We start from the raw sequence: 461373 nt of genomic DNA, 5'->3' as shown, positions 1-461373 counted from the left end.
ATAATGGAGTGGCAAAAGGTGATTTAGAAGGTGGTTTAATTTTTGTTGATTTTTAATAAATCATTGGAAAATAAGGAAAATTAAGATGTTCTGGTGCGGACGGCGGGACTTGAACCCGCAAGGTCTTTGACCGGCAGATTTTAAGTCTGCTATGTTTACCGTTTTCATCACGTCCGCGATGAGAGTTCTCTCATAAGCTATATCTTTTATTGAATCAAGAATTAATGACAAAAGAAACATTTTTCATTTTTTTAGTGAAATTTTGACTGACAATAGTTTTCTTTATCGCTAGAAAAAGCTTTTATAATGTAAATAAAGCATGAAACGATTAGTGTTATGAGCCAATTTATTCAAGACGTCACAAAAGCTATGGTGGGATTGCATCACGTATTTGCTGAAACACCACTTCAGAGAAATGATTTTCTTAGTCAAAAGTATGATGCAGAAATTTATTTAAAACGTGAAGATTTAACACCGGTTCGATCTTATAAGATTCGTGGTGCTTTCAATTTTGTTTCAGAAATGCTTAGAAGTGTATCACCAGATTCTGCATTTGTTTGCGCCTCAGCGGGGAATCACGCGCAAGGGGTTTCTTTTGTTTGTCGTTATTTTAAACGTAAAGGCGTGATTTTTATGCCTATGACAACGCCACAACAAAAAGTTGAGAAAACACGTATTTTTGGTAAAGAATTCATTGATATTCGTTTGATTGGTGAAACATTTGATCAATGTTATGAAGCTGCGCAATCCTTTGTCGTGGAGAGCGGTGGTGTAATGGCTCCACCTTTCGATGATATTCGCATTATTACGGGGCAGGCAACAGTGCTCTGTGAAGCTGCTTTACAATGGAAAAAACGCAATGGAGAAAGTGAACCCGATTTAATGATTGTGCCGGTAGGGGGTGGTGGTTTGGCAAGTGGGGTGAGCAAGTTTTTACATGAATATGGTTGGAAAACAAAGCTTCGTTTTGTTGAGCCGCAAAGAGCTGCAAGTTTGCTTGCTTGTTTGGAGAGTGGAAAACGCGTTAAGCTTGAAAGTATTGATACTTTTGTAGATGGTGCTGCTGTGGCTGAAATTGGTGCACTAAACTATACAATTCTAAAGCAATTTTCACCTGATTCTGTCATTACGGTTCCTGAAAATCGCGTTTGTTCTACGATGGTTGAAATGCTTAATGTTGAAGGTGTGGTCCTTGAACCGGCTGGTGCTTTATCGATTGATGCGCTTAACAGTATTCCTCCTCAGGAGTTAAAGGGAAAAAAAATTCTTCTCGTTATTTCAGGAGGTAATTTTGATTTTGAGCGTTTGCCAGAAATTAAAGAGCGTTCTTTACGTTTCCAAGGGTTGAGAAAATATTTTATTTTTAGTTTTCCGCAACATCCTGGTGCATTGCGTCATTTTCTTTCCACACTATCACCAGATGATGATATTGTGCGTTTTGAATATCTTAAAAAATCAGCGAGAAACTTTGGTTCTGTATTGGTTGCGATTGAAACAAAAAAATACGGTAATTTTTGTCTTTTAGAGGAAAAATTTCAAGCGTTAGGTTGGCGTTATCGTGATATTACTGATGATCAAACGTTATTTGATTTCGTTATTTGATTTCGTTATTTGAGAAACTGAAATTTTACTAAAAAAGAAGTATAATGATGAAACCTATTTTTTATTTGGTGCTGAGTCTATTTTTCTTTTTGATTGTTAATCAACAAAGTTTAGCATTTCAGCCAACAATAATACAAAAAGCTGAACTTTCAAGAGTCGTTGTTGATGTCAATAATGCTATAAAAAATAGGGATTTTACGCCTATTTCTCGTTATATGCCAGAGCGGCTTTATAAAGAGATGGCACATCGATTGAATACAACAGAGAGTGCTTTACGTAGTGATTTTCTTCAACAGTTGCATAGGAAATTTGAGGATTTGCCTTCTGGTGCTTATTATTTAGATAAAGAAAATATAGAGTATCTACAAACTGATAACGGTACTTTGTATGCTTTGATTCCAACAGTTCTTGAGATGAAGGATCGCATCATTCGATACAAAACTTTGGCGATTTTTGATAAAACCCAATGGTATTTAATTTATGGCGGTCAAAAAACTTTACAAAATCCAGTTTTTCTCGAGATTTATCCTGATTTTATTAAGGTACATTTACCGATGGACACAATCATCAAAAAGTAAATGATCTAAATATTGTTTTTTATTCATGATAAATGTATTTCGTAAAGTTCTTGCTTTTTTATCATAATCCAAGGATAATGGGGATGAAGGCATTTAGGCTGGTTTGTTGGCTTTTTGTAAAGTGAAGTTTATACGCCTTTATCTTGATTTCAAGGTACTCATGAGTTGCGCAAGCCGTTTTTTAAGCGTTGCTTCATTTAAAATGTCAGGGATTTCTCTTGCGCGGATTCTTGAGTGGAGAGCTCAGCTGGTTATTTGTTTTGAGTTCTTAAGCTGAGGAAAGATTTTATTTTGCCTATAAAAGAAGAAAATGTTTTTACAAAGTTAGGCCTGCCTACTCTTTTGATTAAAAATTTACTCATTGCTGGAATGAGTAAACCTAAACCTATACAAGAACAAGCTATTCCAGTGATGTTGAAAGGACACGATATTTTGGGTGTTGCTCAGACTGGTTCTGGAAAAACCTTGGCATTTAGTTTACCTATTTTAAGTCAGATTTTGGCTTTGGGTGATAAACGCTGTCCTAAAACTGCACGCGCTTTGATTTTAGCCCCAACGCGTGAACTTGCTGTTCAGATTGATGAAACGATTCGCACTGCGGCGAAAGGAGCACATCTTTCAACATGTCTTGTTTTTGGGGGCGTATCACGTTTAAAACAAATTAAACGTATGGAAGCAGGTGTGGATGTTTTGATAGCGACTCCAGGGCGTTTGAGAGATCTTGTTCATGAAAAGTGTGTTGATCTTTCTCAATCTCGTTTTTTGATTTTGGATGAAGCAGATCGTATGTTGGATATGGGGTTTATTCATGATGTTAAGCAAATTGCAAAGCTTTTGCACCAAGAGCGTCAGACAGCACTCTTTTCTGCAACAATGCCGAGGGAAATTGCTGTGCTTGCAAAATGTTTACTCAATGATCCGGTTAAAATTGAAGTTGTTCCTCAAGGTACTACGGCTGTAGAGATTTGCCAAAGATTATATTGTGTTCCTACGAATGAAAAAAAGAATGTTTTAAGTAAACTTTTGACAAACCCAGCTTTTGATTCGGTTATTGTTTTTACTCGAACTAAACATGGGGCTGATTCTGTCACACGTAGTTTAGTAAAGATAGGATATTTAGTCGCAACAATTCATGGGAATAAATCACAAGCTGCTCGTCAGTCTGCTTTAAAAGCTTTTCGTGAAAGATCTGTGCAAATCCTTGTGGCAACAGATATTGCTGCACGCGGTATTGATATACCAGGGGTAAGCCACGTTATTAATTATGATTTACCAGATGAAGCTGAAAGTTATGTACATCGTATTGGTCGTACTGGACGTAATGGTGCATCTGGTGAAGCACTTACGCTTTTTGATGAGAAGATAGAAAGGGAACGGTTGCGTGCTGTCGAGCGCTTGATTCGTATGAAATTGGTGGCTGAGTCTGTTCCAGAACAATTTGCAGCGTTTCCAGAAAAGCCAATTGTGCCAGAAAGTAGAGAAAAAGAAAACAATAAGAGGCGCCGTTTTAAAAAATCTAAACGTCAAAAACAGTTTTTAGGTCGAAAAGATGAGGGTGTGCAGTTGCAGCGGAAGAATTCTTCATCTCCAAATGAGAGGCATAAAAAAGCAAAAGCAGTGGCAAAGCGTGCAAAGCCTTTTCGTTTTCGAAAATCAGTTAAGAAGGCTGCCTAGATAAAATCTTGAAAAAAGCTCATGTACTGGAGATTTTTTACTTTTGTTGATTTATTCTCAATTGGAAAGAGGTATAAAATATTCTTGCCAAAATAAGAAGGTCCTTCAGAGGTTTTCATTTTTTAGAAATGAAAACTTCTAAATGTTTTGATTTATTTAAAATTTTGAAAAAAATCATTATTGTAGAGGCGATTGTTTGTTTGCTTTATTCCCATTTTTTTAAATGGGAATAAAAATATATTTTATTTATATAAAATTATTTATAAAAAAGATGCATTTTATCCTTAATGATAAATTTTAATTTTAAACATTGATATCTAACAATAACTTATTGTTTTATATATTGAATAATTCATTATAGCGCAATTTTTTTTCATTTTGAAGCTATTTAGGTGGATCAATCAAAAGTATTCACTTGCACGTTATATGTGAAATTATCGTACAGATAACCATTTGAGAAATAAATAAAATGATTCTTATCAATTTTTTCAAAGGCAAGGGGATATTGCTAAGATTGAGAGTTGGAAAATAGTATAATGGTATAGCTTTATTATAAATAAAGATGGGGTTGTTTAATCGATTTCATTTTATACCATTTACGGGAGTCATTGTGAAATGGGCTTGGGGGAGATTTAAGAGATATCTCTAAAAAAAGCGTGTGACTGCATAATACAATAGCGAGAATGTCATGATTTCTGAAGGCTTTCTCAGGATTCTTAACAATTTAGCTCATTATCTTGTTTTTTACTGTAAAACACTGTTTTTTGAGGGATATAAAGCCTATAAGACTTTATGTATTAAATGTTTTATGACGGTGTGATGAATACCCAAGGCAAGGTTGTTTGTAAAGTGTTGAAGTGGTTAGCAGGGGGAACAACTTGTTAGATAAGACGCTGGAGTGTTTATAGACTTGTTTGATGTTTTTTGCTTTTAGGATGGGGAGGAGGTTATGTGGGGTGTATGGATATAATATATGCCTTGATTGTTGTTTCCTCCATTTTTCAAAACGATTGCTTCATGAGCCGGTTTTTAAGTTTAATTGCTTTATGGAGTACAAATCATTTTTTCCTTGGGAAAAAATTATATGAGATCTTTTTCATTGCTGATGGAGCTTAATAATTCTCTCTCCTGAAAGAAATCGTAATTTATAATGCGCAAAAATTGCAGTGCTCTCTGATAGAGGCACGGTAGTCTGAAAAAAGTAATTTTATTTGTGCTATTTTAAAATGAATCAATCGTTTTTTGCATTCATTGCAAATTTTGCATTCATTGCAAAAAATACATCCTGTAGAATATTGCGTTTCTACTTTATTGCAAAAAACAAAAATCCTATTCCTTCACTTTCATCTACGCATCCCACACTTAAAAAACATATGGAAAATCAATAAGTTATTTGTGACAGAAAAGAATATGGCTCCCCGGGCCGGATTCGAACCAGCGACCAACCGGTTAACAGCCGGTTGCTCTACCGCTGAGCTACCGGGGAATGGTGCCCTATTGTTTAGTTGAAAAGGCTATAGCAAAGCAATACTGATTTGCAAAGGATAAAATTACTTTTTTTAAAAAAAATATGATAAATTGTGTAATAAGAGGAAAAAAGGCGAGAGAAGATTTCTACACCTTGACGGATGCGTTGCCTTTCCTTATTGAAATCTGTATGTTTGTTGACGAGGCCTCGTGGCGGAATGGTTACGCAGAGGACTGCAAATCCTTGTATCCCGGTTCGATTCCGGGCGAGGCCTCCAGCCGATTTTAAATGAAACGGCTTTTAGGGGAGATGAGGTATAGGAAAATAGATTATTTTCCTCTATAGTTGTGAAGACGCCTTTGTATAAAAGATCATACAGTTAAAATCTAATTGTTGACTGTAGCATCCTTTTTCGTAACACCCATAGTTTAAGAGATCTTCGTCTATCATTATCGCTGTTTTGTTTGTTTTTTGTAGGTTAGGAGAAAATATTCGTTATGGTTGCAGATTTTGCTGAGCTTCGTCGCAAAATGGTTGACAATCAAATTCGTACAGTCGATGTAACGGATTTATCAGTTCTTGAAGCGTTTTTAACAGTATCTCGTGAAGATTTTGTATCGGAAAATATGAAAGTATTGAGTTATCTTGATACCGATATTATTCTATGTCCAGTGCAAGATGGGGTTTCTGCACGTTATTTGATGAAACCTGCATCTCTAGCGAAATTACTACAGCTTGCCGCTGTAAAGTCATCAGATGTTGTTTTAGATATTGGTGCAAATAGTGGTTATTGTGCAGCGTTGCTTGCAAAACTTGCAGGGTCTGTGATTGCATTGGAAAGTAATAAATCTCTTTTTGAATGTGCTCTTGAAGCTTTAGAACGTAATCAATGTGATAATGTGGTTGTCGTTCATGGTCCATTAGAGAAAGGATATGCCGTTGAGGGACCTTATGATGTGATTTTCATTGAGGGATCTGTTGATTTTATTCCACAAGATATCTTTGATCAAATGAAAGACTGTGGACGTCTTGTTGTGGTTGAAGGGTATGGAAATGCTGCTGTTGCACAAATCTATATAAAAGAAGATGGAATCATTTCGGCACGTCGTGCTTTTAATCTCGCTGTAAAGCCTCTTCCTTGTTTTTTAAAAACACCTAGTTTTGTATTTTAGTACTTGTTTGTTTTGTGAATAAAAGATAGTTTTGCAACTTATTTGGGGTTTGTTATTGTGTGTATTGTGTTTAGAATAAACAAGAAGTTTCAGGCGTGTTTATTACTGGTGTTGAGTATTTTACTATCAGAGGCTGGTTGTGCTGAAACATTGATGGATGCCTTTTCTAAGGCTTATAAACGTAATGCTAAGTTGAATAGTGAACGTGCAGCTGTGCGTATATCCAGTGATGATGTTGTCATTGCGCGGTCAGGGTTATTGCCACAAGTTGAGGGGATTGGGAACTATGGGCGGAATAAGTCTTTTACAGGTCCTTATGTCACTTCTGGATCTATAGGCGTGAGATTAAATCAAAGGTTATTTGACGGTTTTATCACGCAGAATATCTTTTCTTCAGCTCGAGTTAAGTTGCAGGCTCAGCGTGAATATCTTCGTAATGTTGAACAAAATACGTTTCTAGAGACAGTGACCGCTTATGCTAATGTCTATCACACACGTCGTGTTGCTGATCTTCGGAGAGAAAATTTGGCAGCTCTTGAAGAACAAGTTCGTTCCAATAAAGCAAAATTTGATGTTGGTGAAGGAGGGTATGTTGATCTTGCTCAAGCTCAAGCTGCACGTTCCGTGGCGGTTTCAGAGCTGAGTCTTGCTCGTGCTGATGTAAAAGCAGCAGAGGCAGTGTATCGACAAGTTATTGGTTCTGATCCTGAAAAGTTAAAACGCCCACCCATAGCCAAAGATTTTCCCGTCAACCTTGATATGGCTTACCAAATGAGCGTTGTGATGCATCCAGCAATCCTTTATGCTAAGTATTTAGTTGATGCTAGTGTTTACAATGTAAAGGCAAAAGAAGGAGCATTGCTCCCTAAAGTTGATTTTTCTGCAACAGCATCTTATAATCGAATCTACAGCGGTGCTGGAGAGGATGGAGTTTCTAAATCAATAGGATTGTCAGTAAGTGTCCCAATCTTTGAAGGAGGGCGTACGTCTGCGCAAATTCGCCAATCAAGGGAACAGCTTGGACAGGCGCAGCTTCAACTCGATTTGGCGCATAGTAATACGAGGCAAGCACTTACTTCTGCTTGGTTTCAGCTGGAGGGTGCGCGCTCATCTGTTATTGCTTACCGTGAAAGTGTTCGTGCTGCTGAAATTGCTCTGAAAGGTCGTGTTCAAGAAAATCGGGTAGGGCAAGCAACGACGCTGGATGTTTTAAATTCTCGTACTCTATTGATTAACGCTCAGATTGCGCTTGCAATGGCGGAGCGTAATGCTGTTGTGGCGAGTTATAGTGTTCAGTCTTCTATTGGTAAATTGACTGCGAGTTATTTAGGTTTAAAAACAATTAAATATATCCGATAACGCATAAAAGTAGCTCTTTAATCTTAAATTATTTTAGTTTTTAAAAGATTAGTAAATCAATAGCTGAATATGTTAAAAGATCGAATGGTGAGATGTTATTTTAAAGTGTAGAAAATTGTGTGTAGCGCCCTCTTTATGACAAGCATATTTGAAAATATCGTAGGAGGCATGTTGATCTTATGATTCTTTTGCATACACTGAAAATATGATTCTATTTGTTGTTGCGTCTTTGAGAGGTTGTAAAGTATGGTACAGAGTTCAAGCGTGTTACGTGAGCCAAGTATGGATGAAATTTTAACATCTATTCGTGAAATAATCGAAGAAAATGCGGTTCAATCTGATCACTTTTTAAACGAAGATGTTGCAGTGAATGCTTCGGAGGGTCGTTCAGAAGTTGCATCAGAGGGTATTTATGATACAACCTTATCGGTTGATGATGCTATGAAAGCTTTAGCTGATCGTATTGGTCTTTCTTCTGAAACTCAAGGAGGGAAGATAACGCAAGAGAAAGAGGATATAGAGGCAGAAAATAATACAGTTGGTATGGATATGCAAAAGATGAAGCTTTCTTCTGAAGAACGGAATTCTTTTTATAAAGCAAAAGAATATGAAGATGAGATAAGGAAATCACAGTCAGAAGGAGGAGAGCCTGGTCATGTGGAATTGTCTGCATATTGCATTTCCTCTGCAGAAAAGATTGCAAAGGATGTGTTGCGTCCAGCTATAGCAGAATGGTTGCAGTCTAAATTGCCTATTTTACTGGAAGATATTTTGCGTGAAGAGATTGTGAAGGCGGTTAAAAAATCATCTTAATTATTTTTTTACATTATCTTTATGTTTTTCATTTTATGAGAACTTTGTTTGTAATTTTGCGAGCTCTCTAATGAATGGCAGGGATTCACGCGATTCTGATTGGGTTTTGATAATATTTTGATCATATATTGTGTTTTTCAGCGGCGTTATGGATGGATAGAATGTTAGAAAAAAACTATGATGCTGCCTCTATAGAGCAACGGGTTGCAAAGAGATGGGAGACTCGTGGGGCTTTTAAAGTGGGAGCTGGTTCTAAAAGCAGTGCAGAACCTTTTTGCGTTATGCTTCCACCTCCTAATGTTACGGGCTCACTTCATATGGGGCATGCGCTCAATACGACAATTCAAGATATAATCGTTAGATTTCAGCGGATGCGTGGCAGAAACGTGTTGTGGCAGCCTGGGATGGATCATGCTGGGATTGCTACACAAATGGTTGTAGAGCGTCAACTTGCAGAACGCCAAGAACCAACGCGTCAAGAAATGGGGAGAGAAAAGTTTATTGAGCGTATTTGGGAATGGCGTTATGAAACTGGAGGCGTTATTGCAAACCAGTTGCGTCGCCTTGGGCTTTCATGTGATTGGTCGCGTGAGCGGTTTACAATGGATGAGGGGTTGTCGCAGGCGGTTCGCGAAGTCTTTGTCACGCTTTATAAGCAAGGGTTGATATATAGGGATAAGCGCCTCGTTAATTGGGATCCTAAATTGTTGACAGCTATTTCAGATCTTGAAGTTGAGCAAAAAGAAGTTCAAGGACATTTGTGGCACTTTAGATATCCACTTGAGGATAAAATTTTTGATCCAAACGATGCGACAACTTTTATAACAGTGGCAACAACAAGACCAGAAACAATGCTTGGTGATACAGGAATTGCCGTTAATCCTGAAGATGAGCGTTATAAAAATCTTATCGGTAAAAATGCTCTTTTGCCGCTTGTTGGTCGTAGGTTATTAATTGTTGGTGATACGCATGCTGATCCTGAAGCTGGAAGTGGTGCTGTAAAAATCACACCAGCTCATGATTTTAATGACTTTGAAGTAGGACAACGTAATCATTTACGCTTGATCAATATTTTTACCCAAAAAGCCGAGATTTTTCTCCGTGAAAATGAAGCATTTTTTGATGGTTTGATTTTATCAGATGAATTAAAAATGTTAGTAGAAAGTCTCGATAAATCTGATCGTTTTGTTGCGCGCCAGAAGATTGTTTCTTTGATGGAAGAACAGGGGTATTTAGCTTCTGTTGATGATCATACCCATATGGTTCCTCATGGAGATCGCAGTGGAGTTCCTATTGAACCTTTTTTGACAGATCAATGGTATGTTCATGCTGCTGAATTAGCAAAGCCAGCGATAGAGGCTGTTCAACAAGGAAAAACGCAGTTCGTTCCCGATAACTGGAAAAAGACTTACTTCAATTGGATGAAAAATATTCAACCTTGGTGCATTTCTCGCCAATTATGGTGGGGACATCAGATTCCTGCTTGGTATGGTCCTGATGGAACGGTTTTTGTTGAAAAAAGTGAAAAAGAGGCTTTAGATTCAGCCTTTGCTCATTATGGTGAGGTTGTTGAATTAATTCGTGATCCGGATGTTTTAGATACTTGGTTTTCATCAGCTCTTTGGCCTTTTTCAACATTAGGGTGGCCAAATAAAACAACTGAATTATCCACTTTTTACCCAACATCTTTATCCGTGACAGGATTTGATATTATTTTTTTCTGGGTTGCTCGTATGATGATGATGGGACTTCACTTTATGGGTGACGTTCCTTTCCCAACAGTTTATGTGCACGCTCTTGTTCGGGATCAAAAGGGTGCAAAGATGTCAAAATCAAAGGGAAATATTATTGATCCCTTAGAGCTTATTGATCAATATAGTGCTGATGCGCTCCGGTTTACTTTGGCTATTATGGCAGCACAAGGTCGTGATGTAAAACTTGATGCTTCCCGTATTGCTGGTTACCGTAATTTTGCTACGAAATTGTGGAATGCTACCCGGTTTGCACAGATGAATGGTGTGAAGCATGATCCAACTTTTAAGCCTGAACAAGCAAAACTGGCGCTTAATCGTTGGATTTTAACAGAGTTATCTAAAACGATTTCAGCAGTAACGACTGGTATTGAACACTATAAATTTAATGAGTCTGCTGCCACACTTTACCGTTTTATTTGGAATACATTATGTGATTGGTATTTGGAGCTTCTCAAATCTATTTTTCAGGGTGAAAATGAAGATGCTAAAAATGAGGCTCAAGCTTGTACTGCTTGGGTTTTAGATGAAGTTTATAAACTTCTTCATCCTTTTATGCCTCATGTGACGGAAGAATTGTGGTCTCTTACAGAAACGCAAGCCATCAAGCGTGAGGATATGCTCGCATTGACAAAATGGCCAGAGGAAACATTGATAGATGAAGAAGCTGCTGATGATATTAATTGGCTTATTGATGTCGTTACAGGGATTCGGTCTGTGCGTTTTGAAATGAATATTCCAGTGGCTATACAAGCACCTCTTGTTGTTGTCGAAGGAGGGGAAGTAACGCGAGAGCGTGTGAAGCGTTATGATGCACTTCTTAAAAAATTAGCACGTATTGAAGTTATTGATTTCTCTGATAAAGTTCCGGAAGTATCGGCACAAATGATTTTGGGAGAGGCTGTTTTTTGTTTACCATTAGGACAGTTGATTGATTTGGAGGCTGAACGTGTTCGTTTAAGGAAGGATGTCAGTAAAATTGAACAAGATATTGAAAAAATATCGCTTAAGTTAAACAACCCCAAATTTATAGCAAATGCAAAAGCAGAAATTGTTGAGCGTGAACGAAACAGGGTTGTAGAACTGCGTGCAGCGCAGAAGAAAATATTTGTTGCTTTAGAGCGGTTGGATTGATTTCAATTTTTTATTTTTTGATGGATGATTTCATACCATTAGGGCTGGTATAGATTTTCTTTAAAGGAAACTTTTTCTTTTGTTAGTTTTTCATGAACGATCATAAAATCTCTACTGAAATCCATTGTTTTATATTTATCATTAAAGAAACATCTTTTAAGGTACCCAAGCCTATTTCACGACGGAGATCATGAATGGTATAACGGTAGATCCATTGAGTTCCCCCATCTTCACGCTTATGAAGTAACAAGCCGCTACCTTTGCTAACTCCCAATGTTGTGTGTGACAGCTTTTGGCACTTAAGATCGTTCATAAGAGGCATTTTTAGTTTTTTCTTACACAGTTTCACTCCACACGGCTCCCCCTGCTTGTAACGTGCAGGTGGATGGATTTGCTTGATTCAACATGGAGCAGGTTTGGAATGAGAGAATTTTACGATATTCGAGGGCTTCATTTAACATGCAAAAAGGAAAATTATCATTATAAATCAATACCTTGATTTTTTTGCTGTAAAACATCATCATTTAGAATAGCAATATAAGGCATGTAAATTACACATGTGGTATTTTTGTTGTATGTAGTGGTGAGTATTCTGAGGCAGGGCTTGTGTGTCAAGTATGAAATAACCCCATGTGAAACGATGTCAGGTGGAATCCGTTAAACAAAAAGCTGTATTGTTTATAGATTGACGGTGGCAAAAAACTTTATCTTTAAGGTGGTAAGGCAGTCATGAAGTTATAAATTAACTATCGACATTGTATTTATCCGTCTTTCGTATTGTTTTTTATACTTAAACGCTTACCATTCATCATGTATTCTCTTCGTTTTCAAGTTGCTGTTTAATGCACGTTATTTTATTGAACGATTTTTACTCATACGTATAAAATTTTAAGATCAATAAGTGCTAGAATGTTAAAGGATGTGTTACAAAATATAGAATGATGATTTATATTTAAAAATCAATTTGTTGTATATAAAAATGGATACTTAATTTTATCGAATATTTTGGATGTTTTTTATTTATTTGTCTTTTTTTTTAAAATTTTTATTTTAAAATAGCGTATGCTTCTTACTAAGAAAAAGAGTTTAAATATCTACAAAAAATTTGTAACAGATATAATTATTAAAATTGAGATAGGGGGGGAAATGGTTAATAGGTTTCAGGTATGGAAAAATGCCACGATTGTTGTGATTTTAGGAGGATTTTTTTCAACTGTTTATGCAATAGATGTCAATAGCTTGCAAGAAGCGAATGATGGTTCGTTTTATTTTTTTAAATGTGGCATGTCTGCTTATAAAAATGGACATATAAATCAGGCTATTGCAGCATTACGTCGTGCGGCTAAGAGAGGCCATATTGGTGCGAATTGGAAACTTGGCTCTATCTATGCAAACGGTGATGGTGTCCCTGAAAATGATTATAAGGCATATCATTTTTTTGCATATATTGTTGAAAAAGGTGCTGATCTTGGTTCAGAGGATGAAAGTTATGTTTCTGACGCATTGGTTAAACTTGCGGGATATATAAAAAAAGGCATTCCTCAATCACCTGTGAAACCTGATCCTTCTTATGCTGCTCATCTTTATATGCAGGCTGCAGTAAACTATGGAAATCCTAAAGCTCAGTATCATTTAGGAAAAATATTTTTAAAGGGAGAGGGAAGGGAGAAGAATCTTATACAAGCAGCACGATGGTTTCAACTTTCAGCAAAAAAAGGAAATCCTTCCGCCCAAGCAATGCTTGGAAATATGTTGCTTCAAGAAGGAAAAATTGTCCGTGGGACGGCAATGTTAACTGCTGCCTATGAAAAAGCTAACGTAAAAGACAAAAATTGGATTCGCCCTTTGCAAGAACAGGCTTTTGCTCTTTGTAATGAATTTGAGAGACGTACAGCAATTTCACTGGTTGCTGATATTTTAAAAAACAACAGTTTTTAAAATATCTGATTGTAATAATTTTTACATTCTTTCATCCGTTATTAAACTCTACTGTCTTGTGTCTAAGTTTACAGTAGAGATAGCTTTTTGTGATAATATAACGGTTAATGACTTAGGATTTTAGACAAAAATTCTTGCGTTCTCGGTGTTCTTGCTTGCGGATCAGAAAAGAACTCTTTAGATGAACAGTCTTCAAGAATTGTTCCTTGATCTATGAAAATAATACGCTCAGAGACTTTTTGTGCAAATCCCATTTCATGGGTTACACAAATCATCGTCATACCTTCTTCTGCTAAGCTGATCATGACATCGAGTACTTCACCTACCATTTCAGGATCTAGAGCAGATGTTGGTTCATCAAAAAGCATGACAAGTGGATCCATAGTTAAGGCACGTGCAATAGCAACACGTTGTTTTTGCCCTCCAGAAAGTTGACCAGGATATTTATCTTTGTGTTCAATTAGTCCAACGCGTTCAAGATACAAGAATCCACGTTCAAGTGCTTCTTTTTTGCTTCGTTTTAGAACTTTGATTTGTGCAATTGTCAAGTTTTCTGTGACAGATAAATGGGGGAAAAGCTCGAAGTGTTGAAATACCATTCCCACCTGACTTCGCAATTTAGGCATATTTGTTTGTTTTGAATGAACTGGTATCCCATTAATCCAAATTTCACCTTCTTGAAAAGGGACGAGAGCGTTAATAGTTTTAATGAGTGTTGACTTTCCTGATCCTGATGGACCACAAATGACAACCACTTCTCCTTTATTAATGTTGGTTGTGCAGTTTTTAAGGACTTTAATTTCGCCATACCAATTAGAAACATTTTTTATTTCGATCATATGAGTAGACATTTTTTTTCCTATTAGCGAATAATGGATACTTTTTTTTGTAAATACAAAACTATTTGTGACAGTGTAAAACAGATAACAAAATAGAAAACAGCTGCTAAGATATAAGCTTCTTGTTTTACACCAAAATTATTAGCAGCAATATCAAAACCATTTAAAAGACTGTTGCCACTGATTGCATAAACAAGGGTTGTATCCTGAAAAAGGATAATAACTTGTGTTAAAAAGACTGGAAGCATATCTCTAAAGGCTTGAGGAAGAATAACAATGTACATACTTTGCCAATATGTCATTCCAAGAGCTTGCCCCGCATATTTTTGTCCTTGCGGAATTGAATTGATTCCAGCACGCATAATTTCTGCAAAATAAGCCGTTTCAAATGCGGTAAAAGTAATGAGTGCTGATTTATTTGCACCGATGGATGTACCAGTTAAAAAAGGCAGAAGCACGAAAAACCATAAGATAACCATCACAAGTGGTATTGAACGCATAGCTGTTATGTAAACGATTGCAAGCCAAGAAAGAAGTTTTATGGAAGAAAGGCGCATCATTGCTAAAAGGGTGCCGAAAACAAACCCCAATACCGTTGCAAAAAGAGTTAGAAAAACGCTAAAGAGTAAACCTGATAAAATGTAAGAACGAAATACATCAAAGGTAAAAAAGGAAAAATCAAAGTCGGAAAAATTGAAGGGAAAATAAAGTCCAAACTGAGAGCTTATGAAATTCATCATATTCAATTTTCCTTTGTTTGAAAATTAGGAATTTTGAGTATTTGCTCGATGACTGTCATCACAATGAATACGAATAAGGCTATTAGAATATAAAGAATCGTAACAAGCAAATAATTTTCGTAAACATGGCTTACCTCTTCAATTGCTTGGTATTGAAATTGCATGAGCTCATTTATTGAAACGGCGAATGCTATAGACGAGTTTTTCACAATCCCCATTGCTTCTGAAGTAAGAGGTGGCATAATTGTACGTATAGCACGCGGTAGTATAATATAGCGATAACTTTGATAAGTTGTAAACCCCATTGCCATAGCAGCATAGCGTTGTCCAGAAGGAATCGCTTCAATACCTGAACGAACCTGTTCTGCAATGCGTGCAGATGTAAAGAATCCCAGTGCGCATGTTATTAAGAGAATGGAGGAAAACTTCATCGCTGGTGGATAAATCTTAGGAACAACAAAATACCACAAAAATACTTGTACAAGGAGGGGAATATTACGCATAATCTCTACCCAAATAGCACCGATAGTGCGAAATATATAATTGATTATCGATGATTTGGGTAAAGTGCGCATTGTTCCTATAATAATACCACACAATACAGCTAAGATAAGTGAAGTGATAGACAATATAACCGTATTTTTTAAGCCATCAAGAAGTGTATCTAAATAGGTATGACTCACGCCGGGAGTTCCCAAACATCCTGTTACCAGTGTTTGAGTAAGGTCATCTCTACAAAGGAAAGAAAAGTCCATTAATTGATATTCCCTCAAATTAGTCATTCATAAATAGGGCAATAAACTAAGCGCATCTACATAGGCTAAATTTATTAAAAAGTGAATTAAAATATAAACCACACTCAATTTTTAAAGAGTGTGGTTCTTCTTTATTAAATTCTATAAATCTTTTTCTGTGTAGCTTTCTCGAGGCTTATTATTGGGGTGATCCCAAGCATATCTTGTTTGTTTTGACAAGGGAAGGTTCATAACAGTGTTAGCAGGTGGGATCGGTTTCATAAACCACTTATTATAAAGCTTTTCAAGTGATCCATCTTTAATCTGATGTACGATACTATCGTTGATTGTTTGTTCAAATTTTTTGTCATTTAATCTGAGCATACAGGCGATAGGTTCCACTGAAAGTACAGTATCAAGAATGACATAATCAGATGGATTCTTTGATTTAGCGATATGTCCAGCAAGAATTGAAGCGTCCATGACAAAAGCATCCGCCTTACCAGATTCTAATAATAAAAAACTATCTCCGTGATCTTTCCCCTTTAAAACTTTAAACTGAATGTTTTTTGCATGTTTGTTTTTACGAATAAGTTGAACAGATGTTGTACCGGTGGTCGTTGCAACTGTTTTTCCATTTAAATCTTCAAGAGATTTAATGTTAGAGTTTTTCTTTACAGCAATCCGAACCTCTTCAACGTATGTTGTATAAGAAAATGCTGCTTCTTTACTGCGGGCAATATCATTTGTTGTGGAGCCGCATTCAAAATCATAGGTTTTATTTTTTAAGAGAGGAATTCTATTTTGAGAAGTGATGGGAAGATAATGAATTTTAATTGGTTTACCAATTTTTTTTGAGATATCATCAATGATACGTTCTGCCATTTCTGTATGAAAACCTACATATTTATTATTACCAAGAGCGTAGGCTAAACCAGATGATTCTCGGACACCTAAAGTAATTTCTCCTGTTCGTTTTATTTTTTCAAGAGTATCATGTTCAGCATGCGCGATACTTGAGAATCCAATGGCTGTTGCTGCAATAAACATTAACAATGATTTCTTCATTTATGTCCTCCATTCATGTGTTTTTATTTTAGTTGCTTAAGATATACTGTTTATATGGTGTAGCATAACTATTATTTTGAGTGGAATTTTTTTGTTGTTTCAAAAGGGGGTTGTACTTTCTTAATTGATATTAAGGTGAATCCAAACAGGAACGTGGTCGGATGGTTTTTGATATCCTCTTACTTCTGTTTGACTATGAGCGCAAATAAGTTGATCAACAGCTTCTGGTGATAATAATAAATGATCAATGCGAATCCCATTATTCTTAGGCCAAGCACCCGCCTGAAAATCCCAAAAACTGAAGGAGGGAGTATCGGTGACATTCCGGATAGCATCGTAAAGACCTAAATTAAGAATACGTTGAAATACTTTTCTTGTTTCTTGGAGGAATAAGGCATCTTGATACCATTCTTGAGGTTTTTTTGCATCTAATGGAGCGGGGATGACATTATAATCACCCGCTAGAATAAGGGGTTCTTCATACGCAAGCAATAATTTTGCATGTGTATATAATCTTTCCATCCATTCTATCTTATAAGAATATTTTTCACTCTCAATAGGATTCCCATTTGGCAAATAGAGAGATGCAATACGAACAACACCTTTGTTTGTTGAATAAACGGCTTCAATGTAACGTGTTTGTTCATCATTATCATTGCCTGGCAGTCGACGGATCACTTCATCCGGTGTTTTCCTAGAGAGAATCGCAACGCCATTAAAACTTTTTTGTCCGTGCGTTTCTATATGATAACCTAGATTTTCAATTGCATCGCGTGGAAAATTTTCATCAATACTTTTAATTTCCTGTAAACAGACTATGTCCGGTTGGCTTTGCTGCAGCCATTGATATAATGTTTCATGTCGTGCTTTTATTCCGGCAATATTCCACGTTGCTATTTTCATGGTGTTCATCATTAGATCTCAAGTATGCAATTCAATTTAATTTACCGCATTCATGTTTTATCGCAGTCACATCGGTGCTTTTTTATTTATAGGGATATTACTCATGGTAAATTGATTTATCAAGAATGGCGATAAAAACAAATTTAAAGTTTTAAAAATTAGTTTATTTTCATTTTTAAAAACTTTCTGCTGTTTAGTTCTTGACGAATGTACGTGTTCTCGCTATTAGAGGTGGACATAACCGATGTGGAAGTGATCAGGTGTTCTGGATATGAACCAAAAGACTATTCGCGGGTGTTAAGAAGATTAAGAGCAAATGCTAGTGCAAAAGGCTATTGCCTTCTCTGCTTATATTCGGGTAAACTGTTTTTTTTGCAGGTGTGCCCGGCTTTGTGTGTAGACTTAGACATCTGTTCCGATTTTATTGGAGTGGATAGAAGTGAAAATAGAAAAGCCCGATTGGGTGAGACGAATGTAGATCGAAAAGAGGAAGGTTGCATGCCTACCGTAAACCAGTTGATTCGCAAACCGCGTGTGGTGCCAGTTAAACGTAATAAAGTTCCTGCTCTGCAGTCGAATCCTCAGAAGCGTGGTGTTTGTACGCGTGTTTATACAACAACGCCGAAGAAACCTAATTCTGCTCTGCGTAAAGTTGCTAAAATTCGCTTGACGAATGGATTTGAAGTGATCGGTTATATTCCTGGTGAGGGGCATAATCTTCAAGAGCACTCTGTTGTGATGATCCGTGGTGGTCGTGTGAAGGATTTGCCGGGAGTTCGTTATCACATTATTCGTGGTTTGCTTGATACGCAGGGTGTCAAGAATCGTAAACAGCGTCGTTCAAAGTATGGCGCGAAGCGTCCAAAATAATATTGAGAGACAAAGCCAATGTCCCGTCGTCATAGAGCAGAAAAGCGTGAAATTAATCCAGATCCTAAGTTTGGTGATTTGGTTATTATGAAATTTATGAATGCCATTATGTTTGATGGTAAAAAATCAGTTGCAGAGCGTATTGTTTATGGTGCGCTTGATTCTGTAGAGAAAAGAGTAAAAACAGATCCTGTGGCTCTATTTCATCGGGCTTTAGAGAATGTTGCGCCTCATATTGAGGTTCGTTCACGCCGTGTTGGTGGTGCTACTTATCAAGTTCCGATTGATGTTCGTCCTGATCGTCGTCAGGCTCTTGCTATTCGTTGGTTGATTGCTGCGGCACGTGGTCGAAATGAAACGACGATGATTGGGCGTTTGTCTGGTGAGTTGATGGATGCGGCTAATAATCGCGGTTCTGCTGTGAAGAAACGTGAAGATGTTCATCGTATGGCTGAAGCTAATCGTGCGTTTTCTCACTATCGCTGGTAGAAGTTTAAACTAAGGCAAGTATAATGGCTCGCGAATATAAAATTGAAGATTATCGTAATTTTGGTATTATGGCGCATATTGATGCTGGTAAGACCACGATGACTGAGCGTATTCTGTTCTATACGGGTAAGAATCATAAAATTGGTGAGACCCATGATGGTGCTTCTACGATGGACTGGATGGAGCAGGAGCAAGAGCGTGGTATTACGATCACATCTGCTGCTACAACGACTTTTTGGCAAGGGCGTGATGGTCGCAAGCGTCGCTTTAATATTATTGATACACCAGGGCACGTTGATTTTACGATTGAGGTTGAGCGCTCTTTACGTGTTCTTGATGGTGCGATAGCGCTGTTGGATGCAAATGCTGGTGTGGAGCCTCAGACGGAGACTGTTTGGCGGCAGGCTGAGAAATATCGTGTGCCCCGCATGGTTTTTGTTAATAAAATGGATAAGATAGGTGCTGATTTCTATCGTAGTGTGGAGATGGTCGGTTCTCGATTAGGTGCTAAGGCGCTTGTTTTGCAGTTGCCGATTGGTGCTGAAAATGACTTTGAAGGTGTTGTTGATCTTGTTGAGATGAAGGCTTTGAAGTGGGATGGTTCTATTGGTGCATCAGCGGTGATCAGTGAAATTCCTGCTGATTTAAAGGAAAAAGCTGAAGCATATCGCGAGAAACTCATTGAAATGGCTGTGGAGGTCGATGAGGTTGCCATGGAGGCTTATTTGGAAGGTGTTATGCCAACCAACGAGCAGCTCGTTTCTCTCATTCGTAGGGGGACTGTAGAGGTTCAGTTTCATCCTGTTCTTTGTGGTACGGCTTTTAAAAATAAGGGAATTCAGCCGCTTTTGGATGCTGTTGTTTCTTATCTTCCTTCTCCAGTTGATGTTCCGGCAATTAGTGGTATCGATGTGAAGACTGAGTCTGAGACGACACGCGAATCTTCTGATGATGCGCCGCTGTCTATGCTTGCTTTTAAAATTATGAATGATCCTTTTGTTGGTTCGTTGACGTTCTGTCGTATTTACTCTGGGAAAGTTCATAAAGGTGTTTCTCTTGAGAATACTGTGAAGAAGAAGAAGGAACGTTTGGGTCGTATGCTTCAAATGCATTCAAATTCTCGTGAGGATATTGAAGAAGCATTTGCTGGTGATATTGTTGCTCTTGCAGGACTTAAGGAGACAACAACAGGTGATACTCTTTGTGACCCTTTGAGGCCTGTCATTTTGGAGCGGATGGAGTTTCCGGAACCTGTTATTGAGATTGCAATTGAACCGAAAACAAAAGCAGATCAGGAAAAAATGGGTATTGCTCTTAATCGTCTAGCGGCTGAAGATCCTTCATTTCGTGTTAAATCGGATGAGGAATCTGGTCAGACTATTATAGCTGGAATGGGTGAGCTTCATCTTGATATTATTGTTGATCGTATGCGGCGTGAGTTTAAGGTTGAAGCAAATGTTGGGCAGCCTCAAGTTGCTTATCGTGAGTCGATTACTAAAATGGCTGAAATTGATTATACGCATAAGAAGCAATCGGGTGGTGCTGGTCAATTTGCTCGTGTAAAAATTGTTTTTGAGCCTCATGATGGTGATGACTTTATTTTTGAGTCAAAGATTGTTGGTGGTGCTGTTCCTAAAGAATATATTCCCGGTGTCCAAAAGGGGATTGAAAGTGTTATGGGATCAGGTCCTCTTGCGGGTTTTCCTATGCTTGGTGTAAAAGCGACTCTCATTGACGGTGGTTATCACGATGTTGATTCTTCTGTGTTGGCTTTTGAAATTGCCGCTCGTGCAGCCTTTCGTGATGGGGCAAAGAAGGCTGGTGCGCAGCTTCTTGAGCCGATTATGAAGGTGGAGGTTGTTACACCGGATGATTATGTTGGTGATGTTATTGGTGATCTCAATTCTCGTCGGGGACAGATTTCGGGAACTGAAACGCGCGGTATTGCAACGGTTGTGAATGCAATGGTTCCTTTGGCAAATATGTTTGGTTATGTGAATACTCTTCGCTCTATGAGTCAGGGACGTGCGCAGTATACAATGCAGTTTGATCATTACGAGCCTGTGCCTTCGGCTGTTGCTTTGGAGATTCAAAAGAAATACGCGTAATTTCAGGTTGGTAATTAATTTTTAACTTAGTCCTTGGCTTGGACGGAAAATGGAGAGCTCAGATGGCGAAGAGCAAGTTTGAACGAACAAAACCGCATGTTAATATTGGTACGATTGGTCACGTTGATCATGGGAAGACCTCGTTGACAGCAGCGATTACGAAATATTTTGGTGAATTTAAAGCCTATGACCAAATTGATGCTGCCCCAGAGGAACGCGCACGCGGAATTACTATTTCTACAGCACACGTTGAGTATGAAACAGAAAATCGTCACTATGCGCACGTTGATTGTCCAGGACACGCTGATTATGTAAAGAACATGATCACAGGGGCAGCACAGATGGATGGTGCTATTTTGGTTGTTTCGGCGGCTGATGGTCCAATGCCTCAGACACGTGAGCATATTTTGCTTGCGCGTCAGGTTGGTGTTCCAGCGATTGTTGTTTTTCTTAATAAAGTTGATCAGGTTGATGATGCAGAACTTTTGGAGCTTGTAGAGCTTGAGGTTCGGGAACTTTTATCCAAATATGATTTTCCAGGCGATGATATACCAATTGTTAAGGGTTCTGCGTTGGCAGCTCTTGAGGATAAGGATAAAAGCATTGGTGAAGATGCTGTTCGTCTTTTAATGAGTGAAGTTGATAATTATATTCCAACTCCTGAACGTCCAGTTGATCAACCATTTTTGATGCCGATAGAGGATGTATTTTCGATTTCGGGTCGTGGAACCGTTGTTACGGGTCGTGTTGAGCGTGGTATTATTAAAGTTGGAGAGGAAATCGAGATTATCGGTATTCGTCCAACGTCTAAGACGACAGTTACAGGCGTTGAAATGTTCCGCAAGCTTTTAGATCAAGGTCAAGCGGGTGATAATATAGGAGCTCTGCTTCGTGGTGTTGACCGTGAAGGAATTGAGCGTGGACAAGTATTGGCGAAGCCAGGGTCCGTTACGCCTCATACACGTTTTAAAGCAGAAGCTTACATTTTGACAAAAGATGAAGGTGGACGTCATACACCATTTTTCACGAACTACCGTCCTCAGTTTTACTTCCGTACGACAGATGTTACAGGTATTGTTACTCTTCCAGAAGGAACGGAAATGGTTATGCCAGGCGACAATGTTGCCATGGATGTTTCGTTGATCGTTCCGATAGCGATGGAAGAGAAACTTCGTTTTGCTATTCGTGAAGGTGGTCGTACTGTTGGTGCCGGTATCGTCTCTAAGATCATTGAATAAATAATGCTTGTTGAGTGCTTTGATTATTGAAGGCACTTTGTATAACAGGGAAATAAAGAGCATGAACAGTCAAAATATTCGCATTCGCTTGAAAGCGTTTGATCATAGGATTCTTGATACGTCGACGCGTGAGATTGTATCGACTGCTAAACGTACCGGTGCAAATGTCCGTGGTCCCATTCCGCTTCCGACGCGGATTGAGAAATTTACGGTTAATCGTGGACCGCATATCGATAAGAAGAGTCGTGAGCAATTTGAGATGCGAACACATAAACGTCTTCTTGATATTGTTGATCCAACGCCGCAAACAGTGGATGCGCTTATGAAGCTTGATCTTTCTGCTGGTGTGGATGTAGAAATTAAGCTCTGAGGTTTGAGGACAGAAGGAACAGACCCGATGCGTTCAGGTGTAATAGCACAGAAGCTGGGCATGACCCGTATTTATAATGATGCTGGTGAGCATGTGCCGGTGACAGTACTTCGTTTGGAGAATTGTCAAGTCGTTGCTCAGCGTACAGTTGAAAAGAATGGTTATACTGCTGTTCAATTAGGTGTAGGCTTTGCTAAGGTTAAGAATATTTCACAAGCTCTTCGTGGACATTTTGCTAAGGCTTCTGTTGAGCCTAAAGCCAAAATAGCTGAGTTTCGTGTGAGTCCCGACAATCTTCTTGATGTTGGTACGGAAATTACGGTGGAGCATTTTGTTCCAGGACAAAGAGTTGATGTGACTGGTACCAGTATTGGTAAGGGGTTTGCTGGTGTTATGAAACGGCATAACTTTGGTGGGCATCGTGCTTCTCACGGTAATTCGATCACACATCGTGCTCATGGTTCTACAGGTCAGTGCCAAGATCCTGGTAAAGTTTTTAAAGGGAAGAAAATGGCTGGCCATATGGGGCAAGTGCGTGTAACAACACAGAATATTGAAGTTATTTCCACTGATATTGAGCGTGGTTTAATTTTAGTGCGTGGTGCTGTTTCTGGTTCTAAAGGTTCTTGGATTTTGGTGCGGGATGCTGTGAAAAAGCGTCTTCCTGATAATGCTCCGAAGCCTGCTGGTATCCGCCGTCTTGTGAAGGAGAAAACGGAAATGGTTTCTCCGGTGACGGAAACCTCTGAAGTTGAGGGAGCCTAATAATGGATCTTGTAATTAAAACTCTTGATGGTAATGAAGCTGGCAAATTAAAGGTTTCTGAAGCTATTTTTGATCTTGTTCCGCGTGAGGATATTTTGCAACGTGTTGTTCGTTGGCAGCTTGCGCGTCGTCAGCAGGGAAGTCATCAATCCCAAGGTCGTTCTAATGTGTCACGAACGGGGGCAAAGATGTTTAAACAAAAGGGAACTGGGCGTGCTCGACATTCATCTGCACGTGCACCACAGTTTAGAGGTGGGGGTAAGGCACATGGACCGGTGGTTCGTAGTCATGCGCATGATCTTCCTAAAAAGATTCGTGCTCTTGGGTTACGTCTTGCTTTATCTGCAAAATTAAAAGCAAAAGATTTAATTATTGTGGATGAGTTGACTGTTAAGGATGCTAAAACGAAAATGCTTGTTTCTCATTTTTCTAAGCTTGGATTTAATAACGCTCTCTTGATTGGTGGTAAAGAGATTGATATTAATTTTTTTCGTGCAGCCTCTAATATCCCTGATATTGATATTTTGCCTATTCAGGGAATTAATGTTTATGATATTTTGCGTCGCAGCAAACTTGTTTTATCAAAGGCAGCTGTTGAGGCTCTTGAGGAGCGTTTTAAATGACAGATCTTCGCCATTATGATATAATTATTAGCCCAGTTATTACTGAAAAGTCGACTATGATTTCTGAATATAATCAAGTTGCTTTTAATGTCGCGCCGAAAGCGACGAAGCCTGAGATTAAGGCTGCTATTGAAGCGCTTTTTAGCGTAAAAGTTAAAGCAGTTAACACGATAGTCCGTAAGGGTAAAGTGAAACGTTTCAAAGGTATAGTTGGTCGGCAGAGTGATGTCAAAAAAGCGATCGTAACTCTGGCCAGTGGTCAGGTTATCGACGTTTCGACAGGTCTTTAAAGAGGCTCGGAGATAGGAATAATGGCACTTAAGCAATTTAATCCAACGGCACCTGGGCAGCGTCAGCTTGTTATTGTGGAACGTTCTTGTCTTTATAAGGGAAAACCTGTGAAGATGTTGACAGAGGGTTTGTCTTCAAAGGGTGGACGTAATAATCGTGGTCGTGTTACTGCTCGTTTTCAGGGTGGTGGACATAAACGTAGTTATCGGTTTGTCGACTTTAAGCGTCTTAAACGTGATGTTTCAGCGAAGGTTGAGCGTTTAGAATATGATCCGAATCGTACCGCCTTTATTGCTTTAATTCGCTATGAGGATGGGCAATTGAGTTATATTCTTGCGCCACAGCGTCTTGCGGTTGGTGATTCTGTTATGGCTGGTTTAAATGTGGATGTTAAACCAGGTAATGCTATGCCTCTTGGTAATATGCCTGTAGGCACAATTATTCATAATGTTGAGATGAAACCAGGAAAAGGGGGGCAAATTGCACGTTCAGCAGGTACTTATGCGCAGTTGATTGGACGAGATCAGGGTATGGCTATCCTTCGTTTAAATTCTGGTGAGCAGCGTTTGGTTCCTAGTAGCTGTTTTGCAACTGTTGGCGCTGTTTCAAATCCTGATCATGGGAATATTAATGATGGTAAGGCAGGTCGGTCACGTTGGCGTGGTAAACGTCCACATGTTCGTGGTGTTGCTATGAACCCCGTTGATCATCCGCACGGTGGTGGTGAAGGTCGTACATCGGGGGGGCGTCATCCAGTATCTCCTTGGGGTAAACCAACGAAAGGTAAGCGTACGCGCTCCAATAAAGCCACTGATAAATTTATTATGCGTACGCGTCATCAACGCAAGAAATGAGAAAGGTAGTCTGAAGTGGTTCGTTCAGTGTGGAAAGGTCCGTTTGTTGACGGCTATCTTCTTGGTAAAGCAGAGAAGGTACGTGCAAGTGGGCGTAATGAAGTTATAAAAATATGGAGTCGTCGCTCTACTATTTTACCACAATTTGTTGGTTTAACTTTTGGTGTTTACAACGGTAATAAGCATATTCCTGTTTCTGTTTCTGAAGAGATGGTTGGACATAAGTTTGGTGAGTTCGCTCCTACCCGGACTTATTATGGTCATGGTGCCGATAAAAAAGCGAAGAGGAAGTAGGAATGGGAAAAGCTAGAGTTTCGCGCCAGCTTAAAGATAATGAAGCAAGAGCTGTCACGCGGACAATTCGTGTTAGTCCGCAGAAGCTTAATTTAGTTGCTGCAATGATTCGTGGTAAAAGAGTTAATGTGGCACTCGCTGATTTAATGTTTTCACGCAAGCGTATTGCTGCTACTGTGAAAAAAACGCTTGAATCAGCAATTGCAAATGCAGAGAATAACCACGATCTTGATATTGATTCGCTTATTGTGGCGGAAGCTTTTGTTGGTAAGTCGATAGTGATGAAGCGCTTTCATGTTCGTGGTCGAGGGCGTGCTAGTAGAATTGAACGTCCATTTTCGCATCTTACTGTTATTGTTCGTGAAGTTACCGAAAAAGTGGAGGCCGCGTAATGGGTCAGAAGATAAATCCAATAGGACTTCGTCTTGGTGTTAATCGGACCTGGGACTCTCGTTGGTATGCTGATAGTGGTGAATATGGGCGCCTTCTTCATGAAGATTTGAAAATTCGTTCGTATGTGCTTGAGGAGCTTAAACAGGCGGCTATTTCTAAGGTTGTTATTGAGCGTCCTCATAAAAAGTGTCGTATTACGATTCATTCTGCACGTCCTGGTTTGATTATTGGTAAAAAGGGTGCTGATATCGAAAAGCTTCGTCGTAAGCTCTCAGAAATGACGGATGCTGAAACTTCATTGAATATTGTGGAGATTCGTAAGCCGGAGATTGATGCGACGATTATTGCACAATCAATTGCTCAACAGTTAGAGCGTCGTGTTGCTTTTCGTCGTGCAATGAAGCGTGCTGTTCAGTCTGCTATGCGTCTTGGTGCGGAAGGTATCCGTATCAATTGTTCTGGCCGTCTTGGTGGTGCTGAAATTGCTCGTATGGAATGGTATCGTGAAGGTCGTGTTCCACTTCATACCTTGCGTTCTGATGTTGATTACGGTACAGCAGAAGCTAAGACCGCTTATGGTATTTGTGGTATTAAGGTTTGGGTCTTTAAGGGTGAGATTCTTGAGCATGATCCGATGGCTTCAGAACGTCGTGCTACGGAAGTTGATCAATCTGGTTCTTCATCGAATCGTCGCCGTGAAAATGCTTAGTTTTTGAGATTGAACTAAAATTTGGAGTAGAGAACAATGTTGCAGCCAAAGCGCACAAAGTTCCGTAAACAGTTCAAGGGCCGTATTCACGGTGTTGCGAAGGGTGGTACGGATTTGAATTTCGGTGCCTACGGTTTGAAGGCTGTTGAGCCGGAGCGGATTACTGCTCGTCAAATTGAAGCGGCGCGCCGCGCGATTACACGTTATATGAAGCGTTCTGGTCGTGTGTGGATTCGTATTTTTCCAGATCTTCCGGTTACGTCTAAACCGACAGAAGTTCGTATGGGTAAAGGTAAGGGAAGTGTCGATTATTGGGCTGCACGTGTTGCTCCTGGACGCATCATGTTTGAGCTTGATGGAGTTCCTGAGGATGTTGCACGTGAAGCACTAAGGTTGGGTGCTGCAAAGTTGCCTATAAAAACGCGTTTCATCCAGCGTATTGCTGAATAATGAGGTTAAGCGATGAGAGCCACAGAATTACGGGCGCAAACGCTCGACCAAATGAAAGATGAATTGGCTAAGTTAAAGAAAGAGCAATTTAATTTGCGTTTTCAAAAAGCAACAGGTCAATTAGAAAAGACTGCGCGCGTTAGACAAGTTCGTCGTGATATTGCGCGTATTAAAACTTTTCTTCGTCAAAGATTAAGTGAAAGTAAGGTTTAAGGAAATAAGAGATGCCTAAACGCGTTTTGCAGGGTGTTGTTATTAGCGACAAAAGTGATAAAACTGTTGTTGTCAAAGTTGAGCGCCGTTATTCTCATCCGCTTCTTAAGAAGACTGTTCGGCAGTCTAAAAATTATAAAGCGCATGATGAAAACAACCAATCCAAGATTGGGGATCAAGTTTCTATTCAAGAATCTAGGCCAATTTCGAAAGATAAATGTTGGGTTGTGTTGTAAAAGACAATGTAGTGTAATGAGTTAAGTTTATTGTTTTAGAATTTAACAGTGTTTTATCATTGATAAATTTAAAGGCGATGGCTTTATCGTTATTTGGCAGGCAAATCCGAGTGTATAAAAGGTACAATTGGATATATATGTTGAGAGAAGGTGGCCAGTCATGATTCAGATGCAAACAAACCTCGACGTTGCTGATAATTCTGGTGCTCGTCGTGTCATGTGCATCAAGGTGTTAGGCGGTTCAAAGCGGAGATATGCTTCGGTCGGTGACATTATTGTTGTTTCGGTTAAGGATGCTAGTCCGCGTGGCCGTGTTAAAAAAGGTGATGTTATGAAAGCTGTTGTGGTCCGTACTGCTAAGGATATTCGTCGCGCAGATGGTAGTGTCATTCGTTTTGATAGTAATGCTGCGGTTTTAGTGGATAATAAAAAAGAGCCGATCGGTACTCGTATCTTTGGACCTGTTCCCCGCGAATTGCGTGCTAGGAATCATATGAAGATCATCTCGCTCGCTCCTGAAGTTCTGTAAGGAGTAAATGTTATGCAGAAGATTCGAAAAGGTGATAAAGTTGTTGTTTTATCCGGTAAGGATAAAGGATGTAGTGGTGAAGTAATTAAAGTTAGTCCAAAAGAGAATAAGGCTTTTGTTCGTGGGATTAATATGATTAAACGTCATCAACGTCAAACGCAGAAGCAAGAAGCTGGAATTATTTCTAAAGAAGCTCCGATTCATCTGTCTAATTTGGCGATTGCTGATCCTAAAGATGGTAAGCCTACACGTGTAGGCTTTCGTATGAATGCAGATGGTAATAAAGTGCGTTTTGCCAAGCGTTCGGGAGAGTTGATTAATGGCTGAGGAAAGACAAGTGCCGCGTATGAAAGTGCATTATTTTGAAGTGATTCGTAAAGCGCTTCAAGAGAAGTTTAATTACAGAAACGCGATGCAAATTCCGCGGATTGATAAAATTGTAATAAATATGGGGATAGGTGAAGCAACTGCTGATTCGAAGAAGCCTTCCCTTGCTGCTGAGGATTTAGGGCTAATAACAGGTCAGAAGGCTGTTGTTACGCGTGCGCGTAATTCTATTGCGACCTTTAAGGTTCGTGAAGGAATGCCTCTTGGGGCTAAAGTTACATTGCGTAAAGATCGGATGTTTGAGTTTTTAGATCGTCTTGTTACGATTGCTCTTCCGCGGGTTCGTGACTTTCGTGGTTTAAATCCGAAGAGTTTTGATGGTCGTGGCAATTTTGCTATGGGTATTAAAGAACACATTGTATTTCCAGAAATCAACTATGATAAAGTTGATCAAATTTGGGGCATGGATATTATTGTTTGTACGACAGCAAAAACGGATGATGAAGCCCGTGAGTTATTGCGTGCTTTTAATTTTCCTTTTCGCTCGTAACGGCAAACGTAGTGAGGTGAAATTATGGCCAAAGTGAGTGCCGTTGAGAAAAATAAGCGTCGTGAGGTGATGGTAAAGCGTTATGCTGCCCGTCGTGCACGTTTGAAGGCAATAGTTATGGATCAGAAGGTTTCTCTTGAAGAACGTTTTAAAGCTTCTGTTCAGTTGGCAGAGTTGCCGCGTAATTCTTCGAAAGTTCGTATTCGTAATCGCTGTGAGGTTTCGGGTCGTCCGCGGGCTTATTATCGTAAATTAAAAATGTCGCGAATTGCGTTGCGTGAGCTTGGCTCTATTGGCCATATTCCTGGTATTGTAAAGTCTAGTTGGTAAGAGGAGATTATTTAATGTCTATGTCAGATCCTCTTGGTGATATGTTAACACGTATTCGTAATGCACTTGGTCGTAAAAAAGGTAAAGTAGTTACTCCAGCTTCGAAGCTTCGTGTGCGCGTTCTTGATGTTCTTCAGTCGGAAGGTTATATTCGCGGATATAATCAAATTGATTTAGGTGATGGGAAAGCTGAAATTGAAATCGAATTGAAGTATTTTGAAGGGTTGGCTGCTATTCGTGAGATTTCACGTGTGTCAAAGCCAGGTCGTCGTGTATATGTTTCTGCTAAGTCGCTCCCACAGGTGGCTAATGGCCTTGGTATTTCGATTTTATCGACTCCTAAAGGTGTCATGGCAGATCATGAGGCGCGCGAACAGAATGTTGGTGGAGAACTCCTTTGTCGTGTTTTCTAAGTTATGTCAAGAAAACGGAAGAAAAAGTAGGTTAGAACAATGTCTCGTATTGGAAAGAAACCCATTTCAATTCCTTCTGGAGTTACTGCTACTGTCGAAGGTCAGCTGGTTAAAGCAAAAGGTCCAAAAGGTGAGCTGAGTTACGTCGTCAATGATGAAGTCTTAGTCAAGTTTGAGGAAAATATCATATCAGTTATGCCGCGGGATCAGTCAAAAGATGCACGTTCTAAATGGGGTATGTCGCGCTCAATGATTGAGAACATTTTTTGTGGTGTGAAAGATGGTTTTGAAAAGAGGTTGGAGATTAATGGGGTTGGTTATCGTGCTGCTTTGCAGGGTAAGGATGTTCAACTATCTCTAGGCTTTTCGCATGATGTGGTTTATAAAGTTCCATCGGGTGTTACTGTAACTGTTCCTAAGCCAACAGAAATTGTTATTTTTGGAATTGATAAACAGCAAGTTGGACAAGTTGCAGCGGAGATTCGTGAGTATCGTAGGCCTGAGCCCTATAAAGGTAAAGGTGTTAAGCATGCTGATGAACGTATCTTCCGTAAAGAAGGTAAAAAGAAATAAGGATTTTGTATTATGGTTTCATCTAAGGACATTATCCAACGTCGTGCAAGGCGTGTTCGTCGTAGAATTAAAATGGTTTCTCATGAACGTCCTCGGCTTAGTGTTTATCGTTCAAATCAGAATATTTATGCTCAAGTTATCGATGATTTGCGGGGATGTACACTTGTTTCAGCCTCTACTCTTGAAAGTGATTTAAAAAAGTCGCTAAAGAGTGGTGCTGATAAAAAAGCAGCTTTTGCTGTTGGTAAGTTAATTGCTGAGCGTGCGAAGCAGGCGGGTGTTAATGAGGTGGTTTTTGATCGTGGAGCATATGTGTACCATGGTCGAGTTAAAGCTTTAGCTGAAGCTGCTCGTGAAGGTGGTTTGAATTTCTAAAACTTCTTATTTATGAATGAGTAAAGAGAGTTTAGGGTATTTCGTTTAAGTTCTTCCAGTTTGATGAGGGACTTGTTATCGTGCTTCCGGAAAAGAAAAAGGAATGAGGAATGGCACAAAAAGAGCGTGGTGAGAGAGAAGAACGCGATAATGAATTTGTCGATAGGTTAGTTCATATCAATCGTGTTGCGAAAGTTGTAAAGGGTGGTCGGCGTTTTGGTTTTGCTGCTCTTGTTGTCGTTGGAGATCAAAAAGGGCGTGTGGGTTTTGGACATGGTAAAGCCCGTGAAGTTCCAGAAGCCGTTCGTAAAGCAACGGAATCTGCAAAACGTGGGATGATTTATGTTCCGCTTCGGTCTGGACGGACATTGCATCATGATCTTGAAGGTCGTCACGGAGCTGGGCGTGTTTTGCTACGTTCGGCTTCTGCTGGTACTGGTATTATTGCTGGGGGGCCGATGCGTGCTATTTTTGAAGCTCTTGGTATGCAGGATGTTGTTGCAAAATCACTAGGATCGTCGAATCCTTATAACATGGTTCGTGCAACATTTGATGCATTGAAACATCAAATGCATCCTAGAGATATTGCTGCTCAACGTGGTATAAAATACTCTACTTTGCAGGCGCGTCGTCGCTATTTGGTTGACCTAGAAGGATAATTTCTGAGATTATCAGAAAAGGAATTAGGAAATGGTTCAGAAAAAATCGCAGAGTGGTAAAACTATCACGGTGGAGCAAATAGGAAGCCCTATTCGAAATTCACAGATTCAGCGTGCAACCTTAAAGGGGCTTGGACTAAATAAAATGCGTCGTCGGCGCGTTTTAGATGATACACTTTGTGTGCGGGGTATGATTGCTCAGGTTCGGCATCTTGTTCGCGTTATAGATGAAGGTTAAGGGTTGCGGGAGTATTAGATATGAAACTCAATGAACTGCGTGATTGCAAAGGCGCAACAAAAAATCGTAAGCGTGTTGGGCGTGGTATTGGTTCCGGTACGGGTAAGACTGGTGGTCGTGGTGTAAAAGGGCAAAAGTCGCGGTCTGGTGTTTCCCTTAATGGTTTTGAAGGTGGGCAAATGCCTATCTATCGTCGTTTGCCAAAACGTGGATTTAGAAATTTCTTTGCCAAAACCTACAATGAAGTTTCACTAGGACGTATTCAGTTAGCAGTTGATGCAGGTAAGTTGAATATTGAAAAGCCTGTTGATATGATTGCTCTGAAAGAGGCTGGTATTATTCGTCGTGAAAAAGATGGGATTCGTCTTCTTTCTGATGGCGATTTGAAGGCTAAGATTACTTTTCATGTTTCTGGTGCTTCACAAGCTGCTCGTGTTAAGATTGAAAAAGTGGGTGGTCAGATTATTTTTCCTGATATTGCTCGATAATTTTTTTAATATGAGTAGAGACCTAAAGAAGAATTACATCTTTTCTGTGGGATCTTTTGTGAAGAATTTTTTAAATTCTGCATTTATTTGTGTATGCATATATGAATTTTAGGGTTATACTTCTGTGATTTAAAGAACTGGAGTGTGAAGTGGAGACGTTTTATGGCATCAGCAGCAGAGCAATTTGCTTCCAATATAAACTTCGGTACCTTTTCGCGTGCAACTGAATTAAAGAAACGCATCTGGTTTACTCTGTCTGCACTTCTTGTATATCGTTTTGGTACTTACATCTCTCTTCCAGGTATTAATATCGATGCTTTGCGGCAAACATTTGAACATCATGCGTCGGGTGTATTAGGACTCTTTAATATGTTTGCTGGAGGTGCCGTTGGGCGTATGGCTATTTTTGCGCTGGGTATTATGCCTTATATATCGGCATCTATTATTGTGCAATTGTTAACATCTATTATTCCTTCTTTGGAGACTCTTAAAAAAGAAGGGGAATTAGGTCGTAAGATTATCAATCAATATACGCGTTATGTAACAGTAGTATTGGCAATTCTACAAGCTTTTGGTATTGCGGTTGCGCTTGAAAGCGGTATAGGGACAGGGCTTCAAATTGTTTTAGAGCCAGGTCTTATGTTTCGTATTTCTTCTGTTATTACACTCGTTGGGGGAACCATGTTTCTCATGTGGCTTGGCGAGCAAATTACGTCACGTGGTGTTGGTAATGGGGTTTCTCTTATCATTTTTACGGGGATTGTAGCCAATTTCCCTTCTACTTTTGCTCAACTTTTGACAGCTCATAGTCAGGCTGATTTATCAACTTTTCTTTTAATAGGAATCATCCTTATTGCTGTTTTGGTTATTGGGCTTATTGTTTTTATAGAGCGTGCGCAACGGCGAATTCTTATCCAATATCCGAAACGTCAGGTCGGTAATCAAATGTTTCAAGGAGATATGTCGCATCTTCCTTTAAAGTTGAATACTGCTGGTGTTATTCCACCTATTTTTGCTTCATCTTTATTATTATTACCTGCCACTATTAATAATTTTTCTGATAAAATGCCTCAATGGGTTCAGACGATTTCTTATGCTCTTGGTCATGGACAGCCGCTTTATATGATTGTTTATGCATTTTTAATGGCGTTTTTTTGCTTTTTTTATACAGCTATTGTGTTTAATCCAAGTGATACTGCGGATCAGTTGAAAAAACATTCTGGTTTTATTCCAGGGATTCGTCCAGGTGAGCGTACAGCCGAATATATTGATTACGTTTTGACGCGTATTACTGTTGTGGGCGCTGTTTATATTATCTTGGTTTGTTTATTACCTGAATTTATGATATCTGCATTACAGGTTCCTTTTTATCTTGGGGGAACGTCCTTGTTGATTGTTGTTACTGTTACACTTGATACGGTTGCTCAAATTCAGGGGCATCTTGTTGCCCACCAATATGAAGGGTTGATAAAAAAATCAAAACTTCGTGGAGGTAGAAGGAATCGATGAGAGTTATTCTTTTAGGTCCTCCTGGAGCAGGAAAAGGTACGCAAGCAAAAATGTTGACTGAGGAATATAACATTCCTCATTTATCAACAGGGGATATGTTGCGTGAGGTGATTGCCAAAGAAACGGAGATTGGTAAAAAAGCTAAAGCTGTTATAAGTTCTGGTGCTTTGGTTCCTGATAGTATTGTTAACCAAATCGTATCAGATCGGATTGATGGAACTGATTGTGTAAACGGTTTTGTTTTGGATGGATATCCGCGAACTGTGGGGCAGGCAGAAGCATTACAACAGATTTTGCAGTCAAAAAATACACGGCTTAATGCTGTTATTGAGTTGTGTGTTGATGAAGACGTGTTGATTGAACGTATGAAGAAGCGCGTTGAGGAAACAATAGCGGCTGGTGGACAGGTCCGTTTAGATGACAATCCTGTTGCTTTTGCAAAGAGATTAACAGAATATCGTGAAAAAACAGCTCCCTTATCAAAATTTTATTCAGAGAGGGGAATGTTGAAGGTCATTGATGGAATGATTGGTATTGCTGAAGTGACACGTGTGATTAGGGATTTTCTTTCATGAGATTTTTTAGAAATAAATGAAAAGAGTTGACTTTTGAGATAAAATCTATCAAAAACAAATTTAATTTATTTTAGTGAAATAAGAGGATTCGGAAGGATTTTTTTCTGAGTCTGTTTTTTTCTGTAAGGTATATCAGGTACTTTATAACAATTTGTCAAAATAACTAAGGAGAGTAGGCGTGGCTCGTATTGCTGGCGTCAATATCCCGACAAATAAGCGTGTAATTATTGCGCTTCAATATATCCACGGGATTGGACCAAAATTTGCTCAAGAAATTGTTGAAAGAGTTGGCATTCCCTTGGGGCGTCGTGTGCATGAACTTTCAGATGCTGAGGTGCTGCAGATTCGTGAGGCGATAGATCAGGGCTATCAAGTTGAAGGTGATCTTCGTCGTGAGGTTGCTATGAATGTTAAGCGTTTGATGGACCTTGGTTGTTATCGAGGATTGCGTCATCGCCGGTCTTTGCCTGTTCGAGGGCAGCGTACACATACGAATGCTCGTACACGTAAAGGGCCAGCTAAGGCAATTGCCGGTAAGAAGAAATAAGGGCCTTTGTGGAAGGTTTTTATATATTCTATTTCCTTGTTTGATTTGTTTGACAAGGAAAAGAAGGTGGAGCTGCTGATGTTACGGCAGTGATGAGATCGTTGAAAGGGAAATTATGGCCAAGGAAGCCACACGTGTTCGTCGTCGCGAACGTAAAAATATTACATCGGGTGTTGTGCATATTAATTCAACATTTAATAACACAATGATTACTATTACTGATGCTCAGGGTAATGCAATTGCTTGGTCATCTGCAGGGGCTCAGGGGTTTAAGGGTGCGCGTAAATCGACACCTTTTGCTGCTCAAGTTGCTGCAGAGGATTGTGCAAGAAAAGCGCAAGAGCATGGTATGCGTTCTTTGGAAGTTGAAGTTTGTGGACCTGGATCAGGGCGTGAATCTGCTCTACGTGCGTTGCAATCTGTTGGTTTTGTCATTACTTCTATTCGTGATGTAACACCAATTCCTCATAATGGGTGTCGTCCGCGGAAAAGGCGGCGTGTTTAATTGGGTGTTGTTTTTTGTTGTCGGAGATCTCTCTGATGTTCACATTGGTCGTTACGATTGAATGGTAACGGAACTAAAGAACGGGAATAAAAATATGATCCAGAAAAACTGGCAGGAACTTATTAAACCCAATAAGGTTGAATCATGTGCGCATGATAATCCAAATATTATAAGTGTGATTGCTGAGCCTCTTGAGCGGGGTTTTGGCTTAACATTAGGAAATGCACTTCGTCGCGTGTTGTTATCTTCGCTTCGTGGTGCTGCTATTACTGCTGTGCAGATTGACGGTGTCTTACATGAGTTTTCATCGATTCCGGGTGTGCGTGAGGATGTTACGGATATTATTCTGAATATAAAAGAAATTGCGCTTCGTATGGAAGAAGAAGGTCCTAAACGTGTCGTTGTTTATAAAGAGGGCCCTGGTGTTGTGAAGGCGGGAGATATCAGTACTGTTGGGGATATGAAAATTCTAAATCCAGATCATGTTATTTGTACTCTTGATGAAGATGCTGAAATTCGTATGGAATTTATTGTCAACACAGGAAAGGGGTATGTTCCATCTGATCGTAATTGTGTTGATGATGCACGTATAGGGCTTATTCCAATTGATAGTCTTTATTCACCAATTCGTAAAGTGTCTTATAAAGTGGAAAATACGCGTGAAGGTCAAGTTTTGGATTATGATAAATTGACCTTAACGATTGAAACGAATGGTGCTGTTAATGGAGAGGATGCTGTTGCTTTTGCAGCACGCATTCTTCAGGATCAATTATCGTTATTTATTAACTTTGAAGAGCCACAAAAGGAGCCTATTGAAGAGGCTGATTCTGAGCTTTCTTTTAATCCTGCACTTCTTAAAAAAGTGGATGAATTAGAACTTTCAGTTCGTTCGGCGAATTGTCTTAAGAATGATAATATTGTCTATATTGGTGATCTTATTCAAAAAACAGAATCTGAAATGCTTCGGACACCGAATTTTGGTCGCAAATCGTTGAATGAGATTAAAGAAGTCTTGGCATGTATGGGTTTACATCTTGGGATGGAAATTCCTGCGTGGCCGCCTGAAAACATTGATGATCTTGCAAAACGTTATGAAGATCAATATTAAAATTAGAATTTAAGGAGAGGGCTTATGCGCCATAGTAAGTCAGGACGCAAGTTGAGTCGTACTGCCAGTCACCGTAAAGCGATGTTTGCAAATATGGCAACTTCGTTGATCGAGCATGAGCAGATTATGACAACGCTTCCAAAGGCTAAAGAAATCCGTCCTATTGTTGAAAAACTCGTTACTCTTGGTAAGCGTGGTGGTTTGCATGCGCGTCGGCAAGCAATTGCAGTACTTCGTGATGCAGGAAAGGTTGCAAAATTATTTGATACGCTTGCGCCACGTTATGCATCACGCAACGGTGGATATTTGCGTATTATGAAAGCGGGGTTTCGCACCGGTGATAATGCGCCCATGGCTGTTATAGAATTTGTTGATCGTGATGTTGAGGCGAAGGGTGCTGGGGATCGTGCTCGCATGGAGGCTTCTGAGAATGAAAAGAGGACATCTTCGTAGAGTTTTTTTATTCTGTTGGATTTTTAAAGACCGCCTTGTCTTAGGCGGTTTTTTTGTAAGCATTTTTAAGTTTGTTTTAGTTGAGAAATAGGTGCAGAGAGAAAATTATAGGATATTGAATTATCTTATTTTTATAATATTTTTTGTTCAAATAGTTTTTATTCTCTATTATGAAATATTAATAGAGGTCCTTAATTTGCGGGGATGAGTTTTTTAATTCTATTAATCTTCAACAGAATGTGCTGATTTTATAAGGAGTGGATTATGAGGTATTCTTTTTGGGTGCGGATTTTTTTTGCAATTATGATGCAGATATCATTTGATCATGTATATGCTCATGTTCCTCAAACACAAACAGAAATTACTCTTTCTTTTGCTCCTTTAGTTAAAAAGACAGTTCCATCTGTTGTAAATATTTATGCAGCTCGACAAATTAGAGCACGATCACCTTTTGAAGGCGATCCATTTTTTGAGCAATTTTTTGGTCGTTTTCAAAATAAATTTCCTATTCGCAAGCAATCGTCATTAGGATCAGGGGTGATTGTTGATGCACGTGGTTTGATTGTTACAAATTACCACGTCATTAAAGATGCAAGCGAAATTAAAGTGGCTTTTTCTGATGGGCGGGAGTTTGAGAGTAAGATTGTGCTCAAAGATGAAGCAACTGATATTGCAATTCTTGAAGTCGAGGAAAAAGATGCTCAATTCCCTGTTCTTTCTTTGGGAAATTCTGATGCTGTTGAAGTTGGTGATCTTGTTCTTGCTATTGGTAATCCTTTTGGTGTTGGTCAAACAGTTACAAGTGGTATTGTTTCAGCGCAAGCGCGTACACGTGTTGGGATTTCTGATTTTGACTTTTTTATTCAAACAGACGCGGCCATTAATCCAGGGAATTCTGGTGGCGCTTTAATTGATATGAAAGGGCAGTTAATCGGAATTAATACGGCTATTTATTCGCGTTCTGGTGGTTCTGTAGGGATTGGTTTTGCTATTCCAGTTAATCTTGTAAAAGTGATGCTTGATACTGTTAAACGCGGTGGAAAATATTTTGTGCCGCCTTATATTGGGGCTTCTTTTCAAAATGTTACATCTGATATTGCTGGTGGTTTAGGTTTAGAACGTCCCTATGGTGCTCTGATTATTGAAGTTATCAAAGATAGTCCTGCTGAAAAAGCTGGATTGAAAGTAGGTGATGTTATTTTGAGTGTGCAGGGGGTACGCGTTGATAGTCCAGATAGTCTTGGGTATCGTTTGATGACAGCTGATGTTGAGCATAGTCTTACTTTGGAATATTTACGAAGTGGAAAAACTTTAAAAACACAAATAACACTTTCATCGATATCAGAAACTGCATTTTTAAAATCTGAAAAAATTACGGGTGACAGTCCTCTTGCTGGTGCTGAAGTGTTAGATTTAACACCGCAAAATAGTCGACGTTTTCATCTTCCTATATCTGCAAAAGGGGTTGTGATTACCAATCTTGATGAAATGAGTAATGCAGCTGGAATTTTTCAGTCAGGAGATATTCTACGTGTTGTAAATGGCCATAAAATTAAAACAATTCATCAGTTGAAAAAGATTCTTATGCAAGCTCGTTCGCGTACTTGGCAATTGGAATATGAACGTGATGGTATGTATATTCGCCAATTTATTCGTTGAGGTTTTTTTTGAAGAAAGATTTTTTTACTTCGTCGTTTGATTTTCAAGTTAATAAAAATCAGCCACTTGCAGAAAGAATGCGCCCTGCTTCTCTCAATGATGTTGTAGGACAAAAGCATTTGATTGGGGAGGATGGTTTGCTTTCACGTATGGTGGCGGCTGGCTCAATTGGATCGATGATTTTTTGGGGACCTCCAGGGACGGGAAAAACGACCGTTGCACGTTTGTTGGCTCTTGAAACAAATTTCGCGTTTGAACAGGTTTCTGCTATTTTTACAGGAGTTTCTGAACTTAAAAAGATTTTTGAATTTGCGCAGAGGCGTTTTATATCTGGGGATAAAACACTTCTCTTTGTTGATGAAATTCATCGGTTTAACCGTGCACAGCAGGATAGTTTTCTTCCTGTGATGGAAGATGGTACTGTGGTACTTATAGGTGCGACAACCGAAAATCCTTCTTTTGAACTTAATGCTGCTCTTCTTTCGCGTGCACGTGTTTTAACATTTCTTTCTCATGATCATGAAAGTTTGGACATGCTTTTGAGGCGTGCTGAAGAAGTGGAGGGAAAAATTCTTCCCTTGGATAATGATGCCAGAGACGTTTTGATAGAGATGTCTGATGGTGATGCGCGGGTAGCGTTAACATTGGCAGAGGAAGTTTGGTCTATTGCACCATTGGGAGAGATTCTTGATGTTGTTGCTTTGCAAAAAGTTATTCAGCGTCGTGCGCCCATTTATGATAAAGGACGAGATGGGCATTATAATCTCATTTCAGCGTTGCATAAATCCGTTCGTGGATCTGATCCTGATGCTGCGCTTTATTATTTGGCACGTATGTTGGATGCTGGTGAAGATCCTCTCTATATTGGGCGAAGATTGGTTCGTATGGCAGTTGAAGATGTTGGTTTGGCGGATCCTCAAGCTCTTGTCATTTGTAATGCAGCAAAAGATGCCTATGATTATTTAGGATCACCAGAAGGAGAATTGGCTTTGGCGCAAGCATGTCTTTATGTTGCGACTGCACCAAAGTCAAATGCAACATATCTCGCGTATAAGGCAGCACTGCGTTGTGCGCGCAAAAATGGCTCTTTACCACCTCCTAAGCATATTCTTAATGCTCCTACGAAATTTATGAAGGAGGAAGGGTATGGAAATGGTTATTGTTATGACCATGATGAACCAGATGCTTTTTCAGGACAAGAATATTTTCCCGAAAAACTTGGGCGTCAGAGTTATTATAAACCAGTTGAGCGTGGCTTTGAGCGTGAAATTGTGAAACGTCTTGAGTGGTGGAAACAATTGCGCAAAAAACGTAAAAATCAAAAATAAAATTTGAGTTGAAATACGTTTTTTTATTGATCTCGGATTTATTTTTTATCTCTTATGTTATTGTATGAGAAATTTAGCTTATATTTTAAACATTTATTGCATTGCTTATAGAGATTTTTTGATATTTTCAAAAATGCATATTTTTTATCAAATTTAAATATGCCATTCAATTCTTAAGCAGCTTTATTTTTGTGGTTTTATTAAATAATATATTGATTTATCATGATAATTAACTGTTTTATAAGTTGAAGGAAAGTTTCAAGTACTGTAAATTTCTCTCATTCCAAGCCTGTTATTTGTTGAATCAATTAAATCATTCGTGTGCATGCTACGAGCAGGATTAGCATGTGATAAAAACTATACAAGAAAGGACTAAAAATTCCTCTTATGAATCGTCTCAAGTGCCGAGAGCTATCGCAACATTGGGGATGGTAAATAGTGTGATGCTGCCGACTTGCTCCTTCTTTAGTGTAAAGGTGGTGAGCCCAATATGTTTTAAGTATACCATTCATGGATGTTGTCGCGAAGTGAGCTTGGAAGCGTTGAGAGATTTTTCTTAAATCAAGTGCATGAATATGCCGACACAATAGCATTTTGTTCTTTGATGCAATAGGGTATGAGGTTGATTGATGATGCGTTTTTGTGTGATCAATTGCAGGAGAACTCTTAGTCTCTTAAGTGCTTAATCAAAGGGATAAGCAGAAGGGCTTTAGAACATTGTGTTTAAATTTAAATTGTTCCTTTTCTAGAGAGATATAAATATGTTAACTATGCTCTCATAGAGATATTATTTTATTGGAGTTTACTTATGTGTCATAAGATAAGCAATGCTAATTCTTTATTGTGATGGTTATGAATGTTATGGACATAATGTGGAGATAGGAATGGAAATAGTCTGTGAAAATCTAAACTGAAGCCTTTAGTTAAATTAAAAGTACAGTGTACACTTAAGTTTTAGGTTATTATGAATTGGTCAAGGATATAATCGTGGATAAAACAAAAGCTCTCGATGCTGCTCTCTCACAAATTGAACGTTCTTTTGGTAAAGGCTCGATTATGCGTCTTGGGCAAAAGGAGCAGGTTGTTGAAATTGAAACAGTTCCAACAGGGTCGTTATCCTTGGATATTGCTTTAGGGATTGGTGGACTACCGAAGGGGCGTATTGTTGAGATTTATGGACCAGAAAGTTCAGGGAAAACAACATTGGCTTTACATGCTATTGCTGAAGCACAGAAAGGGGGTGGAATTTGTGCTTTTATTGATGCAGAGCATGCGCTTGATCCTATTTATGCGCGTAAGCTTGGTGTTGATTTAGAAAACTTGTTCATTTCTCAGCCAGATACCGGTGAACAGGCATTGGAAATTACAGAAACGTTGGTTCGTTCTGGTGCAGTTGATGTGCTTGTTGTGGATTCTGTCGCAGCTTTAACACCGCGAGCGGAGATTGACGGTGAAATGGGTGATGCTTTGCCCGGATTGCAAGCGCGGTTAATGAGTAAAGCGTTGCGAAAATTAACAGCAGCAATTTTTCGCTCTAACTGTATGGTTGTCTTTATTAATCAAATTCGCATGAAAATTGGTGTGATGTTTGGTTCTCCCGAAACGACAACGGGTGGAAACGCTTTAAAGTTTTATGCGTCTGTTCGTTTAGATATTCGTCGTATTGGATCCATTAAAGATAGGGATGCAATCGTTGGTAATCAGACGCGCGTTAAAGTGGTGAAGAATAAACTGGCACCTCCATTTAAACAGGTTGAGTTTGATATTATTTATGGTGAAGGTATTTCCAAAGTAGGTGAATTGATTGATTTGGGTGTCAAGGTTGGTATTGTGGAGAAATCTGGTGCATGGTTTTCTTATAATTCTCAGCGTTTAGGACAGGGGCGTGAGAATGCAAAGCAGTTTTTACGTGAACATGCGGAAATAGCTGCAGAGATTGAGGCAGCTTTGCGCCAAAATGCTGGTTTGATTGCGATTGAATTGTTAGAAAATGCAGGGTCAGCAAATATAGAAAGCGATGAAGCCATTTGATGGAGCGTTTTTTTTCGTCTATAATTTCTTCTTTAAGATTTTTCTATTTTTTTGTTGAGTTTTTAAATATACAGTCATTTTTCTCAATTTTTTATAACAAATATTCCATTCTTTGATTAAATTGACTCCATGCGTGGCGAAGAGGATATTTAATGAGGGGGAGTTTTATTTTATGATTTTGTGCTGTATTGAGCAGGTGTCAATATGAATAGTGTTAATAATATCCGGTCAATATTTTTAGATTATTTTCATCGTAATGGGCATAAAGTTCTTTCTTCTAGCCCTCTTGTTCCACGTAATGATCCTACACTCATGTTTACAAATGCTGGAATGGTGCAGTTTAAAAATGTTTTTACTGGACTTGAACAACCTCCTTATAAGCAGGCAACAACGGCACAAAAATGTGTTCGTGCGGGTGGAAAGCATAATGATCTTGATAATGTTGGTTATACAGCACGCCATCATACATTTTTTGAAATGTTGGGTAATTTTTCTTTCGGTGATTATTTCAAAGAAGAAGCCATTTTTTTATCATGGAATCTTTTAACGAAGGAATTTTGCTTACCAAAAGATAAATTGTTGGTGACAGTTTATCAGAGTGATGATGTTGCTGCTGAACTGTGGCGTAAAATTTCAGGTCTTCCAGATGAAAAAATTGTCCGTATTGCGACGGCTGATAATTTTTGGTCGATGGGCGAAACAGGTCCTTGCGGTCCTTGTTCAGAGATTTTTTATGATCATGGCGATGAAATCTGGGGCGGTCCTCCTGGAAGTATGGAAGAAAATGGCGATCGCTTTATTGAGATTTGGAATCTTGTTTTTATGCAATATGAGCAAATTTCCAAGGAAGAACGTGTTGGCTTGCCTCATCCTTCTATTGATACCGGTATGGGATTAGAGCGTATTGCTGCTGTTTTGCAGGGTGTTCATGATAATTATGATATTGATCTTTTTCGTGCATTAATTGGTGCCTCACAGGAGATAACAGGGGTTGAAGCAACGGGTGATTTTATTGCCAGCCATCGTGTCATTGCTGATCATCTTCGCTCATCGGCATTTTTAATTGCTGATGGTGTTCTTCCTTCTAACGAAGGACGAGGATATGTTCTACGTCGTATTATGCGTCGAGCTATGCGTCATGCACATCTTCTTGGTGCTAAAGAGCCCTTAATGTGGCGACTTTTGCCTGCTTTAAACCGCGAAATGGGAGAGGCCTATCCTGAATTGATGCGTGCTGAATCTTTGATTTCAGAAACTTTAAGGTTAGAAGAAATACGTTTTCGTAAAACGCTTGAACGAGGACTTGGTTTGTTAAATGAAGCAAGTGCCGATCTTAAAGAAGGAGATCATTTAAATGGTGAAGTTGCTTTCAAGCTTTATGATACCTATGGTTTTCCGCTTGATTTAACGCAGGATGTTTTGCGGCGTCGTGGGATATCTGTTGATGTTGATACCTTTGATAAAGCGATGGAACGTCAAAAAGAGGAAGCGCGTGCCAATTGGTCTGGTTCTGGGGAAGCTGTAACAGAAAAGATCTGGTTTTCTATTCATGATAAAGTGGGGGCTACAGAATTTTTGGGTTATGAAACAGAAACGGCTAAAGGCATTCTTACAGCTCTTGTGTGTGATGGTAAACTCGTTGATCATATTTCTTCAGGTCAGAAAGCTATACTTGTTGTTAATCAGACACCTTTTTATGGTGAATCTGGGGGGCAGATTGGTGATAGCGGTATCATTTCTAATGAAGATTTTATTTTTGAGGTGCATGATACTCAGAGAAAAGGCGATGGTCTTTTTATTCATATTGGAGAAGTAAAATCTGGTCAGGCATCGAGGTCTGATTGTGTAGAATTAACCGTTGATATTGTTCGTCGTAAAAAAATTTGTGTAAATCATTCTGCTACTCATTTGTTACATGAAGCTTTACGACAAGTTTTGGGATCTCATGTTACACAAAAGGGCTCTCTTGTATCGCCAGATCGATTGCGTTTTGATTTTTCTCATCCAAAATCTGTTTCTTTGGAAGAATTGAAAAAAATAGAAGATTTAGCAAATGAGATTATTTTGCAAAATAGTGAAGTAACAACGTGTCTCATGGCTGTAGATGATGCAATTTCTGAAGGTGCAATGGCATTATTTGGTGAAAAATATGGTGATGAAGTTCGTGTTGTTTCTATGGGGGAGCCACTTGAACAGGAAAGATTAAAAAAGCGTTGGTCAATAGAGCTTTGTGGGGGTACACATGTGGAACGAACAGGTGATATCGGTTTGATTCATATTATTTCTGAAAGTTCTGTAGCTGCTGGAGTGCGGCGTATTGAAGCCTTAACAGGCAAAGAAGCACGTCTTTATCTTAGCCGCCAAGATGAACGTGTTCATGAAATTGCTGATCTTTTAAAAACTTCTTCTGCTGGCGTGGAAGAACGGGTGCGAATTTTGCTTGATGACCGTCGTAAACTTGAAAAAGAATTGAATGATGTACGCAAGAAAATGATGTTGAGTGGTGGAATAAGAGAAAGGAGCCAAGGCGATATTACCATCATTAATGGGCTTTCTTTTACCGGACGCGTTGTTAAAAATATTTTACCACGGGATCTTAAAGCACTCGTCGATTCTGAGAAAAAACAAATCGGATCTGGAGTGGTTGCTTTTATTAGTGTTTCGGATGATGGAAAAGGGAGTGCTGTTGTCGGCGTTACGGATGATTTAACGGGTAAGTTAAATGCTGTTGATCTCGTTCGTATTCTTTCAGCTATGCTTGGTGGTAAAGGTGGAGGTGGTCGTCCTGATATGGCGCAGGCTGGTGGTCCTGAGGGGAACAAAGCTGATGAGGCATTTGCGGCACTAAAAGATTTTTTGGAAAAAAATTAAACAATGAAATCATTCTGCATAGGTGTTTTTTACATTTTTATATTGGATTGCATCTAAGTATCACGAATATCTGTCTGGTGTCTTTCTGAAATGCAGATACAGGGGGAAAAATACAATGTGTAAAGATAAAAACAGTGTTTGTCTTTATCATTACTTTTTCATTTGGCTTTATAGCTTCCAAGCGTTTCAGGAGTTACCGTTTTAAGATAAGATAAATTATGCAGCACTTCATGCTTTGCTGTATATTCTTTTACTAGGAGTACTAGTTATTATGTTGCTCTTATAGATTTTTTTGAAGAAATATCTCTTTTTATGAAAGGAATAATACAAGATTTATTGCATACGATTATCCTTATAAAGTTATAAACTATCATTATTCTATTAGCTTCCAAATAACTAAAATTCCTTTCCTTGAAAAAACTTATACAAGGGTTGTTGTATCTTAGAGCTATTGTATTGTCTCCATTTTGCTTGTTATGTACAAGAAAGCAGTTTTTTGATTTATCATTAAAAGGTCTTTAAAAAATATTTTCCTATCTTTATGAGGCTTTATTACAAGTTATAAAGTAATAAATTATCTATATAAATCAAAGAAATGTTACATAAATCTAAAGATTTAGATTAATGTCTAATTTATTATGTTATTATTTTTTTAATAAGTCGCTTTATAATGATAATTTATCGTTTCAAATTCTGTGTATGTTAAATTAATCAAAATCATTCACGGATGTCGTTGTGAAATGTGTTTAGGAGCATTGAGAAATGTTTCTTAAAAAAGCCATATAAATATGCAGAATGGTGACGTTTTGTTCTTTATGGAAAACCTCTAAAGAACGTGATAAACAAAAGTGCAAAACAATATATAATATTCATTATTTGAAAGCTATTGCTTTAGTTCGTTTTGAAATTCGTAAAGCTGAGTTAAAAGAAAACGGTAAAACGGTAAAATTGGAAGTTATTTTTACCTTTACGTTTTTATATTTTCCCTAAATGAGAGTGTATACTCGTTAATATGTACAGATATAGGACAATATTTTTGTCTCAATCTAGTAAAATTGCAATAGCAGAGAAAATACTAAATTGTTTTAATATTGGGCTTAAACACCTAAAATGGATTGTGGCATTTTTAGAAATCTTTTTACTTGTATCATATAAGCGCTTTTGTTGTATTGAGGAGGATTTTTTGCATAAGATTTATGAAGAGTATCGTTTTTATGATGCTATGGCTTCATGTAAGGGGATAATATTTTCTCCTTCTCTTTCTGGTGGTTTGATTGTTAAACCACTTGTCTTTAAAAATTTAGAGAAACGTCCCCCTTTATCGATCAATTCTTGAAAGTTTCCTTTTTCCATTAAGTAACCATGTTCCAGAAAGAGTATCACATCAGCATTGCGTACTGTTGAGAGGCGATGCGCTATAATAAAAGTAGTGCGGTTATGGCGTATGCAATCGAGAGCATCTTTGACACGTGCTTCTGTTTCAACATCAAGAGCGCTTGTTGCTTCATCTAGAATGAGAATAGGGGCATTTTTTAAAACAGCGCGTGCAATTGCTAGTCGCTGTTTTTCTCCACCTGATAATTGAGATCCTCGTTCGCCCACCATTGTGTTATAGCAATCGGCTTTTTTTAGAATAAAATCGTGAGCTTCTGCTATTTTTGCAGCTTCATAAAGTTCTTCATTCGTTGCGCTCGCTTTTCCTATTGAGATATTGTCATGAATAGTACGGTTGAAAAGCCCCGAGTCTTGAAATACTGTTGCTAGAGATTTACGTAAAGATTCGTGATTGATCGAGCATATATTTATTCCATCAATGGAGATATGCCCAAAGGTAGGGTCATATACGCGCTGTAACAGATTGATCAATGTTGTCTTCCCAGCCCCTGTTGGTCCTACAATCGCAACAGTTTGTCCTGCTTTAACCTCAAAGGAAATATCAAAAACACCTTGAGAAGAATTTGGAAATTTATAGGTCACGTGATGAAATTGTATGGCGCCTTTAACATTTTGGAGGGAAGGGAGATTTTGCGGTTCGTTGGCATGAAAGGTTGAGTCTTCCATTTCAAAAAATTCCTGCAGTTTTGCTTGTGAGGATATTGTACAATTAATAAAATTGCTCATTTGGTCTAGACGGCCAATCATGAGTTGTGCAAATCCAACAAAAGCAACGACTTCACCTACTCGTAATTGACCTCTTGTAACAAAAAAAGCTCCAAGAAGTAGAACACAAACGATTGAAATTGTTGAAGCCATTCGATTTAAGCCACTGGCGAGTGCCCACCAATTGAGAACAGGATTTTGTGCTTTAAGCAGAGCATTTGTATGTTGATGCAGTATAGAAGTTTCTTCTTTTATTCGGTTATAACTTTGTACAATAGAAACATTAGAGATTGAATCACTGACATGTTTAAAAAGGTTGTGGTGGTAGTATTCTACGGCGGCTTGTCCGTCTTTTGTTTTTCGCATCACTAAACGTGCAATTAATATGTAGATGATGGCAAGCACAACCAAGATTATTGAAAGACGCCAATTCATATTAAACGCTATGGGGATGAGAACTAATAAGGCGACAAGCGTTGAGAGGTGTTGGCGCATAAAATCAAGCCATATGGTTGACATGGAGTCTATCGCGCGCAAAAGTGTATGGAGTGCGTTAGAAGTTCCGCGTTGTTGATGCCAAATTAAAGGCATGGCAATGATACGTTCGAAAGATTCCGTTAAAACCGTTAAGCGGCGTCTATGGGCTAAGCGGTCAGCACCGCGGGCAACAAGGACATAAGCAATAATATGTGAAAGTCCAAAACAAACCCAAAGGGTAAGAGTAGGAATGATAGCTGATTTTTCTGAAATAGAATCAATAACGCGTCCGAATAAAATAGGCTCTGCAATAGTGATAATAGCTAACATAACATTAGCGGTACAGATTAAAAGGGATGCATTTTTTTCTCTATTTAGGTAAGTGAGAACACGTGTATAGGTTTTGAATAAGGACACGGTTAATTATCTCCATTTGCTATTAAGCGTAAAGGCTGTTGATTTATAACGCTTAGTTTTTAGCTAATAAAATTTGGACGTTACGAAAAGGCAATTTTGGATACTAACTGTAATATGGTGTGATAAAGCCAACTAAAATATGAATTTTTGTATTTATAAAGGCGCAAAAATAGAACAATAAAATTATCAGGTAAAAAATATTGGGCAGAGAAAATTATCAGGTAAGGGAACTTTTATGGCAAGCGTAGAAATAAAAAAAGTTGAGGCAGATGAAAATGGAATGCGCTTAGATCGCTGGTTTAAAGTGCATTACCCAGGACTTGGTTTTGGAGCTTTGCAAAAATTATTGCGTTCTGGTCAGATACGGGTTGATGGTGGACGCGTTAAAGCCGATACGCGTCTTTGTATGGGGCAGGCTGTTCGTATTCCACCTATTCCTATTAATAATAAGGAAAATCTTTCAATAACGCATAAAACACTTCGTGGGCAGGATGATGGAACCGTTTTGAAAAAAATGCTGCTTTATGAAGATCAAAAGGTCTTTGTTTTTAATAAACCAGCTGGGTTGGCTGTACAAGGAGGCTCTGGTTTAACACGTCATATGGATAGTATGCTTGAGGTATGGCGCAATAAAAAAGGTGAAAAGCCGCGTTTGGTTCATCGTCTTGATCGTGAGACGTCGGGTGTGCTTATTGTTGCGCGATCAAGGGGAGCTGCTCAGTCCTTAACAGCTGCTTTTAGAGCACGAGAAACAAAAAAGACTTATTGGGCGTTGGTTCGGGGCGTGCCTAAAAAAAAGCAGGACAAAATTTCAACGTGGATGGTTAAGGAAATGACTGCACAAGGTGACAAAATGCGCGTTTGTGAACATGGGGAGCCAGATTCACATCATGCGGTTTCCTATTATCGCGTTTTAGATACGCGAGGGCGGGCTCTTTCGTGGCTTGAAATGGAACCCTATACAGGGAGAACACATCAGCTTCGTGTGCATGCTGCCCATATGGATCATCCTATCATTGGCGATACAAAGTATTTTTTTTCTGATAGTAATTGGACATTACCAGGAGGAATTCAAAACCGTCTTCATCTTCATGCACGTCGTATTCGTATTCCTCATCCATCAGGAGGAATATTGGATATTGTTGCACCTTTACCACCTCATATGGTCCAAAGTTTTAATCTTTTGTCTTTTAATGAGAGTGATGCTGAAACAGAGTAAAGAAACTTCATTTGTTCTTTTTAATTGATACAAATTTTGTCTATAAATTTGATTTGATAAGATGAATAAGGCATCATTTGGAGAAAGTTTTTGATAAGTTAATCGCTATGAGAAAACTGTGTTTTTGAGTGATGAAATTTTCGAATATTGTAAGTTTTCTTTCTACAGTTCTTTATCCATATTGATTGTATTGTTATTTTTGGATATGGTGTATCGTTTAATAATCTGAGTTGATGAAGCTGCTCCTTTGAATTATTTACAGAGGTCATATATTGGGGAGGTGTGTCTGTTGAGGGAGATGAGTTAGATAAAATCTGAAAGATATTTACTAAAATAGTGAAGGTTATTTTAATTTTTTCATGGAGAATAATTGAGGCATTTTATAGTAATGCTGAGGAAAAGTAGCCTCTCAAAAATTCGTGTTGTCAAGGGATTTTGTTCTGTTATCAAAGTGATTTGATAGGCTTATATTATAGATTTATACTTGTATATTATAGATTTATACTTTGTATCTTTGCTTATACAATGAAGGTTTATTAGCAAAGTTCTCCTTTCAATGAGCAATTATTTTTCTACTTACTTAGTTTCTTCAAAAGATTATCTTTCATAAAAGAAGAAATAAGTTTTTAATATCTTAATGCTTCATTGAAGTAAACTCATCACATTGAAAAAATATCTATACAAAAAACTGGAGATAAAACATCAGATGCGTTTTATTGCTCTAAGGAGGGCTTGAACACTTTTGTTTTTTCTAGTGAACAAAAACAGATATTTATTATGGGAACATTCAAAGTGGGGATAAGTTGAAATTAGGAGTGACGGATGGGATCATTATTGATTGAAGTTAATAACGTCTCAAAAATATATCGCAACATTGATAGAGGAATTGGTTTTAATAACAAGGTGGTTTCTCTTTTCAAGCCGGTTTATACAAATCATCATGTGTTAAAAGATATAAGTTTCACCCTCTTTTCAGGGCAATCATTAGCAATTCTTGGCCCTAACGGAGCGGGTAAATCGACACTGATTAAAATACTTTCTGGTATACAACATGCTGATGAGGGATGTATTAAAGTCCTTGGTGTTGATCCTTATAAAGCGAAGAAAGATCTATTCAAGTCTTTGGGTGTGGTCTTTGGTCACAAGAATTGTTTGTGGTGGGATTTACCCTTACGCTACAGCCTGGATATGGTTCAACCATTATATGGTCTTGAACGCGCTTCTTTTACCCGTGATCTTAAAGAGATCACAGAGTTACTGGGCCTTGAGCATATTATGGATAAGCCAGTGCGGATGCTTAGTCTGGGTGAGAGAGTGAAAAGTGAATTGGCATTTAATCTCTCCTTTAGACCTAAACTGGTGTTCCTCGATGAGCCAAGTATTGGTCTTGATATTACATCTAAGCATGAGATCAGGGAGCTTCTTAAAAAACTGAAAAGGAAGCGCGGCACTGGGTATATCATCACAAGTCATGATATGGGAGATATTGATGGATACGTCGATGATATTATTCTCTTGCATAAGGGAAAGAAACAGTTTCACGGCAATCTTCACGCGCTTAAAAATGTCATTCCTTCTTTGGTGAGAATGACGCTTTTTTGTGAACACTTGGCTGCACCTTCAGCTGTTGTAGAAAAAATTGATGAGATTGCGTTGAAATCATCTACTTCTTTAAAGGATAAGCACTTTAACACTGAAGAATGCTCGCTAGATATTTCGCTGCCCCGTGAGGATTTTGCGCGTTTTGTACGGGAAATTACAACCGAACTGAACTGTACGTTCTCTGTATCCACTCCCTCGCTTGAAGAGATGCTTCGTGCTAAATTTAAAGAATTTATCTAACCACTGCTTTGGCATGTTTCTTTTTGCCAAGAATGGATTGCTCACTATTCTAAGTGATAGAGCAATGTTTTTCACCGACATTATCATTGGAACACTTTCGCCATTTGTTATTCAATTTCTATTATGGAACGCACTTTTCTCTGATATGGGCAACACCATAAATGGCTTTAGCTTTCATGATATGATGTATTATTATGCTTTTGCTTTAGTCCTAGGACGCTTAAATAATGGTTATAATGTGATTAAATTTTTCTCTCATCATGTTAAAGAAGGTCAATTAGAAGTATATCTTACAAAGCCCTTCAGTTATATGACACAAATGCTTTTTACTTTTTTAGGGGAGAGTGTATTATATAGCGTCCCGTTATTGGCTCTTTTTGTTGTTAAGCTTGTCTCATCCTATGAAAATATTTTGGGATTGGTCATCGCTTTTCTATTCTTTTTTCTCATTGTTATTCTATCACAATTGCTTTGTTTTTTACTCTCTTTTGGAATTGCCTTATTAAGCTTTTGGGTGATTGAGTACAATATATTACTCTCTTTTAGTATTCTCAGTTCAGCGCTTCTTGGGGGTGTTCTTTTACCACCATCTTTTTGGCCGGTGTGGCTTATTGGGCTCATGCAATTTAATCCTTATCGTTTCATGATATCAGCTCCTGCCGAGTTTTTCGCGACGCAAAATTTAGCATTGTTTCAGCAGTTTATTTTCGGAAGTCTTGCTTATATTTTGTGTCTTTTATTCTTAATTTATATTGCTTGGAATAAAGGAATGAAAACATATAATGGAGCGGGTGGTTGAGATGAAAATAATCCTTTATTTTATCAGCCTGAATATCTGCCGACAGATTGTTTACGGTAAGAATTTGGCTGGGGAGTTTATTCTTTCTCTATGCTATTATTTTATTCAATTCATATTTATTGATAGAATAGCTTCTTTTTCAGGAAAGATCGGTAATTATAACAGAGATGAAATTCATTTTATCTTTGTTGTTTTTGTTTTACTTGGAATATTTTTGAATATTTTTACTAATTCTATTGAAACATTTTTTGAAAAAGTAGCGGATGGTAAAATTGAGCCATACTTGATAAAGCCTGTTTCAATCTGGTTATTGATGTTATTTGGTTGGTGTAAACCACTTAATCTGATCAAGCTCTTTGTTCTTTATGTTAGCGCCTATTTATTTGTATCATTACCGAATATATCCGATCTTAAGCTAAGATGGATCTCTTTTATTGTTGCAATATTTTGTGTTTTTATCGTCAATATTTGTTTTTTCATGATGTTTAATTTTGTAACATTTATTATTAGTCGTAAGATGCCTGTCGAATATTTTCATGAAATGATTTACGAGCTTTCATTTGTACCAATAGGAATTTATCCTTCAAGCATTGTAAAATGGCTTTTGTTTATGCTTCCCATGGCTTTTTCTGCTTCTTTGCCCGTTTCACTGTTATTTGGTAAAAATGAGTGGAATATTGGATATCTTCTGTTGAGCGCTTTTCTTTTTATTGCTATGACTTTCATAAGTTATAAGAAAACAATTCGTAAATTTAATGGATTAGGGGGATGATATAAAAGTCAGAAAGTTATAATCGTGGAAGACAATGAACTTTATTAAATTTATTCCGTGTTCTTGTAGAAACGAATGGTTGTGCAATCGTTGAAATGTGTAATGGCCTTATGGCATTAGATTTGGTGCGTCCACCAAAGTTATCTCTTATCTTATTTAGCTTTTTCAATCAAAGAACTAAACTGGTGCTTACGCTAATTTTTTGTTTTCTGTAAACTTTTAAAATACTTATCTTACTGTATTATACAAAAAAATAAAAAACGACATGTGTAACTGAAAAACAACACTATGATATTTTTTATACTATAATAGCTAATAATATTTATGGTAATAAAGCTAAAATTATAATAAAAACAATAAAATAATTTTATTTTAATATATTTTTATCATTAAACTATACAATATAAAAACACAAATAAAATAATTGACAAACTTAAGATAAACATGTAACGGATGTATTGTAAATGTAATATAATACAAAATTAAATTAAAAAATTGTATTGTCAGAAGATAAATATACTTTATCGATAGATGATGTAATGTTTTCTATTTAGAGGGGGCGGTAAAGAAAATTTATTTTATTGAACATTAATAGGTGGTTATGATGAAAATATTTAAGCATTGTATGTTATGTGTGGTTGCAGTCGCTATTTTCTTTTCACAGGTTTTAGGAGCCAATGCCAATTCTTTAAATGGTAGATTTCAAAATGCTGGTTTCATTTCTGTAATGACACAGGAAAATAGAGTTATTAAAGCTGTTAATATGATTATTAGCCAATTTGGAGAACAAGGGGCTGAGAAAAATGTCCAAAAAGTTGTGGCTTTAATGGGGGCGGAGGCATTAATTTTTGGTTTAGTCGCATATCTTGTATATTTCTTTACTAGAACGCCACCGGGTCCTAAAAGAACAACAGGTGGGAAAGTATTCGATGCTCTTGCTCATAGTGCATGGGCTCTTAATTAAAAGATATTTTACTCTTAATGATATCCTTAAGATATTGTTTGGGGGGGCAATATATGGTACATTAAATTTAACTAATCAGCTATTTTAAAGGCTACTTAAATTTTTCCCTCTTTAAAATACGCATTTAAGCTAAGTTTGTGATTGATATTTTTTGTGATAAAAACGCGAATGCATTAATTGAAATATCCATAAACTTTTCATATCAACTTAAAAATACACGGTGACACAATCCTACGACTATTTGTGGTTTACAATTTTTTTTATCATTTTATCTTAAGCAAAGAGAATGTAGATTCATTTCTATTTTGTCTAAGAAGGGTGGAAGTTATACTAATGTCAAAAAAAGTCATGATCGTGGAAGATAATGAGCTTAATATGAAGCTATTCCGTGATCTCGTAGAAGCGAGTGGCTATGAAACCATTGAAACGCGGAATGGTCTTATGGCATTAGATTTGGCGCGTTCATCAATGCCATCCCTTATCCTTGTGGATATCCAGTTGCCAGAGGTCTCTGGAATAGATGTTATTAAACAATTAAAAGCAGATGAAGAATTAAGATCGATTCCCGTTGTTGCTGTAACAGCCTTTGCTATGAAAGGGGATGAAGAACGAATTCGTGCCAGTGGATGTGAAGAGTATATGTCAAAACCTATTTCCGTCCCGCAGTTTATCACAATGGTAAAGCATTTCTTGGACTGAAGCTTGTTAAGTGATGATAGAAAAAGACATTGAAAAGCTTATGAGATAACTAAAGTTATATTACAGATATTTTTGTATTCTAGCACGTGGATATGTCTATTAGCAAAATACAAATTTTAAAAAATTGAAACTGAGGTTTTGAATTTTTTGATCTATTTTTTAGCTCTTGTTTAAGAAGATACGGTTGTTTTGCATTCTTATTTTCTTCTAACAGATATAAATTTCTTCTACGAAACGTCTGTTTTAGCAGTTAAAAAAAGCCTCGTTTTTATCCGAGGCTTTATGCATTGTACAAAAATTGAAATTAACGCTTTGAAAATTGGAAAGAACGACGTGCTTTTGCTTTACCATATTTTTTACGTTCAACAACACGGCTATCACGGGTAAGAAAACCACCTTTTTTCAAGATTGAGCGAAGTTCTGGTTCGTAATAGGTTAAAGCTTTGGAAATGCCATGGCGCACTGCACCAGCTTGTCCGGAAAGACCACCACCTGCAACGGTTGCAATAATATCAAACTGAGTATCCCTGTTTGTTGCAACAATTGGTTGACGAAGAATCATTCTAAGAACAGGACGAGCAAAATATTTGTCAAATTCCTTATTGTTGATCGTTATTTTTCCAGAACCTGGTTTAATCCATACGCGTGCAACAGCATCTTTACGCTTTCCTGTTGCATAAGCACGTCCTTGTGAATCAAGCTTTTGCACGTGGACAGGGACAACATTTTCATGTGTTTCTGTAATACTTGTTACTATGCTAAGCTCAGAAAGAGAATTAATTTCAGCCATAATCAAGCAATCCTTTTGTTTTTGCGGTTTAAAGTACCAACGTCAAGAGATTCAGGCTGTTGTGCTTCATGTGGATGTTGGCTTCCAGCGTAAACACGTAGATTCTTCAATTGACGGCGACCAAGAGGCCCACGAGGAATCATGCGTTCTACCGCTTTTTCAATAACGCGTTCGGGAAAACGCCCCTCAAGAAGTTGACGTGCTGTACGCTGTTTGATTCCACCAATATAGCCGGTATGCCAATAATATTTTTTATCCGTATATTTTTTGCCAGTGAGAGCTATTTTAGCTGCATTAATGACAATAACGTTGTCACCATCATCAACATGTGGAGTAAATGTAGCTTTATGTTTGCCACGTAAGCGGTTAGCAACAAATGTGGCAAGACGACCTAAAACAAGGTTTTCTGCGTCAATAATAACCCATTTTTTCACCACTTCAGTTGGCTTTTGTGAAAAAGTTGCCATAGAAGTATCCTTTATTAGAACCCTTTTAATATAAGGGAATTTTTACTGTTTTGCGTTGAAAATTGTTACCATAGCGAAATATTTAACGCATACTATTTGATCTGATATAATGTCTTTTTGTTGACGTCAAGAGAAAATAAAAACTTTATAAAACAATATGTTATAAGAAAGGTATCATAATACCGCATTAAAAGAAGTTTGTGGACAATTTAAACTTAAAATGAATGTTGCAAAAGACTATTTTATCTTTAACGCATGATTGTATTTTATCGTTCTTCATTATAAAATAAACAATAATGCAGCGGTCTCGTTATTTTCTCAATGTTGAATCTTCTGCTTGTGGTCAAGCTTGGTTAGATGCCCTTGATGTTCAAGGGATAAATAATGCGCGCGCTATTTCTCAAAAATTTGGTTTTCCAGATCAGTTAGCTCGAGTACTTTCAGCAAGAGATGTGGATGAAGCGGAGGCTGTTGCCTTTATTAATCCAACATTACGTACGCTTATGCCTGATCCAGAAAGTTTTAGGGATATGCAATGCGCTGCAGAGCGTATTGTTAAGGCTCTTCTCAATCAAGAACAGGTTGCTGTTTTTGGTGATTATGATGTTGATGGTGCTTGTTCTTCAGCACTCATAGCGCGTTTTTTTCGTTATTTTGGTATTGAAGCCAAAATTTATATTCCTGATCGTATTGTTGAAGGCTATGGTCCGAATGAACAAGCAATGAGGATGCTTGTGCAAGAAGGCGCTCGGTTAATTATCACTGTTGATTGTGGCGCAAACAGTCCAGATGCAGTAAAAGCAGCGAGGCTTGCTGGTGCTGATGTTGTGATTTTAGATCATCATCAAATGTCAGAGGTTCATCAAGAAGCCGTTGCTCTTGTCAATCCTAATCGTCCTGATGATTTTTCTAAACAGGGGCATTTATGTGCAGCGGGCGTTGTTTTTGTTACGTTAGCTTGGGTTCATCATTTGCTGCGGAAAAAACAATTCCAAGGGCAGCTACCTGATCTTTTAAGTATGCTTGATCTTGTTGCATTGGCAACCATATGTGATGTCGTTCCATTACAAGGGGTTAATCGTGCTTTTGTGATAAAAGGTCTTCAAGTTGCTCGTTCTATGCATAATCTAGGAATAACAGCTTTAACAAAGGTTGCACGAATAGGGGAGCCGCTTAATAGTTTTCATTTAGGTTTTTTGTTAGGTCCTAGAATTAATGCAGGAGGGCGCATTGGTGATCAAGCTTTAGGGGCACGTTTGCTTAGCTGTGAGAATAAAGATGAGGCGGATAGAATAGCAGAACAATTAGACCGGCTTAATCAAGAACGCCAAGAAATGGAGAACATTCAATTAGCACAAGCAGAATCTTACATTGCGTCTCTTTATGAAGATCAAGAAACACCATTATCACTTGTAATTTCTCATAAAGAATGGCATCCGGGAATTATTGGTATTCTTGCTTCCCGTCTCAAAGAGCGTTTTTTTTGTCCTGTTTTTGCTATTGCTTTGAAAGAAGATGGAAATGGTGTCGGGTCGGGACGCTCAATTAATGGTATAGATTTAGGAGCACTCGTTCGTGAAGCTGTTACATTAAATTTATTAGAAAAAGGAGGGGGACATAGTATGGCAGCAGGAATTACAATTCAATCAACAAAAATTGAAATTTTTCGAAAATGGCTAGAAGAAAAAGTTTCTTTAATGGTTTCACAGTTGCGTGCAAAAAAATCCCTTAGTATAGATGGTTTTCTTTCTGCTTCTGGTGTTAATGAAGCGCTGTTTGAGTTGCTTGAAAAAGCAGGGCCATTTGGGACAGGGAACGCAACACCTGTTTTTGTTCTTCCTTCTCATCGATTGGTGAATCTATCTGAAGTTGGTAAAGGACATCTTCGCCTCATTGTATCTAATGTTGAAGGAAAAAAACTACAGGGAATAGCTTTTCGTGCTGTAGGGACATTGCTTGGTGATTTTCTTTTTGAAAATATTGGTGAAATGATTCATTTAGCTGGTCATCTTAGTTTGAATTATTGGAATGGAACGGTCAATCCGCAACTGCGCGTGATTGACGCAGCTGCAGTCGTTTGAAAGAGATATTTTTTACATTAGATGTCTAGATTGGAAGCGAAAGTAGAATTTTCTTGTATGAAACGAAATCGTGCTTCTGGTTTTGTTCCCATGAGACTTTCTACAGTCTTTTTCGTTTCTTGCATTTTCACGGCATCAATAGAAACACGAAGCAATGTACGTTTTTGAGGATGCATAGTCGTTTCTTTAAGTTGTTCTGCGCGCATTTCACCCAACCCTTTAAAACGCCCGATTTCGATTTTAGCTTTTCCAGTAAATTCAGTTTTGAGCAATTCATCCTTATGAATGTCATCGCGTGCGTAAGCAACTTTTCCTCCTTGCGATATTCTATAAAGGGGAGGGACGGCGAGATATAAATGTCCCTGATGAATAAGGTCAGGCATTTCTTGAAAGAAGAAGGTAATGAGCAGTGATGCAATATGAGCCCCATCAACATCAGCATCTGTCATGATGATAATACGTTCATATCTGAGATCTTTTTCACGATATTTAGAGCGTGTTCCACATCCAAGAGCAAGGATAAGATCATTAATTGTTTGGCTTGAGTTCATTTTTTCATGTGCAGCACTGGCGACATTTAAGATTTTACCACGAAGAGGTAAAATTGCTTGGTTTGCTCTATTTCTTGCTTGTTTAGCTGATCCTCCTGCAGAATCCCCTTCAACAATGAACAGTTCAGCACCCACAGCATGGTTCTGGCTACAATCTGCAAGTTTACCGGGCAGACGTAATTTACGGACAGCGGTTTTTCGACTTATTTCTCTATCTTGGCGTCGTCTAATACGTTCTTCAGCACGCTCAATAACCCAATCGAGAAGTTTTGTTGCTTCTTGTGGGGAATTTGCTAACCAATGATCAAAAGGATCGCGGATTGCATTCTCAACGATACGCTGCGCTTCAATGGTTGCTAATCGATCTTTTGTTTGTCCAACAAATTCAGGGTTACTGATAAAGACTGAAAGTATCGCGGCTGTTGAAATCATAATATCGTCAGACGTAATAATTGCTGCGCGTTTGTTTCCTATTAACTCAGCGTAGGATTTCAATCCACGCAAAAGAGCTTGACGTAATCCTATTTCGTGTGTTCCGCCTTCTCCTGTAGGAATCGTATTGCAGTAAGATTGCACACAAGAATCACCACCATGCCAAGCGATAGCCCATTCAACGGAGCCATGGCCATTATTTTGTTGTGTTTTGCCAGAAAAAATTTCTGACGTTACTCGATATTCATCTTTTAGTGACGAGAGTAAATAGTCTTTAAGCCCATTGGGAAAATGAAAAATAGCTTTTTCAGGAGTATTTTTTGCGTTTTCAAGTATGACGGGATCACAAGTCCAGCGAATTTTTACACCACCAAAAAGATAGGCTTTGGAGCATGTCATCTTATAGATTTTTTCTGGATCAAAAGCTGCTTTTTCACCAAAAATTTCACAATCAGGATGAAAACGAACGCGCGTACCACGACGATTATAAACATCTCCCAGATCTTCCAATCCAGATTGAGGAATACCGCGTGAGAAACGTTGGCGGTAAAGTTTTCGTTCTCGTGCAACTTCAACTTCCATATCATCAGAAAGAGCATTGACGACGGAAATTCCTACTCCATGAAGTCCGCCCGCAGTTTGATAAGCTTTTCCATCAAATTTTCCCCCTGAGTGGAGTTGTGTCATAATAACTTCAAGAGTAGATTTGTCAGGCATTTGAGGATGATTTTCGACAGGAATACCGCGTCCATTATCTGTAACGGTTATATAACCGCTCCTATCTAATGAGACCTCAATAGAATCTGCATAACCCGCAACAGCTTCATCCATCGCATTATCAATAATTTCGGCAAATAAATGATGAAGAGCTTTGCTGTCTGTTCCACCAATATACATTCCAGGGCGTAAACGTACGGGCTCTAAACCCTCAAGCACTCGAATAGAGAGGGCATTATAGTCGTCTTCCTGCATATCTTTTGCACTTTTTTTTGAAATCATCGCTTTTGATTTCATTGGAGACTGCAGAGTGTTTTCTTTTGTATTTACCCAAGATTGGGCTTTATTTAAAACACTAAAAAGATCCTTTTTGTTATCGCTCATAGCGTTTAACTATCTACCTCATAAAATAAAATATTCATTAAAATAAATTTTATGCCTGTTTTTTATTTAAAAATCAATGCACTTAGGAAACATCAATTGTTGGACCAAAAATTTGTTCGAAAGCGTTTTTGAGAGCAATATCAATATCATACATTGTTACAGGGCACCCTAGATCAAGAAAGCTCGTTACACCGTAGTTTGTAATTCCACAAGGAACAATTCCTGAATAATGGGTTAAATTAGGGTTAACATTGATAGAAACACCATGAAAACTTATCCATTTGCGCACTCGAATGCCAATAGCCGCAATTTTATCTTCGGCAGAAAGATCCTTTTGTTTTGATGGGCAATGAGACTGTTTAACCCAGACACCAACGCGATCTTCTCTGCGTTCGCCTTTAATATTAAAGTTTGCAAGCATCTGTATGATCCATTCTTCTAATGCACTAATGAAAGCACGAATGTCTTGTTTTCGGCGTTTAAGATCGAGCATAATATAAGCAATACGCTGTCCTGGACCGTGATATGTAAATTCACCTCCACGTCCTGCTTCATAAACAGGGAATAAATTAGGTGCTAAAAGATCTTTTTTATTTGCACTCGTCCCCGCTGTATAAAGAGAAGGGTGTTCAAGAAGCCAAACTTGTTCATGTGCGGTTTTTGCAAGAATTTTTTCTACACGTTCTTGCATATAACGCAGAGCTTCAGGATACTCAACTAGATGATCACTTATCTTCCATTCAACGGGTGGATTTTCTAGAATTGCATTAAAATGATGTGATAAGTGATTACGATCCGTATGTTTCAATTCAAATGTCATTGGTAGTATTTATTTTGATGTTTGAGTTTGTATTATAATCAGAAAAATAAAAAATAAGATTAAGAGATAGTTTATAAGAAGTGCAATGAATTTTATTAAAAAATCGTTATGTTCGTTTTACCATCTTCCTGTTGCACCGCCACCACCTGATGATCCACCACCACCTCTGAATCCTCCTCCCCCTGAATATCCACCAAAGATTCCACCAGAACCTCTACCGTTCGCATTTAAGTTTAAAAACCAAGGTGTGAAGACAATACCCATCCAGAGATATTTTCGTGGACCTATTTTTTTACCAAAGATCATAGCAAGAATAGGCAAACCAACGACTATAAAGAGAATGAGAAACATGATTGTATTTATAATCATTTCTTCTTTTTCAGCTTGTTTACGTTGTTCTTCAACAGCTTTAGCTTTTTGATTGATTCGAAAAGAAAAATCAGCATCACTTTGTGTGATAACTTTAATAATTGCATGAACGGATTCGACAATTCCTTTTTGATAATTTCCTTCACGAAAATTAGGAATCATGAAACTATTAATGATGACAGAGGAAATGGCATCTGTTAGTTCTCCTTCCAGACCGTAGCCTACTTCAATACGTGCTTTGCGTTCATTTGGTGCAATGACGATTAATATGCCGTTATTGATCTGTTTTTGACCTAATCTCCATGTGCGAAACAGAGAATTGCTGTATGTTTCTATATCATTGCCCGAAAGAGTAGGGAGCGTCACAAGAACGATTTGATCTCCTGTTTTCTCTTCGAGTGTAGCTAGCTTTTCCGTTAAGTTTCTTTGTGTTGCATGATCAAGTAAATGAGCCATATCATTGATATAGCCGGTTAAGGGAGGAAACTTAGTGTGTGCGTAAGTGACATTCCCTAATGCAATGATCAAATATAGAATATTCAAAGAAACCCATAAACGTAGAAAAGTACGACGTTGTATAGAGTGTTGAAATAGTTTCATTAATTAAAATTAACCTTTGGTGTTTGTTGGCTATCAGTATCGATGGTAAAAGTAGGCATAGGCTTAGCATCACGAAACCATAGCTTTGCCCAAATCATCGTCGGCATTGTTTTGAGTGCAGTATTGTAGGCACGTACTGTTTCAATATAATCGCGGCGCGCAACGGAAATACGGTTTTCTGTTCCTTCTAATTGTGATTGAAGTGCAAGAAAGTTCTGGTTTGCTTTAAGATCCGGATAGTTTTCAACAACAGCCATAAGCCGCGAAAGGGCACTTGATAAATTTGCTTGATTTTTGAGATATTGCTGCATAACTTCTGGATTATTCAACATATCTGCATTAATGTTGACTTGCGTTGCTTTGGCACGTGCTTCAATTACATTTGTGAAAACGCTTTGTTCATGAGCTGCGTAAGCTTTAACTGTTTCTACAAGATTGGGGATGAGATCTGTACGACGTTGATATTGATTGAGCACTTCACTCCATGCTGCGTGTGCTTTTTCTTCATTTGTTGGTATCGTATTAAATCCGCACCCACTTAAAAATGGGACTAACCATGCCAAAAAAATCACGATTGAAAATTGTTTTAATATTTTAAACATTGAAGAAGTTTGTACATTTAACATAAAGATGTCTCCACAGATATTTTATGTATTATATAGGGTTTATCTTCTTAGTGGAAAGTATTTTGAATTTTATAAACAGACATATTTATCAATAAATCGATATCTCTCTGCGTTTTAGGCACGCCTAAGTGACTTATTGATATTAAAATAATAATGATAATATAGATGTCCTCTTATGAAAGATCAATAATATTCATATCAATTATTATTACCGAAGATTATATTATTTTCGTAATACTTTTTGTTTCACAATGTGCAGATAACAATTGGAAAAGGGAAAAATGTAAGCATCAATCTTATGGAAAGATAGAAGGTAAGGGAGCTTCTCATTTTCCCTCTTTTAGAAGTTATGCTTTATACATCGAACAAAAAAGGGCTTTTCAATTATGTATGATAGCAATTATAAAGGAGGGAAAATCCTATGATAGAAAGTGTTCAACAGCAATGTGAAAAGTTTGATGGATTGGCTAATGATTATGATCGTTATCGTCCTCGCTACCCCCTCACCTTATTTAAAACCATGCTGCTTCCTTTTAAGAACAAAAAGCATTTGTCTATCGTGGATGTGGGGGCTGGAACAGGCATCGCATTAGAAGGGATTGTCAAACTTCTTGGGAATAAACACCAATATCATGCTATCGATATATCGACAGACATGATTAAGCAGGGGCAAAGAAAATTTCCTACTGTGCAGTGGTATCAGGGGCGTGCCGAAGATCTATTGCCTCAAATCGGTGAGGTCGATCTTGTCATTGCAGCGCAAGCGTTTCAATGGATGGATCGCCCTCAATTGCTTTGTGCTGTCTCATCCCAACTCCGAACCGATGGTGTAATGGCGGTCATTCAAAACAATCGGGATTTTAAGCATAGCGAATTCTTAGCAGCTTATGAAACATTGTTAGAGAAAATGAGCCCTAACTATTCGCGTTATTATCGTAATTTTGATTTTTTACAGGAAATGAGCGATGGCTTTGGGGTAAATCCAGAAAAGATTGCTTTACATACGCACAATTGGACGATGGTGATCCCATCTGAAGCTTTTATTGGAATGAGTCGCTCTTCAACGCAAGTGCAACGCGCTATTACTTGCTATGGGGAAGAATATTTGCGGCAATTGGTTGCATTAATAAAGAAATATGAAGTACAAGGCAATTTGGAGCTTTTGTATCGAAGTGAGCTCTATATGTATATAAGATAATCCGATATCCATGATTGCTTTTGCTCTTTTAGCACATCAGTGTAGGCGCATTCAGAAAATTAACGAATTATTAAGGAAGATTTTGAGGGGGGGACAGTTTTTCTTCTTCAGCATTCAAATTGACATCTTATTACATCTGATTTTCATTGTTCACTTGATATGAGAGAGTTTTAAATAGAAAATTTATGAACTGCATTATAGCATTGAAGCGCTTTCTTTACAGTAGGTTAACAACAGATTATTTTATAAAATTGGAAGAGGTAGATTGAATAGAAATATTTGATAATTCTTTGTTTTTTATGATTGTTTTTTATTATTAAATGAGAGTATCTGTAATAAATTTTGACAAAAATAACTGAAACAGTACAAAAAATCCTCATAGTCAGAAAGTTTTAGTAAAAAGGGTAATGGCTTGGAAGAACCTTTAAAAAACAACTAATTTTGAAATCATCTCTAAATTCAGATCCAAATGACGAAAAAAGCAAAATAGAAGTATATTCTATGAAAGCATTTCTCTTTTTTAAAGATATAATAACAATATGTTAATTAAATTTTTTGATATAAAAAATTTTTATTTTCTATTTTAAATAACGAGTTAGGCCGAGTCTTGTGTGGTTTTATTGAAGATGTGCTTTTCAGGTTTCAATCTGGCGCTTTAAATACAATTTTAGAAGTGGACAATAAGATCAATTTTTTCTCTGTTATGATGTGTTAAATAAGTTTTTAATCTATAGAATTTAATTTTTGCAATCATGATAGATTGTGACAGCTATCTATCTAAGATTTTTCAGAAGGTTAGTAGGAATAGTTTAACGAAATTCATTGAGCATCCTCATCTTTACGCTTCATAAAAGAATAAGCCTGCACCATCACATTATTTTTCAACTCTCAATGTTGTTACAATTCTTGCATTAAAGATTCATAAGAGGGATTTTATTTAGTCCTTTCTTGTATAGTTTTATCCATATGCCAATTCCGCTTATGACGTGTAAGCGAGTGGTTTTGATTGATTCAAAATACACAGATTTGGAATGAGAGAATCTTAAGATATTCGACTCTCTACATTTAATATGAATAATGCTAGATTATGATTATAAATTAATGTGTTATCTATTTTTTATCTACAGGCTTGGTTGTGCTTGTTGATATTTTCATTTATCGTCAACTATTCTATTCTTGGATAATAACTCTATCGTAAGGAATGCCTTTAAGAAAGCACTCTCGTTTTAAAGAGTCGTTATAGTTTTTTTGTTTTATAGAAGGATCAATAATGCTAAACATTATACTTTGATTAAAAAAGAAAGTAAATTATGACTATTATACTAAAGCCGGAAGAGGTAACTCTTAGTGAACTTGAAGCTATTTATTTTAATGGTGAAGTAAGTAAACTTCATAATGACACACATTTAGCTATTAAAAAAGGGGCTCAGCGCATTGCTGAAATTGCTGCTGGAAGTGAGCCTGTATACGGTATTAATACTGGTTTTGGGAAGTTGGCTTCCATTAAAATTGATGCGGACGATGTTGCTGTTTTACAGAGAAATCTTATTCTGTCCCATTGTTGTGGAGTAGGAGAGCCTTTAGCTGAAAATATTGTGCGTTTGATAATGAGCTTAAAACTTATCTCTTTAGGAAGAGGGGCTTCAGGGGTTCGTCTAGAATTGGTAAATTTGCTAGAAAATATGCTTGCAAAGGGCGTCATTCCTGTCATTCCTGAAAAAGGGTCTGTTGGTGCTTCAGGTGATCTAGCTCCACTTGCTCACATGGCTGCTGTTATGATGGGAGAAGGAGAAGCCTTTTTTCAAAATATTCGTATGAGTGGAGCGGTTGCATTGGAGAAAGCGGGATTGTCTCCTATTATTTTAGAGGCAAAGGAAGGTCTAGCTCTTATTAATGGGACTCAAACATCAACAGCCCTTGCACTTGCCGGTCTTTTTCGAGGTTATCGGGCATTGTGTGGTGGATTGCTGGCAGGGGCTTTGACGACAGATGCCATCATGGGATCAACGGCGCCATTTCATCCTGATATCCATATTTTACGAGGACATTATGGACAGATTGCTGCATCGAAAACATTAGAAAAGCTTGTAGAGGATTCAGAAATTCGTGCAGCACATTTACGTGGTGATGAGCGCGTACAAGATCCTTATTGTATACGTTGCCAGCCACAGGTCATGGGGGCATGTTTTGATATTTTGCTAGCAGCAGCAAAAACACTGATTATTGAAGCAAATGCTGTTACAGATAATCCATTGATTTTAAGGAATGGTGAAGTGGTATCAGGTGGGAATTTTCATGCTGAGCCTGTAGCGTTTGCTGCTGATCAGATTGCTCTTGCTTTATGTGAAATAGGATCTATTTCTCAACGGCGTATTGCTCTTATGGTTGATCCAGCAGTTTCTTATGGTCTTCCAGCTTTTTTAGCGCATAATGCGGGTCTTAATTCAGGTTTTATGATTGCTGAAGTAACAGCAGCAGCTTTAATGTCTGAAAATAAGCAAATGGCCCATCCTGCTTCAGTTGATTCAACACCAACTTCAGCCAATCAAGAAGATCATGTTTCAATGGCTTGCCATGGAGCGCGTCGGTTATTGGTGATGAGCGAAAATCTTTTTACTCTTATTGGTATTGAAACGCTTGTTGCAGCACAAGGAATTGAATATCGTGCACCTTTAAAAACAAGTACTTTTTTACAGTCAGTTATGGAATGTTTACGTAAAAATGTTGCTCCTCTGAAGGAAGATCGCTATCTGGCTCCAGATCTTCATCAAGCACATATACTTGTGCGTGAAGGGCACTTACTATCTATTTTACCAGAAACAATTTTTCCTTCATTAAATTTTCAGTAATATTTGTTTTTGAGTTTAAGAGAGGAGAAGAGACCTCATTATTAGGTTTCTTTATACAAAACTTGAAGAGGTGGTAAATATATCTTTATAATAATTAATAAATATTTTTCTATTTATTGGCTGTTATGTATTGTGTTTATTCGCAATTATCTCTTTAATACACTTGTCTTATGATATAATTTAGATAAATTTATGGAAGAGTGTATTATATTTATTTACGCACTAAAATGAGTATTTCTCTTTTTAAAAGATGGTTTATAATTTTTGTACTTTTAAATCACGAAAAAGGGGAAATAAATGTCTAAAAATCGTCTATTATGTATTTTGATGGCAATCATTGTTTGTTTTTCGCAAATTGTGGAGGCCCACGCGAATCTTGCGAGAGAAAGATCTCAACAGGGTGGTTTTATTGCTATATGGGCACAGGAGAAAGATATTTTTGTTCAGGTAACAAGGGGAGTTATCATGAATGTTTCAGGTCAAAGAAGTGGAAAAAATAGTTGCTCTCTTGTTGGACCGAAGGTCGAAAAGATGATATTTATCGCAGTTGGTCTTTTATTGGGAAAGCTTGTATTTAAAGCGGCTGGAGTTTTTAAAAGAGGGGTTGGGGCTAAAATTTCTCACGCCTTTGAAAACTGGCGGGATTCATATTATCATTGATTAAGCTATATCAATTAGTTTTAAAAATGAGTGCATGTGGTGTTGAATACAATTTGTGATGATGTGACAAGTTAAAAAGTGTAGAAAGTTTACACGCTATTAATAGAAAGTTTAACGCATGTTTCTCTTGAATATGATGATATCAATTTAAGGTTTTTATTTATAGCCTTGAAAAACACTCATGATGAATGGGAGCATATGCCCTTCATGCAAAGCGGTGTTTTTTGCCTTCACAAGGTTTATCTTAAGGAAACATTTCCTCAATACTTAAGCTTACATTTCAGGGGGGGCATCCGTGAATGGTATAACCTAAAAACTCTCGTGAAAAGTATAGGATTAATAGTGCATCATTATTTTTATGTTACGAAGATACGAGTCGATACTATCAGATAATTCATTTCCCGAGCTGTAACAGCTTTTTGCACTTGAGACAGTTTATTAAGAGGAATTTTATTCCTTTCTTTACGTGTTTTTATTCATCCATCAATCTCGTTTATGATGTGTAAACGAAAAGTTTTGATTGCTTCAATGTGAACGGGTTTGGAAAAGAGACAATCTTATGATATTGAGGAGCCAGTTCAATATATAAAACAATAAATTATCCTTATGAATAAAAATGTTTATATTATCTTGCATTCAACCCCACATTTTCTGCAGAAAAATAGAAAATATAAAAATGAACTAAATGACAATTATAAAAATTTTATTATCATGTAATTTCAATAAAATGATATAAAACTTAGGCTATAAAAAGCTGAATCATTCGCAATAAAAGTATTTTTCATTGCCTAGGATAGAGCATCTGGAAGGCTGTTGTTTAATGCTTTTAAAGTATATCTTCGAAAGAGAAACATGAAGCTTTATTTATCATAAAGCTGTTATTGCAGTGTGGATGTTCGTCAGCATCTCAATAAAGAAGGAAAGTAATGGCACGAAATGAACTGAAACGAGGTATGAGTAAGCGCCAAGTTATTTTTTTAGCTCTTGGCTCTGCTATTGGAACAGGTCTTTTTTATGGATCTGCACAGGCAATTAAGCTTGCGGGGCCAAGTGTTTTGATTGCATATTGTATTTCTGGTTTAGCTATTTTTATGGTTATGCGGGCTTTAGGAGAGATGATACTTCATAATCCATTGCCTGGTTCTTTTGCACGTTATGCGGCAAATTACATATCGCCATTAGCAGGTTTTTTAACGGGATGGACATATGTATTTGAAATGATTCTTGTTGGTTTGGCTGATATTACAGCTTTTGCGACTTATATGGGGTTTTGGTATCCTGATGTTGCTCCTTGGGTATGGGCATTTAGTATCACGTTAATTATCACGGGTATTAATTTAGCTGCCGTAGAAGTATATGGTGAACTAGAGTTTTGGCTGTCTTCTATTAAAGTTATTGCTATCATTGCGATGATTATTTTAGGAATAGTAATTATTTTTTGTGGTTGGAGTGAAAGCGCAGTTTCTTCTACTGTTACTGTTCATAATTTATGGAAGAATGGTGGTATTTTTCCTAATGGTTGGTTTGGTTTTTTAGCTTGCTTTAGTGTTGTTGTTTTTGCTTTTGGTGGTATAGAAATCATTGGGATGGCAGTCATGGAAGTTCAAAACCCTCATCAAACAATTTCAAAGGCAATTAATGTTACTCCAGTTCGTATTTTGCTTTTTTATGTCATGACGTTAGCTATTTTAATGTCACTTTATCCTTGGAATGAGATTGGTCTTATGGATAGCCCTTTTGTATCCATTTTTGAAAATCTGGGGATTTCATATGCGGCAAATATCTTAAATATTGTCGTTGTTACAGCCGCTATTTCTGCAATGAATAGTGGAATGTATGGTGCTTGTCGCATGATACATGGTTTATCGCAGGAAGGTTATGCTTTAAAGAAGTTTCAATATTTAACAAAAAATGGTATACCAATTTTTGTTATTTTGATGATCTTCGGTATTTTTCTTCTTGGTGCTGTCCTTAATTATTTTTACCATGAAAAGCTTTTTTTTCTTATTGCTGCAATGGTGACATTTGCGACAGTTTTTGTGTGGGTGATGATTCTACTTTCACAAATTTTTATGCGAATTAAGATGCCTAAAGAAGCACAGAATGGTTTAAAATTTCCAATTCCATTTTGGCCAATAGGATCGGTTTTTTCTATTTTATTTATGGTTTTTATTTTTATTCTCTTATGGTACTTTGATGAGACGCGACCGGTTTTAATTATAGGTTTTAGTTGGATTGCTTGGCTTGTTATTTGTTTCTATGCACTTAAACTTTATAATTTTAAGCAAAAGAAACTGCAATAAAATGTGAATAGAGATAAAACTCAAAACAAATAGCTGATATTATCAGGAAAACAGGTGTTTGATTGTTACTCCCTAAAGATTAGAACAGTCTAGATTGGAAAAAATCTGCTCGTTATTATTGGAGATTTTTGTGAGCCATTGCTTATGGTAACGGCCAAATCATATAAACTATTAGGCGTTTTTTGATGGTGAGCTCTGCAATCAATATAAATCTTTCATGTTAAAATGCCTAACAGTGCAAATAGACTTTACTAGATAAAAGGTTATAGGCAGATATCTTTTTCTAAACGTATTAATGAAGTTCTATTTCACAAGAGAAGTTATTGTAAGAATTGTTTTATTTTTTTATAAGCTTTTTAAAAAGTTAATTGTTTAAATTTTATTGTTTAAGAAACTGTTATTGCTTTTAGAAGCGAAGATAAAGTTTTTTATGTATTTTCTTTGAAAAGAAGGGTTAGAGTCCTCTGTTTCCTTTAAAAGGATATTTGGGTTGTTATGGGGTAAAGGAGAGACGTTTTTTATTGCTATTATTTTTTCTAAAGAGGATTGGTGTTGGTAGAAAAAGCAGATAACAAAGTCATTAGGGACATTGTATCATTTTGTTTGCAAAAACTTCAATAAAGAGAAGCAAGGTATCACAATAAAATCTTATAGAAGTGTAAATTTAAGGGAACAATTGCACGTGTGATATTTTGGCGATTCTTGTTGTTATTACGATTAAAAGAGCAAGGATCAAACTTATTTTTTATAATATTGATACGGGAGTAATTTTTATCACAAGTGGAGGAGGACAAAACGCGCTTCGCAAATGTATTTTGCGTGCAAAGTTATTCAATGTTACCATAAAAGGCGCTCAAGAACACTACGACTAGCAAAAATAATCATCGGAAAGTGGCTTTTTACACAAAAAATCTTCCAATAGCTCTGAATCACACATACTACAACGATTTTCTCCATCCTTGAGATGCAACGGGCAAAATTGATATGGGTGTACAAGGAGATGCTACGATTACTGCTTCTCATTTGATTTCCGATCAAGATATCAATGTAATGGGAAAAAGTGTGATAATTGTTGGCATGACAGACTATCATAGCGGCCATTCACAGACGCATGAAATAGGTTTTGGTGTGAGTTCAGGCAAAAATTTTGTTTCGTTATACGGGAGTAAATCAAAGATAGAAAATAAAGAGAGTTTTGAACATCAAGGCTCTTCTCTCAATGCTGATTGTAATATCAACATCACGCTCAAGAAAAAAGATGTGAGCGTAGTAGATTCTGATCTTGCGGGGGAGGATATTAACCTTTCAGTAGCGCGTGATGTCAATGTGTTTGTGGGGCATAATAATCATAGCTCAAGTACACAGGAAGAGCGCACAGGCTTTGGCTTTCAGTTTGAAAAGAGCAGCAGCGGTGCTTCTGTTGGTGTTGGAGTTGTGAGTGCGAAAGACACTGGCGATCAATAGGAAAATACCTCCGTTCAATCCTATGTCAAAGTGCGCAGAGATGTGCGGATTGCTGCTGATTATGATGTAAACATGCAAGCCGACAAATGTTTCGGCAGGGCGTGATGTCAACGTTGATGCTGACAATAATATCACGCTTTCGGAAAGCTGTGATATCTCTAAGACACAAGAGATGCCTGAAAAGTCCTTTGCTGATGTGGCAGGATCTGTCAATGTGGGCATTCTTGGTACCATAAAAGATGTAAGAGATGTAGCAAAACGTTTTGGTCGTGGGGATGTGAAACACAAAATCGGCAATGGTTTGATTGGCGGACTAAATAGCAAGACAGCAGTGATTGTTAGTGCACATAAGCCGATGTACCATAACAGTAGGTAAAGGATTGCGTGACTTTAAAAAGCGTGGCATCCACAATATAGCAAAGAAAACAGATATCTATCTTTTGTGTCCGGTTGATAAGGTTCTATATCGATAGCAAATTCATTAGAATCCATTATATGTCGTAAATGATGACGCAAAAGATCATATCTAGCTACAAAATCATTTACTTAACGCCATTGGTATAAGATTTGGTCATAATCCACCTACTTTTTATAAGGTACCCTTGGAGTTTCCCTATGTATTATTTCCACCAGCAATTCTCATGAGAGAGGAAGGGAGAACGCTAGGCGGCTATGATCCTAGAATTGTTATGGTCATACGCGTTATGCGTGTGCAAGATGCTACGGAATGCCTCATACGATACCAATTTATTCGATTTTAGTAGATTATTTATGGAAAAAAATGAAACAAATCTTAAAATTATTAAGTGGTCTCATTCTGTTAAATATCGCTGGATGTAACATCAACAAATCTCAACCAAGAGTTTTGAGTGCTTGGGAGAAGCCTAGAGCAGACTTTACTGAGGTAGGAAAAGCACTGTTAGGATGTGGCATGCCAACTTCTTATGATGTCTTTCCAGAAAATAAAAAGTTAAGCCTCAATGCAGAGGTTTCCATTGCAGCATGCATGATTCAAGCAAAATTACACGACAAATGGGAAGGATTATATTGGTTTTATACTTAATAAAGATGAAAACCTCTCCATTTTGTGTCTTAGTGCTGTTATCCCACAACGAAGTGTCAAGAAGCGTTTGAACAGCTTGTTTTGTAAAAAAATATAAAACCGCACCTGAATGTCAGCCGTAATTTTTTGCTGGTGATGATCAACAATTTCTACCTTGATGTTTCTCATGCCTGTGCGCGGGGGTGTCCTTAATTCACCATTTCAATGTATTTATGGGTACTACAACTGTAGGCGCAATAATATAAAAATATCTATTTTTGTTGTAATCAAAATATTGATAATAATTATAAGCATACCGTTTATAAAATATGATTTTAGTAATAATTTTACCGTATTTTTGATATAATAACGGTATAATCTTCTGAAAGATAAAAATAATAAAGGTTGATGATGTCCATCATTGTTTTGAAAATAAAAAAACAGCATGTAAAATAATTATAGATTGTTTCGTAATATCAAAATTACTCAAGGATAGGAAAATGAAGCATATTTTAAAATTATTAAGTGGGATAACCTTATTTGTTATGGCTGGATGTTACCCAGAGCAGCCTTCTCGAACAGTTGTAGATGCATGGGAAAAGCCCGGTGCCGATCAGCTTGAGATCAAAAAAGCTCTGTTGGAATGCGGAATGCAGCATCTTGATGGTCGTCTTGATAGAGAAATAAGTATGGAGGAGAAATTCAATGCTGAGGAGGCAGAGAGTGCATGTATGATCCAAGCAGGTTTCCAAGATAAATTGGGAAGGGTGAAGTGGTGTGAGAAATATGAAAATCTTCCAATTTGTCAGCCCGATGCAGTTATTCCTCAGCGAAGTGTAGAGAGGCGTTTGAATAGTCCTCATTGTGAAGAGCATAAAGAACAACCTGAATGTCAACCTTAGGTATTGGTGTTTCTGTAATCAATAATCCTCATGTTCTTTTTCTCGCATGGGGGGGTTTTTTAATGTAATAGCCATCTTGCATGCGAAGAAATACTAGCAAACTTTTCAGCCTTTCTATCGTAAATATTGAAGGAGGGGAAAATGAAAAAATATTGAAATTATTGAATGTTATAATTTTATTAAGCTCTGTTGGATGTGTTAGCAAATCTCCCCATCGACCTTGGCATTGTGAGAAAAGCTCAATATCAATAAATCTACGATCCCACAAGAACTGTTAATAATGTGGCAGGCAGCCAATCTACGCTTTTCCTGAAAATATGGATTCGTGTGCAAGTGAGTTTGCAGCAATTTATGAATGCATGACTAAAGCAGGTTATAGATAATAATATTTTTGGTGTAATCCATTCGATGAAACAGATGTTACGTTTTGATAAATGATAAAAAAAGCTAGTAAATAAAAAAGCTTTGCACAAGTGATTATCAACAGTAGACTGTTCATGTTTAAAGTAATAATTGAATGAAAATATTAAACAGAAGGAGAGAAAAATACGGCTCTTTTGTCTCCAATATAGTTATATTCATCAGCTATGAGATTAGCAATAGTGTTGTTGTTAGATGATGATAGTGGAGGATAGTGAGTTGTTGTTTAGAGAAATTTATTCAATATAAAGAATGACAAATAATAGCTTTGCTAAAATATCTGCTTTAACGATAATAAACAGATAGCTTTCATAAAACTGATTTTGATGAAATTTTATTTTGGTGTTTTTTAATTTTAAGAAGGTGAGTGTTTTATTGTATTTTAGATTTTATCAAAAGATCTTAAAGTATTACATTTATTAATTAAAATTATTGATGATAGAGTATTAGGAGAAGTTTTTTATTTATTCAAATTTTTTTGTTAGATATCTAGCATTTTTAATACAGAAATTGTGTACATTAGCTTATCCATTAGTGCATAATTTCTTGTTTTTTTGTTGTAGTTGAAGAAATGATGCTGTTATAGCTTTCGTATACTATATCTCATTTTGTTATATTTTTATTTTTCGATGGTAAGATAAATTGAAGATTATATTTCTTAAAAATTTGCATTTTTTCGCGTTTTTTTGAGATTAGTTTCTGGGCATTTTGTATTGCAGTTTTCAGCGGTTTTTAAGATGTAGTCTTTAAAGAGATTGTCATCCTAAATGGTATTTTAAAACTTTTTGTTCTTTCTTTACATAAAACACAAAACATTTTATTAAACGCTATAATTTGTCAGAAAAAATAAAATAACTTTGTTTGTTTTATTCTTACTGTGTTTAATTTGTGATTTATTTTTTTGCCAGCATTTTTTGTTTTTGTTGAAAAAAAGAAAGTTTTGAAAAACAATGATAATCAAGGTATCTAACAATCATTTGTATTCGTGCGTTTTTACAGTAGCTATTTTTTCTCTTTTGTTAAATATAAATATTGAGGCGCATTCTCATTCATCTGTATCACTGTTATGTGACGAAAACAAATTGCCTTATAAATGCAGTGATGGTGTAAAACATACAATTAGTGATAAAGTATATAAATTCACGGCACCTGTTAAAGAAAAGAATGGGGAGGGTAGTTCTCTCATGTTGCCTGCTGCTATAGTAGTACAGGAGCCAAATACAGTTATTCAGGCAATGCGTGTAGAGGTTGAAGCTACTGCGGGTATAGAAGATATTTATGGTGTTGTTGTATCACGAGGGGGAAGAATTGTTTTGAGTGATTCAGCTTTTAAAAATGTGTCAATAGGTCTTAAAGCTGATAGTGGAATGATTGAAGTTAATCATGGAACAATTGAGGCTTCTCAGATTGCAGCTTATGCAGAGAAGCAAGGAGCATCTGTTACGTTAATGAATACAAAAATTAAAGTGGAAGGTTTGGGTATCGGCCAAGAGAGTGCTCTTTTTGTTAGAGATGATGCGGGTATTCGGATGAAAAGTGGATTTATTGATGTGAATGATGCTGCTGCGCTTTATGTGGGGAGAGGGGGGAGTGCGACTTTGGATGGTGTTACCATTACTTCAAAACGTCAAAAAACAAAAGACAATGAAAATACCAATGAAAAAATTGCACATACAGTTTTCAATGTAAAACATCAGGGCTCTGTTCATTTAAAAAATACTAATATTATTTCTACGGATGTTCACGTTTTAACAGTTGGACAAGATTCTAACACACTATCCAATAACGGCAGGGAAGGAAATATTTTAATTTCGCGGGTTAATATTGAAAATTCAACAATTAAAGCAATAGGGAACAAACATGGTATGTATTTTGAGGGGGACGGGGAGAATGATGCGTATGAACAGGGACTTGTCTTTTTAAAAAGAACGACTTTTGAGGTTCCAGATGGGACAGCTATTCGTAGTAATAATAGTCGTAGTTATATTGCCGTAACAGAAGGTACAAAAATTTTTGGTGACTTATTATTAACAGTTGAAAAGGGTGGGACTGTAGCGATTTTGGCTGATTCTTCTTCATTGATAGGAGGGACTCGTGTTGCCGATGATTCTATTGCTGAGCTTTATTTGACAGGGGGATCAAAATGGCTTTTGACAAAAAGAAGAGAGATAGATTTGCAAGTTGCAAACCGTACAAGTTCGTCTATTTCATTTGTGAAAGTTTCTGATAGTTTTATTGCTTTTGAAACTCCAATGTTTCAGGAGTATCAGACACTTTATATCGGGAAGGGAGAGAAAGAAGTTTATAGTGCGCAAGATAGGGCAGATATTTATCTCAATACGCATCTCAGTAGTGATGGTTTGCTCGATAATAAAAAGACTGATCGACTTTTGATACATGGTGATGTTTCTGGAAAAACGACAGTTTATGTGCAATTTGTTGCAGGAAATCAGGGCGAGATAGCGACCGGTGAAAATGCTCATAGTATTTCACTTATTCAGGTTTCTGGAAAAGCGGCAGAGGATTCTTTTCAGTTAAATCGTGCTTATATTGCATTAGAGGGTTTGCCTTACCAATATTATCTTCATGCTTATGGCCCAGATTCTGCTCTTGGAAATGCGCAAACTTCTCAAAGATTGGTTGAAGGAAATGGAGATTTTTGGGATTTTCGCCTTGAAAGTAAGTATATTCAGCCTGCTTTGGGGACGTCTGTTATCCCTCATTCTGAGTTAAAGGTCAGAGAGGTTGTTCCACAAGTTCCAACCTATCTTTTATTACCAAATGCTTTGTTTCATATTGGACACATGGATATCCGTAATCAACAAAAGAAGTTGCAAGCTACGCAGTCTATTCCTCGCAAATTACTAAAAGTTGAAGGGAATTTTGCTTTATCTGTCCACGGTTATGGTGGGAGTTATCGTTATGTCTCAGATCTTTCTACACTTAAATATGGGTACGATGGTAATGTTGATTATAACGCTATAGAAACAGACATTTTGTTCAAAACAATAGAGAGCGCATATAGTACGATATCTTTTGGGATTATGGGAACCTATGGAAAGCTTTCCTTACAACCTCGTAACGTGGAACAAAGCCAGAAGAGTGAATTTAATAAATGGTCATTTACGACATACGGAAGTGTGAAACACAACACTGATTTTTATGTAGATGGTCTTTTATCTTATGGTTTGTTTAAAGGGGATGTGCTTACCCATGCTTGGGGTAAGACAGCGACATTGAAAGCAAATCCTTTGAACGTTTCGTTTTCTGCTGGTAAAGTGTTTATGACAGGACATGAAGATCTTATTTTTGATCCCCAGCTTCAGCTTATTTATCAACATCTTCGATTTGATAAGGCTCGTGATATTGATGGATTTGATATTGAGATGAAAAAAATAGATCAATGGTTGATGCGTATTGGAGGGTATTTAAGTAAAACATTTACAGTACCTGAAAAGGATCGTATCATTTGTTTTTATGGCAATATTCATCTTGCACATCGTTTTGGTGAAAAACAATTTGTTCATCTAAAGGATGTTTTCCAGTTGGGTGCTTTTGGTTCTTCTTTAGAAACAGGTTTGGGTATTAATGCGCAATTTTCTTCTAAAGTTACACTCCACAGTGATGTTAGCTATCAGCATAAGCTAACCAAGGCTGGTTTTTCTGGAGTTCATTTTTCTGGTGGTTTGCGCTATCATTTTTAATAAATCTTTTTAAAAATAATAAATGTGATTTTCAAAGTTTTGTTTTATTGTCAAGATTAGAACCATTGAGGGTGGAGAATTTTAATTGCTTCTTTTAATAATGGCATCATGTGTTTTAATAAATATGAAAGGATCACGTTTATTTATTCTTTTATCTGGTTGATAGGGGAGCTTAAATGTTTCAAAAAAATTGATAATGAGATTGTAAAGCTATTTGTGTTATTTTGACTACAAATATTTGGGATGTATTTGTCATCAGCTTTTTAAAATAATAACATTATTATCCTATTATGCTGTAAAGTGCTATCGTTTGAGGCTGTTGATATCAATCATGAAAGGCAGGGAGATATTGACTGTTAATTAAGAGCTTTTACTGTTAAGCAAAGGAGGGGTATGTAAAATATACAGCTCTATTGTTTCGTGGATGATGCATATTTTTACGCTTTAAAATTTTGTAAAAAGCTTTTTTGAAGCTGTTCGTATCAATCGCATTATTATAGGTGGATAATGAAAAAAGTGGTAAAGCGTGAACACTTTTACCATCAAATTCAACATCTTCAGTTCTTATAAGGATAAATTCTTTAAAAAAATTGTTCTAATGACTGTATTGAATATATGAACAAGATCATGTCTTATTTGTGAAATAGATATGAAATATAACTTTTAAATCAGAGTGGGATTGGCAGGATCTTTTTTCTTTGAGACGTTGGGAGAAGAAGTTGATCGCATCAAAAAGTCGTTTACAAGTTTTCATTATTGTTTCAAATACAGAAACATTGAAGAGCTTTTATTAAAATGGGGTGTAAAAGTAGATCATATTTCACACAATTTCTGTTTTTTGAAATATGCATCTTTAGTGGAAAGGTGTTTGCGAAGTTTTAGGCAATTGCATTCGCATTGTGACTTCATTTGTATCGATAAGATTTATATCAAAGTTGAGGGGCAGTAGAAATATCTTTATCGGACTATTGATAAACATGGTGTTTCCATAGGATGCTTAAGGTATCATCGAGCCATTTATGGTAATTGCGTGCTTCTTCGTTTGAGTTATGAACAGAGAAAATAAAACCAGGATATCCACCAAATGCTGGTGGAGGTGGTGAAATATGATTGGTTTCAAAGAAAATGATAGTTCTGGCGGTTTGAGGCTGCTGTGCAACCTTATCTAGACCTAAAAATCCAGAAAACCGTCCATGACCATGAAGAGGAATAATGTAATTTGCAGCCACTTTTTTAGCTGGGAGTATATCGGGAAGGTTTGGGTTTGGTTCAGCTAAAGCGGCATTCATACAGAGTTTTGCAAATGAAATCCCTGTACCTTGCTCAACAATAAAATGGGAGACACCCGATCCACCTATACGAGCGCCGATCTCAATTATATAAGGTAAATTATTAGCATCTAGGCGTAGCTCCACATGGGCAGCACCCATGTTTATGCCAAGAGCTTTAACTCCAGAGCATGCAGTTTTACATAAAGCAATAATTAAAGGATCATCTATATCACAGCGTTGACGATAAATTGTTTCTTCAAACCATGGTCCCTCGGGGCTTCCCTTGTCTCCAACGGACAGAACATGTACACCTGCTGTATCAACAAAGCATTCTACGACAAACTCTTTTCCTGGCAAATACTGTTCTACGACTAAACCTACAGGTTTATTTCTATCATTAAAACGTGCCATGTCTTTATGCTGAACATTCCATACGGCTTTAATGAGATCAGGAAGTTCGGCGGAGTTTTTAGCTAACATTACGCCTGCACTGGCCCATCCAGAGACGGGTTTAATAACGAGCGGATAATCCAAGGCTTGTATTTGTGATAGGTCTTCTGGATTATCTATATAAAAGAATTTTGGTGTTCTTAAGCCTGCTTTAGCAAAAGCTTGACGCATGAGATATTTGTTTCTGGTTAATGCTGCTACTTCTGGTTCAATACTTGGAGTATTGATTTTTTTTGCAGCCAAAGCTGTCCACAGAATGGCTTCTTCGCGAAGGGTCATAACCCCACGAATATTGCGTTCTTTTACACCTGCTGCAAAAGTATCTAAAGCTGCCTCTGGATTATCAAAAACAGGAAGTTGCCAAGTTGAAGTTACTGCTTCGGGGTGTTGAGTGGGAGCACTTTCAGCGGTATCATAGATCATGACTAATTCGATATTAGCTGCTTGTGCTGCTTCAAATATAAATGGTAATTTTGCATTGCGCTGGCAAACTAACGCGAGTTTTTTCATTTTGGTTCCTCATTAAATTTGGAATTTTGAGAATGACGTTTCTGTTGCCATGTAGATACCTTTGATGCATCTATAAATAGTAGTGTCATCCCTATAACAGCCATCATCATGGCAATTATTTTGATAATATTAAGAGAAGGGCTAGAGCCGATTATCCATTCACATGCAACCGTTGCAAAAGGAGCTAATACGCCGATAGTATTGGCGTATAATACGCCTCCTTCGGCTAAAACTTTTTGATATAATACGTAAACGGGTGCCGAGCAAACAGTTCCTAAAATCAATATTTTAAATATATCTTCTAACTTAAGATATAAGAGTGGGGCAGGATCAAAAATAAATAATGGTATAAATGATGCTGCAGAAATTGTCGTGATCCAAGCCAGTGAGGTGAGCAAAGGTAAATTTTTAAGATAACGTTTAGACAATAAACCATAAGCAGAGTAAGAAAGCGCTGCTGTTAAAGCAAGGGCTATTCCTATTAGGCTGTAATATCCACCCTCTGCACTGTTTATATTAAATGCTATAGCCGCTACACTGACAATGATCATACCGGTAAGTTTTAACCATGAGAACGTAAGGCTATTCGTCAGTGCACCCAATATGTAGGTAATACCTGGAATAGTAGCAAGCACCATAGTTAAATCACTGGCTTTGAGTGATTTTAATGCACCAAAGCTGCATACAAAATATAACGAGAATCCTAACACCGATAGAATTAAAAAAGAAGGTATCATGGAAAGTAATGGTAGGGATCTGAAAACAGCTTTCTCACGAAATACTGCAATCAGCCATAAGGTGGCAGCGGTGGCAAACAACCTAAGTCCAACCGCATGCATGACGGGTATATTGCTAACCAAATTCTTAGATAATAACCAACTTATGGAAAATAACGCTAGAATGGCGAAGGTAAATAAGAATAACCGTCCTTTTAAGAAACTCAATGATTTAATCCCCCAATAACGCGTTGTGCATAATATGATGTTGAAAAATTAAATCGTAACTTTGAGGTTTCGGGTTTTCCAAGATTATTTTGGATATAATCTTTAGCTCCTGCCAAATAAGCGTCATCATCTAATGCTTCAAGTGTTTCTATATCCGCTATCATCAATGTTATTACTTCTTCAAGACGCTCCAAATCAAATTGAAGATAACCTTGATTTGTTTCCATCAATGCTTTGTTCCGCGTCAATATTTCAAAAAGCAAGATACCTGTACCAGCATCGAATGTCATATGCTGATCAGAACCTTTTGGATAACGGAATATGCGTTTTAATAGGATAAATTCAGTTATTTCTTTCCAAAATTTTGGATGATTTTGTAGCATAATACGCACTGTAATTAAATCAACTTTAGTTTCTTCTAGAAGACCTGTAAACCAATTTAATTTGATATATAGATTTTTATCTAATGGCCGCGGTCCGGTATGATGTGCATAGTCATGGTAATAGCCCCACAAACAGCGAGCATCGTAAATATCTTCTTTAGATAAGTTACGACTATGCAATTGACCGAACAGGAATTTACTATCTCGACCGAGTAAACGTTCAGCTTCCACAATTGTTTGCTTGTTGTAAATATCAAAGAATTTACTGAAAAAAAACAAAGCAAATGCTTGCTTATCAATTTTTTTAGCAGCCGCTACAGATTCTGAAAATAGTACAATGCAATTGCCTTCTAAAAACCCTCTTGACGCTATTCCCATTTTTATACATTGAAATGGTGATACATAATTATTTGTATATTTTGAGGCGTCAGCAAGATAGGCCGTTTCATGACGATATCCTGTAACTAATTCCAGCAGGAATCCTTCTGGATCAGGTCCATTCGTTGCACGCATTGGAGCCAAGAAAAACAAGGGAGCATCTGGTAATGGGGCTTTGAAAACAGCCAAAGTGTTATCAAATTGAGGAGGGGTTGTTAAACCGCTGAGCATCCACTGATGAAGATCATCAGAAATGGTCGCTAAAAGTTTTGGAGATAATCCATCAAGAATATTGGCATGGTGGTTCAGCAGAGTGATCAATTCATTGATCATATTACGATCTGCTGAAGTTGGTTCTTTAATGTTCCCATCTCGTTCTTGGCGCATACGGAATTTGTCAACTAAGTTAACAATGGAAAGAAGCGCTTCAGATTTTTTCATGATGAGTTGACTTTAGTGAGTGGAGCAAAAGGCCATTGGCACTTGTCCAAAATTTTCGACAATACTCAGCCTATAGTGGTTGCCACAATCGATGTTGTGATACAAGCATCGGCTTTTTCAGCCTTACAAAGAACGGCTGCATCAGCTTTGCTGTTGGCAAATACTTTGTTATATTGAAGAGCTACAAGAGATTGCGGGGCAGGATGAGTCGCTACGGTTTTAATTTCATCAATGTTATTGCGTTTAGCTAAAACCATAGAGTGAGTAGGCATGATAAAGCTGTCAAATAATTGCATATCACCTAAACGGGTAAATATGAGTGTATGCAAATCAGGGTAAGCAGCACAGCTTAAGAGATATCCATCCTTTTTATGAGCAAGTTCATTAAAGGCTTCTTCAAGAGTTGCATATAAGATAATACGGGATCTCGAGTCAGTGGACAAAACACTTCTATTGTGATTGTCAAGCCACCACTGTGCTGCAGCTGCACAGTTAGTATCTGCAGGGCCAAGTGTATAGATAAAAGTATTATTTTCAGATTGCATAATCTCTATTCTTTTAATTATATGCCTAAATTTACACTAGTGTAAGATGTAGAGTATATCAAGAACAATCCGTTAAGTAATTTAGTGCTTTATAAAATAATGTAGATATGAAAGAAAATTTGCGATAAATTTTGTCTTTTCATTATTCTAGCATGCCGTAAAACATCGTCGTTTAGGGGAGATTAAGGAAAAATTCTATGCAAGGGGTATTTATTGGATATGTTAGACGAATGATTAGAATGGTTAAGCGAAGGTGAATGATACATAACGCACACCACTCTATCATTTTTTAATGATGAGCTTTTTTGTTTTAATATTTTGCAAAAATTGTTTTGAAGCTGTCCGTATCGATAACATTATTGTAGGTGGATAATAAGCAAAATGGTAAAGCGTGATCATATTTATTATCATATTCAATGTATTAAACTTTTTAATTAAGATGATATTTTAAAAATTATGCTATAGCCATGATTGTATTGAATATATGAAAGATATTATCATTGTCTTGTTTATAAAAGAAACATGAAATATAACTCTTAAATCAGATTGGGATTGGCAAGATCTTTTTTCTTCTTTGAGGCATGGGAAGGTCGGATTAAATCTTATTAAAGTGTATAAAACTTAGATAAAACAGTGGCCTTCTTGAAAAGATCAGAGGTAAACAAAGATGCGTGAGATTTTGGATCATTTTGATATGCCATTAAATAAGGATAAAAAGAGTTCTGTTCAAAAGATTCAAAATTTTTTATGTCAGCCGCACCCAAAACGATTTTATAGACAAGTGAAAATTGCTTGTGAGGAAGGGAGCTTTACTATCTTATTAGATGGATGTCCCGTTAAAACGCCCGCAAGGCGTCATTTTCTTGTGCCAACGGAAGTGTTTGCTAAATTTGTTGCTCAGGAGTTTGAGAGTCAAAAGCACGTTGTTGATCCGGCAAAAATGCCGATGACGCGTCTGGTAAATACCGTTATTGATGGTATCGCTGATGACATGCAGGTTATTTTTGAAGATTTATTGCGTTTCGTTGCTTGTGATATGATCTTTTATCGTGCACAAACACCTAAAGAGTTGGTGCAAAAACAATCTGAACAATGGGATCCTTTATTAGATTGGGCAGAAAAAAAACTGGGTTCAAGGTTTTATTTGACAGAAGGGCTGATGCATGTGGAACAATCACCAGAAGCACTTCAAGCTGTGAGTCATTATTTACGTAGCGTTGAGTCTCCTTATATGCTTGCTGCTCTTCATATGATGACAACCTTAACGGGATCTGCTCTTATTGCTCTTGCTGTTGCTGCGGGAAACATTGATGCTGATCACGCTTGGTCTATTGCCCATTTAGATGAAGATTGGATGATGGAACAATGGGGAATAGATAAAGAAACAATGGTGCGTCGTGATCATAAAAAAGTTGAATTTAAGGCTGCGGCTACAATTGTTACAACTTGTTTATAAGGGTTAACTCTTTTATTTACGTACATTCTTTTTGCTCAGAGTATTTTTGTGACTTTTTGAGGATTAATTTTTACTTTTTCAAGTCCAGGAAATAGTTCATTGGTTATGTTTAAGAGCGTTTTGTCATTACCACGGATAAAATACCATTGGTTATTGTAAAGTAGGGCAATAATTTCAGTTTGAATAGAGCATTTTTTCCCAGCATTTGTTGTGGTTACAAGCTCCATGGGTATAACAAAATAAGGGGTACCATTATCAAGAGTACCTTCACGTTTTTGTTTTTGGTCAATGTTGATCGTTTCAATCTTGTAACTTTCTGCCAACCGTTCGATTTGGCTTTTCATGATTTGCCGAAATTGTGATTGACTAAGATTTTTTTTGGCGGTTAAGCTGTTGATGATTTCAGGAGGGATAGCATTTAAGATGGCATTTGCATCGGCATTTTTAAGTGCTTTACTATAAGCGGATGTCGCTTTTTCAAGGGCTGTGAGTTTTTGGTTTGTAATTGTATGTGCTTGAGTTGTTGATGGGATAAAGACAATGCATAAAAGAACGGAAATGAGAAAACAAATTCGCGGCATTGAGAAACCTTGTTAATTCATTTGTAGAGATTCATCGCATTATAAAGGAAAAGCAGATAAGCAAAAAGCCTCTTACACTCTTGCATGAGGAGAGTATCCACAAAAATGGAAGCTTTTGCCTCCATTTTTAAAATTAAAAGAATGCATACTGACTGTTTAAACAGAATAGTACATATCAAATTCAACAGGATGGGGCGTTGTTTCGTAACGTAAAACTTCTTGCATCTTTACTTGAATGAAGGAATTAATCTGATCATCATCAAAAACGTCGCCTGCTTTAAGAAAGCCACGATCTTTGTCAAGTGCTTCAAGCGCTTCACGCAAACTTCCTGAAACGGTAGGGATTTCTTTGAGTTCTTTTAAGGGAAGATCATAAAGATCTTTATCCATAGCATGTCCAGGGTGAATTTTGTTTTTGATGCCATCAAGACCAGCCATTAAGAGGGCTGCAAATGCCAAATAGGGATTTGCTGTTGGGTCTGGAAAACGAACTTCTACGCGTTTTGAATTTGGTGAAGAGCTCATTGGGATACGGCAAGATGCAGAACGATTACGCGCTGAATAGGCAAGAAGAACTGGAGCTTCATAACCAGGAACCAAACGTTTATAGGAGTTTGTGGATGGGTTGGTAAAAGCATTGATTGCTTTTGCGTGCTTAATAACACCACCAATAAAAAATAAACAGGTTTCTGAGAGTCCGGCATATTCATTTCCTGCAAAAATGGGTTTGCCATCTTTCCAAATGGAGATGTGAACATGCATTCCAGAGCCGTTATCACCAAAAACTGGTTTTGGCATGAAGGTTGCTGTTTTCCCATAACTGCTTGCTATTTGATGTACAACATATTTAAAAATTTGCATCTTGTCAGCTTCGCGAACGAGTGTATCAAAACGAATACCCAATTCATGTTGCCCTGCTGCTACTTCGTGATGATGTTTTTCGACCTGTACGCCCATATCTTTGAGTGCTGTGAGCATTTCAGAACGCATATCTTGGCAGGAATCAATCGGCGGAACAGGAAGGTAGCCTCCCTTTATTCGTGGACGATGCCCTAGATTGCCTGTTTCATATTCCGTATCGTCATTGGAGGGAAGTTCACTTGAATCGAGTTTAAACCCTGTGTTGTAAGGGTCTGTTTTATAGCGCACATCATCGAAGATAAAAAACTCTGCTTCTGGACCTACATTGATTGTATCTCCAATGCCTAAAGATTTCATATAAACCTCAGCCCTTTTTGCGATAGAACGAGGATCTCTACGATAAAACTCACCAGAGACAGGATCAAGAATGTCACAAAATATGACCAAAGTAGATTGAGCAAAAAAAGGATCAATATGCGCTGTTTTAGGATCTGGCATTAAAACCATGTCAGATTCATTAATTGTTTTCCAACCAGCAATTGAAGAACCATCAAACATAACACCATCATTAAAGGTATCTTCGCTGATCTCTGCGATATCCATTGTAATGTGATGCAATTTTCCTCGTGGATCAGTAAAACGTAAATCAACAAAACGGATTTCGTTGTCTGCAATCTGTTTGATAATATCTGATGCGGTTGTCATATTCAATTTCCTTAATACAGCGTTGAGGTGGATAAAAAGGTTAATTTTCTCGTTATTTACTAAAGGGCATCGACACCGGTTTCGTCTGTGCCTATACGAATGGCATCATCAATGGAAAAGATAAATATCTTTCCATCTCCTATATGTTTGGTTTGAGCTGCTTTACGTATTGCATCAACAGTTTGTTCCAGTTTTTCATCGGACACAACAATTTCAATCTTTACTTTAGGTAGAAAGTCAACAACATATTTCGTGCCACGATAAAGTTCTGTATGTTCCCTTTGACGACCAAAACCTTTCGCTTCTGTTACTGTAATACCATGTAATCCAATTTTTTGAAGCGCTTCTTTTACTTCATCAAGTTTGAAAGGTTTTATAATGGCTTCAATTTTTTTCATGCTGAAACTATCTCCAACGTTATTTTGTCTTTTTAGACTGCATCACATTATATTGACAACTGTAAGATGTCCAACAGATACTTTGTGCACAAAAAGTCAAAAATAATGACATTCTATGCTCTTTTAGGAGAGTTTCTTTTGTAGAATAAATTCAAATATTGTTTTTTGGAAAACATCTTACAAGTCTTTTACAAGAATTAAAATAATATAATAAAAGAGTTTTGTTTCTTTTTTGTTAGATAATACGTTGATTTATATGGATAATTAGTTGTTTTCCATATTGAATAAGAAACTCTAATAGCGTAAGATTTTCTCATTTTAGATCTTTTATCGTCAATCAATCAAAACGATACCTTTGTATATCATAAATGGTACGAGTGTGTGGATAAAAACATTTGAAAAAAATAAAATGCTTTTTATGAAAGCTTTTGATCACTAAAGGTTTTAAAATATTAGGGGGTAGGGGAGATAAATATTGGAAAAGAGTGTGGTGATGCCGATTATGCTCCTTCATAAACGTAAAGCTGGTGGTGTACAATAATGGGTTTATCATTATAGCATTCATAGATGCCGGCGTGAAATGGGCTTGAGAGTGTTGAGAAATATTTCTTTGAAAACAGGTGTGTGAATTGGCGATGCAAATATATTCCGTTTGGGGCGTTTTTTCCCTTCGTGAGGAATGCGATCCCATTAAGGAACGCGATAAATAGAAGCGTGAAGCAAGGGGCAATCTTCATTATAAGATATTGCTGCGGATGCTTTTGAAATCATAAAGATAAATTAAAAGGAGATTAAAGATAGGAACTTATTTATACCTTTAAAACTTCGTATTCTTCCCAAATTGGGCTGCCTGGTCGTTTCAGATATAAACAAAACAGAGAATAAATACGCAATTATGCGCGCGTTCCTATTTGATAATACGAAAACTGAAACAGCTTATAAAGTGCTAAATTGTTTCAGTCTTTTTTTCAAACATGTTGCACCACTGCAATTAGGTATTAGTTTACAGGTAATAATAAAAGTACAGGCTTTGTTAGTATGCTGTATTTTCAATGGAAAGCGTTTTTAAGAATTGGAATTATAGAGAGATGGACGTAGTAAAACATCTTTTAGAAATTTTCCCGTATAGGAAGCCGGAACCTTAATGATGTCTTCAGGGCGTCCAATTGCAACAATTTCGCCACCGCGATCTCCACCCTCTGGTCCTAAATCAATAATCCAGTCGGCTGTCTTTATAACATCAAGGTTATGTTCAATGACTATAACTGTGTTGCCTTGCTCGACTAGTTCATGCAGCACTTCAAGAAGTTTGGAAATATCGTGAAAATGTAAACCTGTTGTCGGTTCATCCAAAATATAGAGTGTACGTCCCGTTGTTTTACGTGAAAGTTCTTTCGCAAGTTTTATACGTTGTGCTTCCCCACCAGAAAGTGTGGTTGCTTGCTGTCCTACTTTTATGTAACCCAATCCTACTTTAATAAGAGTTTTCATTTTATTATGAATAGCGGGAATAGCCTGGAAAAATTCCTCTGCCTTTTCAATTGTCATATCCAAAATATCGGCTATAGATTGTCCTTTGAATTTTATTTCTAGTGTTTCTCGATTATAGCGTTTTCCTTTACAGACATCGCAAGTAACATAGACATCAGGTAAAAAGTGCATTTCAATTTTTACGACTCCATCACCTTGACATGCTTCGCAACGTCCTCCTTTAACATTAAATGAAAAACGCCCAGCTTTGTAACCACGGGCTTTTGATTCTGGAAGATCGGCAAACCACTCACGAATCGGTGTAAAAGCGCCTGTATAGGTTGCGGGATTAGAGCGTGGGGTGCGTCCAATGGGGGACTGATTTATATCAATGACTTTATCAAGAAATTCTAATCCTTCAATTTTGTCATAGCTGGCAGGGCTGTGATGAGAGCCCATGATATGATGTGATGCTGCTTTGAAAAGCGTTTCAATAAGAAATGTTGATTTTCCTCCTCCAGAAACACCGGTTACACATGTGAAGGTTCCAAGAGGGATGTTCACATTGATATTCTTGAGGTTATTTCCTTTGGCACCAATGATTTTAAGCGTTTTCATTTTTGATATTTTGCGTCGTTTGGCAGGTATTTTAACAGCCATTTTTCCTGAAAGGTATTGGCCTGTGAGAGAGGCTGAATTTTCTATAATTTCCTGTGGTGTCCCTTGCGCTATGATTTCTCCACCATGAACGCCCGCGGCAGGGCCCATATCGACAACATGATCTGCTGTGAGAATAGCATCTTCATCGTGTTCAACGACAATAACTGTATTGCCAAGATTGCGTAAATGGCGCAGCATTTCCAAAAGGCGTTCATTATCGCGTTGATGTAAACCGATAGATGGTTCATCTAAAATATAAAGAACGCCTGTAAGACCAGAACCAATTTGGGATGCTAACCGAATGCGTTGGCTTTCTCCACCTGAAAGCGTTCCTGAATTTCGAGACAAGGTAAGATATTCCAGTCCTACATGATTTAAAAAAGCTAAGCGTTCGCGAATTTCTTTTAAAATACGTATGGCGATATTACGTTGTTTTTCTGTGAGATATTGATGAATATTGGCAAACCAATCATCTGCCTTTAGAATAGAAAGCTCTGATATTTGCCCTATATGCATTCCATGGATTTTTACAGCAAGTGCCTCTGGTTTTAAACGATAACCGTGACAAGCTGGGCAAGGCGAAGAAGACATATAACGTTCGATTTCTTCTCGAGACCAAGCAGAATCGGTTTCTTTCCAGCGTCTCTCCATATTGGGGATGATTCCTTCAAAAGGTTGGGTCGTTTTATGCGAACCAGAATTATTTTTATAGGTAAAAGAAATTTCATTGCTTTTTGTACCGTAGAGAATAGCCTGTTGTACTTCAGTAGAGAGTTCACACCATTGATCTGTGAGTTTGAAACCGTAAGCTTTTCCTAATGCTTCTAAGGTTTGGCTATAATAAAGTGAATCCGATTTAGCCCAAGGAGCAATGGCTCCATTCTTTAGGGTAAGATTTTTATTTGGCACAATTTTCAGTGGATCCATTGCCTTTTTTATGCCCAATCCGTCGCAGAGGGGACAGGCTCCAAAAGGATTATTAAATGAAAAAAGGCGTGGTTCAATTTCAGGAATAGAAAAACCAGATATAGGGCAGGAAAACTTTTCTGAAAAAATGAGGCGTTTGTGTGTATCATTTTTTGATTTATGAGCAGATTCCTTTGTCGTTTCTTTTTGTATCAAGGGTTGGTCTGCCATTTCAGCTATGGCAAGTCCATTTGCTAGCTGTAAACAGGTCTCTATACTATCAGCCAAGCGAGAGCTGATATCCTTTTGTAAAACAATGCGGTCTACCACGACATCTATGTCATGTTTATACTTTTTATCAAGAGGTGGAATGTCAGGGATTTCATAAAATTCACCATCAACTTTAGCCCGTTGGAATCCTCTTTTTAAAAGTTCTATTAGTTCTTTTTTATATTCTCCCTTTCGTCCTCGTACCAAGGGTGCCATAATAAAAATTCGTGTTCCTTCTGGTAAGGACATAATTTGATCCACCATTTGGCTTACCGTTTGGCTTTCTATAGGAAGTCCTGTCGCAGGAGAATGAGGAATACCAATACGTGCAAAGAGAAGGCGCATGTAATCGTGGATTTCAGTAACGGTACCTACTGTTGAACGAGGATTGCGACTGGTGGTTTTTTGTTCAATGGAGATAGCTGGAGAGAGACCGTCTATGCGGTCGACATCGGGTTTTTGCATGACTTCCAAAAATTGGCGTGCATAGGCTGAAAGGCTTTCGACATAGCGGCGTTGTCCTTCAGCGTAAATTGTATCAAAAGCTAAGGATGATTTTCCTGATCCAGAAAGTCCTGTTATAACAATGAGTTTGTCACGAGGCAGATCGAGATCAATATTTTTAAGGTTATGCTCACGCGCACCACGAATGGAGATATATTTTTGATAGGTCATATTTTATCCTTAGCATATGTAACAAAAAGTGAGCACCTAAAATGGAATCAAATTGTTTTTTTAAAATTACAATGTGTTTAACTGCTTTAATGCAAAAGAAAGTACAAGTTTTGTGAAAAGAAAAATACAAATGAGCAGCTTTTTATTCTCTCGTGGTGGAATAGACTATGCGTTTTTATCATCTTTTGTTATAATTACACGGATACAATATTGGGACAGGATAGCAATATCCATATTGAAGATCAATTGCAGACATGTAAATTGAAGGTCAAGATAGTTATAACTGTTATAAAACAGAGTATTTTACGAACTAAAATTTTGGAGTTTGTGCGATGGCTGGTAGCCTTAATAAAGTTATTTTGATTGGTAATCTTGGTGCCGATCCTGAAATCCGCCGTTTGAATTCTGGTGATCAAGTGGCAAATCTGCGTATTGCTACTTCAGAAAGTTGGCGTGATCGGCATACAAATGAGCGAAAAGAACGTACTGAGTGGCATAATATTGTTATTTTTAATGAAAACCTTGTCAAAGTTGCAGAGCAATATTTAAAAAAAGGCAGCAAAATTTATATTGAGGGGCAGTTACAGACACGAAAATGGCAAGATCAAAATGGAAATGACCGTTATACAACAGAGATTGTTTTGCAAAAGTACCGTGGTGAATTACAAATGCTTGATGGGCGGGGAGCAGTGGGCGGGGAACAAGGTGCAAGTCAAGGGGGAAGTTATAGTGGTGGCTTTGCCGATAGTAACTCAAATCAAAAAAATACTTTTGGTCAAAATAATAATCAATTGGGAGAAAGTTTTTCACACAAATTAGATGATGACGTACCTTTTTAAGAATCTTTAATGCAGTATTATGATTACTTTATGGTTTGTTTGTTTCAGATTTTTAAAGTTTAGCAAAATGGAAATTGTTGATTATTATTGGTAATTTTAAACATAAATTAATAACATCTTGAAAAATATTGTTAAATTTCTTTTTTGTTATGGGGGAGAAATTGGTATTTTAGTGTATTTTTCGATATAAACAAAGTGAAATGATTCTATTTTGAAAGTTTTAAAATTGTGACCGATCTTACTCCACCCCCAGAACGTGTTGTGCTAACCGGTGTTGAACCAATCAGTATTGTTGATGAAATGCAACGCTCCTATCTCGATTATGCGATGAGCGTGATTGTTTCTCGTGCACTTCCTGATGTTCGTGATGGTCTTAAGCCTGTTCATCGACGTATCCTTCATGCTATGAATGAGATGGGGCTTTCTTTCAACAAGTCGTATCGTAAATCTGCTGGTGTTGTTGGTGAGGTTATGGGGAAATTCCATCCTCATGGCGATGCTTCAATTTATGATGCTTTAGTGCGTATGGCGCAGGACTTTTCTTTAAGAAATCCATTGATTGATGGTCAGGGAAATTTTGGTTCCGTTGATGGTGATCCACCTGCGGCCATGCGCTATACTGAGTGTCGTTTAGAAAAAGTTTCAGAAGAGCTTTTAGCTGATATCGATAAAGATACTGTTGATTTTCAGGATAATTACGATGGGCGTGAGCGTGAACCACTTGTTTTACCAGCACGTTTTCCCAATCTTTTGGTTAATGGGTCAGGGGGGATTGCTGTGGGAATGGCAACCAATATTCCTCCCCATAATCTTGGTGAAGTCGTTAATGGTTGTATCGCTTTGATTGATGATCCTGATATCTCACTCGATAAAATAATTGAAATTATTCCTGGTCCGGATTTTCCTACAGGGGGCATTATCCTCGGCCATTCTGGTGTCCGTGCTGCTTATGAAACAGGGCGTGGCTCAATCATTATGCGTGCTAAAGTTGAGATCGAAGAAATTCGCAGTGGTCGACAAGCAATTATTGTGAGTGAGATCCCTTATCAAGTTAATAAGGCAACGATGATTGAGAAAATGGCCGAATTGGTGCGCGATAAACGCATTGAGGGAATCTCTGATTTGCGTGACGAATCTGATCGTGATGGGTATCGGGTCGTTATTGAGCTGAAGAAAGATGTTGTTGCGGAAGTTGTTTTAAACCAATTATATCGTTATACGCCGCTACAAACTTCTTTTGGTTGTAATATGGTTGCTTTAAATGGGGGAAAACCAGAGCAGATGACGTTGCTTGATATGCTTCGTGCATTTGTTTCTTTTCGGGAGGAAGTTGTCAGTCGGCGAACAAAATATCTTTTGCGTAAAGCACGAGAGCGGGCACATGTTTTGGTTGGTCTTGCCCTTGCTGTTGCCAATATTGATGAAATTATAGCACTTATTCGCAAAGCTCCTGATCCGCAAACAGCACGTGCACAGTTAATGGAGCGACGCTGGCCAGCGATGGATGTCGCGCCTTTGATTAAACTTATTGATGATCCTCGTCATATTATTCATGAGGATGGTACTTATAATCTCTCTGAAGAACAGGCGCGTGCTATTTTAGAGTTGCGTTTGCAACGATTGACAGCCCTTGGGCGTGATGAAATCGCTGATGAATTGAATAAAATTGGCGTGGATATCACAGACTATCTTGATATCTTGGCATCACGTGTACGCATTATGTGTATTGTTAAGGATGAGTTGAGTGCTCTTCGTGAGGAATTTGCAACGCCGCGACGTACCGTGTTTGGTTTTGGTAGCGCTGAAATGGAGAGTGAAGATCTGATCGCACCAGAGGATATGGTGGTAACAGTGAGCCATAGTGGCTATATTAAGCGTGTGCCTCTTAATACCTATCGCGCACAGCGACGTGGTGGTAAGGGGCGTTCTGGTATGTCCACGAAGGATGAGGATTTTGTAACGCGGTTGTTTGTTGCCAATACGCATACTCCGGTTCTTTTCTTTTCATCACGTGGGATTGTTTATAAGGAAAAAGTTTGGCGACTGCCGCTGGGGGCACCCCAATCGCGTGGGCGGGCTTTGATCAATATGCTTCCCTTACAACAAGGTGAGCGTATTACAACGATTATGCCTTTGCCTGAAGATGAAGCGAGCTGGAGTGCATTGGATGTTATGTTTGCGACAACACGTGGAACTGTGCGTCGTAATAAATTATCAGATTTCGTTCAGGTTAATCGTAATGGTAAAATTGCAATGAAACTTGATGAAGAAGATGAAATTCTTTCTGTTGAAACCTGTACAGAATATGATGATGTTGTTTTAACAACAGCCAATGGACAATGTATTCGTTTTCCAGTTGTTGATGTTCGTGTCTTTGCTGGGCGTAATTCTGTGGGAGTTCGTGGTATCAATTTAGCTAAGGGCGATAAAGTCATTTCGATGACAATTTTAGAGCATGTCGAGGCGACGTCCATTGAGCGTTCTGCTTATATTAAACGTGTAATGAATGAACGGCGTGCTTCTGGTGCAGATGCTGATGTTGACGATATTGTAACTCTTGATGAGGAAGAAGGGGGGGGGGAAACAGAGTTAACAGATGAACGTTATACAGAACTTCATGCGCGTGAACAAATGCTTTTGACGGTGAGTGAGTTTGGTTATGGTAAACGCTCTTCGTCCTATGAGTTCCGGATTTCAGGACGTGGCGGAAAAGGGATTCGTGCAACAGATCCATCTAAAACAGCTGAAATTGGTAAATTAGTAGCGGCTTTTCCGGTGAAGGCGCAAGATCAAATTATGTTGGTATCAGATGGGGGACAGCTTATTCGGGTCCCTGTTGAGGGAATTCGTATTGCTGGGCGCTCAACTAAGGGAGTGACAATTTTTAATACAGCCAAAGGTGAAAGAGTCGTATCGGTTGAACGTATTTCTGAACCTGAAGATGATACGAGTTCATTAGATGATGAAGGTGAGAAGCATTCAGATACAGTTGATATGAGAGAAGAAAAATAATTTTGAAGAGGAGGGAGTAAAATCATGAAAATTGCTCTTTACGCAGGTTCTTTTGATCCTCTTACAAATGGTCATCTTGATGTTTTGAAAGGGTGTTTTGTGTTAGCTGATAAGGTGGTCGTCGCTATAGGGATACAGGCTGGCAAAAAAACACTCTTTAGCTTTGAAGAGCGTGTTGATTTCATTACGCAGGTAGGGAAAGACTTGTTTGGTGGAGATTCTAATCGATTGCAGGTTCTTTCATTTAGCAACCTTCTAATTGAGAAGGCGCGCGAAGTTGGTGCTTCATTTCTCATTCGTGGATTGCGTGATGGTACTGATCTTGATTATGAAATGCAAATGGCAGGGATGAATGGCGTTATGGCTCCTGAATTGCAAACTGTTTTTTTGCCGGCAAGCGTTTCTGGGCGTGCGATAACTTCTACATTGGTACGCCAAATTGCCTCTATGGGAGGTGATGTGACACCATTTGTACCACCCAATATTGCGCAAGCTTTGAACTCGAAATTCCAATCTTTTAGGGGAAAATAATTGTGTCTCGTAGAATTTTTGCTGTTTTGATATGTGTGTTTTGTTTTTTTTCATTGTCCGCTGTCGCTGGTAATTCTAGCACAACAAGTGATGCAAGTCTTCTTGTTTTATCTCTCAAAGATGGTGATGTCATTATTCGTCTGCGTTCTGATTTGGCGCCAAAACATGTTGCGCAAATCAAAAGATTAACAGAGGACGGGGCCTATAATAATGTTGTGTTTCATCGTGTTATTCCTAATTTCATGGCACAAACTGGTGATGTAAAGTTTGGAAAAAAAGGCAGTAGAGATTTTGATCTGAAACGCGTTGGTATGGGTGGCTCAAATTATCCCAATATACCGGCAGAGTTTTCAAAGCAGCCGTTTAAGCGTGGTACTGTTGGGATGGCACGGTCACAAGATCCAGATTCCGCGAATTCTCAATTCTTCATTTGTTTTGATGATGCTGCTTTTTTAAATGGCCAGTATACGGTTGTTGGAGAGGTTATAAAGGGGATGGATGTTGTTGATAAAATAAAAAAAGGTACGACAAGTAATAATGGATCTGTAAAAAATCCTGATGTCATTAATGCTGCTACTTTACAAGTTGAGAAATGAATCAAAGGAGCTTTCCATATGGCTGAGAATAAAAATCCAGAGAATACTTTAATTCTTGAAACAACAAAGGGAAGAGTTGTTATTGAGCTTTTGGCTGATTTAGCGCCTTGTCATGTTGGACGTATTAAAGAACTGGTGCGTGAAGGTGCTTATGATAATGTTATTTTCCATCGCGTTATTGATGGTTTTATGGCGCAAACTGGAGATGTGCAATTTGGAAAAAAGGATAGTGAAAAATTCAATTTATCACGTGCAGGTATGGGTGGTTCAGAAAAACCAAATTTAACAGCAGAGTTTTCAAATCTTTCTCATAAGCGTGGTACAGTTTCTATGGCACGTAGCCAGAATCCAAATTCTGCTAATTCTCAGTTTTTTATTTGTTTTGCAGATGCTCCGTGGCTTGATCGTCAATATTCCATATGGGGACAGGTTGTTGAAGGTATGGAAAATGTTGATAAAATTAAACGTGGTGAACCTGTTGCAGATCCAGATGTAATTACCAAAGCCGTTATTGCTGCGGATGCAAAATAGTATAAATTATATTAATTTCAATTGTAAGTTTCTAAGAAAAAATACTCTTTTCTGATCAATAAAGGCACACGAAACTCTTTTGTAGCACTACGCTTAGCTTTCATAATTTTGAGCTAAGAATTGTCCATATATTTCCTTCAATTGAATCTTCTCGAAGAATATAACGCAAAGGATTTATATAGACACCTGTTAGAATAAGAAAACGCAAAGTCTGTTATGTTATAGTTGTTGTTTGGCAAAGTGTTTTATAAAAAATTCGGCATTTCTCTTCAATCCATTGCCGGTCTATTAATGGTTTTATGATGTTACTTTTCTGAGAGAGCGTGTGCTTTTGTTGCTGCTTGTAAATCAATATCCAATCCTAATGCAGCAGCATATTTGAAATACATATTAAGACGGATAAGAGCCTTACGAGCTGTTCCAGTTTTCCTAGCAAGGTGGAAAACCAGTGTTATATATATCATTGGTGTAATCTTTAAAACAAGAAGACAGTTTAATCTTAGAAGAATATAAAGGCGCAGAGGTAAAACAAATGGCTCGTTTTGCCATTTCCTTTTTAATTCAGTTTTACTTTTTTAAAAGTATCTAAAGCAATGTCGTTTAAATAATGAAGATTATACATAGCCTTACGCTTTTATTTTTCTCGTTTTTTAATAGAGGAACGCTCAAAACGGAATATATTTATGTTGCACATTTACGTATCTTTTTAAGAAGCATTTCTCAGTACATATCAACATTCACGTCCACGATGACGTTCATGGCGTGTATAGTTTTTAAAGCTATAAATAGTATAAAATCTATCATGCAGCACCATCTTTAAAGCTTATGAAGGAGGCAAGCGGGTACATCATACGCTTTTTCAGCCTCTAATGTTACGATAGAGCTTTTGGTATTTGAGAATCTTTAAAAAAAGCATTTTTAGTTTTTTTAAGTGTTTTTATTTACACGTTAATTTCTTTTGTGAATTATCTCAAGTGCCAAGAGCTATCTCAATATTGTGAGTGGATAAATGATTATGCTCATTTGCGCTTTTATTAAGCGTGAGGATCCGCCGTGCCCAATAGATGAAAAATTTTTATCTGTAAAAGTAAAGGATATTGTAAGCTGTACAATGCGTTCAGAATTTTCTTCTATGCGTACGAAGTTACTGCTTATGGAAGTATGTGAAGATGAGATTATTGTGATATATTTTGCAGTTCTATTAAGGCTTTAGTGCGTTAAACGTAGGTATTTTGAGGTATGATATTATAAGGATTTTACTATTTTTCTGGAGCTAGATTATCACTTTTATTATGGTGATTTCGTAACAATAAATGTTCTTTTATCTCGTTTAATTTTTTATGCTGGTTACAATATTGAGCGAATCAAAAATTAATTCATAAAGCTTATGACAATGCTCGTAAGGGGGATATTTTTTTCTTTCTATAGAGATATGCATTGATGGAATCAAAAAGACGGGAGTTATGATAAAGACATTTCATTATAGAAAAATTGCTCAAGATGGGTATGCACGTCGAGGCGAAATTATAACGGGGCGAGGATGTGTTCGTACACCTGCATTTATGCCCGTTGGGACGGCAGGAACTGTTAAGGCTATGTATATGGATCAAATACGTGATCTTGGTGCAGATATCATTTTGGGGAATACTTATCATTTAATGTTACGTCCAGGAGCTGAACGTGTTGCGCGTTTGGGAGGATTACATGAATTTTCACGCTGGAGCGGACCTATTTTAACCGATTCTGGAGGCTTTCAGGTTATGTCATTGGCGGGAATCCGTAAAATTACTGAACAAGGTGTGATTTTTCGCTCTTACATTAATGGGGCTTACTATGAAATGAGTCCAGAGCGTTCTATCGAAATTCAAGAACTTCTTGGTGCGGATATCCAGATGCAGTTGGATCAATGTATTGCATTACCTGCAACTGAAAAAGAAATGGAAGAAGCGATGGAACTTTCATTGCGGTGGGCGCAGCGTTGTAAAACAGCTTTTGGAGATCAGCCAGATAAAGCATTGTTTGGGATTGTTCAAGGTGGTGATAATATGAAACTGCGTGAACGTTCTGCTCAAGCTTTAAAAGAAATGGACTTAAAAGGTTATGCTATTGGGGGGCTTGCTGTTGGTGAGCCGCAGAGTGTTATGACAGCGGTATTGGATACTACTTGTCCGATTTTACCAGAGGATAAACCACGCTATCTTATGGGAGTAGGGACACCTGATGATATTTTACAAAGTGTTGCTCGTGGTGTTGATATGTTTGATTGTGTTATGCCGACGCGTGCAGGACGTCATGGTTTAGCTTTTACCCGCTTTGGTAGAATTAATTTGCGTAATGCGCGTTATGCAGAAGATCCACATCCTCTTGATCCACAGTCACTTTGTCCAGCAGCACATGATTATAGTTGTGCTTATTTGCATCATTTGATCAAATCTGATGAATCTCTTGGGGGTATGTTGTTGACTTGGAATAATCTTTTTTATTACCAACAACTGATGCAGGGAATTCGTGATGCCATTGAAGAAGGCTGTTATGCTGACTTTTGCGCTGAAACGCGTGCTCTATGGGCACAAGGACGCTAAAATATTAATCGTAATATAGCGCTTCATTTTTTTATTGAATTTATTCTTGCACTTACAAAGTTAGCTAAAAATATGAAATTAGAAACACCTTCTAAAATTATAAAGTTGCACTATCCTAAGATATAACAGTGCGGTTTTATAGGGCACATATTCTTTTTCTAATTACTATATAAAACAGAAACTGTTACTCCGGTACGCGCTACCTGATCCGGAGAAAAACAGTTTATTTCTGTTTCTGATGACTGTTTAAAGCAACAATGTTAATGAGGCGTTAGCGAACTCTTAAAGAAGTATGAAAATTGTATTTTTATGTGCTACTTTGTGTTTTTTATTACTAAAGGTAAAGAATGGGTTATATACAACCGCACAGATAAATTTTTAGAAAATTAAAAGAAAACTAAAATAAGGTTACAACATTTGAAATGTTATAATTTTATATTCTAGGTTTTTATTATTTTTATATCTTAATATAAGTATTATTTACAAGATATTTATGTAATGTTATTAATATATAAAATAAAAAACTATAGATATTATGTTGTAAAAAAATTAAATATTAATCACGATAATTAGTGCATTTATAAAATATCGATAAATACATTGAAATAAAACTTATCACATTTGTTTTCTGCTCTGTTTATAGAATTTATCTGAAAATAATCATAATATATTTACGTGAATATTTTAATTTACAGATATAAGTTAGATATCTGACGTGATTCCTCTGTTAGATGAGGGAGGAGTAATGATGCCTAAAAGACTCTATAATAATTTATAAGAATGGCGTAAAGTTAAAATTATAGCTTATTGATTTGGAAAATCTACATTTAGGTAACAAAAATAAAGCAACAATACTTTTGGGAAAAGTTTTATCTTTGTATCAAGATAATGATGAGATGTTGTTTGCTTGTTTGAAATGCATTATTCGACAAATTTTAGAATTATTTATAGGGTATAGTATATCGTTGCAAAATAAAGGTTTCACTGTAAAATTGGAACTGTTGAAAAGAGGAGAGAAGCTTATTATCTGGCAGATCTGATAAAAATAGGTAAATACATCTATAACCTTGAGGTTTTCAAAGCTTTTCCGTTAAAAAATCTCACTTAAAATTCCATAAAATGCTTTATATATCAAAATATTTCTAAAACTTTATTAGGGACTATTAGGTATGCGTATAACAATGTTTTGAATTTTTTTGTATGTATTACAGATATCTACAGTTAAAGCTCCTATTCAGAAGTGATGATATGAGGGATTCTTATAAACAAAAGGTTCTTGCATTGGGAATTGATTTGAGAATACGGCGTTTAATAATTTTAGCTCTTGCAGTGGGGAGTTTTGCTATTGGTACTGCAGAGTTTGTTGCAATGGGGCTACTGCCAGAGATGGCGCGAAGTTCATATGTTGATATTCCTACCGCTGGTCAATATATTTCTGCTTATGCATTAGGAGTTGTGATTGGAGCACCTCTTTTAGCTGTGGCAACAGCTCAGGTATCACGCAAAACTGTTTTGATAGGATTGATGTTTTTTTATGCCTTAGCAAATATTGCGAGTGCCTTTGTTTCTGATTTTAGCATATTAGTAATATTACGCTTTCTCAGTGGACTTCCTCATGGAATCTATTTTGGACTTGCGGCTATGGTTGCCTCTTCAATGGTAGAAATGAAAGAACGTTCTAAAGCTGTTGGGTATGTTATGCTTGGCTTAACAATTGCAACCGTTTTGGGAGCACCTAGTGCTACTTGGATTGGTCAACTTATTGGTTGGCAGATTGCTTTTGTCCTTGTGGGTATGATTGCTTTATTATGTTGTTTTCTTATTTGGAATTTTTTTCCTTATGATTCAAGTTTTCCAAAAACGAATCCTTTGCACGAAATGGGTGCATTAAAGCAAAAGCAGGTGTGGATTCTTTTGTTGATGGTTTCGGTAGGAGCATCAGGATTATTTTCTGTTTTCACTTATATCAAGTCAACATTAATGCATATTTCTGGTGTTTCACTTGAGTGGGTACCATTTATCATGCCGTTAGTTGGATTGGGAATGGTGGTAGGAAATCTTTTGGGGCCTAAATTGGCTGTTAAAATTGGTATTTCGCCAATGATATTTTTTTCTATGCTTTGGAGCGTATTTGTTTTTTTTATTTTTTTCTTTTTATCCTATACTCCGTTAACAGCAGCAATAGGATGCTTTTTTGTTGGGACTTCTTTTGCTGCTATGCCTTCTATACAAACAAAAATTATGGATGTTGCACTACAGGGACAGATTTTGGCAGGAGCATTAATGCAGTCTGCTTTTAATGTTGCTAACGCTCTTGGTGCAGAATCTGGAGCATTAGTGTTAAAATTGGGCTATAGTTATGAATATACAGCTATTTTAGGAAGTGTTCTAACTTTGTGTGGATTAATGGTTTTTTGCGTCTCATGGTATATGGAGAAGGATGTTTAATATTTTTCTTTTTTGAGTAAAGAAAGAATTTTTATATTTATTTAATTATTGGAATGTCCTGTTGGGTTTTTTAATATGCAGTAAGAAATGCGCAGAGCTAATGGAATAGCAAGACAAAATAAAAGCCCCATGAGCACTATAAGAAGAGTTTTTGCTGCTAAGATCATTCCTATTGTTCCTCCAGGATTAAAGAGTCCGGCAAGATTGGTGATAACTCCGGCTAGAGTTGTACTCAATGCAGCTGAAAATAGTTGTACGGAGGTAAGGGATTCACTGGCACGTAGAGCATCTTCATTATTTGTACATTGTAAGATTCGTGTGAGCAAATGTGGCCATGCTATGCCCGCACTGATTCCAATAGAAAATAGTGCTAAGCAAATAATAAAAATATATTTAAGTGTAAAAATTTCTGTTGGAATGAGCCATAAAAGAATTACTATGCCTAACAGTTTTAATAGGGGGGAGTATACAATGATGTTGCGAATTTTTTTTGTGGCGATATCAGCACTTAAGAGGGCTCCACATGTCCACCCTAGGCTCATAAGTGCTGCTATATAACCGGCAATAAGTGGAGTTTGTCCATGGAGTTCTTGAAGAAAAAGTGGTAAATAAAGTTCTATACTGTACACGACTGTTGTCATAACGAGTATTAATGCGTAAACAGGAAAAATTTCAGAAGAAAAAGAAAAGGATTTGTGTGGCAACATAGGATGAAAGCTAGATGATTCGATTTTTGCTAGAACAAAGAGAAGACTAAGTCCGATAACTAATCCGCAAATTTTTGTCATTGTTGTGTCCATAGCTCCTCCAACAGAAATGATAAAAATTAATAAGGTGAGTGTGAGAAGCTGGAGAAGAGGGAGGGGGGATGTTGGAACATAGTTTTCATTCTTTTTAGGTAAAGTTTTAAAGGCTATGAGTAAGAAGAATATAGCTAATGTGCCAATGATCCAAAAGGATGCTCTCCATAGTCCATAGTATACAGAAATTCCTCCGATCGCTGGTCCTAACAAGGTTGATATTCCCCACATTCCAGAGATAACACTTAATGCGTGTGACCATAAAGATGGGCTGAAAATAATACGTACCATGGAATAGGATAGGGATAACAAAGAACCACTTCCAAGCCCTTGAATAAAGCGTCCTATTAAAAATAATGGCATAGATGAAGAAATACTGCACAGGAAAGTGCCTAGAGTAAAGGTAAGCCCAGAGATAACATAAGCGTTGCGAGGACCTAATTTCCCTAATATTTTGGTTGCAAGTGAAGTACCAAGGAGTGAAGCTATAATAAAGACAGTCGCCACCCAAGAATAATATATTTCATTGCCAATATGATTCATAAGGGAGGGTAAAATAGTAATAACAATATAAACGTTGGTGGCGTGTAATACAACACCACCTGTAAACGTTAAAAAGCAGAGACCATTTTTACCCAATAAAAGCGCAGACCAGCTTTGTTTTTCCACTGTTTTTTGCTATTTTAAAAGTTTATCCTTTTTTCATTTATAAGGTACTTCTTTGAATTTGCCAAGAGAAATTCAAAGCTCTGTTTAGAGCTTTGAATTTTAATTTAAGTAATAACTAATCGCCCATTGCTTTTTTGAGATTCTCATCAATTTTATCGAGGAAACCTGTTGTAGAAAGCCATTTTTGTTTAGGCCCAATCAAAAGTGCGAGATCTTTAGTCATAAAACCTTCTTCGACGGTTTTAATACAAACTTCTTCCAATGTTGTGGCAAAGCTTTTTAATTTCTCATTGTTATCTAGTTTAGCACGGTGTGCTAATCCACGCGTCCATGCAAAAATAGATGCAATAGAATTTGTTGATGTTTCTTCATTTTTTTGATGCTGACGATAATGGCGTGTTACGGTGCCGTGTGCTGCCTCTGCTTCAACAACTTTACCATCAGGTGTCATGAGAACAGAAGTCATGAGACCAAGAGAACCAAAGCCTTGGGCAACAATATCAGATTGAACATCACCATCATAGTTTTTACATGCCCATACGTATCCACCTGACCACTTTAATGCAGAAGCAACCATATCATCAATAAGACGGTGTTCGTAATATAATTTACGGTTTTCAAATTCAGTTTTAAATTCCGTATCGAATATTTCTTGAAAGATATCTTTAAAACGACCATCGTACGTTTTTAGAATAGTATTTTTTGTTGAAAGATAAACAGGAACATTCCGTTGTAGCCCATAATTAAAGGATGCGCGGGCAAAATCACGAATTGACTCATCAAGGTTATACATAGCCATAGCAACCCCTGCGCTTGGGGCATCAAAAACATCATGTTCAATAACTTGATTGTCATCACCCACAAATTTAATACTGAGCTTTCCTTTTCCTGGAAATTTAAAATCTGTTGCTTTGTACTGATCACCAAAAGCGTGACGTCCGATAATAATCGGCTTTGTCCAGTTCGGAACAAGGCGGGGGACGTTTTTACAGATAATGGGTTCACGAAAAATGACTCCTCCTAAAATATTGCGGATTGTACCATTAGGTGATTTCCACATTTTTTTTAGGTTAAACTCTTTAACGCGTGCCTCATCAGGTGTAATGGTTGCACATTTTATACCAACCCCATATTTTTTGATAGCATTGGCAGAATCGATCGTTACCTGATCATTGGTTGCATCACGATTTTCGACGGAAAGATCATAATATTTGAGATCAATATCGAGATAGGGATGGATTAATTTATCTTTGATATATTTCCAGATTATACGGGTCATCTCATCCCCATCAAGTTCAACAACGGGATTTTCTACTTTGATCTTTACCATAAGAAGTCCTTTTTCTTTTAAGCGATACTACTTTATAGCACTTTCAAGTTTATAATGAAAAGTAAAAACAAGGGAAAAAGCATTCAAATATGAGCTTTTAGAATATATTATCAATAGAATGTAAAATTTTGTTGGAGAGTTTAATTTTTGAAAAGAAATGATGTGTTTGCAAATTTATAATTATTCTATGATTGATGAAAAATCTGTTTAATAAATAAGGTAGTTAGATCACTGGGGAACGAGAAGTACGCATTTTTATTATCAGAGATTCCATTTAATAAGTTGATCGTATTCTAAATTATAGTTTCTTGATTTGTTGTGTTTGGTGAATAAGAATCTATTTTTATATCGCCATTTCAATTCTACGATTACGGTCTGTTTATTTATAGAAAAGCTTAATGTGATACAAAGGTGCTGTAATTAGAAATGCTTCATATAAAATGCGTTTTGGGGTAAATTTCAACTTTGAAGGTTGGACAAAACGTATAAATGATGCGGCTGGTTTTAATTTAAAAATTAACAGCATATGCAGGAATATGGCTTATAAATTTACCGTATCGCGAGCTAGAACTCTCTAATTTTTATATTTTATCGATTTTTATTGTTATTAACTGCGCGCAGTAAAAACTATCCTTGAAATGCAACAAAGAAATTAATCGCCTAATGATTCTTGTACCCTTTTTACGAAGAGATTCCTTTTAGAATTTTATTCCCTCGTTTTTATTTATGCATTCCTCATTTTCAAAAATATAAATAAAATGAATATATTACACATAGAAAACGAATGATGGTACGCCCAAGGGGAATCGAACCCCTGTTTCCGCCGTGAAAGGGCGATGTCCTAACCGCTAGACGATGGGCGCAAACCAATGATGAGGCTTATAGAGAGGATCTTTTTACTTCGCAAGCCCTCTGTGTCATTTTTTTTGAAAAAAGTGTGTTTTATTGAATAATTTTTGAGCAATCCCTGTTTGGATTGTTTCTTTTCAGTTTGAGTAGTAGGCAAAAATGATCAAAACAGTATTTTAAATGTATTTATTTTTTGCATATTTTATCGTTTGTTACCTTTGCTTGTATATGAGAATATTATTTACTTGCTTGAAAGAGCCTTTATACAAAAGATTCCTCATTTGAGCTTATCATAAAGCAAAAACTGTATAGTTTATAAAGTATAAATCCAATATTTATTACCAAATTCAGAAATAATACCAATCATACAAAACTTTTTTGAGGCGTAAGTCATAGATTACTTTCATTTTAACGGAATATAAAGAGATTCTGTATGATAAAAATGAAAATATTAAAGCAATTTTTACAGAATATATTAAAAATAATTTTCTTATCTTTACTTTTACATGTCCGCAAGAAATTTAAAATTAAAAATCCTTCATTTGTGCTTTTACTTATTGAGAAGATTCTTTATTTGAAAATGAATTAGCGTGAATAAAGGGAAGATTGATGTTTTTGTCATTTCAATTCGCTAGTTTTTCAAAGGGGCGGCAATAGGTTGAGGTAAAATATTCGAATTTTGCAAATTTATTCTCCATATTTATAATATTTTAGAATTATAGTGTGCACATATTAAATCTTGTTTTTTACTTTAATGTAAGGTTCTATTTTGATATATGAGTGCGTTAAGATTTTTGCATTAAAGATTTATAGTTCAAGCTATGGAACGGTGGGAAGGAATGTGATATTATCTAGCGATCTGCTTTATTTTATCTATTCTCTTTGACATATCATATGAAAGAATGTTTTTTGCTCAATACTTATTAATGTAGAAGAGATATTTTTGTGTTTTCTTACCAAGTTTTCAATATTCTTTAGTTTATTATTGATTGTTTTTTTGAGAGATTTTTTCTGTCCTTTGTTGATAGAGTAAGGCAATTTTTTATGGCAACTTGCATTTATCAGTTTTGCAGATTTTCATTCTGAATTAGATTTTTTATAAAGGTTATGGAATCTTTGAAGAAAATAAATATTTGTATTTTTAGGAATTTTGATTGAACAAGCGGGGATAATTCTATTAGAAAAAAATACAGTAAGGAGAGCAGGGGGATACTTTATCCTGATGATATCAGTATTCTTTATTCTTTGTGTTGATAGGCACATCATTTAAACGATTTTTCAATTAAAGATAGGGATCAGTGGTTAGATAATGGCAGAAGCTTTAAAAGTTGGTATTGCGGGACTTGGTACGGTTGGTACTTCAGTTGTTCGAGCTCTATGTGAAAAAGCGAATAGTTTAGCTTGTCAATGTGGGCGATTCATCAAAGTCGTTGCTGTTAGTGCGCGCGATAAAGGCCGTAATCGTGGGATTGATCTCAGTGATATAAAATGGTTTGATTCACCTGTGGAGTTGGCTATTTCTGATGAGATTGATGTTTTTGTAGAGTTAATTGGTGGTGAATTGGATGTGGTGTATACCGCTGTTAAGAGAGCGCTTGAGGCGGGGCATCATGTTGTAACAGCCAATAAAGCTCTTCTTGCTCGACATGGAGTAGAGCTGGCTATAATTGCAGAAAAAAAAGGTGTTTTTCTTCATTTTGAAGCAGCTGTTGCAGGGGGAATTCCTGTCATCAAAGCGATGAGAGAATCACTTGTTAGTAATCACATATCGCGAATTTATGGTATTCTTAATGGAACTTGCAATTATATATTAACACGCATGTTTACGGAAGGTCTTTCCTTTAAAGATTGTTTAGCAGATGCACAGAGACTTGGGTATGCTGAAGCAGATCCAAGTTTTGATATTGAGGGAAATGATACTGCTCATAAATTAGCTTTGTTGACAAGCTTGGCATTTGGGACAGTTGTTTCGTTAGATGATGTTTATGTTGAAGGAATTCATAATATTTCGCAAATTGATATTCGAGCAGCTGATGAATTGGGGTATCGGATTAAGCTTTTAGGGGTTGCATTAAAAACAGATTCTGGAATAGAGCAACGCGTTCATCCAACAATGGTACCAGTATCCTCAATGATTGCACAGATAAATGGCGTAACCAATGCTCTTTCTATTCAAAGTGATTTATTAGGTGAATTACTGTTTTCTGGTCCTGGCGCTGGAGGAATGGCAACAGCATCAGCCGTTATTGGTGATTTGGCTGATGTAGCAAAAGCGTATTCTGGTTTTCAGTATGCACCTGTTTTAAGACGTCCAGCATTAGAACTTGCTCCTCATAAAAAAGCGCGCATTTCGCATCATGCAGGTGGTTATTTTATTCGTTTAAATGTTCATGATCGTACTGGTGTTTTTGCTGCGGTTGCAAGGCATATGGCTGATAACCACATCTCATTGGAGTCGATTGTTCAAAGATCTTTTGTAGAAGATCAAATTGAAAAAACAATTATTTTAATTACGCATGAAACAACAGAGGTGAATGTACGACAGGCACTTGCAGAAATTGAAAAAGATGGACACCTTGTTGCAAAATCTCAATTTATTCGTATTGAACGTATAGCAGAGAATTGATAACTTTTTTGGTAATGACAAAAAGGCAAGCTTGAGTTCTTTTATCTCTTGTGAAAAATTTACATCTTTGCCAAAAACTTTATTCTTAGTATTTAATAGGGACTCATATTTTTTCTGGTATTCATTCGGTAGGATTTTTTCATATGCCCACAACTCAGAAGCTTTTAAATGGACTTGATCGTATTTTGACTCTTGAATTGGTACGTGTTACTGAACGTGCTGCTGTTGCTGCTGCACGCTGGCGCGGACGTGGCGATGAAAAAGCTGCGGATCAGGCTGCTGTAGATGCAATGCGGCAAGAGCTTAATCGATTACCTATTGATGGTACAGTGGTGATTGGTGAAGGTGAGCGGGATGAAGCGCCTATGCTTTATATTGGAGAAAAAGTAGGTCTTCAAAGTGGATTGGCGATCGATATTGCACTTGATCCACTAGAGGGAACAACACTTTGTGCTAAAAATGTTGCCAATTCTTTGGCTGTAGTTGCTATTGCTGAAAAAGGTAATCTCCTTTACGCGCCTGATGTTTATATGAAAAAAATTGCCATTGGTCCTGGTTATCCAAAGGGGGTGGTGGATATAGATGCTTGTCCTGCCGATAATATCCATGCTCTTGCGAAAGCTAAAGGAGTGGCTGTTAATCAGATTGTTGTTTGTATTATGGATAGACCTCGTCATGAAAAATTAGTTAATGAAGTACGAGCCACAGGCGCGTCGATTCGCTTGATTGGGGATGGAGATGTTGCTGCTGTTATTGATACAACTGATCCAGAAGAAACAGGTATTGATATCTATATGGGGATTGGGGGAGCACCTGAAGGTGTTTTAGCTTCTGCTGCTTTGCGCTGCATTGGAGGACAGATGCAAGGTCGTTTGCTGCTTGATACAGAAGAGAAAATTGCTCGTGCAGCTAAAATGGGAATTAGTGATCCCAATAAGGCTTATACAATGGAAGAAATGGCAAAGGGGGATGTTTTGTTTTCAGCTACAGGGGTAACAGATGGCAATATGCTTTCTGGTGTTAAATTTACATCTCGTTACATTCAAACGGAAACTCTCGTCATGCGCTCCCATACGGGTACAGTCCGTAATATTAAAGCACAGCATAGAGACCATTCAAAATTTGATTAATGTTTTCTTTTTTAGTCACTAAAAAATAGAGGGAATTTTTAGGAAATACGCTTCCATGAGAATCTACTTTCATGGAAGCGTATATAGATATGAGAATACCTTATTGTCATGAGAGCTGGACAGAATGCACCCAGCCATTTTTATCTTCTATGTTCCCTTTTTGAAGGCCAACCAATTGTGTACGAAGCTGCTTTGTAATTTCTCCAACTGTTTCATTTCCAATAATAAATTCTCCCCCTTTATATCTAAAACGACCAATTGATGTGACAACGGCAGCTGTACCACAAGCAAAAACTTCTTTAAGGTGTCCACTCTTTGCATCTTCTTGAAGCGCTGCAAAAGAATAAGGACGCTCTTCTATTTTTAATCCCATTTGTTGAGCTAATCTTAAGATGGAATCACGGGTTATCCCTGGAAGGATAGTTCCATTAAGTGGGGGGGTTACAAGCGTATTATTGTCCATAATAAAGCAGACATTCATGCCACCAAGTTCTTCAATCCATTTATGTTCAACCATATCAAGGAAGAGTACTTGGCTACAATTGTTTTCAGTTGCACTTTTTTGTGCAAGTAAGCTTGCAGCATAGTTTCCACCACATTTAGCAGCACCCGTCCCTCCTGGACCGGCACGACTATAATCTGTTTCAATCCAGACGCTGACAGGTTTTTCTTCTCCTTTGAAATAGGATTCAACTGGAGAGGCAATGATACAAAAAAGATATTCTTGAGAAGGGCGAACTCCCAAAAAGTTTTCATTGCCAAACATAAATGGACGGATATAGAGGCTAGCGTTGGGATGATCAGAAACCCATTTTTGATCAATGTTTACTAATTGATGAACGGCATCCAGAAAAATATCTTTTGGCAATTCTGGCATAGCTAAACGTTGTGCTGATTCTATAAAGCGTTGTGCATTGGCATCAGGACGGAAGAGCAGGATGCGCCCATCTTTTGCACGGTATGCTTTTAAACCCTCAAAAATTTCCTGTCCGTAATGTAAAACGGTACTTGCAGGGTTAATTTCTAAAGCTTTGTATTGAGAAATAATGGCATTATGCCAGCCTTTGTCTTCAGTCCATTGAATAGTACACATATGGTCTGTAAAAAATTGACCAAAACCGGGACTTTTTAAAGTTTCTTCACGTTTTTCTTCTGACAGAGGTGATGGATGTTTTTCTATTTTAAAGGGAAGCGATGATATAGGAGATTTCATAAAAAACCTTTTGAGTATGTTTTATTTTTATTAATAAAAATAACAAGATATTTTGATGACAACTCTATTATTAACAAAACCTTTGTGTCAATGTTTTATTATAAAACACAAAGGTTTTATAATAAAATTCAAAGGCTATGGTGATATTTTAATTCTATTCTCGCCTCTTTTTCTCAATTTGATGAAGTAAACTGGAACTTTTATTTATGATTATCGTTTTTGCAAAATAAGTATCTGAATAATTTCGTATATGCATATTTTCTAGAAATTTAAAGGTAAGGGAATTGAGAAAAGGAATCTACTATGATTGATAAAAATTATCACACATATGAAGAACATATAGCTGCAGAAAGAAGAGAGCGTGAACAACGTGTTTCAATCGCTAAGGGTATTTTTGCTATTCTTCTTGCGGTCGTTATTATTTGGTTTATTTTTGGTTTTTTAGGATCTTTTTTTGCAAAATCTCCTGAATATCGTTCGCATTATAATACTCCAGAAACAAGCCAAAGCGTAACAACGCCCCAAAAAGCTTTAAATTCGCTCCCTCCCGTACCTTATACCTATAAGGGTACGTAGTTTTTTCATAAATATAATCTTTTAAATAGGTCAAAATCGACATAGATTGAAGAATAAAGCCAGCACAAAGACATAAAAAAGATTAGACGATTTAATTTCTGAAGTTTTTGATAAGTAATTAAATGATATTGAAATAAATAATGCAATGGTGATTAAAACCGTTGCATTATTGATTTAGATTGATTTAGCGAGTGATGAAGCAACTTCCTCCAGAATTCTTTATATCTTCACAAAGATTTATGGCTTCATTACGATTTTGCGTTTGAATCCGAACACGGTAATAAGTACCTTTTCCTGGTATAAAAGCGGGTTGAATATTTAAAGAACGGGCACCGATAAGGAATCCAAATTTAGACTTCATATTTTTTAAAGAATCTCTAGCTAACTCATGCGTTGGTTGAGATGCAAGTTGTACATAATAATTTTCTGAATTTTGTGCTGCGACTCTGTTTGGTGTTGTGGGGCGAGACGCTGCGTGTGTTTCAATTTGTGTATTTCTTTCCGCATGAGAAGGAATAGGGATAAATTTTTCTTCAATATTTGAGCTAGAAGTATTTTCAGCGATTATTTTATCAATATTATTTTTGAGATCATGGTCTATTTCTTGATTGTCTATATCGGAATCAGGCGGCGAAACAAAAGATGAAGCCTGAAGCTCATTAGGAGTTTGATCAATGCTTTTTTCAGATTGAACAGCAGTTTTGCTCTTTGTTTGAGGCACGGGAGCTAGTGTAACTGTACCATCTTGATTTACAATAACAGTTTGTACTTCTTGCGTGGGAATACTGTGATTGATGGCTTCTGTGACTGCATTTTCAACATCAGATTCATTTAAAGAAGAAGATGAAACGTTTGAAGATTCTTCAGGATTTAATTCTTTTAAATTTTCAGGTTGCTCAGAGTTATCAATAAGAAATTGTTGTGTATCTTCTTGTTTCTCATTTTGTTCAGTTGTTTGTTTATAGATATCTAAATTATGTGCAACATCATTTTTCGTTTCAGTTTTTTCTGGTTTGAATTTAAAAGGCGTATTATCAGCGTGGATAATGACCGTTTCTTCATTTTTTTGTGATGGCATAAAAAAGTGAGAATAACTAGCAAACCCAATTCCTATTAAAATAAGTAGAAAAATACCTTTAATGAAAGTTTTACCAAAAATAAAACTTTTAAAGGGAGGAGGAGCCGATGGATGCGTGGGAAGCTCATCTGAGCTTGAGTACGAAGAATTTTCGCTAAAAGAGGGAGGATTATATTTTATATTGGCAGCAGAAAAATAGTCGGAATTTTGTTCTTTAGAGTTTATATAAACACCTTCTTTTGAATTTTGCATAGACTGATGAAAAATTTCACTAAAAACTTCATTTTTCTGTTGTTTTTGAGAAAAATTATCCGTTGGAGCATTTCCTACATTGAGTACATCAGCAAATTCTTCTTCTAAACCACCACTAGTTGGCACATCATATTCTGGCGCTTCATATGGGACTTCTGGAACCATAATAGGGCCAGTTTTTTCTACGATTTCCTCTGAAAATTTATAAGTATCAACATTGGGAGGGGGAGTATCTCTGTGCGTATAGTTATGGGTAAAAAAGCCATCCGTTTGTTTTGTATTCAAAGAGGGTGATGAGGAAAGAAACACATCTAAATTATTTTCATTGTATGAAATTTCTCTATTTGGATTAGAGGCACCTTCGGCGTTATTGATGTATTGGGCTTGAGCCTCATTATATATTGGAACTTTTTCGCTATAAGTTTCTTGTTGTGAGGGGTTTTCTTCAAAAAAATTGGGATAATTGGTTGTATGATCTTCTTCTGCCCCCCCCTTTAAATAAGATTGTCTATCAACGAGTGGAGAATCTAAAGGTGAGGAGAAGGTACTTTTTGTTTGATTTCTTGCAGTGTCTTGTCTTTCTGAAGCAAGGTTAGAAGATGAGAAAAACTCATTTGCCTCTGTAGAAGAGGAGACATCAGGATAATCTTTTTTAATCCAATTTTTTTGATCAGCTGAAATTTTATAGGGATGGTTTATGGGAGTGTCATAGAGGTTTTGATTATCATCATAAGTTTGTTGTATATTCTCAGTCTCAGGCTGTGGTGAATTTGTTTGTAAAAAACGCTTGGTTTGTTCAACAGATTCTGGAATCTCTCTCTTATTTTCGTGCCTTTCAGATTTATCAAAAAAGAAATTTTCTGATTCTGATTTTGAAATTAGATTACTTTTTTCACGAAAAGAATTGGCACTGGTTGCTGTTGTCTTCTGTTGAGGTGCTTGATTCTTTTGGATTGGTAATGGAGAAAGCGCATCTAAAATTTGTTCTTCATCATGACTGCTAGGTGAAGAATATTTCTCTTCAGATAAATTATTTTGTTTTGAATGGTTGAAAGAAGCAGCTTGTGCAATATTTGAGGCTGTTGCGTTGCTGGTTGCATGCAAGTCCCATTGTTTTTTTTGATCATCAAACGGTAAGTCATGTGCTAAATTATTTTCAAGTTCCTCTTCTAGAAAGGATAAATCAAAATCATCATCATGGGATGATGTTTCGGGGGGAGGTGTTGATGGATCTGTCTGTAAAGAAGATTGCTCATTTTGATTTTCGCTTTGTTTGTGCGGATTAAAAATGCGCGTAAGCTTTTCCAAAGGATCATGGTGTTCATGATCGTGTTTTGTTTCGTGTAGATTTTTGCGATCGTTATCGCTCATAGCTTTTCTCACATGGTGATTTGCATCTGTGTGCAATCAATGGTTGATTTTGATTTATTATATAAAATACAAACTTTCCCCCTCTCATGCAAGGATACATGAACAAAGTTTATCAATAGAGCATCTATTGTATGTATTTATAGAACTTTTTCAACGCATTTCTATTGGTGCTTCGACTCCTATGATGGTAAGTCCTGATGATAAAATATTGATAACAGCTTGTATCAACCCCAATCTTGCAAAGGATAACTCTTTATCATCAGGTTGAATAAAGCGTAAATTGAGATTTTCACTTCCTTTATTCCAATGGGTGTGAAAGCTGGAGGCAAGGTCATAAAGATAAAACGCTAATCGATGCGGTTCTTTATGAACTACGGCTTGTTCAATGATACGTGGATATTCAGAAAGTTTGCGTATTAACAATATTTCATGATCATCTGTTAATCGATGAAGATGGGCGATTAATGTATCATTTGAAAAGCTTTTAATATGAAGTGCTTCTTGTGCTTGACGAAAGACTGAGTGACAACGTGCACTTGCATATTGTACGTAAAAGATGGGGTTATCTTTTGATTGTTCTGTTACTTTTGCAAAATCAAAATCAAGAGGTGCTTCACATTTACGGTATAGCATCATAAAACGCACAGGATCACGTCCAACCTCTTCGACAACATCCCGTAGAGTGACAAAAGATCCTGCTCTTTTTGACATGCGTACAGGATGACCGTTGCGAAAAAGTTTTACCAATTGACATAAGAAGACGCTTAATTTAGCTTTATCCCCAGAAATTGCTTTTGCCATTGCCTCTAGTCGCTTTACATAGCCAGCATGGTCTGCGCCTAGAATATAAATCATTTCATCAAAATGACGATTAAATTTATCCCGAAAATAAGCAACATCAGCAGCAAAATAAGTGTAAGAACCGTCAGATTTGACTAAAACACGGTCTTGGTCATCACCGACATTTGTTGAACGGAACAAAGTTTGTTCGCTTGGTTCCCAGTCTTCTGTATTTTGTCCCTTGGGAGGGGGGAGTTTTCCTTTGTAGATATAACCATTTAAAGTGAGGTCGTTGATGGTATTACGAATGGCGCGTGCATTATCTGCATAAAGCATTCGCTCAGAGAAAAAGATATCATGATAAATATTAAGAGCAGCCAAATCTTCGCGAATCATAGACATCATTGCATGAATTGCACGTTCTTTCACAAGAGATAAAGCTTCATCTTTATCCATCGTGAGCAGTTGGTCACCAAACTCTTGAGCAAGCGATTGACCCAATGGTATCAAGTATTCTCCAGGATAGAGTCCTTCTGGAATTTCATTAATTTCTTGCCCAAGAGCTTCACGATAGCGTAATAGTACAGAGTGGGCGAGGACTTCGATTTGTTGACCAGCATCATTGATATAATATTCTTTCGTGATGTTATAGCCCGTAAATTGTAGCAAATTTGAGAGAACATCCCCAACAACCGCTCCGCGGCAGTGTCCTACATGCATTGGTCCTGTCGGATTTGCTGAGACATATTCAACATTGACGCGTTTTCCTTGTCCCATTGGAATGCGACCATAAGAAGTGCCTAATTCAAGCATGGACCTTATAGCATCTTGCCAAAATAATTTTGTAAGCTTTATGTTTATAAAACCAGGACCGGCAACATCTATATTTTCGATAGAAGAATCATTTTTAAGAAGCTCTATGATTTTATCTGCAAGTGCACGTGGATTGATTCCAATAGATTTTGCAAGCACCATAGCAGCATTGGTTGATAAATGACCATGGGAGGAATCACGCGGAGGATCAACAGTGATTTTTGATAAATCTAAACCTTCTCCATTTTTTCCTTTTATATCAGATAATTCAATTGATCTCTTAATTTTTTTTTCGAAGTTTTTAAAGATATTCATATTTAGCTTCCATGATGATGCCAAAAGCCATTAAAAGAAATGATCTGTATGGTCAAATAAACGGTGATATTCACGTAGAGCGTAGTGATCCGTCATGCCTGAAAGAAAGTCAGCAATCAGACGTGCTAACTCTTGATTTTTTAAGTGCACTGTTTTGCTCTGCCAACTTTCAGGCATTGTATTTGGATTTTCATAATAACAATTGAATAATTTTTGTACAATGCATTTTGCTGCATTGCGACGACTAAGAACTTGTTCATGGTAGTAAAGATTTTTAAATAAAAAGTTTTTTAGTTCTTTTTCATAAACGGTTATTGTCGGTGAAAAGGTGACAATAGTTTGTTTTGCTTGGTGAATATCGTTTATGCTTGTTGGTTTGATGCGTGCTAAATTTTCTTGTGATTGTTTGATAACATCTTCGACCATGGTTGTTATTTGTCTTCGTACAAGTGTGTAACCGCGACGCGCTTGGTCGAGGTGGGGATGCTCATCTGTTATATCTTTTAATATTGCTGCTGTTAGTGAAATATGTTCAAATTGATCGAGTGTTAAAAATTGCGATCGTAAACCATCATCAATATCATGCGCATTGTATGCGATATCATCTGCAATAGCGGCACATTGCGCTTCTAGTCCTGCAAAACAGTCAAGCGCAAGGTCTTGCTTTGCATTGTATTGTAAAATATCGATAGGAACCGCTTTATTCTTCGCGTAAGGACCTAAAAGAGGGCCATTATGCTTTACAAGTCCTTCGAGAGTTTCCCATGTAAGATTAAGCCCATCAAAATTCGCATAACGTTGTTCTAGTTTTGTGACAATGCGTAAGGCTTGTGCATTATGGTCAAAGCCGCCATAATGTATCATGGCTTCATTAAGAGCTTCTTCTCCTGCATGGCCAAAGGGCGTATGTCCAAAGTCGTGAACAAGGGCAATGGCTTCGGCTAGGTCTTCATCAAGACACAGGGCTCGGGCTAATGTTCTTGCAATTTGAGAAACTTCTATAGAATGGGTGAGGCGGGTACGATAATGATCACTTTCATCAGCAATAAACACTTGCGTTTTATGTTTGAGACGTCGAAATGCATTAGAATGGATAATGCGATCTCTATCTCGTTGAAAAGGTGAGCGTGTGGTGCTCATTGTTTCATGGAATAATCGACCACGGCTTGTTTGCGGATGAGCACTGTAGATCGCTCGAGATTGGTAATTGAAGTTGATATCGCCTATATCCATTGCAAGCTGTCCATTATCATCTTAAAATTGAAAGTAGTCTATGAAGGATAAACTTCTCTTTGAGTGTGGGATACTCTTTCTTGATGGTTTAATGCAAGGATATATAAAATGAATGTGAAAATTTCAGATGTTGCTGCTAAGAAAATTGCACAGATACTTTTGCGTGAACCCGATAAAATAGCCTTACGTATTTCTGTTGAAGGTGGTGGGTGTTCTGGTTTTTCTTATAAATATGACTTGGTTTCTGAAATGTGTAAAGATGACCTCGTTCTCAAAAAAGATGGGGCAGTTGTGTATATTGATTCACTATCACTTCCTTTCATGGAAGGAGCTGAGATTGATTTTGTTGATGATCTTATGGGACAGTCTTTTCAAATCCACAATCCCAATGCTGTTTCATCGTGTGGTTGTGGTGTAAGTTTTTCAATTTAAAATGGTGGCTTTATGATATTGTTTCTTGAAAAAAATATCATGTTGGTCAACAATGTGAAAATGGCTAGTCTTATAAAAATAGTGCACCGGTGTGTGCGGTTATGCGTGGTGCTTACTTTATTGACCTGGAGCCACTGTGTTTTTTCTGAAGAAGGAGGGGGGCAACAGCAGGGGCAATCAAGGGGTTTAATTGTAAAGTCTCAAGAGCAGGAAAAAGAAAATTTAGCATCTCAAACACAACTCATTTTGAATGCTCGATTAACAAATAGTCATCCGGATATTGAAAAAGGGCTTGTCTGGCGGGTTTATGCCCCTATTCTAGGGATTGATAATAAATTACCATTAGTGGCAATCCATAAGGGAGGGAGTGCACGTTTTGATCTCGAACCAGGAAGTTATCTTATTCATGTCTCATTTGGTCATATGAGTGCTGTGCGCCATATTCGTTTAGAAAATGGACAGCATCTTGTAAAAAACTTTAATCTTGAGGCTGGTGGTGTCATTTTAAATGCAACGCTGCTCAATGGTGTAATGAATGAAAAGGAATTACGTTTTACCATTTATGAGGATGAAAAAGAAAATGATGATACGGGGGTGATTTTATCAAATGTTAAACCCCAATCAGTTGTGCGTTTAAAAGCTGGCCGCTACCATGTTGCTTCCCATTATGGTTCTATTAATGCGACGGCTCGTTCCGATATTCAAGTGGATGCTGGTAAAATGACAGAAGTTACCCTTGAACATCAGGCCGCTCAGATTATCTTAAAGCTGGTACGACAAGAAGGAGGGGAAGCGCTTGCAGATACAAGTTGGTCTCTTGCCAATGATTCTGGTGATATCGTTTATGAAACAGTTGGCGCTTATGTTTCACTCGTGTTAGCGGAGGGAGAATACATTGCAATTGCTAAAAATAAAGATAAAATCTATCAAAAAGCTTTTTCAGTCGTTTCTGGTCATGATGAAGATATAAGTGTGGTGGCGAATGAACAAAATATGCAACGAATTGATGAAGATATGGATTGATCGTTTTTCATGGGGGTAAACTATGATGAGAGACGAGGTATAAGTTTTGATTGAAATTTCAACAGTTGGTGTGTTTTTTGCTGGGGCACTCTCTTTTTTGTCGCCTTGTGTTTTGCCGTTAGTTCCTCCTTATTTATGCTATATGGCAGGTGTTGATATTGATGATTTTCGTTCAGAAAATCGTGATGAGAAAGTCTTTATACGGTGGGCTTTATTGTCTTCTGTTATTGCTTTTGTTCTTGGGTTTACGACTGTTTTTGTTACCTTAGGTGCCAGTGCTAGCACAATTGGGAAATTCATCGGTTATTATCGTGATTGGTTTGCCCTTGCTGCTGGAATTGTCATTATTATTTTTGGTTTAAATTTTTTGGGGATTTTCAAGATCGCTTTTTTATTTCGTGAAGCGCGTTTTCAGACCAAAAAAACACCTGCTGGTCCTTTAGGCGCGTATATTATTGGTTTAGCTTTTGCCTTTGGTTGGACACCGTGTATTGGCCCTATTTTAGGTCCTATTATAACGCTTGCTGGAACAAAAGAAACTGTGGGAGAGGGAGCTGTTCTATTAGCGGTTTATGCATTGGGTCTTGCTATTCCTTTTATGTTGGCAGCTTTATTTTCAAGCAGTTTTATGCGATTTTTAGGAGCTTTTCGTATTCATTTAGGAAAAGTTGAAAAAATTATTGGTGTTTTTCTTATTCTTACAGGGATTTTATTTTTAACAGGCTCTATGCAGGATCTTTCATTTTGGCTTTTAGAACATTATCCTTCGTTGAGTTATATTGAAGATATTCGTTGGCATGATATTATGAATTTTTTTGGATTTTCTCATTAGTTTTATGTGTTTTTATGGTTAGAAGTTGTCTTTCTATTGTTCTTGCCGCAGGTGAGGGGATGCGTATGAAAACGTCTCTGCCTAAGGTGCTTCATAAAATTGCTGGATTGCCTCTTATATGCCATGTTCTAAAACAAATAGAATTGGCAGGCTCTTCACAATTAGCAGTTGTTGTGGGGTTTGGTGCTAAGGAGGTTACGCACGTTGTTCAGTCATTTGTAAAAGATGTGATGATTTTTGAACAAAAAGAGCGCTTAGGAACGGCGCATGCTGTTTTATCGGCTCGTTTAGCTTTGCAAAAGGAAGTAGATGATGTTCTCATTGTTTTTGGGGACACGCCTCTCATTCAGCAAGATTCATTACACCAAATGCGTGCACAGCTTGCTGATGGAGCAGATGTTGTTTTTGCAGGTTTTCATACCCAAGATCCAACAGGTTATGGGCGTCTTCTCGAGAAAAATGGTCAATTGATCGCAATTGTAGAAGAAAAAGACGCTAGTGATGAAGAAAAAAAGATTTCTTTTTGTAACGGTGGAATACTCGCTATGCGTGGAAAACATGCACTTTCTCTTTTAGAGAAGGTTGGTAATAACAATGTGAAAAAAGAATATTACTTAACAGATATTGCTTCTCTTGCAACACGCGAAGGATTAGATGTGCGTGTTGTTGAAGTTCCTTTTGAAGATATTGTAGGAATTAACAACGGTCTTGAGCTTTCTGAGGCTGATTCTTTGTGGCAAAAACGTAAAGCGCGCGATTTAATGTTATCGGGTGTTACACTCTTAAAACCAGAAACACTCTATTTTTCTTATGATACAGAAATTGAACCAGGGGTGGTGGTAGAACCAAATGTTTATTTTGGATTAAGCGTGAAAGTACAATCTGGTGCTGTTATTCATGCATTTAGTTATCTCGAAGGTGCTGTGGTTGGTAGGGATGCACAGATTGGTCCCTATGCACGTTTGCGTCCTGGAACGGAGTTGGCGAAGTCCGTAAAGATTGGAAATTTTTGTGAAGTCAAACAAGCTAAGGTAGGGGAATTTTCTAAAATCAATCATTTAAGTTATATTGGTGATGCCAAAATTGGTGCACATACCAATATTGGAGCCGGTACGATTACTTGCAATTATGATGGATTTAACAAATATAAAACCATGATTGGTGATTATGCTTTTGTTGGGTCTAATACGGCACTTGTTTCCCCATTGGTAATAGGGAATGGTTCTTATGTTGCCTCAGGAAGTGTTATTACTGAAAATATTCCTATGAACAGTATGGCTTTTGGGCGTGCACGACAGGTTATAAAAGAGGGTTATGCGACAAAATTTCGAGAGCGCTTGTTAGAAAACAAACAGAAAAAATGATAATTTTCAGTCTATTCCTTTGTTTCGCGTTAATCTAACGATGGATAGGATCTTTATTCTTAAAGATTGCCGTACTCTACGTTTGAATTATTTTATTATTTATAGTTTTAAATAAAGGCTGTTGGATTGTTTTATAAAATTTAAATCTAAAGATGTGGGTTGGAGCTTTTTAATGTGTGGAATTATTGGAATTATTGGAAAGGGGTGTGTTACGTCCTCTTTGGTTGAGGGATTAAAACGTCTTGAATATAGAGGGTATGATTCATCTGGGGTGGCAACAGTCCATAATGGGCATCTTTATCGTGTACGTGCAGAGGGAAAGCTTGTTCATTTAGAAGAAAAATTAAAAAAAATACCTCTGGAGGGAAGTTTAGGAATTGGTCATACCCGTTGGGCTACGCATGGAATTGCCGTTGAACGCAATGCGCATCCCCATGTGACTGAAAAACTTGCGATTGTTCATAATGGTATTATTGAAAATTTTGTAGAATTGCAAAAGGAACTTATCGAGGATGGTTATATCTTTGAAACAGAGACTGATACGGAAGTTATTGCGCATTTAATAACGCGTGCATTAAAAAGTGGACTTTCTCCACAAGAAGCTATGCGTACCAGTTGGAAAAGGCTGCAGGGGGCTTTTGCTATTGCTCTTATTTTTGAAGGTGAAGATAACCTGATGATTGCGGCTCGCTCTGGCCCACCATTGGCAATTGGTTATGGAAAAGAGGAATTTTTTGTGGGGTCAGATGCGATTGCTTTGGCACCATTCGTTGATCATATTAGCTATATGGAAGATGGGGATTGGGCCGTTCTCACACGAGAAGGCGTCACAATTTACGATGTACATAATCAACCGGTAAAACGTTCTGTGACAACCTTACTTGAAGGGGCTTTATTAATTTCTAAGGGGAATCATCGTCATTTTATGCATAAGGAAATGTTTGAACAACCTGAAGTGATTTCTCATAATTTGGCGCATTATCTTGATCTTGGAAATTGTACGGTTCGATCTTTTGATAATTTAATTGATTGGAAAAATATTCATCGGCTTCTTTTTGCAAGTTGTGGAACGGCTTATTATTCAACCTTAGTTGCGCGCTATTGGTTTGAGAAGTTTGCGGCTTTAAGTGTTGATAATGATGTTGCTTCAGAGTTTCGTTATCGTGAACCTCCTATAACGTCTGATGTGTTGTCGCTGTTTGTTTCTCAATCTGGTGAAACAGCTGATACATTGGCTTCTTTGCGTTATTGTCGTGAGAGGGGTGTAAAAACAGCAACAATTGTGAATGTTGAACAATCAACAATGGCAAGGGAGGCTGATTTTATTCTCCCAACACTTGCCGGACCGGAAATTGGTGTTGCTTCAACTAAAGCTTTTACCTGTCAATTAGCGACGCTTGCTTCACTAGCACTTAGCGCGGCTAAACAACGAGGGGATCTTTCTGCTCAAATGGAGCAGCAATTGGTTCAACAATTAGCAGAAGTTCCACGTATTTTAAATGAGGTCTTAAAATTAGAGAGCAAAATTGAATGTACTTGTCGTGATTTGGTGAATGCAAAAAGTGTTCTTTATCTGGGACGTGGGACTTCTTATCCGATTGCTTTGGAGGGAGCCCTTAAACTGAAAGAGCTTTCTTATATTCATGCTGAAGGTTATGCGGCGGGTGAGTTGAAGCATGGACCAATTGCTCTAGTGGATGAGACAATACCTGTTATTGTTGTTGCACCTTATGATCGGTGGTTTGAAAAAACTTTTTCTAATATGCAAGAAGTGGTAGCGCGTAATGGTCGTATTATTTTAATAACTGATAAAAAAGGAGCAGAGGTAGCTTGTCGTAAGACTTTATCAACGATCACTTTGCCAGATGTTCCAGAATTTATTGCTCCTATTATTTATGCACTTCCTGTTCAGTTAATTGCTTATCATACGGCTGTTTTATTAGGAACAGATGTCGATCAACCCCGTAATTTGGCAAAATCAGTCACGGTTGAATAAAAGTATATTTCTGAATCTTTGGGAGAATAATCAAATGTAAGAAATTGATTTATAATGATAGCTTATTTTTTCATTTTTCTCTGTTGAACGAGAATATCGGAGACGGGATTTTTCTTTATAAATTCTTTACGATAAAATAAAAAATATTTTCTGACCTGTCAAAAAATGGATCAGCTGTGTGAATATAATGGTAAAAAAAGGCGCAATATTTCTTCTACTGTTTTAATGCAAGAATAATTCAGATTGGAGAGAAGATAGTGCTATTGATTTGTTTGTTCGTTCATGAAACATAAAGATGGCAGTGTAGGGATTGCGTAGATCATTTATGGGTAATTCTAAGGGGGAATCGTATTTGAACAGAGAGGTATTTTTTATTAGAAGGGCTTTGTTATCCTGCTCGCAAGAGGCGTATAGCATCATCGTGTCCGAAAAGGTAAAGGAGCAAACGTAAAGCTTGTCCTTGCTGCGAAGAAAGATGAGGATCGCGTTGTAAAAATAAACGTGCATCCTTTCTTGCTATTGACAAAAGATCGCTATGAACAGCAAGGTTTGCTATATGAAATTCAGGGACTCCGGATTGTTTTGTACCTAAAAGTTCTCCTTCGCCTCGCAGGCGCCAATCTTCTTCAGCAATTTCAAAACCATCTTCTGTATTGCGGATAATATTAAGGCGTGTTGCTGCTGTTTTAGTTAGTGGATCTTTATAGAGCAAAATGCAGGAAGATTTTTTATCGCCTCGTCCTACACGTCCACGTAATTGGTGCAGTTGTGAAAGGCCAAAATGTTCCGCGTGTTCGATGATAATGATCGAAGCATCTGGAATATCTACCCCCACTTCAATAACAGTCGTTGCAACTAAAATACGTGTATTTCCGCATCTAAAAGATGCCATAGCGGCTTCTTTTTCTGTTGTAGACATTTTCCCATGGATCATACCAACGCGTGCTCCGAAGCGCTCGTGGAGAAATGCAAAACGATTTTCAATTGAAGTGAGATCAAGAGCTGTAGATTCTTCCACTAAAGGACAAATCCAATAGAGTTTTTCTCCTTTTTCTAATGCAATTGCGATTCGCTCTATAAGCTCATGAAGACGTTTTAAAGAAAGCGTTGCTGTTGTAATGGGTTGTCGTCCTATTGGTTTTTCTGTAATTTTAGATACATCCATATCACCAAAAGCTGTTAAGACAAGTGTGCGCGGAATGGGCGTGGCGGTCATAACCAGCATATCAGGTTTATTACCTTTTTCTGTCAGAGCGATACGTTGATGGACACCAAAACGGTGTTGTTCATCGATAATGGTTAAGGCGAGATTGTTATAAGTGACGCTGTTTTGTATGAGAGCATGGGTTCCGATGACAATAGAAACTTGACCTGATGAAATATCATTCAAGATATTTGTCCGCAATTTTCCTTTTTCTCGTCCTGTTAAAAGAGTTGTTTGTAATCCTACCTTTTCGGCAAGAGGAGCAATGGTGGAGAAATGTTGCCTGGCAAGCACTTCGGTTGGTGCCATTAAAGCTGATTGTCCTGAATTTTCAGCAATTTGTGCCATTGCCATCAATGCAACAACAGTTTTTCCTGCGCCTACATCACCTTGAAGCAGTCTTAGCATTGGTTCTGGTGAAGCAAGATCATTTGCGATATCTTCTACTGCTTTTTTTTGACCGGTTGTGAGTTGAAAAGGGAGGACATTAAGCAATTTTTTAGTATAAATTCCTGTTGATGGTCGAGAAGTGCCAATAAGGGATTTGGTTTTCAAACGCACGAGTCCTAGCGCCAATTGACAAGCGAGCAATTCATCATAGGCAAGACGTTTGCGTGCTGTACTTTCTAAGGATAGATCATTGGGATTAATGGGCGCATGGATACGGCGTAAAGCAACAGAAAAAGAAGAAAAATTTTGCTGCTTTTTAACATTTTCGTCTATCCATTCTGGGAGGAGAGGAATAGAATCGAGAGCATTTTGTATGGCACGTCTTAGTGTTTTTGCAGCGAGTCCTGCAGTAGAGGGATAGACAGGTTCGATGAGAGGAATCTGATTTGATTGTTCGCTTGGAACAATATAATCGGGATGCGCCATTGAAAGTTGTCCATTAAACCATTCAACTTTTCCTGATACAGTGACTTTTTTTCCTTCAAGGAGTTGTTTTTTTAGCCAAAGAGACTGAGCGTGAAAAAAGACTAAATTTACTTTTCCTGTTTGATCATGGGCAATAACACGATAGGGGATTTTGTTATGGCCACGGGGTGGTGGTTGATGTTGATCGATGATAATGTCGAGCGTAACTGTGTCTCCTTCTTTTGCACAAGCAATGCTGGGACGCATTCTGCGATCTATGACAGAATGGGGCATTAATTGAAGAAGATCAATAAGGGTTGCTTCACGTTGTGTAGGATTAATATTTAAAAGTTTTGTCAGTAAACTATAGACTTTAGGTGTAATACCAGAAAGAGTTCGAATAGAATTAAAAAGAGGGGTAAGAGGATTTGGAAGCATGGGTAAATTTAACCTGCTCTTTTTGTTTTTTCTAGACCTTTTAAAGAGCTTTTTTGGGATAAAGTCATAAAGAGGAGGTTGCATTATTTACACATTGAATTTTAGGAAGAAAAATTAATATTTAAAGATAAATACAATAAAAGAGTGCAAAAATTAAAGTGCTTAGATGAGGTATATTTTCCTTCTTTTTATTTTAGATGTTTATTTGCTGTGAATAGAAGCATTTTCTTGATAAAACTCTCTTATAAATATTAATAAAATTGGGATATTGCTCCTATGTAGGATGATGAATTTTATAGTTTTAAAATTATGATAAACAGAAGTTGTTTCTTTTATAAGGGGTGCTGTTTGGCATTTATTTTGTAGTAGGAAATTGTGAGAGTGGTAAAAAATAAGAATAACATGCAAAAGAACAAAAATTCTCTTCCTCGCTTTATTCATTTGAGAGTGCATTCAGCTTATTCCTTGCTCGAAGGGGCTTTAAAAATTCCCCAAATTATTCAACAGGCGATTTCAGATCATGCACCGGCGGTTGCTATTACCGATACCAATAATTTATTTGGGGCTTTGGAATTTTCACAGCATTGTCTTTCTTATGGGGTCCAACCTATTATTGGTTGTCAGCTTAATGTTGATTTTTGTGATAAAAATGATCATTCACGTTTGGTTAAAGGACGTAATCCTTCTGATTTTTGCTCTATTGTTCTGTTGGCTGCTAGCAAAACCGGTTATGCTCATTTAGTTCGCCTTGTTAGCCGTGCTTATCTTGATAAATGTGATACTGATCCTCCGCATATTAAAGCTAATTGGTTGACAGAACACAGTGAAGGAATAATTGCTTTAACGGGAGGCAAGAGAGGACCTATTAATCTTTCTTTGGCAGAAGAGAAAAAAGAACATGCTGTTGAGCGCTTAATTTATTTGAAAAAATCTTTTGCTGATCGTCTTTATGTGGAATTACAACGGCATGGTTCTTATGATCGGAGAGTAGAAGCTGATCTTATTGAATTGGCTTATTCGCATGAAATTCCTCTTGTTGCAACAAATGAAGCCTTTTTTCTGAAGAGAGAAGGGTATGAAGCGCATGATGCGCTGATGGCTGTTTCAGAAGGACAAATAGTCTCTAACCCAGATCGCAAACGTGTGACGCCAGATCATTATTTGAAGTCACAAGATGAAATGGTTGCACTGTTTTCGGATCTTCCAGAAGCTTTAGAAAATACTGTTGAAATTGCATTGCGTTGTCATATTGCTACGCCTCTTCGAAAACCGATATTGCCTCGTTTTATAGAACAATCTGATAATTCAGAAATTACTTTAGAAGTAGAAGATAGTGAGTTGTTAAATCAGGCTAAAGATGGTTTGAAGATGCGCCTTGAAACAATTGGATTAGCTGAAGGGTATACGATTGCAGATTATGAGCAGCGGCTTGATTATGAAATTTCAGTTATTACGCGTATGCAATTTTCTGGATATTTTCTTATCGTTTCAGATTTCATAAAATGGGCAAAGGTTCATGATATTCCTGTTGGACCAGGACGGGGTTCTGGTGCTGGTTCACTTGTTGCTTATGCATTGACGATTACTGATGTTGATCCATTGCGTTTTTCTCTTCTTTTTGAACGTTTTCTTAACCCAGATCGTGTTTCAATGCCAGATTTTGATATCGACTTTTGTCAAGAGCGACGCGAAGAAGTTATTCAATATGTTCAAAAAAAATATGGACGTGATCAAGTTGCTCAAATTATTACCTTTGGTAAGTTACAGGCACGTGCAGTTTTGCGTGATGTGGGGCGTGTTTTAGAAGTTCCTTATCGTCAGGTGGATTATCTTACAAAATTAATTCCTGCTACGCCAGGAAGTCAGGTAGAATTGGCTGATGCTATTAAGGATGAACCTAAATTTGAAGAGGAAAAGAAAAAAGATCCCGTCGTTGGGCGCACATTAGATATAGCACTCCAGTTGGAGGGACTTTATCGTCATGCTTCGACTCATGCTGCTGGGATTGTTATCGGAGATCGTCCGCTTTGGGAGCTTGTTCCGATGTATCGTGATCCTCGTTCTGATATGCCTGTTACACAATTTAACATGAAATATGTTGAACAGGCAGGACTGGTAAAATTTGATTTTCTTGGATTAAAAACGCTTACTGTTTTGAAAATGGCCGTTGATTTTGTTTCCAGAAAGGGAATCAAAATAGATTTATCAAATATCCCTCTGAATGATGAAACAACCTACGCTATGATGGCACGTGGTGAAACGGTTGGCGTGTTTCAGGTGGAAAGTTCTGGTATGCGCAAGGCACTGATTGGAATGAAGCCAGACCGTATTGAAGATATTATTGCGCTGGTCGCACTTTATCGTCCAGGTCCAATGGAGAATATTCCAACCTATAATGCACGCAAACACGGGGAAGAGGAAATTGCTTCTATTCATCCTAAAATTGATCATTTGATCAAAGAAACACAAGGTGTTATTGTGTATCAAGAACAGGTGATGCAGATTGCTCAGGTGCTTGCAGGCTATTCGCTTGGGGAAGCTGATTTATTACGTCGTGCTATGGGGAAAAAAATTCATGCAGAAATGCAAAAACAGCGTACGCGTTTTGTCAATGGAGCCGTTGCTGGTGGTGTTGATAAAGAGCAAGCTGATATTATCTTTGATCTTTTAGCAAAATTTGCCGATTATGGTTTTAATAAATCACACGCTGCTGCTTATGCAATTGTTTCTTATCAAACAGCTTATATGAAAGCGAATTATCCCGTTGAGTTTTTAGCTGCTTCAATGACGTATGATATGACGAATACAGATAAGCTCAATGATTTTCGGCGTGAAGCATTAAGGTTGGGTATTGAAGTTATTGCACCTTCTATACAAACATCTCATCGTGTTTTTGAAGTTGGTGATAACTGTATTTATTATTCTCTTGCTGCCATAAAAGGTGTGGGAGAAACGGTTGTCGATCATATTGTTGCTTGTCGTGGGAATAAAATTTTTAAGGATCTGGAAGATTTTTGTGCACGTGTTGATCCTCGTATTGTTAATAAGCGTGCGATGGAAAGTTTAGTTTGTGCTGGCGCTTTTGATTGTTTTAACATTGCACGTGAGGTTTTATTAGCCAATCTTGGAACTCTTCATGCGCGGGCACTTCGTATTCTCGATGACAATTCTAGCGGGCAGGTTGATATATTTGGAATGCTAGGCGGATTAAAAGAACCATTGATTTTATCGCAAACACCCCCTTGGTTGCCAGCTGAGAAGCTTTATCGAGAATTTCAAGCTATAGGTTTTTACTTTTCTGCACATCCATTAGATGAGTATCAAGCTATTTTGGACAAAAAACGCGTTCAGACTTGGGTTAATTTTGCCAATGCCGTAAAAGGAGGAGCAACGGCTGCACGGCTTGCTGGAACTGTTGTGGCAAAAAATGTGCGCAAAACAAAATCTGGTAAAAAAATGGGAATTATTCATTTTTCTGATACAAGTGGACAATATGAAGCAGTTCTCTTTTCTGAGACACTCTCGGGTTATGAAGAGATGCTAGAACCCGGAAAATCTTTTATTATTACGGTGAGCGCAGAAAATCGTTCTGAAGGAGTTAGTTTGCGAATTGAAACAATTCAGTCTTTGGAAAAGGAATCATTAAAACAGCATAAAATGATGCGTCTTTTTATAAAAACAGTTGATATGCTTCCACAAATTGAACAAAATTTAAATCTTGGGGGAAATGGAGAGGTTGGGCTTATTTTAATTCAAGAGAATGGATTGAGAGAAGTCGAAATTGCGCTTCCTAAGCGGTATAAGGTGAATTCACAAGTCGCAAATGCTATGAAATTAATTCAGGGCGTTGTTGATGTAGAATTGAATTAAATAAAGGTTAAATACGGGAGCTGATTTTGAGTGGTATTTTTGCTTTTAGGAGAGCTAAAAATTGAGCTTTTAAAATCGGATTGTAGGTTGCAAAAAATATTGCTTTTATTTGAGGTAAATTATGATGATTTTTTAGTGCCATAGAGTCAAAAAGCCCCTTCTTTCGTAATATTCAAAGTACGGGAAGAATTTTATAAGTTTTTATCATTATTTTTTATGGAATTCATCGCATCATACATATAAAGCCAATTGAGATCTGACATAATGCTCTCTGGTGTACGAATTTTCATCATGAGATTGCGTGCAATTGCTATAGGACCGGTTGCGTGATAGGCTAATCTATTGAGATCTCCGCGTTTTTTTACTGCTGCAATACGGGGGGCGCGTGTTGTTTCATAAAGCAAAAGGGCTTTTGTTAATGAAAAATCTTTCAATGAAAGTGCTTCTGCTAATGTGGCAGCATCTTCGATTGCCATAGCGGCACCTTGTGCTGCAAAAGGTAAGGCTGCATGTGCACAATCGCCAACAAATACTTGTTTCTCTCCAATAAAACGGGTTTGTTTCATTTGAAAGAGTGGCCAATAGCTCCATTCATCGATATGATCAAAGATTTGTAAGATTTTTGAATTCCAACCTTTAAAAAGAGATTTGAGTTTTTCTTTATCTCCTTTATGGGCCCATCCTTCTTTTGAATTTTCTCCATGCGTAATGGCGACAAAATTAATTTTTTTTTCTGATGATTGAAGGGGATAGACAACAAGATGGTTTTTTGGGCCCATCCAAGCTGTAATTGTCTTCGTATTTTGCAACGAAGAACGAAAATTTTGAGGAAGATTATCAAACGTTGTTGTTGCACGCCAAGCAATAAAGCCACTAAAATTTGCTCTTTCATGAAAATAAGATTGTTGCCGTAATGTTGACCAAACTCCATCACATCCGATCAGGAGGGGCGTTGAATGAAGCTGTTCTGTTGCTGTATCTGTTTTTATTGTCGTTATTTTAATGTTGGTTGGAGATTGGGCAAAAGATACAATCGTTTCGCCTGCTTTGTATTTGATCAAAGGATTTTCAATTACTGCATTATATAAAATTTTTTGTAAAGCCGCGCGGTGAAGCGTCATATAAGGGGCTTTCCAATATTTTTCTGTTAGATTGATAAGATAAGCCCGTAGATGTATTTTTAAAGATAATCCATCTTTTAACTCAAGAAAATGTGGGATTGTCGCGACTTCAGTGAGTTTGTTAAGAAGTTTCCAGCGAGCAAGAATAGATGTTGCATTTGGTGTCAGTTGAATACCAGCGCCTATCGCTTCAAGTTGTTTACACTTTTCGATAATGGTGCTTGCAATTCCTTTATGAGCGAGTGCTAAAGCGGTGCTTAAACCAGCAATTCCTCCTCCAACGATGATGGGTGATTGATCCACAAATGATTTCATATTAAAGCAGAATTAAAAGAGTGGTTATTAAGAAAGCCAAAAAACGCAATTATAATAGCTTTTCTGGATGATATAAACATCCTGTGGGGTTTGTTTGATCGTATGGTAGCGAGGGAACATAGCGATAAAGGGTTGAGCAGTAAGGGCAAATTTTCTCATTTGCTGTTCCCATGTCGATAAAGATATGAGGATGATCGAATGGTTGTGTAGCGCCTACACACATAAATTCTTTCACACCAATTTCGATTGTTTTATATCCAAGGTCATTTTGGAAGTGGGGAATGTTGTGATCAGGCATGGCATACAAACTCCAGAATAAATTGTCTTATCAGCTATAATTGAGCCCTTCTATTTTATGGATGTGAGTTTGTAATAAAGTTTATAATAATGCAAGCTGCTTTTTAAGACAAATTTCTCCTCTTAATTTAGAGTAATTGTCATGTTGTTAGCGCTTTGCGCATAGAAATAGTTCCAAGTATTTTTAAATATTAAATGGAAACATGATGATGAAAGTTAGGCATTGATATATTATTATGATAATAACATATTATAAAATGTTTATGTGAGATATTTCGTCAAGGATTTAGAAAATATAAACGAAAATTATTTAGGATATATGGAACAGAGGGTGATAGATAAAATTTCTATATCGAATATAACAATGAAAAATCCGGTACGGTTTATTAATCGAGAGTTTTCATGGCTACAATTTAATAATCGTGTTTTGATGGAAGCGGCTAATTCGAAACATCCTTTATTAGAACGTCTACAATTTCTTTCTATTTCAGCTGCAAATCTTGATGAGTTTTTTATGGTTCGTGTTGCAGGACTAACAGCTCAAATTCGTGCTCGCGTTACAGCGTGCAGTGCAGATGGGCACACTCCACAGGAACAACTTGATATTGTATTAGCTGAGATTTCAAAGCTGCAGGCTCACCAACTACGAGAATTGAATGTTTTACGTGATGAATTAAAAAAGAATGATATTGAAATTATTTGTTCTGATGATCTTTCAGAAAGTGAAAAATTATGGCTTGAAAAATATTTTCTTGAGACAATTTTCCCTGTTTTAAAACCTTTGTATGTTGATTCTACTCATTCTTTTCCATTTATTCCTAATTTAGGGCTTTCTATTGCACTTCAATTGTCTGGAGAAACTGATCAGAACTCACGCACAGTGCTGTTGTCTATCTCAATGCTTTTGAGGCGTTTTATTCTTCTTCCTCAAGAGGGCAATCATTTTCGTTTTATTGCAGCTGAAGATGTTATTTGCTTATTTATAAAGCATGTATTTCCTAACTATGAGGTTAAAGGAATTGGTACATTTAGAATAATCCGAGATAGTGATATTGAAGTCGAAGAAGAAGCTGAGGACCTTGTTCATTTTTTTGAAACTGCTCTCAAAAGGCGGCGCCGTGGGCAGGTTATTCGAGTTGAATTTGACGCAAAAATGCCAGAGAGGTTACGCCAATTTATAGCAAATAGTCTTGCTGTTCCTGATAACTGTATTAATGTTCTTGATGGATTTTTAGCGCTTAATATGGTATCAGAGATTGTTTCTATTCCCCGTGATGATCTCAAGTTTATTCCTTATATTCCCCGTGTTCCAGAATGTATTCGTGAACATAATGGGGATTGTTTTGCGGCTATTCGTGAAAATGATATTGTGCTTCACCACCCCTATGAGACATTTGATGTTGTTGTCCAATTTTTACGTCAAGCTGCTTGCGATCCTGATGTTGTGGAGATCAAACAAACACTTTATCGTACATCAAATGATAGTCCAATTGTTGGCGCTTTGATTGAAGCAGCTGAACAGGGAAAGTCTGTGACTGCTTTGGTAGAACTTAAAGCGCGTTTTGATGAGGAAGCAAATATTCGTTGGGCACGGGATCTTGAATATGCTGGGGTTCAAGTTATTTTTGGTTTTATTGCATTAAAAACTCATGCTAAAATGTCATTGGTTGTGAGACGTGAGGGAAAACGTCTTTGCTCTTATGTTCATCTTGGAACAGGAAATTATCATCCCATTAACGCTAAAACTTATACGGATCTTTCTTTTTTTTCCACGGATGATGATATTGCTCATGATGTTGCGTTATTGTTCAATTATATTGCGCAATATGAGCGTCCAAATGACACAATGAAGATTGCTTTTTCACCCTTAACATTGCGTGGGCGTGTTCTTCAGCATATTGAAGGAGAAATTGTTCATGCACAACAGGGAAGGTTTGCTGCTATTTGGATGAAAGTTAATGCATTGGTTGATCCTGAAATTATTGATGCTTTATATCGTGCCAGTCAAGCAGGGGTGCAAATTGATTTGGTTGTGCGGGGAATATGTTGTTTACGTCCTCGTATTCTAGGAATTTCAGATAATATTCGTGTAAAATCAATTGTCGGGCGTTTTCTTGAACATAGTCGCATTTTTTGTTTTGGGAATGGTCAAGATTTGCCTAATGAAAATGCACTTGTTTACTTAGGCTCTGCTGATATGATGCCTCGTAATTTAGACTATCGTATTGAAATATTGGTTCCAGTTTTTAATAAAAAAGTGCGTCAAAAAATTCTTTTACAGATTATGTTGGCTAATATCATTGATAATCAACAAAGCTTTGATATACTCAAGGATGGAACATCAAAACGTATCACACCGCAGATAGGTGAAAGTCTGTTTAATGCGCAGGAGTATTTTATGACCAATACAAGTTTTGCGGGGAGAAAAGAGTCTTTTGAATCTTCTGTTTCGCACTTGGTTGCATTGCATCTGCAACAAGCCGAAATACGTAAAGATTAAAATCCAATGACATATAGAGATGCTCAAGGTCGGTTAAAAGGGTGTAAGCCTGTTGCTGTTATTGACATTGGCTCAAATTCTGTTCGGTTGGTTATTTATGAGGGGCTTGTTCGCTCACCAACGGTTTTGTTTAATGAAAAGATTCTTTGTGGTCTCGGTCATGGTGTGGCAAAAACGGGATTTTTAGAAGAAAAATCGATGAAAATGGCGTTGCAAACACTGAAACGGTTTCGTACGCTTTGTCGACAGATTGGGGCAGATGAGGTCCATACTTTAGCAACAGCAGCAGCCCGAGATGCAAAGAATGGTGTAGCATTTATTCAGCATGCTGAAGATATTTTGCAAAATAAAATATATCTTCTTTCAGGAAGTGAAGAAGCTATGTATTCAGCATACGGAGTTATTTCTACTTTTTATCAACCAAAAGGTATTTCTGGGGATCTTGGCGGTGGAAGTCTTGAGCTGATTGATATTGATCATTCTGATGTTGGTGAAGGGATAACTCTTCCATTGGGTGGTTTAAGGCTACAGTATATGTCAAATAATGATAGTTCTGTAGCTACAAAAATTGTACATGAGCAATTTTATAAATCGCCTGTTGTTCGTACTCGTAAAGGTATAGCACGTTATTTTTATGCAGTAGGGGGAACATGGCGTAATTTGGCAAAACTCCATATGGCAATGAAACACTATCGGCTTCCTGTTATGCATGGCTATGAAGTTGATGCCGTTGAAATGGAGAACTTTTTACGTCTTGTAGCAAGCGGTAATATTGATAATATGAGAGGGATTGCAGCGGTTTCTCAGAATCGTCGGAAACTTTTATCTTATGGGGCAATAGTTCTTATTGAACTCATTCAGTGTATGGAGTTTGAAAAGATAATTTTTTCTGGTGCTGGCGTTCGTGAAGGTTTTCTTTATTCACGATTACCGCAGGCGATTCGACTTTCAGATCCTCTCATTGCAGCGTGCACAGAAATGGCTATTTTACGGGCACGTTCACCAAAACAAGCAGAAGAACTCATTGATTTTACGACGAATGCTTTTGAAGTTTTTGGAATTTCAGAAACTGAAAATGAATGCCGTTATCGTCAAGCAGCTTGTCTTCTTGCAGATATTGGTTGGCGTATACATCCGGATTATCGGGGCAATGAAGCAGCCAATCAGATAGCATTAGGGTCTTATCCAGGAATTTCTCATGAGGGGCGCCTTTATGCAGCGCTTGCTGTTTTTTTTCGCAATACGAGTTTACTGGTTGATAAAGAATCTCTTCCCATTTTTCAATTAGCAACGCAAAATATAATTGAGAAAGCACGTATTCTTGGTGAAACGATGCGTATTGCCCATCTTTTTAGCGCTTCTGTTGCAGGAGTTTTACCTCATTTATTGTGGCATAAAAAAGCAGATGATATTATCTTGCAAATCCCAAAGAGTTATGCTGGATTATTGGGAGAACATCCTCTTGGACGATTAAAGAAGTTATCAAAGATAATAAAACAACCTCTTGCTTTTGAAATTTCTTGATCTTTCCATCTAATTTATTCGCATTTTATATCTTATAATGGGCCATTAACAAGGGATAAGCTAGGCAGCCTATCATCATGAGTAGGGCAACGGGCTGTTCCATAACGCCCATGCCAACCCCCGGCACAGCACGTGTGATACCCTGCGCATTCTTAAAAGAACACATCATTTTAAATCCTATAACGTTGCGTCACAGCACTGATTCTGCTACCTCTAGGGTGATGAGTTTGAGAAAGCCTTGTTCGTTCTTACGTGACAAGGTTTTCTTTTTATGCCACATCACTATGACGTTGCTGTTTTGCTTGCTCGATGACATTAAGAAGATCTGATTGTAACCAACGCGATAAAAAACCAAATTTTAAAGGTTTTGGGAGAGAGCCATTGGTGACATGACGCCGGAATGTTGAGACACTCATATGAAGCAATTTTGTCCTTTCACGGTCTGTCAAAAGAATATCATTTTCTGTCATAATAATTTCCTTTCAATAGTAAAAATTGGAAACAAATCATGATGATTTATTAACCATATTTTGGTTCATTTTTGAAGGTATTTTATTTATAGAAAACAATATTTTATCATACAATTTCTGATGTGATACGTGATGAATCTTATTGAGAAAGAATGAGAGAGAAGAGAGCTAAAGTTATCCACAGATAATGGGGTTATGCACCCCATATCTTAAGATTGACTCGTGACATAAGCCGCCCATTTATCCATATAGATGCGACGCTGTTCTAGATAGTCAGTACGACGATAGGAGCGCTCTACTTTACCACCTACCGTATGACTTAGAATGGTTTCAGCGACCTCATAGGGGGCATCGGTTGTTTCAGCAAGCCAATTGCGTAAACTAGAGCGAAAACCATGGGGGCAGGCATCAATCTTATTCTCTCTCATATACTTTGCCATACAACTATCAGCAAGGGGACCGCGACCGGTAGCAGAAAAAAAGAAATCATTGCGAGAGAACAAGCGCGCTTGTTTTAAGATTTCTAATGCCTCTGATGATAAGGGCACACGAAATTCTGTTGTAGCATCACGCAAACCTTTCATATTTTCAGCAGGGATTGTCCAGATATCATCTTCAATCTGATCTTTACGAATATGACGCAAAGGATTTGTACGAGTACCTGTCAGAATAAGCAAACGCAAAGCCAATTGTGTTAGGGTTGATGCTTCGCAAAGTGTTTTATAAAAAGCCGGCACATCTTTCCAATCCATGGCTGGTAAGCTTTGTTTTTTATGACGTTGTTTGCCTAAGAGCGCGCGTGCTTTTTCTACTGCTTGTAAATCAACATCTAACCCTAATGCAGCCGCATGTTTGAGACAAAGATTGAGACGAATGAGAGCTCTACGCGCTGTAACAGCTTTTGTATGCCAGATAGGGGCAAGGGTATCGCGTATCTCTGTTTGGGTAATCTTTGAAACGGGCAGACAGCCTAATTTGGAGAGAATATGGAGGCGTAAATGTAAAAACCAATTACAAACCTCACCATCATTTTTTAATTCAGCTTTACGGTTTTCAAAAGCATCTAGAGCAATGCCATTTAAATAATGGAGATTGCTTATTGCTTTACACTTTTGTTTCTCACGTTCTTTAATGGGATCACGCTCCTCACGTTAAATAGAGCGCCATCCAGTTGCCAATTCACGGGCTTGTTTTAAAGAAACATCTCGCAATGCACCCAAGCCCATTTCGTGGCGCCGACCATGAATGGTATAACGATAAATCCATTGAGCACCACCATCTTTACGTTTGTGAAGAAGCAAGCCGGCATCATTGTTATATTTGCTAGCTTCCAATGTTGCGACAGCCCTTGGCACGTAAGACGATTCATAAGAACCATTTTTACTCCTTTCTTCTATAGTTTTTACCCACACGCTAGCCCCGCTTGTGGTGTGCAAGAGAATGGTTTTGATTGATTCAAGATAAACAGATTTGAAATGAGATAATCTTGTGTTATTGGGGACTCTCATTCAATATGCAAAAAATAACTATCTTTATAAATCAGCATGTTAACTTTGTTAAGTGTTTTAGTTGTTATGCTGGCTCGTTTTTGATTGTTAGATTGCAATCTCGGTAGTTTTTAATACGATACGGTGATGTGAGGCATTATATCTTTGTTTGTCCTTATTGCTAGGCTGCTATTTTTGTAATGAATGCACTTTTATTATAAGAACTTTTCTTTTTAAAACTTTTAAATGAGGAGCTGTCTGTTTTTTAGACTTTTTTAATAAGAGTTTACTATTTAAGTTTTTAACTTTGTCGGAAGTAGGCTTTATTTATCCTATTTGCGTTGGCCTATAAGGCATACCAATTTATGTAGATAATAAGCAGCGTAATGGATTTTTAAAAATGAAAATGTAAATTAAAGCTGTTTTGTGCTTATTTTTCCATCGTTAAAGTAAAACCCTATCTGGCCTTTTAGCAGTTGTTCGGCTTTTTTACCAAATATTTCATAGCGCCAGCCATTCATAGCGGGAATATTTTTCTTTATTCCTCCATTGGCAATTTTTTCTAAATCATTAGATGTTGCAATAATTTTAGGGGCAATGCTGTTTTCATTTGCAACAATTTTTAATAATACTTTGAGTAGATCGATAATAGCGGCCGTTGTATCATTGAGTGGATTATGTTTAGGAATGGGGGGTAAAGTAGAAAGATCCACCTCTAAGCCTTCATGGACAGCTTTAATTAATGATTGAGCAATTGAGAGTTTATCCCAATTCTTATTAAGGCTGCGCAATCGTTTTAATGCAGATTCATCTTTTGGTTGTTGGATTGCTATTTCTATAAGACATTCATCTTTTATGATATGACGACGTGGCATATTATATCTTCGTGCTTCACGTTCACGCCAAGCTGCTACCTTTTGTAATACAGCAAGTTCACGTGGCTTTTTAATTTGTCCTTTCACTTTTTTCCATGCTTCATCTTCTGGCATATCATAGGTTTTAGGATTTAAAAGGATTGTTATTTCATCGTTCATCCAGTGAGTACGTTGATTTTTTTCTAATCTTTTTTTCAATAACAGGTAAACATCTCTTAAGTAGGTTACATCGGCAAGTGCATAGAGCAGTTGTTTTTCAGACAGAGGTCGGCAACTCCAGTCTGTAAAGCGGGAGGATTTATCAAGATGATGCCCCGTGCAGCGTTGTACAATTTGATCATAGGAGATAGAATCACCAAATCCACAAATTGCCCCTGCTATTTGCGTATCAAAGAGAGGGGAAGGAATAACACCTCCAAGATGATAAATTGTTTCAATATCTTGGCGTGCAGCATGAAATACTTTTACAACTTTTTTGTCGATCATAAGGTCAAAAAAAGGTTGTAAATCAATATCTGGTGCTATGGGATCAATCAAAACTGTGATATCTGGTGATGCGAGCTGAATTAAACACAGTTGGGGCCAAAAAGTTGTTTCGCGGATAAACTCAGTATCGACTGTTACAAAATCAGAGGTACGTAGAGCGTTAAGTGCAATTTCAAGATCTGTTGTTTGTGTAATAAGATTCATCATTTTATTATAATTCGATAAATTAAATTTGTCCTTTATTGACTTTATTTTTATTGACTTTATTTTGAGTTTTTATTTTCATACCTTGACAAATGGTTATTAAAAAGCGTTTGTAGCGCATATGAATATTATAATCAAAGGCAAAAAACATGCACCGTTATCGCAGTCATCATTGTGCGGCTCTTCGTAGATGTGATGTAGGAGCACAAGTCCGTCTTTCGGGATGGGTTCATCGTGTTCGTGATCATGGAGGAATTCTTTTTGTGGATTTACGTGATCATTTTGGAATTACACAAATTGTTGCTGATCCTGCTTCGCCGGCTTTTAAAGTTATTGAGAAAGTGCGTTCTGAATGGGTTATTCGTGTGGATGGAGAGGTATGTGCACGTTCTGATGAGGTTATTAATGCAGCGCTTCCAACAGGTGAGATTGAAATTTTTGCACAAGAGGTAGAAATTCTTTCAAAATCTGATGAACTTCCTTTACCAGTTTTTGGAGAGCCTGATTATCCAGAAGATATTCGATTAAAATATCGTTTTCTTGATTTGCGTCGGGAGACTATGCACAGAAATATCATGCGTCGAACTGAAATTATTGCGGCTATGAGACGGGCTATGCAAAATAATGGTTTTACGGAATTTACGACGCCGCTTTTGACAGCTTCATCGCCGGAAGGTGCACGTGATTTTTTGGTTCCAAGTCGTGTTCATCAGGGAAAATTTTATGCGCTACCGCAAGCACCACAGCAATATAAACAGTTGTTGATGATGTCAGGTTTTGATCGTTATTTTCAAATTGCTCCATGTCTTAGAGATGAAGATCCAAGGGCCGACCGTCTTCCTGGTGAATTTTATCAATTAGATGTTGAAATGAGTTTTGTTGAGCAAGAAGATGTTTTAGCAACTATGGAACCTATTATGCGTTCTATTTTTGAAGAATTTGCAGATGGGAAAACTGTGACACAAAGCTTTCCTCGCATTTCTTATGATGAAGCAATGCAAAAATATGGTTCTGATAAGCCTGATCTACGTAATCCGATCATTATGGAAGATGTTTCTCAGCATTTTTATAGTTCTGGTTTCAAAGTCTTTGCTCAAATTTTAGCGAATGATGAGAATGCACAAGTGTGGGCTATTCCGGCTAAAACGGGCGGAAGTCGTGCTTTTTGTGATCGTATGAATGTATGGGCACAAGGCGAGGGGCAACCAGGGATCGGTTATATTTTCTGGCGTGAAGAAAAGGGAAAATTTGAAGGAGCAGGGCCTATCGCCAAAAATATTGGTGAACAGCGAGTTGAAGCGCTCCGTATACAGCTTGGACTTGAAAGCGGTGATGCCTGTTTTTTTGTGGCTGGAGATCCAAAAAAATTCGCGTCTTTTGCTGGAGCAGCCCGGACACGGGTAGGGGAAGAATTAGATCTTCTCGATAGAGAGAGTTTCTCTTTGGCGTGGATTGTTGATTTTCCATTTTTTGAATGGAATGAAGATGAGAAAAAGATTGATTTTGCACATAATCCTTTTTCCATGCCTCAAGGGGGAGAGAATGCTCTTGCTTGTCAAGATCCTCTTACTCTTAAAGCTTTTCAATATGATCTTGTTTGTAATGGTTATGAAATTGCATCAGGTGGAATTCGTAATCACTTACCAGAAATGATGCTTAAAGTTTTTGAACTTGTAGGACTTTCTAAGGAAGTTGTGAAAGATCGTTTCGGTGGTCTTTATCGTGCATTTCATTATGGGGCTCCGCCACATGGTGGTATGGCTGCGGGAATTGACCGCATCATTATGCTGTTGCAAGGTGTTAAAAATTTACGTGAAGTTGCTTTATTTCCTATGAATCAACAGGCGCTTGATCTTTTGATGAGTGCTCCGTCTGATGTTTCTCCTACACAATTACGTGATTTAGGAATCCGCGTGGCTCCTACTCACAAAAATAGCTCATAAAGTTGATTATGGATTGTTTTCATCTTTCGTAGAGTGAAGTTTTGATGCCTCTCAAGAGCGTCGGTGTGTGTGCTGTTTGTGAAATTTATATAGGCAAAAACGCTATTGTGCTGATTCTTTACGAGGCATTTTTATTCCTTATTTTTATAGGGGCTCTTTCCTCCGTAATAGGTGAGAAAATGATTGTGATTGATTTATCGTGAATAAATTAGAAATAAGAGAATTCTATAATTTTCGGGAGTCTCATTTTAGTTGAAAAAAATGAATTATCTTTATACGTCAATATATTATTTATTTTTAAGTTTTTACAACGTTGTAACAGAGAATTGTGTCTCTTCGCTTTTATGAGAATAATGCGGTTTTCCATTCTATGGACTTACTCTGAAAAGTTTAAATTTTATAAGCTTTGAATATTTTTTAGTTTTTCATAGAAAAACTGAATGGGATTTTTATACCATTTATCTTTATAATAAAAGATGATGTTTGAAAGGTGCTTTTGTCATTCCAAAAAGGATGAAATAACTCTTTGTGAGCAGTTAAATTATCGTCGGATTTGACAAAGTTTTCAATAAATTACTTAGGACAAGGGGGGAAGGACATGTATAAATTTTTCAAATTGATATAATTTTCTGTTCATGTTCTAATTGCAACGTTTGTTTTTATGTAATTGACTTTTAATAAAAAAGTCGACTCATAGAAGATTTCATTAAATAAATCCTATAAAATAATTTCTTATTATTGTGGGAATTGTTGTTTTAATACTATGTCTGATAAAATGAATTTACCTTTTGATAAAGAACATATTGAACCAATAGAATTACGTTCTGCTTTACAAGAACGTTATTTGGCTTATGCACTTTCTACGATTACACACCGTGCATTGCCTGATGTACGTGATGGATTGAAGCCTGTCCATCGGCGGATTGTTCATGCGATGCGTCTTCTCAAACTAAATCCTGGACAGTCTTATGCGAAATGTGCGCGGATTGTCGGTGATGTCATGGGAAAATTTCATCCGCATGGGGATGCGTCTATTTATGATGCTTTGGTGCGCTTGGCTCAAGGTTTTGCTGTTCGTTATCCGTTAGTTGATGGGCAAGGCAATTTTGGTAATATTGATGGTGATAATGCTGCTGCCATGCGTTATACGGAAGCACGCATGACTGAAGTGGCTGCATTGTTACTTGAAGGAATTAATGAGAATGCTATTGATTTTCGTTTAACCTATAATGAGGAAGATGAAGAGCCTGTTGTTTTACCAGGAGCTTTTCCTAATCTTTTAGCAAATGGTTCTTCTGGTATTGCTGTTGGTATGGCAACATCTATTCCACCCCATAATGTTGCTGAGCTTTGTGATGCAGCACTCCATTTGATTGCGCATCCCGATGTAAATGATGAGGCATTAAATCAATTCGTTCTTGGTCCTGATTTTCCGACAGGGGGAATTTTAGTTGAGCCTAAAAAAAGTATTGAGGAATCCTATCGTGTCGGGCGTGGGTTCTTTCGCTTGCGTTCACGTTGGCATCAGGAATTGGGTAGCCGTGGTTCTTATGTAATTGTTGTGACTGAAATTCCCTATCAGATTCAAAAGTCACGTCTTATTGAAAAAACAGCAGAGTTATTGCTTGCACGGCGATTGCCAATGCTTGAGGATATCCAAGATGAATCAGCAGAAGATATCAGAATCGTGCTGGTTCCTAAAAATCGTACGGTTGATCCGGAGCTCCTTATGGAGTCTCTTTTTAAATTGACTGATTTTGAAGTAAGATTTCCCCTTAATCTGAATGTTTTGTCTTTGGGAAAAATACCCAATGTTCTCTCTTTGCGCGAGAGTTTACAGCAATGGCTCGAACATCGTCAAGAAGTCCTTATTCGTCGCTCTCATTATCGGCTTGATCAAATTGATTGTCGATTAGAAATTCTTCATGGATATCTTATTGCCTATTTAAATCTCGATGAGGTTATTCAGATTATTCGTGAAGAGGATGAACCTAAAAAGCAGCTGATTAGTCGTTTTGAATTAACAGAAAATCAAGCTGAAGCTATTCTTAATATGCGCTTGCGTTCTTTGCGTAAGCTTGAGGAAGTTGAAATTCGTAAAGAGTTTGAAAGTTTGAAAGCTGAAAAAGAAAAGCTACATAACTTGTTAGCTTCTCCTATAAAACAATGGAAAATGATTTCAGAAGAAATCAAAAAAGTTCGAAACACTTTTGGTCCTGAAACACTCTTAGGGAAAAGACGTACGACATTTGAAGAGGCACCAAGACATGATCTTGATGATATTCAACAAGCAATGATCGAAAAAGAACCGGTTACTATTGTTATTTCTGAAAAGGGGTGGATGCGTGCTTTAAAAGGACATTTGAACGATTATAAAACACTTTCTTTTAAAGAAGGAGACAGTTTAAAGTTAGCATTTCCAGCATTTACGACCGACAAGATTGTGCTGATAAGTACAGGGGGAAAGTTTTTTTCTATTGGTGCAAATAGTTTGCCTGGGGGACGGGGACATGGTGAACCTATTCGTCTTTTAGTTGATATGGATGATGAGCATGATGTTCTTACAGCTTTTGTGCATCACTCAGAGGAAAAATTACTCTTGGTTTCATCTCAAGGTAATGGCTTTATTGTTTCTTCTGCAGAAGTGGTCGCCAATACACGAAAAGGAAAGCAAGTGATGAATGTGAAAGCTCCTGATAAGGTAAAGCTTTGTGTTCCAGTACATGGTGATCATATTGCCGTGATTGGTGAAAATCGTAAGATGCTTATTTTTTCTATTGAACAAATACCAGAAATGAATCGCGGTAAAGGTGTTCGTTTACAGCGTTATAAAGAAGGTGGTGTCGTTGATGCCAAGACTTTTAATTTATTAGAAGGCTTAAGTTGGCAAGATACAGCTGAACGAATCTTTAATCGTCAGGCGGATGATCTCATTGAATGGATGGGAACGCGTGCGGGCGTTGGGCGTTTGGTTCCAAAAGGATTTCCAAAATCAGGAAAATTTATTAATTAAATGTATTTTATAAGTGGGGAAAATTTCCTATGTTTTTGTGATTGTGTAAGATATTAATTTATTAAGGATAATTTATTATTTTTATATTGAAAGAAAGGCCTAAAGCGTGAGTTTTTCTTTTATTCCGATGCTGTTCAGGTTAAATAAATCAAAACTGTTTGTTTGCTTGTCATGAGATGAGAGAGACCAGCCCGTCTGCATAAAAACTATTGAAGAAAAGAATAAAATATTTTTTAATAGACCGTTTGACATACAAGAGTTGTTGCAACAATAGCGATGTTTTTTACATTATACCATTTATGGGTACTGTCGTGAAATGATTTAATCCTTTGAGAACTATACCTTTAAACAAATGTGAATGTTTAACACAAGGGTGTTTTATTTTGAGATGTTTTTGTTTTTTCTGATAGGCATCCCCTTATTGTTCAAGAAAGATGTTATTGGTCTTTTATAGTGATATTTATTCGTTAGGATTACTATGATATTGCCTAAAAAGATGACCACGTTCAGCCCATAAGACAAGAAGGATGGCAACAAGACTTAGAAAGAAAAATCCTGCTGAGTTTGGGATGGTTGTTTCATCAAATTGTTGGGCAATAAAAAAGCTAAGCCCTGCACCAATAGATGTTTGAAGAAAGCCGGATACAGAAGAAGCTGTTCCAGCAATTTCCCCCACAGATTCGAGAGCGAGTGTGTTGAAATTAGCCATAATGCCACCACAGGTAAACATTAATATACAATATAATGTTATATAAAAAGGAAAAGGGATAACACCACCTGCTAAGATGGAGGCAATAAACCAAATGCATGAAGTGATACAAAAGAGCAAAAGCATAGTATGGGCAATACGTCGCATTCCAAGACGTCCGACAAGTTGAGAATTTATAAATGATGAGAAAGCCTGAAATGCAGCACCTATAGCAAATGCTATAGGAAACCAAAAGCCTAAGTTATAAATTCCTTCATAGGTTTGTTGTGATGTATTAACAGCAATAAAAATGCATCCTAAAATGATAGAAGTTGCTAGTGTGTAGCAAAGAGTTGTACGATTTGTCACAACAATCCATAAGTTGTGTTTAACTGAAGAAAAGGAAAGAGGGCGTTGTTTATGAAGTGTTTCAGGCAAGCGGAATTGAATCCAAATCATCAGCCCGAAACCAATCATTGCCATGAAAATAAAAATATATTGCCAATGTCCGAGAAGTAAGATGATCTGTCCTGTTGCGGGACCAATCATTGGTGCAACAAGAAAAACCATCATAACAATCGACATAACTTCTGCCATTTTTCGACCACTGTAAAGATCACGTACGACGGAAACTGTAAGAACCCGCATAGCAGCTCCCCCAATACCTTGTAAGATACGCAACATAAGTAAGAGAGAAAAATCAGTTACAAAGGCACAGCCAATTGCCGTAAATGAATAAAAAGCAAGCCCAAGAAGAATAAGTTTACGTCGTCCATATCTATCGCTTATCGGACCGAAAAATATTTGAGCAATACCATAGCTAATAAGATAACTCGAAATGATATAATGTTGATCATTTTCATTGAGAACATTTAAGCTGTCTAAAATATTGGGCATAGCTGGCAGCATAATATCAACAGCTATAGCGTTAATAGCCATGAGCGAAGCAATAAGAATAACAAATTCTTTATAGCCAATTTTGTTCCTAATCGCATCACTATGCGTTTGTTCATCGACTGAATATGACATATGGCATCCTTGAAATAGAAATTTCGTCTCTTTTTAAGAGTCTGAATAAAATGAAAGATACCTCTATGATTGATTACAGGGAATATTTTTTTCTTTCAAAAGTTCCTGTAACTCATTGTTTTGAAACATCTCTTTAACAATATCACAGCCTCCGATAAATTCACCTTTTATGTAAAGCTGTGGAATTGTTGGCCAATTTGAGTAATCTTTAATCCCTTGACGCAATTCGTTAGAAGTTAAGATATTAATACCTTTATAATTCAATCCTAAATAGTCAAGGATTTGAACAACTTGTCCTGAAAACCCGCATTGCGGAGCGTCAGGTGTTCCTTTCATGAATAAAATGACGTCGTTTGTTTTAATCTCGTTGTCAATAAAATCACGAACAGTGGTCATTTTTATCCCTCGATATTTCAAGTTTTTATAAGTGTGCAATTTATATTCATACTGTTTTTAATCGTATTAAATGAGTGAATGCAAGAAGAAATTTTAGATTATTTTGGGATGGTTGTTTGCAACATTAAGGCGTGAAGGTCATTTCCCATATTGCCTTTAAGGGCATCATAGACCATTTTATGTTGTTGAACACGGGTTTTACCACGAAAACTTTCAGAAATAACTTCTGCAGCATAATGTTCTCCATCTCCAGCAAGATCACGAATTGTTACAATAGCATCAGGAATGCCTTCACGAATAAGCGTTTCAATTGCATGGGCACTCATTGCCATCATTATTCTCCTATGTTATTCATTTTTTTATAAAGGCTGTTTAAGCGAAAAAAACAAATTTTACTCTTCACCCATAAATTGTGGAAACCAGTTTTCATAGGCTTTTGTGAGTTTTTCTATTGAAAGTGTTAATATCCCATCTACATTGAGAGAGGTTCCCTCAACTTGGCCTAGCTCTGTTAAAGAAACTGTATTGATTTGTGCACGCTCTTTAAGACTATTGAGAAAGTGGGGTTTGACGGCTAAAAGATAACGTCCTTGGTCTTCTCCAAAAAGTTCAGCATGATGGGGGGATTTATTGCTTAATTTTATTTTGATTCCTTTACCTGCTTTAATCACCATTTCGGCAAGTGCTACCGCTAATCCCCCGTCAGAAATGTCATGAGCAGCATGAATAAAACCGCTATTAATGGCATCTCGAACAAATTGGCCATGCTTTTTTTCAAGTTGTAAATCTACAGGGGGGGGGGCACCTGCATCAATATTTAAAATGTTACGTGCATAGATTGATTGTCCTAAATGGGAACCACAATCTCCAACTAAAACAAGAATATCTCCATTTTGCATACCACTTATTGTTACCATTTTAGACCAATCGTTAAGAAGGCCTACACCAGCAATTGTAGGGGTTGGAAGAATGGCTTCCCCATTTGTTTCATTGTAAAGAGAAACATTGCCTGAAACGATAGGAAAATCAAGGATTCTACAAGCTTCTCCTATACCTTTAATAGCAAAAACCAGCTGTCCCATAATTTCAGGTTTTTCAGGGTTACCAAAATTGAGATTATCCGTAGAAGCCAGTGGTGTTGCACCTGTCGTACTAATATTTCGCCAACATTCTGCGACAGCTTGCTTTCCTCCTTCATAAGGGTCTGCTTCACAATAACGGGGTGTTACATCAGAAGAAAAAGCAAGAGCACGTTTGCTGTTGTTTCCTACACGGATAACGCCTGCATCACCTCCTGGACAAACAAGGCTATTTCCTTGGATAAGGGTATCATATTGTTCATAAACCCATCGCCGTGAACTTTGATCAGCAGAATTCAATAAGGACAGAAGCGCATCACCAAGGTTTTCAACTTTTTTGACGTCTTCTGCTTTCAAGGGTGTTTTTTTTGCTGGTTCACTCCAAGGACGATCATAAACAGGCGCTTCATCACCAAGCTCTTTGATGGGAAGATTGACAACTTCTTCCCCTTGATGAAATACACGAAAACGTAAATCATCGGTTGTTTTTCCAATGATAGAAAAATGTAGCCCCCACTTATGAAAAATTGCTTCTGCTTGCTTTTCTAGTTCTGGTTTAAGGACCATGAGCATACGCTCTTGACTTTCAGAAAGCATCATTTCATAGGCTGTCATGTTTTCTTCTCGAACAGGAACTGTATCGAGATTAAGCTGTATCCCTAAATTTCCTTTTGCACCCATTTCAACGGCAGAAGAGGTGAGTCCTGCTGCTCCCATATCTTGAATAGCAACTACGGCTCCAAGTTCCATGAGCTCTAAACATGCTTCAAGGAGACATTTTTCTGTAAAAGGATCACCTACTTGAACAGTTGGGCGCTTTTCACTGATTGAATCATCAAATTCAGCAGAAGCCATTGTTGCTCCACCCACACCATCGCGTCCTGTTTTTGCACCAAGATAAACAACAGGGAGTCCAATACCTTGCGCTTTAGAATAAAAAAGGGCGTCTGTTTTTGCAATACCGGCGACAAAAGCGTTAACAAGGATATTGCCATTATAACGCTCATCAAAATTTACTTCTCCACCAACAGTTGGAACGCCAAAAGCATTGCTGTAACCACCAATTCCAGAAACAACACCAGAAACAAGATGGCGTGTTCGTGGGTGATCAGGAGCACCAAATCGCAATGCATTCATAGCAGCAACAGGACGGGCTCCCATTGTAAAGACATCACGTAAAATACCACCAACACCTGTCGCTGCACCTTGATAAGGTTCAATATAAGAAGGGTGGTTATGGCTTTCCATTTTGAAAACAACACATTGTCCTTCGCCAATATCGACAACACCAGCATTTTCACCAGGTCCTTGGATAACACATTTTCCTTCTGTCGGAAGAGTTTTTAGCCATTTTTTAGATGATTTATAGGAACAATGTTCATTCCACATTGCAGAAAAAATTCCTAGTTCAGTAAATGTTGGTTCTCTACCGATTAACGTCAGGATACGTTGATATTCATCCTCTTTTAGCCCGTGTTGTGCAATGAGCTCTGGTGTAATAGTGATGTTATTGCAAGGCTTCATGAGTATTTATCCGTTAAATTAATCGAAATTTAGCATTTTTATTTTTTTAATCTAGCAGCTTATATTATAGGCAATAATGTTCTTTAGTAATAAAAATATTTATAGACAATAAGCTGAAGATTTTGTTCTTTTGTTTGGTGGGATTTAAGATTAAAAATGGTCTTAAATAGTTATGTGTTGAGAAAATAATATCCATTGTTGTTTGTGAAGAGCTTTGTTCATAGATTTACGATGCGAGGAATAGTATAGATTCTTATTTTTGACAATCATGGAGCGCGAGTATTTTTGCAGCATCATCCATTTACTAACTCTAAAGCACTTTGAAAAAGTAAACGACCGTCAATACCTCCATGGGCGGGCTCAATGAAGTTTTCAGGATGAGGCATCATACCAAGAATATTACCAGCTTTATTAATAATACCAGCAATATCTTTCATTGAGCCGTTTGGGTTCGTATTTTCTGCATAGCGAAAAACAATTTGTTCATTGTCTTCCATTTGCTTTAATGTTTCACTATCAACAAAATAATTTCCATCGTGATGGGCAACAGGACAACGAATAATTTGTCCTTTAGAATAATATCGAGAAAATTTCGTCTTGGTGTTAACGACTTCAAGTTTGATTTCACGACAAACAAATTTTAAAGAAGCGTTACGCATTAAAGTCCCAGGTAATAATCCTGCTTCCAACAAAATTTGAAATCCATTACAGATACCTATTATTATAGTACCTTCTTGTGCTTTTTCACGAATGGCTTTTAAGATGGGAGTTCGCGCTCCAATAGCACCACATCTTAAGTAGTCGCCGTAGGAAAAACCACCAGGAATAATAATAATATCTACATCTGGAATTGTTGTTTCTGTTTGCCAAATTTTTAGTGGCTCGACCCCCGTTATATGATGTAATGCTGCAACCATATCTCGATCACGATTTAATCCAGGAAGTTGAATGATGGCAGTTTTCATGAGCGTTCCACTTAAAGAAGTTCGATTGTATAATTTTCAATGACAGTATTTGCGAGTAACTCTTCACACATTTGTTCAAGTTTTTTCTTTGCAGTTTCAGAAGGTAGATCATCAAGAACAATATCAAAAACCTTTCCTTGACGAATGGATTGAATGCCTTCGAAAGCTAAACTTTTTAAAGCACCGACAATTGCTTCTCCTTGTGGATCAAGAACGCTTTCTCTTAAAGTAACTATAATGCGTGCTTTCATTTTTTTGCTTCCTGCTCGTTAAAAGAACCCCTCCTTTGGAGAGGGGTATTTACATAAGGTTGATGTTTTTACTTTACGAGAACGGGACCACTTGGTCGTGTTGGTTCGTTTTCATTCATAATACCAAGACGTTTGGCAACTTCTTGATAGGCATTAATAAGCCCACCCATATCACGACGAAAACGGTCTTTATCCATTTTTTCTTGTGTTTGCATATCCCATAGTCGTGCAGAATCAGGAGAAATTTCATCAGCAAGAACAATACGCATTGTTTCATCTTCCCACAGGCGACCAAATTCCATTTTAAAATCAATTAATTGGATGTTAACACCGGCAAAAAGTCCCGAAAGAAAATCATTAATACGAATTGAAAGTTGCATGATATCTTCTATCTCTTGTGGGACAGCCCACCCAAACGCTGTGATATGTTCTTCCGTTACCATAGGATCATCGAGAGAATCATTTTTATAGTAGAACTCAATGATGGATTGCGGAAGCGGGGTTCCTTCTTCTAATCCTAAACGCTTAGCAAGAGAGCCGGCAGCAACATTGCGAACAACAACTTCCAACGGAATGATTTCTACTGCTTTAATAAGCTGTTCACGCATGTTTATACGTTTGATAAAATGTGTTGGGATGCCCAAACGTCCAAGATGGCTAAAAATATGTTCCGAAATTCGGTTGTTTAAAACCCCTTTTCCGTCGATAATTTCATGTTTTTTTGCATTAAAGGCAGTTGCATCATCTTTAAAAAATTGAATATAAGTTCCTGGTTCAGGTCCTTCATATAAAATTTTAGCCTTGCCTTCATAAATACGGTGGCGACGATTCATCATGATTCTCTATTTATCTTGAGAGGTTTTTAATAACATTGATAAATGATACTATCCTAATTGATAGAATTTCTCAACGATATTGCTATGATACTTTTATAATTTTTGTCATTACACGTCTATCCAAGGTGAAGATACATAAATGATGAGAAAGAAGATTACCTCTTTTGGATCAAATTTTTGCAAGAAAGTGAGAGAGGACCATAAGCCCTTCAGGCCAAGGTCCGTGTCCGGATTCTGCGTTAATATGGCCAGAATACCCAGCATCAACAAAGAGTGATCCCCAATCATTGGCAATTTTTTCTGCTACTGAAAATTGACAAAATTCATCGTTGCGACTGGCTATGACAATAGAAGGAAAAGGCAACTTTTGACGGTGGTAGGGGCCAAATGTCATTAAATGTTTGGGACGTATTTTTTCATTGGCAACATCGGGAGGTGCAACAAAGAAAGCGCCACAAATTTTTTCTGCATTTTGTACAGTTGCGTGAATAGCGGTAGGAACACCTAATGAATGAGCAATAATCATAACAGGCCTTTGAGCTTTTGTAATGGCGGTTTTAATTTTGGTAACCCACTCTTCACAAACAGGCTTTGACCAATGAAGTTGTTCAATACGGCGGGCTGTCGACAATTTTTTTTCCCAGCGTGTTTGCCAATGATCTGGACCAGATCCTTTGTAGCCAGGAACAATAAGAATATCGAGTTGATTTGCTTTCATGAATTGTTTTCTTTGTTACAACAGATTTTTGTTGATCATAGGTCGAATAGATTTGAGTTTTCTATGTCGCTCTATTGTTCTTCAAAAACACGTTTAAAAATCGTATTGATATGTTTGGTGTGGTAAGAAAGATCGAATTTTTCGCGAAGTTCTTTTTCACTTAAAGCTTTGGTAACATCTTTGTCGTTGAGGAGTTCTTCTAAAAAATCTTTTCCTTGTTCCCAAACTTTCATCGCATTTCGTTGTACAATCCGATAAGAATCTTCACGACTGATTCCTGCTTGCGTGAGTGCTAAAAGCACCCGTTGTGAGTGAACAAGACCGCGGAATTTATTGAGATTTTTTTGCATATTTTCTGGATAGACAATGAGATTTTCAATGACAGATGTGAGGCGAGAAAGAGCAAAATCAAGTGTAATAGTCGCATCTGGAGCAATATAACGCTCAACAGATGAATGGGAAATATCACGTTCATGCCAAAGTGCAACATTTTCCATAGCTGGGAGAGCAAATGCACGTACCATGCGGGCTAATCCAGTTAAATTTTCTGTTAAAACTGGATTACGTTTATGAGGCATCGCCGATGAACCTTTTTGCCCAGGTGAGAAATGTTCCTCTGCTTCAAGAACTTCTGTTCGTTGTAAATGGCGTATTTCTATCGCTAGCCTTTCAATAGAGGAAGCAATAACACCAAGTGTTGCAAAAAACATAGCATGACGATCTCTTGGTATTACTTGGGTGGAAACCGGTTCAGTACGCATCTTCATGGCTTTTGCTACATGTTCCTCAACGCGTGGATCGATATTTGCAAAAGTTCCTACAGCTCCTGAAATTGCGCAAGTAGAAATTTCTTCGCGCGCTGCAAGAAGACGTTTGCGACAACGGGAAAATTCAGCGTATGCAAGAGCAAACTTGGTTCCAAATGTCGTTGGTTCTGCATGAATGCCATGACTCCGCCCAATGGTGATTGTCTCTTTATGTTCAAAAGCACGTTTTTTTAATGCTTCAAGAAGTTGATCTATATCTTCTAATAAAATATCACTCGCACGCATCAATTGAATGCTCAGCGTTGTATCGAGAACATCAGATGATGTCATGCCTTGGTGGATAAAACGTGCCTCTGGTCCAATGAATTCAGCTAGGTGGGTTAGAAATGCGATAACATCATGTTTGGTAATTGCTTCAATTTCATTAATGCGATTGACATCAAATTTAGCTGCTGCCCCTTTTTCCCAAATGACTTTGGCGGCTTCTTGCGGAATAATCCCTAAGTGAGCAAGGGCATCACAGGCATGGGCTTCAATTTCAAACCAAATACGATATTTTGTTTCGGGAGACCAAATTGTTACCATTTCAGGGCGAGAATAACGTGCGATCATTATTTTTTTCCTTGTTTTGAGAGGATTGCGGCTTGGCGCAATGCACTCATGCGTGTTTTGTAAAGCTCTTTATTTCCGTTTTTATAAATTGCAGAACCTGCAACAAATACATTTGCACCAGCTTTTGCAGCTATCCCAATTGTATCAACGGTGATACCACCATCAACTTCAAGATCAATAGGGCGGTTTGCAATCATGCTTTTAACGCGCTTAATTTTATCTTTTATTTCTGGAATAAAACTTTGTCCACCAAAACCGGGATTGACCGTCATGATGAGGATGAGGTCTAATTGATCAAGCAAATATTCAAGTACATGTTCAGGGGTGCTTGGATTGAGTGCAATTCCTGCTTTTTTCCCCATTTTTTTAATTGTTTGTAATGAACGATGAAGATGTGGGCTTGCTTCAGCATGAATGGTTATAATATCTGCCCCAGCTTTTGCAAAAGCTTCCAAATAAGGGTCTACTGGTGCGATCATTAGGTGGACATCAAATATTGCTTTGGTCAATGGGCGCAAAGCCTTGACGATTTCAGGACCAAAGGTGATGTTAGGAACAAAGTGCCCATCCATGATATCAAGATGAAGCCAATCAGCACCAGCATCAACAACATCTAACATTTCTTGTCCAAGTTTAGAAAAATCAGATGCCAAGAGTGAAGGTGAAATGAGATGAGAATGGGGCATTAAAATCTCCTGATTGGCTGTTTTTATCATGTCGCTGTGTGTACACAAATATCTTTTGTGTTATGACGGAAAAAAATATGTATTATAGGTCTTTTTATAGAAAGATCACTTGAAATTTTAAAGCTTTATAAGTGAAAGATATGTCCAATCATAAAACATATTTGATGCCTGAACTTCAAGATAATATTACGGTTTCTTCGCAAGAATATCGAGATGCTATGAGCCATTTTGCTGGCGCTGTGCATATTGTGACAACAAATGGCATTAAGGGAAAGCGCGGGGTGACTGTTTCGGCTTGTTGTTCTTTATCTGATAATCCTCCAACTCTTCTTGTTTGTCTCATGCGCCATAATTTAAAGAATCAGGTATTTATAGAAAATGGAAATTTTTGTGTTAATAGCTTGGCAGGAAAACATCGTCCATTAGCGGATGTTTTTTCGAGGCGTTGCATTTCTATACCAAATGAGCGTTTTGATGTTGCACAGTGGGGAACTTTGCAAACGGGGGCGCCTAGTCTTTCAGACGCTCTAGCGTCGTTTGATTGTCGTTTGATTTGTTGGCACGAGCACGCAACCCATTGTGTTTTGATTGGTGAGGTTGTTGCAATCAACTGTAATAAAGAAAAAGATGCTTTGATGTATTTGAATCGTGGATATCACATTTTGCCTTTATAAAGATTTTTATTTTTTGCATTGGTGAAATGATTTATTGTTGCTTCATTTAGATTTTAAACAATGAGAAAGTAGGGAAGGGGTGGCTCTGATATCTGATAGATTTCCTTCTTTTTGAGGTTTCTCAATAAGCGAGAAAAATGATTCTAGATGAGATTTGCTTAAGAATCCAACCTACATAAAAAAGCGATCATACCCAAACAATGCATTTAGACAGAGTTGTAGATTGTTATGAAAAAATATTTTACTCTTGTGTTGATGGGGATTGCACAATATATAGACCGCACATAGCATATGTGGAGGTTTTTTATTGCATGAGCGAAGAGATTGATGGTCAATATCGCCCTAGTGAAGATGAGCCTTTTATGAATGAGCGGCAAAAGGCATATTTTCGCGCTAAATTGGTTTCTTGGAAGAATGATATTTTAAAAGAAGCTCGTGAGACTTTGGAAAACTTGCAGGAAGAGAATGTTGGTCAACCCGATTTGACCGATAGGGCATCTTGTGAAACTGATCGTACAATCGAATTACGTGCTCGTGATCGTCAGAGGAAACTTATTTCAAAAATAGATGCTGCTTTAGAGCGTATTGATAATGGGACATATGGTTTTTGTGAAGAAACCGGTGAACCCATCAGTATAAAACGTCTTGAGGCTCGACCGATAGCCGTTTTGTCATTGGAAGCGCAAGAACGTCACGAACGACGTGAAAGAGTTTATCGTGATGATTAAGGTCATTGAAACGATAAACAAACGAAATTTGTGGTGATAAAATTGTATATTTTTATTTTTGAGGGGTGGGAATGAATAAAGATGGCTCTTGCCGCCCTTCAATTTCGGCGGTGATTGCTGAATCTTTTACCGCTTGATTCGTAAAAGGAGAGGGATTTTTATCCGATATATCGTTTTTTTCTGTAGGGGCGGGATTTGGATGTGTGTGTGTTTCTCTCTTTTGTATTTTGGATGTACTGGTAATATCGGATTCTACAACCACGTCTGTTAATCCGCCAATAAGGAGCAAATGTTCTTTATTATCACAACGGACTAAAACAAGGCGGCGTGCTCGGTCTATAGAAATTACTTCACATAATGCTAATCGTGATAGATTTTTTTTTCTATTAATGCTGAATCTTCTCGTACTTAAACGACGTAAAAACAAGATAATTATGGTAATAGCCACGATTGTTATGATAAAAAACAAAAAGCTCATCGTTATTTTTGCAGCAGATACACCTATTTGCTCTGATAACCAGATAACCATAGATTTTCTCCCATTTTTATGTGAAAATATCGTTTTTTATCGAGATAAATTTATAAACACACCCTTAAAAGGTTCACTGAAATACAAGAAATAAGCTTTTTAACATTAAGTGAGCTTTCTTAGAAAGATAATATCATAGTATATACTTTATAACAATGAATATAAAGGAAGTTTTGTGATATAAGCAACAGCTAAGTTTAAGGCAATGAGAGATGGATAAAGGTTTTGATAATAATGAAAGATCAGCGTCTTCTGTTCATCGAAGAGTTGTGATTCTTAGTGTTGTTTTTATATTAGCTTTTCTTTTCATTGTGGGTATTTTAGGTTTTTTTTATCCACAAAGCTATTTGCAAAAGGCTATATTGATATCTTTTTTAATTCTAGCAATTATCGGCGTTGCAACACTCGTTTTATATGGAATGGGAATTTTAAGATACCATGTGTGGTTGCATGAAGATTTTGATTTTAGCATCTTTAATGAGAGCAATGATGCAATTGTAATCTCTGATCTTTCTGGTTTTGTTTATTATTCTAATCAAAACTATCGAAAAATTCTGACCTATAAGCCTGAAGTGTCTTGTTATATGGTTATTGCTGATCTTCCAGGAGCTGGTGCACTTTCGTATCGCTTAAAGGTTGCCGCCTGCAATAATCTTGCAGCGCAAGAGGAATTAAGAGTAGAACAACCAATTTTTACCGATGCTACACCCAAAAAATCTGTTTGGTATAATATTTCCATTCAACCTATCACAAAACAGAAAAAAAAGCTTTTATTTTGGCGTATTGCTGATATTTCGCATTTACAACAAACGCGAGAAGTCTTTTTCTCGAACCTTCAAGAGGCTATCAATCATTTGGACCAAGCTCCTGTTGGTTTTGTATCAGTTAATACACAAGGAACTATTCTTTATGCCAATGCGGTTTTTGCCGAATGGTTTTCAATTGATTTAGCGAATTTCTCAGTTGGTCAATATAATTTGGATTCGTTATTTGATAGCGTTGGCGCTAAGAGCTCATGGAGTGATATCTGTTTGCAAACCAACAGATATCAAAGTTCAGGTTACTCTTTACCTTATAGGTTTTCGTTATGGTTAAATTCACAGACGACTTATGAGAAAATATTCCATTGTCTTATATCTGTCTCTTCTCTCTTAGAAGAGGAAGCCATTTATCGTATTGTGATCATTCCACAACAAATACAAAAAGAAGAGGACAATCAATTAAAATTACCGAGTATATTAGGAGAATATTTTGATGCGAGTCCTTTTGCAATAGCCGTGGTGGATCATGAAGGGCAATTAGTTCATATGAATAAAGCTTTTTCATTACTCACGGGATGTATGGACAAAGCTATCAATTTTTATGATATTATTTCTCGTCGTGATTGTGTGCAGTTAGAGCGTGCCTTTCAGAGAATTGCGATAAATAAAAATTATTTTGTTTCTCTAGAAACTGTTTTAGAAAAAAATGAAGAATGCCATTTACGGCTGCATGTTATGTCTGTACCACCCTATCATGGTGATGTATTGCAAGATTTGCTTATTATCTCTGTGATTGAAATAACCGAACAAAAAACGCTTGAAGATAAAATGATACAAAGTCAGAAGATGCAAGCTGTTGGACAATTGGCTGGCGGCATTGCTCATGATTTTAATAATGTTTTAACAGCAATCTTAATGTCGTGTGATCTTCTTTTAAATACGCATCGTAGCTCTGATCCTGCTCATGCTGATCTGATCAATATTAAAAATAATGCTAATCGTGCTGCTGCTCTTGTACAGCAATTATTAGCTTTTTCTAGAAAGCAAACACTTCGACCTGAAGAAGTTGATTTTACTGAATTTTTATCAGATATTCGCAATCTTATTTTACCACTTTTGGGGAATAATATTCAGTTAAAAATTATCCATGGAAGAGATTTGTGGAGCGTTGAAGTCGATCAAGCATCTTTTCAGCGTGTTATTATGAATTTGGTTATTAATGCGCGTGATGCCATGTTAGATGGGGGTATTGTTACGATTGCGACAAACAATATTACAAAGCAACAAAGTGTTGAATTTAATCACCTTGGTTTAGCAATTGGTGAGTATGTGCAATTGACTATTTCAGATACAGGGGCTGGTATATCCGCTGTTGTACAAGAAAAAATGTTTGAGCCATTTTTTACAACCAAAGAAGTTGGAAAAGGAACAGGACTTGGTTTATCAATGGTTTATGGAATTATCAAGCAGAGCGGTGGGTACATTTATTGTGAAAGTAAAGAAGATGAAGGAGCAACATTTCATATTTTCCTTCCTCGTTATATCCCCAATATAAAAGGGGAAATTTCTCAAAAGATTGAAAAAGATGAAGAGAAAGATAAAAATATAGACTTAACAGGATCTGCGACTGTTTTATTGGTTGAAGATGAAGATGCGGTCAGAATGGGGGGGGTAAGAGCTCTTCAAATGAGGGGATATAAGGTTTTAGAGGCAGCGAGTGGGGTGGAAGCACTCTCTGTTCTTGAAGAACAAAAAGGATCTGTTGACATTATTGTTTCCGACGTGGTGATGCCAGAAATGGATGGGCCTACTTTATTGAAGGAAGTACGTAAAAACTATCCTGATATCAAATTTCTTTTCGTTTCTGGATATGCAAAAGATGCTTTTGCTAAAAATCTTCCACAAGATGCTGTTTTTGGTTTTTTATCTAAACCTTTTACACTTAAACAACTAGCCCTAACAGTTAAAGAAACACTTTCGTCATGAAATAAAAATTTATGCAATAGAAAAATTACGTATTTTAAGATTTTTAGGCGAAATACGAGAGTATTTTGATAAATAGAGCTTATGATAATGTCATACAACTGAATAAAGAAGAAGAAGTTGGAAATTTAACTAAAAAAATCACACATACTGCACAAAAATTTATGAAGAGATAGACTCTATTTATGAAGAGATAGACTCTTATGTCAACATTTCATAGAGATTTTCAATTATAGATACTGAGCACAAACTATGTGAAAAACATTGAAAAATACTGTAGATTGTTGATACACTCAAAAAGATAAAAGCTGTTGTTGTGTATCTACCGTTTTGCTCTTCCCTTCAATAAATGCTTTTAAGGCTTTGGGGTAGAGTTTATGCTCTGCTTTAAGAACTCTTTGTTCTAAGCACTCAGCAGTATCATGGGGATAAACTGGAACGGCTGCTTGGGCAAGGATTTTTCCTGCATCCATGTCTTCTGTAACAAGGTGAACAGTGCAACCCGTGATTTTTACGCCTGCTTGTAAAGCTTTTTCATGTGTGTTTAAGCCTTTAAATGAAGGCAAAAGAGAAGGATGAATGTTTAAAATTCGTTCTTCGTAAAGTTTTACAAAACGTGGTGAGATAAGGCGCATATACCCTGCAAAGCAGAGAAAATCCGGTTTATATTGATCTAAAATCGTAAAAATACTTTCTTCATGCTCTTCTTTTGTTTTGTAAATTTTGCGATCAACAATATGGATAGGTAAGTTATGATTTTGCGCCTTTTCAATACCGTTTGCACGCGGATTATCGCAAATAACTGCGACGATTTCAGCAGGATATTCCTTTTGTTGACTAGCTTGAGCAAGGGCGACCATATTGGATCCATTCCCAGAAATGAAAACAACGATTTGTTTTTTCATAAATGTAGTACCCCTTTATAAAGTATTCCTTTATTTTGATCTTGGCGTTTTGTTAAAATGCCAAGGGGAGTTACAGTCTCTCCTTTTCTTTCAAGAGCTTGCGTAATTGTTTCAGCTGCATGCTGTGCTACGATAATGATCATGCCAATACCACAATTGAATGTTCTTAACATTTCTGTTTCTTCTATTTTACCTTGTTTGGCAATCCATGAAAAGACGGAGGGAACATTGATGGTAGAAAGATTAATTTCAGCGCAGAGAGAAGATGGAACGACACGTGGAATATTTTCAGGAAAGCCCCCACCCGTAATATGAGCAAGAGCTTTAATCCCTTCGTATTTTCGCATGATGGGAAGAAGCGATTTTACATAAATGCGTGTTGGTGTAAGAAGTGCTATACCAAGGCTGTTTTCGGGGGCAAAAGGAGCAGGGGCATTCCATTTGAGATAATTTTGCTGGATGATTCGTCGAACAAGCGAAAAGCCATTAGAATGAATTCCAGAGGCACTTAGACCTAATATAATATCACCTTCTGTCAAATCTTTTGAAGGGAGTAGCTTGCTGCGTTCGCATGCTCCTACAGCAAAACCGGCTAGATCATAATCTCCCTCTGCATACATTCCTGGCATTTCTGCAGTTTCTCCTCCAATAAGAGCAGCACCGGCTTGTTTACATCCTTCAGCAATACCAGAAACAATTATAGCACCTTGTTCAGGGTCAAGCTTTCCAGTTGCAAAATAATCCAGAAAAAAGAGAGGTTCAGCCCCTTGTACGAGTAAATCATTGACACACATAGCTACAAGATCAATACCTACAGTGTTATGATAGCCTACTTCAATGGCAATTTTTAATTTTGTTCCCACACCATCATTGGCTGCTACTAGGATAGGATCTGTAAAGCCAGCTGCTTTTAAATCAAAAAGGCCACCAAAACCGCCAATTTCTGCATCTGCTCCGGCTCGTTTTGTCGCGCGTATAAAGGGTTTAATTTTTTCTACCATGGCATTACCCATATCGATGTTTACACCAGCTTTTGCGTAGGTAAGACCAACTTTGGATTTATTCTCAGCATTGGATTTATTATTTGTAAGATCTTGATTGCTCATTGGAGCCTTCCTTTAATGGAAAATCAGGTTTTGATGTTATGCAATGCCATGATAGAGTTCTCTCTGCAAGAGATATTGATAAGAAAATAAGAAACTTTGCTTGTACCTTATTTTGAAGATGTTTATAATTTTTTGTGAAGAATTTTTTAGGATATTTTATGAGCAAGATATCAGATAATCACGGACAGTCTTCTTGGCAACTTATGAGAAAGAAAGTGAGTGAGAACACATCTCGTGATCGTTATAAGACTTATGTGCCAGCCTATACTCAATTACCGTTGCCGAATAACATGAAAAAGCAAATCTTTTTTTGGCTTGGGACGCTGATTTTTTTCATTCTTTTTATGTTTGTTTTTGGATCGATTTTGCTTCCTTTTGTGGCAGGGATTGTGTTGGCTTATTTTCTCAATCCCATTGTTCAATTACTTGAAAAATTTGGTATTCGTCGTGTGTTTGGGACTGTCCTCATTACCTTATTTATTGTTATTACCTTTGTTGCTGCTTTAGTTATTTTGATTCCTGTTATTAGCTGGCAAATACAGCAATTTATGAGTGATGGTTTACCTGTTTATATTAGTCGTATTCAAACCTTTTTTGTTGAGCATGATTTTGATTGGATAAGGCGCTATTTTGGAAGTGATCCAAATGAATTGCGGAATAATATTAAAGGATTTTTGGGAGAAGGTTCGGATTTTATTACGTCTCTTTTGAATTCACTTTTAAAGTCAGGAAAATCTATCGTTAATATCGCTAGCCTATTTGTTGTGGCACCTGTAGTGGCATTTTATATGTTATTAGATTGGCCACGTATGGTAACAGCAATCGATTCGTTAATACCGCGTGATCATCTTGAAACCGTTCGTAGTATTTTTCATGAAATGGATAGAGCTATTGCAGGTTTTGTTCGTGGACAAGGAACGGTTTGTCTCATATTGGGAGGCTATTATGCTATTGGTTTAACGATTGCAGGACTCAATTTTGGTCTTTTGATTGGTATGTTTATTGGTCTTATTAGCTTTGTTCCTTATATCGGCACAATGAGTGGTTTGGTCCTTTCTGTTGGTATTGCATGGGTCCAGTTTTATCCCAATAATTGGGGGGGAATCGTCGTTGTTATAGCACTTTTTTTAATTGGTCAATTTATTGAAGGTTATATTCTTCAACCCAAGCTTGTAGGTTCATCAGTGGGATTACATCCCGTATGGTTGATGTTTTCGCTTTTTGCTTTTTCTTCACTCTTTGGTTTTACTGGTATGCTTGTTGCTGTTCCTGCGGCAGCGGCTGTTGGCGTCTTAGTTCGTTTTGCTCTTCATACTTATCTTAGTTCTCAGATGTATTCGCGAAGGGGAAATTCGGAGCCGCTAAAATGAATGGGCGTGAAACGCAATTATCTTTAAATTTTCCTTATGATCCGATTTTTCAATTTGAGGATTTAGTGGTAACGGAAAGCAATCGTATGGCTTTTCAGCTTATTGATCACTGGCCTAATTGGAGCTTACCTATTGCAGTTTTGGTTGGAAAAGAAGGATCTGGAAAAACGCACTTTTCTAATATATGGCTCCAAAAAGCAGAGGCTTTCAGGATTCAGCACAATGAAATTGATCAGGCTGTTACTATGGCTTCTTTAGGCAGATCATTTTTAATAGAGGATATTGATGCAGGAGAAATTAATGAGGCAGAACTTTTTCATTTAATTAACAGTATTAAGCAAGCAAATCTTGATACACGACAAGCTACTTTATTGATGACGGCACGAAGACTTCCTTCCGCTTGGAATTTAAAGTTAAATGATCTAAAAAGTCGTCTTAATTCGGTGATGTTCGTTGAAATTAATCAGCCTGATGATGCATTGTTAACAGCTGTTGCATTTAAGCTTTTTTCCGATAGGCAACTTATTGTACATCCAGATACGGTTTATTATCTTGTAAGTCGTTGTGAACGTTCTTTATTTTCATTGAAGCGTGTTATTGATTCTGTTGATCAGTTGGCATTACAAAGAAAAAGAAAAATAACACGTGCTGTTATTGCTGAAGTTTTGAATAAAAAAAATCCGTAAACACCCCTTATCATGGCTTACTTATTCTTTCCTTCTATTATCGTTTCAATATGTGGAAAGACAAGTCATTTAAATTTTCTCCTTTTTTGATATCTATTAAGAGTGAAAAAATAGTATTTTTTACTTTTGTCATGTGTTTATTTTAAATAGCTTTGAGATTTTATTTTATGATGTTGAATTCTTTCCATCTTCGCATGTGAAAATGTTTGTTGTTTATGGATTTGGATTGTAGAAAATTCTAGAATCTTTAATATAAAGAGTCCTTTGGAAGATAGAAAAAGGGGGAAAAAGCTTAATACAGCTGAATTTTGGGGCTTATGTTCTCTTTGGGAAAGTTTTTCTATGATATTTAGGTCGTTTTTTCTAAGACTGTATCTGTAGAATGCGTTTTGATACAGTGAGAGCTTGCTTAAAGCAGAATAAAAACTATGAAATCCTTAATAGAGAAATTCATTATTTTTTAATATAGATTGGATTTTTTACGGAGATTATTTTCTATTATTTGTCAATAAATCTGTTATTGAGTAGAGGAAAAAATTTTAAAATGTGCTTTTTTGTAAAGAAATGCAACAAAATTAAAAAAAAGTGTGTTTTTCTCTTGCACTTCTGTTGTGAAAATTTTAGGAAATGTGCATCAAGTAAATGTAAATGGCGGAGCGTAGCGCAGCCTGGTAGCGCACCTGATTTGGGATCAGGGGGTCGTAGGTTCGAATCCTATCGCTCCGACCATATTTGATTGAGTGTGTGAGAATGACCCAATTGGGTACGTGTGGTGAGAAACTATCATTCAAGCGTTATGTAATCTGAAGGAAAAAGGTATGATCGCACGTATTTATAGTCCTGCTAAGACAGCTATGCAGTCAGGTAAGGGGAATACAGGTTTTTGGATTCTAGAGTATGAGCCGGTGAAGGCAAAGATGCTTGAACCTCTTATGGGGTACACGGCAACGTCTGATATGAATAATCAGGTAAGGATCCGATTTAATAGGAAGGAAGAAGCGATTGCTTTTGCGCGTAAGAATGCTATCTCTTACCGTGTAGAAAAGAAACATACGTCGATTCGACGTGCTATTTCTTATTCTGATAATTTTCGCAGTGATCGGCAGCACTCTTGGACACATTGAATTCAAGACTGCTATTTTGAATTGAGAAAATAATCAGTTGGGTCCCGTAGCTCAGCTGGATAGAGCAACGGCCTTCTAAGCCGTGGGTCACAGGTTCGAATCCTGTCGGGATCACCATATTTAAATGATATTAATAGGCTATAAAAAATTCGAGAGTTTTCTTTTTACTCTATTAACTTATTTCTCTGTATAATCCCCGAACCTTTTTGATGTTTTTTGGGTTGATTTTGTTGCTAAACGTTTTCTGTTGACTATTTTAGTGTAAAATGTTGCTGTTTTATCTTTTTTCAGTAAAAATTGCTTTCGATTGCTGAAATTGTAACATCTGCATTTGCTTACTACGTGTTGCTACTACATTACATGCTTAGGAAATAGATTGCAAAAATTCTTTTTTACGAGCTTCTTTTCATCTTTCTGAAAATGATATTTTATTTTTTATGGATAATATTATTACGTTTTTCAGTATGATCTTTGGTAAGATTGATTTCGATTAGATACAAGGCATGATGGATTCGATTTAGAACCGTTTATGAAACATTGAAGAATAAAAACGATATCTATTTATGATGAGAATTTACAGACGGTACAAGAGGTGGAGAATATCTTCTTGTCTTGAAAGTTGTGATTCATAACGAATTACTCTTTTAGAGGTTTTTCGTATAAAAAGGTGTTATATGTGCCGCCCAGATAAGATATTATTTTCTCAATGAGAGATATTTGCGGTCAATTTGATTTAACATGATTGTCACTGTTTCTTAAGTAGGGCTATAGATTTCATCAATGTTTAGGCTTTCCTACTCTTATAGGTTTAAGAATGTATACTGTATATTTATAGGCTATCTTGCACATATTCTATTTGAATTATGAATGAAGATAGATTGTATCTCAGAGTTAAGTTTTTAGATTTCACATTTACATTTTCAAATGTTTTTCTTATTTCTTTATGGTTGGTACATTATGTTAGAGGTATTTTAGTATTGGATAACAATCACATTAAAATGTTATGTAGGTGAGATCTGAAGATCTAAACTCATACGGTCCAAGGTGATCATTATTTCAATAGGAATACAGTATGAGGAGGATGCCATTTTACGCGTTTGTTTTAAGAAATATCTCTTAAAGCTCACAAAAGCCCACTTCATGCTGGCACTCGTGAATGGTACAATGATAAATCCATTGAACTCCATCATTTTTACACTTATGAAGAAATAGGTTGACACTATATACACTTTGCCTATTTACCAGCCCCCGATGTTGCGATAAATCTTGGCACTTTAGGCAGTTATCGGCATTTTAGTGCTTTTTTGTACAATTTTTATCCAATGCCAATTGCTCTTACGATGTGTAAGAGAGATGGCTTTAATTGATTCAATATAAATAGGTTAAAAATGAGAAAACATTACAATATTCGGACTTCTCATTCAGCAAGGAAAAAATAAAACATGATTATAAATCAATGTATTGTCAGAATGAAAAACTTTTCTTTTATCGTGTTTTTTACTCTTTTTAATATTTTATTATAATCTGTAATTAGTAAACTTAAAATACAGCTCTAAGAACAAGCGTTTTATATCTATCGAAGTGACTGTTGTTATATCTAACTGTTCGGATAACAAGTGTGTGCCAATAGGCATGAAAGAATTAAGAAAAACAGGGGATAGATCAGGAAATGAACATTATTTTTTAGAACAGAAGCCTATGCTTGTCGAAAGAATTTTCAAACCAAACTTTTAATCTGTTGCAAAATGAGACTGTTGTTACATTTGTGATACTTTTAGATCTCCTCCCCTAAAAGGCGCCATCAGAACGAAAAAAATATTAGAGAAAGCTGGCAAAAAGAATGCACTTTGTAAAGGAAAGTGTGAAAATCCTATTTCCTTAACTTTACTCTGGCATTCCTCACAGTAAAAAACATATGAAGTACCAATAACTTAATAGCAATATAAAGCTATATGGTGGGCGTGACAGGGATTGAACCTGTGACCCCTACGATGTCAACGTAGTGCTCTCCCGCTGAGCTACACGCCCATTCATTTGTTGCATACACCATATAGAATGACAAACGTCAATGCCTAATTTCGTTTTCTCTTTTAACAGATGCAAATAAACTTAAAAAAACACTTTTTAAGCAGCGATAAGGATCTTTTCAACTTCATTGACGAGTTCACGTAAGTGAAATGGCTTAGAAAGAACTTTTGCATCAGGAGGGGCATCACTATTTGAATTGAGTGCTACCGCTGCAAAACCTGTAATAAACATTACTCGTAAATCAGGGTCAATCTCAGTAGCACGTCGTGCAAGTTCGATTCCATCCATCTCTGGCATTACAATATCAGTCAGGAGAAGGGAAAATGGCTCTTCTTGTAAACGTTCATATGCGCTAATACCATTATCAAAATCGGCGACTTCGTAGCCTGCACGTTCTAAGGCTTTTACGAGAAAGCGACGCATATCGTTATCATCTTCTGCGAGCAGGATTCGTTTCATGATTATGTTCCAGTGGCTCCATTTGTCAGAGTTTTGCAGCATCAATTATACAATATAGAGTATTTATAAAAAAGATGGTAAAATGCTCATAATTGAAATGAATGGCAAAATGGTTAATTCCTACATTTTTATTCAGAATACAGCATATTCGTTGTGAGTTGGTTAAATTTGAAATATATGTGATTTTGAAAAAAGAAGGGGGCTCTAAAACTTTTAAGATGATTCATTACTATCTTTTCTTTAAATGTGCTGATTATTATCAGAATTCCATTAAAAAACTTATGAAAACCGTTATTGTAGGGACTTCTTATATCAAGAAATTAGAAGAATATTATGTTAATTTATTGTTTTTTTAAAAGTTCTCCTAAGAAATAGAAATTTTATAGTTATTATTTTATAGAGATTTGTAATAAATATTATAAATGCGCTTTATTTTCAGTTTTTTCCTTAAATAGATAAAAACTATTATTTTAGATATAATATTAAATTAGCATCTAATAATAGATCAAAAATAGCATTTTAATGTTTTATTTATAAATATTTATCATGTTATATTAAAACAGATTTATTATCTTTATTTATATAAATAGTTTTTTATTAAATTATTTTTTATGATGTAAAATAATGCTATTTAATACAATGATATACTTTGTATATTAGTTTTTTATTAGAATGCGTGGTGAATATTTAGATCATGGCTTTCCTATAGAGGCTAGAAAACGAATCATATGAGTGGTTGGAAAGTAAATTCCATTATATTAAAAAGTGTTTGTAGATCTAATGCTCGTAGAAAATTTCTTTTTTGTTGGGGAGGAGCGGAAATTAAGGTTTAGTATTATTTTACAGATACATTATTGGGAATAAATGCATCAAATGCTGCCCAAAATTTCTTTTTATAATCTTCGTTAACCATAATTGTATCCAGTTCAGCGCCTTTAATAGTAATATTTTTTGTCAGACGTGTGTGTTGGCATAATTGTCGCACTTCAATGTTGTTTGCAATATTGTTTTGATTGGCAAGAATAAAGAGTGTTGGGATTCGTAAATTTCCGTGAAGTACATTTCTCTTCACAGAATCAATCGCATTAAATACTGATGCCATCCATTGGGATGTTGGGGGCTTAATGGAAGGGAACGGCACTTTATGCATGTGTCCTAATTGTATATTTTTTTGTTTTGTTTTGTTTATTTTTTTCCCATCTTTCGCTGGTATAAAGCCAAGACCTATATCAGAAAGAAATTGTGTTAATTTGTGTTGAAAACCATTCGTTTTATTGCCGAATGGAGCAAAAAGGGGAGAAACACAGAGCAATCTATTAAACTGATGATTAATGAGATCTAATCCGCTAAGTGCTATCAATCCACCTATGCCGTAGGTGAGCATAGAGTAAGGAGGAGGACAATTAGGATAAATAATATTTTTAAGAAATTTATATAAGTCATTAATATTATTATTTATATCAAAATAATGATGTCGGCTTTGTTTTCTTATCTTGAAGGCTGTTTTTTCTTGATCAAACCAGTCAAATATTGCTGTATGAAAACCGCGTTTAGAAATTTCATTTATTAATAAAAAATATTTTTCTAAAGCATTTTCGTAGCTTTTGAGAATAACAATTGTTCCCTTAGATTCTTCCACCTCAGGATATGTTATCGCAAAACGAATTTCGTGATCTATTGCTATTTTAAGAGTACCATGATGGATATTAGGAGGAGTAGAACCCCAGTCTATGGGATAAAGAGGTGTTTCCAATTGAAATCCTTTACAGTGTATTTGCCGCTTAGTGCTTTGACATGTATGTAATGAAGAAAAAGGATTTAAAAAGGGGTATATTACTTTTTAGATAGTTTTTATCAATTTAGGTCCCAAAGAGTTGAAATAAAGAAAAACGATTACCAAATAATATGGTGCGGTTGCCATGATGGGGCCGCAGGTTCACAAGTAAGTTTGCCATTTTGGGAACTTTGTGAATTAATTATAAATTATAGTCGCTCTAGAGGAGGGCAATATTATGCGTCAAGTAGATTTTTCACCATTTTATCGTTCCACAGTAGGTTTTGATCATCTTTTTAACTGGTTCGATTCTAGGACACAACCAGACGAAGTTTCTTCTTATCCCCCTTATAATATTGAGCGTTTAACTGAAGATTCTTATAGAATTTCTATGGCGGTTGCTGGTTTTTCTCAAGATGAAATTGATATTGAAACGCATTGTAATCAGCTGATCGTTAAGGGAGACAGAAAGTCTGAAAATGATGATGCAGAGCGAGAATTCCTTTATCGAGGTATTGCTTCGCGTGCTTTTGAACGGCGTTTTCATTTGGCTGATCATGTTAAGGTTATTGGAGCAGAACTTGGAGATGGGCTTCTTCATATTCAGCTTAAAAGGGAAATGCCAGCTGAATTAAAACCCAAAAAGATAACCGTACAGATGTCATCATCCATTACAAAAAATGGTAACAGCGACGTTATGGTGTAAAGAAAATTTAGAAAATATCAGACCGAATAATTATAAATTTTTCTGGAGAATAAAAAACGCGAGGCAAAAGGTCTCGCGTTTCATGTGTGTTCTCCTAAGAACGAAGCTTATTTGAATAAAACAGCTTATCTCGAATTTATGATGAAATATTATTGCACATTATCCTACGTTGAAGAAAAAATTCATGTATGCGCAATTGATAAGTAAGCTTATTTTTTATTTTATAACATTTTAACAATGGTCGGAGCGGCGGGATTTGAACCCACGACCCCTTGACCCCCAGTCAAGTGCGCTACCAAGCTGCGCTACGCTCCGAATTCGTGTAAAACGATTAAATGACTGTTTCTTTAAAGGCAAGAGAAAAAATAAACAGAATAAAATCTAAAATGCTCTTGCACTTAGAGCTTTTGAAAGTAAAAATTTGGGACATCAATATTTTGTTGTTAATTCAAGATACGTAACGAATCTGTAGAATTCTTTGTAATCATTAAATTTTTAGTTCTATAGTTAATAGATCTATGCATTTAATTACTTTTGCAGATTGTGAAGGGGTAAGATTGGTGACTTTAGGGGTATGAATTGGAGAAGGAGGAGAGCAAATGAGTGCGGGAGGTATATTTTTTCCTTATTTAATCGTTACTTTTCTAAAAAGATAAAGATTTTTAAAAGGAGAGGAGTGAATGTATGGCATTGAAACGTTTTCCTTTGTATAGAGTTCTTATAGACGAGGTATTCTGCATTTTATGTGGACAAAAAATTGTAAGTTCAGGATTTTATAATCAAAAATCTCATTTTATGGGTATGCGTTTTTATCCAAATAAACAAGGTCAGAATGCTTTAATTTATGTTTTGTTGTTTTTTTTCTAAGATACTAGATAGAATATTATAGAGGAAAAACTTTCAAAGTGTTTATTGAACTAAGAAAAGAGTAAACGATGAGCCGTTTTTCGGTAATAAATTTGACGGAAGCAGCAGTGGATCGTGTTAAAGCGATTATGGATGCAAAAGAGGCACAGGGTATTCTTGTTGGTATCAAAAAAGGTGGTTGTGCAGGGATGGAGTATACAATTACTCTTGTCAAAGAAAAGGGGATAGATGCGGATGTTGTTGAAGTGAATGGTGCTCGTGTTTTCGTAGCACATGATGCGGTATTATTTTTATTAGGGACACAGATGGATTATGAAGTGACAACGCTTCGTTCTGGTTTTGTCTTTAAAAATCCTAATCAAGTTTCAGCATGTGGGTGTGGCGAATCAGTGCAACTTCGTCCTGCTACGCAGGATCAATATAAAGCAAATTGAGCAAAGCTAAATTATAATTCAGTAATTTTAGGGGGACTTTTTCTCTTAGATAGAAGAAATCTAAAATTTATTGTTCATTTTTAGCTTGCTTCCAAAGTTCTTCCATTTCATTCAAGGATGCGTCAGAGAGTTTTTTAGATTGAGTGGATAGCTTTTCTTCAATATAGGCGAAACGATTTCGAAATTTTATATTCGTTTTTTTTAATGCTTTTTGTGAATCAATTGTTAAGTGGCGTGCGAGATTAAGGAGAATAAAGTAAAGATCTCCAAACTCTGCTTCTATCGCTGATTTTTTTTTATTTTTGATGGCTTCTTTGAGCTCTTCGAGTTCTTCTTCTATTTTTTCAAAAACTTTATCACTTTTTTGCCAATCAAAACCTACTTTAGCTGCTGCTTCTTGTAAAGCAAGTGCTTCTTGGTTTGCTGGCTGGATTTGTTTTACTTTTGCGAGTATACTTGTGGAGGAATTGTTATTTTTTTCTTCGCGCAATTTGTTTTGTTCAACCTGTTCTCTTTTTTTTATATATTCCCATTCCTCTTTTATAAATCCGCGTTTTTTTTGCTCGGCATTTCCAAAAACGTGAGGATGGCGTCGAATCATTTTTGCCGTGATTGCATAAACAACATCTTCAAAAGTAAAACTACCCTCTTCTTGTGCAATGGTAGCATGATAGATAACTTGTAAAAGAAGATCCCCAAGTTCTTCACAAAGATCCTTTCGGTTTTTTCGTTCAATGGCATCGATGACTTCGTAAACTTCTTCGAGCATATAGGGTATGAGGGATTCAAAAGTTTGTTTTTTATGCCAAATACAACCACTATCAGAATTTCGTAATGCAGTGATAATTGCAGTGAGATCTTTGATATCTTTTGAGGCTAACATTTGCACTTCCTTTGTAAGCAATAGAGCTTATGTTAGATGTCCCAACGTCTATGTAACCACATCCATTGTCCAGGATATTCACGGACCCAAGATTCAACAATATCATTTAATTTTTGCGTAGAAGCAGCTATATCGATATCATTTTTTTCATCACGTGGAAGTTCTACATGCTCATATAACTCTAAACGATGACGTCCACCAGGTAAACGAATACAACGTGCTGGATAAATATCACAGTTATATTGTCGAGCAAGCTTTATAATTAAGGGGTTTGTTTTAAGGGGTCTGTTAAAAAATGTTCCCATGATACCGCGGCGAAATTTTTGATCAACCAGCATACCAACATTTTTACCTTCTGCTAATTTTCCTGCTAATGCCCACGCAGCACCGGCTTTTGAGGGAACAAGATGTCCCATAGAAGTTTGTCGTGCTTTAAGAACTCGTTTGGCAACATAGGGATTATTGGGTGATCTAAATAATACCGTGACATTCAGATCAAAACTTTGTGCACAAATAGGCAGAAGTTCAAAATTTCCAGTATGCGCGGTGAAAAAAATATGTGGTTTTTTTTCTTCTTTTAATCGCTCAAATATTTCAGCGCCTTTAACCTCAATGAAACCTGGCTCGTCTGCATGAGGATCAAAATCAAAAATTTTATCAAGAAAAATATATTCGGCTAGGAAACGTCCTATATTTTCCCACATCTCTATTGCAATCGCATGGAGTTCTTGCTCTGTTTTTTCTGGATATGCGCTCCTAAGGTTTGTAAGTGTGATTTGATGACGATGTAAAAGGGGACCAATTTTTTTTGCCAACCAAGAAAAAAAAGAGATTCCCATTTTTGCAGGAAAGTATTTTAGAATAAATAAAGAACTAAAGAGCAGATATGCCCATAACAAGTAGGATATTTTTTTAGCTATAATTTTAATACGATATATGAGATTTTAAAGGAAAGATTCATCATGATTTAATCTATTTTAAGGATAATTTTACCAAAAACATCACGGCTCTCCATTCGTTTTAAAGCTGTATCAATTTCATCAAGCCCAACAATTGTATCAATGACAGGGTGTACAGTTTTTTCTGCCATTTTTTGCATGGCATTTTTCATATTTTCCATACGGCAGCCAAATGAACCGAATATCTTAAGTTGTTGTTGGAATAATTGCATGAGATTTATTGGTGCTGAAACACCAGAGGTAGAACCGCAAGTCACTAAGCGTGCTCCTTTTTTCATACATAATAGAGAACCGTTCCATGTATCTACACCAACATGCTCAAAAACAACGTCAACGCCTTTTTTTTGGGTTAATTTACGCACCACACCTTCAAAACGATCTTTACGATAATTAATCACATGATCTGCTCCAAGAGAGTGTGCTTTTGCAATTTTTTCATCTGAACCTACAGTTGTGATAACTGTACAGCCCATGTGTTTTGCAAGTTGAATGGCTGCAGAGCCAATACCTGAACCACCAGCCTGTATCAGGATTGTTTCTCCTGCTTGTAGTTTTGCGTTATCGAAAAGCATATGTTCTACGGTACCAAAAGTAATTGGAGCAACCGCTGCTTGCAATTCATCACATTGGGGAGGTGCTGGAACTAATAAACGTGCTGGCAAATTGACAAGCTCACACGCAAATCCATCAAGGTGAAAACCGTAGACTCCCTTTACATGACTGCAAAGATTATCCCGTCCTTCATGACAAGCTTGGCATACTCCGCAGGTTTGTGCACCATAAATTGAGACAATTTGTCCAAGTTGGAGATGTTCAACGCCATCTCCTATTTGTATAACCTCACCAGAGGCTTCTGCACCAATGATGAGTGGCATTTTTCTTTTCGCAAAAGCCATGCCACGCCATCCCCACACATCAATATGATTAAGAGCAATAGCTTTTATCCGCACAGTTACTTCACTTAGGCTAGGTGAAGATGGCGGGGAAATATTGGTGATTTCAAGCCGACGATCATCGAAGAGTTGCAGTGCACGCATTATCATCCCCCTTAAATATGTTATTAGGTTAGCGTTATAAAACTTTATTATTAAAGGATTATCCTTTATATGCAGCGATAACAAGACTCATATTTTGACCGCCAAACCCAAATGAGTTGGACAAAACCGCATTGACACAGGCTTTACGGCTATGATGAGGAACAACATCTAAAGGGATAGCAGGGTCAGGATTATCATAATTTATTGTAGGTGGAAGTATCCCCGATTGAATGGTTAAAAGCGAAAAAACTGCTTCTATTGCACCAGCAGCTGTTAATGTATGCCCAATCATTGATTTATTAGAAGAGACAGGAATATGCTCTAAAAGATCACCGAATACTGTTGATAATGCAAGATATTCCATTTTCTCATTTTCAGGTGTTGAAGTTCCATGGGCATTAATATAATCAATTTCATTGATGTTTATTTTGGCATCGTCTAAAGCTTTGCGAACGGATTCAATTGCTGGTGATGCATCGGGTTTTGAACGTGTACGGTGAAAATCATCGGCTGTTTCTCCACAGCCAGCTAAAATTCCTAAAACTGTAGCATTACGGTTTAATGCGCTTTGAAGAGATTCAAGAACAAAAGCGCCTGAGCCTTCCGCCATAACAAATCCATCCCGATCATGGCTAAAGGGTTTTGATGCTTTTTCAGCAGGATCATTTTGGGTTGAAAGAGCAGATAGTAACGAAAAACGGATGAGAGATTCTGCTGAAACTGATCCATCTGTCGCAATTATGAGAGCTCGATTTGTTTCTCCCCGTCTAATAGATTCAACTCCTAATTGAATTGCTGTTGCACCAGATGCACAAGCCGTTGAAAGTGTAACAGGAAGTCCTTTAGTGCCAAATGTTTTTTGAAGTTTTTCTGCAATTGCACCAAATTGTGTGGTTTCAAAAAGCGCCTCATGGCGTTTATGCTTACAGATTTTAAGAAGATGTACATAAGGAGGCTCATTATTAAACTCTTCTTCTTGATCAAGAATAAAACGTGCTTTCCATTCAAGTTCAACAGGAGGCGCAGCTAGAAAGAGTGGTCCATTAAAGTTTGTTTTATCAAGAGCAGCTTGTTCTAAAGCTTCTTTAGCAGAAAGATGTGCAAGCTTTTGAGAAAGAGCCGAAGAACCAAGCATACTTTCTTCGAGGAAATCAATTGTTCCAGCAATATATGTATTTAATCCGTCAACAGGAAAACGCGTTATTTTGTGAATACCGCTTACACCACTTGTTAATTTTTGCCAATTTTCATGTTTTCCTTGTCCTAGTGATGTGACAACGCCAGCTCCAGTTATGGCTACAATTGGACGTCCAAAATGATCATGATATTTCACGATAGAAATTTCCCTTTAAACAGCTGTAAGACGTATGATACCTTCAGCTCTTTTTATACCAATAGTTGTGACAAATATTTCACGTATTTCTTTAGAAAAAGGTTTTTCATGAGGACTTAACGCTGGAAAACAGTGTTTTTTTTCAAGTGAAAGTGCTGCAATGGCAAGTGCTAGAGGAAATTGTGCTTCCCGCATATAACCAAATAATGTTGTAATACCGCGGTAAGATAGATCAGCATCATCAAGAGCATTTTGTTCTGCTTTTGTTGCTTCGTGAGCACCTGAGGCTGCTGAAATGGCTACGGCAGATTTAGCGCCTATCGTTTTTAACATTGTTGCAATTGACTCTCTAAGTGGAGTTTTGTTTCTATCTGTTTGGTCTGTAATAAGTTGGCTAATTTCAGCATAAGCACGTGCGTTACGTTTTTTTGCATATTCTCCACTTTCGAGAACCAGAAAGATACCACCAGAACCGGCGATAATACCGCCACCAGGGTGAACTTCACGATCCCACACTGGGCTCCATCCATTATGGGTCAAAAGACCACCAAGCTCGTGGGCCAACAACATATCATAATTTTGTGCATTATAGGAGCTTCCTACAAGAGCATGGGTACTTTGTCCTGATTTAATACGGGCTACAGCAATTTGAAGTGCAGAAAGTCCACTGCCTTCTTCTCCCATAAATGTGCGAGATGATCCAGTAACTTTATGAACGATTGAAATGTTTCCTGCCAGAAGATTTGAAAGTTGTGCCAAAAATAATGTTGGACGAAGTTCAGTTGAAAGTGCAACATTTAACATAGTGGCATGATCGGTGATTGTGCGCGCTTTAGAAAGAATCTGTGTATCAACCATAATATCACGTTCTCCTCCACTTGCTGCTACGATCATGTCCATTGTTGACGTGAATTGTTCATTATTTTTCATGCCGGCATCATCAAGAGCAAGACCAGCAGCATAGGTACCAAGACGTTGCCATATTCCCATTTGCCTTTGGTCACTTTTTTTGGGAATTTGTAAACTCCAATCAACTTCAGGCAATTTATGAACTGTGTAGGGCGAAAAAGTTGTACAATCTAGGTTTGGTGTACAGATTGGATCATTTAAGAGATTCCAATGTTGATCAGTTCCTTCTCCCAGAGAGCTTATGAGACCTATACCAGTGATGAATACAGATTGATCATGCATAGTGAAAAAATTACTCCGCCTGTTTCAAGGCAACGAGATCATCAATTTTTGCACAAAGGTTTTTAAGAACAAAGTATTCTTCTGTCGCAACTGTACCGTCATTGACTTCTTGCGTCCATTGTTCCAAGGGAACTTTTATTCCGAAAGCTTTATCAATAGCGAAAACAATATCAAGAAAATCAAGACTGTCGATTCCCAAATCATCAATTGTATGACTTTCAGGCGTAATTATATTGCGATCAATTTCACTGATTTCTGCAATAATATCAGCAACTTTATCAAACGTGGAAGGCAATGTACGGATTCCTTATTATAGAGTTTGTAAATTCAAAATAAATTTAATAGGTATTCTTGTAGCCTTTTTTCTCTTTTAAAAAAAGCCTTAATCCAAAATATAACTGTCTTTTCTATAGATAAAAGAGCTTTACAGTATGTGAAATACTACACCTTAATATTTAAAAAACTTTGAAGTTGTATTGCACATTTATTTTATGAATCTATTTTTTCTATTTGCTGCTAGAACGGCAAGCGCTGTTATATTAACAACGCCTCGTGAAGTTACTGAAGGTGTTAATATATGGGCGGGACGTGCTGCTCCGATTAAGATAGGACCAACATGGAGTGCATTTGTGAGGCTTTTAACAGTGTTGAGCGTGATGTTGGCTGAATCAAGTGTTGGAAAGACAAGCAAATTCGCTTCACTTTTAAGACGAGAATCAGGGAAAATACGATCACGAAAAACTTTGGAAAGGGCAACATCACCATGCATTTCACCATCTGCTTCTAAATGAGGGTGTAATTTGGCAAGAATTTCTGTTGCACGTCGCATTTTACGCGCACTTTCTGTGTTTTTAGAACCAAAGTTTGAGTGTGATAATAAGGCTGCTTTGGGTGTTATTCCAAATGCTTCAACTTCTTGAGCTGCCAATACCGTCATTTCAGCAATTTCTTCTGCTGAAGGATTTTCATTGACGTAAGTATCTGTGAGAAAAAGAGTACGCTGTTGAGAGATAAGTAAACTCATAGCAGAAAAACGGTGAACATGAGGATCAAGTCCAATAATTTGTTCAATCAATTCAAGTTGACGTTCAAAACGCCCCTCTAAGCCGCAAATCATTGCATCTGCTTCTTCACGCATGACGGCAAGGGCAGCAATAGCCGTTGTTGATGTTCTCACTATTGTTTTTGCCATTTCAGGCGTAACGCCACATCTTCCTGTATAATGAAAAAATAAATTAACATAATCACGAAAACGTGGATCATCTTCTGGGTTTGTTAATTCAAAATCTATATTAGGGCGAATTTTCAAACCAAAGCGTTTTAATCTTGCTTCTACGACGTGTGGACGGCCGATGAGGAGGGGTGTTGCTGTTTGTTCTTCAATAACAACTTGTGCTGCACGAAGAACGCGTTCATCTTCACCATTGGCATAAATGACGCGTTTACGTTGCGCTGTTTTGGCTGCAGCAAAAACAGGTTTCATTGTTAAACCAGAAAGAAAGACAAATCGATTGAGGATATCATGGTAGGCTTCCATATCTTCAATGGGACGAAGTGCAACACCCGTTGCCATTGCTGCTTTAGCAACAGCGGGAGCAATACGCAGTATTAAACGCGGATCGAAAGGAGAGGGGATCAGATAGTCTGGTCCAAAATTGGGTGGTTCTTTTGAGTATGCACGTGCTACAACATCTGAAGTTTCTTCACGAGCAAGAGCAGCAATCGCATGAACAGCAGCCATTTTCATTTCTTCATTAATTGCAGTAGCACCTACGTCTAATGCACCACGGAAGATATAGGGAAAACAAAGGACATTATTAACTTGATTGGGATAATCAGAGCGCCCTGTACAGATCATTGCATCAGGTCGTATAGAATGTGCTTCTTCGGGCATAATTTCCGGTACTGGATTAGCTAGCGCTAAAATGAGTGGATTTTTCGCCATTCTTTTAAGATATTCAGGCTGTAGAACACCACCGGCAGATAGGCCTAGAAAAATATCCGCGTCATCAATAATATCAGATAAAGTTCGTGCGTCCGTTTTTTGTGCGTAATTAATTTTCCAGCGATCCATAAGGGTCTTGCGACCTTCATAAACAACGCCCTCTAAGTCACTAAGCCAAATATTTTCAACTTTCGCTCCGAGGCGAACCAAAAGATTAAGACAAGCTAGGGCAGCAGCACCTGCACCTGAGGTAACTATTTTTGCATTTTCAATTTTTTTTCCTGAAAGATTTAAGGCATTTAATACAGCAGCAGAAACAATAATGGCAGTTCCATGTTGGTCATCATGAAAAACTGGAATATTCATTTTAGCACGAAGCTTTTCTTCGATGTCAAAACATTCAGGGGCCTTAATGTCTTCAAGATTAATACCACCAAATGTAGGTTCTAAGGTCGATATTGTTTGTACCATTTGTTCTATATCGGATGCATCAATTTCAATATCAAAAACATCAATATTCGCAAATTTTTTGAATAAAACGGCTTTTCCTTCCATAACTGGCTTTGAAGCGAGTGGACCAATGTTTCCTAAACCAAGAACAGCAGTTCCATTGGATATAACAGCGACTAAATTAGCACGGGAGGTATATTGAGCGGCAAGATTGGGATTTTCATGAATCGCAAGACATGGTGCTGCAACGCCTGGAGAATAAGCAAGAGCTAAATCACGTTGATTATCAAGAGGTTTTGTTGCTTGTATTTCCAATTTTCCAGGTTTTGGGTGTTGGTGATAAAAAAGGGCGGTACTGTCAAGTTCAGCTTTTGGTGAACTGAAATCACTATTTCGTTCTCTAGACATTTTTATGATACCCAAGTTAGCGTATGTGTATATGAGATGTTCCATCTACGATAAGGTTTTGTCCACTAATAGATTCTCATTTCTCTGAATATCAAAATGCAAGAGCATGAGTAAATTCTTCTGGATCGTAAAACCAGTTTGATGATTCTTTTTGTTTGTGTGCATGAATAATTTTATTGATAGCAGCACATTTGTTTTTCTCTCCTTAACAAAACTCGTAAAAATTCATTAGTTTACAAAAAAATAAAATATTTTCTAACGATTACATTATCAAGCTATTATTTTTTTGCAATGTTTACAAAATAAGGAAAGAACAGAAGAGTGTTTCCTATTAATTTCATCCGTTTTTTATAAAATATATATTTTATTTAAAGTTTTATACGGAGGTAGAAGAAATTTTAAATAACAATTTGTAATTTATAAATTGTTTATTCAGCTATTTTAAAGGAGATTGGGATGTTGAGAATGGCAGTTGTGTTGTTTATTGCTCAATTGGATTCTTGATAGTGAAAGCTGTATTTTTTATATACTGACAATTATGTATTTTAATAAACAAAGATGTGGCTAAAATGGCTGTAATTGCGGACTTTATACATGAAAATCATATATTCCGCATAACGCTTTTCTTTATAATTTATCATGCATTATTTCATATGTTGAATGGGAAATTTTAATACAATAAGATTTATTTCAAATTCATCTAATATAATAAAAAATATTGACTTACATAATTCAAATGAGAGTAATATGTGAATAAAAAACATTTAAAAATAAATATAAATATTTCTATGAGCTTTTTTAATACAAAAGCATGAAAGTTTTTTACAATTAGAAAAATAATATTACCGGTTTTGTACCTTTATGAAACTATGAAAAATAAAGGGTTAAGAAAAAGATAAGGAAATAAAAAATATGCCTTATTATTCTTAGGATGATATGTTGTTTGATAAGTCATTATGCTTCTTTAGAATTATTGCTTAAGATATCAAAGAAAACTGCATACCAATTATCTCAACCTTTGAAGTAAAAGCTACAGTTGAAAGCAAAGTACTCTATGATGAATGATTAAAAAACTGGAGAGATAAAAAAAGTGGAAAAAGATATTTTTTCCACTTTTCTTGTTTGTTTATTGGATTCGACCACTTGCATGAGCAAGCATAGTATAAACTTTTCCTGTATCTGATATCAGGTATTTGCGAACTGAGCTGGAAGAACCAGAACTGCGCGATATATCACGTAAGAGCTTTTCGAAATCAGAAACATATTGATTCACTGAACCTTTAAACTCAAAATCGCTCATATATTTTCTCTTAATCATTTCAAATATTGTTTTTCCATTCAAGGTATAAAGGCGTTCTGTTACGATGTTTTTTTGTCCACGTTGATAATGATCCCATAGCTCAACAATGGCATTGTGATTAATAGCTTGCACTATACCAGAAGCTAATGAGTTAAGAGAGCAGTTTGCAGGACGTGGTTTTGTTTGCACTGATGTTAAAACAGTATCATTTGGGGCGTCATCATAAAATGTTTCTTCACGTGAAGCTCTTTCTAAGAGATTTGACACCCATTTATTTGGTCTTTTTTTGCTTTGATCTTGTTGCAAAATAGGCTTAGGTGGTACAATCTTTTTAATGGACTCAGGGGAGTTGTCACTTCTTTGATTAAGCATTGATGATGTAGGAAATGACGATATCAGCTGTCCTTTTGCGCCCTTTTGATTATTTTGTATAACACTGACGAGATCTTGTAACGCTGTAATCTGTTCATTCAAAGCTGTGCGAATAGTTTGTGTTGTTTCTTTTGTCTTTTCTGGAAGTTTTTTAACATTTTCATTGATATCATTATTAATCTTTGAAAGCTCTAAACGAACTTCATCGGCGGAGCGACGTATATCTTCTGCTGCTTCTGAAAAACGCGTCGATGCTTCACTAACAAGCCTATTAAGTGATTGTTGGAATGAATTTGTGGAGTTACGCGCATTCTTATCAGAGCGTTCAAGTGCTAAGTTGAAGATTTTTTCATAATGCCCAATCATTTGATTAATTTCATGAGACTTCGAAACAAGAGCATCACTTAATACGGAAAGCGTATTATGTTTTTCTTCAAGTGTCGTACTAAGTGAATTTTCAGATTGTTCAAGAACATGAATAGTTTGGGAAAGTGTCTTTGCATGTTCACCAAAACTGCTTGTTATATGATTAATTTGTTCAAAGGTATTCTTTGAAAGTCCTTGTAGAATTTCAACATTATTATTGAGTGCTTGATTTGAGGCTGATAAACGCTCTGCTACTTGGTTCGTGTTGCGGAAAAAATTATTCGTACTCTCATTAAACTGATCATCAATATTTTGAACAGCTGACAATAAAACACTACTATTTTCGTTAAAATTGTAAATTGATTTATTCAACTGTGTTAAGATGGATGAGACATTATTAATAAGCTCTTCCTTCATAATCGTTATTGTTTGAAGTGTTTCAGAGTTAGCTTTGGTTAAGCTATTCACTAAAGATTCATTATGTACATAAATTCTTTGTTCGGCATCTTGTGTGGAGAGAGAGAGTTGTTCACCGATATGCTGTGTTAAAGAATCAATAGATTCTGTCGTATTTTGCGCTGCTTGATTTAAGTGATTTGTAAGCTCTGTTATTTTTCCAATATGTTCTGAAATTTGTGTTGTTGTTTGATTTCCTGCATCTTCCAGACGGCTCGTTACATCAGAGAGTTGATGTCCTAAATTATTTTTAAGATTTTGCATAGAGTGATGAAGAATATCACAGCGTTCATGAAGGAGTTGCTCTATTGCTGTTGTTGATGAATGAATAGTTTCATTCAATAATGCTTGTGCATTATGACTGGCTGTTGCGAAAGCTTCAACAGTATGTGCTGTTTGTTCAGACAGAACGGACAGAACTTTTTCACTGGTATCATAAACAGTTTTTTTGACATTTGATACAATGCGATTGCCTGATTCTGAGAGAATATTTTCTGCTTGTGCTGTAACATTTGTAACAGATGAAAGAATTTGTTCACCCGTAGAAGAAAGAATATCAGAAGCTTTTATAAGCTTATTATGCAGATTATCTGTAACTGTATTAACAGAGTCTTCTAAGGTTACACGCATATTGTCAACACTACTCTCCAGCACTTGTTGAATTATCTGACTTTGCTCATTATTAAGCATGAGAGACGTTTTTAACGTATCAGAACGTTCCTCAATAACAGATGTTTGCATATCAATAGCTTCACAGATTTGGTTGAATTTTTTAGATAATGTTTCCTCTAGCGTTGTTGTTCGTTCAAAAATTTTGTGTGCACGATCTTCTAGATCTGTATCGAATGATACCATACGTGTTTCAAGGTTTTCAAAGAAAACACCACTCGATTGAGAGAGAGTATTCTTTAAAATTTCGGCATGGCTTTCAAGGTTTTTGATATGATCTTGAACCGTTTCAGTAATGTTTTTATTATTGGCAACAATTGCACTTTCAACTAAATTTATTTGTTGTTTCAATGCAACATCGACACGTATATCACTTTTTGCAATGAGGTTATGGATTGTTTCCATGCGTTGCTCAAGTGTGCGTGCTTGATCGGCAAGAACTTCATTGAGAGAAAAACTATTAATAGCTAAAGAGTCACGCAGGGCATCGGCACGGATATCAATATTTCTTGCTTGTGCTTCTAAAGCATCTTGGGTTGTATTGCAGCTTTGTACAATGACATTTTGTAGTTTTTCAGTGCATTGAATGATGCTTGTAATATGATTTTCAGCTTGTTTATCAACGACTTGAACATTATCAGCTAAAACTTTTTCAATATGAGAAGTATTTTTGGATAAGACATCAATTTGATTTTTTAATGTATCCGCAATTTTATTCTTCTCGTTATCGAGCATATCTGCCATAAGAGCTCGTTGATCAGAAAGTTGCACTTTAAAATCTTGTGAACGTTCTTGTATGATATCAACAATGGCATTGTCTACATATTGAATTTCTTCTTTCAGACTTTCTTTACTTTTATCAATTGCAGAAAGAATAGCTTCACGTCCATTTGTAAATGCATGGGTAATGTCTGCTGTTTTTTCTTGGAGATTTTCATTTATTTTCAAGACGTGAGATTCCAAGAAGTTACCAAGTTTTTCAGCATTATCCTCTAAAGCCTGACTGCGTTCTATAAAGGAATTAATGATGGAATCACTATGTTCTTTGAGAGAAAGATCAACAGTTGCTAAACGTTGTTCAAAGGCTCCAATTGCTTGCGAGGTTACGTTATCAAATTTAGAAGAGAGTTTATGTGCTTGGTCGTCGAGCTTTAAGATCTTCTCATCAAAATTCTGTAGAGATTGATTATTACGATCAATAAGAGCTTTATCCAAGGCCTTAAACTTTTCATCGACAGCGTGCAAAGTTTGATCTGTTACTGCTTGTATATGTGTTGCAATTTTAGCAACATGTACTTCCGCTTTTTCAGCTGTTTCATTAAAGGTTTTTTCTATTTGTTTTTCATTATGATCAAGTCGTTTTGAAAAACCATTGAAGTTTTTTCCTAATTCATGAAAAAATTCTGTGTTTTTCTGCTGAATTTGTGTTGTTGTTTCGTTAAATTTTTCAACAAGCTGATTTGTTATGCCATCACCGGCATAGGAAAGTTTTTCAACAAGGTCTTCACCTTGTTTTTGTAAAGTTTGAGAAAGGGTTTGTGTAAGCTTTTCAACATTGGTTACAATTTTAGAGGTAACTAAACCAAATTCATCACTCAGTTGTTCTTGGGTTCCTTTAATTGTTGATTGTACGCGATCTGCGTGATTCAAAATGGCGATGCGTTCATTACTCAATTCTTTGATTAATGTGTGAATGCGTGATTCATTCTCAGCATAGGCTTGTTCTAGGTTGTGAACTTCACCTTGTATGATTGCTTCAAGTTCAACAGCACGTCCGAGGGTACGTTCAATACCTTCGTTCATTGCTGCTACTTCTTCACGAATGGTTTGCCCTATAGCAATAGCTTGTTTTTCAGATAAATGTTGCGGTTCACTAAGGCGCTGTGCAGCATTTGTCATAAGAAGAGCAATATTATGCAAGTCGTTTGAACGTTTTGTTAATTGAGCAACTCCCCAAGATATAAGGATAGGAATTGCTGTTCCGGCTGCTACAGCGAGTCCTGTTGGGGATGTAACAAAAGTGCTGATATTGGATAAGGAGCTGAGTCCGGTAGGTGCGAGCTTATGTGCAATAAAAGCTCCTCCCGTTGCCCATAAAGCACTAAGCGCTGTTGTATACCAGTAGACTCGAGAGGAAGAACGCTGCTTTAAGTGTCCAAAATTTACAGGGGTTGTTATATCATCATTTGCAGGAAGAAGTTTTGTAGACAACAATGTATTATGAACAGTTCCACCTGAAATATCAGGTGAAGGTTTTGGAGCAAAAAGCTGTTCAACAACGGATTTATCAATAACGGCTTCATCATGAATATTAGAAACAAAAGTTGACGTACCGTTTTCAGCAAAAAATTCTTCTTCTGCCATTGCAATTTTTTGAATCAGATCATCGACATTAACAACATTTTCAGAATTATTGGATGATATCGTTTCAAATCCTGTGTCCTCGAAATCAAAGTTCATAGCTTTTGTGAGGGCTTCTTCAACTTCAACTTCAAATGTTTGCAATTTGGTTCTACGTGCCATACTCGCCTCGTACTCTTACAGACGGAAAAGGGATACGTCCTCTTCCAAATAATTTCTACATACTAGCTGTTAATTATTTAGAAAGAAATATGCTTAGGGAAAAATTTTAAAAACTTATCAAGATAAAGTTAATGCGGCCTCTTATACCCTGTTTAAAAATGTTATAAAATATAGTAAAAACAATTTATTATTTGAATCTAACAAAAACAAAAATACTGTTTACAACTTGTGTTTATAAAAAACTTTATAAGCCGGTAGTCTTTGAAATAAGGACAATTTAGTAGCGATTATATATACAGTAAAGTGCGAATGCCTCTCTCTAATACCGATGATCATTAATAAATGTTGTCCGCTTATTTTTATTGATTCTAAACGAAGCAGATTCATCATCACATATAGTCTGTAATAGCTTAGGATGCATAAAAGTGTACCTTTGAATTGTAAGCTCATAAATAAAGTAAACGTAGAAAAATTTTTAATTTAATATAGTTTTTTGTAAGTTGTACTTTATTATTGCTTCAAAGAGCCGTTTTTTCTCTAATTTCAGTTGTTTGTTGCTGAATTTTGAAGCTTCTACGTTGACAATTGGATATTTTTCAGTCGATATGCATGCACGAATATTTTATGCAATTGAGATGAAGGTGTAAGAATAATGGCAGAGCGATCACAACACCTGCAAGATGTGTTTTTAAATACGGTACGTAAGCAAAAAATTTCCCTTACAATTTTTCTTGTCAATGGCGTTAAACTCACGGGTATTGTAACTTCATTTGATAATTTTTGTGTTCTTTTGCGCCGAGATGGACACGCGCAATTGGTTTATAAGCATGCTATTTCTACGATTATGCCCGGACAGCCTGTACAGATGTTTGAGGGTGAAAGTCCTGAGTAAACATATCATTTTAAGATAGACCTCTTATCCCATTTTAAAAGTACTTAGATTGCTATGATAAATGAAAATGAGAGATTAGGAGGGGCATTTTCGCAGAATACAGGACAGGTGCGCGCACTTGTTTTGATACCGATTTTTCAAGAAAATAGAAGTCAAAGCTCTTTGAGAGAGTGTTCTATATCTTCTCGTGTTAAAGAGTCATTAGGGTTAGCGCGTGCTATAAGGTTAGAAGTTGTTAATTATAAAACGATTAATATTGCAACGCCTCGCTCAGCGACTCTCTTTGGAAAAGGTAAAGTAGACGCGTTAACCTGTTATATAGATGAATATTCTATTGAGCTTGCGATTGTAGATCATTTTTTAACGCCAGTACAGCAGTGTAATTTAGAAAAATTATGGAATTGCAAAGTTATCGATAGAACGGCTTTGATTCTTGAAATTTTTGGGGATCGTGCACGAACAAAAGAAGGAGTTTTGCAAGTAGAGTTAGCGCATTTGTCTTATCAAAAAGGGCGACTTGTGCGTAGTTGGACACACTTGGAAAGGCAACGGGGGGGGCGTGGCTTCCTAGGTGGACCTGGTGAAACGCAAATTGAAGCAGATAGGCGTCTTTTACAAGAGAAAATTATTCGTATTCGCCGCGAATTGGAAACGGTTATTAAAACACGGGCACTTCATAGAGCAAAAAGGAAAAAAACATCTTATCCTGTTGTGGCACTGGTAGGATATACGAATACAGGAAAATCAACTCTCTTTAACCGTTTAAGCGATGCAGATGTTTTAGCAAAGAATATGTTATTTGCAACTCTTGATCCGACTTTGCGCAAAGTTGTTCTTCCCCATGGAAAAACTATTCTTTTGTCTGATACTGTAGGATTTATTTCTAATTTGCCAACAAATTTGATTGCAGCTTTTAGAGCAACCCTTGAAGAAGTGGTTGAAGCGGACCTCATTCTTCATGTAAGAGATATGTCAGATCTTGATCATCGTGCACATGCCCAAGATGTTTTAGAAGTGCTTTCAAGCCTTGATATCGATATTGATGATATGGAGCATATCATAGAAGTTTGGAATAAGATTGATATGTTGGATGAGCAGGCATTGAATGTTTTACAAACAAGCGCAAAAACACGATTAAATCCTGCTCTCATGGTATCAGCACTTAAGGGGGATGGACTCGATCAATTATTAAGAGCCATTGAAAAGAGAATTTTTGGAGAGGTGCAAAGCATTGAATATCTTTTACAACCTCATGAAATGTCGCTTATCGATTGGTTTTATGAAAACTCTGCGGAAATAGTGCAAAAAGGACATGATGATGGGTCTGTTACCATTAGAGCCGTTATTACTGCTGAAGCAAAAAAACAATTAGAGAGCATCAAAAAAAATATGAATTAAGTTCTTTAAAGCTATTGCTGAACATTTGTGCTTAAATTTTATGTTTTTATTACCTGAAAATAATATGACAGCAAGTTAAGAGGATAGTTACTACTTTCTCTTAATAAAACAATATGAAGAAGTATTTTGCTGGTTAAAATAAAGATGAGTCTTAAGTGTAATAAAAGGCTATTCGTACGTACCGTATGGCGAAGCATTTTGATTGTTTGGCTATTACAAATGCTATGTGTATCTTTGATTTGGTTGTATTATTTTATCCAGCCTCGGGGTTACCAAGCAACTTTAATATTTTCATTATCTGATTCTGTAGGAAAACCATTACCAATCGAAAAGCAAGACAATGTTATCGCTTTTTTGTGTTCACAGCCTATATTCTTCGATGATTCGCATTTTTCTTTAACTGCTTCTTATAAGAAAAAAAATCATGAAAATATCCATTTATCGCGTCATGGTGATTTTATCAATCTTACTTTTGAAGCTGAGACACTTGAAGCAGCTCAACATGGGGTGGAAACTTGGTTTTCCGCGTTTTCACAAGCAATCATAAAACAGAAACAATTCTTGTTAAATGATAAATTAGAAGACAAACAATATGATAATACTGCAATCGTTAATATCGTGCAGGAATTTCGTACATCTGTTGATTCTTTTATTCAGCATGGTGTAAAACAAACAGAGCTTCATGATCTTTCTATGCAATTAACGGAAGCAACTTTGAAGCGTATTCATTTAACAAGTTTGAATTCAACGATTAACATGATGCGTGAAAAGGGGCAGTCTTTATTGTCTTTATCGTTTATTGCAGGTAATTCAGCAATTGTTGCTTTGGAATCTAAACGTGATCTTTTGGAAACGCAAAGAGCACATATGGCGACGCAATTGGGGTGGACACATCCTCAAATTAAAGCAATGACTGCGGAATTAGAGACAGTTTCTCAACAATTAAAAAATAAAATTTTACAAATCGTTTATCAAGTTCATTCAGATGGAGTTATAGCAACGGAATTAGAAAAACAGCTCAAAAAAAGAATGAACTTTTTTGTAAAAGATCAATCCCAATCTTTGAATGAAATATTTAACGAGTTTGAAAATAAAATAAAAACAGCGGTTGATGCACAAAATAAAGTGATGAGCAAGTTTACTCAACGAAGAGAAAAAAGTATTGGTTCATATCGGAGATTGAGTGATGATCCTCTTCTCTTACAAAATACAAATATCCATGTGGTTGTACCAACAACGTTAGCACCAATTTCTTTTATGGCTCTTTATGGAAAAAATATTCTTGTGAGTGTATTGGCTAGCTGCCTTACTCTTTTGCTTGGAATATTGTTATTTTATCCGTGCTTTAAGAGCAAAAAAGATCAGTTCTCAGAAGAGGATTTGAGATCAAAAGAAAATGCTTTCAAGAAGAATGAGAGTATTTTAGTTTCTCAAGAAATGAAAAATCTTGAAGCTTTTATTACGATAGAGGGATTATCTGATGTTTTGAAATGGCGTGCTTCAACCATTATTTCAATCATTGGACCAGAGGCTGCACGGACAGCGGCAAAGCTTTCACTTCATCTCACAAAAGAGAACAAAACAATTTTGTTGGTCGATATTTCTGGTCAACAAATAGAGAAAGTCATTGGTCCACATCGCGGACTGAGTGATATTTTAACGGGCAATGCCCAGTTGCATGATGTTATTTACCGTGATTATGATACGGGGGTTGATATTCTCCCTCAGGGGTTAACAAGTGCTATGTCTGCACAAGATTTTTCAAATGACATTTCTCATATATTACAAGAATTTAAAAAAGAATATGATTTTATCATCCTAGAGATGGCAAGCGAACCAAAATATGGATTTAAGCAATTTGCAGAGCTAACAGACTATTATATCTGTAATACTGTTTTTAATGAACAAGAATGGATGATGCGGATGGTAAGCAGCTTTCCAAAGACTGTTTATCACGTTGTTGCATCATAAACTTTGTAAAAAAGAAATATGTATCGCATGTTATAGTGGTACGCTTGTTTTTTGCTAAAGTTATAGTACATACTAAAATACACAAAGATTTAATGTTTAAATTTTTAAATGCATTGTAGTTGGAGAGAAGCGTGGGGCAATCAGAGATGGCAGTAAAGGGATTAAACAATAGCATTTTAACGCCTGTGCAAAAGAAAAATAGAAAACAAATACAGGTGTGGCTTTACTCTATTTTATTGCTTTGTTTAGCAATTGTCTTAGTGGGCGGCGCTACTCGTTTGACGGGATCAGGATTATCTATAACGGAATGGAAGCCAATACACGGCGTTATTCCCCCGATTGGTGTGGATCAATGGCAAGAGGAATTTTTAAAATATCAACAGATAGCACAATATAAGCTTCTTAATCCTGATATGACCTTAAGTGCTTTTAAGGTCATTTTTTGGTGGGAATGGGCGCATCGTGTTCTTGGGCGTCTTGTTGGTCTTGTCGCTTTATTGGGGCTCATTTGGTTTTGGGCAACTAAGCGTGTTGAAAAAAATATCTTACTCCCACTTATTGTCGTGCCTATTCTTATCGCCTTTCAAGGCTTTATTGGTTGGTGGATGGTTGCTTCAGGGATTGGGCAAAGTAATTTAACAAGTGTGAGCCAATATCGTTTGGCATTTCATCTTATAACAGCATGTTTTGTTATTGTTTTTGTTACTTATTTATCTCGAGGACTTGCAGAATACTCAGAAAAGCCAGCAAATAAAAAGGTGCAATATTTTGCGGCTTGGTTTGTTGTTCTCGTCTTGATAGAGATTTATTTCGGAGCTTTGGTTGCAGGGCTTCATGCTGGAAAAGTCTATAATACATGGCCTCTTATGGATGGGCAGATTATTCCTGATGGATTGTTGCAGCATCGTCCTGTTTGGCTCAATTTATTCGAAAATTCCTTAATGGTTCAATTTATTCATCGGTTTTTTGCTTATTTTTTATTTATTGTCTCAGTTATTCATGCTTTCTATGTACAAAAAAATATTCCACATTCAACCCATTCTCGTCGTGCATTTCTTATCTGTGTTATGATTATTATCCAAGCATTTTTGGGAATCCTAACACTGTTACATGAGGTTCCGATAAGTTTAGGGCTTATTCATCAAAGTATGGCACTCGCAGTGTTATGTTTTGCAGTTGCGCACTGGCGAGCAACGAAAGGGGCATATCGCGTTGTTGAATAAAAGTTTGTGTGTAGGGAGGTTTAGTCGCTTGAAAGCATTAAGTCGAGATTCTGGATAGCCGCAGCTGATGCGCCTTTTCCTAAATTATCGAATATAGCGCTGAGATTAAAAATACCTTCACGATCATTTCCAAATACGAACAGTTTCATATCATCTTTATTGGCTAAGCACTCTGGATTAAGTCTTTGAAGTGAAGCAGTTTCTTCTTGTGATGCAACTAAAATGGTATTTTGTCCATCATAATGGTTTGCGAGAATTTCGCGCAAATCAGAACAGTTTGCTGATTTTGTAAATAAATGGCGATGCAGTGGAAGATTCACAATCATTCCTTGGGGAAAACGCCCAACACTTGGTATAAAAAGTGGGGTTTGGTTGATTTGTCCATAGATTTTGATTTCTGGCACATGTTTGTGTTCAAGATTAAGGCCATAGATAAAATAGTTTTCTTGAATATTTTGTTGAGATTGATTTTCCATTTGTAAAATCAACTGTTTTCCACCACCAGTATAGCCGGAGATTGCATTAATCGAGATGGGATAATGGGCGTCTAGCAGTCCTGCTTCGCGGAGCGGGCGAATCAAACTAATGGCACCGGTAGGGTAGCATCCGGGATTGGTTACATAATGTGCTGCTTGGATACGCTTTCTTTGTCCTACTGTCATTTCAGGAAAACCGTAAACCCAGTCTGGTGCAACACGGTAGGCTGTTGAGCTATCAATAATCCTAATATTTTTATTTTTTTTAAGCCAATGAACTGTTTCGCGTGCAGCATCATCTGGAAGACACAAAATAGCAATATCGGCTTGATTAAGATAGTCTCGTCGCAGATGAATATTATGGCGATCTTTATGAGCAATAGAGAGTAGTTTTAAATCTGTACGCCTCTCTAAGCGTTTTTGTATTTGTAGTCCAGTTGTGCCATGTTCACCATCAATAAAAACTTTGGTTAGCATTCTTATTTGCCTTGTATTAACTTTACCTATTATATTCAGCTTTTCACATTATAAATTATTTTTAATCATTAAATTATTGAATTTCTTTAGATTATAGATATTTTTTGTAAAAGGTGTAAACAAATAAGAGTGTAAAAGAAGAAATGTAATCTCATTTTTTACCATTTTTGAGAGGGAAGTTTTTCGCTGTTTTTATAACAAAGAATAAGATAAATATTTGCATCATTATTTTTGAGTGTAAGTAAGTGGTTTAAAATGTTTGGTTTGCGTGGTTTGCTGTGTTATCGTTTAGTGATTTTATTTTTTTATGTTAGGAACGTGTTTTATGACTCAGCAAGAAAATGACGCACAAAAGCGCTTTTTTAATGATAATTTACAAACTGTTGATGCTGCAATCTTTGATGCAATTAGAGGGGAGTTTGAGCGTCAACAACATGAAATTGAGCTGATTGCTTCAGAGAATATTGTTTCAAGAGCGGTTCTTGAAGCGCAGGGGTCTGTTTTAACTAATAAGTATGCAGAAGGTTATCCAAGAAAGCGCTACTATGGCGGATGTCAATTTGTTGATGTCGTTGAAGATTTAGCCATTGAAAGGGCAAAACAGCTTTTCGGTGCTGCTTTTGCAAATGTACAACCTAATTCTGGTAGCCAAATGAATCAAGCTGTCTTTTTAGCTTTACTTCAGCCTGGTGATACATTTATGGGCTTAGATTTAAATGCTGGTGGTCACCTTACGCATGGTTCATCTGTTAATATGTCAGGAAAATGGTTTGATGTTGTCTCCTATGGTGTGCGTCAAGAAGATCAGATTATTGATATGGATGAAGTTGAGCAGCTTGCAAAAGAACGTAAGCCCAAACTTATTATAGCGGGTGGATCATCTTATCCACGGCTATGGGATTGGAAACGATTTCGTGAAATTGCAGAGGAGATTGATGCTCATCTACTCGTGGATATGTCTCATATTGCCGGTCTTGTTGCTGGTGGCGTGCATCCTTCACCTGTTCCACATGCGCATATTGTAACAACAACAACACATAAGTCGCTTCGAGGTCCTCGTGGTGGTTTAATATTGACAAATGATGAGGCTTTATCCAGAAAAATTAATTCTGCAATTTTTCCTGGTCTTCAAGGTGGTCCTTTAATGCATGTGATTGCCGCAAAGGCTGTTGCGTTTGAGGAGGCTTTGCGTCCCTCTTTCAAGAGTTACAGTGCCAATGTTGTCGCTAATGCGAAAACTTTAGCAAAGATATTACAGAGTAATGGTTTTAATATTGTTTCTGGTGGTACAGATAATCATTTGTTGTTGGTTGATTTACGTTCCAAAAATCTAACAGGTAAACGTGCTGAATTGGCTTTGGGACGTGCTCATATTACCTGCAATAAAAATGGTATTCCTTTTGATTCTGAAACGCCATCTATAACATCGGGAATTCGCTTGGGATCACCTGCTGCCACAACGCGTGGTTTTTTAGAAAAAGAGTTTATACAAGTTGGTCATCTGATTTCAGAAGTTCTTGATGGTCTTCGGAGCGCAAAAAGTGATGAAGATAATTATGCCGTTGAAATGGCTGTTGAGAAAAAGGTAAAAGATATAACGAATCAATTTCCTCTTTACTCTTATCTTAGCACTCGTTAAGGACACAAAAAATGCGTTGTCCTTACTGCCAATATGAGGATACACAGGTTAAAGATTCACGTCCAGCAGAAGAGGGGGCAGTGATTCGTCGCCGCCGTGTGTGTTCCGTTTGTGGTGGTCGTTTTACAACTTTTGAACGTGTTCAGTTACGTGAGCTCTTGGTTGCTAAAAAAAGTGGACGATGTGAACCATTCGATCGTGATAAGTTAATGCGATCAGTTGATGTGGCTGTACGTAAGCGCAATATTGATCCTGATCATATTGAACGAGCAATTTCTGGCATTGTGCGCCAGCTTGAAAGTTTGGGAGAACCAGAGATTGCTTCAGAAAAAATTGGACATCTTGTGATGGAAGCATTGAAAAGAATTGATGATATTGCTTATATTCGTTTTGCTTCTGTGTATCGAGATTTTCGTAATGCAAGCGATTTTCACGATGTTATAGATGAATTGTCAAAGGGTATTGCGGATACAGAATCTCGTTTTGATGAATAAAAAAGTGCAAGATGAACGGTTTATGGCTGCGGCTATTCGTTTAGCAGAACGTCATGTCGGCCTTACAGGTGAGAATCCTTCCGTTGGTACGTTAATTGTGCGAAACGATAATAATGCGGGGGTATTTATTGTTGGCTATGGCGTAACAGCCATTCATGGGAGTCCTCATGCGGAAGTGCAAGCTTTACACATGGCTGGTTCTTTGGCTCAAGGAGCGACTGCTTATGTTACTTTAGAGCCTTGTGCGCATTATGGAAAAACTTCGCCGTGTGTGAATGCACTTATTGATTCAGGTATTTCTCGAGTTGTTGTTGCACTGACTGATTGTGACAAGCGTGTTGATGGTCATGGTATTGCTCTTTTGCGAGCGGCAGGTATTGAAGTGGTTGAGGGCATTTTAGCTGAAGAGGCTTTTGAATCCTTATGGATGCATTGGTGCATAAGGAAGATACAACGCTGTGCAGTCACTTTTAAAATGGCAATTTCTGCCGATAATGGTGTTGGAAAAAGAGAGAGGGGCGGCGTAAAAATTAGTGGAACACTTTCTCATGCCCATACGCATATTCTACGTGCTCAAAATAATGCTATCCTCGTTGGTATTGGTACTATATTAGCAGATGATCCACAACTCAATTGCCGATTGCCAGGGATGGAGATGCGCTCACCAATTCGTATTATTTTGGATGCAGATTTATCTATCCCCCTTGATGCAAAAGTTGTCCAAACAGCCATAAAAATTCCTACATGGGTTATTTGTGATGTGGATCTTTCAAAGAAAAGCAAAAAAAAGGCATTGGAGCAATATGGTGTGTCTGTTTATTCGGTAGAGATGAACAATGGTTGTGTAGAGCCCTTTGCTCTTTTACAGATGCTTTATAAACATGGGATTAATAGTGTTTTATTGGAAGGGGGCGTAAAGACAGGGGAAAAGTTTTTGAATGCTGGTTGTGTTGATCATTTGATATGTTTTCATACCCCGGTTATTTTAGGAAAAAATCGTATTGAGGCCCCTCATTTTGGAAATTATCTTTCGCAGTTTCATGAGATTGAGACAAGAATGTTTGGAAATGACCGTTTTTATAAATGGAGACGTAAAACATTATGTTCACAGGAATTATAACGGATATTGGTTGTGTTGAAGACGTTCAACCTTTAAAGCAGGGGATGCGTTTAAAGATTTCTACACGCTATGCTATAGAAAGCCTAGCAATTGGCGCATCAATTGCTTGTTCAGGAATTTGTCTGACAATTGTAGAGCGGGGATTAAAACAAGAAGATTCCAATTGGTTTGTTGTCGAGGCGTGGGAAGAAACATTACGTTTAACGAATCTTGTACAATGGATAAAAGGAACTTTTGTTAATTTGGAACGTTCGCTTCGATTGGGTGATGAAATGGGAGGACATTTGGTTTCTGGTCATATTGATGGATTGGCTGAAATCATTGATCAAAAAAATGAAGGGAATGCAATTCGTTTTTATTTGAAAGCTTCAAGACAATTTATGCCGTTCATTGTCAATAAAGGATCTATTGCACTTAATGGGACATCTTTGACTGTTAATGGTGTTGAGGATTGTATTTTTGATGTTCTTATTATTCGCCATACACTCGAAATGACAACGTGGGGACAAGCTAAAATTGGAGATCAGGTCAATTTGGAAATTGATCAACTTGCTCGTTATGCAGCAAAACTTTTAACTTTAAAAAGAGAAGATGAATAAGCCAAAACTCTATTGATTGTTTTCAGAATTTTATGCTTTATAACCTTGATTCTTTTGATTCGTTTTTTGTGGAATTTCCTTATGATGAAAGAGATACGTAAAAAGCCTCACGTATTGATTGTTGAAGCACGTTTTTATGAGGGGATTTCTGATGCGCTTTTGAGAGGTGCAGTGAATACTTTGCAAAAAGCTGAGGCAAGTTATGATGTTGTAACAGTTCCTGGAGCGTTAGAAATACCAAGTGCAATAGCTTTTGCTGAACAAAATAAGATATCTTATGATGGTTATGTTGCTCTTGGTTGTGTTATTCGGGGTGAAACATATCACTTTGAAATTGTTGCTAATAATTCTTGTCGTGCATTGATGGATTTAACTGTTCATCAGCACTTGGCTATTGGAAATGGTATTTTGACTGTTGAAAACGAAGAACAAGCATGGGTGCGTGCAAAACTAGATGACAAAAATAAAGGTGGTTTTGCGGCTGAAGCTACTTTATGTATGATCGCTCTAAAAAAGAGATTTGGAGATAATCGTTAAATATGGCTGATATAAAAAGCAGACATTTTCCGCGTTCAGCCAATAAACGTGGAGCAGCAAGACTCGCTGCAGTTCAGGCACTCTATCAAATGGATATTGTGGGTTCGGGAGTGATGGAAACGGCAGTTGAGTATGAGGCTTATCGTTTGGGAAAAGATATTGACGGAAACCAATATCTTGAAGCTGATTTTCAATGGTTTTTGGCTATCATAACGGGTGTTGTAAAAGATCAAAAGCAACTTGATCCTCTGCTTCATCAACAGCTTTCTGCAGAGTGGTCTCTTTCACGTCTTGATTCTATATTGAGAGCAATTTTACGAGCAGGTTTATGGGAGTTGATCAACCGTAAAGATGTTCCTGTTGCGGTTGTCATGAATGAATATGTCGACATAGCAAAGGCGTTTTTTGAAGGTGATGAGCCAAAACTTGTTAATGCAGTTCTCGACAGTATGGCAAAAAAAGTTCGCCTCTAAGAGCTATAAATTCCCCTATTATTAGGTCTGATATTATCAGACCTAATAATATTAAAACAGTATACAGACTATATGATTTAGTTATGGGGTGGCAAATTCGCAGGACCTTTTATAATTTGAATTAAGAAAGGATGTTCTTTTGTTACAGTTGGTGTTGTTTGTGTAATAAAATCAAATACTTGACCGTCTTGTAATCCGTAATTAGCAACTTTTGCAACCTGATTATTTTTATTGAAGTAAATGGCTAAAACTTTGCGATCAATAATCTTTGTTTTCATAAACTGCATTCCACGATAGCGGGTCTGTGAAATGTAATAAAAAACTTCATTATCATATTTTGTTTTTAATGAAGGTGTCCCTAAAGTTAAAAGAACTTGCTCTTGACTTGAGCCAATAGAAATGGAACTTAGAGCATTTTTATCAAGAACATAGCCCTCTCTATAAATTTGGCTCGAGCCTGAAGAATCAAGAAGATTACAGCCAGCAAGCATTCCTATGCTTGCTATTGATAGACCAATCAATAGTTCACGTTTGATTAAGGCTATTATGTGAGGCATTTGAAACAATGATATCTCCTTTTTTACTGAGATGTAGGACAAGAAGGCAACCTCAAGTTTTTTCTAATTTTAGCTTAATCTACCGTAGCTTACACTGAGCTTCCCTGTTATAAAGCAAATTATGCCATATAGAATTTCTTTAGAAAAGAAAAAAATGCATGAATACTTGAGATAAATAAAAACACAGTGCTTTTTGCGTTTTTATGTTTGGGAGTTGTCAATGAATGTTCAAAATGTTCCTCAAATGACATTTGCTTTGGTTTATCCAGTGTCTGTACGTTCTCTACCTGCTAAAGGTATAAGGGTTCATCTTTGTGCAAACAAAAAAGAATGTACACATTTAGCTCAGAACCATGATTTAATTGAAGTAAAATCTTGTGAGGGAAAATTCCATATTTTCCCGTGGAAAAAACGTGGAGTGCGTATAAAAGGTCTGTTGCAAGCGCGTATACTACAGTTATGTGTTGTTACATTAGAACCATTAGAAAATATCCTTTGTGAAAATATTGAGGTTGTTTTTGTTCCTGAAGATTCAAATTTGATGAAGCCCAAAATATCAGAGGATACAGGAGAGTTGTTTTTAGATGCGGAGGGCTTTGATACTCCTGAAGTGTTTTATGACGATAAAATTGATATTGGTGCAATCATGGAGGAGTTTTTTGAGTTGTCTATTAATCATTATCCACGTAAAGAGGGGATAAAGATGAATATGGTTGAAAATTTAGAAGAAGCAGAGCAAAAATTTTCGCCATTTTCTGTTTTAAAAAATTGGAACTGATTGTAAAAACATAAAAATATCTTTTGTATGCTAAAAGGTATTTTTTGCGGAGTGATTTTTGCAAGATGTGCTTTGTGAGTGTTCAGAAGCCAAAAATCATAATATGTGTTTAAAGATGTAAATGAAAAGATGTGGGATATGCAAGCGTGATTAGAATTTCTGTGGATGTCATGGGCGGTGATTACGGTCCAGAAGCAGCTATTGCAGGAGCAGCAATTGTACAAAAATATTTACCAAATATTTATTTTCTGTTTTATGGAATAGAGGAGGTTGTTCGTCCGGTTTTAAAAAAATATCCTTGTTTGGATTCTGTATCGTGTTTTTGTCCTACAGAAAATTATACACGTATGGATGAAAAGCCAAGCCAAGCACTTCGTAATGGACGTGGCAAATCATCAATGTGGTACGCTATTGAAGCGGTAAAAAATGGTGAAGCTGATACTTGCATTTCTGCTGGTAATACGGGTGCACTTATGGCCATGTCTTATTTTTGTTTGAAAATGCTAGCAGAGGCTGAACGTCCTGGTATTGCAGGTATCTGGCCAACACTTCGCAGTGAGAGTGTCGTTTTAGATATTGGAGCAACAATTGGTGCATCTGCTAGTCAGTTAGTTGATTTGGCGGTTATGGGAGCGGGTATGTTTCGAGCTTTATATCACACTGAAAGACCAAGTGTTGGGCTTTTAAATGTGGGGGTGGAAGAGGTTAAAGGACTTTATGAAATAAAAAAAGCAGGAATGATATTGCGTGAAGTGCAATTAGAAGGATTGGAATATAAAGGATTTGTTGAGGGCAATGATATTGGAAAAGGAACAGTCGATGTTGTTGTGACAGAGGGGTTTTCTGGTAATATTGCTTTAAAAACCGCAGAAGGAACCGCACGACAGATAGGAGAGATTTTAAACACTGCACTGCGCAGTTCTTTTTTAACATCTCTTGGTTATTTTTTATCACGGGGTGCTTTTCGTATACTGAAACATAAAATGGATCCCGATAGGGTGAATGGGGGAGTGCTTTTAGGTTTGAATGGTGTTGTTATAAAAAGTCATGGCAGTGCTAATGCTAATGGTTTTGCTTCTGCTATCCGCGTTGGTTATGAAATGGTTAATAATGGACTTTTACAAAAAATAACGGCTGATTTACGGCGATTTCATGAGAATAAAGAAACGCTTTTTAATCAAGAAGATGAAGCGGTGATGAATGGGGAGCCCTTATGATAAGCTCTTATAATAGAAATGAAAAATTTGAAGAAAAGGTAAGAGCTGAATGATTCGGTCAATTATACGTGGTGTAGGAAGTGCTTTGCCGAAAAGAAGTTTATCAAATGATGAGATTGCAAAGTTTGTTGAAACGTCAGATTCATGGATTATTCAGCGTACAGGAATACGCCAACGTTATATTGCCAGTGAAAATGAAACAACTGTTTCTTTAGGAGTTGAGGCTGCGCAAGCAGCACTTACAAATGCTGGTTTAACAACAAAAGACATTGATTGTATTATTTTAGCAACATCCACCCCAAATCGAACTTTTCCTGCTTCTGCTGTTGAAATTCAGAGTGCTTTGGGAATGAGCCATGGATTTGCTTTTGATATTCAAGCTGTTTGCTCTGGTTTTATTTTTGCTTTAACGACAGGAGATTCTTATTTACGGTGTGGAGCAGCTAAAAGAATTTTAGTTATTGGATCTGATACATTTTCTCGAATTTTAGATTGGGAAGATCGTACAACATGTGTTTTGTTTGGTGATGGTGCGGGTGCTGCTATTTTGGAAGCACAAGAAATTGAGGAGAGTGTTGCTTTTGAACGTGGTATATTGTCTGCGAAACTGCGCTCTAATGGTGCTTATATAGATAAGCTATATGTTGATGGTGGACCTTCAACAACACAAACGACAGGCCATTTGCGTATGGAAGGACGAGAAGTCTTTAAATATGCTGTCGGTATGATAACGGATGTGGTTGATGATTGTTTCGCAGCTGCAGGTATGGATTCTTCACAACTAGATTGGTTTGTACCTCATCAGGCTAATAAGCGCATTATTGAAGCATCTGCTAAAAAACTGGGAATTTCACCAGATAAAGTTGTGATTACCGTTGATCAACATGGTAATACGTCTGCGGCATCAGTTCCATTGGCTTTAACAACAGCTGTTTGCGATGGAAAAATAAAAGAAGGAGATCTTATCATGTTAGAAGCCATGGGAGGTGGATTTACATGGGGAGCAATTCTTATTCGTTGGTAAATTATGGCTACTTGACCATATTTGAAGAAAACGTATAAGTCATTTTGTAATTTTTAATATTTTAATAGGTGGTTATAATGACAAGTAAGACAGTAACGCGTGCAGATTTAGCGAGCGTAGTTTGTAAAAGAGTGGGCTTGTCACATACTGAATCAGCAGCTTTAGTCGAATTGGTTTTGGATGAGATTTGCAACTCACTTGTAAGAGGTGAAGCGGTTAAGTTATCTTCTTTTGCAACTTTTCAGGTTCGCAGTAAAAATGAGCGTGTTGGGCGCAATCCAAAAACAGGTGTTGAAGCACCTATTCCGCCGCGACGTGTTGTGACGTTTAAGGCTGCCAATGTTCTTAAACAGAGAATTTTAGATTCGCATCGTGCAAGACAGAAAAAGTTATAAATAAATGCCATAGTATATTTGGTATTTGTTAAAAAAATGATAAAATAGAGGTCTTTGTTTTTTAGAAAAAGACTGTTGAGTAAGTCGTCAATGATGGTCTTATTTTTGACTAATCTTGTTGAGAAATTGAGACAGAATGAGTCATTGTAAAGTAATTTATTTTGTTTTAAATAAGGTTTTGCAAAATGGATAAGAGCTCTGATGCTTTTCGCACAATTAGCGAAGTAGCCGAGTTACTGGAGCTTCCGCAGCATGTTTTAAGATTCTGGGAAACACGTTTTAGGCAGATTAAACCAATGAAACGTGGGGGAGGAAGGCGCTATTATCGTCCGGTCGATGTTGATTTGCTCAATGGTATCAAGCAGTTATTATATGATCAGGGTTATACGATAAAAGGTGTGCAACGCCTTTTGAAAGAAAATGGTGTTGCTTTTGTGACTGCATTGGGTAATGGTGATCTTGATGCTATGAATGTGGTCATAGAGAAGAAACACGCAGAACAAACTTCTGAAAATGCTAGCAATAAGTCTAAGAAATCTTCTTTTGGCCTTTTGAGTTTCATGAGGAGTGAGGGAGAAACATCTGTTGGTTCTGTGAATCTTTACAAAGATAAAACCGATAAAGCATTGTTGCAAGAAATCCTGTTTGAACTCATTGAATGTAAGCGTGTTCTTGATAGAGCACGATAACAATAATATTTTTATATTTTATATGTGTTTCTTTTTTAGCAAAATATATGTTTTAAATTTTTTTACAAATCAATATCTAACATCTAGTCCGCCAATGTGTTTCGTAGATATTTAGATGTTTTATAGATGTGCCCAGAGATCTATATGTTCAACAAGGAGTAATGTACCCTATATATGTAGATTTAACGGTTTTTTATAAAAGTTTTTAATTTGGAAAATATGAAGAAGAGAAAGAGTAAACGCTGAGTTTTGCCATTTTTCTTTGATTTAGCTTTTAAAAGTTAAGGCAATATCTCATCAGTGTAGATTGCGGGATGTAGAATGTCATTGGTTACCAATTCATGTGCTTGTTTTAAAGAGATGTTTCTTAAGGCTCCTTGAGCTTATTTTACCATGATGCCTCGTGAATGATACAATGGCAAACCCGTTGAATACCACTATTTTTACACTTATGTAAGAGAAAGTCGGCATCAGCATTATAGTTTGCCTGCCCTCAATGATTACAACAATTCTTAGCACTTGAGTCGGTTCATTGTGGGTATTTTTAAAGTCCTTCTTCAATAATTTTTATCCACACACTTATTCCGCTTGTCTCGTACAAGAAAATGATTTTGATAGATTTAACATAAACATATTTTAAATAAGAATTCTATGATATTCGAGAAACCTTATTTAATATGAATAACGATATATTATCATTATAAATCAATACACTGCCTTTTTATAAGGACTTGTCTTACAAATAAGACATATTATTGTTCAGCTAATTTCACATATTTTTTATTAATAAAGATAATCTTGTTTTCAGTCTTCTTGCTTGATGTTGCTATAATTATCGTAACTATCCATGAGCATAGCACCATCTTTTTATTATAAAGGTAAAAGACTTAATGTTATTATTAATACTCAATTGTCTATGATTTTCGCATTTAAACGGCTCATAGCTTAACATTCAACTTTTTTACCAATCCACCTTGTAGAGAGTAATTACGTGATTTTTACTGATGATCGGTAATTATGTATGAAACCGAAAAACTCTATTCGATCAAATCGTTTGATCTTATACAAAATTGATGCTTTATAGTAAAAAAATAGTAAAAAATCAATGTCTTACCATCTTTTACGATGTTATGCCTTTATTAAACGCTGTAAATCTGGAGGTGTTACCTCATTTGAGAGTTGCTTAATCGCATCTTCTATAGATAAAAGAGTTTGATTTGTACTTCCTAAGCGGCGCATATTTACGCTGTTTGTTTCAGCTTCACGTTTGCCGCATACTAAAATTACGGGGACTTTTTGTAAAGAATGTTCTCGTATTTTATAATTAATTTTTTCATTGCGGAGATCTATTGTTGCGGAAAGCCCAATAGCTTTAAGTTTTGCCGTTATTTTTTGGGCATATTCATTTGCTTCGGATGTAATTGTTGCAACAACAACTTGTTCAGGAGCAAGCCAAAGTGGCATATGTCCAGCAAAATTTTCGATTAATATACCAAGAAAACGCTCCATTGATCCAAAAATAGCACGGTGGATCATAACAGGTTGACGTTTTTCTGAATCTTTATCAATATAGAATGCACCAAAACGTTCAGGAAGATTAAAATCTATTTGTGTTGTTCCACATTGCCATTCACGGCCAATAGCATCCTTTAATGTATATTCAAATTTTGGACCATAAAATGCTCCCTCACCTGGAAGAATACTTGTTTTGATTTGTCCTGCAAATTTTGTTTCAATCGTTTTAAGGACAGATTCCATGATACTTTCTGCATGATCCCATAATGAATCAGATCCAACTCGTTTTTCTGGACGTGTTGAAAGTTTAAGACTAATTTCTTTAAAACCAAAATCAGCATAAGTTGATAAAATAAGATCATTAATACTGAGACATTCATCGGCTAATTGTTCATCAGTACAAAAAATATGCGCATCATCTTGCGTAAAACCACGCACACGCATAAGACCATGTAAAGAGCCTGAAGGCTCATAACGATGAACAAGTCCAAATTCAGCAAGTCTAATAGGCAAATCACGATAAGATTTTAAACCATGTTTAAAAATTTGCACATGACCAGGGCAATTCATTGGTTTTAGGGCATAAATATTCCCATGATTTGAAACTTCTGCTGCTGGAGTTACTTTGAACATATTTTCCTTATACCACCCCCAATGGCCAGATATTTCCCAGAGTGACCTATCTAGAACTTGTGGCGCATTAACTTCAGCATATTGATGATCATCAAGGCGTCTACGCATATAGTTGATCAAATTTTGGAACATTTTCCAACCTTTTTTGTGCCAAAAAATCATTCCTGGCCCTTCTTCTTGAAAATGAAATAAGTCCATTTCACGTCCCAAGCGGCGATGATCACGTTTTTCAGCTTCTTCTAGCATATGGAGGTAGGCTTTTAAGTCATTTTCATTTGTAAATGCTGTTCCATAAATCCTCGTGAGCATTGGATTATTGGCATCGCCGCGCCAATAAGCTCCTGCGACTTTCATTAATTTAAAAGCATTCCCAATTTGCCCTGTAGATTGCATGTGCGGTCCGCGGCAAAGATCAAACCATTTTCCTTGATAATAAATTTTTAAATCTTGATTTTCAGGGATGCTATCAATAAGTTCAACTTTGTAAAATTCCTTTTTCTCAGAAAAAATTTTTCTCGCTTTTTCACGAGACCAAATTTCTTTTCTAAAAGGTTTATTGCGTTGGATAATTTCACGCATTTTCTTTTCAATGACGGTGAGATCATCTAATGTAAAAGGTTGTTGGCGTGCAAAATCATAATAGAATCCATTCTCAATGACAGGACCTATTGTTACTTGCGTTTCAGGAAAGAGTTCTTGCACTGCTTCAGCAAGAACATGGGCGCAATCATGCCTTATGAGCTCAAGAGCGCGTGAATCTTCTCGGGTAATAATCTCTACTTGACCAGATTGTCCCAATGGATCCGATAAGTCTCGCGTGATACCATCAAGACTATAGGCGACTGCTTTTTTTGCGAGTGATTTAGAAATGGATTCTGCTAATTCCAAGCCTGTCATTTCGGCGGGGTAATTACGTTTTGAACCATCGGGAAAAAAAAGAGAAATAGAGCAAGACATAAAAACACCCTTTTAATCCAATTCCGCTAACGATTGCGGATGGTTTCGTGAAAATTGAGTAAAAAGCTTATAGACTGATTTTTTTATCAATACATACGAAAAAAGAAAAGGATTATTTGTTGTGTTTGTCAGAAATTTTCCAGTAACGCCAAGGTTTATAAAAACAGCAAGAATTTCCAAGAGAAATAGGTACTGGATCAAAGCCATCTGTTCCAAAGGGACCACAACGCATGATACGAAAGAGTCCCATCCATGCACCAGCCCAAAGCCCATGGCGTGCAATCGCTTCATATGTATATTCTGAACAAGTCGGAGTATGGCGACATTGATTGCCTATAAGACTCGAAAGTGTTACTTGATAGAAACGTATTAAGAAAATACCTAATAATCGTCCGGGTGTTTTTTGCCAAGTGCCTGTGTAATTTCGAGTCAATTTTTTTTGTCGAGATTGTGATTTGAACATTTATTTTTCTTCAATTTTTTGAATGCAGTCTATCGTTGCATCAAAGGGTAGTAGTGTTGCTGCATGGCGCACTTTATAGTCTTTAATGGGCTGTAAGCAAGAAAAATTCTCAAATGGAGCTTGAGGAGAAGGACCATTTTGCGTTAGCATTTTATAGATAACTTCACGCAATATTTTAAGATCTTGTGTTGTTTGTCCGATGATATGAGATGCTAAAAGTGAAGCTGAAGCTTGCCCTAGCACACATGCGTATATTTCATGGGCAAAATCCGTAATGATACCATTTTCCACTTTTAAATCTACAGTGATTGTCGAACCACAAAGGTGTGCATGTTTTCTTGATGTTGCATCAGGATTATTAAGACGCCCAATTTTACCTATATGTGCAGCATATTTAAGTATTTTATCATTATAGATATTATCAATCATACGCTATTGCCTGAAATTTTGAGAGTCGTGATTGTTTAAACTTTTAATTTGCTTATATAGAGATTATACAAAATGAAATAGGTATGGAGCAAATGCTTTGTATAGAGTAAGCTTGGAGTTTTTGAATGCGTAATATTGTTAAAGAAGACGCAAAGGATTCTTTTTTATCTGAAGAAAAGCGTCCGAGTATTGAAGAGGTGGAAAAAGCAATTCGTACATTACTCTTATGGATAGGGGAAGATCCAAATAGAGAAGGGCTTTTAGAGACTCCAAGACGTATGGCCAAGGCATATCGCGAGCTTTTTAATGGTTATAGTCAATCAGTTAAAGAAACTTTAGGCACAGTTTTTGAAGAGGTTTCAGGATATAATGAAGCCATAATCGTGAAAAATATACCTTTTTATTCACACTGTGAGCATCATATGATCCCAATTATTGGGAAAGCACATATAGCATATCTTCCTAATGAAAAAATTGTTGGACTTTCAAAAATTGTGCGTGTTGTAGATATTTTTTCTCGTCGTTTACAAACACAAGAAGCTATGACAGCGCAAGTGGCTCAAGCGTTAAAAACGTATCTGAAGCCTCATGGTGTAGCAGTATTGATTGAGGCTGAGCACATGTGCATGGCTATGAGAGGAATCCAAAAACAGGGCTCTACAACAATTACAAGAAACTTTCATGGTTATTATGAAAGAGATCAAGCTGCACAAGCACACTTTATGATGATGATTCAAAGATCGTAGTAAAGCCCATATTTTTAGTAATCTCTATTAAGTTATAAAGCATCCGGATAAAAATAAATTATGAGAAAAAGAAAATTGGCTTGTACCTTTCTTTATGATTTGTTAAAGGCTAAAAAAACAAAATGTTTTTCTTCACCATGTGCGGTCGTGGCGGAATTGGTAGACGCGCAGCGTTGAGGTCGCTGTGGGGCAACCCGTGGAAGTTCGAGTCTTCTCGACCGCACCAGTTAGTAGTGAGGCTCTCTGTAATGAGATGAGGTTATGTAGAGAGAGGGGATTTATGCGCATTATAGAAAAATCTTTTTTGTATGTTATTTGTTGATGTTTTGCTAATAATGTTTCATTTTTTATTACTTTAATCTGTGCATTTGAAATGTTATATTTTTATAGGGTGGGGTGAAGTTGCAGTGAGGAAGTATAATGATTCTGAGATATTTAGCACTTCTTATGAGATATTTAGCACTTCTTATTTGTATCTCTTTATTGTCAGCATGTAGTGATTCACGTGCTGTGCTTTGGCATGGAGTGCATGCAACTCCTTCTATGACTGCAGTAGAAAGGGAAGTTGAAGGGAAACCGGTTTCTCCAAAAGCCATCGTTCCAGTGTATGTTGCAACAAGTCGTATGATGCAAAATAGTTACGCTCAACCTTATGGTGCAGAGCGATCAAATAAAGTACATTATAATCGCGTAGATGTAGGAATTCCTCAGCAACATATAAAGGGCGTTGTTGAAATAAATGCGTATAAACCTACGCATGATAAGTATTTTGCAGCAGTAGCATTGCAAAAATACGATAATAAAGAACAGTTTAAACAGCAATTAAATGCTGCTTTAGAAAAAAAGCCAAAAGGAAAAAGAGAAATTTTTCTTTTTATCCATGGGTATAATAATAATTTTGCAGATGGTACATTTCGTACAGCACAATTTACACACGATTATTCTTTAAATGTTGTTGCTGTACATTATTCTTGGCCTTCCGCCGGATCTGTTCCTCTTTATATTTATGATCGTGACAGTGCTAATTTTGCTCGTGACGGATTGATAGAGCTTTTAACACTTATTAGTGAAACCAATGCTGATCAGATTTCGGTTATTGCACATTCTATGGGCAATTTTGTTATAATGGAAGCATTTAGAACTTTAGCCTTACAGAAAAAATATAAGCCTATTCATCGTATTACAAGTTTATTAATGGCTGCACCAGACATTGATGTTGATGTATTTGAGCGCCAACTTAATGATATAAAAAAACTCCCGCAGCCAACAGCTATTTTAGTATCCAGAGCGGATAAAGCTCTCGCAGTTTCAGGACGTCTTACGGGTGGGCATCATCGTGTGGGCGATGGCTCAGATATTGAAATGTTACGTAAAAATGGAATAGCTGTTCTTGATTTCTCTCATGTGGATGGGGGGGCACACAATGTTTTTGCATCTTCGCCAACGTTGATGGCTCTTTCTCGAGAGGGTTCTTTGGCTTCCACAATTATGCAAGGTACAGAATTGTCACCTAGTCAAGCTCTTCTTGCTGATGGTAGTAGTGTGTTGGAGAAAACAACACATCTTATTCTTTATACACCTGTACGTTTGTTTTCTCCACGGATTCCACGTTGATAGTGAAAAGAGAGAAGGGGCTCCATCGAATAATGCATTGGAGGTAGTATTTTTTAGCACTTTCTTTAGAATAGCTTTGTAAAATGAAAAATAAATAGCGGGATGAATGTAAAAGACAGTCATTAGGTGAGTTTGTGATGATTGCACGGAAACGCTATGTTAGTACGCCTACAGTTGTTGATTATTTATCTCATTCCGCAATTAAGTTGTTAGACATTCATGCTATGCTTGTGAAGGTGAGAAAAGGTGATATGGGGGAAAAACCAAATTTATTGCGTCAAATTGATTCTACAAAAAAACAGTTAGATGAGATAAGCCGTGCTCTTGTTTTAGAATATCGTAAACGCCAAGAAAATGAGCGTTTTTTAAAACAAATTCTACTATCCATTTCCGATCAACTTTTTGCACTTAATAATGGTTTTAAGGAAACAGGACGTCTTTTTTTTCAAGAAGTTAGAATACTTCAATCTCAGATGCAATGCTTATATGAGGGAAAAGAGAGGCTGCATTTGTTGAATAGCCAAGAATCTTTTTGTTCTTCATCAAAGATCGATGAAGTCATCAAACAGTTACAAAAAGCACGAGAAAAGCTTATTCTTGAAAGCCCACATCTCTTTGAAAAAAGCACAAAAGCTAAACAATAAAAGTGCTTTTAGTTGAGCAGATAGATAATTTGAATTTTACAGCAGAAAACGCTGTTAGATAAAAGACTATAATCTTTTTAAAGAAAAGGATTTGCTTTAATAAATGAAACACATGTATTTTATAATTACACTCTTTATCGCATTAAAGCTTTAAAAGACTTTGATTATATCTTTGCTAAAGTTAAGGCTGATGAAATTAGGTGGCTTTATTGAAGAAAATGTTTGTAGAAAGAATTTTCAAAAAACTTTCTGATTCTTTTAATAATAGCTCGCCGGATAATTTTACCAATGTTGTGAAATAGTTAGTATATTCACTAGAAACTTAAACTTTAATATTTTCCTTGATAGGAATTAGCTAAATTTAAAGCATATGGTGCCCCCAGAGAGACTCGAACTCCCGACCCCCTGATTACAAATCAGGTGCTCTACCAACTGAGCTATAAGGGCGCAACCATGTAGGGGTTAGCACAAACTCACAAAAAGTAAAACAGAAAATTATCAAATTTTGTACATATTAAAAGAAAACTATATAACAAATAAAAAATAACTAACTTATTTCCTCTTTTACCATTTTTTACAGCAAGGTTGAAATTATCCTTATGTTGATATCTTATGGAATCTTTTATAAGAATTCACCATTTTGCTATCGAATTACGAATCTGAAAATTTTGATTGATGAGCAAGGTATTTTTCTAGCCAGTGAATATTATAATTACCATCAGCAACATCCTGATTATTAATAAGATCGCGAAAAAGAGGTAGTGTAGTTTTTATCCCATCGACGACAAATTCATCTAGAGCACGCCGTAAACGCATCATACATTCTAAACGGGTACGCCCATGAACAATCAGCTTCCCAATCATGCTATCATAATAAGGAGGAATACGATAACCTGAATAAGCACCTGAATCAACACGAATCCCTAAACCTCCAGGTGTATGAAAATGTGTAATGGTTCCAGGTGATGGCGTAAAGTTAATAGGATCTTCTGCATTAATGCGGCATTCAATGGCATGACCAGAAAAACAGATATCATCTTGTGTCACTGAAAGCTTGCAGCCTGATGCAATATGGATTTGTTCATGGACTAAATCTATACCTGTAATTGCTTCAGTTACAGGATGTTCAACTTGTAAACGCGTGTTCATTTCAATAAAATAAAATTCGCCATTTTCATAAAGAAATTCAATAGTGCCAGCTCCACGATATCCAAGTTTGGCACAGGCATTTGCAACAATATCACCAATTTTTTTTCGTTCAGTTTCATTAAGTGCAGGTGATGTAGCTTCTTCCCATACTTTTTGATGCCGTCGTTGAAGTGAACAATCGCGTTCTCCTAAATGAATAGCATTCCCCACACCGTCACCTATGACTTGAATTTCAATATGACGGGGTTTTTCTAAATATTTCTCTATGTAAACAGCGTCATCACCAAAAGCAGCTTTCGCTTCTGAACGCGTTGTTTTGAGAGCTATAGAAAATTCTTGTTCAGAATGAACGACTTTCATACCACGTCCACCACCACCGGCAGAAGCTTTGATAATAACTGGATAACCAATTTCACGAGCAGTGCGTAAAGCATCTAATTCTTCAGTGACTGCTCCATCTGAACCGGGAACTACAGGAATACCAAGTTTTTTGGCGGTTTTCTTTGCTTCGATTTTATCGCCCATGATTCGGATATGAGCAGCTGTTGGACCGATGAATGTAATATCATGGGCTTCTAGAACATCTGCAAATTTTGCATTTTCAGAAAGAAAGCCATAACCTGGATGAACAGCATCAGCCCCTGTAATTTCACAAGCAGCAATAATTTGCTGAATACTCAAATAAGAATCGCGAGCGGGAGGAGGACCAATACAAACACTTTCGTCAGCAAGACGAACATGCATTGCATCTGCATCAGCGGTAGAGTGAACAGCTACGGTTTTTATGCCAAGTTCTTTACATGCACGTAAAACGCGAAGAGCAATTTCTCCCCGATTAGCAATGAGGATTTTTCGAATCATGGTTGCCCCTCGCTTTATTCAACAATGATAAGTGGCTCACCAAATTCAACAGGTTGGCCATCTTTGACAAGAACAGTGGTTACCGTGCCTGAGCGTGGTGATGAAATTTGATTCATTGTTTTCATGGCTTCAATAATAAGTAATGTCTCCCCTTCAGAAACATTTTGTCCTACTTCTACAAAAGGTTGCGCGCCTGGTGAAGGCGCAAGATAAGCTGTTCCAACCATCGGAGAGGTTATTGTGTTTTTTGATTTATCTTCTTGGATAGGTTGTATAGGAGTTTCAGTTGTTGGGATTGGCGAAGAGGTTACAGAAAAAGTAGGAGTAGAAACAGGAGCATAAATTGCTTGCTCGGAAGAAGTTGAGGTATTTTGGCGAGAGACACAAATACGAAGCTCCCCTTGTTCAACTTCAATGTTCGTCAAATTTGTATCATTCAAAATTTCAGCAAGATCACGAATAATTTTCGTATCAATTGCGGTATATTTTTCCGAATCCATTTTTTTTGTTGCCATTTTATTTATAACTCCTTGATCAATGAAGATCGTCATTATCTCATTTTATGACCGAATATCTCTAGATTAGGGATGACATCTTTTGAGGCTTGAAAGATTTTTATTTCCTTTAAATCATTATACTTTGCAATTTAAAACTCGTATCTGCTTTACGTAAAATTGCACTTATAAGCCTGTTGTCAAAAAAGAGAAAGCATAAAATTACCTCATTTACAGTATTCTTCATAAAACTGATCAGGTATTCACTGTGTATTGTCTATCGCTTGTTTTAGAATATTTTGTCTGGCTGCGCCAATGAATATTTTATTACCAATGATGTAAGAAGGTGTTCCTGTAATATGAAGTTTAGAGGCAATTTGAATATTTTTTTTAAAGGTATTTTGAAGATTAGGATCTTTTATTGCATTACGTAGTTTTTTTTCATCTGCTCCTAATGAAACAGCTACTTTAATAGCTTTAGCTTCATTTGCACGACCTTGATACATTAAAAGCATTTTGTGAAACTGAGGATATTTCTCTGGAAATTGTTTTCGAAATGCGTAGGCAACAGTATGGGCTGCCATAGAATCAGAGCTTAAAATTGGTAAATCTTTGATAATAACTTTTAAGTCTGGATATTCTTTTATCAATTCTTCTATATGTGAGTAGGAAATTTTACAATATCCACAGTTGTAATCAAAAAAATTGATAAGCACTTTTTTACCATTTTTGTTCCCCAAAATGCCATCATGAGGAGAGTGAAAAATTTCTTTTTCTAATAGATGAATGACAGAAGTTTGTATTTGGTTTTCGTATTCATTTTGTTTTTCCATCTTCTCTTGAAGAATAAGCTGCATTTCAATCATAATTTCTGGATGGGTAAGAAGATACTCTTTGACAACTTGTTGAATATGATGAGAATCAGTGTGTGGTATAATTTTTTCTTTAAGCTTAAATAAAAAGCTAGAATCTTCCAAAAGCTGTTTTTTAAGCTTTTCTAAGTTTAAATGGTTTGCTGTTTTTGAGTGTGATGTTGCGTTTGATAAAGAAGGTAAAAAGATTAAAATACTCGACATAACTGGGACTAAAATTTTTGAAAGAAGTGTTATTTTCGAGTTATGAGAGTGATAAGTCATCTGTATATCTTTATATTTTTAGTGTGTCATTGAGTAAACTATATGAAAAGCGTTATCTATGTGCAATAAAGCATTTAGCTATAAGTGTGTATTTAAGAATGAGAAAAACATCAATTTTTCTCTAAAAAGATTTCATATGATGAACCTTGGAAAGGATTATGTTGTGTAAAGGATAAAAAAACTCTCTTTAATTTGTCAAATGTTGTTTTGCTGTATAAGGGTATCAAAAAGCTTTTTATGCGTATTTATTTCGGGGAAAAGTACGTTGATAATACAATGGAGAGTGTTTGTGTTAATTTTTTCCTGTTGCTTTATTGAGTACTGAAAAACAAAATTAAATAATGAAAAGTGAAATTATGAAAACCACAACACATTATGAGTTGTTTATCATTGGGGGAGGAATAAACGGATGTGGATTGGCAAGAGATGCAGCGGGACGTGGATTTAAAGTTGGGTTGGCTGAAATGAATGATCTTGCATCAGGAACCTCAAGTGCATCAACAAAGCTTATTCATGGTGGTCTTCGTTATCTTGAACATTATGAGTTCAAACTTGTTCGTGAAGCATTGAAAGAACGCGAGATCATTTTACGTATGGCTCCACATATTGTACGTCCTTTGCGTTTTCTCCTTCCTTATCATAAAGAATTGCGTCCTGCTTGGATGTTGCGTTTTGGACTTTTTATTTATGATTATTTAGGGAATTGGAATCAGAAATTATGGCGTAGTAAAACGATTAATTTTTCAAAAAAATTTTGCTCTACACTGAAGAACGAATATCAGAGGGGTTTTGAATATTCTGATGCAAGAGTAGATGATGCGCGTTTAGTTATTGGCAATGCTCGTGATGCAGAAAAGTGGGGAGCTGATATAAAAGTACGGACAGAAGTTCTCTCTTTAAAAAAAGAAGACAATAAATGGCGTATCATTCTTCAAGACAAGTTAACTAGTAAAGAATATAGCGTCACAGCTTCTTATGTTGCGAATATGACAGGACCTTGGATTGATCATGTTTTGGCAAGTGTATTAGACTGTAAAGAACATCCACCAGTACGGCTTGTTAGAGGTTCTCATATTTTAGTTCCCAAGCTTTATACTCATGATCGTGCTTATATTTTTCAAAATGGCGATGGGCGTATTATATTTGCTATTCCGTATCAAGAAGAGTTTACCTTGCTTGGAACAACAGATTGTAACTATCAAGGAAATCCGGCTGACGTTCATATTACTGATACAGAGATTGATTATATTTGTGCAGCAGCCAGTGAATATTTTATACAACCAGTGTTGCCTGAAACTATTGTCTGGTCTTACTCTGGAGTTCGTCCACTTTATGATGATGGAGCTTCAAAAGCACAAGAAATTACGCGCGATTATGTTTTAAAAGAAATGGGAACAGGAACAACACCAAAGATTCTTAATCTTTATGGTGGAAAGATTACAACTTATCGTAAGTTGGCTGAAGATGCTATGAAATTTGTTGAAAAAGAGCTTGGTAAAAAGGGAGAATCATGGACCGCTAAGGCAGTTCTTCCAGGGGGTGATTTTCCCTATAACAAATTAGATACAATCGAAAATAGGATTGCTCTTTTGATGCCAGATTTAGATGCTTTTACACATCGCAGACTTGCACGCTCCTACGGTACGGAAGCATTGGTAATATTTGCACATGGTAAGGCAAATAGAGGAAAAAATTTTGGACATGGGCTTTATGAAGTAGAAGTTAAATGGTTGATGGAAAAAGAGTGGGCTAAAGCATGTGAAGATGTGTTATGGCGTCGTTCAAAACTTGGTCTCCTATTTAATGAACAAGAGGTTGATACTCTTTCTTCCTATATGCAAAACCAAAAAGAGATTGAACAACGTTTATGATCGTTTCATTTTACAGATTTTATCTGCAAGATTGTGAAATATCTTTTTTCAAAAGATACTGATGTCAGCCATACATATTAAAAAGATAATGGTTGTCTATACCCTAATTTTAGTTTTTTCTTTGCAAGAATCATAAAATGGCAAAATTAGATAAAATATTTAGGATGAAATTTGTCTATCTTATAAAGTGAAATCCAAGAATGTTACCAAGAAGAACTCATTGAGAAAAAATGATTTATAATCAGATTCGTGTGAAATAAGGATTTTTTTTGTTCTTTCTTAAAAAGAAGATAAAGGCACTTTCTGTAGCGTTTATTTGCACAATAAGTTAAAAAATTAAATCTATCATGAAAAATTTTATATGTTTTAGTTTATTATTTATTATCTTAAACGCTGAGCTCAATCATGTAAGGACAGAGGCTTGATGAGCGTAAGAAAAACTTATAAATAAGTTTTTTATATTGTAGTTAAAATCTTTTTTTTTCATGTATATACCTGAACACTAATCTATGAGAAATGCGATATTGTGTTTTATCATGATTGATTGTAGTAACCCTTTATATTAATTGAAGATAATGAGCTGTTATTATACTCATGATAGTATAAGAGAATAAAACTTTCCGTAAACTAAAATAAGCATTTTTCTATGTATAAAGAGAGAGTTATCGGGATATGAGAGTAATATCCTCATGATATTTTACAACCTTCCATCGCCTGTAAAATTTGCAGTGGCACCAATGTTGGACTGGACAGACCGACATTGCAGGTTTTTTTATCGTCTTTTAACGAAAAAAGCACTTCTTTATACGGAAATGATAGTAGCAGATGCTGTCATTCATGGTGTTCGCGAACAATTGTTGGCTTTTAGCGATAAAGAACGTCCAGTTGCATTACAATTAGGGGGAGCAGATCCGAAAAAGTTAGCAGAAGCTGCACGAATTGCTGAAGATTTTGGCTACAACGAAATAAATCTCAATGTTGGTTGCCCATCAAATCGTGTTCAAGCAGGTGTATTTGGAGCTTGTTTGATGTTACATCCTGATATTGTGGCAAATGCTTTGGAAGCGATGAAAAAGGCAGTTACTATACCTGTAACGGTCAAATGTCGACTTGGGGTCGACGAACAGGATGAAGAATTAGCTTTAGATCTTTTAGCGAATAAAGTTTGGAATGCAGGGTGTGATGCCCTCTGGGTCCATGCACGTAAAGCATGGTTAAAAGGATTGAGTCCGAAAGAAAATCGCAACATTCCGCCCCTTAATTATGAAAGAGTTTATAAATTAAAACGTAAATATCCTCATAAATTCATTGGGATAAATGGAGGTATTAAATCGATTAATGAGATCAAAGAACACTTGATTTTCTGTGATGCTGTCATGGTTGGTCGCCAAGTTTATCATGATCCAACTTTGTTAAAACATATTGATTTTGAACTCTATGGTGAGTCGCAAAATAATTTGAGTGAAAGTGATCTTATTGAGGTTATGTGTGATTATGCGGCTCGACATATTGCATCGGGGGGGCTGCTTTCTCATGTAACACGTCACATGATTGGTTTATTTCATGGGCGAGGTGGAGCACGTCGATGGCGACAAATATTATCAAATGATGCGACAAAACCAAATGCAGATATATATATTTTGAAAGAAGCTTTTTCTTCTCTCATTGAATAACAATCTGATAATGAACAGATGTTAAAGTTCAGATCCTTTGCAATTTTATTTTTTTGCGATGATTTTAATCACTTTAATTTTATAAGGTTTTGCGAGTTTATAACTTTTGTTTATAGAAAGAATGTTAGGATTTATACATTAAACAACATGCTGTTTGCTCTTATTTAATAGAAAATAGATTAAGGATGTAATGTAAAGATAGTCATAAGATATTGATAATATTTGAATCTTATATGTCCATTATTAGGTTAGAAAATAGAATATAAAAATTATTGCTTTCATAATATTTAACGTTTTTAAAACACTGTTTAAAAAGGCAATAAATTATTCATATCCTATCTATATGACGTGATTCCCATTAAAAATTGTAGATTTTAAAAGGTATTCTCATGACTGCTAGTCCATTTGATGATTTTCGTGCTTTGCTTACAAATTTACCTGTTGCTGATGAGTTTTCTATAATTTTGGCAAAAAAACGGCAAGAAAGCTTAATAAAAGCACGAGGAGCATTAGGAAAACTGGGAGATATTGCTGTTTGGTATGCGGGATGGAGAGGTACCGAAAAACCTATCGTAACGCGACCTTTGGTCGCTATTTTTTCTGGAAACCATGGTATCGTAGAAGAGAATGTTTCACCATTTCCACAATCTATGACACAAAAGATGGTTCAAAATTTTGCAGACGGTGGTGCTGCTATCAACCAAATTTGTATCGCTTATGATCTTGGATTAAAAATATTTGATTTAGCATTGGAATATCCAACAATGAATATTACAAAGGATGCTGCAATGGATGAGCGGAGTGCAGCTGCTACAATGGCATTTGGAATGGAATCCATTGCGGGTGGAACAGATCTTTTATGTATTGGTGAAATGGGGATTGGAAACACAACAATAGCTTCAGCTTTATGCTTAGCATTGTTTGGGGGAGAAGCTGAAGAATGGATAGGAAATGGTATGGAATCAGAAGGTGATTTTTATCAGCGTAAAATTATAGCAGTTAAGACAGCCATTTCTTTGCATAAGGATTATTTTAATGATCCTTTTGAGATAATGCGTCGCTTAGGAGGACGTGAAATTGCTGCTATGGTTGGTGCTATTTTAGCAGCAAGAATAGAAAAAATACCCGTTATTTTAGACGGTTTTGTGGCAACAGCAGCTGCAGCAGTTCTTTATAAAATGCATCCAAAAGCTCTTGATCATACCCTTGTTGGACATGTTTCTTCTGAGACAGCTCATCGTAAACTTTTAAAAAAAATTGGAAAAGAACCACTTCTGGATTTGGGGATGCGTCTTGGTGAAGGGACAGGAGCAGCTATGGCAGCTGGCATTGTCAAAGCTGCTGTTTTAACACATGCACAAATGGTGGTTTTTTAACAAGAAAGTTTGAATGCCTAAAGATAATAAGATGATATAAAAAACTCTTAAGAGTTGTGTTCATGAGTCTTGTCGTGTAATTTAATATAATTAAGTGGAAGTTCTGTTGTATATTTAATCTGTTCCATTGCGAAAGAAGATGAAACATCACGGATGTCAATTTTAGAAATTAATTTTTTATAAAAAAGATCATAAGCTTCAATGTTGGGCACAACAACACGCAATAAATAGTCAATATCTCCACTCATTCGATAAAATTCAATGACTTCACGGAATTCTTGCACAATTTTTGAAAAACGCTTAAACCATTCATGACTATGTGTGTTTGTGCGAATAGACACAAAAACAGTGACGTGCGCATTTACTTTTTCTGGAGAAAGAACGGCAACACGACGCTGAATGACGCCATCTTCTTCAAGTTTTTGAATTCTACGCCAGCAAGGAGTGGTCGAAAGTCCCACTTTTTTAGCAATATCAGCAACAGAAAGTGTCGCATTTTCTTGTAAAAGATGTAAAATTTTTCGGTCAAGACGATCCATGTTTTTTCTCAATATTTTAATTTATAAAAATTTACGCACTAAACGACGCAGATATACAATAAGCTCATCGTTAAACCATGGGTTTTTCTGTAACCAAGAAGTATTTCGCCATGATGGATGAGGCAAAGGCATAACATTATAGCCTTGAGGTTGGGGGATGGAAAGAATATTTCTCCAGTCACAAACGGTTGCTGAAACAGTTTTATGTTTTAATTCCGTAATATGCCACTTTTGCGCATAACTGCCAATAGCAAGAACAAGCTTTATTTGAGGCATCGCTTGAAATATCTTTTCATGCCATATTTCTCGACATTCACGTCTTGGTGGTAAGTCAGCTTTATTGTTGTCATAACCTGGAAAACAAAATCCCATAGGAACAATAGCAAAAAGAGATCTGTTATAAAATTCTTCTTTCGTTACTCCCAGCCAATTACGCAGCCTTTTGCCAGAGCGATCGTTAAAAGGGATAGAAGTTTCATGGACACGCAATCCTGGAGCTTGTCCTGCAATTGCAATCGAAGCCGTATCGGATAAGTAAACGACAGGATTTGGTTCGTGAGGAAGAGGAGGAAAATAATGTGGTTGCTGGATACAAACTCGACAGGAACGGATCTTTTTTTCAAGTTTGATAATATGATTGCATTGTTTCATTAGTCAATGACATTAAAAAATATTTTTCTTATTCAGTGCGAGGATTTGCTTTGCGCCATTCTCGCGGTCGTTGAAAACTTGATGCCCATATTCCTTTCTTTCTCCTTCTAGCTTCTTGTTCTTCTTTGGGGTATTCATAATAACTTACAGCCCAACCATTATGTACAAGCGTTGCATTGATATTTCTAACTTGTTTTGTTTTACATATTGCAAGAACACGACGGTATTGATCTGTTTTATGCCAGTGACATGTAACAATTTGATTTTCTATTAGTTTTTCTAAATATTTTTTTGCCTCAAGCCCACAAGGGTAGCGTTTCTCCTTTTTTCCACAAAATTGGTGGAGTTCAGGAGCATCAATTCCAACTAGTCGAATCTTAATTGAAGAAATCATGATGGAATCACCATCAATGATTATTGCATTTCCTTTAACAGAGTTTTGAAAAGAAAATTTTTCTTTTTGAGGCAACAGCTGATTCTGCTTAAAATAAATTGACATAACAATAAGAATGCTAGCAGTAACAAAAATACTGAAACCGGTAATTTTTTTAAAGCTTCTTAGATTAAAATGAGAATTTTTTTTCATGAAACCAAGAAACTGCTAACATTATTATAACGCACTCTATTTTAGTATTGCTTATAATTCGTCCGAAAAATTTTATTCATATGACAAAACAATGTCTCGTTTTAATGACAAAATTTTCGCTAGAGGGCGCAATAATCAAATACTCATGTAGAATATATGTAAGCAACTTAAATAATAAATCAACTTATTCAAATCCGTATAAAACATACAAATTTTAAAATAACTTTTTAAGCTTAAGAAAACAAAAAACACCCCTCGAAAAACAACCTTGAAGAGCAATATCTACACATTTCTTTTGGAGTATAAAATCTATCAATTCAATGATAAGTCTATTTATTTAATTTTTGTTTCTTTAAATTCAACGTGCTTTTTTACAACTGGATCATATTTACGCTTGCTCATTTTGTCTGTCATTGTACGGCTGTTTTTCTTTGTTACATAGAAAAAACCAGTATCTGCAGTTGATAAAAGCTTAATCTTAATGGTTGCTGCTTTAGCCATAATGTAAGAACCCTATTTATACTGAAAAAAATATTATCGCTGTCAAAACTTATTTCCGATATCATCAGATTTTTCGGCAACAGTACGGATGTTCTCAAAAAAGTCAAGAGCTGATTAATTTTCTCATAAGTTGGACAAACACAAAAATGACATATGAACCGAAAAAAACAGTCAGGGCTATTGAAAAACCGAAGGGTTTAAAGATATCCATGGATTTTCCGATAAAGGTCGCCCCGATAAGTATACCAATTCCATAGCAAAAAATAAAAGCAGAATTAGCAGCAGCAAGTTCTTGCCCGTTGAGACGCGCTCCTAAATGTGCAAGACTAATTGTATAAAGGCTCGCTGATACACCACCCAGAAGAAACAGATCAAGCATCAGAATCCGTGGATATTGAAGAATCCATGGTATTATAAAAGGTCCCACAAAGCCTAAGATAGCACAACTTAACAGCGGGTAGCGTCGATCTTTGGCGTCGTCGCTTATAATGCTGATAGGAATTAAGAGGGAAACATTCCCAAGAGCAAGGGTTGCCATAAAGTATGCTGCTTCATTCTCATTATAACCAATGGATAAACTAAAGGATATGATAAGAGTTAATACGCCCATTTGAATGGCTCCGTAAATAAGGACGGTCACCATTACGCTTGGAACGTGAAAAAGATAATGAAAAAATGACGTATATTGTTTTTTTTGAAATTCTGGACTTAATTTCCAAGCTGCAAGAATTGGTATAGTAGCAAGTATAATAAGGCCATATCCAACAGCAAAAGGAATAAATCCTTGTGTTCCCACTTTTGCTAATAGCGTTGAGCCTATCACAACCCCTAATCCTAAGGCAATAGCATAAATAGAAAGAATCAAACCGCGTTTTTTAGGGTGAGCATAACTGTTGATCAAAAACTCTTATAGGATAAACATAACTGTCATGCTGAAATGTAATATAAACTTTAAAATAAACCAAATCCATATGGTGTCAAAAAAATAGAATCCTAAAAAACTTAAAGATCCTATCGCCATCATAAGCAATATTGTTTGAGCGATGCCTAAGCATAAGGCAATTTGAGACGTAAAAATAGCTGCAACAATTGTGGCAATACCACCAACAGTTCCACTATAGCCGATCATACTATTGAAAATACCTTTCTCTGCCATAAGAAGAGAGACAAGTTGTGTTCCCATTGCCAATGCTGTTCCAACAGTGCCAATGGTTGCAATAGCGGCAATAATTGCACGCAAAGAATTATTTTGAGAGTAAAAATTTTTTTAATGAGAATGCTTAAGGTACTTTTGTTTATTTAAACAATGAAAAGATGAGCTGAAATGGAAGGGAGCCCACACTATCTTTTGCAGCTTCTCTCATTCCCTGAGTATAAAAAACTGCAAGATTTTATACGGTTATTATAGATATAATGATAAAATGTATCCTCTTATATACTAAAGATTGTACACATAAAATAATGTAAATATTACCTATTATAGGCCATCTCTTAACTTGAAGTTATGATTATTTTATTCTTTTATTATTCATATTTTATTTAATGGAGTATAGGAAGATTATTTTCTTCTCCCATAAAAAGTATGCTTTTGTTTTTTTAATTTGTTTTTATGGTAAGATGTCAGTGAAAATTTTAGTAGATGTGGTTTTGTTAAGAGCTCAAAGCATAGAGCGCCAGCAAAAGGTTGTACCGTTATAAGTTTTACTTCTACAACCTCACTGAGTTGATAGCCTTTATGGCTACGCTGTCCTACAAGAACATGTTGTGCTTCATCAAAATGATAATAATCATCTTTAAGTGTAGAAATATGGACAAAACCATCTGTATTGAATTTATCAAGTGAGATAAAAAGACCTGCTTTTGTAACTCCGGAAATGCGACCTGTAAAAATACGGCCGATTTTATTTGTTAAATAGTGAGCAACAAGCCGATCAATAGTTTCCCTTTCAGCCATTATTGCACGGCGCTCGTATAAAGAAATTTGCGTAGCAATTTCTGCAAGATTTTGTTCTTGTGTATCTGTTAATTGATCATTTCCTAATTTCAGGGTTTTAATGAGTGCTCGATGAATAATAAGATCAGCATAACGACGGATGGGGGATGTAAAATGTGTATAATTATGTAAGTTTAAACCAAAGTGGCCGATATTTTTGGGATTATACTCAGCTTGAGATTGTGAGCGCAGAATAACTTGGTTGACCAATTCTTGTTGTGGTGTATTCGTCACTTTTGCCAGAATGCTATTAAGGCGTGCTGAGGTAAGTTCGCTTCCGCGGGAGAGTGGTATCCCCAAACTCTGAAGAAAGCTCCGAAGTATTTCTTGCTTAGCAAGAGAAGGCTTTTCATGAATACGATAAATGAGGGGCTGGTGATGTTGTTTTAATGTTTCAGAAGCTGCAATATTGGCTTGTATCATAAACTCTTCAATTAAACGATGTGCTTCTAACTGTGTTTCACTCACAACATCTTTTATGCATCCATTTTGATTAAGAATAATCTTTTTTTCTGCTATTTCTAATTCTAGTGGTTGGCGACGATTTCGCGCAGCTTTAAGGCATGCATAGGCTTCCCATAAGGGTTGCAAAATGCTTTCAAAAAGAGCGGCTGTTTTTTCATTTATATTACCTTCAATTGCCAATTGTACTTCTTGATAAGAAAGTTTGGCTTTTACACGAATCATAATACGATGAAAACTATGTTTTCGTTTATTACCGTTTGCATCAAAAATCATACGAACGGCTAAAGCTGGTCTTTCTTTTCCTTCACACAGAGAACATAAATCATGAGAAAGGCGTTCAGGTAACATTGGCACAACGGTATCGGGAAAATAAACAGAATTCCCGCGTTTCAATGCTTCTTTATCTAAAGCGCTTCCTGTTTTGATATAGTAAGAAACATCTGCAATGGCCACAATAATAATCCAACCATCATTATTTGCTGGGTCCTTATCCTTGGTTGCATAAACTGCATCATCATGGTCTTTTGCATCTGGTGGATCAATTGTAATAAATGGTAATTGTCGCCAATCTTCACGATTGTCCATATTGGCAGCTTTGATATGTTTGACTTGTTCAAGAACACTTTCAGGAAAAATATAAGGAATTCCTTTCGAAAGAAGAGCAATCATAGAGAGTGTTTTTTCACTCTTAATGTGCCCTAAAACATTCTTTATTTTTGCGTTCTTTAATCCGTAACCAGTATTTTTTTTAATTTCGACTTCAACGAGATCACCAATTTCAATCTTCATTTCTGGAGACATTTCAATAATGAGTTCATTGGTTTTACGGTCTATAGGATCAAGGCGCCATTGATTATTTTCCAATTTTCGTACAACAGCAAATGCGCTTTTGGGAGATACATCAATTTTACGAATAATTCGTCCTGTATAAGGAAGGCTTGAGCTTTCAGAATTTTTATTTTGAAAAACTTTTACAAGCAGATGATCTCCAACACCAATGCTACTTCCTTTTATGTGATGAAAAGAGTGTATTTCAATATTTGGCTTTGGAGAATCGTCCCATTCAAGAGGTTGTGCAATAAAACCTCCATCTTTATCACGTCCGATAATTTTTACTAAAGTAATAGGAGGTAGTTTTCCTTTGTTTATTGCTCTTTTGCGCTGTTTAGAGATAAGATTTTGATCCTTCAACTCACGTAATATATCTCTAAGCCAAATACGAGAATCGCCTTTTAAGTTAAAAGCTTTGGCGATTTCTCGTTTACTTGAGTGGTTAGGATTCTCATTTATAAAGGAAAGGATTTCTTCCTTATTGGGAAAATTTTTCCCCTTGAATGAAGAGAGATATTTTATTTTATTTTCACCTTTAGCCAAAATCTATGTCTCTTTTATTTTTGCTTTTGTCTTAGAAGAAGCTCTTTTTGAAGTTGTTTTTTTACTCGATGCTTTAGCCAATATAAGTTCTAATGCCTCTGAAAGAGTTACGCTAATAGGATCTTTATCTTTTGGCAATGTTGCATTAATTTTACCCCAATTAACATAAGGGCCATAACGCCCGTTGCGCACAGTAATAGTTCCTCCTTCGGGATGCTCTCCTAATGTTGCCAATGCTGTAGGTGTTGTTCTGCTTTGCTTGGTTTTGTTTTCTTGTTGTTCTGCCAATACTGTAACAGCGCGATTGATACCAATATCAAAAACTTCATCTGCATGAAGAAGGCGCGCAGATTTTCCGTTATGGCTAAGATAGGGACCATATCGCCCAATCGTAGCCGTAATTGTTTTTCCAGTTTCAGGATGAATGCCAATTTCACGGGGAAGGGATAGTAAAGCCAAGGCTTTATCAAGAGTTACATTTTCTGCCTGCCATTCTTTTGGTAGTCCTGCACGTTTAACTTCTTTGCTTTCACCAAGTTGAATATAGGGACCAAACCGACCATTGCGAAGAGAGATATCTTTTCCTGTTTCAGGGTCAATACCAAGTATAACAGGTTCATCATTGTGCACAGCTTCATTCTCTTCTCCAGTATCTGTACCAAGTTGGCGTGTGTATTTACATTCGGGATAATTGGAACAGCCAACAAAAGCACCATAACGACCGAGTTTTAATGATAATTGACCATTTTTACAAAGAGGGCAGGAACGCACATCACTTCCATCTTCCCGTTCAGGAAAGGCGAGAGGTGCTAATGTTACATTTAAAACATCAAGAACATTGGTTATACGGAGTTCTTGGATATTGCTAATAGATGCATTAAATCCATCCCAAAAATCTCGCAATACGTCTTTCCAAGAAAGTTTGCCATCAGAGATAAGATCTAGCTTTTCTTCAAGATCTGCTGTGAAACCATATTCTACATAGCGATTAAAAAAATTTTCAAGAAAGGCCGTAACAATACGTCCCTTAGCATCGGGAATAAGCTTTCGTTTATCAATTATAATATATCCACGGTCACACAATGTCGCCAATGTGGAGGCATAAGTTGAAGGACGACCAATTCCTAACTCTTCAAGCTTTTTAATTAATGAAGCTTCAGAATAACGAGAAGGGGGGTCTGTGGTATGCTGTACAGATTCAACTTTTTCTTTTGTAAGGGCTTCACCAGTCTTTATTTGTGGTAAACGTGTTGTTTCATTTTCTTCATTATTTTCTTCGTCTCGTTGATCGGTGTAGACGGAAATAAAGCCATCGAAGCGAATAACAGATCCTGTTGCTCGTAGATTTGCACGGTTTTCTCCTTGCTGTGCTTCAATTTCAACGGTTGTACGTTCAATTTCAGCAGAACACATTTGGCTGGCAATAGCACGCTTCCATATCAGCTCATAGAGCTTTGCTTGATCGCTATCGAGAAAATTACGAACTTGACTAGGATTGCGTTGAAAATCTGTTGGGCGGATTGCTTCGTGTGCTTCCTGTGCATTTTTTGCCTTTGTTGAATAAAAACGTGGTTTTTCAGTAACATAGTCTTTACCGAAAGTTTCATGAATAACTTTTCGTGCTGAATCAATAGCCTCTGGTGCTATTTGCACACCATCGGTACGCATATAAGTAATAAGCCCTGTCGTTTCACCATTAATTTCAATACCTTCATAAAGCTTTTGGGCAATTTGCATAGTGCGAGAAGCTGAAAATCCTAATTTTGAAGAAGCTGCTTGTTGTAATGTGGAGGTTGTAAATGGAGGAAAAGGATTTCTCTTAGTTGGTTTTGCTTCAACACTAAGTGTATGATATTCTGCTTTCTCCAACATAAAGCGAATTTGATCTGCTTGTTCTTGAGATTGAATATCAAGCTTGCCTATTTTTCTTTGATTGAACATTGTCAATCTTGCTTGGAAACTATCATTTCGGATGGTTTTTAACTGTGTTGTAACGGACCAATAATCTTCTTTGATAAAATGTTCTATTTCTGATTCACGATCACAAATAATACGCAAAGCAACCGATTGAACGCGTCCTGCTGAACGCGCACCAGGGAGTTTCCGCCATAAAACAGGTGAAAGTGTAAAACCAACGAGATAATCAAGAGCACGACGTGCAAGATAAGCATCTACAAGTGATGTATCAATATCACGTGGATTGTTCATAGCATCAAGCACAGACTTTTTGGTGATGGCATTGAAAACAACTCTTTTAATAGGTTTATCTTTTAAAACTTTTTTTTGACGAAGAATATCCAGAATATGCCATGAAATAGCTTCCCCTTCACGATCAGGGTCTGTTGCTAATATAAGGCTATCGGCTTCTTTAACGGCTTTTGCTATTTCATTTAAACGTTTAGCGGCAGCAGAATCTATATCCCATTTCATAGAAAAATCTTGATCCGGTAAAACGGAACCATCTTTTGCAGGCAAATCACGAACATGTCCAAATGATGCGACAACTTTGTATTGAGACCCAAGATATTTATTAATTGTTTTTGCTTTTGCTGGAGATTCAACGATGACGATATTCATAATTTTACCCAAATATTGAAATAAAAAACTTTTTTATAAACGCCTTTTACGCGAATAGCTAATGACAATTGCTTAAGAGCACATAAAAAAATATTAGCCATATAAAAAACATGAATATTGTACAACTTATGATTGTTATTATTAGAGTACACCCTATATAGAATTACACGATTTATTTTCCACTGTTATTACAAAAACATACGGCGAAATACTAAGATGACGTCTATTGAGAGGTAGGAGGGGAAATGCTCAAGGATAGAGGATTATGTTTATAAATCATTTAAAAGTTATCCAATATATTACAGATATGTCAAAGCAAATGAATCAGATGGCACGTCAGGCGCATAGTCCGCTTTTAGCATTGCTTTTGGATATGGTTGCCAAAGAAGGGCAAAGCATTATTAATAGTGCTGAGGCTCTTGGGGAAGATCAAAATTCGACAATGACACACAACCACCAGAGTGTCGAATGAGCTTTCCAGCAAGGTCGAGTTCTACCAACAAGAGGTAGAGAGTTGGGAGTGAAACACCTGAATGGGCGCTGAGTGTGTCTAAATCGATTGGCGTTGTTGAAAGCGCGGAGAGAACTGCTGCGCGTTCTGCATCATCTCCTTCTAAAGGGGATAGGCTGTTTTTTCCATCTGCTAAATTAACATTCTTCTTTTCAAGTTGTAAAGAGGATGGTTCCTCAAAAAAATTGAGTTGGGAATTTGGAAGCGGTGAAATTAATGGCGTAAGTGTTTCTATAATGTCAGAAGGATGTGTGGTGAGTAGAGCTCCGTCCTTGATGAGGTTGTTTGTACCAACAGATCTTGGATCAAGTGGAGAACCGGGAATGGCAAAAATCAACCGTCCCATTTCGACTGCTTGACGTGCGGTAATCAAGGACCCTGAGCGCAGGGCTGCCTCTACAACCAAGATACCAAGTGATAGAGCTGCAATAATACGGTTTCTTCTTGGAAAATCGATAGCGCGCGGCTTCCAAGAGATCGGCATTTCACTGATAATAGCTCCACCGTTGGCGATAATATCTTCATGCAACTTTTTATTTTCAGGAGGGTAGATATGATCAATTCCGCCAGCCATAACTGCAACGGTTCCTGTTTTTAAACTTGCTTGATGTGCAATAGTATCAATTCCACGAGCGAGCCCAGAAATTATTACAAAATCCGCTTCGCCAAGAAAATGCGCAAATTGAGCAGCAAGCTTTTTACCAGCGGCTGAGGCATTTCGGGATCCTATAATTCCAATAGAATTTTTTTGAAAAACTGAAACATTGCCTTTTATAGCAATAAGCGGCGGGGATGCTTCTGTAACCTTAAGAAAGGCTGGGTAATCTGGTTCTCCCATAGCGATAAATCGAATACCTAATCTTTCAGCTTCTTGTATTTCTTTTTCTGCATCTTCTAAGCTTGCTATTTTAATAGATACAGAAGCACCACCTTTTCTACTAAGCTCTGGCAGTGCTACCAAAGCATTTTCTGCTGTTTTATAATGATCAATGAGATTGCGAAAACTCACTGCTCCAATATTTTCACTACGCAATAACCGTAACCAATTTAGACGTTGACGATCAGTGAGCAGGATTCCTTTATTTATCCCCGTTTTGAGTCCCAATCTTACTTTCTTTCCCAACTAATAATCTACCGATATTTGCGTAATGCTTTATATACACAAATATGCTCATCACAATCAGCATAAAACAGAAATAAGGATCGGAAAAGTAAAAAACAAATATCGCAGTTATAACAACAGCAACGAGTGCGGATAATGAAGAATAGCGTGTGAGTAGAAAAATCGTCATCCACACAACAATGAAAACAATTGCTGCTGGCCAGTAGACTCCTAAGCAGATCCCTAGATAGGTAGCAACACCTTTGCCACCTTTAAATTTAAGCCATACGGGAAAAAGATGTCCTAAGAAAGCAAAAAAACCAGCTAGAGAAATAAGGATACTATTGTTTAGCGGATCACTAAAAAACTTTATAACGAAAACAACGAGAGCCCCTTTCAACATATCACAAAGAAGTGTTAGAGTAGCAAGCTTTTTATTTCCTGTTCGTAAAACATTTGTTGCTCCAATATTACCGGAACCGATTGTTCTTATATCGCCAATTTTGGCCAATTTTGTAAAAAGAAGACCAAATGGGATCGAACCAATGAGATAAGATATTAAGAAAATAAACCATGGAGTGGACTGAAAAAATATTTCTGCTTCATTCATTAAAAATCTCATTAAGTTTGTTGATCAAGTTTAAAAACGGTTTTCCCTTTCACAAAGGTCTGGAGCACGCGTCCTTGAAAACGCGCATTCTCAAAAGGGGTGTTTTTTGAACGTGAATAGAGCTTCTCTGTCGAAACAATCCATGGTTCTTCAAGATCAACCACAATAAGATCTGCATGAGCACCTTTTTTGAGTGTTCCTGCATTGAGTCCAAAGAGCTTTGCAGGCGCCGTTGACAAAAGTTCAGTTATCCGTAGAAGAGATAAGCTCTCATCATGATAAAGGCGTAAGGCCGCGCTCAATAAGGTCTCCATACCAATAGCGCCAACCGCTGCGTCATTAAATGGTAAATGTTTTGTATCTTTACTCTGAGGATCATGAGAAGAGACAATAACATCTATAGTCCCATCCTTTATTGCTTCAATCATTGCTATACGGTCTTCTTCTGTACGCAATGGGGGCATTAAGCGAAAAGAGGTGCGATATTCACCAATGTCATTTTCATTGAAAGATAAATGATTAATAGATACACCCGCTGAAATTTTCTCACTGCGTTTTTTACCGAAACGAAGCGCATCAGCAGACAGTGCCGTTGATATTTGAGCGGCATGATAGCGTGTTTGCGTTAATACTGCTAATCGCAGATCCCTTTCAAGTGGGATAACTTCTGCTTCGCGGGGGATGCCAGAAAGACCAAGCCAACTGGAGAGAAGTCCTTCATTCATCACACCTTGGCCTGTAAGATCTTTGTCTTGTGTTTCGTGTATTAATGTGACATCTAAATCACGCGCATAAGTCATTGCACGTCGCATAACAGATGAACTTTGAAGCGTTTTTTTTCCTTCACAAAAGGCAACAGCTCCTGCATCTTTTAGTAAGCCGAATTCCGTTATTTCTTGTCCGTTGAAACCTTGTGTGATCGCAGCAACGGGATAAATATTGACCGATGACTTTTCTTGTACTGTATGCCTAATAAATTCAACAAGTGCTACATTATCAATGACTGGACGCGTATCTGGCATCATGAGGAAAGAAGTAATACCACCTGCTGCTGCGGATTGACTTGTTGATGCGATTGTTTCACAGTGTTCATTGGCTAATTCTCGGACAAAGACGCGGGCATCAACAAGACCAGGGAGAATCGCTTTGTTTTGTGCATTAACAATTTCTGCTCCTTCTGGGATTCCTTGATTTAGGGCTTCTTTTTCAGCGGCTATAATCCGTCCATTTTCAACAATAACTGTACCAATTTCATCGATTGCGCGCGAAGGATCAATAATACGAACATTTTGAAAAACAATTGGTTTTATCATTTTTTTTCTCCACTGATCTTCGCGCGTGAATCTAATAAAGCCTCCATGACAGCCATACGTACTGCAATTCCCATTTCTACTTGTGTATGAATCATACTTTGTGGTCCATCTGCTATGTCGGATGCAATCTCTACACCACGGTTTATTGGGCCAGGATGCAGAATAATGCAATCGTTTTTGGCATAGGCTAAATTTTCTTTATGTAAGCCAAAATAATGAAAATATTCACGCGTAGAGGGAATAAAAGAGCCTGTCATACGTTCATGCTGTAAGCGCAACATCATGATAACGTCAGCATTTTTAAGACCTTCTTTCATCGTGTTAAAAACCTCAACACTCATATGAGCGATTTCTGCGGGTAAGAGTGTTGAGGGAGCAACAGCACGAACACGAGCACCTAAAGCATTGAGACTCAGGATATTGGAACGGGCAACACGTGAGTGTAAGATATCTCCACAAATCGCAACAGTTAATCCTTCAATACGACCTTTTGCTCTTTTAATGGTTAGAGCATCTAATAAAGCTTGGGTTGGATGTTCATGAGCACCATCACCTGCATTAATGACACAACAATCAACTTTTTGCGCTAATAAAGATGCCGCTCCTGCACTGTTATGGCGAAAAACCAGTATATCTGGCTTCATCGCATTGAGAGTTGTAGCTGTATCAAGTAATGTTTCTCCTTTTTTTACAGATGAGTTGCCGATCGCAAGACTCATCACGTGTGCACCTAGCCTTTTACCCGCTAATTCAAAAGAAGATTGTGTTCGCGTAGAAGCTTCAAAAAAGAGATTAATTTGAGTTCGTCCATGCAAAGTAGATTTTGTTTTATCAATTTTGTTAGAAAGGATAACATTTGCTTCTGCACGATCAAGTAATGTATTAAGATCTTGCACACTCAGATCTTTAATAGCTAAAAGATGTTGATGAGGGAAAAGTGGAAAAAAATTATCTTGAATCATAGCATTCTTCTTTATCTCTCTCTAAACAGGTTAAACAAGCATTTGTTTAAATATGATAAATGTTTTTTAACTCTAAAAAGAAAAATAGTCTATGATATGAATGATCTGAATATAGGAACATACCTATGAGTGCTGTATCTGCGCAAAATAATCGTCGAAAAAATACATTTCTTAGCGATACGCTTATGTTTCGTATTGCCTCTACTTTGCCTAAGTTTTTGTTAGCAAGTTTTGAAGAAATAGGGGATTTTGCGGCAAGTCGAGAAGCATGGAAACTTTCTTGCTTAGCGAGTCATTATAAGCCTTTATTATGTTATAATGATGAATGGGGGCAACCAACGGAAAAATTAGAAATCCATTCTTCCTATCAAGCTCTTCAACAATATTCTAGACAAGCAGGTTTGGTTACTTCGCTTTGGGAAAATACGAGCTCAGAAAATGGATTCCGCTATCAAGCACGTGCGATTCGTTTAGCTTTATCTGCTGGTTTAGAAACAGGACATTTGAATGAAGTTATCATAACGAGTGCAGCTATTGCTGTTTTAATTAGTGATATTGAGCTCTTCAAAAAATGGAAAAATGTACTTTTATCACGCCAATATGATTCTTCATCAAAGCCTATTCATCATAAAAAGGCAGCTTCTCTAACCTGTGCATTTGATGATACTGAAAAATATGCTTTCAATTTTCCAAGTGTTAAGAAAATTTCTTTCGATGAAAGTATGGAACGTGATCTATATCGTTTAAATGTTGTAAAAACCAATGTTATTAATCCTACCGCTGACGGATATCTTGTTAGTGCAGATTTAAATGGTCATTTAAGTTGTTTTTTTATTCCACGCATACAAGAAAATGGCGCATTAAATGGTTTTATATCGATTCGTCATTTAATTCAGCGTTCTGGAGAACTTTTAACACCAGAGGGGGTTGTTGATTTCCAAGGCAGTTGTGGTTGGCTTTTGGGAAATGCTGGAGAAGGACTAAAAGTTATTAAAGACATCGAGACGATGATGCGTTTCGATCAATCGGTCATATCGGCAGGTGTTTTGCGAGCAGCTCTTCAATTTGGCATAGATTTTTTTCGGAAAAAAATGCCCAATCAGCCTTTACCACCACTGACAGAACGTATTTTTGCAGATATTGCATTAGATATAGCTGCTTCACAAGCATTGGTTTTGCGTTTAGCAAGAGCATTTGACAATGCAGCAAATGACCGTTCTGAAGCAGCTTTTGCCCGCATTATGACACCTATTATTGCTTATCACGTAAGTCAATTGGTTGTGCCTATTATTGGCGAAATTATTGCACAACTTGGTATTGAAAGTTTTATAGAGAATAATCCATTATCACAAATGTTGCATAATGGTCCTGCACGAATTGTGAGAAATAGTTCTTCTAATCAATTGGTAAAGGATGCCATTCTTATTGCTGAAAAAGCACCGGGATTGTTTCAGAAATTGTTAGAAAAAATTGCTCTTGATATTGGACCAGCGGGGCCACGAGCAATTGAAATTATTAAATCAGCAGGTGATATGGCATCAGCAAATGAAGGTGCAGGAAGATTTTTTGTTGAACAGGTAGCCTATGCAGCAGCAGCAGCAGCATTACGTTCTACAGACATAGAACATGTTGCAAATGCCTATATGGAAAGCCGCCTTGGGGGACAATGGAGATCTTCTTACGGGATGCTCATTGCACGATATAACGCAGGGCATTTGCTCAATGTCCTCTATCCTTCCATATGATGAAAGTTTTGAATCCTATTGAGAGCTCCTTGCAATATAAAAGCGGCGGCTGCCGAATCAATTCGGCTTGCTCTTTTAGCGCGCGATACATTCATTTCTAGAAGAGAACGTTCTGCAGCAATTGTTGATAAACGTTCGTCCCAAAAAACAAATGGAATTTTTGTATAAGCTTTCATATTGCTCACAAAAGCTCTGGTTGCTTGAACACGAGAGCCGCTGCTTCCATTCATGTTAAGGGGTAAGCCAATGATAATAACGCCTACATTTTCACGGTCAAAAATTTTAATAAGTGTGTAAGCATCTTCTGTGAATTTTTTTCGCTGTAGTACAGGACGCGGATTTGAGACAGTCAGTCCCATATCAGAAATCGCAATTCCGATAGTTTTTGTCCCTAAATCTAAGCCTGCTATTGTTTGTCCAGGCAAAAGATGTGTCATAACTTCATTTATATTAATAACGGTCATAAGGGTATAATGCGTTTTTTAATGTTTCAGATCCAATGGTTATATTCTTCATTCATGTTATCTAATATTCTTGCGCTTGCAAGCTCAGCCTTGTATAGCCAGATAAAGATTAATAAAAACAGAAAGGCGTAAATAGTATGTCTGTTGATCAAGAGACCGTCAAGCGGATCGCACATTTAGCGCGGATTGCTATCCGCGATGATGAGATAGAACCTGTGACAAAAAAATTCAATGCTATTTTAGGTTTTGTAGAGCAATTGAGTGAAGTTGATGTCAGTGGAGTTGAGCCATTAACATCTGTGATACCGATGACTCTACGAATGCGTGAAGATAGTGTTACAGATGGTGATAAAGCAGCAGATATTGTAGCAAATGCCCCTGTTACAGAAGAAAATTTTTTTCTTGTCTCAAAAATTGTTGAGTAACTTTTTATATTTTTGAAATTTGAGAACCAATATGACTGATTTAACAACCCTCACAATTGCACAAGCTCGTGATGCTTTAACAAAGAAAAATCTCAAAGCAACAGAATTAACGGAAGCTTATTTACAGGCAATAGAATCGGCTAATCCAACTTTGAATGCTTATGTAAAAATAACAGCAGAACAAGCAAGAAAAATGGCTGCTGAATCAGATAGTCGCTTAGCGAGAGGGCAGGGAGGGCTTTTAGAAGGAATCCCTTTGGGGATCAAAGATCTTTTTGCAACCTATGGTGTTCATACTCAAGCCTGTTCACATATCCTTGATGGTTTTAAACCGCTCTATGAATCAACTGTTACGGCTAATTTATGGCAAGACGGTGCTGTAATGTTAGGAAAACTTAATATGGATGAGTTTGCTATGGGCTCCTCTAATGAGACATCATATTATGGTCCCGTTGTTAATCCATGGAGAAAAAAAGGCTCGAATGAAAAACTCGTCCCCGGTGGTTCTTCGGGGGGATCGTCTGCCGCTGTTGCAGCACAAATTTGTGCAGGTGCAACCGCAACAGATACAGGTGGCTCAATACGTCAACCAGCAGCTTTTACCGGAACTGTAGGAATAAAGCCAACTTATGGACGTTGTTCACGGTGGGGCGTTGTCGCGTTTGCTTCATCCCTTGATCAAGCTGGACCTATTGCTAGAGATGTTCGTGATTGTGCTATCTTACTAAGATCAATGTCCTCTTTTGATGAAAAAGATTCTACTTCCGTGAATTTACCAGTTCCTGATTATGAAAGTTATCTTGGTCAATCAATCAAAGGAATGAAAATTGGTATTCCAAAAGAATATCATCTGGATGGAATGTCTTCTGAAATTATTGAACTGTGGCAAAAGGGTATCAATTGGTTAAAAGAAGCAGGAGCTGAAATTAAGGATATTTCTTTACCCCATACAAAATACGCTCTACCTTCTTATTATATTATAGCTCCTGCAGAAGCCTCTTCTAATTTAGCACGTTATGATGGTGTCCGTTTTGGTTTGCGTGTTCCTGGAAAAGATATCATTGAGATGTATGAAAATACACGTTCTGTTGGCTTTGGTGATGAAGTCAAGCGGCGTATTTTGGTTGGGACTTATGTTCTTTCATCTGGTTATTATGATGCCTGTTATCTAAGAGCTCAAAAAGTAAGAACACTCGTAAAATGTGATTTTGATCAATGTTTTGCTTCAGGCATTGATGCTATTTTGACACCAGCTACACCAACACCTGCCTTTGGTATTGCTGATGAAAAAATAAAAAATGATGCTGTAGCAATGTATCTTAATGATATTTTTACGGTACCAGTTAATATGGCTGGTTTACCAGGAATCTCTGTTCCTGCTGGTCTGTCATCAAATGGTTTACCTCTAGGATTGCAATTGATTGGTAAACCTTTTGCTGAAGAAGTTATTTTTCAGATAGCGCACATTATTGAAAAAGAAGCAGGGATATTCAGTGCAGAAAAATGGTGGATGTAATAGTTAAGCTTCACAAGGAAGCATTTCTCATTAAGGATGAGAAATGCTTTTTCAAAAGGTGGAAAGACGAGCTCTATTTCCTTAATTCGTAGTTTTTATCCACCAAGATAGGCTTCTTTAACACGCGAATCAGAGAGCATAGTTTTGCCTTCACCGTGAAATAAAATATGTCCTACCTCTAAAATATAAGCATAGTCAGCTATGGAAAGCGCAGCAAATGCATTTTGTTCAATAAGAAGAACAGTTTTTCCCATATCATTAATTTTTCGAATAATCGAAAAAATTTCTCGAACGAGAAGTGGTGCTAACCCCAACGAGGGTTCATCTAATATTACCATATCAGGATTGCTCATGAGTGCACGGCCCACAGCAACCATCTGTTGTTCACCACCTGACATTGTTCCTCCCAACTGTTTTGCTCTTTCACGTAGACGCGGAAATAGATCAAATATCCATTCAATATCACGGGAAATTCCCTGCTTATCGTGACGAATATAAGCGCCTAGATGAAGATTCTCTAAAACAGTGAGATGGGGCATGATACGTCGTCCTTCAGGACTTAGAGCAATACCTAATCGCAAAATCTCTTCTGGTGATTTTTTAATAATTAATTCGCCATTATAGGTAATTTCACCATAAACAGAGCGATTAAGTCCTGTAATAGAACGTACAATACTGCTTTTTCCAGCACCATTGGCTCCAATTAAAGTGACAATACTTCCCTTTTTTATGGACATAGAAAGATTTTGGACAGCTTTAATGGCACCATAATGAACGTGAAGATTTTTTATTTTAAGAATATCCATAAACATCTCCGCCAAGGTAAGCTTCAATAACTTTAGGGTTATTACGAATTTCATCTGGTGTACCATTGGCAATGCAACAGCCATATTCCATAACCAAAATATGTTGGCAAAGCCCCATAACCACTTTCATATCGTGCTCAATAAGAAGAATTGTAAGGTCAAAGTCTTTTTGTACTTTTTCTATGAATTTTCTAAGATCTTCACTTTCTTGTGGATTCATGCCAGCAACAGGTTCATCAAGAAGAAGTAACTTTGGCTTTGTGGCTAACGCACGTGCAATTTCTAGACGTCGTTGCACACCATAAGGTAAAGCTGTTGCCGATTGATTGGCAAGGTGATCAAGCTGTAGCTGTTCAAGGAGCTCCAAGGAATTTTTATAAATTTCCTTCTTTTCTTTCATTGCTTTTGAAAAAAATAGAGCTGAAGAAAACCAAGGATATTTTTGTCGAACATGTGCTCCTACCATAACATTCTGTAAAACCGTTAACCCTGAGAAAAGACGAATATTTTGAAATGTTCGGGCAATATGGCGCTTACAGATAACATAAGGAGGCGCTCCAGAAATTTTTTGTTCATCAAAAAGAATGGTGCCGCTTGTAGGAGCATAAAATCCAGAAATCATATTGAAAACTGTCGTTTTTCCAGCACCATTGGGACCAATTAATCCAGTAATACTTCCTCGTTTAATTGCCATATTAACATTATTTACAGCAACTAATCCGCCAAAACGCATTACAATATCATTGAGTGAAAGGATGGTGTCGTTCATAGCTTTCCCTCAGTATTAGAAAGCTTTTTGCGTGTCAAAAAGCTATAAATTCCATTCCACGAGAATTCTCGTTGTCCCATCAACCCTTTTCTCCAAAATAAGATAATTACCAGCAGTAAAAGAGAAAAAACAACCATGCGAAGTCCTGGTGTTTCTGGAATATGTATAAAACCTAAGTCAAATGGACTTTCAATAATACGAAGCCATTCAAGCATAACTGTAATAATAATACTACCAATAATGCTTCCTGTAATTGAACCAAGACCACCAGCAACTACAATCATCAAAATATTAAAAGTTAGAAGAAAATTAAACATTTTTGGATCAATGGTTGAAATAAGAGCAGCCATTAATGCTCCACCTATACCTGCAAAAAACGCTCCAACAGTAAAAGAAAAACTACGGTAGAAAAAAGCGTTAATTCCCATAGTTTTCGCAGCAATTTCATCATCACGAATGGCACGTAATACGTTACCAGTATTGCTTTTCAGTAAAAGGACAATAAAGAGAACTGTAAACGCTAACCAACCATAGTTCCACCATAATGTTGCATTTTGAGGTATTCCCTTGATTCCTAAAGAGCCATTTGTAAGCGATGTTGCGTTCGTAATGACAATGCGAATAATTTCTGCAAACCCCAATGTTGCAATTCCAAGATAATCGCCACCAAGACGCAATATTGGCAAAGCAATCAATAAACCTACAACTGCAGCACATATACCACTTATAACAACAGCGACAAAAAAAGGGTATTGCAGATGATACAATGGTTCAGCGATAGGTTCCAGAATCCACATCATTTCTTTTTGTTCAGGGGAAAGAAGTAAAATTGCGCAAACATAAGCACCAATAGCCATAAATCCTGCATGTCCAAGAGAAAACATACCTGTGAAACCGTAAATCAAATTAAGCGAAATTGCCAATATCGCATTAATAGCAATCAGATTTATGATACGAAGCGTATAATCATTAAAATGGCTATCAGCATAAAATAAAAAACCTATGAGAACTAAAACACTTATACACGATAGAACAGTTGTCACTGACTTTGCCATTAGATTTTCTCCTGACTTTTTTTACCCATTAATCCTGTGGGCATTATCAATAAAATCAGAATCAATAAAATGAAAGCGAAGGCATCTCGATATCCAGATAGCGCGGGGAAAAATGCGATAATCATAATTTCAATAAACCCTAATAACAATCCTCCCAACATTGCTCCTGGTATGGAACCAATACCTCCGATAACAGCAGCGATAAATGCTTTAAGACCAGGAAGAACACCCATATAAGGCTGAATTTGAGGATAACGTAAAGACCACATAATACCTGCTATAGCGGCAAGAGATGAGCCTATTCCAAATGTAAATGCAATAACTTTATTGACAGACACCCCCATCAAACGCGTCGTTTCAATATCATGGGAGATTGCACGCATAGCAAGACCCGGTTTTGTTTTATGGATAATCCATAACAGTAAAACAATAAGAATCAATGACACAACGGGAACGATCAGAGACATGGGAGCAATTCTAATGATACCATCTGCTCCTGATCCTAGACGCCATAGAAATGGTGTTACAAGAAAATCTGGTTGTTTTACACCTTTCGGAACGCCACTAAAGAGTACAGTAGCAAGATTTTCAATAAAAAAAGAAACACCAATTGCACCGATAAGTGCCGAGATACGCGGAGCATGGCGTAGAGGTTTATAGGCAAGTTGATCAATAATAATACCCACTGCACTTGTAATAAAAATGGAAAAACAAAGAGCTAAAACCCAAATCGGGGTAAAATCTTGTGAAGAAATTTTAAAATAATAAATAAAAACTAACGCAAGAATTAAAAAAACAGCAATCCAATAAGTTGAAGGTCGCTTTTTAAACCCTATAAAGACCGAATAATAAATAAGAACCGCGAGAAACAAAAGAAGAAGTGCTGCCCAAGCAGGCATAAAGCTAATTGTGGAAAAGAAAACAAAATACGCTCCCAGCATAAAGATGTCACCGTGAGCAAAATTAATGAGTCTCAGTATACCGTAGACCATGGTGTAACCAATAGCGATAAGCCCATAAAGAGATCCCAATGCCAGTGCATTAAAAAAATACTGGATGAACATTTCAGTGCTCATCTCTCATCCTTCCACATTTGTTAATTTACATAGGATAACAAGAAATTTCTAAGTTTTTGGTTGATAAAAAGATCCTCAACCAATTCTTGCATTTTAATAAGTAAAACTTTTTAATTAAAAAGCAGGTTTAACTTCTTCTAAATAAACACGTTTTCCATCCTGTATTTTAATGATACCAATAGGAATTTTAGGGTTATGATTTTCATCCATTGACATATTACCGAAGGGGGTTTTAAAATCTTTTAATTTGCTAAGAGCGATAGTAATTTTTTCACGATCAGCGCTACCAGCATTTTCAATAGCCTTCATGAACATCATATAACTCGTATATCCCAAAACAGAATTGATATTCGGCTCTTTGTCAGGATACGCTTTTTTCCACTCTGCTGTGAATTCTTGCGCAGCTACTGACATATTTGGCATATCCTCACTATAGGGAAGTGTCGTATGTAGAAAACCTTCTGCAGCTTTTCCTGCAATTGTAATGGTTTCTGGATTATCCATAGCATCTCCACCCATAATTTGAAACTTCGCTCCTAATTCTCGTGCTTGTTTCATAATGATAGCACCTTCAGCAAAGTAAGATGGAATGAATAAGATATCAGGTTTTTGCGCGATAATTTGCGTAAGAACAGCTGAAAAATCCTGATCTCCAGAATTATAGTTTAAATTTGAGACAACTTCACCACCTAATTTTTTGAAAGCACGTATAAAATAGCTGGCAAGACCAATGGCATAATCGTTTGAAATATCTTTGAGGACAGCTGCTTTTTTTGCGTGTAAAGTTTGAATTGCATAAGTCGCGATTCCTACCCCTTGATAGGAATCAATAAAGCAAGCGCGAAAATAATATTTTTTCCCCTGTGTAACAAGCGGATTTGTTGCGGAAGTTGCAACACTTGGAGTCTTTGCTTTTTCAGATATTTCTCCACCAGCTAATGCAAGTGAAGAGCCATAACTACCGATGATTCCGTTCACTTTTTCACTTGCAGTTAAACGCATAACAGCATTAGCCGCTTCTACTTTATCAGACTTATTATCAATAATAATAAGTTCCACTTTACGTCCTAAAATTTCTGGAATTTTTTTATGGGCTAATTCTATACCTCTAATTTCAAGTTGACCTCCAAATGCATTTTGGCCACTTAATGGAAGATAAACACCAATTTTGATGGGGTCACTTGCATAAACATTTGCTGTAAGTGCCATAAATGCTGTGATTGCTGTAAGGATTTTCTTCAATTGCATTGCGCATTTTCCTTAATTGAATTGTTGTTTTTACACCTTATATTGAACTTCTTCATCATGCAAGTTACACATTATGTAAAACCTTTCATATGACCTCTTTTGTAGGGCACTCCTTGCAAGATATGTAAAGCGTACAATCAAATAGTTTTATAAATATTCATGTTGATATTCTCTGACATTAACATAGAAGATACGACAATATGGGGAAATCTTATCTTGGGGCTTGCGTGTTGATACAAGAGCAATGTTTACTTAAACTTAGAGAATCAATATCGTACAATTTATAAGCTACAGGATCACGTTATTATGGCGAGTAAGGATGCATTAAAGGATTGTTCCCTATCTGAGGATAGTATAGGTGCTTGTGGGGAGATTATCGAAATTAGCGGTGTCATTAAGTGGTTTGATGGTAGTAAGGGGTATGGATTTATTGTACCTGATTTACCTCATTTCCCCGATATATTATTGCATGTTACGGTAATGCGAAGAGATGGTTTTCAAACAGCTTTGGAGGGAGCTAAAGTTATTTGTGCTGTGGAAAAAACTGAACGAGGGTTAAAGTGCGTTCAGGTAAAATCCATAGATTGTTCTTCAGCAATTCATCCATCAGAAGTTCCAACCCGTACCCATGTTGTTGTTACTCCAGAAAGTGGGTTAGAACGTGCAATTGTTAAATGGTTTAATCGAGATAAAGGATTTGGTTTTCTTAGCCGTGGGCAAGGAACAGAAGATATTTTTATTCATATGGAAACGTTGCGCCGTTTTGGTTTAGCAGAGCTTCGTTCCGGCCAAGTTGTTCTTGTACGTTTTGGTAAAGGAGAAAAAGGTTTAATGACAGCAGAGATTTATCCGGATATAGGCATTCCTCTAGCTACACATTGAATTTCACGAGTGAAAACAGTATGTTTTCTATGTTTTATAAGGTGGTTATTCCGTAAATTGCTATAGAGGTAGATTTTTAAAGAAAATATGGCTCGGGTGAATCCATAAACCAAATGGAGAAAATGCTGCGTATTGCCTTGAAAGAAACTGAAAAACAACAAGGAAGCAATCCTCTTGTTTTTTGACTTTTTAATTCTGGTACTTTTTGTTTTAGAAACAAATTTAAAATTTTTCTGTGGTGGAGACAAGAATGTTAAAGCCTTTTAAAAAGAAGCATATTGTTTTATTAATGATGCTTTTTATGTTAGAAATGCGTGTTGTTGTAGCAAAAAAGCCCATAGAGATTCCTATTCATCCGGTTCCTTTAGAAATATCTACAAAGAAAGGTACGTTTTTTTATAAGGCAGAGATTGCTTTTACGCCATCTCAAGCAGCAGCTGGTTTAATGTATCGGACTGATTTTCCACGCGATCGTGCAATGCTCTTTAAGCAGCTAAAAAGTTCTCAACCGGGAGATGAACAGAAAATTTTTATGTGGATGGCAAATACGCCTTTATCTTTAGATATGATTTTCTTAGACTCTGAGGGAATTATTGTATCGATTATTGAAAACACTTCTCCATTTTCAGCAAATACCATTTCATCAGAAGTTCCTGCAGCTTTTGCACTTGAGATTAATGCTGGTGAAGTTTCTGAAAAAAAGATACAAAAAGGGCAACGTGTTATTCATCCTGTACTTTGTGGAAAGTGCAATAAAAATGACCACTGAAGATATTCGTTTTTTTGAATATGATGGTTTGCGATTTGCTTATCGAGAAGAAGGGCAGGGCGCGCCTATTTTGTTGATCCATGGTTTTGGATCTTCTGCACGAGTGAATTGGTATGCAACGGGTTGGTTTCGCATTCTCACTGAAGCAGGATATCGTGTTATTGCTCTTGATAATCGCGGTCACGGAGATTCTGTTAAAAGTTATGATCCTGTCTTTTATACACCTCAAGCTATGGCTGGCGACGCAATAAAGTTACTACAGCATTTAGAGTTATCTAAAGCCCATGTTATGGGATATTCTATGGGGGCTCGTATTAGTGCTTTTATGGCTCTTTTGCATCCAACATATGTACACAGTGTTATTTTTGGTGGCTTAGGTATTGGTATGGTAACGGGAGCAGGAAATTGGGAGCCTGTTGCTGAGGCCCTTTTAGCAGAAGATATTTCCACCATTACGAATACGCGCGGTTTAATGTTCCGTAAATTTGCAGATCAAACGAAAAGTGATAAACGTGCTCTGGCTGCTTGTATTATCACATCAAAACAGGAGTTAACAGCGTCTGAAGTTTACAAAATCGAACAACCTGCACTTGTTGCCGTTGGTTCATTAGATGAAATTGGCGGTGCTGCAGAGCCATTAGCAGCTTTATTGCCTTGTGGTGAAGCTTTATCAATTCCTGGTCGAGATCATATGCTTGCTGTAGGCGATAAAGTTTATAAAAAAGGCGTTATCGATTTTCTTTCTCGTTATCCTATAAGATAAGCATTCTTCATAGATTTTAGCATTTAGAAAAACACTCAGTATTTTTATCTCGTATAAATTGAAAAAAGCTTATTTAAAAATTTTTCTATTGTGACATAAATTTTTATAAAAAATGGGAAGAAAAATAAGCTCTTATTAGCTTATTTTGTATATTTTGTAGAGATGTAATTCTTCTAAGGTTAGACAATTATACTTTAAAAGTTATTAAAAAAATTATTTTTGAATGTTGTAATAATATTTTTTTAAATGTAGTTTTAATAAAAAAGTATTGTTATTTGTATTTTTTATAAAAGGAACAAAATTATAAATTATTGATCAATTTTTTACAAATCTGCATTCTAAATGCAGATGCTAAAATTGGAGATAAAGTAAAATTATTAAAAATATACAGTTTTTTGCCATTTTTTAATCTATTCGGGTATATTTAATAATGATAGAATCCTTTTGTAAAGGTTCTTTATAAATGTATAAAGAACGTTGTAAGTATATGTAATATTAAGTAAATGTTCAGATTAAGCTTTTTTACTCACTTTACAGAATCATGGGAGTGTCTTATTTGCGCGACACGCAAATATTTTAATCGTTTCAAAAAAACAGGAGAGCATAGTGAATGCTGATGAAATAAAAAAACTTGATAATTACTTAAAAAATATATTCCAAAACTCAGCATTGCAAGTCAGGGCACGGCCTAAAAAGAGTGATTCTTGTGAGGTTTATATGGGAGATGAGTTTTTAGGTATTATCTATCGAGATGAAGATGAAGATGAGCTCTCCTATAATTTCTCAATGGCTATATTAGATATTGATTTAGAAAGTTGATTCGTCATTCATAGTTGAATGACGTATTTTTTATCCCATAAGATTTATATAAGTTTTAACGCTTTAAAGCTCGTATGGTTATTTCGTGCAATAATAAGGTGGTCATGGATAATAATGCCTAATGCATTTGCCGCATCTTTTAATCTATATGTCATTGTTATATCTGCATCAGAGGGGGTGGAATCGCCAGAAGGGTGATTGTGGACTAAGATAAGTCCTGATGCGGATAACTCTAAAGCTCGAGAAATAACTTCACGAGGATAAACAGGGGTGTGATCAATGGTTCCAGTTTGTTGCACCTCATCAGCAAGTAAGCCGTTTTTCTTATCAAGAAACAAAATACGAAATTGTTCACGTGTTTCATGAGCCATAACAGCTTTACAATAAGCTAACACTTTATCCCATGATGAAAAAACATCACGTTTAAACAATTGCGCACGAGCAAGACGTCCAGCAACATCTGAAATAATTTTTAAATCAATTGCAGTGGCGGGACCACATCCTGGAATTTCTTGAAGTCGGTGAATATCTGCCCCCAACACATCCGCTAATGAACCAAAACGTGCTATCAAATTTTTAGCTATGGGTTTTGTGTTTGCGCGGGGTATTGTGCGAAAAAGCAATAATTCAAGATATTCATAATCTTCGATTGCATTTCCTTTTGACTTTAAATAACGCCTCCGAAGACGCTCACGATGTCCTTGATAATGTTTATGGAGCTGTGCGTTTTTCTGAGGCTCTTCACTTTTTCTTTCTGATACTGGGGTAAGTGGAGAACTCGATATTAATGCAAAGTGATTACTTGGAGTATCTTCCTTTTGATTTATTTTTTTAGCCATAACATCTCTACATTGTGTTAGGTATGCGAATTTGGAATATAAAAAATATTTTTAGGAGATTGTGTAAATATTTCATACCCTTCATTTGTGACACCAATTGTATGTTCATATTGTGCTGTCAGAGAGCGGTCACGGGTAACAGCAGTCCAACCGTCAGATAAAATCTTAACTTGTGGTTTACCAAGGTTAATCATAGGCTCAATTGTAAACATCATACCTTGTTTTAATTCTATTCCTTCTCCAGGGTTTCCATAATGAAGGATATTGGGTGCATCATGAAAAAGCTGCCCAATACCATGTCCACAAAAATCTTTCACAATTGAACATCGTTCAGATTCTGCATACTGTTGAATGGCTGCACCAATATCACCTGTGGTTGCCCCAGGCTCAACAACAGCGATTCCTTTCATAAGACTTTCATAGGTTATTTTTAGCAGGCGTTCTGCAGCACGCCTGATTTTTCCAACAGGATACATTCGGCTTGAATCCCCATGCCAACCATCAAGGATAAAGGTTACATCAACATTCACAATATCGCCTTCTTGCAAGGGTCTTTTATTGGGAATGCCATGACAGACAACGTGATTGATAGATGTACAGCATGAATGGCTGTATCCATGATAATTTAGATCAGCAGGAAGTGCTCCTTTCTTAGCACCAAAAATGAATACAAAATCATCAATTTCTTGTGTAGTAACACCTGGCTTAATAATATCCGTAAGTGCATCAAGGCACTCTGCAGCAATGCGACCAACTTCACGCATTTTAGCAAAAGCATAATCATCAAAAATGCGAATTTTCCCATTAAATTTTAAAGGGCTTTTATTATATTCAATATACTCAGTCATTGTTTTTTCTGTTTTCTATTTTTACTCTCTGAATCGGAAAAATGCCTTCTACACTTACGTGACACTTTACAGCATAACATTCTACTCCTGATTTTAATGCTAAATCAAATTTACGTCCATAAAGTGGATCAAGATCATGACAGATTGTAAAAGCTGCGCAATCTTCTCGTTGAATAATATAAAGCATAGCAGCGCGTTTTCCTTGTTGTACAACTTCTATGAGTTCATCAAGGTGACGTGCACCACGTTTTGTTTCACTATCAGGAAATTCTGCTAATCCTTTTTGACGAATAAAATGAACATTTTTGACTTCTAGGTAACAATCAGGAAGAATGTCATCACGTAAAAGAAAGTCAATTCGTGATTGTGTCCCATAGCGTTGTTCTTTTAAAATTGTTTTATATCCACTTAATTCTGGTAGTAATCCGTTTTGAATTGCTTCTAACGCAAGTTTATTGGGTAAAGCAGTATTAATGCCAACCAAAGTATTATCAGCTTCAATAATTTCTAATTGATAAGCATATTTTCGTTTGATGTTGTTATGATATGAAAGCCAAATATTAGAATTGAAAGCTGTTAATCCAAGCATTGATCCTGTATTAGGTACAGATACGGTGAGGACATGCTGGTCATCTTGTTGAACATCTGCAAGGAAACGTTTATAACGACGGATAAGCTTTGCAGGAAAAAGTTTTGGAATAAAGTGCATATCTCTTTTTAGGGTTTATGATTTGATAATTCAACTGAGATTATGATTTGTAGGGGTGGTTCCCTATAAGAAAAGATAAAATTGACGTAAAAAAACGCTACGATATCTTATATAAATTGTTATAAATTCCATCGTTCACTTTAATGGCTTTTAAAATTTATTATTTTTGAGTGAAAAGATACATTGTCTATAATTTATTATTAAACAGCAATTTATTATTAAACAACATTAGAGTACTGTGAAGAAGGTTTTGTAAAAAATAGTGAAGAGGGAAATAGTTAAGTGAAATTAGGTAAGATTGATGGCTGGAACGAATAAGAATCGTGAAAATTTAACAAATGGTCCCATTATTATTTTAGTTGAACCGCAGCTTCCTGAAAACATTGGTATGGTCGCAAGGGCAATGGCAAATTTTGGGCTTTCTAAGCTTCGATTAGTCAAACCTCGAGAAACGTTTCCAAATGAAAAAGCTAGAGCTGTTGCAAGTAAAGCGGATCATGTCATTAACAACGTTGTGATTTTTAATACATTGCGTGATTCAATTGCAGATTTACACTATGTTTTTGCCACAACAGCACGTGAAAGATGTGGATTTAAAACTGTAAAAAGCGCTGTCGAAGCAGCAAGCGTATTACGTCAGCGTGAAAGTATCGGACATAAGACAGGTATTGTCTTTGGAAGAGAGAGATGGGGACTAGAAAATGATGAAATCAGCCTTGTTGATGAAATTATTACTTTTCCAGTTAATCCTGCTTTTGCGTCACTTAATATTGCGCAAGCGGTTCTTTTAATGTCTTACGAATGGATGAAAACAGGTTTAGAGAATGTCAGCGATACGGCATTTCGTGCCGCAGAGATGGAGCCTGCAAATAAAACAATATTTCATGGTTTTTTATCTCAGTTAGAAGAGGCTTTGAATATTCGTGGGTATTTTAGACCCCCAGAACGCAAAGGAGTAATGCTTGCAAATTTGCGCTCTGTTTTTACGCGCGCTAACTTTAGTGAACCTGAGGTTCGTTTATTGCGAGGCATTATATCTTCTTTGGATCATTTTTCGCCACAATATCCGCGGGGGAGTAGAGCACCTGAAGAGCGTGATCGTAAAAAAATTAAAATAAGTGTGAAAACTAATGGATGAACGACCTGTTCTTTTTTTTGATAGCGGTATTGGTGGTTTAACCGTGTTCAGGGAAGCACGTATTCTTATCTCTGAAATGCAATTTATCTATGTTGCTGATGATGCAGGATTTCCTTATGGAAACTGGAAAGAAAATATTTTGAAACAGCGTATTTTAAAGATTTTTACAAATCTTTTAACACGCTACAATCCAGCCTTATGTGTGATTGCTTGTAACACTGTTTCTACACTAATGATGGCAGATTTACGACAGAATTTTCCTCATGTCCCTTTTGTAGGAACGGTTCCTGCAATTAAACTGGCTGCTGAACAAACAAAATCTGGTTTTATTTCCGTATTAGCTACTCCTGGAACAGTTAAACGTGCCTATACAAATGAATTAATTAACTCTTTTGCTGGACAGTGTCATGTTCAGCTTGTGGGAAGTAAAAAGCTGGCTGGATTTGCTGAAGATTATTTACGGGGAAAATCTATCGATACAGAAGAGTTAAGAAAAGAAATCCTGCCATGTTTTGTGGAAAAAAATAGACAATATACTGATGTTATTGTTTTAGCCTGCACACATTATCCTTTTTTGATTAACTTCTTTCGTGAACATGCTTTATGGTCCGTTGAGTGGATTGATCCAGCGAAAGCGATCGCCAAACATATCAGATCATTATTACCACTGTCGGAAAAAATACACCCTCAATATATAAAGAAATATCAAGATCTTGCGTTGTTGACATCGAAGAATATCACTTCTTTAACGGAGAATTTGTTTAAAGGATTTGGCTTAAAATTCATGAAAGGAGTTGACTTTGGATTAGGAGACCAATAATGATAATCTAGCTTTTTCTTTCAAGAAAATAGCATTAATTGACGTGTCCCGTGGATAGCTTTGCATATTGATATGTTTAGGATATTCTGTCAGTCTTTAGTATTTAAAGGCAGAGGAGGGCGCGTTTCCTTGGGGTCTTAAGATCTCGTATTTTATTTTATAAGGAAATGCGATGAGTAAACGCGAAACAACAAAGTATAAAATTGACCGTCGTATGGGAGAAAATATTTGGGGTCGTCCAAAATCTCCTGTCAATCGTCGTGATTATGGTCCAGGTCAGCATGGACAGCGTCGTAAAGGAAAACTTTCTGACTATGGGGTGCAGTTGCGCGCTAAACAGAAATTGAAAGGGTTTTATGGAGATATTTCAGAAAAACAATTTCATAAAACTTATGAGGAGGCAGCTCGTCGACGGGGCGATACTGGTGAAAATCTTATTGGTCTGTTAGAATCACGTTTGGATGCTGTTGTCTATCGTGCAAAATTTGTGCCTACGATTTTTGCTTCTCGCCAATTTATTAATCATGGTCACGTTAATGTAAATGGGCGGCGCACAAATATTCAATCTTATCGTTGTAAACCAGGTGATATTATTGAGGTTCGGGAAAAATCAAAACAACTTGTTTTAGTTTTAGAATCAGTGCAATTGGCAGAACGTGATGTCCCTGATTATATTGAAGCAGATCATAAACAGATGAAAGCGACCTTTACACGTATTCCTGCTTTTGCAGATGTTCCTTATGCTGTGCAAATGGAACCTAATTTGGTTGTTGAATTTTATTCTCGATAATTTTTCTGTAAGAGAAATTGTTTCTCTTTTCTATTATTATTACAACTTCAAAATATTGTGTTATTTTTTTATAACCTTTGAAGTTAATAAGTGCTTTTTGTAAATGGTTCTATATTAAGTTTATTGCTATGTTTTATAGTCAAACTTATATAGTTCCATTTCTTTTTTGTGTATCTAATTTATAAATTCAAAAAAAATAAATGTAAGCTTGTTTTAATATTTGTTTTTATCTTTGAAAACGAGCTGTTACTTATGCAGGATATGGTATTATGAATGATGTTTCCGTTGAATATCAGGCAATAGAAGAAAATGGAAGGAGAGATGATCCTTTAATAAGTGAATCAGATAATTGTCATCCAATGTTTCGTGTTGCTCCCTCAAGTGTAGAATTTAATAAATTGCGTAAACGACTTTTACGTCATATGCGACAAGCTTTAGATGATTTTTCTATGCTCTCTATAGGAAAAAAATGGCTTGTTGCTTTATCAGGTGGAAAAGACTCTTATGGTTTATTAGCGCTTCTTTTAGATTTAAAGTGGCGAGGTCTTTTATCCGTTGATATTCTTGCCTGTAATCTTGATCAAGGACAACCAGGATTCCCTAAACATATTATTCCAGACTTTTTAAGTTTTTATAAAATTCCATATCGTATTGAATATCAGGATACTTATTCTATTGTTACAGATAAATTGGCAGAGTCGCAAACATATTGTTCACTTTGTTCTCGATTACGACGTGGTAATCTCTATCGTGTTGCACGTGAAGAGGGATGTTCTGCATTAGTTTTAGGTCATCATCGTGATGATGTTTTAGAAACATTTTTTATGAATTTGTTTCACGGTGGACGATTAGCAGCCATGCCTGGAAAACTTAAAAATGATGAAGGAGATCTTTTTGTTTTACGTCCTCTTGTTTATGCTGCTGAGGAAGATCTGGAAAAATTTTCTCAAGCAATGCAATTTCCAATTATTCCTTGTAATCTTTGCGGTAGTCAAGATGGTTTACAACGTAATGCAATGAAAGAAATGCTGAAAAATATTGAAAGACAAATGCCAGGACGTAAAGATACCATGATTCGCGCTTTAACAAATGTACGTCCAAGTCATTTGCTTGATAAGAAATTCTTTGATTTTAAAACGTGTTAATAAAAATCAGAGATTTAAAAAATAAGTTTAAAGAGTTTAAGACAAGATACTGATTTATAATGATAATTTGTTGTTTTGCAATTTAACTACTGTAAGATTGTTTTGTTTCAAATTCTCTTAATTGCATCCATAAAAAACATCCGCCTGCATATCACAAAGGAAATTCTTGTGTGCATAAAACACTATTGAAAAAAGTTTCCTTTAAATAAGCAATGACTTTCGCACTATTGGCAACAGAAAAATAGTATGATTGTCCGTTTGCTCTTTTGTTAAGTAAAAATAGTGAACGTTGTAGATTTTATTTTATTCTGTTGCATCACTGTCATTTAAGGTGTTAAACTAAGAGAATATATAACTGCTTGATATTTTTGGAGTATATAGTAAACCTTCAAGGCAAGGATTGCCTGTGAATTTTCATAAAGTGAGTTACATAAGCGACCAAGCTCTATTGTGAGCAGCCGATTTTTTATAAACCGGTGTTGATAGGAACTTTCATCATTAAGACAGGGAAGAAGTTAAATTTTCAAACTGCTATACCATAAAGATCATAGGCATCTGACTGTTCAATTTTAACGCTGACAAATTCACCCACACGCAATGGGCGTCGTGATGATATATGGACAACACCATCTATTTCTGGAGCATCGTATTGACTACGTCCTTTAGCAACTTTTCCTTGACTTTCATCGATAAGCACCTGAAGTCTTTTTCCAATTTTTTTCTTTAAAAGACGTGTAGAAATTTGTTGTTGTTTTGCCATAAAACGATGCCAGCGATTTTCTTTCACCTCTTCAGGAATATTTTCTAATCCCAAATCATTCGCGGCGGCTCCTTTTACTTCCTCATATTTAAAGCACCCAGCGCGTTCAATTTTTGCTTCTTCTAACCATTCTAGCAGGATATTAAAATCTTCATTCGTTTCGCCAGGAAAACCAACAATAAATGTTGATCGCACAGCAAGATCTGGACATATTTTTCGCCATTTTTCAATTCTACGGTTTGTTTTTTCCATAAGTGCAGGACGCTTCATGTGACGCAAAACAGTCGGTGATGCATGCTGAAGAGGAATATCCAGATAAGGAAGAATTTTTTTTGCAGCCATAAGTTCAATAACTTCATCAACATGGGGATAAGGATAAACGTAATGCATACGTATCCAAATACCCATATCACCTAGTTCGCGACAAAGATCAAAGAATTTCGTTTTGATTGTACGATCTTTCCAAGAATTTTCGAGATATTTAAGATCAATACCATAAGCACTCGTATCTTGTGAAATAACCAAAAGTTCTTTTACACCTGCTTGCACGAGTTTTTCAGCTTCACGAAGAACATCGCTGATGGGACGTGAAGTGAGATCACCACGCAGAGTAGGGATGATACAAAAACTACACCGGTTAGAGCATCCTTCAGAAATCTTTAAGTAGGCGTAATGGCGAGGTGTCAAACGAATACCTTGGGGAGGAACTAAATCAAGAAAAGGATCATGGACGGGAGGAATTACTGTATGAACAGCTTCTATAACACTTTCATAAGCTTGTGGTCCTGTAATGGCCAATATATTAGGATATGTTTGGCGAATGACATCAGGATCAGCACCAAGACACCCTGTTACAATAACTTTTCCATTTTTTTTGAGAGCTTCATCAATATTGGCTAATGATTCTCTCCTTGCTGTGTCAAGAAAACCACAGGTATTCACAATAACGACATCAGCTCCTTGATGTTGACGTGAAATTTCATACCCTTCAGAGCGAAGGCTTGTAATAATTCGCTCAGAATCTACGAGTGCTTTTGGGCATCCAAGGGAGACAAAACTAATACGAGGTGCTAGCATGATGATCCTACAATTACTATGAATGATTGAGTTACGCTTTTATAACTTAAAAATAGTGTTCTTTATTTTTATACCTATGCAATGCAATCTGTTACAAAGTTATTTGATTTTTTTCTATAAAATTTTATGTGTTTTTATGCATGCATATAATTTTGTCTTATTATATCATAAAATTCCGTCATTAAGGACGATGATATAGGGCTGCTTCCTTCAAAGCATTCAAGTTCTTTTATAAAATACGTGATGAATATTTTAAAGTTTACTTGTTACGCCTTGTGTAAGTAAAGAAGATGAGAGGGAAAAGGAAGTAAAACCCGCTCGATAAGGATCTGGATTGTTTATAGACCGAATTGGTGGCCCTTTGGCTGTGGAGAAGAAGTCAATTGCATGTCGCACAATAAAAAAATACTCAACAGCTTCTTACTGCGATATCTATCGCGCACTTATAAGGTTTATTTTTTAATATTTGCGAATAAGTCCGGTAAGTTTGCCTTGTATTTCTACACGATCGGATTCGTATGTACGTACTTCATAATGAGGATTTGCGGCTTCTAATGCAATAGAAGCTCCTTTGCGTCGATAACGTTTTAATGTGGCTTCTTTTTTATCAATAAACGCAACAATAATTTCACCTGTTATTGCTGTATTTTGACGTTTCACAATGATTGTATCTTTATCAAGGATACCGGCCTCCACCATAGAATCATCTTTAACTTCTAATGCGTAGTGCTCACCTATATTAACCATATTGTGTGGGAGAGAAATGGTGTTTGTTTGTTGCTGTATAGCAGAGGCGGGCACGCTCGCAGAAATACGTCCCATAATAGGAATGGTGATATTTTTTTTTTCTTCTTCCTCAAAGTTATCAAGGTTACTCAAACTTTTTGATATTTCCCTTTTATTTCTTTCTATCATATTAGGAGAAATTTTACGTGCTAAAGAAAGGTTAAATGTTATTTTCTCAGGAAGTCGAATCACCTCCACCGCACGAGCACGATTAGGTAAACGACGTATAAATCCTCGTTGTTCTAATGCTATAATGAGCTTATGAATACCAGATTTTGAAGAAAGTTCTAATGCATTTTTCATTTCTTCAAAAGAAGGAGGAACACCTGTTTCTTTTATGTGGTTGTGAATAAACAAGAGTAGCTCATATTGTTTACATGTCAGCATTTAATGTTCCAATCAAAATAATAAAAAAGGAATAAAGTAAAAATAAATGTATACATAACATTTTTACAAGTTTTTTATTCGCCAAATAAAAAATATTTCCTTTATTTTTGATCTTATCAAATTAAGAAAGTACTATGTTTATTTTACATATTTAAATTATTATTTATATATTATATGGCTATATTAATATTAAATAATGTATAAAAATACTTTATAGCTCTGGTTCAATTATTCAACACTAAATTTTATAACCAATGTTATCCTTTTTTTCTAAAAATATATCTACGTATTTTGTGATTTCTGATATAAAAAAGTTAATTAGAAGGCAGTTTATCAATAGCAGGATAGGCATTCTATATATTTAGAACACTCTATAGGTATTTAGAACCATATTGCATATTATGTCTGCTTTTTTATTCTTAGTAAAATTATCTACAGCTATAATAGTGAGTATAATTTATAGCCATTCGGGATATTTTCAATGAGACTAAATTTTTGCTTCGTGTCTGCTTTATTCTATAGGATAAATTGGCTTTTGTAATATATTCATTATGCATAAATAAAAATTATACCCTTAAAATACCATTGTCGCTCATTGTCCCATTTTCAGGTCTAACGTGCCAACGCTATATACTATTTTGCTGAATCCTAATGTTGCTATAATTTTTGGTTATTGAAAGGAAGCATAAAAGAGATTCTCATTTCTTTTCTGTAGTTTTATTCTCTCACTTGTATTGGCCAAGAAAATGATTTTTATTAAAAAAACTTCGAAATAAGAGAAGCTTACAGTATTTAAGATCTCTCACTCAAGTGATAAAATTATTAAGTTATTATAAATCAATATATTATTTTATAAAGCTGTATTCATATTTGAAAATTGAAAACTAAGATATAAAGATATAAAAATAATATTAAAGTAAAAGATATTTTTCTTTTCTACACATTATGCTCAACAACCCATGTGAGCGGAAAGGGGGGGTGATTTCTTATAATTTTAGCGCTTCGAATCTATAAAACATTTTGCAGTGAAATTTTTCCTTTATTGAAACTTCAAAAAGAAGATTAAAGAATACCTATATAATGATGAAGAAAGGGGGGAAAACGGAAAATTATTGATAACTGAAGAAAATATATTTTTCTTCAAAAGGTGTTGACCAAATGGAAAGTCAACCGTATGTTCCCTTCACTTTCTGCAAATTAGATAGTTTGCAAACTAGATAACTTGTGTGAGAGCGCGTAGCTCAGCTGGTAGAGCAACTGACTTTTAATCAGTAGGTCCAGGGTTCGAATCCCTGCGCGCTCACCAACTTTAAATAATATCAATAGACTATATAAAATTTAAGAATCTTTCTTGTTTTTGTTCTTTTTTATTGTTCCGATTCTTTTTGAAGTTTTTTATTGATTCTATAGTCTGTCATCTTCTATCAGCTGTTTTGGTATAGAGCGATGCTATACTGTCTCCTATCCAATAAAAAAGAACTTTAAGCTTACGATACGGTCGTACCTGCGTTAGCAGCCACACGTGGTTGCTAATTTTCGCAATCCATAGGTTAATTTTCCATAGGTTAATTTTTTAATGCCCACTATATTACATGATTCGCAAAACAAGTTACTAAAATCACTACTTATTCACAGTTTATATTATGAAATGATTTTTCTATAAGACATTGATTTGTTTAATTTTTATTCTTTTTAACATCTACTATAACTACATTTATTTCTTACGAAAACCACAAAAAGGTTAACAATATGTTAATTTCTTGATAGAAGGGGAAAATTCAAGAGTGGTATATGCGCGAGGGAAATCATTTAAAAACGTAAACTCTTCCGTCGCGTACAAAAAGTGTGACGTGGTTTTTACAGTAGTACTTAACAGAAATAAGTGGACTGAATAGATGCCTTCAAATAGAAAAAAGAAATTTACTTTTATTATTAAACCAACGCTTCAATTGTTTTCTATGATCGTCATTTCTCAGTCACTGGTATCTTGTTGCGCAAGCCAAACTATGAATTTTTCAATAAAAGATTCCTATCATATAAAAGATTCCTATCATAATAAACCAATTGACGTAAACACTTCTGTACTACCTCAACAAGTATCTAATAAGAAGAATCAATCGGAAGAAAAAAAGCGTGGGCGAGCTATTGTTGGTAAACCTTATCAAATAAAAGGAAAGTGGTATTATCCTCAAAATGATCCAACGTATAAACGTGTTGGCGAAGCATCATGGTATGGTTCAGATTTTCATGGACGTTTAACTGCCAACGGTGAAATTTATGACATGAATCTTTTGACTGCTGCTCATCCTACAATGCCTCTACCTAGCTATGCTCGTGTTACTAATTTGAAAAATGGATCTTCACTCATTGTTAGAGTGAATGATCGCGGACCTTTTATGAAAGACAGAATCATTGATTTATCAAGGCAAGCTGCGGCAATACTGGGGTATGTAGATAGGGGGGTTGCAGATGTTAAAGTAGAATATATTGCTGAAGCGCCCGTTGGCTATTATGATGGTGCATATTTAATGGCCTCTTATACTCCTGGAAATGCTGCCTCATATTCATTAGCGTCGGAAAATATTTCGAAAAAAAGAGAAACTGTTTTGTTAAAAGAGCAGCGCAATACAGGAAACAAAGAAGAATTAGCTAAAGCAACTGCTGTTGAACAGGAACAGCGTAATAAAACTGTTGCAGTTAAATTGCCAGAAATTGGTCCTATCATGCTTGATAAGCCGATGCCATTCGATCAAGTTGCCTCTATAAATAAGCTAAACAAAAAAATGAAGGTCAATTGGTTGCAGCTGTTTTAAGAAAAAATGCGTTGATTTTTTATCTATATAATTTTCTAGTAAAAAAGATAAAAACTTACAGATTTAGTGTAGGGTTTTCATCTTAAAGCGCGACTTTTCTTGCTGTAATAGCTTTTGCTAGAAAAGAGTAGATTATTGTACCGGGTCTGTTTGTGTAATCTCCAGAACAACTATACTTTCAATTTGAGAGGAATAAAAAGCTTAACAAGTAAAAAATATTTTCTTTTGATTCGGCTTTGCAGTTTTCCTAAGTATCCAGGATAATATCTTGTGAAGAGATTATGTATTACCTCATTCTTTTTTTATCATGTTTTTTAATGGAGTAAGTCCCCTCACTAAAAACAGGGCGTCTCAAACAAAATACACTTAACATTGCTAACTCACGTACTTATTTAAAAGAGACATATTTCAATACGCTACAAGCCTATTTTACGATAGCGTCTGTGAATGGTATAACTGTAACCCTCTAGACATCACTATCTTTACACTTATGAAGATATAAACCGACACCATCATACACTTTGCAAGCCCCTAATGTTTTGTGCGATAATTTTAACACTTGAGAGGTTGATCAGAAGTATTTTTACTCTTTTTTTTTAATAATTTTTATCCATATACGAATCCTACTTATGACGCGTAAGAAAGCGATTTTATTGAATTCAATATGAGAGGCAATATAACGAAAGAATCTTACAGTATTTTTAATCAGATAGAAGTTTAAAATAGGATAATAAATCAATGTACTATAAATAAAAAATCTTTTCGTCTCTCATAATTTAAAATATTAAACTTAACCTAGATGGAAGATAAAAAGTGCATCATATTACTTTTACTAACGCTGAATAAAAATAAAAGCTTTTCTTGAGTTATCAATAATTTCTCAATTTGCGGCAATAGAAAAGTTTTTTCCTATATAAGATTCTTTATGTTGATCTTTGGGATGGGAGGAGAAGCTATGTATATAACATTAAGGATCTTATTGACCTTATGGGGGGTATTGGCATTTGACACGTGGGGGAGAGCAGAATATTTTCAAATTTCTGCACCACAATTATTGTTACTCGATGATAATACAGAGACAATACTTTATGAAAAACAAAGTGATATTCCTTTTTTTCCTGCTTCATTAGCAAAATTGATGACAGTGGAAGTCGTATTTCATCACTTAAAGAAGGGATTATTAAAGAGTACGCAGAAATTCAAGGTTAGTGAAAATGCTTGGCGCAAAGGTGGAGCACCTTCCGGTACAACCACTATGTTTGCAAAGATAAAGACAGAAATCAGTGTTTCTGATCTTTTACGTGGTTTAATTATTGTGAATGGAAATGATGCTGCTATTATTCTTGCTGAAGGAATATCAGGAGATGAGGCTCATTTTGCAAAACTGATGAATCAGCGCGCAAAAATAGTTGGGTTATCTCAGAGTCATTTTGTTAATGCAACAGGGCTACCCGAAGAGGGACAGTTTGTCACAGTGCGTGATATGATTATATTAGCACGTCATATTGTTCAGAAATATCCGGATTATTATGCACTTTATTGTGAGCCTCATTTTACGTGGAATAATATTTTTCAACGGAATAAAAACCCTCTTATTTCTAAGGAAATTGGTGTAGAAGGATTTGGTTTTGGCTACAGTGAAAAAGAAGGTTTTTCAATGGTTGCCAGTATTTCTAAAAATCATCGACGTCTTTTTTTAGCAATCAATGGTTTGCAAGATAGTAAAAAATATACAAAAGAAATAGAACGCATTCTTCAATGGGGAATGACGGCATTTGATCTTAAAACGATTTTCACAAAAGAAGAAACGGTTGGTCGTGCTTCTGTTTATGGTGGTAAGCAAAATTTTGTTCCACTCATTGTTAAAAAACCAATAAGTTTTATGCTTTCGAATGAAAAAAAAGTAAATGTTAAAGCAAAAATTAAATATCATGGTCCATTGAAAGCTCCCATTGTTTCTGGGCAATCAGTTGGCGTTATTCAAATTTTAGAAGATAAAAAGGTTCTTTTGGAAAAACCAGTTTTTGCCGGAATGAATGTTCAGGAAGGAAGTTTCTTTGCAAAAGTAAAAAATGCATTCTATGAAATAACAATTGGATGGTTACGGAAATATTTGTAGTTACACGCTAATAAGGTTAAGGTCATACGTGTCAGGCTATTTTATTACATTCGAAGGAGGGGACGGGGTAGGAAAAACGGTGCAGATTTCTTTACTTGCTGAGTCTCTCTCTCACCAAGGTTATGATGTTGTCACAACACGAGAACCAGGAGGAACGCCAGGAGCAGAAGCAATCCGGCATATTTTGTTGTCGGGACAGGTGCAACAGTATGGGCCGTTGATTGAAACTGTTTTGTTTACAGCAGCACGTGTCGACCATATGACCGAGGTTATCGCACCTGCTTTGCAAAAAGGTAAAATCGTTTTATGTGACCGCTTTATTGATTCTACACGCGTTTATCAAGGTCTCAATGATACAGTCAGTTCTTCTCTTCTTTCTGTTTTAGAGTGTATTGCGCTCAATGGTATCTTTCCTCATTTAACATTTTTATTAGATATGCCAGCAATGTGTGGTATGAAGCGTGCAAATTTACGAAGAAAAAGAACAGAAGAAATTGATTATTTTGAAAAAGATCAGTTAGAAATTCAAGAACAAAGGCGTCAAGCTTTTCTTCGATTGGCCAAACAGGAACCCCATAGATTTCGAGTCATTGACGCCACTGGCTCAGTGGAAGCCATTGCACATCAAATAAAAAATATTTGTCATCAGCTATTGTTGGATCAACTTTCATGAGTAATGTAAATATCTTACGCCAATATGATGATATTGATACAATTTTATCACCGTCCCAGAATAGTGTTGTCTTTGGTCATGAGGATGTTCGTCATTTTTTGACACAAATGCTTAAAGAAGAGCGTTTGCATCATGCATTATTATTTGAAGGAGAGTATGGGATCGGAAAGGCTACATTAGCCTTTCATCTTGCTTGGAACATTTTAAGTTCTCAACAGGGGGCTTTCTTGAAACCCGATCCTTATTCTACTCCATGGCGCCAAATTACACAAGGAAGCCACCCTGGTCTTTTATATATTTCACGTCGATTTGATGTAAAAACGCAAAAGTTTAAAACAGGAATACTTGTTGATGATATTCGTGATATTATGCATTTTTTAAGCCGAACATCGCAAGATAATGGATGGCGTATTGTTATTATTGATTCTGCAGATGATATGAATAGAAATGCAGCAAATGCAATTCTCAAAATACTTGAAGAACCACCTACAAAAACGTTATTTGTTATTATCGCGCATTCTTCAGGAAAATTGCTTCCAACAATCCATTCTCGGTGTCAAAAAATTTCTTTTCGTCCGTTGAATAACGATGAAATGAAAAAAGTTATTACACATATTTTCGCCAATCAGGATTTACCTGATGAGAAAACAATTGAAATGATTGTTAAAAAATCCAAAGGAAGTCCTCGAAAAGCTGCTTTACTTATTTGCCATGGCGGTCTTGAAATTATTAAAACAATTGATGCTCTCCTAGAGAAACCAATTTGTAACGCAACGACTGTACACACTCTTGCACAAACATTTTCATCTGCTTCTTCTACATTCCAATTTCAACAATTTTGTGATGAAATTCTTAATAAAATTCAAAAAAAAGCTATCATGCTCGTTGAAAAGGGAGATTTATTTCTCTCAAAAAAATATGCTAAAAAATGGCAGGAGATTCATCAAGAAATAGAGGAAATACAACTGTTTAATCTCGATAAAAAGCAGTTTGTTATTAACTTACTTTTTAAAGTTCATAAGATCATTCATGAGGATTAGTTTTTCCGTGACAATGTGATGAACAGACGTTATGTCATTATATCTTTTATTTATAGCGTTTTATAACGAGTATGACATGCGTGACACATATTACATAACAACTCCCATTTTTTATCCTAATGGTGCTCCACATATTGGACATGCCTATAGTGCAATTGCAAGCGATGTCTTAGCCCGCTTTCAACGATTAAACGGAAAAAATGTATTTTTTCTTTCTGGTACAGATGAGCATGGTCTAAAGATGCAACAAACCGCAGCAGCATTAGGCGTGACACCTCAGCAACTTGCAGATCGTAATAGTGCTGTGTTTCAAAAAATGCTTGCAGTATTAAATTGTTCTAACGATGATTTTATCCGTACGACAGAAAAACGCCATTATCAAGCTTGTCAAGAAATTTGGAAAAAGATGGAAGCAAATGGCGATATTTATCTCGGTCGTTATACGGGGTGGTATTCGGTTCGCCAAGAAGCCTATTATGAAGAAAAAGATACGGAAATTGGACCAGATAACATCCGTCGTGAGAAGGAATTAGGCTCTCCAGTTGAATGGAATGAAGAAGAAAGTTATTTTTTTAGACTTTCTCATTATGAAAAGGCTCTTCTTGAATATTATGAAAAACATCCTGATTTTATTGCTCCATTTGAGCGGCGTAATGAAATTATAAGTTTTATCAAATCAGGTTTAAAAGATATCTCTATTTCACGCGCAAGTTTTAACTGGGGAGTTGCTGTTCCTGAGAATCCAAAGCACGTGATGTATGTCTGGGTTGATGCGCTTACAAATTATCTATCAGCAATTGGTTTTTTCAATGAAAATTCAAAAAAATGTGATTTTTGGCCTGCAAATACGCATATTATTGGTAAGGATATTATTCGTTTTCATGCAGTCTATTGGCCGGCATTTTTAATGTCTGCTGGAATTGAATTGCCTAAAAATATTTTTGCACATGGTTTTTTACTTAACCGTGGTGCCAAAATGTCAAAATCTATTGGAAATGTCGTTGATCCTTTTAAAATGGTTGATCATTATGGTCTTGATCAGGTCCGTTATTTCCTTCTCCGTGAAGTGCCATTCGGACAAGATGGTAGTTATAGTCATGAAAGCCTTGTGAACCGTATTAATGCTGATCTTGCTAATGATCTTGGTAATTTAGCACAGCGTTGTTTGTCTATGATTGCCAAAAATTGTGATGCAAAAGTCCCTAGAGCAACTTCATTTTTAGCTCAAGATAAACAGCTTTTAGAACAATCTCTTCACGTACTTGAAACTGTACACCAAGCTATGTCTTCTTATAGTATGCATTTAGCACTTTCAGCTATTTTTTCAATTGTAGCAGATGCCAATCGCTATTTTGCCAACGAACAACCTTGGACCTTACGTAAAAATGATCGAGAACGATTTTCTACAGTTCTTTATATAACTGTAGAAATCTTGCGGAGAATAGGAATTATGCTTTTGCCTTTCATACCCCAATCAGCAGCGAGGCTTCTTGATAGCCTTGCGGTTGCTGAAGATGATCGGTTATTGTATCATATAAGCCATTCAAAAATTCAAGAAGGACTTGATCTTCCACCACCAGAACCAATTTTTCCTCGTTACGTCTTGAAGAAAGAAGATACTCATCATGTTGATTGATACACATTGTCATCTTGATTTTGAAGATTTTTCACAAGATTTGGATAATGTTATCCAACGGGCTTTAGATGCTGATGTTAAACGTATGGTAACAATTTCAACCCATGTTCATAAGTTAGATAAGCTGTTAGCCATTGCGCAAAGCTATGATCAAGTCTTTTGTTCCGTTGGAACACACCCCAATCATGCGCATGAAGAACAAAATATTACAGCGGAAGAACTTATAAAGTTCTCGAATCACCCTAAAATTGTTGCGTTTGGGGAAGGGGGGCTTGATTATCATTATGATTATTCTACACCAGAAGAGCAAAAGAAAGTTTTTCAAGAACATATCATTGCTTCTCGAGAAACACAGATTCCTCTTGTTATACATTCACGCAATGCCGATATCGATATGGAGAAAATATTACGTGAACAGATAAAGGAAGGAGCTTTTCCCTTTATCCTTCATTGTTATTCGTCTGGAATGCAACTTGCTCGTGCTGGAATTGAACTTGGTGGTTATATTTCTTTTTCAGGTATTCTTACTTTTAAAAACGCACTTGAAATCCGTGAAATAGCAAAAATTGTGCCCCATGAGCATTTGTTAGTGGAAACAGATGCTCCATTCTTAGCACCTAGTCCCCATCGGGGAAAAACAAATGAACCATCTTTTGTATGCTATACAGCAGCTGTTTTGGCTGAAATAATTGGCTTAAGCATTGAAGAAACAGCTCAAATAACAACGCGTAATGCTTTTCGTTTATTTAGCAAAATGAAATAAGGCAAAAGATATGTGTGATCAATACCGATTTACAATATTAGGTTGTGGTCCTTCTCCAGGAGTGCCACGACCCAATGGTGATTGGGGAACATGTGATCCGAATAACCCTAAAAATAAACGTTACAGAAGTTCTTTATTAGTTGAACGTATTAAACCTTCAGGAGACAAAACAACGATCGTTATTGATACAGGTCCAGATTTTCGCTCACAAATGATTGATGCGCGTGTAAGCCATCTTGATGCTGCTCTTTATACGCATTCTCATGCAGACCATATCCATGGTATCGATGATTTACGCAGCTATGCACTTGCACAAAAATGTTTAATAGATATTTATGCCGACAGATTTACACTAGAGCATCTCAAAAGTGCTTTCGGATATTGTTTTCAAACACCAAAAGATTCATCTTATTCTCCCATTTTAAAAGAGCATCTTATCAATGAAGATAGCCAATTTATTATTCAGGGGCAGGGCGGAGCAATAAGCGTCAATACACATTTACAACACCACGGAAACATTCATTCCTTAGGTTTTCGGATTGGGAATGTTGCCTATTGTACGGATGTTAGTGAATTTCCTGAAAAAACTTTATCCAAATTAATGGATTTGGATGTTCTCATTATTGAAGCTCTTCAATTTAAATCCCATCCGAGTCATTTTTCTGTTGATCAAGCATTACAATGGATAGAATATTTAATGCCAAAACAAGCAATACTTACACATATGGACAGATCGTTGGATTACAACAAGGTTATAAATTATGTTCCATCCTATGTAAAACCTGCATATCAAGGTTTTACTTTTGAAACAGATGTGTAAGCTTATTATGGGCGATATTTTAAGTTAAATAAAATACTTTTAAATTTATCCTTTATTTCATTTTTAACATAATTAGTTTTTTTTATGTCAAAAATGAGGATTTTATGTATAAGAACTTTAAGCGGGGTGTATGTATTGTGGTTTTAGCGGTTTCCTTGACAGCATGTGGAGGGCGTTTAGAAAAAAATATTTCAACGACAACGATACATGACGGATCAATGAGTTGTGCCGATATTCAACGAGAGTTTTTTGCTAATAAACGTCAGATTAATGATACAATTGCAGAGCGTTCTAAAGCAAGAAATAAAAACGTGGCTTTAGCAGCAGCAAGTGTTGTATTTGTACCTGCTTTGTTTTTTATGGATGTAAAATCAAATGAAAGTAATGAGATTTCAGCATCGTTTTATCGCATAATATATATTATGGAACTTTATGGAATGAGCTACTTTTAAAAACTTTATGACCTGATGGTCTTTTAAGTTAAGTAAGATTGAAAATCGAGCTTGTTATTCTGGCTCGAAAATTTCAATCACAATGTTTTTTTATTTTTTATTCTTTTTAAAAAAATCATCATAATTTGTAGTATTATAAAAGCTAAAAATAATATTCCATGAAATAATGGTATAAATGGCTGATAAATAAAATCGGAATAATATATTGTTATTGCTTCAATCAATGTTGCAATACACCACACAATGATACCCCATAGTGAATACATCCAAAGTCCAACTAAGGCAATAGGATAGAGAATAGCCAATATAGCTGATGCAAATTGCCACTGCCAAGGCATAAGATCAAAACGCCATAGAATACCTGGAAAAACACCAACAAGGCGTATCCAATAACAAATACCTAGGACTAAGCAAATAAGTGCTAAAAGCCGTAAATAACAATTATAGATTAAATTTATTTTTGAAATCCGTTTGCGTGAATTATTTTTCACAATAATAACTCTTGCTCAACAGGTTGGAAGTAAGAATCTACCATTTTATCTGTCACATTTGAAAGTTTATCTGGCTGCCATTGCGGGTTTTTATCCTTATCGATTAACATAGCACGTATACCTTCATGAAAATCATGTGAATTAATCATATGATGTGCAATGCGGTTTTCAATTTTCATACAATCTTCCAATGTTTGAGATGAATTTTGTTTCATTTGTCTCCAGATAACTTTTAAACTTATCGGAGAACGTGACTGCAAAATATCATAACATTCTTTAGCAAATAAAATACCTTCATTACTTTTTTTATGTAGCAACTCAAGACATTCTTCTAAGGTATGGGCACTAAAACAAGTGTTAATAATACAACGTATTTCATGACTCGTTTCATAGTCTTTTGTAATTGCTCGCTCGTTTAAAGCTAAAGTAGGATCTCCTTGCTCAATAACAGCTTTTCTAATCATATCGAATTCAATTTCAGCAACGGCGTGTGTTGCTAATCCCAAATTTAAGCAATCTCCCCACTTTATACGTGCGCCTGTTAATGCAAGATAGATGCCAAAATGATTGGGAAGAGATGGTAAGAAAAAACTTGCACCTACATCTGGAAAAAATCCAATAGCACCTTCTGGCATAGCAAAAACTGTATTTTCTGTAACAATTCGATGCGAACCATAGAGAGAAATACCTACCCCTCCTCCCATCCAAATACCGTTTAAGAAAGAAATGTAGGGCTTTGAAAAACGTTTGATATAAGCATTTAGACTATATTCATCACTAAAGTATTGACAAGCAGAAGCGCTTTTTCCCATATGGTAGATTTCTACAACATCTCCACCAGCACAAAAAGCACGCCCCTCTCCTTCAATTAAGACACAAGAAACATTATCATCTGTTTCCCATGTCCTGAGAGCTTTTTTTAAAGCTGAAACCATTCGTTGATTAAGAGCATTTAATGCTGAAGGGCGTGTGAGCTTTATAAGACCAGCACGTCCTTCTTTCGTAAAAGAAATATCATCATCTGCTCCAAAATCAATTTGCATCTTATACCCTTCTTAAAACAACTATTTATTGTTTTTTTATATTTTTTACCCCAAGTTGAGGAAACATTTGCATGATTGCACCGATACAATATATATAAATTCCTGTTACCGAAATTCCTATTTTAACCCAATAGGGAGCCTCTAGTTGATAAAAGAATGCAGAAACACCAAAAAAACACCATAAGAGAAAAATTGGAAAATTAATTCTCCGTAAACGAAGGACTCTTACCGGATGGATAAAATAAATTGGCAAAAAAGATATAATCGCCGATAAAACAATAATGATAAAAGTAAACCACTCGCCGGGTCTTACGACAAAAAGTGTAAAAATCATCATATTCCAAACAACAGGAAATCCTTTAAAAAAGTTTTCTTTGGTTTTCATGCTGGTATCTGCATAATAAATAGCAGATGAAATAACAATAATTGCACTCAATGAAAATGATAACCCTACCCCCATAAAACCACTTTGATAGAGTGCAAAAGCAGGAATTAAGACATAGGTCACATAATCAATAATATTATCTAACAGCTCTCCAGACCATGTTGGAAGAACGTATTTAACATCAAGTTTGCGTGCAATTGGTCCATCTATACCATCAACGAGAAGTGCAAGCCCAAGCCAACAGAACATAGCTGTCCATTCTTTTTGAGAGGCTGATATAAGAGAAAGAAACGCTAAAAATGATCCCGAAGCTGTTAGTAAATGAACAGAAAAGGCCTTTGCTTGTGGCATTGTTACTTTTTTATGGCGTAATAATTTAGCATTTTTTTTGATTTCCTTTGTTAGTTTACGTTTCAAGGTTTTCTTATCCTCGTTTTTAAAGTCTTCAACCATCTATCAATACGCCATTTTTTACCGATGATATAACTCAGCATTTTAAAAAATCATAAAAAGGTTACTTTTTTATATCGCATTATTTATTACATACTATAATAGAAGAGCTTCATATAATAAAAAGAGAGTGATCATTTGGAAATGTTAAAATATTTTTTCAATAGATAAAGGTTCAAATCGTTGTGATATTTGAAAAGAAAGAGCATAAAGATATTGCTGTTATTGGTGCAGGTCCTGTCGGAATGTTAGCAGCACTGAGTCTTGCACGTGAGGGGCTTTCTGTTTTTCTTGTTGGCCCCCCTGCTCATACAGATGAGTTACGGACAACTGCTCTTATGATGCCTGCAATACGCACGCTTCAAAAACTCAATATTTGGAATAATCTTCAAAAACATGCCGCTGCTTTATCGTACATGAGAATTATAGATATAACTTCTAGAATTGTGCATGCTCCTACGGTGCATTTTTCTTCTGCTGAAATTGGTGAAAAAGCTTTTGGCTACAATATACCTAATGTAAAATTGAACAGTGCTTTAGTCGATGCTGTTACACATACGCCCAATATTACAAGATTTGTTTCTGCAGCTAAATCTTTTCATCACACAAAAAATCATGTATGTATTACTCTTGCTGATCGTAAAGTCATTCAAGCAGCACTTGTTGTAGCAGCTGATGGACGTCACTCTCTTACACGTGCCGCAGCAGGGATAAGTGTCAAACAGTGGAGTTATCCACAAAAAGCACTTGTTCTCAACTTTTCTCATGAGTTTTCTCATCAAAATACATCAACCGAATTTCATACAGAACATGGTCCATTTACACAGGTTCCACTACCAGGGCGAAGATCTAGTCTTGTATGGGTTGTTCATCCTTCTCGTGCTGAGGAATTATTGAATATAGAACCAAAAGCAATTGCAAAAATGATCGAAAACCAAATGCAATCAATGCTTGGAAAGCTAAGCTTAGAAACATCAATTCAAGCATGGCCGCTTTCAGGACTTCTTTCTCATCATTTTGCTGCTAATCGAACAATTTTAGTGGGTGAAGCCGCTCATGTTTTCCCCCCTATTGGGGCACAGGGATTGAATTTAGGATTCCGTGATGTCCAAACTTTGATTGATATTTTACCCAATAAAATATCCAATTCTAACTCTGAAATGATTGTTGAACATTATAATAAATGCCGCAAACCAGATATATTAATCCGAAGCGGAGCTGTTCATACACTTAACTCTGCTCTACTTTCTCACATGTTGCCTGTTCATATCATACGAAGCGTTGGGCTTGGTTTGTTACATAGTTTCTCACCATTACGTAATTTATTTATGCGCGAAGGAATATATCCCGGTTATGGATTCAAAAAAATTATGCAAATATTTCCAATGAAATCATCTAAACAGCTCTACTGAGCAATCATGGGTAATAATGTAAAATAGACAAATAATAATAAGTTCATAAGATATCAATAACCAAAGAAATAATTATTTTTAATAATGCGTTTTGAAAGTAATTTTATCCATTAAAAACACAATGTTCTACTATACATTTTTTGATATAAATATTTAAGAATGTTTTAGAATTTAGCCTTACGCATAACAAAAAGGAATTGTTTAGTTTTTTAAGAAATATAATTCAGAGTATCGTTCAAAAGTTTTTGTAAAAAATTTATACTATAGTGTTCATTCTATTAATTTACGTGCTCGTTTTAAAGTAACATCTGAAACCTAAACCCGTTTCACAATGACACTCCGTTAGTGGTATAAACGGAAAACTATTAAACGCTATCATTTTTAACGCTTATGAAGAAACAAGCTTGCGCCATTATTATATTTATCATCCTCTAATTTCTAGACACCCCTTATATCTGGAAGTCTTTCTAAGAAGCGTTATTTATCCTTTTATCATACGCTAGCTCCTTTTATGACGTACGAATGATTTTAATTGATTTAGAATAAACAGATTTGAAATGGAAGAATTATACGATATTTTAGATGCTTATTTAATATATAAAACAATGAGTCACCATTATAAATCTATGTGTTATCAATAAGAAATAATAAGCGATATAATCGTTCTATGTTTAATATTACATTTCGAATCATATCTATTACTAATGTAAAAAATATTTTTGTTCTTTCTAATAAAACATCTATAAGTAACATTAATATAAATCATTTTTTATTAAAAAGTATTATATATTTAGCATACTGATATGAAATAGAGAAAACTTAATTATAGACTATAGCTGAAATTTGTAAAGATATCTTGCGAAATCATATCTGTTAAATTTTGTACTATAAAGCAAATAAAAATAATACCATTTTGAAATAGTTATTTTATAACATTAATTTTAATAAAAAACAGTTTTATTAATCAATAGATTTTCAAAACTTTTTATTGTTAAGTATAATATTAAAAATAAAATCATCTTGGGAACCTGTTAATAACACAGAGGTTAATGAAGTGTTGTTTTAACAAATGGTGACAAGATGAAACTAAATAAATTTTTGAAATTAAGTATTTTTCTGATAATGATTGTATGTGTTTCATTGATAGTCACTACTTCAATCAGTGAAGTTTTTCATCTTCCTTATTGTCAAACCTTTACCTATAGCTCTACTCAAAATGTCACTAAAATAGGTCAAAACTCATTTACTGCTTCACAAGTTAAAAATTGTCTTATGCAAAATGGTTTTGAGAATATTAAACGATTGCGTTTAGATGACACAGGAATTTGGCGTGCTTTAGTAAAATTTAAAAAGTCCCATTTTTTCGTATCCGTTGACTATTCAGGAACAGTTAGCATTCAAAGTGAAAGAAAAAAATATGATTGATTTTAAAACTTACAGCAACGTTTCTTTTCATAGTTGTAAGAAAAAAAATTTAAAAAAGTGCTGCTATTCTATTAAAGAATTTGCTTTCATTGGCGGTTTAAATGGTAGCATATCAGGAGCTATCGCAACAACTCTTGCAGCTTATGGGTATATTGCTCTTCCAGGGTTTGGTCCAGTTATTGCAATGGGTATAGGAGTAGCACTTTCTGCTGGAATGATAATAGGAGCACTGATAGGATCAGGAATGGGAGGGAGTGTCGGTATATGCTGTATTTTATGGGAAATTTATATAAATCATAATAATTCTTTCTCTCATAAACTTCATAATGAATAAAAATTTCTTGTCATTTTTTCTATGAAAAACAATTAAATCATCAACAAATTATATGTTCTGTTTTTTGATGAAACGATCATCATATTATAAATAAAATAATAGTTAAATTATTGAAATTTCTTTTTTAATTTTTTGTATTTTCAAAAAAGGAGCTTTTTTAAAAGCATCTCTTGAAGAAATGTAAGCGAGATATAATTATCAATCTATAAAAGCTACATTTTTTATAGATCAAAAAATAAAAGTTATGTTCAGGAATATATATATATATAATTTAATTTATTTGCTCTTTCTAAGAAAGAATATTTATATGTAAATTATTTTACTTAAAGTTCAATTTAAGACACTTATATAATATTTAATAATATAGATTATTATTAATAATATTTAATTAATAATTATTTTTATATATAAGATTTATTTAAAGGTAAGTATAAATGTATTTTATGAAAAAAATATTATTATCATTATTGGTTTTTATGGCATTTTTAATTCATAAAAATTCTGCATTAGCACTATCAACACAAGTAAATATTTATAAATTAGAAGCTAATAATTCAAAAAAGCCTATTGGTAACATTAAAATTGAAGAAAATACATACGGTTTGATTTTCATTCCTAATTTATCTACTTTATCAGAAGGGATGCATGGTTTTCATGTACATGTAAATCCTTCATGCGATACAAAAGATGGTATAATTGGTGGAAACGCAGGTGGACATTATGATCCGGAACATACCGGAAAACATTTAGGACCTTATAATGTCAATGGTCATCTTGGTGATTTACCAGCACTCTATGTTGATAAGCAAGGATATGCCACGATGAGCGTTCTTGCTCCACGATTAAAAAAAATCTCTGAAATTAAAGGGCGCTCTTTAGTTATTCATTTAGGGGCAGACAATCAATCAGACAAACCATTACCGCTTGGCGGAGGTGGTGCGCGTTTGGCGTGCGGTATTATTGAAAAATAAAGAGAGTATTATGGCAAACTGTGACAGTATAGACTTCCTTTACCATAAGATGTGAGAGAAATTTATTTTTTAAAATCTATTTCAAGAAATGAGTAAATTGTGTGGATATTTTATAAAATTAATGTTTTTTTGAATGTTCACTTTGGATAACAAAAACCTTAATAATAATCAAAGCGAACAGCAATGGAAATTAAAAAAATAGCGGTATAAATTCTCCGTAAGAAGACTTCAATATGAGAGAGTAATGTTTTCAATGCTTTATGTAAACAAATAAAAAAGTTGAATTTCACTCTCTACAATAGAAAATTTTATTATAATCATTAAGTCTAGTATCTAGTGGAATCATGCCCCACACAAAAAATAGAATGGGTCTAAAACAGAATTTTTATTCTTCCCCTACTCAACCCCACTCATGAGGTTGCACGCAAGCAATTTTGATTGATAAGATATCAATATAAGATGGTTTAAAAGGATTGAATGCTAAGATATTCCCCCTTCATTTAAGTTTAAAAAACTAATTAACATTATAAATCAATACATTATATTATAATAAGTCAAATAAAATAGTTAGAGTGATTTTTTATCACTCTGAAAAAGGGCTTTTAAACAATAGAGTCTTTTTAAAAATACCCCTCATGGATACATATGATCCCAATCTAGTGGACGCATCTCGCCAGTTTGATAAAATTGACGAATGAGCTTAATATAATCAAGAAAATCTTTGTTTTCTTCCACTAATCTATTAGCAGTATCCCAGTCAATATCACTACGTTCTTTGGCAGGAATTAAGATCTCACTCTCGGAAGAGTTTTCCTTATTAAGTCTTATAAATCCAATTCCATGCAAACTTGAAAGCATCCGAAGCTCTTTTAATGTATCGACCCCTTCAATTTCACTAGCAACTAAATAACTCAAATTAGCCCATGAAGAATTACTAACTGTTTGAAAAAATGCTTTTCGTAAATTTGAACGATTGATGAGAATTTTTACTTCAAAAGACCAAAGCTTTGTTTTTTTATCAAAATATTGCAAAATACAATCTTTAATTTCACGATTCCATTCCCTGCTTAAATCTTGCATTCCTACGAGATCTGGATAAAGCCATTTATTTCCGCCTGCACCATGTTTATTACGAGAACATTTCTCATTAATGCGCTTGCTATAAACTGCAAGCTCTGACCATAAAAATTTAGATAATAACGGATAAAAATCATGCTCTTTAACAAAGCCATCTTCTTTTCTACTCTTTGCATTGTCCTCTACTGCATCAATTTCAGCACTGTCTGTTTGTTTAGTAAAATAATATTGCCGTGGTCGTCCTTCAGTGGTTTTAATTTCTGAATAACGCTTTTGTAACTGAGGGCGTTTTGCTCCTATTTCAGAAACAATTTGCTGAATAAGAGCTGCATCACTATTAAGGGGAGTGATTATTGCTGTTGAATACTTTTGTTTTTGACGGCATTTTTCTGGATAATTTTCAAATATCCATTGGGCAATTTCTCGAGCTGTAAATTTTTTTGTCGGATTTTTCTTTAAAAAATTAAAAACAGTGTTTGTTAAATTCAAAGTCATATGAAAAACTCCGCCCTTTCACCCTCTGGATATTTCATTATAATTCAGGATTTTTAAATGAAAGAACAATAAACTATTTAAGTTTTTTGAAATTAAAAAAATAATTTTTTAAATTTCAAAAATCCCTAATATTTTTAAATTAATGATGCGATAGTGCAAAAAATTAAAAATAATTATTCAAACATTTGATTGAACCTCACATCCGTCAATTAAAAAACTTATGTGTTTTATTTTTGAAGAAAATAAGTTATGAGCTTTCAAGTATAGATTCTGAAATGGTAAACTCAGCACATAAACCTTTAAAACTACTATTTGCTTTAATAGCATCATGGGGAATAAGAACATAATACCATTTTTTACCGCCATAAGTAGCCGCATAGCGCGTTGCATGACAACACCATTGAACTGCAGCTTCTTTCTTTTTTAAAACAATAGGATTTTGCATTTCAGAGACTTTTTTAGGCTCACAAAGATACTTGGCATCCTTCGTTTCTACAACAAAGTCCGGTTCATAAGTTGATCCTTTATCATATTCTATTCTGAAAAAACCCCGTACAGGTTTCATCCATTTCAATACTTGTGCATCATCCTCTAATATCTGAGCAAATCGTAACTCCCCTTCTACTGAATCAAACTTTTGTAAAGGATAACAGCATTTTCTAAAGCCGCTGAATACAAGTTTCTTAATATCGCTTTTAATGGCAGGAATATTACGAAAATCAAGAGGAGACGTCCCTTGCGGTAACACATAATGGATAGGCGATAAAGTTGTAAAACCCCGTGTCACTTTAACCTCATAATCTTTTTGCGTTTCCCATTGATGTTCTCTTAATTGCGCAACAATAAAACTAGTAAGCTTATGTTGATAGTGAATTAATACGTTTTCAACGGCTGCATCATTGGGTAAATAAGATCGGAAATGTTCTACTATCTGACTAGCTAATTTTCGTAATAAGAGCGTATGGTTATCATAATCGACAAAGTCATTATCAATCAAACCACGAATAATGTAGTTTTCAAGATGAGGCTCTTTGACATATTCATTCTTAGATGTGAGAAAAATGCTTTTATGGGTACGCAATTCTCGAATTAAAAGTTCTTTACTAACAGGTTGCAAATTTAAGTTTTCTAAATTTTCCAAATCAAAATCAGAAAAACCATAAGTAACCTCACGCGAAGGAATGAGTACAATATTGGGAATATCTATCATCAATTCTGCTAATTGTTTTGTCAAAATTATAACCACTTTTGACACAAGAGACTTTTGTGATGAAGGCTTAATATTCATAACTTTATTAGCAATTTTTTCTTGTATCTGCACAGAACAAAGCATTTGAGAACTTGGCAGTTTATCATTCTCTTTGATAAAATCCCACGCGATCGCTGCAATATCTTGCTCTTCAGGCGTTAATGTAGGAGAAGCTGTATTACGTAATATGATACCCTGTAAATCAGGTGCTCCATTTATATCGGAATTATGTGTTACCACCGTTTGCATAAATAAAGCTTCTACTTGACATGGAACCGTCACAATATCCGACTTTTCAGAAGGTACATCCCCCCCTATTCCAATCTCAATATGCTTTTTAATAATTGAATTTGGATCGTTTGCACGATCAATAATATCTTGAAAACGATCATGCGCAATAATTGTTAAACGATCAATAGCTTCTACACCTGTTCTACATCCATAAGGCAAACGCAATCCACGCCCAATTGTTTGCTCTGTTAAAATTTCTGAAGCTGATGCACGCAATGGTACAATAGTATAGAGATTAGTAACATCCCACCCCTCCTTTAATTTATTAACGTGAACAACAATTTCTGTTGGCTCTTGTGGATCCTCAATCGCAATAAGCTTTTGAATATTTTGATCTTCTTCTATATTTGACTGTTTTGTATGAATCTCTAAAACTTTTCCCTTATAAGCCCCTGCGAAAAATTCATCTGATTCCAATAAATTCCGTAGTTTTTGTGCATGATTTGTATCTTGAGCGACAACTAAAATAAAAGGCTTAACGAACTTTTTGTTATAATCTTTTGCATAAACAATTAAATCTGCTTTCACATTTTCATGGGCATGAATTGCATCTTGTAATTTGATATGTTCTAATTGCTCAGATGTATAATTTCGAGGTTGAAAATCTTTACGTGTAGCAACAGCAGGTTCTTTTACAAAACCATCCCTCATAGCCTCTGCAAGTGAATAACTATAGACAACATTTTTAAAATCTACAGGTTTTGCACCTATTGTTTTTGGTGTCGCGGTAAGCTCTATTCCTAAAACAGGTTTTAACTCATTAATTGCCGCTGCACCAGCAGAAGCACGATAACGATGTGCTTCATCCATTAACAAAACTAAATCAGGAAGATTTGCGAGATAATCAAAATAACTTTCGCCAATCGTCTCTTGTAAGCGTTTAATCCGCGGAATACTAGATTTTAATGCGCCTTTTTTATTATCTGTTGTATTAATTTTAGAAATATTAAAAATATTGATAAAGGCCGTATCTCTATTCTCAAACAAACGCTTTTGTCCTTGAAAATGGTGTTCATCAGCGCGAATACCTTTACCACTTTCATAATCTTCACCTGTAATAATAACAGGTCTATTGGCAATAAATTCACTCATTCCACTGAAAACATACTTCGGACTTTGGGGACTAAAATCCTGTTTTAACTTTTCATAAATAGTCAAATTTGGCGCTAAAACAAAAAAATGGCGACTGCGACCTGTTAAATAAAGATAGCTGATAAAAGCACCCATAAGTCGTGTTTTTCCAACACCCGTTGCTAAGGCAAAACAAAAAGAGGGAAAGTTTCGTTCAAAATCTTGTACAGAAGGATAAAGATTTTTTATCACTTCTAACTCTGCAACCAAATTAGCATTTTTAGAAAGTTCTATATTTTCTAAGATTTTTACCAAAATATTTAAAGATTCACGTTGAGGATCACGCAACGATAAGCGAGCAGAAATCCTTTTTTCAACAGCGTTCATGAAAAACTCCGCTTTTTATATATTATTCAAATAAATCTAATTCTGCTTGCGCAATATCTTTATCTTTGTTGTTTTCTTTTACCATAATCATTGGTTCAAGATTGGCTATATTTAAACTGTAATCATCCCTTCCCCATTCGCATTTTTCTAATACTGCACGGGGGATTTTAGTGAGTGTCAGATTTTCAAATGATGCTGATTTCGTATCAAAGGCTGTACAACAAATCAGCAGTGTACGATGAGAGCCTACCTCTTCACTCATTATACGGAGTTGTTCATGAGACATGGCGCTGGTTGTGACGTAAATATAATCTGTTTCGGTTGAATACCCTTGCATCCAATAATGATTTTCATCAGGTGCATAGGTAAATCCCATATGTTTGCACATTGCTTCTGAAAGCATCGCAGCATTATATTCGCGACTGATAATCCATTGTCCCCATGGATCTTTTTGTAATAAAGAAGGTGCAAGACGATAATAGCGAAATCCACCGCCACCTTGCCAATTGACACTTTTGGAAATTCCCCCCTGATCAGTTCCATCAATAACTTGTTTTAAACGTGGGATAATGTGGGTGTGACAATGCTCACCAAGTTCAATCATAATCCACTTGCGTCCCATTTTATGAGCAACAGCACCAGTCGTACCAGAACCAGCAAAGGAATCTAAAACAAGATCACCGGGATTTGTGGCAAGTTGAATGATGCGCTCCATTAAACGCTCAGGTTTGGGAGTTGTAAAAACATTATCAGAATTAAAAACTTTGACTTCTCTTTTGGCATCTTGGTTGTGTCCCACTTCTGTATAGGGCCAAATCGTCATTGAAACCATACCATTTTTTACTTCTGATAAAAAACGCTTAATACGTGGCACTCCATTATTATCTGTTCCAAACCAAATACGATTATCTTTTAATAATTCAGAGAATTTTTTTTCACTTATAGCCCAACTTCTACCATTAGGAGGCATCACCTTGCGTCCAGAAGGTGTGATGATTTCATAAATATCCTTAGGCGTTACTCTTTTTACGGATAGATCTCCAGATTGCCATAACCCACGCGGATCATTATCAGGATTTTTATAGCGCGCATCCATATCGCTTGAACGAGGAAGCAATTGAGGGCGCCAAATCGTTTTATCTTTGGCATAAACTATCACGAAATCATGATTGTCTGAAAGCCACTTTGCATCATTCTGCGGAGCAAATTTTTTTTGCCAAATAATGTTGTTGATAAAATTTTGGCGACCAAAAATTTCATCCATCATCACTTTAAGATAGGCTTGTTCATCATCATCAATTGATATCCAGATACTTCCATCATCTGCCAGTAAATGATGTAACAATTCTAACCTGTCTCTCATAAGGCTGAGCCATAGGGAATGCTCTAAACCATCTTCATAATGTTCAAAGGCATTCCCTGTATTATAAGGCGGATCGATATAGATACATTTTACCTTCCCCATATATTCTTGTTCAAGTGCTTTGAGTACGAGCAAATTGTCACCAAAAATAAGTTTATTATCAAAAATATCTTGGGATGATATTTGATGCGAAGCGTGATAAGATTTTTCAAGATCTTCTAATAAGATACGAGGCTCTAGTTTTGGGCGTTTTTCTTTTCCAATCCAGTTAAGTTCTAATTTTTGTTTATTATAACCCATGCGATCGTCCTTAAATTGAAATGCTTGTGAAAAGTAAACAGCTTATTCATGAATGGCTAAAATAGATTCTCTTGACAATACTTTTAGTACCATCCGACAGCAATTTGAGCTTCTTCTGACATACAATCAGGTGTCCATGGTGGATCAAAAGTCATAGTGACTTCAACATACGACACCCCTTCAACTGCACTGACTGCATTTTCTACCCACCCCGGCATTTCACCAGCAACAGGACATCCCGGTGCTGTAAGAGTCATTTCAATTTTTACTGAACGATCATCTTCAATATCAATACGATAAATCAATCCTAGCTCATAAATATCAGCAGGAATCTCTGGGTCATAAACTGTTTTAAGAGCAGCAATAATATCATTCGTCATACGATCAATTTCATCTGCTGGAATCGCTGATACATAAGTCTTTTTATTTTCGCTTACAGTTTCAACAGATTCTGTAGAATGACGCTCTTCAATTGATTCAGCCATTAAAAAATGTCCTTGTTTCTTTCAATGCTTCTACTAATTGATCTACATCTTCTTGAGTATTATACATGGCTAACGATGCCCGACAAATAGATGTTAGACCAAAGCGCTGTAATAAAGGCTGTGCACAATGGGTTCCCGCACGTATCGCGACCCCTTTTCTATCAATAAACATAGCAATATCATGGGCGTGAATCCCTTCAATTGTAAATGATATAATCGCTCCTTTATTAGGAGAATGACCATAAATACGCAATGACTCAACAGTTTTAAGTTTTTCCTGCGCATAAGCTAAAAGGGATCTCTCATGGGCATAAATCTTACTACGACCTTTCTCTTGTATATAATTAATAGCCGCAGTTAATCCAATAGCTTCAACAATAGGAGGAGTGCCTGCTTCAAAACGGTAAGGAGGAGCATTATAAAAAACCTTATCGGTTGTTACCTCCTCGATCATTTCCCCTCCCCCTTGAAAAGGACGCATTTCTTCTAATCTATCTTCCTTACCATACAAAACACCAATACCAGTGGGACCATAAAGCTTATGACCTGTAAAGACATACCAATCACAATCAAGATCTTGCACATCAACGGTTAAATGTACTGCTCCTTGAGAACCATCAACAAGAACAGGAATAGAATTTTGATGTGCGAGCTTAATAATCTCTTTAACAGGAGGCACAGTTCCTAATATATTGGACATATGCGTTATAGCAACAAGCCGCGTTTTTTCGCTTAAAGCCTTTTGGAAATCTTCAATGTGCAAAACACCATTTTCATCGACAGGAACAAAAATAAGTTTAACACCTTTTTGTTCACGGAGAAAATGCCAAGGAATAATATTTGAATGATGTTCCATGATCGTTAGAACAATCTCATCACCTTCTTTGAGTTTGGGCATAGCCCAACCATAAGCAACGGTATTAATAGCTTCTGTTGCATTCTTCGTAAAAACAATTTCTTCAGCTTTTTGAGCATTTAGAAAAACACGAACGGTTTCACGAGAATTTTCATATGATTGTGTTGCTATGTTGGCTAAAAAATACATTCCCCTATGCACATTAGCATAACTATAATGATAATAATTATTCATTGCATTGAGTACTGACACTGGTTTTTGGGCAGAAGCACCACTATCAAGATATGCTAATCGTTTCCCATAAACTTTATGGTGTAAAAGAGGAAAATCACGCCGAATTTCTTCGACATTATAAGTAAATGTTTGTACGTTATTTTCCATTTTTTTTACCTTAAACATTTTTTTCAAGCCATTTACTAATAATATTCTCCAAAACAATTTGAATATTATCTTGCTTGATCTCATCAATGAGCTCAGAGATAAATCCTTTAATCAAAAGTGCACGAGCCGTTTTAAATGGGATACCACGCGCCATAAGATAAAAAAGATAATCATGATTAATATTAGCAACTGTTGCACCATGACCGCATGCAACATCATCAGCAAAAATCTCCAGTTCAGGCTTTGCATTAAATTCTGCATCATCTGAAAGAATAAGGCTATTACAAGCCATGCGTGCATCTGTTTTTTGCGCTTTTTGAGACACACGTATTATTCCTTGGAAAACACCAACAGCCTTATCTGTAACCACATTGCGTATAATTTCTGTTGATGTTGATTTTTCTTCTATGTGACGAACAGCCATTGTGAGATCACTATGTGTTTGTCCTGATAATAAATTTATAACGCGTAATTGAAAATCAGATTCTTCTCCCTGTAATTCAATATCAACTTCTTGGCGATTTAATTGGCTCCCTATATTAATGATATAAAGTGATAACTTCGCTCTTTGAGCAAGAACAGCACAAAATCGACTAAATTGTGTAGAATTAAAGTCACGATTGCGAATGAGAATCCACGTAACATCACTATCAGCAGCAACATTTAATGAAAATATTGAACTGACAAAAGTATCTTTATCATTGCCAATCTGATGTTCAATAAACATAACTTGACTATTTTTATCAACTTTTATATCCGAAAAAATATGAGATTGTCCCCCCATTTGTATATTTTGTAATTCAATGGGTATATTTAACTTTGTATTTTCAGGGATGTGAAAAAGCCAACCATCTGTAACAAAAGCTGTATTTAACTGTCCAATAAAATCCTCATCAGAAATGTTTTGATTTATCTGTACAGAATTGTCTTCTAATGCGTCTGAAAGGCGTTTTACTGTAATATTGCCTACCTTTGACTGTATCGATGTTTTTCCATTGTTTATGGAGAAAACAGCACTTTCTGAAAGCAATGCATCAACCAATTGATTGTTTTGAGCTTTTGAAAAATTGCTAATAGACTTCAGTAAGGTACGCAGATTGGTATAATGCCAGCTTTCGATTTTACGGGAAGGAAGCCGTGTCGTTCGAAACTGTTCAATAGCCTTCTTGCGAATTTTCTGTACAGCTTTATTACCAGGTAAATCGTTTACATACTGATTGAAATTACTGAGTATATTTTCTTCAACTGCTAACAAATTCTGTTGTGCATTCATATTCAATAACCTCAAACCGCTTCCCTGATAAGATCAGAATACCCATTTTGCTCTAAATAAATCGCTAAGGATTTATCTCCGCTTTTGATAATTCGTCCTTTATAAAGAACATGTACAGTATCAGGAATAATATAATTAAGCAGCCGTTGGTAATGGGTAATCACCAAAAATGAACGTTTTGAATCCCGAAGTTTATTAACACCATCTGCAACAATTTTTAGTGCATCAATATCTAAACCAGAATCCGTTTCATCTAAAATGCAAAGTTTAGGTTCAAGAAGGGCCATTTGTAAAATTTCAGCGCGTTTTTTTTCTCCACCTGAAAAACCTACATTTAACGGACGCTTTAGCATATCCATATCTATTTCAAGTTTGGCTGAAACTTCTTTAACATATTTTATAAATTCAGGAATTTTAAGCTCTTCATCACCTCGCGCTTTGCGTTGAGAATTCATTGCAACTTTTAAAAATTCCATTGTTGCTACCCCTGGAATTTCCATTGGATATTGAAATGCAAGAAAAATACCATATGCAGCACGTTCTGCTGGATCCATTTCTAAAAGTGATTGTCCATTATAGAGAATATCTCCTTCTGTTATTTCATAATCATCACGACCAGCAAGCAAATAAGACAAAGTTGATTTTCCGGCTCCATTTTGTCCCATGATAGCGGTAACTTCTCCATCTTGAACCGTCAAATTTAAACCACGAATAACTTCTGTATCGGTCTCAGCAATACGAGCGTGCAAATTTTTTATCTCTAACATAATTTAATCCTGTTTTGGCTGTTTTTTCAGATACCAATGCGTATTATTTTGCCTTAGCATCCATCTGTTTTGTAATTACCATAGAGGTCATTTTTAGCATTATTTGCTACTGTTACAGCCTTTTTGCATCAAGTCTTCTACTTATCTCATTAAATAAAATTATCCAACACTACCTTCAAGGCTAATACCAATAAGCTTTTGCGCTTCGACAGCAAATTCCATGGGAAGTTTTTGAATGACTTCTTTTACAAAACCATTTACAATTAATGCGATAGCTTCTTCTTCGGGAATTCCTCTCTGCATAACGTAAAAAAGTTGATCATCAGAAATTTTTGATGTTGTGGCTTCATGTTCAAACTGAGCTGTTGCATTTTTTGCTTCAATATAAGGAACTGTATGGGCCCCACAATCATTCCCGATTAACAAACTATCACATTGCGTAAAGTTACGCGCATTTTGTGCTTTTCGATGAGCGGTGACTTGTCCTCGATAAGTGTTATTTGAAAAACCTGCTGAAATGCCTTTGGAAATAATACGACTGGATGTATTTTTTCCCAAATGAATCATTTTTGTACCGGAATCAATTTGTTGATGACCATTTGCAACGGCAATAGAATAAAATTCTCCACGCGCATTATCACCACGGAGCAAGCAGGATGGATATTTCCAAGTAATCGCAGAACCGGTCTCAACTTGTGTCCATGAAATTTTAGAGTTATCCCCTCGACAATCTCCCCGCTTCGTCACAAAATTATAAATACCCCCTTTTCCATCTTTATCGCCTGGATACCAGTTTTGTACTGTAGAATATTTAATTTCTGCATTTTCAAGAGCAATAAGCTCAACAACAGCAGCATGAAGTTGGTTTTCATCACGTTGGGGAGCTGTACATCCTTCAAGATAAGAAACATAGGAATCTTCAGCGGCGATAATCAATGTTCGTTCAAATTGGCCAGTGTTACGTTCATTAATCCTAAAATAAGTTGAAAGCTCCATAGGACAACGTACCCCTTTGGGAATATAAACAAATGAACCATCTGTAAAGACAGCGGCATTTAAGGCCGCATAATAATTATCACTTACAGGTACAACTGTTCCTAAATATTCTTTAATAAGCTCAGAATGTTCAATAATCGCTTCTGAAATAGAACAAAAAATCACACCAGCACGTGCCAGTTCTTTTTTGAATGTTGTTACAACAGAAACAGAATCAAAGACTGCATCAACAGCCACTTGCCCCGATACAGACATACTGTCATCAAAAGTAGAGGGATCAGACTGTTTTCTTACTCCTGCCAAAATCTCTTGTTCTTTAAGGGGAATGCCAAGTTTTTCGTACGTTTCTAATAACTCAGGATCCACTTCATCCAAAGATTTTGGTCCTGTATGATTTTTGGGAGCAGCATAATAATAAAGCTCCTGAAAATCAATTTTAGGATATTCAAGACGCGCCCAATGGGGTTCTTGCATTGTTAGCCAACGCCGGTAAGCTTTTAAGCGCCATGTGAACATCCATTCAGGCTCATGTTTTTTAGCAGAAATAAATTTGATAATATCTTCATTTAAGCCTTTCGGAGCCTTATCTGTTTCAATATTGGTTTCAAAACCATATTTATATTGGTCAACATCTATTTCACGTACTTGGCGTATTGTTTCTTGTACTGCCGGCATAAATTTTCTCCATTTTTTGGCGTCAAAAACCGGTAACTGAAAATCTTGTTTTTTACAAAATTAAAGTAAGCAAGTCATTTTCTAGGCTATAGGTAAAGTACAAAAATTTCAATCAAACTTATCTTTAAAATAATTTTCTGATGATAAATCTTACCCTTTTTTCCTGCTTATAATTTGAGAAAAAAACAACAGAAAATCATCAATATCTTCAGAAGTTGTGTCACGTCCTAGCGAAATGCGAATGGCACCATTTGGAATATGATACCCCATTGCCTCCAACACTTTGCTTTGTTTTACTTTTCCCGAAGAACAAGCAGAGCCGGATGATACAGAAAACCCTTCTAAATCAAAAGCAATTTGCATCGTTTCAGCTTTTATATTTTTTACGGTAAAGTAAGTTGTATTTGGCAAACGTTGAACTTTTTTGCCAAAAATTTTAACATTTTTACTTATTTTGTGTAATCCATCTTCTAATTTATTGCGTAAATATATTAATTGTCTTATTTCCTCCTGTGTGAAACAATCAGCCATTGCTGCCCCAAAAGCAGCAATAAGGGGTAATGCTTCTGTTCCTCCACGGAGACCTTTTTCTTGTCCTCCTCCAATAATAAGAGGGTGTGGCATGAGAAGATTACCACATGAAACAAAAGCACCGATTCCTTTAGGACCACCAACTTTATGTGCAGACAGTATAAAAAAGTCTCCTCCTAGCTGATTAATATCCACGAAATTTTTATCTACATATTGTGTCAAATCAACAATAAGAGTACCTCCTAAATCCCGAACAATAGCGGCGATTTCTGTTAACGGTTGAATAACACCCGTTTCACTATTTGCAGCTTGAATAGCAACAAGAGGTAAACCTTTTGTTTTATCGTGAACCGTTAAGAGTGCTATTAATTTATCTTGTTGAATGAGCCCATCTTGATCAACAGCAATGACGCTTATCAATTCTTTAGAAAAACGCCCTCCCTCTGCAACAGAGGGATGTTCAGTCGCTCCAAGGTAAAGATGAGAAAATTGAACTTTTGCATTCCCCATATTGTAAAAGGGTGTTAACAAAGTCATTGCTGCTTCACTCGCACCAGAGGTAAACACCACGTGATCTGGATCTGTTTTAAGATTTTCAGCGATTTGTCGACGTGCCTTTTGCAACAAAGTTTTAGCTGCACGCCCTTCCTTATGAACCGATGATGGATTACCAAATATCTCTAAAGATTCCAATAACGCTATCTGTGCCACTTTTTTGAGCGGTGTTGTTGCATTATGATCAAAATATCGGCGTTTTATAACCATTTTACATCGCAATCATTAATCTTATGAATTGATTAAAAAAATAGCGCAATTTTCTTGAAAAGTGCACTAAAAAAAGAATATCTCTTATCTAAGAGATTCTATGGTAAAAGTCGACCAAGGTCAAAAGAGAGCCTTTTATTGCATTTAAGGAGCATTTTATGCCAGAAATTATTTTTAACGGTCCTGCGGGTCGGCTCGAAGGGCGTTATCAACCTTCACAACAAAAAAATGCACCCATTGCGATCATTTTACATCCTCATCCCCAATTTGGTGGAACTATGAATCATAAAATTGTCTATGACCTTTTTTATATGTTCCAACAACGTGGTTTTACAACTTTACGTTTTAACTTTCGTGGTATTGGTCGTAGTCAGGGTGAATTTGATTATGGAATAGGAGAACTTTCAGATGCTGCTGCTGCTCTTGATTGGGTGCAAACACAATATCCAGACTCTAAAAATTGTTGGGTAGCAGGATATTCATTTGGAGCATGGATTGGTATGCAGCTTTTAATGCGCCGACCGGAAATTGAGGGATTTATTTCAGTTGCTCCTCAGCCCAATGTTTATGACTTTTCATTTCTTGCACCTTGTCCCTCCTCTGGACTTATCATTCATGGCGCTATCGATAAAGTTGCCCCCCCAAAAGATGTTCAAATACTTGTCGATAAATTGAAAACACAAAAAGGAATCATCATCACACAAGAAATATTGGAAGGGGCTAATCACTTTTTTAGTGGATGTCATGAGAAACTTATTGAACGATGTGCCCACTATTTGGATAATCATATCACCAATGAACTTCTCGCTCCTCCTTCTGAAAGACTTTCACTAACTTAGGAAAAGACGATAGATTCATAAACAATCAGCAAAAATCATTTCTGTTTGTAACAAAATAATTTTTTTCAGTCAGCATTTTAAACTTTTCTAAATTTTATTTAAGTATAGAAATGAGAATAATAGAATACCTTTTTTCTCTCACTGAGAAATCTCTTTTTTAGCGTAAAAAGGAAATAATATCTGTATTATTATCTTTATATTATCAATATGTCTCTTTCTCTTGTGGTGGGTGCGTCAGTTATGATAAATAACGCTCCATTATATAATCATCTATTTATTGAAATGAATGCATTCTTAAATTAGGAAATTGAATCTGTGTTTTCCTTTAAATCTGATTTTTTACATATTATGAGCGAACGTGGTTTTATCCACCAAATTTCAGATGAAAAAGGCTTAGATGATCTTTTTTCAAAAGAAACTGTAAGCGCTTATACTGGATTTGATCCAACAGCATCGAGTTTACATGCTGGAAGTCTTCTTCAAATTATGATGCTTTATTGGTTACAAAAAACGGGTCATCGCCCTATTGCTTTAATGGGCGGAGGGACCGGATTAATCGGTGATCCTTCTTTCAAAGATGAAGCGCGACGCCTTCTGACACAAGATGATATTGCTGCAAATATTGATGGTATTAAAAAGGTATTTCGTAACTATTTGACATTTGGTGACCGAGAAACTGATGCTTGTATTGTGAATAATGCTGAATGGTTATGCAACTTAAACTACTTAGAATTTTTACGTGATGTAGGAAAATATTTTTCTGTCAATCGTATGTTGTCATTTGATTCTGTCAGACTCAGGCTTGAGCGTGAGCACTCTTTATCATTCTTAGAGTTTAATTATATGATTCTGCAAGCTTATGACTTTGTTGAACTTTATAAACGTTATGGGTTGCGTATGCAAATGGGGGGCTCTGATCAATGGGGCAACATTATTAATGGAATCGAATTAGGGCATCGTTTAGGAACACCGCAATTATATGCGTTAACATCACCATTGCTGACAACCTCTTCCGGTGCCAAAATGGGTAAATCATTGAATGGGGCTGTATGGCTGAATGCAGATATGCTTTCACCTTATCAATTTTGGCAATATTGGCGTAATACAGAAGATGCTGATGTAACACGATTTCTAAAACTCTATACCTCATTACCAATGGATGAGATTCTTAAACTTTCTGTATTACAAGGGACAGAGATTAACGAAGCAAAAAAAATTCTTGCAACAGAAGTTACAGCAATGTTGCATGGACGTGCTCTTGCCAACGCAGCAGCAGAGACTGCTCGCAAAACGTTTGAAGAAAAAACTCTGGGAGAAAATCTTCCAACTGTTGAAATTAATGCCTCAGAATTAAAAAAAGGTGTTGGATTGCTCACTCTTTTAGTACAAGCAGGACTTGCTAAATCTAATAGTGAAGCACGCCGATACGTTAAAGGTGGAGGTGTACGTGTAAATGATCAAATTATTGAGGATGAAACACATCTTATTATTGAAGGAGATGTCAGTGCAGAAGGAATCATTAAACTTTCTTTCGGTAAGAAAAAACATGTTGTGATGAAATCAATATAATCTTTTGTTGTTTTATTTATGTTGTTCACGTCTACCTTGTTCTTCCAACCCAATCGTTGTGATAGGGTGAATTTTGTTAGGAAAATAAAGGTCTCTTCAAAACAATAATATTCTAGAGAGTTGAATAGTTCTTTTCTTCTGTTTACTCTGCTATCTTATACCTGTTACACAAGAAAGATGAAAACAATGACAAAACCAATGAAAGGTGCTCTTGCTCCTGATTTTAATTTGCCTCGCGATGGAGGAGAGACAGTGTGTCTTTCTGACTTTAAAGGAAAACCTGTTGTTTTATATTTTTATCCAAAAGATGACACTAGTGGCTGCACAAGCGAAGCACTTGATTTCACAAAATTAAAGATGAAATTTGATGAAATCGGTGTTTCTGTTATTGGAGTTTCTCCAGATAATGTAAAAAAACATGATAAATTTAAAGTAAAACATGAACTTGATGTCATCTTGGTTTCTGATGAAGAAAAAACAACCCTCGAAGCTTATGGTGTTTGGGTTGAGAAAAGCATGTATGGACGCAAATATATGGGTGTTGAACGGAGCACTTTTTTAATTGATGCAAATGGAATAATAACAGAAGAATGGCGCAAAGTAAGCGTATCTGGGCATGCTGAAAATGTTTTAGCTACTGCAACACTTTTACATCATAATGGTAACTTGTAAATTGAGTGTTTGGTTTACCTTAAAAAGCAAAAGTTATTCTCCGAATATCGCAAAATTTTCTTATTTCAACTTCCTCCTATCACTTGCAACATCATAAGCAGGATTGGCGTGTGATAAAAAATTGAAGAAAGGAATAAAAAAAATCCATCTTTTAACCTTTAAAGTATCAAGGGCTATCGTAACATCACAACATCAATAAAACGAACAGTCTAAGAAAAAAACTACACGGCTTGAAGGATATATAATTAACGAATATCCTCAATTTCTTAGTCTTGTCCATAAATGCGCCGTGCGAGTGCCGCCTCTATAAATGAATCTAAATTACCATTCAGTACGGATTGTGGATCCGTATTTTCAATCCCTGTACGCAAATCTTTGACAAGCTGATAGGGTTGAAGAACATAAGATCTAATTTGGTGTCCCCATCCGATTTCTGTTTTAGAAGATTCAGCAGCATTGGTTTCATCTTCTCTTTTTTTAAGCTCTTCTTCATAAAGCCGCGCACGCAACATCGACCAAGCCGTAGCGCGATTTTTATGTTGAGAACGCTCTGTTTGACATTGAACAACAATACCCGTTTTTATATGTGTGATGCGAACAGCGGAATCTGTCGTGTTAACATGTTGTCCTCCTGCTCCCGATGCGCGATATGTATCAATACGCACATCTGCCTCTGAAACATCAACTTCAATATTGTCATCAATAACTGGATAAACCCAAATGCTCGCAAAAGAGGTATGGCGCTTTGCATTCGAATCAAATGGAGAAATCCGCACCAAACGATGAACGCCTGATTCCGTTTTTAACATTCCATAAGCATTATGCCCTTTTACAAGAATAGTCGCTGATTTTATTCCTGCTTCTTCCCCATCATGAATTTCTAAAATTTCAACCTTCATTTCATGCTGTTCAGCCCAGCGCATATACATACGTAAGAGCATAGAAGCCCAATCTTGGCTTTCTGTTCCCCCTGCTCCAGCATGAACTTCTAAATAAGTATCATTCGGATCGGCTTCTCCTGAAAGAAGTACATCAATTTGCCTTTTATCTATCTCATTTTTAAGATTACGTATTGAATTTTCTGCATCAGCGATAATTTCAACATCACTTTCTTCTTCACCCATCGCGATAAGCTCAATGCATTCTTCAAGCGTTTTTGTAAATGATAAAAGACTATTAATTGAATCATCAAGACGTTGACGCTCACGCATCATATCCTGTGCTCGTTGTGCATCATTCCATAAAGATGGATCTTCCGCTTTTCGATTAAGATATTCGAGACGCTTTAGTGATTGATCCCAGTCAAAGATGCCCCCTTAGCAATTGAATTGCTTTCTGAATTTCATCAACTAATGTTTCTATTTCTGCTCGCATAATTTAAAACCGTATTTTAAATCACTCTTTCTAGTTATGTCTCTAGAATTTTATACAAATTTGATAGCTGCTGTGAAGAAATAGCATGGTTTTATTATTCTATTTACAGGACCGACACTATAAAAAATAAAAACCATGCATGGCGAAAGGAGATTTTGTTAATTAATACAGCCCACCTGTCCCACTTTCAAGGGCTTTATTGACTTGTGGAGAAGTAGTTACTGCAGGAACACCTTCTTGAAAAGAATTTGTACTTCCAATAACTTGATATATATCAGCAGGACCAGTTCCTGGTTTAAATGCTTCTATAATAACATCTTGATCTCCTCTTTCCGCAAGCATTCCTGTTTTCCGATTAATTGGCATTAAAATCATACCCTTTGGCATCTTAAAGGGAACATCTGGCTTCCCTTTAAGAGCATCTGCCATAAAGTCACCAAAAATAGGTGCAGCTAATGAACTTCCGGTTCCATTATATCCTAACGGAGCAGGTTGATCGTAGCCGATAAAAATACCAACGACAATGTCAGGAGTAAATCCCATAAACCAGACATCTTTAGAGTCATTGGTTGTCCCTGTCTTAGCGGCAATATGCCGATTAAGATAACGTAAACGTGCTGCAGTACCACGCTGGACAACCCCTTCCATCATAGATGTAATCTGATAAGCCGTCATAGGGTCAAGAACTTGATCTCGCTCATCAATCAATGTGGGTTCACTTTGATTATTCCATGAATGCGTGTTACAATTTTCACAAATACGATCATCATGACGATAAATTGTCTTTCCATAACGATCTTGAATTCTGTCTATCAGTGAAGGTTTAATAGAGCGTCCTCCATTAGCAATAACTGAATAAGCTGTAACCATTCGTAATACTGTTGTTTCACCAGCCCCTAAAGCCATGGGAAGATAAGGCTGCAATTTATCCACCACGCCAAAGCGTTCTGCATATTCAGCGACAAGAGGCATTCCCATATCATTGGCAAGCCGTATTGTCATAAGATTACGAGAACGCTCAATACCATAACGCAACGTTGAAGGTCCTGCAAAGGTACCTCCATAATTTTTTGGTTGCCAAACTTCACCATTATATTGGTGAACTTCAATGGGGCCATCTAAAACAACGGATGCTGGTGTATATCCGTTATCAAGTGCTGCTGCATAAACAAAAGGCTTAAAAGCAGACCCCGGTTGGCGATAAGCTTGGGTTGCACGATTAAATTCAGATGCGGCAAAAGAAAATCCTCCCACCATAGCAAGAACGCGCCCTGTATGAGGTTCCATAGCAACAATTGCACCTTCAACCTTTGGAATTTGTTGTAAACGATAAGTGTTGTTTGTATTAGATAGTTTTTCAACAAAAATGACATCCCCAACTTGCAAGACATGAGATAAGCTGTGAACAGTTTTTCGATAACCATTTTCTTTTACAACATGGAGTGCCCATTTTGAATCAGCTTCAGATAAAACAGCAATTTCCCGTTTTTTTGATAATATACCTGAAGCTTCACGCTGTGGCTGTAAACCGATCTCTACCTTATTGGGATTAGTAGAAAGAACAACAGCTAAACGCCATTCAGGAACATCACTTAGCCCTGTGATATTTGCAAGTTCTATCCCCCAATCACCTTTCTCATCAATATGCGCATAAGCCCCACGCCATCCTTGCGAATGGTCAAATCTAATTAATCCATCGTGCAAAGAACGTCGCGCAATAAATTGTAAATGCGGATCAAGCGTTGTACGAATGGAAAGCCCACCTTCATAAAGTGTTTTAGCACCATAGCGTTGTATTAAACGACGTCGCACTTCTTCAGTAAAATAATCAGCCGCAAAAACATAGCTATCACTCCCACGTATTGTCGCTCCTAAAGGTTTAGCTTTCGCTTTTTCACCTTGTTCACGCGTTACATATCCATTTGCAACCATCCGGTCTATAACCCAATTACGCCGATCAACAGCACGTTGTGTATTCTTAAATGGATCATAATTTGCTGGTCCTTTTGGAAGAGCAGCCAAATAAGCAGATTGTTCTAGTGTCAAATCATTGACGGATTTATTGAAATAGGTCAAAGAAGCAGCAGCTATACCATAGGTACCACGACCCAGATAAATTTCATTGAGATAAAGTTCGAGAATATGATCTTTTGAATAAGTTTTCTCAATACGCATTGCTAAAATAGCTTCCTTAAATTTACGCTCTAATGTTGTTTCTGAACTTAAAAGGAAGTTTTTAGCGACTTGTTGCGTTATAGTTGATGCGCCCTCTGGACGTCTTCCAGAACCAATATTACGAATATTATTGATCAAAGCTCGAGAAAGTCCTTCAGGATCTAAACCAAAATGATGATAAAAGTTTTTATCTTCAGCCGAAATAAAAGCATTTATAACAAGCGTTGGTATTGATTGAATCGGTAAATAGAGGCGATGTTTTGTTGCAAACTCTGCCATAAGACGGCCATCAGAAGCATGGACGCGGGTCATTACCGGCGGCTCATAAAGTGAAAGAACTTCATAATCAGGGAGTACATTTGCTTGACTATTCGTTATAACACCCCAGGTTATTGCACCACAAAGTCCAATAGCAACAAAAAAACGAAGAAGATATCTTAAAAAAATTATCATAAAAACGGCTATCGCTTTCTTAAGAATTAATCAAAGAAAAAATACCTTGATTTCAACCACATCACATGGATACCACTACAAGGTTTAGATCAAGAGAAATTGCTTTCTATCTTTTATTTATACTAGAATACACTAGAAACTCATATTGATACTCTATTTTCTCACAAATTTAAAGAGGCTGTATCATTTTCTGCCTATAATCAGCAAACTGACGAATAGAATGAGCAATAGAGGCTGCCATTTGTTTTCTCCAATGAGGATCATTTAATAACTTTTCGTCCTCTTTATTGGATAAATAACCTATCTCTATCAAGACAGAGGGTATATCTGAAGCTCTTAAAACTTGAAAATTAGCATACCGATGTGGGTTATTAATCAAGTTAATATGATTCTTTGATAAATCTGAAATAACACTATTTGCAAAATTAACCGAAAATGTATGTGTTTCACGTCGCGTAAGATCCATCAAAATATCTGTAACTTCAAGCGTTTCATCTGCAGGCAAACCATCAAGTAAATCAACTTTATTTTCACTTTCAGCTAAAGATTTTGCAATGGCATCAGAGGCTTTGTCTGATATGGTATACACTGTGGCACCGCGAAGAGAATGTAAATCAATCGTATCCGCGTGAATAGATATAAAAAGATCGGCATCAAACTCTTGCGCTTTTTTTACTCTTTCACTTAGTCTTAAAAAAATATTGGAATCTCGCGTTAAAGCAACAGTAATATGAGAGTCCTTTTGTAATTCGTCTCGTAATGCACGCGCAAAGTCTAAAGTTACATCTTTTTCTAAAATTCCAGTAACACCCCGTGCACCGCCATCAATACCACCATGACCAGGATCAAGAACAACACGGAAACTATATGCTGGAATTAACGGTGTTTTTGTATCAAAATTGGTCCTTTGCTGGTTCTTTAATATCTCATCAAATTTTTCTTGTGTACTTTTACGAATATCAATCAGCAACTGCCATAAACCATTATTTAATTTTTTTACGACACTTTTTTCAACCACAAAAGCCGTTTTACTTGTCAAAATAATGCGTGAAGTCTGTATGTCAGAAAAAGCATAACGCACATCTGAAAGCATAACGGATAATGTATTCTGTTTCTTTAAAGGCGTATTTTGCATCGAAAAGTCAATTGTAGGTAAATTGATAATCAAACGTGCAGGACTGTCCAAAATCTGTAAACGAACATTTGGTTTTGAATTGAGAACCGCAATAATACGCGTATGAACACTATCACCAATGGTTCTAAAATTAATAAGTCTCAGAGGATCTGCGGCTTGAACACTAGTTTGGAATAGCAAAAAACATAATAAAAAGTATGTAATGAGCACAACAACATCCCCATAAGCTGTTTTCAGCTTTTTGGTAAGAAAACTCTTAATCATAAGCAAAATACTCTACATTACATTTGTAATAATTTATCTTGGTTATATCAATTTATTCTCTATTTTTCAATAAAAGCTAAATAAACACACAAAAACGAAATTAAGGTCATAAAGATATCATCATTATACATGATTTACATTGTTACTTGCCAAACGCATGATATCAACATAAAAGAATATTTATGCTTCCTAGCTGATAATAGTCATCTAAATTATCTGTAATTCATATTAAGTTGTTTTTAGAGGTTTTTTGCCTATTATGTGTTGAGACTTTTTTATGGATGAAAAATTTCTATGTTATAAGATTAGGATTGCATTACTTAAGATTCGTTGGTTCGGATATCCGAACTGTTTTAAAGATTATTTTACCGGAGACTTTTAAGAAATATGAGTCATAAAAAACAGATGGAGATAATGATGAGAAATGGTGCAAATGCAGTCATACCTTTGCACGTAGTGTTCCGTCCTGTTTTTCTGGTACCTCCCTTTTATGGCAGACAGCCTTTTATGTTTACGGATAGTTATAGCGTTCGTTTGAATAAAATTGTGCATGTCGCCTTCAGGATATTAACTTATGTCAAACAAAATGCTTATAGATGCCTCCCATCCGGAGGAAACACGTGTTGTTGTTGTTCACGGCAACAAAATTGAAGAACTTGATTTTGAATCAGAACATAGAAAACAGCTCAAGGGGAATATTTATCTCGCACGTATTACGCGTGTAGAACCTTCTCTCCAAGCCGTTTTTGTTGAATATGGTGGAAACCGACATGGTTTTTTAACATTTTCTGAAATTCATCCTGATTATTATCAAATTCCTGTTGCTGATCGCCTTGCTCTTCTTGAAGAAGAGGAAAAAGCAGCTGTAGGAGAAAATACTGTAGATGCCTTTACGGAAGAAGCAACTAACAACAAAAAACGCTCCAGAAGAACAAAAAAAAATGGAAAAAACAATGTCATAGCAGCCGATATTGAAAATGATATCACATCTGGAGCGACAATAATTGATAACACAGAAGAAGCATTAAATACCGATATCTCTTATGATGAGATTGAAATGGTCGGTGCTGAGGACATCCGTGAAGAGCTCCCAATTTATCAAAGAAAACAAGGGCGCCAGTATAAAATTCAAGAAGTCATTAAACGACGTCAAATTTTGTTGGTACAAGTCATCAAAGAAGAGCGTGGTAATAAAGGTGCTGCCCTCACAACATATCTATCTCTAGCAGGTCGTTACTCTGTTCTAATGCCCAACACAGCACGTGGTGGTGGTATTTCACGAAAAATTACGAACATACAAGACCGTAAGCGTCTTAAAGAAATCGTAAAAGATTTAGCAGTTCCAAAAGGTATGGGCGTTATTTTACGAACCGCTGGTGCCAATAGAACAAAAGCTGAAATTAAACGTGATTATGAATATCTTATGCGATTATGGGATACTATTCGCACTTTGACGCTCGAATCAACGGCGCCATGCCTTGTCCATGAAGAAAGCAATCTCATCAAGCGTTCTATACGAGATCTTTACAATAAAAACATTAGTGAAATTCTTGTCTCTGGAGACCAAGGATATCGTGAAGCGAAAGACTTTATGCGTATGCTCATGCCAAGTCATGCAAAAGTTGTTCAACCTTACCGTGATCCTACACCCATTTTTGCAAGAAATAATATTGAAATTCAACTTGATAAAATGTTACAACCACAGGTTTCTTTAAAATCTGGTGGTTATCTTGTTATTAATCAAACAGAAGCGCTTGTTGCTATTGACGTAAATTCTGGCCGCTCTACGAAAGAATTCTCTGTCGAAAAGACAGCCTTACAAACTAACCTTGAAGCTGCTGAAGAGGTAGCACGTCAATTACGCTTGCGTGACCTTGCTGGTTTAATTGTGATTGATTTTATTGATATGCTTGAAGAACGCAATGTGAAACTGGTCGAAAAAAAATTAAAAGATTGTTTAAAAAATGATCGTGCTCGTATTCAAGTAGGTCATATTTCACACTTCGGCCTTTTAGAAATGAGTCGTCAACGTATTCGCATATCGGTTTTAGAAAGTACAACGCAGCCCTGCCCACATTGCGCAGGGACAGGAAATATACGTTCTGAATCATCAATTGCGTTACATGTCATGCGCTCAATTGAAGAATATCTTCTTCATAATTCCCAATATAATATTATCGTGCGCACACCCGTAGCAACAGCGCTTTATGTATTAAATCATAAACGCAATATTCTCGTTAATTTAGAAGCTCGCTTTAAACTTAATATTAGTATTGAAGCAGATGATAGTATTGGAACGCAACATCTTGTTATTTCTAAAGGCTCAATAGCAGAGAGTATTTCTCGATCTTCATTGGAAGATGCCAATAAGCAAGAAATTGAAGATTCTGTTTTCATAAAAAGTGAATCTATTAAAAATCCTTCTCCCATTGAAACAAACCAAAAACGTCGGCGCAAAAATCGTCATGGTGAAATTACTGATTATTCTCTCTCCAACGTTCATAAAAAAGAAGATACCTTGAGTGATGATTCTTATCGTCGAGGACGTCGTCGAGGACGTCGTGGTGGTCGACGCAATCAAGATAATAGCTTTCATCAAATTCGCGTTCCTTACGCAGAACCAGTGGGAGATTTTGCTAAACAGGCTTTAGCAGAAATTAAAGCAGAGCATCGCAAACATCGTGTTTCACCTGCTAAAGCTTTTGAACTTGAAGAAACAAAAAATAATACACAAGCTCTAGATATACAACAACAGGATGAATTTGAAAAAATTGATACAAGTATTAAACCTAAAAAACGTTCTTCAAAAGTAGTAAAAAATCAACTTTCTTTAGAGAATGATCAAAATGTCGCAGAACAAAAATCTCTTGAAAAAAAACCTAAAACCAGTTCGGTGCGCAAAATTAAAACAAAAAAAGCAGACAAATCTATTCATGAGGTAGAAGATAAAACTCTTGAAAATAGTAAAAAATCAACACGTGGAACACCTAAAAAAACATCTTCTAAAGAGACAACACAAATACAAAAAATATTAGAGAAAGAAACTATAATCGAGATAGAGGAAGTTGTCGAAACCTCTCGTTCCCAAATTGAAGAAACAATTAATCAATCCGTTGTTATTTCATCAACGCCTAATGATTCTTCCAAAACTGAACGTATTGGTTGGTGGAAGCGCAGAACTCTTTCGAAAAATTAAAGATTTAAAAAAACCGCCACAGAAAACTGTGGCGGTTTAAATAAACAATTATAGAAAACATTTTAACTAATTCTTTATTACTTTTGTTTTGCTTTTTCTTGCTCAGCCCGCATACGCTCTTCAATTTCTTTTTGCTTTGACTGGATGGCTTGCTGCATCTTTATTTGTTCTTGTTGGAAATCTTTTTCCTCCATACCAGGACCGGTATAGGCTGCTGTAAACCCATTAAGAGAAAATTCAATAGGATTAGCTGAACCACGGAAATTAACTGTGGTTACAACCATTTTTGTACCACTTTTCATAGCTGCTATAAGCTTATCATCTAAGACATCATTGGCAATACAACTTGGTCCATTACAAATAATATAAGGAATTTTTTTAGAGAAGTCGTCACCAATTTTAATGTGAACACCTTCTGGCAAAAAACGACCTGTAGGTACTTGAATACCTATACGTTTTTCATTTTGCTTCCCTTTTATTTCAACAAGGTTAAAAGCCGTTAAAGGTTGTCCCGTATTCGATAATACAGTATTCATTGTATTACAAATATCAACATCATGCTGCTTACTGCAAACTTTGTACCAACCTTGTGATAAAGTTTGCGCATTTGCAGAAATACCAGCTATAAGAAAAAGGGCAGCGGCTCCAACTAATACTGAAACAGCAGAATAAACATTTTTATGCGACATGATTAAGTTAATCCTTTCAACGCGCTCTTAAGTAACTTCAAAAAAATATTAAATATAATTCCAACTTAAATTTATTAAATTATAATAAAATAATACTTAATTTTATTAGTTTTACTTCAATATAAAAAAAAAAGTCAAATTTAGAGAAAAAATACGATGAGCCATTCTAAATTTTATACACTCATATAATTCCCCTCTTAATCACATTGGTATTTGATGCAATCTATCCATAAAACACCTCTGTACATTTGAACTAAGATTACACAAACGAATCAATATTGCAATATTAATTAAAATAAACTCCCATACTACTCTAAAAGTCTTACTAATTAAACTTTTTGCATTTATTACTCTTCATGTTAAGCTTATAGAACCTTAGAAACGGGTGTTGCAATGCATGAAGCTCCAAAATACCAGATAAATTTTACTGTTTTCCTTATGTGCCTCGTGTGATACACAAAAATAAAATCATTTACGGTATTATTGAAACATTTGATGAGTTAAAACCACTGATTGTCTAAAATTGCCGCATAATTGTAAGATAGCTTTTTACTAATGGACAATTTTCTGCCCTTGTTTAGAAAGCAATGGTGATACGCTTTTGTAATAAAGATTTTATATAGTAAAAAAATACGCTACTAAAGAAGTGCTTTTTCTTAATTAAACAACATATTAATTTATAATAATAAATCCTTTTTTCTATATTGTATGAAAGATCCTAATAGCGCAAACCTTTCTTATATTGAATCAATAAAATCTACTCACTTGCACACCACAAGCGAAGTTAGTTTTATAAATAAAACTATTGAACAAAGGAATAAAAATACCCATATGAATCATCTCACGTGCCCAAAGCCATAATAATTTTATGCTTATATATTAAACATCTATGTATTGAACCCCTGTACAAATATCATCTCTAAGCTTTATAACGTGAATAAAAAATATAGCTTTTAATATAAAAAATATAATACAAATAACTTTAATTTATATATCATTTATTACATCATCTTAATTTCTCTGTATTTAACTGAGTAAATTTTTAATGAGATATTATTATAAAATAATTTTTCATGAAGTTAATAAAATATACTTTTATTGAAAATAAAGTATTTTACTATTTTTACAAAAAAATAAAACAATACTTTTTAATTTAACTGTTTTTTACATAAGAACGCATACGATTTATAATATTCTTTCTCTTGTTTAGAAGAATTATATTATGTAATTCTTTCAATGTTCTACACAACATAGATAAATCTCTCATAACCCGACCACCCTCTGTAATATTATCTTTTACATCATCAAATGTTTGTTTTTAATAGCTATTAAGAACCTTCTATTAGCAATTCTTTTTATTGCTGTAAACTGAGGCTCATCGAATTAATTGCGTCTTTTGCCCAACAAAAATCTTTATCTTTCCAATCAAAATCTTTGCGCAAAATAGCACTTATATCACTCTGCAATATATCCGCTAAAGTTTTGCAACTAATAACAAATATGAGGATAATTTTCTACTATCTTATCATCCCCCCCCTCCCCCCCACACACCTTCATTCATTTTCCATTTATCAAATAATTCAGCTTTTCTTCATACTCCCCTATTTCGTACTCTTTCGCTATATGTATCCTAGAGATAATTTTTTGTTTTTTTCAACTAGATCCTGTAATTTCGAACCAAGATTATAATATTCATCCTTCATAGTTTTCAGTTTTTTGTACAACTTATTCTGTTCCTGCAAACGCTTATAGTATTCTGCTTTAGAAATATTTTTTTCCCAAATATCTAAATGAGATATACTTTCTTCAATAAATTGTATGCTATCTTTAATATTCTTTCTTTTGTTTTTTAAATGTTGGTATTGTTCCCCAGAAGATAACTCAGCATAAGCGTTTTTATGCTATGTATTACAGGGAGTAAAAAACTATCGTTAGGCAACTTTTGTAATGAAGAAAGCATGTTATCTTGGCCTAAATTTTTGCTTTTTAGAGAAGATACTTATATGAAAATTCTATTTATTACGGTTACACCGTCTAAGTTATTTTGCTTCATTGTGTCAATATGTATTATAATAAAGAACGAAAAATTAATATGTAAGGAGTTCTTTTATTATAAACTTTATTATAAACCTAAATTTTATTCTTATACAAAATAAATAACTGGTTGTTTTTATAGAATAATTCTATAAAAATGAGTAACAATTCTGAAACAATAAAGAAATTTTTTAAACAGAATGTTGTTCTGCCATTTCGACAAGCTGTGTCATAATATTCGCTGCTCCAACAAGCCTTTCATCCGCTGTGGACCAATCACGAATAAGAGCGATACTTTGATCTGGTCGAATTTTTGCCATCGAACCTTGTTTTCCGACCCACTGAACAAGAGCAACACTATTTGCAAAATAATTATTGCGAAACTGTATAACAATCCCCTTTGGTCCAGTATCCAATTTTTCTACATGCGCTTTTCGACATAATGTTTTGATATAAAAAACTTTAAGAAGGTGTTGAACTTCAAGCGGTAAAGGACCAAAGCGATCAATTAACTCCGCTGCAAATTCATCAATTTGTTCTAAATCATCAAGTTCTGTTAAACGACGATAAAGTCCCATACGTAATGGCAAGTCAGGCACGAAACTTTCTGGTATCATCACTGTTGTACCAAGTGAAATTTGAGGTGACCATTGCTTATCTTCATTTAGCTCTCCATCTTTTAGTTCAGCAATAGCTTCTTCAAGCATTTTTTGATAGAGTTCAAATCCAACTTCTTTGATATGCCCCGATTGTTCTTCACCTAAAAAATTGCCTGAACCGCGGATATCCATGTCATGGCTTGCCAATTGAAAACCGGCCCCCAAGGTGTCAAGAGATTGTAAAACTTTAAGACGGCGATCAGCGGCAGCAGTTAAAACTTTACCAGCAGGAAATGTAAAGAGAGTATAAGCACGTTGTTTTGAGCGCCCTACCCTCCCTCGTAACTGATAAAGGGCAGAAAGACCAAACATCTCAGCACGATGCACAATTAATGTATTAGCTGTTGGAATATCAAGACCTGATTCAATAATAGTTGTCGATAGCAAAACATCATATTGCCCATCATAAAATGCATTCATGATATCATCAAGTTGTCCAGCCGGCATTTGTCCATGAGCCACAACGAATTTCAGTTCTGGCACATGTGTTTTGAGATATTCTTCTACAAAAGCCAGATCAGAAATACGAGGACAAACATAGAAACTTTGTCCACCACGATAATATTCTCGAAGCAGGGTCTCTCGTATAACAAGTGCATCAAATGGTGAAATAAAAGTACGAACCGCCATTCTATCAATGGGGGGCGTTGTTATCAATGAAAGTTCACGTACACCCGATAATGCTAACCCTAAAGTGCGTGGTATGGGAGTTGCTGAAAGTGTGAGAACATGAATATCACTTTTAAGCTCTTTTAAACGCTCTTTGTGTTTGACTCCAAAATGCTGCTCCTCATCAATGATAAGAAGGCCTAACCGTAAAAAATTAACTGCACCACTTAATAATGCATGGGTTCCAATGACAATATCGATTGTACCATCTGAAAGACCTTTTTTTACTTGTGCAAGTTCTTTCGCTTTTACAAGCCTTGAAGCATGTCCAATTTTAACCGGCAATCCTTGAAAACGCGAAATAAATGTCTTGTAATGTTGACGTGCAAGCAAAGTGGTTGGTACAACAACAGCAACCTGATATCCATTTAATGCTGCAACAAAAGCACTCCGAATGGCTACTTCAGTTTTTCCAAAACCAACATCACCGCATATCAAGCGATCCATCGGCTTACCTAAGGCTAAATCGTCTAAAACAGCATCAATTGCATTCATTTGATCTTCCGTTTCTTCATAGGGAAAGCAAGCAACAAACTCATCAAATGATCCAACTGGTGGAAGTAAAGCAGGCGCAGCACGAGTCATACGCTCTGCAGCTATACGGATTAATTGCCCTGCCATTTCCAATAAATGTTTTTTAAGCCGAGCTTTACGTGCTTGCCAAGCAACACCCCCTAATTTATCTAAAGTGACCTCTGTTCCTTCTGAGCCATAACGTGAGAGAAGTTCAATATTTTCAACAGGTAAAAAGAGTAAATCACCTCCAGCATATCTAATTTCAAGGCAATCTCGTAAAATTCCAGTAGTTCTGATAGTTTTAAGACCAACAAATTGGCCAATACCGTGATCGATATGCACAATAATATCACCAGAATTTAAAGCAGAAATTTCAGAAATAAAATTTGTATTATTCTTACGCCGCCTTGGCGATCTTATAAAACGATCGCCAAGGATATCTTGCTCTGCTATAATAGCCAAATCTTCAGCCTCAAAACCATGTTCTATCATGATAACAGCTGCTAATATGCGATCTCGTGGGGTTGCTTTGACAGTTTGTAAGGATTTTGCAACATCTATTTTTTTCAATCCATGCTCGTCAAGAACTTGTAGCAAACGATTGAGAGATCCTTCACTCCAACACGCTAAAAGCACTTTTTTACCAGCAGTGCGTAAAGATGCGATATGATCAATAACACTTGAAAAAACATTTTTTTCCTGCGCATTACGCTCTTTTACAAAATCATATCCCTGTTTAACTTGTGCGTGGATAACAGTTTGTTCCAAACTTTGTGGAATATTAAAAGGCGAAAAATCAATACGCTGTGAAGATTGTTGCACATATTCTAAAACACGCTCTGGCGTTAAATAAAGAAGATTAGGATCTATTGGATGATAAGAAGTAGCATTTTTTTCATCATTTTCGCGCTCTTTGCGCGCGTTATAATAATCTTCAATAAGACGATAGCGCTCAATGAAGACTTCTTCTACAAGATGCTCCAAAACTATCGGTAAGTTGCCACAATGGTTAAAAAAACTATCAAGCTTTTCATAAAAAAATGGAAGCCAATGTTCCATACCAGAAAAACGCCGACCTTGAGAAATTGCTTCATAAAGCATGTTATTTTTTTGTGATACACCAAATGTACGGGTATAATTGCTTTTAAAACGGCTGATGCATTCTGGTGTAAGAACAACCTCACTCATTGCCTGTAATAAAAGTTCAGTTTTTTGACCTGTTGTCCTTTGATTTTCTGGATCAAATACGCGGATACTTTCTAGGGTATCTCCAAAAAAATCAAGACGTAAAGGTTCAACATCCATCGGAGAAAAGATATCAAGTATTCCTCCTCTTACAGCAAACTCACCAACATCACGGACAACCGTAACGCGTTCAAAACCATTGGTTTCTAGAAATTGAATAAGATTTCCCATGTTATTGCGCTGGCCAACACGTGCGTGAATAAGCTGAGCTTCTATCATTTCACGAGGAGGTAACTTTTGCATAATCGCATTTGCTGTTGTTAATATAATTGCAGGATGTGGATCTCTACGTAAATTTGCTATGTGTGCCAATGCTGATAGTCGACGTGCCATAACAGCAATTCCTGGTGACACACGATCATAAGGCAAACAATCCCATGCTGGAAATTGAAGTACGGGTAAATTGGGCTCAATAAAATTTAAAACTTGTTGTAAATGCACAACTTTTGTTCCGTCGCGGACAACATAGATGAGCGGTTTACCTTGTGCAATTTCTGAACTTAATTTAGCAAGCGCAAAGGCTTCAAATCCATCAGTAACTCCATCAAAAATCATACGAACAGAATTATTTTTGGGAATAACAATTTTTTTAAATATAGGCATCGGGATTAATAACTTAAGCAAGTACGATAATTGGCAATATCATGAAAAAGCGGACTATCAACTTCAGAGGGGGGTGAAATTTCCCCAGTAATCCATGTGAGTAAATCACGATCATCAAAAGACATAATATACTCAAGTTCAGAGAGCGTTCTATCATTCATTCCAGTAATATGAGCATCGACATAATGTCCAAAAATGAGATCCATTTCACGAATACCGCGATGCCATGCACGAAAAATCAATCGACGACGACGCGCATCTAATTGATTTTTGTCAACGACAAAAACTGTCATAAAAAATCTCCTTGAATAAAGTAATATAAACTATTCAATTAGTCGTATAAAATTTGTACCTTTCTTTTAAGGAAGTTCTATAATCTTTTGTTCTTTAAGTGTAATTCGACGATGCATTTGCTTAGCCAAAGCGTAATTATGTGTTGCAATAAGAGCAGAAAGACCAGACTGACGAACAAGGATAGCTAAAGCTTGAAAGACATAAGCTGAAGTTACTGGATCAAGATTTCCTGTAGGTTCATCAGCCAAAAGAACCGAAGGGCCATTTGCTACTGCACGTGCAATAGCAACACGTTGTTGTTCTCCTCCCGATAACTCTGAGGGACGATGGTTAGCACGATGAGAAATACGCAGATACGTCAATAATTTGCGCGCACGATCTTCTGCTATGGATTTTTTAAATCCTGCTATCATTTGCGGTATCATGACATTCTCTAATGCTGTAAACTCTGGAAGTAAATGATGAAATTGATAAACAAAACCAATATCATTTCGTCTTATAGCTGTTCGCTCACTATCAGAGCGCTTTGCACAAGAAACACCCCGTAACATCACATCACCAGCTGTTGGTTTTTCTAATAACCCAGCAATATGAAGAAGTGTTGATTTCCCAGCACCAGATGGCGCAACAAGTGCGACAAGCTCTCCACGATTAAGAATAAAATTCGCTTTATCTAAAACAATGAGCGGCTTATGACTCTCGAAAAAGCGTCTTTCTATCTCTACAAGCTCTAAAATAGCTGTCATTATTCATACCTCAAAGCTTGTACGGGATCTAGCTTAGCAGCACGCCATGCCGGAATGAGAGCGGCAAGAAAAGACAAGAATAAAGCCATCATAGCAACCAAGATGGTCTGTTTCCACTCAATTTGTGCAGGCAATTTTGTTAAAAAATAAAGTTGAGGATTAAAAACATCAACATTAAATAACCAAGATATAAAGTCTTGGATATGATTAATATTCGCGGTCGCGATAACACCTAAAACTAAACCTAATATAGTTCCAATAAAACCAATCATCATTCCTGTAATGATAAATATACGTAAAATCGCACTCTGTTGAGTTCCCATCGTGCGTAAAATTGCAATATCATGACTTTTATCTTTTACAAGCATAATCAACCCTGAAATAATATTTAAAGCAGCAACAAGAACGATCAGAGAAAGAATGAAAAACATAACATTTCGTTCAATCTGTAAGGCTGAAAAAAAAGCCTGATTGCGTGTACGCCAATCAATTAAATAAACCTGTTGATCAACTGCTTTTTCTACAACAGGTTTTATTTGATCAACAGCATCAGGATCATTTAGAAATAATTCTAAAGACTGGACCTTATCTCCCAAATTAAAAAACATTTGTGCTTCATGGAGAGGCATAAAGATAAATATTGAATCATATTCAGACATACCAACTTCAAAAATAGCAACAACTTTATAAGCTTTCACACGTGGGGTAACGCCAAAAGGAGTTTCATCACCATCTGGAGTAATAATACGAAGATCTCTTCCAACTGTAAGTCCCAATTTTTCTGCTAATCCACGTCCAATTGCAACACCTTCTTCTTGATCAAACAGAGAAATCGATCCTAATTTAATGTTTTGAGAGACTATTTTAAGCTTTTCTAGATCTTGTTTGCGCATACCACGAACTAACGCGCCAGAGCCTCCTTGAACTTCACCTTGGACAAGCGCTTGACCTTCAATAACAGGCAAAGCAAACTTCACACCATTTGTAGCTTCTAAAGAAGAAATAAGAGTTTTATAATCAGAAAAACCAGTATCAACTGTTTGAATAATAAGATGCCCATTCATACCAAGAATACGATTGAGAAGTTCTGTACGAAAGCCATTCATCACCGCCATAACAACAACCAGAGCGAATACGCCCAACATAATTCCAATAAGAGAAATAATTGAAATAACAGATGCAACGGCATGCTTTTTATTGGGAATCATATAACGAAAAGCGATCATCCACTCATAAGATGAAAACCATTTATTTTTCAGCCTCTTCATAACATTTCCTATTAAAATATAGAAAGTTGGCTGAGTACATCTTCAACCTTTAAAAATTTTTTTATACCTGTTTTTCGATCTTTAATTTCAACTTCAGTTTGTGCAATGCTGTTAGGACCAACAATGATTTGCGTTGGCAAACCAATCAAATCCATTGTTGCAAATTTTGATCCAGGTCGTTCATTTCTATCATCTAATAAGGGATCAAAACCAGCACCCTTTAATCCCTGATAGAGAAACTCACATGCCTGTGTGCATTTTTCATCATCGGGTTTCATATTAATAATCCCAAAATCAAATGGTGCCATCGACTTTGGCCAAATAATACCATTTTCATCATGAGAAGCCTCAATAGCAGCCGCAACAAGACGTGAAGGTCCAATACCATAAGAACCCATAGAGACCATATGCTCTTTCCCATCTTGTCCCATAACTTTTGCTCCCATTGGAGTAGAATATTTAGTACCAAAGTGGAAAATATGTCCTACTTCAATACCACGCGCTGAAAGACGATTATGATCAGAAACTTTAACCCACTCCTCTTCATTATGCATTTCTTCCGTCGCTGCATAAAAAGATGTCCATTGTTTAACGATATCATCTAAAACAGCTTTATCACTAAAATCGATTGAACTATCAGGAACGGTAAGTTCAAGAAATTTTTTATCACAGAAGATCGCACTCTCTCCTGTTTCAGCCAAAATGATAAATTCATGACTGAGTTTTCCCCCAATTGGACCTGTATCAGCACGCATAGGAATTGCTTTTAAGCCAAGACGAGAAAAAGTGCGTAAATAAGCAACAAACATACGATTATAAGATGTTTTAGAGCCTTCATAATCAAGATCAAAAGAATAAGCATCTTTCATTAAAAATTCTCGTGCACGCATCACACCAAAACGTGGACGAATTTCATCACGAAATTTCCATTGAATATGATACAAATTAAGCGGAAGATCTTTATAAGAACGAACATATGAGCGAAAAATATCTGTCACCATCTCTTCATTGGTTGGACCATAAAGTAAATCACGCTTTTGACGATCTTTAATGCGAAGCATTTCCAAACCATAATCATCATAACGACCGCTTTCACGCCAAAGATCAGCAGATTGAATTGTGGGCATCAATATTTCTATTGCACCTGCACGTTCTTGCTCTTCACGAATAATTTTACAAACTTTATCAAGCACTTTTTTTCCCAATGGAAGCCAAGAATAAATCCCTGATGTTTGTTGTCGAATCATTCCAGCACGCAACATGAAGCGGTGAGAAACAATTTCTGCTTCTTTAGGATTCTCTTTTAAAAGTGGAAGAAAATATTGAGAAAGACGCATTGAAATAATTAACTCCTAATCAGATCTACCATACTTGGAACAATTTATCACACCCTCTATTCATCTATAGCCGCATTCTGAATACTTGCAAATATAATGATCTTATTATTTAAAAATTTATTGTGCTTTATTTTATTCTCTATTTTTCTTATTGAGCAATAAAATAAAAATGCTCTTCTCTTTTTTAATAACGTAATATGAAAGTTCTTTATTTGGACCGATGTAAAAAAACTGTACAGATAGGTTTTTTTTGCCAAATTTCATGAACAGCCGCTCTCACTGCACGTCGCGTTGCCTCTCGAATAAGTTCATTATTTTTCTGTTTCATGCGTGGGATATTATAGACTGTTTTTTCTACAATATCTAAAAGAATATCTTTTAAGCTTTCTCCCTTTCCATTACTTTCAGGTAACCCGAATGTTGTTAGACCTATATCCCCTAATAATTCATGCTTACTATTTATATGGAGAGAAATAGTAACATGACCAGCATAACTTAGTTTGCGGCGTTCACGAATCCCTAATTCATCTTCATCTCCAATTAGGCAACCATCCTTATAGATGCGGACAACAGGAACTTGATCAACAACTTCTACAGGTTCTGGTGCAAGACGTAACATATGTCCATTTCTGATATCCTTAACAGTTTTAATACCCGCTTGACGTGCTAAAGTTGCCTGAGCCTTAAGATGCATTGCTTCCCCATGTACAGGAACAAGTATCTGTGGCTTTATCCAATCATACATCTGTAAAAGTTCTGAACGACGGGGATGACCTGAAACATGAACAAGTGCATCTTCATTCGTAATAATTTCAATACCCAAATCAATGAAACGATTTTGTACCTCTATAATCGCTTTTTCGTTTCCTGGAATACTTCGTGATGAATAAATAACGGTATCACCAGCGGAAAGTGTAATATTTCTCATTCCATCACGTGACAGTTTAGCCAAAGCAGCACATGGCTCACCTTGGCTCCCTGTGACAATTAAAACAAGATCTTTTCGCGAGATGTAACCATAATCATCTTCCGTTACAAATGGCGCTAAACCATTCATATAACCAAGCTCTTGTGCAACCATAATACTTTGCTTAAGGGAACGCCCAATGACAAGCACCTTACGTCCAGCAGCTTCAGCTGCAAGAGCAATAGAACGTATCCGACCAATATTAGAAGAAAAAGTTGCTATTACAACACGCCCTTCAGCTTTGGAAATAATCTCAGAAAGACTGGCTTGAACTTGCTGCTCTGATGAAGATATACCATCGTGACACGCATTTGTGGAATCACAAAGTAATGCTAAAACACCTTTTTTGCCTAAAGCACGAAATCTTTTTTCATCCGTTACAGCCCCAAGTGAAGGAGTATGATCAATTTTCCAATCACCAGTATGAATCACAGTCCCCAAAGAGGTTGTAATTGCTAAAGATACAGATTCCGGTATTGAATGGTTAACAGCTATAGCCTCTACAGAAAAGGAACCTACCTGAAAACAATCACCAGCTTGAAAAATATTGAGTAAAAATTTTTGAGATTCAAAATCTAATTGTTTTTTAGTTTCCAATAATCCTGCCGTAAAAGGCGTACAGTAAATTGGAACTTGTAACTTTGGCCATAAATCAAGAACGGCTCCATAATGATCTTCGTGTGCATGTGTTAAAACAAGACCCCGTATATTATGTTTTTCACTTTCTAAAAAACGAATATCAGGCAAAACAAGATCGACTCCTGGTAATTCAGAACCAGCAAAACTAATCCCCATATCAACCAGCAGCCATTCACGAAGATTTTTGGGACCAAATCCGTAAGCAGCTAAATTCATCCCTATTTCACCTACACCTCCCAGAGGTAAAAAAACAAATTCATTCTTATTAGCTGCAACCATAAACATCTCCCAAATCATTAAGGTATTTGATGGTAAAATAATTTTTAATAACGACCTGCATTAACAGAAGCAGCCAAACCAAAATGAACATCTCCAGCTGTTATAATTGCTTGCTGACCATTTTTTTGTTTTATGATGCAGTTAAAATCATTATCAAGACCACCAAAAATACCTTCGATGACTTTTTCATCATTGATTATTTTGACATGCTGCCCAAGGTGAGCAGAGTATAAAAGCCATTTTTCGCGGATTATATCGCATCCTCCTGACTGTTTCCAAAGGAGATAATTTTTAGAAAAACATTCAGTTAAAACCGTAAATAATTGTTCTGTTTCAACATGCAAACCAATATTCTTTAAACTTGAAGTGGGATATGGTGCATCTTCATAATTATATTTCACATTTATTCCAATACCAATAACCAATGCATACTGTTGTGATGGCAATTTAAAAATCTCAAGTAAAACTCCAGAACTTTTAGCCCCTCCTAGCAAAATATCATTTGGCCATTTTAAGCTAACGATATCGTTCGTTTGCTTTTCATCTTTTATAAATTGTTTTACTGTTTCTACCACACTTACTCCAGCAACAAAACCAAGCTGAGCAGCAGTTTGATGAACAATACCATCAATTAACAAAAGACTAGAATAAAGGTTTCCTTTCGGACTAGACCATGTCCTACCTCTTCTTGCTCTTCCCTGTGACTGTTCTTGTGCAACAACCCATAGATAACCTTTATGACCAGCTTGCGCTTTTCGTTGTGCAATAAGATTTGTTGAATCAACAGTTTCGTACGATTCAACAGTGTATCCTTGTTTTTGTGCAAAATCTGATAAGATATAAACCATATTCATTAAAACAATGCGGTTGCTGCTTTTTCTGCCAACTCAGCAAACCAAATTCCAAAAAGCGTATAAAATAAAATGAACAATGCAGAAAGACCGAGACAAAATTGAAGCTCATTCGACAAAGCAATAAAATGCACCTTTGCTTCATCAAACCACATAATTTTAATGACTCGCAAATAGTAAAAAGCCCCGACAACAGACGCTATCATACCAACGACAGCAAGTGGAGTAAGTCCAGCATGAACAGCGGCAGAAAATGTATACCACTTTCCAAAAAAACCAGCCATAGGAGGTATGCTTGCTAACGAGAAAAGCTGTATCGTCATCACAACAGCCATAAACGGATTCGTCTTTATCAATCCTGAAAGATCATAGATATTTTCAATATTTCCATTGCTAGACCGCATCCCAAGAATAAATGCAAACGAACCAATCGTCATACCAAGATAAATAGTCATATAAAGAATAACACTTTTTACACCAAGAATATCTCCAGCAGCTAAACCAACAAGCGCATATCCCATATGACCGATTGATGAATAAGCCATTAAACGCTTAATGTTGGTCTGACCAATTGCAGCAAAAGCACCAAGTATCATTGATGCAAGTGCCATGAAGACCAAAATTTGTTGCCATGCAGGCATCACGTTATCAACGCACCCTAGGGGAATAAAGGTCATCACAATAATACGGATGATTAAAGCCATTGCAGCAATTTTAGGGGCACCAGCAAAAAATGCTGTAATCGGTGTTGGCGCTCCTTCATAAACATCAGGTGTCCACATATGAAATGGAACAGCAGAAATTTTGAAAGCCAAACCAGCTAAAATAAAGACAATTCCAAAAATGACCCCCAATTGTAAATTTTTACCTTTTAAAGCAAGAGCAATTTCGTGAAAACCAATTTGACCGGTAAAACCATAAAGCAAAGAAATACCATAAAGCAGCAACCCTGAAGATAATGCTCCTAAAACAAAGTATTTTATACCGGCTTCAGAAGATTTTACATTATTACGATTAATCGCTGCTAAAACATATAAAGCTAACGATTGCAGTTCTAACCCCATATAAAGCGACAGCATATTACCCGCTGAAATCATAAACATCATTCCAAGGGTTGCTAAAAGAACAAGCACTGGAAATTCAAATATATTAAACTTTTGTGCATTGGCAAAACCAACAGACATGATAAGAGAAAAGAGTGCACCAATAAGCATTAAAATTTTCATATAACGACTAAAGGAATCGATAACGAGCGCATTGGTTTGAAATGAACCATTTTTCGGAAAAACTATAAGAATAATAATGGTTGCCACAAGAAGTGCCATCGCTAAACCCGTCACTGTTAAAGAAGCACGTGTATTAGAAAAAACACCAATCATAAGCAGCACTACAGCTCCTAACGCAATTAAAAGCTCTGGAAGAATTAAAACTAATTGGGCTATTATTTCAGTTTGCATTTACATTCTTCCCTTATCTAGTGCAGTTTATTGATGAGGGTTTCTACGGAAAACGCCGTTGCTTTAAGAATAGGCGTTGGATAGATACCAAAGAATATTGTAAGAATAACCATTGGATAAAGGATAAGTTTTTCTCTTAAAGAAAGATCTATTAATACTTTTAAATTCTCTTTATCCAAGGAACCAAAAATCACACGCCGATAAAGATAAAGGGCATAGGCTGCCGATAAAATAACGCCTGTTGTTGCTAAAAGAACAACCAATTTATTTACTTGAAAAACACCTATTAAGGTTAAAAATTCACCCAAAAATCCTGAGCTTCCAGGCAAACCAACATTTGCCATAGTGAAAATTAAGAAAACAACAGCATATTTAGGCATATTATTCACTAAACCACCAAACGCTGAAATTTCACGTGTATGCAAGCGATCATAGATAACCCCAACACAAAGAAACAACGCTGCTGAAACAATTCCATGGGACAGCATCTGATAAATAGCCCCTTGTATCCCTTGTTCATTCGCAGCAAAAATGCCCATTGTCACATACCCCATATGTGCTATTGAAGAATAAGCAATAAGTTTTTTGATGTCACTTTGAACAAGTGCGACCAACGACGTATAAATAATAGCGATAAGCGATAATATGAAAATCAAAGGTGCAAAATCAGCTGAAGCGATAGGAAACATAGGCAAAGAAAAACGAAGAAAACCGTACCCACCTAATTTGAGTAAGACACCAGCTAAAATAACGGAACCCGCTGTCGGTGCTTCTACGTGAGCATCGGGGAGCCATGTATGAACTGGCCACATAGGCATTTTAACTGCGAAAGAAGCAAAAAATGCAAGCCATAACCATATTTGCATATGAGCAGGAAACTGATAATTGAGTAAAGTTGGTATATCAAGTGTTCCAGCCTCCCAATACATAGCCATAAGAGCAACAAGCATAAGCACTGAACCAAGTAAAGTATATAAGAAAAACTTTATACTTGCATAAACACGACGTGCTCCACCCCATACACCTATAATGATAAACATTGGAATGAGACTGCCTTCAAAAAAAACATAGAATAACATTGCATCAAGAGCACAAAAAACGCCAATAATAGCAACTTCTAAAAGAAGAAACGCAATCATATAAGCCTTTAATCTCTCTTTAACATTCTCCCAACTTGCTAAAATACAGAAAGGCAAAAGGAAAGCCGAGAGAACAACAAAAAGAATAGAAATACCATCAACCCCCATATGATAGCTAATGCCACCCCCTAACCAACTGGACTTTTCAACCATTTGAAAATTTGGGTTGTTAGAATCAAATCCCATCCAAATAATTAAAGAAATAATAAAAACAAATAGAGTCGTAAAAAATGCAACATTACGTATATTATGACGTGCTACTTCACTATCATCTTTGATAAACAAAATCAGAAGCACACCAATAAGCGGCAAAAATGTAACCGTAGAAAGAATAGGCCAATCGGTCATTAATTTACGCCCCCGATCATCATCCATGTAATAAGCAATACAATACCGATAAGCATTGCAAATGCATAGTGGTAAAGATAGCCTGTTTGCATTCGAACAACTCTATTTGTAATATCAACAACACGTGCTGCAATACCATTAGGACCTAGACCATCAATAATCTTACCGTCTCCCACTTTCCAAAGAAAAGAACCAATTCTAAAGGTAGGACGAACAAACAAAAAGTTATATAATTGATCGAAATACCATTTTTGGTAAAGAAAGTTATATACTCCTGGCATAATACGGACCATTTTCTTAGGAAGAGATGGAATAGAAACATAAAATAAATAAGCTAAGATAAACCCAAGAACCATCGCTATAAATGGCGACCATTTTACCCAATCAAAGACATGGTGGACTTCATGAAGAATGTGATTGTGGCTGCTTGTAAATAATGCTCCCTTCCAAAAAACATCATACAAATCGCCAAAAAAGTAAGGTTGGAAAACAACACCAGAAAATATTGCTCCAATAGATAAAAGAAAGAGTGGAATCAACATAACTGGCGGCGATTCATGAACATGATGCATAACATCAACTGTTGCACGTGGTTTACCATGGAATGTCATAAAGATAAGCCGCCATGAATAGAAACTTGTTAATAAAGCCGCAAAAACAAGAAGATAAAAAGCATATCCTGAAGCAATATTATGGGATGCAAAAGCAGACTCTATAATCGCATCTTTTGAAAAAAAGCCTGCAGACCCGAAAAGTGTTCCTGGAATTCCAACACCTGTCAAAGCAATGGTCCCGACCATCATCATCCAATAGGTGACCTTTATATGTTTGCGTAACCCACCCATTTTTCGCATATCTTGTTCATCAGATACAGCATGAATGACAGAACCTGCACCAAGAAACAACAAGGCTTTAAAAAAAGCATGCGTAAAAAGATGAAAAACAGCAGCGCCATAAGCTCCAACACCTAATGCCACAAACATATAACCAAGTTGAGAGCATGTAGAATAAGCAATAACACGTTTAATATCATTCTGCACCAACCCCACAGTTGCTGCAAAAAACGCTGTTGTTGCTCCAACAATAATAATCACAGTCAAAGCAGTCGAAGAAAGTTCAAAAATTGGCGACATACGCGCAACCATAAAAACACCAGCCGTTACCATTGTAGCAGCATGAATAAGCGCTGATACAGGTGTTGGTCCTTCCATTGCATCAGGAAGCCAAGTATGTAAAAGAAATTGTGCTGATTTTCCCATCGCACCAATAAATAATAAAAGACATGTAATGGTAATTGCCGTCTGTCCATCAAATTGCCAACCTAAAAATGTCATATTTTGTATCAAGCTATTATTTGCAGCTTTTGCAAAAATAGAGGCAAAATCAACCGATTGGAATAAAACAAAAATACTAAATATTCCTAAGAGAAAACCAAAATCTCCAACACGGTTAACTACAAAAGCTTTCATTGCGGCCTTATTAGCAGAATCGCGCTGAAACCAAAAACCAATGAGTAAATAAGAAGCAAGTCCTACACCTTCCCATCCAAAAAACATCTGGATCAAATTATTGGATGTGACCAACATAAGCATCATAAATGTGAACAAAGAAAGATAAGAAAAAAAACGGGACCTTGAAGGGTCATGGTGCATATAGCCAATTGAATAAATATGCACTAATGCCGAAACACTATTTACAACAACAAGCATGACAGCTGTTAATGTATCAACATGTAAAGCCCAATTAAAGCTTAAGTCACCAACAGTAACCCAATGTAATACCAATACATCAATCGCTGGAATATGACCAAGTGCAAGATCGAAAAATGCTATCCACGATAATATAGCAACAACAACCATAAAGCTACATGTTATCAATTCACTCGCACGATCTCCTACTGTTTTTCCACCTAGTGCCGCAATTAAAAAACCCAAAAGCGGAAGAAAGACAATCGTATAATACATTATTGGTTAGCCTTTCATTACATTAACATCTTCAACCGCAATGGAACCACGATTGCGGAAAAAAACGACCAGAATTGCTAAACCAATGGCAGCTTCAGCAGCTGCTACAGTTAAGACAAATAAAGCGAATATCTGACCAACAAGATCATGAAGAAATGCTGAAAATGCAACAAAATTGAGATTAACTGAAAGCAATATAAGCTCAATGGACATCAAGATAATAATCACGTTTTTTCTGTTGAGAAAAATCCCAGCAATACCAATCGTAAACATCAAAGCAGAAACAGTAAGATAATGTGTAATATCAATATACATATCTGCATAGCCCCCCTTAAATACCTTTGCCGGATTCAACTTGTTTGATTTCAATGGCACTTTCTACCGTTCTAGAAACTTGCTCCGCAATAGATTGCCGCTTTACTCCTAATTTATGACGAAGTGTTAAAACAATAGCCCCAATCATTGCAACCAATAAAATCATTCCAGCAATTTGAAAATAGAAAACATAATCCGTATAAAGAATATCACCTAATGCTTGTGTATTTGTTCGCTGCGCTAAATCTGGCATTGGTTGCGTAACATGCGTTCTCAAGACTGGAGAAAAATAGCTACTCACAAAAACAACTATCAATTCTACAGCGATAATAATACCAATAAGAGCTCCAATAGGAGCATACCGAAGAGTTCCACTCTTTAACTCAGCAAAATCAACGTCAAGCATCATAACGACAAATAAAAATAAAACAGCGACAGCTCCAACATAAACAACAAGCAGAATAAGCCCTAAAAACTCTGCTCCTGCAAGCAGAAATAAAACCGCTGCATTAAAAAATGCGAGAATTAAAAACAAAACAGAATGCACTGGATTGCGTGCTGTAATAACAATAACTGCACTTGTTAGCATAATAAAAGCAAACAAATAGAAAAACGCCGCCGCTAGATCTGTTAGCATAGGCTTCTCCTTAATTATTCAAACAATTGGTATAAACTTCATACCAGATTACAATTTATCGGAAAATATCCGACACCTCATTTAACGATACACTTAACGATAAGGTGCATCCATTAATATATTACGAGCGATTTCTCGCTCCCAGCGATCTCCATTCAATAAAAGCTTTTCTTTATTATAATAGAGTTCTTCACGCGTTTCTGTTGCAAATTCAAAATTTGGACCTTCAACAATAGCCTCTACCGGACAAGCCTCTTGACAAAAACCGCAATAGATACACTTAACCATATCGATATCATAACGAACAGTTCTACGCGTACCATCATTACGTCGCGGCCCAGCCTCAATTGTAATCGCTTGCGCAGGGCAAATTGCTTCACATAATTTACAAGCAATACACCTTTCTTCACCATTTGGATAGCGACGCAATGCATGCTCACCGCGAAAACGCTGAGATACAAAACCTTTTTCATAAGGATAATTAATCGTGGGCTTTGGTGAAAAAAATTGACGCATAGCTAAGAAAAAAGCACTCACAAATTCCAATAGGAGAAGTGACTTTGCCGCCTGAATAAAACCTGACATTGAAAAATCTCCTCTTAAACAAAATTCGCAAACTTTAAAAAAGCAGCAGTTATCACAACCATTGCTAATGAAAGAGGAAGAAAGACCTTCCAACCAAGCCGCATCAGCTGATCATAACGATAACGTGGAACAAATGCTTTAACCATAGCAAACCCAAAAAATACAAAACAGACTTTTAAAATAAACCAAATGCCCCCAGGAACCCAATTAAGCCACCAAACATCTAAGGGAGGGAGCCACCCGCCTAAAAATAGAATGGTTGTTAATGCACACATTAAAACAATCGCAACATATTCGCCAAGAAAGAAAAGCATGTAAGGCGTTGAAGAATATTCTACCATATGGCCAGCTACAAGTTCAGATTCTGCTTCCACCAAATCAAATGGAGGACGATTTGTCTCTGCGAGCGCAGAAATAAAAAATATAATAAACATTGGAAAAAGAACGAGCCAATTCCAATCGAGAAAGCTGTTAAAAGGAAGGCCAAGAGTTGTACCAAGCCCGTGCGTTTGTTTAAAAACAATTGTTGTGAGATCTAACGAACCACTTATTAAAATGACGGTTACAAGCACAAAACCAATGGAAACTTCATAAGAAACCATTTGTGCCGCCGAACGAAGAGCCCCTAAGAAAGGATATTTTGAATTTGATGCCCATCCACCCATAATAACACCATAAACTTCAAGAGATGAAATGGCTAAGATATAAAGCAAACCAACATTAATCTTCGCAACCTCCCAACCCTCATTGACAGGAATAACAGCCCAAGTTGATAAAGCAAGTGTCGCTGAAACAAAAGGAGCCAAAAGAAAAACACCCTTATTTGCACCCGCAGGGATAATAGGCTCCTTAACAACAAATTTAATTAAATCTGCAAAAGACTGTAATAAACCCCATGGACCAACAACGTTTGGTCCACGCCGCAATTGCACCGCTGCCCAAATCTTTCTATCTGCATAAAGAAGATAAGCAACTAAAACCAAAAGGACGACCAAAAGAAGAAGTGTCTTTCCGATTATAATGAGTAATGGCAACAGCCAAGTCATAAAGAAATCATACATCATTATTCCTTTTCCTTTGCCCTTACTTTACAGTTTGCGCAGCACGGTTTTTTGCAAGAGCTGAACATTCAGCCATAATAGCAGAAGCACGTGCTATCGGATTTGTTAAATAAAAGTCTTTAACCGCAGAAGTAAATGTTTGCCTCTCTAAAGAAACCATTTTTGAACCAAGCGCCTTAAGATCACTTATATCAGAAGGCACTATATCATCAACAGCACAAAGATGTGGATAATCATTAAACAAGCATTTCCTTAATTGAGAAAGAGAATCAAAAGGGAGCCTTTGTCCTAAAATATCCGATAAAGCACGCAAAATAGCCCAATCTTCTTTTGCTTCACCTGGAGCAAAACCAGCTCGATTTGTCATTTGAACACGTCCTTCTGTATTCACATAAAGCCCTGATTTTTCAGTGTAAGCAGATGCAGGCAAAATAACATCAGCAGCATGCGCACCATTATCACCATGGCTACCAATATAAACTGTAAAAGCTTTTGTATTGGCTAATTCTACTTCATCAGCACCAAGCAAAAATAAAACTTCACAGGTTTTAATAATATTTGCAACTCCAAGCTTAGAAGTAAAGCCTATGTCCAACCCTCCAACAATCGACGCTGCATTATGAAGAACCCCAAATCCATTCCATTCTTCACTAAGAGCACCAATATTATCAGCTAATTTAGCAAGACTTTTTAAAACAGATAAACCTTCATTTCCTGAAACCGCTCCCTCTCCGATAAGAATAAGAGGCCTCTTCGCTTCTTTTAAGACATTAAAAAAAACATCCTCTCCACGAATAAGTGTCGTTAATGTATCACTCCCAGATCCAAGGTAAGAATAAGGATAACGTAAATCGACTTTCTCTCCAATTAATGCAATAGGAAAATTTCCCATCCGTTGGCGCCTTAAAATACGCGCATTAAAAACAGCCGCTTCATGACGTGGATTAGATCCCACAATAAGCAATGCATCAGCCTGTTCAACACCTGCAATCGTCGGATTAAAAATATAACTCGAACGCCCAAACTCAGGCGATAAAGCCCCCCCTCTTTGGCGACAATCAAAAAGCGTTGAGCCCAAAGAGCTTAATAATGCTTTAAGGGCATACATTTCTTCAACAGAAGCAAGATCTCCAGCAATGGCTCCAATTTTTTCTGGAAAAATTTTAGAGATCACCATTTTAATTTTTGCAAAAGCTTCTGTCCAACTGGCAGGTTGAAGCTTCCCATCTTTGCGTACATATGGTTTATCAAGCCGCTGAGTCCGTAATCCATCCCAAATAAAACGTGTTTTATCAGAGATCCATTCCTCATTTACATCTTCATTCGTACGTGGCATAATTCGCATAACTTCACGGCCGCGGCTATCAATACGGATAGCACTACCAAGCGCATCCATCACATCAATCGATTCCGTTTTTACCAATTCCCATGAACGGGCATGAAACGCATAAGGTTTTGAGGTTAAAGCTCCTACAGGACAAAGATCAATAACATTTCCCTGTAATTCAGATGTCATAGCTTTTTCAAGATACGTCGTAATTTCAGCATCTTCACCACGACCGATCAAACCAAGCTCAGAAATACCCGCCACTTCTGTCGTAAAACGAACACAGCGTGTGCAATGGATACACCGTGTCATAACTGTCTTCACAAGTGGCCCAATATATTTATCTTCTACAGCACGCTTATTTTCACTATAGCGAGAACAGTCGCGCCCATAAAGCATCGCTTGATCTTGAAGATCGCATTCTCCCCCTTGATCACAGACAGGACAATCCAAAGGATGATTGATAAGGAGAAACTCCATAACACCTTCACGTGCCTTTTTAACCATTGCCGTGTTGGTAAAAATTTCTGGGACTTCACCATTAGGCCCTAGCCGTAAATCGCGAACTCCCATAGCACAAGAAGCTTGAGGTTTCGGAGGTCCGCCTTTAACCTCAACCAAACACATGCGACAATTTCCAGCAATTGATAAAGATTCATGAAAACAAAAACGAGGAACTTCAGCACCAGCTGCCTCAGCAGCTTGAAGCAACGTATAGCAATCAGGAACTTCAATCTCTTTACCATCAACTTTGATATTTATCATCACTCATCCAGCCTGCGGATAACCCACTTAAAACTTGCATTCCGTTGCTCTTAGAACAAAATCCTTTATTACAACGCCTCCAAAGCAATATTTTTGCTTTGGACTACATTTCGCGTGTATTCATCAATTCTACGCTCGATTTCCGAACGAAAATTACGTATTAACCCCTGTACAGGCCATGCAGCAGCATCACCAAGCGCACAAATAGTGTGTCCTTCAACCTGTTTGGACACTTCAAACAAAAGATCAATCTCGCGTTTTTGAGCTCTTCCCTCAACCATACGCCCTAAAAGACGCATCATCCAACCCGTCCCCTCACGGCATGGTGTACACTGACCACAACTCTCGTGCTTGAAAAAAGCAGCTATACGCCAAATTGCCTTGATAATATCGGTTGATTTATCCATAACAATCATTCCCCCTGTACCAAAAGAAGAACCGACATCTCGCATCCCATCAAAATCCATGATAGCATCAATCATATCTTCACCACGAACAACCGGACAAGAAGCCCCCCCTGGGATAACAGCTAAAAGATTATTCCATCCACCACGAACACCACCCGTATGTTTTTCAATTAATTCACGGAATGAAACACCAAGGGCGTCTTCAAATGTACAAGGTGCATTAACATGCCCTGAAACCATAAACAATTTCGTTCCAACATTATTTGCTCGCCCAATTGACGAAAACCATGAAGCACCTCGACGTAAAATCGTTGGAACAACCGCTATAGATTCTACATTGTTGACTGTTGTCGGACAGCCATAAATCCCCATATTGGCAGGAAATGGTGGTTTAAGCCGAGGTTGTCCCTTTTTCCCCTCAAGACTTTCAAGAAGAGCCGTTTCTTCACCACAAATATAAGCACCAGCTCCATGATGAATAACAATATCACAAGCATGCCCATATTTCGTTTTTTTGCCAAGTAAACCTGCATCATAACATTCATCAACGGCAGCTTGAAGCGCTTCACGCTCACGAATATATTCACCACGAATATAAATAAAAGCAACATTGGCTCCCATAGCAAAAGTAGCGATTGCACATCCTTCAATCAAAGTATGGGGGTCATGACGTAAAATATCACGGTCTTTACAAGTTCCAGGTTCAGATTCATCGGCATTGACAACCAAATAATGAGGACGCCCATCACTCTGCTTTGGCATAAAGGACCACTTCATTCCGGTAGGAAAACCAGCACCACCACGACCGCGTAAACCCGATGCCTTCACCTCACCAATGATCCAATCACGACCTTTGTCAATCATCTCTTTCAGACCATTCCAATGCCCACGCAACATCGCAGCCTTTAATGATTTGTCTTTTAAACCATAAATATTGGTGAAAATACGATCTTTATCAGCTAGCATACCCCACCTTTTTTTTTATTACCCGTAGCATTTTCTGCTTTTCCTCAAATGCAATTTTTAAATATCTTTTCAGACTTCTTACTTTTCGTTAAATGTTGCCATCATGGGTAGAATAATAAAATATTTTCTCAAGAAAAATACTTAATTATGTTCCCATTCTTTCCTTATCCTTTTTTGGTGAAGGCTTGAGAGATTTTTTTTCTTTCTCATCATCAATAAGAGAAGTTAAACCATCAATCGGTTCCGACGATTTACGACTACTTTGCGGACCAACCGCTATCTCAGCCCCTTTACCAGCCTCAAACGCATCAATAATCTCTTCAAGGCGTTCAGCTGTAAGATCTTCATAAGTATCTTTAAAAATCATAACCATGGGAGCATTAACACAAGCGCCAAGACACTCCACCTCCTCCCATGACAATGTTCCATCCTGATTGGTCGTAAAAGGTTCATGATGAATTTTTTTCTGACAAACTTTAATCAATTCATCAGAACCACGTAACATACAAGGAGTCGTACCACAAACTTGAATATGCGCTTTTGTTCCAACAGGCTTAAGCTGAAACTGAGTATAAAAAGTAGCAACTTCTAGGACACGGATATACGCCATAGAAAGAATTTGAGCGATATGCTCAATTGCAGCACGCGTCACCCAACCATCTTGCTCTTGTGCACGCATTAATAACGGAATAACAGCTGATTGCTCACGCCCTACAGGATACTTTTCTATGGTATTTTTCACCCATATCTGATTTTCCTTTGTAAAAGAAAACTCTGCGGGCTGATAGACATCATCTGCAAGACGGCGTACGGACATTAGCGATCAATCTCCCCAAAGACAATATCAATCGAACCCAAAATAGCTGTAGCATCCGCCAGCATATGGCCTCGAGTTAAAAAATCCATAGCTTGGAGATGAGCAAACCCAGGAGCACGCAACTTAACACGATAAGGCTTATTGGTTCCATCAGAAACAAGATAAACACCAAACTCACCCTTCGGAGCTTCCACAGCAACATATACTTCTCCAGGAGGCGTATGAAAACCTTCTGTATAGAGTTTAAAGTGATGAATCAGCGCTTCCATTGAGCTTTTCATTTCACTCCGCTTCGGTGGTACAATTTTACGATCCAAACTCGAAACTGGTCCATTCTTTTCACTACCAAGTAATCGTTCTACGCATTGACGCATAATTTTCGCTGATTGACGCATTTCTTCCATACGAATAAGATAGCGATCATAACAATCACTATTTTTACCTATAGGAATATCGAATTCCATTTCGTCGTAACATTCATAGGGCTGACTTTTACGCAAATCCCATGAAACACCAGCTCCACGAATCATAACCCCAGAAAAACCACGTGCCCAAGCTTCATCAATACTTACAACGCCAATATCCACATTACGCTGCTTAAAAATCCTATTCGGAGTCACAAGCGCATCAAGTTTCCCGAGAGAAACAAGAAATGGATCAATAAAATCACCAATATCTTCAACTAAAGATTCTGGTAAATCTTGATGCACGCCACCGGGACGAAAATAATTTGCATGAAGACGGGCACCACAGGCACGCTCATAAAAAATCATCAATCTTTCACGCTGCTCAAACCCCCAAAGCGGTGGTGTTAAAGCACCAACATCCATTGCCTGTGTCGTTACATTAAGCAAATGATTAAGAATACGCCCAATTTCAGAAAACAAAACACGTATTAATTGCCCTCTTTTAGGAACTTTAATATCCAATAACTTTTCAATAGCAAGAACAAAAGCATGTTCCTGATTCATAGGAGCAACATAATCCAAACGATCTAGATAAGGACCCGCTTGAAGATAAGTTTTTGTTTCCATTAACTTTTCTGTACCGCGATGCAATAATCCAATATGCGGATCTACACGCTCAACAACTTCACCGTCTAACTCCAAAACCATACGCAAAACCCCATGCGCGGCAGGATGCTGCGGACCAAAATTGATATTAAAGTTTCGAACATTGACCTCAGCCACAATCAACCCCTTGCTTTTTAAAAAACTTCATATCAAACATCAAAAAATCTATCATACTAAAAAAATTAATTATTTAAAAAGTATAGTACGCTAATATAACGCCTTATCAAAACCAATATTATTTTTTTTCATCTGCTTTTCCATCACATCGTAAAGTATACTGTCCTCCTTCCCAAGGAGAAAGAAAATCAAAATTACGCATCTCTTGGCGCAAAACAACAGGCTCATAAATCACCCTCTTTGCTTCATTATCATAACGGCATTCAACAAATCCTGTCACAGGAAAGTCTTTGCGTAAAGGATACCCTTCAAATCCATAATCTGTTAAAATCCGTCTCAAATCCGGATGTCCTGAAAATAAAATCCCATACATATCATAGGCTTCACGTTCATACCACTCTGCGCCAGGATAAACCGTACAAGCTGAAGCAACAGGAGTATTTTCATCCGTACGCACTTTTACACGTAAGCGTAAATTCTCACGAGGAGATAACAATTGGTAAGAAACATCAAAGCGCTTATCACGAGAAGGATAATCCACACCACTAATGTCTGTAAGATTAATAAATTGACAGTGCGAATCATCACGAACAAACATTAAGACATCGATAATTGCATCAAGACGTGCCACAACGGTCAATTCACCAAAAGCAAGAACAGTTTCTTCAAGCTTATTTTTTAATTTGTTTTCCAAATAAGCAGCAAGTTCAACCAATGTTTCATCCATCATGATCAAGAAAACTCTCTATCGCTCTATGGATCCGGTACGACGGATTTTTTTCTGTAGCAACAATATGCCGTATAATAATGCCTCTGCTGTAGGTGGACACCCTGGAACATATATATCGACAGGCACGATACGATCACATCCACGCACCACTGAATAGGAATAATGATAATATCCCCCACCGTTTGCACATGATCCCATAGAAATCACATAACGTGGCTCTGGCATCTGATCGTACACTTTTCTTAAAGCAGGAGCCATCTTATTTGTTAGAGTACCTGCCACCACCATCACATCTGACTGACGGGGTGAAGCTCGTGGTGCATATCCAAAACGCTCATTATCATAATGAGGCATTGAGCATTGCATCATTTCGATAGCACAACAAGCCAAACCAAAACTCATCCACATTAAAGAACCAGTACGTGCCCAAGTAATCAAAGCATCTGCCGAGGTAACTAAAAATCCCTTATCTGATAACTCAGCATTAAGATCACGAAAAAAATTATCATCTGCTCCTATTAGTTCACCAGTATCGGGATCAATGATTCCTTTTGGTTTTGGAGCAGCAATCGTTGAATTACTAGATCTTAATTCCATTCAAGGGCTCCTTTTTTCCATTCATATATAAATCCAATAGTCAAAATCGCTAAAAACACAATCATCGACCAAAAGCCAAACATACCTACTGATTCGAACGAAACAGCCCAAGGAAAAAGAAAAGCAACTTCAAGATCAAAAATAATAAATAAAATTGATACCAAATAGAAACGAATATCAAACTTCATGCGTGCATCACTAAATGAATTAAACCCACATTCATAAGCCGATAACTTTTCAGGATCGGGGGAACGATATGCTACAATGTAAGGTGTAATCAACAAAACTCCAGCAATAACCGTTGACACAATAATGAAAATCAAGACCGGTAAATAAGAGCTCAATAAATAAGCCATAACCCTCTTCCATCGTAAAGAAATGCCTGAGTTTAACACAATGACTCAATGATTGTGAAAACAAACAGACAAATTCAATAATCGCTCTATTAACTCTATTCAATACTACTTCAAAGATATACAGAGCGATACTTTTCTTATCGGCATAGGTAACGCAGAGTAAAGAAAGACGCAAGCCCTATTCTTATAAACCATATAAAAAGAAAGGAAAAACATATTTATCCCCCAATCCAATACTCCACCACCTTACTCATAGCATACGGATACTTTAAAAGGAAATTTCATAAGGAAACAAAAATGGCGCGAGTGACGGGGCTCGAACCCGCGACCTCCGGCGTGACAGGCCAGCACTCTAACCAACTGAGCTACACCCGCGCATTTTTTTTCGAACCAACTTAATTTGGTACAAGCGGTCGTGTAAGGGGTTCATGCGTTTATGTCAAGAAGGATTATGCATTTTTAAAAAAAATTATCAAATAGCATCTTTATTCTTGCGTTTAGAAAAATTTTTCCTTAAAGATTCCCCATTCAATTGCTAATCATTGCATTGGGCGATTAGCTCAGCTGGTAGAGCGCCTCGTTTACACCGAGGATGTCGGGAGTTCGAGTCTCTCATCGCCCACCATTTTTTTAAAAATAAATTTTTTATTTTACACACACTTGTGAATGAATCGGTCTTTAAAACCTTTTCTGTTAAAGTTTATGCTTTCTGCTTCTGCATAATTTAGCGTTTTTAAGTTCTATTCTTGAAAACTATCTATTAATCTAAGTGTATTTCTCAATAATCTTTTCTTCCATTCCAATTAACTCTTTGCTTATTCCACAGAAAAAGCATTATAAATATACCTAATTTTTAGTCATATCTGGAAGAGGTTTTAAACTGTCGATGCAAATCTTACATAAAATTTTATCTAAATAGTGCAAATTAGCCATTCCTTTCAAGATACCCTTTAGACGCACTAAATATCTGAATATTTTTAATTTAAAAATTAAAATCTTTTAAAAAGCTTTTTTATCAAATTGTACTTATTTAAACTCAATAAAAACTTTCCTTGAATATGTATATGTCATTCTTACAAATTTACCTCTCATAAACTATCAGAGAAATAACATTTTCTTTTCGTAGATATGAACAATCTAAATAGAATAAATACCTAGATAAGGTAAAATAATTCAAAAATACACGCCCGCAAAGAATTTAATATAATTTATCAAATATTTTCAACTAAACATTTCTTATTATTACGAAAACGATCATTAGAACTTAAAAAATATTGCTTTGTGAAAAATTTTTAAATAGAAAAAAGAAATGATAAATATCATATTTACCTTTCATTTTTTCAGAAAAAACTATCATGTTAAAAAATGAAACTCTTAGATAACACACTAAAAGAATTGACTTATGAAGAATTATTTTAATTGAAACTTAAATAGTTTTACAAAGAACGCTTTAAAATACGTATTAAAATGATTGACCTTTTGCAAAAAATTTGTCAAAAGGCATATCCAGTTTGGAGGGGTGGCCGAGCGGTTTAAGGCACCGGTCTTGAAAACCGGCGTGCAGGAGACTGTACCGTGGGTTCGAATCCCACCCCCTCCGCCATCCAAACTTTACTGTATGTAGCTTGTCGGCTGTAGCTTGCCAGCTGTAGCTTGTCAGCGGGTTTTGTATATTTTGCCACTAGGTTTTGTACCAATTTATTTTTTCTCAAAGAGTTTTAAAGTGGTTCTCAAAGGATCTTCAAAGACCTTTCAAAGATCATTTAAAGCCTCTTTTTCTTTTCTACTCAAAATCACAATTTGAGATGATCAATCATTGAGTTGGAATCGTATTATTTGAGAAGCAGTATTGTAGCTTGCCAGCGGGTTTTGTATATTTTGACACTAGGTTTTGTACCAATTTATTTTTTCTCAAAGAGTTTTAAAGTGGTTCTCAAAGGATCTTCAAAGACCTTTCAAAGATCATTTAAAGCCTCTTTTTCTTTTCTGCTCAAAATCACAATTTGAGATGATCAATCATTGAGTTGGAATCGTATTATTTGAGAAGCAGTATGCATAAAATGGTATGACTTCTTTTAGCATAAATTGACTGATGATTTTTCTGTATCCTAAGCACATTATTCAGGACTTTATTAAAAAGAGAAGCGTTTAAGGAATTCGGTCAACTTGACCAAATTGCTCTTCAGTCTGCAATTGTGCAATGTTTGCACCATTGCTCCTTTTAGGAATTGGGTAAACATTACCCTATTGCTGTACTCATGCAATAGGATCAACTTGATCCTATTTCTCGTTTTAGCAATTGGTGCAAGTTGCACCTATTCCTCATCACGACCGATCAAAGGGTAAACTTTACCCTTTGATTTTCTGTCACTCAGAGGTTTCCTTTTCTCCTGCCTCTTTTCCCTTGTTTGGTGCCTCTAAGGTAATTTCTGTGGTGTAACCCGCTTTGTTTTTCATAGCGGTGGGTGACGGTAGCGGCTTTCCATAGACCATTGATTTCGCCTCGAAACCCTTGCAAGAGAAGCGGTTGATCCGCCATGATTTCTGGTCGCCCCGCAAGGGTCAAAGAACCACTGCCCACAGCACGGCAAAGTCGGTCTGATTCTGATGCAGCAGCAGCTTGTGCTTCTTCCTTACAGGTGTAACAAGTCCGTAAACGCCGCACGGGACCGCTAAACCCTGTCTGATGCTTGACTTGGCATTGCTGCCCTTTTGAGCGATCAAAATAAGCAGCTTCAATGGTGCCATATTGCGTGCGTGGCTCGAGGGTGAATTCCCAGTTGGAACAGTCGTATTTATGAAGTTTGAATACGGGTAAATTATCTCCGCTTAAAAACAAAAACTTATTGTCCTTGATTAAAAAACGTGCCCGCATGCGGTCAGCAAGGCGGGTTAAAAAATCAACAGCCGATTGATCTGTACGCACCACATAAGGCAAAGTTTGTTTGGTAAACTGGGGACTGACCTTTGCTTGATAGCCGTGGCGTTTGGCGAGTGTCTCGACAATCTCGCCAATGGTTTTATGGTCAAAATGTTCACTCACCTGTTCTTTGAGTTCTTTACGCATCGAGGCACTTTTGCCGCAAAGACGCAAGATCTCTCCATCACTGCCCCCTGAGCTTACAACCGATTCGATAACAAAACACCCCATAAAAGCACTGATGCTGTTCTCATAGCCAAAGATCACCTGGAGCGCACTGTTGCTTGAGGGAACCTCTAAATCATTGCCACTATCATCAAATTCTGCTTCAAATGTATCGGCTTCATTCCCGGCATGGTCAGTGATAGTTGCGGTTAAAAGACGCTGGTAAAAAACCGCGTGAACAGGTTTGTCTCCCACCTTGACCACAATAAAAGGGTGTGTACGCATTAATCCCATAGCCGTGTCACCGTGCTTTGGGGATTAGACAACACAAATTCAGGTAAAAAGACTTTTAAGCCTCGCGGTAAAAGCATACCATATTTGGCAATCTCTGGATTGGCTTCCAAGGTGGCTTCTAAATAGCCTTTGAGTAAACCTGCTTGCCTCCGGTCCCCTAACACAGCCATGGCATGGTGAAAGCAGATGAGATCGAGACTCATGTCCTCTAGCTCTACAACAACACGCTTTGCTGGTATCTTCATGGAATTTGCCCCTCTTGGGTTTGTCCCTCTTGGGTTTGTCCCTCTTGGTATTGTCCCACTTGGGTTTGTCCTTGCGGTTTTCCGCCATTAAAAAAGGGCAAGAGCGTAATGGAATAGCGGATGCGCTGTGAGTGACCAGAGCGACTGATATAGTCGTGGTCTTTATTGATCGTGGTGATCACCACGGGTCCATGGAGAAGGACACTATAGGTGGTATCATTGATCCAACGAAGCATCTGGACCGGCTTTGCTCTTTTGATCGTTGTGGTGATGGCATCAATGGCTACCCGATCACCAAATTCTTCTGGAAACCAAACGCCATGAATGGTTTTGGGATCATTGCCATAGCCGGTAAATTGCAAACTGGGAGACCTGCCAAAACGCTCCATACAAACCCATGAGGCAGAAAACTCTTCTTCAAAGGATTGGAAATTCAGCCAATCCACATAAAATTGATGCGGACCTAACATCATCAAAGGATCTCTCATAGGCTCCCTCCCCTCATTCTGTTCCCCCATGCAGGGCATTAGCGCGTGCCCGTTGAATGGCGTGGGCAACCGTTTGACCAGTGGCAACAGGATCACGGGCGCCATTGACATGCACTGTGACATTTTGATTGTGCGTGGTGGGGGAGCGCTCTTTGCCTTTTGCTTCTGTGAAAGGGGAACTTGCATGCCCCGCCCCCGCAAATTGTGCAATCGGTTGAATGGCTGTTGTGCCTCCTAAAAAACTTGGCAAAAACTCTCTTAAATTAATGGACCCAAACCACCCCTTAATGCGGCTTGGCAAAGATTTACAAAAATCTGTCAATTGTGAGATGGTGCCCATAAAACCATCGACAATCCAACTCGCTAAATCTTCCCCTGCTTGTTCCATACTTGCCTTGGCACCCTCCGAGAGCTTTTCCCGGACAAAAAAGCTTCCCAACCAGCCCCAAAAGTTGGAAAGGCTTTGCTTAACGCCCTCCCACAAACCTTCAAAGCTTTGAACAACAGCGCCAAGCCCTTGTTTAAACTTTTGCCAAGTTTGAGAGAAATCAAAAGCAGCAGCAATGATATTTTTCCATTTGGTGATGGTGGTGGTATCAGCACCAAAAAAGCGCATGACAGCCTCAAAAGCACGACCAAAAGCATGTGCTATCCCCCGTGCAAAGCCTTTAACAAAAGAAGAGAAACGATCCCAATATTTCCACAAAACAAAACCAGCAGCCATGATCACCGCCACAACAGCAGCAACCGCAGCTCCTATTGGGGTAAAAATAGCCCCCGCAACAGAGGCAATAGCAGCTCCAACCACTTCGATCACTGTTCCTACCCAACCAAAGGTGCTAGCAAATACCGTCCCTGAGACAGCAATCCCCCGCAAAGCGCCCACCAACAAGGTCATGGGGCGTAAGAGTCGAAGTGAACTTGCCCCAAGACCCGCGGTAAGCAAGCCCAGAGAGCGTCCTGAAGTCAAGAGTCCTCGCCAACTTGCCTTCAGCATGCGGCTAAGAGACCCAAGCTTGATAAAAGAGGCAATCAATTGCAGGATCCCAAGGCGGGTTCCGGCAAAAGTAAAACGTACAACCCGCAAAGCGATGTTAAAAGCCATCAGGGCGGCAATGGTTTTGATGATCACACCGGTTAAAACAGGGTGTTCATTTGCCCATGCCATAAGAACATTGGTAAAATTGCCAACAGTTTCCATTAAACTGTTGACAGGAGGCAGAAGCACTTCACCAATGGTAATGCCCAAAGCCACGATACGGTTTTGCAAAAGTTCAAACTGCCGCATGGCGCCGGTTGCTTGTTTGTCTGCCTCTTGCTCCACGGAGCCTTTAAAGACTTGTGGGTCTTCAACATAATCTAAAGCTTGCCCTAACAGTTCGGGGTTACCCACCAATTTGGCAAAATCACCGGTAAAATCTCGTCCAGCAATGGCAATCAGCGAACGCATCCCCTGTTCGGATTTACCCAACACATTAAAAAAGCGCACCAAGGTGCCGGTGGCATCTTTATCCAAATCTTCCATAAATTTTTGGCGAGAGAGACCAATATTGGTAAAAGCCTCTTCAATATGTTTACCCCCTGCCTGTATGCGCGCACTCATCGCATTAAAACCACGCGCGGCACTTTCGGGAACAATCCCAGCAGAAATCATCGCCGTACCAAAAGCTGCCGTTTCACGGGCTGTCAGTTTAAACATGGTGGCAGCACCGGTGGCGCGATTGGTAAAGTCAGAAACTTCACTGGCTTTTGCCGCCATGTGGTTGGAGAGATGATTGATGGCATCACCTAAATCTTCAATCCCTGCCTGATTAAGCTTAAAGACATTGCGCAATTTGGCAAAACGCTCCCCAATCTGGTCCCCCGTCATATCAAAGGCGACAGCTGCTTTGGCAGCATAAACACTAAAAGCCTCGAGATCTTGTTCACCAATCCCTGCTTGGCTGGCACTAGTCATCAATTCCAAGACTTCACGCGCCGCTAGCGGAATCTTGGTGGAGGTTTCCAAAGCAAAGCGGCGCAATTCCTTTAAGCGATGAAGAGGAGCATCGAGAACCTTTTCCAAGCCTTTCATTGATTGATCAAATTGCATGGCTTTATAGAGCGGCGCTATTAAGGTTGCTGTTTGCGCAATGGCACCCACCATGCGTCCACGCGCTTGGATAAAAGCATTTTGCGCTTTTTCTGTGGATTCTTTCAAGTGCTCAGGGTCAAACCACCCTTTAAAATGCTTTCGTGTCTGACTTTGGAAATGCGCAATATCGAGGCTAAAGGCTCTTAAGTCTCGCTTGGCAGAAGCTATCCCCTCTTGCAGATGATTCACAAAACGGACAACAAGGGAAACATCCATGATCGCATCTTATCCTAACATTTGGCTTTCATATTCTTGTTGTTTCAAGCGCACTAATTCTTCGCGATAGGCAATCACTTCCAGCCAATCCATCTGATTGATCTCTAGAGCCGACCAGTGGTAATAAAGCGCTAGTTCTGCTCCAAATTGTCCGGCATAAGGGATTGGTGTTTGGGAAAAAAAGCAAAAAAAACCTTAAACACAGCCATAATGTCAACAACATCAAGACGATTAATCAGTTCAACCGTTTCATGGGACATCTCTGCCAGAAGCGCGGCGATTCCTTCCATGGCTTCATGAGTCAATAAAGCCTCACAAAGCTTGGCAATGAAAATATCATTGCTGAAAGGTATTTTATCTTCTTCTACAGCGGGCAAAAGTAACTTTGTCAGCTGTGGTCCAATCAACACGGCTAATTGGCGTGCTTGCTTGAAGTTTGGGCGATAAAAGGTCAGTTTCTTGCAGAGAGTTTCTTTGCCATCCTTGTCTTGATAAACAAGGGGAACCTGCAATTCCACCTCAACACTTGTTTGTAAACTTGTCATGATCAATTCCTATAAATGAGAGCCACATCAATAATGAAAGCTTATAAATTGAGAATAGAGCGGCGCCGCCCGCCGATATCTTGTCCATTGCGCACCAGCCAGCCGCCCCGTTTAAAGGAAAAGCGATGCAAAACAGAACCATCCCAAAATTCCGTATAGTCCCAAACATTTTTGATCTCGCAATCATAGCCCGTGGCTTTTCCAGCCGTTAAGCCTTCACTATCCACTTTGACCAAACGCCCTGTAACATCAATGGAATGTTCATGCTCGCGCCCGTCTTCTTCAGAGATCACATGTTTTTTGCCAGTGAATTTATGACGAAGACCAGGGGGGCCACCAAAGATGCCGATAATTTCGGGGGTGTGGCTGCGGATTTTCATTTGTAAACTCAAAGCTTTCACACCAAGACCAGCAACATCAATTTGCATATCAGAACCGCCTGGTTGATAGGTTTCTGTGATTTCCTCCAACGTGGGCAGTTTCAATGTCTCAAGATCAAGGTGAAGATTGACATCATCATCAACAATCAGGGTAAAACCGCGTACAATTCTTAACGTCATACATCACTCCTTGCTGCCTTGCGATAAGTTTCAAGCGTATCGCCAAATTGATAAGTCATTTTCTTTTGGATATCTTGCGCCAGACGGTCAAAATAAGCACCATTGCGCCGGCTCCCGAAACTCAAATCTTCTAGAGGAGGGACTTCTTCTGCATCAAATTCCACCCGCAATTTGCCCAATTGTAAATTGCTGTTTGAATTCAAATCACGATCAAACCAAACTCGCCCCCCTAAAAGCGCACCACGGGCAATCAGATCATCAAGAAACTGCGTGAGGCTGCGGGTGATAGCAATGACATGTTGACCGGTCAGATTCTCGTCATTGGCCCAAGGGCGTAAATTGTTAATGATTGTTTTTTCCAATGCTGCACGGGTGCGCACCACATTGACAAAACGCCAGAGTGGATCACTCGAGGTGGTGTGATTGCCCCATAAAATGCGTCCATTGGCAGCCATTTGCCCCACAGAATTATTTAAATGCGCATTTTGGCTAAGGCGGGCGGGAATAAAGGTGGCAATATCAGCTTGATTGAGGCGATTTGCCTCATGATCGATTTCGCCATCAAAATAGCTAATGGGACGCGCTGTGCCTAAAATGCCATGCACATCTTGGTTGGAGGGAGACCAAAAAACACCGCCCCTTTGCTTATCACGTTTGATAAACATGGCGGCTGCAAAAGGACTTGCTGGTTTAATACTAACACCCCCATCACCATTTGCCACCCGTACAAAAGGGTCAATCAAATAACAAAAGCGTGAGGAAAAATCTGCACGATAGGCAAGGCTTTCTTCCGTGTTTTTACCACCCGTATCAAACACCGCAATGGCTTGTAGCTTTTCTGCCACTTGTTCCAAGGCATCCGCCACGGGGTTTTTACCATTATCAAGGCGCCCTGCACTATAAGCTGGTGCTAACAAAATCCCAGGTTCCACCCCTAAATGCCCTCTAGCATGCGATAAGGCATGCACACCAGTCAAAGCCGTATTGGACCCCACCATCTCAGTTTGTGTCTCAGCAATGGTTGATTTTTCTTCCACCCGCACAAGGATAATTTGTGCTTCAATCCCCTGCGCGCGCACAGCATTGATAACATCAAGAGCCGTGCCTCTTACCCCAAGCTTTTGGATTTTCTCCACCTCATGCGTAAAGAGAAGAACAGGCTCGTTGAGGGGAAAAACTTGGTTGTCAGCATCAGGGGCTGTAACAACCGCCCCAATGGCGGTTTGATCAAATGTTGCTAAAGGACGGGAATCCTCACCAGCCTCTACAATGCGAATACCATGATTAAATTCTATTGCCATTTTGCTCTCCAAATCAATGGAGAGACAATAACAAGCATCACCATGCTCCATAAGCCTGACACTGTCAGTCAAAAAAAGCCCTTTAAAAGAGCTTTGAAAGAGCGATAAAAAGACTTTAAAAACATATAAAGCCTGCTTATAGAACAGCTATCCATTTGACTTGCGCTCTCTTTGGTTTTGTATTCATTCTTTCCATAATCTTATAAAAACAGCACCATCAGCCCCAGCACCACTTGAACAATCAGTCCCATGAGAACCTGCTCCACCACCCCCAAAGCCACGCCCCGCTTTTCCTGAACTATATGAGCCTTGTCCCGTTCCTCCAGAGCCCCCCCTTGATGTATCACCCCCATTACCGCTTGTCTTCTCAACCATTCCTTTCGTTCCAGCACAACCATTTCCGCCTTTGGCAATTCCTGGATATTTGTCTGTTGCTAAACCAAAATTTCCTCCCACTCCTCCAGCACCACCAGAGCCTGAATAGAAGGAAGTCGTACTCCCAGTAATCGAGTGAGAGATACGGGCGTCAGCTCCCCCACCACCATGTCCTCCTGTAGCAGTAATAAAATTCTTGCCAACGGTTGTTGTTCCTCCAGAATTACCTTCTACATAGCGTTTTGCAACAGCAGCTCCTCCTTTTCCAATTGTGATATCTTGATGCCCGTTTAAACTGGCTTTATAGCCATACCACACGGAACAACCACCGCCACCACCTCCTCCTCCCAAATATGGCGTATCCGATCCACCACCACTACCCCCACCACCCCAGGCTGTAATTTCAACTTTAGTTTTATCAGTGACCCAGACGGGCCATTCAATTTTCCCATCATGTGTATAGAGCAATTCAGCATCGGCAAGAGCCGGCCAATTGGTGATTTTATCAGTCAAATCTTTTTTAAGATTCTTTATTTGTGCCAGTATAGCTGCATCCACTTGTGATTTGGTATAAACAATATCACCATCGACTTTAAGCGGTCCTTTCAACATGCTGCCACTTGTGCTTAGACTGCTAACGACTTTGTTGTTATGGATAAGATTAAACGACGAATTACCTAACAGTTCCAAATCACCACCCATAGTGACTTTACTGGTAAATTTATTATAACTTTGCCATTCATTTGGACTTGCTAGACGTCCATAACTTGTCAGATCTTGATTAATCTTGGCTCTAAAATCATCAAGCCCCACAATATCATCGGTTTTATGTTGATGTGCGCCCAACAGTGAGACAGCACTGCCAAAGGTGAAGTTATTATTGCTTGATTTATAGAGAACATAATTGTTGGCAGCATCTTTTGCCCCCTCGATATCGCTTAAATCAGCAAAGGTGAAGGTTTTATCCGCTGCCATTTTGGACTTAAGGGCTGCTTCAAGATCGGTAACATCATTGATTGTATGCTTATGTTGTAAAGGGGCTTTTCGGTCTGCTTTTTCTTCAATAGTTATAAGCGCTTGATCAAGTTTATTGAGGTTATCGCGTAAAATGGGGAATTCAGAACTGATAAAGCGTCCTTCTTTTGGCAATTCCATCTGTAGCTTTTTGGTTTTTGTCATCTCTGTTTCCCCCATCATAATATACCGGCGCCAAAATCACGCACCATGGAACGCGCGGAAGGTCCACCGGTAAGGGTGAGTTTCAAGCGCGCTTGTTTGGCGCCTTTGTCACCACTGATAAATTTGCGCTCTGTCCAAAGAGGCTCGGATAACTGCTCTGTTTCCTCTAATTTCAAAGGGGTGAAAGCACCATCATCCAGCTGCATCTCGAGTGAGAAGGTTGCACCGCCCGGTAAAAAGGTTTTGATATAACTGGTCAACCTTGCCTTTTCACCAAAGGAAAAAGCACGGGTGATATAGGTTGCTTCTTTATGAATCTTCCCCGCAATCAATTGCACAGGTGCAAACAAAACAGGTGAGAGCTTCTCTGTCCCTTTGAGAATGGCACGAAGTTTTATCTTTTCACTGATATATTCAGTAAGACTGAGTAATTGAAAGGGAAGCAGTTGATAAATTGTGCCATTGTTTCGTTCAATCTCAAAGATGACAGAACAATCGCTTGAAGGCAATTCAATCGCTGCACGCACTTGCAAATCAGAACAATCAACAAGATCATAAGTGCCAAGATCAATGGTTTTTTCTGTTTGTGTATAACGTGCGGCTAACACTCGAAAGGCTAAGGCCTCATCTTGGTGCGCTGTCCAGCTCTGCGCATTGACAGAAGAAAAGCGTGGACCGGTCACGTAAGGGTGACTTGAGACGTACCTTTGGTGTTCTGCATCAAAATCCCCAAGTTTTGCCAGTGAGACGGAATGATCAGCATCATCTGTCTTGATAACGAAAGCCGTTAAGCGGTCATCGGGAACTAACAGTGGTACATCATAGCGTGCCTCTGCCCACCCTCCCTTTGCGCCCTTCATAGAATAAAAGCTTTGCGCTTGAATATCGGCGGTCGGATAACCGTTTTCAGTAGTGACCAAATCAACCACCAGATCATGGTTTTGATTACCGATTTTGCACAGATGAAAGTCAATTCCTGTGATTTGCCGTGTTTCATCGGGGGTAAAGACCTGCGCTTGTGGGTCCACTTGCGTCCATATCTTCACCGTTGTGGTGCGCCGCATCACTTTCACATCAATCACCCCTTGACCGGTAAAAAGTCCTGTTGCAAGTGTTCCACCTTTTCCCCGTGCCACAATATTTTTTGTGCCAGCAGTGATATTTTGTGGAATTTTAAAAGTGCCCTCAAGGGTGCCTTGTCTATCGGCAACAAGGCGGCTCGCTGGCAAGACATTCACACCATCAAAGGTAAGACTTTCCAAGATTTCGCTACTGCCAAAACCTTCAATTTTAAAGTGAAGGGTAATTTGTCTTAAGAAATCGATTTTCTCTTGGGTTGCACTCACCAAATCATCACTGATTTCTGTTTTACGAATGCTTCTCCCACGGTTCCAGCCCATATTGAGTTGATTGGTGACGCTCGAGAGCCAATCGGTGCGCTGTTCGTGCCAAAAGTCTGTCGCGGGGTCAAGGGTTACTGTACCAGGCAGGGGTGCAAAATTTTGATAAGGGTTGATTTTTTCGCAAGCCGTTGTCAACTCTTGCGCAATGATCACTTCATTTGTCCAGTCAAGCGTAACAGGCGCTTTTAAAGGAGCAGTGTAGAATGTTGGATCAATAGCAAGCTGCAAAATGCCATTGCCAACTGCGCCGGTTTGTTGAAAGCCTTCATCTCTGTAACTATCATCAAGAAAGGGATCAGCGAACATGCCCTTTTTGGCAACAGGTTCTTTAGAGTCCACATTGCTTTTAATGCGCTCTAATTGCATCAACCGGTCAAGGGAGAGCACCCGTTGAAAATAGCGCCACATCTCATCATAGGGGGCAACACGTGTGCCATCATTGACCACAACCGGCGTTTCAAGCCAATTGTTGGTGATGGTTGCAAGGGATAACACATCATCAGGGACATTTGGTGCCATAGGGTGATCTGCCGAGATACCTTTGATGTAAACCACATTGCCTCCTGTGTTGAGACCTATACGGTCAATACGGGGCAATTTGTAAGTGTAACTGACAATAATATCCCCCCCCTCAGCACCACCTGAGACGGTAATTTCCTGCGCTGTTACTTTATCAGCCGTGATTTTTGCGCGGTAGCGGTAAGTCACCTTATAGGTGCTCCCCGGTAAAGGCTCGTCTCCCACCGGAGCCCAATCAATGGTGTCTCCGGTTTTTTTAAAATCTGTACCTTCTTTAAATTCCTTGCTTCCTTGAACAACTTTGATAAACGCGGTGATGCTTTTATCAGGAACCCCATCACGCCCTGCGGCAACCGCACCACGGGTGACGTTAACGGTTTTCTCTTTTGTCAACAAAAGAGACTGAATATCGGCAATAGGAAAATAATAGGGTTTAAAGGTAAAACTTGTTTTCCCTTTTTGAGGTGCAAAAATATGTGTTTCGCTAGGCACCAAACCGCTAGCAAAATCCTCGCGCTCTTCATGGCGCAAGGCGGCTAAGCGCTTACGTTTAAAGCCATTGATATTGGCTTCCCCTTCTTGAACGCTAAACACTTGGCAACCGTTATTTGCTCCCAATGCGCTTACACGGCAGCCCCTCACGATATAATGTCCATGGGCTCTGTCATAAGTCGCAATGGCTTGCATGGCGGGTTCAAGCAATGAGGGGGATTTTTGATCAATCAGAACACCATCTTGTAAAATATAAACCGGAAAAAAAGTGCCACTTTGCGCATCCTCTTTCAGAGCCCAAACAAGCTTTGCTGTTTCGCGTGCAGCGCCAGGCTCTCCTTCTGCCAAGGTGCCAGGGACTTGCCCCAACAGCTCTGGATCATCCTCATGGGTTACCCATTTTTTTTGCAGCTTCACACCAATTTCCAAGCGCCCAATCATGGAAACATTGTTGAGTACAGCGGGTGCAACGGGGAAAATATCACCTGCGATATAAATCTTGCCATCCGTTAATGTGACGGTCTTCGTCTCTTTGTTGACAAAAGCATCGGCGCGTTCAACGCGGTCTCCTTCTTGTGCAACAAGGCGCCCCAAGCGGTCATGCCGTCCCCTTATAATGGTTTGAACCTCATTCAGTTCACCCGCTTGAATAAAGGGACGCATGCCATAGAAGACAACGCTTTGTTGTTCCTCTTTGCCGCGAGATCTGTCAATTGCAAAGGGTAAACCACTTTCATGCTTCATGTTAAAACCTCAATAAAATCTTGAATTGTTCGCGAACATCGGCACGCAAAGGAATATTAATGGGCGTTTTGAGTATCTCCACACCACCATTTAGTTCATTGGCGTCACACCAAAGCTTGCCCAAAGGGATATCAAGAGGGACATCTTGTTTTGGAATGCCGTGAACGAGAATGGAAACAAAGGCTGCTTGTTTCCCGTCAACATCATGAAAATCTGTACGGGCAGCAAGAAACAACAGAGTGCCTGTTGTGGAAGGGTTAAATCTGTTACCACAATGGCTGTACACACCATCCAAAGCCTGTTCGACAGGCGCTACAGCATAGCATCTGCGATACCCAATTACGCCATCTTGGCTGTCTCTTAAAACCATATAAAGCGTGCGACCATGAAACCATTCTGCCATCAATATATCGCGTTCATGTTTTTTGACCGAACACCACGGAAAATTTGCCATGTCCCATGGGTAATCGATTTGGTCCCAGCTTAATTCTTCATCCCCATCATCTATCCAATTGCCAATAAGCCTGCCTTCTTCTCTTGTGAGAACGCACTCTATCTCTGTTGTGCGCCCAAAGGAAAACAAAGTATTCCCAGCTGTTAAGCGAACACCGCTTTCATACTCCAACATGCTGTCATCAAGGCGTGACATATTGCCTTCCAAGGCTTGCACATCATAACCATAGGTCCCACGGCGAAAATCAGAGCGCAAGCTTTTGGAAAGGTCAGTGATTGCTTCAATGGCTTCAAGATCACCTCGTTCAGGCAACTGATCAAATTCAAGTTGAAAGGAATTCCACCAAGCACGCTCTGGCCATGCGGGCGTGAATTGTGCAGAAAGTCCAAGCCATTCAAGCCCCATATCGACGGCGGCTACAGAGCCACGTATCCTCTGCCATGCAAGACCCTGATCAATTAAATCATAAAGGTTAGAGAAATAAGGGTTTAATTCTTGTAAGCCATATTCGTCTATTAGAAAGGGCAACCAAGAAGGCGGACGCGTGATAAATTTCGCGCGGGGTATTTCTTCGAGTGCCCTTTTAACGTGAGGGTCAAGAGCCATTGCTTCGGCAAAACAACGTTCAAATAAGCTCGAATTCGGGGGTAAAAGTGAGGAAAGCATCAATAAGCACGCCCCTCTTCAGACAAAACAATCTCCCCTAGTGCGACCGCTTCATCCGGTGCGACCAAAATATCCTCACAAGGGTGCGTTATGTTCACATGGTGAACGCCCTCAACCATCAGGCGGCTTAGTATCCAACTTAAAGAGAGATCACGCCCAAGCCTTTGCGCACGCGCCCATTCTGCTCTTAAATTCTGCTCCGCTCTTTCCAAAACAAAGGAGCCTTCATCCGGTAACAACCAAAAATCAGCAGAAATATCGATCATCCGCTGTACCGCGCTTTTCACAAAAATGTGGTCATTGGTCATTTTAACATGGGGGGCATCAAGGGCTGCTTGAACCTTTGCAATTAAAGCCTCATCAGCCACCCCTGAAGGGGCGTCACTAAAAAGCGCAACATGAATAAGCGGGCTTTTGCCTAAACGATAAACAAAAGCATCTTTGACATGGATATCACTTGAGAGAGCAAAATATTGATACCGTGGTGCCGTGCCCCCTGTGGAATGTCCTTGTCTATTCAAGCGAATGCGGCGGCGCAAACGCGCATCATCCTCATCCAAAAGGCGCGTGACCCCATGAAAATCCCCCAAATGATCTAAACTTGTTCCACGCGCAAATGTGAGTAAATTATCCCGTGCCACCTCATTCATCCGCTGGCGCAATAGCAACTCTTCATAAGCGGCCGCTTGCAATTGAATGACCACCGGATCATAAGCGGTCTTTTCCACATTATAAGGAATATGATGCGCCGCAAAAAGCTCAGTCAAACGCGTGATCTTTTGCTCTAAAATGGCTTCAACAGAAAGCTCTTCAATAATTTGTGGGAGAGGTAGTTGTGGGAGAGGTAAAGGTTCAAACTCTGTCATCACCAACCTCTAAATTGATGCGCATTGGCTCTTTGTGTGACCAATCCCCCAAATGCCCATCGGGATAAAAAATACCCGTTAAAACAAAATGGAATGTGCCTTCACGCGGAGCAATTGTCAGATCAATCCTCTGCAGCGAAAACCCGGGCTCTCCACACTCTGGATCATCGAGCGCTTGCACGATTTCTTGATAAAGCTGCATCATCGTCGCAGGATCCGCATTAGCATCTTGGTAAGCCCCAACATTGCACCCATAATGACGACGCAAAACCCGTGTCCCAATTCTTGTCGTCAGACATTTACGCAGTGACTGTTGACAATGGTCCCAACCATATAAGAGAGAGCCATCCTTTTCGCTCATCCCGCACCGCATGCTTTAAGCCCCTTTGCTTGTCTTTGTGGTAGAAACAGTCGGGGGCGCAGAAACAACAGGGGCTGGTTTTTCAGCAATCTGACCAAGGAGAAGCGGATATTTTGCCGCTTCCTCACTTAAACAAATTTCTTCACCTTTGCCCGGTGAACGCTTGCCGGCAACAAAGTCTGCATTGGTTAAAATAACATAACTGTTTTCACGCATGATAAACTCCTTTAAAGAGGACGAGAGGTTGTGGAGGGACCCATTTTGACCCCACCGTGTTTGTGGTTTGCGCCAACAGATTTTTGATTGTGCTGTAAATCTTCTGCTTGAATGTGCACACTGCCCGTTAATGCAACACGGGTTGATTGATGTGAAAGCACCAAACCTTTTTCACTCAAATGAATTTGGTTTTCCCCATGGGAGAGAATGAGTTCATCCTTCGTGATACGCAAAGCGCCACCGGCATAACACAGAGCAAGCTCTTGCGGCGAGCGTGCGGGATTAGGCGCATCCTCACTATAACTATCGCGCACCACCAAAGAGGCAGAACCAATTTCGCCATGGGGATTTAACAACCGCACCGGATCACCAATATTTAAGGGCATATTGCTGGAAACAGCGCCAGAAGCTTCTTGTGCTTGTAGCCAAGGCGATAAAACCGCTTGTCCATGGAAACCCTGTTCGAAAAGTTTTACCCGTACTCTATGACCATCAACTTCTGCAACCCGCCCAATCATGTGCTGGTTGGCAAGACAGCGTTCAAGCGCATCAAGACGCTTCATCATTTGCCGCAAGGTGTCACCCAACAAATGCGCATCATTCATGCCAACACCTCATCATCCCATGAGATCAACCCAGCTTTGAGTTGCTCCTCATCAGCAAAAATATCCCGCCCCAACTGATGCAAATCTTGGTACCATTCCACCACGCTTATTGATACACCACGCTGCTTAATCGCCACAGAGACAATCGGTTCAATTTGTACATCCCGCGGGGCGCTTACATGCGTTAACCCCCACAATTGTCCGCTATGGCATAAAACCCCTATCGCTTCTGCCAAAAGGCAACTGGAAACATCCCGTTCCTTGCCCGTGGTGATAATAAAAGCCCCTAAATGAAGCTCTGCACTGATCTGACCAGAAGCAACAGAACTTAAGCGGCTTTCTAACACTGCAACACGTATTGCTGGCGCAACAAGCATTTGTGTTTCAAGTTCTTCTAAATTAAAACGCCCAAATTGACAGGCACAATCGCGCACATCCGGCAAAGCGCGTTTAAGGCTCTTTATCACTGCCTCACGAAACGCATTAATACGCCCTGCTTGTGTGACTGTTTGACTCATGAAAAGACCCTTCCCAGCCAATCTTCTGCTGCTTTGATAATTTCCACTTTATTGTGTTCTGAAAGCCCTAAATAGGGGCGCGCCGGCATGGTTACTTGATGCACACAAACAAAGCGCTGTGCTTTGCCGCTTTTAAGAAAGAAGCGCAGGGTTTTGCCATTTTTCGGGCGAATAACCCCACCCAATTGATGAATCCGCGCATAAACCAGCCCAGAGCCAATCACCACCTTTTCTGGTGAAGCTTTCATATCAATGGAGCGTGAGAGCGCCCCACTGGCATAAAGAATGGAGGTACGAGCATAATTGTTTTTCCACTTCTCTCCTTGGGGGGAGATCTTTTCGCTTTGAATCCGCCGCCTTGTGCTCTCTTGAATGAGGCGCCCAACCCCTTGTGATAAAGTTCCCATCGAGCTCTCAGCTCCCTTTTGTAAAAAGGATAAAGCCGCTTCAAGCCCCGTCTCTTTAATCTCAATATGGCTTGAAACAGACATGTTATCTTCCCATCAAACGCGGTTTGGCATGGAAAAAAGCCCCATCACGAAGCGGTCCATCTTCACTCATAATTTTAGGTTCATCGACCCCCAAACCCGCTTTGCCTTCTGCAATGCGTTTTAGTAAATCAACCGCCTGTTTGTAGCGATCTTCAATGGTTGTGGTCAGTGCCGTATGGCGTATGGCTAAATTATAAACGGCAATATTGACACAGATCATGCTGAGAGCCGCCGGCTGTCCAGCAATGGGGACCAAGTAGCGATGAGACAAATGCACATCAATCTCACCGCTTGCCTGTTCGAGGGCAAGGGCAATGGCTTGATCGAAAAGCACTGGATCAGCCTCATCATCAAAAGCACATAAGTCTTTTAAGAAATCATCACCCCAGAGCTCTTCAATCAATGTTTTGCTTGCATATGCCATTAGTCTTTTCCTTAAACAACATCTTGCAGCAATACACCGGCATCTTTGGCTGCCACCAATTCACACACGCGTTCACCCACACGCACCCGTTTACCACCCGATAAACCAATATCTGGATCATTGATCACTCCAGACAAACGTTCACCCAATTGGGCGCTAAAGCCCCAACTGATCACCGATCCATCCGCCTGTTGTTTGGTCGGGTCAATATAAAGCAGTGCAATCTTATTGCCCCAAACACGTGCCAATTGTACTGAGCGCCCTTTGCGTGCCAAATTCACTTGCGATTCACCAATGAGTAAACGATCGGGGTGTATTTCCATCAGATCAGCAAATTGCGCCTTGGTGACAAAACCATCAGCAGTGCCACCCCCCTTAACAGCTTTAATGATTTTGGGATGACGTTTGAGTTTTGACCAAACAACTTTACCCATCACAATGGTGTTGGGCGTATAGACGAGAGCTTTATCCATCGCCTCATCCAAAGTGGCGTAAGGATCAGATTTTTCATAATCGCTAAATTTATTCTCTCCTTTAAGCGTTATCACGCGCTCTGGTGCGTAATTTTCACTTCTTTGCACAAGGGCTGCAACACGCACTTCACGCCCCAATTCTAGCAAATTGGCAAGTCCCTCTACAGCTGTCTTTTCGGGATTATAACGAGAGCGTCGCTCTGCCCTGGCGCGTGCCGCTGCTTCAATATCTGAATTGGGAATCAAATCATCAAGTCCGTAATCTCTCACACTGGCTTCCCGTTCAAAGGCAGAAAATTCCACCACATTCGGGCGCCCTTTCCGCCCTATCTCAAGTTCAGGCACCGTAAAACTTTCCGCTAGAGGAAATTCACTATATTTAAACACTTCACTTAAAACACAAACACGGGGCAAAACTTTATCGCCAATAAGAGAACCTGCTGGATTGCGATATCCAATAGCAATAGCGGTAAGTGTTGGATCAATGGGAAAAGGTCTGTTCATTTTAAACCTCGATTAATTAATTTTAAAAGAAATAACATCACCAGCAGAACCATCACTCATGGCAATACCAATGGTGCGATCTGCTGCTTCTGCTTTAATGGCGTGCCCCTTTGGGTCAGAGGTCAAAAAATCACCAAAGGAAACATTGCCTCCACACATCACTTCGCCCCAACCACATTGGCCAACATCAATCATCTCACCAGCCTTGGCTTCACAAGACCCTGCAGTCCCTAATAATTTATCACCCTTACCAGAAGCCGTTGCCACCATTCCCTCAGTGCGGGCTGCAACAATGCAATAAGGTGAGATCACATCTCCAGCGCGAAAAGATTTAATCAAAATCGTCGTACTCATGATTGGCGTTCCTTTTGTTCATAAATATAATCAACCGCTTGGCTAATGGTGATGTCGAAGCCTTTTTGCTTCTGCTCTTCCTGATAATGGCGTGCCGCAAGCGCAATATCTTCTGGCGCAAGCTTTGGTTCTTGTGCTAAGGCACATGCTTCTAAAGGGCTTGTTGAGGCAAGCGCCGGCAACTTCTCGACCAAACTTTTAAAATGTTCCATCCCCCCTTCAAGGCTACAGAGCGCACGATATTCCTCGCGAGCAGCCGGCAAAATCTTACCCTCTTCAATCGCTTTGTCTAAAAGACTCTCAATAGTCGCCTTTTTTTGCTCTTCTTGCAAAAGCGCTAAATCTTCTTGCGCTTTTGTTAATTGGGCATTTAATTCCACGCGTTCCTTTTCGCGTGTTGTAATGCTTGCTAAAATTTCTGCAGGTTTTGCATCTTCTGCCAGCTCCAAAGCACTGGCAATGGCTGTTAAATCCATCATTTTCTCCGTCAAGGTTGTTGGGGACACCACAAGAGGTATCAAAGGGGGTGTTAAAGGGTGTTCATGGCTTAAAGCCGTCATCACAAGGGCAGGACGGTTCACCAGCCCTGCCCCTGCCAAACTTAAAATCTCACCATTTTTAGAATGACGAAACTCAGGGGAAAGATAGCGATATTCCCGAGCCACAATCTTTTTAGCTGCCATATCGGTCCATTTAACCCGACCCCAAATCGCACCATCCCGTTCTGCGAGTTCTTCAATCCAACCGCTGGCAGGCGCTTCCAAGCCGTTCCTCGCTCTGTGATGTTGCCCATGCTCATAATCAATCACAAGCGGTCCTTTATTGGCTGCAAAAGCCTTTAAAATCGTTTGCGGGTTATAATGCCATTGCCGTCCATCACGCGCCTTCACATTTGGCGCTTTGGGCAAAAGCTCTACCCACTCAGGCGCTTGGCTAACGGTGACGTCTTGACATAAAACGTCCGGGCAAAGATCTATGAAATTGCCATGAAATGTCTCGTCATGACATATCTCAGCATGTCCTTCTTTTTGATCTTCGTAAAATTCTTGCTCCATACATTGCCTATTGCTTTATAACGATCATTGGCAATACAATGCATGAAACTTACTCCCACTATAAGTCTGACACTGTCAGTCAAAAGAGCATTTCTCAAAAAAGCACTCTTTTCCCTATTATTCTCCCTGTGAGAAAAACCTCCGTGCCAAACCATCCCATAAAATCGTTTTCAAAGGCACTTCAAAGGCGATAGAGCGCCGTTGTGAAGTGAGAGGTACAATTTCACTCCACATAACAACGCTGCTCCTAGAGCGTTTTTTAAAGATTGCTCTTTGGCTTAAAAACATTATATCATTGAATGTAAGGCGTGAGCCAGTTATACCAGGACGGTTTTACCGGATCTGCGAGGAGTTGACCGCCCTCCACGCCTTCTCATTTTCTCACGTATCGACCCTTCTCTGCAAAGCCAACAGAGTTCTACATTGTTCTCTTATCGCCTTATACAAAAAAGCCTCTCTCAAGCCGTTTTTTTTAAAGATTGCTTTTAAACTTTTAAACTGTTACATTATCTTTGAGGCGTGAGCCAGTTATGCCAGGACGGTTTTGCCGGATCTGCGAGGAGTTGACCGCCCTCCACGCCTTCTCATTTTCCTCGCCCCTTTTCCGTTAAAAACACAAGACTTTCTTCCTGTTGTTTTCTTTACAACAACCTCTCGCCCTTTTTTTCAGCCGCGTTTAACAAACGTTGAATTTCGCGAAAGCTCTTTTTATGCATGGAGATAAGCCACCATTCTTGTTTGCTTGCTACCCATTTGACTGCAAAGCGCCACCATGCCCCACCACTTTCACCCAAAAATACAACACTCTGTGCATCTTTTCGTCTAATAACGCCATGGGGGCGGATGAGTGTTTGAATGGCGCCTCGAAAATCACTCAAATGAAGAGCGCGTGCTTGATGCTCTAATAAAATATGTTTTACGCTGTCTGAGGATAAGCGAATAAGAGAACTTTCTGTTGTAAAAACATCACGCACCTTTTGTATCATTGGAGCAATGGGGATAAATCCACGAGGCCAACGTCCTTCAAACATCGCTTCCAAAAGCGGCGAACCTACAATATCTTCAATGGCAATGCGCTTGCGATTGTCCCCCATCACGGAAACTTTATCACTTAAAAATCGGCTTAAATTTTGCGCTCGATGTTTCCCAGGGTTCAAATGCCAACCAGGATCAATCCCCTTTGGTATCTTCTCAACCCGCCCCGTTCGCTTATTGTGCCAAACCCGCTCCTCCACATGGGGTGGCTCTGCGCCCTCTTCATAGCCTAAATTGTCTGCTTCATAACGGCTTACCTGCCGCACACTGCATTTACACCGCCAGCCATTGGGCGGATAAAGCCAATCCCAAACTGGATCATCAACGGGTGCGGTAAACCCCACCCAACTTTCATGCTCTAAACGCTTATGTTCTGAACTCGACAAAGCATAGGTGAGATAGGGCAAAAATTCTTTATTATTTTGTGTGCGTTCCCACTCACCTGCCGCATGCGCACTCATAGTATTAGCCCAATAGACCGTTTCTAAACGCCGCGGACTGCCCAATTGCACCGCACTCTTTTCACCCGTTTTCGGGTCAATGCTGGTCTTTTTCCCCCACCAGCCCTTTTCCTGTAAAATCGGCATCAAATTTTTTTGAAACTCTTGAAAAGGAAGCCTATGCTTGATTGCCTCTCCAACCGCTCGCTTAAAATCCTCTAAAATGTCATAGCCCACCGATTTTGCCACCGTAAAAGAAAAAGCATGCTCTTCTGGTGCCACATCACGCCAATCAAAGCTTGGAATAAGTGCCTTGGTTTCAAAATAACGGGTGACCTCTTTAGGAGCGGTTTTAAAAAGTTCCTCATCCATGATACCCAAGCCCACGTGCAATCATCTGTACTTTTGCCAAGCGCGCTGCTAATGCGTGATGATCCATCTCACCTAGCAATTCATCCAAGCCTTTGAGGATATCCTCATAACTTTTTGCTTCTCTCACAAGCTTTTTAAAAGGCTCTAAAAGGGGTTCTAAATCCTCTTCCCAGTCACTTAAAGCCTCACTCGAAAGTCGGTCCAATTCGTCGTGATATTTCCCACCCTGCTCTTTTCCACCCTTGCTCTCTCTTGTCACAGAAACATCAAAAGCACCCCCACAATCAGCACAAAAACTCGCCTTTTGTTTACCCTCACCATCCCCTTGTCCCCTCTCACCACAATCAGAGATAGCAGCCTTTAAAACATCTTCTTCCTTTTTGGGTTGCGAAAAGCCAATCTTATTGCGCACTTCTTGCGCCCCAACACGCAATCCCAAGGGCACAAGTTTTTGCAAAGCATCACTAATCGCTTTAATATCTTCATTTTCCGAAATCGGCCAATAGACAAGGGGGTAGCACTCTTGGCGCCCAAAATTAATCTCAACAAACGGCACAATCAAATCACGATTGGCCGTCAACGCCAGTTGCCGTGCATCAGCTCTGGCAATATCATGACGCACATTTTCATGAATGCGCGCTTGCGAAAAGGACGATCCATCATCCGTCGTCATCGTTTGTCCCAACACACCCTTTGAGATCTGCCGATCTAAATATTCAGCCTTTGCAGCAAAAACCGCATTGCCACTGCCCCCTGCCGCTTCAATAAACTCAATCTCCATCTCTTTGGGAATAATCGCTGCCGCATCACTAGATAAATCACGCACCGCTTGAATAAGAACCCGCCGTTCCTCTTGAGAAGAGCTCGCACCATATTTGCCCACACGCAAAGGCATGCCGTAAACTTCTAAGAAAGCCATCCAATCTTTTAAGGTATAAGACTTAAACAAAAATGCCCAAGCCGCAAGTCTGGCAAGCCCAGAGCGGATAGGCAAACCGCTTTTCAACTTTGGGCGGTGAATAGAAAATTTATAAGCAGGCAACTCAATACCATAGTGAGACCCCTCTTCTTTTAAACGCAAATGAAAGCCATCTCGCCTGTCCAATTGAAAAAACCGCTGGTCACGCCACCTCCATGCAACCGGCCACCATTCTTTGGCACTCTTGTCCCACAAGGTTTCAACAACCGCATAGCCTTTACCCAAAGCATCTAACAAATCCGCCACATAATCATCAACAAAGGTGGGCGCACTAATCATTTCGCGCACCGCATCAGCTATCTTTTTGTCCTGTGCACTGTTGCTTGCCGCAATCACGCCAGGCTCCACACCTGTCAAAGCATTTTTACGCATGCCAAGCACAGCACGATAATGTAAATCACGCTCTTCCATATCATCAGCAAGTTGGAAAAACTGCTCTGGATGCCCCCGTGCTGCCTGTTGTAAAATATCAGCAAGTTGCGCAGGGGTGAGACCACTGACAATGGTTTGTGACCACACATCACGAACACCATTAATGCTTGGGCTTGCCACCTCCCGCTCCAACCCTTTGATATTAAGAATAATAAAATCAGATTTTATGTCATTTATTGTATATAAAGATTCAGGCAACGCGTCATCTCTCACCATACATTCCATCGAATACGGACAATGATTGCAGCCCGCACTGCAATTTTCATTACAAATTACAATATTATCGCTCATGAAATTTCTTATTCAAGTTCATATAATCCAATACTAATTGTTTCATGAAAATATTTTGGTATAGACAAAGATCAGAAATTTTTTTAGCCACAAACGCTTTTATCATTGGTAAAGCTTCATCCTTTGATATAGACAGCAAATGAGAAATATAGTCTATCCGTTCTTCTAAATTGAGAGATAATCTTGGACTGGTGAAAAATGTTAAGATATCCAATTCCGGACTGGCTTCTTGACATAAATCCCAATCCACTACCATAAAAGAACTATCAGGAGTAACAATGATATTATCAGGATGTAAATCTCCATGTGATAAGATTATATTCTTGCTTAATCGATCTTGAAAGATCTTATTGATTTGATCAATAATCGCCTTTTGATGTAGCAAATCCATTTGGCTCAATACAGTACCCCGGATAAACTCCCATTCGACTACTTCATCGCAAAGTGTTATCAAATTTGGTGCAGGATAGAGACTTTGTCGAAAAGAGCCATCCTTGATGTTTTCATTAATGCACGATGCTTCCGGATAAATTTGCCCATAGCAAAACTCTTGATGCTTGCGTTTCAAGAAATGTTGTTTTGACGATTGTGCATTTTCAGGCTGTAACCAAATGATTTCTTGTTTTCTGACAAAAATAATTAAAGCAGACACCCCAAAAATCACAGCCATAATCACTGCCAACCACAAATGAGCTTGCCAGAATGTTGAAAAAACATGACCGTATAAAAAACTGAATGCAAAGGATACAACAGCGGTAATAATGGCTGTAAATGATAAAACAGTCGCGATAGCTTTGGGATCAATCAGTGAATTTATAAGAAGAGACGACAGATAAGATCGATAAGCAGATTTAAAAACACATAGCAGTAAAAATCCTAATATAAGAGCCGCAATGATTTGAAATGACATGAGAAGAAAAGCAATGGTTACCATACAACCAATCATTAAGACGGGGAAAATAGGATTTTGAAACTTTGAAAAATACTTCTGAAACAATATATTGGAACTTGCTGAAAAAAAATTCCCAATGATAAAAATAATCGAAACCAAAATAGCAGGTTGAAATGGCAAAAAATCAGAAAATGCGATAGAAACAGTTCGATTATTAACCAAAATAGCAAAAGCTGAAACTGCACTTAAAAAAATAAGAGTGAAGCGATAAGGATTTTTGACTTCTTTACGGCTGGCGCACATAACTGTAAAAATATTCGGATGAGCGTCGATATGAAAACTATCTAATCCCTTCGTCAGTTTTGAAAACATAAAAATAGCAAAAATTAATGAAAGGACTTGAAAAATCACAGGCAATGCAGGATGCACATAATAAAGTATTCCCCCTAAAAAAATAAGTACCGTTGTCACACTATAGGTAACAGCAGCCACTTCGGACTTAACGGAAAACAGTGTGCGATGCTTTGGTACTACAGAAAAGAGTAAACTATCTTCCGCACCTGAGAAACAAGCGGCTGCTAATGTAATACACAACAAATAAGTGGCGTAAGCAAAATATGCGTAATTCATAAAAAGAGCTAAAAAACCGCAAAGAAAGAAAAACAGCCCAGTATAAATAACGCGCTTACTTCCATAAACATCTGATAATAAACCCAAGGGGACTTCTAAGATCAAAGGAAGCAATAAAAAATAACTACCGATTAAAACAATATCCGCTTGCGACAAATGCAATTTTTCCGACAAAAAAAGTGGTAAAACAGCAACCACTAGAGCAGTAGACTTGCTAACACTATAAATCTTAAATTGCTTAACCTTATCCACAAAATACCTTCCCACGACATCCGCTACATGTGCCAGATTCTTTCAAAGATTTTAAAACGCTTTGAGCAGACCAATCTATTGCCTCATAATTTTGTAGATTCCCAAAAGCTTCTGAATAAAAGCAATTTTTTAAATCTCCATTATAGTCCAATACCAAGGATGAAAATGGAAATAAACACATTAACGGCGACGAAACGTACGTAGAATTTTCGCCTAAGTAATAATTAATACAATTTACAAAATTTTGTGACGTCCATGAGATTTTCCTTTCTTGGAACTTTTTATCTATATAAATCTGGAGGGGGGATTCTTTCCTTGATAATTCATCTCTCAAATGAAAAAGTGAAGCGTTTGGCGGAAGAATTTTGTTTCTTAAAGCCTTAGATCGATCCTTTGTATTATTTTTTCTAGAAAAACTAAATGACGACGTATCGAGCGGGCTGAATCCGATATAATCGACATCTTTGCTTATACAAAAATCGATAAAATTAATAATATTTTCTAGAATCTCTTTGGTAACTGTCGCTCTTATTCCTATACTTTGCAGAGGTTGAAGATTCTTAACTGTTTCAATGTTTTTCCACACTCGATCAAATTTATTCGCCCCCCGTATATCATAATATCCTTGGACACTAGTCGAATCCATAGAAATAACAATTTCTTTTATGTCATACTGTGAAATCCATAAATTTTTATGCAATAAGATGCCATTAGTATTTAATTCAACAGGCAGACCTAGTTCATTCAACGTTAATAAAATATCTTTAAGCTTCGGATGCATTAAAGGTTCTCCCCCAGAAAGCATCACTGAGGCAGCTCCTTTTTCTTTCAACATTCTAAATAAGGGTATTAAACTTTCTGGAGTATGCCAATTTTTTTCCTTAATCTTCCAGCAATCGCACATGATACAAGGGCTATTGCAATTCTGGATAATATGTATAATAGGTGTTACAGGTACCCATAATTTTTTAAGATCAAAAATCGAATCTGACGCACTAATCAAGTTTTCCTTCTTTAAAAGAAAACCATTCTTTTCTAGTTCTCTTAACAAGATTGAAAAATCTGATGCTAAAATCTCTGTCTCTACATTAAGCTTTGCCGCAACAGTTTCAATTTTCTGATTCTGTAAAAAAACTGAATCAATTAAAATTATAGCGGAATCATTAAGCACAATAGTCTGAAAATCATTTAATCTAGTTATGCTATTCTCGTCGAGATTAATACGAAACATTTCCCCTCCTAAATTGTTTCTTAATAATACAATGGATAAGGGCGCTGCTGCGCCCTTATCCTGCTTTTTTATTTTTTTCTATCTCGCACCAATGGTTTATAACAAGTTAAAGTTGCACTGTTCACAGTGCCAATCACCTGCGGTTTTTTATATGACATAATATCCTCCTCATATTGTTATTATGTACCTTATTTATATTCAAGACATTGAAATTCACAACTTTATAGTTGTAAAGTCAATTTAACTGTATTACGCAATATTCAGTTTGGAAAACAAATTGGCCTATACCGGTATAAATCGAAAAACTCTTGTGCTCAGCTAATTTCCATTTTAATTATTAAGTTCATTCAAAAAGTATTATTCCTGATTTCAATGGCTATTTCACTTCAATGGCAATAAGAAATATGCAATGCTCTGCTTTATCAAGTAATTTTAAAAAGGTTTTTTGGGGCTGAAATAAAGAATAGTTGTTGCGTAAATCAGGTTCTCAGAAGAAAAAATTTTCAATTATTTCTCTGTTTTAATTGTAATTTCGTGAAATACTACTTGCGGTGAAATTACCTTTAAAAAAGATTCTACTCGACGCCAAAATACAAACTTTTATTTCTTATTAAAGATACAAGATATTGATTTATAATGATAATATAGCGTTATTCATCTTGAATTAGCCCTCGAATAACGCAAGATTATCTCATTTCAAATCTGTTTATCTTGAATCAATCAAAACCACTTGCTTGCACATCACAAGCGGGGTTGATGTGTGGGTAAAAACTATAAAAGAAAGGAGTAAAAATGGTTCTTATGAACCGTCTTACGTGCCAAGGGCTGTCGCAACATTGGGAGCTAGCAAATATAACGATGATGCCGGCTTGCTTCTTCACAAACGTAAAGATGGTGGTGCTCAATAGCTTTATCGTTATACCATTCATGGTCGGCGCCGCGAAATGGGCTTGGGTGCATTGCGAGATGTTTCTTTAAAACAAGCCCGTGAATTGGCAACTGGATGGCGCTCTATTTAACGTGAGGAGCGTGATCCCATTATAAAGAACGTGAGAAACAAAAGTGTAAAGCAATAAGCAATCTCCATTATTTAAATGGCATTGCTCTAGATGCTTTTGAAAACCGTAAAGCTGAATTAAAAAATGATGGTGAGGTTTGTAATTGGTTTTTACATTTACGCCTCCATATTCTCTCCAAATTAGGCTGTCTGCCCGTTTCAAAGATTACCCAAACAGAGATACGCGATACCCTTGCCCCTATCTGGCATACAAAAGCTGTTACAGCGCGTAGAGCTCTCATTCGTCTCAATCTTTGTCTCAAACATGCGGCTGCATTAGGGTTAGATGTTGATTTACAAGCAGTAGAAAAAGCACGCGCGCTCTTAGGCAAACAACGTCATAAAAAACAAAGCTTACCAGCCATGGATTGGAAAGATGTGCCGGCTTTTTATAAAACACTTTGCGAAGCATCAACCCTAACACAATTGGCTTTGCGTTTGCTTATTCTGACAGGTACTCGTACAAATCCTTTGCGTCATATTCGTAAAGATCAGATTGAAGATGATATCTGGACAATCCCTGCTGAAAATATGAAAGGTTTGCGTGATGCTACAACAGAATTTCGTGTGCCCTTATCATCAGAGGCATTAGAAATCTTAAAACAAGCGCGCTTGTTCTCTCGCAATGATTTCTTTTTTTCTGCTACCGGTCGCGGTCCCCTTGCTGATAGTTGTATGGCAAAGTATATGAGAGAGAATAAGATTGATGCCTGCCCCCATGGTTTTCGCTCTAGTTTACGCAATTGGCTTGCTGAAACAACCGATGCCCCCTATGAGGTCGCTGAAACCATTCTAAGTCATACGGTAGGTGGTAAAGTAGAGCGCTCCTATCGTCGTACTGACTATCTAGAACAGCGTCGCATCTATATGGATAAATGGGCGGCTTATGTCACGAGTCAATCTTAAGATATGGGGTGCATAACCCCATTATCTGTGGATAACTTTAGCTCTCTTCTCTCTCATTCTTTCTCAATAAGATTCATCACGTATCACATCAGAAATTGTATGATAAAATATTGTTTTCTATAAATAAAATACCTTCAAAAATGAACCAAAATATGGTTAATAAATCATCATGATTTGTTTCCAATTTTTACTATTGAAAGGAAATTATTATGACAGAAAATGATATTCTTTTGACAGACCGTGAAAGGACAAAATTGCTTCATATGAGTGTCTCAACATTCCGGCGTCATGTCACCAATGGCTCTCTCCCAAAACCTTTAAAATTTGGTTTTTTATCGCGTTGGTTACAATCAGATCTTCTTAATGTCATCGAGCAAGCAAAACAGCAACGTCATAGTGATGTGGCATAAAAAGAAAACCTTGTCACGTAAGAACGAACAAGGCTTTCTCAAACTCATCACCCTAGAGGTAGCAGAATCAGTGCTGTGACGCAACGTTATAGGATTTAAAATGATGTGTTCTTTTAAGAATGCGCAGGGTATCACACGTGCCTTGCATGGGGGTTGGCATGGATATTATGGGATAGCCCGTTGCCCTGCTCATGATGATAGGCTGCCTAGCTTATTCCTTGCCAATGGACATGATGGGCGGCTTTTACTCTATTGTTATGCTGGCTGCTCTTTTAGAGAGATCATACAAGCGCTCATTAGAATTGGCTTGCTTGGAAAACAAGCTTATGATCAGACGCTTTCTTTCTCCAAACAGTTTTGTGCTGATCTCAAACGAGCAAAACAGAAAGCAGAGAGAGTAAAAGCAATTTGGCAACAATGCCAACCAATCAAAAATACTTTAGCAGAAACCTATTTACGTATGCGGGGTATTACATGTGATTTGCCTACTGATTTACGCTTTTACGACAAATGTCCACACCCTTTAGGGATTACACTGCCCGCGTTGGTTGCTCTTGTTAAGGGTGCTGGCTCCTTTGCCATTCATAGAACCTTTTTACAAGCCAATGGCTGCAAAACAGATCAAAAACCAGCAAAAGCCATGTTGGGGTCTGTCATGGGCGGTGCTGTGCATTTAAGCCAAGACAATCCCAAACATCTGGTCATTTGTGAGGGCATTGAAACCGGTCTGGCTCTGCTGTCTAGGTTGTTATCAGAGCCCGTTAATTTATGGGCGTCCCTTTCAACCCTATGAAAATGCAAAATAGATATAAAATATCTATTCTAACAGTAGCTATTGAAGAAATAGTAAAAATGTATTACATTAGAATTATATTGTAACACATTAAGTGGTCGTAAAATGGCTGAGACAACATTTACCTTTCGCGTCGATGATGTATTAAAAAATGAATTTTCCAAAGCAGCAAAGGCGTGTGATAGATCTGCTGCACAATTATTGCGGGATTATATGCGCGATATCGTAAAAGAACAAAAAGAAAAAAGTGCACACGATTTATGGTTTCGGGAACAAGTTCAATTAGGGATAAATTCTGCTAATGCAGGTGATATAATATCTTCTGAAGAAATCGAAGCAGAAGCAAAGGAATGGCGCTTAAAAACACAAAGTAAACTCGATAGATCAACTTTATGAAGCTAATTTGGACACAAGTAGCACACGTTGACCGCAAAAAGATACGTGAATATATATCACAAGATAATCCTTCTGCTGCCTTAAAGTTTGATCAACTTTTATCTGAAAAAGTAGAAAAACTTATTAAACTTCCTACTCTTGGTCGTTTAGGATGAATTGTAAATACACGTGAACTTATTGTACATCCAAATTATATCATGATTTATGATATTTCAAATGGCGTTGTGCGTATTTTACGTGTGCTTCATACAAAGCAAAAATTTCCTTAATCAACTGTATTTTTATTTATTTGGTAATTAAAGCAAATTATTTTCTACAATACTGCGCTCCGTATCAGTAAGTAATGATAGATTACTATTTTTATAATATTGCAAATATGATTGGCATAATCACTTTGCACACCGCTTAGTTTCTACTCGTAAAAATAATGATGATACTCTTGTCAAACGACGTCTTATTGTCAATGATGTGACCGTCGAAAAGCTTGGGGAATTGTTAAAAGAAAACCCCCGTGGTTTCTTAATGGTGCGTGATGAATTGTCTGGTTTTTTAGCCAATCTGGAACGTAAGAAATATCAACAGACCGTGCTTTTCATCTAACGGCTTTTAATGAAGATGATCAATTTACCTATGACCGTATCGAGCGTGGAACCATTTTTATCCTTCATGTCACTTTATCTATGATTGGAGGCATTCAACCCTCACGAATTATTCCACTCATTCAAGCAACACACCGTAGAATAAACGATGACGGTTTATTGCAACGCTTTCAAATGCTGGTCTGTCTCGATGATACAAAAGATTGGTAATTGGTTGATAGAGCTCCCAATCAAGAGGGCTAGCAAAAATATGAAGGGGTGTTCGTTCTTTTCGTGATAAACGACTGGGTTCTCCCGAACATCCGCTGATCATGCGTTTTTATACCAAAAGCACAAGAAAAATTTTATGAATGATTGGAGCATATTCATAGAGAGCAAAAGGAGGTAGTCACCTAGAAAGCTTACAATCGCATCTTTTGAAAATGCCTAAAACCATAGCAAGCCTTACCTTGATTTTCGAACTTCTTGACAGTGCTCGTTTTGAAATCGGACTCTATGCTATCACAACAGCGTTGCGTTGGTCAAACTATCTGTTAAGTCATGCCAAACGTCTTTATGCGTCGGAGGATACATTAACAGCAGAGCATACAACATTAATTGTCGAACCTTGTGATCATTTGCCCGATGTTTTTACAGCAAGGAATGTTTATAAACGTGATTGGAAATGTTTAACAGACAATGGAGCCGTTAAGCAAACTTTAGAGCTTTTATGCCGTTGTAACTATATTTATGAAATCTCTGGAGACAATAGCTCCCAAGGCGGTCGACCTATCATACGTTATGAATCATCCCTTAGTGAAAAGTCATAAGACATCACACTGAGGCAATTTGGAAATCTTATAAAACATTAAACAATATAACAGTGAACCTTCAAAGCACTCCCCATCATTAGTTTTGGGGGCTTTGGGGGTGCTTCTTATATGTATTATTTTATTTTTGATTGAAAAAAATATATAAGAGGGGAAAAGGAACCATCAAAATCCTCAAAACTCATAACCATAATAGTCTTGATAGCATTTCTTATGAGTTACAAACTATCTTTTGAAAGGCTTAAAGGATCAGCACTTTCCATGGTGAGACAGTCATCATTATCATCTGCTTCATCCACTTCCCCTGCCACTTCAACAGAAGTTGTTTTAGAAGCAACAGATGCTGTTTGCGGATCCAAGCTCAAAATCGGTGCATTTTTCGGAAAACCTGCTCGATAACCCCGTGCAAGAGTAAGCGCGTTGTCAATATCATATTTTGTGATAGTATCTACAAAGCCTAGACGGTTCTTTCTTTGAAAACTCTCCTTATAAAACTTAAGTTTTTTGACATTGCCAGTCAAAATAAGTGCAATAAGGTGAAATTCTGCAAGGCAAAATTCACTGTTTGTTGGCAAAGCGGCATAATTATAGATGATTTGATTGACATTTTGCCGATCAGCCCACTCAAGTATATCTGTACAAATCTCCTTTAGCTTGCCTTCATCCAATTCAGTACTAGAAACTGTATAAAATTCTTCTACCTCTTTGAGAGCTATATATTGAGGCTTCTCGGGAAAAACATCCCTATGAGCCGTAGAAAAACTAAGTGTTGAAAGGGAAGCCTTAAATACAACAATCGGCTCTTCTTCATCACTTTGAAGGTTATACATTATGTTGATAATACGGTCTTTGCTTATAAAATAGGCATTACGATTATAATTTTTGTCGCGATAGACTGTCCAGTTCATCATTTTTAATATTTCAGAAACTGTATTAAGGAGAGCCAAAGATTGTACATCAATGCGTGCATCCGCCGCCTCTCGCTCCTTTAAAACGGTTAAATGTTCTTCAGCAAAATGAACGGCGTGATTAACATATTTTTCCACATCATCGTCATCTAAATATTCAGAAATCGTACCTGCTTTTACGGCATTTTGATAGGATTTCAGGACATCAATTTGACCTGTTAATGCTAAACAAGCCAAATGCCATGGGATATCGGGACAAGAGCTATATTTTTGAACAAGCGCTTTGCTTTCTATCGCTGCTTCTAAATCCTGAGCACGCGCCCATTGTATCACCCGCTCAGAAATTTTGATAAGCTCCTGCTCATTTAATGTCTCTACACGAATATCAATCCCTTTATCAATACCACTAAAAATCCCTCCTCCAATCGTATTAAAAGACTGATAAATATTTGTAGCTGATATCTGCCTACATTTTCTACTATCGTGAATATAACGACAAGCTATAGAAATCTCTTCGTTAGAGATCTCAGCTTCAAGACGGACATTGTAATTGTCATGGAGGCGTACAAAACCAAAATCAAACTGAATAAAACGATCTGGCAAAGAGAGCCACATCTTTCCAAGTTCCGTAGAAACCCACCCTTGCGTTTTGAGAATACGACTTGCTGCAGTAAGGCTTATCGAGCGCTGTTTCGGTTTTTTGCGTGCTAAAATGTCATCCAATTCATTATTTTTATAAGCCTCAGCAAAAAAGATAACGCGCTCAACCTGTGTTATCTTTTCATAATCAGAAAACTCTGGCACGTATAATTGAGGTGTAGGTTTGTAATTTCCTAAAGCTTCGATCTCGCCGAGTAGAGCCTTTGCAACGAGAGAATGATTAGCAGATTCTTCACGTAAATTTTGCTCAATATTTTGTGCTTGCGCCCAAACTAACACTTTATTTAAAGCTACCTTAACGTGGTTTTCAAAAAACTCCAGCGCTGTAACTCCAAAATTCTCTTCTGAAGAAATCAGCATATCCTTATATTGAAGTTGCGATTCTTTACCGTTAGCATATTCACAGCCAAGACAATAGGCGGCAGTGGTAAGACTGACAGAAACCCACAACCTACCACTATCTTGTCCATAATCTATGACGCCGTAGTGAATACGCACTATGCGATCGGGGAGGTGATAATAAGCAAACATATCACCCATTTTATCGCGATGAGGCTCCCAGCCAAGTCTTTTTAAAATCTCTGTTGCGTCTTTGGTTTGCATCGTCATTACCTCCCAGCATGTTCCATAATTCTTTTACAGAGGAATTCATAAAAATTACTTGCATAATAAAGGGGATCTCCAGATATTACCTCAAAATAGAGCGGACATTCACCATCCTGAAACTGAGAGTAATCAAAGTAAAATGTCTCACCAAAATCAGTTCTACTGACAACAAGCTGCTGTGGTTTTGCTAAACCATTTTTCATTTCTGTTAAGCGATTATAGACAATGTCACCACCATAAACAGTTTCAAAGCCTACACCATAAATGCTAAAAATTTCCTCGCAACCAATTTCTCCTCCTCCGTAATTTTTTAAAAAACTCTTGTAGGAAGTTGTAAACTGCAAACCGAGAGTTCTCTCAGCCTTTTCAATCAATATATCATCAGGTGCATCCTCTGCAGTGCCAAAGTCGATAACATCCGGATACTTATTAATTAATTGTGCAACATCATCTAAAGTATAAGTTTTCATAAGTCCTTCCCCCCTAAAAATATTAACGACGCTTGCATTCTTGAAAAGAAAAAAATAATGGTGGTTTAACATTGCAATTTGAAAGTAAAACCACCATACAAAGAAATTTACTTCAAATTATCTGTAATCCTTTTACAGAGGAATTCATAGAAGTTACTTGCGTAATACTGGGGATCGCTAGGTGGAAACTTAAGATAGAGCGGACACTCTCCATCTCGAAACTGAGTATAATCAAAGTAAAAGGTTTCACCAAAATCAGTTCTACTGACAACAAGCTGTTCTAATGTCGCAAAACCATCTTTTCTATCGAGTAAGTTTTGGAAAACAATATCACCACCAGGGATATCTGCTCCACACTCCTTATAAAGGCTAAAGATTTCTTCACCCCCTATTTCTCCTCCTACATATTTTTTTAAAAAACTCTTATAAGACGATGTAAATTGTAAACCGAGAGTTTTCTCCGCCTTTTCAATCACGAGATCACCAACTGCATCATCTTCAGTACCAAAATTGATAATATCATCATCATATTTATTAACCTTATCAATTAAGACTGCAACATCAGCTAAGGTATAGGTTTTCATAAATCTTCCCCTGCATGCTCTTTAATTCTTTTACAGAGAAATTCATAAAAGTTACTTGCGTAATACTGGGGATCGCTAGGTGGAAACTTAAGATAGAGCGGACACTCTCCATCTCGAAACTGAGTATAATCAAAGTAAAAGGTTTCACCAAAATCAGTTCTACTCACAACAAGCTGTTCTAATGTCGCAAAACCATGTTTCCTATGATATAAGTTTTTATGCACAATATCACCAGCAGGAATACCTACATAATCCCCATAAATGCTAAATATTTCTTCACAACCAATTTCTCCTCCTCCATAATTTTTCAAAAAATCTTTATAAGAAGTTGTGAACTGTAAGCCGAGACTTTCCTCAGCTTTCTTTATCCATATATCATCAGGCGCATCCTCTGCAGTGCCAAAATCGATACTATCGCTATATTTATCAACTAGTACTACAACATCATCTAAGGTATAGGTTTTCATAAATCTTCCCCTGCGTGCTCTTTAATTCTTTTACAGAGAAATTCATAAAAATTACTTGCATAATAATGTGACGCTCCAGATGGAATCTCAACATAGAGTGGGCATTCATCATCCTGAAACTGAGTATAATCAAAGTAAAATGTCTCACCAAAATCAGTTCTACTCACAACAAGCTGCTGTGGTTTTGCTAAACCATTTTTTATATCTGTTAAGTGATAGTAAACAATATCACCAGCAGGACAATCCTCAAAACTTGCGTTATAAATGCTAAAAATTTCCTCATAACCAATTTCTCCTCCCTTATAATTTTTTAAAAAATCCTTATAAGAAGCTGTAAACTGTAAACCGAGAGTTTTTTCTGCTTCTTTAATCCGTACATCACTAACTGCATCCTCTGCAGTACCAAAATTGATAATCTCATCATCATATTTATTTACTTTATCAATTAATTGTACAACATCATCTAAGGTATAGGTTTTCATAAATGAACCTCAAAACGTGCGTTATAAACGCTCCATATTTCCTCTATCAATTTCACCTCCTCCATAGTTTTTTCCAAAAACTCTTGTAAAAAGGGATAGGTTGTGGAATGGGAAGGTTCTCTGGTTTTTCAATCGGTTGATCTCCATCAGGTATCTCAACTCCCGCGTGTACTTTAATTCTTTTGCATAGGAATTCATAAAAATTACTGGCGTAATATTCGGACTCCTCATCCGCAAACATGACATAGAGTGGGCATTCACCATCCCGAAACTGCGTATAATCAAAGTAAAAGGTTTCATCAAGATCATAACTCACAACGAGCTGTTCTGGTGTCGCAAAACCATCTTTTCTATCGAGTAAGTTCCGGTAAACAATATCACCAGCAGGAATACCTTCCCCACAATCTCCATAAAGGCTATAAATTTCTTCACCACCAATTTCCCCTCCTACATATTTTTTTAAAAAAACTTTGTAAGACGATGTGAATTTTAAATCCAAAGCTTTCTCTGCCTTTTCAATCACAAGATCATCAACCGCATTTTTTTCAGTACCAAAATTGATAATATCATCATCATATTTATTAACCTTATCAATTAAGACTGCAACATCATCTAAGGTATAGGTTTTCATCAATTATTCTCCATAAATTATTTTATAAGTCTCTGTTTTTTCTCTTTTCATCAATCGTAGAGCATTACTGCCGGTGCTCCTGTCCCCATCTGTTAAAATCTAGACCTATGATACCCCATCTCATATCGATTATTCCTCCTAAATTACTGTTTTTTTGTTCTCCATACCCATTAGCAAGTTTATACCAATATTCCTCTCTCTGCTTCTCAAACTTTTTTCTATCTATGAGCGATTGATGTGTTTTTGGATTAGCATGAATAACAGAAGTATATTTTTTATGAAATTCATGGCTCATTTCTGCTAAGGGTCCATCAGGGGTTTGATTTAGGTGATGCAACTCAACCGACCTATTATCAAATCCTATCGGTGCTCTTCTTGCTTTCATTCTATCAATATTGGTACCCCAAACATCTTCCCCTTTTTCTCTCCATTTAACCCTTTGGTTAGGATCAAACAAATCGTCTCTCCGATAAACTGTGTAGGTCTGTCCAAATTTGCTATCGGTAAATTTAGTGGGTTTCTTTTTTAACCACTTCTTTTTTTCTTTAGCAGCAAGTTTGGTCAGTTCTTTCCTAGCAGCTAGTTTGTCAGGATCTCCTTGAGCTGCAAGTTCTGCAAGATTTTTCTTGGAAGCGAATTGGGCAAAATCTTTCCTAGCAATGAATTTAATCCAAGCCTTTTCGCCAAGCTTTATGGCTCCCTTGGCTGCTCCAGCACCTCCTGTCATTAGGGATGCTGTTTCAGTCAATAATTTTCCAAATTCAAGACCAGCTTTAAAGGATCCACCAGCACCGGCTCGCTCATATTCCTCCTCCATTTTATTAATGCGATCTACATAGGACTGTCCAAGGGTCCGACCAATTGTCGCCAAAATCTCACCACTGCTGAACAAATCTTTGAGCGCTTTCAAAGTCTCTTCGGGATGTTTAGCTATTTGCAAAAAACCATCAACCGTATCGTATATTTCAGCCGGTACACCAGCTACTATACCAGCTCCAAAGCTTATATTTTGCCCCCAACTAATCGCAGACCACTTCGCAGACACTGCTGCTTCACATAAAAGGTCAGGACACTCCTTTAATTCTTTTTCCCTCTGAGCTTGTTGAGCACTGCTGAGGTAGTTATTTGCAGCGGCATTACCAGCGGCATCAGCGCCGGCATCAACATCACCACCAGCAAGGGCAGCAGCAAAGCCCCCTGTAACCCGTGCGACATCAATGGTGTGGTCTCTAAAGTCAGCAAACTGCGCATCAATCTTTGCGTTTATACGCGCTTCCTCTTCCGCAGTAGGGGTGCGACCGTTTAGATCCCCCATTTCCTCTTTCACAATGCCTTGCACCCACAATTGAAACTGGAGCATAGCAGTGGCTTCGCCCACAGCCCCGCCGATAGCACCGGCAGAGCAAGCGCCACTCGCAACAGCGCCTTTTAAGCAGCCAAGACCGGCGTGGGCAACGATTTGTGTGATCGTATCTATTTTGCCTTCTGCCTTGGCGGTACCGATTTCTTCTGCCAACGATTTGCCAACCGTATCAGACAGAGCGATGCGCAGATTGTTAAAAAAGTTCTTGTCAAGAGAGCCACCCTCAAGAGCCGTTTGCACGCCTGTACCAATGGCGGCTTTGATCAGGTTCTTTTCCGCTTCAAGGGCGATACGATCGACAAAAGGAGCGGTTTTTGGCAAAGATTGTCCAACACCAACCATTTCCGTTATTTGGCTGGTTAAGCCTGCTGTCAACATCGACGAGACAATGCTGAGAATATTCTTGGAAGAACCAAGCTCATGCAAGGCGCCGGCAATGTTGCCGCGATTATTAACAAGAGCCACAGCGCTTTTGTTAATCAGTGCTTGGACACCTGCCTGTATCGCCGCATTCATGGCGGTGCTCGAGCCAAGCCCCAATGCACCGGTAATGGCACTGGCAGCGCTCGAAGCTGCTCCGCCCGTAACCGCCGTGACAGCCAATGCCACGAGAGCCGCACCGGCTTCTGTCAGCCCTTGGGCTTTATAATCCCAGTCTTTAAACTCAGCCTTCACTGCTTGCCAATCAACTTGCTTGGATAATTCTGGATCATCACGCAGTTGCTTGATCCATGACAATCCTGGAGAGTGTGACAATTGCTCAAGGGATTTGTCTAAATCACCGGTTGCCTCATACTCAACAACAATGCCATCGCCCGCATCAAGCTTCATGCCACCCTTAGCATCTATGGTGACATGCTCGATGCTCTCCTTAAGGTAACCTTCGTCACCCTCACTCCACCACACAAGGCTTTCATTACGCTGATAAACATCCTTAAAATCTTGATCCTTGTTGGTCAGAAACTTGATCTTCCCCGTATCTGATGCCAAATGCATCTCGCCACCACTTTTTGCCCCTATGGCATCAAGCGTGAGATCCCCATTTTGCGCATGCATGGAGAGGTTGCCCTCTGCTTCTATCGTGGTTTTGTTTGTCGTAACTTCTGTTGACTGTTGACGAAACTTATTCTTTTGCTTCGATTTGTCGCCTTCTTTGCCCCTAAGATCCAAATCAAAACTGTTAAAATCTTGCTCTGAAATCGCGTTGAGAGCGCCACCACTGGTGAAATCCCCATTGCCTTTGGCTTTAAACTTTCCCCCAAGGTTAAGCTCACCACCTGTGACAATGGTCAAATCTCCATCACTGTTGACTTCTGCCAAACGGTGCTCACTGCTTTGGGCGTTATAATGCCCTTTTTCTAATGTCTCCTTATGGTCACTCTCTAGCACTAATGAACCAAACGTAGCAGAACCACCGACAATCACCGTCGTCGATCCACCACTGCTCCATTGCCCACCGCTCATGCTTAAATCGCCAAGGGATTGAATATTTAAATCCTGTATAGAAATGATTTGAGACTGCTGCCCGCTCCGATCAACAAAACCATATTCATTCGTGCCACGGATTTTGGCAGTGCCATCAACGATTGTCTCAGCATTGAGGGTGATGATATCCCCCAGAATACTCCCTGACGAATTGGCTAAAAGCCCTTGGCTGCTCAGATCGACAGCACCGCTGCCAAGCAAAAAACCACCATTATTGAACAAAGTTTGCGTGGTCGAAACATGCAGTGCACCATTACTCGATATGGTGCCGCTATTGGCAAAACGGTCCGTCTCTATAGTGATGCCATTGCCTTTTATTCTCGCACTGGCAAGGTTTCCTTGCTGCGTTTTTGCCCCATAAACATCTTGTGCTAAAGAAGAATTTGGTGCCAAATAAACGTGAGGCACTAAGACCTTTTGTCCATCAACAAGGTGGGTCTCAAGCCAGATCATATCCTTTTTGATCCCAGCAATCTGCTGAGGCGTTAAGGGCTTGCCTAACTCTAATCCCAAGGGACCTTGCTGCTCCACAGCATTGTCATAGAGCCATTGCATTTGAGCGTTAGGATCTTCAACATCAAGAAGAGTGCGATTGCCTGTCAGCTCAAAGATTTGCTCACCCACCAGACGATATTCAAAATAAGCATCCCCCAACTTTTTGAACACATGCTCTGGCTTATAATTGCCAATCTTTTTTAAGTAATAGTCTGATCCTAAAAATTTACTTGGGTTGATAAAATCTGGACGCGTCTCAACTAAAAACGGCACATCCGGTGTTTGGGTCTGGTCCAGCTCTGTCTTGACAGAGCTAAGCCCATCTTGCGTTGGCACCTGTATGGTTTCTGGCGCGGGTGTTTGGATGCTCGGTGCAAAAAGCCCTTTGTGCCCTTTCAAACCATTGATAATGCCGTCTAATCGATCATCACTAATCAGTGGTTTGGAACCGTCAAAATCTGGTGTTTGTCCCCCAGCCAAACCTTTATCGCCAGAGCTTAAGCCAACTTGCTCAACCCCCTCACGCACCGCATGATTATCAATATAGCCTGTCAACTTGGCATCAAGCGTGCCACCAGCTTCAATCGTGCCATAAACTGCATCATAAGTGCGCGTAGTTGTTTGGATATCAGTAGTGCTGCCATAATCTGTTATGCCGCCCCAAGAACAGCCTCCATTGAATATTGTACAGTGTTTCTTCCTGCGATGCGTTTCAGTTACAATCTTGGTTGTTTCGATTAAATCGCGCCCCTCATTGAACAGCGTATCACCCCGCATCTCAATGTTGCCATTAGCAGCAATCAAGCTATAGCTATTGCGGATATCGCCAGCATGAACCGTGAGATGACGCCCTGCCAAAATCTGGGCAGCATTGCCCTTAAAATGAGGCTGCTGACGAATGATCGTGGTGTCGACATCTTCCTTTATCTGATGGTGTTTAACATTAGTGCCTTTCCAACTTCCCGCAACGAACCTGTGAGAAACCACTTTATCGCTAACTTCAACCCCGCCTTCACGCATGTTGGTGAGAGCTGAGACATCGAAGGTCATATCACCGGATACGGCTTCCAAAAGACCGGAGCTGTTGATGACATGACCAGCTCGCTCTCCCTTTAAACCACGGATGATGAGATTGTCTTCAGCAATGACATCGGCAAACTTATTGATAAAATCCCCATCTAAGGAGAAAATGGCAGATTTCTTAGCATAAATCAGCCCGCTATTGCTCAGATCAGCGCTCACATTAAGCGCAATGCCATCACCACTTGAGCCAATACTGCCGGCATTGTCCAAAACATCTGCGGTTAAAACAAAAGCGCCACCACTTTTGAGTACACCGTCTTCACCATTTAAAACCAGAGCAACTTGCCCCAATGACGGATCATGGTTTGCTGCTATAAGCGTCAAAGTGTTACTGGCTAAAAGCTGACCTGAATTGGCTAAAGACCCAAGCTTCGCATCAACAACAGTGCCCACCATGATACCGGAATTGCTTAAAACATCATGGCTGTTGAGAGTAAGTACTCCGCCTTGCGCTTCCACAAGCCCAGCATTTGTGAGCGTGCCTGCCTTCAGCGTTACATCATAGGCGCCAACCTCACTTGTCTCACCCAGCGTCAAGGTGCCATCGGTTGAGAGTTCTATCCGCTTTTGCGAAACAATGCGCCCCGTTTGGTTCAGAGTGTTTTGCGCATGCAAAGCAATGGTATCATTGCTTTCTATTGTGCCACTATTGCTTAAATCACCGTGGCTGGTCAGTTGAAAGTCACCACGCTCAATCTCTATGTGTCCCGCTTGGATCACACTATCAGCAACAATATTGACTGCCCCTTGCGTAGAAATGAGACCATCAACATTCTCAAAACTGCCCACATCAATGCGTAAACCATCCCGCGCTAAAACATGCGCACCTTCATCATGTGTAGCGTTTTGTTGATCTGAATTTGTCGTTTCAGCGCTTTTATTGACAAAAGACGTTGCAACAATCTTCATCTCACCGGCTAAAGCACTGAGAAGACCAGCCTCATTATTTATATGACCAGCACGTGTCTCTTTCAGCCCACCAATGCTGAGAGCCTCTTCAGCAATAATTCTGCCCTGTGTGTTGGTTAAATCACCATCACTGAATATATCCATAGATTTTTTGGCGTAAATCAGCCCGCTATTGGTAACATTCCCTGCCACATTGAGGGCAACGCTCTCACCACTAGAGCCAAGCGCACCGGCATTGTCTAATCGCCCTGCGATCAAAACCAAAACGCCGCCACTTTGAAGAACCCCTTCGGATGTATTCTTCAGAAAGGCTTGTTGCGGATCGACGCCTTCTTGTGCGTTTACCATCAAATGCAAATCATCGGTTGCAATAAACGTTCCTTGATTGGTAAATGCACCGGCATGCGCATTGATGCTCTCACCGCGCATGGTGCCTTTATTTGCGACCTCATCACGCACTTGAAGGGTTAACGCTCCTTCTTGGGCTTCTATAGTCCCTGCTTGGATTAATGCACCCGCGCTCAAGTCCACATCATAACTTAAAATCGTGCTCTCTTGAGAGGTCGTGAGCATGCCCCCCGCTGTCAAAGCAACCTCCTGCATACTGACAATATCACCCGTGTGATTGAGAGCACCGTGAGCCTTAACTGTTACTGCCCCATTAGACCAGACAGTGCCTTCTTGGACAAGATCACCGTGATGCGCATAAAGGTCAACTTTTTGCTCTGCCACTAAGCGCGCGCGTGATGTAAGCTCTGCTGATCCTACCAAAAGAGAGCCGCCGGCACTATAATGACCAGCACCTACAGTGAGCACATCATCGGCGCTCAAGACAATATTCCCCTTGGCACCAATATGGTTGTTTAAAGCGCTGATTTGATTGCTTTTAATCGTCAGATCGCCAAGGGAAGAAACCCCTGTTTGATCATTGTCTTGCATGCGGCTTAGATCAATTGTTGCTGCTTGGATCTCTAAAAGATCACCGGCTGCTATCCGCCCGTTCCCCGCCTCAAGCTTCGCTGCCTGTAAATGCAAAGAACCCATCGCTGATTGTTGACCATCACTCCCAATACCGCTTGCTAGAAGAGCATGAGACTGGAGCTTGACCACATCAGCACGCACATCAACAGAACCGCTTGCTGCAACGCGAGCATGTTCAGCCAGTTCAACATGCTTCAAAGCCTTCAGTTCAACCGCTTCTTCTGAAAAAAGCAGATCTTTCACATGCACATTATCGTGGTGGGAACGCGCTTTTACCGCTCCTTTAGCACGGGCTTTGGCAATCACCAGCTTGCCATCACTCGTCAATCTCATGGCGCCTGCATTGGCAACCATGTCTCCGCGCATCTTAACGCCGGCGCCTTTATCATTGGCAATCACGCGGATCTGCCCCGCATACATTCCACCAAACTCACTGGAATCAATCGCCAATTCCGGTTCTTTGCCATCAGAACCAAGAGAAGTTGCCTCGCGCTTGTGATAAGCAAAATGATTGTGACCAGCAACAACAGCCAAATCTCCCTTGACTTGAATGGGACCTCCGACACTGATCTTGCGCGAAACAAGATCAAAAATATCTAAGGCACTCCCATCAGCACCACGAGCACCTATAGTGATATCACCACCCTCAACACGCAACCCACTCAAAGCGCCATCAGCTCCAATAATCGGTTGTCCGGTCGATAAAGTCACCCGTGGTGTATTAATAAAGCCACAACCGTTACAGGTAATCCCATTGGGGTTGGCGATAATAACATCCGCCATATGCCCATGCACTTCACTCACGCCTTCAAGACGCGAGCGATTGGCACTCACCACTTCATTAAGAATAACCTTTGCTGCACCGCTATAACGCAAATTGCCGTTGCCTGGCACCAATCCCCCAAGCTGTGAACGTGAAACCTCCTCAGTCGAATTGTTCAAAATCACGCCATGGGCATCAACATTGAAATTGTCGTATTTGTTATGAGAAAGCCCCTGTCCATTGGGGCGAACAATATCAATCAGCGGCACATCATTGCCGGCTTTCCCAACGGTGGGGCGGAAAACAGAGCCAACCCCATCAGCTGCTTTAATCCCTTGGCTTTCTTGTGAAACAGGACTTCGCGCTCCAAGCGCTTGTGCTTGCAACAACAAAGGCTGAAAAGCTAAGCAAAAACTTAAAACGAGTGAAAGCCCCTTATGGATCCCTCGCTGCAAAACACAAAGAACGCGCTTTCCTCGCTTGTATCCATATCCCAATCTATGCTTTTGATCGTTCAATCCCCGCATTTTTAGCTCCTCATAAAATTCTTTATCTCTTTAAAAAAACAACCCAAAGGGATGTAAACAGCGCAGCGATATTTTTTACCGCCCCTAGACTTTAAAACCTTAACAAAGCCCGCACTTGAAACACCCCCGTTGCGTTGTCCTTCTCTCTTTGTGTCGATTGAGTTAAAATATTCGAATAAGACACATCAACATCCGTAATGTCTCCGGTTGCATGGAAACCCAGAGTTGCTCCAACGAGGCGCCCGCCAAAACTGTTTTTGCTTACATCATTGGCCACTGCCCCCAGATCAAGCGCCATATAAGGGGCAAATTGGCTCATAAAATTACGTCCCATGTTCGAAGAAAAACCTGGCAACAACAGCGACAATTCATTGCGCCAAAACACCCCATTATTGCCGTAATAAATCGCCTCACGCACTCCGCGCACAGAGGAACTGCCACCAAGCGATATTTGCTCTGAACTAAACAACGTGTCGGGTGATAATTGTCCTGAAAACAGCGTGTTATAGCGGAAATTGAATTGATTTAGAGAAAAAGGACGCATATAGCTTAGGGAAAAAGACAATTTGGAAAATTGCCCTTTCGGCGCATTTTTTGTTGCATTCTCTTGCTCTTTATCGTCATAAGCGCCAAGAATTGCCAATCCCTTATGAAACCCTATATGCGCGCTTAATTCTCCTCCAAGCCACTTGCGCGAATGATCAAGCTCAAAAGCCGCAATAGCCAATTTACGGCTGGAAACATCAACCTTACTGCCCATAATAAAATTATCAGAATATTTCCATGTCAACCGTCCTGTAATCCATGTCTTGCCCTCTTGATCACGGTCGATAACCCGTGAAATCCACGGTGTCAGCGATAAAGACTTACCCGCCGTCATAATGTCGAAAAATATTCCCTTAACACTCGAATGATATTGGCTCCACGTCCCATCAAAACCTGTTGTCCAATAGCCATAGGGAAGAGAAAATGAACCCGTTAGAGTATCACTATTGGGGCGCTTGTGAGAAAAATGATACGGGCTACCATCCATGGAGCGCTGATAGCTAAACGACCATTGATCATTGATCCCTAATAGATCATCAAAAGAAAGACTCACGCGCGTTTGATAACGCCCTGTTGCTTTAGCGCCAAGATTATCGCTGGAAAGCGTAATAAGCCAAGGTTTCTGTTTTTCAATATGAACATCGAGTATCGAACCACCCGAATTGCCACCCGCACCAAGATTAATGGTGGCTTGGCGTGAAAAAAGCCGATTGATTTGATCAAGCCCTTGCTCTATCTGGCGCAGATTGGTCGGCTTCCCAATAAGGTTTGGAAAAGCCGTGATGATTTCTCCTTGAAGCCTCCTCTCAACTTTATGCCCATCAAGAGTGATATCTTCCATCACACCTTCAACAACAACAATCTTGAGATGACCGCCGCTTAAATCTTGCTCAGGCAAATAAGCCCGCACCGCAATATAGCCGCGCTTCATATAAAGCTTGGTCACCGCTTTGAGCACTTTGTTAATTTCGGCAATCCCCAAACACCGCCCTTCCCAAAGAGAAATAGCTTCATGAAGATCGGTGTGAGAAATCAACTGAGCACCAACAATTTCAATACTTTTAATCAACAAACAGGTTGTACCAGGAGAAGTACCATAGGGAGATGTGGTATCATCATCTGGCAAAAAGACCCCATGGGTTTCGTTTCTACGGTGTAATTGCTGAAAACGTTGTTGTTGCGTTTGTTGTCGTTGGATGCTCTCTGATTGATTAATCGCTTTCTCACGAATGCTTTGGGCAAAACTCGGCAACGAGAAAAGGCACAAAAAAGCCACAAAAATAAAAGTGAAAAAAAATCTATGCATTCATTGTGCCCTCAAAGTGAGCAACAAAATGAACCATATCATCAGCGTCACAGAAAAAATCGCCAACCGCGTAACAATTTTTTAATTTTTTGATGAGAATAATACTTCTAAAATTTAAGAGAAAAGCACAGACTGTACTGTATACACCTACTTTATTAGTTGTGCAAACCATATCATTCCCCCCACTTTTGAAGATTGTATAATTACACTGTTAAATGACAATCATACACTCTATATGCTTCTTAATTTTAAGGTGTTGCATGTAATATAGTCTTGAGCTTCAAGTAAAGGCTGTTATTCATAGAATATATCTAATTTATTGGAACTGTTACATATTAGAGACAACAAGAAACTATCCATTATTATCGCTTGAATAGCATGACAATAGCTTATACTAAAATAAGCAAAAAACGCGATAATAGTACAGACATAGGTTTAAGAAGTGCCTCTCTGCTTACTTACTAAAACCATAACAAGAGATGATATCTTTTATTACGTTTACGGTTTACTTCATTCGGAAGATTATCGCACTCGCTATGCTGATAACCTCTCTAAAGAATTGCCTCGTATCCCTTGTGTAAAAACTGCTGATGATTTTTGGAAATTTGTTACAGCAGGGCGTGAACTGGGTCATTTGCATGTGAATTATGAAACTGTAGAGCCTTATCCAGTGACCTTTAAAAAAGGCAATCCAAAATTAACTGATATCTCTAATCCAGAAAAATTTTATTACGTTACAGAGATGAAGTTCGCAAAAATTAAGAATAGTAAGGAAAACGATAAATCCACTGTTATTTACAACAGCAACATCACAATAACAGATATACCTAAGGAAGCTTATGAGTATATCGTAAATGGTAGACCCGCTCTTGAATGGGTTATGGGTCGTCAATGCGTAAAAACAGATAAAAAGAGTGGCATTGTTAATGATGCTAATCGCTATGCTGTTGAGACCGTTGGAAACCCTGCTTATCCATTAGAGTTGTTTCAAAGGGTTATTACTGTAAGTTTAGAGACAATGAAAATTGTTAAGAGCCTACCAAAATTAGAAATTAGAGAAACTGAATAGCTTATAAGACCTTATAACTCATAAAGGGTATAGGGTCTTATAATCATAATCTATACCTCTCTTGTAAGTTGATTACATACAATCTTAAAAGGAATAATTTATTATGCGTTATTCTAAAAAAAATCGTTTGCACTTTTAAACACTGTCATTTGGATTGCTTTAAGACTTATAAGAAATCCCATCTTAAATAGAATACGCTCCTTTTGGATTGCCTTTAAGAGATTATACCGTAATCTCAAATGATAGCTTTATCCTTTTCAAAAGCTTTGTTTAAAGAGAGTTATGTATATTCATTTTGCTATAGGTTTTGAAGGTTGCTAACACCTTCAAAATACCTTCAAAACATATATTAAAAGTTGATTTATAGGTTACTATATCACTATAGATTGTTTTTTGAAAACTTTAAAAATATTAACACATTGAAATATAACGTTTTTATTTTTTACTGTTTTTTTATCTAAAAGCAGCAACCTTCAAAACTCAAAACCCCTTCAAAACTTATAATCATAATGATCTTGATAGCATTTCTTATGTTTATAAACTGTCTTTTGAAAGGCTTTAAAAGATCACATGATTTTCATAAAGCACGTTGTAATCATTCTCTAAATCATAAGGTTATCATTCAAAAGAACTGATAAAATTCATAAAAAGGATTTTGATAACGTAATCAGTTTTTAATTTCATATGCTTTTCATAAGACACGTTTTAATGACTCATTAAAATGATCACTTTTGTCAGTTCAATTTACTGACACATAACTGACAAGTTTTAATCAATTCACATCATTGGCTATCTTTAAAGATTGTACTCTTGATATAAGTTATGTTTTAAAGATATTAACATATTGAAATATATTGATTTTATTTTTTTACCATTCAAAAAAAATAATAGAGGGTCTAAAAAGAACTGACAAAACTGACATCACTGACAAAAGCCTATTAAAAGGAATTTTACTGATCTCTATAATTATCAATCTCTCTTTAGATGTTTTCATAACAGTCTATAAATTACAATTATCCTACTTATCGTTTCTCTTATGAAAATGAAAAATGATGCCATGGCTATAAAGCATATAACAGCTATAGAAAATGCGTAAAAACAGCAGCTTCAAATAACTAAACTGTAAATGAACGCATTGATTATAAAGAGAGCACCTATAAGAGGCTATTAAATTTTAAATGTATTATAAACAAAATTCACAAAAAAATTTAAATTCATTTAGTAAAAAAACTGATAGGTTATAAAGATAAAAATACGCATTATGAGAGCCTTTTTAAATATTATAGATGTATAGATTCAAAACATAACGCAATCGTTTCATAAAGCCCATAATATAGCTTTAAACGCATATAAATATAAAAAAGCAATTCATAATCATAAGATATTATCAATACACAACGTATTTAAAAAATACAAAAAATATCAAAAAAAGATAAAATATTATTTGACAATAAATACGTACTTTGTTATATGAAGACGATACGCTAATTTTTGTATTGTTATCCCCATCTCTTCTAAAAAAGCTACTTTTAGAACTTCACTAGAATGGGTGGGGTTATGCGTCATTTGTTTTCATTCCTTTCATCAATGGTAATCTTGATAATCAACAAGCTCTACATCTGTTCCGATAAAGCGAAAAATAACACGCCAATTTCCATTCATCTTAAAAAGTATATTACTCTTTATGCGCATTGGGAACGGCTTTTCTAGATCCTAGTAAGCTGAATATATAGCCTTGTCCGATTAGAACTCCAAAAATCGTAACAAAAACGCCTATGATTTGCATGATTTGAGGGATGAAGCCGAACAGGATTTGCACCAATAAGGCTGAAATAGGTACAAAATTGAAAAATATCGCCGTCTTACCCGGACCTCGGATCGCTATTCCAATATTCCAAAATAGGTAGGCTAAAACTGATCCTGCAACCCCCATCCAAAGGAGTGCGAATAAACTAGCGCCGGACATAGACATCGTTTCTTGAAGAGGGGATTCGAATAAAAAGGTTAGGACGCCAAGGGCGACGGTGCCAGAGAGCATCGTCCAGCTTGTTGTTTCAAGCGGGGTTGCGTTCTTGACAAATGACCGCGTGCCCACGGTATAGAACGCCCAACCAATGGAACCTAAAAGAATCATAATATCTCCTTTGGCAAAGGAAACATGGTTAGACAAAAATCTCCCATTTGTTATGACTAAATAGACCCCGAACATGCTAATGAGCATCCCTATAACCCTCTCACAGGTTGGGAAAGATTTATTCATGATAGCTTCAATAATATTAGCACTAATAGGGGTTGTCGCCATGATGAGGGAGGCTGTTATGGGATTTGACGTTTGCAAGCCAACAAATAAAGCGCCATTAAACCCTGCCACACCGATAATCCCTAGGAAAATATAAGAAATAAAATTTTGCGATAAAACATGCCACCGCAAGCCTTCTTTGAAAATCATAATTAAAAATATGGCGATTACGGCAATGAGAAACCGCTCAAAAGAAGCTGTCCATGGAGAAACAGTCGTTAAAGCTATCTTAGTGGCTTGGAAATTGGAACCCCAAAAAAAGGTTCCTACGAGGGTTAAGACAAGAGCTATTCTGGGCGTGATTTTCATTGGATAGATCCTTATACTTGATACCAAAGTGGAGCATCGAGACGTATAGAAGAAATTTGTGCGGTATTAGATGAGGAAAGAATAAAATTGACCGCGGAAGCAATGTCATCTGGGTGAAGCATTTTGGTAAGATTCTCTGGAGGTATCTCTGGGAATCCTTTAAAATTGCGACGAAAATCCGTATTAACTTTATCAACTTGGATTGAACAAACACGAATATTTTGTGGCATTCCCCATAAGCGCAACCCACCAGTATAGCCCTCTACAGCAAATTTAGAAGAAGAATATGAAATTAAAGAAGGATTGTATTCTACACCCCATATGGATGAAATATTTATAATATCGGCGCGAATTTCCTTTTTTAGATAGGGTAAAGTAGTAGCTGTTATATAGAACATTCCTTTAATATTCACATCAAATGTTTCAGCACATTCTTGAGCATCAATTGTTTCTGGATCGCCACTATAACAAATGCCTGCTACATTAACTAAGACATCAAGACCACCAAATTCTGAGATAACCTTTATGGACAGAAGAGTCAATGGCTTCTTTATCGCGGATATCAACAATCAATTTACATAAGCTTGCCGTATCGATGGAGGTTGGTAGTTCTATGTCAATGATGTCTGCACTTGCTACCTTATGACCATTTTTCAATAAGTTTAGAACAATTGCTTTACCGATGCCGCGAGCGCCTCCTGTGACTAAAATACGTTTCTGTTGTTGTGAGTAAATTCCGGTCGTGTTTTTTATCATTTCGTTTAGCATTTTCTATACCTGAAGTTGTAATCATTAATATTCAGCTAGTTTATTTTTAGCCATGCATTATGTATTACTGTATTATGTTTAATGTATTGAGTATTATTAAATTGTTTAAATAATAAGATAGCCTTAAAGTTTATTGTGATTAGGTTGAATAACTAAAGAACTGATATTTCATGTAAAGACGTCTCATTAAAAGGAAATACCTTTTTAGAGGAGAATGCTAGAGTTTGTGATTCTTTAGGTAGATTTAAACAGCGCCAACCATGCTTGTGAGCATACGCCTCAAGCAAAGGATCGCCAATAACAGCGACAGGATGACCTACAAGCTTCAGCATATGCTCATCGGAAATATCATCACCGTAGGCCCAGCAGTTCTTAAGGTCACCACCATGTTTTTCAATAAAATCCTGAATCGCAAGCGCTTTTCCAACGCCGATCGTTTGCGGAGGGACGAAACGGCCATTATATTTTTGCCCATCATGCAATAGTTTTGTGGCCAAGATGTAAGGTACACCTAGATGTTCTGCAATGGGGGCTAGAATTTCTATAAAAGAGCCGGATACTAAGACCGGCTCAATTTTTTGGCTATGATGGGATTTTAGTTTTGTTACTACTTCTTGGATTAAGAAAGTAGGATGAATCAACGCGCGCTTTGCCCAAGTTTCTGCACATCTTGTTACTTCTGCTACAGCACGTCCGGCAAAAAATTCATAAAAGCGACGGTTTATTACGCTGCGCGGACTCTGGTTATCATGGTGTGCACGTAAAATAGCAGTAGTATCTGCATATTCCTCTTGGTGAGCGTTGGTTGAAAAACCTAGCCAAGATTTATACCAGAAATCGTGGAAAGCGAGCATACTTTTGCTCCGAATAAGGGTGCCATCTACATCGAAGAATGCATACGCAAGGCCCATTATTAATTTCTCCCTTCAAAAAAAATTAAATACTTTATAATGTTGTTTGTTCTTTATAAGCATGGATATGATTTATTCGTAATATTAATCCTTTGTTGTGAATTCCCAGAAACCTGTTTTTTTGAGCTTTAGCTGCGCGTGGACATCCCCTCCTAAGCCATACCATCCGATCGCACCGCCTCGATTCATTTGATAACTCATCCAAAGCAAGACGATATTTACTATTCGATTAGCAGAGGGATCGTTCACAGATGGAAACGGATTGGGTAATATTGCTTGATAAAAGGCATGCCCATCAGCATCTGCCAGTAGTATATTGGGAAGACCAAGTGGGCCGGGTCGTGTAGGTGCATGGGGATTCAGATCATGTTGCCGTAGTGCCATAATTGTGTAAAGACTGTTAGGAATTAACCCCAAAAATTCAAAACGAAAATGTCCTGTTCGTTGGTCGTTAGGGACGGAAACTTCCATGGATCCTTTCGCTTTACACCATTGTTCAAGGGTTATCGGCGCAGTAATCTTTCTACCATCTTGGTTTCGAGCGTCTGGTATTGGTACTTCATGGAAGCCATAGCTTGGCAGATAAATATTTTTCGCATTGGGGCATTGCGCTGGTGCAAATATTACTGGATAATTATTGCATGGTAATGGTAAGGGCAGAGTATGTAATACAAGAGAGGCATCACTACTAGAAAGAGGATCTGAAAGTTCTTTTATGATATCGTAGGGAGCATTCTTGCCGAATTCAGGAGTTACAGTAGAGGTTGATACCAAAGCTCTTCCCCACTCTGAGGTAAGTTCTCCATGGGAATTCATGCGATTGATTTGTCCAATAACAATAAAATTTCCCTTTTCATCCATTACTTCGCTCGGGGGATAAGTCGGTCCTTGTGTAGTCAAACTTAGTTCGTACATTATTGTTTTCATAGATAATGCCTCTACGCAAGATAAACATTTTCAAGGTTCTCAGCTTTCCGCGAGACAGAGTCCCTACCTGTTTGCTTGTTAAGAAATTTAATCGCTTGTTTGTGTTCATTCTTCTTTAGTTTTTCTGTATGATAAGCAGTAAACTGAAAGGAAAGAGTAGCGGCGCTCGTGTCGCCTTGGTTAACTGATATAGTTATATCGAAGTGAAGGCGAGATAATCTGGATATATCGCTAGAGTTAATTCGATAGTTAAAAACAACGTCAAGAGGGAATACAAACCCTGTAAAATTGGCAGCCAGGCTATTTAACACGAAGTAATACGGCTCCGTCCAGTTATCTCCGATAAAATATTCCTCAGTAACTGCTAAAAACATTTGACGAGCTGCTTCAATCAACACCATACCTTGTATATGTTGTCCAGTTTGATGATCATTCATTAGTTCTGACCGTTCATCCAATATTAAGTGAGATTCAAAATTATGCTCATCTAAACGTTTCGGGTGAGAGATAATCGCATTTCTGATGTAGTGCTTATGACTTTGCAGGCGGCTAACGCGAAGTGGACGCTGTAGTAGAGGAGAAATATCAATCCCGTGGGCTGCGAGTGGATATAGTCCTTGGTCATAAAGAGCTTGAGCTTGAACTTCTGTTAACCCTTGACCGCTAACAAGTTGACTATTACTAGGTAAATTGGCAAAGGAATTTGTACGTATCATCTCTAAAATTTCCCCAAAAGTCTTAACGTTTTCATGTATACTAAATTCATGAAATTTATTGCCAACTATAAAAATTTTCTTATTAGATGTATTTTTCATTGTGCTCCCTGCCTCAAAATTATAACTAATTTTAACTCTCTTTTTATATCTTTTTGATTTATTTGAAATAAAAACATACTCTTCATAAAATTATTATATGGCTTTAAAAATCGGTATAAGTTTTGGAACAATCTTAATCTGTGTGGTTGTCATTGACCAAAGGCGCGATTTCTACACGCGTTATCACTTTAATAGCTCCCCCATCTTCCCCTGTCACCTGCAAAGGCAACACCTTACCAAGCAATGCCAAATAAGCAGCGGGGCAATCCATAGCCTGCTTTTCCAAATAGGAGGTCAAACCATCATTGCCAATTTTATTCCCAGCATTCTCAGCAGCCTTAACCACTGCTTCTTTTAAAATGCGCGTCATTTTATTGGGAACGCCTTTGACACGCCCTTGACCTGCCTTTGGGGGTATACGCTTTTTAACTGGTTGTGGAGCCTGCTGTGTATTTTCTGATGTCATAAAATACGCCCTCCAGATAATAAAAAACCCCGCATTTGCGGGGATTTTGAACTGTACTGCCCCTCGTCTAGATACAGTACAACCAGTGCCGTATTTGTAATTAAACACAAATTGAAACAATTTATCAATAAGAAAAATCTATATCTTGTCTTTTTTTATTTTTTTTGATCTATGTTTGGTATTTTAAAAAATTCAAGTAAGGAATGTTGATAACTTTGCTAAAACTTCGTCCATAATTATACATGGAACAATTTCCATTCTTTTTCCATTACGTGCTACTATATCTAATGCACGCGGTTGATCGCAACGTATTACACCTGTTGTCTGTAATCCAACTCCCACCAATGAAACCGCAAAACCTGCTGTTCTAGCAAAGTTCCCTCCACTTGTAATCGGCAAAACAACCGGTGTTTTCGTTACACGATTAAATGCCTCTGGTGACACAATCAGTACAGGACGCGTTCCTTTTTGCTCATAGCCCGAAGTCGGATCAAGCGATACAAACCAAATTTCGCCCCGCTTCATTACAAGAGCTCTCTGCCAATAGGTTTAACATCAAACCATTCCGCATCTTCATCCGCAAAACCATCTGAAGGATTACATTGGGCTAATAACTCTTCAAGAGTATAACTAGGAGATAGCTGTGGCTTTACAATCAATTGTCCATTATCAACTGCCAAACCAACTTGCGTATTTTCAGTGAGATGAAGAACATCAAGTAATGCCGGAGGTATAGAAAGCATTACTGACCCTCCAACTTTACGTAATTTTGTTGTATGCATAAAACACTTCCTAAAATATTATATAAAAATATAACATCTTAGTACCTATTCTTCAAGAGTTTTTCATGCTTTACGTAAGATATTTACGAAGAGCATCAAGAGAAACCCGCAGTGAATTCACAAGATGTGGTAGCATTTGGTCTTCTATAACGAGGTACTGTAGCGCTGCATAAAGATTGTACTGTCTATAAAGACACTGGGCTTCTTTTAACGCCTCTTGCATGTTGATAAACTGCTCTGTTGCAAATTCTACCCATTTATCTCTTGCCTTATCATCAGATGATGAGGGCATTTCATCATAAACAGCACTAGGCAAGCCTTTTGCACATAAATAGTCGTTTCTTATCTGTAAATACTTTTGTGCGGCGTCATATTGCTCTTATGTAAGTATACCTTGCAAACAAAGCCGACCGATATAGGTACCAGCAAGTGGATTTTTTGCCTCTTGTAGCGTTAAACCAAAGCGCTTTGCACGTATTTCTATTGCCAACTTATCAACGGCTTCACGTGGTGCTTTTGCCCGTGATATACGTCCATTTTGCTCTCTTAATTGCCCTAATTTCTTAGGGCGTCCCCTCTTTTTATTTTTTTTCACTTAGCTATTTTCCTTGCTTTTTGTGAATATCTATTAATTTTTTGCGTGAAGTATTTTCTGATATCATGATCTTTTAACTTCACACAAAATCGCCCAACATCATATACTTTCTTCCACGGTGCCCCATCCTCATGAAATTCATCGCGCAAGCACCAAGGTGAAAAATTTGTATAAGCATTCCAAACAATCTCTAATAACTTAACTGTATATTCATCAGTTGAATTCTTATGAATTTTAGGGATAAAAATCTCTCCTGTCTCTAAATCCACCATACGCGAATAACAATCGATAAAACGCCTTCCCCAATCTTTAAACTTATGATAGAGAGCCGGAATAACAGGACCATGCTGCCATGCTTCTATACGATCAGGAAAGAGACGCTTACCTGTAGCTGCTAACATCCATCCATATGCAAGATAAACCAGTTTTATAAGCTTCATAGGATAAATTTGGATATTATCCTCGCGTCCCTTTTCAAGAAAGAAATTAGCAATTTGTTGAACTTGGTACATTCATTCACACACCACCTTAAAAAGGAACACCGTCATTTAAACCGTTTTGAGGCATATCAAGAGGTCTTTGATAGCTTTTGTCATAAGGGGATGATGATACCTGCTCTTGACCCAAATCATCATCATTTTTACTACTGTCTAAGAGCTTTAATTCGCCTTTGTACTGAGGCAGTATGACTTCTGTTACATACCGTTCCACACCGTTTTTATCTTGCCATTTACGGGTTTGTAGTCGCCCCTCGATATAAACTTTGCTGCCTTTATGAAGATACTGAAGCGCTATTTTTGCAAAATGAGGGTTAAAAACCACAATGGAATGCCATTCGGTTTTGTCTATCTTTTTATTGGTTGCCCTGTCTGTATAGCTCTCAGACGTTGCCATACGAAAATTGACCACCTCGGCGCCAGATGACATTGTTTTGCATTCGGGATTAGCACCTAAATAGCCAATTAACATCACTTTATTCAACATGTTTTTACTTACCTTAAATTTGTATTTTAATACATACAAAATCTTAGCATTATTTGCTTATTTCTTCAATTATTTCAAAATGATATTATTGACTATTAACATATAACATTATGTTTTATAGCATTCAGGATAAAAAATTGAATTTTGCGAATTTATTCAAAATTTTGTTTCATGTAACTTTTTTCTATGTTATACGTTACATGAAACATAATGGAGATTTTGTTATGGCTACAATGCACGTCAATGAACGCGTTCAAAAACATCGCAACGCACAAAGAAAAGCAGGTTTGCGCTTAATGCAAATTTGGGTACCAGATACTCGCCAACCGAACTTTGCAGAAGAGTGCCGCCGCCAATGTCGCTTAGTCGCAAAAATGGATAAAACAGATACATCTATGCAGTTGTTGATGGATCAATCTTTAATGGATGTTGATGGTTGGACAGAATGATGCGTGGATCTCTTGTAACAATAGCTATGCAAGGCGATTTTGGTAAACCAAGACCTGCGTTAATCATTCAAGCCAATCAATTTAGTGAACATACAAGCGTAACGGTTTTACCCATTACCAGCACACTTGTTGCAGCGCCATTACTGCGCATTACTATCCAACCAGATACCAAAAATGGTTTACAAAAAACTTCTCAGGTCATGATTGATAAGATTATGACGGTAAAATGTGAAAAAGTTAGCCCAGCTTTCGGCTCCATTCATGCAGATAAAATGGTGGAAATTGAACGCTGTTTAGCTGTATTTTTAGGAATAGTAAAATGAATTAGCACCCCATTAACATCACTGTCTTATGCCTTTTTGGGGAGAGATAATGAGGCAATTTGTTGAATTTAATCTATGAACTTAAAAATGATTTTTATACAATAAAAAAGGCGCCCCCCCCAGCGCCGCTGCTTTTTTACGCAATTTGATCTAAAATCGTTTCATTACCATTGATTATGATATTGTCACAAATACTAGCATTGACCACAAACTTTGGCATTGCCATAAACTTCAGCATACATATCAACGCTAGCATTGCCAAATACATGCGCATTGCCATAAACCTTGCCTCTAACATCTGCTTTTCCATAGACCTTAGCATTATCAAAAATACGAGTGGTGCGTAAAGTTTGTGCTTCACCAAAAACCTCTGCATTGCCATAAACATGAGCATCTATCCAAACCTTACCGTGAATTTTTGCATTATCGTAAACACGCACCCTTTGACAAACACGGGCGTTATCCCTAACCCAGCAATTACCATCATGTGATAAGTTGCTTTCCTTCTCAAGAAAACCACCGAGGTCACCAGCCTTTACATCATCAAAATCCCTTAATGCTTTAATACGATAAAAGCTTTTCGGATGATGAGTCTTGGCATCAAAAACTTTTTTATTTCGTCTGTAAGTTCATATTTTTTAGATACAGTTGTAGTAGTCATAGGTAACTCCCTAATCTAATATTCGATAAATTTTTAAATGGAAAATGTGAAAAGGGCGCCCCCGCAACGCCGCTGCTGTCTTATGCTGCTTTTGCAATAGCGTTTGTTAAAACGCGCTTGGCTTCTGTTGTAACCAATTTGTAATGATCAAGCTCTTTTTGCAAATCATTTACATACGATAAACGCGCGGCAATCATTTTATACATACAAAATCTTAGCATTATTTGCTTATTTCTTCAATTATTTCAAAATGATATTGTTATTTTTAACATATAAATTATATTCAATATGCAAAAAATATGGATAGTTCAGTGTTCATTTAAAACTCTTGATATACATACATAAATGTATTAACATAAGATATGAAAATAAGATTTGAATGGGATGAAACTAAAGCAAAAAATAATCTTAGAAAGCACCATGTAAGTTTTGAATTAGCTGCTCGTGTTTTTGCAGACCCATTCGCCATGGTTAGACAAGACCGTATTGAAAACGGAGAATATCGCTGGCAAACTTTGGGGCTTGTGGATGGCTTTTTACTGCTGCTCGTAGCGTATACAGTCCATGATGATAAAGATGGTATAGAAGTAATCCGTATTATTTCAGCACGGCGAGCCAACTCGAAAGAAAGGAAACGTTATGAAGAAGAAAGTTCGTTATGAAATTGATGTCGATAACTTATCACCTTTGACAAATGAACAGAGAGTTGAAATTGATAAACTGGCTGCAATGCCGGACAGTGCAATTGATCATAGTGATATTCCGTTATTAGATGATGCGTTCTGGAAAAATGCCGTTCGCAATCCGTTCTATAAACCCACTAAAACTGTCACAACTGTGCGTGTGGATTCAGACGTGCTAGCGTGGCTTAAAAGTCAAGGGAAAGGATATCAAACGCGGATTAACGCCATTTTACGTGACGCTATGCTTCGTTCAATGCGTTAACTTTTCCCCCGCTTAAAACGCATCAAACTACTCCTGTTAATTTCTTGATACCTTTATTAACCTCATCTATAAGAGGCTCGTAATTCAAAACGCTTCTAGGAAGATTACCACCGTAAACCCACGCCTTTACTTGCGCCTTGGTACTGAAATCTGCCTTTTCTGGTATGGTATAATACTGGCCGCCATCAAACTTTTCACACTCTCTTGTGCCATCAGGATATTCGTAAAGGTTATAAAAATACTCTGCAACCCCCAATCCCCATGGAACATAACCAACAGCTGTTGCAACAAACTTTTTTTGCATTGGCTGTTTACATTTTTTTAAGAACATCTTGGTTTAATATCCTCTATCTAAATCCATAACTTTACCAATGGGTTTATTTGCCTCAAAATGGACCGTACAGAAGCGTTTTTAATTACAATATGGTTTCTATCATAAAATCTTTAAATCGCTCTGTACGGTACCTTTCTGCCAATTTAAACGCATATCTATTCTCAAAATCATCAGCAAATTTCACTACTTTGCTGTTTATCCTTCAATACCTTTTAAAACCTCTTCAAGAATTCTCTGAGGCTTTTCAATGCGGTCCGAGGTTAACGGTACCTCTTGTGATTTTTCTGTTGCCTCAGGCTTTTCAAGGTTTCTAAGAATGCGGTTTGCACGAAAACGAATATCGCTTTCAAGTTTTTCGCAGTAACAATAAAAATCAGCTGTTGATGGCATAAAGGTTGCATTTAAGCCCTCTGCTTTGCCTTTCAAAGCGTTCTTTGTTGCTGTTTGCAATACCCAGCTGCTTATGCCTTCAAGAGCGTAAAGATACGCAAGCGCTGTCGCTTTTTCATCTGATCCCATGGGGCTCTTAAGTCCATTTGAAAGGACAATATACGTTGTTTGAATTTCTTCTTCAGTCGCTTTCTTTTCAAGCTTTTGCAACGCATCATGGACTAATGAGGTAATTCTCTCCGCTTCTGCAATCAATGGTTTTTGCCCCGTTTTCCAATGGAATGGTGGTTCGGTTGTCATCCTCGAATAGAAATTTGTACACACTATCTGAATTTTTGATATTGGACATGTGCTGTGCAACGCGATAACTCCATCCACGCTGCTGTTCTGTTGTTTCAGTGCTTGGCTTTCCATAGTTTTTTCCTTTCTGTAAATCTTCAATTGCCTTGCGTACCCAGTTGCGCCATGTTGCTTGCCAATCCGTTTTGCGTGCATCCTTGCCTGCTCTAGCTTTCCAAAAATCTCTAAATTTTGCAATTTCGACTTTCACACGCTCTGGAGGCAAGCCCTCTGCAATGGCAAAATCGCAATCGGGTTCAAAATCCGCAGGCAAGCGACAACCGCGATTAGCTTGCGCTCGTTTTGCTTTTTTGGGAACGTTCTCTTGCTCGTGAATGGGAGGTTGGTTTGTTTCTAACGTTTCGATTTGCTCTGATTGGCTCTCAACAGCATAAACCTCTGTTGGCTCGTCAACCAAATCGATTGTTTCTAAATCTTCAAAATCAATTTCTTTTTTTGCTAAAACGATAGTTTTAGTTTTTTTATATATATTGTTATTGTTAATGTTATTGTTAATAGCATCATTAAGCATTGCACAAGCATTGCTATTAGCATCATGCTTAGCATCATTAAGCATTGCTTGTGCATTGCTATTAGCATTGCTTAGAGCATCATTAGCATCATGCTTAGCATCATTAAGCATACCGTTAGCATCATGCTTAGCATCTTGATCATCACTGATTGTTTTTGCGTTATGATGTTTTGCCCATTTTGCTTGCGCTGCTTTCTGTGCCCTCTCTGAAAACTTGTTTAAATTTTCGTTTGAGTTATTGAGTTCTTCTTCAACTCTTAAACTCCACAAACGACCATCTTCTAAACGTATGATCTTCTCATCACGTAATAGGATGTCTAATGTATTTTTTAGAACTCTCACTGAACAACCTGCCCACCGTGCTAATTTGGGAGCATCTTCAATAATAGGGCGGCGCTCTTCATACATATATAAGACAAGTGTCATATAAAGACCTTTTTCCACTATACTCATGCCACTAACATCAACAATCCATTGTGAAGAAAAAAGCCTCGTCCATGGTAATTTAATGGACATACCCCAATTCCCTTTCTTTAACTAAATATAAAATTGCTAAAGCATCTGCTTCGTTGTCATCACAAGGCGCATGACCTTTGGAACATATCGCCTTAATCATCTCTTCTTTCGACGCATTCCCCTTGCCTGTCGTCGCTTTCTTAATCGTACTTACTGGTATACCCTCATACGGTATCTGATGATGTTCACACCACGCCGTTAACGTTGCTAACAAGCCACCGTAAACATGCGCTGCATCCGTGCCAACATGACGCCTCACCTCTTCAAAATACACCGCGTCAATTTGACCTGCTGTCTGCTTTATTTCTGATAGCCATTGCTTAAAACGCAAATAACGCATCCCACCGCCTTCAAAACGGCGTGATTGAAAATTCACGGTACCACTGAATATGTCACCACTTGCACCACGTATCGCCCACCCCGTTTTGGTACCTAGATCAAAACAAAGAATCGTGTTAATCACAGCTCCACTCCATACAAAATGTGTTTTATAGAAGTGTTTTTTTCCGAAAATGAAGGAAAGAAGGGTGTAAGAAGTATGCAAATAGATAAAGATGTGATTGATATTATTTCATTAATAGTACCAACTTTCATCTCATTTTTTGGAATATGGTTAGGTTGTAGAAATCGAAAAATAGATCTTATAAATTTCAATAAACAACTAAGACAATTACAAGAACAATCTGAAACAGCAAAAGAACATCTATCCATCTTATGGGAAGAAAAAGAGAGACGAGACTTAGGTCCAAATCTAGAGCCTATTATAGAAGGAGAACCATGCGCACATAAGAGCGGTAAAGATTTCCTTATTGACATAGAGGTAATCATAAAAAATCCTACAAAACATCCAATAAAAATGAATAATTTTCGTATACCTGATGAAAGCCCATTTGCATTTGTTGAAGGTAGTTTCCTAGGAGATTATCCGCTATCTTTAATCCTCGAAAACGAGAAATATATGAGTTTTAAAAATCCTTTTACAGCAGACTTAAAATCGCAAGATATATGCAATTATTTTAATCTAAAGGAAGATGAAGAAAGAGTATTTTTTCTCACAGTTCGCCACCTCAAACCAAATATCGAAACTGTACCAATCTTTATAATTGAACACACTTCATCAAATCACCCAGAAAGAGTAGTTCAAACTAAGTTTTGGCCAGATTTTTTTCTATCTTTTGAAGAAGAGAACATGCTAGGATAAGATAATCTTTGGATTTCCTCTTCTTGCCTCCATATTTTTTCATTTTTCTTCGTTATTTCCTTTTTAACTATTTGTAATTCTTTATAAAATAGATAAAGTTGAATAGCTAATTGAATATTTACCGCTATAGATACTATTAAACCAGTATACGATCCTGCATTCATCTCTATCTCCTCACTTACCCTGCTTCTTACTCTTTTTACTCTTATGAGGCGGCGCTTTTACTGCTTCATCACGCGGCTTAAGCTCTTGTTTTAATCTTTCAATTTCATCATCACGTGATTTAACATCTGCTTCGAGTGTCGTCACAACTTCACTTACATCTCTGAACGCCTTATCATACTCCCCTGTTTTTTGTTTCATTTCTTCAATCACTTGATTAAGCCCTCGATTCAGTCTCTCAATCTCTCTGTCACGTTCCGTAATTAGCTTAGTTTTCTCTCTAATCTTAATATCCCAGTCCTCTTTCATATTCTGAAGCTTCCGTACAAACTCACCCTTTTTATTTTCGATTTCTTCTTTAAGTGTTTTAGCCTGAGCTCGATAATACAAAAGAATGCGAAAAGTGATCCCCACGATAAGCAACGCTCCAAACACCGCGAATGTTACAGTTAAAATTTCATTTAAACTCATCTTTATCTCCTTTAATTTTTATGAGGACGGTCATCATGACCAATCTGTTTTGCTTCGCATTCCATTAAAAAAAGAAGGCAACAAACTCCATACGCCAAGTGTGATAAATCACTCTCATGTTCAATAAAACCACCAACGTCGCCTTTTTTAACGCTTCCAAAATCTCTTAAGGCGCGTATACGTTTAAGTGACACATCTATGATGTAAAAACTCTGTAGGTTGTGCGAATATAATCCCATGTCCTGTGGACTCATATTTCTTTTCTACAGCCATCATCATCTCCTTAAGGCTGTACAACGTTGCTGTGATCAGACGCCGCATTAACGCCAGAACTTTTGGTAAACCTTGATGTTGAGATTCTTTGTCTCTCTTGCATTAATCTCTGCAAGCGCTCTGGATAAAAGAAATCATCAGGGCGTAAATCTATGCCGTGATCTCGTGCGTAGTTCAAAAGCATAATTTGGTATTTAGCTGGTATAATTCCGCCTTTACCCTCTAGTTTTTTTAAAGGATAAGTCCATTTATAAACAGCAGACACATGGCATTGAGAAATCAATGATACACGTTTTGCACCGCCTAAATATTTTATAATCATAACTGCTGAATTTTTGATATTCATCTTAATTTCTCTATTTATCAAATGGGCATTTATTCGATTACAGAAAAATTGTCAATATTTTTTCTAAAATAGAAATGTTGATATTTTTTAAAACAACAGGAATATTGATAAGTATGGATATTCAAAAAGAAATAAAAATTTGGGCAAATGAAAAACTTAAAACAATGGGTCATGGGTCCCGAACTGAATTAGCTAAACATATGGGACTTCATACATCTGTTGTATCTAAAATGCTTTCTATTGATGATGATAAAGAAAGTAGAAGCATATCTGCTGATGAACTCGTTAGATTAACTTCATTTTTTAAAGCTCTCCCCCCTCATTTTATACCCGATAATTGTGATGATTATTTTTTAAAACTATATTCCTCAGCAAAACCAGAACATAGAAAAGCCGTCATTTCTTTTCTACGATCTTTGCAAGAAGCAGATGAAAAATAACCACCCGTTTTTGCTCATTTGTTAATGACGAAAATATTTTTAAAGCTTTTTTAGACTGCTTCATACAGAGTTTTCTCCACATTGAAATGAAATTTGAATTACTTTTTTGTGTAGACTATTTGTCTATCACTAAAAAAATTTTTCTATTTTAGAAAAATTTATATTGACTTATTCTGAAATCGAAAATATATTCACTCCATATCTTAGAAAATAACCGTTGCCAATAGGGCTTATGGAGGCTTTTGTGACAAAACCCGTTTTCATAAAATCTGATGAAATTCTCTTAGTGATGTGCGAAAATGAAGAGCAAAATCTCGCTAAATATGGAACTTTCTTCGAAGAAAAGGACATTATAAAATTTATCGACCAAGCCGATAATGCTGTCCAAATTTTACGTATTGAACCAACGACTAACCGTTGCGAAGACATCTCTGAAGATATTGCCGAATTCTATCTTAAAGAATGTGAAGAGCAGTGTTTCAACGGAAACATACCTCACGATTTTATTAAGCATAGTTCAGCATACGGTTTTTTTTTAGAAGAAATCGAACAGCAGCGATATGAAGACGAAACATACGGGACATATGAACAACAGCACCGTTTAACTCTTTGGGATGTCATTCCAAACTACCCTCATTATACAGGGCGTTTCTAAAAGCGCCGTTATTTTCAAAAAATTTACCACACAATGCAATGCCGTTCTTTTGCAAAAATGGCAAAAGCAGATTCTTCTTTAAATAAAGAGATAAACCATGGAAAAAAAATACGAACTGACTGATGAAACAATTGAGGTTGATGGCAAAACTCTCCACCGCATTCGTGCACTGAGAGACTTTTCTGATGTCGAGAAAGGTGACCTAGGCGGTTATATAGAGCGTGAAGGCAATTTATCTCATGAGGACTCCTGTTGGGTTTATCATAATGCCAAGGTTTATGGTAATGCACGGGTTTATGGGCATGCCTCGATTTATGATGGTGCAGAGATTTATGACAATGCTTTGGTTGGTGGTTATGTACTTGTGCACGATAATGCAAGGATTTACGGTGATGCTGGAATTTATGACAATGCAGAAGTGTATGGTGACGCAAAAGTTTACGGGGATGCGGTAGTTCATCTTGGTGCACACGTTGGCGGCTATACCGCCATATCAACTGGAGAAAAGACCAGATGAGAAAATACGAATTTACAGGTGAAACAATAGAGGTTGGCTTTAAAACGCTTCATAGGATTAGAGCTTTAAGAGATTTTGGAGATGTAAAAAAAGGCGATTTAGGTGGTTTTATACAAGGTGAAAGCAACCTCTCACATGATGGCAATTGCTGGGTCGGAGGGAAAGCCAAGGTTTATGATGATGCTAAGGTTTACGAAAATGCACAAGTTTACAGTTATGCATATGTTTACGACAATTCTCGTATTTATGGCAAAGCAGAAGTTTTCGATGAACCATGCATTTACGGTCATGCAGAAGTTTACGGTGATGCATATATTTGCGGTGAACCGAACGTTTTTGATAATGCAGAAGTTTATGGCAATGCACAAGTTTACGGTGAGGCATACATTTACGATAGGGCGCGTGTTTACGGCAATGCAGAAGTTTCCGGTGATGCGCATGTTTACGGTCATGCAAAAATTTACGGTGAAGCATGTGTATGTTGGGACGACTGGATTGATGGCGATAAAAGAATCTCAACTAGGGAACAAACCAGATGAAAAAATACGAAATGACTGATGAAACAACTGAGTTTGATGGCAAAACGCTTCACCGCATTCGTGCTTTAAGGGATTTTGATGATGTTAAAGCAGACGACCTAGGCGGTTTTATACAAAAAGAAGACAACTTGAGTCATGATGGCAATTGCTGGATAGGTGATGATGCAAAGATCTATGGTGATGCCAAGGTTTTTGGGGATGCACGTGTTTACGGAAAGGCTCGTGCTTATGGTTGTGCAAGAATTTATGACAAAGCCAAGGTTTTTGGTAAAGCTTATATTGATAATATTTCTGATATTTACGGAAACGCATGTGTTTTTGGTAGTGCATCTGTTACCGGAGAAACTAATATTTTTGGCAATGCGCAGATTTTTGGACATGCTCGTGTTTTTGCCAGTGCACAAATCTACGAGAATGCACAAGTTTCCGGTGGTGCATTTATTAGTGGAAAAGCTAAAATTTATGGAAATGCTAAAATTTATGACAGTCCATTGATTTCCATCAGAGCCAAAGTTGGGGGAAATGCCAAAATCTATGGTTATGCATTTATTCATGGAAACGCAGAGATCATCAATGATGAAATCATCACAACGGGCGAGAGGCAATAAACCATGGAAAAGAAATACGAACTACTAATCTTATAGTATCTCTATAAGCCCTTTCTAACCACACAAACAACTTTTAACACCAGCGTGATTCACGCCACGGGTGAATTGCGTACAACTGAAAGAAATAAAACATGACACATTCCCCCCTAACCGTTATGGCGCAAAAATACGGATTTTCTCATGACGAATTTCGAAAAACAATTATCAAAACATGTATCAGTCATAATTGTACTGATGAAGAATTTGCTGCTTTTATCTCTGTTGCGAAAACTTATGGGCTCAATCCTTTAACTAAAGAAATCTATGCACTCCCTAAAAGAGGCGGCGGCATTATTCCTGTTGTCTCTATTGATGGGTGGATAAAGATCATAAAGTCTAATCCCAAATTTGATGGCATGACCTTTCAAGATCAATTGGATAAGGATGGTAATCTCATTGCAATTAAATGTGCTATACGTCTCAAAGACATTAAAGACCCCATAGAGGTCACGGAATATTTAAAAGAATGCAAGCAAGAAAACAGCAAGCCTTGGAAAGATTTTCCAGCCCGTATGTTGCGTCACAAAGCCACTATACAATGTGCTCGCTATGCTTTCGGATTTTCCGGTATTTATGAAGAAGATGAAGCAGCTCGTATCAATGAAACAAACCATAACAGTCAAAAACAATTGGTTTCTCAAGATATACTGATAAAAATCAGAGAATTAATCGAACAAACACAAGCCGATGAAATGAAGCTTCTCTCTTTTGCGCAGGTAGAAAATCTAACAGAGATGTCTTGTGAAACAGCACAAGAGATTTTAGGGCTTTTAGAAATAAAAGCAAGACAACAAAAAGAAAGAATACAACAATCCTTACCACCACAAGAGCAAAACGATCTCTCCACTCAAGATGCCGAATATATTCACATCCAAGATGTTGAATATGCACCAACACCACAAGAACAAAGAACGGCGGTGTAAAATGGAACAAAGAACAGCAGAATGGTTTCAAGCCCGCTTGGGTAAAGTCACCGCATCTAATGTTTACAGCGTAATCAGTAAGACAGCTAAAGGATTGCCTACAAGCAAATATGAAGATTACAAAATAAAACTTATTACAGAACGCTTAACAGGCGAAACCAGCCCCCATTATGAAACTGAAGATATGCGTTGGGGCGTTGAACATGAAGAAGATGCCTTGAGAGAATATGGCTTCATTTATGACACAGAAGTCACAAGATGCGGGTTTATCCAACACCCCACAATGGAAATGGCGGGGGCTAGCCCTGATGGGCTTATTGGAGAAGACGGTTTAATCGAAGTCAAATGCCCGAGATCAGTAACACATATGCGCTTTTGTATAGGTGACGAAATCAAGCCTGAATATCTCGCACAAATACAATTCCAAATGGCTTGTACAAAGCGTCAATGGTGTGATTTCGTAAGCTATGACCCACGTTTTGTGGGGGAATCATCTCACTTGCGCATGAAAATCAAACGCATCCACCGTGATGAGAAACAAATTGAACAGATTAATAAAGCTGTTGAAGCCTTTTTAGCAGAAATAGAACGAGAGATAAAACAACTCTCAACAAAAGCTGCTTAACCTTATGGGGGTGCTCTCTCCTCCCAGCACCCCCGCCCTTTCATAACAACTTTCAACACAAGCGTGATTCACGCCACACGTGAATTGCATCTCAATGTAAGGAGAAAAGACATGGCGCCTCGTCCAGCTACTATAACGCAAGCAGACATTGCACGCGCTTTAAGAGCAGCTAAAAAACAAGGATGTGAACTCGTAGAAATCAAACCTACCAGTGAACTGCTTATCTATCTTAAATCCGATATCCCAATACCAAATTCAGTTAACCACCCAGACAAACTTTTAGATTTGTCAAAGAATGAATATTACGAAACCGCGCTCTCTAAGATGTAAAATTGCTTATGCCAAAACCACGCCCCCCTCATCTCGTTAAACAAATTACTCAACATGGCAAAATTGTATGGTATGTACGTATTGGTCATGGCAAACGCATTAGAATCCGCGGTACCTATGGAACGCAAGAGTTTGTTGATAACTACAAAAGCGCACTTGCCGAGTTACAAGGACTTATACTTCCTAAATCAAAAACCGGTAAACTTGTTGAAGGGTCATTTGCATGGCTGCTTAAACAATACTTTAACAGCTCTAATTGGCATAGCTACTCTAATACTACAAAGAAACAAAAAGAATACATTCTTATGAAGATATGCGACTCCATAGGAAACATTCCATACCAAGCAATTGAAAAGAAACATATTATAGCCGGTGTTGAACGGCGTAAAGAAACACCAGCAATGGCTAGAAATTTTCTGAAAGCCCTTAATGGACTTTTTAATTGGGCGATTGATCAAGGTCTTTTGGAAAATAATCCAGCTTTAGGCGTCAAAAAACCTCCTCTTAAAAATAAAAGCGTCTTTCCTGTTTGGACAGAAGAAGATGTTGAGAAATATTATCACAAATGGCATCATGGTACGCATGAACGTGTATGGATTGACGTCCTTTTGTACACGGGACTACGCCGTGCTGACGCCGTTCGTATCGGTTGGAAAGACGTAAAAGATAATATCATTCATCTCAAAACAGAAAAAAGTAAATTCCAGACAGATGTCTTTCTACCTATTTTACCGGAATTAGCCAAAACGCTTGAAGCTGGTCCTATTGGAGTAGAAACATTCATCTGTAGTAAAACTAATCAAAAACTCTCCAAAGAAAACTTTGGCGATACATTTAGAGACGCTTGTAATGCGGCTGGAATTAAAAAATCGGCGCATGGATTAAGAAAATTAGCAGCAACACGCGCAGCTAACTCTGGTGCAACAGTATCACAACTCAAAGCAATTTTTGGCTGGACAGAAGATAAAATGGCATCCCTTTATACCAAAACAGCCGACAGAAAACGACTTGCAATAGAAGCAATCAAAAAACTTCAAAAAAGTTAGGACAATGAGTGGCTGCTAAAAAACAAACCAAAGCCCCGTCAAAATTATGAATGAAATTAATGCGGCGTTTGAGGTGCATCAGAAACCAGAGGAGAAATAGGTGGTTGTGTCTGTTGCATTGTTTGCCATAAATTATAATTCGTTTGCATATCCAGCCAAAATTTTGCTTTACTAAAACCAGCTAGTTCTAATTTCACTGCAAGTTCGGTACTCATAGAGGCATGTCCGTTAATCACTCTTGATAGAGAAGCTCTTGTCATATGGAGATGATCAGCTAACTTTTGTATTGTTATCCCCATTTCTTCTAAGAAAGCTACTTTTAGAACTTCGCCCGGATGTGCGGGGTTATGCATCATTTGTTTTCGTTCCTTTCATCAATGGTAATCTTGATAATCAACAAGCTCCACGTCCGTTCCGATAAAACGAAAAGTAACACGCCAATTTCCATTCACCCATATGGAATAATATCCCGTAAGTTCACCTTTAAGAGGATGCATTTTAAAGGCAGGTGCCTTCAACATTTCAGGCGTCGTAGCACTTGTTAAAGCTGTCAAGATAACGCGTAACTTTTTCACGTGATCTGGTCGAATAGCTTTTGTGGAACCTGTTGTATAAAATAATTTTAACCCCTTATGTTTGAAACTCACAATTGCCATTACCGCCCCTTATCGTATATCGCCACTATACGATCAATAAAAATAAGAGTCAAGCGCCCTGCCAGTAAATCCAGTTATCTAGATAAAACGATTGAGTATAAGCTATAAAAAAGTTCGGGATAGACATAAAATAAGTTAAAAGAATCAATGGAATCAAAATTCCCGAACTTTTATATAACCTATTGATTATATATAAATATAATGGTTCCACCCCCTCCGCCACAGCACTTTTGTCGTGCTATAACTTATTGATTTTTTATGTTGTAGCTTGTCGGCGGGTTTTGTATATTTTGCCACTAGTTTTTGTTGTAGCTTGTCGGCGGGTTTTGTATATTTTGACACTAGGTTTTGTATCAATTTATTTTTTTTCAAAGAGTTTTAAAGGTGTTCTCAAAGGGTCTTCAAAGGTCTTATCTAAAGGTTATTTAAAGACCCTTTAACGCGTTTTTCTGCTCCTATTTTTCCAAATCACTAAAGCGTGTAAAATCGGATTGAAATGCAAGGGGGACGATTCCTGTCGGACCGTGGCGTTGTTTTGCTATAATAACCTCAGCTTTACCCTTGGCTTGCTCCATTGCCTCTTGCCATTTGTGATACTCAGCAGTGCCTTCTTTGGGTTCTTCATTTTTGAGATAATATTCTTCACGATAAATGAACAAAACAATGTCGGCATCTTGCTCGATTGAACCAGATTCACGTAAATCGGAGAGTTGTGGACGTTTATCGGTTCGGTTTTCAACTTGACGCGAAAGTTGTGACAGAGCAATGATGGGAATATTGAGTTCTTTTGCAAGTGCTTTTAATCCGGTGGTAATGGCTGTAATTTCTTGAACGCGATTTTCTAATGAATGCTTTGAACCGCTTGTCATGAGTTGGATATAATCAATAATCAAGACATCTAGACCATGTTGTCGTTTAAGACGCCTTGCACGGGCGGACAATTGTGCAAGGGATACACCACCCGCTTGATCAATATAAAGAGGGATTGTTTGTAAGGAACGCATTGCGTAAATGATGTTGGTAAATTGCTCTTCTGAGATATTACCACGACGCATATCAGAAGAAGAAACCTTTATTTGTTCTGAGATAATACGGGTTGCAAGCTGTTCAGATGACATTTCAAGTGAGAAGAATCCTACTATCCCCCCTTCATTTTCTTGGCTGTTATCACGCTTACAAGCATTGGCAATATTAAAAGCAATATTGGTCGCCAGGGAGGTTTTCCCCATCCCAGGGCGCCCCGCTATGATAATCAAATCAGATGGCTGTAGCCCCCCCATTTTCTCATCCAGGGTTTTGATATGGGTAGCGATCCCAGAGAGCTGTGAGGAACGCTTTTTTGCAGCGCTTGCCATGTTAAGTGCTTTTGCAATGGCTGTATCAAAGTTTTCAAACCCACCCCCATATTTGCCTTTTTCTGCCAATTCAAATAACTGATTTTCAATCGTTTCAATTTGTTGGGAAGGTGTAAATTCGACAGGCGCATCAAAAGCTGTATTGGCAACTTCATTGCCAAGATTAATCAAAGACCGGCGGATAAAAAGATCATAAATGACGCGTCCATAATCTTCAGCGTTAATAATAGTGACTGCCTCTGTGGCTAAGCGAACAACATATTGGTATACAGTAATATCTCCAACTTTTCCTTCCATTTGGATATAGGGCTTGATTGTAATGGGGTTTGCAAGATGACCCTTTTGAATAATTTGTAAGACAATCTCAAAAATCTTTTGATGGAGCGTTTCAAAAAAATGTTCTGCTTTGAGAAAGTCTGAAACGCGATCGAGTGCATTATTATTAATCAGGATTGCTCCAAGTAATGCCTGTTCAGCTTCAATATTATGGGGAAGTTGACGAAAAGAAGAAGCAAAGTTATCTCTTGGTTTCTCTGTTTTTAGCATGTTCAATGTTCTCATTGCTTTCTTTTCCCTTGTCTGGTGCCTCTAAGGTAATTTCTGTGGTGTAACCCGCTTTGTTTTTCATAGCGGTGGGTGACGGTAGCGGCTTTCCATAGACCATTGATTTCGCCTCGAAACCCTTGCAAGAGAAGCGGTTGATCCGCCATGATTTCTGGTCGCCCCGCAAGGGTCAAAGAACCACTGCCCACAGCACGGCAAAGTCGGTCTGATTCTGATGCAGCAGCAGCTTGTGCTTCTTCCTTACAGGTGTAACAAGTGCGCAGACGACGCACGGGACCGCTAAACCCTGTCTGATGCTTGACTTGGCATTGCTGCCCTTTTGAGCGATCAAAATAAGCAGCTTCAATGGTGCCATATTGCGTGCGTGGCTCGAGGGTGAACTCCCAGTTGGAACAGTCGTATTTATGAAGTTTGAATACGGGTAAATTATCTCCGCTTAAAAACAAAAACTTATTGTCCTTGATTAAAAAACGTGCCCGCATGCGGTCAGCAAGGCGGGTTAAAAAATCAACAGCCGATTGATCTGTACGCACCACATAAGGCAAAGTTTGTTTGGTAAACTGGGGACTGACCTTTGCTTGATAGCCGTGGCGTTTGGCGAGTGTCTCGACAATCTCGCCAATGGTTTTATGGTCAAAATGTTCACTCACCTGTTCTTTGAGTTCTTTACGCATCGAGGCACTTTTGCCGCAAAGACGCAAGATCTCTCCATCACTGCCCCCTGAGCTTACAACCGATTCGATAACAAAACACCCCATAAAAGCACTGATGCTGTTCTCATAGCCAAAGATCACCTGGAGCGCACTGTTGCTTGAGGGAACCTCTAAATCATTGCCACTATCATCAAACTCTGCTTCAAATGTATCGGCTTCATTCCCGGCATGGTCTGTAATGGTTGCGATTAAAAGACGCTGGTAAAAAACCGCGTGAACAGGTTTGTCTCCCACCTTGACCACAATAAAAGGGTGTGTACGCATTAATCCCATAGCCGTGTCACCGTGCTTTGGGGATTAGACAACACAAATTCAGGTAAAAAGACTTTTAAGCCTCGCGGTAAAAGAACACCATATTTGGCAATCTCTGGATTGGCTTCCAATGTGGCTTCTAAATAGCCTTTGAGTAAACCAGCCTGCCTCCGGTCCCCTAACACAACCATAGCATGGTGAAAGCAGATGAGATCGAGACTCATGTCCTCTAGCTCTACAACAACACGCTTTGCTGGTATCTTCATGGAATTTGCCCCACTTGATATTGCCCCACTTGATATTGCCCCACTTGATATTGCCCCTCTTGGGTTTGTCCTTGTGGTTTTCCGCCATTAAAAAAGGGCAAGAGCGTAATGGAATAGCGGATGCGCTGTGAGTGACCAGAGCGACTGATATAGTCGTGGTCTTTCGTGATACTGGTGATCACCACGGGTCCATGGAGAAGGACACTATAGGTGGTATCATTGATCCAACGAAGCATCTGGACCGGCTTTGCTCTTTTGATCGTTGTGGTGATGGCATCAATGGCTACCCGATCACCAAATTCTTCTGGAAACCAAACGCCATGAATGGTTTTGGGATCATTGCCATAGCCGGTAAATTGCAAACTGGGAGACCTGCCAAAACGCTCCATACAAACCCATGAGGCAGAAAACTCTTCTTCAAAGGATTGGAAATTCAGCCAATCCACATAAAATTGATGCGGACCTAACATCATCAAAGGATCTCTCATAAGCTCCCTCCCCTCCCATTATTGTATCCCTTCCAGCCTGTTGTCTCTTTCAAAACTTATCATTGCCTCTCTCCTACACCATTATGCCTCTCCCCTCATTGCCTTCCCCCCCTCATTCTGTTCCCCATGCAGAACATTGGCGCGTGCCCGTTGAATGGCGTAAGCAACCGTTTGACCGGCAGCAACAGGGTCACGCGCGCCATTGACATGCACCGTGACATTTTGAGTGCGATACATAAGTTTGTGTCTCCCCCCTCATTCTGTTCCCCATGCAGAACATTGGCGCGTGCCCGTTGAATGACGTGGGCAACCGTTTGATCAGTGGCAACAGGATCACGCGCACCATTGACATGCACCATGACATTTTGAGTGCGATACATAAGTTTGTGTGTCCCTCCCCTCATTCTGTTCCCCCATGCAAGGCATTGGCGCGTGCCCGTTGAATGGCGTGGGCAACCGTTTGATCAGTGGCAACAGGATCACGCGCGCCATTGACATGCACTGTGACATTTTGAGTGCGATACATAAGTTTGTGTGTCCCCCTTCATTCTGTTCCCCCATGCAAGGCATTGGCGCGTGCCCGTTGAATGGCGTGGGCAACCGTTTGATCAGTGGCAACAGGATCACGCGCACCATTGACATGCACTGTGACATTTTGAGTGCGATACATAAGTTTGTGTGTCCCTCCCCTCATTCTGTTCCCCCATGCAGGGCATTGGCGCGTGCCCGTTGAATGGCGTGGGCAACCGTTTGATCAGTGGCAACAGGATCACGGGCGCCATTGACATGCACTGTGACATTTTGAGTGTGCGTGGTGGGGGAGCGCTCTTTGCCTCTTTGCTCTCTCACAGAGTAATTTGCATGCCCCGCCCCCGCAAATTGTGCAATCGGTTGAATGGCTGTTGTGCCTCCTAAAAAACTTGGCAAAAACTCTCTTAAATTAATGGACCCAAACCACCCCTTAATGCGGCTTGGCAAAGATTTACAAAAATCTGTCAATTGTGAGATGGTGCCCATAAAACCATCGACAATCCAACTCGCTAAATCTTCCCCTGCTTGTTCCATACTTGCCTTGGCACCCTCCGAGAGCTTTTCCCGGACAAAAAAGCTTCCCAACCAGCCCCAAAAGTTGGAAAGGCTTTGCTTAACGCCCTCCCACAAACCTTCAAAGCTTTGAACAACAGCGCCAAGCCCTTGTTTAAACTTTTGCCAAGTTTGAGAGAAATCAAAAGCAGCAGCAATGATATTTTTCCATTTGGTGATGGTGGTGGTATCAGCACCAAAAAAGCGCATGACAGCCTCAAAAGCACGACCAAAAGCATGTGCTATCCCCCGTGCAAAGCCTTTAACAAAAGAAGAGAAACGATCCCAATATTTCCACAAAACAAAACCAGCAGCCATGATCACCGCCACAACAGCAGCAACCGCAGCTCCTATTGGGGTAAAAATAGCCCCCGCAACAGAGGCAATAGCAGCTCCAACCACTTCGATCACTGTTCCTACCCAACCAAAGGTGCTAGCAAATACCGTCCCTGAGACAGCAATCCCCCGCAAAGCGCCCACCAACAAGGTCATGGGGCGTAAGAGTCGAAGTGAACTTGCCCCAAGACCCGCGGTAAGCAAGCCCAGAGAGCGTCCTGAAGTCAAGAGTCCTCGCCAACTTGCCTTCAGCATGCGGCTAAGAGACCCAAGCTTGATAAAAGAGGCAATCAATTGCAGGATCCCAAGGCGGGTTCCGGCAAAAGTAAAACGTACAACCCGCAAAGCGATGTTAAAAGCCATCAGGGCGGCAATGGTTTTGATGATCACACCGGTTAAAACAGGGTGTTCATTTGCCCATGCCATAAGAACATTGGTAAAATTGCCAACAGTTTCCATTAAACTGTTGACAGGAGGCAGAAGCACTTCACCAATGGTAATGCCCAAAGCCACGATACGGTTTTGCAAAAGTTCAAACTGCCGCATGGCGCCGGTTGCTTGTTTGTCTGCCTCTTGCTCTACAGAGCCTTTAAAGACTTGTGGGTCTTCAACATAATCTAAAGCTTGCCCTAACAGTTCGGGGTTACCCACCAATTTGGCAAAATCACCGGTAAAATCTCGTCCAGCAATGGCAATCAGCGAACGCATCCCCTGTTCGGATTTACCCAACACATTAAAAAAGCGCACCAAGGTGCCGGTGGCATCTTTATCCAAATCTTCCATAAATTTTTGGCGAGAGAGACCAATATTGGTAAAAGCCTCTTCAATATGTTTACCCCCTGCCTGTATGCGCGCACTCATCGCATTAAAACCACGCGCGGCACTTTCGGGAACAATCCCAGCAGAAATCATCGCCGTACCAAAAGCTGCCGTTTCACGGGCTGTCAGTTTAAACATGGTGGCAGCACCGGTGGCGCGATTGGTAAAGTCAGAAACTTCACTGGCTTTTGCCGCCATGTGGTTGGAGAGATGATTGATGGCATCACCTAAATCTTCAATCCCTGCCTGATTAAGCTTAAAGACATTGCGCAATTTGGCAAAACGCTCCCCAATCTGGTCCCCCGTCATATCAAAGGCGACAGCTGCTTTGGCAGCATAAACACTAAAAGCCTCGAGATCTTGTTCACCAATCCCTGCTTGGCTGGCACTAGTCATCAATTCCAAGACTTCACGCGCCGCTAGCGGAATCTTGGTGGAGGTTTCCAAAGCAAAGCGGCGCAATTCCTTTAAGCGATGAAGAGGAGCATCGAGAACCTTTTCCAAGCCTTTCATTGATTGATCAAATTGCATGGCTTTATAGAGCGGCGCTATTAAGGTTGCTGTTTGCGCAATGGCACCCACCATGCGTCCACGCGCTTGGATAAAAGCATTTTGCGCTTTTTCTGTGGATTCTTTCAAGTGCTCAGGGTCAAACCACCCTTTAAAGTGCTGCCTTGTCTTGTTTTGGAAATGCGCAATATCGAGGCTAAAGGCTGCAAGATCGCGCTTGGCAGAAGCTATCCCCTCTTGCAGATGATTCACAAAACGCACAACAAGGGAAACATCCATGATCGCATCTTATCCTAACATTTGGCTTTCATATTCTTGGGCTTTAAGGCGTGCGAGTTCTTCTCGATAGGCAATCACATCCAGCCAATCCATCTGGTTAATTTCTGAAGGCGCCCAGTGATAATAAAGGGCTAGCTCTGCTCCAAATTGTCCGGCAGAGAGGATTGGCGTTGCGTAAAAAAAGCAAAAAAAGCCTTAAACACAGCCATAATGTCAACAACATCAAGACGATTAATCAGTTCAACCGTTTCATGGGACATATCGGCTAAAAGTACAGCTATTCCTTCCATGGCTTCATGAGTCAATAAAGCCTCACAAAGCTTGGCAATGAGAATATCATTGCTGAAAGGTAGAAATAATAAAAAGTGCTAGAAACAGTGTTGAGTATTACTGTTATTACTTACTTTGATAAATATAAAACTGAATAAATATCACACAAAACATTATCATTACTTTATAAAAATAATATAAATTATGTGAGTATTATAATATTTAAATTTATATAATATAAATAATTATAAGCACATTGTGTGTTAAATATAAATTCATAAAATTTTAATATCAGTTATTTTTTATTTTGACAAAAAACCAAAAATATCTTACCAAACAAAGACAATTATCAAAATTAATAACAACTATCCATTTTCACTTCTTTTTATGAAGTTTTCGGGGAAATGAATATTTGGGGGCTCTCATAAGGAGAATACTAGTGTATAAAACATTCCTTTTATCATGCACGGCTGCAGCCACTGTTATCCTGTTCAACATCCAGTCCAGTGCACATGCTGAAACCCTCGAAGTTTCTGAGGGAAAAACCGTATCAGTATCCGATAAAACTTATGAAACTATTCATGCAAAAGATGGCGGAAAAATCATTGGAAAACATTTAACCATTGTTACGAATAAAGATATAAACCAAAGCATAAACAACGTCTATGCTGTAACAGCAGAAGGTGCTAACAGTGCAATTGAGTTACTGGATGGCACAACCATTAAAGGCATTGGTTCTGGCATTTTCTTAGGCCTTGAGGCGAAGGATGGTGCTACACTTAAAATGACTAAGGGAACGATTACAGCTTCTGGAATTGGTGCCTCCTTATCTGGCATTGGTGCTTCCTTCTCTGACAGTAAAAGTAAAAAAAACAAGCTGGAAGATGTGGTAATATCGAGTGATAACGATAATAATCCACTATCCTTAGGAATAAATGCCGAAAAAAGCAATGTGAATTTAAACAATGTAACCGTCACGAATGCAAATACGGGTATATTTGCGAATGATCACTCCACAATAACAGTCTCTGGAGGATCATTCGATGGGAAAAATGATGGAGTATATGCTAAAGAAGGTAGCATCATTACTTTAAACAACAATGTTACAGTCGCATCATCTGATAGCGATGGACTTCATGCAGAAGGTTCAGGAGCCAACATCACAAAGACGGGAGGAACTGTCAGTGGAAAACAAAATGCATTATTTGCAGAAAAAGGTGGACAGATCGATGTCACGGATGTTGCTTTAACAACAACAGATGGCAAAGGAACTGGCGCAAAAGCCGATGGCGCTAACAGCGTCATTACATTAAAAGGCAAAACAACCATTGAAAAAGTTACAAACGGCCTTGATGTACAAAATGGAGCTATAGCCAGGATGACCGGTGGTTCTATTGCTGCTTCTCAAATAGGTGCTCTTTTCAAAGCTAGCGGAAGTGATGAAAACAAAAACACGCTGGAAAATGTAAAGATATCGAGCGGTAAAAATAATCCCTTGATGGATAAAGGAATAAATGCCGAAAAAAGCAATGTGAATTTAAACAATGTAACCGTCACGAATGCAAATACGGGTATATTTGCGAATGATCACTCCACAATAACAGTCTCTGGAGGATCATTCGATGGGAAAAATGATGGAGTATATGCTAAAGAAGGTAGCATCATTACTTTAAACAACAATGTTACAGTCGCATCATCTAATGGTAATGCACTCCGTGCTGAGGGTTCAGGATCTAAGATCACAATGGCAGGAGGAAAAGTAACAACAATAGGGAATACACAAACTGCATTATTTGCAGAAAAAGGTGGACAGATTGACGCCACGAATATTGATCTAACAACAGATGGCAAAGGAACCGGTGCATTTGCAATTGGTCCTGATAGCAGAATTGAATTGCATGGCAATACAACGATTAACAATACTTGGAACGGTCTTGGAGCAGTTGGTGGTGGTAAAATTACCAGTGAAAATTTAACCGTAGTCGGTGGTGAAACAAGTGATCAAGACCCCGACAAAATCCGCTCTGGTGTATGGACAGAGGACTCTGGTAGTGAAATTACGTTAACGGGCAAAACAACCATTCAAAATTTTGATGAAGGTCTTTATGCAGATGGTGGGAGTAAAATCATTAGCGGAGATTTAACAATAATCGGTGGTGAATCCGAAAAAGAAACCATTGGTGTAAACACTTGGGAGGCTGATAGTATAGTTGAATTAAATGGCAAAACAACCATTCAAAATGTTGGTATTGGTCTTTTTGCTGTTGAGGGTAGCACAATTAAGATGGTTAATGGCGCTATTGATGCTAATTCTAAAAGTCTAGATACCCAATCCGATGCTCTTCAGAATGGGAAGAAAAATGAAATAGAAGCAAAAAAAGTTGCAATGGTTGTAATAAATGGCGGCCATATTGATCTAACGGATGTCTCTGCAGCAGCAGAAGTTGCCGGTTTACAATTCGCAACTTTCTCTGATAAGGATCCAAATAGCTGGCATAATTCACAAAAATATCATGGCAATGAAATCAATCTAACCAGTGCAGAGCTTCATGCTGAAAATGGTACTGGAATTCTCGTTGGAGCTTTTGCTGAAAAGAGCATCGAAGATGCTGCTGCTCCATCAATTGGCACAGTCAATCTTAAAAAATCAGAAATCCATGCTGACGTGTTGTTAGGAGATGGTATTTTTTGGGACAAAACGTCATGGAAAGATAAAGATTTGTGGGATGGTAAAGATGTTAAGGCGATCTCCAACGGCACTTTTACATTAAATGCTGATCAGTCTATTCTAGAGGGCAGAGCGAATATTGCTAAAGACAGAAATGTACACTTTGATCTGAAAAACGACACAACATGGACGTTGAAAATCAGCAAAAACGAAAAAGATGATAATAGCAATCTCCTTGATATTGCTAAAAGATCTCGTTCTGATGTTTCTGTGCTTAGTCTTAATAACAGCTCCATTGTTTTTGATAAACCAACAGAACAGCACTACCAAACATTGCATATAGGTTCTGGTAAACCAGACACAAAATCAGTCTACAATGCAACGGGTGATGCGAAGATTTACTTCAACGCACAATGGAGTGATGGTGCTGCAATAAATGACCAAAAAACCGATAGACTTTTGATCAATGGGGATGTCTCTGGAACAACATCAGTTTATGTTACGGGGCGCTTAGAAGGGAACAATATCGAAGCAAATACCTCTGCAGCTGCCAATGTCCGTGGTCTTTCACTCATTCAAGTTTCTGGAAAAGCAGAAGAAAGCTCTTTCAAACTTGTAAATGGCTATACCACAAGAGGCGGCTTACCGGATATGTATACACTCCGTGCCTATGGACCAGACTCAAGCCAAGGCAAAGCTGATATTGCGCAAAACCTGTTTGATGAAAAGAACGAAAACTTCTGGGATTTCCGTTTGCAACCCGAACTTCTTGGCTCGAATTCTGGTTCAACTCCTGATCCAGAAACAAATATCCCTGCCATTGCCCCTGTACCACAAACAGCAAGCTATTTGGTCATGCCAAATGCTCTCTTCTATACTGGATTAACTGATATAGCTAAACAAAATGCACTTTTAGCCACTATGAGAACATCTGTCTTAGGAAAAGAAGAGGAAAAACAAACTGGTTTCTTCCTATACACTTACGGAAACACAGGAACCTTATCTTCCAAGCGTGGTCCTCTCAAATACGGTTACGGCGCTGATATCCGTTATGCGGCTCTACAAGCTGGTGTTACATTGGCAGCAATTGAAGGGCAAAATACCACGACACATTTCGGTCTTGTAGGCACCTATGGACAACTGTCTTTCACCCCGAAAAATATCGCAGATGCTGGCAAGAGCACACTGGATAAATGGGCCATTACAGCCTACGGTAGCATACAGCATAGCAGTGGGTTCTACGTTGATACACTCTTATCCTATGGTATCCTAAAGGGGCATATCACCAATGCCATCAGAGGAAAGACCGCAAAGTTGAATGATGCCAAAATGTTGAGTGTCTCCACCACTGTTGGCAAAGAATTTGCAACCGGAATGGAAGGTTTAACATTTGAGCCACAAGCACAAATTGCCTATCAACATTTGATGTTTAACACCATTGAAGATGCTGATAACTTTACTGTTGATATGAAAAATCCTTCTCAATGGTTAATCCGTGTTGGTGGGCGTTTGACCAAAACCATTTCCACTGAAAACAGCCGTTCTATGTCTTTCTATGGAAAAGTAAACTTGATCAAAACCTTTGGTGATGATGGCACCATTCATATTGGCAGAGACTTTGACCTTGAACCTATGGGACCTGCAATTGAAGGCGGCGTTGGCATCAATGCGCAACTGTCTCACAATTTCTCCCTTCATGGTGATGTAAGCTATCAACAAAAGCTTCAGAAAACGGGTATAAGTGGTGCAAGCTTTTCAGGCGGCATACGCTATCAGTTTTAAATAAAGGCTGTAAAAATAGCCTATTCATTCTATTCAATTAACAAAAAGGAGCATATTGTGCTGCCTTTTTTATTTATAAAATCTATCTTTAAGAATAGAAAAAATAGTTAAGTAATTATCATTGATAAAATTTTCACAACAGCTTCTTCTTTTGCAAAGAATAAAACTTAGCATTTTTTGATAAATAAGACCTAAAACTGTAAAAAAGAGTACACAAATCAAAAACAATAAAAATTAAACTATACCCTAAAGAATAAATTTTCCTAGAAAACATAGCATTATTAATCACCTATTATTTCTTACAAGCTTAATGCTTATCTACAATGAAAACTTCTAAACATAAATTTATAATCAACAAACTGTACAACAGATACACAATGCGCGTTATGAGCCATGCAGATGACTCATAACGTTGTACGCTTAATAGGGTGAAAAATATGAGATCTAAAATTTCTCTCAATAAATTACATCAATAAAATCTTACACTATAAAAAATACAAAGCCCCTCTATTACAACAAAGATATTAAATACTTCTCGAAATCTAAAACAGAAAAATGTATTTTCTCTTTTGGAAAATCGTTCATACTCTTTGCTCTCTATGGACGATAGGCTCTATACTTGCTTCAAAAAACTCCTTTGTATAATCGTGTTGCGCATGTAAATTACGCAATTCATCATTGCTAAGCTCTTCAAGAATAATCCCTTTATGCATAATTCCAACACGTTCACAAATATGTGCAACAACAGCAAGATCATGGGATACCATCAAATAAGTAAGATTTTTTCTCACGCGCAACGATTTCAACAAATTTAAAATTTCAGCCTGTACAGACACATCCAATGCAGATGTTGGCTCATCAAGCAACAAAACCTCTGGTTCAATAATTAAAGCACGTGCAAGAGCAATACGCTGACGCTGCCCTCCAGAAAGTTCATGAGGATAACGATAAAGAAATGAAGAATCTAAACCAACGGAATCTAAAGCATCCTCCACCCGCTCCTTTTGATTATCCATCCCATAGATTTTGAGAGATTCAGAAAGAACCGTATGGACCATTTTTCTTGGATGAAGTGAAGCATAAGGGTCTTGAAAAACCATTTGAATACAACGTAGAAAATCCTTACTTCTTTTCTTTTCGACTTCTTGTCCAGCAAAAAGGAACTTTCCACTGTAATCTGGAATAAGCCCCACCAATGTATTCAAAATAGTTGATTTTCCACATCCAGATTCACCAATTAAACCATAAGCTTCACCACGTTTAATATGAAAATTAACATTTTTAACAACTGTTACTGCCTTATGCCTATGACCAAAAGTTACAGATAAATTAGAAACATCAATAATATTCTCACAATTTATCATGAGGAACCTCCTCAACACCATTAACAATCGTAGGATTATACAACCAATCAGGATCACGCTCAGGAACAGCCAAAACATCAACAGGATTATCAAGCCGTGGCAAACTCGCGAGCAACGCTTTCGTATAAGGATGACAAGCGTGAGACAAATCAGAAGCAGGCAACTCTTCTAACACACGGCCCGCATACATCACCAAAATACGATCACAAAAATCAGCAATCATATTCAAATCATGACTAATGAAAATAAGTCCCATTCCAGATTTTGTCACAAGTTCATCTAATACAGATAAAACTTGTCGTCTAACCGTAATATCAAGTGCAGATGTTGGCTCATCAGCAATAATTAAATCAGGTTTTGGAATGAGCATCATTGCAATCATCACACGCTGCCCCATCCCCCCTGATATTTCATGAGGAAAGAGGCGCATCACATGTTCAGGGTCACGAATATGAACAGACTCTAACATAGATATAGTCCGTTCTTGCGCTTCAACTTTTGAAACTCGGTAATGAATACGGTAAGCCTCCATAATCTGCTCACCAATCCGTATTAATGGATTAAGTGAATATTTGGGGTCCTGTAAAATCATTGAAATACGCTTCCCACGGATTTTTCGCATCTGAGGTTCACTTGCGGTCAATAAATCAAAATCTTCAAAGCGCATTTTTTTAGCTTTAACAATGGCTGCTCTTGGACTCAACCTTAGTATTGCGCGCCCAGTCATCGATTTGCCAGATCCGGATTCACCAACAATTCCAATTTTTTCTTTTCCAACAGAAAAACTAACGCCACGCACAACTTCTGAAATGCCGCGCGTTGTAGGAAAAGAAATACGTAAATCTTCTATTTCTAATAATTTATTACCCATTGCGTGGATCCAATACATCACGAAGACCATCACCTAAAAGGTTGAAAGCAAGACTTGCAAATAATATTGCACAGCCTGGTATTGCCGCCAACCACCAATTTGTCATCATAAATTCCCGACCAGAAGAAAGCATCGCACCCCATTCAGGACTTGGAAGTTGAGCTCCCAACCCTAAAAAACCAAGACCAGCAGCCGTTAAAATAATTCCAGACATATCTAAAGTTAATCGTACAATCACTGAAGGAATACACATGGGCGCAACATGAAACAAAATAATTCGCCAAGCGGAAGCTCCTTGCAAGCGAACGACAGAAACATAATCCGAAGAACGTATTGTCAAGGTCTCAGCACGTGCTAAACGTGCAATTGGTGGCCATGCTGCAATTGAAATTGCAATAGAAGCATTTTCAATCCCTGGTCCCAATGCGGCTGAAAATGCAAGAGCTAAAATCAAACCTGGAAAAGCAAGAAAAATATCGACAATGCGCATGAGCACAGTATCAACCCATCCCCCCATATAACCAGATACAGTTCCAACAATAAGCCCTATTGGACCTACAATAACTGTTGTAAGAAAAACAACATAAAGAGTAATACGGGAACCAAAAACAAGGCGACTAAAAATGTCACGTCCTAATTCATCTGTTCCAAAATAATGCGCCATAGAGGGTGGCTGCAACCGATGCCCCAGATCATTGCTAAGAAAATCATGCGTAGCAATCCAAGGAGCAAAAAGTGCACATATTATAATAATACAAATGATAAGCAAACCGAATACAGCCGAAAAATTATGAAAAAACTTAATCAGTGCATGATAAATTCTTTGTATGTTCGCTTGCATTATGGAGCTTGGAACAGGATCGTTTAACCAACAGCCTAAAAAAGATGATGATTGCGATTTGTGATGATTACTGACTGTCATATTCAACGTGTCCTTGGATCAAAAATGCGATAAAGCAAATCAGAAAATAAATTAATGGCGACAAAGATAAATCCTACAAGTAAAGTACATCCTACAACTGCATTCATATCTCCGGCTAAAAGAGCATTTGTCAAGTAATGTCCAAAACCAGGCCAAGCAAAAACTGTCTCCGTTAAAACAGCCCCTTCTAATAAAAAAGCATAAGAAAGCGCAACAACGGTAATAACCTGAACAGCAGCATTCTTAAAGGCATGCCCCCATACCGTTCGCGCCCACGATAAACCCTTTACACGTGCTGTAATGATATATTCCTGATTAAGTTGTTCAATCATAAACCCACGAGTCATACGGCTAATATAAGCCATAGCACCGAAAGCTAAGATCAAAGCAGGCATAATAATATGACTAAAGACATTCCCAAAAGCCTCCCATTGTCCTTGGCTTGCCGTATCCCAAAAGAAAAATCCTGTTTTTGGTTCAAACGAATATTCATAAAGAAAATCAATACGTCCTGGACCACCAACCCAGCCAAGCTTAGCGTAAAATATTAACAACGCCATTAATCCGAGCCAAAATGTCGGAGTAGAATAACTCACAAGTGTAAAAACACGGACAACATAATCAATAAATGAATCGCGATACATTGCTGCAAAAACACCAAATGGAATTCCCAGACTTGTGCCAATAACAATAGCAACGGTTGCAAGCTCTAACGTTGCGGGAAATACACGCATAATATCGGCTAAAACAGGACGCCCAGAAGTCAAGGCATCTCCAAAGTCAAATAAAAATACATTATGAAGATACTTCCAATATTGGACAATCAACGGCTTATCAAGACCCAGCTTATAATACATTGCATCATAAGCTTCCTGGCTAATATTATCACCAAGAATAGACAGAACTGGATCTAGAGGAAGAAGATGACCAAGAAAAAAAGTAATCGTCACCAACCCAAGCAATGTGATAAAAACTGAAATAAGAAGTTTCAATCCTTTGCATAAAAAATCCCATAAAAATAATTTTTTCTGCTTTTCTGATACAGCAGCTCTTTCAGTCTCTGAAAGTGGCAAAATCATTATAAAAATCCCCTCTGTAGCGACAAAACATAAAGCAAATACCTTTTTTTATATAACGAAACAACCTCTTATTAAGCATGTTCTACAGTCCTTCTCTATAACATGCTTTTTATTTTTCTGCTTCATTGTAATAAAGTCTATAACTGTTCCAAATCCATTTTTTGACATCAGGTCCCATACCAACGGTATAATATGTCTGAAACAAATAAACCATAGGACCATGCTCTAGTACATAATGCTGTAAAGTACGATATTGCATGATACGCTTATTGGGGTCTTGCTCAAACAAAGCACCCATCACCATGTTATTAATATTTTCATCATAATATCCAGCGCGCCAAGCCAAATACATATTGTGCTTTTTTGTAAATGTTGGATCAGGATTAAACACGTGATTTAATGAAGCAGGATGTCCATCAGGATCAGCGCTCCCCCATCCCATAATAGCAGTATCATAATTTCCACCACGTACACGGCTCAACAATTGATTTTGTGCCATTTTTTCAATTGTCAGTTCAATACCAATTTTACGTGCATTGGCTTGAATAGACTGTGCAACAGACGACATATAACTAAGGCTTCCAACTAAAAGATTAGCTTTAAAACCGTTCGGATAACCAGCCTCAGTAATCAACTGTTTTGCTTTTTTCAAATCCAACTTAAAAGGCTGGCCTTCTTTTTCATCCAAAGCACCCGGAACACCCAAGGACATATAAGTTGCCCGCGGAATAGCAATCCCCTTCAAAACAGTTGTTCCAAGACCTTCATAATCAACCAAATAACGAAGTGCCAATCTGACCTTTTCGTTTGCAAAAATTGCATTCTTATTATTTAATGATAGATAAATAATCTGAGGGCGCAAAACACGACTAATTTTGACTGGGCCTCCCTTTTTTTCAAGATCTAAAATATCCTCTGAAGAAAGATCACGCGCTATATCCACATCACCTTTTTCCAAAAGAAGTCTTTGACTTGATGAATCTGCTACGTGCTGCACAACAATATGCTTAATTTTAGGCACATCGCCCCAATAATGCTGTGTAGCCTTTAATACAACTTTATCTCCTGGAGACCAGCTCACCAATTTATAAGGTCCAACACAAGCCGAATGTGTCGCTAAATATTTATTCCCCATATCACCGTTAATACTCTGCGCTTCAATTGTTTTCCGATCAAGCAAAGCAGAAGCATAAGATTGTCCAATAACAGTCAATATGAGTTGAATAGGATAGGGTTTATCTAATTTCAATTGTAAAGTCTTATCATCAAGAGCCTGAATATTTGTTTTAACATTGTTTTTGGTAAACCCATAATCCATTAAAGATTGGGCATAACTCAATCCTAATTTAATAATCCGCCGCATCGACCATACCAAATCTTGCGCCGTTGCTGTTCTTCCATCATCAAACTTTAAATCATCACGAAGATGAAAAACTATTCGTTTGCCATTATCTAAAACATCCCAAGATTTTGCCATAGCAGGACGAATTTTTGTAGGGTCATGCTCATCATATTGCACTAACGCGCTACACATATTCGTCAATAACTCACTCGTCACAACCTCAACAGTTTGCGCTGGATCAAAACTAATAATTGAATCAATATTCCATGCCATCACCAATATATCTTTAGATGAAGCACTAAATGCTGATACTATAGCCCCATTTAAAAAACCTATTGTGCTGAATAAAATACAAATTCTTTTTAACATTCTTTTTTCTCTATTTTTTTCCTATTATATTCTTATGCTTTTTCACACACAGTAGTTGTGATTTTGCTCTTTCATCTTTTAAACAGCATGGTATCAAACACAACTTCATTGAGCCAAACTAAGCATCTGTAAAATAATTCTCTCATACGTCAATCTATATTCAGGATGCAGAGAATCTGTAAATAAACAAAGATACTCTCCAAGACAACTTCCCATATTCATCCCTCCTTAATAAACGGCCTCCATCATATACAGAACAAACATCTCTCACAGTTTCATCCTTTTAAAACTGAAGGACTTTTATGTGAAAGAATATTTTTATCATACAATTATGATCAAGCTATTTTGACCTTTGACAATACGAAAAGACACCTTTATTTTTCAATTTTACTATAAAAAATACGTGGCGCACTATTCCAAACCCACTTTTTGACATCCGGTGTCATCGCTATAACGCTATATTGCTGGTAAATAAACGCATAAGGTCCTTTTTGCATAAGTTCACGTTGTAAATCAGCATATATTTGCGCCCGTTTTTGCGGATCTTTTTGAAACAATGCATCTTCAACTTTTTGATTCATCTTGGCATCAAAATACCCATGCTTCCAACTAGGATAGGCAGTGTTTCTAGCCTCAAACCGATTATCTGGATTATAAACAAGACGTGAAGCCATTGTATGAGGATCCGCAGAATCATTATTCCAGCCGACAAAAGCCGTATCAAAAGCCCGAGCATTCACTTTTGAAAACAACTGTGTACCTGCCACACGTTCAATTTTAAGATGCACCCCTGCCTGCGCAGCACTATCTTGGAGTGACTGAGCAAGTAACAAAGTATAAGGCGTATTTGACACGAGAAAATTTGCCTCAAATCCGTTCGGATAACCGGCCTCTGCTAAAAGCTGCTTGGCTTTTTGAATATCAAGCTTAAAGGGTTGTCCTTCTTTTTCATCCAAAGCCCCAAAATTGCCAAGAGGAATAAAACTTGCCCGTGGTATACCAATCCCTTTGAGAAGTTTCTTGCCAAGACCTTCATAATCTATGAGATAACGCATCGCCAAGCGTACTTTTTCATTGGCAAAAATGGGATTCGTCGTATTAAATCCCCAGTACATCATGGTTGGCACCAACACTTTTTCAACTTTAACATCTGTTGTTTTTTGCAGATCTGCAAGATCTTCAGGTGTCAAATTACGAGCAACATCAATATCATGTTTTTGCAATAACAAGCGCTGTGTTCCGGGCTCCGCAACATGGCGAATTACAATCTGCTTTAGTTTAGGTGCTTGTCCCCAATAGTGAGAGCTTGCACGCAATAAAATCGCTTCTCCAGGGCTCCAACGTTTTAACTGATAAGGACCAACACAAGCAGCATGAGTTTTCAAATACTGATTTCCCAAATCACCATTTTTTTCGTGTTTCATAATTGTCTTACGATCAAGCAAAGCTGTTGCACGACTCGCAACAATATTATTAAGAATGAGCTCTGCTGGATAAGGTTTATCAAATTTCATCACCACTGTTTTTTCATCAAGAGCTTGCAAAGCATCATCAACATTTTGTTCTGTAATTCCATATTCATTAAAAATTGCCGCATTACCCATCTTCAATTTGACAACCCGCTTCATACCCCAAACAAGATCATTGGCATTGGCTGGCTTGCCATTATTAAACTTCAAACCATCACGCAAATGAAAAGTAATCACCGTACTGTGATCATCACCTGAAACATCCCAATGCGTTGCTAAAGCTGGAACCATTTTGGCAGGATCATCTGTCGCAGTACTGACCAAATTATCACAGACGTTTCCAATAATTTCACTTCCATAAACATCAGTGAGCTGCGCAGGATCAAACGTACTGATTGCATCCAGATTCCAAGCCATCACAAGAGTATCAGCCGGTGTTTTTGCTGAAACCTGTTGTACAACTACCCCTAGTGCAATAAGAGCAGCAACAAGAGAGCTGCTACTTTTCAATATTTTTCTTTTTAAGCTCATAGACTTTTCCTTTTATTTATTTTTTATTAATTAATGGCACTAAAATAACATGGCAAATTTATATTATACACATTGAATAAATACATTCTAATCGCCTATACAGAGTCATTTACTTTATAAATTCATTGACCTACGTCTCAATCAAACTATAGCGAACATGCAATATATGTTTTGCTAACCAGTATCACATTCTTTTCATATCCTTCCTTTGCATACGATAATGCAATATATTAGCCCCCATTAATCATCAAAATGATAAGCCTTGCAGCCCCCAAAAAAATGGTAAGTTTAAAAAAATCATTACGCAAAGATTTACGGATTCACTATTCTATTCCTTTAGGCAGTATTTAAAATAAAATATGCAAACATTAAAAATCGTCATTCCCCTCAAATACTCAATTTCAAGATGCAACGCATCTTTACTACATGATCAAAACAGCATTAAAATAGCAATAAAGACATAAGGAAATATCTTTTCTAAAACTCTACCCCCTCTCCACAAAAGTCTGCTTAATCTTTTGAAAACTAAGTGTCAAAAGTTTTACGTTTTTACCAACAAAACCAAACGCATTAACAAAGATAAAATTCATTAGACACTTCCCCCCAAAGACATAACGAACATAAATCCTTCTAAACTTTAGTGCACAACATTACTTTACCACTATAAAAATAGAACGGAAAGCAACATACTGCAATACCACTCTTGTTTCCAACAGAAACATACAGAGATTCACCGAAGCAATGTAGTGGATACAAGCCTGTCTGAGCTTAATCATCTTCCCAAAACTGAAGCTCACACGCAGCAAAATTCCTCTCTAATAGAAGAAAGTTATCAGATAATAAAACCTAATACAAGCAGCTTAAATCATTTAAATTCAATTTTTCGTCGCTACATTTTATTTTATATTGCCTAGGTAAGCACTGGGCAATCGACCAATACACAAATAAATCAACCATTATACAACCAAAATAAAATATAACAATGCAACAACAGCACCCCATCTAAAAACCACTTTGCATTCGTCAATAAACATGAATAAAATATTCATTACTTATTATAATGGTCATATCATTAATGGAAATAAAAACACCTCTTCTGAACCATTTCAAATACCAAGGATTGTCGTACAACATTGAAAACTGGCAAAGTGTGTGATGGTGCTGATTTGCTCTCTCATAAGCGTAAAGATGGAGTGCACAATGGATTTACTGTTATACCATTCACGATCTGCGTCGCAAAATAGACTTGGATATATTAAATGTTTCTTTAAAATATACAAAACATCACTATTATCTAACTTCAGATACATAACTGTTAAGATATCACTTCTTTTTGCGTCTGTCTTTTCATCCTAAAAATTATACCTTTATCGTTTTTATTGCCAACAACAGTAGAAAATCATTAATATTGTATAGTTTGTATGCCCTAATTACCTTATACAGTGGTGTTGCATAATCTGTACATTTATTAGATAATCCAATTATTATCCTTATGACAGAAAATTTAATTTATCGACAAAAGCATCCTTCAAGATGATCATTAACAATCCCTACGGACTGCATAAAAGCATAACAAATCGTAGGCCCAATAAATGTCCAGCCACGTTTTTTCAAGTCTTGAGAAAGACGAAGAGAAGCAGGGGTTGTAGGATTGGCCGACAGTGTTTGATAGTCTATCTTTTCATAACGCTCTGATTGTGGTGGCTGAAAAGACCAAAAATAGTGGGACAAGCTCCCCCAGTCTGTTACAATTTCCTGTGCTCTAAGTGCATTATTAAGCACTGATTGAATTTTTCCTTGATGGCGAACAATGTCTTTATTCTGCATTAACATTTGCACCTTCAGCTCATCATAAAGAGCAATCTTTTCAAAGTCAAAGTGATCAAATGCAATGCTAAAAAAAGAGCGTTTTTTTAAAATTGTAAACCAAGAAAGCCCCGCTTGGAATCCCTCAAGACAAATTTTCTCAAACAAAGGAATATCCTCAAAAACAGGTTTTCCCCATTCGTTATCATGATAAGCACAATAAAGTGGATCCGTTCCAGCCCATGCGCAACGAACTTTTCCATCCACTCCCTTAAGAAGACCTTCCGCAAGCATGGCATTAACCTATTAAAAGAGAGTTCCTTGATCATTACTTGGTGACTTTATCTGCTTTTGTTTTGAACGTTTAGAAAAAACAGGTTCTTGTGTTGCAACACTGATATCCCCATCAAAAAAGCGTAAATCTATTTGCCCTGTTTCAGGAAACTGAGCCAACCGTTTAATGGGCTTATGATCTTTCCCCAAAGCCAAAACAAAACCACGCTCTAAAATATTTTGATAAGAAGTGCTTTTTAAAAGTCTAAATGCAAGCTCCATTTTGGCACGTTGTTTTTCCACACTACGCACAAAAGCACGATGAAGACGCGCCGTATATTCTTTTGTATTACGTTGTGCTTTTTCACTATTTAACAAACGTAATGAAAGGCGTAAACGAAGAGTATGAAAAGAAAAACGTTTTTTATCGTAGCTTACACAAAGAGCACGCTGTAATCGATTTGAAATTTCATCAAAACCACGCCGTGGTAGAGCAAAAAGTTGGTCGACAGTGGGAAGACCACGTCTGGCTGCACGCAACTTTTGTTGATGAAAATCAAAAGAACGTACAAGTCCCTTGCGCAAACGTGCCCCAAGAGACGCAACACACACTTCAAGATCAAGCTTAACGGGAACAGCCTTTTCTGCAGCTCCTGTAGGAGTGGGAGCACGCCAGTCAGCGACATAATCAATCAAAGTCCAGTCCGTTTCATGCCCAACAGCAGAAATAACGGGAAGAGTAGAGGCATAAACAGCACGAACAACAGCTTCGTCATTAAACCCCCACAAATCTTCTAAACTTCCCCCTCCCCGTGCAACAATAATAAGATCAGGTTTTGGAATAAGTCCTCTTGGAGCAAGAGCATTAAAACCTTCAACAGCAACAGCGACTTCTCTCCCACTTGTTTCCCCCTGAACACGTACAGGCCAAACCAAAATATGTAACGGAAAACGATCGGATATACGATGAATAATATCACGAATAACAGCACCTGTTGGTGATGTTACAACGCCTATAACTCGAGGCATATAAGGCAAAGGTTTTTTCTTTGCTTCATCAAATAAGCCTTCTTCTACAAATTTTTTCTTACGATTTTCAAGAAGTGTCATCAAAGCACCAACCCCCGTTGGTTCAAGAGCCTCAATGACAATTTGATATTTCGATGACCCCGGATAAGTTGTAAGTTTACCAACAGCAACCACTTCCATTCCTTCTTCAGGAGGAAATTTGAGCTTTTCCATCACTCCACGCCAAATAACAGCTTCCAACCGTGCCTTATCATCTTTTAAAGCAAAATAAGCATGTCCCGAAGCATGAGTACCACGGTAACCTGATATCTCCCCACGCACCCGTACATAACCAAACTTTTCTTCAACAACACGCTTTAGAGCTCCTGCTATCTCGGAAACAGTAAATTCTGCTACATTTGTTACACCTGTTTTTTCACTAAACAAACTTACCATTTTTCAATTCTTTACGCCCATTTCTATGAATCTTTTTGAAACAACACATCTTTAAACTTTTTATTTATAGCTTCATCAAAATACCCATAACACCGGCTAGAACAGCTTATACTTTGAATTTCAAACCGATTATCCGAGTTATAAAAAAGCTTAGAGCCATTGTATGGAGATTTCGGGAGTCATTATTCCATCCGAAGATTCTATCAATAGAAGCTAAAATATTCAATCTTAACATCCACACAAACACATCTTTCATAAGAATTCCTGAAATAAAATTCTTTACACAACATAGTAATCCATTCCCGATAAAATTCAACGTATTGCAAAGTCTTAAAGAGCTTTGCAATACATCAAATATATCATGATCATGTTTTTTATATTTTATAAACCTGATACCCTTTTATTTTTCAATTGCACTATAAAAAATACGTGGTGCACTATTCCAAACCCATTTTTTGACATCAGGTGTCATCGCTACAGTATGATACGTCTGATAAATAAAAGCATAAGGTCCTTTCTGCATAAATTCACGTTGCAAATCAGCATACATTTGCACCCGTTTTTGAGGATCTTTTTCAAACAACGCATCTTGAACCTTTTGATTCATACTTTTATCCAAATACCCATGGCACCAACTCGCATAGGCTGTATTTTTAGCCTCAAGCCGATTATCAGGATTGTAAATAAGGCGTGAAGCCATTGTATGAGGATCGGCAGAATCATTATTCCATCCGAAAAAAATTGTATCAAAGCTACGTGAAAATAGTTTTGAAAGTAACTGCGTACCTACAAAACGTTCAATTTTAAAACGTACTCCAACCTTTTTTGCATTGTCTTGAAGGGACTGAGCAATAGGCAAAGCAAAAGGATAAGGAGATGCCCCTGCAAAAATATTGGCCTCAAAACCATCTGGGTAACCGGCTTCCGTTAAAAGCTGCTTTGCTTTTTGGAGATCAAGTTTAAAAGGTTGTCCTTCTTTTTCATTCAAAGCCCCAAGATTACCAAGAGGAATAAAACTTGCACGTAAAACACCAACATCTTTGAGAAGGGTCTTACTGAGACCTTCATAGTCAATAAGATAGCGCATCGCTAAACGCACTTTTTCATTGGCAAAAATAGGGTTCGTCGTATTGAACCCCCATATGATCACGGATGGCTCTAACACTTTTTCAACCTTAATATCCGTTGTTGCTTGGAGATCTGCCAAATCCTCTGGCATCAAATTACGCGCCACATCAATATCGTGTTTTTGCAACAGTAAACGTTGTGTTCCAGGCTCTGCGACATGGCGAATTAAAATTTTCTTTAATTTAGGCGCCTCCCCCCAATAATTGGAGCTTGCACGCAACAAAATCCCTTCTCCAGAACGCCAACTCTCTAACTGATAAGGACCAACACAAGCAGAATGACTAGCCAAATACCGGTTTCCCATATCGCCATCTTGTTCGTTTTTCATAAGTGTCTCACGATCCAGCAAGGCAAGTGTACGACTAGTGGCAAAATGGCTAAGAATAAGCTCTGCAGGATAAGGCTTATCAAATTTCATCACCACCGTTTTGTCGTCCGGCGCTTGAAAAGCCTCATCAACGTTTTGTTCTGTAATTCCATATTCATTAAATGTCGCCGCAGCAGCCATCTTCATTTTCACAACCCGCTTCATGCTCCAAATCAAATCATTGGCATTTGTAGGACGACCGTCGTTGAACTTCAAACCATCACGCAAATGAAAAGTAATCACCGTACTCTGGTCATCACTTAAAACATCCCAACTCTTCGCCAAAGAGGGAACAAGTTTAGCTGCATCATCTGTAGCAGAAACGACTAAATTATCACAAACATTGACAAGAACTTCATTACCATAACGGTCATTGATTTGTGCTGGATCAAATGTACTTATTGAATCAAGATTCCAAGCCATTACAAGCGTATCGGCAGGTGTTTTCGCTGAAACTTGTTGCACAAAAATCCCCAATGCAAAAACAGCAGAAACAAAAGAACTGCTCTTTTTCAATATTTTTTCTTTCAAGTTCATAGACTTTTCCTTTTAAAATTTATTGTATAAGTTCTCCATGCAACAATAACGTGCAAGAAATAATAAGGTTAGACTTAGAAAACATACCTCCTCAAAATAAAATAAAAAACTAAACAGCAACAAGCACCTACCAAGCACTCAGTCTCTCTAAGCAGGTATAGATGAAACCAAAATATGCAACAGAAAACGATCTGATATAAAACGAAAATATTAAGCATAACAGCACCTGTTGGAGATATCACAGTGCTTACAATTTGGGACATATCAGGAAAAATTTTCTTTTGCTTTATCAAACAGACCTTTTTCTTCAAATTTCTTTTTTTGATTTTCTAAAAAGTGTCGCGAAATCACCACCTCCGATTGCTTCAAGAGCCTCAATAAAAATTTAATATTTTGATGATTTTGGATAAATTGTAATTTGCTGAAATTGATCATTTACCCTCCTTCTCAAGAGAAAATTTGGATTTTTTCATCACTCTCCATAAAATAATACTCTCCAATTGCAGAGTATCATCTTTCAAAACAAAAGGAAACATAACATAGGCACCATAAAAAACTGATATTCCTCGTTACCTTCATACCAAAACTCTTCTTCAACATTGAAAATGTCTTTGCTCCTTTAACAATGCTAAATGCCACAACATTTGTTGTACTAATTTTTTCAGCAAATGAATTGACCACTTTTCAATTCATGGAAGTTGAAATATTAAGTCTTAAACATCCAAGCAAACACATCTTTAATGAGAATGAAAGATCCCTTTTGAAATAGAAATCTTGAAAAGACACTCAGCAACACACCTCCTATTATTCACAATCCTTGATGTATTGCAAAGTATTAAAGAACTTTGCAATACATCAAATATATCATGATCATGTTTTTTATATTTTATAAACTTGATACCCTTTTATTTTTCAATTGCACTATAAAAAATACGTGGTGCACTATTCCAAACCCATTTTTTGACATCAGGTGTCATCGCTACAGAAACATATGTCTGATAAATAAAAGCATAGGGTCCTTTCTGCATAAATTCACGTTGCAAATCAGCATACATTTGCACCCGTTTTTGAGGATCTTTTTCAAACAACGCATCTTGAACCTTTTGATTCATACTTTTATCCAAATACCCATGGCACCAACTCGCATAGCCTGTATTTTTAGCCTCAAGCCGATTATCAGGATTGTAAATAAGACGTGAAGCCATTGTATGGGGGTCCGCAGAGCCATTATTCCATCCGAAAAAAATTGTATCAAAACCACGCGCATAAAATTTTGAAAACAACTGCGTACCTACAAAACGTTCAATTTTAAAACGTACTCCAACCTTTTTTGCATTGTCTTGAAGGGACTGAGCAATAGGCAAAGCAAAAGGATAAGGAGATGCCCCTGCAAAAATATTGGCTTCAAAACCATCTGGATAACCTGCCTCTGTTAAAAGCTGCTTTGCTTTTTGAAGATCAAGTTTAAAAGGTTGTCCTTCTTTTTCATCCAAAGCCCCAAGATTACCAAGAGGAATAAAACTTGCACGAGGAATACCAACATCTTTGAGAAGAGTCTTACTGAGCCCTTCATAATCAATAAGATAGCGCATCGCTAAACGCACTTTTTCATTGGCAAAAATAGGATTCGTCGTATTAAACCCCCATATGATCATGGAAGGCGCCAACACTTTTTCAACCTTAATATCCGTTGTTGCTTGGAGATCTGCCAAATCCTCTGGCATCAGATTACGTGCAACATCGATATCGTGTTTTTCCAACAATAAACGTTGCGTCCCAGGCTCCGCAACATGGCGAATTAAAATCTTCTTCAATTTAGGCGCCTCCCCCCAATAATTGGAGCTTGCACGCAACAAAATCCCTTCTCCAGGGCGCCAACTCTCTAACTGATAAGGACCAACACAAGCAGAATGACTTGCCAAATACCGATTTCCCATATCACCATCTTGTTCGTTTTTCATAAGTGTCTCACGATCCAGCAAGGCAGCAGTGCGATTAGTGGAAATATTACTAAGAATGAGCTCTGCAGGATAAGGCTTATCAAATTTCATCACCACCGTTTTGTCGTCCGGTGCTTGAAAAGCCTCATCAACGTTTTGTTCTGTAATCCCATATTCATTAAATGTTGCCGCATTGGACAATTTCAATTTCACAACCCGCTTCATACCCCAAACAAGATCATTGGCATGAGCAGAACGACCATCATTAAACTTTAAACCATCGCGCAAATGAAAAGTAATCACCGTACTCTGGTCATCACTTAAAACATCCCAACTCTTCGCTAATGAGGGAACCATTTTAGCCGCATCATCTGTAGCAGAAACGACTAAATTATCACAAATATTGTTAACCACTTCAATTCCATAACGGTCATTGAGTTGTGCAGGGTCAAATGTACTTATTGGATCGAGATTCCAAGCCATCACAAGCGTATTGGTAGGTGTTTTTGCTGAAACTTGTTGCACAAACATCCCTATTGCAAAAACAGCGGAAACAAAAGAACTGCTCTTTTTCAATATTTTTCTTTTCACGTTCATAGACTTTTCCTTTTAAAATTTATTGTATAAATTCCCCATGCAGCAAAACGTGCTTAATAATTAAGTTTAGACGAACTATAGGCTCCTAAAAACCAAGCGTTAAAATCTTCAAGAACAAGCACCTCTTGCCAATGACTCCTCCTGCCTACACTTATAAGCCAAACCAAAACATACAAAGGAAAATACTCTGATATAAATGAACGCTCCCCAACAACAGAGCTTATTCACGATATCATAATGCCTACTATGGAAGACTATAAAACCGATATTTTTTCTCTATCTTGTTAAGCGAGCTGTCTCTTATTTCTCCCGGCGTTTTGTATACCATCAAAGCACTAGCCCTTTCGGCTCAAGTTCCTTAATAACAAAGAGCTTTCATAATAATTTGACGATTTGATAAAACAGGAAAATTCGTTAGTTTGCCAAGTGCGACGACTTTCATTCCTTCTTCAAAAGGAAATTTGATTTTTTCATCACTCCCTGTAAAATAACACCCTCTAATTGGCATATCATTATCTTTCAAAGCAAAAGAAAATATAAACACCATAAAAAACTGATATTCCTTGTGTATCTCCTCATAACAAAACTTTCTTTCAACACCGCAGAATCTTTTCACCTTTAGCACTACTATATTCCGCGACATTTGTTATACTTAGTTTTTGATGTTACACTTAATTTTTAAACAAATAAATTGACCACTTTTCAATTCAGAGAAATTGAAATATTCAAACTTAACATCCCCGCCTAATGAGAATGAAAAATCTCCTTAAACGAATGTCTTGAAAAGACATTCAACAATATATCCGCATTACCTGTGATCTTCGACGTATTGCAAAGCTTGAAAATTTATACAATACGCCGAATATATCATAACAATGTCCTTTATTTACTGAACAGCATTGAAGACACACTTATTTTTCAATTTTACTATAAAAAATATGCGGTGCACTATTCCAAACCCACTTTTTGATATCCGGTGTCATCGCGACAACGCCATATTTCTGATAGATAAACGCATAAGGTCCTTTTTGCATAAGGTCACGTTGTAAATCAGCATATATTTGCGACCGTTTTTGCGGATCTTTTTGAAACAATGCCTCTTCAACTTTTTGATTCATCTTGGCATCAAAATACCCATGCTGCCAACTAGGATAAGCTGTATTTTTTGCCTCAAACCGATTATCTGGATTATAAACAAGACGTGAAGCCATTGTATGAGGATCCGCAGAATCATTATTCCAGCCGACAAAAGCCGTATCAAAAGCTCGGGCATAAAGTTTGGAAAACAACTGTGTACCTGCCAATCGCTCAATTTTAAGACGCACACCCGCTTGCGCAGCACTATCTTGGAGTGACTGAGCAAGTAGTAAAGTATAAGGAGTATTTGATACGAGAAAATTTGCCTCAAATCCGTTCGGATAACCGGACTCTGCTAAAAGCTGCTTGGCTTTTTGAATATCAAGCTTAAAGGGTTGCCCTTCTTTTTCATCCAAAGCCCCAAGATTGCCAAGAGGAATAAAACTTGCCCGTGGTATACCAATCCCTTTGAGAAGTTTCTTGCCAAGACCTTCATAATCTATGAGATAACGCATCGCCAAGCGTACTTTTTCCTTAGCAAAAATGGGGTTCGTCGTATTAAATCCCCAGTACATCATGGTTGGCACCAACACTTTTTCAACTTTAACATCTGTTGTTTTTTGCAGATCTGCAAGATCTTCAGGTGTCAAATTACGAGCAACATCAATATCATGTTTTTGCAATAACAAGCGTTGTGTTCCGGGCTCCGCAACATGGCGAATTACAATCTGCTTCAGTTTAGGTGCTAGTCCCCAATAGTGAGAGCTTGCACGCAATAAAATCGCTTCTCCAGGGCGCCAACTTTTTAACTGATAAGGACCAACACAAGCAGCATGAGTTTTCAAATACTGATTTCCCAAATCACCATTTTTTTCATGTTTCATAATCGTCTTACGATCAAGCAAAGCTGTTGCAGGGCTTGCAACAATATTATTCAGAATGAGCTCTGCTGGATAAGGCTTATCAAATTTCAACACCACTGTTTTCTCATCAAGAGCTTGCAAAGCATCATCAACATTTTGTTCTGTAATTCCATATTCATTAAAAATTGCCGCATTACCCATCTTTAATTTGACAACCCGCTTCATACCCCAAACAAGATCATTGGCATTGGCTGGCTTGCCATTATTAAACTTCAAACCATCACGCAAATGAAAAGTAATCACCGTACTGTGATCATCACCTGAAACATCCCAATGCGTTGCTAAAGCTGGAACCATTTTGGCAGGATCATCTGTCGCAGTACTGACCAAATTATCACAGACATTGCGAACAATTTCACTTCCATAAACATCAGTGAGCTGCGCAGGATCAAACGTACTGATTGCATCCAGATTCCAAGCCATCACAAGGGTATCAGCCGGTGTTTTTGCTGAAACCTGTTGTACAACTCCCCCTAGTGCAATAAGAGCAGAAACAAGAGATCCGCTACTTTTCAGTATTTTTCTTTTTAAGTTCATAGACTTTTCCTTTTAAAGTTTATTGTATAAATTCCCCACGCAACAAAAATGCGCAAAATAATAAAATTAGACAAACCATAGGCTCTGAGAGATAAAGTATTAAAACTTTCAAACAACACCACTTACCAACCACTTCTCCTGCCCATAGTTATAAAACCAACTCCCAATATGCAGCAAAAAACAATCTAATATATGGTGAATGACATAATCCATCGCAAATCTATTGATAATATTACAATGTCTACCATTGAAAGCTATAAAACAAAGATTTTTTCTCTCATGTCGGACAAGCTTGCCTCTTCTTTACTCTAGGTTTTTATGCCGTCAAAGGACTATCCTCTGTTAGCTCAAAAACCTTAATAACAAAGAGCTCTCATAATAATTTGATATTTCAACAAAACAGAAAAATTTGCCCATCGGCCAACATCAAACACCTCTACTCCTTCTGCAAAAGGAATTTTGAATTTTTCCATAATTCCCCACTAAATAATGGCTTCTCATTATATATTATTTCCAAATAAAGAAGCACTGGCACCATAAACCTCTGACATTTCCTCACGTGCCCGTACATAACAAAACTTTTTTCAATATCGTATTTTAAATACCTTTGCTCCTTTAACAACACTCAATTTATTGCTTGCATTTTTTCAGAAAAAAGATCTTTTCAATGCACTAAGGTTGAAATACCTAAATATGATACCTATTTAAGCATAGCCTTATCAGAATGAATAGTTTTTTTAAGTAAACTGTCTTGAAATATTATTTCTATACACAACAACAATAAGTCGGTTGCAGAATCTTCAACGAACAAAAACTCTCACCCTGACGCGAAATATCAAAACGTTATAAAATTCCTCTACAAATTCTCAGAAACGAAAGGATATCCTTTCATTTAATGAAAGAAGCGCCATGAAAATATCGCGAAAATGCAATAAAACACGCGTATATTTCAAAAAACAGCACTGTTCTTACACCAGTATAAGGTAGTAAACTCAAAAAAGTAAGAAAAAATAAAAAATGTTTTTCTTTTATGATAATAACATCGCTGTACTATGATAATACAATAAAAAATGATCTTCGAAAGTATATTAAAATGAGCCGAAAGAAAAAATTGTTAGATTCTTCTCATACATTTCTTGGAGGAATATTAAGCCGTGTTAGTCTAAAATTGCTTATCCTTTCATTCTTCATTGGCATCGTAATGAATTTTTTGGGATGGACACCCCTAAACCTAATACGAAAAATAGTAAATTTTTTTCAATCACTATGGGAAGCAGGTTTTATAACACTTATAAATTTCTTTCATATAACTATGACGGGAGCTATTATTGTTGTGCCTATCTTTCTTATCTTACGAATTTTTTATAAAAAATAAACGCCTTCACATTTCCTTGCACTAATCTTTTCGAAAAATCAAACGACATAAAAATCCTGTGGTAATAGCAATAATCACTGCAACAATGCCGTATAAAAAATGATACTTGTGCGCTGCATAAAAAATTGTGTAAGCGATATGTGCTTTAACAATTTCAAGAGTTGTTGTTGCACTATCAATAAACTGTCCATCACGAAAAAGATAAGCACGAACTTTATAATGTCCAACAGGAATATTTGCTGGCAAACGAAAATGTGCTGTGAAAAGTGTATCAGAACCAAAACGAACACCACCTATTTCCTCATAATAAAGGCTTTTAGCTTTTTGCAATTTTATAAGTTCATCGCGAAAGCTTTGTACTTTTTTCTGATCTTGTTCATCCGTCTGCAGTGGCAAATAGAGCAATCCTAACCCCAAGCGTTTATAATCTTCAATGCTTGTAATATCGTCAATTTCACGTGTTGTGACCATAGAGTAAAATAGAGGAACCTTTTTAAAAATAAGAGAATCTGTATTAACCCATACACCGGCATTGCGTTTTTTTTCTCGCATCACCATTGTCCGGTCTTGTCCCTCCAAGCTTACAATAATATCATAACGGTTCTGTCGAGAATATAACGGATCAATATTTTCCAAAACACCAGCAATATAAAGATCACGACCAGCAAAATTTGCATCCACAATAATCGTATTCGTTGTTACGATAATTTGGACAGTTTCGTGGTCAACTTGATCAATGAATGTAGCTGGCGTCCCAACATGTGACCATGTAGAAAAAGAAACAAAACAAAAGCAACCTGCAATGATACATAAAGAAAATAATCTACCCATTTTTATCTCATAAGAATATCCAGAGAGAAAAGATTATCAGGGCGTATAAATAATTGAAACGCAAGACGCATACACACAATCAACACTAAAAATGCAAGTGCCATACGCAATTGTTCAGCCTTTAACTTCCGTCCAGCCCGTGTTCCATATTGCGCACCAATACTTCCTCCAAGCATTAACAAAAAAGCTAAGACAATATCAACAGACTGATTAGTCATACTCTGCAAAACTGTCGTGAAAGAAGACACAAATGTAATCTGAAAAAGTGAAGTCCCTATCACCACACTGGTTGGAACACGCAGAAGGTAAATCAATGCTGGTATCATAAAGAACCCCCCACCAATTCCCATAATAGAAGACAACAACCCCACAACGAGACCAATCCCTAAAACTGGAATGATGCTAACATATATCATAGATGTTCGAAAACGCATTTTTAAAGGTAAGCGATGAATCCAGTTATGTCGACCAGCAAGACGAATATTGGCCTTTCCTGCCTTACGCTTGCGCATCATATCATACCAACTTTCAACGATCATCAAGCTTCCTACACTTCCGAGAAGAATCACATAAAGAAGCGAAATCATTAAGTCTAATTGACCTAACTTCTTCAAAACAGAGAAAACCTGAATCCCGATTAAAGAACCAACCCCTCCTCCTATCGCCAAAAGAATACCAAGTTTAATATCGAGCGTACGTCTTCTAAAATGTGTAATCGCCCCTGTTACAGATGACGCAATCATCTGGTTAGCGCCTGTTCCGACAGCAATAGCAGGAGGAATATTATAAAAAATCAATAAAGGTGTGATGAGAAATCCACCACCGATTCCAAAAAGACCTGAAAAAAAGCCAGCAACGACTCCCATACCAATCAAGACCAGCATATTGAGTGACATTTCAGCAATTGGTAAATAAATACTCACTTACAGAACCTTCAAGATAATTTGAAGCTTTTTAACAATTAGAGAATCCTTCTCCAATTATCCTCTTTTCTAATAATCTCTGTTGCGTGTTTAAAAAGATAATTTTAGTTGCTATAGCTTTCGCACAAACGCGAATGCACAATATATTTCACATCTATTAACATCAACATCATAAAAATTAAAAAAAACGAGCTCCTTTTAAAAAGCTATAAAGACATAACGTTATCGCTACTACAAATACAACGGTTAAAAAACAAAGAACACTTTTTTTTACGAAACAAGATAAAAACGAGACATGTTCCCAAGACTGCGCCTTCAAAGAAGGAAAATCATTCTCAATGCAATGATTAGATTCCTGAACATCCATAGTACCCTTTTCTTCTATCACAGCACGCGTCACTACTCCCTCATCTTTTTTAAAAGAAGATTTCAGAGCATCACTGGGCAAAGAGCTTTCATTTTCTTGCTGCAACGTATTTTCAACATTTGTTTGGAGCGGAATTATACCGTTTTGTTTCGAAAAATTTTTTACCTTTTGAATAAATAAGCGTTCTTGATTTCCCTCACATTCCATATGAGCAAGTTTTTGTACAACAGAATCAGGTAATTTTGAACGAGACACCTGTCGTGTTACTGCTGCTTCTAAGCTTTTTTTTTCACTCTGCAAACTTTGAACAATTGTTTTAATCTGCTCTAAAGACTCAAAAAGTTTTTTTTCCCTTTGACGACGTATATAATGTTCAGCCAAAATAGCCCGACTAATATCATCTAAGTAAGATTTTAAATGCTCTTCAACAGAACTCTGCTGCATCAAAGAACGGGGGGAATGCTTCATTTGCATTTGCGCATAAACGGTGCGTAATTTTTGAGCAATATCTGCCATCGTTACTTCTACAGAAGTATCTATTCCCTCTTTCTGTTCAACAAAAGAAAAGAATTTACCGTCCCTAACCTGATTGGTCGCCTGATCGATCGTATGACCCTTCGTATTCACAAACGCTTACCCCTCATTAACCTTTTTGATAAGAATCGCAACAAATGATAAGAAAGTGTGCTCTATTTTAGTAAATAGAGCTTTAAAAACTCCTAAAAACTTTTTTGTTAGAAATATTTCCCCCCAATCTTTATCTAAAATATTTGAAAGAAAGATCTTTTTTTGTTTTCAAGATTCTCTTTTTTTGTCTTCAAGATTCTCTTTTTTTGTCTTCAAGATTCAAAGAGCAAAACCATTCCCCCCATTTTTATCTTTTTTACTTAATTTTTTATTGCATAAAGAACCTATTGCACCATCATAAATAAATCATAAGAAATTAAAAAGAATATTCTCCCAAAACAGATTGATTTTTTACTTTTTATTCAAGCAAATAAGGCAATTATGGCAATGCAAAAATATGAAGATTGAAAATGACGACGAGAAAGTACAAGTAAACGTAAAAAAGCTTATATGAAAGAGAACATAAGTTATAAATGAAACTTCATTCTAAACAATTTGGTTTCTTATGAGTATTGTTATAAACTTATGTTCATACAAACAAAGAGGATCATTATGAAGATAATTGTCGCTGTCAAACGTGTTGTTGATTATAACATCAAGATACGCGTCAAACCCGATAGTACAGGCGTTGATCTGTCTCACGTAAAAATGTCTATGAATCCTTTTGATGAGATAGCCGTGGAGGAGGCTATTCGCCAGAAAGAATCCGGTAAAATTTCAGAAGTTCTTCTTGTTTCAATTGGCCCAGAAGCAGCCCAAGAAACTCTACGAACAGGACTTGCAATGGGAGCTGATCGCGCACTTCTTGTCACAACGGATCAAACACTTGAACCCTTAGCAATTGCTAAGGTTCTCAAAGCTATTGTTAATGAAGAAAAACCCGATATGGTCTTTTTAGGAAAACAAGCAATTGATGACGATAGCAACCAAACAGGACAAATGCTCGCTGCTCTTCTTGGTTGGGGACAGGCGACTTTTGCCTCACATCTTCACATAGAAAATGGGCATGCTACAGTTACTCGTGAGGTTGATAATGGAACACAAACCCTTTGTCTTCCCCTTCCCATGGTTATGACCGCCGATCTACGGCTCAATGAACCGCGTTACACCTCTCTCCCCAATATTATGAAAGCAAAAAAGAAAATCATTGAACAAAAATCTCTTGCTGATCTTGGCATCAATACTGAATCACGCTTAACAATTTTAAGTGTTGAAGAGCCAAAACCCCGTCAATCCGGTATTAAAGTGGCGAATGTAGTAGAGCTTGTCAGTACCCTAAAACAAAAGAACTGCATTTAATATTCTCACCACTAGAGTAAAAGCAACACTCACATAAAAGGGCAAAAACTTATGGGAATTCTTTTATTGGCTGATCATAATACAGAAGAAACAGCAAAAGCGTTCACCGCTGCGCGTGCACTCAGTAATGATATCGATATTCTGGTTTGCGGAGAAAAAATTCAAACGATAGCAGAAAATAGCGCTAAACTTAATGGTGTGCGGCAAGTTCTTATTGCAAAAGCAGACTATTTAGCCCATCAACTTGCCGAGCCTATGGCAGATACAATTCTCACGCTAGCCAATGATTATGATGTGATCATGGCGGCATCCAGTAGCACTGGGAAAAATGTGATGCCACGCGTAGCTGCCCTTCTTGATCTTATGCAAATTTCAGATATTACCGCCGTTCTTTCACCTGATACCTTCAAACGCCCCATCTATGCAGGCAATGCAATTGAAACTATACGCACCAATGATCCTAAAAAAATTATAACAGTTCGCACAGCTTCTTTCACACCAACGCCTTCCCAAAATAATTTGGCTCCCATTAAAACAATAACACCAGCTCCCAATCGAAATCTTTCTTCTTTCGTAAAAGCAGAAACAAACAAAAGTGATCGTCCTGATCTTACCTCTGCACGTGTTATTATATCAGGCGGGCGTGGTCTTGGTTCTCAAGAACAATTTATGGCACTTCTTCTTCCCCTTGCAAACAAATTAGATGCCGCTTTAGGTGCCAGCCGTGCAGCAGTTGATGCAGGCTATGCTCCCAATGACTGGCAAATTGGACAAACAGGAAAAGTCGTTGCCCCTGAACTCTATATCGCCGTTGGCATTTCCGGTGCAATCCAGCATTTAGCCGGTATCATGGATGCACAAATTATTGTTGCCATTAATAAAGATGAAGAAGCACCCATCATGCAAATTGCCGATTACACCCTTGTAGGTGATCTCCACCAAATTATTCCAGAATTGGAGAAAGCTTTATAAGCTATGAATGCATCTCTGGATCATCAACGCGAAAATATGGAATTGAATAAAACCATGGTTAAAGTAAAAACTATAAAACTTTTGATCATGCAAATCGTTGATTCATCTCTTATAAATGATCCACGCCAAATTGTTCCAGAATTGGAGAAAGCTTTATAAGCCATGAAAGCACCTCTGCATGACCAACGTGAAAGTATGGAATTTGATATAGTCATTGTCGGAGCAGGACCCGCAGGGCTTTCTGCCGCAATTCGTTTTAAACAAATTAATCCTGAGCTTTCTGTCACAATTGTTGAAAAAGGGACCGAAGTTGGTGCACATATTCTCTCGGGCGCAGTTGTTGACCCCATTGGTATCGATACACTCTTACCAGAATGGAGAAATGACAACGACCATCCCTTCACAACCCCTGTCACCCAGAACCAATTTTTTTTTCTAAAGCCTCAAAAAGCAACACTATTTCCCAATATTTTGCATCCCAGAATCTTATCAAATAACGGATGTTATATCGTTTCGCTTGGGAGCGTCTGCCGCTGGCTAAGCAAAAAAGCTGAAGCGTTGGGTGTTGAAATCTATCCTGGTTTTGCAGCAACAGAGCCCATCATCCAAAAAGATAACGGAGCTATCATTGGTGTTCTCACCGGTGATATGGGGCTTAACAAAGATGGAACCCCTGGAAAAAATTATATGCCTGGTATGGCTTTATTGGCAAAATATACTCTGATTGCGGAAGGAGCACGTGGCTCAATAGCAAAACAACTGATACAACATTTTAATCTTAGCAAAAATCGTGAACCACAAAAATTTGGTCTTGGCCTCAAAGAACTCTGGGAAATTGATCCCCACAAACACCAACGTGGTTTAGTGCAACATTTCACTGGTTGGCCCTTAGAGAATAATACCGGTGGTGGTGGCTTTCTTTATCACCAAGAAAACAATGTCATTTCTGTTGGTTTTGTTGTGCACTTAGATTACAAAAATCCTTATCTTTCTCCTTTTGAAGAATTTCAACGTTTTAAAACACATCCCAAACTCTATGAAATCTTCAAAGGTGCAAAACGTCTTTCCTATGGTGCACGTGTTATCAGCGAAGGAGGTTGGCAATCTGTACCAAAACTCACCTTTCCTGGTGGAGCACTTATTGGCTGCTCTGCTGGCTTTGTCAATGTTCCTCGCATCAAAGGCTCACACAATGCCATCTTATCTGGCATATTAGCTGCCGATAAAATCGCTACCGCTCTCGCGCAAGGACGTGCCCATGATGAGGTCAAAGAAATCGAAGAACAATGGCGAAAAGGTCCCATTGGTAAAGATCTTTATAAAGTGCGAAATGCCAAACCGCTCTGGGCAAAATATGGGACAAAATATGGAATTAAACTTGCCGGTTTTGATATGTGGTGGCAACAGCTGTTTGGATTTTCCTTATTTAAAACACTCCCCCACAGAAAGGAAGATTATGCATATCTTGAACCAGCAGAAAAATTTCAACCCATTACTTACCCAAAACCAGATGGTGTTGTAACCTTTGATCGTCTTTCAAGTGTTGCCCTTTCTAATACGCACCATGAAGAAAATCAACCTTGCCATTTAAAAATAATCTCATTTAAAAAACAAAAAGATTCCGAATATGCTATTTATGGAGCACCTTCCACACACTATTGTCCCGCCGCCGTCTACGAATGGCTAGAGTATAATGATCATCTAACTTATATGATCAACGCTTCAAATTGCATACATTGTAAAACATGCGACATCAAAGATCCGAACCAAAATATCACTTGGACCTGTCCGCAAGGCAATGAGGGCCCCTTCTATCCCAATATGTAACCCCCCAATGTATGATAGAGATTACGCATTGTCTCAAGCTTTTGTTTCTCACGTTCTTTAATGGGATCACGACCTTCATGCAAAACAGAACGCCATTGAGTTACCAGTTCCCGTGTTTTTTAAGAAACATTTCTCAAGCCCCCCACGCCCATTGCACGGCGCCGCCCGTGAATAGTATAACGATAAAGCCATTGAGCCCCCCATCTTTACGCTTATGAAGAAGCAAGCCAGCACCATCACTATATTTGCCATCCCCCCCCAATGTTGCGACAGTGCTTGCATTAAGACAGTTCATAAGAGCCATTTTTATTCCTTTCTTATACAAAAATTTTGTCCACACACTCATCCCGCTTGTGATATACAAGAGTATTGGTTTTGATTGATTCAAATAAACAGACTTGGAATGACAGATCCTAAAATATTCTGGTCTCTCATTCAACATGCAAAACAGTGAAATATTATTATAAATCAATATATTGTTTGGAGTAAGAGGGATAAGCATTGTCAAAATGGTTTGCCTAAAAAACGGTACATGAAAATATAAATGAATCCTTATAGGTGGTGTTAAACTAATGGATTGAAGAAACGGGGGGTAAACATAGCAAAAGTATGAAGAGAGAGCTTCTTTTATCATTATCTTTTCCAATGTTGTTTTCTTTATAGTGTCTAAAATACACTTTGCTTAGCTTTATAGACAAATTCGATAATGAATGTGCCGCGCAATCCATGTCAAGAGGAGGAAAAGCGTATTTAAGTGGAAAAGAAAATACTTCAGGAAAAAATGAATTTCATGTGCGAAAAGACAGCATACTTGGTGACATATTCTAGATCAAAATACCTTATATTTTTCTTGATAAAATGGAGACGCACTTCAAGTTTATTTTATCTCCTACACTTTGCCAAGTAATGCCTCACCAAAGAAAACCATAGATAAATGTAGAAAAAACATTGCGAGATAAAGAGCATGCTTGTTCAAGCCCTTTCAATGTTTCTACCGATAATAACACGAAAAAATCTTTAATATCACATTAACCTTTTATTTTTGCATCAAGGCTAATCGCCTTGCATCTAAGCTTTACCAATATACTTACAATGAATGTATACAAATACCGTAAGAATAAGCAAATACCAAGCCATGGAGACTATCGCTATTAGCAAAACATCTGATAAAAACCAAAATAGCTTTCATTCACTTTAATCTTTCTTTTAAATATTCCGCTTGTGTTAATTTTGGGTGTTGATTTACAAGCAACAGCGAAAGCACAAGCTTTACAAAAAAAAACACTATAAAATGCGTCATACAGTGGTCATGAAAGCTCTGCGCGCCGTTCCAGCTTTTGTAACTAGAGCAAAAATATTGCGGATTCTACTTGAATAATCTCTGAAACGGAAATATAGCTTCATTTAGCAAGAATATGAAGCCTGGAAGGAAGAAACCTGTTTTCCTCTTTACCATCATCTGTCCATTCGATTTTAGAACTTTCAAAAGCATCACAATATCTTTTAAAAAAGAGAGATCACGTATTGCCCCCACTATTACTTACATTTTTTTATGGGAGCATATCCTTCAGAAAAAATTAAGGTATCCAAAATTAAAATAGACTTGTGTTGTTCATTCATAGGCTTTTTTTAAGAGATAGTTCTCAACATATGTCGGACAACTATTTCGCGACACTGTCCCAAAAAGATATAACGGACTCCCATAAATGAACACTTCCATATTTACGCAATAAAAAGTACAAGCTAAAAACATCATTCTCTTTTCTAGCCCCTATATCGCGATAGCTTCTGTTTTGAGAAAGTTCCAAGATGCACGAAAATGATTTTGTTTCATTGATGATAAGAAAAGTTGAAATGAGATAATTTTAAGATAAACTATGCATTATAAATCAAAATATTAAAATAAAAATTCATCTTAAAAGTTTCTAAGGTACTCATTATACTGTTAAAGCTGTAGAGAATATGACAAAATGAAATATTTTGCCGATAAGAGCTTATATTTGATCAATAACAATGCTGCCAGTTAGTTGTTTGTGTTTTTAAAGAGGCTGTTTACATTTTCTCAGAAAAACAGTTTGGATATCAATGGAATATTTGAAAGAGGGGATAGTAATAATCTAAAAAGCTTAGCTTTTTAAAGAGCACAGCCAAGCGTGAGATGGTGGCATGGGGAAAATTGTTTTTTGGTTCTCGAAGAAAAAACTTTATAGAAAATCATGGGGCAGATAGAATATTAGTTATATCTGGAATTTGTTTTACTGTAAAAGATAACGCGGATCAAAATAGATAATAATGTTAGATTAAGATGTTAAATATGAGATTATCTTATTGTAGTGTAATCGATTATTCGAGTAAGGAAAGCCTTTAAATGATAAAAAATGTACTGGTAAAAAATGAGCCAAAATGGTTTATGAGTATGGATAAAAATCTTGCGGTGAGGAGAATTTGATGAAAAGAAAAGGGTATGTGTAAAAAAGCATATTTTATAGGTGTGCATGCTTATTCTGCTCCCGTTATAGAACCAGGACTTTATCTTGTGGCAACGCCTATCGGAAATCTTGCAGATATTACGCTTCGTGCTTTGCAAGTTCTCGCAGGAGTTGATATTTTAGCGTGTGAGGATACGCGGGTAACACGTGTTTTGTTGGAACATTACGGTATTCAAAAAAAAACTTTTCTCTATCATGAATATAATGCGCAAAAAGCAGGTCCGAAGCTCTTAGAGGCTTTAGCAGAAAACAAAACAGTAGCGCTTGTTTCAGACGCGGGAACGCCACTTATTTCTGATCCCGGATTTCGATTGGTAGAAGAAGCCCGTAAATCTGGTCATAAAATTATTTCTATTCCTGGAGCATCCGCTCTTTTAGCTGCTCTGATTACGACAGGGCTTCCTACTGATAGCTTTTTCTTTGCAGGTTTTTTGAGTGCGCGCAAACTACAGCGCCGAAAACGGTTGGAACAACTAAAAGAGATTCCAGCAACTTTGATTTTTTATGAATCACCGCATCGTCTTGTTGAAACTTTACAGGATATGGCCACTCTTTTTTCGGCTGATCGACCTGCTGCCATTTGTCGTGAATTAACAAAGAAGTTTGAAACAGTAGATGTTTCCAATTTGGGGAATTTGTTGGAAAATTACAGAAAAAAAGCCCGTATTCGTGGGGAAATTGTTGTGCTTGTTGGAGAATCATCTTCTTCTTTAAATGTGATGAATGATCAAGAAATTGATGAAATGCTATTAGAATGCGCACGGACACATTCTGCTGCTCAAGCAGCAGCTTTTGTTGCAAAAAAGACCGGTTTTAAAAAGCAGGAACTTTTTCAGCGGTTAAATTTTTTAAAAAATGCGCAAAATAATGTATAAAACTATACAAAAAAAACGTAGACAAAAGTCTTTTTATCGAGGGGTTCGTGCAGAAAAATTGGCAGCTTGGTGGCTACGTTGCAAAGGGTTTCATATTGCTGAAATGCGTTTTAAAACAAAATGTGGTGAAATTGATTTAATTGCACGACGTGGAAATCTTGTGTTAATTGTTGAAGTTAAAGCACGTTCAACGTTGGCTGAAGCAATGGAAGCGGTTTCCCGAATGAATGAAAGGCGAATTGAGGCAGCAGCTGATATTTGGCTTGCACGGCAAAAAGATTATGCCCTTTTGTCTGTACGCTTTGATTTGATTGCAATTTTACCTTGGCGCTGGCCACAGCATATCCCTGCATTTTTTACGTCTGATCAATAAGAGGCATCCCCCGTTTTAACCATACTCAATAAAAAACGTTTCGTTTTTATGTGTATATGCGTTAAAAAGTGTGAACCGTTTGAGCGCTATAAGGAGCGAAATATGGATGATTATGAAAAGTTTGCAACAGGTTTACTCATTGTTTTTGGAGCGCTGATTATTGGTGGTTTAATGGCAATGCATATTGTGCTTATGAATAAACCAGGTTTTTTATTTGCATTAGCCGCAGCTGTTGTTGGTTGGTTTTCTGCTTTTGCCGTTCTCTTTGACAAGCCAAAAATCTATTTGGGCTTGATTATTTTTGCTATGTTATGTGTTGCTTCTTCAATTAGCGTTTATGTTAGTTAAAACACTTGAAGATATTGATTGAAATTCTTTTTAAAATATAAAACTGTGAAATAGAAATGAAACTTGGCTTTTTGGGAACAGGTACAATCAGTGCTTCAATGGTGAATGGCTTAATGACAAGCACCTTTGATGTTTCTTCCATTATTGTTTCACCTCGCAATGCACAAACAGCGGAGCGCCTTTCGCACACTTATGATACGGTTATGATTGCTGAAAATAACCAAGCGTTGCTCGATGTTAGTGATTGTGTTTTTCTTTGCTTGCCCAACCAAATTGCAGAAAGCCTTTTGCGCTCTCTTCATTTTCGTCCAGAACAGCTGGTTATTTCCGTACTTGCTATGGCGAAAGCAGCAGAAATAGAAGAGTGGATTAATCATAAAGTCTATCGTGCTGTTCCGTTACCTTTTGTTGCAGAATGCAAAAATTTGACACCAATCTATCCCGATCATCCCTTTTTACGCACTTTATTTGATGCTTTGGGGGGCACATTGGTGCTAGATAAGGAAGAGCAGTTTAATCTTTTTATGACAGCTGGTTCTCTGATGGGAGTATATTTTAATTTTATAGAAACAGCCCATCAATGGTTTATAACACAAGGGTTAAAAAAACAGCAATCAGCAGAATTTCTTACCATGATGTTTGGAAATCTTACGGATGAAATGCGTAAAATTATAACAACGAATTGTTCTGTATCTCCCGATTTTGCACTGCTTGAAAAAGAGTTTTCAACAAAGGGGGGAACAAATGAATTTTTATCAAATTACTTTTCTCATCAAGGAGGAAAAAATGCTTTAAGAACGGCTCTTGCGGCTACTTTGCAAAAAATGAATGCTTCTAAAAAGACTTGACCAACATTTTTATAATCTTAATAAAAAAGGGCTAAGTGTTGAGATTTATATCAAAAAAACTCCCATCGAAAAATGCTTTTTTATACCTGAAAAAAATACCATTTTATGAAAATAATTGATTGTTAAAATATTTTTTACAACTTTTTACAATTTTTCATTTTTATTTTCTGTCTTCTTCTTTTAGCCTCAATATCGATATTTTTTCTACCTCATGGCTCTAGCTCTTCAATTTGCTTCCCCTTCAGGTTATCCGAACGCAATGAATAATTTTTTATTTATTTAAGCTATATACTCCACTCTCACATCAAAACTTCCCCTTACAAAGAGGCAACTATTTTTATGTCTTTCATGATTGTGTTTTAATAAACTCTCTTACATAATCCCCATTCAAAAGAGTTGATTTTTTATTTGATCAACAATTTTACGATACAGTTTAGTATGCTCTTTACTAGACTGAGCAACAAAAATAGGGATCCCCTCATCTGAAGAAGATCGTAAAGCTGCATCAAGCGGTATTTCCGCTAAGAAAGGGACTTCTCGACGTTCCGCTTCTGCCCGTGCACCACCATAGCCAAAAATATCATAGTGTTTTCCCGTATCAGGAGCGATAAAATAACTCATATTCTCAATGAGTCCTAAAATAGGAACATTGACTTTCATGAACATTTCTATTGCTTTACGCGCATCCACTAAAGCAAGATCTTGAGGCGTAGAGACAACCAACGCACCTGTTAATTGTATCTGTTGGGCAAGCGTTAATTGTGCATCCCCTGTACCGGGTGGCATATCAACGACTAAAACGTCCAGAGGCCCCCATACAACATCTCGTAACAATTGCGTTACAGCTGCCATAACCATAGGACCACGCCATACTACCGGCTTTTCTTCCTCAACCAAAAAACCCATCGACATCAATTTAAGTCCGAACTTTTCAAGAGGTTGAATTTTTTTTTCTCCAATGAGCTGTGGTTTTTGATTAACAAGTCCTGTCAAACGTGGCAAAGATGGCCCATAAATATCTGCATCCATCACCCCCGTCTTGAAACCAGAATCTTGTAAAGCTAAGGCGATATTTATTGCCATCGTAGATTTTCCGACCCCCCCTTTTCCAGAAGCAACAGCAATTACATGCCGCACGCCTTCTATGGGCATTTTGATAGGTAAGAGATTTGCTCTCCGTTTAGGTGCTGCCTTTGTTGTTTTTTCTGCCGTAAGTGTGATAAAAACAGATTCCACTCCCTCCAAAGCACATACCATCTTTTCAGCAGAACGGCGCAATGATTCCCATTCTTGCACACGTCCATCAGGAACTGTAATGGAAAAAAAAACCTTTCCATCAGTAATCAATATTTCTGAAAGAAGCCCCAACGACACAATATCGCTTTCAAGATCTGGCCCTTCGATTTTACGTAATACGTTGCGGATAGCCTCACTTGTGATCGGATCCACGTTCTTTCCTCTCTATAAAAATACCAGCAAATACAAGCATAAGAACGAAAAATACTTACAGGTTCATCACCTTATAATTTTTTACTTTACTCAGAATTATAAAGTATAAATTATTTATATCTTATCTCTTTAAAATATGAAACCATCCTTAAATAAAGAAACTCAAACATAAAATCTGCTATAAAATCCTACCAATCATGTTTGTGCTACAACCACTTTAATGAATGTTCTGATCAAAATTTTGTAAAAACAAAAACTTAAAAAAACTCTTAATATTAAAGGATGCTTTAAATTGAGCATACAGTAATCAGTCACACTTTCTTTAATTCTTTAGCACCCTAGTTATTTATTTTCTGTAGACTCAATCGTTATTCTCTGACACTCTTACAGTATCGCAAAAAAAGTATTACAGACAGTTATAAGGTGTTTTGTATTCTTTCAAGAGATAGAAAAACAATCTAAGATTGACTTTTTTTATATTTTTCCTTATGGATTAACAGCCGTATGATAGGATAAAATTGTTCCTCTCGCGCATAACTACTCATAAAACAAAGATTAAGAAGGGCCGCACTCCGCGGTATTTAAATAAATGAAACGTACTTACCAACCCTCTAAACTTGTCCGTAAACGCCGCCATGGGTTTCGTGCACGCATGGCCACAGCTGGAGGACGTAAAGTTATTGCTGCAAGACGTGCTCGTGGACGTAAGCGGCTCTCTGCTTAACCATTTAAATTTTCACAACCGTTGAGGGTTGCTCACCATTTCTTCGTTGTGAAACTTTTGTTGTAAACCTCTAATGCCTGCTTGCAGGCATTTAGTGAAATTGCGAAATATTCTTTTATGAAGAAAAAACATCCCTGCCGTATTCGCAAAAGAGCAGACTTTTTGGCTGTCCGTACAGGAGAAAAACGACGTGGTCCTTTATTTTTGCTCGAAGTTAAATCTCGTGAACAAACAACTAAAAGAAAAGATTCTCTTGTTGCACGTGTAGGCTTTACTGTTACCCGTAAAAACGGTAATGCTGTGCAACGTAATCGTATCAAAAGGCGCTTGCGTGAAGCCGTAAGAGTTGGTGTAACAAACCACATGGAAGCAGGAACAGACTATGTCATTGTAGCGTATCGTGATGCGTTACATGCGCCTTTTACATCCTTGATTAGTGAGTTAAATCGGCGAATAAAACCAAAAATAAAACATCAACAACAACAAGGGTGTACGGATGGAATATAACCGCAATTTCTTTATCGCTATTGGCTTATCTTTCGTAGTGCTCATCGCATGGCAATTTCTTCATGTTGCTCCCAAACAAGCAAAGTTACAAAAACAACAAGTCATCACACAGCAATTGTCAAAACAACAATCAGCCCTTTCTACTACCACGACGAATTTTTCTAATGATAGCTCAACGCATCAAGCAACATCTATCATCGAACAGCCAATGACACCTGAAATCCGGAAAGCTGTATTGGCCAAAACAGAGCGTATTGCGATCAAAACCAATGAACTGGAAGGCTCTATTAATCTTGTTGGTGCACAATTTGATGATCTTCACCTCAAAAAATATCGTTTAACAGTCGATAAAAAATCACCGGAAATCGATTTGCTGAATCCTAGAGGTTTCAAAACGACCTACCTTGCTGAATTTGGTTTTACAAGTGCGTCTTTACCAGCAAAAGCCTTGCCACAATCGGATACACAATGGCAAATAGAGGGAAACAATACAATTCTGACCCCTTCAACACCCATCACTTTAATTTATAATAATGGGCAGGGACAAATCTTCCGGCGTATCCTTTCTGTTGATGATCATTTCATGTTTACCATCGAAGATTCTATCAGCAATGAAAGTGATCAACCAATATATCTCTCATCCTATGCCCGCGTTGCACGTGCAGCACCACCAGAACATACAAATGCAACCTATTTACTTCATGAAGGTATGATAGGTATTGCTGGAGATTCGCTCAAAACTGAAAAATATAAAACCTTAGCGGAGCTTGACCCAAATCCTGATAATGGGCAAAAGAGTATGACTTTCTCCAAAGTGACAGGAGGTTGGATTGGTATTACCGATAAATATTGGGCTGTAGCAGTTATTCCCCCGCAAAATAAAGAATATACAAGCCGTTTTATTTATTTTGATCGTTTGCAAACTCATTATCAGTCTGACTTGCTAGGATCGCTTTTAACGATTGCCCCAAATGAAACAAAAACTATTACAAATCGTCTTTTTGCTGGTGCAAAACAGGTTGAAATTATTAATAACTATCAAAATGACTTAAAAATCAAAAAGTTTGCTCTTTTAATTGATTGGGGTTGGTTTGATTTCATCACCAAACCAATGTTCTCTCTCATTGATATTCTTTATAAACAAACAGGAAACTTTGGTATCGCCATCCTTCTTGTCACTGTGCTCTTAAAAACTCTTCTTTTCCCTCTAGCCAATAAATCTTATAAATCTATGGCACGCATGAAGCTTTTACAGCCGCGGTTGCTAGAAATAAAAGAAAAATATCCCGATGACCGAACCAAACAACAACAAGCAATAATAGAACTATATAAAACCGAAAAAATTAATCCCCTTGCAGGTTGTTGGCCAATGTTGGTTCAATTCCCAATATTCTTTGCTCTTTATAAAGTTCTCTATATTACCATTGAAATGCGCCATGCCCCTTTCTTTGGCTGGATTAAAGATTTAGCAGCACCCGATCCAACTTCTCTTTTTAACTTGTTTGGTCTCTTGCCATATACAACGCCAACATTTCTTATGATTGGTGCATGGCCTTTGATTATGGGAATAACGATGTTTTTACAAATGCGTATGAATCCCGCTCCTCAAGACCAAACCCAAGCGATGATATTCACATGGATGCCTGTTGTCTTTACTTTTATGCTCGCCTCTTTCCCTGTTGGTCTCGTCATCTATTGGGCATGGAACAATATATTATCAATCATTCAGCAAGGAATCATGATGAAGCGCCAAGGAGTTAAAATTGAGCTTTTTGATAATCTGAAAGTCATGTGGAGAAGGTCACCTAAAAAAAGTGCATGAATGACTAGAGCTTCTTCCCTTTCTGGAATTTTTTCTCGCAAATGGATTTTTATTCGTGGTGTACCAGCAATACGCTATCTCCCCCCTGAAGGACCACCAGAAATTGCATTTGCAGGACGTTCCAATGTTGGAAAATCATCTTTAATCAACGCACTCGTCCAACAAAAAAGCTTAGCACGTACCTCCAATACTCCAGGACGGACCCAAGAGCTTAATTATTTTGTCCCCGATGGCTTCAGTGGGCAACTAGGAGATATTCCCCCTCTAGCATTAATAGATATGCCTGGTTATGGTTTTGCTGCTGCTCCTAAAAATCTGGTTGATGCGTGGACAAATTTGATTTTTAGCTATTTACGGGGGCGCACAACGTTAAAACGTGTATATATCTTGATTGATTCACGGCACGGAATCAAAAATAATGATGAAGATGTTCTTACTCTCCTTGATAAAGCAGCCGTTTCTTATCAAATTGTTTTGACAAAAAGCGATAAAATCAAATCAAATGCCTTGGAAAAATTAATTATGAGCACACAAAGAAAGCTTCTCAAACGTCCAGCAGCTTATCCTGAGATTCTTGTAACCTCTTCAGAAAAAGCTCTCGGTTTAGAAGAATTACGTGCTGCCATTTTGCAAACCATTGCATAAGAGAACAATTCCTATTGTTAACAATTTATTAATTATAATTGCTAGCAGCTGCTAATGATCTTGTACTTCTAGTCAAGCATCTTTATAAAAATGATTACTTGAAAGAATTCTCATCAACTCTATCTGATAGTGTAAATTATGCTGACACTTTTTCATTCTCCCCTATCCGCTGCCTCGCGCTTCATACGCCTCATTCTTGGGGAATATGGTGTAACCACTCAACTGATTGAGGAATATGAATGGGCAAGAAGACACGAATTTCTAGCCCTCAATCCCGCTGGTCATGTTCCTGTTTTTCTCGATGAACACGAGGTTCCATTATCAGGCCCTCTTGTTATCTGTGAATATTTAGACGAAACACATGGAAGTTTACGACAAGAAAATAAGCTCTTTCCGGAAAATCCTTTAGATCGTGCGGAAGTACGCCGGCTCAATGACTGGTTTTTAAATAAATTCGAAAATGAAGCAACGCGCCATATTGTACGAGAACGAATTCATAAACGTGAAATGCCACTTGCCATTGGTGGTGGTGCTCCTAATTCACAAATTTTACGCAATGCACGTGCCAATATTTTACCACATATGAACTATCTCAATTGGCTCTGTGCTTCTCGCGATAGCTTAGTCGGTTCTGCCTTATCCTATGCAGACCTAGCAGCAGCAGCCTCTATTTCTGTACTTGACTTTCTGGGGGAAATTGACTGGGAACAATCTCCTGCTGCCAAAGACTGGTATATGAGAATTAAATCACGCCCTTCTTTTCGTTCTCTTTTAACAGATCGCGTCCGAGGAATTGTTGCAAGTGCTCACTATGCAGATCTTGATTTCTAGCCTTTTCTCACAAACAAAAGTAAAAGCGATATTTTATTTAAAGGATATTTATAGGTTTATGAATTTTTATGCATGCGTATAAACAATACAATAATACATTGATTTATAATTATATTAAACAGAGAATAAGACCCCACCATAATATTTTCTTATTTCACCCCCCTTATAATGCATTAAAAAATCACTTTCTCATCGAGTCACAAAAAAGATTAGCATAGGAATAAAAAGTATTTAAGAAAGGATTTTAAAGACTCTCTTTAAATACAAGAGCTGTAGCATCATTGGAAGCTAGGCAAATAAAATAACAATACTTAACGCAAGTTATCCTCCATTTTCCCTAATATATGAAAAAATGCATTACATAACATATATACTATTTGCTCTATAATAAGCAAAGCCTCATTATGAGTTTTTGCGACATAACAATTTTTTCAACTGACTTTCCTAAAAGATGAAGAATCTGACCAACTTTTATGTGTAAACAATCCAACTTCTTGTTCGTCCCTTGTTCCCCCCCTTTTTTACGTGATTTTATTTATGGATAACATATTGATATAAAATGATAAATAATCGTTTTTTTTTAACTTGAATCGTCAATTCAAAATACCTTTTTCTCATTACCTTCATCACATTTAAAACAATCAAAATCGCTTTCTTATGCATCACAAATAGAATTGATGCGTGAAAAAATATTAAAGAAAAGAATGAAAATGCCTAAGTGCCAAGGATTGTTAAAACATTAAAGGCTAACAAAACGTATGATAGTGCTGATTTGCTCTTTTATGAAGCATAAAGATAGTAGCACAGAATAGATTTTATATTATTCATGGATACTCTCTCGTGATACCACTCACGAGCACTATCATAAAATAAGTTTAGAGGTATTGAGAAATATTTCTTTAAGACAAGCGCATGAATTGACAACATAGGTGTATTTTTTGGGAGATCTTGTTTTACATGAAGAACGCTCCCCTCTTAAAGGACGAAAGAAACAAAAACGTAAAATAATACACAAGCTCCATTAAGTTTCATATGCAAAACTTACTTAGTAATATTCATCACACACTCTAACGAAAAGCATCTCTATATAAATTTGTAGATCTTAATCACTTGCTCTAAACGACAGTGTTTTATAGCGCAACAAGATAAATTAAAGCGGGAAAAAAATTTTTCTATAAAGAAAAAGAACCATTGGAAAGAAGGCAAGAATTTACCTATACTGACCAGTGAAATATCATAAGGAGATAAGAATGCGCCTTACAGTTGTTGGTGCAAATGGAAGAATGGGACGTGAACTCATTACAGCAATCCAGCAGAGGAGAGATGTAGAGCTTTGTGCTGTTCTTGTACGCAAAGGCTCACCATTTGTAGGAAAAGATGCCAGTGCCTTAATTGGTTCAGATTCTCTTGGGATTGGTATTACTGACGATCCTGAAAATGCCTTTTCTAACACAGAAGGTATCTTAGATTTTTCACAACCAGAAGCCAGTATTCTTTATGCTAACTATGCTGCTCAAAAAAGCCTTGTCCATATTATTGGCACCACAGGATTTAGCAAAACAGAAGAAGAAAAAATTGCAGATTTTGCGAAATATACAACAATTGTCAAATCCGGAAATATGAGCCTTGGAATAAATCTTTTAGTCAACCTTGTAAAGAAAGCCGCTAAAGCATTAAAAGCCGATGATTTTGATATCGAAGTTTATGAAATGCATCATGCTAACAAAGTTGATGCCCCTTCTGGAACAGCTCTTCTTCTTGGCCAAGCAGCAGCTGAAGGACGCAATGTTATGCTGCAAGATGTGCGTATCAACGAACGCAACGGTTATATAGGTAAACGCGAAAAAGGCTCCATTGGCTTTTCTTGTTTACGTGGTGGAACAGTTGTTGGAGAACACAGTGTCATTTTTGCCGGTTCCCATGAACGCATTGTTCTTTCACATACAGCGCAAGAACGCTCTATCTTTGCCAATGGCGCGTTAAAAGCAGCTTTGTGGGCAAAAAATCATGAAAGCGGCCTTTATTCAATGCTCGATGTTTTGGGATTGAACGATGAATTTTAAACAATCAATAGAATAGAGGCAATTCATAATGGGACGCATACTTGTACTCATTCGTCATGGACAAAGTGAATGGAATCTTAAAAACCTTTTTACTGGTTGGAAAGATCCTGATTTAACAGAAAAAGGTCATGCAGAAGCGATAACAGCAGGAAAAAAACTGAAAGAATACGGTTTGAAGTTTGATATCGCTTATACATCTGCCTTACAGCGTGCTCAAAAAACGGCTCAGCACATTTTAGAGCAAATGGAACAATCAGATTTAGAAGTGATAAAAAATCCCGCATTAAATGAACGTAATTATGGTGATCTTTCTGGTTTAAATAAAGATGAAGTACGCCAACAATGGGGGCAAGAGCAAGTGCAAATGTGGCGCCGCTCCTATACGATTGCGCCCCCGAATGGAGAAAGCCTACGCGACACCGGTGCGCGCATCTGGCCTTATTATCTTTACCGTATCCAGCCTCATATTTTGCGCTCCAAAACTGTTTTGATCGCAGCACATGGAAACTCTCTTCGTGCTCTTATTATGGCACTTGAAGGTCTCTCCGGTGAAGAAATTATATCTCAAGAATTAGCGACCGGCATTCCTATTATTTACACATTTAATCCGGATTCAACAATTTTATCAAAGACAGTTCTCACACCTTAAACTTCTAAAATCATGATATACCCCAAAAATTCAATTCAATCGTTTTAAGCTGAAAACATAAATTCTATAATTTGATTGACAGAATTGCTTCATACGCTTAGATGAATTTTATGAGCCCAGATGGCGGAATTGGTAGACGCGCAGGTTTCAGGTACCTGTGCCGCAAGGCGTGGAGGTTCGAGTCCTCTTTTGGGCACCATTTTGTATCTTCAACATATTGAAATATATAATCTTTTTCTTTAAATAGCCATTTTCAGACCACCTTTTAGACCACCTTCTACAGTTTATATAATTCTACCTAATTTGTTCTTATTTGCTCCTTATTTTTCTTTGGAGTGAAGGCTAAGATCTCTTTTTTCTCCATCTCACTGCTCTCCCTAGCTTATATGGCTCCGGAAACAACCCCTGAAGCACCCAATTGCGAATCGTGGTTGTGGATACACTAAAAAGCTGTGCACACTCACGTGTCGTTACATATCTATCTCCATATCATCAAATATCATCTCATTACCTTTCTCTTTTTTATGTTAATTAAATGGGTGGGGGGCTGGAAGGCATGTGAAGCACTCCAACTTTTAAAAATATGCAAGTTTATTTTTTAGATGTGTTCAATTTCATATTTCCAATCAGGCAATTGAGTAAGAGCTAATGCGAGTTGTCCTCTATGGCACATGCATACATTGGCTTCAAAACAGGTGATTGCAACGCGCTTTTTGTTTAAAAATATTTGATATAATTTGTTTATTGCACAAGAATTATTCTTGAGAGTTGTATCTTGATAATCTTCAAAAAGGCGGTCATAATCTTTTTGTGTTTTCAAATTTCTTCGTTTTTCAGAAGCAATTCCAAGTTCAGGCATATGCATATATTCAATATCAATATTGCTTACAGCTTTCTCTAATTGTCTTTTTGAAAATCCGTGTTTTCTACTTATTGGATTTTTACGAACATCACATAAAGTTTTGATATTGTTTTCTATGAGACTCTTAAGATAATTCTCAAGGGACTTCCCTTCATAGCCAATGGTAAAAAAACAAAATTCCTCATCTTTAGCAGGCTGTATGATAATATGTTTGATGTTACACACGTTTAATTTCCTTAGTAAATGGGTGGGGGTGCTTAGGAAAGAGGAGAAGGAGAGAGCACCCCCATAGGTTTAAGCGGCTTTTCTCAAAATCTTTTGCATCTCTTATTCTATTTCCCCTAAAAAGATTTCGACCGCTTTATTGATCTCTTCAATGTGTTTCTCATCACGATTGATGCGTTTGATTTTCATTCTCAAACCAGTAGATTTGCCTACAAAGTTTGGATTATAGCTAATGAAATGACACCATTTGCGTCCTGTACATGCCCATTTGGAATTGCATCTGCGCGAGATATTCAGGCTTGATTTCGTCATACATAAAAAAACGAAGATGGGTTGTTGATTGTGGACATTTGACTTCGATTAAACCGTCCTCTCCAATGAACCCATCAGGACTTGCACCAGCCATTGCCATTTTGGGGTGTGGGATAAACCCGCATCTTGTGACTTCTGTGTCATAAATGAATTCATATTCTCTCAAAGCATTCTCTTCATGTTCAATGCCCCATTGCATAGCAGGTGTTGTATAAGATTGGCTTATTTCCCCTGTTAAGCGTTCTGTCATGAGTTTCACTTTGTAGTCTTCATATTTGCTTGTAGGCAAACCTTTTGCTGTCTTACTGAGTACGTTGTAAACATTAGATGCCGTGACTTTACCTAGCCGCGCTTGAAACCATTCTGCTGTTCGTTGCTCCATCTCACACCCGCCGTTTGTTGTTCTTTATTTATTTGCGAGCGTTGCTTTTTTTCAAAGAAAACAAAGCGGTTTAGGCTTGTTTATAAGACATATCTGTGAATTTTTTTACTCCTATGAAAGAGAGAAGTTTGCTTTCTTCAGACTGTGTCTGTTCCATTAATTCTCTGATCTCATTCATTATTAAGCGATTAAGAAGCATGCCTAAGAGATATCTACGTGCGTAGGTGAGAGTAGAACCAACCGATTGTATGTTGTTTTTGCTCCCTGTAGCGTCAAAAGGAAATGTTCCTTTTATTGAATGTCAATCAAAAATATCTAACCACAAGGAGTTCTTTATGAACAATCTTATAGAAATTAGAGAACAGGTTATTGATCAGGAAGTTATTGAAACAGTAAACGCATGCGAGTTGCATACATTTTTTGGAATAGGAAAATGTTTTGCTACTTGGATTACAGATCGTATTAATCAGTATGAATCTGAAGAAGGAAAAAATTTCATAAAAACACAAGATTTGCGGTTCTCAAAATTTGGAAGCGCAAAATCTAGGGCTGTTACAGCAATTAATTATCACTTTACATTAGATATGGCAAAAGAGCTCTCAATGGTTGAAAACAATGAGAAAGGACGTCAAGCATGTCGCTATTTTTTGAATGCGAGAAAAAGTTGAAAAGACAATCTGTTGATTATGAATTATTTTCTTATGAGTATAAAAAACTGTCGGTGTTGGAGAAATCTTAGGGTTGATGATGAGGCGTTTGTTAGATGCAAATAGACTCGAAAAAGAATTTAAACATTATAAAGTCTTAATCAAAGAAGAAAAACAGGTCTTAGCAAAAATTGTCGTGAAAGCTGCTTAACTTTAAAAACACAACTCCCCTCCCCTTTCTCAAAAATGAGAAAGTGGTAGAGACAATAACGTTTGGGTCAAGGCGTAGAGTAACCGCTTGTTTGGGAGATTCAACTGGTGAACGCCCACGTTTGCGGCGTTCTTCTGTTACATATTTAAAAAAGGAGGATGATAAAACATCTTTAGCTGGCTTTAGACGTATAAGTTCTTCATCTGTTAGTGGTGAGGAATCCACAGCGTCCCAATCTTCTTTTGTGTAGCCACATCCTGTTTCAAAGGTTTTTTTGATAGTCATTAAAAACCCCTCTTTCTTATTCGCTTGACGAAAACTGATAATGGATATCGCTTCAATGCCAAGCTTTGAAAAAACAATAACTGTTGTATCATCAGCAAAATATCCGATAGCCTTCATGCGGTTTGAATGTATTACATCAATAAGAGCATGTTTGCAGTCAACATAAATAACATCAGCAAAATCAAGCTTATGTTTATCAATGTTTACAGCTCTTTTTGGTTCATCCCACACTATCTTCATATATTTTATGTACACGAAAATACGGTACTGTAAACAAAAAAGTATACGATAATCCCTATAAGTGTTTCAGAAGGATAAACTATCAATGACAAAGAAGCATCGTGAGGGTCTATCGGTTCGTGCGTTTGCAAAGAAGATGCGGGTTTTCCTAATGCGGTGGTTTCACGATTTAAGATAGGTAAATTTGATGCGGCTCTTTTTGAAGATGGTTCTGTCAATGAAACTCTGGCAACAGCCATCTGGAATGGGAATCCAACAAGCACCCTGCCTCACTTTTAGCACCGGATGGACAACCGCGGACAAAGATCAAACAAGTCTCTACAGAAGGAGCCAACGAATACAAGATAAAACTGGAGCAGATGCAAGTTGCGCTTGAAAGCGAAAAAATTGTACTTGAACGACTACGCGAAACAACTGTTGACCGTGAAAAAATAAAGAGAGAAGCCCGTGAATTTGGAAGAGCACACCGTGATGCCATGTTTAATTTTCTTTATTTTTTAATTGTTTAGATAGAAAAACTATCTTTAAGTTTACTTTTTTAACGCTATAACGATATTATCATGTGATCATCGTAATAATACGAAAACGAATCATTCCTTCTTTGCAAAGAAATATTTCAACTATACCTTGTGAACCAAAGAATTTTCATTCTTAACAATTAAGAATTTGAATAATTCTTTCTTATCTCCTCATCATCACTCAAAGTCAAAGCCCTTTTCTTACCATAAAATAGCATTTACAATGCATAGCATTAAAAAAATAAAGGCCCTATCAAAGAGATAGGACCTCTTAAATTTAAGCTCATTTATCCTACAAAACTAGAATTTGTAAGATATTCCTGCGCGAAAATCATTCGTCTTATACTTAACTTCAATCTCGTCTTTAAATTTCTTTTTACCAAAATCTGAGTAACGATATTCCGCACGCATAATAAGATGATCTGTCATTGCAAAATCAACACCAGCACCGAGAGTATAACCAATCATTGTCTTTGTTACATCCGATGTCTTACTGAAGGGCTCATCTCCTGTAATGACTGTCGACAAAATATCTTGAAACTGTCCATAAGCAACACCACCAGCAATATAAGGCATCACACGCCCCGCAGAAAATCCAACACGCACCCGTGTAGCACCTGTCCATTTTTGTTTTAGCGTATGATTAAAAGTTAAACTATCTTTCTCTTTTTTATCCTCTGTAACAGAGCGAGAAAGGCCTCTCCCCTGTCTCATAGCCCTTTTTCGACTTTTTTCTTCAGTACCCGCTCCTTCAGTACCCGCTCCTTCAGTACCCGCTCCTTCAGTACCCGCTCCTTCAGTACCCGCTCCTTCAGTACCAGGACCACCAGTACTCGATTCATCAGCTTGAAATCTTGTTTTTGTATCCTTTTTTTCCGTTAAAAGCATATCCGTATCAATCCCCACAATAAAATTATTACCGAGATCAAAATTAACACCCGCATAAAAACCACCCACAAATCCAGAAAGCTCCGGCATATACTGTTTCTCGACAGGTATCCATGGTTTACTTTTACTCCCCTCATCAGGATAGAGAGGAATATCAACATCACGCGTTATTGCAGAAATCTTACTTGAAAAACCACCAACTTGCCCCCCAAAATAAATACCTCCCCAAGAAAAAGGCGAAGAAGCAACAACTTCTGAGGCAACATGTACTGGCACTTCATGGGCCGCCACATCTGCAGCCTGTACTATAGAAGGTGAAATTAACGAAAAAACAGATGCTGTTACAAATTTTGTATTCATAAAATTATACCCCATTGCTAAATTTAAATATAATCAAAAATCACATTTAGAAAAACAAAGTTTTATAAATTCTTATGCTGCAAAATCGCATTTACTCCTTTATAGATACATTTAAATCTATTACTATATTAATATATCTTTACATCAAAATTTAATATTATCAAATAAATTTTAAAATATTATAATTATAATAATGAATACTTCAAATAATAAATATTTAATAAATTCCTATTATATTTTTAAAAATAAGGAAATATAAAACATTTTGTATCAAAACTACCGCAAAAAATCACAAAATAGTATATTTTATGACTTTTTTCATGAGAAAAATTCTAAAACTGATGTAATTATTTTAAAAAATCGATATTCATTAAAAATATTATAAATACCTCAATATTATTACATTCAAAATTCATACTGTAGATTCTACATAGTATAAAAAAACTGCACTTATTTTATACTAAAATCATACCTTTTTTCTACCATTTTCTAAAAAATAAAATTATTAATACGCGCAATATCAATATCCTTCTAATCTTGTCTCCAAATAAAAATTCTCAATCATTTTATTTAAAAATTGCCCTTCCCCCACTGATTTCTATATTATCATCTGCCTTTATTGCAAAACGGTCTTTATTAGGAAAAGTTATAAAACATCCCTTCATGCAAATTGTAATTGCTTGATGAGTATTTAAAGAAAATGTTGAAGGTACACTTCCCTCGACAACAATGAGAAATTGTACCTTTAAATCTGTATTTTTTACTGTTGCGGCAAAAGCTGTTATGGTAAAAAGACTTAACAGAATAACTGTAATCAAAGTATAAATATATTTCAGCATTCTAAGATTCCTTCCTCAGCAAAACGCTTATATAAGACAAATCGAAGAGCATTGGTTACATGAGAAGGTGAAGTAATATTAGGCACATAAATAGCTAAATTAAAGGAAAAGCTCTTACAATCAAATGCCGTAAAACTCACCTGCGGGGTAGGCTTTTTTAAAACACCTTCTGTCGCAAAAGCAATCTCCAACAAAATTTCAGCAACATGCTCTGGAGCAACCTTAGATGATACAGTAACTGGTATATCAATTCGTCCTACTTTATTACATCTAGTCCAATTACTAACATTGTTATTAATAAGGCTGGAATTGGGAATAATAATCGTCTTACGCTGAATGGTCTCAAGTTCCGTTGCACGCACACTAATACGCTTAACAACACCACCTACTGATCCAGATTCTATATAATCTCCTATTTTAAATGGTCTTCCAACTAAAATAATAAGTCCAGAGACAAAGTTTTGGACAATATTCTGTAAACCAAAACCTATACCAAGTGAAAGTCCTCCAGCAATAAGAGCAAAATTTCTAAGATCTAAACCTGCCATTGACAGTCCCGTCAAAGCAGACACAACAAAGCCTCCATAACTTATCACTGTTTTGATAGAATTACGTATACCAGAATCGAACTCTCCATGAACCAACACCATACTATCTAACCAACCAATAAATCGGCGAATAAGAAACCAGCAAACACAAAAAGAAATAATTCCTGTTACAAGAGAAATCAAAGAAAGAGAAATATTTCCAATCTGAAAACCGGTAACCAATTGCCACAATACTGCTTTCAAATCAGAATAGGAAAATCCAAACTGTACAGCAATTGGCATTGCACAAAATACAATAACAAATAAATTGAGAAAAACGCTCACAAAAACTCCCAATTGATTCATCATTTTTTCTTCTAAATGAAACCTCTGCATCAAAAGATGACCAACTGTTGTTTTCATAAATTGGCCTTTAGTTCCAAGTGCTTGAGCGCTTTGTATTCCTAAATACATGAGAATTAAAAATGCTCCACCAATCATAATTTGCTGCATAATAAAACGTGCAAGACCAACATAGCCTAAAAAATTCAACACAAAGAGCAATAATCCCAAGCCAATAAGAGGAATGCGTATATAAAATGGCCAAAAGTATGGCTCTTTTTTTTCTCCTTGAAAACGCCTCCATCTAAACCGCAAAGGTACAAATGATATTATAAACAGCAATATCGCTGCAAGAAAAACAGCAATAAAACTTTTAGCAATTGTCAAAGATAGAGGTGCTGAAATGATTTTATAAATACTATCAAGAACAGCGTCAAATGCCAAAACACCCCCTAAAGAAGTGAATAAAATTACTAGTTGATAAGCAGACGATGGTGCAATACTGAAAAGACACACATGGGGGATATTCGATGATAAAAGAACAATCGCTAAGCGATTGATTAAAAATACTAAAATAATTTGACAACCTATCATATCAAAAACTGTTGTAAGCTTACCTGGATCTAAGCTAAAACTACGAAACAAAAACAACACAAGATAAACGCAAATAGTACATACAAGCGAAGGTAAGAGAACTGAAATAAAGGCGATCAATAAGCGTTGTAAATAAGATATTTTCTCATTAGACTTCGTAAAGTGGCAATACACATGAACAAGAACTTTTTGAGAAAAATACGAAAGACCCAAAGTAATAAAAAGTGGAATTAAAAAGGAAAGAAATAGTTTTAACAACTTGAAATAAAATATAAAATTCCACCAAGAACTTAACAACAAGAGAAAATCTGATGAAGCCTCTTTTGTTTTTTCGGCAAGATGTTTAACCATCGGAATCGAAAACTCAAGCCTATACGTGAGTGTACGTTTAAAAAGCTCATGAGATTGAGAAATAGAAAGTTCAGCTATTCTATTTGCCGCTAAGAAAATTGCTTCAAAACGAAGCATGGTACTGTTAATTTTAGCTTTTTGCTCTATCAAGTAAGAATATTCCTTCACTGAACTTTTCAGTTTTTTTACGTCACGATGGAGCTCCGTTAATTGATCAAGAAGTGTATTAATCTCATTAAGAGGAGAACGTAAAACAAATGCTGCCTCAATAGCACGTTTACTGATATCTTGTGCACGTAACCGCAACTCTTCTAAAGCACGCTCATCTTCTGATTTTCTGTCAAAATCTCTTTTTAAAGCTTCAGTATTTTCTTCAAGAGTCTTAATAATCAACTGTTGTTGTTGAATAATCTCCTTAACTGAATAAGAATCTATTGTTTGTTCGACAATTGTATTTTTTACATCCCTATTCCCCCATGCACCAGAATTAAATACAAAAATAATCCCCAAAAGAAGGAAAAGTATGTGGATGTTTTTTCTACAAAATGAATACATATTTACCTTATATGCACAAAAAGGATTTTACTACCCTTTTTTAAACATAGTGTAAAGCAGATATTTTCAACTTTTGTAGAATAATCTTATAAAAGCTTTCCCTTATCCTATAATACTGATAATAAGAGAAAAGGATAATATAAATAAGCTGAACTCAATAAGATTAAAGAAGGCACTTTAGCATGTGTTTTTTGCACCTCTATTGCAAAAAAGAAAATTTTCTTCCTTTGACAACTTGGATTTTTCTATCCAGTTTAGGTATGTGCTTGACGAGCAACCTAGGAATGCGTGCTTATTTAATCAAACAATCACATACCAATAATATCATTAAAACGAATAGATTTTATTTACATAATAAGTGTGATCAGTTGAATGTTATCACAACTGAAAACAAAAAACTTGTAACACTCCATACAGAATCTATTTTTATGAGAACCTTTCAAAAAATCCTAACATTGGATTTCTTTTTAATAAATATTCCAGCTATTGACACACGACTTCGTAACGTTAAAACGCAATATTTCTCAAATAAACGCGCTCCTCCCAATGACCACACTTAATTCTCTTCCTTAAATTATAAAATGATCATCTTATTTTACTGGTGCTTTTAACTTTGAATAACTGTTAGATTGTCTATTAACGGAATATATCATGCGTACACCTGGTTGGTTAACTACCCTTTATTGTTTCATTCTTTTAAGCAGCATTTATGTTGCCTTACCCAATTTATTTTCACACGAACAAGTTAAAAACTCGAAATTCTTACCCGACACCCGTGTAGCACTTGGTCTTGACCTTCAAGGAGGCTCTTCTCTCCTGCTCGAGGTTGATAGCAAAACGTTAAAACGCGATCAGTTACACATAGTTTTAGGCAACGTACGCAATACATTGCGTGAAAAACAAATCCGCACTTCAAGTATACGTATCGTGGAAGATAGCGTTATTGCCCTTATTTCTGATCCATCGCAAACTGAAAAAGCACTCTCTGCTTTGAAAACGTTAATAACCCCCATACACAGTAGCTTTGGCACAACAGAACATAATATCACAATCAGTGCTCAAAATGAAATTCTCCGCGTCACATTAACGGAAGCTGGTATAAAAGACCGTGTCAGCAATGCTATTGAACAAAGCTTAGAAATCATCCGTCGCCGTATAGATCAGGTTGGTGTTTCAGAACCAGCCATCCAAAAGGTCGGAAATGATCGTATTATGGTCCAATTGCCTGGCCTACAAGATCCAAAACAACTGCGTGATCTTTTAGGAACAACCGCTAAGATGAGTTTTCATCTTGTTCCTTCTAATGTGGATCCCAATAATCCTCCTATAGGTGTTTCTATTCTTCCTGGATATACTGATGCAACACAACATTATGCAATTTATGATCAAATCGCTTTAGATGGAAATGTCTTAAAAGATGCCCGTGCAGGTTTTGACCCCCAAATACCAGGACGTTCCATTATTTCATTTACTCTAGATTCCGCTGGTGCAAAAATATTTGCCGATATAACACGACAAAATGTTAACCGTCCTTTTGCCATTGTTCTGGATAATAAGGTTTTAACCGCTCCTATCATCAATAGTGTCATTCCCAATGGACAAGGTCAAATTACAGGAAACTTTGACCCCAAAGAAGCCTCAACTCTGGCTGCCCTGCTCCGTGCTGGTTCCCTCCCCGCACCACTCACAGTCATTGAAGAGAGAACCGTAGGTCCAAATCTTGGTGCTGATGCCATCCAAATGGGACTTTACACCGGCATAATCGGCTTTATTCTTGTTGCAATTTTTATTTTTCTTCTCTACCGCATTTGGGGGCTCATTGCGAATATAGCACTAGCCCTGCATACAATTTTAACATTTGCTGCACTGAGCCTTTTAGGAGCTACGCTGACCCTACCTGGTATTGCTGGTATTATTTTAGGCATCGGTATTGCCGTTGATGCTAATATTCTCATCAATGAACGTATCCGTGAAGAAAGTCGAAAAGGTGTGAGTGCTTTTGCAGCCCTAGATCGTGGATTTAAACGCGCTTTTGCAACCATTGTTGATGCAAATGTTACGGCAATTATAGCGACTGTCTTACTATTTTGGTTCGGTACAGGTCCCGTTCGTGGTTTTGCCGTAACAATGTTGCTTGGTATTATCATCTCCATGTTTACAAATATCACCATTGTACGCATCATCATGATTTGGATCGTTCGTAAATGGAAAATTAAAAAATTGCATATTCACTCTGCTTTCAACATCATGCCACAAAAAACAACTTTTCACTTTATGAAAGCACGCTTCATTGGTATTGGCGTCTCAATTGTTTTATCAATGGCTTCAGTTTTTCTCTTTTTTAAGCCTGGATTGAATTTCGGAATTGATTTCATTGGCGGAAGCCAAATGAGTATTACCACGAAAGCACCAGCAGATCTAGCAACTCTGCGTTCCAAGCTTTCTACTCTTAATATTGGTGAAGTTACCTTGCAAAATATTGATAACAAAAATACCGTATTAATTCGCATGCAGAAACAAAGCGGTAGCGAAGCACAACAAACCATCGCCATTGATAAGGTCAAAACAGCTGTACAAAGTATTTACCCCGACACCACATTCGATCAAATAGAAGTTGTTGGTCCCAAAATTTCAGGCGAACTTGCCACAGCTGCTTTTACCGCTGTTATTCTTGCGGCTATTGCCATGTCTCTCTATATATGGTTACGCTTCGAGTGGTTCTTTGCCATTGGAGCAATTATCACTCTCATTCTAGACACCACAAAAATGATTGGCTTTTTTGCTTTATTTCAATTTGATTTTAATTTAACAGCTATCGCTGCGCTCCTAACAATTGTTGGATATTCTATAAATGATAAGGTTGTCGTCTATGATAGGATGCGCGAAAATATGCGTCTTTATAAAAAAATGCCGTTGCGCGAACTGATTGATCTGTCAATTAATCAGGTTCTTGTACGCTGTTTTTTTACATCAGCCACAACAATTCTTGCTATGCTCCCCATGGCGATATGGGGTGGAAGTGCTGTTCATAATTTTGCATTGCCCATGGTCTTTGGAATTATTATTGCAACATCATCCTCTATCTTTATTGCTGCTCCTATTTTACTCCTGCTAGGAACTTGGTGGCGTGAGCGAAATAATCGTGCAAATACCAAAGTGGAATAAAAATGTCTTTTAATACGTATGATACATTTCGCCTCTCTTCTCATAGAAATATAGTTATTTTATTCATTCGCTTTTTGATCAAGAATAGTAAATAATCCATGCTCCACGACACACCACTTATCACAACTATTGTTGCAGGTTTATGTTTAGCATTTCTCTTGGGAATGATTGCTAGCCGTTTGCGTATTTCACCACTTGTAGGCTATTTGTTAGCTGGTGTTATTGTGGGACCCAATACAGGCGGATTTAAAATAGATTCCGTCATCATTAATCAACTTGCTGAAATTGGTATTATTTTGCTGATGTTTGGTGTTGGGCTTCACTTTTCATTAAAAGATCTTTTATCTGTCAAAGCTATTGCTGTCCCCGCTGCTATTGCACAAATGGCATTTTCTACTTTTCTAGGTTTGTGCCTTGGTCTGATTATGGGATGGGGCTTCAGTGGTAGCTTGATCTTCGGTCTTGCTTTATCCATAGCAAGTACTGTTATCCTGCTACGTGCTTTGCAAGAGCGTCATCTTATTGAAACAGAAAAAGGACGCATTGCCGTTGGATGGTTGATTATTGAGGATTTAGCAATGGTCCTCATACTTGTCCTCATCCCTTCCTTGGCAAGTGCCCTCAGCAATACCAAAAAAGAAGCGTTGGATCCTCTTGTTCAATGGTTGGATTTAAGTATTTGGGGTATTTTTGGTCTCACCATCCTGAAAGTGATTGTATTTATTGCACTTATGCTCGTCATTGGGCGACGCGTTATCCCATGGCTTTTAAAAATGAGCGCACAATCGGGATCACGTGAATTATTTCGTCTTAGCGTCTTTGCTATTGCATTAGGAGTAGCTTTCGGAGCCGCTCATTTATTTGGTGTTTCTCTTTCTCTTGGTGCTTTTTTTGCCGGTATGGTCATGAGCGAATCAGAATTAAGCCACCGTGCCGCGGAAGAATCTTTACCACTGCGCGATGCCTTTTCTGTTCTCTTTTTTGTTTCGGTAGGCATGTTATTTGACCCGGAGAAACTCTTAACTCATTTTTTTCCTCTCTTAGCAACCTTATTCATTATCGTAATCGGAAAATCTGCTGTTGCCTTTTTCATCGTTAAGGCTTTTCGTTATTCTAATACAACAGCTTTGACTATTTCTGCAAGCCTTGCACAAATCGGAGAATTTTCCTTTATCCTTGCTGGTTTAAGTTTAAGCTTAGGACTTTTAAACAATGACGCTCATGATTTAATTCTTGGAGGAGCAATTTTTTCTATTTTGCTCAATCCTCTTGTTTTCATTGCCTGTAATAAAATTAAAAAACGTCTAGAAAAAAATTCTGTATCTTCACAAAATCCCCAAACAATTATTGATATTGATCCACAAGATCCTGAGCAAGATTTTTTACCGATAACCTTAAAAAATAACCATATTGTAATTATTGGCTATGGTCGTATCGGTAAGTGTGTTGCATTATCTTTAATAAATAGAGGTAAACCTATAGTGATCGTAGAAGAATCAAAACGCCTCTCTGATAAAGCGATTGCAGATGGCTTTGAGGCTATTTGCGGCAATATCATTCAACAAGAAATAATGAACGCAGCAAATATAAATAATGCACATAAAGTTGTTATTACAATGCGAAGTACCATTGAAGTAGGAGAATGTATCGTGAATATGCGTGATATGAAAAAAGACATCCAGATAATCACCCATGCATTATCTGACACAGAAACAGCATATCTCATTGATTTAGGTGCTGATGTTGTAGTAACGGATGATGAAGAAATTGCCAATGGCATGATGGAGTATATAACGGAACGAAGATCTGTAAAGAATATGCTCAATCATGAAAATTTAGAGAAAACATAAAATGGGTAAAGAATCGTGAAAATAAAGCAATTTATATGGCCGTTGATTGGTATCTTAGCAATGCTGATATCTATTCGGATTCTTTATATAAAACTCTCTGCCATTTCATTTGAGGATGTATTGGAGCGCTTGAGCGATTTAAATGCACAGCACTGGTTATTAGCCTGCTTATGTTCTCTCCTAGCTTATGCTGCTCTTGCTGGATATGATCGAATTGCCCTGCAACATCTAGGCCATAAAATTTCTTGGATTTTTATCGCTATATGTTCATTTACAACCTACGCTCTTTCACACAACATCGGTGCTTCAGTTTTTTCTGGTGCCGTTGTACGCTATCGCGCCTATAAAATGAAAGGATTAAACGGAACAGAAATCGCAATATTAGTAGGTTTTTGTTCTTTTACTTTTGTAATCGGCACAATCTTACTTTTGGGAATCGTTTTGGTGCTGCAACCCGAAATTATCACCCTCATTCATAAAGAACTTCCTGAATGGTTAGGAACAACGAGTGGAGCAATTTTACTCAGCTGTATAGCACTTTATACCTTCGGCAGCTGGCTTCAGTTAAAACCTTTACGCTTGGGTAAGAAAATTCAACTTTCCTATCCACGGTTGAAAATTGTTATTCAACAGCTTCTCATTAGCCCTCTAGAGCTTTTAGGAGCAGCAGGAATTATATATGCTGTTCTCCCACACAACGCAGATATTCATTTTATCTCTGTTCTTGGTGTTTTCTTAGCATCTTTTACGATAACTCTTCTCTCCAATGCTCCAGCAGGAGGAGTAGGAGTCCTTGAAGCTCTCTTCATAACAGGCATGCCCAATATAAATCCAACCGATGTTATTGCAGCACTTATTGTCTTTAGAATGTTTTATTTGATTATACCGCTTATCATTTCATTATTTGTGGTCGCCATTTTTGAAGCGCATCAATATTGGAAAAGAGCCCCCAAAACACCACCTGAATAAATAAAAGGCTATCAACGACTTCTTTTTTGTGCACCTATAAAGTTTATAATCATGCTAAATTCAATTGTATACGTAAATTAACACAATCATTATTTGTATTTATCTTTTGTACATTGAAACTTGAAGGCCCTCTTTTATAAGAATCTTGCTTTACGAAAAACATAGAAATATTTATCTATTTTCTTTCAAAAAAACTCTCATAAACTTGAATATTAAAGGTATTATTTCATTGTGTAATCGATTCTTGTGTTGGATAAAGCATGTGATTGCAAAATTTTTTGCAGAAAATAAATGCTCAAAATTAAAAACCTCTATCTAAAAATAATTTTGTTTTATTGTTTGAAAAAGAAAAATTATTATAGTTTAAGAATACTTAAAGAATCCTTTTAATAAAAGAATTTTCCCTAAATGTTCATACAAAAATACAAGAAAAAACTTTACGAAATTTTCGTCTCTCAAAAATATAGGAATAATGTGTATACATATTGTGTCACGCTTTTGTTTGTCACGTTCTTTAATAGAAACAAGCCTCTTAAAGAGATAGAACACCATCGTGTTGCCAATTTACATATCTTTTTTAAGAAACCTCTCTCAGTGCCTCTTCTTCATTACACAACAATACCCGTGAATGATATAGTAGTAAGCCATTGTTGCACCATCATCTTTATACTTAATAAAAGAGCAAGGCCTGTACCATTATACTATTTTTCCAATGTTGTGCTAACTTTCGGCGCTTAAGAACGTTAATAAGAATCATTTTTATGCTTTTCTTCAATAGTCTTTATCCACACGTTAATCCCAATTTATGATGCACAAATGAATGATTTTAATTAATTCATTATAAGAGGAATTTAAAATAAAAGAAGTTTATGACAATAAAGTTTTTTCAAGAAAAGAATAATTAACTGTTATAAATCAAATATATTATAATAATTCTGAGCAGCTTTCTTAATGTTTATATTTTTAGCGGTTAAGCTAACGGGAAGACGACATAGCGTAACTGCACGGTTTAATACTTTAAAACTTGAAGCCTTATTAAAGCTTATTTTCTGTCGTTTATTAGGTATTTGCTTTAAACAATTAAACTGATCTAATTTTATTCCTGTTATGTCCAGCTAACTACTTTGTTTTATCTTGATTTACCCTCTTGGAGTACTGCTGATGATTACAGAGATTTTTCGTTTAAGTGGGAGAGCTATCAAAAAACATCCACGCTGCTAACACAACTAAAGTGTAAAATTTTTTTCTGTCTTTAAACAATATGCTAAAAATCCAAAAAATTTTTAATCAATTTATATTAAAATAAGTAGAAACTGTTGATTTTTATACCCTTTTAAATAACACAATTGCCGGTAAGAAACTTTTCCTTACTAATTGCGATTAAAAAAGAAACAATACGTATTAAAAGATCTTTAAATATCCTTTGGAAGTTCTTTACCCCTCCCTAAAAAGTACAAAACCTGATGACTAAGCTACATCAAAAATCTTCACTTTTAAACAAACACATATGGGGAAATCCTACTCCCCAATTTTATTTAGTAACTCGTACCTTAAAAAAATTTACGCAATCAATAAGTTATTTATGGTATAAAATCGAATGGTGGGTGATGAGGGGATCGAACCCACGACCCGCTGATTAAGAGTCAGCTGCTCTACCGACTGAGCTAATCACCCGTAATCTTCTCAAAAGATGAGAATGAGCGTTTCTATAACGCTCCTAAGGATGGATGTCCAGATATTTTGTTGTTTGTTATACAGACCCATTGTCTGTAAGGTTAAAAATATGATATTCACCACTTGATCTTATATAAAAATAAACCCATTATAGGAAACTTCACAAATAAATATTCTGATTGTTATACAGAACCCATATTGGAGGATTATCGAGCATAATGCCCGAGCAAAATTTAGAGGAACCTTTTTGTGGTTGTAAGCGGGATGGGGCATCATTTTGTTTTATCAATAATCACACGCATTCAAACAATATTTTGCTGTTTTTTTCTTTGAATGTAAGCTTTTTACATTCAAAGTTCATGATCCAATATACGAATAAAAGCCTATGAAATTTTTTTCTCAATCGCGCGCTTTTAAGCTTCTAAAGGTAAGGAATGATGGAATGGATCACTGATCCCCATGCGTGGTTTGGTTTGATCACGCTGGTTTTTCTCGAAATTGTTTTAGGAATAGATAACCTTATCTTTATTGCAATTTTAGCTGAAAAATTGCCACTGCGTTTGCGTGACCGCGCACGCTTTCTAGGTCTTACTTTAGCATTAATTATGCGGCTTTTCCTTCTTACGGTTATTGGATGGGTTATGAAACTTGATAGAGTAATTCTTTCACTTTCATCTTTTGTATTTAGTTGGCATAGCTTTATTTTAATCGGTGGTGGAGCCTTTTTGCTAGCAAAGGGGACGTTAGAATTACATGAAAGGTTAGAAGGGGTATCACATGAAAGAAAAACAGGCGTTGCTTATGCTGTTTTTTGGCAAGTAATCGTTCAAATCGTGGTGCTGGATGCCGTTTTTTCATTAGACAGTATTATTACCGCAACAGGTATGATTGCAAAAGAGCAGGCAGCAGTTATGTATATCGCAGTCATAGCTGCTATGGGAGTAATGATGTGCGGATCTGGTGCTCTTATGCGTTTTATTAATCGTCATCCCACCATTGTAATCCTCTGTCTTGGTTTTTTGATGATGATTGGTTTTACTCTCATTGTTGAAGGATTTGGTTTTCATATTCCAAAAGGGTATTTGTATGCTGCTATTGGTTTTTCTGTTCTCATCGAAGCTTTTAATCAAATTGGACGTCGTAATCGTGAAAAAATGATTAAAACGAATGATCTACGCAGTAGAACAGCTGATGCTGTTTTGAGACTCTTAGGAGGAGGAAGCAAAGATAGTCACCTTGCTGAGACTGTAGATGTTATTGCTGAACAGGCTGCAACTTCTGAATTGTTTAGACCAGAAGAAAAGGAGATGATTCGTGGTGTTCTCGATTTAGCTGATCGCCCTGTTCGCTCTATTATGTCGCCGCGTAATGAGATTGAGTGGTTAGATTTAAATGCTGATGAAAATGAAATGCGTGAGGAATTACAAAAGGTTAAACATAGCCGCTTAATTCTTGCGCGTGAAAAAGTGGATGAATTTGTTGGCGTTGCGTTGACAAAAGATCTTCTTTTGAATTTGGCTGAGGGAAAAAAGATTAATTGGAAAAAAGCTATGCGAGAACCCCTCGTTGTTCATGAAAACACAAGTGTTTTACGATTGATGGAGCAATTACGTCATTCTTCGATTCAGCTTGCAATTATTGTTGATGAACACGGATCTTTTGAAGGAATTGCAACACCAACCGATATTCTTGAAGCTATTGCAGGAGACTTTCCTGATGACGATGAAGAACTCATGATCGCAGAACAACTTGAAAATGGCAGTCTTCTCGTTGAGGGATATGCTGATATCCGCCGTTTAAGTGGTTATCTTGGGCGTAACCTTGTGGATGAAGCAGATCGTTATACGACTCTGGCTGGCTTTATGCTTTGGCAGTTTGGTCATTTACCAAATGAGGGAGAAAGTTTTGAAATTAATGGCTTACACTTTAAAGTGATTGAAATGGAACGCAGAAACATATCTAAAATCCTTATTTCTCCACTTGTATTACCAGAAAAAAGCTAATTCTTTTTATAAGCAAGATAAATAAAAAGATTTGTTTATGATTAAAAATTGAAAAGAATAAGAAGTTGATGACTTAATTGCATTTCATTATTTTTATATTTTTTAAAGCGTAAGATAATGAATATATACAACATATTGATTTATAATAATTATTAAAATACTACCTTCACATCAAGAAATCCTCTTTCAAACATCAGATTTCCGCCAATGGATAGAACTCCACCACTGTTGGGTTTACTCAACCGATGATGGTAGCGTTAAACTACACTCTAGCTCCTATAATCTTTTGAGATCTTCTTGATATTTCTTAAGGAGCTATTTCTTATCTTTTGTTTCGATAAATTTAGCTATTTTTTTCCTTCTAAGAATGAGACTCCACCTCTCTGAAAATCTCTTACTAAGAACTTTGTTTTTCTTCCAGATGGCTCATATTTTTTGCTACTTTTGCAATTAAAGTGTAGCTGAGCTACTTAGATTTCACCACTTCTTTGGCTAAAGCCAATGTACGTTCAAGATGAATCTGTTGGGTATTTTCATCAAAGCCTAAATGATCCCCTGCACTGAAACTTTGATAATAAGATTGTAAGGTTGCAACATCACCCAATAAAGCCAGTGCACCAATATGAAGTAAACTCTAATCTGCATCATCTACTTTGATAACCTTTTATGTACCTCAACTTCACTCTTTTGCCAAGGTGATACTCCATATCTAGAATAAAAGCATTTATGAAGATCAATTTTTTTCCATCGCCCATTTCAAGACATAATCAAGCTCTAATTTTAACCAATCTGCATATATTTCTTCTTCACAAACTCTCAACCCCTTTTTATCAAAATCAAGTTATAGATTTTGTAAGTACTGAGAATTGATAGGGATCAATTACCGTGCAGGCAGCAGCTAAAATACCAATACTAATCGAAACTCCAACATCAAATTGTCGATAACCTTTGATAATTACGTTATTATAAAGAATTTGCACTTCACGATCTGGTAGTTGATAACGTGCTGAATAAATTATCTACCTCTTTAATTTTCTCAACAAACCAATCAAGATTTGAAGAGCGCTATTGTACTCTCCATGGTTAAAAAATTCTTTTCTCTACCTCAAAAGAGGTTGTATCCATATCAAAAATCAAAAACGAAGCAGATTTTTTCAAACAAAATTGATAACACCGTATAAGAGAAGAATCTTATCAAGAAGGTCTTTGGTAATTTCTTTTGCAACGTCTAAACGAGATGGAATCTTATCCTGAAAAACATAAACAAAATTAATAGTTTGTGTGCAATTATTTATATGAATCCCATTTAAAACCCACACTTTTATACGTGATTCAATTGACCATTTTTTATAAACAATTGCCATGTATGAATAGACCATAAAAAGCAAATCATGATGCAAATATTATAACGCATGTAAACATTCAAATGAAGTGAAAGCAGCTATCATTCATAACAATTCATAAATTTTATGATACGTTTTTATCGCACACAAATCACATTGTTAAAAACGTAATTGTTTGAAATTATTGATAACATAAATTGCGTGCGTTTAAAGAATGATATGGTGTTTATTCTTTTTTGAGCTAAACCTTAAAAAAATAATCATTTGAAACTATTATACGATAGGTTTAAATTCAAAGGGCACATAAAAGGATTTAAAGATAAGTCGATTTTAAAGTGCCGCTTATTAAAAAGTTAGTAAATGATAAGCAGACATTATGTAGATCCTATCATCACAACAGGTAATGAAATTGATAATGTTATGTCTTGTGAAAGAGAAAGCCTTTTAATGATATAACGCAAGCAAACAAGCAAAAACGTTTTAAAAGTTACAGTTTTAAAATACGAAACCAAATGAGGTCCCCTCAAATTTGAGAGCACCTCCTTAGAAAGATAAGCAGGAAAATTTCAAAAGAATTGTAATCATATCACAAAGGCATGGGGTTTTACTCAATTTTGAATCAAAGGCGACAATGTTTAAAGAATGCTCTATTCTAAAGTTAACGAGCTCTAATTTGAGCTGGTTAATTTTTCTAGCCCAAATATGGACCGGCTTATTTGCAAAGAAGTTATGTTTGAGTGCAAAATGAAAATACGCTTATGAGAACCTCACTAAATAAACGTTTAGAAACATAAAATGATATCTCTTAAAAACGTTTGAAACCTAGCTTTTATAACAGTTTAAAAGCCTTAGATTTTATAAAAAGTAGTTGTTTATTGTCCTTATGAAAAGCTGCTTTTAAAAACCAATGCTCGTAAATGTAAAAAACGGGTTTTATTACAGATATTCACTTAATACGCATTTTCTCTTGATTATCTTGATATGAACCTACCAAGCATTTTAATTTATTTGATACGTTTAATTGTAGAATGTAAATTATTTCAATTCACTCAGCTCGATTTTGAGCTTGATATTTTGAAACGTTTTAAAAGAGGCATTTTGATAATGTGCTTTGTTTCAAATGATCACCTCAAAAATGAAGGCGTTATTCTTAATACGTTTTATAGCCATAAAAAAGTGTTTATAGGTTCTGTAATTCAAATGAGTGATTAATGATCATACCTGTTCATTTACGTTCCTTTTAATAAGTTTTAATCAATAGAATAGAGTGCTTGCAATATAATACGTTTTCTATATATGCATTCATTATTGGTTTCTTTTGTATGATCTGCAGTACTTCTATTTAAAAGCCGCGTCATATCAATTGGCACAGCTTTCTTTTATGCATTCTCTCTTTATGATGGGTTTATAGCCATAAAGAAGGCACCTCCCAAGCCTGTCATTTATTCTGTTCATCAATCTTGACAACGTTATTGCTTTCATAAACCTCAGAATTTATAGGAACCGAATATAAATCACTATGTTTTTTATTCTTGCATTGCCATAAACCTTGCATGCTAACAACAGCATGATCATAAACCGCAGCATTGCTATGAATACGTGCTCTACCGGATAATTTTGCATTCCCATAAACCCGCGCATAATGACAAACTCAAGCGTTATAAGAAAGATGAGCCTTGTCATAAACATGAGCAGCAAAATACACGCGGGTTTTATCACATATAAGGGCATTGCCATACACAGAGCCACCAATGGCAGCATTGCCATAGCCCCTTTCATTTTCAATAAAACCATCTAGATCGCTTTTTTACATCACCAAAATCTTTTAAAGCACGAATGCAATATAATATATGACCAGTCACGAAATCCATTTGATTGGTCAATTCATATTTTTGGATGTTTCTTTCTTATTAACAGGAGCGATTTTATTTTCAATGGAAGAAATAACGGGGGTGTTTTTTGATATAGTTGTCATAATTAAACCTGTATGTTTTTAAAAGTTTTGAACAGACATTAAACCGACTCCAAACCAAATGTTTGTCGCATAAAGCCCCTGTTCAAACTAATAATAACATATTCATTACCTAGTAGAATACCAACTCTGACACCTGCATAAAGCGAAGCAATAATCCGCCCATTATGGCTATGCTGCATGACCATAATAGAACCCAAAACCATCATTGCTGCACTCACAACACCAGCAGAAAAACGGATCAAAAGAACTCTAAGTGTTAATGCCATGGAAATAATAAGTGCACTCATTATTGTAGCTGCACAAGATAGCATGCGAGGAGTAAGAGATATATTCCCAATTCTGCCAAACGTAAAGAACATACTCCCAACTAAATAACCACCATAATTAGCGCTAGCTTATAAGAAAGTTGATTAAAGGTACACGGTCCCTCATCCAACATAACTGACAATATTGGTGTATAGAGAACGTCCGATACCCATTCTCAAAACCGTGATAACCATACTGAATACAGCTTTTTGAAACAATTCAAATCTTGACGATTATTTTTTCCCCATTATTATTCCTTTAACTAGTGATATTCCTCATCCGCGTTCCATCTCAGCATAACAGCCTTTAGCTCCCAAAATAGGATATAAGCAAATTTAGCTATCTATTTTAATGCTCAGAACAATATATTTAGCAATCTACTGTCAACATCGCCAGATCAATTATACAGTAACATATTGAATTAATATGTATTTTTATGTTATAAATGTTTATAGTTAAATTGAAAGCGTATTTAGATAATCTTGCTTTTTATCTCGATATTCAACAATAACTAACCGAAAAATTATAGACGCAGCCGTAAATTTTACTTCTCTTAAAATCATTTTCTTATTTGCTACAAAACTTAAATAAACAACTCAGATGACCATTTTCATAAAAGAGGAAAGTGGCTTCTTTTTAGGTAATATTGTTATTTAAGGTGATATGAAATTGAAGAATTTGGTGCACCCGACAGAATTCGAATCTGTGACCTCTGCCTTCGGAGGGCAGCGCTCTATCCAGCTGAGCTACGGGTGCTTAAAACTGATTATTAAAATCAATTGTAGTCTTTTAACTAATCATACTCTTAGCTTCAATGCTAAATTATCATTCTAATAAAAAATTACTTGTTTGTAACTTATTTAACGACACTCTCTTCTTACTTTTCAATGATACTTTACCTTGAAATAACTTCTCTTTATTCAATGCTCTTTTTATTATAAAAAGAGCTTTTATTACAACTTCAAAACTCTCAAAAATAAGTTACAACATAAATTATAAGTATCAGGATATTTTTTAAATGACTACATTACCAAGTCGCTTTCATTTTATTTCCGCAGAAACTGAGGACGCTATCAAAGCTACCCATAAATTAATTTCTGTTTATGGTCATTCTTCTCTGGAAGAAACTGATATTGTTGTTGCTATCGGTGGTGATGGAACAATGTTACAAACCGTACGAGACGTCATGAACACAGGCAAACCTATTTATGGCATGAATCAAGGTTCTGTAGGATTTCTTATGAATGAATTTCATGAAAAAAAATTGCCCAATCGTATTGCTGTCGCACATAAAAAAGAAATCCATCCCCTGCGCATGATTGCAAAATCTGAATGTCAAGACTTTATCGAGGCGCTTGCAATTAATGAAGTATCCCTCTTTCGGCAATCTTATCAAGCCGCAAAAATTCGCATCACCATTGATAACAACGTGCGCATGGAACAATTAAGTTGTGATGGTGTCCTCGTCGCTACACCAGCTGGATCGACCGCCTATAATTTATCAGCACAAGGACCTATCTTACCTCTTATGGCCCCCCTTATGGTCCTCACTCCTGTTAGCCCTTTTCGCCCTCGGCGTTGGCATGGAGCTTTGCTTCCCAATACAGTAACAGTGCGTTTTGATATGCTTGAACCTGACAAACGCCCTGTCAACGCTGCTGCAGATAATATTGAAGTTAAATCTGTCCATTCAGTTACGATTTCAATGGCAACAGATGTAACAGCTTCAATCCTTTTTGACTCAAATCATTCATGGGATGAGCGCATTTTATCAGAACAATTTCGCTATTAATGATTGTATTATGCGTTTTATGTGTATATGATTGTTATAGTTAGTTTTTTTGTGAAAACATCTTAACACTTTTTAAGAGTGGAGAATATTGGTTATAATCATTATTTAGATAGCGCAGTTAAAATCACAGAGCAATTGATAAAAAAATGATACCATCTTTAAACAGTTTTGATGATTTAGGTCTTTCCGCAAAAGTTATTAATGCGGTGAAATCAGCGGGGTATACGGCTCCAACACCTATTCAAAGTGAAACAATTCCGCATGTCCTTCAAAGAAAAGACGTTTTAGGAATCGCCCAAACGGGAACAGGTAAAACCGCCTCTTTCGTATTGCCTATGCTCACTCTCCTGGAAAAAGGTCGTGCAAGAGCACGAATGCCCCGTACGCTCATCTTAGAACCAACACGGGAAATTGCAGCTCAAGTTGAAGAAAATTTCGATAAATATGGAATAAATCATCGTTTAAATGTTGCTCTTTTGATTGGTGGAGTTTCTTTTGAACTCCAAGATCGCAAACTTGAACGGGGAGCTGATGTCCTTATAGCAACACCGGGGCGCCTTCTTGATCACTGCGAGCGCGGTAAACTGCTCCTGATGGGCGTTGAAATCCTTGTAATTGATGAAGCTGATCGCATGTTGGATATGGGCTTTATTCCTGATATTGAACGTATCTGTAAGCTAACCCCTTTTACGCGTCAAACTTTATTCTTTTCTGCAACAATGGCGCCAGAAATTACAAAACTAACAAAACAA

General features: G+C 37.4%; 387 protein-coding genes, 17 tRNA genes and 21 pseudogenes (1 of these 425 only partly in view). 194 read left to right on the top strand and 231 right to left on the bottom strand.

All coding sequences use genetic code 11. The features are described from left to right. Positions 1-91: 91 nt before the first annotated feature. Positions 92-177: transfer RNA gene (locus QHG57_RS07635), tRNA-Leu, on the bottom strand. Positions 178-336: 159 nt separating this feature from the next. Here QHG57_RS07635 and ilvA point away from each other — a divergent pair. The 3 genes from ilvA (at position 337) to QHG57_RS07620 (ending at position 3854) form a co-directional block, all read left to right on the top strand. Beyond that, entirely contained in the window at positions 337-1602 is a 1266-nt protein-coding gene (ilvA, locus tag QHG57_RS07630) for a threonine ammonia-lyase IlvA (RefSeq protein ID WP_330167785.1), read from the top strand. 47 nt (positions 1603-1649) lie between these two features. Beyond that, positions 1650-2180: a hypothetical protein gene (locus tag QHG57_RS07625; RefSeq protein ID WP_330168831.1), complete on the top strand. Its 531-nt coding sequence runs from the start codon at positions 1650-1652 to the stop codon at positions 2178-2180. 291 nt (positions 2181-2471) lie between these two features. Next, positions 2472-3854: a DEAD/DEAH box helicase gene (locus QHG57_RS07620; protein WP_330167784.1), complete on the top strand. Its 1383-nt coding sequence runs from the start codon at positions 2472-2474 to the stop codon at positions 3852-3854. A 1411-nt stretch (positions 3855-5265) separates the two neighbouring features. Here QHG57_RS07620 and QHG57_RS07615 read toward each other — a convergent pair. Next, positions 5266-5340: transfer RNA gene (locus tag QHG57_RS07615), tRNA-Asn, on the bottom strand. A gap of 185 nt (positions 5341-5525) precedes the next feature. Here QHG57_RS07615 and QHG57_RS07610 point away from each other — a divergent pair. The 5 genes from QHG57_RS07610 to QHG57_RS07590 all read left to right on the top strand — a co-directional run bounded on the left by QHG57_RS07610 (position 5526) and on the right by QHG57_RS07590 (position 11551). Further along, positions 5526-5599, top strand: a tRNA-Cys gene (locus tag QHG57_RS07610). 220 nt (positions 5600-5819) lie between these two features. Further along, a complete protein-coding gene (locus QHG57_RS07605) occupies positions 5820-6494 on the top strand; it encodes a protein-L-isoaspartate O-methyltransferase family protein (RefSeq protein WP_330167783.1) in 675 nt (224 codons plus the stop codon). A 57-nt stretch (positions 6495-6551) separates the two neighbouring features. After that, on the top strand, positions 6552-7853 hold the full coding sequence (locus QHG57_RS07600; protein ID WP_494407657.1) for a TolC family outer membrane protein: 1302 nt from the start codon (positions 6552-6554) through the stop codon (positions 7851-7853). A 246-nt stretch (positions 7854-8099) separates the two neighbouring features. After that, the gene (locus tag QHG57_RS07595; protein WP_330167781.1) at positions 8100-8666 is read left to right on the top strand and encodes a DUF2497 domain-containing protein; all 567 of its coding nucleotides are present in this window, start codon (positions 8100-8102) and stop codon (positions 8664-8666) included. A gap of 161 nt (positions 8667-8827) precedes the next feature. Continuing rightward, complete coding sequence (locus QHG57_RS07590) at positions 8828-11551, top strand: valine--tRNA ligase (protein WP_330169585.1); 2724 nt, start codon at positions 8828-8830, stop codon at positions 11549-11551. A gap of 100 nt (positions 11552-11651) precedes the next feature. Here the strand turns inward: QHG57_RS07590 and QHG57_RS07585 are convergent, their stop codons facing one another. After that, positions 11652-11864 carry a hypothetical protein gene (locus QHG57_RS07585; protein WP_419196688.1) on the bottom strand — a complete coding sequence of 71 codons (213 nt, stop codon included), beginning with the start codon at positions 11862-11864 and terminating at the stop codon, positions 11652-11654. Positions 11865-12697: 833 nt separating this feature from the next. Between QHG57_RS07585 and QHG57_RS07580 the strand changes: the two genes are divergently transcribed. Further along, entirely contained in the window at positions 12698-13489 is a 792-nt protein-coding gene (locus tag QHG57_RS07580; protein ID WP_330167779.1) for a tetratricopeptide repeat protein, read from the top strand. Positions 13490-13593: 104 nt separating this feature from the next. Here QHG57_RS07580 and QHG57_RS07575 read toward each other — a convergent pair whose 3' ends face one another. The 5 genes from QHG57_RS07575 to xth all read right to left on the bottom strand — a co-directional run bounded on the left by QHG57_RS07575 (position 13594) and on the right by xth (position 17773). Next, the gene (locus QHG57_RS07575; protein WP_330167778.1) at positions 13594-14340 is read right to left on the bottom strand and encodes an amino acid ABC transporter ATP-binding protein; all 747 of its coding nucleotides are present in this window, start codon (positions 14338-14340) and stop codon (positions 13594-13596) included. 11 nt (positions 14341-14351) lie between these two features. Then, positions 14352-15068: an amino acid ABC transporter permease gene (locus QHG57_RS07570; RefSeq protein ID WP_330167777.1), complete on the bottom strand. Its 717-nt coding sequence runs from the start codon at positions 15066-15068 to the stop codon at positions 14352-14354. Positions 15069-15070: 2 nt separating this feature from the next. Beyond that, positions 15071-15823 (bottom strand): amino acid ABC transporter permease, encoded by a 753-nt coding sequence (locus QHG57_RS07565; protein ID WP_330167776.1) that lies wholly within the window; start codon positions 15821-15823, stop codon positions 15071-15073. Positions 15824-15964: 141 nt separating this feature from the next. After that, positions 15965-16870: a transporter substrate-binding domain-containing protein gene (locus QHG57_RS07560; protein ID WP_330169037.1), complete on the bottom strand. Its 906-nt coding sequence runs from the start codon at positions 16868-16870 to the stop codon at positions 15965-15967. Positions 16871-16990: 120 nt separating this feature from the next. Next, the gene (gene xth / locus QHG57_RS07555) at positions 16991-17773 is read right to left on the bottom strand and encodes an exodeoxyribonuclease III (RefSeq protein ID WP_330167774.1); all 783 of its coding nucleotides are present in this window, start codon (positions 17771-17773) and stop codon (positions 16991-16993) included. Between the two features lie 498 nt (positions 17774-18271). On the opposite strand from xth, the gene rpsL reads away from it, so the two are divergent. The 35 genes from rpsL to alaS all read left to right on the top strand — a co-directional run bounded on the left by rpsL (position 18272) and on the right by alaS (position 44744). Next, the gene (rpsL, locus tag QHG57_RS07550) at positions 18272-18643 is read left to right on the top strand and encodes a 30S ribosomal protein S12 (protein ID WP_006589495.1); all 372 of its coding nucleotides are present in this window, start codon (positions 18272-18274) and stop codon (positions 18641-18643) included. Between the two features lie 18 nt (positions 18644-18661). Further along, on the top strand, positions 18662-19132 hold the full coding sequence (gene rpsG / locus QHG57_RS07545) for a 30S ribosomal protein S7 (protein ID WP_330167773.1): 471 nt from the start codon (positions 18662-18664) through the stop codon (positions 19130-19132). Between the two features lie 23 nt (positions 19133-19155). Continuing rightward, complete coding sequence (gene fusA, locus QHG57_RS07540; protein ID WP_330167772.1) at positions 19156-21240, top strand: elongation factor G; 2085 nt, start codon at positions 19156-19158, stop codon at positions 21238-21240. Positions 21241-21302: 62 nt separating this feature from the next. Then, positions 21303-22478 (top strand): elongation factor Tu, encoded by a 1176-nt coding sequence (tuf, locus tag QHG57_RS07535; RefSeq protein WP_330167429.1) that lies wholly within the window; start codon positions 21303-21305, stop codon positions 22476-22478. A 61-nt stretch (positions 22479-22539) separates the two neighbouring features. Continuing rightward, positions 22540-22848: a 30S ribosomal protein S10 gene (gene rpsJ, locus QHG57_RS07530; RefSeq protein WP_005773267.1), complete on the top strand. Its 309-nt coding sequence runs from the start codon at positions 22540-22542 to the stop codon at positions 22846-22848. A 27-nt stretch (positions 22849-22875) separates the two neighbouring features. Then, complete coding sequence (gene rplC, locus QHG57_RS07525; protein WP_330167771.1) at positions 22876-23613, top strand: 50S ribosomal protein L3; 738 nt, start codon at positions 22876-22878, stop codon at positions 23611-23613. A gap of 2 nt (positions 23614-23615) precedes the next feature. Further along, the gene (gene rplD / locus QHG57_RS07520; protein ID WP_330167770.1) at positions 23616-24236 is read left to right on the top strand and encodes a 50S ribosomal protein L4; all 621 of its coding nucleotides are present in this window, start codon (positions 23616-23618) and stop codon (positions 24234-24236) included. Beyond that, positions 24233-24526, top strand: a complete 294-nt coding sequence (locus tag QHG57_RS07515) for a 50S ribosomal protein L23 (RefSeq protein WP_330167769.1) — start codon at positions 24233-24235, stop codon at positions 24524-24526. Before rplD ends, QHG57_RS07515 begins: the two co-directional genes overlap by 4 nt. A gap of 21 nt (positions 24527-24547) precedes the next feature. Next, complete coding sequence (gene rplB, locus QHG57_RS07510) at positions 24548-25381, top strand: 50S ribosomal protein L2 (RefSeq protein ID WP_330167768.1); 834 nt, start codon at positions 24548-24550, stop codon at positions 25379-25381. Positions 25382-25396: 15 nt separating this feature from the next. Continuing rightward, positions 25397-25675, top strand: a complete 279-nt coding sequence (rpsS, locus tag QHG57_RS07505; RefSeq protein ID WP_004855734.1) for a 30S ribosomal protein S19 — start codon at positions 25397-25399, stop codon at positions 25673-25675. 2 nt (positions 25676-25677) lie between these two features. Beyond that, entirely contained in the window at positions 25678-26067 is a 390-nt protein-coding gene (gene rplV / locus QHG57_RS07500; protein WP_330167767.1) for a 50S ribosomal protein L22, read from the top strand. Next, positions 26067-26777 (top strand): 30S ribosomal protein S3, encoded by a 711-nt coding sequence (gene rpsC / locus QHG57_RS07495; RefSeq protein WP_015856582.1) that lies wholly within the window; start codon positions 26067-26069, stop codon positions 26775-26777. Before rplV ends, rpsC begins: the two co-directional genes overlap by 1 nt. A gap of 36 nt (positions 26778-26813) precedes the next feature. Next, entirely contained in the window at positions 26814-27227 is a 414-nt protein-coding gene (rplP, locus tag QHG57_RS07490; protein ID WP_015856581.1) for a 50S ribosomal protein L16, read from the top strand. Positions 27228-27239: 12 nt separating this feature from the next. Beyond that, positions 27240-27440 (top strand): 50S ribosomal protein L29, encoded by a 201-nt coding sequence (gene rpmC, locus QHG57_RS07485; protein ID WP_330167766.1) that lies wholly within the window; start codon positions 27240-27242, stop codon positions 27438-27440. 11 nt (positions 27441-27451) lie between these two features. Next, positions 27452-27676, top strand: coding sequence for a 30S ribosomal protein S17 (gene rpsQ, locus QHG57_RS07480; RefSeq protein ID WP_330167765.1), 225 nt, complete (start codon positions 27452-27454; stop codon positions 27674-27676). A gap of 160 nt (positions 27677-27836) precedes the next feature. Beyond that, on the top strand, positions 27837-28205 hold the full coding sequence (gene rplN, locus QHG57_RS07475; RefSeq protein WP_330167764.1) for a 50S ribosomal protein L14: 369 nt from the start codon (positions 27837-27839) through the stop codon (positions 28203-28205). A 12-nt stretch (positions 28206-28217) separates the two neighbouring features. After that, on the top strand, positions 28218-28532 hold the full coding sequence (gene rplX, locus QHG57_RS07470; protein WP_015856579.1) for a 50S ribosomal protein L24: 315 nt from the start codon (positions 28218-28220) through the stop codon (positions 28530-28532). After that, the gene (gene rplE, locus QHG57_RS07465; protein WP_330167763.1) at positions 28525-29082 is read left to right on the top strand and encodes a 50S ribosomal protein L5; all 558 of its coding nucleotides are present in this window, start codon (positions 28525-28527) and stop codon (positions 29080-29082) included. Before rplX ends, rplE begins: the two co-directional genes overlap by 8 nt. A 24-nt stretch (positions 29083-29106) precedes the next feature. Next, positions 29107-29412, top strand: a complete 306-nt coding sequence (gene rpsN, locus QHG57_RS07460) for a 30S ribosomal protein S14 (RefSeq protein WP_005773283.1) — start codon at positions 29107-29109, stop codon at positions 29410-29412. 14 nt (positions 29413-29426) lie between these two features. After that, entirely contained in the window at positions 29427-29825 is a 399-nt protein-coding gene (rpsH, locus tag QHG57_RS07455) for a 30S ribosomal protein S8 (protein ID WP_330167762.1), read from the top strand. A 39-nt stretch (positions 29826-29864) separates the two neighbouring features. Further along, positions 29865-30398, top strand: coding sequence for a 50S ribosomal protein L6 (gene rplF, locus QHG57_RS07450; RefSeq protein ID WP_330167761.1), 534 nt, complete (start codon positions 29865-29867; stop codon positions 30396-30398). A gap of 12 nt (positions 30399-30410) precedes the next feature. Continuing rightward, entirely contained in the window at positions 30411-30773 is a 363-nt protein-coding gene (rplR, locus tag QHG57_RS07445) for a 50S ribosomal protein L18 (RefSeq protein ID WP_330167760.1), read from the top strand. A 110-nt stretch (positions 30774-30883) separates the two neighbouring features. Further along, entirely contained in the window at positions 30884-31432 is a 549-nt protein-coding gene (gene rpsE / locus QHG57_RS07440) for a 30S ribosomal protein S5 (RefSeq protein ID WP_330167759.1), read from the top strand. 31 nt (positions 31433-31463) lie between these two features. Then, a complete protein-coding gene (gene rpmD / locus QHG57_RS07435) occupies positions 31464-31670 on the top strand; it encodes a 50S ribosomal protein L30 (RefSeq protein ID WP_015856573.1) in 207 nt (68 codons plus the stop codon). Positions 31671-31690: 20 nt separating this feature from the next. Further along, positions 31691-32158, top strand: a complete 468-nt coding sequence (gene rplO / locus QHG57_RS07430; RefSeq protein WP_330167758.1) for a 50S ribosomal protein L15 — start codon at positions 31691-31693, stop codon at positions 32156-32158. 162 nt (positions 32159-32320) lie between these two features. After that, positions 32321-33667: a preprotein translocase subunit SecY gene (gene secY, locus QHG57_RS07425; RefSeq protein WP_330168830.1), complete on the top strand. Its 1347-nt coding sequence runs from the start codon at positions 32321-32323 to the stop codon at positions 33665-33667. After that, complete coding sequence (locus QHG57_RS07420) at positions 33664-34242, top strand: adenylate kinase (RefSeq protein WP_330167757.1); 579 nt, start codon at positions 33664-33666, stop codon at positions 34240-34242. The genes secY and QHG57_RS07420 overlap by 4 nt, the downstream gene beginning before the upstream one ends. A 178-nt stretch (positions 34243-34420) precedes the next feature. Next, positions 34421-34789: a 30S ribosomal protein S13 gene (gene rpsM, locus QHG57_RS07415; protein WP_330167756.1), complete on the top strand. Its 369-nt coding sequence runs from the start codon at positions 34421-34423 to the stop codon at positions 34787-34789. A 115-nt stretch (positions 34790-34904) separates the two neighbouring features. Beyond that, a complete protein-coding gene (rpsK, locus tag QHG57_RS07410) occupies positions 34905-35294 on the top strand; it encodes a 30S ribosomal protein S11 (RefSeq protein ID WP_330167755.1) in 390 nt (129 codons plus the stop codon). Between the two features lie 94 nt (positions 35295-35388). Next, positions 35389-36402, top strand: coding sequence for a DNA-directed RNA polymerase subunit alpha (locus QHG57_RS07405; protein ID WP_330167754.1), 1014 nt, complete (start codon positions 35389-35391; stop codon positions 36400-36402). Between the two features lie 24 nt (positions 36403-36426). Then, entirely contained in the window at positions 36427-36855 is a 429-nt protein-coding gene (gene rplQ / locus QHG57_RS07400) for a 50S ribosomal protein L17 (protein ID WP_330167753.1), read from the top strand. Positions 36856-37119: 264 nt separating this feature from the next. Continuing rightward, positions 37120-38514 carry a DegQ family serine endoprotease gene (locus QHG57_RS07395; RefSeq protein ID WP_330167752.1) on the top strand — a complete coding sequence of 465 codons (1395 nt, stop codon included), beginning with the start codon at positions 37120-37122 and terminating at the stop codon, positions 38512-38514. A gap of 8 nt (positions 38515-38522) precedes the next feature. Next, the gene (locus tag QHG57_RS07390; RefSeq protein ID WP_330169036.1) at positions 38523-39842 is read left to right on the top strand and encodes a replication-associated recombination protein A; all 1320 of its coding nucleotides are present in this window, start codon (positions 38523-38525) and stop codon (positions 39840-39842) included. 987 nt (positions 39843-40829) lie between these two features. Then, positions 40830-41873 (top strand): recombinase RecA, encoded by a 1044-nt coding sequence (recA, locus tag QHG57_RS07385; protein ID WP_330169035.1) that lies wholly within the window; start codon positions 40830-40832, stop codon positions 41871-41873. A 204-nt stretch (positions 41874-42077) separates the two neighbouring features. Continuing rightward, positions 42078-44744 carry an alanine--tRNA ligase gene (alaS, locus tag QHG57_RS07380; RefSeq protein WP_330169034.1) on the top strand — a complete coding sequence of 889 codons (2667 nt, stop codon included), beginning with the start codon at positions 42078-42080 and terminating at the stop codon, positions 44742-44744. A 1212-nt stretch (positions 44745-45956) separates the two neighbouring features. Here alaS and QHG57_RS07375 read toward each other — a convergent pair. Then, the gene (locus QHG57_RS07375; RefSeq protein WP_330167748.1) at positions 45957-47738 is read right to left on the bottom strand and encodes a glucan ABC transporter ATP-binding protein/ permease; all 1782 of its coding nucleotides are present in this window, start codon (positions 47736-47738) and stop codon (positions 45957-45959) included. Between the two features lie 235 nt (positions 47739-47973). On the opposite strand from QHG57_RS07375, the gene QHG57_RS07370 reads away from it, so the two are divergent. From QHG57_RS07370 to QHG57_RS07345, 6 genes are all read left to right on the top strand, one after another. Further along, positions 47974-48957 (top strand): RluA family pseudouridine synthase, encoded by a 984-nt coding sequence (locus QHG57_RS07370; protein WP_330169033.1) that lies wholly within the window; start codon positions 47974-47976, stop codon positions 48955-48957. 834 nt (positions 48958-49791) lie between these two features. Beyond that, entirely contained in the window at positions 49792-50799 is a 1008-nt protein-coding gene (locus QHG57_RS07365; RefSeq protein ID WP_330169032.1) for an ATP-binding cassette domain-containing protein, read from the top strand. Beyond that, a complete protein-coding gene (locus QHG57_RS07360) occupies positions 50774-51598 on the top strand; it encodes an ABC-2 family transporter protein (RefSeq protein WP_330169031.1) in 825 nt (274 codons plus the stop codon). The genes QHG57_RS07365 and QHG57_RS07360 overlap by 26 nt, the downstream gene beginning before the upstream one ends. Continuing rightward, positions 51582-52370 (top strand): ABC-2 family transporter protein, encoded by a 789-nt coding sequence (locus tag QHG57_RS07355; protein ID WP_330167744.1) that lies wholly within the window; start codon positions 51582-51584, stop codon positions 52368-52370. Before QHG57_RS07360 ends, QHG57_RS07355 begins: the two co-directional genes overlap by 17 nt. Before the next feature lie 604 nt (positions 52371-52974). After that, entirely contained in the window at positions 52975-53334 is a 360-nt protein-coding gene (locus tag QHG57_RS07350) for a hypothetical protein (protein WP_330168829.1), read from the top strand. Between the two features lie 333 nt (positions 53335-53667). Then, a complete protein-coding gene (locus QHG57_RS07345; protein ID WP_330167743.1) occupies positions 53668-54033 on the top strand; it encodes a response regulator in 366 nt (121 codons plus the stop codon). Between the two features lie 304 nt (positions 54034-54337). Here the strand turns inward: QHG57_RS07345 and rpsI are convergent, their stop codons facing one another. Both rpsI and rplM read right to left on the bottom strand, forming a co-directional pair. Continuing rightward, positions 54338-54823 carry a 30S ribosomal protein S9 gene (gene rpsI, locus QHG57_RS07340; RefSeq protein WP_015856545.1) on the bottom strand — a complete coding sequence of 162 codons (486 nt, stop codon included), beginning with the start codon at positions 54821-54823 and terminating at the stop codon, positions 54338-54340. Between the two features lie 2 nt (positions 54824-54825). After that, a complete protein-coding gene (gene rplM / locus QHG57_RS07335; protein WP_330167742.1) occupies positions 54826-55290 on the bottom strand; it encodes a 50S ribosomal protein L13 in 465 nt (154 codons plus the stop codon). 296 nt (positions 55291-55586) lie between these two features. Between rplM and recJ the strand changes: the two genes are divergently transcribed. Continuing rightward, positions 55587-57371 (top strand): single-stranded-DNA-specific exonuclease RecJ, encoded by a 1785-nt coding sequence (gene recJ / locus QHG57_RS07330; protein WP_330167741.1) that lies wholly within the window; start codon positions 55587-55589, stop codon positions 57369-57371. A gap of 17 nt (positions 57372-57388) precedes the next feature. Here the strand turns inward: recJ and parE are convergent, their stop codons facing one another. From parE to QHG57_RS07310, 4 genes are all read right to left on the bottom strand, one after another. Further along, positions 57389-59455, bottom strand: a complete 2067-nt coding sequence (gene parE, locus QHG57_RS07325) for a DNA topoisomerase IV subunit B (protein WP_330167740.1) — start codon at positions 59453-59455, stop codon at positions 57389-57391. Positions 59456-59537: 82 nt separating this feature from the next. Then, positions 59538-60275: a lipoyl(octanoyl) transferase LipB gene (gene lipB / locus QHG57_RS07320; protein ID WP_330167739.1), complete on the bottom strand. Its 738-nt coding sequence runs from the start codon at positions 60273-60275 to the stop codon at positions 59538-59540. Positions 60276-60392: 117 nt separating this feature from the next. Beyond that, the gene (locus QHG57_RS07315) at positions 60393-61244 is read right to left on the bottom strand and encodes a TPM domain-containing protein (RefSeq protein ID WP_330169030.1); all 852 of its coding nucleotides are present in this window, start codon (positions 61242-61244) and stop codon (positions 60393-60395) included. Next, positions 61244-61870 (bottom strand): LemA family protein, encoded by a 627-nt coding sequence (locus QHG57_RS07310; protein WP_015856539.1) that lies wholly within the window; start codon positions 61868-61870, stop codon positions 61244-61246. The genes QHG57_RS07315 and QHG57_RS07310 overlap by 1 nt, the downstream gene beginning before the upstream one ends. Positions 61871-62291: 421 nt before the next feature. Between QHG57_RS07310 and QHG57_RS07305 the strand changes: the two genes are divergently transcribed. The 9 genes and pseudogenes from QHG57_RS07305 (at position 62292) to QHG57_RS07265 (ending at position 76412) form a co-directional block, all read left to right on the top strand. Then, on the top strand, positions 62292-63068 hold the full coding sequence (locus tag QHG57_RS07305) for a class I SAM-dependent methyltransferase (protein WP_330169029.1): 777 nt from the start codon (positions 62292-62294) through the stop codon (positions 63066-63068). A gap of 1310 nt (positions 63069-64378) precedes the next feature. Further along, positions 64379-65917, top strand: a complete 1539-nt coding sequence (gene hutH / locus QHG57_RS07300) for a histidine ammonia-lyase (protein WP_330167736.1) — start codon at positions 64379-64381, stop codon at positions 65915-65917. Between the two features lie 297 nt (positions 65918-66214). Then, positions 66215-66577: a hypothetical protein gene (locus tag QHG57_RS07295; RefSeq protein WP_330167735.1), complete on the top strand. Its 363-nt coding sequence runs from the start codon at positions 66215-66217 to the stop codon at positions 66575-66577. A 926-nt stretch (positions 66578-67503) separates the two neighbouring features. Next, positions 67504-68880, top strand: coding sequence for an amino acid permease (locus QHG57_RS07290; RefSeq protein ID WP_330167734.1), 1377 nt, complete (start codon positions 67504-67506; stop codon positions 68878-68880). A gap of 984 nt (positions 68881-69864) precedes the next feature. Beyond that, positions 69865-70344 carry a hemagglutinin repeat-containing protein gene (locus tag QHG57_RS07285; protein WP_330169028.1) on the top strand — a complete coding sequence of 160 codons (480 nt, stop codon included), beginning with the start codon at positions 69865-69867 and terminating at the stop codon, positions 70342-70344. 172 nt (positions 70345-70516) lie between these two features. Beyond that, positions 70517-70720 (top strand): hypothetical protein, encoded by a 204-nt coding sequence (locus tag QHG57_RS07280; RefSeq protein WP_330167732.1) that lies wholly within the window; start codon positions 70517-70519, stop codon positions 70718-70720. A gap of 405 nt (positions 70721-71125) precedes the next feature. Continuing rightward, positions 71126-71529, top strand: a pseudogene (locus tag QHG57_RS07275) (hypothetical protein). A gap of 357 nt (positions 71530-71886) precedes the next feature. Beyond that, entirely contained in the window at positions 71887-72288 is a 402-nt protein-coding gene (locus tag QHG57_RS07270; protein ID WP_330169027.1) for a hypothetical protein, read from the top strand. Between the two features lie 1370 nt (positions 72289-73658). Beyond that, a complete protein-coding gene (locus QHG57_RS07265) occupies positions 73659-76412 on the top strand; it encodes an autotransporter family protein (protein ID WP_330169026.1) in 2754 nt (917 codons plus the stop codon). Between the two features lie 965 nt (positions 76413-77377). Here the strand turns inward: QHG57_RS07265 and QHG57_RS07260 are convergent. The 4 genes from QHG57_RS07260 to QHG57_RS07245 form a co-directional block, all read right to left on the bottom strand. Further along, a complete protein-coding gene (locus tag QHG57_RS07260) occupies positions 77378-78643 on the bottom strand; it encodes an ATP-grasp domain-containing protein (RefSeq protein ID WP_330169025.1) in 1266 nt (421 codons plus the stop codon). Continuing rightward, entirely contained in the window at positions 78640-79527 is an 888-nt protein-coding gene (locus QHG57_RS07255) for a DMT family transporter (RefSeq protein WP_330169584.1), read from the bottom strand. Before QHG57_RS07255 ends, QHG57_RS07260 begins: the two co-directional genes overlap by 4 nt. Positions 79528-79583: 56 nt before the next feature. Then, positions 79584-80789, bottom strand: a complete 1206-nt coding sequence (locus QHG57_RS07250; RefSeq protein WP_330169024.1) for a DUF6421 family protein — start codon at positions 80787-80789, stop codon at positions 79584-79586. 65 nt (positions 80790-80854) lie between these two features. After that, positions 80855-81334, bottom strand: coding sequence for a hypothetical protein (locus QHG57_RS07245; protein WP_330169023.1), 480 nt, complete (start codon positions 81332-81334; stop codon positions 80855-80857). 667 nt (positions 81335-82001) lie between these two features. On the opposite strand from QHG57_RS07245, the gene QHG57_RS07240 reads away from it, so the two are divergent. Further along, on the top strand, positions 82002-82790 hold the full coding sequence (locus QHG57_RS07240; RefSeq protein ID WP_330169022.1) for an ATP12 family chaperone protein: 789 nt from the start codon (positions 82002-82004) through the stop codon (positions 82788-82790). Positions 82791-82825: 35 nt separating this feature from the next. On the opposite strand, the gene QHG57_RS07235 is transcribed toward QHG57_RS07240, so the two are convergent. From QHG57_RS07235 to uvrA, 4 genes are all read right to left on the bottom strand, one after another. Continuing rightward, positions 82826-83371, bottom strand: coding sequence for a hypothetical protein (locus QHG57_RS07235; protein ID WP_330169021.1), 546 nt, complete (start codon positions 83369-83371; stop codon positions 82826-82828). A gap of 156 nt (positions 83372-83527) precedes the next feature. After that, on the bottom strand, positions 83528-84937 hold the full coding sequence (glnA, locus tag QHG57_RS07230; RefSeq protein ID WP_330167722.1) for a type I glutamate--ammonia ligase: 1410 nt from the start codon (positions 84935-84937) through the stop codon (positions 83528-83530). A 59-nt stretch (positions 84938-84996) separates the two neighbouring features. After that, complete coding sequence (locus QHG57_RS07225; protein ID WP_330167721.1) at positions 84997-85335, bottom strand: P-II family nitrogen regulator; 339 nt, start codon at positions 85333-85335, stop codon at positions 84997-84999. A gap of 1065 nt (positions 85336-86400) precedes the next feature. Further along, positions 86401-89316: an excinuclease ABC subunit UvrA gene (uvrA, locus tag QHG57_RS07220; protein WP_330169020.1), complete on the bottom strand. Its 2916-nt coding sequence runs from the start codon at positions 89314-89316 to the stop codon at positions 86401-86403. Positions 89317-89648: 332 nt separating this feature from the next. On the opposite strand from uvrA, the gene ssb (QHG57_RS07215) reads away from it, so the two are divergent. The 5 genes and pseudogenes from ssb (QHG57_RS07215) (at position 89649) to QHG57_RS07195 (ending at position 94825) form a co-directional block, all read left to right on the top strand. Further along, a complete protein-coding gene (ssb, locus tag QHG57_RS07215; protein WP_330167719.1) occupies positions 89649-90155 on the top strand; it encodes a single-stranded DNA-binding protein in 507 nt (168 codons plus the stop codon). 228 nt (positions 90156-90383) lie between these two features. Further along, positions 90384-93167, top strand: a complete 2784-nt coding sequence (gyrA, locus tag QHG57_RS07210; protein ID WP_330167718.1) for a DNA gyrase subunit A — start codon at positions 90384-90386, stop codon at positions 93165-93167. A gap of 24 nt (positions 93168-93191) precedes the next feature. Next, a pseudogene (gene coaD, locus QHG57_RS07205) lies at positions 93192-93711 on the top strand (pantetheine-phosphate adenylyltransferase). After that, positions 93701-94294 carry a peptidylprolyl isomerase gene (locus QHG57_RS07200; protein WP_330167716.1) on the top strand — a complete coding sequence of 198 codons (594 nt, stop codon included), beginning with the start codon at positions 93701-93703 and terminating at the stop codon, positions 94292-94294. The pseudogene coaD and the gene QHG57_RS07200 overlap by 11 nt, the downstream one beginning before the upstream one ends. Positions 94295-94312: 18 nt before the next feature. Then, a complete protein-coding gene (locus QHG57_RS07195; protein WP_330167715.1) occupies positions 94313-94825 on the top strand; it encodes a peptidylprolyl isomerase in 513 nt (170 codons plus the stop codon). A gap of 305 nt (positions 94826-95130) precedes the next feature. Here the strand turns inward: QHG57_RS07195 and QHG57_RS07190 are convergent, their stop codons facing one another. Then, on the bottom strand, positions 95131-95289 hold the full coding sequence (locus QHG57_RS07190) for a hypothetical protein (protein ID WP_330167714.1): 159 nt from the start codon (positions 95287-95289) through the stop codon (positions 95131-95133). Positions 95290-96288: 999 nt separating this feature from the next. Between QHG57_RS07190 and tgt the strand changes: the two genes are divergently transcribed. Both tgt and QHG57_RS07180 read left to right on the top strand, forming a co-directional pair. Next, positions 96289-97407 carry a tRNA guanosine(34) transglycosylase Tgt gene (gene tgt, locus QHG57_RS07185; protein ID WP_330167713.1) on the top strand — a complete coding sequence of 373 codons (1119 nt, stop codon included), beginning with the start codon at positions 96289-96291 and terminating at the stop codon, positions 97405-97407. Positions 97408-98655: 1248 nt separating this feature from the next. Next, a complete protein-coding gene (locus QHG57_RS07180; protein ID WP_330169019.1) occupies positions 98656-99855 on the top strand; it encodes an MFS transporter in 1200 nt (399 codons plus the stop codon). A gap of 41 nt (positions 99856-99896) precedes the next feature. Here the strand turns inward: QHG57_RS07180 and QHG57_RS07175 are convergent, their stop codons facing one another. The 3 genes from QHG57_RS07175 to QHG57_RS07165 all read right to left on the bottom strand — a co-directional run bounded on the left by QHG57_RS07175 (position 99897) and on the right by QHG57_RS07165 (position 103517). Next, entirely contained in the window at positions 99897-101324 is a 1428-nt protein-coding gene (locus tag QHG57_RS07175; protein WP_330169018.1) for an MFS transporter, read from the bottom strand. A gap of 115 nt (positions 101325-101439) precedes the next feature. After that, the gene (locus QHG57_RS07170) at positions 101440-102654 is read right to left on the bottom strand and encodes an NADP-dependent isocitrate dehydrogenase (protein WP_330167710.1); all 1215 of its coding nucleotides are present in this window, start codon (positions 102652-102654) and stop codon (positions 101440-101442) included. 788 nt (positions 102655-103442) lie between these two features. Continuing rightward, positions 103443-103517: transfer RNA gene (locus QHG57_RS07165), tRNA-Glu, on the bottom strand. A gap of 1295 nt (positions 103518-104812) precedes the next feature. On the opposite strand from QHG57_RS07165, the gene QHG57_RS07160 reads away from it, so the two are divergent. Together QHG57_RS07160 and glpX are read left to right on the top strand one after the other, a co-directional pair. After that, positions 104813-106129, top strand: a complete 1317-nt coding sequence (locus QHG57_RS07160; protein WP_330167709.1) for a homoserine dehydrogenase — start codon at positions 104813-104815, stop codon at positions 106127-106129. 143 nt (positions 106130-106272) lie between these two features. After that, positions 106273-107259 (top strand): class II fructose-bisphosphatase, encoded by a 987-nt coding sequence (gene glpX, locus QHG57_RS07155; RefSeq protein ID WP_330167708.1) that lies wholly within the window; start codon positions 106273-106275, stop codon positions 107257-107259. 106 nt (positions 107260-107365) lie between these two features. On the opposite strand, the gene QHG57_RS07150 is transcribed toward glpX, so the two are convergent. Next, complete coding sequence (locus tag QHG57_RS07150; RefSeq protein ID WP_330167707.1) at positions 107366-108472, bottom strand: branched-chain amino acid aminotransferase; 1107 nt, start codon at positions 108470-108472, stop codon at positions 107366-107368. Positions 108473-108775: 303 nt separating this feature from the next. On the opposite strand from QHG57_RS07150, the gene QHG57_RS07145 reads away from it, so the two are divergent. Further along, positions 108776-109048, top strand: coding sequence for a hypothetical protein (locus QHG57_RS07145; RefSeq protein WP_330167706.1), 273 nt, complete (start codon positions 108776-108778; stop codon positions 109046-109048). Positions 109049-109232: 184 nt separating this feature from the next. Here the strand turns inward: QHG57_RS07145 and QHG57_RS07140 are convergent, their stop codons facing one another. The 3 genes from QHG57_RS07140 to QHG57_RS07130 form a co-directional block, all read right to left on the bottom strand. Further along, a complete protein-coding gene (locus tag QHG57_RS07140) occupies positions 109233-111749 on the bottom strand; it encodes an SPOR domain-containing protein (protein WP_330169017.1) in 2517 nt (838 codons plus the stop codon). A 150-nt stretch (positions 111750-111899) separates the two neighbouring features. After that, positions 111900-113657 (bottom strand): arginine--tRNA ligase, encoded by a 1758-nt coding sequence (gene argS, locus QHG57_RS07135; RefSeq protein WP_330169016.1) that lies wholly within the window; start codon positions 113655-113657, stop codon positions 111900-111902. A gap of 30 nt (positions 113658-113687) precedes the next feature. Beyond that, positions 113688-114890 (bottom strand): deoxyguanosinetriphosphate triphosphohydrolase, encoded by a 1203-nt coding sequence (locus QHG57_RS07130; RefSeq protein WP_330169015.1) that lies wholly within the window; start codon positions 114888-114890, stop codon positions 113688-113690. Between the two features lie 108 nt (positions 114891-114998). Between QHG57_RS07130 and QHG57_RS07125 the strand changes: the two genes are divergently transcribed. The 5 genes from QHG57_RS07125 (at position 114999) to glmS (ending at position 120537) form a co-directional block, all read left to right on the top strand. Then, entirely contained in the window at positions 114999-115322 is a 324-nt protein-coding gene (locus QHG57_RS07125) for a HesB/IscA family protein (protein ID WP_330167702.1), read from the top strand. A gap of 12 nt (positions 115323-115334) precedes the next feature. Next, entirely contained in the window at positions 115335-116345 is a 1011-nt protein-coding gene (locus QHG57_RS07120; RefSeq protein WP_330167701.1) for an RgsD C-terminal domain-containing protein, read from the top strand. A 46-nt stretch (positions 116346-116391) separates the two neighbouring features. Next, positions 116392-117177, top strand: a complete 786-nt coding sequence (locus QHG57_RS07115) for a cytochrome c biogenesis CcdA family protein (protein WP_330169014.1) — start codon at positions 116392-116394, stop codon at positions 117175-117177. A gap of 14 nt (positions 117178-117191) precedes the next feature. Then, entirely contained in the window at positions 117192-118541 is a 1350-nt protein-coding gene (gene glmU, locus QHG57_RS07110) for a bifunctional UDP-N-acetylglucosamine diphosphorylase/glucosamine-1-phosphate N-acetyltransferase GlmU (protein WP_330169013.1), read from the top strand. A gap of 172 nt (positions 118542-118713) precedes the next feature. Next, on the top strand, positions 118714-120537 hold the full coding sequence (gene glmS, locus QHG57_RS07105) for a glutamine--fructose-6-phosphate transaminase (isomerizing) (protein ID WP_330167698.1): 1824 nt from the start codon (positions 118714-118716) through the stop codon (positions 120535-120537). A gap of 388 nt (positions 120538-120925) precedes the next feature. Here glmS and recG read toward each other — a convergent pair whose 3' ends face one another. Then, the gene (recG, locus tag QHG57_RS07100; protein ID WP_330167697.1) at positions 120926-123034 is read right to left on the bottom strand and encodes an ATP-dependent DNA helicase RecG; all 2109 of its coding nucleotides are present in this window, start codon (positions 123032-123034) and stop codon (positions 120926-120928) included. Between the two features lie 402 nt (positions 123035-123436). On the opposite strand from recG, the gene dnaE reads away from it, so the two are divergent. Next, positions 123437-126904 (top strand): DNA polymerase III subunit alpha, encoded by a 3468-nt coding sequence (gene dnaE / locus QHG57_RS07095; RefSeq protein WP_419196687.1) that lies wholly within the window; start codon positions 123437-123439, stop codon positions 126902-126904. Positions 126905-127095: 191 nt separating this feature from the next. Here the strand turns inward: dnaE and QHG57_RS07090 are convergent, their stop codons facing one another. Together QHG57_RS07090 and QHG57_RS07085 are read right to left on the bottom strand one after the other, a co-directional pair. Then, positions 127096-128340 carry an FAD-binding protein gene (locus tag QHG57_RS07090; protein WP_330167694.1) on the bottom strand — a complete coding sequence of 415 codons (1245 nt, stop codon included), beginning with the start codon at positions 128338-128340 and terminating at the stop codon, positions 127096-127098. 49 nt (positions 128341-128389) lie between these two features. Then, positions 128390-128638 carry a zinc-finger domain-containing protein gene (locus QHG57_RS07085; protein WP_330167693.1) on the bottom strand — a complete coding sequence of 83 codons (249 nt, stop codon included), beginning with the start codon at positions 128636-128638 and terminating at the stop codon, positions 128390-128392. 318 nt (positions 128639-128956) lie between these two features. Between QHG57_RS07085 and QHG57_RS07080 the strand changes: the two genes are divergently transcribed. Next, on the top strand, positions 128957-131137 hold the full coding sequence (locus tag QHG57_RS07080; RefSeq protein WP_330167692.1) for an RNA degradosome polyphosphate kinase: 2181 nt from the start codon (positions 128957-128959) through the stop codon (positions 131135-131137). A gap of 6 nt (positions 131138-131143) precedes the next feature. Next, on the top strand, positions 131144-132661 hold the full coding sequence (gene ppx, locus QHG57_RS07075) for an exopolyphosphatase (protein WP_330167691.1): 1518 nt from the start codon (positions 131144-131146) through the stop codon (positions 132659-132661). A gap of 25 nt (positions 132662-132686) precedes the next feature. On the opposite strand, the gene QHG57_RS07070 is transcribed toward ppx, so the two are convergent. From QHG57_RS07070 to rnd, 4 genes and pseudogenes are all read right to left on the bottom strand, one after another. Then, entirely contained in the window at positions 132687-132830 is a 144-nt protein-coding gene (locus tag QHG57_RS07070; protein ID WP_419196323.1) for a hypothetical protein, read from the bottom strand. 100 nt (positions 132831-132930) lie between these two features. Further along, complete coding sequence (locus QHG57_RS07065; protein ID WP_330167690.1) at positions 132931-133131, bottom strand: helix-turn-helix transcriptional regulator; 201 nt, start codon at positions 133129-133131, stop codon at positions 132931-132933. A gap of 209 nt (positions 133132-133340) precedes the next feature. Next, positions 133341-134509, bottom strand: a pseudogene (locus QHG57_RS07060) (tyrosine-type recombinase/integrase). Positions 134510-135031: 522 nt separating this feature from the next. Beyond that, complete coding sequence (gene rnd / locus QHG57_RS07055) at positions 135032-136186, bottom strand: ribonuclease D (protein WP_330167689.1); 1155 nt, start codon at positions 136184-136186, stop codon at positions 135032-135034. Between the two features lie 146 nt (positions 136187-136332). On the opposite strand from rnd, the gene aspS reads away from it, so the two are divergent. Both aspS and parC read left to right on the top strand, forming a co-directional pair. Next, positions 136333-138126, top strand: coding sequence for an aspartate--tRNA ligase (gene aspS, locus QHG57_RS07050; RefSeq protein ID WP_330169011.1), 1794 nt, complete (start codon positions 136333-136335; stop codon positions 138124-138126). Between the two features lie 763 nt (positions 138127-138889). Beyond that, a complete protein-coding gene (gene parC, locus QHG57_RS07045; protein WP_330169010.1) occupies positions 138890-141139 on the top strand; it encodes a DNA topoisomerase IV subunit A in 2250 nt (749 codons plus the stop codon). Positions 141140-141599: 460 nt separating this feature from the next. Here the strand turns inward: parC and QHG57_RS07040 are convergent, their stop codons facing one another. From QHG57_RS07040 to rpe, 10 genes are all read right to left on the bottom strand, one after another. Next, entirely contained in the window at positions 141600-142856 is a 1257-nt protein-coding gene (locus tag QHG57_RS07040) for a multidrug effflux MFS transporter (RefSeq protein ID WP_330169009.1), read from the bottom strand. Between the two features lie 63 nt (positions 142857-142919). Further along, complete coding sequence (gene grxD, locus QHG57_RS07035; protein WP_330169008.1) at positions 142920-143252, bottom strand: Grx4 family monothiol glutaredoxin; 333 nt, start codon at positions 143250-143252, stop codon at positions 142920-142922. A gap of 98 nt (positions 143253-143350) precedes the next feature. After that, on the bottom strand, positions 143351-143584 hold the full coding sequence (locus QHG57_RS07030; RefSeq protein WP_330167685.1) for a BolA family transcriptional regulator: 234 nt from the start codon (positions 143582-143584) through the stop codon (positions 143351-143353). A 60-nt stretch (positions 143585-143644) separates the two neighbouring features. Beyond that, positions 143645-145855 carry a phosphoribosylformylglycinamidine synthase subunit PurL gene (gene purL / locus QHG57_RS07025; RefSeq protein ID WP_330169007.1) on the bottom strand — a complete coding sequence of 737 codons (2211 nt, stop codon included), beginning with the start codon at positions 145853-145855 and terminating at the stop codon, positions 143645-143647. 293 nt (positions 145856-146148) lie between these two features. Next, on the bottom strand, positions 146149-146820 hold the full coding sequence (gene purQ / locus QHG57_RS07020; protein WP_330169006.1) for a phosphoribosylformylglycinamidine synthase subunit PurQ: 672 nt from the start codon (positions 146818-146820) through the stop codon (positions 146149-146151). 11 nt (positions 146821-146831) lie between these two features. Next, positions 146832-147071 (bottom strand): phosphoribosylformylglycinamidine synthase subunit PurS, encoded by a 240-nt coding sequence (gene purS, locus QHG57_RS07015; protein WP_330167682.1) that lies wholly within the window; start codon positions 147069-147071, stop codon positions 146832-146834. Between the two features lie 68 nt (positions 147072-147139). After that, positions 147140-147904 carry a phosphoribosylaminoimidazolesuccinocarboxamide synthase gene (gene purC / locus QHG57_RS07010; protein ID WP_273724109.1) on the bottom strand — a complete coding sequence of 255 codons (765 nt, stop codon included), beginning with the start codon at positions 147902-147904 and terminating at the stop codon, positions 147140-147142. Between the two features lie 172 nt (positions 147905-148076). Continuing rightward, complete coding sequence (locus tag QHG57_RS07005; protein WP_330169005.1) at positions 148077-148625, bottom strand: RBBP9/YdeN family alpha/beta hydrolase; 549 nt, start codon at positions 148623-148625, stop codon at positions 148077-148079. Positions 148626-148696: 71 nt separating this feature from the next. After that, the gene (gene purB, locus QHG57_RS07000; protein ID WP_330169004.1) at positions 148697-150004 is read right to left on the bottom strand and encodes an adenylosuccinate lyase; all 1308 of its coding nucleotides are present in this window, start codon (positions 150002-150004) and stop codon (positions 148697-148699) included. Beyond that, positions 150004-150690: a ribulose-phosphate 3-epimerase gene (gene rpe / locus QHG57_RS06995; protein WP_330169003.1), complete on the bottom strand. Its 687-nt coding sequence runs from the start codon at positions 150688-150690 to the stop codon at positions 150004-150006. The genes purB and rpe overlap by 1 nt, the downstream gene beginning before the upstream one ends. Positions 150691-150830: 140 nt before the next feature. Here rpe and QHG57_RS06990 point away from each other — a divergent pair, with 140 nt between their 5' ends. Together QHG57_RS06990 and dksA are read left to right on the top strand one after the other, a co-directional pair. Beyond that, positions 150831-151364 (top strand): flavin reductase, encoded by a 534-nt coding sequence (locus tag QHG57_RS06990; protein ID WP_330169002.1) that lies wholly within the window; start codon positions 150831-150833, stop codon positions 151362-151364. A gap of 311 nt (positions 151365-151675) precedes the next feature. Then, positions 151676-152092, top strand: coding sequence for an RNA polymerase-binding protein DksA (gene dksA / locus QHG57_RS06985; RefSeq protein WP_015856486.1), 417 nt, complete (start codon positions 151676-151678; stop codon positions 152090-152092). Between the two features lie 52 nt (positions 152093-152144). Here the strand turns inward: dksA and QHG57_RS06980 are convergent, their stop codons facing one another. After that, the gene (locus QHG57_RS06980) at positions 152145-152621 is read right to left on the bottom strand and encodes a hypothetical protein (RefSeq protein ID WP_330169001.1); all 477 of its coding nucleotides are present in this window, start codon (positions 152619-152621) and stop codon (positions 152145-152147) included. Positions 152622-152833: 212 nt separating this feature from the next. On the opposite strand from QHG57_RS06980, the gene QHG57_RS06975 reads away from it, so the two are divergent. Next, positions 152834-155368 (top strand): response regulator, encoded by a 2535-nt coding sequence (locus QHG57_RS06975; protein WP_330169000.1) that lies wholly within the window; start codon positions 152834-152836, stop codon positions 155366-155368. 290 nt (positions 155369-155658) lie between these two features. Here QHG57_RS06975 and purN read toward each other — a convergent pair whose 3' ends face one another. Together purN and purM are read right to left on the bottom strand one after the other, a co-directional pair. Then, positions 155659-156270: a phosphoribosylglycinamide formyltransferase gene (gene purN, locus QHG57_RS06970; RefSeq protein ID WP_330167675.1), complete on the bottom strand. Its 612-nt coding sequence runs from the start codon at positions 156268-156270 to the stop codon at positions 155659-155661. After that, positions 156267-157376: a phosphoribosylformylglycinamidine cyclo-ligase gene (purM, locus tag QHG57_RS06965; RefSeq protein ID WP_330168999.1), complete on the bottom strand. Its 1110-nt coding sequence runs from the start codon at positions 157374-157376 to the stop codon at positions 156267-156269. The genes purN and purM overlap by 4 nt, the downstream gene beginning before the upstream one ends. Before the next feature lie 158 nt (positions 157377-157534). Here purM and QHG57_RS06960 point away from each other — a divergent pair, with 158 nt between their 5' ends. The 5 genes from QHG57_RS06960 (at position 157535) to QHG57_RS06940 (ending at position 160673) form a co-directional block, all read left to right on the top strand. Next, a complete protein-coding gene (locus QHG57_RS06960) occupies positions 157535-158746 on the top strand; it encodes an AI-2E family transporter (protein ID WP_330168998.1) in 1212 nt (403 codons plus the stop codon). Next, complete coding sequence (gene hdaA / locus QHG57_RS06955; protein WP_330168997.1) at positions 158743-159432, top strand: DnaA regulatory inactivator HdaA; 690 nt, start codon at positions 158743-158745, stop codon at positions 159430-159432. The genes QHG57_RS06960 and hdaA overlap by 4 nt, the downstream gene beginning before the upstream one ends. A gap of 652 nt (positions 159433-160084) precedes the next feature. After that, positions 160085-160161 (top strand) — tRNA-Pro (locus tag QHG57_RS06950). 89 nt (positions 160162-160250) lie between these two features. After that, a complete protein-coding gene (locus QHG57_RS06945) occupies positions 160251-160556 on the top strand; it encodes an ETC complex I subunit (RefSeq protein ID WP_273791168.1) in 306 nt (101 codons plus the stop codon). A 40-nt stretch (positions 160557-160596) separates the two neighbouring features. Then, positions 160597-160673: transfer RNA gene (locus tag QHG57_RS06940), tRNA-Arg, on the top strand. 1836 nt (positions 160674-162509) lie between these two features. Here QHG57_RS06940 and QHG57_RS06935 read toward each other — a convergent pair. The 3 genes from QHG57_RS06935 to QHG57_RS06925 form a co-directional block, all read right to left on the bottom strand. Beyond that, positions 162510-162584: transfer RNA gene (locus QHG57_RS06935), tRNA-Val, on the bottom strand. Positions 162585-162680: 96 nt separating this feature from the next. Further along, positions 162681-163043, bottom strand: a complete 363-nt coding sequence (gene cpdR, locus QHG57_RS06930) for a cell cycle two-component system response regulator CpdR (protein WP_005773448.1) — start codon at positions 163041-163043, stop codon at positions 162681-162683. 835 nt (positions 163044-163878) lie between these two features. Then, complete coding sequence (locus QHG57_RS06925; protein ID WP_330167671.1) at positions 163879-164796, bottom strand: serine aminopeptidase domain-containing protein; 918 nt, start codon at positions 164794-164796, stop codon at positions 163879-163881. 259 nt (positions 164797-165055) lie between these two features. On the opposite strand from QHG57_RS06925, the gene QHG57_RS06920 reads away from it, so the two are divergent. Next, complete coding sequence (locus tag QHG57_RS06920) at positions 165056-165523, top strand: Hsp20 family protein (protein WP_330167670.1); 468 nt, start codon at positions 165056-165058, stop codon at positions 165521-165523. 238 nt (positions 165524-165761) lie between these two features. Here the strand turns inward: QHG57_RS06920 and QHG57_RS06915 are convergent. After that, positions 165762-165838 (bottom strand) — tRNA-Pro (locus QHG57_RS06915). 369 nt (positions 165839-166207) lie between these two features. Between QHG57_RS06915 and QHG57_RS06910 the strand changes: the two genes are divergently transcribed. Both QHG57_RS06910 and QHG57_RS06905 read left to right on the top strand, forming a co-directional pair. Then, positions 166208-166390, top strand: coding sequence for a hypothetical protein (locus QHG57_RS06910; RefSeq protein WP_330167669.1), 183 nt, complete (start codon positions 166208-166210; stop codon positions 166388-166390). Positions 166391-166458: 68 nt separating this feature from the next. Then, positions 166459-166824: an iron-sulfur cluster assembly accessory protein gene (locus QHG57_RS06905; protein ID WP_330167668.1), complete on the top strand. Its 366-nt coding sequence runs from the start codon at positions 166459-166461 to the stop codon at positions 166822-166824. A 67-nt stretch (positions 166825-166891) separates the two neighbouring features. On the opposite strand, the gene mazG is transcribed toward QHG57_RS06905, so the two are convergent. The 8 genes from mazG to QHG57_RS06865 form a co-directional block, all read right to left on the bottom strand. Continuing rightward, the gene (gene mazG, locus QHG57_RS06900) at positions 166892-167707 is read right to left on the bottom strand and encodes a nucleoside triphosphate pyrophosphohydrolase (protein ID WP_330167667.1); all 816 of its coding nucleotides are present in this window, start codon (positions 167705-167707) and stop codon (positions 166892-166894) included. Positions 167708-167739: 32 nt separating this feature from the next. Further along, the gene (locus QHG57_RS06895) at positions 167740-168645 is read right to left on the bottom strand and encodes a lipid A biosynthesis lauroyl acyltransferase (RefSeq protein ID WP_330169583.1); all 906 of its coding nucleotides are present in this window, start codon (positions 168643-168645) and stop codon (positions 167740-167742) included. 29 nt (positions 168646-168674) lie between these two features. After that, entirely contained in the window at positions 168675-169703 is a 1029-nt protein-coding gene (locus QHG57_RS06890; RefSeq protein ID WP_330168996.1) for a zinc-binding dehydrogenase, read from the bottom strand. 58 nt (positions 169704-169761) lie between these two features. After that, on the bottom strand, positions 169762-171036 hold the full coding sequence (locus tag QHG57_RS06885; protein ID WP_330167665.1) for a beta-ketoacyl-ACP synthase: 1275 nt from the start codon (positions 171034-171036) through the stop codon (positions 169762-169764). 15 nt (positions 171037-171051) lie between these two features. Beyond that, entirely contained in the window at positions 171052-172227 is a 1176-nt protein-coding gene (locus tag QHG57_RS06880) for a beta-ketoacyl-ACP synthase (RefSeq protein WP_330168995.1), read from the bottom strand. 10 nt (positions 172228-172237) lie between these two features. Further along, positions 172238-172522: an acyl carrier protein gene (locus QHG57_RS06875; protein ID WP_330167663.1), complete on the bottom strand. Its 285-nt coding sequence runs from the start codon at positions 172520-172522 to the stop codon at positions 172238-172240. A 189-nt stretch (positions 172523-172711) separates the two neighbouring features. After that, positions 172712-175030, bottom strand: a complete 2319-nt coding sequence (locus QHG57_RS06870) for an NADP-dependent malic enzyme (protein ID WP_330167662.1) — start codon at positions 175028-175030, stop codon at positions 172712-172714. Between the two features lie 1126 nt (positions 175031-176156). After that, positions 176157-180716 (bottom strand): hypothetical protein, encoded by a 4560-nt coding sequence (locus QHG57_RS06865; protein WP_330167661.1) that lies wholly within the window; start codon positions 180714-180716, stop codon positions 176157-176159. 652 nt (positions 180717-181368) lie between these two features. Between QHG57_RS06865 and hfq the strand changes: the two genes are divergently transcribed. The 4 genes from hfq (at position 181369) to QHG57_RS06845 (ending at position 186200) form a co-directional block, all read left to right on the top strand. After that, complete coding sequence (gene hfq / locus QHG57_RS06860; RefSeq protein WP_005773461.1) at positions 181369-181608, top strand: RNA chaperone Hfq; 240 nt, start codon at positions 181369-181371, stop codon at positions 181606-181608. Positions 181609-181662: 54 nt separating this feature from the next. Further along, positions 181663-183006, top strand: a complete 1344-nt coding sequence (hflX, locus tag QHG57_RS06855; protein WP_330167660.1) for a GTPase HflX — start codon at positions 181663-181665, stop codon at positions 183004-183006. A gap of 144 nt (positions 183007-183150) precedes the next feature. Continuing rightward, positions 183151-184977 carry a hypothetical protein gene (locus QHG57_RS06850; protein ID WP_330167659.1) on the top strand — a complete coding sequence of 609 codons (1827 nt, stop codon included), beginning with the start codon at positions 183151-183153 and terminating at the stop codon, positions 184975-184977. A gap of 146 nt (positions 184978-185123) precedes the next feature. Continuing rightward, complete coding sequence (locus tag QHG57_RS06845) at positions 185124-186200, top strand: COX15/CtaA family protein (RefSeq protein WP_330167658.1); 1077 nt, start codon at positions 185124-185126, stop codon at positions 186198-186200. 20 nt (positions 186201-186220) lie between these two features. On the opposite strand, the gene argC is transcribed toward QHG57_RS06845, so the two are convergent. After that, entirely contained in the window at positions 186221-187153 is a 933-nt protein-coding gene (gene argC, locus QHG57_RS06840) for an N-acetyl-gamma-glutamyl-phosphate reductase (protein ID WP_330167657.1), read from the bottom strand. 325 nt (positions 187154-187478) lie between these two features. On the opposite strand from argC, the gene glyA reads away from it, so the two are divergent. From glyA to nusB, 6 genes are all read left to right on the top strand, one after another. Then, complete coding sequence (gene glyA / locus QHG57_RS06835) at positions 187479-188792, top strand: serine hydroxymethyltransferase (protein WP_330167656.1); 1314 nt, start codon at positions 187479-187481, stop codon at positions 188790-188792. Between the two features lie 11 nt (positions 188793-188803). Next, positions 188804-189286 carry a transcriptional regulator NrdR gene (gene nrdR / locus QHG57_RS06830; protein WP_015856456.1) on the top strand — a complete coding sequence of 161 codons (483 nt, stop codon included), beginning with the start codon at positions 188804-188806 and terminating at the stop codon, positions 189284-189286. After that, positions 189279-190406, top strand: coding sequence for a bifunctional diaminohydroxyphosphoribosylaminopyrimidine deaminase/5-amino-6-(5-phosphoribosylamino)uracil reductase RibD (gene ribD / locus QHG57_RS06825; protein ID WP_330167655.1), 1128 nt, complete (start codon positions 189279-189281; stop codon positions 190404-190406). The genes nrdR and ribD overlap by 8 nt, the downstream gene beginning before the upstream one ends. Beyond that, positions 190388-191005 (top strand): riboflavin synthase, encoded by a 618-nt coding sequence (locus QHG57_RS06820; protein ID WP_330167654.1) that lies wholly within the window; start codon positions 190388-190390, stop codon positions 191003-191005. The genes ribD and QHG57_RS06820 overlap by 19 nt, the downstream gene beginning before the upstream one ends. A gap of 81 nt (positions 191006-191086) precedes the next feature. After that, the gene (locus QHG57_RS06815) at positions 191087-191542 is read left to right on the top strand and encodes a 6,7-dimethyl-8-ribityllumazine synthase (RefSeq protein ID WP_330168994.1); all 456 of its coding nucleotides are present in this window, start codon (positions 191087-191089) and stop codon (positions 191540-191542) included. 2 nt (positions 191543-191544) lie between these two features. After that, positions 191545-192015: a transcription antitermination factor NusB gene (gene nusB / locus QHG57_RS06810; protein ID WP_330167652.1), complete on the top strand. Its 471-nt coding sequence runs from the start codon at positions 191545-191547 to the stop codon at positions 192013-192015. A 77-nt stretch (positions 192016-192092) separates the two neighbouring features. Here the strand turns inward: nusB and QHG57_RS06805 are convergent, their stop codons facing one another. Continuing rightward, complete coding sequence (locus QHG57_RS06805; protein ID WP_330168826.1) at positions 192093-192572, bottom strand: outer membrane protein assembly factor BamE; 480 nt, start codon at positions 192570-192572, stop codon at positions 192093-192095. Positions 192573-192792: 220 nt separating this feature from the next. Between QHG57_RS06805 and QHG57_RS06800 the strand changes: the two genes are divergently transcribed. From QHG57_RS06800 to QHG57_RS06780, 5 genes are all read left to right on the top strand, one after another. Then, positions 192793-193350, top strand: a complete 558-nt coding sequence (locus QHG57_RS06800) for a YceD family protein (RefSeq protein ID WP_330167651.1) — start codon at positions 192793-192795, stop codon at positions 193348-193350. Between the two features lie 146 nt (positions 193351-193496). Next, a complete protein-coding gene (plsX, locus tag QHG57_RS06795) occupies positions 193497-194567 on the top strand; it encodes a phosphate acyltransferase PlsX (protein ID WP_330168993.1) in 1071 nt (356 codons plus the stop codon). 49 nt (positions 194568-194616) lie between these two features. After that, complete coding sequence (locus QHG57_RS06790; RefSeq protein WP_330167649.1) at positions 194617-195591, top strand: beta-ketoacyl-ACP synthase III; 975 nt, start codon at positions 194617-194619, stop codon at positions 195589-195591. A gap of 77 nt (positions 195592-195668) precedes the next feature. Beyond that, a complete protein-coding gene (locus tag QHG57_RS06785; RefSeq protein WP_330167648.1) occupies positions 195669-195986 on the top strand; it encodes an integration host factor subunit alpha in 318 nt (105 codons plus the stop codon). 185 nt (positions 195987-196171) lie between these two features. Then, positions 196172-196675 (top strand): MerR family transcriptional regulator, encoded by a 504-nt coding sequence (locus QHG57_RS06780; RefSeq protein WP_330167647.1) that lies wholly within the window; start codon positions 196172-196174, stop codon positions 196673-196675. 1128 nt (positions 196676-197803) lie between these two features. On the opposite strand, the gene thrS is transcribed toward QHG57_RS06780, so the two are convergent. From thrS to QHG57_RS06765, 3 genes are all read right to left on the bottom strand, one after another. Then, complete coding sequence (gene thrS, locus QHG57_RS06775) at positions 197804-199780, bottom strand: threonine--tRNA ligase (protein ID WP_330167646.1); 1977 nt, start codon at positions 199778-199780, stop codon at positions 197804-197806. Between the two features lie 112 nt (positions 199781-199892). Then, the gene (gene yidD, locus QHG57_RS06770) at positions 199893-200243 is read right to left on the bottom strand and encodes a membrane protein insertion efficiency factor YidD (RefSeq protein WP_330167645.1); all 351 of its coding nucleotides are present in this window, start codon (positions 200241-200243) and stop codon (positions 199893-199895) included. Then, the gene (locus tag QHG57_RS06765; protein WP_330167644.1) at positions 200244-200672 is read right to left on the bottom strand and encodes an iron-sulfur cluster assembly scaffold protein; all 429 of its coding nucleotides are present in this window, start codon (positions 200670-200672) and stop codon (positions 200244-200246) included. Between the two features lie 125 nt (positions 200673-200797). Between QHG57_RS06765 and folE the strand changes: the two genes are divergently transcribed. The 4 genes from folE (at position 200798) to QHG57_RS06745 (ending at position 203676) form a co-directional block, all read left to right on the top strand. Further along, the gene (gene folE, locus QHG57_RS06760; RefSeq protein ID WP_330167643.1) at positions 200798-201418 is read left to right on the top strand and encodes a GTP cyclohydrolase I FolE; all 621 of its coding nucleotides are present in this window, start codon (positions 200798-200800) and stop codon (positions 201416-201418) included. 141 nt (positions 201419-201559) lie between these two features. Then, positions 201560-201644 (top strand) — tRNA-Leu (locus QHG57_RS06755). A gap of 194 nt (positions 201645-201838) precedes the next feature. After that, positions 201839-203032 carry an alpha/beta hydrolase gene (locus QHG57_RS06750; protein ID WP_330168992.1) on the top strand — a complete coding sequence of 398 codons (1194 nt, stop codon included), beginning with the start codon at positions 201839-201841 and terminating at the stop codon, positions 203030-203032. A gap of 137 nt (positions 203033-203169) precedes the next feature. Then, positions 203170-203676 (top strand): hypothetical protein, encoded by a 507-nt coding sequence (locus QHG57_RS06745; RefSeq protein WP_330167641.1) that lies wholly within the window; start codon positions 203170-203172, stop codon positions 203674-203676. A gap of 371 nt (positions 203677-204047) precedes the next feature. Here QHG57_RS06745 and QHG57_RS06740 read toward each other — a convergent pair. The 4 genes from QHG57_RS06740 to QHG57_RS06725 form a co-directional block, all read right to left on the bottom strand. Further along, a tRNA-Thr gene (locus tag QHG57_RS06740) sits at positions 204048-204123 on the bottom strand. A gap of 204 nt (positions 204124-204327) precedes the next feature. Then, a complete protein-coding gene (accC, locus tag QHG57_RS06735; RefSeq protein ID WP_330168991.1) occupies positions 204328-205686 on the bottom strand; it encodes an acetyl-CoA carboxylase biotin carboxylase subunit in 1359 nt (452 codons plus the stop codon). Between the two features lie 14 nt (positions 205687-205700). Beyond that, the gene (gene accB / locus QHG57_RS06730; protein WP_330167639.1) at positions 205701-206201 is read right to left on the bottom strand and encodes an acetyl-CoA carboxylase biotin carboxyl carrier protein; all 501 of its coding nucleotides are present in this window, start codon (positions 206199-206201) and stop codon (positions 205701-205703) included. A 242-nt stretch (positions 206202-206443) separates the two neighbouring features. Further along, on the bottom strand, positions 206444-207316 hold the full coding sequence (locus tag QHG57_RS06725) for a DsbA family protein (protein WP_330168990.1): 873 nt from the start codon (positions 207314-207316) through the stop codon (positions 206444-206446). A gap of 341 nt (positions 207317-207657) precedes the next feature. Here QHG57_RS06725 and glpD point away from each other — a divergent pair, with 341 nt between their 5' ends. From glpD to cobT, 3 genes are all read left to right on the top strand, one after another. Next, positions 207658-209187, top strand: a complete 1530-nt coding sequence (gene glpD / locus QHG57_RS06720; RefSeq protein ID WP_330168989.1) for a glycerol-3-phosphate dehydrogenase — start codon at positions 207658-207660, stop codon at positions 209185-209187. Positions 209188-209876: 689 nt separating this feature from the next. Beyond that, on the top strand, positions 209877-210860 hold the full coding sequence (gene dusA / locus QHG57_RS06715) for a tRNA dihydrouridine(20/20a) synthase DusA (RefSeq protein ID WP_330168988.1): 984 nt from the start codon (positions 209877-209879) through the stop codon (positions 210858-210860). Between the two features lie 389 nt (positions 210861-211249). Continuing rightward, positions 211250-212236 (top strand): nicotinate-nucleotide--dimethylbenzimidazole phosphoribosyltransferase, encoded by a 987-nt coding sequence (cobT, locus tag QHG57_RS06710; protein ID WP_330168987.1) that lies wholly within the window; start codon positions 211250-211252, stop codon positions 212234-212236. Between the two features lie 47 nt (positions 212237-212283). Here the strand turns inward: cobT and QHG57_RS06705 are convergent, their stop codons facing one another. The 8 genes from QHG57_RS06705 to topA all read right to left on the bottom strand — a co-directional run bounded on the left by QHG57_RS06705 (position 212284) and on the right by topA (position 220922). Next, a complete protein-coding gene (locus QHG57_RS06705) occupies positions 212284-212775 on the bottom strand; it encodes an Lrp/AsnC family transcriptional regulator (RefSeq protein ID WP_330167634.1) in 492 nt (163 codons plus the stop codon). Between the two features lie 21 nt (positions 212776-212796). Continuing rightward, positions 212797-213426, bottom strand: coding sequence for a uracil-DNA glycosylase family protein (locus tag QHG57_RS06700; RefSeq protein WP_330167633.1), 630 nt, complete (start codon positions 213424-213426; stop codon positions 212797-212799). A 28-nt stretch (positions 213427-213454) separates the two neighbouring features. Further along, positions 213455-214012 (bottom strand): thermonuclease family protein, encoded by a 558-nt coding sequence (locus QHG57_RS06695; RefSeq protein ID WP_330168986.1) that lies wholly within the window; start codon positions 214010-214012, stop codon positions 213455-213457. Between the two features lie 333 nt (positions 214013-214345). Continuing rightward, the gene (gene rpmG / locus QHG57_RS06690) at positions 214346-214513 is read right to left on the bottom strand and encodes a 50S ribosomal protein L33 (RefSeq protein WP_004864083.1); all 168 of its coding nucleotides are present in this window, start codon (positions 214511-214513) and stop codon (positions 214346-214348) included. A gap of 103 nt (positions 214514-214616) precedes the next feature. Next, positions 214617-215414: an MFS transporter gene (locus QHG57_RS06685; protein WP_330168985.1), complete on the bottom strand. Its 798-nt coding sequence runs from the start codon at positions 215412-215414 to the stop codon at positions 214617-214619. A gap of 6 nt (positions 215415-215420) precedes the next feature. Continuing rightward, positions 215421-215753, bottom strand: a complete 333-nt coding sequence (locus tag QHG57_RS06680) for an MFS transporter (RefSeq protein ID WP_330167630.1) — start codon at positions 215751-215753, stop codon at positions 215421-215423. A 318-nt stretch (positions 215754-216071) separates the two neighbouring features. Beyond that, the gene (rnr, locus tag QHG57_RS06675) at positions 216072-218345 is read right to left on the bottom strand and encodes a ribonuclease R (protein WP_330168984.1); all 2274 of its coding nucleotides are present in this window, start codon (positions 218343-218345) and stop codon (positions 216072-216074) included. Between the two features lie 3 nt (positions 218346-218348). Next, positions 218349-220922 carry a type I DNA topoisomerase gene (gene topA / locus QHG57_RS06670; protein WP_330168983.1) on the bottom strand — a complete coding sequence of 858 codons (2574 nt, stop codon included), beginning with the start codon at positions 220920-220922 and terminating at the stop codon, positions 218349-218351. 265 nt (positions 220923-221187) lie between these two features. On the opposite strand from topA, the gene QHG57_RS06665 reads away from it, so the two are divergent. Then, positions 221188-221394 carry a hypothetical protein gene (locus QHG57_RS06665; protein WP_007347924.1) on the top strand — a complete coding sequence of 69 codons (207 nt, stop codon included), beginning with the start codon at positions 221188-221190 and terminating at the stop codon, positions 221392-221394. Here QHG57_RS06665 and dprA read toward each other — a convergent pair. From dprA to QHG57_RS06645, 4 genes are read right to left on the bottom strand one after another with little or no spacing between them, the layout of a single operon-like run. Next, complete coding sequence (dprA, locus tag QHG57_RS06660; RefSeq protein ID WP_330167627.1) at positions 221324-222538, bottom strand: DNA-processing protein DprA; 1215 nt, start codon at positions 222536-222538, stop codon at positions 221324-221326. The genes QHG57_RS06665 and dprA overlap by 71 nt on opposite strands. After that, positions 222513-223145: a glycerol-3-phosphate 1-O-acyltransferase PlsY gene (plsY, locus tag QHG57_RS06655; RefSeq protein ID WP_330167626.1), complete on the bottom strand. Its 633-nt coding sequence runs from the start codon at positions 223143-223145 to the stop codon at positions 222513-222515. The genes dprA and plsY overlap by 26 nt, the downstream gene beginning before the upstream one ends. 11 nt (positions 223146-223156) lie before the next feature. Further along, positions 223157-224458 (bottom strand): dihydroorotase, encoded by a 1302-nt coding sequence (locus tag QHG57_RS06650; protein WP_330168982.1) that lies wholly within the window; start codon positions 224456-224458, stop codon positions 223157-223159. Further along, positions 224455-225420 carry an aspartate carbamoyltransferase catalytic subunit gene (locus QHG57_RS06645; protein ID WP_330167624.1) on the bottom strand — a complete coding sequence of 322 codons (966 nt, stop codon included), beginning with the start codon at positions 225418-225420 and terminating at the stop codon, positions 224455-224457. The genes QHG57_RS06650 and QHG57_RS06645 overlap by 4 nt, the downstream gene beginning before the upstream one ends. A gap of 125 nt (positions 225421-225545) precedes the next feature. Between QHG57_RS06645 and QHG57_RS06640 the strand changes: the two genes are divergently transcribed. Then, positions 225546-227165: an acyl-CoA dehydrogenase family protein gene (locus QHG57_RS06640; RefSeq protein WP_330167623.1), complete on the top strand. Its 1620-nt coding sequence runs from the start codon at positions 225546-225548 to the stop codon at positions 227163-227165. Here the strand turns inward: QHG57_RS06640 and ruvX are convergent. After that, positions 227150-227629, bottom strand: a complete 480-nt coding sequence (gene ruvX / locus QHG57_RS06635; protein ID WP_330167622.1) for a Holliday junction resolvase RuvX — start codon at positions 227627-227629, stop codon at positions 227150-227152. The two genes, QHG57_RS06640 and ruvX, sit on opposite strands and share 16 nt — an antisense overlap. A 137-nt stretch (positions 227630-227766) precedes the next feature. Here ruvX and gatC point away from each other — a divergent pair, with 137 nt between their 5' ends. Then, a complete protein-coding gene (gatC, locus tag QHG57_RS06630) occupies positions 227767-228054 on the top strand; it encodes an Asp-tRNA(Asn)/Glu-tRNA(Gln) amidotransferase subunit GatC (protein ID WP_330167621.1) in 288 nt (95 codons plus the stop codon). Between the two features lie 31 nt (positions 228055-228085). Next, entirely contained in the window at positions 228086-229570 is a 1485-nt protein-coding gene (gene gatA / locus QHG57_RS06625) for an Asp-tRNA(Asn)/Glu-tRNA(Gln) amidotransferase subunit GatA (protein WP_330167620.1), read from the top strand. Between the two features lie 95 nt (positions 229571-229665). On the opposite strand, the gene QHG57_RS06620 is transcribed toward gatA, so the two are convergent. From QHG57_RS06620 to QHG57_RS06600, 5 genes are all read right to left on the bottom strand, one after another. Further along, positions 229666-230376, bottom strand: a complete 711-nt coding sequence (locus QHG57_RS06620; RefSeq protein ID WP_330168981.1) for an ABC transporter ATP-binding protein — start codon at positions 230374-230376, stop codon at positions 229666-229668. Beyond that, the gene (locus tag QHG57_RS06615) at positions 230363-231145 is read right to left on the bottom strand and encodes an ABC transporter ATP-binding protein (RefSeq protein WP_330167618.1); all 783 of its coding nucleotides are present in this window, start codon (positions 231143-231145) and stop codon (positions 230363-230365) included. Before QHG57_RS06615 ends, QHG57_RS06620 begins: the two co-directional genes overlap by 14 nt. After that, on the bottom strand, positions 231142-232200 hold the full coding sequence (locus QHG57_RS06610) for a branched-chain amino acid ABC transporter permease (protein ID WP_330168980.1): 1059 nt from the start codon (positions 232198-232200) through the stop codon (positions 231142-231144). The genes QHG57_RS06615 and QHG57_RS06610 overlap by 4 nt, the downstream gene beginning before the upstream one ends. Continuing rightward, positions 232200-233276: a branched-chain amino acid ABC transporter permease gene (locus QHG57_RS06605; RefSeq protein WP_330168979.1), complete on the bottom strand. Its 1077-nt coding sequence runs from the start codon at positions 233274-233276 to the stop codon at positions 232200-232202. Before QHG57_RS06605 ends, QHG57_RS06610 begins: the two co-directional genes overlap by 1 nt. 114 nt (positions 233277-233390) lie before the next feature. Beyond that, positions 233391-234524, bottom strand: coding sequence for an ABC transporter substrate-binding protein (locus QHG57_RS06600; protein ID WP_330168978.1), 1134 nt, complete (start codon positions 234522-234524; stop codon positions 233391-233393). A 306-nt stretch (positions 234525-234830) separates the two neighbouring features. On the opposite strand from QHG57_RS06600, the gene QHG57_RS06595 reads away from it, so the two are divergent. From QHG57_RS06595 to QHG57_RS06580, 4 genes are all read left to right on the top strand, one after another. Continuing rightward, positions 234831-235406, top strand: a complete 576-nt coding sequence (locus tag QHG57_RS06595) for a cold-shock protein (RefSeq protein WP_330167614.1) — start codon at positions 234831-234833, stop codon at positions 235404-235406. Positions 235407-235656: 250 nt separating this feature from the next. Continuing rightward, a complete protein-coding gene (locus tag QHG57_RS06590; RefSeq protein ID WP_330168977.1) occupies positions 235657-236175 on the top strand; it encodes a DUF192 domain-containing protein in 519 nt (172 codons plus the stop codon). After that, positions 236165-236938, top strand: a complete 774-nt coding sequence (locus tag QHG57_RS06585; RefSeq protein ID WP_330167612.1) for an alpha/beta fold hydrolase — start codon at positions 236165-236167, stop codon at positions 236936-236938. Before QHG57_RS06590 ends, QHG57_RS06585 begins: the two co-directional genes overlap by 11 nt. A gap of 606 nt (positions 236939-237544) precedes the next feature. Further along, positions 237545-237757, top strand: coding sequence for a DUF3126 family protein (locus QHG57_RS06580; protein ID WP_330167611.1), 213 nt, complete (start codon positions 237545-237547; stop codon positions 237755-237757). A 44-nt stretch (positions 237758-237801) separates the two neighbouring features. Here the strand turns inward: QHG57_RS06580 and radC are convergent, their stop codons facing one another. The 3 genes from radC to sfsA are packed head-to-tail and all read right to left on the bottom strand — an operon-like array spanning position 237802 to position 240153. Then, positions 237802-238596, bottom strand: a complete 795-nt coding sequence (radC, locus tag QHG57_RS06575; protein ID WP_330167610.1) for a RadC family protein — start codon at positions 238594-238596, stop codon at positions 237802-237804. 17 nt (positions 238597-238613) lie between these two features. Then, a complete protein-coding gene (gene map, locus QHG57_RS06570; RefSeq protein WP_330167609.1) occupies positions 238614-239444 on the bottom strand; it encodes a type I methionyl aminopeptidase in 831 nt (276 codons plus the stop codon). Beyond that, entirely contained in the window at positions 239437-240153 is a 717-nt protein-coding gene (gene sfsA / locus QHG57_RS06565) for a DNA/RNA nuclease SfsA (protein ID WP_330167608.1), read from the bottom strand. The genes map and sfsA overlap by 8 nt, the downstream gene beginning before the upstream one ends. Before the next feature lie 301 nt (positions 240154-240454). Between sfsA and QHG57_RS06560 the strand changes: the two genes are divergently transcribed. The 4 genes from QHG57_RS06560 (at position 240455) to ttcA (ending at position 244046) form a co-directional block, all read left to right on the top strand. Then, positions 240455-241291, top strand: coding sequence for an RNA methyltransferase (locus tag QHG57_RS06560; RefSeq protein ID WP_330167607.1), 837 nt, complete (start codon positions 240455-240457; stop codon positions 241289-241291). Continuing rightward, a complete protein-coding gene (murI, locus tag QHG57_RS06555; RefSeq protein WP_330167606.1) occupies positions 241284-242111 on the top strand; it encodes a glutamate racemase in 828 nt (275 codons plus the stop codon). Before QHG57_RS06560 ends, murI begins: the two co-directional genes overlap by 8 nt. A 172-nt stretch (positions 242112-242283) precedes the next feature. Then, a complete protein-coding gene (gene rpsD, locus QHG57_RS06550; RefSeq protein ID WP_330167605.1) occupies positions 242284-242901 on the top strand; it encodes a 30S ribosomal protein S4 in 618 nt (205 codons plus the stop codon). A 269-nt stretch (positions 242902-243170) separates the two neighbouring features. Next, positions 243171-244046, top strand: coding sequence for a tRNA 2-thiocytidine(32) synthetase TtcA (ttcA, locus tag QHG57_RS06545; protein WP_330167604.1), 876 nt, complete (start codon positions 243171-243173; stop codon positions 244044-244046). Between the two features lie 523 nt (positions 244047-244569). On the opposite strand, the gene rimO is transcribed toward ttcA, so the two are convergent. Together rimO and lexA are read right to left on the bottom strand one after the other, a co-directional pair. Beyond that, positions 244570-245883 carry a 30S ribosomal protein S12 methylthiotransferase RimO gene (gene rimO / locus QHG57_RS06540; RefSeq protein ID WP_330168976.1) on the bottom strand — a complete coding sequence of 438 codons (1314 nt, stop codon included), beginning with the start codon at positions 245881-245883 and terminating at the stop codon, positions 244570-244572. A 459-nt stretch (positions 245884-246342) separates the two neighbouring features. Then, complete coding sequence (lexA, locus tag QHG57_RS06535; RefSeq protein WP_330167602.1) at positions 246343-247056, bottom strand: transcriptional repressor LexA; 714 nt, start codon at positions 247054-247056, stop codon at positions 246343-246345. Between the two features lie 1230 nt (positions 247057-248286). Here lexA and QHG57_RS06530 point away from each other — a divergent pair. From QHG57_RS06530 to QHG57_RS06490, 9 genes are all read left to right on the top strand, one after another. Then, positions 248287-248362, top strand: a tRNA-Lys gene (locus tag QHG57_RS06530). 589 nt (positions 248363-248951) lie between these two features. Then, positions 248952-249869: a septal ring lytic transglycosylase RlpA family protein gene (locus QHG57_RS06525; RefSeq protein WP_330168975.1), complete on the top strand. Its 918-nt coding sequence runs from the start codon at positions 248952-248954 to the stop codon at positions 249867-249869. 955 nt (positions 249870-250824) lie between these two features. After that, a complete protein-coding gene (locus tag QHG57_RS06520) occupies positions 250825-251988 on the top strand; it encodes a D-alanyl-D-alanine carboxypeptidase family protein (protein ID WP_330167600.1) in 1164 nt (387 codons plus the stop codon). A 28-nt stretch (positions 251989-252016) separates the two neighbouring features. Further along, entirely contained in the window at positions 252017-252661 is a 645-nt protein-coding gene (gene tmk, locus QHG57_RS06515) for a dTMP kinase (RefSeq protein ID WP_330167599.1), read from the top strand. Continuing rightward, on the top strand, positions 252658-253701 hold the full coding sequence (locus QHG57_RS06510) for a DNA polymerase III subunit delta' (protein ID WP_330167598.1): 1044 nt from the start codon (positions 252658-252660) through the stop codon (positions 253699-253701). The genes tmk and QHG57_RS06510 overlap by 4 nt, the downstream gene beginning before the upstream one ends. Before the next feature lie 76 nt (positions 253702-253777). Further along, positions 253778-255337, top strand: a complete 1560-nt coding sequence (metG, locus tag QHG57_RS06505; protein ID WP_330168974.1) for a methionine--tRNA ligase — start codon at positions 253778-253780, stop codon at positions 255335-255337. After that, positions 255327-256100 (top strand): TatD family hydrolase, encoded by a 774-nt coding sequence (locus QHG57_RS06500; protein ID WP_330168973.1) that lies wholly within the window; start codon positions 255327-255329, stop codon positions 256098-256100. The genes metG and QHG57_RS06500 overlap by 11 nt, the downstream gene beginning before the upstream one ends. A gap of 10 nt (positions 256101-256110) precedes the next feature. Beyond that, the gene (locus tag QHG57_RS06495; protein ID WP_330167595.1) at positions 256111-256920 is read left to right on the top strand and encodes an MBL fold metallo-hydrolase; all 810 of its coding nucleotides are present in this window, start codon (positions 256111-256113) and stop codon (positions 256918-256920) included. A 104-nt stretch (positions 256921-257024) separates the two neighbouring features. Further along, the gene (locus QHG57_RS06490) at positions 257025-257372 is read left to right on the top strand and encodes a hypothetical protein (protein WP_330168972.1); all 348 of its coding nucleotides are present in this window, start codon (positions 257025-257027) and stop codon (positions 257370-257372) included. A gap of 77 nt (positions 257373-257449) precedes the next feature. Here the strand turns inward: QHG57_RS06490 and QHG57_RS06485 are convergent, their stop codons facing one another. From QHG57_RS06485 to pcsA, 3 genes are read right to left on the bottom strand one after another with little or no spacing between them, the layout of a single operon-like run. Next, complete coding sequence (locus QHG57_RS06485) at positions 257450-257863, bottom strand: DUF6163 family protein (RefSeq protein ID WP_330167594.1); 414 nt, start codon at positions 257861-257863, stop codon at positions 257450-257452. Continuing rightward, on the bottom strand, positions 257860-258906 hold the full coding sequence (locus tag QHG57_RS06480) for an enoyl-CoA hydratase/isomerase family protein (RefSeq protein ID WP_330168971.1): 1047 nt from the start codon (positions 258904-258906) through the stop codon (positions 257860-257862). The genes QHG57_RS06485 and QHG57_RS06480 overlap by 4 nt, the downstream gene beginning before the upstream one ends. Before the next feature lie 25 nt (positions 258907-258931). Next, positions 258932-259744, bottom strand: a complete 813-nt coding sequence (gene pcsA, locus QHG57_RS06475; RefSeq protein WP_330168970.1) for a phosphatidylcholine synthase — start codon at positions 259742-259744, stop codon at positions 258932-258934. Between the two features lie 182 nt (positions 259745-259926). Here pcsA and QHG57_RS06470 point away from each other — a divergent pair, with 182 nt between their 5' ends. The 4 genes from QHG57_RS06470 (at position 259927) to sodC (ending at position 263883) form a co-directional block, all read left to right on the top strand. Continuing rightward, a complete protein-coding gene (locus QHG57_RS06470; protein WP_330168969.1) occupies positions 259927-261153 on the top strand; it encodes a UbiH/UbiF family hydroxylase in 1227 nt (408 codons plus the stop codon). A gap of 1080 nt (positions 261154-262233) precedes the next feature. Then, complete coding sequence (locus tag QHG57_RS06465) at positions 262234-262578, top strand: hypothetical protein (RefSeq protein ID WP_330168968.1); 345 nt, start codon at positions 262234-262236, stop codon at positions 262576-262578. Beyond that, positions 262571-262912 (top strand): hypothetical protein, encoded by a 342-nt coding sequence (locus QHG57_RS06460; protein WP_330168967.1) that lies wholly within the window; start codon positions 262571-262573, stop codon positions 262910-262912. The genes QHG57_RS06465 and QHG57_RS06460 overlap by 8 nt, the downstream gene beginning before the upstream one ends. Positions 262913-263355: 443 nt before the next feature. Continuing rightward, positions 263356-263883 carry a superoxide dismutase [Cu-Zn] SodC gene (gene sodC, locus QHG57_RS06455; RefSeq protein WP_330169582.1) on the top strand — a complete coding sequence of 176 codons (528 nt, stop codon included), beginning with the start codon at positions 263356-263358 and terminating at the stop codon, positions 263881-263883. 633 nt (positions 263884-264516) lie between these two features. Here the strand turns inward: sodC and QHG57_RS06450 are convergent. The 9 genes from QHG57_RS06450 to QHG57_RS06410 all read right to left on the bottom strand — a co-directional run bounded on the left by QHG57_RS06450 (position 264517) and on the right by QHG57_RS06410 (position 276845). Next, a complete protein-coding gene (locus QHG57_RS06450; protein WP_330168966.1) occupies positions 264517-265455 on the bottom strand; it encodes a COG2958 family protein in 939 nt (312 codons plus the stop codon). Positions 265456-265702: 247 nt separating this feature from the next. Further along, on the bottom strand, positions 265703-268453 hold the full coding sequence (locus QHG57_RS06445) for a DEAD/DEAH box helicase (protein ID WP_330168965.1): 2751 nt from the start codon (positions 268451-268453) through the stop codon (positions 265703-265705). 22 nt (positions 268454-268475) lie between these two features. Then, positions 268476-270116: a site-specific DNA-methyltransferase gene (locus tag QHG57_RS06440; protein ID WP_330168964.1), complete on the bottom strand. Its 1641-nt coding sequence runs from the start codon at positions 270114-270116 to the stop codon at positions 268476-268478. Positions 270117-270199: 83 nt separating this feature from the next. After that, positions 270200-270601: an SUF system Fe-S cluster assembly protein gene (locus QHG57_RS06435; RefSeq protein WP_330167584.1), complete on the bottom strand. Its 402-nt coding sequence runs from the start codon at positions 270599-270601 to the stop codon at positions 270200-270202. After that, positions 270594-271838: a cysteine desulfurase gene (locus QHG57_RS06430; protein WP_330168963.1), complete on the bottom strand. Its 1245-nt coding sequence runs from the start codon at positions 271836-271838 to the stop codon at positions 270594-270596. The genes QHG57_RS06435 and QHG57_RS06430 overlap by 8 nt, the downstream gene beginning before the upstream one ends. Before the next feature lie 10 nt (positions 271839-271848). Next, entirely contained in the window at positions 271849-273111 is a 1263-nt protein-coding gene (sufD, locus tag QHG57_RS06425) for a Fe-S cluster assembly protein SufD (protein WP_330168962.1), read from the bottom strand. Between the two features lie 11 nt (positions 273112-273122). Further along, positions 273123-273878, bottom strand: coding sequence for a Fe-S cluster assembly ATPase SufC (sufC, locus tag QHG57_RS06420; RefSeq protein ID WP_330167581.1), 756 nt, complete (start codon positions 273876-273878; stop codon positions 273123-273125). 159 nt (positions 273879-274037) lie between these two features. Further along, the gene (gene sufB, locus QHG57_RS06415) at positions 274038-275549 is read right to left on the bottom strand and encodes a Fe-S cluster assembly protein SufB (protein WP_330167580.1); all 1512 of its coding nucleotides are present in this window, start codon (positions 275547-275549) and stop codon (positions 274038-274040) included. 150 nt (positions 275550-275699) lie between these two features. Further along, positions 275700-276845 (bottom strand): cysteine desulfurase family protein, encoded by a 1146-nt coding sequence (locus QHG57_RS06410; protein WP_330168961.1) that lies wholly within the window; start codon positions 276843-276845, stop codon positions 275700-275702. Positions 276846-277003: 158 nt separating this feature from the next. Between QHG57_RS06410 and QHG57_RS06405 the strand changes: the two genes are divergently transcribed. From QHG57_RS06405 to QHG57_RS06395, 3 genes are all read left to right on the top strand, one after another. Beyond that, positions 277004-277684 (top strand): alpha/beta hydrolase, encoded by a 681-nt coding sequence (locus QHG57_RS06405; RefSeq protein WP_330167579.1) that lies wholly within the window; start codon positions 277004-277006, stop codon positions 277682-277684. Between the two features lie 315 nt (positions 277685-277999). Beyond that, the gene (gene tyrS, locus QHG57_RS06400) at positions 278000-279253 is read left to right on the top strand and encodes a tyrosine--tRNA ligase (protein ID WP_330167578.1); all 1254 of its coding nucleotides are present in this window, start codon (positions 278000-278002) and stop codon (positions 279251-279253) included. Positions 279254-279439: 186 nt separating this feature from the next. Then, positions 279440-279925: a peroxiredoxin gene (locus tag QHG57_RS06395; protein ID WP_330168960.1), complete on the top strand. Its 486-nt coding sequence runs from the start codon at positions 279440-279442 to the stop codon at positions 279923-279925. Between the two features lie 266 nt (positions 279926-280191). Here the strand turns inward: QHG57_RS06395 and prfB are convergent. The 3 genes from prfB to QHG57_RS06380 all read right to left on the bottom strand — a co-directional run bounded on the left by prfB (position 280192) and on the right by QHG57_RS06380 (position 285326). Next, positions 280192-281299 (bottom strand): peptide chain release factor 2 gene (prfB, locus tag QHG57_RS06390; RefSeq protein ID WP_330168959.1). Its coding sequence is split into 2 segments (ribosomal slippage): positions 280192-281229 and positions 281231-281299, totalling 1107 coding nucleotides; the frame shifts between segments, so codons are not numbered across the junction. A gap of 162 nt (positions 281300-281461) precedes the next feature. Beyond that, complete coding sequence (locus QHG57_RS06385) at positions 281462-283927, bottom strand: penicillin-binding protein 1A (RefSeq protein WP_330168958.1); 2466 nt, start codon at positions 283925-283927, stop codon at positions 281462-281464. 169 nt (positions 283928-284096) lie between these two features. After that, positions 284097-285326 carry an N-acetylmuramoyl-L-alanine amidase gene (locus tag QHG57_RS06380; protein ID WP_330167574.1) on the bottom strand — a complete coding sequence of 410 codons (1230 nt, stop codon included), beginning with the start codon at positions 285324-285326 and terminating at the stop codon, positions 284097-284099. A gap of 574 nt (positions 285327-285900) precedes the next feature. Here QHG57_RS06380 and QHG57_RS06375 point away from each other — a divergent pair. Beyond that, positions 285901-288522 (top strand): Rne/Rng family ribonuclease, encoded by a 2622-nt coding sequence (locus QHG57_RS06375; protein WP_330168957.1) that lies wholly within the window; start codon positions 285901-285903, stop codon positions 288520-288522. A 77-nt stretch (positions 288523-288599) separates the two neighbouring features. Here the strand turns inward: QHG57_RS06375 and QHG57_RS06370 are convergent, their stop codons facing one another. The 23 genes from QHG57_RS06370 to QHG57_RS06260 all read right to left on the bottom strand — a co-directional run bounded on the left by QHG57_RS06370 (position 288600) and on the right by QHG57_RS06260 (position 316354). Next, positions 288600-289211 (bottom strand): invasion associated locus B family protein, encoded by a 612-nt coding sequence (locus QHG57_RS06370; RefSeq protein ID WP_330167572.1) that lies wholly within the window; start codon positions 289209-289211, stop codon positions 288600-288602. A gap of 2225 nt (positions 289212-291436) precedes the next feature. Continuing rightward, positions 291437-294937, bottom strand: coding sequence for a transcription-repair coupling factor (gene mfd, locus QHG57_RS06365; RefSeq protein ID WP_330168956.1), 3501 nt, complete (start codon positions 294935-294937; stop codon positions 291437-291439). A 5-nt stretch (positions 294938-294942) separates the two neighbouring features. Further along, positions 294943-295230 carry an FAD assembly factor SdhE gene (locus QHG57_RS06360; RefSeq protein WP_330167570.1) on the bottom strand — a complete coding sequence of 96 codons (288 nt, stop codon included), beginning with the start codon at positions 295228-295230 and terminating at the stop codon, positions 294943-294945. Positions 295231-295296: 66 nt separating this feature from the next. Then, complete coding sequence (locus tag QHG57_RS06355) at positions 295297-295977, bottom strand: ABC transporter ATP-binding protein (RefSeq protein WP_330168955.1); 681 nt, start codon at positions 295975-295977, stop codon at positions 295297-295299. Continuing rightward, positions 295977-297245, bottom strand: coding sequence for a lipoprotein-releasing ABC transporter permease subunit (locus QHG57_RS06350; RefSeq protein WP_330168954.1), 1269 nt, complete (start codon positions 297243-297245; stop codon positions 295977-295979). The genes QHG57_RS06355 and QHG57_RS06350 overlap by 1 nt, the downstream gene beginning before the upstream one ends. A gap of 11 nt (positions 297246-297256) precedes the next feature. Continuing rightward, positions 297257-298582, bottom strand: coding sequence for a proline--tRNA ligase (gene proS / locus QHG57_RS06345; RefSeq protein WP_330167567.1), 1326 nt, complete (start codon positions 298580-298582; stop codon positions 297257-297259). Positions 298583-298790: 208 nt separating this feature from the next. Then, a complete protein-coding gene (locus QHG57_RS06340; RefSeq protein WP_330168953.1) occupies positions 298791-300467 on the bottom strand; it encodes a ribonuclease J in 1677 nt (558 codons plus the stop codon). A gap of 44 nt (positions 300468-300511) precedes the next feature. Continuing rightward, positions 300512-301321, bottom strand: coding sequence for a biotin--[acetyl-CoA-carboxylase] ligase (locus tag QHG57_RS06335; RefSeq protein WP_330168952.1), 810 nt, complete (start codon positions 301319-301321; stop codon positions 300512-300514). Continuing rightward, positions 301321-302775: an NADH-quinone oxidoreductase subunit NuoN gene (nuoN, locus tag QHG57_RS06330; protein WP_330167564.1), complete on the bottom strand. Its 1455-nt coding sequence runs from the start codon at positions 302773-302775 to the stop codon at positions 301321-301323. Before nuoN ends, QHG57_RS06335 begins: the two co-directional genes overlap by 1 nt. A gap of 17 nt (positions 302776-302792) precedes the next feature. After that, positions 302793-304262 (bottom strand): NADH-quinone oxidoreductase subunit M, encoded by a 1470-nt coding sequence (locus tag QHG57_RS06325; protein WP_330167563.1) that lies wholly within the window; start codon positions 304260-304262, stop codon positions 302793-302795. Continuing rightward, positions 304262-306226, bottom strand: coding sequence for an NADH-quinone oxidoreductase subunit L (gene nuoL, locus QHG57_RS06320; RefSeq protein ID WP_330168951.1), 1965 nt, complete (start codon positions 306224-306226; stop codon positions 304262-304264). The genes QHG57_RS06325 and nuoL overlap by 1 nt, the downstream gene beginning before the upstream one ends. A 6-nt stretch (positions 306227-306232) precedes the next feature. After that, positions 306233-306541 (bottom strand): NADH-quinone oxidoreductase subunit NuoK, encoded by a 309-nt coding sequence (gene nuoK / locus QHG57_RS06315; RefSeq protein WP_015856359.1) that lies wholly within the window; start codon positions 306539-306541, stop codon positions 306233-306235. A gap of 16 nt (positions 306542-306557) precedes the next feature. Next, positions 306558-307178 carry an NADH-quinone oxidoreductase subunit J gene (locus QHG57_RS06310; protein ID WP_330167561.1) on the bottom strand — a complete coding sequence of 207 codons (621 nt, stop codon included), beginning with the start codon at positions 307176-307178 and terminating at the stop codon, positions 306558-306560. A gap of 93 nt (positions 307179-307271) precedes the next feature. Further along, positions 307272-307763 (bottom strand): NADH-quinone oxidoreductase subunit NuoI, encoded by a 492-nt coding sequence (gene nuoI / locus QHG57_RS06305; RefSeq protein WP_330167560.1) that lies wholly within the window; start codon positions 307761-307763, stop codon positions 307272-307274. A gap of 14 nt (positions 307764-307777) precedes the next feature. Then, on the bottom strand, positions 307778-308824 hold the full coding sequence (gene nuoH / locus QHG57_RS06300) for an NADH-quinone oxidoreductase subunit NuoH (RefSeq protein WP_330168825.1): 1047 nt from the start codon (positions 308822-308824) through the stop codon (positions 307778-307780). A 22-nt stretch (positions 308825-308846) separates the two neighbouring features. Then, positions 308847-310916: an NADH-quinone oxidoreductase subunit NuoG gene (gene nuoG, locus QHG57_RS06295; RefSeq protein ID WP_330168950.1), complete on the bottom strand. Its 2070-nt coding sequence runs from the start codon at positions 310914-310916 to the stop codon at positions 308847-308849. A 68-nt stretch (positions 310917-310984) separates the two neighbouring features. Beyond that, positions 310985-312289: an NADH-quinone oxidoreductase subunit NuoF gene (nuoF, locus tag QHG57_RS06290; RefSeq protein WP_330167558.1), complete on the bottom strand. Its 1305-nt coding sequence runs from the start codon at positions 312287-312289 to the stop codon at positions 310985-310987. A gap of 145 nt (positions 312290-312434) precedes the next feature. Beyond that, entirely contained in the window at positions 312435-313106 is a 672-nt protein-coding gene (gene nuoE, locus QHG57_RS06285; RefSeq protein ID WP_330167557.1) for an NADH-quinone oxidoreductase subunit NuoE, read from the bottom strand. Then, positions 313106-314296 carry an NADH-quinone oxidoreductase subunit D gene (locus tag QHG57_RS06280; RefSeq protein ID WP_330167556.1) on the bottom strand — a complete coding sequence of 397 codons (1191 nt, stop codon included), beginning with the start codon at positions 314294-314296 and terminating at the stop codon, positions 313106-313108. The genes nuoE and QHG57_RS06280 overlap by 1 nt, the downstream gene beginning before the upstream one ends. 118 nt (positions 314297-314414) lie before the next feature. Next, entirely contained in the window at positions 314415-315023 is a 609-nt protein-coding gene (locus QHG57_RS06275; RefSeq protein WP_330168824.1) for an NADH-quinone oxidoreductase subunit C, read from the bottom strand. Between the two features lie 18 nt (positions 315024-315041). Next, positions 315042-315623: a NuoB/complex I 20 kDa subunit family protein gene (locus QHG57_RS06270; RefSeq protein ID WP_330168949.1), complete on the bottom strand. Its 582-nt coding sequence runs from the start codon at positions 315621-315623 to the stop codon at positions 315042-315044. Beyond that, complete coding sequence (locus tag QHG57_RS06265; protein WP_330168948.1) at positions 315614-315979, bottom strand: NADH-quinone oxidoreductase subunit A; 366 nt, start codon at positions 315977-315979, stop codon at positions 315614-315616. The genes QHG57_RS06270 and QHG57_RS06265 overlap by 10 nt, the downstream gene beginning before the upstream one ends. 298 nt (positions 315980-316277) lie before the next feature. Continuing rightward, positions 316278-316354: transfer RNA gene (locus tag QHG57_RS06260), tRNA-Asp, on the bottom strand. A gap of 174 nt (positions 316355-316528) precedes the next feature. On the opposite strand from QHG57_RS06260, the gene QHG57_RS06255 reads away from it, so the two are divergent. Beyond that, positions 316529-316604: transfer RNA gene (locus QHG57_RS06255), tRNA-Val, on the top strand. Between the two features lie 888 nt (positions 316605-317492). Next, positions 317493-317582 (top strand) — tRNA-Ser (locus tag QHG57_RS06250). Positions 317583-318346: 764 nt separating this feature from the next. On the opposite strand, the pseudogene QHG57_RS06245 reads toward QHG57_RS06250, so the two are convergent. The 24 genes and pseudogenes from QHG57_RS06245 to QHG57_RS06130 all read right to left on the bottom strand — a co-directional run bounded on the left by QHG57_RS06245 (position 318347) and on the right by QHG57_RS06130 (position 343100). Then, positions 318347-319349 (bottom strand): annotated as a pseudogene (locus QHG57_RS06245) (phage late control D family protein). Further along, the gene (locus tag QHG57_RS06240; protein ID WP_330168947.1) at positions 319349-319603 is read right to left on the bottom strand and encodes a tail protein X; all 255 of its coding nucleotides are present in this window, start codon (positions 319601-319603) and stop codon (positions 319349-319351) included. The pseudogene QHG57_RS06245 and the gene QHG57_RS06240 overlap by 1 nt, the downstream one beginning before the upstream one ends. Further along, on the bottom strand, positions 319600-320091 hold the full coding sequence (locus QHG57_RS06235; protein WP_330167516.1) for a phage tail protein: 492 nt from the start codon (positions 320089-320091) through the stop codon (positions 319600-319602). Before QHG57_RS06235 ends, QHG57_RS06240 begins: the two co-directional genes overlap by 4 nt. Positions 320092-320104: 13 nt before the next feature. Next, positions 320105-322441 (bottom strand): phage tail tape measure protein, encoded by a 2337-nt coding sequence (locus QHG57_RS06230; RefSeq protein WP_330168946.1) that lies wholly within the window; start codon positions 322439-322441, stop codon positions 320105-320107. A 131-nt stretch (positions 322442-322572) separates the two neighbouring features. After that, positions 322573-322986 (bottom strand): hypothetical protein, encoded by a 414-nt coding sequence (locus QHG57_RS06225; RefSeq protein WP_330168945.1) that lies wholly within the window; start codon positions 322984-322986, stop codon positions 322573-322575. Between the two features lie 41 nt (positions 322987-323027). After that, positions 323028-323546, bottom strand: coding sequence for a phage major tail tube protein (locus tag QHG57_RS06220; RefSeq protein WP_330168944.1), 519 nt, complete (start codon positions 323544-323546; stop codon positions 323028-323030). Beyond that, positions 323543-324847, bottom strand: a complete 1305-nt coding sequence (locus QHG57_RS06215; RefSeq protein ID WP_330169581.1) for a phage tail sheath C-terminal domain-containing protein — start codon at positions 324845-324847, stop codon at positions 323543-323545. The genes QHG57_RS06220 and QHG57_RS06215 overlap by 4 nt, the downstream gene beginning before the upstream one ends. A 183-nt stretch (positions 324848-325030) precedes the next feature. Then, positions 325031-326401: a Bgr_08870 family protein gene (locus QHG57_RS06210; RefSeq protein WP_330168943.1), complete on the bottom strand. Its 1371-nt coding sequence runs from the start codon at positions 326399-326401 to the stop codon at positions 325031-325033. Positions 326402-326415: 14 nt separating this feature from the next. Beyond that, positions 326416-329559 carry a DUF4815 domain-containing protein gene (locus QHG57_RS06205; protein WP_330168942.1) on the bottom strand — a complete coding sequence of 1048 codons (3144 nt, stop codon included), beginning with the start codon at positions 329557-329559 and terminating at the stop codon, positions 326416-326418. Position 329560: 1 nt separating this feature from the next. Continuing rightward, a complete protein-coding gene (locus QHG57_RS06200) occupies positions 329561-330679 on the bottom strand; it encodes a phage tail protein (RefSeq protein WP_330168941.1) in 1119 nt (372 codons plus the stop codon). After that, the gene (locus QHG57_RS06195; protein WP_330168940.1) at positions 330679-331545 is read right to left on the bottom strand and encodes a baseplate J/gp47 family protein; all 867 of its coding nucleotides are present in this window, start codon (positions 331543-331545) and stop codon (positions 330679-330681) included. The genes QHG57_RS06200 and QHG57_RS06195 overlap by 1 nt, the downstream gene beginning before the upstream one ends. After that, a complete protein-coding gene (locus QHG57_RS06190; RefSeq protein WP_330168939.1) occupies positions 331532-331918 on the bottom strand; it encodes a GPW/gp25 family protein in 387 nt (128 codons plus the stop codon). Before QHG57_RS06190 ends, QHG57_RS06195 begins: the two co-directional genes overlap by 14 nt. Positions 331919-331921: 3 nt before the next feature. Beyond that, the gene (locus tag QHG57_RS06185; RefSeq protein WP_330168938.1) at positions 331922-332122 is read right to left on the bottom strand and encodes a hypothetical protein; all 201 of its coding nucleotides are present in this window, start codon (positions 332120-332122) and stop codon (positions 331922-331924) included. An 11-nt stretch (positions 332123-332133) separates the two neighbouring features. Next, a complete protein-coding gene (locus QHG57_RS06180) occupies positions 332134-332727 on the bottom strand; it encodes a baseplate assembly protein (RefSeq protein WP_330168937.1) in 594 nt (197 codons plus the stop codon). Continuing rightward, the gene (locus QHG57_RS06175) at positions 332724-333245 is read right to left on the bottom strand and encodes a hypothetical protein (protein ID WP_330168936.1); all 522 of its coding nucleotides are present in this window, start codon (positions 333243-333245) and stop codon (positions 332724-332726) included. The genes QHG57_RS06180 and QHG57_RS06175 overlap by 4 nt, the downstream gene beginning before the upstream one ends. Beyond that, positions 333242-333736 (bottom strand): phage virion morphogenesis protein, encoded by a 495-nt coding sequence (locus QHG57_RS06170; RefSeq protein WP_317992597.1) that lies wholly within the window; start codon positions 333734-333736, stop codon positions 333242-333244. Before QHG57_RS06170 ends, QHG57_RS06175 begins: the two co-directional genes overlap by 4 nt. Position 333737: 1 nt before the next feature. After that, a complete protein-coding gene (locus tag QHG57_RS06165; protein ID WP_330168935.1) occupies positions 333738-334160 on the bottom strand; it encodes a gp436 family protein in 423 nt (140 codons plus the stop codon). Between the two features lie 11 nt (positions 334161-334171). After that, positions 334172-335137: a major capsid protein gene (locus QHG57_RS06160; RefSeq protein WP_330168934.1), complete on the bottom strand. Its 966-nt coding sequence runs from the start codon at positions 335135-335137 to the stop codon at positions 334172-334174. A gap of 12 nt (positions 335138-335149) precedes the next feature. Continuing rightward, a complete protein-coding gene (locus tag QHG57_RS06155) occupies positions 335150-335491 on the bottom strand; it encodes a hypothetical protein (protein ID WP_317992594.1) in 342 nt (113 codons plus the stop codon). Next, positions 335488-336546: a phage protease gene (locus tag QHG57_RS06150; protein WP_330168933.1), complete on the bottom strand. Its 1059-nt coding sequence runs from the start codon at positions 336544-336546 to the stop codon at positions 335488-335490. Before QHG57_RS06150 ends, QHG57_RS06155 begins: the two co-directional genes overlap by 4 nt. 641 nt (positions 336547-337187) lie before the next feature. Further along, on the bottom strand, positions 337188-338393 hold the full coding sequence (locus QHG57_RS06145) for a phage head morphogenesis protein (RefSeq protein ID WP_330168932.1): 1206 nt from the start codon (positions 338391-338393) through the stop codon (positions 337188-337190). Further along, on the bottom strand, positions 338386-340020 hold the full coding sequence (locus QHG57_RS06140) for a DUF935 domain-containing protein (RefSeq protein ID WP_330168931.1): 1635 nt from the start codon (positions 340018-340020) through the stop codon (positions 338386-338388). Before QHG57_RS06140 ends, QHG57_RS06145 begins: the two co-directional genes overlap by 8 nt. A gap of 64 nt (positions 340021-340084) precedes the next feature. Continuing rightward, a complete protein-coding gene (locus QHG57_RS06135) occupies positions 340085-341869 on the bottom strand; it encodes an MFS transporter (RefSeq protein ID WP_330168930.1) in 1785 nt (594 codons plus the stop codon). Continuing rightward, positions 341862-343100: a radical SAM protein gene (locus QHG57_RS06130; RefSeq protein WP_330168929.1), complete on the bottom strand. Its 1239-nt coding sequence runs from the start codon at positions 343098-343100 to the stop codon at positions 341862-341864. Before QHG57_RS06130 ends, QHG57_RS06135 begins: the two co-directional genes overlap by 8 nt. Positions 343101-343892: 792 nt before the next feature. On the opposite strand from QHG57_RS06130, the pseudogene QHG57_RS06125 reads away from it, so the two are divergent. The 6 genes and pseudogenes from QHG57_RS06125 to QHG57_RS06095 all read left to right on the top strand — a co-directional run bounded on the left by QHG57_RS06125 (position 343893) and on the right by QHG57_RS06095 (position 347471). Then, positions 343893-345063, top strand: a pseudogene (locus QHG57_RS06125) (tyrosine-type recombinase/integrase). Positions 345064-345272: 209 nt separating this feature from the next. Continuing rightward, positions 345273-345473: a helix-turn-helix transcriptional regulator gene (locus QHG57_RS06120; RefSeq protein WP_330167690.1), complete on the top strand. Its 201-nt coding sequence runs from the start codon at positions 345273-345275 to the stop codon at positions 345471-345473. Between the two features lie 100 nt (positions 345474-345573). After that, positions 345574-346260: pseudogene (locus tag QHG57_RS06115) on the top strand (DUF7146 domain-containing protein); the annotation flags it as partial. Between the two features lie 111 nt (positions 346261-346371). Next, positions 346372-346662 (top strand): CopG family ribbon-helix-helix protein, encoded by a 291-nt coding sequence (locus tag QHG57_RS06110; RefSeq protein WP_208438788.1) that lies wholly within the window; start codon positions 346372-346374, stop codon positions 346660-346662. Next, complete coding sequence (locus QHG57_RS06105) at positions 346659-346817, top strand: type II toxin-antitoxin system RelE/ParE family toxin (protein WP_330168928.1); 159 nt, start codon at positions 346659-346661, stop codon at positions 346815-346817. The genes QHG57_RS06110 and QHG57_RS06105 overlap by 4 nt, the downstream gene beginning before the upstream one ends. Before the next feature lie 313 nt (positions 346818-347130). Then, positions 347131-347471: pseudogene (locus tag QHG57_RS06095) on the top strand (DUF3987 domain-containing protein). On the opposite strand, the gene QHG57_RS06090 reads toward QHG57_RS06095, so the two are convergent. Further along, positions 347380-347574: a hypothetical protein gene (locus QHG57_RS06090; RefSeq protein ID WP_330168926.1), complete on the bottom strand. Its 195-nt coding sequence runs from the start codon at positions 347572-347574 to the stop codon at positions 347380-347382. The pseudogene QHG57_RS06095 and the gene QHG57_RS06090 overlap by 92 nt on opposite strands. Before the next feature lie 109 nt (positions 347575-347683). Here QHG57_RS06090 and QHG57_RS06085 point away from each other — a divergent pair, with 109 nt between their 5' ends. Continuing rightward, positions 347684-348070, top strand: coding sequence for a hypothetical protein (locus QHG57_RS06085; RefSeq protein ID WP_330168925.1), 387 nt, complete (start codon positions 347684-347686; stop codon positions 348068-348070). Positions 348071-348312: 242 nt separating this feature from the next. On the opposite strand, the pseudogene QHG57_RS06080 reads toward QHG57_RS06085, so the two are convergent. The 9 genes and pseudogenes from QHG57_RS06080 to QHG57_RS06040 form a co-directional block, all read right to left on the bottom strand. Further along, positions 348313-350241, bottom strand: a pseudogene (locus tag QHG57_RS06080) (DUF6990 domain-containing protein); the annotation flags it as partial. A 5-nt stretch (positions 350242-350246) separates the two neighbouring features. Next, complete coding sequence (locus QHG57_RS06075; RefSeq protein ID WP_330168924.1) at positions 350247-350714, bottom strand: SMI1/KNR4 family protein; 468 nt, start codon at positions 350712-350714, stop codon at positions 350247-350249. Positions 350715-350821: 107 nt separating this feature from the next. Next, positions 350822-351298, bottom strand: coding sequence for an SMI1/KNR4 family protein (locus QHG57_RS06070; protein ID WP_330168923.1), 477 nt, complete (start codon positions 351296-351298; stop codon positions 350822-350824). Further along, on the bottom strand, positions 351295-351765 hold the full coding sequence (locus QHG57_RS06065; RefSeq protein ID WP_330168922.1) for an SMI1/KNR4 family protein: 471 nt from the start codon (positions 351763-351765) through the stop codon (positions 351295-351297). Before QHG57_RS06065 ends, QHG57_RS06070 begins: the two co-directional genes overlap by 4 nt. Beyond that, positions 351762-352247: an SMI1/KNR4 family protein gene (locus QHG57_RS06060; protein ID WP_330168921.1), complete on the bottom strand. Its 486-nt coding sequence runs from the start codon at positions 352245-352247 to the stop codon at positions 351762-351764. Before QHG57_RS06060 ends, QHG57_RS06065 begins: the two co-directional genes overlap by 4 nt. A gap of 52 nt (positions 352248-352299) precedes the next feature. After that, on the bottom strand, positions 352300-352878 hold the full coding sequence (locus QHG57_RS06055) for an SMI1/KNR4 family protein (RefSeq protein WP_330168710.1): 579 nt from the start codon (positions 352876-352878) through the stop codon (positions 352300-352302). Between the two features lie 64 nt (positions 352879-352942). Further along, complete coding sequence (locus QHG57_RS06050; protein WP_330168920.1) at positions 352943-360484, bottom strand: two-partner secretion domain-containing protein; 7542 nt, start codon at positions 360482-360484, stop codon at positions 352943-352945. Between the two features lie 91 nt (positions 360485-360575). Further along, on the bottom strand, positions 360576-362336 hold the full coding sequence (locus QHG57_RS06045) for a ShlB/FhaC/HecB family hemolysin secretion/activation protein (protein ID WP_330168919.1): 1761 nt from the start codon (positions 362334-362336) through the stop codon (positions 360576-360578). Beyond that, positions 362329-362508: a hypothetical protein gene (locus tag QHG57_RS06040; RefSeq protein WP_330168918.1), complete on the bottom strand. Its 180-nt coding sequence runs from the start codon at positions 362506-362508 to the stop codon at positions 362329-362331. Before QHG57_RS06040 ends, QHG57_RS06045 begins: the two co-directional genes overlap by 8 nt. 297 nt (positions 362509-362805) lie before the next feature. On the opposite strand from QHG57_RS06040, the pseudogene QHG57_RS06035 reads away from it, so the two are divergent. Beyond that, positions 362806-363405 (top strand): annotated as a pseudogene (locus QHG57_RS06035) (type ISP restriction/modification enzyme); the annotation flags it as partial. Between the two features lie 1461 nt (positions 363406-364866). Here QHG57_RS06035 and QHG57_RS06030 read toward each other — a convergent pair. The 14 genes and pseudogenes from QHG57_RS06030 to ssb (QHG57_RS05965) all read right to left on the bottom strand — a co-directional run. After that, positions 364867-364971: pseudogene (locus tag QHG57_RS06030) on the bottom strand (helix-turn-helix domain-containing protein); the annotation flags it as partial. Positions 364972-364989: 18 nt separating this feature from the next. Further along, a pseudogene (locus tag QHG57_RS06025) lies at positions 364990-365067 on the bottom strand (type II toxin-antitoxin system RelE/ParE family toxin); the annotation flags it as partial. 13 nt (positions 365068-365080) lie between these two features. Next, a complete protein-coding gene (locus QHG57_RS06020; protein ID WP_144755783.1) occupies positions 365081-366013 on the bottom strand; it encodes a DMT family transporter in 933 nt (310 codons plus the stop codon). Between the two features lie 11 nt (positions 366014-366024). Continuing rightward, positions 366025-366555, bottom strand: coding sequence for an SDR family oxidoreductase (locus QHG57_RS06015; RefSeq protein ID WP_330168917.1), 531 nt, complete (start codon positions 366553-366555; stop codon positions 366025-366027). Then, positions 366509-366781 (bottom strand): SDR family NAD(P)-dependent oxidoreductase, encoded by a 273-nt coding sequence (locus QHG57_RS06010; protein WP_330167544.1) that lies wholly within the window; start codon positions 366779-366781, stop codon positions 366509-366511. The genes QHG57_RS06015 and QHG57_RS06010 overlap by 47 nt, the downstream gene beginning before the upstream one ends. 152 nt (positions 366782-366933) lie before the next feature. Further along, entirely contained in the window at positions 366934-367692 is a 759-nt protein-coding gene (locus QHG57_RS06005) for an HAD family hydrolase (protein ID WP_330168916.1), read from the bottom strand. Between the two features lie 84 nt (positions 367693-367776). Further along, positions 367777-368619: a hypothetical protein gene (locus QHG57_RS06000; RefSeq protein WP_273758244.1), complete on the bottom strand. Its 843-nt coding sequence runs from the start codon at positions 368617-368619 to the stop codon at positions 367777-367779. Between the two features lie 11 nt (positions 368620-368630). After that, on the bottom strand, positions 368631-369434 hold the full coding sequence (locus tag QHG57_RS05995; protein WP_330168915.1) for an AfsA-related hotdog domain-containing protein: 804 nt from the start codon (positions 369432-369434) through the stop codon (positions 368631-368633). Between the two features lie 133 nt (positions 369435-369567). Beyond that, positions 369568-369900 (bottom strand): hypothetical protein, encoded by a 333-nt coding sequence (locus QHG57_RS05990; RefSeq protein WP_317993837.1) that lies wholly within the window; start codon positions 369898-369900, stop codon positions 369568-369570. Between the two features lie 192 nt (positions 369901-370092). Then, positions 370093-370425, bottom strand: a complete 333-nt coding sequence (locus QHG57_RS05985; protein WP_330167534.1) for a type II toxin-antitoxin system PemK/MazF family toxin — start codon at positions 370423-370425, stop codon at positions 370093-370095. After that, positions 370425-370682, bottom strand: a complete 258-nt coding sequence (locus QHG57_RS05980; protein WP_330167533.1) for an AbrB/MazE/SpoVT family DNA-binding domain-containing protein — start codon at positions 370680-370682, stop codon at positions 370425-370427. Before QHG57_RS05980 ends, QHG57_RS05985 begins: the two co-directional genes overlap by 1 nt. 70 nt (positions 370683-370752) lie before the next feature. After that, a pseudogene (locus tag QHG57_RS05975) lies at positions 370753-371277 on the bottom strand (hypothetical protein). After that, a complete protein-coding gene (locus tag QHG57_RS05970; RefSeq protein ID WP_330168914.1) occupies positions 371274-371789 on the bottom strand; it encodes a Panacea domain-containing protein in 516 nt (171 codons plus the stop codon). The pseudogene QHG57_RS05975 and the gene QHG57_RS05970 overlap by 4 nt, the downstream one beginning before the upstream one ends. A 16-nt stretch (positions 371790-371805) precedes the next feature. Further along, positions 371806-372261 (bottom strand): single-stranded DNA-binding protein, encoded by a 456-nt coding sequence (gene ssb, locus QHG57_RS05965; RefSeq protein WP_330168913.1) that lies wholly within the window; start codon positions 372259-372261, stop codon positions 371806-371808. 224 nt (positions 372262-372485) lie between these two features. On the opposite strand from ssb (QHG57_RS05965), the gene QHG57_RS05960 reads away from it, so the two are divergent. Both QHG57_RS05960 and QHG57_RS05955 read left to right on the top strand, forming a co-directional pair. Continuing rightward, entirely contained in the window at positions 372486-372710 is a 225-nt protein-coding gene (locus tag QHG57_RS05960; RefSeq protein ID WP_019224016.1) for an antitoxin MazE family protein, read from the top strand. After that, positions 372710-373033 carry a type II toxin-antitoxin system PemK/MazF family toxin gene (locus QHG57_RS05955; protein ID WP_330168821.1) on the top strand — a complete coding sequence of 108 codons (324 nt, stop codon included), beginning with the start codon at positions 372710-372712 and terminating at the stop codon, positions 373031-373033. Before QHG57_RS05960 ends, QHG57_RS05955 begins: the two co-directional genes overlap by 1 nt. 194 nt (positions 373034-373227) lie before the next feature. Here the strand turns inward: QHG57_RS05955 and QHG57_RS05950 are convergent, their stop codons facing one another. Further along, on the bottom strand, positions 373228-373473 hold the full coding sequence (locus QHG57_RS05950; protein ID WP_330168912.1) for a hypothetical protein: 246 nt from the start codon (positions 373471-373473) through the stop codon (positions 373228-373230). Positions 373474-373774: 301 nt separating this feature from the next. Then, positions 373775-373900 carry a hypothetical protein gene (locus QHG57_RS05945; protein WP_330168911.1) on the bottom strand — a complete coding sequence of 42 codons (126 nt, stop codon included), beginning with the start codon at positions 373898-373900 and terminating at the stop codon, positions 373775-373777. A 156-nt stretch (positions 373901-374056) separates the two neighbouring features. Here QHG57_RS05945 and QHG57_RS05940 point away from each other — a divergent pair, with 156 nt between their 5' ends. Both QHG57_RS05940 and QHG57_RS05935 read left to right on the top strand, forming a co-directional pair. Next, positions 374057-374356, top strand: a complete 300-nt coding sequence (locus QHG57_RS05940; RefSeq protein ID WP_330168910.1) for a BrnT family toxin — start codon at positions 374057-374059, stop codon at positions 374354-374356. After that, positions 374334-374639: a BrnA antitoxin family protein gene (locus QHG57_RS05935; RefSeq protein WP_330167528.1), complete on the top strand. Its 306-nt coding sequence runs from the start codon at positions 374334-374336 to the stop codon at positions 374637-374639. Before QHG57_RS05940 ends, QHG57_RS05935 begins: the two co-directional genes overlap by 23 nt. Positions 374640-374661: 22 nt before the next feature. Here QHG57_RS05935 and QHG57_RS05930 read toward each other — a convergent pair whose 3' ends face one another. The 4 genes from QHG57_RS05930 to QHG57_RS05915 all read right to left on the bottom strand — a co-directional run bounded on the left by QHG57_RS05930 (position 374662) and on the right by QHG57_RS05915 (position 377213). Beyond that, the gene (locus QHG57_RS05930) at positions 374662-374970 is read right to left on the bottom strand and encodes a hypothetical protein (RefSeq protein ID WP_330167527.1); all 309 of its coding nucleotides are present in this window, start codon (positions 374968-374970) and stop codon (positions 374662-374664) included. Positions 374971-375168: 198 nt separating this feature from the next. Beyond that, positions 375169-375618, bottom strand: a complete 450-nt coding sequence (locus QHG57_RS05925) for a hypothetical protein (RefSeq protein ID WP_330167526.1) — start codon at positions 375616-375618, stop codon at positions 375169-375171. After that, entirely contained in the window at positions 375578-376750 is a 1173-nt protein-coding gene (locus QHG57_RS05920) for a DUF1376 domain-containing protein (RefSeq protein WP_330168909.1), read from the bottom strand. The genes QHG57_RS05925 and QHG57_RS05920 overlap by 41 nt, the downstream gene beginning before the upstream one ends. After that, the gene (locus QHG57_RS05915; protein ID WP_317993845.1) at positions 376740-377213 is read right to left on the bottom strand and encodes a crossover junction endodeoxyribonuclease RuvC; all 474 of its coding nucleotides are present in this window, start codon (positions 377211-377213) and stop codon (positions 376740-376742) included. Before QHG57_RS05915 ends, QHG57_RS05920 begins: the two co-directional genes overlap by 11 nt. Positions 377214-377288: 75 nt before the next feature. Between QHG57_RS05915 and QHG57_RS05910 the strand changes: the two genes are divergently transcribed. Continuing rightward, positions 377289-377951: a hypothetical protein gene (locus QHG57_RS05910; RefSeq protein ID WP_317993846.1), complete on the top strand. Its 663-nt coding sequence runs from the start codon at positions 377289-377291 to the stop codon at positions 377949-377951. Between the two features lie 174 nt (positions 377952-378125). On the opposite strand, the gene QHG57_RS05905 is transcribed toward QHG57_RS05910, so the two are convergent. The 3 genes from QHG57_RS05905 to QHG57_RS05895 are packed head-to-tail and all read right to left on the bottom strand — an operon-like array spanning position 378126 to position 379203. Next, entirely contained in the window at positions 378126-378584 is a 459-nt protein-coding gene (locus QHG57_RS05905; protein ID WP_330168908.1) for a hypothetical protein, read from the bottom strand. A gap of 11 nt (positions 378585-378595) precedes the next feature. Further along, entirely contained in the window at positions 378596-378838 is a 243-nt protein-coding gene (locus tag QHG57_RS05900) for a hypothetical protein (protein ID WP_330168907.1), read from the bottom strand. Positions 378839-378867: 29 nt separating this feature from the next. Further along, positions 378868-379203 (bottom strand): hypothetical protein, encoded by a 336-nt coding sequence (locus QHG57_RS05895; protein ID WP_330168906.1) that lies wholly within the window; start codon positions 379201-379203, stop codon positions 378868-378870. 113 nt (positions 379204-379316) lie between these two features. On the opposite strand from QHG57_RS05895, the gene QHG57_RS05890 reads away from it, so the two are divergent. The 9 genes from QHG57_RS05890 (at position 379317) to QHG57_RS05850 (ending at position 384925) form a co-directional block, all read left to right on the top strand. Further along, positions 379317-379643, top strand: a complete 327-nt coding sequence (locus QHG57_RS05890) for a hypothetical protein (RefSeq protein ID WP_330167521.1) — start codon at positions 379317-379319, stop codon at positions 379641-379643. Between the two features lie 244 nt (positions 379644-379887). After that, positions 379888-380298, top strand: a complete 411-nt coding sequence (locus QHG57_RS05885) for a hypothetical protein (RefSeq protein ID WP_330167520.1) — start codon at positions 379888-379890, stop codon at positions 380296-380298. Positions 380299-380395: 97 nt separating this feature from the next. Further along, complete coding sequence (locus QHG57_RS05880; RefSeq protein ID WP_317993851.1) at positions 380396-380815, top strand: hypothetical protein; 420 nt, start codon at positions 380396-380398, stop codon at positions 380813-380815. Next, positions 380812-381354: a hypothetical protein gene (locus QHG57_RS05875; protein WP_330168905.1), complete on the top strand. Its 543-nt coding sequence runs from the start codon at positions 380812-380814 to the stop codon at positions 381352-381354. The genes QHG57_RS05880 and QHG57_RS05875 overlap by 4 nt, the downstream gene beginning before the upstream one ends. Further along, entirely contained in the window at positions 381351-381962 is a 612-nt protein-coding gene (locus QHG57_RS05870) for an LbetaH domain-containing protein (RefSeq protein ID WP_330168904.1), read from the top strand. Before QHG57_RS05875 ends, QHG57_RS05870 begins: the two co-directional genes overlap by 4 nt. Before the next feature lie 131 nt (positions 381963-382093). Then, positions 382094-382924, top strand: a complete 831-nt coding sequence (gene bet, locus QHG57_RS05865) for a phage recombination protein Bet (protein ID WP_330168184.1) — start codon at positions 382094-382096, stop codon at positions 382922-382924. A 1-nt stretch (position 382925) separates the two neighbouring features. Further along, positions 382926-383549, top strand: a complete 624-nt coding sequence (locus QHG57_RS05860; RefSeq protein WP_317993855.1) for a lambda exonuclease family protein — start codon at positions 382926-382928, stop codon at positions 383547-383549. Positions 383550-383660: 111 nt separating this feature from the next. Next, positions 383661-383879 (top strand): hypothetical protein, encoded by a 219-nt coding sequence (locus tag QHG57_RS05855; protein WP_330168903.1) that lies wholly within the window; start codon positions 383661-383663, stop codon positions 383877-383879. An 8-nt stretch (positions 383880-383887) separates the two neighbouring features. Beyond that, entirely contained in the window at positions 383888-384925 is a 1038-nt protein-coding gene (locus QHG57_RS05850) for a tyrosine-type recombinase/integrase (RefSeq protein ID WP_330168902.1), read from the top strand. A gap of 56 nt (positions 384926-384981) precedes the next feature. On the opposite strand, the gene QHG57_RS05845 is transcribed toward QHG57_RS05850, so the two are convergent. The 11 genes and pseudogenes from QHG57_RS05845 to QHG57_RS05795 all read right to left on the bottom strand — a co-directional run. Then, positions 384982-385281 carry a HigA family addiction module antitoxin gene (locus QHG57_RS05845; RefSeq protein ID WP_330168901.1) on the bottom strand — a complete coding sequence of 100 codons (300 nt, stop codon included), beginning with the start codon at positions 385279-385281 and terminating at the stop codon, positions 384982-384984. Between the two features lie 18 nt (positions 385282-385299). Next, positions 385300-385581, bottom strand: a complete 282-nt coding sequence (locus QHG57_RS05840; protein ID WP_273788906.1) for a type II toxin-antitoxin system RelE/ParE family toxin — start codon at positions 385579-385581, stop codon at positions 385300-385302. Between the two features lie 455 nt (positions 385582-386036). Beyond that, complete coding sequence (locus tag QHG57_RS05835; protein ID WP_330168900.1) at positions 386037-387497, bottom strand: replicative DNA helicase; 1461 nt, start codon at positions 387495-387497, stop codon at positions 386037-386039. Beyond that, a pseudogene (locus QHG57_RS05830) lies at positions 387454-388477 on the bottom strand (phage late control D family protein). Before QHG57_RS05830 ends, QHG57_RS05835 begins: the two are co-directional and overlap by 44 nt. After that, positions 388477-388731, bottom strand: a complete 255-nt coding sequence (locus QHG57_RS05825; RefSeq protein ID WP_330168899.1) for a tail protein X — start codon at positions 388729-388731, stop codon at positions 388477-388479. The pseudogene QHG57_RS05830 and the gene QHG57_RS05825 overlap by 1 nt, the downstream one beginning before the upstream one ends. Continuing rightward, entirely contained in the window at positions 388728-389219 is a 492-nt protein-coding gene (locus QHG57_RS05820) for a phage tail protein (protein ID WP_330168898.1), read from the bottom strand. Before QHG57_RS05820 ends, QHG57_RS05825 begins: the two co-directional genes overlap by 4 nt. A gap of 81 nt (positions 389220-389300) precedes the next feature. Next, the gene (locus QHG57_RS05815) at positions 389301-389456 is read right to left on the bottom strand and encodes a hypothetical protein (protein WP_330168897.1); all 156 of its coding nucleotides are present in this window, start codon (positions 389454-389456) and stop codon (positions 389301-389303) included. 163 nt (positions 389457-389619) lie between these two features. Continuing rightward, the gene (locus QHG57_RS05810) at positions 389620-389745 is read right to left on the bottom strand and encodes a hypothetical protein (protein WP_330168490.1); all 126 of its coding nucleotides are present in this window, start codon (positions 389743-389745) and stop codon (positions 389620-389622) included. 18 nt (positions 389746-389763) lie between these two features. Further along, positions 389764-389889 (bottom strand): hypothetical protein, encoded by a 126-nt coding sequence (locus tag QHG57_RS05805; RefSeq protein ID WP_330168490.1) that lies wholly within the window; start codon positions 389887-389889, stop codon positions 389764-389766. A 20-nt stretch (positions 389890-389909) separates the two neighbouring features. Further along, positions 389910-392246, bottom strand: a complete 2337-nt coding sequence (locus tag QHG57_RS05800; protein WP_330168896.1) for a phage tail tape measure protein — start codon at positions 392244-392246, stop codon at positions 389910-389912. 131 nt (positions 392247-392377) lie between these two features. Further along, a pseudogene (locus QHG57_RS05795) lies at positions 392378-392590 on the bottom strand (hypothetical protein); the annotation flags it as partial. A 365-nt stretch (positions 392591-392955) separates the two neighbouring features. Here QHG57_RS05795 and QHG57_RS05790 point away from each other — a divergent pair. Further along, positions 392956-396966, top strand: coding sequence for an autotransporter outer membrane beta-barrel domain-containing protein (locus QHG57_RS05790; RefSeq protein ID WP_330168895.1), 4011 nt, complete (start codon positions 392956-392958; stop codon positions 396964-396966). A 581-nt stretch (positions 396967-397547) separates the two neighbouring features. Here the strand turns inward: QHG57_RS05790 and QHG57_RS05785 are convergent. From QHG57_RS05785 to QHG57_RS05730, 12 genes are all read right to left on the bottom strand, one after another. After that, complete coding sequence (locus QHG57_RS05785; RefSeq protein WP_330168894.1) at positions 397548-398330, bottom strand: ABC transporter ATP-binding protein; 783 nt, start codon at positions 398328-398330, stop codon at positions 397548-397550. Beyond that, the gene (locus QHG57_RS05780) at positions 398317-399201 is read right to left on the bottom strand and encodes an ABC transporter ATP-binding protein (protein WP_330167508.1); all 885 of its coding nucleotides are present in this window, start codon (positions 399199-399201) and stop codon (positions 398317-398319) included. The genes QHG57_RS05785 and QHG57_RS05780 overlap by 14 nt, the downstream gene beginning before the upstream one ends. Further along, the gene (locus QHG57_RS05775; RefSeq protein ID WP_330167507.1) at positions 399194-400123 is read right to left on the bottom strand and encodes an ABC transporter permease; all 930 of its coding nucleotides are present in this window, start codon (positions 400121-400123) and stop codon (positions 399194-399196) included. The genes QHG57_RS05780 and QHG57_RS05775 overlap by 8 nt, the downstream gene beginning before the upstream one ends. A gap of 2 nt (positions 400124-400125) precedes the next feature. Continuing rightward, positions 400126-401202 (bottom strand): ABC transporter permease, encoded by a 1077-nt coding sequence (locus tag QHG57_RS05770; protein WP_330168893.1) that lies wholly within the window; start codon positions 401200-401202, stop codon positions 400126-400128. Positions 401203-401311: 109 nt separating this feature from the next. Then, positions 401312-402913 carry an ABC transporter substrate-binding protein gene (locus QHG57_RS05765; RefSeq protein ID WP_330168892.1) on the bottom strand — a complete coding sequence of 534 codons (1602 nt, stop codon included), beginning with the start codon at positions 402911-402913 and terminating at the stop codon, positions 401312-401314. Between the two features lie 374 nt (positions 402914-403287). Beyond that, positions 403288-404913, bottom strand: a complete 1626-nt coding sequence (locus tag QHG57_RS05760) for an ABC transporter substrate-binding protein (protein ID WP_330167504.1) — start codon at positions 404911-404913, stop codon at positions 403288-403290. Between the two features lie 1509 nt (positions 404914-406422). Then, on the bottom strand, positions 406423-407013 hold the full coding sequence (locus tag QHG57_RS05755; protein WP_330167503.1) for a DNA-3-methyladenine glycosylase I: 591 nt from the start codon (positions 407011-407013) through the stop codon (positions 406423-406425). A 12-nt stretch (positions 407014-407025) separates the two neighbouring features. Continuing rightward, positions 407026-408456, bottom strand: a complete 1431-nt coding sequence (xseA, locus tag QHG57_RS05750; RefSeq protein WP_330168891.1) for an exodeoxyribonuclease VII large subunit — start codon at positions 408454-408456, stop codon at positions 407026-407028. Positions 408457-408856: 400 nt separating this feature from the next. Further along, positions 408857-410488: an ABC transporter substrate-binding protein gene (locus tag QHG57_RS05745; RefSeq protein WP_330167501.1), complete on the bottom strand. Its 1632-nt coding sequence runs from the start codon at positions 410486-410488 to the stop codon at positions 408857-408859. 905 nt (positions 410489-411393) lie between these two features. Next, positions 411394-413025 (bottom strand): ABC transporter substrate-binding protein, encoded by a 1632-nt coding sequence (locus QHG57_RS05740; RefSeq protein WP_330168890.1) that lies wholly within the window; start codon positions 413023-413025, stop codon positions 411394-411396. A gap of 358 nt (positions 413026-413383) precedes the next feature. After that, positions 413384-413572, bottom strand: a complete 189-nt coding sequence (locus QHG57_RS09785) for an exodeoxyribonuclease VII large subunit (RefSeq protein WP_273723779.1) — start codon at positions 413570-413572, stop codon at positions 413384-413386. A gap of 364 nt (positions 413573-413936) precedes the next feature. Further along, positions 413937-415562, bottom strand: a complete 1626-nt coding sequence (locus tag QHG57_RS05730; RefSeq protein ID WP_330168889.1) for an ABC transporter substrate-binding protein — start codon at positions 415560-415562, stop codon at positions 413937-413939. A 1093-nt stretch (positions 415563-416655) separates the two neighbouring features. Between QHG57_RS05730 and QHG57_RS05725 the strand changes: the two genes are divergently transcribed. Then, positions 416656-416937 (top strand): DUF6460 domain-containing protein, encoded by a 282-nt coding sequence (locus QHG57_RS05725; RefSeq protein WP_330167498.1) that lies wholly within the window; start codon positions 416656-416658, stop codon positions 416935-416937. A gap of 21 nt (positions 416938-416958) precedes the next feature. On the opposite strand, the gene QHG57_RS05720 is transcribed toward QHG57_RS05725, so the two are convergent. The 3 genes from QHG57_RS05720 to QHG57_RS05710 all read right to left on the bottom strand — a co-directional run bounded on the left by QHG57_RS05720 (position 416959) and on the right by QHG57_RS05710 (position 419685). Then, on the bottom strand, positions 416959-417768 hold the full coding sequence (locus tag QHG57_RS05720; protein ID WP_330168888.1) for a TIGR02186 family protein: 810 nt from the start codon (positions 417766-417768) through the stop codon (positions 416959-416961). A gap of 2 nt (positions 417769-417770) precedes the next feature. After that, positions 417771-418691, bottom strand: a complete 921-nt coding sequence (locus tag QHG57_RS05715; protein WP_330167496.1) for a sulfite exporter TauE/SafE family protein — start codon at positions 418689-418691, stop codon at positions 417771-417773. Between the two features lie 178 nt (positions 418692-418869). Then, complete coding sequence (locus QHG57_RS05710) at positions 418870-419685, bottom strand: hypothetical protein (RefSeq protein ID WP_330167495.1); 816 nt, start codon at positions 419683-419685, stop codon at positions 418870-418872. Between the two features lie 552 nt (positions 419686-420237). Here QHG57_RS05710 and QHG57_RS05705 point away from each other — a divergent pair. The 4 genes from QHG57_RS05705 to QHG57_RS05690 are packed head-to-tail and all read left to right on the top strand — an operon-like array spanning position 420238 to position 423783. Next, positions 420238-420984 (top strand): electron transfer flavoprotein subunit beta/FixA family protein, encoded by a 747-nt coding sequence (locus QHG57_RS05705; RefSeq protein ID WP_330167494.1) that lies wholly within the window; start codon positions 420238-420240, stop codon positions 420982-420984. A 51-nt stretch (positions 420985-421035) separates the two neighbouring features. Next, complete coding sequence (locus QHG57_RS05700) at positions 421036-421956, top strand: electron transfer flavoprotein subunit alpha/FixB family protein (protein WP_330168887.1); 921 nt, start codon at positions 421036-421038, stop codon at positions 421954-421956. Between the two features lie 3 nt (positions 421957-421959). Then, the gene (locus tag QHG57_RS05695) at positions 421960-422115 is read left to right on the top strand and encodes a hypothetical protein (protein ID WP_330167492.1); all 156 of its coding nucleotides are present in this window, start codon (positions 421960-421962) and stop codon (positions 422113-422115) included. Positions 422116-422118: 3 nt separating this feature from the next. Further along, positions 422119-423783: an electron transfer flavoprotein-ubiquinone oxidoreductase gene (locus tag QHG57_RS05690; protein WP_330168886.1), complete on the top strand. Its 1665-nt coding sequence runs from the start codon at positions 422119-422121 to the stop codon at positions 423781-423783. An 11-nt stretch (positions 423784-423794) separates the two neighbouring features. Here QHG57_RS05690 and QHG57_RS05685 read toward each other — a convergent pair. Then, positions 423795-424087, bottom strand: a pseudogene (locus QHG57_RS05685) (Arm DNA-binding domain-containing protein); the annotation flags it as partial. A 2160-nt stretch (positions 424088-426247) separates the two neighbouring features. On the opposite strand from QHG57_RS05685, the gene rsmI reads away from it, so the two are divergent. The 4 genes from rsmI to QHG57_RS05665 all read left to right on the top strand — a co-directional run bounded on the left by rsmI (position 426248) and on the right by QHG57_RS05665 (position 428716). Then, entirely contained in the window at positions 426248-427147 is a 900-nt protein-coding gene (rsmI, locus tag QHG57_RS05680; protein ID WP_330168885.1) for a 16S rRNA (cytidine(1402)-2'-O)-methyltransferase, read from the top strand. A gap of 4 nt (positions 427148-427151) precedes the next feature. Then, positions 427152-427520 carry a YraN family protein gene (locus QHG57_RS05675; RefSeq protein WP_330168819.1) on the top strand — a complete coding sequence of 123 codons (369 nt, stop codon included), beginning with the start codon at positions 427152-427154 and terminating at the stop codon, positions 427518-427520. Positions 427521-427622: 102 nt separating this feature from the next. Then, positions 427623-427868 carry a hypothetical protein gene (locus QHG57_RS05670; protein WP_330168884.1) on the top strand — a complete coding sequence of 82 codons (246 nt, stop codon included), beginning with the start codon at positions 427623-427625 and terminating at the stop codon, positions 427866-427868. 56 nt (positions 427869-427924) lie between these two features. Next, complete coding sequence (locus QHG57_RS05665; protein WP_330168883.1) at positions 427925-428716, top strand: pyrroline-5-carboxylate reductase; 792 nt, start codon at positions 427925-427927, stop codon at positions 428714-428716. Positions 428717-429103: 387 nt separating this feature from the next. Here the strand turns inward: QHG57_RS05665 and QHG57_RS05660 are convergent, their stop codons facing one another. After that, positions 429104-430165, bottom strand: coding sequence for an Mrp/NBP35 family ATP-binding protein (locus tag QHG57_RS05660; protein ID WP_330168882.1), 1062 nt, complete (start codon positions 430163-430165; stop codon positions 429104-429106). 589 nt (positions 430166-430754) lie between these two features. On the opposite strand from QHG57_RS05660, the gene rpmH reads away from it, so the two are divergent. From rpmH to QHG57_RS05620, 8 genes are all read left to right on the top strand, one after another. Further along, positions 430755-430889 (top strand): 50S ribosomal protein L34, encoded by a 135-nt coding sequence (gene rpmH / locus QHG57_RS05655; RefSeq protein ID WP_005864709.1) that lies wholly within the window; start codon positions 430755-430757, stop codon positions 430887-430889. A gap of 117 nt (positions 430890-431006) precedes the next feature. Then, on the top strand, positions 431007-431396 hold the full coding sequence (gene rnpA, locus QHG57_RS05650; protein WP_330167486.1) for a ribonuclease P protein component: 390 nt from the start codon (positions 431007-431009) through the stop codon (positions 431394-431396). Next, entirely contained in the window at positions 431386-433218 is a 1833-nt protein-coding gene (yidC, locus tag QHG57_RS05645) for a membrane protein insertase YidC (RefSeq protein ID WP_330167485.1), read from the top strand. The genes rnpA and yidC overlap by 11 nt, the downstream gene beginning before the upstream one ends. Then, positions 433219-433863 (top strand): ribosome biogenesis GTP-binding protein YihA/YsxC, encoded by a 645-nt coding sequence (yihA, locus tag QHG57_RS05640; protein WP_330167484.1) that lies wholly within the window; start codon positions 433219-433221, stop codon positions 433861-433863. It abuts the gene before it with no gap. A 138-nt stretch (positions 433864-434001) separates the two neighbouring features. After that, positions 434002-434694: a glutathione S-transferase family protein gene (locus tag QHG57_RS05635; RefSeq protein ID WP_273790709.1), complete on the top strand. Its 693-nt coding sequence runs from the start codon at positions 434002-434004 to the stop codon at positions 434692-434694. A gap of 1250 nt (positions 434695-435944) precedes the next feature. Then, entirely contained in the window at positions 435945-436757 is an 813-nt protein-coding gene (dapB, locus tag QHG57_RS05630; RefSeq protein ID WP_330167483.1) for a 4-hydroxy-tetrahydrodipicolinate reductase, read from the top strand. A gap of 28 nt (positions 436758-436785) precedes the next feature. Further along, on the top strand, positions 436786-437406 hold the full coding sequence (locus tag QHG57_RS05625) for a 2,3-bisphosphoglycerate-dependent phosphoglycerate mutase (RefSeq protein ID WP_330167482.1): 621 nt from the start codon (positions 436786-436788) through the stop codon (positions 437404-437406). Positions 437407-437520: 114 nt separating this feature from the next. Continuing rightward, positions 437521-437605: transfer RNA gene (locus QHG57_RS05620), tRNA-Leu, on the top strand. A 99-nt stretch (positions 437606-437704) separates the two neighbouring features. Here QHG57_RS05620 and QHG57_RS05615 read toward each other — a convergent pair. From QHG57_RS05615 to QHG57_RS05600, 4 genes and pseudogenes are all read right to left on the bottom strand, one after another. Then, positions 437705-437909, bottom strand: a pseudogene (locus QHG57_RS05615) (helix-turn-helix transcriptional regulator). A gap of 95 nt (positions 437910-438004) precedes the next feature. Then, positions 438005-438493, bottom strand: a complete 489-nt coding sequence (locus QHG57_RS05610; RefSeq protein WP_330168881.1) for a DUF488 domain-containing protein — start codon at positions 438491-438493, stop codon at positions 438005-438007. Positions 438494-438595: 102 nt separating this feature from the next. Continuing rightward, positions 438596-439187: pseudogene (locus tag QHG57_RS05605) on the bottom strand (lambda exonuclease family protein). Then, positions 439148-439485, bottom strand: a pseudogene (locus QHG57_RS05600) (hypothetical protein); the annotation flags it as partial. The pseudogenes QHG57_RS05605 and QHG57_RS05600, both read right to left, overlap by 40 nt. 37 nt (positions 439486-439522) lie before the next feature. Here QHG57_RS05600 and QHG57_RS09780 point away from each other — a divergent pair. After that, positions 439523-440045, top strand: a pseudogene (locus tag QHG57_RS09780) (antA/AntB antirepressor family protein). Here QHG57_RS09780 and QHG57_RS05590 read toward each other — a convergent pair. Beyond that, positions 440016-440330, bottom strand: coding sequence for a BrnA antitoxin family protein (locus QHG57_RS05590; RefSeq protein ID WP_330168880.1), 315 nt, complete (start codon positions 440328-440330; stop codon positions 440016-440018). The pseudogene QHG57_RS09780 and the gene QHG57_RS05590 overlap by 30 nt on opposite strands. Next, positions 440308-440570 (bottom strand): annotated as a pseudogene (locus QHG57_RS05585) (BrnT family toxin). Before QHG57_RS05585 ends, QHG57_RS05590 begins: the two are co-directional and overlap by 23 nt. Before the next feature lie 85 nt (positions 440571-440655). Here QHG57_RS05585 and QHG57_RS05580 point away from each other — a divergent pair. Next, positions 440656-441058, top strand: a pseudogene (locus tag QHG57_RS05580) (hypothetical protein); the annotation flags it as partial. A gap of 330 nt (positions 441059-441388) precedes the next feature. Here the strand turns inward: QHG57_RS05580 and QHG57_RS05575 are convergent. The 3 genes from QHG57_RS05575 to QHG57_RS05565 all read right to left on the bottom strand — a co-directional run bounded on the left by QHG57_RS05575 (position 441389) and on the right by QHG57_RS05565 (position 445544). Continuing rightward, positions 441389-442336: an outer membrane protein gene (locus QHG57_RS05575; RefSeq protein ID WP_330168879.1), complete on the bottom strand. Its 948-nt coding sequence runs from the start codon at positions 442334-442336 to the stop codon at positions 441389-441391. A 566-nt stretch (positions 442337-442902) separates the two neighbouring features. Beyond that, a complete protein-coding gene (locus QHG57_RS05570) occupies positions 442903-443175 on the bottom strand; it encodes a hypothetical protein (RefSeq protein ID WP_330167479.1) in 273 nt (90 codons plus the stop codon). Beyond that, entirely contained in the window at positions 443169-445544 is a 2376-nt protein-coding gene (locus QHG57_RS05565) for a mechanosensitive ion channel family protein (RefSeq protein ID WP_330168878.1), read from the bottom strand. Before QHG57_RS05565 ends, QHG57_RS05570 begins: the two co-directional genes overlap by 7 nt. Positions 445545-445726: 182 nt before the next feature. Here QHG57_RS05565 and QHG57_RS05560 point away from each other — a divergent pair, with 182 nt between their 5' ends. From QHG57_RS05560 to QHG57_RS05545, 4 genes are all read left to right on the top strand, one after another. Then, positions 445727-446104, top strand: a complete 378-nt coding sequence (locus QHG57_RS05560; RefSeq protein WP_330167477.1) for a hypothetical protein — start codon at positions 445727-445729, stop codon at positions 446102-446104. Between the two features lie 91 nt (positions 446105-446195). After that, positions 446196-448709 carry a protein translocase subunit SecD gene (gene secD, locus QHG57_RS05555; protein ID WP_330168877.1) on the top strand — a complete coding sequence of 838 codons (2514 nt, stop codon included), beginning with the start codon at positions 446196-446198 and terminating at the stop codon, positions 448707-448709. A 98-nt stretch (positions 448710-448807) separates the two neighbouring features. Next, positions 448808-450559, top strand: coding sequence for a cation:proton antiporter domain-containing protein (locus QHG57_RS05550; protein WP_330168876.1), 1752 nt, complete (start codon positions 448808-448810; stop codon positions 450557-450559). Between the two features lie 15 nt (positions 450560-450574). Beyond that, positions 450575-451528 carry a lysylphosphatidylglycerol synthase transmembrane domain-containing protein gene (locus QHG57_RS05545; protein WP_330167474.1) on the top strand — a complete coding sequence of 318 codons (954 nt, stop codon included), beginning with the start codon at positions 450575-450577 and terminating at the stop codon, positions 451526-451528. A 1598-nt stretch (positions 451529-453126) separates the two neighbouring features. Here QHG57_RS05545 and QHG57_RS05540 read toward each other — a convergent pair. Next, positions 453127-453202: transfer RNA gene (locus QHG57_RS05540), tRNA-Lys, on the bottom strand. A 434-nt stretch (positions 453203-453636) separates the two neighbouring features. Here QHG57_RS05540 and QHG57_RS05535 point away from each other — a divergent pair. Beyond that, positions 453637-455205: a TerC family protein gene (locus QHG57_RS05535; protein ID WP_330167473.1), complete on the top strand. Its 1569-nt coding sequence runs from the start codon at positions 453637-453639 to the stop codon at positions 455203-455205. Positions 455206-455671: 466 nt separating this feature from the next. Here the strand turns inward: QHG57_RS05535 and QHG57_RS05530 are convergent, their stop codons facing one another. The 3 genes from QHG57_RS05530 to QHG57_RS05520 form a co-directional block, all read right to left on the bottom strand. Beyond that, positions 455672-455809 carry a hypothetical protein gene (locus QHG57_RS05530; RefSeq protein ID WP_330167472.1) on the bottom strand — a complete coding sequence of 46 codons (138 nt, stop codon included), beginning with the start codon at positions 455807-455809 and terminating at the stop codon, positions 455672-455674. Positions 455810-458561: 2752 nt separating this feature from the next. Further along, positions 458562-458882, bottom strand: coding sequence for a YbfB/YjiJ family MFS transporter (locus tag QHG57_RS05525; protein WP_330168875.1), 321 nt, complete (start codon positions 458880-458882; stop codon positions 458562-458564). Positions 458883-459508: 626 nt separating this feature from the next. Then, positions 459509-459585: transfer RNA gene (locus tag QHG57_RS05520), tRNA-Arg, on the bottom strand. Between the two features lie 262 nt (positions 459586-459847). Between QHG57_RS05520 and QHG57_RS05515 the strand changes: the two genes are divergently transcribed. Both QHG57_RS05515 and QHG57_RS05510 read left to right on the top strand, forming a co-directional pair. Beyond that, positions 459848-460621, top strand: coding sequence for an NAD kinase (locus QHG57_RS05515; protein WP_330167470.1), 774 nt, complete (start codon positions 459848-459850; stop codon positions 460619-460621). Between the two features lie 146 nt (positions 460622-460767). Next, positions 460768-461373: the beginning of a DEAD/DEAH box helicase gene (locus tag QHG57_RS05510; protein WP_330168874.1), read on the top strand. It continues 798 nt past the right edge of the window; only the first 606 of its 1404 coding nucleotides appear in the window; its start codon is at positions 460768-460770; its stop codon lies off the right edge, out of view.

Source organism: Bartonella grahamii subsp. shimonis (assembly GCF_036327415.1).
Taxonomy (GTDB): Bacteria; Pseudomonadota; Alphaproteobacteria; order Rhizobiales; family Rhizobiaceae; genus Bartonella; species Bartonella shimonis.
This window is presented reverse-complemented; position numbering and strand designations above follow the sequence as displayed.

Excerpts from the sequence above, each read along its gene's own strand:
- fusA (WP_330167772.1), top strand. The coding sequence starts at position 19,156 with ATGGCTCGCGAATATAAAATTGAAGATTATCGTAATTTTGGTATTATG.
- QHG57_RS06105 (WP_330168928.1), top strand. The coding sequence starts at position 346,659 with ATGAAGCTAATTTGGACACAAGTAGCACACGTTGACCGCAAAAAGATA.
- nuoH (WP_330168825.1), bottom strand. The coding sequence starts at position 308,824 with ATGTATGATTTCTTTATGACTTGGCTGTTGCCATTACTCATTATAATC.
- QHG57_RS05665 (WP_330168883.1), top strand. The coding sequence starts at position 427,925 with ATGAAACTTGGCTTTTTGGGAACAGGTACAATCAGTGCTTCAATGGTG.
- rnpA (WP_330167486.1), top strand. The coding sequence starts at position 431,007 with ATGAAGAAAAAACATCCCTGCCGTATTCGCAAAAGAGCAGACTTTTTG.
- QHG57_RS05690 (WP_330168886.1), top strand. The coding sequence starts at position 422,119 with ATGAAAGCACCTCTGCATGACCAACGTGAAAGTATGGAATTTGATATA.
- QHG57_RS05890 (WP_330167521.1), top strand. The coding sequence starts at position 379,317 with ATGGATATTCAAAAAGAAATAAAAATTTGGGCAAATGAAAAACTTAAA.
- QHG57_RS06270 (WP_330168949.1), bottom strand. The coding sequence starts at position 315,623 with ATGGAATTAAGATCTAGTAATTCAACGATTGCTGCTCCAAAACCAAAA.
- QHG57_RS05570 (WP_330167479.1), bottom strand. The coding sequence starts at position 443,175 with ATGCTGAAATATATTTATACTTTGATTACAGTTATTCTGTTAAGTCTT.
- hutH (WP_330167736.1), top strand. The coding sequence starts at position 64,379 with ATGACTATTATACTAAAGCCGGAAGAGGTAACTCTTAGTGAACTTGAA.
- QHG57_RS05920 (WP_330168909.1), bottom strand. The coding sequence starts at position 376,750 with ATGTCCATTAAATTACCATGGACGAGGCTTTTTTCTTCACAATGGATT.
- parC (WP_330169010.1), top strand. The coding sequence starts at position 138,890 with ATGTCTGATAAAATGAATTTACCTTTTGATAAAGAACATATTGAACCA.
- QHG57_RS06480 (WP_330168971.1), bottom strand. The coding sequence starts at position 258,906 with ATGCAAATTGATTTTGGAGCAGATGATGATATTTCTTTTACGAAAGAA.
- QHG57_RS06010 (WP_330167544.1), bottom strand. The coding sequence starts at position 366,781 with ATGCTAAACGAAATGATAAAAAACACGACCGGAATTTACTCACAACAA.
- QHG57_RS06085 (WP_330168925.1), top strand. The coding sequence starts at position 347,684 with ATGCCTAAAACCATAGCAAGCCTTACCTTGATTTTCGAACTTCTTGAC.
- nuoL (WP_330168951.1), bottom strand. The coding sequence starts at position 306,226 with ATGTATTATACGATTGTCTTTCTTCCGCTTTTGGGTTTTTTAATTGCG.
- sfsA (WP_330167608.1), bottom strand. The coding sequence starts at position 240,153 with ATGCACTTTATTCCAAAACTTTTTCCTGCAAAGCTTATCCGTCGTTAT.
- nuoK (WP_015856359.1), bottom strand. The coding sequence starts at position 306,541 with ATGTATATTGATATTACACATTATCTTACTGTTTCTGCTTTGATGTTT.
- QHG57_RS07170 (WP_330167710.1), bottom strand. The coding sequence starts at position 102,654 with ATGGTAAAGATCAAAGTAGAAAATCCCGTTGTTGAACTTGATGGGGAT.
- purC (WP_273724109.1), bottom strand. The coding sequence starts at position 147,904 with ATGAATCGTCGCCACCGTATTTATGAAGGCAAGGCTAAAATTTTATAT.
- QHG57_RS07145 (WP_330167706.1), top strand. The coding sequence starts at position 108,776 with ATGATTGATAAAAATTATCACACATATGAAGAACATATAGCTGCAGAA.
- QHG57_RS05560 (WP_330167477.1), top strand. The coding sequence starts at position 445,727 with ATGTGTTTTTTGCACCTCTATTGCAAAAAAGAAAATTTTCTTCCTTTG.
- QHG57_RS06800 (WP_330167651.1), top strand. The coding sequence starts at position 192,793 with ATGAATGTTCAAAATGTTCCTCAAATGACATTTGCTTTGGTTTATCCA.
- QHG57_RS07280 (WP_330167732.1), top strand. The coding sequence starts at position 70,517 with ATGCCTGAAAAGTCCTTTGCTGATGTGGCAGGATCTGTCAATGTGGGC.
- QHG57_RS05720 (WP_330168888.1), bottom strand. The coding sequence starts at position 417,768 with ATGGGTAGATTATTTTCTTTATGTATCATTGCAGGTTGCTTTTGTTTT.
- xth (WP_330167774.1), bottom strand. The coding sequence starts at position 17,773 with ATGAAAATAGCAACGTGGAATATTGCCGGAATAAAAGCACGACATGAA.
- rpmH (WP_005864709.1), top strand. The coding sequence starts at position 430,755 with ATGAAACGTACTTACCAACCCTCTAAACTTGTCCGTAAACGCCGCCAT.
- rplV (WP_330167767.1), top strand. The coding sequence starts at position 25,678 with ATGGGAAAAGCTAGAGTTTCGCGCCAGCTTAAAGATAATGAAGCAAGA.
- nuoI (WP_330167560.1), bottom strand. The coding sequence starts at position 307,763 with ATGTCAGGTTTTATTCAGGCGGCAAAGTCACTTCTCCTATTGGAATTT.
- QHG57_RS07310 (WP_015856539.1), bottom strand. The coding sequence starts at position 61,870 with ATGTTAAATGTACAAACTTCTTCAATGTTTAAAATATTAAAACAATTT.
- argC (WP_330167657.1), bottom strand. The coding sequence starts at position 187,153 with ATGCTAACCAAAGTTTTTATTGATGGTGAACATGGCACAACTGGACTA.
- QHG57_RS06175 (WP_330168936.1), bottom strand. The coding sequence starts at position 333,245 with ATGAGTCAAACAGTCACACAAGCAGGGCGTATTAATGCGTTTCGTGAG.
- glmS (WP_330167698.1), top strand. The coding sequence starts at position 118,714 with ATGTGTGGAATTATTGGAATTATTGGAAAGGGGTGTGTTACGTCCTCT.
- QHG57_RS07285 (WP_330169028.1), top strand. The coding sequence starts at position 69,865 with ATGGGTGTACAAGGAGATGCTACGATTACTGCTTCTCATTTGATTTCC.
- rpmC (WP_330167766.1), top strand. The coding sequence starts at position 27,240 with ATGAGAGCCACAGAATTACGGGCGCAAACGCTCGACCAAATGAAAGAT.
- QHG57_RS05875 (WP_330168905.1), top strand. The coding sequence starts at position 380,812 with ATGAGAAAATACGAATTTACAGGTGAAACAATAGAGGTTGGCTTTAAA.
- QHG57_RS06865 (WP_330167661.1), bottom strand. The coding sequence starts at position 180,716 with ATGGCACGTAGAACCAAATTGCAAACATTTGAAGTTGAAGTTGAAGAA.
- QHG57_RS06650 (WP_330168982.1), bottom strand. The coding sequence starts at position 224,458 with ATGATAAAACCAATTGTTTTTCAAAATGTTCGTATTATTGATCCTTCG.
- dnaE (WP_419196687.1), top strand. The coding sequence starts at position 123,437 with ATGCAAAAGAACAAAAATTCTCTTCCTCGCTTTATTCATTTGAGAGTG.
- QHG57_RS05575 (WP_330168879.1), bottom strand. The coding sequence starts at position 442,336 with ATGAATACAAAATTTGTAACAGCATCTGTTTTTTCGTTAATTTCACCT.
- QHG57_RS05550 (WP_330168876.1), top strand. The coding sequence starts at position 448,808 with ATGCTCCACGACACACCACTTATCACAACTATTGTTGCAGGTTTATGT.
- QHG57_RS07030 (WP_330167685.1), bottom strand. The coding sequence starts at position 143,584 with ATGGCAATGAGTGCCCATGCAATTGAAACGCTTATTCGTGAAGGCATT.
- QHG57_RS05635 (WP_273790709.1), top strand. The coding sequence starts at position 434,002 with ATGCTGACACTTTTTCATTCTCCCCTATCCGCTGCCTCGCGCTTCATA.
- QHG57_RS06065 (WP_330168922.1), bottom strand. The coding sequence starts at position 351,765 with ATGAAAACCTATACCTTAGATGATGTTGTAGTACTAGTTGATAAATAT.
- murI (WP_330167606.1), top strand. The coding sequence starts at position 241,284 with ATGGATGAACGACCTGTTCTTTTTTTTGATAGCGGTATTGGTGGTTTA.
- QHG57_RS06980 (WP_330169001.1), bottom strand. The coding sequence starts at position 152,621 with ATGGTTATCTGGTTATCAGAGCAAATAGGTGTATCTGCTGCAAAAATA.
- QHG57_RS07315 (WP_330169030.1), bottom strand. The coding sequence starts at position 61,244 with ATGAAACTATTTCAACACTCTATACAACGTCGTACTTTTCTACGTTTA.
- glmU (WP_330169013.1), top strand. The coding sequence starts at position 117,192 with ATGGTTAGAAGTTGTCTTTCTATTGTTCTTGCCGCAGGTGAGGGGATG.
- QHG57_RS07125 (WP_330167702.1), top strand. The coding sequence starts at position 114,999 with ATGAATGTGAAAATTTCAGATGTTGCTGCTAAGAAAATTGCACAGATA.
- secD (WP_330168877.1), top strand. The coding sequence starts at position 446,196 with ATGCGTACACCTGGTTGGTTAACTACCCTTTATTGTTTCATTCTTTTA.
- QHG57_RS06700 (WP_330167633.1), bottom strand. The coding sequence starts at position 213,426 with ATGAAACAATGCAATCATATTATCAAACTTGAAAAAAAGATCCGTTCC.
- QHG57_RS07270 (WP_330169027.1), top strand. The coding sequence starts at position 71,887 with ATGAAGCATATTTTAAAATTATTAAGTGGGATAACCTTATTTGTTATG.
- rimO (WP_330168976.1), bottom strand. The coding sequence starts at position 245,883 with ATGCTAGCACCTCGTATTAGTTTTGTCTCCCTTGGATGCCCAAAAGCA.
- tgt (WP_330167713.1), top strand. The coding sequence starts at position 96,289 with ATGATAAAGACATTTCATTATAGAAAAATTGCTCAAGATGGGTATGCA.
- rplO (WP_330167758.1), top strand. The coding sequence starts at position 31,691 with ATGAAACTCAATGAACTGCGTGATTGCAAAGGCGCAACAAAAAATCGT.
- QHG57_RS05980 (WP_330167533.1), bottom strand. The coding sequence starts at position 370,682 with ATGCATACAACAAAATTACGTAAAGTTGGAGGGTCAGTAATGCTTTCT.
- ilvA (WP_330167785.1), top strand. The coding sequence starts at position 337 with ATGAGCCAATTTATTCAAGACGTCACAAAAGCTATGGTGGGATTGCAT.
- QHG57_RS06060 (WP_330168921.1), bottom strand. The coding sequence starts at position 352,247 with ATGAAAACCTATACCTTAGATGATGTTGTACAATTAATTGATAAAGTA.
- QHG57_RS05870 (WP_330168904.1), top strand. The coding sequence starts at position 381,351 with ATGAAAAAATACGAAATGACTGATGAAACAACTGAGTTTGATGGCAAA.
- QHG57_RS07570 (WP_330167777.1), bottom strand. The coding sequence starts at position 15,068 with ATGATGAATTTCATAAGCTCTCAGTTTGGACTTTATTTTCCCTTCAAT.
- QHG57_RS06185 (WP_330168938.1), bottom strand. The coding sequence starts at position 332,122 with ATGCGTGAAAACAGTTATGTTATTTTAACCAATGCAGACTTTGTTGCC.
- QHG57_RS06240 (WP_330168947.1), bottom strand. The coding sequence starts at position 319,603 with ATGAAGATACCAGCAAAGCGTGTTGTTGTAGAGCTAGAGGACATGAGT.
- QHG57_RS05780 (WP_330167508.1), bottom strand. The coding sequence starts at position 399,201 with ATGGGTAATAAATTATTAGAAATAGAAGATTTACGTATTTCTTTTCCT.
- QHG57_RS06500 (WP_330168973.1), top strand. The coding sequence starts at position 255,327 with ATGTTGATTGATACACATTGTCATCTTGATTTTGAAGATTTTTCACAA.
- QHG57_RS06960 (WP_330168998.1), top strand. The coding sequence starts at position 157,535 with ATGAGCAAGATATCAGATAATCACGGACAGTCTTCTTGGCAACTTATG.
- QHG57_RS06020 (WP_144755783.1), bottom strand. The coding sequence starts at position 366,013 with ATGAAAATCACGCCCAGAATAGCTCTTGTCTTAACCCTCGTAGGAACC.
- QHG57_RS06210 (WP_330168943.1), bottom strand. The coding sequence starts at position 326,401 with ATGACAAAAACCAAAAAGCTACAGATGGAATTGCCAAAAGAAGGACGC.
- hflX (WP_330167660.1), top strand. The coding sequence starts at position 181,663 with ATGATAAATGAAAATGAGAGATTAGGAGGGGCATTTTCGCAGAATACA.
- QHG57_RS06645 (WP_330167624.1), bottom strand. The coding sequence starts at position 225,420 with ATGATTCAAGATAATTTTTTTCCACTTTTCCCTCATCAACATCTTTTA.
- QHG57_RS06520 (WP_330167600.1), top strand. The coding sequence starts at position 250,825 with ATGTATATAACATTAAGGATCTTATTGACCTTATGGGGGGTATTGGCA.
- QHG57_RS06150 (WP_330168933.1), bottom strand. The coding sequence starts at position 336,546 with ATGGAGCAAGAATTTTACGAAGATCAAAAAGAAGGACATGCTGAGATA.
- rpsJ (WP_005773267.1), top strand. The coding sequence starts at position 22,540 with ATGAACAGTCAAAATATTCGCATTCGCTTGAAAGCGTTTGATCATAGG.
- lexA (WP_330167602.1), bottom strand. The coding sequence starts at position 247,056 with ATGCTGACATGTAAACAATATGAGCTACTCTTGTTTATTCACAACCAC.
- QHG57_RS05880 (WP_317993851.1), top strand. The coding sequence starts at position 380,396 with ATGGAAAAAAAATACGAACTGACTGATGAAACAATTGAGGTTGATGGC.
- QHG57_RS06275 (WP_330168824.1), bottom strand. The coding sequence starts at position 315,023 with ATGGATGAAACATTGGTTGAACTTGCTGCTTATTTGGAAAACAAATTA.
- rplM (WP_330167742.1), bottom strand. The coding sequence starts at position 55,290 with ATGGCAACTTTTTCACAAAAGCCAACTGAAGTGGTGAAAAAATGGGTT.
- QHG57_RS06005 (WP_330168916.1), bottom strand. The coding sequence starts at position 367,692 with ATGGGCCTTGCGTATGCATTCTTCGATGTAGATGGCACCCTTATTCGG.
- QHG57_RS07260 (WP_330169025.1), bottom strand. The coding sequence starts at position 78,643 with ATGAAAAAACTCGCGTTAGTTTGCCAGCGCAATGCAAAATTACCATTT.
- QHG57_RS06880 (WP_330168995.1), bottom strand. The coding sequence starts at position 172,227 with ATGCATGATCAATCTGTATTCATCACTGGTATAGGTCTCATAAGCTCT.
- QHG57_RS06445 (WP_330168965.1), bottom strand. The coding sequence starts at position 268,453 with ATGAACGCTGTTGAAAAAAGGATTTCTGCTCGCTTATCGTTGCGTGAT.
- QHG57_RS06465 (WP_330168968.1), top strand. The coding sequence starts at position 262,234 with ATGAAACTAAATAAATTTTTGAAATTAAGTATTTTTCTGATAATGATT.
- QHG57_RS05775 (WP_330167507.1), bottom strand. The coding sequence starts at position 400,123 with ATGACAGTCAGTAATCATCACAAATCGCAATCATCATCTTTTTTAGGC.
- QHG57_RS06405 (WP_330167579.1), top strand. The coding sequence starts at position 277,004 with ATGCCAGAAATTATTTTTAACGGTCCTGCGGGTCGGCTCGAAGGGCGT.
- purN (WP_330167675.1), bottom strand. The coding sequence starts at position 156,270 with ATGAAAAAACAAATCGTTGTTTTCATTTCTGGGAATGGATCCAATATG.
- yidD (WP_330167645.1), bottom strand. The coding sequence starts at position 200,243 with ATGTTCAAATCACAATCTCGACAAAAAAAATTGACTCGAAATTACACA.
- QHG57_RS05845 (WP_330168901.1), bottom strand. The coding sequence starts at position 385,281 with ATGATGCATAACCCCGCACATCCGGGCGAAGTTCTAAAAGTAGCTTTC.
- ruvX (WP_330167622.1), bottom strand. The coding sequence starts at position 227,629 with ATGACCGTTATTAATATAAATGAAGTTATGACACATCTTTTGCCTGGA.
- QHG57_RS06585 (WP_330167612.1), top strand. The coding sequence starts at position 236,165 with ATGACCACTGAAGATATTCGTTTTTTTGAATATGATGGTTTGCGATTT.
- purL (WP_330169007.1), bottom strand. The coding sequence starts at position 145,855 with ATGAAGCCTTGCAATAACATCACTATTACACCAGAGCTCATTGCACAA.
- yidC (WP_330167485.1), top strand. The coding sequence starts at position 431,386 with ATGGAATATAACCGCAATTTCTTTATCGCTATTGGCTTATCTTTCGTA.
- QHG57_RS06195 (WP_330168940.1), bottom strand. The coding sequence starts at position 331,545 with ATGACAGAGTTTGAACCTTTACCTCTCCCACAACTACCTCTCCCACAA.
- QHG57_RS07345 (WP_330167743.1), top strand. The coding sequence starts at position 53,668 with ATGTCAAAAAAAGTCATGATCGTGGAAGATAATGAGCTTAATATGAAG.
- QHG57_RS06355 (WP_330168955.1), bottom strand. The coding sequence starts at position 295,977 with ATGACAGCTATTTTAGAGCTTGTAGAGATAGAAAGACGCTTTTTCGAG.
- QHG57_RS06075 (WP_330168924.1), bottom strand. The coding sequence starts at position 350,714 with ATGAAAACTTATACTTTAGATGATGTTGCACAATTAATTAATAAGTAT.
- QHG57_RS06745 (WP_330167641.1), top strand. The coding sequence starts at position 203,170 with ATGATTGCACGGAAACGCTATGTTAGTACGCCTACAGTTGTTGATTAT.
- hdaA (WP_330168997.1), top strand. The coding sequence starts at position 158,743 with ATGAATGGGCGTGAAACGCAATTATCTTTAAATTTTCCTTATGATCCG.
- QHG57_RS06120 (WP_330167690.1), top strand. The coding sequence starts at position 345,273 with ATGACAGAAAATGATATTCTTTTGACAGACCGTGAAAGGACAAAATTG.
- QHG57_RS07070 (WP_419196323.1), bottom strand. The coding sequence starts at position 132,830 with ATGATGTGTTCTTTTAAGAATGCGCAGGGTATCACACGTGCTGTGCCG.
- QHG57_RS07295 (WP_330167735.1), top strand. The coding sequence starts at position 66,215 with ATGTCTAAAAATCGTCTATTATGTATTTTGATGGCAATCATTGTTTGT.
- QHG57_RS07560 (WP_330169037.1), bottom strand. The coding sequence starts at position 16,870 with ATGAAGAAATCATTGTTAATGTTTATTGCAGCAACAGCCATTGGATTC.
- nuoF (WP_330167558.1), bottom strand. The coding sequence starts at position 312,289 with ATGCTAGCTGATAAAGATCGTATTTTCACCAATATTTATGGTTTAAAA.
- proS (WP_330167567.1), bottom strand. The coding sequence starts at position 298,582 with ATGCGTCTTTCTCAATATTTTCTTCCACTTTTAAAAGAGAATCCTAAA.
- metG (WP_330168974.1), top strand. The coding sequence starts at position 253,778 with ATGCGTGACACATATTACATAACAACTCCCATTTTTTATCCTAATGGT.
- QHG57_RS06205 (WP_330168942.1), bottom strand. The coding sequence starts at position 329,559 with ATGAAGCATGAAAGTGGTTTACCCTTTGCAATTGACAGATCTCGCGGC.
- QHG57_RS06695 (WP_330168986.1), bottom strand. The coding sequence starts at position 214,012 with ATGAAAAAAAATTCTCATTTTAATCTAAGAAGCTTTAAAAAAATTACC.
- rplP (WP_015856581.1), top strand. The coding sequence starts at position 26,814 with ATGTTGCAGCCAAAGCGCACAAAGTTCCGTAAACAGTTCAAGGGCCGT.
- QHG57_RS05900 (WP_330168907.1), bottom strand. The coding sequence starts at position 378,838 with ATGAGTCCACAGGACATGGGATTATATTCGCACAACCTACAGAGTTTT.
- QHG57_RS06750 (WP_330168992.1), top strand. The coding sequence starts at position 201,839 with ATGATTCTGAGATATTTAGCACTTCTTATGAGATATTTAGCACTTCTT.
- radC (WP_330167610.1), bottom strand. The coding sequence starts at position 238,596 with ATGGCTAAAAAAATAAATCAAAAGGAAGATACTCCAAGTAATCACTTT.
- tuf (WP_330167429.1), top strand. The coding sequence starts at position 21,303 with ATGGCGAAGAGCAAGTTTGAACGAACAAAACCGCATGTTAATATTGGT.
- QHG57_RS05835 (WP_330168900.1), bottom strand. The coding sequence starts at position 387,497 with ATGAGAACATTGAACATGCTAAAAACAGAGAAACCAAGAGATAACTTT.
- QHG57_RS05700 (WP_330168887.1), top strand. The coding sequence starts at position 421,036 with ATGGGAATTCTTTTATTGGCTGATCATAATACAGAAGAAACAGCAAAA.
- QHG57_RS06215 (WP_330169581.1), bottom strand. The coding sequence starts at position 324,847 with ATGGCAATAGAATTTAATCATGGTATTCGCATTGTAGAGGCTGGTGAG.
- QHG57_RS06040 (WP_330168918.1), bottom strand. The coding sequence starts at position 362,508 with ATGGTTTGCACAACTAATAAAGTAGGTGTATACAGTACAGTCTGTGCT.
- QHG57_RS06265 (WP_330168948.1), bottom strand. The coding sequence starts at position 315,979 with ATGGCTTATTTATTGAGCTCTTATTTACCGGTCTTGATTTTCATTATT.
- QHG57_RS07235 (WP_330169021.1), bottom strand. The coding sequence starts at position 83,371 with ATGCCGCGAATTTGTTTTCTCATTTCCGTTCTTTTATGCATTGTCTTT.
- QHG57_RS06395 (WP_330168960.1), top strand. The coding sequence starts at position 279,440 with ATGACAAAACCAATGAAAGGTGCTCTTGCTCCTGATTTTAATTTGCCT.
- QHG57_RS06000 (WP_273758244.1), bottom strand. The coding sequence starts at position 368,619 with ATGAAAACAATAATGTACGAACTAAGTTTGACTACACAAGGACCGACT.
- aspS (WP_330169011.1), top strand. The coding sequence starts at position 136,333 with ATGCACCGTTATCGCAGTCATCATTGTGCGGCTCTTCGTAGATGTGAT.
- QHG57_RS06765 (WP_330167644.1), bottom strand. The coding sequence starts at position 200,672 with ATGATTGATAATATCTATAATGATAAAATACTTAAATATGCTGCACAT.
- purQ (WP_330169006.1), bottom strand. The coding sequence starts at position 146,820 with ATGAAAACTGCCATCATTCAACTTCCTGGATTAAATCGTGATCGAGAT.
- recJ (WP_330167741.1), top strand. The coding sequence starts at position 55,587 with ATGCAGCGGTCTCGTTATTTTCTCAATGTTGAATCTTCTGCTTGTGGT.
- QHG57_RS06190 (WP_330168939.1), bottom strand. The coding sequence starts at position 331,918 with ATGCGGTGCGGGATGAGCGAAAAGGATGGCTCTCTCTTATATGGTTGG.
- lipB (WP_330167739.1), bottom strand. The coding sequence starts at position 60,275 with ATGACATTTGAATTGAAACATACGGATCGTAATCACTTATCACATCAT.
- QHG57_RS06225 (WP_330168945.1), bottom strand. The coding sequence starts at position 322,986 with ATGACAAGTTTACAAACAAGTGTTGAGGTGGAATTGCAGGTTCCCCTT.
- purM (WP_330168999.1), bottom strand. The coding sequence starts at position 157,376 with ATGAGCAATCAAGATCTTACAAATAATAAATCCAATGCTGAGAATAAA.
- QHG57_RS06145 (WP_330168932.1), bottom strand. The coding sequence starts at position 338,393 with ATGGATGAGGAACTTTTTAAAACCGCTCCTAAAGAGGTCACCCGTTAT.
- ribD (WP_330167655.1), top strand. The coding sequence starts at position 189,279 with ATGAATAAAAAAGTGCAAGATGAACGGTTTATGGCTGCGGCTATTCGT.
- rplE (WP_330167763.1), top strand. The coding sequence starts at position 28,525 with ATGGCTGAGGAAAGACAAGTGCCGCGTATGAAAGTGCATTATTTTGAA.
- topA (WP_330168983.1), bottom strand. The coding sequence starts at position 220,922 with ATGAATATCGTCATCGTTGAATCTCCAGCAAAAGCAAAAACAATTAAT.
- QHG57_RS05770 (WP_330168893.1), bottom strand. The coding sequence starts at position 401,202 with ATGATTTTGCCACTTTCAGAGACTGAAAGAGCTGCTGTATCAGAAAAG.
- QHG57_RS05850 (WP_330168902.1), top strand. The coding sequence starts at position 383,888 with ATGCCAAAACCACGCCCCCCTCATCTCGTTAAACAAATTACTCAACAT.
- QHG57_RS05785 (WP_330168894.1), bottom strand. The coding sequence starts at position 398,330 with ATGATAAATTGTGAGAATATTATTGATGTTTCTAATTTATCTGTAACT.
- QHG57_RS05590 (WP_330168880.1), bottom strand. The coding sequence starts at position 440,330 with ATGACTATCAAAAAAACCTTTGAAACAGGATGTGGCTACACAAAAGAA.
- mazG (WP_330167667.1), bottom strand. The coding sequence starts at position 167,707 with ATGTTAGCCTCAAAAGATATCAAAGATCTCACTGCAATTATCACTGCA.
- QHG57_RS07265 (WP_330169026.1), top strand. The coding sequence starts at position 73,659 with ATGATAATCAAGGTATCTAACAATCATTTGTATTCGTGCGTTTTTACA.
- QHG57_RS07420 (WP_330167757.1), top strand. The coding sequence starts at position 33,664 with ATGAGAGTTATTCTTTTAGGTCCTCCTGGAGCAGGAAAAGGTACGCAA.
- QHG57_RS06510 (WP_330167598.1), top strand. The coding sequence starts at position 252,658 with ATGAGTAATGTAAATATCTTACGCCAATATGATGATATTGATACAATT.
- QHG57_RS05810 (WP_330168490.1), bottom strand. The coding sequence starts at position 389,745 with ATGTATCGCACTCAAAATGTCACAGTGCATGTCAATGGCGCGCGTGAT.
- QHG57_RS05725 (WP_330167498.1), top strand. The coding sequence starts at position 416,656 with ATGAGCCGAAAGAAAAAATTGTTAGATTCTTCTCATACATTTCTTGGA.
- purB (WP_330169004.1), bottom strand. The coding sequence starts at position 150,004 with ATGATCGCACGTTATTCTCGCCCTGAAATGGTAACAATTTGGTCTCCC.
- QHG57_RS06430 (WP_330168963.1), bottom strand. The coding sequence starts at position 271,838 with ATGGAAAATAACGTACAAACATTTACTTATAATGTCGAAGAAATTCGG.
- QHG57_RS06615 (WP_330167618.1), bottom strand. The coding sequence starts at position 231,145 with ATGAACGACACCATCCTTTCACTCAATGATATTGTAATGCGTTTTGGC.
- QHG57_RS06975 (WP_330169000.1), top strand. The coding sequence starts at position 152,834 with ATGGATAAAGGTTTTGATAATAATGAAAGATCAGCGTCTTCTGTTCAT.
- QHG57_RS05910 (WP_317993846.1), top strand. The coding sequence starts at position 377,289 with ATGCAAATAGATAAAGATGTGATTGATATTATTTCATTAATAGTACCA.
- rplX (WP_015856579.1), top strand. The coding sequence starts at position 28,218 with ATGCAGAAGATTCGAAAAGGTGATAAAGTTGTTGTTTTATCCGGTAAG.
- rpsQ (WP_330167765.1), top strand. The coding sequence starts at position 27,452 with ATGCCTAAACGCGTTTTGCAGGGTGTTGTTATTAGCGACAAAAGTGAT.
- QHG57_RS06490 (WP_330168972.1), top strand. The coding sequence starts at position 257,025 with ATGTATAAGAACTTTAAGCGGGGTGTATGTATTGTGGTTTTAGCGGTT.
- QHG57_RS06385 (WP_330168958.1), bottom strand. The coding sequence starts at position 283,927 with ATGATAATTTTTTTAAGATATCTTCTTCGTTTTTTTGTTGCTATTGGA.
- QHG57_RS07245 (WP_330169023.1), bottom strand. The coding sequence starts at position 81,334 with ATGCAATCTGAAAATAATACTTTTATCTATACACTTGGCCCTGCAGAT.
- QHG57_RS06620 (WP_330168981.1), bottom strand. The coding sequence starts at position 230,376 with ATGGATATTCTTAAAATAAAAAATCTTCACGTTCATTATGGTGCCATT.
- argS (WP_330169016.1), bottom strand. The coding sequence starts at position 113,657 with ATGAATATCTTTAAAAACTTCGAAAAAAAAATTAAGAGATCAATTGAA.
- QHG57_RS06460 (WP_330168967.1), top strand. The coding sequence starts at position 262,571 with ATGATTGATTTTAAAACTTACAGCAACGTTTCTTTTCATAGTTGTAAG.
- QHG57_RS06180 (WP_330168937.1), bottom strand. The coding sequence starts at position 332,727 with ATGAATGATGCGCATTTGTTGGGTGACACCTTGCGGCAAATGATGAAG.
- QHG57_RS06600 (WP_330168978.1), bottom strand. The coding sequence starts at position 234,524 with ATGCAATTGAAGAAAATCCTTACAGCAATCACAGCATTTATGGCACTT.
- QHG57_RS06910 (WP_330167669.1), top strand. The coding sequence starts at position 166,208 with ATGGCATTGAAACGTTTTCCTTTGTATAGAGTTCTTATAGACGAGGTA.
- QHG57_RS06805 (WP_330168826.1), bottom strand. The coding sequence starts at position 192,572 with ATGCCTCACATAATAGCCTTAATCAAACGTGAACTATTGATTGGTCTA.
- QHG57_RS05940 (WP_330168910.1), top strand. The coding sequence starts at position 374,057 with ATGAAAATAAGATTTGAATGGGATGAAACTAAAGCAAAAAATAATCTT.
- rplB (WP_330167768.1), top strand. The coding sequence starts at position 24,548 with ATGGCACTTAAGCAATTTAATCCAACGGCACCTGGGCAGCGTCAGCTT.
- QHG57_RS05815 (WP_330168897.1), bottom strand. The coding sequence starts at position 389,456 with ATGTATCGCACTCAAAATGTCACGGTGCATGTCAATGGCGCGCGTGAC.
- QHG57_RS07160 (WP_330167709.1), top strand. The coding sequence starts at position 104,813 with ATGGCAGAAGCTTTAAAAGTTGGTATTGCGGGACTTGGTACGGTTGGT.
- rplQ (WP_330167753.1), top strand. The coding sequence starts at position 36,427 with ATGCGCCATAGTAAGTCAGGACGCAAGTTGAGTCGTACTGCCAGTCAC.
- accB (WP_330167639.1), bottom strand. The coding sequence starts at position 206,201 with ATGGCAACAAAAAAAATGGATTCGGAAAAATATACCGCAATTGATACG.
- rpe (WP_330169003.1), bottom strand. The coding sequence starts at position 150,690 with ATGCCCCATTCTCATCTCATTTCACCTTCACTCTTGGCATCTGATTTT.
- QHG57_RS07370 (WP_330169033.1), top strand. The coding sequence starts at position 47,974 with ATGGCAAGCGTAGAAATAAAAAAAGTTGAGGCAGATGAAAATGGAATG.
- QHG57_RS06440 (WP_330168964.1), bottom strand. The coding sequence starts at position 270,116 with ATGGGTTATAATAAACAAAAATTAGAACTTAACTGGATTGGAAAAGAA.
- QHG57_RS06495 (WP_330167595.1), top strand. The coding sequence starts at position 256,111 with ATGTGTGATCAATACCGATTTACAATATTAGGTTGTGGTCCTTCTCCA.
- QHG57_RS06705 (WP_330167634.1), bottom strand. The coding sequence starts at position 212,775 with ATGGATCGTCTTGACCGAAAAATTTTACATCTTTTACAAGAAAATGCG.
- rplF (WP_330167761.1), top strand. The coding sequence starts at position 29,865 with ATGTCTCGTATTGGAAAGAAACCCATTTCAATTCCTTCTGGAGTTACT.
- QHG57_RS05905 (WP_330168908.1), bottom strand. The coding sequence starts at position 378,584 with ATGAGTTTAAATGAAATTTTAACTGTAACATTCGCGGTGTTTGGAGCG.
- QHG57_RS05765 (WP_330168892.1), bottom strand. The coding sequence starts at position 402,913 with ATGTTAAAAAGAATTTGTATTTTATTCAGCACAATAGGTTTTTTAAAT.
- QHG57_RS06945 (WP_273791168.1), top strand. The coding sequence starts at position 160,251 with ATGATCGCACGTATTTATAGTCCTGCTAAGACAGCTATGCAGTCAGGT.
- glnA (WP_330167722.1), bottom strand. The coding sequence starts at position 84,937 with ATGACAACCGCATCAGATATTATCAAACAGATTGCAGACAACGAAATC.
- rpsC (WP_015856582.1), top strand. The coding sequence starts at position 26,067 with ATGGGTCAGAAGATAAATCCAATAGGACTTCGTCTTGGTGTTAATCGG.
- QHG57_RS05860 (WP_317993855.1), top strand. The coding sequence starts at position 382,926 with ATGGAACAAAGAACAGCAGAATGGTTTCAAGCCCGCTTGGGTAAAGTC.
- QHG57_RS07595 (WP_330167781.1), top strand. The coding sequence starts at position 8,100 with ATGGTACAGAGTTCAAGCGTGTTACGTGAGCCAAGTATGGATGAAATT.
- sufB (WP_330167580.1), bottom strand. The coding sequence starts at position 275,549 with ATGCCGGCAGTACAAGAAACAATACGCCAAGTACGTGAAATAGATGTT.
- QHG57_RS06990 (WP_330169002.1), top strand. The coding sequence starts at position 150,831 with ATGTCCAATCATAAAACATATTTGATGCCTGAACTTCAAGATAATATT.
- QHG57_RS06155 (WP_317992594.1), bottom strand. The coding sequence starts at position 335,491 with ATGAGTACGACGATTTTGATTAAATCTTTTCGCGCTGGAGATGTGATC.
- QHG57_RS07605 (WP_330167783.1), top strand. The coding sequence starts at position 5,820 with ATGGTTGCAGATTTTGCTGAGCTTCGTCGCAAAATGGTTGACAATCAA.
- grxD (WP_330169008.1), bottom strand. The coding sequence starts at position 143,252 with ATGACCACTGTTCGTGATTTTATTGACAACGAGATTAAAACAAACGAC.
- QHG57_RS06160 (WP_330168934.1), bottom strand. The coding sequence starts at position 335,137 with ATGAACAGACCTTTTCCCATTGATCCAACACTTACCGCTATTGCTATT.
- QHG57_RS07005 (WP_330169005.1), bottom strand. The coding sequence starts at position 148,625 with ATGAAAGCAAATCAACTCGATATTCTTATTGTTCCTGGCTACAAAGGA.
- QHG57_RS06790 (WP_330167649.1), top strand. The coding sequence starts at position 194,617 with ATGATTCGGTCAATTATACGTGGTGTAGGAAGTGCTTTGCCGAAAAGA.
- QHG57_RS05740 (WP_330168890.1), bottom strand. The coding sequence starts at position 413,025 with ATGAACGTGAAAAGAAAAATATTGAAAAAGAGCAGTTCTTTTGTTTCC.
- xseA (WP_330168891.1), bottom strand. The coding sequence starts at position 408,456 with ATGGTAAGTTTGTTTAGTGAAAAAACAGGTGTAACAAATGTAGCAGAA.
- rpsD (WP_330167605.1), top strand. The coding sequence starts at position 242,284 with ATGAGTAAACGCGAAACAACAAAGTATAAAATTGACCGTCGTATGGGA.
- QHG57_RS05745 (WP_330167501.1), bottom strand. The coding sequence starts at position 410,488 with ATGAACTTGAAAGAAAAAATATTGAAAAAGAGCAGTTCTTTTGTTTCT.
- QHG57_RS06070 (WP_330168923.1), bottom strand. The coding sequence starts at position 351,298 with ATGAAAACCTATACCTTAGCTGATGTTGCAGTCTTAATTGATAAGGTT.
- QHG57_RS05825 (WP_330168899.1), bottom strand. The coding sequence starts at position 388,731 with ATGAAGATACCAGCAAAGCGTGTTGTTGTAGAGCTAGAGGACATGAGT.
- QHG57_RS05525 (WP_330168875.1), bottom strand. The coding sequence starts at position 458,882 with ATGTTCTTTACGTTTGGCAGAATTGGGAATATATCTCTTACTCCTCGC.
- QHG57_RS06595 (WP_330167614.1), top strand. The coding sequence starts at position 234,831 with ATGGCGAGTAAGGATGCATTAAAGGATTGTTCCCTATCTGAGGATAGT.
- QHG57_RS06335 (WP_330168952.1), bottom strand. The coding sequence starts at position 301,321 with ATGAATATGGTTTATATCTTATCAGATTTTGCACAAAAACAAGGATAC.
- rnd (WP_330167689.1), bottom strand. The coding sequence starts at position 136,186 with ATGATGAATCTTATTACACAAACAACAGATCTTGAAATTGCACTTAAC.
- QHG57_RS05730 (WP_330168889.1), bottom strand. The coding sequence starts at position 415,562 with ATGAACTTAAAAAGAAAAATACTGAAAAGTAGCGGATCTCTTGTTTCT.
- QHG57_RS05695 (WP_330167492.1), top strand. The coding sequence starts at position 421,960 with ATGAATGCATCTCTGGATCATCAACGCGAAAATATGGAATTGAATAAA.
- QHG57_RS07625 (WP_330168831.1), top strand. The coding sequence starts at position 1,650 with ATGAAACCTATTTTTTATTTGGTGCTGAGTCTATTTTTCTTTTTGATT.
- QHG57_RS06220 (WP_330168944.1), bottom strand. The coding sequence starts at position 323,546 with ATGACGTTAAGAATTGTACGCGGTTTTACCCTGATTGTTGATGATGAT.
- nuoN (WP_330167564.1), bottom strand. The coding sequence starts at position 302,775 with ATGCAAACTGAAATAATAGCCCAATTAGTTTTAATTCTTCCAGAGCTT.
- QHG57_RS05820 (WP_330168898.1), bottom strand. The coding sequence starts at position 389,219 with ATGAGAGATCCTTTGATGATGTTAGGTCCGCATCAATTTTATGTGGAT.
- QHG57_RS06920 (WP_330167670.1), top strand. The coding sequence starts at position 165,056 with ATGCGTCAAGTAGATTTTTCACCATTTTATCGTTCCACAGTAGGTTTT.
- QHG57_RS07355 (WP_330167744.1), top strand. The coding sequence starts at position 51,582 with ATGGAGCGGGTGGTTGAGATGAAAATAATCCTTTATTTTATCAGCCTG.
- dksA (WP_015856486.1), top strand. The coding sequence starts at position 151,676 with ATGAGCGAAGAGATTGATGGTCAATATCGCCCTAGTGAAGATGAGCCT.
- QHG57_RS07250 (WP_330169024.1), bottom strand. The coding sequence starts at position 80,789 with ATGAAAAAATCTGAAGCGCTTCTTTCCATTGTTAACTTAGTTGACAAA.
- QHG57_RS06230 (WP_330168946.1), bottom strand. The coding sequence starts at position 322,441 with ATGGATGTTTCCCTTGTTGTCCGTTTTGTGAATCATCTGCAAGAGGGG.
- QHG57_RS07120 (WP_330167701.1), top strand. The coding sequence starts at position 115,335 with ATGATATTGTTTCTTGAAAAAAATATCATGTTGGTCAACAATGTGAAA.
- QHG57_RS05840 (WP_273788906.1), bottom strand. The coding sequence starts at position 385,581 with ATGGCAATTGTGAGTTTCAAACATAAGGGGTTAAAATTATTTTATACA.
- QHG57_RS07350 (WP_330168829.1), top strand. The coding sequence starts at position 52,975 with ATGAAAATATTTAAGCATTGTATGTTATGTGTGGTTGCAGTCGCTATT.
- QHG57_RS06850 (WP_330167659.1), top strand. The coding sequence starts at position 183,151 with ATGAGTCTTAAGTGTAATAAAAGGCTATTCGTACGTACCGTATGGCGA.
- QHG57_RS07395 (WP_330167752.1), top strand. The coding sequence starts at position 37,120 with ATGAGGTATTCTTTTTGGGTGCGGATTTTTTTTGCAATTATGATGCAG.
- rpsL (WP_006589495.1), top strand. The coding sequence starts at position 18,272 with ATGCCTACCGTAAACCAGTTGATTCGCAAACCGCGTGTGGTGCCAGTT.
- QHG57_RS07090 (WP_330167694.1), bottom strand. The coding sequence starts at position 128,340 with ATGAAATCATTTGTGGATCAATCACCCATCATCGTTGGAGGAGGAATT.
- QHG57_RS05535 (WP_330167473.1), top strand. The coding sequence starts at position 453,637 with ATGATGGAATGGATCACTGATCCCCATGCGTGGTTTGGTTTGATCACG.
- QHG57_RS06110 (WP_208438788.1), top strand. The coding sequence starts at position 346,372 with ATGGCTGAGACAACATTTACCTTTCGCGTCGATGATGTATTAAAAAAT.
- QHG57_RS06820 (WP_330167654.1), top strand. The coding sequence starts at position 190,388 with ATGTTCACAGGAATTATAACGGATATTGGTTGTGTTGAAGACGTTCAA.
- rplR (WP_330167760.1), top strand. The coding sequence starts at position 30,411 with ATGGTTTCATCTAAGGACATTATCCAACGTCGTGCAAGGCGTGTTCGT.
- sodC (WP_330169582.1), top strand. The coding sequence starts at position 263,356 with ATGAAAAAAATATTATTATCATTATTGGTTTTTATGGCATTTTTAATT.
- QHG57_RS07405 (WP_330167754.1), top strand. The coding sequence starts at position 35,389 with ATGATCCAGAAAAACTGGCAGGAACTTATTAAACCCAATAAGGTTGAA.
- QHG57_RS05990 (WP_317993837.1), bottom strand. The coding sequence starts at position 369,900 with ATGACATCAGAAAATACACAGCAGGCTCCACAACCAGTTAAAAAGCGT.
- QHG57_RS07040 (WP_330169009.1), bottom strand. The coding sequence starts at position 142,856 with ATGTCATATTCAGTCGATGAACAAACGCATAGTGATGCGATTAGGAAC.
- dusA (WP_330168988.1), top strand. The coding sequence starts at position 209,877 with ATGATATTTTACAACCTTCCATCGCCTGTAAAATTTGCAGTGGCACCA.
- QHG57_RS07575 (WP_330167778.1), bottom strand. The coding sequence starts at position 14,340 with ATGTCTACTCATATGATCGAAATAAAAAATGTTTCTAATTGGTATGGC.
- QHG57_RS05970 (WP_330168914.1), bottom strand. The coding sequence starts at position 371,789 with ATGTACCAAGTTCAACAAATTGCTAATTTCTTTCTTGAAAAGGGACGC.
- QHG57_RS06380 (WP_330167574.1), bottom strand. The coding sequence starts at position 285,326 with ATGATTAAGAGTTTTCTTACCAAAAAGCTGAAAACAGCTTATGGGGAT.
- sufC (WP_330167581.1), bottom strand. The coding sequence starts at position 273,878 with ATGTTAGAGATAAAAAATTTGCACGCTCGTATTGCTGAGACCGATACA.
- QHG57_RS05955 (WP_330168821.1), top strand. The coding sequence starts at position 372,710 with ATGCGTGGATCTCTTGTAACAATAGCTATGCAAGGCGATTTTGGTAAA.
- QHG57_RS07290 (WP_330167734.1), top strand. The coding sequence starts at position 67,504 with ATGGCACGAAATGAACTGAAACGAGGTATGAGTAAGCGCCAAGTTATT.
- QHG57_RS06325 (WP_330167563.1), bottom strand. The coding sequence starts at position 304,262 with ATGACCGATTGGCCTATTCTTTCTACGGTTACATTTTTGCCGCTTATT.
- QHG57_RS06310 (WP_330167561.1), bottom strand. The coding sequence starts at position 307,178 with ATGCTAACAGATCTAGCGGCGGCGTTTTTCTATTTGTTTGCTTTTATT.
- ssb (WP_330168913.1), bottom strand. The coding sequence starts at position 372,261 with ATGTTGAATAAAGTGATGTTAATTGGCTATTTAGGTGCTAATCCCGAA.
- QHG57_RS06665 (WP_007347924.1), top strand. The coding sequence starts at position 221,188 with ATGTTTATAAATCATTTAAAAGTTATCCAATATATTACAGATATGTCA.
- QHG57_RS06235 (WP_330167516.1), bottom strand. The coding sequence starts at position 320,091 with ATGAGAGATCCTTTGATGATGTTAGGTCCGCATCAATTTTATGTGGAT.
- QHG57_RS05930 (WP_330167527.1), bottom strand. The coding sequence starts at position 374,970 with ATGTTCTTAAAAAAATGTAAACAGCCAATGCAAAAAAAGTTTGTTGCA.
- rpmD (WP_015856573.1), top strand. The coding sequence starts at position 31,464 with ATGGTTCAGAAAAAATCGCAGAGTGGTAAAACTATCACGGTGGAGCAA.
- rpsI (WP_015856545.1), bottom strand. The coding sequence starts at position 54,823 with ATGGCTGAAATTAATTCTCTTTCTGAGCTTAGCATAGTAACAAGTATT.
- ssb (WP_330167719.1), top strand. The coding sequence starts at position 89,649 with ATGGCTGGTAGCCTTAATAAAGTTATTTTGATTGGTAATCTTGGTGCC.
- rpsN (WP_005773283.1), top strand. The coding sequence starts at position 29,107 with ATGGCCAAAGTGAGTGCCGTTGAGAAAAATAAGCGTCGTGAGGTGATG.
- QHG57_RS07225 (WP_330167721.1), bottom strand. The coding sequence starts at position 85,335 with ATGAAAAAAATTGAAGCCATTATAAAACCTTTCAAACTTGATGAAGTA.
- QHG57_RS07180 (WP_330169019.1), top strand. The coding sequence starts at position 98,656 with ATGAGGGATTCTTATAAACAAAAGGTTCTTGCATTGGGAATTGATTTG.
- QHG57_RS06870 (WP_330167662.1), bottom strand. The coding sequence starts at position 175,030 with ATGTCTAGAGAACGAAATAGTGATTTCAGTTCACCAAAAGCTGAACTT.
- QHG57_RS06525 (WP_330168975.1), top strand. The coding sequence starts at position 248,952 with ATGCCTTCAAATAGAAAAAAGAAATTTACTTTTATTATTAAACCAACG.
- yihA (WP_330167484.1), top strand. The coding sequence starts at position 433,219 with ATGACTAGAGCTTCTTCCCTTTCTGGAATTTTTTCTCGCAAATGGATT.
- alaS (WP_330169034.1), top strand. The coding sequence starts at position 42,078 with ATGAATAGTGTTAATAATATCCGGTCAATATTTTTAGATTATTTTCAT.
- rpsK (WP_330167755.1), top strand. The coding sequence starts at position 34,905 with ATGGCCAAGGAAGCCACACGTGTTCGTCGTCGCGAACGTAAAAATATT.
- QHG57_RS06360 (WP_330167570.1), bottom strand. The coding sequence starts at position 295,230 with ATGACAGTTTTTGTCGTTGACAAAAATCAATTAGATGCGCGTCGTCGT.
- QHG57_RS05565 (WP_330168878.1), bottom strand. The coding sequence starts at position 445,544 with ATGTATTCATTTTGTAGAAAAAACATCCACATACTTTTCCTTCTTTTG.
- QHG57_RS06340 (WP_330168953.1), bottom strand. The coding sequence starts at position 300,467 with ATGGTTGCAGCTAATAAGAATGAATTTGTTTTTTTACCTCTGGGAGGT.
- QHG57_RS06845 (WP_330167658.1), top strand. The coding sequence starts at position 185,124 with ATGGCAGTAAAGGGATTAAACAATAGCATTTTAACGCCTGTGCAAAAG.
- QHG57_RS06055 (WP_330168710.1), bottom strand. The coding sequence starts at position 352,878 with ATGAAAACCTATACCTTAGATGATGTTGCAGTCTTAATTGATAAGGTT.
- ppx (WP_330167691.1), top strand. The coding sequence starts at position 131,144 with ATGACATATAGAGATGCTCAAGGTCGGTTAAAAGGGTGTAAGCCTGTT.
- QHG57_RS05995 (WP_330168915.1), bottom strand. The coding sequence starts at position 369,434 with ATGAAAAATACATCTAATAAGAAAATTTTTATAGTTGGCAATAAATTT.
- QHG57_RS07085 (WP_330167693.1), bottom strand. The coding sequence starts at position 128,638 with ATGCCTGATCACAACATTCCCCACTTCCAAAATGACCTTGGATATAAA.
- QHG57_RS06375 (WP_330168957.1), top strand. The coding sequence starts at position 285,901 with ATGTCAAACAAAATGCTTATAGATGCCTCCCATCCGGAGGAAACACGT.
- sufD (WP_330168962.1), bottom strand. The coding sequence starts at position 273,111 with ATGAATGCACAACAGAATTTGTTAGCAGTTGAAGAAAATATACTCAGT.
- uvrA (WP_330169020.1), bottom strand. The coding sequence starts at position 89,316 with ATGACCTATCAAAAATATATCTCCATTCGTGGTGCGCGTGAGCATAAC.
- QHG57_RS05515 (WP_330167470.1), top strand. The coding sequence starts at position 459,848 with ATGACTACATTACCAAGTCGCTTTCATTTTATTTCCGCAGAAACTGAG.
- QHG57_RS05945 (WP_330168911.1), bottom strand. The coding sequence starts at position 373,900 with ATGTATAAAATGATTGCCGCGCGTTTATCGTATGTAAATGATTTGCAA.
- QHG57_RS07140 (WP_330169017.1), bottom strand. The coding sequence starts at position 111,749 with ATGAGCGATAACGATCGCAAAAATCTACACGAAACAAAACACGATCAT.
- QHG57_RS06605 (WP_330168979.1), bottom strand. The coding sequence starts at position 233,276 with ATGAGCACTGAAATGTTCATCCAGTATTTTTTTAATGCACTGGCATTG.
- QHG57_RS06890 (WP_330168996.1), bottom strand. The coding sequence starts at position 169,703 with ATGCGTGCACTGCAACTCTTCGATGATCGTCGGCTTGAAATCACCAAT.
- recG (WP_330167697.1), bottom strand. The coding sequence starts at position 123,034 with ATGCTTCCAAATCCTCTTACCCCTCTTTTTAATTCTATTCGAACTCTT.
- purS (WP_330167682.1), bottom strand. The coding sequence starts at position 147,071 with ATGAAAGCACGCATTATAGTTACTTTAAGAGAAAGCGTTCTTGATCCA.
- QHG57_RS05985 (WP_330167534.1), bottom strand. The coding sequence starts at position 370,425 with ATGAAGCGGGGCGAAATTTGGTTTGTATCGCTTGATCCGACTTCGGGC.
- thrS (WP_330167646.1), bottom strand. The coding sequence starts at position 199,780 with ATGTCTTGCTCTATTTCTCTTTTTTTTCCCGATGGTTCAAAACGTAAT.
- QHG57_RS05670 (WP_330168884.1), top strand. The coding sequence starts at position 427,623 with ATGGATGATTATGAAAAGTTTGCAACAGGTTTACTCATTGTTTTTGGA.
- QHG57_RS06350 (WP_330168954.1), bottom strand. The coding sequence starts at position 297,245 with ATGAAGAGGCTGAAAAATAAATGGTTTTCATCTTATGAGTGGATGATC.
- accC (WP_330168991.1), bottom strand. The coding sequence starts at position 205,686 with ATGATTCGAAAAATCCTCATTGCTAATCGGGGAGAAATTGCTCTTCGC.
- bet (WP_330168184.1), top strand. The coding sequence starts at position 382,094 with ATGACACATTCCCCCCTAACCGTTATGGCGCAAAAATACGGATTTTCT.
- glpX (WP_330167708.1), top strand. The coding sequence starts at position 106,273 with ATGCCCACAACTCAGAAGCTTTTAAATGGACTTGATCGTATTTTGACT.
- QHG57_RS05935 (WP_330167528.1), top strand. The coding sequence starts at position 374,334 with ATGAAGAAGAAAGTTCGTTATGAAATTGATGTCGATAACTTATCACCT.
- QHG57_RS06200 (WP_330168941.1), bottom strand. The coding sequence starts at position 330,679 with ATGCTTTCCTCACTTTTACCCCCGAATTCGAGCTTATTTGAACGTTGT.
- QHG57_RS07515 (WP_330167769.1), top strand. The coding sequence starts at position 24,233 with ATGACAGATCTTCGCCATTATGATATAATTATTAGCCCAGTTATTACT.
- mfd (WP_330168956.1), bottom strand. The coding sequence starts at position 294,937 with ATGCCTATATTTAAAAAAATTGTTATTCCCAAAAATAATTCTGTTCGT.
- gatA (WP_330167620.1), top strand. The coding sequence starts at position 228,086 with ATGACTGATTTAACAACCCTCACAATTGCACAAGCTCGTGATGCTTTA.
- rplN (WP_330167764.1), top strand. The coding sequence starts at position 27,837 with ATGATTCAGATGCAAACAAACCTCGACGTTGCTGATAATTCTGGTGCT.
- QHG57_RS06165 (WP_330168935.1), bottom strand. The coding sequence starts at position 334,160 with ATGGCATATGCAAGCAAAACATTGATTGAAGAGCTCTGGGGTGATGAT.
- QHG57_RS06090 (WP_330168926.1), bottom strand. The coding sequence starts at position 347,574 with ATGATCAGCGGATGTTCGGGAGAACCCAGTCGTTTATCACGAAAAGAA.
- QHG57_RS06590 (WP_330168977.1), top strand. The coding sequence starts at position 235,657 with ATGTTAAAGCCTTTTAAAAAGAAGCATATTGTTTTATTAATGATGCTT.
- hfq (WP_005773461.1), top strand. The coding sequence starts at position 181,369 with ATGGCAGAGCGATCACAACACCTGCAAGATGTGTTTTTAAATACGGTA.
- QHG57_RS06140 (WP_330168931.1), bottom strand. The coding sequence starts at position 340,020 with ATGGTGAGAGATGACGCGTTGCCTGAATCTTTATATACAATAAATGAC.
- QHG57_RS06610 (WP_330168980.1), bottom strand. The coding sequence starts at position 232,200 with ATGGCAAAGTCAGTGACAACTGTTCTATCGTGTATAAGTGTTTTAGTT.
- rpsG (WP_330167773.1), top strand. The coding sequence starts at position 18,662 with ATGTCCCGTCGTCATAGAGCAGAAAAGCGTGAAATTAATCCAGATCCT.
- map (WP_330167609.1), bottom strand. The coding sequence starts at position 239,444 with ATGACTGAGTATATTGAATATAATAAAAGCCCTTTAAAATTTAATGGG.
- secY (WP_330168830.1), top strand. The coding sequence starts at position 32,321 with ATGGCATCAGCAGCAGAGCAATTTGCTTCCAATATAAACTTCGGTACC.
- glyA (WP_330167656.1), top strand. The coding sequence starts at position 187,479 with ATGACTCAGCAAGAAAATGACGCACAAAAGCGCTTTTTTAATGATAAT.
- QHG57_RS07065 (WP_330167690.1), bottom strand. The coding sequence starts at position 133,131 with ATGACAGAAAATGATATTCTTTTGACAGACCGTGAAAGGACAAAATTG.
- QHG57_RS07195 (WP_330167715.1), top strand. The coding sequence starts at position 94,313 with ATGGCTGAGAATAAAAATCCAGAGAATACTTTAATTCTTGAAACAACA.
- QHG57_RS05705 (WP_330167494.1), top strand. The coding sequence starts at position 420,238 with ATGAAGATAATTGTCGCTGTCAAACGTGTTGTTGATTATAACATCAAG.
- QHG57_RS06640 (WP_330167623.1), top strand. The coding sequence starts at position 225,546 with ATGAGTGCTGTATCTGCGCAAAATAATCGTCGAAAAAATACATTTCTT.
- QHG57_RS06050 (WP_330168920.1), bottom strand. The coding sequence starts at position 360,484 with ATGCGGGGATTGAACGATCAAAAGCATAGATTGGGATATGGATACAAG.
- QHG57_RS09785 (WP_273723779.1), bottom strand. The coding sequence starts at position 413,572 with ATGGTGTTTATATTTTCTTTTGCTTTGAAAGATAATGATATGCCAATT.
- rplD (WP_330167770.1), top strand. The coding sequence starts at position 23,616 with ATGGATCTTGTAATTAAAACTCTTGATGGTAATGAAGCTGGCAAATTA.
- QHG57_RS07305 (WP_330169029.1), top strand. The coding sequence starts at position 62,292 with ATGATAGAAAGTGTTCAACAGCAATGTGAAAAGTTTGATGGATTGGCT.
- QHG57_RS06785 (WP_330167648.1), top strand. The coding sequence starts at position 195,669 with ATGACAAGTAAGACAGTAACGCGTGCAGATTTAGCGAGCGTAGTTTGT.
- QHG57_RS07130 (WP_330169015.1), bottom strand. The coding sequence starts at position 114,890 with ATGGATATAGGCGATATCAACTTCAATTACCAATCTCGAGCGATCTAC.
- QHG57_RS06815 (WP_330168994.1), top strand. The coding sequence starts at position 191,087 with ATGATGAAAGAGATACGTAAAAAGCCTCACGTATTGATTGTTGAAGCA.
- rplC (WP_330167771.1), top strand. The coding sequence starts at position 22,876 with ATGCGTTCAGGTGTAATAGCACAGAAGCTGGGCATGACCCGTATTTAT.
- glpD (WP_330168989.1), top strand. The coding sequence starts at position 207,658 with ATGAAAAGTGAAATTATGAAAACCACAACACATTATGAGTTGTTTATC.
- plsY (WP_330167626.1), bottom strand. The coding sequence starts at position 223,145 with ATGAATGAAGCAGAAATATTTTTTCAGTCCACTCCATGGTTTATTTTC.
- ttcA (WP_330167604.1), top strand. The coding sequence starts at position 243,171 with ATGAATGATGTTTCCGTTGAATATCAGGCAATAGAAGAAAATGGAAGG.
- dapB (WP_330167483.1), top strand. The coding sequence starts at position 435,945 with ATGCGCCTTACAGTTGTTGGTGCAAATGGAAGAATGGGACGTGAACTC.
- QHG57_RS05800 (WP_330168896.1), bottom strand. The coding sequence starts at position 392,246 with ATGGATGTTTCCCTTGTTGTGCGTTTTGTGAATCATCTGCAAGAGGGG.
- QHG57_RS07150 (WP_330167707.1), bottom strand. The coding sequence starts at position 108,472 with ATGAAATCTCCTATATCATCGCTTCCCTTTAAAATAGAAAAACATCCA.
- QHG57_RS07190 (WP_330167714.1), bottom strand. The coding sequence starts at position 95,289 with ATGATATATATAACACTGGTTTTCCACCTTGCTAGGAAAACTGGAACA.
- QHG57_RS06370 (WP_330167572.1), bottom strand. The coding sequence starts at position 289,211 with ATGTCGCATAAAAATGTTTATTCTGCTGTTTCAGTATTAGTTGGAGCC.
- QHG57_RS06410 (WP_330168961.1), bottom strand. The coding sequence starts at position 276,845 with ATGGTTATAAAACGCCGATATTTTGATCATAATGCAACAACACCGCTC.
- cpdR (WP_005773448.1), bottom strand. The coding sequence starts at position 163,043 with ATGAAACGAATCCTGCTCGCAGAAGATGATAACGATATGCGTCGCTTT.
- rpmG (WP_004864083.1), bottom strand. The coding sequence starts at position 214,513 with ATGGCTAAAGCAGCAACCATTAAGATTAAGCTTTTATCAACTGCAGAT.
- QHG57_RS06170 (WP_317992597.1), bottom strand. The coding sequence starts at position 333,736 with ATGTCTGTTTCAAGCCATATTGAGATTAAAGAGACGGGGCTTGAAGCG.
- QHG57_RS07580 (WP_330167779.1), top strand. The coding sequence starts at position 12,698 with ATGGTTAATAGGTTTCAGGTATGGAAAAATGCCACGATTGTTGTGATT.
- nuoE (WP_330167557.1), bottom strand. The coding sequence starts at position 313,106 with ATGTCCGTACGCCGTCTTGCAGATGATGTCTATCAGCCCGCAGAGTTT.
- QHG57_RS05760 (WP_330167504.1), bottom strand. The coding sequence starts at position 404,913 with ATGAGCTTAAAAAGAAAAATATTGAAAAGTAGCAGCTCTCTTGTTGCT.
- QHG57_RS07080 (WP_330167692.1), top strand. The coding sequence starts at position 128,957 with ATGGAACAGAGGGTGATAGATAAAATTTCTATATCGAATATAACAATG.
- rpsH (WP_330167762.1), top strand. The coding sequence starts at position 29,427 with ATGTCTATGTCAGATCCTCTTGGTGATATGTTAACACGTATTCGTAAT.
- nrdR (WP_015856456.1), top strand. The coding sequence starts at position 188,804 with ATGCGTTGTCCTTACTGCCAATATGAGGATACACAGGTTAAAGATTCA.
- QHG57_RS05805 (WP_330168490.1), bottom strand. The coding sequence starts at position 389,889 with ATGTATCGCACTCAAAATGTCACAGTGCATGTCAATGGTGCGCGTGAT.
- QHG57_RS05895 (WP_330168906.1), bottom strand. The coding sequence starts at position 379,203 with ATGAATATCAAAAATTCAGCAGTTATGATTATAAAATATTTAGGCGGT.
- nusB (WP_330167652.1), top strand. The coding sequence starts at position 191,545 with ATGGCTGATATAAAAAGCAGACATTTTCCGCGTTCAGCCAATAAACGT.
- pcsA (WP_330168970.1), bottom strand. The coding sequence starts at position 259,744 with ATGGTTGAAGACTTTAAAAACGAGGATAAGAAAACCTTGAAACGTAAA.
- nuoG (WP_330168950.1), bottom strand. The coding sequence starts at position 310,916 with ATGATAAATATCAAAGTTGATGGTAAAGAGATTGAAGTTCCTGATTGC.
- QHG57_RS07565 (WP_330167776.1), bottom strand. The coding sequence starts at position 15,823 with ATGGACTTTTCTTTCCTTTGTAGAGATGACCTTACTCAAACACTGGTA.
- rsmI (WP_330168885.1), top strand. The coding sequence starts at position 426,248 with ATGTGTAAAAAAGCATATTTTATAGGTGTGCATGCTTATTCTGCTCCC.
- QHG57_RS07585 (WP_419196688.1), bottom strand. The coding sequence starts at position 11,864 with ATGAACGATCTTAAGTGCCAAAAGCTGTCACACACAACATTGGGAGTT.
- QHG57_RS07590 (WP_330169585.1), top strand. The coding sequence starts at position 8,828 with ATGTTAGAAAAAAACTATGATGCTGCCTCTATAGAGCAACGGGTTGCA.
- gatC (WP_330167621.1), top strand. The coding sequence starts at position 227,767 with ATGTCTGTTGATCAAGAGACCGTCAAGCGGATCGCACATTTAGCGCGG.
- folE (WP_330167643.1), top strand. The coding sequence starts at position 200,798 with ATGCGTAATATTGTTAAAGAAGACGCAAAGGATTCTTTTTTATCTGAA.
- QHG57_RS06450 (WP_330168966.1), bottom strand. The coding sequence starts at position 265,455 with ATGACTTTGAATTTAACAAACACTGTTTTTAATTTTTTAAAGAAAAAT.
- rpsE (WP_330167759.1), top strand. The coding sequence starts at position 30,884 with ATGGCACAAAAAGAGCGTGGTGAGAGAGAAGAACGCGATAATGAATTT.
- cobT (WP_330168987.1), top strand. The coding sequence starts at position 211,250 with ATGACTGCTAGTCCATTTGATGATTTTCGTGCTTTGCTTACAAATTTA.
- QHG57_RS06780 (WP_330167647.1), top strand. The coding sequence starts at position 196,172 with ATGGATAAGAGCTCTGATGCTTTTCGCACAATTAGCGAAGTAGCCGAG.
- QHG57_RS05625 (WP_330167482.1), top strand. The coding sequence starts at position 436,786 with ATGGGACGCATACTTGTACTCATTCGTCATGGACAAAGTGAATGGAAT.
- QHG57_RS07240 (WP_330169022.1), top strand. The coding sequence starts at position 82,002 with ATGCGTGAGATTTTGGATCATTTTGATATGCCATTAAATAAGGATAAA.
- QHG57_RS06725 (WP_330168990.1), bottom strand. The coding sequence starts at position 207,316 with ATGACTTATCACTCTCATAACTCGAAAATAACACTTCTTTCAAAAATT.
- QHG57_RS06045 (WP_330168919.1), bottom strand. The coding sequence starts at position 362,336 with ATGCATAGATTTTTTTTCACTTTTATTTTTGTGGCTTTTTTGTGCCTT.
- QHG57_RS05855 (WP_330168903.1), top strand. The coding sequence starts at position 383,661 with ATGGCGCCTCGTCCAGCTACTATAACGCAAGCAGACATTGCACGCGCT.
- QHG57_RS05960 (WP_019224016.1), top strand. The coding sequence starts at position 372,486 with ATGGCTACAATGCACGTCAATGAACGCGTTCAAAAACATCGCAACGCA.
- QHG57_RS05755 (WP_330167503.1), bottom strand. The coding sequence starts at position 407,013 with ATGCTTGCGGAAGGTCTTCTTAAGGGAGTGGATGGAAAAGTTCGTTGC.
- QHG57_RS06435 (WP_330167584.1), bottom strand. The coding sequence starts at position 270,601 with ATGGCTGAATCAATTGAAGAGCGTCATTCTACAGAATCTGTTGAAACT.
- QHG57_RS06130 (WP_330168929.1), bottom strand. The coding sequence starts at position 343,100 with ATGTTTCGTATTAATCTCGACGAGAATAGCATAACTAGATTAAATGAT.
- parE (WP_330167740.1), bottom strand. The coding sequence starts at position 59,455 with ATGAGCGATAACAAAAAGGATCTTTTTAGTGTTTTAAATAAAGCCCAA.
- QHG57_RS06905 (WP_330167668.1), top strand. The coding sequence starts at position 166,459 with ATGAGCCGTTTTTCGGTAATAAATTTGACGGAAGCAGCAGTGGATCGT.
- QHG57_RS06560 (WP_330167607.1), top strand. The coding sequence starts at position 240,455 with ATGGCTGGAACGAATAAGAATCGTGAAAATTTAACAAATGGTCCCATT.